Annotated in this window: 435 protein-coding genes, 8 tRNA genes, 11 pseudogenes, 2 riboswitches and 1 other annotated feature (2 of these 457 only partly in view); of the genes and pseudogenes, 171 read left to right on the forward strand and 283 right to left on the reverse strand. The window is 50.9% G+C overall.

The annotated features are described in order from the left end of the window. The 3 genes from HV346_RS12935 to HV346_RS12945 form a co-directional block, all read left to right on the forward strand. Positions 1 to 205, forward strand: the end of a protein-coding gene (locus HV346_RS12935; protein WP_181619743.1) for a GNAT family protein. Its footprint begins 341 nt before the window's first position; 205 of the gene's 546 nt are visible here — the last part of the coding sequence; the start codon falls outside the window, past its left edge; it ends in the stop codon at positions 203 to 205. Between the two features lie 257 nt (positions 206 to 462). Continuing rightward, positions 463 to 867 carry a DUF2251 domain-containing protein gene (locus HV346_RS12940; protein ID WP_181619744.1) on the forward strand — a complete coding sequence of 135 codons (405 nt, stop codon included), beginning with the start codon at positions 463 to 465 and terminating at the stop codon, positions 865 to 867. A 264-nt stretch (positions 868 to 1,131) separates the two neighbouring features. Further along, a complete protein-coding gene (locus tag HV346_RS12945; RefSeq protein ID WP_181619745.1) occupies positions 1,132 to 1,614 on the forward strand; it encodes a glutathione peroxidase in 483 nt (160 codons plus the stop codon). A 322-nt stretch (positions 1,615 to 1,936) separates the two neighbouring features. On the opposite strand, the gene HV346_RS12950 is transcribed toward HV346_RS12945, so the two are convergent. Both HV346_RS12950 and HV346_RS12955 read right to left on the reverse strand, forming a co-directional pair. Further along, positions 1,937 to 2,284 (reverse strand): hypothetical protein, encoded by a 348-nt coding sequence (locus HV346_RS12950; RefSeq protein ID WP_181619746.1) that lies wholly within the window; start codon positions 2,282 to 2,284, stop codon positions 1,937 to 1,939. A gap of 276 nt (positions 2,285 to 2,560) precedes the next feature. Next, positions 2,561 to 3,325, reverse strand: coding sequence for a class I SAM-dependent methyltransferase (locus HV346_RS12955; RefSeq protein WP_181619747.1), 765 nt, complete (start codon positions 3,323 to 3,325; stop codon positions 2,561 to 2,563). A gap of 272 nt (positions 3,326 to 3,597) precedes the next feature. Between HV346_RS12955 and HV346_RS12960 the strand changes: the two genes are divergently transcribed. After that, positions 3,598 to 4,221 carry a TetR/AcrR family transcriptional regulator gene (locus HV346_RS12960; RefSeq protein ID WP_181619748.1) on the forward strand — a complete coding sequence of 208 codons (624 nt, stop codon included), beginning with the start codon at positions 3,598 to 3,600 and terminating at the stop codon, positions 4,219 to 4,221. 61 nt (positions 4,222 to 4,282) lie between these two features. Here HV346_RS12960 and HV346_RS12965 read toward each other — a convergent pair whose 3' ends face one another. The 6 genes from HV346_RS12965 to HV346_RS12990 all read right to left on the reverse strand — a co-directional run bounded on the left by HV346_RS12965 (position 4,283) and on the right by HV346_RS12990 (position 9,729). Then, complete coding sequence (locus HV346_RS12965; RefSeq protein ID WP_181619749.1) at positions 4,283 to 4,888, reverse strand: PqiC family protein; 606 nt, start codon at positions 4,886 to 4,888, stop codon at positions 4,283 to 4,285. After that, a complete protein-coding gene (locus tag HV346_RS12970; protein ID WP_181619750.1) occupies positions 4,885 to 6,519 on the reverse strand; it encodes an MlaD family protein in 1,635 nt (544 codons plus the stop codon). The genes HV346_RS12965 and HV346_RS12970 overlap by 4 nt, the downstream gene beginning before the upstream one ends. Then, on the reverse strand, positions 6,516 to 7,136 hold the full coding sequence (locus HV346_RS12975) for a paraquat-inducible protein A (protein WP_181623774.1): 621 nt from the start codon (positions 7,134 to 7,136) through the stop codon (positions 6,516 to 6,518). The genes HV346_RS12970 and HV346_RS12975 overlap by 4 nt, the downstream gene beginning before the upstream one ends. Continuing rightward, on the reverse strand, positions 7,129 to 7,755 hold the full coding sequence (locus tag HV346_RS12980; protein WP_181619751.1) for a paraquat-inducible protein A: 627 nt from the start codon (positions 7,753 to 7,755) through the stop codon (positions 7,129 to 7,131). Before HV346_RS12980 ends, HV346_RS12975 begins: the two co-directional genes overlap by 8 nt. A gap of 87 nt (positions 7,756 to 7,842) precedes the next feature. Beyond that, a complete protein-coding gene (locus tag HV346_RS12985; protein ID WP_181619752.1) occupies positions 7,843 to 8,505 on the reverse strand; it encodes a DUF3313 domain-containing protein in 663 nt (220 codons plus the stop codon). Positions 8,506 to 8,781: 276 nt separating this feature from the next. After that, positions 8,782 to 9,729, reverse strand: a complete 948-nt coding sequence (locus tag HV346_RS12990) for a LysR family transcriptional regulator (protein WP_181619753.1) — start codon at positions 9,727 to 9,729, stop codon at positions 8,782 to 8,784. 112 nt (positions 9,730 to 9,841) lie between these two features. Between HV346_RS12990 and HV346_RS12995 the strand changes: the two genes are divergently transcribed. Beyond that, entirely contained in the window at positions 9,842 to 10,561 is a 720-nt protein-coding gene (locus tag HV346_RS12995; RefSeq protein ID WP_181619754.1) for an SDR family oxidoreductase, read from the forward strand. A gap of 121 nt (positions 10,562 to 10,682) precedes the next feature. Here the strand turns inward: HV346_RS12995 and HV346_RS13000 are convergent, their stop codons facing one another. Beyond that, a complete protein-coding gene (locus HV346_RS13000; RefSeq protein WP_181619755.1) occupies positions 10,683 to 11,870 on the reverse strand; it encodes an MFS transporter in 1,188 nt (395 codons plus the stop codon). A 119-nt stretch (positions 11,871 to 11,989) separates the two neighbouring features. Here HV346_RS13000 and HV346_RS13005 point away from each other — a divergent pair, with 119 nt between their 5' ends. Both HV346_RS13005 and HV346_RS13010 read left to right on the forward strand, forming a co-directional pair. After that, complete coding sequence (locus HV346_RS13005) at positions 11,990 to 12,943, forward strand: AraC family transcriptional regulator (RefSeq protein ID WP_181623775.1); 954 nt, start codon at positions 11,990 to 11,992, stop codon at positions 12,941 to 12,943. A 126-nt stretch (positions 12,944 to 13,069) separates the two neighbouring features. Then, positions 13,070 to 14,752: an alpha,alpha-trehalase gene (locus tag HV346_RS13010; RefSeq protein ID WP_181619756.1), complete on the forward strand. Its 1,683-nt coding sequence runs from the start codon at positions 13,070 to 13,072 to the stop codon at positions 14,750 to 14,752. A 96-nt stretch (positions 14,753 to 14,848) separates the two neighbouring features. Here HV346_RS13010 and HV346_RS13015 read toward each other — a convergent pair whose 3' ends face one another. Together HV346_RS13015 and HV346_RS13020 are read right to left on the reverse strand one after the other, a co-directional pair. Next, positions 14,849 to 16,951: a TonB-dependent siderophore receptor gene (locus HV346_RS13015; protein ID WP_181619757.1), complete on the reverse strand. Its 2,103-nt coding sequence runs from the start codon at positions 16,949 to 16,951 to the stop codon at positions 14,849 to 14,851. A 112-nt stretch (positions 16,952 to 17,063) separates the two neighbouring features. Then, positions 17,064 to 17,318, reverse strand: a complete 255-nt coding sequence (locus HV346_RS13020; RefSeq protein WP_181619758.1) for a GlsB/YeaQ/YmgE family stress response membrane protein — start codon at positions 17,316 to 17,318, stop codon at positions 17,064 to 17,066. A 207-nt stretch (positions 17,319 to 17,525) separates the two neighbouring features. Here HV346_RS13020 and HV346_RS13025 point away from each other — a divergent pair, with 207 nt between their 5' ends. Further along, complete coding sequence (locus HV346_RS13025; protein WP_181619759.1) at positions 17,526 to 18,257, forward strand: flagellar brake protein; 732 nt, start codon at positions 17,526 to 17,528, stop codon at positions 18,255 to 18,257. Positions 18,258 to 18,295: 38 nt separating this feature from the next. On the opposite strand, the gene emtA is transcribed toward HV346_RS13025, so the two are convergent. Continuing rightward, complete coding sequence (gene emtA, locus HV346_RS13030) at positions 18,296 to 18,907, reverse strand: membrane-bound lytic murein transglycosylase EmtA (protein WP_181619760.1); 612 nt, start codon at positions 18,905 to 18,907, stop codon at positions 18,296 to 18,298. 108 nt (positions 18,908 to 19,015) lie between these two features. Between emtA and ldcA the strand changes: the two genes are divergently transcribed. Both ldcA and HV346_RS13040 read left to right on the forward strand, forming a co-directional pair. Then, positions 19,016 to 19,930: a muramoyltetrapeptide carboxypeptidase gene (gene ldcA, locus HV346_RS13035; RefSeq protein ID WP_181619761.1), complete on the forward strand. Its 915-nt coding sequence runs from the start codon at positions 19,016 to 19,018 to the stop codon at positions 19,928 to 19,930. A gap of 97 nt (positions 19,931 to 20,027) precedes the next feature. Then, a complete protein-coding gene (locus tag HV346_RS13040; protein WP_181619762.1) occupies positions 20,028 to 21,761 on the forward strand; it encodes a potassium/proton antiporter in 1,734 nt (577 codons plus the stop codon). Between the two features lie 45 nt (positions 21,762 to 21,806). Here the strand turns inward: HV346_RS13040 and dadX are convergent, their stop codons facing one another. Together dadX and HV346_RS13050 are read right to left on the reverse strand one after the other, a co-directional pair. Further along, positions 21,807 to 22,877 (reverse strand): catabolic alanine racemase DadX, encoded by a 1,071-nt coding sequence (gene dadX / locus HV346_RS13045; RefSeq protein WP_181619763.1) that lies wholly within the window; start codon positions 22,875 to 22,877, stop codon positions 21,807 to 21,809. A 12-nt stretch (positions 22,878 to 22,889) separates the two neighbouring features. Further along, a complete protein-coding gene (locus tag HV346_RS13050; RefSeq protein WP_181619764.1) occupies positions 22,890 to 24,188 on the reverse strand; it encodes a D-amino acid dehydrogenase in 1,299 nt (432 codons plus the stop codon). A gap of 322 nt (positions 24,189 to 24,510) precedes the next feature. On the opposite strand from HV346_RS13050, the gene HV346_RS13055 reads away from it, so the two are divergent. After that, positions 24,511 to 26,043, forward strand: a complete 1,533-nt coding sequence (locus HV346_RS13055) for a SpoVR family protein (protein WP_181619765.1) — start codon at positions 24,511 to 24,513, stop codon at positions 26,041 to 26,043. A gap of 51 nt (positions 26,044 to 26,094) precedes the next feature. Here the strand turns inward: HV346_RS13055 and fadR are convergent, their stop codons facing one another. Further along, the gene (gene fadR, locus HV346_RS13060; protein WP_181619766.1) at positions 26,095 to 26,814 is read right to left on the reverse strand and encodes a fatty acid metabolism transcriptional regulator FadR; all 720 of its coding nucleotides are present in this window, start codon (positions 26,812 to 26,814) and stop codon (positions 26,095 to 26,097) included. A gap of 198 nt (positions 26,815 to 27,012) precedes the next feature. Between fadR and nhaB the strand changes: the two genes are divergently transcribed. Continuing rightward, positions 27,013 to 28,551, forward strand: coding sequence for a sodium/proton antiporter NhaB (gene nhaB / locus HV346_RS13065; RefSeq protein ID WP_181619767.1), 1,539 nt, complete (start codon positions 27,013 to 27,015; stop codon positions 28,549 to 28,551). A gap of 144 nt (positions 28,552 to 28,695) precedes the next feature. Further along, on the forward strand, positions 28,696 to 29,226 hold the full coding sequence (dsbB, locus tag HV346_RS13070; RefSeq protein WP_181619768.1) for a disulfide bond formation protein DsbB: 531 nt from the start codon (positions 28,696 to 28,698) through the stop codon (positions 29,224 to 29,226). Positions 29,227 to 29,351: 125 nt separating this feature from the next. Here the strand turns inward: dsbB and HV346_RS13075 are convergent, their stop codons facing one another. The 3 genes from HV346_RS13075 to HV346_RS13085 form a co-directional block, all read right to left on the reverse strand. After that, positions 29,352 to 29,792: a YcgN family cysteine cluster protein gene (locus HV346_RS13075; protein ID WP_181619769.1), complete on the reverse strand. Its 441-nt coding sequence runs from the start codon at positions 29,790 to 29,792 to the stop codon at positions 29,352 to 29,354. A 94-nt stretch (positions 29,793 to 29,886) separates the two neighbouring features. Beyond that, positions 29,887 to 30,546, reverse strand: a complete 660-nt coding sequence (locus tag HV346_RS13080) for a fumarylacetoacetate hydrolase family protein (RefSeq protein ID WP_181619770.1) — start codon at positions 30,544 to 30,546, stop codon at positions 29,887 to 29,889. A 47-nt stretch (positions 30,547 to 30,593) separates the two neighbouring features. After that, positions 30,594 to 30,869, reverse strand: a complete 276-nt coding sequence (locus HV346_RS13085) for a YcgL domain-containing protein (RefSeq protein WP_181619771.1) — start codon at positions 30,867 to 30,869, stop codon at positions 30,594 to 30,596. 124 nt (positions 30,870 to 30,993) lie between these two features. On the opposite strand from HV346_RS13085, the gene minC reads away from it, so the two are divergent. From minC to minE, 3 genes are read left to right on the forward strand one after another with little or no spacing between them, the layout of a single operon-like run. Beyond that, positions 30,994 to 31,701: a septum site-determining protein MinC gene (minC, locus tag HV346_RS13090; protein ID WP_181619772.1), complete on the forward strand. Its 708-nt coding sequence runs from the start codon at positions 30,994 to 30,996 to the stop codon at positions 31,699 to 31,701. Positions 31,702 to 31,724: 23 nt separating this feature from the next. Next, positions 31,725 to 32,537: a septum site-determining protein MinD gene (gene minD / locus HV346_RS13095; protein WP_181619773.1), complete on the forward strand. Its 813-nt coding sequence runs from the start codon at positions 31,725 to 31,727 to the stop codon at positions 32,535 to 32,537. A 3-nt stretch (positions 32,538 to 32,540) separates the two neighbouring features. Further along, on the forward strand, positions 32,541 to 32,810 hold the full coding sequence (minE, locus tag HV346_RS13100) for a cell division topological specificity factor MinE (RefSeq protein ID WP_181619774.1): 270 nt from the start codon (positions 32,541 to 32,543) through the stop codon (positions 32,808 to 32,810). A gap of 84 nt (positions 32,811 to 32,894) precedes the next feature. On the opposite strand, the gene rnd is transcribed toward minE, so the two are convergent. The 5 genes from rnd to HV346_RS13125 all read right to left on the reverse strand — a co-directional run bounded on the left by rnd (position 32,895) and on the right by HV346_RS13125 (position 39,274). After that, positions 32,895 to 34,022 carry a ribonuclease D gene (gene rnd, locus HV346_RS13105; protein ID WP_181623776.1) on the reverse strand — a complete coding sequence of 376 codons (1,128 nt, stop codon included), beginning with the start codon at positions 34,020 to 34,022 and terminating at the stop codon, positions 32,895 to 32,897. Between the two features lie 71 nt (positions 34,023 to 34,093). Further along, a complete protein-coding gene (fadD, locus tag HV346_RS13110; RefSeq protein WP_181619775.1) occupies positions 34,094 to 35,779 on the reverse strand; it encodes a long-chain-fatty-acid--CoA ligase FadD in 1,686 nt (561 codons plus the stop codon). Positions 35,780 to 35,982: 203 nt separating this feature from the next. After that, positions 35,983 to 36,564, reverse strand: a complete 582-nt coding sequence (locus tag HV346_RS13115; protein WP_181619776.1) for a Slp family lipoprotein — start codon at positions 36,562 to 36,564, stop codon at positions 35,983 to 35,985. A gap of 37 nt (positions 36,565 to 36,601) precedes the next feature. Beyond that, positions 36,602 to 37,297 (reverse strand): tRNA (adenosine(37)-N6)-threonylcarbamoyltransferase complex dimerization subunit type 1 TsaB, encoded by a 696-nt coding sequence (gene tsaB, locus HV346_RS13120; RefSeq protein WP_181619777.1) that lies wholly within the window; start codon positions 37,295 to 37,297, stop codon positions 36,602 to 36,604. A 66-nt stretch (positions 37,298 to 37,363) separates the two neighbouring features. Then, positions 37,364 to 39,274, reverse strand: a complete 1,911-nt coding sequence (locus tag HV346_RS13125; RefSeq protein ID WP_181619778.1) for an ATP-dependent DNA helicase — start codon at positions 39,272 to 39,274, stop codon at positions 37,364 to 37,366. A gap of 132 nt (positions 39,275 to 39,406) precedes the next feature. Between HV346_RS13125 and HV346_RS13130 the strand changes: the two genes are divergently transcribed. Further along, a complete protein-coding gene (locus HV346_RS13130; RefSeq protein ID WP_181619779.1) occupies positions 39,407 to 39,751 on the forward strand; it encodes a RidA family protein in 345 nt (114 codons plus the stop codon). 6 nt (positions 39,752 to 39,757) lie between these two features. Here the strand turns inward: HV346_RS13130 and HV346_RS13135 are convergent, their stop codons facing one another. After that, positions 39,758 to 39,943 (reverse strand): YoaH family protein, encoded by a 186-nt coding sequence (locus HV346_RS13135; protein WP_181619780.1) that lies wholly within the window; start codon positions 39,941 to 39,943, stop codon positions 39,758 to 39,760. 61 nt (positions 39,944 to 40,004) lie between these two features. Between HV346_RS13135 and pabB the strand changes: the two genes are divergently transcribed. The 4 genes from pabB to HV346_RS13155 all read left to right on the forward strand — a co-directional run bounded on the left by pabB (position 40,005) and on the right by HV346_RS13155 (position 45,220). After that, positions 40,005 to 41,363, forward strand: a complete 1,359-nt coding sequence (pabB, locus tag HV346_RS13140; protein WP_181619781.1) for an aminodeoxychorismate synthase component 1 — start codon at positions 40,005 to 40,007, stop codon at positions 41,361 to 41,363. A 3-nt stretch (positions 41,364 to 41,366) separates the two neighbouring features. Then, positions 41,367 to 41,945 carry a CoA pyrophosphatase gene (locus HV346_RS13145; protein WP_181619782.1) on the forward strand — a complete coding sequence of 193 codons (579 nt, stop codon included), beginning with the start codon at positions 41,367 to 41,369 and terminating at the stop codon, positions 41,943 to 41,945. 184 nt (positions 41,946 to 42,129) lie between these two features. Then, the gene (sdaA, locus tag HV346_RS13150; RefSeq protein ID WP_181619783.1) at positions 42,130 to 43,494 is read left to right on the forward strand and encodes an L-serine ammonia-lyase; all 1,365 of its coding nucleotides are present in this window, start codon (positions 42,130 to 42,132) and stop codon (positions 43,492 to 43,494) included. Positions 43,495 to 43,627: 133 nt separating this feature from the next. Beyond that, positions 43,628 to 45,220: a cyclic diguanylate phosphodiesterase gene (locus HV346_RS13155; RefSeq protein WP_181619784.1), complete on the forward strand. Its 1,593-nt coding sequence runs from the start codon at positions 43,628 to 43,630 to the stop codon at positions 45,218 to 45,220. A 6-nt stretch (positions 45,221 to 45,226) separates the two neighbouring features. Here the strand turns inward: HV346_RS13155 and yoaE are convergent, their stop codons facing one another. Continuing rightward, positions 45,227 to 46,786 carry a CNNM family cation transport protein YoaE gene (gene yoaE / locus HV346_RS13160; RefSeq protein ID WP_181619785.1) on the reverse strand — a complete coding sequence of 520 codons (1,560 nt, stop codon included), beginning with the start codon at positions 46,784 to 46,786 and terminating at the stop codon, positions 45,227 to 45,229. Between the two features lie 463 nt (positions 46,787 to 47,249). On the opposite strand from yoaE, the gene manX reads away from it, so the two are divergent. The 5 genes from manX (at position 47,250) to mntP (ending at position 51,406) form a co-directional block, all read left to right on the forward strand. Then, positions 47,250 to 48,212, forward strand: a complete 963-nt coding sequence (gene manX / locus HV346_RS13165; protein ID WP_181619786.1) for a PTS mannose transporter subunit IIAB — start codon at positions 47,250 to 47,252, stop codon at positions 48,210 to 48,212. Between the two features lie 47 nt (positions 48,213 to 48,259). Further along, complete coding sequence (locus tag HV346_RS13170; RefSeq protein ID WP_181619787.1) at positions 48,260 to 49,060, forward strand: PTS mannose/fructose/sorbose transporter subunit IIC; 801 nt, start codon at positions 48,260 to 48,262, stop codon at positions 49,058 to 49,060. Positions 49,061 to 49,072: 12 nt separating this feature from the next. Further along, positions 49,073 to 49,924: a PTS mannose transporter subunit IID gene (locus HV346_RS13175; protein WP_181619788.1), complete on the forward strand. Its 852-nt coding sequence runs from the start codon at positions 49,073 to 49,075 to the stop codon at positions 49,922 to 49,924. 55 nt (positions 49,925 to 49,979) lie between these two features. Beyond that, positions 49,980 to 50,438 carry a DUF986 family protein gene (locus tag HV346_RS13180; protein ID WP_181619789.1) on the forward strand — a complete coding sequence of 153 codons (459 nt, stop codon included), beginning with the start codon at positions 49,980 to 49,982 and terminating at the stop codon, positions 50,436 to 50,438. A 199-nt stretch (positions 50,439 to 50,637) separates the two neighbouring features. Then, a riboswitch (yybP-ykoY riboswitch) is annotated at positions 50,638 to 50,829 on the forward strand. 10 nt (positions 50,830 to 50,839) lie between these two features. Then, a complete protein-coding gene (mntP, locus tag HV346_RS13185; RefSeq protein ID WP_181619790.1) occupies positions 50,840 to 51,406 on the forward strand; it encodes a manganese efflux pump MntP in 567 nt (188 codons plus the stop codon). On the opposite strand, the gene rlmA is transcribed toward mntP, so the two are convergent. The 5 genes and pseudogenes from rlmA to HV346_RS13210 all read right to left on the reverse strand — a co-directional run. Further along, positions 51,403 to 52,218, reverse strand: a complete 816-nt coding sequence (gene rlmA, locus HV346_RS13190) for a 23S rRNA (guanine(745)-N(1))-methyltransferase (RefSeq protein ID WP_181619791.1) — start codon at positions 52,216 to 52,218, stop codon at positions 51,403 to 51,405. The genes mntP and rlmA overlap by 4 nt on opposite strands. A gap of 67 nt (positions 52,219 to 52,285) precedes the next feature. Continuing rightward, positions 52,286 to 54,004 carry a peptidoglycan glycosyltransferase FtsI gene (gene ftsI, locus HV346_RS13195; RefSeq protein WP_181619792.1) on the reverse strand — a complete coding sequence of 573 codons (1,719 nt, stop codon included), beginning with the start codon at positions 54,002 to 54,004 and terminating at the stop codon, positions 52,286 to 52,288. A gap of 219 nt (positions 54,005 to 54,223) precedes the next feature. Then, positions 54,224 to 54,433 carry a transcription antiterminator/RNA stability regulator CspE gene (gene cspE, locus HV346_RS13200; protein WP_001062678.1) on the reverse strand — a complete coding sequence of 70 codons (210 nt, stop codon included), beginning with the start codon at positions 54,431 to 54,433 and terminating at the stop codon, positions 54,224 to 54,226. 12 nt (positions 54,434 to 54,445) lie between these two features. Further along, positions 54,446 to 54,590, reverse strand: a pseudogene (locus HV346_RS13205) (DUF2627 domain-containing protein). A 527-nt stretch (positions 54,591 to 55,117) separates the two neighbouring features. Next, a pseudogene (locus HV346_RS13210) lies at positions 55,118 to 55,639 on the reverse strand (MBL fold metallo-hydrolase); the annotation flags it as partial. 79 nt (positions 55,640 to 55,718) lie between these two features. On the opposite strand from HV346_RS13210, the gene HV346_RS13215 reads away from it, so the two are divergent. Then, positions 55,719 to 56,830 (forward strand): IS3 family transposase gene (locus HV346_RS13215; protein ID WP_181619794.1). Its coding sequence is split into 2 segments (ribosomal slippage): positions 55,719 to 55,980 and positions 55,980 to 56,830, totalling 1,113 coding nucleotides; the frame shifts between segments, so codons are not numbered across the junction. 17 nt (positions 56,831 to 56,847) lie between these two features. Here HV346_RS13215 and HV346_RS13220 read toward each other — a convergent pair. From HV346_RS13220 to mgrB, 3 genes and pseudogenes are all read right to left on the reverse strand, one after another. Further along, positions 56,848 to 57,318: pseudogene (locus HV346_RS13220) on the reverse strand (MBL fold metallo-hydrolase); the annotation flags it as partial. Positions 57,319 to 57,341: 23 nt separating this feature from the next. Next, entirely contained in the window at positions 57,342 to 57,638 is a 297-nt protein-coding gene (locus HV346_RS13225) for a YebO family protein (protein ID WP_181619796.1), read from the reverse strand. 74 nt (positions 57,639 to 57,712) lie between these two features. Then, positions 57,713 to 57,856, reverse strand: a complete 144-nt coding sequence (mgrB, locus tag HV346_RS13230) for a PhoP/PhoQ regulator MgrB (protein WP_181619797.1) — start codon at positions 57,854 to 57,856, stop codon at positions 57,713 to 57,715. A gap of 160 nt (positions 57,857 to 58,016) precedes the next feature. On the opposite strand from mgrB, the gene HV346_RS13235 reads away from it, so the two are divergent. Beyond that, a complete protein-coding gene (locus HV346_RS13235) occupies positions 58,017 to 58,256 on the forward strand; it encodes a YobH family protein (RefSeq protein ID WP_181623777.1) in 240 nt (79 codons plus the stop codon). Positions 58,257 to 58,320: 64 nt separating this feature from the next. On the opposite strand, the gene kdgR is transcribed toward HV346_RS13235, so the two are convergent. Then, on the reverse strand, positions 58,321 to 59,112 hold the full coding sequence (gene kdgR, locus HV346_RS13240; RefSeq protein WP_181619798.1) for a DNA-binding transcriptional regulator KdgR: 792 nt from the start codon (positions 59,110 to 59,112) through the stop codon (positions 58,321 to 58,323). A gap of 178 nt (positions 59,113 to 59,290) precedes the next feature. Between kdgR and HV346_RS13245 the strand changes: the two genes are divergently transcribed. After that, positions 59,291 to 60,664 (forward strand): MFS transporter, encoded by a 1,374-nt coding sequence (locus HV346_RS13245; RefSeq protein ID WP_181619799.1) that lies wholly within the window; start codon positions 59,291 to 59,293, stop codon positions 60,662 to 60,664. 81 nt (positions 60,665 to 60,745) lie between these two features. On the opposite strand, the gene htpX is transcribed toward HV346_RS13245, so the two are convergent. The 4 genes from htpX to HV346_RS13265 form a co-directional block, all read right to left on the reverse strand. Continuing rightward, positions 60,746 to 61,627, reverse strand: coding sequence for a protease HtpX (htpX, locus tag HV346_RS13250; RefSeq protein WP_181619800.1), 882 nt, complete (start codon positions 61,625 to 61,627; stop codon positions 60,746 to 60,748). Positions 61,628 to 61,818: 191 nt separating this feature from the next. After that, complete coding sequence (gene prc, locus HV346_RS13255; protein ID WP_181619801.1) at positions 61,819 to 63,867, reverse strand: carboxy terminal-processing peptidase; 2,049 nt, start codon at positions 63,865 to 63,867, stop codon at positions 61,819 to 61,821. 19 nt (positions 63,868 to 63,886) lie between these two features. Further along, on the reverse strand, positions 63,887 to 64,573 hold the full coding sequence (gene proQ / locus HV346_RS13260; protein ID WP_181619802.1) for an RNA chaperone ProQ: 687 nt from the start codon (positions 64,571 to 64,573) through the stop codon (positions 63,887 to 63,889). A gap of 96 nt (positions 64,574 to 64,669) precedes the next feature. Continuing rightward, complete coding sequence (locus tag HV346_RS13265) at positions 64,670 to 65,167, reverse strand: GAF domain-containing protein (RefSeq protein WP_181619803.1); 498 nt, start codon at positions 65,165 to 65,167, stop codon at positions 64,670 to 64,672. Between the two features lie 132 nt (positions 65,168 to 65,299). Here HV346_RS13265 and yebS point away from each other — a divergent pair, with 132 nt between their 5' ends. From yebS to HV346_RS13285, 4 genes are all read left to right on the forward strand, one after another. After that, positions 65,300 to 66,583 carry a membrane integrity lipid transport subunit YebS gene (yebS, locus tag HV346_RS13270; protein ID WP_181619804.1) on the forward strand — a complete coding sequence of 428 codons (1,284 nt, stop codon included), beginning with the start codon at positions 65,300 to 65,302 and terminating at the stop codon, positions 66,581 to 66,583. Further along, the gene (locus HV346_RS13275) at positions 66,552 to 69,185 is read left to right on the forward strand and encodes a PqiB family protein (RefSeq protein WP_181619805.1); all 2,634 of its coding nucleotides are present in this window, start codon (positions 66,552 to 66,554) and stop codon (positions 69,183 to 69,185) included. Before yebS ends, HV346_RS13275 begins: the two co-directional genes overlap by 32 nt. A gap of 76 nt (positions 69,186 to 69,261) precedes the next feature. Beyond that, positions 69,262 to 70,704: a 16S rRNA (cytosine(1407)-C(5))-methyltransferase RsmF gene (gene rsmF / locus HV346_RS13280; RefSeq protein ID WP_181619806.1), complete on the forward strand. Its 1,443-nt coding sequence runs from the start codon at positions 69,262 to 69,264 to the stop codon at positions 70,702 to 70,704. Positions 70,705 to 70,807: 103 nt separating this feature from the next. Further along, positions 70,808 to 71,047: a YebV family protein gene (locus HV346_RS13285; RefSeq protein ID WP_181619807.1), complete on the forward strand. Its 240-nt coding sequence runs from the start codon at positions 70,808 to 70,810 to the stop codon at positions 71,045 to 71,047. Between the two features lie 34 nt (positions 71,048 to 71,081). Here the strand turns inward: HV346_RS13285 and pphA are convergent, their stop codons facing one another. Next, positions 71,082 to 71,726 (reverse strand): protein-serine/threonine phosphatase, encoded by a 645-nt coding sequence (gene pphA, locus HV346_RS13290; protein WP_181619808.1) that lies wholly within the window; start codon positions 71,724 to 71,726, stop codon positions 71,082 to 71,084. 179 nt (positions 71,727 to 71,905) lie between these two features. On the opposite strand from pphA, the gene HV346_RS13295 reads away from it, so the two are divergent. Together HV346_RS13295 and dgcJ are read left to right on the forward strand one after the other, a co-directional pair. Further along, positions 71,906 to 72,847 carry a VirK/YbjX family protein gene (locus HV346_RS13295; RefSeq protein ID WP_181619809.1) on the forward strand — a complete coding sequence of 314 codons (942 nt, stop codon included), beginning with the start codon at positions 71,906 to 71,908 and terminating at the stop codon, positions 72,845 to 72,847. Between the two features lie 209 nt (positions 72,848 to 73,056). After that, positions 73,057 to 74,571 (forward strand): diguanylate cyclase DgcJ, encoded by a 1,515-nt coding sequence (gene dgcJ / locus HV346_RS13300; protein ID WP_181619810.1) that lies wholly within the window; start codon positions 73,057 to 73,059, stop codon positions 74,569 to 74,571. A gap of 449 nt (positions 74,572 to 75,020) precedes the next feature. Here dgcJ and HV346_RS13305 read toward each other — a convergent pair whose 3' ends face one another. The 3 genes from HV346_RS13305 to yobA are packed head-to-tail and all read right to left on the reverse strand — an operon-like array spanning position 75,021 to position 76,621. Then, positions 75,021 to 75,359 (reverse strand): YebY family protein, encoded by a 339-nt coding sequence (locus HV346_RS13305; protein ID WP_181619811.1) that lies wholly within the window; start codon positions 75,357 to 75,359, stop codon positions 75,021 to 75,023. Between the two features lie 16 nt (positions 75,360 to 75,375). Beyond that, positions 75,376 to 76,245: a copper homeostasis membrane protein CopD gene (gene copD, locus HV346_RS13310; protein ID WP_181619812.1), complete on the reverse strand. Its 870-nt coding sequence runs from the start codon at positions 76,243 to 76,245 to the stop codon at positions 75,376 to 75,378. Position 76,246: 1 nt separating this feature from the next. Further along, positions 76,247 to 76,621 (reverse strand): CopC domain-containing protein YobA, encoded by a 375-nt coding sequence (gene yobA / locus HV346_RS13315; protein ID WP_181619813.1) that lies wholly within the window; start codon positions 76,619 to 76,621, stop codon positions 76,247 to 76,249. Positions 76,622 to 76,758: 137 nt separating this feature from the next. Between yobA and HV346_RS13320 the strand changes: the two genes are divergently transcribed. From HV346_RS13320 to exoX, 3 genes are all read left to right on the forward strand, one after another. Then, positions 76,759 to 76,989 (forward strand): DNA polymerase III subunit theta, encoded by a 231-nt coding sequence (locus HV346_RS13320; RefSeq protein ID WP_181619814.1) that lies wholly within the window; start codon positions 76,759 to 76,761, stop codon positions 76,987 to 76,989. Between the two features lie 111 nt (positions 76,990 to 77,100). Continuing rightward, the gene (locus HV346_RS13325) at positions 77,101 to 77,751 is read left to right on the forward strand and encodes a carbon-nitrogen hydrolase family protein (RefSeq protein WP_181619815.1); all 651 of its coding nucleotides are present in this window, start codon (positions 77,101 to 77,103) and stop codon (positions 77,749 to 77,751) included. Between the two features lie 24 nt (positions 77,752 to 77,775). Beyond that, positions 77,776 to 78,438: an exodeoxyribonuclease X gene (gene exoX, locus HV346_RS13330; protein ID WP_181619816.1), complete on the forward strand. Its 663-nt coding sequence runs from the start codon at positions 77,776 to 77,778 to the stop codon at positions 78,436 to 78,438. Here the strand turns inward: exoX and ptrB are convergent. Both ptrB and HV346_RS13340 read right to left on the reverse strand, forming a co-directional pair. Beyond that, positions 78,435 to 80,495: an oligopeptidase B gene (gene ptrB / locus HV346_RS13335; RefSeq protein WP_181619817.1), complete on the reverse strand. Its 2,061-nt coding sequence runs from the start codon at positions 80,493 to 80,495 to the stop codon at positions 78,435 to 78,437. The genes exoX and ptrB overlap by 4 nt on opposite strands. An 85-nt stretch (positions 80,496 to 80,580) precedes the next feature. Beyond that, positions 80,581 to 81,231, reverse strand: a complete 651-nt coding sequence (locus tag HV346_RS13340; RefSeq protein WP_181619818.1) for a tellurite resistance TerB family protein — start codon at positions 81,229 to 81,231, stop codon at positions 80,581 to 80,583. 181 nt (positions 81,232 to 81,412) lie between these two features. Between HV346_RS13340 and purT the strand changes: the two genes are divergently transcribed. After that, positions 81,413 to 82,591: a formate-dependent phosphoribosylglycinamide formyltransferase gene (gene purT / locus HV346_RS13345; RefSeq protein WP_181619819.1), complete on the forward strand. Its 1,179-nt coding sequence runs from the start codon at positions 81,413 to 81,415 to the stop codon at positions 82,589 to 82,591. A gap of 52 nt (positions 82,592 to 82,643) precedes the next feature. Here purT and kdgA read toward each other — a convergent pair whose 3' ends face one another. The 3 genes from kdgA to zwf form a co-directional block, all read right to left on the reverse strand. After that, positions 82,644 to 83,285, reverse strand: coding sequence for a bifunctional 4-hydroxy-2-oxoglutarate aldolase/2-dehydro-3-deoxy-phosphogluconate aldolase (kdgA, locus tag HV346_RS13350; protein ID WP_181619820.1), 642 nt, complete (start codon positions 83,283 to 83,285; stop codon positions 82,644 to 82,646). Between the two features lie 38 nt (positions 83,286 to 83,323). After that, positions 83,324 to 85,135 (reverse strand): phosphogluconate dehydratase, encoded by a 1,812-nt coding sequence (gene edd, locus HV346_RS13355; protein WP_181619821.1) that lies wholly within the window; start codon positions 85,133 to 85,135, stop codon positions 83,324 to 83,326. Positions 85,136 to 85,369: 234 nt separating this feature from the next. Next, positions 85,370 to 86,845 carry a glucose-6-phosphate dehydrogenase gene (gene zwf, locus HV346_RS13360; RefSeq protein ID WP_181619822.1) on the reverse strand — a complete coding sequence of 492 codons (1,476 nt, stop codon included), beginning with the start codon at positions 86,843 to 86,845 and terminating at the stop codon, positions 85,370 to 85,372. A gap of 356 nt (positions 86,846 to 87,201) precedes the next feature. Here zwf and HV346_RS13365 point away from each other — a divergent pair, with 356 nt between their 5' ends. Beyond that, entirely contained in the window at positions 87,202 to 88,071 is an 870-nt protein-coding gene (locus tag HV346_RS13365) for a MurR/RpiR family transcriptional regulator (protein ID WP_181623778.1), read from the forward strand. A 123-nt stretch (positions 88,072 to 88,194) separates the two neighbouring features. Beyond that, entirely contained in the window at positions 88,195 to 89,637 is a 1,443-nt protein-coding gene (gene pyk / locus HV346_RS13370; RefSeq protein WP_181619823.1) for a pyruvate kinase, read from the forward strand. Positions 89,638 to 89,686: 49 nt separating this feature from the next. Here the strand turns inward: pyk and lpxM are convergent, their stop codons facing one another. From lpxM to znuA, 3 genes are all read right to left on the reverse strand, one after another. Further along, positions 89,687 to 90,658, reverse strand: a complete 972-nt coding sequence (gene lpxM, locus HV346_RS13375; protein WP_181619824.1) for a lauroyl-Kdo(2)-lipid IV(A) myristoyltransferase — start codon at positions 90,656 to 90,658, stop codon at positions 89,687 to 89,689. A 119-nt stretch (positions 90,659 to 90,777) separates the two neighbouring features. Continuing rightward, positions 90,778 to 92,097 carry a murein DD-endopeptidase MepM gene (mepM, locus tag HV346_RS13380; RefSeq protein WP_181619825.1) on the reverse strand — a complete coding sequence of 440 codons (1,320 nt, stop codon included), beginning with the start codon at positions 92,095 to 92,097 and terminating at the stop codon, positions 90,778 to 90,780. 15 nt (positions 92,098 to 92,112) lie between these two features. Further along, positions 92,113 to 93,057, reverse strand: coding sequence for a zinc ABC transporter substrate-binding protein ZnuA (gene znuA / locus HV346_RS13385; RefSeq protein WP_181623779.1), 945 nt, complete (start codon positions 93,055 to 93,057; stop codon positions 92,113 to 92,115). 77 nt (positions 93,058 to 93,134) lie between these two features. Between znuA and znuC the strand changes: the two genes are divergently transcribed. Together znuC and znuB are read left to right on the forward strand one after the other, a co-directional pair. Further along, complete coding sequence (znuC, locus tag HV346_RS13390) at positions 93,135 to 93,890, forward strand: zinc ABC transporter ATP-binding protein ZnuC (protein WP_181619826.1); 756 nt, start codon at positions 93,135 to 93,137, stop codon at positions 93,888 to 93,890. Then, positions 93,887 to 94,672: a zinc ABC transporter permease subunit ZnuB gene (gene znuB / locus HV346_RS13395; protein WP_181619827.1), complete on the forward strand. Its 786-nt coding sequence runs from the start codon at positions 93,887 to 93,889 to the stop codon at positions 94,670 to 94,672. Before znuC ends, znuB begins: the two co-directional genes overlap by 4 nt. Before the next feature lie 55 nt (positions 94,673 to 94,727). Here the strand turns inward: znuB and ruvB are convergent, their stop codons facing one another. The 6 genes from ruvB to aspS form a co-directional block, all read right to left on the reverse strand. Continuing rightward, a complete protein-coding gene (ruvB, locus tag HV346_RS13400) occupies positions 94,728 to 95,738 on the reverse strand; it encodes a Holliday junction branch migration DNA helicase RuvB (RefSeq protein WP_181619828.1) in 1,011 nt (336 codons plus the stop codon). An 8-nt stretch (positions 95,739 to 95,746) separates the two neighbouring features. Further along, complete coding sequence (gene ruvA, locus HV346_RS13405) at positions 95,747 to 96,358, reverse strand: Holliday junction branch migration protein RuvA (protein ID WP_181619829.1); 612 nt, start codon at positions 96,356 to 96,358, stop codon at positions 95,747 to 95,749. Positions 96,359 to 96,551: 193 nt separating this feature from the next. Continuing rightward, positions 96,552 to 97,073, reverse strand: a complete 522-nt coding sequence (gene ruvC, locus HV346_RS13410) for a crossover junction endodeoxyribonuclease RuvC (protein ID WP_003859749.1) — start codon at positions 97,071 to 97,073, stop codon at positions 96,552 to 96,554. 111 nt (positions 97,074 to 97,184) lie between these two features. Beyond that, on the reverse strand, positions 97,185 to 97,925 hold the full coding sequence (locus tag HV346_RS13415) for a YebC/PmpR family DNA-binding transcriptional regulator (protein WP_181619830.1): 741 nt from the start codon (positions 97,923 to 97,925) through the stop codon (positions 97,185 to 97,187). 140 nt (positions 97,926 to 98,065) lie between these two features. Next, positions 98,066 to 98,509, reverse strand: a complete 444-nt coding sequence (nudB, locus tag HV346_RS13420; protein WP_181619831.1) for a dihydroneopterin triphosphate diphosphatase — start codon at positions 98,507 to 98,509, stop codon at positions 98,066 to 98,068. A gap of 1 nt (position 98,510) precedes the next feature. Beyond that, positions 98,511 to 100,298 carry an aspartate--tRNA ligase gene (gene aspS, locus HV346_RS13425; RefSeq protein ID WP_181619832.1) on the reverse strand — a complete coding sequence of 596 codons (1,788 nt, stop codon included), beginning with the start codon at positions 100,296 to 100,298 and terminating at the stop codon, positions 98,511 to 98,513. 266 nt (positions 100,299 to 100,564) lie between these two features. On the opposite strand from aspS, the gene HV346_RS13430 reads away from it, so the two are divergent. Genes HV346_RS13430 through cmoB form a run of 5 tightly spaced genes read left to right on the forward strand, consistent with a single transcriptional unit; the run spans position 100,565 to position 104,145 of the window. Further along, complete coding sequence (locus HV346_RS13430) at positions 100,565 to 101,131, forward strand: hydrolase (protein WP_181619833.1); 567 nt, start codon at positions 100,565 to 100,567, stop codon at positions 101,129 to 101,131. Then, positions 101,128 to 101,946, forward strand: coding sequence for a DUF72 domain-containing protein (locus HV346_RS13435; RefSeq protein WP_181619834.1), 819 nt, complete (start codon positions 101,128 to 101,130; stop codon positions 101,944 to 101,946). Before HV346_RS13430 ends, HV346_RS13435 begins: the two co-directional genes overlap by 4 nt. A 51-nt stretch (positions 101,947 to 101,997) precedes the next feature. Next, complete coding sequence (locus tag HV346_RS13440; protein WP_181619835.1) at positions 101,998 to 102,393, forward strand: MAPEG family protein; 396 nt, start codon at positions 101,998 to 102,000, stop codon at positions 102,391 to 102,393. Between the two features lie 40 nt (positions 102,394 to 102,433). Beyond that, the gene (gene cmoA / locus HV346_RS13445; RefSeq protein WP_181619836.1) at positions 102,434 to 103,177 is read left to right on the forward strand and encodes a carboxy-S-adenosyl-L-methionine synthase CmoA; all 744 of its coding nucleotides are present in this window, start codon (positions 102,434 to 102,436) and stop codon (positions 103,175 to 103,177) included. After that, on the forward strand, positions 103,174 to 104,145 hold the full coding sequence (gene cmoB / locus HV346_RS13450; RefSeq protein WP_181619837.1) for a tRNA 5-methoxyuridine(34)/uridine 5-oxyacetic acid(34) synthase CmoB: 972 nt from the start codon (positions 103,174 to 103,176) through the stop codon (positions 104,143 to 104,145). The genes cmoA and cmoB overlap by 4 nt, the downstream gene beginning before the upstream one ends. Before the next feature lie 139 nt (positions 104,146 to 104,284). On the opposite strand, the gene cutC is transcribed toward cmoB, so the two are convergent. Continuing rightward, positions 104,285 to 105,028, reverse strand: coding sequence for a copper homeostasis protein CutC (gene cutC / locus HV346_RS13455; protein ID WP_181619838.1), 744 nt, complete (start codon positions 105,026 to 105,028; stop codon positions 104,285 to 104,287). 86 nt (positions 105,029 to 105,114) lie between these two features. Further along, positions 105,115 to 105,675 carry a VOC family protein gene (locus HV346_RS13460; RefSeq protein ID WP_181619839.1) on the reverse strand — a complete coding sequence of 187 codons (561 nt, stop codon included), beginning with the start codon at positions 105,673 to 105,675 and terminating at the stop codon, positions 105,115 to 105,117. 239 nt (positions 105,676 to 105,914) lie between these two features. On the opposite strand from HV346_RS13460, the gene argS reads away from it, so the two are divergent. Next, a complete protein-coding gene (gene argS / locus HV346_RS13465; protein ID WP_181619840.1) occupies positions 105,915 to 107,648 on the forward strand; it encodes an arginine--tRNA ligase in 1,734 nt (577 codons plus the stop codon). Positions 107,649 to 107,694: 46 nt separating this feature from the next. Here argS and HV346_RS13470 read toward each other — a convergent pair whose 3' ends face one another. The 18 genes from HV346_RS13470 to HV346_RS13555 form a co-directional block, all read right to left on the reverse strand. Next, the gene (locus HV346_RS13470; RefSeq protein WP_181619841.1) at positions 107,695 to 108,834 is read right to left on the reverse strand and encodes a glycoside hydrolase family 105 protein; all 1,140 of its coding nucleotides are present in this window, start codon (positions 108,832 to 108,834) and stop codon (positions 107,695 to 107,697) included. 4 nt (positions 108,835 to 108,838) lie between these two features. Further along, on the reverse strand, positions 108,839 to 110,422 hold the full coding sequence (locus tag HV346_RS13475) for an MFS transporter (RefSeq protein ID WP_181619842.1): 1,584 nt from the start codon (positions 110,420 to 110,422) through the stop codon (positions 108,839 to 108,841). A 317-nt stretch (positions 110,423 to 110,739) separates the two neighbouring features. Next, positions 110,740 to 111,249, reverse strand: a complete 510-nt coding sequence (locus HV346_RS13480; RefSeq protein ID WP_181619843.1) for a DUF805 domain-containing protein — start codon at positions 111,247 to 111,249, stop codon at positions 110,740 to 110,742. 31 nt (positions 111,250 to 111,280) lie between these two features. Then, on the reverse strand, positions 111,281 to 111,724 hold the full coding sequence (locus tag HV346_RS13485) for a hypothetical protein (protein ID WP_181619844.1): 444 nt from the start codon (positions 111,722 to 111,724) through the stop codon (positions 111,281 to 111,283). A 372-nt stretch (positions 111,725 to 112,096) separates the two neighbouring features. Next, positions 112,097 to 112,489, reverse strand: a complete 393-nt coding sequence (locus HV346_RS13490) for a flagellar protein FlhE (protein WP_181619845.1) — start codon at positions 112,487 to 112,489, stop codon at positions 112,097 to 112,099. Then, the gene (gene flhA / locus HV346_RS13495; protein WP_181619846.1) at positions 112,489 to 114,567 is read right to left on the reverse strand and encodes a flagellar biosynthesis protein FlhA; all 2,079 of its coding nucleotides are present in this window, start codon (positions 114,565 to 114,567) and stop codon (positions 112,489 to 112,491) included. The genes HV346_RS13490 and flhA overlap by 1 nt, the downstream gene beginning before the upstream one ends. After that, on the reverse strand, positions 114,560 to 115,708 hold the full coding sequence (gene flhB / locus HV346_RS13500; RefSeq protein WP_181619847.1) for a flagellar biosynthesis protein FlhB: 1,149 nt from the start codon (positions 115,706 to 115,708) through the stop codon (positions 114,560 to 114,562). The genes flhA and flhB overlap by 8 nt, the downstream gene beginning before the upstream one ends. Before the next feature lie 179 nt (positions 115,709 to 115,887). Next, a complete protein-coding gene (gene cheZ / locus HV346_RS13505) occupies positions 115,888 to 116,532 on the reverse strand; it encodes a protein phosphatase CheZ (protein ID WP_181623780.1) in 645 nt (214 codons plus the stop codon). Positions 116,533 to 116,542: 10 nt separating this feature from the next. Further along, positions 116,543 to 116,932 carry a chemotaxis response regulator CheY gene (gene cheY, locus HV346_RS13510; RefSeq protein ID WP_095282410.1) on the reverse strand — a complete coding sequence of 130 codons (390 nt, stop codon included), beginning with the start codon at positions 116,930 to 116,932 and terminating at the stop codon, positions 116,543 to 116,545. Between the two features lie 16 nt (positions 116,933 to 116,948). Then, entirely contained in the window at positions 116,949 to 117,998 is a 1,050-nt protein-coding gene (locus HV346_RS13515) for a chemotaxis response regulator protein-glutamate methylesterase (RefSeq protein WP_166711579.1), read from the reverse strand. Next, complete coding sequence (cheR, locus tag HV346_RS13520; protein ID WP_181619848.1) at positions 117,995 to 118,864, reverse strand: protein-glutamate O-methyltransferase CheR; 870 nt, start codon at positions 118,862 to 118,864, stop codon at positions 117,995 to 117,997. The genes HV346_RS13515 and cheR overlap by 4 nt, the downstream gene beginning before the upstream one ends. Before the next feature lie 19 nt (positions 118,865 to 118,883). Continuing rightward, a complete protein-coding gene (tap, locus tag HV346_RS13525) occupies positions 118,884 to 120,485 on the reverse strand; it encodes a methyl-accepting chemotaxis protein IV (RefSeq protein ID WP_181619849.1) in 1,602 nt (533 codons plus the stop codon). A gap of 44 nt (positions 120,486 to 120,529) precedes the next feature. Beyond that, positions 120,530 to 122,197, reverse strand: coding sequence for a methyl-accepting chemotaxis protein II (gene tar / locus HV346_RS13530; RefSeq protein WP_181619850.1), 1,668 nt, complete (start codon positions 122,195 to 122,197; stop codon positions 120,530 to 120,532). 84 nt (positions 122,198 to 122,281) lie between these two features. Then, positions 122,282 to 123,250 (reverse strand): spore coat U domain-containing protein, encoded by a 969-nt coding sequence (locus HV346_RS13535; protein ID WP_249415091.1) that lies wholly within the window; start codon positions 123,248 to 123,250, stop codon positions 122,282 to 122,284. Continuing rightward, positions 123,247 to 125,631 carry a fimbria/pilus outer membrane usher protein gene (locus HV346_RS13540; protein ID WP_181619851.1) on the reverse strand — a complete coding sequence of 795 codons (2,385 nt, stop codon included), beginning with the start codon at positions 125,629 to 125,631 and terminating at the stop codon, positions 123,247 to 123,249. The genes HV346_RS13535 and HV346_RS13540 overlap by 4 nt, the downstream gene beginning before the upstream one ends. Beyond that, the gene (locus HV346_RS13545) at positions 125,607 to 126,368 is read right to left on the reverse strand and encodes a molecular chaperone (protein ID WP_181619852.1); all 762 of its coding nucleotides are present in this window, start codon (positions 126,366 to 126,368) and stop codon (positions 125,607 to 125,609) included. The genes HV346_RS13540 and HV346_RS13545 overlap by 25 nt, the downstream gene beginning before the upstream one ends. A gap of 16 nt (positions 126,369 to 126,384) precedes the next feature. After that, positions 126,385 to 126,933: a spore coat U domain-containing protein gene (locus HV346_RS13550; protein WP_181619853.1), complete on the reverse strand. Its 549-nt coding sequence runs from the start codon at positions 126,931 to 126,933 to the stop codon at positions 126,385 to 126,387. Positions 126,934 to 126,947: 14 nt separating this feature from the next. Continuing rightward, positions 126,948 to 127,520, reverse strand: a complete 573-nt coding sequence (locus HV346_RS13555; protein ID WP_181619854.1) for a spore coat protein U domain-containing protein — start codon at positions 127,518 to 127,520, stop codon at positions 126,948 to 126,950. Between the two features lie 429 nt (positions 127,521 to 127,949). Between HV346_RS13555 and HV346_RS13560 the strand changes: the two genes are divergently transcribed. Then, entirely contained in the window at positions 127,950 to 129,209 is a 1,260-nt protein-coding gene (locus HV346_RS13560; RefSeq protein WP_181619855.1) for a dicarboxylate/amino acid:cation symporter, read from the forward strand. Positions 129,210 to 129,800: 591 nt separating this feature from the next. On the opposite strand, the gene cheW is transcribed toward HV346_RS13560, so the two are convergent. The 6 genes from cheW to flhD form a co-directional block, all read right to left on the reverse strand. After that, complete coding sequence (gene cheW / locus HV346_RS13565; RefSeq protein WP_181619856.1) at positions 129,801 to 130,304, reverse strand: chemotaxis protein CheW; 504 nt, start codon at positions 130,302 to 130,304, stop codon at positions 129,801 to 129,803. A gap of 19 nt (positions 130,305 to 130,323) precedes the next feature. Beyond that, positions 130,324 to 132,366 (reverse strand): chemotaxis protein CheA, encoded by a 2,043-nt coding sequence (cheA, locus tag HV346_RS13570; RefSeq protein WP_181619857.1) that lies wholly within the window; start codon positions 132,364 to 132,366, stop codon positions 130,324 to 130,326. A gap of 4 nt (positions 132,367 to 132,370) precedes the next feature. Then, positions 132,371 to 133,300 carry a flagellar motor protein MotB gene (gene motB, locus HV346_RS13575; protein ID WP_181619858.1) on the reverse strand — a complete coding sequence of 310 codons (930 nt, stop codon included), beginning with the start codon at positions 133,298 to 133,300 and terminating at the stop codon, positions 132,371 to 132,373. After that, positions 133,297 to 134,184 (reverse strand): flagellar motor stator protein MotA, encoded by an 888-nt coding sequence (gene motA / locus HV346_RS13580; RefSeq protein ID WP_181619859.1) that lies wholly within the window; start codon positions 134,182 to 134,184, stop codon positions 133,297 to 133,299. The genes motB and motA overlap by 4 nt, the downstream gene beginning before the upstream one ends. A gap of 124 nt (positions 134,185 to 134,308) precedes the next feature. Beyond that, a complete protein-coding gene (gene flhC, locus HV346_RS13585) occupies positions 134,309 to 134,887 on the reverse strand; it encodes a flagellar transcriptional regulator FlhC (RefSeq protein ID WP_181619860.1) in 579 nt (192 codons plus the stop codon). Between the two features lie 2 nt (positions 134,888 to 134,889). Further along, positions 134,890 to 135,240, reverse strand: a complete 351-nt coding sequence (gene flhD / locus HV346_RS13590; RefSeq protein WP_181619861.1) for a flagellar transcriptional regulator FlhD — start codon at positions 135,238 to 135,240, stop codon at positions 134,890 to 134,892. Between the two features lie 798 nt (positions 135,241 to 136,038). On the opposite strand from flhD, the gene uspC reads away from it, so the two are divergent. Next, entirely contained in the window at positions 136,039 to 136,467 is a 429-nt protein-coding gene (uspC, locus tag HV346_RS13595; RefSeq protein ID WP_181619862.1) for a universal stress protein UspC, read from the forward strand. Positions 136,468 to 136,482: 15 nt separating this feature from the next. On the opposite strand, the gene otsA is transcribed toward uspC, so the two are convergent. The 6 genes from otsA to HV346_RS13625 form a co-directional block, all read right to left on the reverse strand. Further along, positions 136,483 to 137,907, reverse strand: a complete 1,425-nt coding sequence (gene otsA / locus HV346_RS13600; protein WP_181619863.1) for an alpha,alpha-trehalose-phosphate synthase — start codon at positions 137,905 to 137,907, stop codon at positions 136,483 to 136,485. After that, entirely contained in the window at positions 137,882 to 138,685 is an 804-nt protein-coding gene (gene otsB, locus HV346_RS13605; protein WP_181619864.1) for a trehalose-phosphatase, read from the reverse strand. The genes otsA and otsB overlap by 26 nt, the downstream gene beginning before the upstream one ends. Before the next feature lie 175 nt (positions 138,686 to 138,860). Beyond that, positions 138,861 to 139,841 (reverse strand): arabinose ABC transporter permease AraH, encoded by a 981-nt coding sequence (gene araH / locus HV346_RS13610; RefSeq protein ID WP_181623782.1) that lies wholly within the window; start codon positions 139,839 to 139,841, stop codon positions 138,861 to 138,863. A gap of 14 nt (positions 139,842 to 139,855) precedes the next feature. Continuing rightward, positions 139,856 to 141,370, reverse strand: a complete 1,515-nt coding sequence (gene araG, locus HV346_RS13615) for an L-arabinose ABC transporter ATP-binding protein AraG (RefSeq protein ID WP_181619865.1) — start codon at positions 141,368 to 141,370, stop codon at positions 139,856 to 139,858. Positions 141,371 to 141,440: 70 nt separating this feature from the next. Then, positions 141,441 to 142,430 carry an arabinose ABC transporter substrate-binding protein AraF gene (gene araF, locus HV346_RS13620; protein ID WP_181619866.1) on the reverse strand — a complete coding sequence of 330 codons (990 nt, stop codon included), beginning with the start codon at positions 142,428 to 142,430 and terminating at the stop codon, positions 141,441 to 141,443. 316 nt (positions 142,431 to 142,746) lie between these two features. Beyond that, complete coding sequence (locus tag HV346_RS13625) at positions 142,747 to 143,304, reverse strand: DJ-1/PfpI family protein (RefSeq protein WP_181619867.1); 558 nt, start codon at positions 143,302 to 143,304, stop codon at positions 142,747 to 142,749. Between the two features lie 543 nt (positions 143,305 to 143,847). On the opposite strand from HV346_RS13625, the gene HV346_RS13630 reads away from it, so the two are divergent. Together HV346_RS13630 and HV346_RS13635 are read left to right on the forward strand one after the other, a co-directional pair. Further along, positions 143,848 to 144,351, forward strand: a complete 504-nt coding sequence (locus tag HV346_RS13630; RefSeq protein WP_181619868.1) for a non-heme ferritin-like protein — start codon at positions 143,848 to 143,850, stop codon at positions 144,349 to 144,351. A gap of 178 nt (positions 144,352 to 144,529) precedes the next feature. Then, complete coding sequence (locus HV346_RS13635) at positions 144,530 to 145,873, forward strand: anaerobic C4-dicarboxylate transporter (protein ID WP_181619869.1); 1,344 nt, start codon at positions 144,530 to 144,532, stop codon at positions 145,871 to 145,873. An 81-nt stretch (positions 145,874 to 145,954) separates the two neighbouring features. Here HV346_RS13635 and HV346_RS13640 read toward each other — a convergent pair whose 3' ends face one another. Continuing rightward, positions 145,955 to 146,206: a DUF2766 family protein gene (locus HV346_RS13640; RefSeq protein ID WP_181619870.1), complete on the reverse strand. Its 252-nt coding sequence runs from the start codon at positions 146,204 to 146,206 to the stop codon at positions 145,955 to 145,957. Positions 146,207 to 146,313: 107 nt separating this feature from the next. Then, the gene (azuC, locus tag HV346_RS13645; protein WP_014832437.1) at positions 146,314 to 146,397 is read right to left on the reverse strand and encodes a stress response protein AzuC; all 84 of its coding nucleotides are present in this window, start codon (positions 146,395 to 146,397) and stop codon (positions 146,314 to 146,316) included. Positions 146,398 to 146,610: 213 nt separating this feature from the next. Here azuC and HV346_RS13650 point away from each other — a divergent pair, with 213 nt between their 5' ends. Further along, positions 146,611 to 148,026 (forward strand): MFS transporter, encoded by a 1,416-nt coding sequence (locus HV346_RS13650; protein ID WP_181619871.1) that lies wholly within the window; start codon positions 146,611 to 146,613, stop codon positions 148,024 to 148,026. Between the two features lie 41 nt (positions 148,027 to 148,067). Here HV346_RS13650 and HV346_RS13655 read toward each other — a convergent pair whose 3' ends face one another. Continuing rightward, the gene (locus HV346_RS13655) at positions 148,068 to 148,706 is read right to left on the reverse strand and encodes an RpiB/LacA/LacB family sugar-phosphate isomerase (protein ID WP_181619872.1); all 639 of its coding nucleotides are present in this window, start codon (positions 148,704 to 148,706) and stop codon (positions 148,068 to 148,070) included. Between the two features lie 249 nt (positions 148,707 to 148,955). Between HV346_RS13655 and HV346_RS13660 the strand changes: the two genes are divergently transcribed. The 3 genes from HV346_RS13660 (at position 148,956) to ftnA (ending at position 152,268) form a co-directional block, all read left to right on the forward strand. Continuing rightward, positions 148,956 to 151,124: an HD domain-containing phosphohydrolase gene (locus tag HV346_RS13660; protein WP_249415092.1), complete on the forward strand. Its 2,169-nt coding sequence runs from the start codon at positions 148,956 to 148,958 to the stop codon at positions 151,122 to 151,124. 105 nt (positions 151,125 to 151,229) lie between these two features. After that, a complete protein-coding gene (gene yecR, locus HV346_RS13665; RefSeq protein ID WP_181619873.1) occupies positions 151,230 to 151,568 on the forward strand; it encodes a YecR family lipoprotein in 339 nt (112 codons plus the stop codon). A 202-nt stretch (positions 151,569 to 151,770) separates the two neighbouring features. Beyond that, a complete protein-coding gene (ftnA, locus tag HV346_RS13670) occupies positions 151,771 to 152,268 on the forward strand; it encodes a non-heme ferritin (protein ID WP_181619874.1) in 498 nt (165 codons plus the stop codon). 37 nt (positions 152,269 to 152,305) lie between these two features. Here ftnA and HV346_RS13675 read toward each other — a convergent pair whose 3' ends face one another. Both HV346_RS13675 and HV346_RS13680 read right to left on the reverse strand, forming a co-directional pair. Further along, on the reverse strand, positions 152,306 to 152,542 hold the full coding sequence (locus tag HV346_RS13675) for a YecH family metal-binding protein (RefSeq protein ID WP_181619875.1): 237 nt from the start codon (positions 152,540 to 152,542) through the stop codon (positions 152,306 to 152,308). A 68-nt stretch (positions 152,543 to 152,610) separates the two neighbouring features. Continuing rightward, the gene (locus HV346_RS13680; RefSeq protein ID WP_181619876.1) at positions 152,611 to 152,952 is read right to left on the reverse strand and encodes a hypothetical protein; all 342 of its coding nucleotides are present in this window, start codon (positions 152,950 to 152,952) and stop codon (positions 152,611 to 152,613) included. 246 nt (positions 152,953 to 153,198) lie between these two features. On the opposite strand from HV346_RS13680, the gene tyrP reads away from it, so the two are divergent. Further along, entirely contained in the window at positions 153,199 to 154,410 is a 1,212-nt protein-coding gene (gene tyrP / locus HV346_RS13685) for a tyrosine transporter TyrP (RefSeq protein WP_181619877.1), read from the forward strand. A 31-nt stretch (positions 154,411 to 154,441) separates the two neighbouring features. Here tyrP and HV346_RS13690 read toward each other — a convergent pair whose 3' ends face one another. Then, positions 154,442 to 155,110 (reverse strand): YecA family protein, encoded by a 669-nt coding sequence (locus HV346_RS13690; protein WP_181619878.1) that lies wholly within the window; start codon positions 155,108 to 155,110, stop codon positions 154,442 to 154,444. A gap of 427 nt (positions 155,111 to 155,537) precedes the next feature. Between HV346_RS13690 and HV346_RS13695 the strand changes: the two genes are divergently transcribed. From HV346_RS13695 to HV346_RS13715, 5 genes are all read left to right on the forward strand, one after another. Further along, a complete protein-coding gene (locus HV346_RS13695; protein ID WP_181619879.1) occupies positions 155,538 to 156,659 on the forward strand; it encodes a branched-chain amino acid ABC transporter substrate-binding protein in 1,122 nt (373 codons plus the stop codon). A 141-nt stretch (positions 156,660 to 156,800) separates the two neighbouring features. Further along, entirely contained in the window at positions 156,801 to 157,715 is a 915-nt protein-coding gene (locus HV346_RS13700) for a branched-chain amino acid ABC transporter permease LivH (protein ID WP_181623784.1), read from the forward strand. A gap of 11 nt (positions 157,716 to 157,726) precedes the next feature. Next, positions 157,727 to 159,016, forward strand: a complete 1,290-nt coding sequence (gene livM / locus HV346_RS13705) for a high-affinity branched-chain amino acid ABC transporter permease LivM (RefSeq protein WP_181619880.1) — start codon at positions 157,727 to 157,729, stop codon at positions 159,014 to 159,016. Then, positions 159,013 to 159,888 (forward strand): ATP-binding cassette domain-containing protein, encoded by an 876-nt coding sequence (locus tag HV346_RS13710; protein WP_181619881.1) that lies wholly within the window; start codon positions 159,013 to 159,015, stop codon positions 159,886 to 159,888. The genes livM and HV346_RS13710 overlap by 4 nt, the downstream gene beginning before the upstream one ends. Continuing rightward, complete coding sequence (locus tag HV346_RS13715; protein WP_181619882.1) at positions 159,885 to 160,601, forward strand: ABC transporter ATP-binding protein; 717 nt, start codon at positions 159,885 to 159,887, stop codon at positions 160,599 to 160,601. Before HV346_RS13710 ends, HV346_RS13715 begins: the two co-directional genes overlap by 4 nt. 41 nt (positions 160,602 to 160,642) lie before the next feature. On the opposite strand, the gene HV346_RS13720 is transcribed toward HV346_RS13715, so the two are convergent. The 40 genes and pseudogenes from HV346_RS13720 to HV346_RS13915 all read right to left on the reverse strand — a co-directional run bounded on the left by HV346_RS13720 (position 160,643) and on the right by HV346_RS13915 (position 193,097). Then, the gene (locus tag HV346_RS13720) at positions 160,643 to 160,855 is read right to left on the reverse strand and encodes a hypothetical protein (RefSeq protein WP_181619883.1); all 213 of its coding nucleotides are present in this window, start codon (positions 160,853 to 160,855) and stop codon (positions 160,643 to 160,645) included. A 433-nt stretch (positions 160,856 to 161,288) separates the two neighbouring features. Continuing rightward, positions 161,289 to 161,603 carry a tail fiber assembly protein gene (locus tag HV346_RS13725; protein WP_249415094.1) on the reverse strand — a complete coding sequence of 105 codons (315 nt, stop codon included), beginning with the start codon at positions 161,601 to 161,603 and terminating at the stop codon, positions 161,289 to 161,291. A 1,585-nt stretch (positions 161,604 to 163,188) separates the two neighbouring features. Beyond that, positions 163,189 to 163,572, reverse strand: a pseudogene (locus HV346_RS13730) (hypothetical protein); the annotation flags it as partial. 59 nt (positions 163,573 to 163,631) lie between these two features. After that, on the reverse strand, positions 163,632 to 163,871 hold the full coding sequence (locus HV346_RS13735; protein ID WP_181619885.1) for a cor protein: 240 nt from the start codon (positions 163,869 to 163,871) through the stop codon (positions 163,632 to 163,634). A 108-nt stretch (positions 163,872 to 163,979) separates the two neighbouring features. Continuing rightward, on the reverse strand, positions 163,980 to 164,654 hold the full coding sequence (locus HV346_RS13740) for a hypothetical protein (RefSeq protein WP_181619886.1): 675 nt from the start codon (positions 164,652 to 164,654) through the stop codon (positions 163,980 to 163,982). After that, entirely contained in the window at positions 164,655 to 164,957 is a 303-nt protein-coding gene (locus tag HV346_RS13745; RefSeq protein WP_181619887.1) for a hypothetical protein, read from the reverse strand. After that, complete coding sequence (locus HV346_RS13750; RefSeq protein ID WP_181619888.1) at positions 164,957 to 168,142, reverse strand: host specificity protein J; 3,186 nt, start codon at positions 168,140 to 168,142, stop codon at positions 164,957 to 164,959. Before HV346_RS13750 ends, HV346_RS13745 begins: the two co-directional genes overlap by 1 nt. A 63-nt stretch (positions 168,143 to 168,205) precedes the next feature. Further along, positions 168,206 to 168,784, reverse strand: coding sequence for a tail assembly protein (locus HV346_RS13755; protein ID WP_181619889.1), 579 nt, complete (start codon positions 168,782 to 168,784; stop codon positions 168,206 to 168,208). 43 nt (positions 168,785 to 168,827) lie between these two features. Further along, on the reverse strand, positions 168,828 to 169,157 hold the full coding sequence (gene yecR / locus HV346_RS13760) for a YecR family lipoprotein (RefSeq protein ID WP_249415095.1): 330 nt from the start codon (positions 169,155 to 169,157) through the stop codon (positions 168,828 to 168,830). 91 nt (positions 169,158 to 169,248) lie between these two features. Beyond that, positions 169,249 to 169,965, reverse strand: coding sequence for a C40 family peptidase (locus tag HV346_RS13765; protein WP_181619890.1), 717 nt, complete (start codon positions 169,963 to 169,965; stop codon positions 169,249 to 169,251). 1 nt (position 169,966) lies between these two features. Continuing rightward, a complete protein-coding gene (locus HV346_RS13770) occupies positions 169,967 to 170,722 on the reverse strand; it encodes a phage minor tail protein L (RefSeq protein WP_181619891.1) in 756 nt (251 codons plus the stop codon). Continuing rightward, complete coding sequence (locus HV346_RS13775) at positions 170,719 to 171,066, reverse strand: phage tail protein (protein ID WP_181619892.1); 348 nt, start codon at positions 171,064 to 171,066, stop codon at positions 170,719 to 170,721. The genes HV346_RS13770 and HV346_RS13775 overlap by 4 nt, the downstream gene beginning before the upstream one ends. Before the next feature lie 3 nt (positions 171,067 to 171,069). After that, a complete protein-coding gene (locus HV346_RS13780; RefSeq protein WP_181619893.1) occupies positions 171,070 to 173,586 on the reverse strand; it encodes a phage tail tape measure protein in 2,517 nt (838 codons plus the stop codon). Beyond that, a pseudogene (locus HV346_RS13785) lies at positions 173,576 to 173,884 on the reverse strand (phage tail assembly protein T); the annotation flags it as partial. The gene HV346_RS13780 and the pseudogene HV346_RS13785, both read right to left, overlap by 11 nt. A gap of 8 nt (positions 173,885 to 173,892) precedes the next feature. Further along, entirely contained in the window at positions 173,893 to 174,306 is a 414-nt protein-coding gene (locus tag HV346_RS13790) for a phage minor tail protein G (RefSeq protein ID WP_181619895.1), read from the reverse strand. Between the two features lie 36 nt (positions 174,307 to 174,342). Beyond that, positions 174,343 to 175,080 (reverse strand): phage tail protein, encoded by a 738-nt coding sequence (locus HV346_RS13795; protein ID WP_181619896.1) that lies wholly within the window; start codon positions 175,078 to 175,080, stop codon positions 174,343 to 174,345. 7 nt (positions 175,081 to 175,087) lie between these two features. After that, entirely contained in the window at positions 175,088 to 175,486 is a 399-nt protein-coding gene (locus tag HV346_RS13800; RefSeq protein ID WP_181619897.1) for a phage minor tail U family protein, read from the reverse strand. Further along, positions 175,483 to 176,037, reverse strand: a complete 555-nt coding sequence (locus HV346_RS13805; protein WP_181619898.1) for a phage tail protein — start codon at positions 176,035 to 176,037, stop codon at positions 175,483 to 175,485. Before HV346_RS13805 ends, HV346_RS13800 begins: the two co-directional genes overlap by 4 nt. Positions 176,038 to 176,046: 9 nt before the next feature. Continuing rightward, complete coding sequence (locus HV346_RS13810) at positions 176,047 to 176,400, reverse strand: head-tail joining protein (RefSeq protein WP_181619899.1); 354 nt, start codon at positions 176,398 to 176,400, stop codon at positions 176,047 to 176,049. Positions 176,401 to 176,411: 11 nt separating this feature from the next. After that, positions 176,412 to 176,828 carry a DNA-packaging protein FI gene (gpFI, locus tag HV346_RS13815; protein WP_181619900.1) on the reverse strand — a complete coding sequence of 139 codons (417 nt, stop codon included), beginning with the start codon at positions 176,826 to 176,828 and terminating at the stop codon, positions 176,412 to 176,414. Between the two features lie 45 nt (positions 176,829 to 176,873). Then, a complete protein-coding gene (locus tag HV346_RS13820; RefSeq protein WP_181619901.1) occupies positions 176,874 to 177,899 on the reverse strand; it encodes a major capsid protein in 1,026 nt (341 codons plus the stop codon). A gap of 65 nt (positions 177,900 to 177,964) precedes the next feature. Further along, the gene (locus tag HV346_RS13825) at positions 177,965 to 178,297 is read right to left on the reverse strand and encodes a head decoration protein (protein WP_181619902.1); all 333 of its coding nucleotides are present in this window, start codon (positions 178,295 to 178,297) and stop codon (positions 177,965 to 177,967) included. A gap of 9 nt (positions 178,298 to 178,306) precedes the next feature. Beyond that, a complete protein-coding gene (locus HV346_RS13830) occupies positions 178,307 to 179,635 on the reverse strand; it encodes a S49 family peptidase (RefSeq protein ID WP_181619903.1) in 1,329 nt (442 codons plus the stop codon). Next, positions 179,616 to 181,208: a phage portal protein gene (locus HV346_RS13835; protein ID WP_181619904.1), complete on the reverse strand. Its 1,593-nt coding sequence runs from the start codon at positions 181,206 to 181,208 to the stop codon at positions 179,616 to 179,618. The genes HV346_RS13830 and HV346_RS13835 overlap by 20 nt, the downstream gene beginning before the upstream one ends. Then, complete coding sequence (gene gpW, locus HV346_RS13840; protein ID WP_181619905.1) at positions 181,205 to 181,411, reverse strand: gpW family head-tail joining protein; 207 nt, start codon at positions 181,409 to 181,411, stop codon at positions 181,205 to 181,207. The genes HV346_RS13835 and gpW overlap by 4 nt, the downstream gene beginning before the upstream one ends. Positions 181,412 to 181,413: 2 nt before the next feature. Next, a complete protein-coding gene (locus HV346_RS13845) occupies positions 181,414 to 183,333 on the reverse strand; it encodes a phage terminase large subunit family protein (protein WP_181619906.1) in 1,920 nt (639 codons plus the stop codon). Next, positions 183,308 to 183,853 (reverse strand): terminase small subunit, encoded by a 546-nt coding sequence (locus HV346_RS13850; RefSeq protein ID WP_181619907.1) that lies wholly within the window; start codon positions 183,851 to 183,853, stop codon positions 183,308 to 183,310. Before HV346_RS13850 ends, HV346_RS13845 begins: the two co-directional genes overlap by 26 nt. 397 nt (positions 183,854 to 184,250) lie before the next feature. Continuing rightward, the gene (locus HV346_RS13855) at positions 184,251 to 184,451 is read right to left on the reverse strand and encodes a hypothetical protein (RefSeq protein WP_171853725.1); all 201 of its coding nucleotides are present in this window, start codon (positions 184,449 to 184,451) and stop codon (positions 184,251 to 184,253) included. 473 nt (positions 184,452 to 184,924) lie between these two features. Beyond that, positions 184,925 to 185,188 carry a hypothetical protein gene (locus HV346_RS13860; RefSeq protein WP_249415096.1) on the reverse strand — a complete coding sequence of 88 codons (264 nt, stop codon included), beginning with the start codon at positions 185,186 to 185,188 and terminating at the stop codon, positions 184,925 to 184,927. A gap of 622 nt (positions 185,189 to 185,810) precedes the next feature. Then, entirely contained in the window at positions 185,811 to 186,338 is a 528-nt protein-coding gene (locus HV346_RS13865; RefSeq protein ID WP_181619908.1) for a hypothetical protein, read from the reverse strand. After that, complete coding sequence (locus tag HV346_RS13870) at positions 186,338 to 186,904, reverse strand: lysozyme (RefSeq protein WP_181623787.1); 567 nt, start codon at positions 186,902 to 186,904, stop codon at positions 186,338 to 186,340. The genes HV346_RS13865 and HV346_RS13870 overlap by 1 nt, the downstream gene beginning before the upstream one ends. Next, on the reverse strand, positions 186,882 to 187,151 hold the full coding sequence (locus tag HV346_RS13875; RefSeq protein WP_181619909.1) for a phage holin: 270 nt from the start codon (positions 187,149 to 187,151) through the stop codon (positions 186,882 to 186,884). Before HV346_RS13875 ends, HV346_RS13870 begins: the two co-directional genes overlap by 23 nt. A gap of 156 nt (positions 187,152 to 187,307) precedes the next feature. Then, positions 187,308 to 187,730: a hypothetical protein gene (locus HV346_RS13880; protein ID WP_249415097.1), complete on the reverse strand. Its 423-nt coding sequence runs from the start codon at positions 187,728 to 187,730 to the stop codon at positions 187,308 to 187,310. Between the two features lie 1,255 nt (positions 187,731 to 188,985). Continuing rightward, on the reverse strand, positions 188,986 to 189,585 hold the full coding sequence (locus HV346_RS13885) for a hypothetical protein (protein WP_181623789.1): 600 nt from the start codon (positions 189,583 to 189,585) through the stop codon (positions 188,986 to 188,988). Positions 189,586 to 189,598: 13 nt separating this feature from the next. Continuing rightward, positions 189,599 to 190,619 (reverse strand): annotated as a pseudogene (locus HV346_RS13890) (DUF968 domain-containing protein). Beyond that, entirely contained in the window at positions 190,619 to 190,987 is a 369-nt protein-coding gene (locus HV346_RS13895) for a RusA family crossover junction endodeoxyribonuclease (protein ID WP_181619910.1), read from the reverse strand. The pseudogene HV346_RS13890 and the gene HV346_RS13895 overlap by 1 nt, the downstream one beginning before the upstream one ends. Then, a complete protein-coding gene (locus HV346_RS13900) occupies positions 190,978 to 191,178 on the reverse strand; it encodes a hypothetical protein (RefSeq protein WP_181619911.1) in 201 nt (66 codons plus the stop codon). The genes HV346_RS13895 and HV346_RS13900 overlap by 10 nt, the downstream gene beginning before the upstream one ends. Positions 191,179 to 191,320: 142 nt before the next feature. Further along, a complete protein-coding gene (locus HV346_RS13905) occupies positions 191,321 to 191,566 on the reverse strand; it encodes a hypothetical protein (protein ID WP_181619912.1) in 246 nt (81 codons plus the stop codon). A 40-nt stretch (positions 191,567 to 191,606) separates the two neighbouring features. Continuing rightward, positions 191,607 to 191,840, reverse strand: a complete 234-nt coding sequence (locus HV346_RS13910; RefSeq protein ID WP_181619913.1) for a DinI-like family protein — start codon at positions 191,838 to 191,840, stop codon at positions 191,607 to 191,609. A gap of 330 nt (positions 191,841 to 192,170) precedes the next feature. Then, entirely contained in the window at positions 192,171 to 193,097 is a 927-nt protein-coding gene (locus HV346_RS13915; RefSeq protein ID WP_181619914.1) for a hypothetical protein, read from the reverse strand. Between the two features lie 365 nt (positions 193,098 to 193,462). Between HV346_RS13915 and HV346_RS13920 the strand changes: the two genes are divergently transcribed. After that, on the forward strand, positions 193,463 to 194,491 hold the full coding sequence (locus HV346_RS13920) for a P63C domain-containing protein (protein WP_181619915.1): 1,029 nt from the start codon (positions 193,463 to 193,465) through the stop codon (positions 194,489 to 194,491). 283 nt (positions 194,492 to 194,774) lie between these two features. Here the strand turns inward: HV346_RS13920 and HV346_RS13925 are convergent. The 9 genes and pseudogenes from HV346_RS13925 to HV346_RS13960 form a co-directional block, all read right to left on the reverse strand. After that, positions 194,775 to 195,059, reverse strand: a pseudogene (locus HV346_RS13925) (DUF550 domain-containing protein); the annotation flags it as partial. 450 nt (positions 195,060 to 195,509) lie between these two features. After that, complete coding sequence (locus tag HV346_RS13930) at positions 195,510 to 195,743, reverse strand: hypothetical protein (protein WP_181619916.1); 234 nt, start codon at positions 195,741 to 195,743, stop codon at positions 195,510 to 195,512. A 133-nt stretch (positions 195,744 to 195,876) separates the two neighbouring features. Further along, positions 195,877 to 196,341: a hypothetical protein gene (locus HV346_RS13935; protein WP_181619917.1), complete on the reverse strand. Its 465-nt coding sequence runs from the start codon at positions 196,339 to 196,341 to the stop codon at positions 195,877 to 195,879. Next, complete coding sequence (locus HV346_RS13940; RefSeq protein WP_181619918.1) at positions 196,338 to 196,598, reverse strand: DUF977 family protein; 261 nt, start codon at positions 196,596 to 196,598, stop codon at positions 196,338 to 196,340. Before HV346_RS13940 ends, HV346_RS13935 begins: the two co-directional genes overlap by 4 nt. Before the next feature lie 2 nt (positions 196,599 to 196,600). Next, positions 196,601 to 197,020 (reverse strand): PerC family transcriptional regulator, encoded by a 420-nt coding sequence (locus tag HV346_RS13945; RefSeq protein ID WP_181619919.1) that lies wholly within the window; start codon positions 197,018 to 197,020, stop codon positions 196,601 to 196,603. 14 nt (positions 197,021 to 197,034) lie between these two features. After that, complete coding sequence (locus HV346_RS13950; RefSeq protein WP_239006422.1) at positions 197,035 to 197,580, reverse strand: replication protein P; 546 nt, start codon at positions 197,578 to 197,580, stop codon at positions 197,035 to 197,037. Beyond that, positions 197,492 to 198,490, reverse strand: a complete 999-nt coding sequence (locus tag HV346_RS23430) for a DUF1376 domain-containing protein (protein ID WP_249415098.1) — start codon at positions 198,488 to 198,490, stop codon at positions 197,492 to 197,494. The genes HV346_RS13950 and HV346_RS23430 overlap by 89 nt, the downstream gene beginning before the upstream one ends. Before the next feature lie 54 nt (positions 198,491 to 198,544). After that, complete coding sequence (locus tag HV346_RS13955; RefSeq protein ID WP_181619921.1) at positions 198,545 to 199,099, reverse strand: toxin YdaT family protein; 555 nt, start codon at positions 199,097 to 199,099, stop codon at positions 198,545 to 198,547. 2 nt (positions 199,100 to 199,101) lie between these two features. Then, on the reverse strand, positions 199,102 to 199,332 hold the full coding sequence (locus HV346_RS13960) for a YdaS family helix-turn-helix protein (protein WP_181619922.1): 231 nt from the start codon (positions 199,330 to 199,332) through the stop codon (positions 199,102 to 199,104). A gap of 122 nt (positions 199,333 to 199,454) precedes the next feature. On the opposite strand from HV346_RS13960, the gene HV346_RS13965 reads away from it, so the two are divergent. From HV346_RS13965 to HV346_RS13995, 8 genes are all read left to right on the forward strand, one after another. Beyond that, positions 199,455 to 199,847, forward strand: coding sequence for a helix-turn-helix domain-containing protein (locus tag HV346_RS13965; protein WP_047373231.1), 393 nt, complete (start codon positions 199,455 to 199,457; stop codon positions 199,845 to 199,847). A 291-nt stretch (positions 199,848 to 200,138) separates the two neighbouring features. After that, complete coding sequence (locus tag HV346_RS23505) at positions 200,139 to 200,261, forward strand: hypothetical protein (RefSeq protein ID WP_275943321.1); 123 nt, start codon at positions 200,139 to 200,141, stop codon at positions 200,259 to 200,261. After that, the gene (locus HV346_RS13970; RefSeq protein WP_181619923.1) at positions 200,258 to 200,440 is read left to right on the forward strand and encodes a DUF1482 family protein; all 183 of its coding nucleotides are present in this window, start codon (positions 200,258 to 200,260) and stop codon (positions 200,438 to 200,440) included. Before HV346_RS23505 ends, HV346_RS13970 begins: the two co-directional genes overlap by 4 nt. A gap of 166 nt (positions 200,441 to 200,606) precedes the next feature. After that, entirely contained in the window at positions 200,607 to 200,942 is a 336-nt protein-coding gene (locus tag HV346_RS13975; RefSeq protein ID WP_181619924.1) for a hypothetical protein, read from the forward strand. A gap of 3 nt (positions 200,943 to 200,945) precedes the next feature. Further along, positions 200,946 to 201,287: an Rrf2 family transcriptional regulator gene (locus tag HV346_RS13980; protein ID WP_181619925.1), complete on the forward strand. Its 342-nt coding sequence runs from the start codon at positions 200,946 to 200,948 to the stop codon at positions 201,285 to 201,287. A gap of 139 nt (positions 201,288 to 201,426) precedes the next feature. Beyond that, entirely contained in the window at positions 201,427 to 203,868 is a 2,442-nt protein-coding gene (locus tag HV346_RS13985) for an exonuclease (protein ID WP_181619926.1), read from the forward strand. Between the two features lie 59 nt (positions 203,869 to 203,927). Then, the gene (locus HV346_RS13990; RefSeq protein WP_181619927.1) at positions 203,928 to 204,149 is read left to right on the forward strand and encodes a DUF4224 domain-containing protein; all 222 of its coding nucleotides are present in this window, start codon (positions 203,928 to 203,930) and stop codon (positions 204,147 to 204,149) included. After that, positions 204,149 to 205,159 carry a tyrosine-type recombinase/integrase gene (locus HV346_RS13995; RefSeq protein ID WP_181619928.1) on the forward strand — a complete coding sequence of 337 codons (1,011 nt, stop codon included), beginning with the start codon at positions 204,149 to 204,151 and terminating at the stop codon, positions 205,157 to 205,159. The genes HV346_RS13990 and HV346_RS13995 overlap by 1 nt, the downstream gene beginning before the upstream one ends. A gap of 11 nt (positions 205,160 to 205,170) precedes the next feature. On the opposite strand, the gene HV346_RS14000 is transcribed toward HV346_RS13995, so the two are convergent. The 8 genes from HV346_RS14000 to uvrY all read right to left on the reverse strand — a co-directional run bounded on the left by HV346_RS14000 (position 205,171) and on the right by uvrY (position 209,711). After that, on the reverse strand, positions 205,171 to 205,665 hold the full coding sequence (locus HV346_RS14000; protein ID WP_181619929.1) for a hypothetical protein: 495 nt from the start codon (positions 205,663 to 205,665) through the stop codon (positions 205,171 to 205,173). 3 nt (positions 205,666 to 205,668) lie between these two features. After that, a complete protein-coding gene (locus HV346_RS14005; protein ID WP_181619930.1) occupies positions 205,669 to 205,929 on the reverse strand; it encodes a hypothetical protein in 261 nt (86 codons plus the stop codon). Between the two features lie 239 nt (positions 205,930 to 206,168). Beyond that, positions 206,169 to 206,255, reverse strand: a tRNA-Leu gene (locus HV346_RS14010). A gap of 12 nt (positions 206,256 to 206,267) precedes the next feature. Beyond that, positions 206,268 to 206,341 (reverse strand) — tRNA-Cys (locus HV346_RS14015). Positions 206,342 to 206,392: 51 nt separating this feature from the next. Then, a tRNA-Gly gene (locus tag HV346_RS14020) sits at positions 206,393 to 206,468 on the reverse strand. 152 nt (positions 206,469 to 206,620) lie between these two features. Further along, a complete protein-coding gene (gene pgsA, locus HV346_RS14025; protein WP_181619931.1) occupies positions 206,621 to 207,169 on the reverse strand; it encodes a CDP-diacylglycerol--glycerol-3-phosphate 3-phosphatidyltransferase in 549 nt (182 codons plus the stop codon). A gap of 56 nt (positions 207,170 to 207,225) precedes the next feature. Beyond that, positions 207,226 to 209,058, reverse strand: a complete 1,833-nt coding sequence (gene uvrC / locus HV346_RS14030; RefSeq protein WP_181619932.1) for an excinuclease ABC subunit UvrC — start codon at positions 209,056 to 209,058, stop codon at positions 207,226 to 207,228. Continuing rightward, positions 209,055 to 209,711 carry a UvrY/SirA/GacA family response regulator transcription factor gene (gene uvrY / locus HV346_RS14035; RefSeq protein WP_181619933.1) on the reverse strand — a complete coding sequence of 219 codons (657 nt, stop codon included), beginning with the start codon at positions 209,709 to 209,711 and terminating at the stop codon, positions 209,055 to 209,057. The genes uvrC and uvrY overlap by 4 nt, the downstream gene beginning before the upstream one ends. Positions 209,712 to 210,182: 471 nt before the next feature. Between uvrY and HV346_RS14040 the strand changes: the two genes are divergently transcribed. Beyond that, positions 210,183 to 210,407 carry a DUF2594 family protein gene (locus HV346_RS14040; RefSeq protein WP_014070751.1) on the forward strand — a complete coding sequence of 75 codons (225 nt, stop codon included), beginning with the start codon at positions 210,183 to 210,185 and terminating at the stop codon, positions 210,405 to 210,407. 64 nt (positions 210,408 to 210,471) lie between these two features. On the opposite strand, the gene sdiA is transcribed toward HV346_RS14040, so the two are convergent. From sdiA to HV346_RS14090, 10 genes are all read right to left on the reverse strand, one after another. Beyond that, the gene (gene sdiA, locus HV346_RS14045; protein ID WP_181623790.1) at positions 210,472 to 211,194 is read right to left on the reverse strand and encodes a transcriptional regulator SdiA; all 723 of its coding nucleotides are present in this window, start codon (positions 211,192 to 211,194) and stop codon (positions 210,472 to 210,474) included. Positions 211,195 to 211,416: 222 nt separating this feature from the next. Beyond that, the gene (gene tcyN, locus HV346_RS14050) at positions 211,417 to 212,169 is read right to left on the reverse strand and encodes an L-cystine ABC transporter ATP-binding protein TcyN (protein WP_181619934.1); all 753 of its coding nucleotides are present in this window, start codon (positions 212,167 to 212,169) and stop codon (positions 211,417 to 211,419) included. Continuing rightward, a complete protein-coding gene (gene tcyL / locus HV346_RS14055; protein ID WP_181619935.1) occupies positions 212,166 to 212,834 on the reverse strand; it encodes a cystine ABC transporter permease in 669 nt (222 codons plus the stop codon). Before tcyL ends, tcyN begins: the two co-directional genes overlap by 4 nt. 21 nt (positions 212,835 to 212,855) lie before the next feature. Beyond that, positions 212,856 to 213,842 (reverse strand): D-cysteine desulfhydrase, encoded by a 987-nt coding sequence (gene dcyD, locus HV346_RS14060; RefSeq protein WP_181619936.1) that lies wholly within the window; start codon positions 213,840 to 213,842, stop codon positions 212,856 to 212,858. Between the two features lie 106 nt (positions 213,843 to 213,948). After that, complete coding sequence (tcyJ, locus tag HV346_RS14065; RefSeq protein ID WP_181619937.1) at positions 213,949 to 214,749, reverse strand: cystine ABC transporter substrate-binding protein; 801 nt, start codon at positions 214,747 to 214,749, stop codon at positions 213,949 to 213,951. 86 nt (positions 214,750 to 214,835) lie between these two features. Further along, a complete protein-coding gene (gene fliZ, locus HV346_RS14070; RefSeq protein WP_181619938.1) occupies positions 214,836 to 215,387 on the reverse strand; it encodes a flagella biosynthesis regulatory protein FliZ in 552 nt (183 codons plus the stop codon). A 54-nt stretch (positions 215,388 to 215,441) separates the two neighbouring features. Next, the gene (locus tag HV346_RS14075) at positions 215,442 to 216,161 is read right to left on the reverse strand and encodes an RNA polymerase sigma factor FliA (RefSeq protein ID WP_181619939.1); all 720 of its coding nucleotides are present in this window, start codon (positions 216,159 to 216,161) and stop codon (positions 215,442 to 215,444) included. Positions 216,162 to 216,335: 174 nt separating this feature from the next. Continuing rightward, positions 216,336 to 217,139, reverse strand: coding sequence for a glycosyltransferase (locus HV346_RS14080; protein WP_181619940.1), 804 nt, complete (start codon positions 217,137 to 217,139; stop codon positions 216,336 to 216,338). A gap of 77 nt (positions 217,140 to 217,216) precedes the next feature. Next, on the reverse strand, positions 217,217 to 220,897 hold the full coding sequence (locus HV346_RS14085; RefSeq protein ID WP_181619941.1) for a glycosyltransferase: 3,681 nt from the start codon (positions 220,895 to 220,897) through the stop codon (positions 217,217 to 217,219). A 91-nt stretch (positions 220,898 to 220,988) separates the two neighbouring features. After that, positions 220,989 to 221,840: a flagellin domain-containing protein gene (locus tag HV346_RS14090; RefSeq protein ID WP_181619942.1), complete on the reverse strand. Its 852-nt coding sequence runs from the start codon at positions 221,838 to 221,840 to the stop codon at positions 220,989 to 220,991. Positions 221,841 to 222,216: 376 nt separating this feature from the next. On the opposite strand from HV346_RS14090, the gene fliD reads away from it, so the two are divergent. The 4 genes from fliD to amyA are packed head-to-tail and all read left to right on the forward strand — an operon-like array spanning position 222,217 to position 225,987. After that, on the forward strand, positions 222,217 to 223,653 hold the full coding sequence (fliD, locus tag HV346_RS14095) for a flagellar filament capping protein FliD (protein WP_181619943.1): 1,437 nt from the start codon (positions 222,217 to 222,219) through the stop codon (positions 223,651 to 223,653). Positions 223,654 to 223,662: 9 nt separating this feature from the next. After that, entirely contained in the window at positions 223,663 to 224,073 is a 411-nt protein-coding gene (gene fliS, locus HV346_RS14100) for a flagellar export chaperone FliS (protein ID WP_181619944.1), read from the forward strand. Next, the gene (gene fliT, locus HV346_RS14105; protein WP_181619945.1) at positions 224,073 to 224,447 is read left to right on the forward strand and encodes a flagella biosynthesis regulatory protein FliT; all 375 of its coding nucleotides are present in this window, start codon (positions 224,073 to 224,075) and stop codon (positions 224,445 to 224,447) included. The genes fliS and fliT overlap by 1 nt, the downstream gene beginning before the upstream one ends. Positions 224,448 to 224,499: 52 nt before the next feature. Beyond that, entirely contained in the window at positions 224,500 to 225,987 is a 1,488-nt protein-coding gene (gene amyA, locus HV346_RS14110; RefSeq protein ID WP_181619946.1) for an alpha-amylase, read from the forward strand. Between the two features lie 38 nt (positions 225,988 to 226,025). Here amyA and yedD read toward each other — a convergent pair whose 3' ends face one another. The 3 genes from yedD to fliE all read right to left on the reverse strand — a co-directional run bounded on the left by yedD (position 226,026) and on the right by fliE (position 227,727). Continuing rightward, on the reverse strand, positions 226,026 to 226,439 hold the full coding sequence (gene yedD / locus HV346_RS14115; protein WP_181619947.1) for a lipoprotein YedD: 414 nt from the start codon (positions 226,437 to 226,439) through the stop codon (positions 226,026 to 226,028). Between the two features lie 111 nt (positions 226,440 to 226,550). After that, positions 226,551 to 227,300, reverse strand: coding sequence for an FkbM family methyltransferase (locus HV346_RS14120; RefSeq protein WP_249415099.1), 750 nt, complete (start codon positions 227,298 to 227,300; stop codon positions 226,551 to 226,553). Between the two features lie 112 nt (positions 227,301 to 227,412). After that, positions 227,413 to 227,727 (reverse strand): flagellar hook-basal body complex protein FliE, encoded by a 315-nt coding sequence (gene fliE, locus HV346_RS14125; protein ID WP_181619949.1) that lies wholly within the window; start codon positions 227,725 to 227,727, stop codon positions 227,413 to 227,415. A gap of 228 nt (positions 227,728 to 227,955) precedes the next feature. Between fliE and fliF the strand changes: the two genes are divergently transcribed. The 14 genes and pseudogenes from fliF (at position 227,956) to rcsA (ending at position 239,520) form a co-directional block, all read left to right on the forward strand. Further along, a complete protein-coding gene (gene fliF / locus HV346_RS14130) occupies positions 227,956 to 229,653 on the forward strand; it encodes a flagellar basal-body MS-ring/collar protein FliF (RefSeq protein ID WP_181619950.1) in 1,698 nt (565 codons plus the stop codon). Beyond that, a complete protein-coding gene (gene fliG, locus HV346_RS14135) occupies positions 229,646 to 230,647 on the forward strand; it encodes a flagellar motor switch protein FliG (protein WP_181619951.1) in 1,002 nt (333 codons plus the stop codon). Before fliF ends, fliG begins: the two co-directional genes overlap by 8 nt. Beyond that, positions 230,640 to 231,347, forward strand: a complete 708-nt coding sequence (gene fliH, locus HV346_RS14140; RefSeq protein WP_181619952.1) for a flagellar assembly protein FliH — start codon at positions 230,640 to 230,642, stop codon at positions 231,345 to 231,347. Before fliG ends, fliH begins: the two co-directional genes overlap by 8 nt. After that, positions 231,347 to 232,717 (forward strand): flagellar protein export ATPase FliI, encoded by a 1,371-nt coding sequence (fliI, locus tag HV346_RS14145; RefSeq protein WP_181619953.1) that lies wholly within the window; start codon positions 231,347 to 231,349, stop codon positions 232,715 to 232,717. Before fliH ends, fliI begins: the two co-directional genes overlap by 1 nt. Positions 232,718 to 232,738: 21 nt before the next feature. Next, the gene (gene fliJ, locus HV346_RS14150; RefSeq protein ID WP_181619954.1) at positions 232,739 to 233,182 is read left to right on the forward strand and encodes a flagellar export protein FliJ; all 444 of its coding nucleotides are present in this window, start codon (positions 232,739 to 232,741) and stop codon (positions 233,180 to 233,182) included. Continuing rightward, positions 233,179 to 234,423 (forward strand): flagellar hook length control protein FliK, encoded by a 1,245-nt coding sequence (fliK, locus tag HV346_RS14155; RefSeq protein ID WP_181619955.1) that lies wholly within the window; start codon positions 233,179 to 233,181, stop codon positions 234,421 to 234,423. Before fliJ ends, fliK begins: the two co-directional genes overlap by 4 nt. Positions 234,424 to 234,528: 105 nt before the next feature. Further along, a complete protein-coding gene (fliL, locus tag HV346_RS14160) occupies positions 234,529 to 234,996 on the forward strand; it encodes a flagellar basal body-associated protein FliL (RefSeq protein ID WP_181619956.1) in 468 nt (155 codons plus the stop codon). A 4-nt stretch (positions 234,997 to 235,000) separates the two neighbouring features. Next, entirely contained in the window at positions 235,001 to 236,005 is a 1,005-nt protein-coding gene (gene fliM, locus HV346_RS14165; RefSeq protein ID WP_181619957.1) for a flagellar motor switch protein FliM, read from the forward strand. Beyond that, positions 236,002 to 236,415, forward strand: a complete 414-nt coding sequence (gene fliN, locus HV346_RS14170; RefSeq protein WP_181619958.1) for a flagellar motor switch protein FliN — start codon at positions 236,002 to 236,004, stop codon at positions 236,413 to 236,415. Before fliM ends, fliN begins: the two co-directional genes overlap by 4 nt. Positions 236,416 to 236,417: 2 nt before the next feature. Further along, complete coding sequence (fliO, locus tag HV346_RS14175) at positions 236,418 to 236,792, forward strand: flagellar biosynthetic protein FliO (RefSeq protein WP_181619959.1); 375 nt, start codon at positions 236,418 to 236,420, stop codon at positions 236,790 to 236,792. Continuing rightward, entirely contained in the window at positions 236,792 to 237,529 is a 738-nt protein-coding gene (gene fliP, locus HV346_RS14180; protein ID WP_181619960.1) for a flagellar type III secretion system pore protein FliP, read from the forward strand. Before fliO ends, fliP begins: the two co-directional genes overlap by 1 nt. A gap of 10 nt (positions 237,530 to 237,539) precedes the next feature. Further along, positions 237,540 to 237,809: a flagellar biosynthesis protein FliQ gene (gene fliQ, locus HV346_RS14185; RefSeq protein WP_003859587.1), complete on the forward strand. Its 270-nt coding sequence runs from the start codon at positions 237,540 to 237,542 to the stop codon at positions 237,807 to 237,809. A gap of 7 nt (positions 237,810 to 237,816) precedes the next feature. Then, positions 237,817 to 238,609, forward strand: a pseudogene (fliR, locus tag HV346_RS14190) (flagellar biosynthetic protein FliR); the annotation flags it as partial. Positions 238,610 to 238,896: 287 nt separating this feature from the next. Further along, positions 238,897 to 239,520 (forward strand): transcriptional regulator RcsA, encoded by a 624-nt coding sequence (rcsA, locus tag HV346_RS14195; RefSeq protein WP_181619962.1) that lies wholly within the window; start codon positions 238,897 to 238,899, stop codon positions 239,518 to 239,520. Positions 239,521 to 239,613: 93 nt separating this feature from the next. On the opposite strand, the gene dsrB is transcribed toward rcsA, so the two are convergent. After that, entirely contained in the window at positions 239,614 to 239,802 is a 189-nt protein-coding gene (gene dsrB, locus HV346_RS14200) for a protein DsrB (protein WP_181619963.1), read from the reverse strand. 129 nt (positions 239,803 to 239,931) lie between these two features. Between dsrB and yodD the strand changes: the two genes are divergently transcribed. Next, on the forward strand, positions 239,932 to 240,144 hold the full coding sequence (yodD, locus tag HV346_RS14205) for a YodD family peroxide/acid resistance protein (RefSeq protein ID WP_181619964.1): 213 nt from the start codon (positions 239,932 to 239,934) through the stop codon (positions 240,142 to 240,144). 305 nt (positions 240,145 to 240,449) lie between these two features. Continuing rightward, the gene (locus tag HV346_RS14210) at positions 240,450 to 241,259 is read left to right on the forward strand and encodes a mannosyl-3-phosphoglycerate phosphatase-related protein (RefSeq protein ID WP_181619965.1); all 810 of its coding nucleotides are present in this window, start codon (positions 240,450 to 240,452) and stop codon (positions 241,257 to 241,259) included. Here the strand turns inward: HV346_RS14210 and dgcQ are convergent. The 3 genes from dgcQ to HV346_RS14225 all read right to left on the reverse strand — a co-directional run bounded on the left by dgcQ (position 241,244) and on the right by HV346_RS14225 (position 244,223). Then, a complete protein-coding gene (dgcQ, locus tag HV346_RS14215) occupies positions 241,244 to 242,944 on the reverse strand; it encodes a cellulose biosynthesis regulator diguanylate cyclase DgcQ (RefSeq protein WP_181619966.1) in 1,701 nt (566 codons plus the stop codon). The genes HV346_RS14210 and dgcQ overlap by 16 nt on opposite strands. Before the next feature lie 106 nt (positions 242,945 to 243,050). After that, entirely contained in the window at positions 243,051 to 243,233 is a 183-nt protein-coding gene (locus tag HV346_RS14220) for a DUF2158 domain-containing protein (protein WP_181619967.1), read from the reverse strand. A gap of 78 nt (positions 243,234 to 243,311) precedes the next feature. Further along, positions 243,312 to 244,223 carry a DUF808 domain-containing protein gene (locus HV346_RS14225; RefSeq protein ID WP_181619968.1) on the reverse strand — a complete coding sequence of 304 codons (912 nt, stop codon included), beginning with the start codon at positions 244,221 to 244,223 and terminating at the stop codon, positions 243,312 to 243,314. Positions 244,224 to 244,400: 177 nt separating this feature from the next. On the opposite strand from HV346_RS14225, the gene yedA reads away from it, so the two are divergent. Beyond that, positions 244,401 to 245,300, forward strand: a complete 900-nt coding sequence (gene yedA / locus HV346_RS14230) for a drug/metabolite exporter YedA (protein ID WP_181619969.1) — start codon at positions 244,401 to 244,403, stop codon at positions 245,298 to 245,300. Here the strand turns inward: yedA and HV346_RS14235 are convergent. Genes HV346_RS14235 through drpB form a run of 4 tightly spaced genes read right to left on the reverse strand, consistent with a single transcriptional unit; the run spans position 245,275 to position 248,259 of the window. Beyond that, entirely contained in the window at positions 245,275 to 245,778 is a 504-nt protein-coding gene (locus tag HV346_RS14235) for a very short patch repair endonuclease (RefSeq protein ID WP_181619970.1), read from the reverse strand. The genes yedA and HV346_RS14235 overlap by 26 nt on opposite strands. Then, positions 245,759 to 247,192 (reverse strand): DNA cytosine methyltransferase, encoded by a 1,434-nt coding sequence (locus HV346_RS14240; RefSeq protein ID WP_181619971.1) that lies wholly within the window; start codon positions 247,190 to 247,192, stop codon positions 245,759 to 245,761. Before HV346_RS14240 ends, HV346_RS14235 begins: the two co-directional genes overlap by 20 nt. A 43-nt stretch (positions 247,193 to 247,235) precedes the next feature. Continuing rightward, a complete protein-coding gene (locus tag HV346_RS14245; protein ID WP_181619972.1) occupies positions 247,236 to 247,937 on the reverse strand; it encodes a phosphohydrolase in 702 nt (233 codons plus the stop codon). Positions 247,938 to 247,989: 52 nt separating this feature from the next. Continuing rightward, positions 247,990 to 248,259 (reverse strand): cell division protein DrpB, encoded by a 270-nt coding sequence (gene drpB, locus HV346_RS14250; protein ID WP_181619973.1) that lies wholly within the window; start codon positions 248,257 to 248,259, stop codon positions 247,990 to 247,992. A 618-nt stretch (positions 248,260 to 248,877) separates the two neighbouring features. Between drpB and HV346_RS14255 the strand changes: the two genes are divergently transcribed. Continuing rightward, a complete protein-coding gene (locus HV346_RS14255; protein ID WP_181619974.1) occupies positions 248,878 to 249,954 on the forward strand; it encodes a porin in 1,077 nt (358 codons plus the stop codon). A 57-nt stretch (positions 249,955 to 250,011) separates the two neighbouring features. Here the strand turns inward: HV346_RS14255 and HV346_RS14260 are convergent, their stop codons facing one another. Next, positions 250,012 to 250,875, reverse strand: a complete 864-nt coding sequence (locus HV346_RS14260) for an N-acetylmuramic acid 6-phosphate etherase (protein WP_181619975.1) — start codon at positions 250,873 to 250,875, stop codon at positions 250,012 to 250,014. 164 nt (positions 250,876 to 251,039) lie between these two features. Here HV346_RS14260 and HV346_RS14265 point away from each other — a divergent pair, with 164 nt between their 5' ends. Together HV346_RS14265 and dcuR are read left to right on the forward strand one after the other, a co-directional pair. Next, positions 251,040 to 252,668, forward strand: a complete 1,629-nt coding sequence (locus tag HV346_RS14265) for a sensor histidine kinase (RefSeq protein WP_181619976.1) — start codon at positions 251,040 to 251,042, stop codon at positions 252,666 to 252,668. Beyond that, positions 252,665 to 253,384 (forward strand): two-component system response regulator DcuR, encoded by a 720-nt coding sequence (dcuR, locus tag HV346_RS14270; protein WP_181619977.1) that lies wholly within the window; start codon positions 252,665 to 252,667, stop codon positions 253,382 to 253,384. Before HV346_RS14265 ends, dcuR begins: the two co-directional genes overlap by 4 nt. Here dcuR and HV346_RS14275 read toward each other — a convergent pair. Both HV346_RS14275 and HV346_RS14280 read right to left on the reverse strand, forming a co-directional pair. Further along, positions 253,365 to 254,327, reverse strand: a complete 963-nt coding sequence (locus tag HV346_RS14275; RefSeq protein WP_181619978.1) for an FAD:protein FMN transferase — start codon at positions 254,325 to 254,327, stop codon at positions 253,365 to 253,367. The two genes, dcuR and HV346_RS14275, sit on opposite strands and share 20 nt — an antisense overlap. A 96-nt stretch (positions 254,328 to 254,423) precedes the next feature. Continuing rightward, positions 254,424 to 257,204, reverse strand: coding sequence for a flavocytochrome c (locus HV346_RS14280; protein ID WP_181619979.1), 2,781 nt, complete (start codon positions 257,202 to 257,204; stop codon positions 254,424 to 254,426). 608 nt (positions 257,205 to 257,812) lie between these two features. On the opposite strand from HV346_RS14280, the gene HV346_RS14285 reads away from it, so the two are divergent. Then, entirely contained in the window at positions 257,813 to 259,321 is a 1,509-nt protein-coding gene (locus HV346_RS14285; protein WP_203452675.1) for an anion permease, read from the forward strand. Between the two features lie 55 nt (positions 259,322 to 259,376). Further along, entirely contained in the window at positions 259,377 to 261,026 is a 1,650-nt protein-coding gene (fumA, locus tag HV346_RS14290) for a class I fumarate hydratase FumA (protein ID WP_181619980.1), read from the forward strand. A 209-nt stretch (positions 261,027 to 261,235) separates the two neighbouring features. Here fumA and HV346_RS14295 read toward each other — a convergent pair. Beyond that, a tRNA-Ser gene (locus HV346_RS14295) sits at positions 261,236 to 261,325 on the reverse strand. A 92-nt stretch (positions 261,326 to 261,417) separates the two neighbouring features. Between HV346_RS14295 and mtfA the strand changes: the two genes are divergently transcribed. Both mtfA and HV346_RS14305 read left to right on the forward strand, forming a co-directional pair. Continuing rightward, positions 261,418 to 262,215, forward strand: a complete 798-nt coding sequence (gene mtfA / locus HV346_RS14300; RefSeq protein WP_181619981.1) for a DgsA anti-repressor MtfA — start codon at positions 261,418 to 261,420, stop codon at positions 262,213 to 262,215. 100 nt (positions 262,216 to 262,315) lie between these two features. Next, a tRNA-Asn gene (locus tag HV346_RS14305) sits at positions 262,316 to 262,391 on the forward strand. A 63-nt stretch (positions 262,392 to 262,454) separates the two neighbouring features. Here HV346_RS14305 and ldtA read toward each other — a convergent pair. Beyond that, positions 262,455 to 263,366, reverse strand: coding sequence for a L,D-transpeptidase (gene ldtA / locus HV346_RS14310; protein ID WP_181619982.1), 912 nt, complete (start codon positions 263,364 to 263,366; stop codon positions 262,455 to 262,457). A gap of 131 nt (positions 263,367 to 263,497) precedes the next feature. Here ldtA and HV346_RS14315 point away from each other — a divergent pair, with 131 nt between their 5' ends. Then, a complete protein-coding gene (locus HV346_RS14315) occupies positions 263,498 to 264,391 on the forward strand; it encodes a LysR family transcriptional regulator (RefSeq protein WP_181619983.1) in 894 nt (297 codons plus the stop codon). On the opposite strand, the gene HV346_RS14320 is transcribed toward HV346_RS14315, so the two are convergent. The 6 genes from HV346_RS14320 to HV346_RS14345 are packed head-to-tail and all read right to left on the reverse strand — an operon-like array spanning position 264,357 to position 270,952. After that, on the reverse strand, positions 264,357 to 265,250 hold the full coding sequence (locus tag HV346_RS14320; protein ID WP_181619984.1) for a DUF6282 family protein: 894 nt from the start codon (positions 265,248 to 265,250) through the stop codon (positions 264,357 to 264,359). The two genes, HV346_RS14315 and HV346_RS14320, sit on opposite strands and share 35 nt — an antisense overlap. Beyond that, positions 265,247 to 265,915: an RraA family protein gene (locus HV346_RS14325; protein ID WP_181619985.1), complete on the reverse strand. Its 669-nt coding sequence runs from the start codon at positions 265,913 to 265,915 to the stop codon at positions 265,247 to 265,249. Before HV346_RS14325 ends, HV346_RS14320 begins: the two co-directional genes overlap by 4 nt. Before the next feature lie 7 nt (positions 265,916 to 265,922). Further along, positions 265,923 to 268,085: an isocitrate/isopropylmalate dehydrogenase family protein gene (locus HV346_RS14330; RefSeq protein WP_181619986.1), complete on the reverse strand. Its 2,163-nt coding sequence runs from the start codon at positions 268,083 to 268,085 to the stop codon at positions 265,923 to 265,925. Continuing rightward, positions 268,082 to 268,798 carry a hypothetical protein gene (locus HV346_RS14335; protein WP_181619987.1) on the reverse strand — a complete coding sequence of 239 codons (717 nt, stop codon included), beginning with the start codon at positions 268,796 to 268,798 and terminating at the stop codon, positions 268,082 to 268,084. The genes HV346_RS14330 and HV346_RS14335 overlap by 4 nt, the downstream gene beginning before the upstream one ends. Beyond that, a complete protein-coding gene (locus HV346_RS14340; RefSeq protein WP_181619988.1) occupies positions 268,795 to 269,736 on the reverse strand; it encodes a 3-hydroxy-3-methylglutaryl-CoA lyase in 942 nt (313 codons plus the stop codon). Before HV346_RS14340 ends, HV346_RS14335 begins: the two co-directional genes overlap by 4 nt. Beyond that, positions 269,729 to 270,952 (reverse strand): multidrug effflux MFS transporter, encoded by a 1,224-nt coding sequence (locus HV346_RS14345; protein ID WP_346010417.1) that lies wholly within the window; start codon positions 270,950 to 270,952, stop codon positions 269,729 to 269,731. The genes HV346_RS14340 and HV346_RS14345 overlap by 8 nt, the downstream gene beginning before the upstream one ends. 329 nt (positions 270,953 to 271,281) lie before the next feature. On the opposite strand from HV346_RS14345, the gene budA reads away from it, so the two are divergent. The 9 genes from budA (at position 271,282) to HV346_RS14390 (ending at position 280,907) form a co-directional block, all read left to right on the forward strand. Next, complete coding sequence (budA, locus tag HV346_RS14350; protein WP_181619989.1) at positions 271,282 to 272,061, forward strand: acetolactate decarboxylase; 780 nt, start codon at positions 271,282 to 271,284, stop codon at positions 272,059 to 272,061. A gap of 10 nt (positions 272,062 to 272,071) precedes the next feature. Beyond that, positions 272,072 to 273,751: an acetolactate synthase AlsS gene (alsS, locus tag HV346_RS14355; protein ID WP_181619990.1), complete on the forward strand. Its 1,680-nt coding sequence runs from the start codon at positions 272,072 to 272,074 to the stop codon at positions 273,749 to 273,751. 25 nt (positions 273,752 to 273,776) lie between these two features. Beyond that, positions 273,777 to 274,547 carry a (S)-acetoin forming diacetyl reductase gene (locus HV346_RS14360; protein WP_181619991.1) on the forward strand — a complete coding sequence of 257 codons (771 nt, stop codon included), beginning with the start codon at positions 273,777 to 273,779 and terminating at the stop codon, positions 274,545 to 274,547. Positions 274,548 to 274,813: 266 nt separating this feature from the next. Continuing rightward, positions 274,814 to 276,253, forward strand: a complete 1,440-nt coding sequence (locus HV346_RS14365) for a circularly permuted type 2 ATP-grasp protein (protein WP_181619992.1) — start codon at positions 274,814 to 274,816, stop codon at positions 276,251 to 276,253. After that, on the forward strand, positions 276,247 to 277,176 hold the full coding sequence (locus HV346_RS14370; protein WP_181619993.1) for an alpha-E domain-containing protein: 930 nt from the start codon (positions 276,247 to 276,249) through the stop codon (positions 277,174 to 277,176). Before HV346_RS14365 ends, HV346_RS14370 begins: the two co-directional genes overlap by 7 nt. Continuing rightward, a complete protein-coding gene (locus HV346_RS14375) occupies positions 277,173 to 277,985 on the forward strand; it encodes a transglutaminase family protein (protein ID WP_181619994.1) in 813 nt (270 codons plus the stop codon). The genes HV346_RS14370 and HV346_RS14375 overlap by 4 nt, the downstream gene beginning before the upstream one ends. A gap of 18 nt (positions 277,986 to 278,003) precedes the next feature. Beyond that, positions 278,004 to 278,744, forward strand: coding sequence for a proteasome-type protease (locus HV346_RS14380; RefSeq protein ID WP_181619995.1), 741 nt, complete (start codon positions 278,004 to 278,006; stop codon positions 278,742 to 278,744). Between the two features lie 139 nt (positions 278,745 to 278,883). After that, on the forward strand, positions 278,884 to 279,894 hold the full coding sequence (locus HV346_RS14385) for an AraC family transcriptional regulator (protein ID WP_181619996.1): 1,011 nt from the start codon (positions 278,884 to 278,886) through the stop codon (positions 279,892 to 279,894). Positions 279,895 to 280,076: 182 nt separating this feature from the next. Then, positions 280,077 to 280,907: an oxidoreductase gene (locus tag HV346_RS14390; RefSeq protein ID WP_181619997.1), complete on the forward strand. Its 831-nt coding sequence runs from the start codon at positions 280,077 to 280,079 to the stop codon at positions 280,905 to 280,907. A gap of 270 nt (positions 280,908 to 281,177) precedes the next feature. Here HV346_RS14390 and HV346_RS14395 read toward each other — a convergent pair whose 3' ends face one another. The 4 genes from HV346_RS14395 to HV346_RS14410 all read right to left on the reverse strand — a co-directional run bounded on the left by HV346_RS14395 (position 281,178) and on the right by HV346_RS14410 (position 283,142). Continuing rightward, positions 281,178 to 281,426, reverse strand: a complete 249-nt coding sequence (locus HV346_RS14395) for a hypothetical protein (RefSeq protein ID WP_181619998.1) — start codon at positions 281,424 to 281,426, stop codon at positions 281,178 to 281,180. 171 nt (positions 281,427 to 281,597) lie between these two features. Then, on the reverse strand, positions 281,598 to 282,419 hold the full coding sequence (locus HV346_RS14400; RefSeq protein WP_110296330.1) for a hypothetical protein: 822 nt from the start codon (positions 282,417 to 282,419) through the stop codon (positions 281,598 to 281,600). A 187-nt stretch (positions 282,420 to 282,606) separates the two neighbouring features. Then, complete coding sequence (locus HV346_RS14405; RefSeq protein ID WP_181619999.1) at positions 282,607 to 282,852, reverse strand: hypothetical protein; 246 nt, start codon at positions 282,850 to 282,852, stop codon at positions 282,607 to 282,609. Positions 282,853 to 282,923: 71 nt separating this feature from the next. Next, positions 282,924 to 283,142, reverse strand: coding sequence for a hypothetical protein (locus HV346_RS14410; protein WP_181620000.1), 219 nt, complete (start codon positions 283,140 to 283,142; stop codon positions 282,924 to 282,926). Positions 283,143 to 283,320: 178 nt separating this feature from the next. On the opposite strand from HV346_RS14410, the gene HV346_RS14415 reads away from it, so the two are divergent. The 7 genes from HV346_RS14415 (at position 283,321) to HV346_RS14445 (ending at position 290,007) form a co-directional block, all read left to right on the forward strand. Next, positions 283,321 to 283,677 (forward strand): DUF1304 domain-containing protein, encoded by a 357-nt coding sequence (locus HV346_RS14415; protein ID WP_181620001.1) that lies wholly within the window; start codon positions 283,321 to 283,323, stop codon positions 283,675 to 283,677. 189 nt (positions 283,678 to 283,866) lie between these two features. Further along, positions 283,867 to 285,183: a shikimate transporter gene (shiA, locus tag HV346_RS14420; protein WP_181620002.1), complete on the forward strand. Its 1,317-nt coding sequence runs from the start codon at positions 283,867 to 283,869 to the stop codon at positions 285,181 to 285,183. A gap of 85 nt (positions 285,184 to 285,268) precedes the next feature. Then, on the forward strand, positions 285,269 to 285,841 hold the full coding sequence (locus HV346_RS14425) for an RNA polymerase sigma factor (protein ID WP_220131477.1): 573 nt from the start codon (positions 285,269 to 285,271) through the stop codon (positions 285,839 to 285,841). A gap of 146 nt (positions 285,842 to 285,987) precedes the next feature. Further along, on the forward strand, positions 285,988 to 286,242 hold the full coding sequence (locus tag HV346_RS23435; RefSeq protein WP_249415100.1) for a hypothetical protein: 255 nt from the start codon (positions 285,988 to 285,990) through the stop codon (positions 286,240 to 286,242). Between the two features lie 102 nt (positions 286,243 to 286,344). Further along, on the forward strand, positions 286,345 to 286,689 hold the full coding sequence (locus tag HV346_RS14435) for an iron chelate uptake ABC transporter family permease subunit (protein WP_249415148.1): 345 nt from the start codon (positions 286,345 to 286,347) through the stop codon (positions 286,687 to 286,689). A gap of 75 nt (positions 286,690 to 286,764) precedes the next feature. After that, on the forward strand, positions 286,765 to 288,219 hold the full coding sequence (locus HV346_RS14440; protein WP_181620003.1) for an AMP nucleosidase: 1,455 nt from the start codon (positions 286,765 to 286,767) through the stop codon (positions 288,217 to 288,219). Positions 288,220 to 288,237: 18 nt separating this feature from the next. Further along, on the forward strand, positions 288,238 to 290,007 hold the full coding sequence (locus HV346_RS14445) for an aminopeptidase P family protein (RefSeq protein ID WP_181620004.1): 1,770 nt from the start codon (positions 288,238 to 288,240) through the stop codon (positions 290,005 to 290,007). 372 nt (positions 290,008 to 290,379) lie between these two features. Here the strand turns inward: HV346_RS14445 and HV346_RS23440 are convergent. Beyond that, positions 290,380 to 290,503: pseudogene (locus tag HV346_RS23440) on the reverse strand (IS5/IS1182 family transposase); the annotation flags it as partial. A gap of 79 nt (positions 290,504 to 290,582) precedes the next feature. On the opposite strand from HV346_RS23440, the gene HV346_RS14450 reads away from it, so the two are divergent. After that, a protein-coding gene (locus HV346_RS14450; protein WP_181619794.1) for an IS3 family transposase occupies positions 290,583 to 291,694 on the forward strand; the annotation gives its coding sequence in 2 pieces (ribosomal slippage) (positions 290,583 to 290,844 and positions 290,844 to 291,694; 1,113 coding nt in all). A gap of 17 nt (positions 291,695 to 291,711) precedes the next feature. On the opposite strand, the pseudogene HV346_RS14455 reads toward HV346_RS14450, so the two are convergent. Continuing rightward, positions 291,712 to 292,311 (reverse strand): annotated as a pseudogene (locus HV346_RS14455) (phage integrase N-terminal domain-containing protein); the annotation flags it as partial. Between the two features lie 244 nt (positions 292,312 to 292,555). Here HV346_RS14455 and HV346_RS14460 point away from each other — a divergent pair. Beyond that, entirely contained in the window at positions 292,556 to 292,903 is a 348-nt protein-coding gene (locus HV346_RS14460) for a hypothetical protein (RefSeq protein ID WP_181620005.1), read from the forward strand. Between the two features lie 209 nt (positions 292,904 to 293,112). On the opposite strand, the gene HV346_RS14465 is transcribed toward HV346_RS14460, so the two are convergent. Beyond that, positions 293,113 to 293,316, reverse strand: a complete 204-nt coding sequence (locus HV346_RS14465; protein WP_181620006.1) for a hypothetical protein — start codon at positions 293,314 to 293,316, stop codon at positions 293,113 to 293,115. Positions 293,317 to 293,328: 12 nt separating this feature from the next. Further along, entirely contained in the window at positions 293,329 to 294,018 is a 690-nt protein-coding gene (locus HV346_RS14470; protein WP_181620007.1) for a hypothetical protein, read from the reverse strand. A gap of 872 nt (positions 294,019 to 294,890) precedes the next feature. On the opposite strand from HV346_RS14470, the gene HV346_RS14475 reads away from it, so the two are divergent. Both HV346_RS14475 and HV346_RS14480 read left to right on the forward strand, forming a co-directional pair. After that, positions 294,891 to 297,131: a glycosyl hydrolase 108 family protein gene (locus HV346_RS14475; RefSeq protein WP_181620008.1), complete on the forward strand. Its 2,241-nt coding sequence runs from the start codon at positions 294,891 to 294,893 to the stop codon at positions 297,129 to 297,131. 11 nt (positions 297,132 to 297,142) lie between these two features. Beyond that, positions 297,143 to 297,505, forward strand: a complete 363-nt coding sequence (locus tag HV346_RS14480; RefSeq protein ID WP_181620009.1) for a hypothetical protein — start codon at positions 297,143 to 297,145, stop codon at positions 297,503 to 297,505. A gap of 273 nt (positions 297,506 to 297,778) precedes the next feature. On the opposite strand, the gene HV346_RS14485 is transcribed toward HV346_RS14480, so the two are convergent. The 3 genes from HV346_RS14485 to emmdR all read right to left on the reverse strand — a co-directional run bounded on the left by HV346_RS14485 (position 297,779) and on the right by emmdR (position 300,804). Further along, positions 297,779 to 299,041, reverse strand: a complete 1,263-nt coding sequence (locus HV346_RS14485; protein ID WP_181620010.1) for an integrase arm-type DNA-binding domain-containing protein — start codon at positions 299,039 to 299,041, stop codon at positions 297,779 to 297,781. A 164-nt stretch (positions 299,042 to 299,205) separates the two neighbouring features. Beyond that, positions 299,206 to 299,281, reverse strand: a tRNA-Asn gene (locus HV346_RS14490). A gap of 80 nt (positions 299,282 to 299,361) precedes the next feature. Further along, positions 299,362 to 300,804 (reverse strand): multidrug efflux MATE transporter EmmdR, encoded by a 1,443-nt coding sequence (gene emmdR, locus HV346_RS14495; RefSeq protein ID WP_239006372.1) that lies wholly within the window; start codon positions 300,802 to 300,804, stop codon positions 299,362 to 299,364. Between the two features lie 227 nt (positions 300,805 to 301,031). Here emmdR and HV346_RS14500 point away from each other — a divergent pair. Then, a tRNA-Asn gene (locus HV346_RS14500) sits at positions 301,032 to 301,107 on the forward strand. Between the two features lie 157 nt (positions 301,108 to 301,264). On the opposite strand, the gene cbl is transcribed toward HV346_RS14500, so the two are convergent. Then, on the reverse strand, positions 301,265 to 302,215 hold the full coding sequence (gene cbl / locus HV346_RS14505) for an HTH-type transcriptional regulator Cbl (protein WP_181620012.1): 951 nt from the start codon (positions 302,213 to 302,215) through the stop codon (positions 301,265 to 301,267). Positions 302,216 to 302,311: 96 nt separating this feature from the next. Next, complete coding sequence (gene nac / locus HV346_RS14510) at positions 302,312 to 303,229, reverse strand: nitrogen assimilation transcriptional regulator NAC (protein ID WP_181620013.1); 918 nt, start codon at positions 303,227 to 303,229, stop codon at positions 302,312 to 302,314. A gap of 321 nt (positions 303,230 to 303,550) precedes the next feature. On the opposite strand from nac, the gene HV346_RS14515 reads away from it, so the two are divergent. Both HV346_RS14515 and HV346_RS14520 read left to right on the forward strand, forming a co-directional pair. Further along, a tRNA-Asn gene (locus HV346_RS14515) sits at positions 303,551 to 303,626 on the forward strand. Positions 303,627 to 303,787: 161 nt separating this feature from the next. Beyond that, on the forward strand, positions 303,788 to 305,050 hold the full coding sequence (locus HV346_RS14520; protein WP_181620014.1) for an integrase arm-type DNA-binding domain-containing protein: 1,263 nt from the start codon (positions 303,788 to 303,790) through the stop codon (positions 305,048 to 305,050). A 691-nt stretch (positions 305,051 to 305,741) separates the two neighbouring features. Here HV346_RS14520 and HV346_RS14525 read toward each other — a convergent pair. The 5 genes from HV346_RS14525 to HV346_RS14545 form a co-directional block, all read right to left on the reverse strand. Next, the gene (locus tag HV346_RS14525) at positions 305,742 to 306,629 is read right to left on the reverse strand and encodes an integrase domain-containing protein (RefSeq protein WP_181623794.1); all 888 of its coding nucleotides are present in this window, start codon (positions 306,627 to 306,629) and stop codon (positions 305,742 to 305,744) included. A gap of 504 nt (positions 306,630 to 307,133) precedes the next feature. Next, positions 307,134 to 307,436 (reverse strand): helix-turn-helix domain-containing protein, encoded by a 303-nt coding sequence (locus HV346_RS14530; RefSeq protein WP_001553123.1) that lies wholly within the window; start codon positions 307,434 to 307,436, stop codon positions 307,134 to 307,136. Positions 307,437 to 307,440: 4 nt separating this feature from the next. After that, on the reverse strand, positions 307,441 to 307,770 hold the full coding sequence (locus tag HV346_RS14535; protein ID WP_001607612.1) for a type II toxin-antitoxin system RelE/ParE family toxin: 330 nt from the start codon (positions 307,768 to 307,770) through the stop codon (positions 307,441 to 307,443). A gap of 520 nt (positions 307,771 to 308,290) precedes the next feature. Next, positions 308,291 to 308,512 carry a helix-turn-helix transcriptional regulator gene (locus HV346_RS14540; protein WP_046077354.1) on the reverse strand — a complete coding sequence of 74 codons (222 nt, stop codon included), beginning with the start codon at positions 308,510 to 308,512 and terminating at the stop codon, positions 308,291 to 308,293. Further along, complete coding sequence (locus HV346_RS14545) at positions 308,509 to 308,976, reverse strand: hypothetical protein (RefSeq protein WP_181620015.1); 468 nt, start codon at positions 308,974 to 308,976, stop codon at positions 308,509 to 308,511. The genes HV346_RS14540 and HV346_RS14545 overlap by 4 nt, the downstream gene beginning before the upstream one ends. A 373-nt stretch (positions 308,977 to 309,349) precedes the next feature. Here HV346_RS14545 and HV346_RS14550 point away from each other — a divergent pair, with 373 nt between their 5' ends. The 5 genes from HV346_RS14550 to HV346_RS14570 all read left to right on the forward strand — a co-directional run bounded on the left by HV346_RS14550 (position 309,350) and on the right by HV346_RS14570 (position 319,382). Continuing rightward, the gene (locus HV346_RS14550) at positions 309,350 to 311,305 is read left to right on the forward strand and encodes a hypothetical protein (RefSeq protein WP_181620016.1); all 1,956 of its coding nucleotides are present in this window, start codon (positions 309,350 to 309,352) and stop codon (positions 311,303 to 311,305) included. 226 nt (positions 311,306 to 311,531) lie between these two features. Next, entirely contained in the window at positions 311,532 to 316,388 is a 4,857-nt protein-coding gene (locus tag HV346_RS14555) for an ATP-binding protein (protein WP_181620017.1), read from the forward strand. Further along, positions 316,385 to 317,812, forward strand: coding sequence for a hypothetical protein (locus tag HV346_RS14560; protein ID WP_249415101.1), 1,428 nt, complete (start codon positions 316,385 to 316,387; stop codon positions 317,810 to 317,812). The genes HV346_RS14555 and HV346_RS14560 overlap by 4 nt, the downstream gene beginning before the upstream one ends. Positions 317,813 to 317,904: 92 nt before the next feature. Next, on the forward strand, positions 317,905 to 318,699 hold the full coding sequence (locus tag HV346_RS14565; RefSeq protein ID WP_181620018.1) for a hypothetical protein: 795 nt from the start codon (positions 317,905 to 317,907) through the stop codon (positions 318,697 to 318,699). 347 nt (positions 318,700 to 319,046) lie between these two features. After that, on the forward strand, positions 319,047 to 319,382 hold the full coding sequence (locus HV346_RS14570; protein ID WP_181620019.1) for a gamma-glutamylcyclotransferase family protein: 336 nt from the start codon (positions 319,047 to 319,049) through the stop codon (positions 319,380 to 319,382). Between the two features lie 55 nt (positions 319,383 to 319,437). On the opposite strand, the gene HV346_RS14575 is transcribed toward HV346_RS14570, so the two are convergent. Beyond that, complete coding sequence (locus HV346_RS14575) at positions 319,438 to 319,683, reverse strand: YmjA family protein (protein ID WP_181620020.1); 246 nt, start codon at positions 319,681 to 319,683, stop codon at positions 319,438 to 319,440. Between the two features lie 201 nt (positions 319,684 to 319,884). Here HV346_RS14575 and HV346_RS14580 point away from each other — a divergent pair, with 201 nt between their 5' ends. After that, a complete protein-coding gene (locus HV346_RS14580; protein WP_181620021.1) occupies positions 319,885 to 320,583 on the forward strand; it encodes an RluA family pseudouridine synthase in 699 nt (232 codons plus the stop codon). A 100-nt stretch (positions 320,584 to 320,683) separates the two neighbouring features. On the opposite strand, the gene HV346_RS23445 is transcribed toward HV346_RS14580, so the two are convergent. Continuing rightward, entirely contained in the window at positions 320,684 to 320,953 is a 270-nt protein-coding gene (locus tag HV346_RS23445) for a hypothetical protein (RefSeq protein WP_249415149.1), read from the reverse strand. Between the two features lie 273 nt (positions 320,954 to 321,226). On the opposite strand from HV346_RS23445, the gene HV346_RS14590 reads away from it, so the two are divergent. Next, on the forward strand, positions 321,227 to 321,979 hold the full coding sequence (locus HV346_RS14590) for a hypothetical protein (RefSeq protein ID WP_249415102.1): 753 nt from the start codon (positions 321,227 to 321,229) through the stop codon (positions 321,977 to 321,979). A 110-nt stretch (positions 321,980 to 322,089) separates the two neighbouring features. Here HV346_RS14590 and HV346_RS14595 read toward each other — a convergent pair whose 3' ends face one another. The 4 genes from HV346_RS14595 to dacD form a co-directional block, all read right to left on the reverse strand. After that, on the reverse strand, positions 322,090 to 322,425 hold the full coding sequence (locus HV346_RS14595) for a DUF496 family protein (RefSeq protein ID WP_008499467.1): 336 nt from the start codon (positions 322,423 to 322,425) through the stop codon (positions 322,090 to 322,092). Between the two features lie 168 nt (positions 322,426 to 322,593). After that, positions 322,594 to 323,652 carry an FUSC family protein gene (locus HV346_RS14600; protein WP_181620023.1) on the reverse strand — a complete coding sequence of 353 codons (1,059 nt, stop codon included), beginning with the start codon at positions 323,650 to 323,652 and terminating at the stop codon, positions 322,594 to 322,596. A 94-nt stretch (positions 323,653 to 323,746) separates the two neighbouring features. Next, positions 323,747 to 324,220, reverse strand: a complete 474-nt coding sequence (gene sbmC / locus HV346_RS14605) for a DNA gyrase inhibitor SbmC (protein ID WP_181620024.1) — start codon at positions 324,218 to 324,220, stop codon at positions 323,747 to 323,749. A 131-nt stretch (positions 324,221 to 324,351) separates the two neighbouring features. After that, positions 324,352 to 325,524, reverse strand: a complete 1,173-nt coding sequence (dacD, locus tag HV346_RS14610; protein WP_181623797.1) for a serine-type D-Ala-D-Ala carboxypeptidase DacD — start codon at positions 325,522 to 325,524, stop codon at positions 324,352 to 324,354. Positions 325,525 to 325,728: 204 nt separating this feature from the next. Here dacD and sbcB point away from each other — a divergent pair, with 204 nt between their 5' ends. Continuing rightward, positions 325,729 to 327,153: an exodeoxyribonuclease I gene (gene sbcB / locus HV346_RS14615; protein WP_181620025.1), complete on the forward strand. Its 1,425-nt coding sequence runs from the start codon at positions 325,729 to 325,731 to the stop codon at positions 327,151 to 327,153. Positions 327,154 to 327,210: 57 nt separating this feature from the next. On the opposite strand, the gene HV346_RS14620 is transcribed toward sbcB, so the two are convergent. The 3 genes and pseudogenes from HV346_RS14620 to HV346_RS14635 form a co-directional block, all read right to left on the reverse strand. Next, entirely contained in the window at positions 327,211 to 328,572 is a 1,362-nt protein-coding gene (locus HV346_RS14620) for an APC family permease (protein WP_181620026.1), read from the reverse strand. Between the two features lie 217 nt (positions 328,573 to 328,789). Continuing rightward, positions 328,790 to 329,774: pseudogene (locus HV346_RS14630) on the reverse strand (LysR family transcriptional regulator). 41 nt (positions 329,775 to 329,815) lie between these two features. Next, positions 329,816 to 330,640: an SDR family oxidoreductase gene (locus HV346_RS14635; RefSeq protein ID WP_181620028.1), complete on the reverse strand. Its 825-nt coding sequence runs from the start codon at positions 330,638 to 330,640 to the stop codon at positions 329,816 to 329,818. Between the two features lie 175 nt (positions 330,641 to 330,815). Here HV346_RS14635 and hisL point away from each other — a divergent pair, with 175 nt between their 5' ends. The 10 genes from hisL to HV346_RS14685 all read left to right on the forward strand — a co-directional run bounded on the left by hisL (position 330,816) and on the right by HV346_RS14685 (position 339,186). Beyond that, positions 330,816 to 330,866 carry a his operon leader peptide gene (hisL, locus tag HV346_RS14640; RefSeq protein WP_001364200.1) on the forward strand — a complete coding sequence of 17 codons (51 nt, stop codon included), beginning with the start codon at positions 330,816 to 330,818 and terminating at the stop codon, positions 330,864 to 330,866. Then, positions 330,842 to 330,965 (forward strand) — a sequence feature (His leader region). It overlaps the preceding gene by 25 nt. A gap of 45 nt (positions 330,966 to 331,010) precedes the next feature. Further along, positions 331,011 to 331,910, forward strand: a complete 900-nt coding sequence (gene hisG, locus HV346_RS14645; protein WP_181620029.1) for an ATP phosphoribosyltransferase — start codon at positions 331,011 to 331,013, stop codon at positions 331,908 to 331,910. A 5-nt stretch (positions 331,911 to 331,915) separates the two neighbouring features. Further along, positions 331,916 to 333,220 (forward strand): histidinol dehydrogenase, encoded by a 1,305-nt coding sequence (gene hisD, locus HV346_RS14650; protein WP_181620030.1) that lies wholly within the window; start codon positions 331,916 to 331,918, stop codon positions 333,218 to 333,220. Next, positions 333,217 to 334,278 (forward strand): histidinol-phosphate transaminase, encoded by a 1,062-nt coding sequence (gene hisC / locus HV346_RS14655; RefSeq protein ID WP_181620031.1) that lies wholly within the window; start codon positions 333,217 to 333,219, stop codon positions 334,276 to 334,278. Before hisD ends, hisC begins: the two co-directional genes overlap by 4 nt. Further along, the gene (gene hisB, locus HV346_RS14660) at positions 334,275 to 335,342 is read left to right on the forward strand and encodes a bifunctional histidinol-phosphatase/imidazoleglycerol-phosphate dehydratase HisB (RefSeq protein ID WP_181620032.1); all 1,068 of its coding nucleotides are present in this window, start codon (positions 334,275 to 334,277) and stop codon (positions 335,340 to 335,342) included. The genes hisC and hisB overlap by 4 nt, the downstream gene beginning before the upstream one ends. After that, positions 335,342 to 335,932 carry an imidazole glycerol phosphate synthase subunit HisH gene (hisH, locus tag HV346_RS14665; RefSeq protein WP_181620033.1) on the forward strand — a complete coding sequence of 197 codons (591 nt, stop codon included), beginning with the start codon at positions 335,342 to 335,344 and terminating at the stop codon, positions 335,930 to 335,932. Before hisB ends, hisH begins: the two co-directional genes overlap by 1 nt. Further along, positions 335,932 to 336,669, forward strand: a complete 738-nt coding sequence (hisA, locus tag HV346_RS14670; protein WP_181620034.1) for a 1-(5-phosphoribosyl)-5-[(5-phosphoribosylamino)methylideneamino]imidazole-4-carboxamide isomerase — start codon at positions 335,932 to 335,934, stop codon at positions 336,667 to 336,669. The genes hisH and hisA overlap by 1 nt, the downstream gene beginning before the upstream one ends. Further along, complete coding sequence (gene hisF, locus HV346_RS14675) at positions 336,651 to 337,427, forward strand: imidazole glycerol phosphate synthase subunit HisF (protein ID WP_181620035.1); 777 nt, start codon at positions 336,651 to 336,653, stop codon at positions 337,425 to 337,427. Before hisA ends, hisF begins: the two co-directional genes overlap by 19 nt. Beyond that, positions 337,421 to 338,032: a bifunctional phosphoribosyl-AMP cyclohydrolase/phosphoribosyl-ATP diphosphatase HisIE gene (gene hisIE, locus HV346_RS14680; RefSeq protein ID WP_181620036.1), complete on the forward strand. Its 612-nt coding sequence runs from the start codon at positions 337,421 to 337,423 to the stop codon at positions 338,030 to 338,032. The genes hisF and hisIE overlap by 7 nt, the downstream gene beginning before the upstream one ends. 149 nt (positions 338,033 to 338,181) lie before the next feature. After that, complete coding sequence (locus HV346_RS14685; RefSeq protein ID WP_181620037.1) at positions 338,182 to 339,186, forward strand: NAD-dependent epimerase; 1,005 nt, start codon at positions 338,182 to 338,184, stop codon at positions 339,184 to 339,186. Positions 339,187 to 339,237: 51 nt separating this feature from the next. Here HV346_RS14685 and ugd read toward each other — a convergent pair whose 3' ends face one another. Together ugd and gndA are read right to left on the reverse strand one after the other, a co-directional pair. Then, entirely contained in the window at positions 339,238 to 340,404 is a 1,167-nt protein-coding gene (ugd, locus tag HV346_RS14690; RefSeq protein ID WP_181620038.1) for a UDP-glucose 6-dehydrogenase, read from the reverse strand. 231 nt (positions 340,405 to 340,635) lie between these two features. Continuing rightward, entirely contained in the window at positions 340,636 to 342,042 is a 1,407-nt protein-coding gene (gndA, locus tag HV346_RS14695; protein WP_181620039.1) for an NADP-dependent phosphogluconate dehydrogenase, read from the reverse strand. A gap of 490 nt (positions 342,043 to 342,532) precedes the next feature. Between gndA and HV346_RS14700 the strand changes: the two genes are divergently transcribed. Next, positions 342,533 to 343,279: a glycosyltransferase family 2 protein gene (locus HV346_RS14700; RefSeq protein ID WP_181620040.1), complete on the forward strand. Its 747-nt coding sequence runs from the start codon at positions 342,533 to 342,535 to the stop codon at positions 343,277 to 343,279. On the opposite strand, the gene wecB is transcribed toward HV346_RS14700, so the two are convergent. From wecB to HV346_RS14875, 35 genes are all read right to left on the reverse strand, one after another. After that, a complete protein-coding gene (gene wecB / locus HV346_RS14705) occupies positions 343,272 to 344,396 on the reverse strand; it encodes a UDP-N-acetylglucosamine 2-epimerase (non-hydrolyzing) (protein ID WP_249415150.1) in 1,125 nt (374 codons plus the stop codon). The two genes, HV346_RS14700 and wecB, sit on opposite strands and share 8 nt — an antisense overlap. Positions 344,397 to 344,401: 5 nt before the next feature. Continuing rightward, complete coding sequence (locus tag HV346_RS14710; RefSeq protein ID WP_249415103.1) at positions 344,402 to 345,508, reverse strand: acyltransferase; 1,107 nt, start codon at positions 345,506 to 345,508, stop codon at positions 344,402 to 344,404. Then, complete coding sequence (locus HV346_RS14715; protein ID WP_181620042.1) at positions 345,492 to 346,886, reverse strand: glycosyltransferase family 39 protein; 1,395 nt, start codon at positions 346,884 to 346,886, stop codon at positions 345,492 to 345,494. The genes HV346_RS14710 and HV346_RS14715 overlap by 17 nt, the downstream gene beginning before the upstream one ends. After that, entirely contained in the window at positions 346,870 to 347,826 is a 957-nt protein-coding gene (locus tag HV346_RS14720; RefSeq protein WP_181620043.1) for a glycosyltransferase family 2 protein, read from the reverse strand. The genes HV346_RS14715 and HV346_RS14720 overlap by 17 nt, the downstream gene beginning before the upstream one ends. Before the next feature lies 1 nt (position 347,827). Continuing rightward, positions 347,828 to 348,178, reverse strand: a complete 351-nt coding sequence (locus tag HV346_RS14725; protein ID WP_220131478.1) for a GtrA family protein — start codon at positions 348,176 to 348,178, stop codon at positions 347,828 to 347,830. Then, complete coding sequence (locus HV346_RS14730) at positions 348,162 to 349,253, reverse strand: glycosyltransferase (protein WP_181620045.1); 1,092 nt, start codon at positions 349,251 to 349,253, stop codon at positions 348,162 to 348,164. The genes HV346_RS14725 and HV346_RS14730 overlap by 17 nt, the downstream gene beginning before the upstream one ends. Before the next feature lie 2 nt (positions 349,254 to 349,255). Next, complete coding sequence (locus HV346_RS14735) at positions 349,256 to 351,325, reverse strand: glycosyltransferase (protein WP_181620046.1); 2,070 nt, start codon at positions 351,323 to 351,325, stop codon at positions 349,256 to 349,258. Between the two features lie 5 nt (positions 351,326 to 351,330). Continuing rightward, a complete protein-coding gene (locus tag HV346_RS14740; RefSeq protein WP_181620047.1) occupies positions 351,331 to 353,928 on the reverse strand; it encodes a methyltransferase domain-containing protein in 2,598 nt (865 codons plus the stop codon). After that, positions 353,928 to 355,151 carry an ABC transporter ATP-binding protein gene (locus HV346_RS14745; RefSeq protein ID WP_181620048.1) on the reverse strand — a complete coding sequence of 408 codons (1,224 nt, stop codon included), beginning with the start codon at positions 355,149 to 355,151 and terminating at the stop codon, positions 353,928 to 353,930. Before HV346_RS14745 ends, HV346_RS14740 begins: the two co-directional genes overlap by 1 nt. Continuing rightward, positions 355,141 to 355,917 carry an ABC transporter permease gene (locus HV346_RS14750; RefSeq protein WP_181620049.1) on the reverse strand — a complete coding sequence of 259 codons (777 nt, stop codon included), beginning with the start codon at positions 355,915 to 355,917 and terminating at the stop codon, positions 355,141 to 355,143. Before HV346_RS14750 ends, HV346_RS14745 begins: the two co-directional genes overlap by 11 nt. 8 nt (positions 355,918 to 355,925) lie before the next feature. Next, positions 355,926 to 356,477: a dTDP-4-dehydrorhamnose 3,5-epimerase gene (rfbC, locus tag HV346_RS14755; protein ID WP_181620050.1), complete on the reverse strand. Its 552-nt coding sequence runs from the start codon at positions 356,475 to 356,477 to the stop codon at positions 355,926 to 355,928. A gap of 5 nt (positions 356,478 to 356,482) precedes the next feature. Further along, a complete protein-coding gene (gene rfbD / locus HV346_RS14760) occupies positions 356,483 to 357,364 on the reverse strand; it encodes a dTDP-4-dehydrorhamnose reductase (RefSeq protein ID WP_181620051.1) in 882 nt (293 codons plus the stop codon). Then, positions 357,364 to 358,242 (reverse strand): glucose-1-phosphate thymidylyltransferase RfbA, encoded by an 879-nt coding sequence (gene rfbA / locus HV346_RS14765; protein ID WP_181620052.1) that lies wholly within the window; start codon positions 358,240 to 358,242, stop codon positions 357,364 to 357,366. Before rfbA ends, rfbD begins: the two co-directional genes overlap by 1 nt. Before the next feature lies 1 nt (position 358,243). Then, complete coding sequence (rfbB, locus tag HV346_RS14770; RefSeq protein ID WP_220131479.1) at positions 358,244 to 359,335, reverse strand: dTDP-glucose 4,6-dehydratase; 1,092 nt, start codon at positions 359,333 to 359,335, stop codon at positions 358,244 to 358,246. 400 nt (positions 359,336 to 359,735) lie between these two features. Next, positions 359,736 to 360,629: a GalU regulator GalF gene (galF, locus tag HV346_RS14775; RefSeq protein ID WP_181620054.1), complete on the reverse strand. Its 894-nt coding sequence runs from the start codon at positions 360,627 to 360,629 to the stop codon at positions 359,736 to 359,738. 177 nt (positions 360,630 to 360,806) lie between these two features. After that, complete coding sequence (gene wcaM / locus HV346_RS14780) at positions 360,807 to 362,198, reverse strand: colanic acid biosynthesis protein WcaM (RefSeq protein ID WP_181620055.1); 1,392 nt, start codon at positions 362,196 to 362,198, stop codon at positions 360,807 to 360,809. Between the two features lie 12 nt (positions 362,199 to 362,210). Continuing rightward, positions 362,211 to 363,431 (reverse strand): colanic acid biosynthesis glycosyltransferase WcaL, encoded by a 1,221-nt coding sequence (gene wcaL, locus HV346_RS14785; protein ID WP_181620056.1) that lies wholly within the window; start codon positions 363,429 to 363,431, stop codon positions 362,211 to 362,213. Further along, a complete protein-coding gene (gene wcaK, locus HV346_RS14790) occupies positions 363,428 to 364,708 on the reverse strand; it encodes a colanic acid biosynthesis pyruvyl transferase WcaK (protein WP_181620057.1) in 1,281 nt (426 codons plus the stop codon). The genes wcaL and wcaK overlap by 4 nt, the downstream gene beginning before the upstream one ends. 73 nt (positions 364,709 to 364,781) lie before the next feature. Next, a complete protein-coding gene (gene wzxC / locus HV346_RS14795; RefSeq protein ID WP_181620058.1) occupies positions 364,782 to 366,260 on the reverse strand; it encodes a colanic acid undecaprenyl disphosphate flippase WzxC in 1,479 nt (492 codons plus the stop codon). A 9-nt stretch (positions 366,261 to 366,269) separates the two neighbouring features. After that, on the reverse strand, positions 366,270 to 367,664 hold the full coding sequence (gene wcaJ / locus HV346_RS14800) for an undecaprenyl-phosphate glucose phosphotransferase (RefSeq protein ID WP_181620059.1): 1,395 nt from the start codon (positions 367,662 to 367,664) through the stop codon (positions 366,270 to 366,272). Between the two features lie 69 nt (positions 367,665 to 367,733). After that, entirely contained in the window at positions 367,734 to 369,104 is a 1,371-nt protein-coding gene (gene cpsG, locus HV346_RS14805) for a colanic acid biosynthesis phosphomannomutase CpsG (RefSeq protein WP_181620060.1), read from the reverse strand. Positions 369,105 to 369,192: 88 nt separating this feature from the next. Continuing rightward, complete coding sequence (gene cpsB / locus HV346_RS14810) at positions 369,193 to 370,629, reverse strand: mannose-1-phosphate guanyltransferase (protein ID WP_181620061.1); 1,437 nt, start codon at positions 370,627 to 370,629, stop codon at positions 369,193 to 369,195. Positions 370,630 to 370,632: 3 nt separating this feature from the next. Further along, positions 370,633 to 371,856 (reverse strand): colanic acid biosynthesis fucosyltransferase WcaI, encoded by a 1,224-nt coding sequence (gene wcaI / locus HV346_RS14815; protein ID WP_181620062.1) that lies wholly within the window; start codon positions 371,854 to 371,856, stop codon positions 370,633 to 370,635. Further along, positions 371,853 to 372,332, reverse strand: coding sequence for a GDP-mannose mannosyl hydrolase (locus tag HV346_RS14820; RefSeq protein ID WP_181620063.1), 480 nt, complete (start codon positions 372,330 to 372,332; stop codon positions 371,853 to 371,855). The genes wcaI and HV346_RS14820 overlap by 4 nt, the downstream gene beginning before the upstream one ends. A gap of 2 nt (positions 372,333 to 372,334) precedes the next feature. Next, positions 372,335 to 373,300, reverse strand: coding sequence for a GDP-L-fucose synthase (locus tag HV346_RS14825; RefSeq protein WP_181620064.1), 966 nt, complete (start codon positions 373,298 to 373,300; stop codon positions 372,335 to 372,337). 2 nt (positions 373,301 to 373,302) lie between these two features. Beyond that, positions 373,303 to 374,424 (reverse strand): GDP-mannose 4,6-dehydratase, encoded by a 1,122-nt coding sequence (gene gmd / locus HV346_RS14830; RefSeq protein ID WP_181620065.1) that lies wholly within the window; start codon positions 374,422 to 374,424, stop codon positions 373,303 to 373,305. A 40-nt stretch (positions 374,425 to 374,464) separates the two neighbouring features. After that, positions 374,465 to 375,019 (reverse strand): colanic acid biosynthesis acetyltransferase WcaF, encoded by a 555-nt coding sequence (wcaF, locus tag HV346_RS14835; RefSeq protein ID WP_181620066.1) that lies wholly within the window; start codon positions 375,017 to 375,019, stop codon positions 374,465 to 374,467. 15 nt (positions 375,020 to 375,034) lie between these two features. After that, a complete protein-coding gene (gene wcaE, locus HV346_RS14840) occupies positions 375,035 to 375,781 on the reverse strand; it encodes a colanic acid biosynthesis glycosyltransferase WcaE (RefSeq protein WP_181620067.1) in 747 nt (248 codons plus the stop codon). 16 nt (positions 375,782 to 375,797) lie between these two features. Beyond that, on the reverse strand, positions 375,798 to 377,018 hold the full coding sequence (gene wcaD / locus HV346_RS14845; RefSeq protein WP_181620068.1) for a colanic acid polymerase WcaD: 1,221 nt from the start codon (positions 377,016 to 377,018) through the stop codon (positions 375,798 to 375,800). Beyond that, positions 376,993 to 378,210, reverse strand: a complete 1,218-nt coding sequence (wcaC, locus tag HV346_RS14850; RefSeq protein WP_181620069.1) for a colanic acid biosynthesis glycosyltransferase WcaC — start codon at positions 378,208 to 378,210, stop codon at positions 376,993 to 376,995. Before wcaC ends, wcaD begins: the two co-directional genes overlap by 26 nt. Beyond that, positions 378,207 to 378,698 (reverse strand): colanic acid biosynthesis acetyltransferase WcaB, encoded by a 492-nt coding sequence (gene wcaB / locus HV346_RS14855; protein ID WP_181623800.1) that lies wholly within the window; start codon positions 378,696 to 378,698, stop codon positions 378,207 to 378,209. The genes wcaC and wcaB overlap by 4 nt, the downstream gene beginning before the upstream one ends. Next, on the reverse strand, positions 378,698 to 379,540 hold the full coding sequence (gene wcaA / locus HV346_RS14860) for a colanic acid biosynthesis glycosyltransferase WcaA (protein ID WP_181620070.1): 843 nt from the start codon (positions 379,538 to 379,540) through the stop codon (positions 378,698 to 378,700). Before wcaA ends, wcaB begins: the two co-directional genes overlap by 1 nt. Before the next feature lie 22 nt (positions 379,541 to 379,562). After that, complete coding sequence (gene wzc, locus HV346_RS14865; protein ID WP_181620071.1) at positions 379,563 to 381,725, reverse strand: tyrosine-protein kinase Wzc; 2,163 nt, start codon at positions 381,723 to 381,725, stop codon at positions 379,563 to 379,565. 2 nt (positions 381,726 to 381,727) lie between these two features. Further along, the gene (wzb, locus tag HV346_RS14870) at positions 381,728 to 382,171 is read right to left on the reverse strand and encodes a low molecular weight protein-tyrosine-phosphatase Wzb (RefSeq protein ID WP_181620072.1); all 444 of its coding nucleotides are present in this window, start codon (positions 382,169 to 382,171) and stop codon (positions 381,728 to 381,730) included. 6 nt (positions 382,172 to 382,177) lie between these two features. After that, positions 382,178 to 383,317 (reverse strand): polysaccharide export protein, encoded by a 1,140-nt coding sequence (locus HV346_RS14875; RefSeq protein ID WP_181620073.1) that lies wholly within the window; start codon positions 383,315 to 383,317, stop codon positions 382,178 to 382,180. A 688-nt stretch (positions 383,318 to 384,005) separates the two neighbouring features. On the opposite strand from HV346_RS14875, the gene HV346_RS14880 reads away from it, so the two are divergent. Beyond that, the gene (locus tag HV346_RS14880; RefSeq protein WP_181623801.1) at positions 384,006 to 385,589 is read left to right on the forward strand and encodes a TerC family protein; all 1,584 of its coding nucleotides are present in this window, start codon (positions 384,006 to 384,008) and stop codon (positions 385,587 to 385,589) included. A 34-nt stretch (positions 385,590 to 385,623) separates the two neighbouring features. Here the strand turns inward: HV346_RS14880 and asmA are convergent, their stop codons facing one another. From asmA to udk, 3 genes are all read right to left on the reverse strand, one after another. Then, on the reverse strand, positions 385,624 to 387,474 hold the full coding sequence (gene asmA / locus HV346_RS14885; RefSeq protein WP_181620074.1) for an outer membrane assembly protein AsmA: 1,851 nt from the start codon (positions 387,472 to 387,474) through the stop codon (positions 385,624 to 385,626). Positions 387,475 to 387,508: 34 nt separating this feature from the next. Next, on the reverse strand, positions 387,509 to 388,090 hold the full coding sequence (dcd, locus tag HV346_RS14890; RefSeq protein ID WP_181620075.1) for a dCTP deaminase: 582 nt from the start codon (positions 388,088 to 388,090) through the stop codon (positions 387,509 to 387,511). Between the two features lie 91 nt (positions 388,091 to 388,181). Beyond that, positions 388,182 to 388,823 (reverse strand): uridine kinase, encoded by a 642-nt coding sequence (gene udk / locus HV346_RS14895; protein WP_181623802.1) that lies wholly within the window; start codon positions 388,821 to 388,823, stop codon positions 388,182 to 388,184. A 343-nt stretch (positions 388,824 to 389,166) separates the two neighbouring features. On the opposite strand from udk, the gene HV346_RS14900 reads away from it, so the two are divergent. Beyond that, positions 389,167 to 392,496 (forward strand): diguanylate cyclase, encoded by a 3,330-nt coding sequence (locus HV346_RS14900; protein WP_181620076.1) that lies wholly within the window; start codon positions 389,167 to 389,169, stop codon positions 392,494 to 392,496. Here HV346_RS14900 and alkA read toward each other — a convergent pair. Continuing rightward, positions 392,461 to 393,333, reverse strand: coding sequence for a DNA-3-methyladenine glycosylase 2 (alkA, locus tag HV346_RS14905; RefSeq protein WP_181623803.1), 873 nt, complete (start codon positions 393,331 to 393,333; stop codon positions 392,461 to 392,463). The two genes, HV346_RS14900 and alkA, sit on opposite strands and share 36 nt — an antisense overlap. 132 nt (positions 393,334 to 393,465) lie before the next feature. Here alkA and yegD point away from each other — a divergent pair, with 132 nt between their 5' ends. The 7 genes from yegD to baeR all read left to right on the forward strand — a co-directional run bounded on the left by yegD (position 393,466) and on the right by baeR (position 406,019). Beyond that, positions 393,466 to 394,818, forward strand: a complete 1,353-nt coding sequence (gene yegD, locus HV346_RS14910; RefSeq protein WP_181620077.1) for a molecular chaperone — start codon at positions 393,466 to 393,468, stop codon at positions 394,816 to 394,818. 212 nt (positions 394,819 to 395,030) lie between these two features. Next, on the forward strand, positions 395,031 to 396,284 hold the full coding sequence (locus HV346_RS14915) for an MdtA/MuxA family multidrug efflux RND transporter periplasmic adaptor subunit (RefSeq protein WP_181620078.1): 1,254 nt from the start codon (positions 395,031 to 395,033) through the stop codon (positions 396,282 to 396,284). Then, complete coding sequence (locus HV346_RS14920) at positions 396,284 to 399,406, forward strand: MdtB/MuxB family multidrug efflux RND transporter permease subunit (protein WP_181620079.1); 3,123 nt, start codon at positions 396,284 to 396,286, stop codon at positions 399,404 to 399,406. The genes HV346_RS14915 and HV346_RS14920 overlap by 1 nt, the downstream gene beginning before the upstream one ends. Further along, positions 399,407 to 402,484 (forward strand): multidrug efflux RND transporter permease subunit MdtC, encoded by a 3,078-nt coding sequence (gene mdtC / locus HV346_RS14925; protein WP_181620080.1) that lies wholly within the window; start codon positions 399,407 to 399,409, stop codon positions 402,482 to 402,484. Further along, positions 402,485 to 403,900, forward strand: a complete 1,416-nt coding sequence (locus tag HV346_RS14930; RefSeq protein ID WP_181620081.1) for an MFS transporter — start codon at positions 402,485 to 402,487, stop codon at positions 403,898 to 403,900. After that, a complete protein-coding gene (gene baeS, locus HV346_RS14935; protein WP_181620082.1) occupies positions 403,897 to 405,300 on the forward strand; it encodes a two-component system sensor histidine kinase BaeS in 1,404 nt (467 codons plus the stop codon). The genes HV346_RS14930 and baeS overlap by 4 nt, the downstream gene beginning before the upstream one ends. Continuing rightward, the gene (gene baeR / locus HV346_RS14940; RefSeq protein WP_181620083.1) at positions 405,297 to 406,019 is read left to right on the forward strand and encodes a two-component system response regulator BaeR; all 723 of its coding nucleotides are present in this window, start codon (positions 405,297 to 405,299) and stop codon (positions 406,017 to 406,019) included. Before baeS ends, baeR begins: the two co-directional genes overlap by 4 nt. 93 nt (positions 406,020 to 406,112) lie before the next feature. Here baeR and HV346_RS14945 read toward each other — a convergent pair whose 3' ends face one another. Further along, a complete protein-coding gene (locus tag HV346_RS14945) occupies positions 406,113 to 406,649 on the reverse strand; it encodes a hypothetical protein (RefSeq protein ID WP_181620084.1) in 537 nt (178 codons plus the stop codon). Between the two features lie 314 nt (positions 406,650 to 406,963). On the opposite strand from HV346_RS14945, the gene yegQ reads away from it, so the two are divergent. Beyond that, positions 406,964 to 408,325, forward strand: a complete 1,362-nt coding sequence (gene yegQ / locus HV346_RS14950; RefSeq protein ID WP_181620085.1) for a tRNA 5-hydroxyuridine modification protein YegQ — start codon at positions 406,964 to 406,966, stop codon at positions 408,323 to 408,325. 247 nt (positions 408,326 to 408,572) lie between these two features. Continuing rightward, positions 408,573 to 409,472 carry a lipid kinase YegS gene (gene yegS, locus HV346_RS14955; protein WP_181620086.1) on the forward strand — a complete coding sequence of 300 codons (900 nt, stop codon included), beginning with the start codon at positions 408,573 to 408,575 and terminating at the stop codon, positions 409,470 to 409,472. Here the strand turns inward: yegS and HV346_RS14960 are convergent. The 7 genes from HV346_RS14960 to fbaB form a co-directional block, all read right to left on the reverse strand. Further along, positions 409,469 to 410,242, reverse strand: a complete 774-nt coding sequence (locus HV346_RS14960) for an ABC transporter ATP-binding protein (RefSeq protein WP_181620087.1) — start codon at positions 410,240 to 410,242, stop codon at positions 409,469 to 409,471. The genes yegS and HV346_RS14960 overlap by 4 nt on opposite strands. Positions 410,243 to 410,251: 9 nt before the next feature. Further along, on the reverse strand, positions 410,252 to 411,115 hold the full coding sequence (locus HV346_RS14965; protein WP_181620088.1) for an ABC transporter ATP-binding protein: 864 nt from the start codon (positions 411,113 to 411,115) through the stop codon (positions 410,252 to 410,254). Continuing rightward, a complete protein-coding gene (locus HV346_RS14970) occupies positions 411,087 to 411,992 on the reverse strand; it encodes an ABC transporter permease (protein WP_181620089.1) in 906 nt (301 codons plus the stop codon). Before HV346_RS14970 ends, HV346_RS14965 begins: the two co-directional genes overlap by 29 nt. Continuing rightward, positions 411,989 to 413,026: an ABC transporter permease gene (locus tag HV346_RS14975; RefSeq protein WP_181620090.1), complete on the reverse strand. Its 1,038-nt coding sequence runs from the start codon at positions 413,024 to 413,026 to the stop codon at positions 411,989 to 411,991. The genes HV346_RS14970 and HV346_RS14975 overlap by 4 nt, the downstream gene beginning before the upstream one ends. Further along, positions 413,023 to 414,639 carry an ABC transporter substrate-binding protein gene (locus tag HV346_RS14980; protein WP_181620091.1) on the reverse strand — a complete coding sequence of 539 codons (1,617 nt, stop codon included), beginning with the start codon at positions 414,637 to 414,639 and terminating at the stop codon, positions 413,023 to 413,025. Before HV346_RS14980 ends, HV346_RS14975 begins: the two co-directional genes overlap by 4 nt. Before the next feature lie 36 nt (positions 414,640 to 414,675). Beyond that, positions 414,676 to 415,830: a mandelate racemase family protein gene (locus HV346_RS14985; protein ID WP_181620092.1), complete on the reverse strand. Its 1,155-nt coding sequence runs from the start codon at positions 415,828 to 415,830 to the stop codon at positions 414,676 to 414,678. A 284-nt stretch (positions 415,831 to 416,114) separates the two neighbouring features. Further along, positions 416,115 to 417,167 (reverse strand): class I fructose-bisphosphate aldolase, encoded by a 1,053-nt coding sequence (fbaB, locus tag HV346_RS14990; protein ID WP_181620093.1) that lies wholly within the window; start codon positions 417,165 to 417,167, stop codon positions 416,115 to 416,117. A 252-nt stretch (positions 417,168 to 417,419) separates the two neighbouring features. Here fbaB and HV346_RS14995 point away from each other — a divergent pair, with 252 nt between their 5' ends. From HV346_RS14995 to HV346_RS15005, 3 genes are read left to right on the forward strand one after another with little or no spacing between them, the layout of a single operon-like run. After that, on the forward strand, positions 417,420 to 418,697 hold the full coding sequence (locus HV346_RS14995; RefSeq protein WP_181620094.1) for a nucleoside permease: 1,278 nt from the start codon (positions 417,420 to 417,422) through the stop codon (positions 418,695 to 418,697). Then, positions 418,694 to 419,698, forward strand: coding sequence for an ADP-ribosylglycohydrolase family protein (locus tag HV346_RS15000; RefSeq protein ID WP_181620095.1), 1,005 nt, complete (start codon positions 418,694 to 418,696; stop codon positions 419,696 to 419,698). The genes HV346_RS14995 and HV346_RS15000 overlap by 4 nt, the downstream gene beginning before the upstream one ends. Further along, the gene (locus HV346_RS15005) at positions 419,695 to 420,654 is read left to right on the forward strand and encodes a PfkB family carbohydrate kinase (RefSeq protein WP_181620096.1); all 960 of its coding nucleotides are present in this window, start codon (positions 419,695 to 419,697) and stop codon (positions 420,652 to 420,654) included. The genes HV346_RS15000 and HV346_RS15005 overlap by 4 nt, the downstream gene beginning before the upstream one ends. Here the strand turns inward: HV346_RS15005 and HV346_RS15010 are convergent. Genes HV346_RS15010 through thiM form a run of 3 tightly spaced genes read right to left on the reverse strand, consistent with a single transcriptional unit; the run spans position 420,628 to position 422,984 of the window. Beyond that, the gene (locus tag HV346_RS15010) at positions 420,628 to 421,374 is read right to left on the reverse strand and encodes a GntR family transcriptional regulator (RefSeq protein ID WP_181620097.1); all 747 of its coding nucleotides are present in this window, start codon (positions 421,372 to 421,374) and stop codon (positions 420,628 to 420,630) included. The genes HV346_RS15005 and HV346_RS15010 overlap by 27 nt on opposite strands. Positions 421,375 to 421,416: 42 nt before the next feature. Further along, complete coding sequence (gene thiD / locus HV346_RS15015; protein WP_181620098.1) at positions 421,417 to 422,217, reverse strand: bifunctional hydroxymethylpyrimidine kinase/phosphomethylpyrimidine kinase; 801 nt, start codon at positions 422,215 to 422,217, stop codon at positions 421,417 to 421,419. Then, positions 422,214 to 422,984: a hydroxyethylthiazole kinase gene (gene thiM / locus HV346_RS15020; protein ID WP_181620099.1), complete on the reverse strand. Its 771-nt coding sequence runs from the start codon at positions 422,982 to 422,984 to the stop codon at positions 422,214 to 422,216. Before thiM ends, thiD begins: the two co-directional genes overlap by 4 nt. Before the next feature lie 35 nt (positions 422,985 to 423,019). Then, positions 423,020 to 423,117, reverse strand: a riboswitch (TPP riboswitch). Positions 423,118 to 423,711: 594 nt separating this feature from the next. On the opposite strand from thiM, the gene HV346_RS15025 reads away from it, so the two are divergent. The 3 genes from HV346_RS15025 (at position 423,712) to HV346_RS15035 (ending at position 427,347) form a co-directional block, all read left to right on the forward strand. Continuing rightward, a complete protein-coding gene (locus HV346_RS15025) occupies positions 423,712 to 424,173 on the forward strand; it encodes a hypothetical protein (protein WP_181620100.1) in 462 nt (153 codons plus the stop codon). A 312-nt stretch (positions 424,174 to 424,485) separates the two neighbouring features. Further along, positions 424,486 to 425,862: a diaminobutyrate--2-oxoglutarate transaminase gene (locus HV346_RS15030; protein ID WP_181620101.1), complete on the forward strand. Its 1,377-nt coding sequence runs from the start codon at positions 424,486 to 424,488 to the stop codon at positions 425,860 to 425,862. Positions 425,863 to 425,880: 18 nt separating this feature from the next. Next, on the forward strand, positions 425,881 to 427,347 hold the full coding sequence (locus tag HV346_RS15035) for an aspartate aminotransferase family protein (protein ID WP_181620102.1): 1,467 nt from the start codon (positions 425,881 to 425,883) through the stop codon (positions 427,345 to 427,347). 130 nt (positions 427,348 to 427,477) lie between these two features. Here the strand turns inward: HV346_RS15035 and HV346_RS15040 are convergent, their stop codons facing one another. Continuing rightward, a complete protein-coding gene (locus HV346_RS15040; RefSeq protein ID WP_181623804.1) occupies positions 427,478 to 429,655 on the reverse strand; it encodes a polysaccharide biosynthesis tyrosine autokinase in 2,178 nt (725 codons plus the stop codon). A 548-nt stretch (positions 429,656 to 430,203) separates the two neighbouring features. On the opposite strand from HV346_RS15040, the gene HV346_RS15045 reads away from it, so the two are divergent. Then, complete coding sequence (locus HV346_RS15045) at positions 430,204 to 430,536, forward strand: RcnB family protein (RefSeq protein WP_181620103.1); 333 nt, start codon at positions 430,204 to 430,206, stop codon at positions 430,534 to 430,536. Beyond that, entirely contained in the window at positions 430,487 to 430,966 is a 480-nt protein-coding gene (locus HV346_RS15050) for a GNAT family N-acetyltransferase (RefSeq protein ID WP_181620104.1), read from the forward strand. Before HV346_RS15045 ends, HV346_RS15050 begins: the two co-directional genes overlap by 50 nt. 31 nt (positions 430,967 to 430,997) lie before the next feature. Here HV346_RS15050 and apbC read toward each other — a convergent pair whose 3' ends face one another. Next, complete coding sequence (gene apbC, locus HV346_RS15055) at positions 430,998 to 432,107, reverse strand: iron-sulfur cluster carrier protein ApbC (RefSeq protein WP_181620105.1); 1,110 nt, start codon at positions 432,105 to 432,107, stop codon at positions 430,998 to 431,000. Positions 432,108 to 432,244: 137 nt separating this feature from the next. On the opposite strand from apbC, the gene metG reads away from it, so the two are divergent. After that, on the forward strand, positions 432,245 to 434,278 hold the full coding sequence (gene metG / locus HV346_RS15060) for a methionine--tRNA ligase (RefSeq protein WP_181620106.1): 2,034 nt from the start codon (positions 432,245 to 432,247) through the stop codon (positions 434,276 to 434,278). A 32-nt stretch (positions 434,279 to 434,310) separates the two neighbouring features. Here metG and HV346_RS15065 read toward each other — a convergent pair whose 3' ends face one another. From HV346_RS15065 to HV346_RS15075, 3 genes are read right to left on the reverse strand one after another with little or no spacing between them, the layout of a single operon-like run. Continuing rightward, entirely contained in the window at positions 434,311 to 434,781 is a 471-nt protein-coding gene (locus HV346_RS15065; RefSeq protein WP_181620107.1) for a DUF1456 family protein, read from the reverse strand. 47 nt (positions 434,782 to 434,828) lie between these two features. Further along, positions 434,829 to 435,548, reverse strand: coding sequence for a two-component system response regulator BtsR (gene btsR, locus HV346_RS15070; RefSeq protein WP_181620108.1), 720 nt, complete (start codon positions 435,546 to 435,548; stop codon positions 434,829 to 434,831). Further along, the gene (locus HV346_RS15075) at positions 435,542 to 437,227 is read right to left on the reverse strand and encodes a sensor histidine kinase (protein WP_181620109.1); all 1,686 of its coding nucleotides are present in this window, start codon (positions 437,225 to 437,227) and stop codon (positions 435,542 to 435,544) included. The genes btsR and HV346_RS15075 overlap by 7 nt, the downstream gene beginning before the upstream one ends. A gap of 218 nt (positions 437,228 to 437,445) precedes the next feature. Here HV346_RS15075 and mlrA point away from each other — a divergent pair, with 218 nt between their 5' ends. Continuing rightward, positions 437,446 to 438,186, forward strand: a complete 741-nt coding sequence (gene mlrA / locus HV346_RS15080; RefSeq protein WP_181623805.1) for an HTH-type transcriptional regulator MlrA — start codon at positions 437,446 to 437,448, stop codon at positions 438,184 to 438,186. Between the two features lie 70 nt (positions 438,187 to 438,256). Further along, complete coding sequence (locus HV346_RS15085; RefSeq protein WP_010433613.1) at positions 438,257 to 438,370, forward strand: protein YohO; 114 nt, start codon at positions 438,257 to 438,259, stop codon at positions 438,368 to 438,370. Here HV346_RS15085 and HV346_RS15090 read toward each other — a convergent pair. From HV346_RS15090 to bglX, 5 genes are all read right to left on the reverse strand, one after another. Then, positions 438,345 to 439,082: an ABC transporter permease gene (locus HV346_RS15090; RefSeq protein ID WP_181620110.1), complete on the reverse strand. Its 738-nt coding sequence runs from the start codon at positions 439,080 to 439,082 to the stop codon at positions 438,345 to 438,347. The genes HV346_RS15085 and HV346_RS15090 overlap by 26 nt on opposite strands. Beyond that, positions 439,066 to 440,016, reverse strand: coding sequence for an ABC transporter ATP-binding protein (locus HV346_RS15095; protein ID WP_181620111.1), 951 nt, complete (start codon positions 440,014 to 440,016; stop codon positions 439,066 to 439,068). Before HV346_RS15095 ends, HV346_RS15090 begins: the two co-directional genes overlap by 17 nt. Continuing rightward, a complete protein-coding gene (locus tag HV346_RS15100) occupies positions 440,009 to 441,166 on the reverse strand; it encodes an ABC transporter permease (RefSeq protein WP_181620112.1) in 1,158 nt (385 codons plus the stop codon). Before HV346_RS15100 ends, HV346_RS15095 begins: the two co-directional genes overlap by 8 nt. Positions 441,167 to 441,178: 12 nt before the next feature. Next, positions 441,179 to 442,096 (reverse strand): ABC transporter substrate-binding protein, encoded by a 918-nt coding sequence (locus HV346_RS15105; protein WP_181620113.1) that lies wholly within the window; start codon positions 442,094 to 442,096, stop codon positions 441,179 to 441,181. A gap of 144 nt (positions 442,097 to 442,240) precedes the next feature. Next, the gene (bglX, locus tag HV346_RS15110; RefSeq protein WP_181620114.1) at positions 442,241 to 444,538 is read right to left on the reverse strand and encodes a beta-glucosidase BglX; all 2,298 of its coding nucleotides are present in this window, start codon (positions 444,536 to 444,538) and stop codon (positions 442,241 to 442,243) included. A 189-nt stretch (positions 444,539 to 444,727) separates the two neighbouring features. Here bglX and dld point away from each other — a divergent pair, with 189 nt between their 5' ends. Together dld and HV346_RS15120 are read left to right on the forward strand one after the other, a co-directional pair. After that, positions 444,728 to 446,494, forward strand: coding sequence for a D-lactate dehydrogenase (gene dld / locus HV346_RS15115; RefSeq protein WP_181620115.1), 1,767 nt, complete (start codon positions 444,728 to 444,730; stop codon positions 446,492 to 446,494). Positions 446,495 to 446,588: 94 nt separating this feature from the next. Then, a complete protein-coding gene (locus HV346_RS15120; RefSeq protein ID WP_181620116.1) occupies positions 446,589 to 447,143 on the forward strand; it encodes a GNAT family N-acetyltransferase in 555 nt (184 codons plus the stop codon). An 81-nt stretch (positions 447,144 to 447,224) separates the two neighbouring features. Here HV346_RS15120 and pbpG read toward each other — a convergent pair whose 3' ends face one another. Beyond that, the gene (gene pbpG / locus HV346_RS15125; protein ID WP_181620117.1) at positions 447,225 to 448,145 is read right to left on the reverse strand and encodes a D-alanyl-D-alanine endopeptidase; all 921 of its coding nucleotides are present in this window, start codon (positions 448,143 to 448,145) and stop codon (positions 447,225 to 447,227) included. A gap of 167 nt (positions 448,146 to 448,312) precedes the next feature. Continuing rightward, positions 448,313 to 448,900, reverse strand: coding sequence for a Yip1 family protein (locus tag HV346_RS15130; protein WP_181620118.1), 588 nt, complete (start codon positions 448,898 to 448,900; stop codon positions 448,313 to 448,315). Positions 448,901 to 449,072: 172 nt separating this feature from the next. Here HV346_RS15130 and HV346_RS15135 point away from each other — a divergent pair, with 172 nt between their 5' ends. Then, a complete protein-coding gene (locus HV346_RS15135; protein ID WP_181620119.1) occupies positions 449,073 to 449,639 on the forward strand; it encodes a DedA family protein in 567 nt (188 codons plus the stop codon). A gap of 22 nt (positions 449,640 to 449,661) precedes the next feature. Here the strand turns inward: HV346_RS15135 and mdtQ are convergent, their stop codons facing one another. The 7 genes from mdtQ to HV346_RS15170 all read right to left on the reverse strand — a co-directional run bounded on the left by mdtQ (position 449,662) and on the right by HV346_RS15170 (position 459,303). Continuing rightward, the gene (gene mdtQ, locus HV346_RS15140) at positions 449,662 to 451,080 is read right to left on the reverse strand and encodes a multidrug resistance outer membrane protein MdtQ (RefSeq protein ID WP_181620120.1); all 1,419 of its coding nucleotides are present in this window, start codon (positions 451,078 to 451,080) and stop codon (positions 449,662 to 449,664) included. Between the two features lie 338 nt (positions 451,081 to 451,418). Beyond that, positions 451,419 to 452,813: a 6-phospho-beta-glucosidase gene (gene ascB, locus HV346_RS15145; protein WP_181620121.1), complete on the reverse strand. Its 1,395-nt coding sequence runs from the start codon at positions 452,811 to 452,813 to the stop codon at positions 451,419 to 451,421. Positions 452,814 to 452,825: 12 nt separating this feature from the next. Beyond that, positions 452,826 to 454,685: a PTS beta-glucoside transporter subunit IIABC gene (bglF, locus tag HV346_RS15150; protein WP_181620122.1), complete on the reverse strand. Its 1,860-nt coding sequence runs from the start codon at positions 454,683 to 454,685 to the stop codon at positions 452,826 to 452,828. Between the two features lie 136 nt (positions 454,686 to 454,821). After that, positions 454,822 to 455,655 (reverse strand): transcriptional antiterminator BglG, encoded by an 834-nt coding sequence (bglG, locus tag HV346_RS15155; RefSeq protein ID WP_181620123.1) that lies wholly within the window; start codon positions 455,653 to 455,655, stop codon positions 454,822 to 454,824. A gap of 165 nt (positions 455,656 to 455,820) precedes the next feature. After that, complete coding sequence (locus tag HV346_RS15160; protein WP_249415151.1) at positions 455,821 to 457,110, reverse strand: carbohydrate porin; 1,290 nt, start codon at positions 457,108 to 457,110, stop codon at positions 455,821 to 455,823. A 421-nt stretch (positions 457,111 to 457,531) separates the two neighbouring features. Continuing rightward, positions 457,532 to 458,464: a tRNA dihydrouridine(16) synthase DusC gene (dusC, locus tag HV346_RS15165; RefSeq protein ID WP_181620125.1), complete on the reverse strand. Its 933-nt coding sequence runs from the start codon at positions 458,462 to 458,464 to the stop codon at positions 457,532 to 457,534. 41 nt (positions 458,465 to 458,505) lie between these two features. Beyond that, positions 458,506 to 459,303: a helix-turn-helix transcriptional regulator gene (locus HV346_RS15170; protein WP_181620126.1), complete on the reverse strand. Its 798-nt coding sequence runs from the start codon at positions 459,301 to 459,303 to the stop codon at positions 458,506 to 458,508. Between the two features lie 59 nt (positions 459,304 to 459,362). Here HV346_RS15170 and HV346_RS15175 point away from each other — a divergent pair, with 59 nt between their 5' ends. Next, positions 459,363 to 460,082 (forward strand): type 1 glutamine amidotransferase, encoded by a 720-nt coding sequence (locus HV346_RS15175; protein WP_181620127.1) that lies wholly within the window; start codon positions 459,363 to 459,365, stop codon positions 460,080 to 460,082. Positions 460,083 to 460,115: 33 nt separating this feature from the next. Here HV346_RS15175 and map read toward each other — a convergent pair whose 3' ends face one another. Beyond that, the gene (map, locus tag HV346_RS15180) at positions 460,116 to 460,895 is read right to left on the reverse strand and encodes a type I methionyl aminopeptidase (protein WP_181620128.1); all 780 of its coding nucleotides are present in this window, start codon (positions 460,893 to 460,895) and stop codon (positions 460,116 to 460,118) included. Continuing rightward, positions 460,876 to 461,094 (reverse strand): ParD-like family protein, encoded by a 219-nt coding sequence (locus HV346_RS15185; RefSeq protein WP_181620129.1) that lies wholly within the window; start codon positions 461,092 to 461,094, stop codon positions 460,876 to 460,878. The genes map and HV346_RS15185 overlap by 20 nt, the downstream gene beginning before the upstream one ends. 185 nt (positions 461,095 to 461,279) lie before the next feature. Here HV346_RS15185 and HV346_RS15190 point away from each other — a divergent pair, with 185 nt between their 5' ends. Then, positions 461,280 to 461,373, forward strand: partial view of a CidA/LrgA family protein gene (locus HV346_RS15190; protein ID WP_181620130.1) — the beginning only. 305 nt of this gene lie beyond the right edge of the window; 94 of the gene's 399 nt are visible here — the first part of the coding sequence; the start codon lies at positions 461,280 to 461,282; its stop codon lies off the right edge, out of view.

Below are 461,373 nucleotides of genomic sequence, written 5' to 3' on the forward strand. Positions count from 1 at the left end.
TTCTGAAAAAGAAGCCAGACGTCTTTATGCATATGTTGAAGACTACAATTTATCTTCTCAGAAGCTTTGCGTTCGCCTCCATATGCGGCAAGAGGGCTGTTTTAAAGAATTTGTCTCGTTCATACAGGATGATGGTGAAGAAACATATGATGATACCTTTATCTTCGCACTGCTGAAAAAAGAGTGGCAATCGTTTAATGAGTGACCTCTGGCAGCAGACACTGGCTTATCGCTGCCTATCAACTATCTCTCATACTGATGGACAGATTGATGGCCCGTCCAGGGGAGAACTGTCTGATCCGGATATCCCAGTGTGCCAGAAGCAGACCTTTCTAAAGCAATTGTGTGTCAACAAAGTGGCGGCAGGTCAGGGGCTTAGTTCATTTCAGGGATGTTATGGTAGATTGCTTGTCAGTTAGAAAGCCGCCTAATCAAATAACCATGGAAAGGAGAGTAATCGGTATGACGATTTTAGTGACGATACAGGCTCAGCTCATTACTGGAGAAGCGCAGGTGATAAAAAGCCTGGCTCCTGAGGGGATGCTGGCCGCCGTATTTGAAGACGACGGCCGGACCGGGTATTTCTACGCGCTCGATGAGTCCGTTGAAGGAAACCCAATTCAGGATGCAGTACATATCTACAATGCCGAGGATATTTCAGATGGGCACATTCCTTCTGACGTTAAAATCGGCTGGTCAGAAGACAGTCAGAGGTGCGTGCTCCTTATCAACGGGTATCCGCATGGAGCATTCGATTTCGTGGGGAAAAATGGGTACTGCAGGAGCGGATTTCCTCCCCCGATAAACAAGGTATGGTCTGTGTCTGGCCATGAGTGGAGCGATTCGGTGGATGACTTTTTCCGGTGAGTTAACGTGTGCTTAACGCCTGCCGTTATTCTCTATCTATATTGATAATGTCACTCTGAAGAGGGCGGACGATTTCCTGGACTCTCAGGAGATAGACTATGTATTCCGAATGCCCGATTCTACGGTGAGTTCAACCGATGGATGCAACACACTTATTGAACCGCTCTACCAGACTCATGCCATCACTCACGACGCGATCCCCGGCATCAACGCGCTACGTGGCAATGTCGGCATTGAACGGTTTCTACTCTCAGGAGCTCTGATATGACCACCTTCTATCAATTTACTGCCACCAGCCTGCGCGGCCAGACCATCTCAATGACTGACTATGCAGGCAAGCTGGTTCTGGTGGTGAATACTGCCAGCCATTGCGGCTTCACGCCACAATATGCTGGCCTTGAAGCACTCTATAAGAAATATGCTGTCCAGGGGCTTGTGGTGCTGGGTTTCCCCTGCAACCAGTTTGGTAAGCAGGAACCCGGTGGTGCTGAGGAAATCGGGCTGACCTGTCACGTCAACTACGGTGTGAGCTTCCCCATGTTCGAGAAAGTGGAGGTCAACGGCGTCGCCGCGCACCCGATGTTTCGTTACCTGAAAAACGAGTTGCCCGGCGTTCTGGGCGGACGGATCAAGTGGAATTTCACGAAGTTCCTGATCGGTCGCGACGGTACACCACTCATGCGTTTTGCGCCGTTCACGACTCCGGAGAAAATAGAAGCCTCCATCCTTGCTGCACTCAAGATCTGAGTGTCCCTGTTATTCGACACATTTACTTTTCGCACACGTTCACCAAACGGTTAGTATTCGTGCAAGATTCATGTTCGCTCTATGCCAGAAGTCTGGCTATGTTCCTCCCAAACCGTTTTTGATGTTACCTGAGGCGAACGGCCTTCACCGTCATTGTAAAAAAGGAATCTCCTGTGTCTGAGATTAAATATGAACTGAGGCGTGGAAGCGACGTACTACGTGATGGCATGTATCTGGAGTTATCTATAGGTGAAACATCGCCTTTACAACAAGTTGCAGAGGTCTTCTACTCTGACATTACACACGAATTCTTTCTGACTTGTTACGAAGAGAACATTCCTCTGGCGCAAATTGAAAAATTGATTTCGGCGGCAAGAAAGTCTCTCCCACCACTCGAACCAGAACAATAATAAGTATACATATCGCGAAATGCCTTATCCTGCTTGATTACCATTCCCCTGAGCAAAGAGGCTTTTTCGTTATTCCATTCATCAACGATACCCTGGCACGCCTTATAAACATCATTAACGATTTTCTCAGCAGGAACCGTCGAGTCAATATAGGGAATGGTATGTTTGTTTAGGCATACGGCGATTGGCGGACCATAACCATGATCTTCGGCATGTAGGGTGATAGCAATAAGTAGTGTAAACAACGTTAAAAATCTCAATTCTATTTTTCCTGCTAAACGATGTTCCGGAAAACTCTTGTCCTCGGTGTAATTGTCGACTTGTACAATAGATCTTTAGCTGAGGCTGATTTAGTGAGCCTGTGCTGAGTGCTCAGGGCTTCCCTGAAAATGGGCCGAGAAAGCCGGTTTATCGAATTTTTTTGAGTGGACAACGTCTCCAACGTAGCGATTTCCAGCGTTTGAAAAAACGCTGGCTTAAATGAATGCGGGACGTTTTTTTACACGCGCCTCTCGCGACAACCCAGCCCCTGAGCGCTATTTTTGCGAACAGCAAGCGATGTAGTTCAGTTGATGACGGTTACGGCGGAAGAATCTGAACATGCCCAGGAAGCGCGTTCGGTTCTCATGGGTGCGTAACCCGTTAAACAGGATTTTCGCCGTTCGCACCAGCCCTTCGTCGCGAATCAGCCCCTGAGGTGACATAAGCGACATCGCCCCGTGTTGGGTAGTGACTGACCGGAAACCCCTCGCGAGAAACAGTGCTTTCCACGCAGACTCCGCCATAGGGCTGACATTGGATTTCACAATCTCTGCCAGTTGCGTCTGCCTGCCCGTCTCCAGCCGCTCGTTGGTAAACATGATGTCATGCGTCAGCAGACGGCCGCCGGGTTTGAGCACGCGATAGTACTCATCGATCAACCGGGTCTTGGCCTTATCCACGTACATGGTCAGCATCGCTTCGTTAATGACAACGTCGAAGGCATCGTCGGCGAAGGGTAGCGATGTGGCGTTCGCTTCCAGTACCTGAATTTTATCCTGCAGACCAGCTGCAGCAACGTTTTGCCGCGCCTTGTTCAGCGCATTGTTGTCCATATCAACGGCGTATATCGTGCAGCCAAAACGCTGCGCCAGTTCGATAGAAGTGGTTCCCATATTGCAGGCGACCTCCAACACGATGCTGTCCGCCGTGAGATTCGACTGATTGAACAGCCACTCGGTTGCATCAACGCCGCCAGGCCGCAAACGGGTCTTCCCCAGGCTGGCTAAGAAGGTATGTCCGGCTTTCTCACTTGCGTTCATGATTGCGTCCCCAACTATAAGTTGCATTTATAATGAAACTTATCACATGGAGCAATGAATGAGAATGATTTTCATCACCAGACAATTGCATGATGATCCTGACTCCTTTTTTCAGACTGCTCTGGCTGCCAGTAATCCCCTTTTATAAGCGAGCATTCCTCTCTTCCCGATACCCATTACGCGATCCCCATCCAGGCATTCAAGGCGTATACATGGCATAATAATGTGAGTACTGTACGGTGTAGTTATTTTTTGATCAGTAAGGGTTCAACATGAAGGTACTGACGCAAGCGCGCCGCCAGAGGATCGTAGCTGCCGCCGCTGAGGTGTTTCTGGAGATTGGGTACGAGCGTGCCTCAATGGATGAAGTGGCCAGACGTGCGGGTGGATCCAAGGCCACGCTGTATAAATACTTCTCTTCAAAAGAGGCGTTGTTTGAAACGGTTGTGCGCAATTACAGCGCCAGGTTTCTCACCGAAGCCGCGAGCGGGCTCACGCAACCCGACAACCAGCGTCTCTCCCTGGAGCAAAGGCTCGTCCGCTTTGGTGAAGATATGCTCCGGGTGGTGGCAGGGGATAACCAGGCACTTCAGATCTATCGCGTTGTGCTGGGTGAAGCCGGTCATTCCGATATCGGACAACGGTTTCTGGAATCCGGTATCCGGCAAAGTATGGAAGCGCTGGCTCAGGAAATGAAAGCGGCGATGGAACGGGGGGAACTGGCAGCATCGGCCCCAATGCTTCGCGCCATCCAGTTTACGTCCCTGATCAAGGCAGAAACCGAGGTGTTATTTTTCTTGCGAGATATGCCTGATTTCTCTCAGGAAAAAATCAGCGAGATGGTCACAAATGGTGTGCGTCTCTTTCTGGACGGCGCAGTTAAAAAGCCTGAATAACACGTCCCTGCCCTGTTACCGGGCGCGTTCCATCGAACCCGGTTTTTGGCGCTGACCGAAACTAATCGCGACGACATACAGCCGTACCCGTTGCCATCCAGTGAGTCGCCGTCTGTCCAATCTGACGAGCCAGCCGTTCAATCACACTCTGCCAGGCAGCAAACATGTCCGTCGGATCGCCGGAGAGAGGTTGCGACAGGTGGCTTTCGCACACCAGCCGACGATTCCCTGACTCTCGTTGAGTGGATAAGCTCCAGCTAGCATCCAGAGTAACGGCATTACCCGGCCAGCTATCAAAACGCCGAACCTGCAATAGGATGCGCACCACCGGTTTGTTGTTATCCCTCGCCAACCCGGCCACATCCACGGTATTGAGTTGCTGCGTCATTCTGAGGGACAGCGCCGCCTGCACCTCATCCCCCAACGGACTTAACCAGCGTTCGTTGTCCAGAACAACCACACCGTTGTCGCTTTGGCGAACCACAATCTGTGGCATATCCAGTTGAGCAGGAACACCAACGGGCAACAGATCGATCACAAAATCGGACGGCGTGACAACACGGGATACGGGGTCGGTATTGACCAGCGTGTGGTAACGCACCTGGGGAGATGAACAACCGGCCAGCCCGCACGCGACACCGATGACGAGACAGAAAACAGTTTTCACGGCTGCTCTCCTTCCTTGAGTGAATGAGGAACATTGAGCACCACATCGTCAGTGCGGCCCTGCAATAATGATTCCGGATGGCGATCCAACTGATTTGTCAGGCTGCGAACGGCCCGTAGCGTTCGGGTGGCCTCCTGCAAAGAGTGCAGGAGATGAATGACCAGAGGGGAATCTTCCGCCAGCAGCTTTTGCGCGTCTTGTGTCGTTTGCTGCGCCTGTTGCATCAGGTGGTTGGCAGCAGGCAGAGACTGATTGTTCACCATTCTCAGCGTTTTATTCAGTTCAACCAGCGCGGTGTTCATGTTGTTCCCGATCTCATCCAGCGGCATTTTGTTTATTTTCCGGGCGATACCTGTGAGCTGATCCTGAAGGATGGTCAGCCCGCCATTCACGGTGGGTAGCTCAACCGGGCGTTTTGCCGCATCAAAATTCACTTCTGGCGCATCCGGGACAAAATCGAGCGAGATATAAAGTTGCCCCGTCAGCAAACTACTGGCCGCAGCCTTTGCCCGCAGACCATGCGCGATCATTTCACGGGTGAAAATAACCGTATTAAGGTCAGTGTCGCCTGTTGGTTTAGGGAGTTTCTCAAGCACATTACCCATCCGGGAGGGATAAACATCAATATCCACAATGGTCGGAAAGCGATATCCCTCGGGGTTATAGTCGAGTTCAACCGAGGCAACATGTCCGATCCGCACACTGGAAAACTCAACCGGTGCGCCAACGTTCAGGCCATGCAAGGGATGTTCAAAACGTAACTGAAATCGCACCGGTGGGCCATCTGCTGGAGCCATTGCCGTTTCCTGATCCGGCGCCAGCTTGTAACGGGTTCGCTTATAGAGCCCTCCCTGGGTTGGGTTATCCAGTCTGGAGAATGCGATCCCTCCAGCCATGATGGCAGCAACGGTCTGGGTTTTAAGCTGAAAGCCATCGCTTCCGACGGAAAGATCCACCCCACTCACGTTCCAGAATCGTGAATCGGCAGTAACCAGGCGGTCATAAGGAGCATCAATAAAGATGTTGAGATCGATCCCCCTGCCGTCTTTACGCAGCTGATAAGACGTAATCCGCCCGACCGGGATACGGCGATAGTAAACCGGGGAGTTAATATCCAGCGATCCAAGGTCATCCGCTTCAAGCTTAAACTGGCTCCCCGCCATACCGTTGACGATAGCCGGCGGGATTTCCAGACCAGTGAAACGGTATTGGCTTTCATCAGACTGCCCTCTGTCCACGCCGATGTAAGCCCCGGATAACAGCGTATCAATGCCGCTGACTCCGCTCATTCCGACACGCGGCCGGACCACCCAAAATCGGGTATCGGCGCGCGTCAGATTTTGCGCATCTCTGCCGAGTGCGACCCGCACCAGCACCTGAGTGTTATCGGGACTGAGGGTGATCGCCTTCACCAGTCCGACGGTGACATCTTTGTATTTAACCGCCGTTTTTCCGGCTTCGAGACCGGCTGCACTGCGAAACGCAATAACCACTTCCGGACCGACGGATAAGCGCGCCTGAATCACCATCGACACCGCAACAATAAACGCGACAACAGGAAGCAACCAGATAAAGGCGTTACGCCAGCGCCCACGGTAAAAAAGAGGAATACCCGAAACAGGACGCTTCATTGCTTGTCTTCCCATAATGTTTTTGGTTCAAAACTCAACGCACAGAGCATGGTCAAAATAACCACCAGGCCGAAATACAGGATCCCTGACCGGGGTTCGGCCTCACTCAGCGCATGAAAACGGAGCAGGCCACATACCACGGCCACCACCACCACATCCAGCATCGACCAACAGCCAATCCACTCCGTTATCCTGTAAAGCCTGGCGCGCTCACATCTGGCCCAGACGCTCTTACGGGCACGAGAGATCAACAAGAGACTCAGTGACAAAAATTTCAGGCAGGGAACAATCACGCTGGCAATGAAGATGATCGTCGCGATGCCCCACGAACCGCTTCGCCAGAAGGCGACAACGCCGGAAAGGATGGTGCTTTCACTGCCATAGCCGAGAAATGACGTGTGCATCACCGGGAAAATATTGGCGGGGACATACAGGATCATCGAGGTTAAAAGCAGCGCCCAGCTTAAATGCGAATGCTCTGGCTGGCAGTGAGGCAGTACCGTCTGGCAGCGAGGACATTTTCTGCGAACACCAGGCGTCGCTTCATCGGCACACACCAGACCACACAGTGGACAGCGGCACACCTGCACCTGACGGGCAAAGGGGGGATTAATTATCACAGCCCTTCTCCTCGCTCGGGAGCAGATCCCACAGTGAACGCAGATCATGGCTGTTAATCACAACCACTAACACGCAGGAGACCGCCAGCGCCCAACCGCCAGATCCTACGGATACGTCCAGCAGCGACGAGAGTTTTACCCCCGCAACAAGAAAACCCAGCACACCGACTTCCACCATACTCCAGGGATGCAGCCATCTGAGCGCTTTCATGCTGAAGATAAACGCAGGTGCTGGACGCCCAAAACGCGCAAAAATCAGCAGCCAGGCTGTCAGTGCGATCTGTAAGAATGGCGCGACAACCAGAAGAAACACGGTACAGAGTGCCATAAGGGGATTACCGTCTCCGGAAGCCAGCGCCCAGGCCGCATTCCACAGCGTGGTGTCATTCGTCATCCCATGAAATCCGACGGAGATAACCGGAAAAATACAGGCCAGGAACAGGGTAATGGCCGCCGTCAACATCAGAGGCAATACATGACCAGGTACACGCCGCTGACCACGCCATAGAACGGCGTAACATCGCTGGCAACGTGCGGTTTCACCCGACGCACAGGGCAATGTCTGGTAAACACTGTCGCAATGCGGGCAGATCGTCAGATGCGGGAATGTTTTCATAGCTGGGGTTCGCCAGAACGAAACTCATGAGGAAAATCACAGCCGGTCGGGTTGAACGCCTCCCGGCTGCACACGTTTTGGCTGGCGCTATCTGAGCGCTTCCGCCAGTTCTTCTGCCCCTTTTTCAATACCGACTTCAGCGGCACTCAGCGAGCCGATGCTGGCAGAAACATTCATGGCATTTGGATACTGTCGCGCAACGTAGGCTTTCAGCAGTTCGTGGCTGTTTGCATCATAAATTTCAACGGCATAATCCACCGAACCGCTCATCAGTCCCTTGCCACCCCGTATCGATTGCACGATGTTGTAAGGACCGCCCGCCAGATCGAATTTGGTGAAAGTTCCCACCACTTGCGGCGTGGTATCAGCGCCCGTCAGCGTCAGTTTCAGACGCAACGTGTTCGCCGCAGGCTCTTTGACCTTGTTAAAACGTGGCTCCAATGCTTTGCTGAACTGCTCTTGCATATAGGTGGCAAGGGTACGGCGATCATCCTGCGCCATATCATCAAACTGTCCGTCGTTACCCTGATAAATTTTCACCGGGTCAATAATAATGCTGTCGTACTTGCGCCAGTCCACCAGGGGTGAATAACGATAGGGGATGCGGTCAGCGTCATCGTCGGTATTTACTGTCAACGTTGACGCCGAGTCGATGCCGCTGTAACGCACAGGCTCATTCCTGGCACACCCCACCATCAGGAGGGTGATACCCATAACCGCCAGCCCACTGATTTGCCTTAACATCTTCATGTGCAGATCCTTTCGTTGTGGTTAAGGGTTGCACTTACCGGCAATCCCTCTGCAAAAATCATCTCATTCACATCAAATGTGAACTGTACGGTTTAGTTTTGATCGTATCAATGGAAGCTGTCAATGTAATTGTTTGGTGAAACTATTCTGTTCTGGCACTAACCCATGGATGTTGCGTGAGCAGGGTTTTGATGGGAATGGATGACGGACAATAACGTTTCAGCCAGAAATGGCCTGGTGATTTACCGGATTGACACCGATCTATTCACATTGAATTCACTTCACGTTTGCCTTTTCCAGCACTGCACGAGTGTGCCTGCTAAATTCGCTGCGGGACACTTTTACGATCGTCTCCCGGACCCACTGATGCACAGGATCGGCATGCATTCGTGGATGCCAGATGGCAGAAACCTTTATCGGCGGCGTGGGCACTGGCAGTTCGAAATAGTTGATTTCAGCGCAGGGATCGGACCATGCCAGCACGGTAAAAGGCACGAGGCCAATGGCATCTGAATGACGAATAAGATTGATCGCGCAGCCGTAGGAAGGCACTGACATCACGATTTTCCGTCGCAGCCCCAGCACATCCAGTGCCGTATCGACCGGCCCCCACTGTTTATTTTTTCTGGAAACGACAACATGAGGAAAACGGATGTAACGCTCAGGTGTTATGCCTGGTTCTTGTAAAAGAGGATGATCCTTTTGGCAAATGCCGACAAAACGATCGCTGAAAAGTAATCGGGTTTTCAGCTCCGGCGCATTCGTCCCCAGCACACCAATTTCCAGATCAATTTTCCCCTCTCGCAACGCCTGCACGTCTTTATCGGATTTACTGGCAAAGAGGAGCTGCATATTGGGTGCAACTTGCCGTATTTCTTGCAGCAAAGGCGCTGCACACAGGTCGATAAATCCCTCGTTCGCCCGGATAACAACGCTTCGTTCCGTTGTGGCAAGGTTGATAGCCTCCCCCGGCGGCTGAAGGAGCGTCCGTGCACTGAACACCGTCTGGCTTACGTTTTCGGCCAGTTTCGCTGCATAGGGCGTGGGGACCATGTAACGCCCGGCCTGGACTAAAAGCGGATCGCCAGTGACATGACGTAAGCGGGTCAGTGTCCGGCTCATCGCAGATGTGCTAAGTCCCAGACGCTGAGCTGCTCGCGTGACACTGCACTCGGCCAGCAGGGCATCCAACGCGGTCAGTAAATTCAGATCAATTTCCGGCATATGCTTCGAACCATTGCATCAAATGCAATCTATTATTGCACTCCACGCGTCTGGTGCAAGGGTGGCCCTGCGTTTAAATTATCCCTACACGAGATAGGCAGGAGTGACAAAAATGACACTGAATGAACCAAGAGCGGAAAGACCGCATATGCTGCTGATTGGCGCTTCCCGGGGTATCGGCTTCGCCATGGCAGAAGAACTGCTCCACAGGGGATGGAACGTCACAGCAACCGTTCGCAGCACTAATGCCGCTCTTCATGCACTATCTGCACGTTACCCACTGTCTCTGACGGTCGAGCACCTTGATATGACGGATACTGCGCAACTTGCCGACCTAAAGACACGCCTCCGGTATCAGCGTTACGACACGCTTTTTGTCAATGCAGGCATCGCCAACCAGAACCAAAGTGAAACTATTGCAGAAGTCAGCACTGAAGAGTTTGTCCATGTGATGATCACCAATGCCCTCTCCCCCCTGAGAGTGATAGACGCTTTTCAGGCGCAAGTAACTGCGGATGGGTTAATCGGCGTAATGTCATCTGGTCAGGGCAGCATCAGCAACAACGAAAAGGGAGGAAAAGAGGTTTACCGTGGGACGAAAGCTGCGCTCAATCAGTACATGCGCAGTTATGCGGCGCGACAGGTCCTGAAGACTCCCGACCGGGCTTTGCTGCTACTTGCACCAGGCTGGATACGCACAGATCTGGGGGGCGAGGATGGAGCATTCAGCCTTACGGAGACCATCCCGGATATCGTCAGTGTGATTGAGCGCAAACGAAGCAGGCCAGGTCTGGAATTCCTGGATCGCTTCGGTAAGGTCGTGCCGTGGTGACAAGGGCTGCGCGCAACCGTTACCCCATCAGCCCAGACCATCAGGTCGCGAGTCCCGCCTGTTGTCCGGATGCCTGCCGCTTCCCTCTCCCGAAAAGAGAGGGAAGCGGACGTCATCTGGCTTACTGCGCGCGGACCCGCACACCCATAAACACAATCACCATTGCCGTAACCAGCAGTAACCCGCTGCCGGCAAAGACGCCGCTTGCGCCGTTGAGGTCAAACATCGCACCACCGCCTGCCGCCCCGGCTCCAATTGCAAACTGGATAGACGCCACCAGCAATCCCCCTGCACTTTCGGCTTCGTCCGGGACGGTCGTCGCAAGCCAGGTTGACCAGCCCACCGGAACCATCCCAAATGCAAAGCCCCACAGCGCAACCAGGAAACCATCCAGAATCGCCAGGTGACCGAATGCCACCATCGTCAGCGCCAGCACGCCCATCACAAACGGAACCAGTGCCAGCGTCAGGCGTAAATTACGGGCCAGCAGATGTCCGGCGATGGACGTCCCGACAAAGTTAGCCACACCAAAACCTAATAAAATCAGTGAAATGGTTTCAACGCTCGCCTGGCCGACCGTTTCGAGGAACGGGCGCAGATACGTAAAGAAGGCAAAGTGCCCGCTGAAAATCAGCACGGTCGCCAGTAACCCGCCCACCATACCCGGACGGCGCAGTACACGGAACATCGTGCTAAAACTGCCGCTATTTTCCGGCTTCATTGACGGCAATACCCAGAGCTGCCACAGCAGCGCCAGCACGCTGGGCACAATGCACAGCAGGAACACATTACGCCAGCCAATCAGGCTACCGAGAAAACTGCCCAACGGCGCAGCCACAACGGTCGCAATTGAAACACTGGAGAAGATGACCGCCAGCGCCTGCGGAACGTTATCCGCAGGAACCAGACGCATGGCCGTAGCGGTCGACATTGCCCAGAACCCACCAATCGCGACCCCCAGCAACAGTCGTCCCAGCAGTAAGACATGCAGCGTTGGCGCAAACGCCACCAGCAGGCTGGAGACAATTTGCAGAACCGAAAAGAACATCAATACCCAACGTCTGTCGATACTTTTGGTCGCCGGGGTAATCAACAACCCAGTGACCAGCGCCACCAGCGCCGTGGCGGTAACGGCCTGTCCAGCCATCCCTTCACTCACATGCAGGCTCGCGGCCATCGGCGTCAGTAAACTGGCCGGTAAAAACTCTGCCGTGATTAAACCAAAAACCCCCAGCCCCAGTGAATAGACGGCTCGCCAGGCGGGTCTGGCAGGCGCAATAGCCTCTCTCGCCGCGACACATGAATTCATCTGTTGTTCTCCCGTTATAAAAATGTGACTAATGTCGCAAAAGCATAGAGTGTTCCCCGTGGACGATCTATGACATATAATCTCTGATTATTGATAATTCGTCCGGAAGTGACATCATGATCCGCCAGTCGTCCCCCGATCTCATCAGCGAACTGCTCCGCGGAATGCGCCTTTCTGGCGTCAAATACCGCCGGATTGAAGCCAGTACCCCCTTTGGCGTCGCCTTCGACCAGGCCCCTGGTAAAGCGCAATTCCATTTTGTGAGTCACGGTGCTGCCCTGCTGCGCATGGAGAGCGGCGCAACGTTCACCTTAAACAGTGGAGATGCGCTCTTTATTCCCAACGGGAACGCTCATGCTCTGCTCTCAGATGAACAGGCGCAGGTGATGCCCGTGAATGCCTTCCCCAGTGAGCCTATCTGCAACTCGGTTTGTACCATCTCCTGCGAGCCTTGCCCGGAAAATGCCAACACCATTATTTTTAGCGGATGTATGGACTTTGAACTGGGCGGAATGCAGCCGCTGATCAAAGCGATGCCGGAAGTCATGATGGTAAGCCGTCTGATGTCCACCTGGCCGGAGATCCACCCGCTGCTGTCGGCAATGGAGCGGGAGTCTATGACCCGCCAGGTGGGGTTTGCCGGGATTCTGGCGCGTCTGGCTGATGTCGTTGCCGCACTGATTGTGCGTGGATGGGTGGAAGCCGGATGCGGCAGAGCGACTGGCTGGGTGCAGGTGTTGCGTGACCCCCGACTGAGCCGCGCTATTTACGCCATGCATCAACAGCCTGGTGTGAACTGGAGCGTCGCAGACCTGGCAAAAGAGGCAGGAACATCTCGCTCCGTGTTCGCCGAACGTTTTCTTTCGGCTACGGGGACAACCCCGGCAAAATATCTCAGTGAGCTGCGAATGCGTCTGGCGGTTCAGTACATTCGTCATGAAAATCAGCCCATCGAAACCGTGGCCTTACGCTTAGGCTATGGATCGCTGGCGGCGTTTAGTCGCGCATTTAAACGCATTGTTGGCCACGCGCCAGGGACACTAAAAGACATTCCGGTGTCGGAAGAGGTTTAAGCGGTAAATCGTCTGGTTGTGCGCAAAATGGGACATCCGGCACGCGAAGCCGCGCATATTCGTCTAAGGTTTTTCTCGTGGTTGATGACGGCGGTCACGCTGGTCAGCAGATAAAGGAGATAACCCATGATAAGACCTCAAATGCGCCACCCTACCCTTTTGCAGCTAGCTCTCGGCGGCGCGTTGTTTGGCATAACCGCGCTAAGTTATGCCAACGATCCTCTTTCGAGCCAATCCGCGTCCCCGGACGTGCTCCTTGGCCCGCTATTTAATGATGTACAAAGCGCCAAACTCTTTCCCGATCAAAAAACGTTCGCCGATGCGATTCCTAAAAGCGATCCCCTGATGATCCTTGCCGACTATCGCATGCAACGTAATCAGTCAGGTTTCGATTTACGTCACTTCGTCGATGTTAATTTTACCCTGCCCACTGAAGGGGAAAAGTACGAGCCACCTTCAGGACAGACATTGCGGGCGCATATTGAAGGCCTGTGGCCCGTATTGACCCGCACCACCGACAAGGCCGACAAGTGGGACTCCCTTCTGCCGCTTCCCAAACCCTATGTTGTACCCGGAGGTCGCTTTCGGGAGGTCTACTACTGGGACAGCTATTTCACCATGCTGGGGTTAGCCGAAAGCAACCGCTGGGACACGGTTCGCGACATGGTGGATAACTTCGCTTATGAGGTAGACACCTGGGGGCACATTCCTAACGGAAATCGCAGCTACTATCTGAGCCGCTCACAGCCTCCCTTCTTCGCTCTGATGGTGGAGTTGCTCGCCACCCACGACAGCGATGCACTGAAGAAATACCGCCCGCAGATGGAAAAAGAGTATGCCTGGTGGATGGATGGCGCAGACGCACTTCAGCCGGGCCAGGCTAACAAACGGGTGGTGAAACTGGATGAGGGTACGATCCTGAATCGCTACTGGGATGACAAAGATACCCCGAGGCCAGAATCCTGGCTGGACGATGTCACCACGGCCAAAAATAACCCTAACCGCCCGGCCACGCAGATTTACCGCGACCTGCGTGCCGCCGCCGCTTCCGGCTGGGATTTTAGCTCCCGCTGGATGGACGATCCGCAAAAACTCGGCACGATCCGTACCACCAGCATGGTTCCTGTCGATTTGAATGCCCTGATGTTTAAGATGGAAAAACTGCTGGCAAAAGCAGGCCAGGACGCTGGCGATACGGCCAGTGCAACCCACTATGAGGAACGGGCAACCGCCCGTCAGAAGGCCATCGAGCACTATCTGTGGAATGAAAAAGAGGGGTGGTATGCGGATTACGATCTGAAAAGCAAAAAAGTACGTAATCAGCTCACGGCAGCCGCCCTCTTCCCACTGTACGTCAATGCCGCCGCCAGAGATCGCGCCGATAAGGTGGCGGCAGCAACGGCATCTCGCTTGCTGAAACCCGGCGGTATTTCAACAACCACTCTTAACAGTAGTCAGCAGTGGGATGCCCCGAATGGCTGGGCGCCGCTGCAGTGGATCGCCGCTGAAGGCCTGCAAAATTACGGTCACAAGAAAGCGGCTATGGACGTGACCTGGCGCTTCCTGAAAAACGTGCAGCACACCTACGATCGTGAACAGAAACTGGTGGAGAAGTATGATGTTTCCACGACAGGAACGGGAGGGGGTGGCGGCGAGTATCCTTTACAGGACGGTTTTGGCTGGACCAACGGCGTGACGCTGAAAATGCTGAACGGGATCTGCCCGAAAGAGAAGCCGTGCGAGAGTGTTCCCGTGACAGAGCCTGCGGCGAATGATGACGCGGTCCCACAGAAAGATGCAGCGCAGTAACGCCTCTGCATCTGTTCCCCTTACCGCCGCCCTCTCCCACAGGGTGAGGGCGGATAAAACCGACAGGCCCGGTCCACACTGCACTACCGGACTTTTTTAGAAACGATAACTTGCCCCTAACTGATACGTCCGATCGCGCCCAATCCAGCAGTTTGCCGCGTCATAGCAGGTTAACGTCTCTTTGTTGGCGATATTTTGTGCGCTGACCTTTAGCGTCAACCCCGCCAGCGACGGCAATATTTCACCCATACGGTACGATGCCGCGAGATCGAACTGGGTTGTTCCCCCCAGTTTACCGGCATGGTTATCCGGCGCGATCTCCATAGGGCCGGTGTAGCGGGCTCCTGCTCCCAGATTCAGTCCTTTCAACGGTGTGCTGTCAAAGGTATAGTCTCCCCACAAATTCACTGAATTTTCTGGTACTTGCGTTGGACGTTTACCTTTGTATTTATCATCTTCGGTGTTGATAGCATGCGTGTAAGCGTAGTTTGCAATCAGCGTCAGGTTGTCCGTAGGGCGGCTAATGGCAGACAATTCCGCCCCTTTGGATTCCACCTCTCCGGTCTGACGATAATTCAGGAAACCGGGATCGGTCGTCACGACGTTATTCTGGCGAATGTTAAACACCGATGCAGTAAAGGTTGTGGCGTAGTCTTCCAGCAGGTACTTCACCCCGCCCTCAACCTGTTTGCTGGTCGTTGGCTTGACGTCTTTTGCCGTTAACGTCCCTTGCGGCGACACAGGGGAAAAACCTTCGGAGTAGCTAATGAATGGAGAGATCCCGTTCCCGAAGGCGTAGAGTGCGCCCAGACGTTTGGTCACACGATCCTGCGAAACCCACGCTTTATCACCGTGTTGCAGATAGTCGGTGGTCACGGAACGGTAATCGTCATAGCGCAAGCTACCCAACACATTCAACCCGCCATATTCAACCTGATCCTGCACGTAGTAGCCATTTTGCTGATAGCTCAGTCGGTTTTTTTGCGCGGTGTAAAGCCCCAGCGCACTCTCATGGATCTGCGTATAGTCCGGAGAACGCATATCGATTCCCGGCGTCGCCGCGGCATAGCGATAGTGGAAATGTGAATTCATTTTCTGATAATCAAACCCGGCCAACAGGTGATGCTGCCATTCGCCGAGAGACACCGTTTTCGTGATCTGGTTATCAACGTTAACGCTCTGAAGATCTTCATCCGTGGTATAGGCAAAGCGGTTAAGGTCATAGACATCGCTACCCGGTCCCGTCGGGTAGGCACTACGCTGATGTGTATCAACATCGAAATAGCGGGTCTTCTGACTCACCCCCCAGCCATTGTCAAACGCATGCTCAAAACGGTAGCCGAGCATCCACTGGCGCTGCTTAAAGCCGTTCCACTCATCACCCGCATAGTCGCGACGACCGGCATATTTCGAGCGTAAATAGGACAGAGGCAACGGGTTAGACGGAGATAAACTCGGGGTATTTTGTGCCAGCGCGTCAAGGGTGAGACGCGTCTTGCTGTCGGGCTGCCAGGTGACGGACGGTGCAACCAGATAGTTTTCATAGCGCGTGGTGTGCGGTTGGTCGTCGCTCTCTGTCGCCTTGCCCAGCAGACGATAATTCCAGTCACTGTCGGCAATTTGCCCGGTCGAGTCCAGATAACCCTCTTTCAGATTACGGTTTCCGGTGCTGAACCCCAGCTCGGTTTTCGCCTCTTTTTGCGGCTTTTTACCCTGAATATTAACCAGCCCACCGGGGGAGCCCCCACCGTACAACACCGATGACGGTCCTTTCAGGATGTCGATGCTGTCAATCAACAGGGGGTCGATACGCGCTTTGGTATTCCCGGTGACGTTATAGGGTAACTGAAGCCCGTTATAGAACTCCTGATCAACCGTAAACCCGCGAATTTTGTATTCGCTCATGTAAGAGGTATTCCCGCGCACCTCAGTCGATACCCCTGGGGCATAGCGCAGGATCTCATTCACCGAGTTCGCATGACGCTGTTCAATTTCTTGTGCCGACAGGGTATTGATCACCTGGGGCGTTTTACTTTCGGCAACTGCCGATTTGGTTGCGCTATTGGTCCAGACGGGAAGCTCACTTCCCTGCTCTGAGCCCGTCACCACGACGGTTGATTCTTCGGCAAAAGCCTGTGCCTGAAATGCCAGCGTCACGGCTCCTGCCAACGCACATAATGCAAAACGCGAGGTGTTCATATTGTCGTCTTATTATTGGGTAATTCAGAAACGACAATTATTCTCATTCCTATTTGCAAATCAAGATAGGCACAAAAAAACGGCCCTCACAGGAGAGCCGCTTCCGGGTAATTTATGTTCGTCTGAGTAACCTGAACACCCCTAGCACGACAACCGCACCCACCACAGCGACCAGGAAGCTGTGCAGGTTAAAACCACTGATGCTGCCACCAACGCCAAACATTGTCGCTAGCCAGCCACCAACAACCGCACCCACGACGCCAAGGATACAGGTCAAAATAAAGCCACCGCCATCACGCCCAGGCATGATGAGTTTGGCGATAGCACCAGCGATAAGACCGAAGATAATCCAGGCGATGATACCCATAGCGATGCCCTCTTGCAGGTTTAATTCGTGCGCAGAAAACCTTCTGTGCAGTTACACTCAGTATAGGTCATCGCCGGAAAACCAGTTTCATCTCACCGACTTAAATTGCCTGACGCGGTGAAAAAAACTCACCGGTTTGTATTAAGTTTCATTTGAGTCTGCCGATAACGCTATGACAGTCTGTCACACATCGAGGAGCCATTCGGCGTGAGTAATTACAGTGAGCAGTTCCTGAAACAAAATCCGCTGGCTGTATTAGGGGTATTACGCGACCTGCAAAAAGGCGAAGTGCCATTGCGCATCAGTTGGTCAACGAACCAGTTCATCAGCAAGATCCTTGAGGTCACGCCGGAGCGCCTGGTGGTTGATCTGGGTAGCCAGGAGTATGAGAACCGCGCCGTATTGCGTGCGGCGAATATTTCTGTGCTGGCCGAAACCCAGGGGGCGAAAGTCGAATTCGTTCTGCCGCGGCTCGAACAGGATGACTATCAGGGTCTGCCGGCATTTGTTGCGCCATTACCCACTAACCTTTGGTTTGTGCAGCGCCGTGAGTATTTTCGCATCAGCGCCCCGCTTCATCCTTCGTATTTTTGTAAAGCCAAAATGCCGGATAAAAAAGAGATCCGCTTCCGCTTGTTCGATCTGTCGCTCGGTGGCATGGGCGCATTGATGGACACAGCAAAACCCGACGGGCTGGTTGAAGGCATGCGGTTCACGCAAATAGAGCTGGATATGGGCGGATGGGGGCGTTTTTACTTCGATGCACAGTTGATTGCGATCAGCGAGCGTAAAGTGGTGGACAGTAAAAATGAAACCATTACCACCCCGCGCCTGAGCTTCCGTTTTCTGAATGTTGGCCCAGGAGCAGAGCGCGAATTACAACGTATTATTTTTTCACTGGAACGAGAAGCACGGGAAAGGGCAAATAAAGTTCTGTAAGTGACGTCGGGCAGCATGTGCGCCGCCCGACAACGGCCTTACATCGCATCCATCGCTTTCTGGACTTTCCAGATATAACGTGGAGCCTGCGGGGCCGGATGGTTTTTCACCACATGATTAAAGAATTCATCTTTATCCATGCCGTTGATCTCCTGGATAGCGGCTTGACGGTCTGATGAGAAGGTTCTCAGCAACGCCCCTGCACCGTTGACGTAAGAGACCACCAGCGCATACTGCATCACTTCAGGATCCTGAATCCCCTTCAGCACGCCATGTTCCAGAATGCTCAAATAGGCAGTTCCCATTGAGATGTTACGCTCCGGGTTTTTCAGCTCACTGGTTGATGGCTGTCCGCTCCAGCCCATATACCGATAAACCTCTTTCCCCGCCGTCGAGGCTTTGAGTTGCATCAGCCCCACCGCATTCGATTTACTGACCAGCGTTGGATTTCCGCCTGATTCGACCGCAATAATCGCCGTGACCAGACGCGGACTCACGCCCCATGCCTTGCCCGCTTTCTCGCTGATTGGCATCCACTGCATTGCCCGTTTAACAGGTACTTCCGGGTTCCACGGTGGATTTTGATAGTCATGTTTTGTACTACAGCCTGCAAGCAACACAATCAAAAAAGCAAACCATCTCAATTTCACGTCATCTATCCTTATAGCCGGTCATTACCTTACGCAGCCCCCTTGATGGAGAGCGTGCATAGGCGGCATGATATAAGCATTTAGTTTCTCATTCAGCAAGGAATTGCCATGTCTCAGTTTCATCTTATCGCGCCATCCGGGTACTGCATTAACCAGGACGCCGCACAGCGCGGTGTTCAGCGCTTACTGGAATCGGGCCATCGCGTCACAAATCAGACAATTATCCCTCGCCGCCAGCAGCGGTTCGCCGGAACCGAAACGCAACGTCTGGCCGATATAAACGATCTGGTCTCCCTGAACGGAGAAAACACCATCGTAATGGCGGTTCGCGGCGGTTATGGCGCAAGTCGTTTGCTGGAGAGTATCGACTGGGCGGGGCTGGCAAAACGCCAGCAGCAGGACCCACTGCTGATCTGCGGGCACAGCGATTTCACCGTGATCCAACTGGGTCTTCTGGCCTTACACAATATCATTACCTTCAGCGGCCCCATGCTGGCAGGGAACGTTGGCGCGCCCGAACTGGATGCATTCACGCAGGAACACTTTTGGCGCGCGCTCCAGAATCCAGTCTTCGATGTGACGTGGCAAGGCGAAGGCCCCCAATGGGCGTGTGAAGGTCAGTTGTGGGGAGGAAATCTGGCTATGTTGGTGTCACTGGTTGGCACGCCGTGGCTCCCCACCATCGAGGATGGCATTCTGGTGCTTGAGGACATTAATGAACACCCGTTCCGGGTCGAGCGTATGCTATTGCAACTTTATCACGCGGGTATTCTTTCGCGTCAGTCTGCCATTGTTCTGGGCAGTTTTAGTGGCGCACAACCCAATGATTACGACGCGGGTTATTCACTCGACACCATGGTCGATTTTATCCGTTCCCGGTTGGATATTCCTGTGATAACCGGCCTGGCATTTGGTCATGAACAGCAAACGGTCACCCTTCCACTCGGGGCGCAGGCGATATTGACCCACGATACGTCAGGCAGTCGGTTAACAATCAGCGGCCATCCCCATATAAAGGCATAAAAAAGCCGTTAAACCGCCTCAATAAAACGCTGTTTCTGTCGTTAATATGTTAGGGTTTTAGGAGAAACAGCAATATTGAGGTGGGAGTAAGACAACATTGGATGCCGCAGCGATAATCAGTCTTTTCATTCTGGGTTCGGTACTTGTAACCTGCAGTATTTTATTAAGTTCATTTTCGTCGCGTCTCGGCATACCTATTCTGGTCATCTTCCTTGCTATCGGCATGCTGGCGGGCATCGACGGTATCGGTGGTATCCCATTCGATAATTATCCCTTCGCCTATATGGTGAGTAACCTCGCGCTGGCAGTCATTTTGCTGGATGGCGGGATGCGTACCCAGGCAAGTTCATTTCGTGTTGCCCTCGGCCCGGCCCTGTCGCTGGCCACCATTGGCGTCCTGATTACGTCCGGACTTACTGGCATGATGGCCGCATGGTTATTCCACCTGAACCTGATGGAAGGTTTACTGATTGGCGCGATCGTCGGTTCAACCGATGCAGCGGCGGTCTTCTCTCTGCTGGGAGGAAAGGGGCTGAACGAACGCGTCGGCTCCACGCTCGAAATTGAGTCCGGCAGTAACGATCCCATGGCGGTATTTCTCACCATCACCCTGATTGAAATGATCCAGCAACACGAAGCCGGTCTGAGCTGGATGTTTGCCTGGGAAATAGTGCAACAGTTTGGCCTGGGCATTGCTATCGGGCTTTCCGGCGGTTACCTGCTCCAGCAAATGATTAACCGTATCTCGCTCCCCGCCGGGCTTTACCCTCTGCTGGCATTGAGCGGCGGCATTCTGATTTTTGCCCTGACCACGGCGATGGACGGCAGCGGTATCCTTGCCGTGTATTTATGTGGTTTCCTGCTGGGGAATCGCCCGATTCGCAACCGTCACGCCATTTTGCAGAACTTTGACGGGCTGGCATGGCTGGCACAAATCGGTATGTTCCTGGTACTCGGTCTGCTGGTGACACCGTCCGATCTCCTGCCAATCGCTGTTCCTGCGCTGATTTTATCCGCCTGGATGATTTTCTTTGCCCGCCCGCTGTCGGTGTTTGCCGGTCTGCTGCCGTTTCGCGGGTTCAACCTGCGCGAGCGCATCTTCATCAGTTGGGTAGGACTTCGTGGGGCTGTCCCCATCATCCTGGCGGTGTTCCCGATGATGGCCGGGCTGGATAACTCTCGCCTCTTCTTCAACGTCGCCTTCTTTGTCGTGCTGGTTTCCCTGTTGTTGCAGGGAACGTCCCTGGGATGGGCCGCGAAAAAAGCCAAAGTGGTCATTCCTCCTGTCGGCTGGCCGGTCTCCCGCGTGGGACTGGATATCCATCCCGAAAATCCGTGGGAGCAGTTTGTCTATCAGCTCAGCGCCGATAAATGGTGTGTCGGCGCATCGCTGCGTGACCTGCATATGCCAGCGGAAACACGCATTGCAGCCCTGTTCCGCGACAATATTTTGTTGCACCCGACCGGCAGTACCCGTCTGCGTGAAGGGGATATTTTGTGTGTAATAGGCCGCGAGCGCGACCTCCCCGCACTCGGCAAACTGTTCAGCCAGTCGCCGCCCGTTGCACTTGATCAGCGGTTCTTCGGGGATTTTATTCTGGAAGCCAATGCCAAGTTTGCCGATGTCGCTCTGATTTACGGCCTGGATGAAGGTCTGGAATATCGGGATAAACAACAAACGCTGGGCGAAATCATTCAGCAGCTACTGGGCGCAGCGCCGGTGGTAGGCGATCAGGTCGAATTTGCCGGAATGATCTGGACGGTGGCGGAGAAAGAAGATAACGCGGTGCGTAAAGTCGGTGTACGTCCTATGGAAGAAGAGACCGAATAAGCGTATTGGCCGGGCGACGATGATGTCGCCCGGCCAATATTGACGTTACATCGTCACAACTGGAACACGTGGTGCTAAAGCGCACATCAGTTCATACCCTACCGTACCCGCCGCTGAAGCCACATCGTCAATTTTCACTTCGTTGCCCCACAGCTCCACGGGCGAGCCAATCCCTGCCTGCGGACAGGGCGTTAAATCCACCGCCATCATGTCCATGGAGATAGTCCCTACCGTGCCTGTACGTACGCCATCGACCCACACAGGCGTTCCCGTCGGCGCGAGCCGTGGATAGCCGTCTGCATATCCCCCGGCAACAATCCCGATGCGCTGCTCGCCTGTTGCACGATAGCGACTCCCATAGCCCACAGTGTCTCCCGCCTTCAGCGTTTGCACACCGATGATCTCACTGCGCAGGGTCATCACCGGCTTCAGGCCGCTGTTGGCAACGTCCTGCCACTGGCCTGAGGGGGATGCACCGTAAAGAATGATACCCGGACGCACCCAGTGATAGTGCGCTTCAGGATGCCAGAGCGTCGCGGCGGAGTTGGACAGCGAGCGTGGACAGTCCAGCCCTTCTGCCGCCTGTTCAATACGCGTCATTGCATCATTAATCCCGTCCGGTTTTTCCGCGTCTGCGAAGTGCGCCATCAGCGTCATTTCACTGACATTTTGCAGAGCCCGAAGTTGTTTCCAGACCGTATGTACGCGCTCAGGCTGGAAGCCCAGGCGGTTCATCCCACTGTTCACCTTGACGTAGATGTCGAGAGGCGCCTGCAATTTGGCGTTTTGCAGCGCTTTGATTTGCCAGTTGCTGTGCACGCTGGTGGTTAAACGGTACTTATCCAGTAACGGTAAGTCATCCGCATGGAAGAACCCTTCGAGCAGGAGAATCGGCCCTTTCCAGCCGCGTTCGCGCAGCAAGATAGCTTCTTCAAGATTCAGTAACGCAAAACCATCGGTAGCATTCAGCGCACTCCAGATACGATCGATACCATGGCCGTAGGCGTTGGCCTTCACGACCGACCACACACGTGAGCCTGGCGCAGCGCGGCGAACAATCTGCAGGTTATCCCTGAGGGCCTTCAGATCCAACTGAGCCAGAATAGGACGGGACATGACGACTCCTTGTTAATTATGTGCGCCGTGCAGGTGTTGCGGGCGTGATGGGGTATACCCCGAACGATAGCGTGCAGCGCATAAATCATCAAATGGGATGGCAGGCGTACGGCCGGAAATCAGATCGCTCAACAACTGGCCAGATCCACAAGCCATTGTCCAGCCCAGCGTGCCGTGTCCGGTGTTGGTCCATAAATTCTTAAATGGCGTGCGGCCGACAATCGGTGTGCCGTCAGGTGTCATCGGACGCAGTCCGGTCCAGAATGTGGCCTGTTCGATAAAACCACCACGGGGGAAGAGATCGCCGACAACCATTTCCAGCGTTTCACGACGCGGTTGTAGCAGCTCAGTGTTAAAGCCCACGATTTCCGCCATACCGCCCACACGAATGCGGTTATCAAAGCGGGTGATCGCAATTTTGTAGGTTTCATCCAGAATGGTGGAGACCGGTGCGCCGCTCTCTTCTTTCACCGGAAGTGTGAGGGAGTAGCCTTTCAGGGGGTAAACCGGGATATCCAGAAGACCTTTCAACATCGCAGTAGAGTAGGAACCGAATGCCATCACATAGGCGTCAGCTTTGATCACCTCATCGCCACACTTCACACCGTAGATGTTTTCACCTTCCGCGAGCAGCTTATCAACGGAAGTGTTGTAGCGGAATTTTACACCCACCTGCTCACACATCTTCGCCAGACGCTGAGTGAAAAGCTGGCAATCGCCCGTCTCATCATTCGGCAAACGCAACCCTCCCGTCAGCTTATGTGCTACTTCAGCCAGCGCCGGTTCAACCTGCGCCAGCCTGCTGGCCTCAAGCAGCTGATAAGGGACGCCAGCGTCTTCGAGTACAGCGATATCGCGAGTGGCGTTTTCAAACTGCTGTTCAGTACGGAATAGCTGCAATGTACCGCCCTGCCGGCCTTCATACTCGATACCGGTTGTGGCGCGCAACGCTTTCAGACAGTCGCGGCTGTATTCCGCCAGGCGGACCATACGCCCTTTATTTTCCATGTAGTGCCGGGTGTCGCAGTTGCGCAGCATCTGCCACATCCATTTGAGCTGGAACTGCGTGCCGTCGAGACTTATCGCCAGCGGTGCATGGCGCTGGAACATCCATTTAATCGCCTTCAGCGGGACACCCGGTGCAGCCCAGGGTGCAGCATACCCCGGAGAGATCTGCCCGGCATTTGCCGCACTGGTTTCCAGTGCTGCACCTGGCTCACGATCGATAACCGTCACCTCGTGCCCGGCCTGACTTAAGTACCAGGCGCTGGTGACACCCACGACGCCACTTCCCAGTATGACAACACGCATAGTCGCTCCATTATGTGCAAAAGAACAATCTTCTAATTACAGATTGATAACCTAGTTGAAAATATTATTCAACATACGACTTTTTTATGGTGACTTATCTCACATCTCCCCTTTCCTGTGGGCTCAGGGCATATTTGGTATCTCCTGCTGTGCGTTATTTTTAACCAGCACAAAATCCTGTTACACCCCTGCCTTTTACCGTTTCAAAAAAGCGAAATCGCAAAGAAAAAATTTCTGCACCAACACGCTTTTCAATGCGTTGTTCTATGCTTGAAAAGAGGCTCTCCAGACAGAGAGGGCTAACAACAATGAGGGCGCGCTAATGGCTACAATTGATTCCATGAATAAGGACAGCACACGTCTGAGCGATGGACCCGACTGGACGTTTGAGTTACTGGATGTCTATCTGGCTGAAATTGACCGGGTAGCGAAGCTCTATCGACTGGATACTTATCCTCATCAGATTGAAGTGATTACCTCGGAGCAAATGATGGATGCCTATTCCAGCGTTGGGATGCCCATCAATTATCCGCACTGGTCGTTTGGCAAAAAATTCATCGAGACAGAACGGCTGTACAAGCATGGTCAGCAAGGCCTGGCGTATGAAATCGTTATCAATTCCAACCCCTGCATTGCCTATCTGATGGAAGAGAACACCATTACCATGCAGGCGCTGGTCATGGCGCATGCCTGCTATGGACATAACTCCTTTTTCAAAAATAACTACCTTTTCCGTAGCTGGACGGACGCCAGTTCTATTGTCGATTACCTGATTTTTGCCCGTAAATACATCACCGAATGCGAAGAACGTTTTGGTGTGGATGAGGTGGAAAAACTACTCGACTCCTGCCACGCCCTGATGAACTATGGCGTTGACCGCTACAAACGTCCGCAAAAAATCTCCTTGCAGGAGGAGAAAGCGCGACAAAAAAGCCGTGAGGAGTATCTTCAGAGCCAGGTGAATATGCTGTGGCGTACGTTACCAAAACGTGAGGAAGAGAAAACCATTGCGGAGGCACGTCGTTATCCGTCTGAGCCTCAGGAAAACTTGCTCTACTTTATGGAGAAAAACGCCCCGTTGCTGGAACCGTGGCAGCGTGAAATCCTGCGCATCGTGCGCAAAGTGAGCCAGTATTTCTACCCGCAAAAACAGACCCAGGTGATGAACGAAGGCTGGGCGACATTCTGGCATTACACCATCCTTAACCATCTGTACGATGAAGGAAAAGTGACCGAGCGCTTCATGCTCGAGTTTTTGCACAGCCATACCAACGTGGTCTTCCAGCCGCCGTACAACAGCCCCTGGTACAGCGGGATTAACCCGTATGCGCTGGGATTTGCCATGTTCCAGGATATCAAACGGATCTGTCAGTCTCCCACCGAAGAAGACCGCTACTGGTTCCCGGACATTGCCGGTTCTGACTGGCTGGAGACGTTGCACTTCGCCATGCGCGATTTCAAAGATGAAAGCTTCATCAGCCAGTTTATGTCGCCGAAAATTATGCGTGACTTCCGGTTCTTCACCGTGCTGGACGATGACCGCAATAACTATCTGGAAATTTCAGCCATCCACAACGAAGAAGGGTATCGGGAGATCCGCTCTCGCCTCTCTTCTCAGTACAACCTGAGTAACCTTGAACCAAACATTCAGGTCTGGAATGTGGATTTACGCGGTGACCGCTCTCTGACGCTACGTTATATCCCGCATAACCGCGCGCCGCTGGATAAAGGACGTAAAGAGGTGCTGAAGCATGTGCATCGTCTTTGGGGTTTTGACGTTTTGCTGGAGCAGCAGAATGAAGACGGAAGCGTCGAATTACTGGACCGTTGCCCTGCACGGTTAAACGCTCTGTAATTCAACGTTGCAGTCGCAATAAAAAACCTCTCAGTTGAGAGGTTTTTTACGTTATCGGCCCTGAATAACCAAGTCACCCGGCAACGATTTCTGCATCCGATGCCAGATCTCTCCGCTGTCATGGCCGTACCGGCGAACCGTTTCATAAACCTGATCGTGCAGACCTTCAGTACAGAGCTCACTCAGTTTGTGATAGAAACCGAGCGCCAGGCTGCGGGCTTCCGGATTCGCAAAATAGTGACGACCAATTCGGGTATACAACCCTTTCATGCCATTCAGAATCAGGCCATAAATTGGGTTACCAGAAGCAAACGCCAGACCACGGAACACATTGTAATCCAGCGTTGCAAACGCATCTGCATGATCGTCTACCGCTTTGGCACTGGCCAACACTTCAAGAGCATGGTCGGGGTGCTGGCGGAATGCCGTACGAATAAAGATCGTCGCGATATTGGTACGCACGGACAGGAGGTTATCGATCAGCTGCGGCACGCTTTCATGATCGAGGCGTGCCAGTGTTTCGAGGATATTCAGCCCCGAGGTTTCCCAGAAGTTGTTCACTTTCGTCGGCTTGCCGTGCTGGATCGTCAGCCATCCATCACGCGCCAGACGCTGAAGCACTTCTCGTAACGTGGTGCGGGTGACGCCAATCAGTTCAGAAAGTTCGCGTTCAGCTGGTAAAATGGTTCCCGGAGGAAAACGGTTATTCCAGATGCTTTCAATGATGTACTCTTCCGCGAAACCCGCTGGGCTCTGCGCCTTAATGACCATAGTGAGATTTCCATTACACAGCTTTAGCTAATGGACTCATCATACCAGAGGGACGCAGAGGCAGATAGCACAGCAAACCGAGAAAAGAGGGATCGCTGTTTCATTTTTATCAAATACTCAACACGCTGTAACAACCCTTCCCACCTTCTTTTTGCGTATACTGATGTTTTGTCTGGTTAGACGGGAAGGACATCTGTCGTGGAAATTTCTTATAGTCGCGCACTGTGGCGCAATTTTTTAGGCCAGTCGCCTGACTGGTACAAACTCACCCTTCTCATTTTCCTGGTGATCAACCCCATTATTTTTTGGATTGATCCCTTTATCGCAGGCTGGTTGCTGGTCGTGGAGTTTATTTTCACGCTGGCAATGGCGCTTAAATGTTATCCGCTACTTTCTGGTGGCATGCTGGCCATCGAAGCCGTCGTGATTGGCATGACCCACGCAGAACATGTCAAACAAGAGATAGCGGCAAACCTGGAAGTCCTCCTGCTGTTGATGTTCATGGTGGCCGGGATCTACTTTATGAAGCAGTTGCTGCTGTTTATTTTCACCCGGCTACTGTTGAGTATTCCGTCCAAAACGGTGTTATCACTCGCCTTTTGTCTTGCTGCCGCTTTTCTTTCTGCCTTCCTGGACGCCTTAACGGTTGTTGCCGTCGTGATTAGCGTTGCCGTCGGGTTTTACGGCATTTATCACCGTGTGGCCTCTTCCCGTCCCAGTGACGATCTCCAGGATGATAGCCATGTAGATAAGCACAATCGCGAGGTTCTGGAACAGTTCCGCGCATTCTTGCGTAGCCTGATGATGCATGCAGGTGTCGGAACGGCTCTCGGCGGCGTAATGACCATGGTTGGGGAGCCTCAAAATCTGATCATTGCCAAGGCGGCTGGCTGGAACTTCGGCGAGTTTTTCCTGCGTATGGCGCCGGTCAGTTTACCGGTTCTCTTATGCGGATTATTGACCTGCTTCCTTCTTGAGAAATTCAGGGGATTTGGCTACGGCGCACAACTTCCGGAAGCTGTACGTCAAGAGTTGCATAAATTTGATGTACAAAGCCGTAGCCTGCGAACACGCCAGGAAACGTTGCGACTGGTGGCTCAGGGCATCATCGGCATCTGGCTGATCGCCGCACTGGCCTTTCATCTTGCTGAGGTTGGGCTCATCGGGCTTTCGGTGATTATTCTGGCAACCACTTTTACCGGTATTACCGATGAACATGCCATCGGCAAAGCCTTCACAGAAGCCTTACCCTTCACCGCTCTGCTGGTGGTGTTTTTTGCCATTGTCGCAGTAATTATCGATCAGCAGCTGTTTTCTCCTATTATTGCCTTCGTGTTGCGAGCAGACCCGGATGCCCAACTATCGCTCTTTTATCTGTTCAATGGATTATTGTCGTCTATCTCCGATAACGTCTTTGTCGGGACGGTCTATATCAATGAGGCAAAAGCCGCTATGGAGCATGGGATAATCAGTGCAGGTCAATTCGAACTGCTGGCCGTCGCCATTAATACCGGAACCAATCTGCCCTCCGTTGCCACCCCGAATGGGCAAGCGGCATTTCTGTTTTTGTTAACGTCGGCGCTTGCACCACTCATACGACTTTCTTATGGCCGGATGGTGTGGATGGCTCTGCCCTATACCCTGGTGCTCACTCTCGTCGGATTGCTATGCGTCAAATTTACCCTCATTCCCTATACGCATTGGCTGATGCAAATAGGTATACTGGCGACGCAGTAAAGCAATGCAACCGGGCAGTTCACTGCCCGGTTTGACTTTTCGCATTATAAACATCCAATTACGCTTTATTTCGCCAAGACCAGGTGGCGCAAGTAGTGAATTCGTTTACACTGCGCTTTCTAAGCATGTTCCAGGGAAATGATTATGTTGAGATTTTTAAACCAGTGCTCCCGCGGTCGCGGAGCGTGGTTGTTAATGGCACTGACCGCCTTCGCACTGGAGATGGTGGCGCTGTGGTTCCAGCATGTAATGTTGCTGAAGCCTTGTGTGCTGTGTATTTATGAACGTTGCGCGCTTTTCGGCATTATGGGCGCAGGGCTGGTGGGTGCGATCGCACCAAAATCACCCCTTCGCTATGCCGGTATCGCTATCTGGCTTTACAGCGCATGGAAAGGCATCGAGCTGTCCTGGCAGCACACCATGATGCAGTTACACCCGTCGCCATTTATGACCTGTGATTTTGCCGCCCGCTTCCCAAGCTGGCTACCACTGGATAAATGGCTGCCTCAGGTGTTTGTCGCATCCGGTGACTGCTCTGTTCGCCAGTGGGAATTCCTGACACTGGAGATGCCGCAATGGCTGGTAGGCATTTTCGTTGCTTATTTCGTCGTGGCATTACTGGTGCTGATTGCCCAGCCGTTTAAACCGAAAAAACGTGATTTGTTTGGCAGGTAAAAACAAAACGGCAACTTCGGTTGCCGTTTTTAGTCTTTGCGCCCTCTCCCATGGGAGAAGATTGGGGTGAGGGCATCAGGCGACACACCCCGAAATAAAAAAACCGCCGAGGCGGTTTTTTTATTTCATCGATTGGGGTGATTCATAATGTGATCTTCCCAGTCCCGGACCTCAGACTCTTTCACCGCAATATGCCGCACAGAGATACGCTCACCGTGCATCGCCGCTTTTGAGCCCGTCAGCAGAGGATGCCAGTCCGGCAGACCTTTCCCTTCGGCCAGCAGGCGATAAGCACAGGTATGCGGTAACCATTCAAAGGTCGGCAAATTATCACGGGTGAGTTTGATGCAGTCGGGTTCGTACTCAAAACGACGTTCATAGTTGCGACACTGACACGTTTTGATGTTCAGCTGCTTGCACGCAACGTTAGTGAAATAAATTTCGTCAGAATCTTCATCCATCAGCTTATGCAGGCAACACTGCCCACAACCATCACATAACGATTCCCACTCCACGTCGGTCATTTCGTCGAGCGTTTTGCTTTGCCAGAAAGGGATTTCGTTCATCAGGATGTCCACACGTCAAAGAGAAAGCGCACCTTATAACGAGTCTGACTCATTGATGCAAGCTTTGCCGCCTTTCTGAGGCGGCAAGATGCTTTTACAGGACGCGGGTTTTCAGTGAAAGCGCGTTAAAACTCACTTCCAGTTCATCGCCACTTTGCAGCGGCCCCACGCCTTCTGGTGTGCCGGTCAGAATCACATCGCCGGGTTTAAGGGTAAAGAAACGGCTCATGTATGCAATCAACGGTACAATCTTGTGGATCATGTCCGCCGTCGTCCCTTGCTGGCGGAACTCTCCGTTGACCTTCAGGCTGAGCGGCGTGTCCTGCGGGTCACCCGTAAACTCACCAACGGGAACAAAACCGGAGATCGGACATGAATTATCAAACCCTTTCGCTTTTTCCCAGGGCTGACCCGCTTTCTTCATTTTGCCCTGAACATCTCGCAGGGTCAGATCCAGTGCGACACCGTATCCGGCAATGGCTTTAAGGACGTGCTCTTCGGAGGCCTGACGCAGGGTCGCGCCAATCAGTACAGCAAGCTCCACTTCATGGTGAACCGAACCCAGCCCTTGCGGAAGGGCCAGAGGTTGACGAATGTCGCAGAGCGCCGTTTCCGGTTTAATAAACAATACCGGTTCTTCTGGCGTCGCACTGCCCATTTCCTGAATGTGCTTCGCATAATTGCTGCCTACACAGACAACTTTGCTGACGGGATAATCCAGTAATGCACCTTGCCAGTTATGATGTTGATACATTTACGTCCCCTAAACGGTTGATATGTTGTGCCCGAAAATGACCGGGACTATTTCTTTCCGTTCACCTCAAGATGCTGTTTTAATAAATTCTCGGGTGGCGGTGGAAGCTGCAAATAATAACCTTGCTCGGCTAATGCCGTTTTTACTTTTTCCAGATCGGCATTCACCAGTTTTTTACGCCCATCCAGCGGTAACAGCATCGCCAGCTGCGGTCGACCAAAACCTTTCATTAATTCTTCAGGCACACGAGAAAAATCGTCTTTCTTTTCGACATAAAGGTAGGTCTGGTCGCGGCTTGTACTTCTGTAGATCACACAAAACATGTTTTTACTCTGAATTAATGGGTGGTTGCTTGCCTCAATATACTCCTGACTATAACATGCCTGATACTCTTCGGAATATCGTAACGGCTACGTTGCGGTTAATAGCAAATTGAGTAAGGCCAGGATGTCAAACACGCCCATCGAGCTTAAAGGCAGTAGCTTCACCTTATCAGTGGTTCATTTGCATGATGCAAAACCCGAGGTTATTCGTCAGGCGTTAGAAGACAAAATCGCTCAGGCCCCCGCCTTCCTGAAACACGCCCCCGTCGTCGTCAATGTCAGCGGTCTGGATGCGCCGGTTAACTGGCTGCGTCTCCAGCAGGCTGTCGCATCAACGGGACTGCGTATCGTGGGAATTAGCGGCTGCAAAGATGCGGAGCTGAAAGCAGAGATTGATCGTGCCGGGCTGCCGATTCTGACCGAGGGTAAGGAAAAAACCTCACGTCCGGCTCCTGTCGCATCTCAGCCCCCTCCAGCACCTGTGCAAAACGTTACACCAATCACAAAAACACGATTGATTGATGTGCCGGTCCGTTCCGGTCAGCGTATTTATGCACCAAACTGTGATCTGATTGTTACAAACCACGTCAGTGCTGGCGCAGAACTGATTGCAGATGGCAACATTCACGTCTACGGTATGATGCGTGGGCGTGCACTTGCCGGTGCGGGTGGTGACCGGGATGCGCAAATTTTTTGTACTCACCTGACGGCGGAACTGGTTTCCATCGCAGGAGAATATTGGCTGAGCGATAAGATCCCAGCCGAATTTTATGGCAAAGCGGCTCGCCTGCGATTAGCAGACGATGCTTTGACTGTTCAACCGTTGAATTGATCCCTTTTTAACAAGGAATTTCTATGGCACGCATTATTGTTGTGACTTCGGGTAAAGGAGGCGTTGGCAAGACCACCTCCAGCGCGGCCATCGCTACTGGTTTGGCCCAGAAGGGAAAGAAAACGGTCGTTATCGATTTCGATATCGGCCTGCGTAACCTGGACCTGATCATGGGTTGTGAGCGCCGCGTAGTGTATGACTTCGTTAATGTCATTCAGGGCGATGCCACACTGAACCAGGCGCTGATTAAAGATAAGCGCACCGAAAATCTCTTTATTCTACCTGCCTCACAGACGCGCGATAAAGATGCTCTGACCCGCGAAGGCGTGGAGAAGGTACTCGACGAACTGAAGAAGATGGAGTTCGACTTTGTAGTCTGCGACTCCCCTGCCGGTATCGAAACCGGGGCGCTGATGGCGCTCTACTTCGCCGATGAAGCCATTATTACCACCAACCCTGAAGTATCGTCCGTACGTGACTCTGACCGAATTCTGGGTATTCTCGCCTCTAAATCCCGTCGTGCGGAAAATGGCGAAGACCCAATTAAAGAGCACCTTCTGCTGACACGTTACAATCCTGGACGCGTCAACAAAGGTGACATGCTGAGCATGGAAGACGTACTGGAGATCCTGCGCATCAAACTGGTGGGCGTGATCCCGGAAGATCAATCCGTGTTACGTGCGTCCAACCAGGGCGAGCCTGTGATCCTTGATACCCTGGCCGATGCGGGTAAAGCGTATGCCGATACCGTAGATCGCCTGCTGGGAGAAGAACGTCCTTTCCGCTTCATTGAAGAAGAGAAGAAAGGTTTCCTCAAACGCCTGTTCGGAGGATAAGTTATGGCATTACTGGACTTTTTTCTCTCGCGGAAAAAGAACACCGCCAACATCGCAAAAGAAAGACTGCAGATCATTGTTGCAGAGCGCCGTCGTAGTGACGCCGAGCCACAATATTTGCCGCAACTGCGCAAAGATATTCTGGAAGTCATCTGTAAATACGTACAGATTGACCCGGAAATGGTTACGGTTCAGCTTGAGCAGAAAGACGGGGATATCTCGATTCTGGAACTCAACGTGACGTTACCTGAAGCGGAAGAGTCACGTCCGTAAACTGTAGTCGTAGTCTTGTCACTCCGGGAAGCAAAGCCTACCGGGGATATGCCGGGCGGAATAATACTGCCCGGCCTGTTTTTATTATCGCGGATAAGCTTCCAACAGCGTTTTAAGACGATCGGCCATCAATTCCCCGCGCCAACCCGCCATCAACTCCGGTAATCCATTTTGCAACTTCAGCTTCCAGTGCCAGTTTAATAACTGATTGATCTGACGACGTGATGCCAGCAATTCAGCACCCAGTTTGCTCTCCGTAGCCACGTCCTGCACCAGCGCTTTAATGTCTTTAAAGGCTTTACGATAGCCAGGCATATCCATCAGATTTTGTAGCGGCTCCGGCAGTTCATCATCCGGGGTTTGCTGGGCTTTCGCCACCAGAGCAAGCAGCGTTTTGCCGTGGAAACGAATTTCACTGCCTGAAAGACCAATACTATCGAGTTCTCCCATGCTGCCTGGCATATAACGTGCAACGGCCCAGAGATGCTCTTCTCTCACCACAAAGTTCACGGCAAGATCGCGCTCGCGAGCTTTACGAAGACGCCAGTCCGCCAAAAGTTGCAGACACGCAAGCTGACGCGTACGCAGTTGCCATGCATTGCTGATATCGCGCCAGGCCTCTTTCGGATCGACCACTTCCTGCCGACGCTGCTGTGTCATACGGCACTCATCCAGCGCTGCGGGAAGCCAGCCTGAGGCTTCCGCTTCTTTCATCAGTTGGCCGGCAATCGGCAACAGATAAAACACATCTGCAGCGGCATAATCCAGCTGACGTTCCGTCAGCGGACGCGCCAGCCAGTCGGTACGAGATTCACTCTTGTCCAGCGTCAGGCCGGTGTACTCTTCCACCATGGCCGCAAATCCCCATGAGAGTGGACGGTTACTGAACGCGGCAAGGATCTGCGTATCAATCAAGGGAGATGGCATGATGCCAAAAGTATTGAGAAACACTTCCAGATCTTCACTGCCCGCGTGCAGATATTTCGTGACGGTAGTGTCAAGCAGCAACGAGCGCATCGGCTCCCAGTCAGTAATGCTCAGTGGGTCGATCAGCGACACGTGTTTGCCGTCGTACATCTGGATCAGACCTAACTGCGGATAATAGGTCCGGGTGCGGACAAATTCGGTATCCAGGGCGATGGCAGGAAAGTCGCGCGTAACCTCGCACAGCGAAGCCAGCTCATCATTGGTCGTGATCATCTGGTAATTCAAAACGGTTTCTCTTTTGTTTGCGCCCATAAAAAACGCCGGCTTAACCGGCGTCATGGCGATTAGCGTGAAGCTCAGGCCTTATTGTCCACTTTGGCACGGGCTTCGTCACGTAATTCTCGTCGTAATATCTTTCCGACATTTGATTTTGGCAGTTCATCGCGGAATTCAACCAGCTTCGGTACTTTGTAACCCGTAAGCTGTCTGCGACAGAATGTCACCAGTTCTTCTTCCGTCAGCGAAGGATCTTTCTTAACGACGAAAATTTTCACCGCCTCACCGCTACTACCAGAAGGAACACCGACCGCGGCGACTTCCTGCACGCCATTGTGCTGCATCACCACATCTTCAATTTCATTAGGGTAGACGTTGAAGCCGGAGACGAGAATCATGTCTTTTTTACGATCAACAATACGTAAGAAGCCCTCATCATCCATCACGGCGATATCACCGGTATGTAACCAGCCGTCCTTAATGATCTCATCAGTGGCATCAGGACGTTGCCAGTAGCCAAGCATCACCTGAGGACCTTTGACACAGAGCTCACCCGGTTCACCTGGCGCGACTTCATTATCGTCATCATCCACCAGCTTTGCTTCCGTTGAGGGCACTGGCAGACCAATACTGCCACTGTGGTAATCGATATCATGCGGATTCACACTCACCAGCGGAGCACACTCCGTCAGACCATAGCCTTCCAGCAGGTATTGTCCGGTCAGTTTCACCCAACGTTCCGCAACAGCCTGCTGAACAGGCATACCGCCCCCCGCAGAGAGATGCAGCGTGGAAAAATCAAGCTGCTGGAACTCTTTGTTGTTAAGCAGCGCGTTGAACAAGGTATTAACCCCGGTCATCGCGGTAAATGGATACTTCGCCAGCTCTTTGACGAGGCCCGGAATATCACGCGGGTTGGTGATTAACAGGTTTTGGCCGCCCAGTTCGATGAACAACAGACAGTTCATGGTTAACGCAAAGATGTGGTAGAGCGGAAGCGCTGTAACAACCAGTTCTTTGCCTCTGTGCAGTAACGGCCCATAGGTTGCGTTAACTTGTTCAAGATTCGCCAGCATGTTGCGATGGGTAAGCATCGCGCCTTTCGCGACCCCTGTCGTTCCGCCCGTGTATTGCAAAAATGCCAGATCGCCCGGCACAACCTCGGGTTTAACATACTGCAAACGGTAACCGTTATGCAGCGCACGACGGAACGAAATAGCATCAGGCAGGTGATATTTGGGAACCAAACGTTTGACGTATTTGACGACAAAGTTCACCAGCGTGCCTTTGGCTGTGGACAATTGATCGCCCATTCGCGTCAGAATAACGTGCTTAACCTGGGTCTTATCGACGATTTTTTCGAGCGTATGCGCAAAGTTGGAGACAATGACGATTGCCGCTGCGCCACTGTCGTTTAGCTGATGTTCCAGTTCACGCGGGGTGTACAGGGGGTTAACGTTAACCACGATCATTCCGGCACGCAAAATACCAAACAGAGCCACCGGGTATTGCAGCAGGTTTGGCATCATCAACGCGACACGGTCGCCCTTCTGTAGCCCTAACCCCTGCTGGAGATATGCGGCAAACGCACGGCTACGTTCCTCTAGTTTACGGAACGTCATCACCTCGCCCATATTCACGAATGCAGGTTGATCCGCATAACGTGCTACTGAATTTTCAAATAATTCAACCAGGGATTGATAACGGTCAGGATCGATCTCCGCAGGAACATCTGCGGGATAACGGTTAAGCCAAACCTTTTTCAATGCATCACCTCTGAAATGAGTGTTCGTCGTCATCACAACCCCGATAATAAACAGCTTGTTAACATTATATTAACTCAGCGTACCAGTTTATTAATTGTTCAGATTTAAGGTTGCGAAGCGCGTCACTCTTTTTTTTCGTTTTATCCGTAAAAAAACAGAGACAGCGGCTGAGCCGCTGTCTCTTTCCTATGAATAACAGTAAGTTACTCTGTTACGATCGTTTGAACTTGCGCGGGACCGGGGTTATACCAGCCCCATCCACCGTAACCATAGCGATAAGGGTGTGGACCCCACATCCATGGATCCATCGGCTGTGGAGGCATGACAACTTGCTGGGCAATCCGCCAGCGTTTGTAACCGTTCACTTGCATGGTCATAAATTTATACGGCGTGCTGCCGATTTTACCTTGAACCGTTCCGGTAATCGGCCCTACAACCGTAACCAGTTGTCCCCGGAAATCAACCGGGTCAAGGAAACCGCTGACGTCGGCATAGATACGCCCACGCGAGGCTTCGCCCAGTACAGGTCGAGCACCGCTATCCAGTGGGACGGTGGCGATCTCCAGACGGGTTTTCCCCTGCTGGTTTACGACCTCAACCACCTTGCCACCAAAGCGCGCTTCCTGACCCACATACAGTTCCGGCGCGTTCATCACACGTACCAGGTCCTGCTGCGGCGTCGGGCTTGATCCTTTTATCGCGTCAGGAACGGTAACACATCCGCTCAATGCTATGGCAACAACGCCTGCCATAAAAAGGCGTACAACTTTAGTCTGAACCGCCATGATGCGACTCCTTTTTCTCAGTTCCTGTTACTGAGATTCACTCCCGGCCAGGAAGTTTCTTCCACGCCACGTTGTTTCGCAAATAAACCGGCTCAGCGTGTTCAACTGCAACGGTTTTTCCGGCCGTAAACAACTGACAGGCAACAGGTAGCATATCTTCAGCAGCGGGCAGCAGCATGTTGCCATCGACCAGCGTCAACCCAGTGTCGTTTGCCATCTCAGGCCATGCCGGCCAGCCGGTTCCCACCGTCGCCCAGACACCTGAAAGCTGTTTCAGTCTTTCCGTTACTGCTTCAGGTTTAAGTACGGCTTCGGTCTCTTCACCCTGCCACACGCCTTGCTCATTACGGGTGTATTCGGCCCAGTAAACTTCGCCCATGCGTGCATCAATTGCCGCCAGCACATGTGTTGCCCCTGTTTTTCGCCATGCCCCTTGCGCCATCGTCATCAGAGTGGAGACCCCAATCATTGGCAGATCTGCGCCCAGAGCTAAGCCCTGCGCAATACCGATGCCAATGCGGACCCCGGTAAAACTTCCGGGGCCACGGCCATAGGCCAGTGCATCAAGGTGGGTTAAGGCCGTATTGCCCTGGGCGAGGATCTCTTTTACCAGAGGCAAAATACGTTGTGTATGTTCCCGTGGACATTCTTCGAAATGAGCACAGATAGCACCGTCGTTCCACAGGGCAACAGAACAGGCCTCTGTGGCGGTATCAATAGCCAGAATTCGCATGCGTCGTCGCGCTCTCGCAGTGGTCAGTCACAAAATGGCGCGCATTTTAGCACACCTCAGGGCAAATTACTCCGCCGTTGGGTTCGCCAGAAAACGGACAGCGCGATTAATATCCCGCGTTCGTGGGGCTGGCGGCAGGCTTGCCAGAAAGGTCGCACCATAAGGACGCATCACCAGACGGTTGTCGCAGATAACCAACACGCCACGATCGTCCACATCACGAATCAGGCGTCCCACGCCCTGTTTGAGGGTGATCACTGCATCAGGCAACTGCACATCGTCGAAGGGATCGCCCCCACGCAAGCGACAATCTTCCATGCGCGCCTTCAACAACGGATCGTCCGGCGAGGTGAACGGGAGTTTATCGATGATGACCAACGATAGCGTATCGCCCCGAACGTCAACCCCCTCCCAAAAACTGCTTGTCGCTACCAGCAGCGCATTACCAGCCTGAACAAATTGCTGCAACAGCTGACCTTTGCTGGTTTCCCCCTGAAGCAGCACCGGCAATGTCATCGTTGCCCGGAACTGTTCTGCCAGGTCACGCATCATGGCGTGCGAGGTGCAAAGCATAAAGCAGCGTCCATTGTTGGCCTCGATCATCGGCTTAAGCATGGCGGCCAAATGACGTGCAGCGCCCGGCTGGTTAGGAAGCGGCAGATTGCGGGGAACACAGAGTAACGCCTGTTTTTCGTAATCGAACGGACTGGGCAATAACAGAGATTCTGCCTGTTCAATGCCCAGACGCTCAGTAAAGTGATGCAGATCGTCATTGACCGATAAGGTGGCGGAGGTAAATATCCAGCTGCCTGGTTTTTGCGCCATCACCTCTTTGAATTTATCTGCGACCGTCAGCGGGGTGAGTGCCAGCGTGAAATGACGCGAAGTACATTCGTACCAGTAGCTGAAACCCGGCTGGTTGACCTCTTTCAGGCGCTTCAACCGCGTGCGGTAGAGCGTAGCGCGTTCAAAAGCGGCATCCAGAAGTGCAGAGCGCCCAAGCGACAGTTTTGCCACGTCGTAACACAGTTCAAGGGCATCATCCAGTAACAGCAACGCACGCTGAATATTGCTGTCAGCCAGTAATTCACGCAGATTACCGCGATACCCTGGCTCGCCGAGTTGCAGGCGGAAATCCTGCGCACTTTGCGCCAGGCGATCGGCACATTTTTGCAACTGTTGGGTATCTTTCAGCTCTGTACGATAGGCAATGGTGAAATCTTTCGCCAGATCCTGAAGCTGACGACTGGAGAGAGACTGGCCGAAATACTGGCTGGCGATATCCGGTAGCTGATGGGCTTCATCGAAAATCATGACCTCCGCTTCAGGAATAAGCTCACCGAAACCGCTGTCTTTGACCACCATATCGGCCAGGAACAGATGATGGTTAACGACCACCACATCTGCATCCATCGCGGTTTTACGCGCTTTCACGACAAAACAGTCTTTATACAGAGGGCAGTCGCTGCCAAGGCAGTTATCGTTGGTGCTCGTGACCAGTGGCCAGGCCTGAGAATCTTCGGCAACGCTTGCGCAGGTGCTGATATCTCCGTCGAGGGTCTGATTCGCCCACGCCCGCAGAATGATGACATCACTCAGCGTTTGTACAGGCAAGTCACCGCCAGCCAGGGCCTGCGCCTCAAGACGCTCCAGACACAAATAATTTGAGCGTCCTTTCAAAAGCGCCAGACGTCCTTTGTATTTCAGTGCTTTTGCTACCGTAGGTAAATCGCGGCTATAGAGCTGATCCTGCAGAGCTTTTGACCCCGTGGAGATGATCACTTTCTTTTTCGCGCGCAGCGCCGGAGCCAGGTAAGCATAGGTTTTCCCCGTACCGGTTCCCGCCTCTACCACTAACGGTTGTGTATTTTCGATGGCGCGTGCAACGGCGTGCGCCATATGGCGCTGAGGCTCACGCGGCTTAAAGCCGGAAATAGCCTGTGCTAACTGACCATCTGATGAAAAATCGTCTGCCACGGTGCTCTCTCACTGTATTTTTGCACAGGGATTATGTCAGTCTGCCCTCGCCTGTGCCACCCCAAATAGTGACGAGGAAGAAACAATATGGCAGTCTTGCCGCCTGAAACGAAAAATAACGAGGAAACGTTTATGACAATTGTGCGCATTGATGCCGAAGCCCGCTGGTCTGATGTCGTCATCCATAACCAGACGCTCTACTACACCGGCGTGCCAGAAAATCTGGATGCAGAGGCCTTTGAACAGACAGCCAATACGCTGGCACAAATTGATGCCGTGCTGGAGAAGCAAGGCAGTGACAAATCACGCATTCTCGATGCCACCATTTTCCTCGCCAATAAAGAGGATTTTGCAGCAATGAACAGGGCCTGGGATGCCTGGGTTGTGGCGGGTCACGCGCCTGTACGATGTACCGTACAGGCCGCGCTGATGAAGGCAGAATACAAAGTGGAAATTAAGATCATCGCAGCTGTGTAAGCGCGATTACTCTTCTTCTTCATCATCCTCGAAACGCGCCACAATCCGCTCTCCGGTATGCGTGGCGCGAAGTTCTTCAGCTACCTGTGAAATCGCCTGTCCGCTGCTCATTCCCTGGGACATCAGCTCCTGAATTCGCTCGACGGCTTTCTGCTGTTGTTCGTGGCTAAGAGAAGGTAAACCTGCAAACATTGTCAACTCCTGCTAAATTATTTGCGCTAATTATTCCACGCTGCCCGGTTGTTTGCCACACATGAAGACGTTATCCCCTGCAGTCATGACTTTGCCGTGGCGTTCTGACGCCGCTGAATTCTGGTTTACGCACCTGAGCCATCTCCCTTGGGCGATGTTGTTACATTCAGGCCATGCTGACCACCCGTACAGTCGCTTTGATATCCTGGTCGCCGACCCAGTGGGTACGCTGGTCACGCAGGGTAAGACGACCACGGTATCATTCGGTGAATCCCGGACCGCCACTGAGGACCCACTCACATTGTTGCAACAGGCGCTGGATTCACTGGCTTTACCAGTCTTGCCCGACGCGGACCTGCCCTTTCAGGGCGGTGCACTGGGACTATTTGGCTACGATTTAGGCCGGCGTTTTGAAACGCTACCAGCACTCGCAACGGATGATATTTCCCTGCCAGATTTGGCCGTCGGGCTGTACACCTGGGCGCTGATTGTCGATCACCAGAAACAGGTGGTCTCACTGCTCAGCCACGATGATGTCAATGCCAGACTGGCCTGGCTTGAGGCACAACAATCCCCTGAGTCTGAAACATTTCGCCTGACATCCACCTGGCACTCAAACATGACCAGGCAAGAGTACGCCGAAAAATTCGCCAGGGTTCAGGCGTATCTGCAAAGCGGTGACTGTTATCAGGTCAACCTCGCTCAACGTTTTCAGGCGACTTATGAGGGCGATGAGTGGCAAGCCTTTATGCACCTCAATGTCAATAATCGCGCGCCGTTCAGTGCATTTTTGCGCCTTGAACAGGGAGCCATTCTGAGCCTGTCACCAGAGCGGTTTATCCATCTTGCCAACGGTGCAATTCAGACGCGCCCCATTAAAGGGACGCTGCCCCGGCTGACCGATCCTGAAGCTGACCATCAGCAGGCAGAGAGACTGGCTGCCTCGTCAAAGGATCGCGCAGAGAATCTGATGATTGTCGATCTCATGCGTAACGATATTGGACGCGTCGCTGAACCAGGCAGTGTCCGTGTTCCTGAACTGTTCGTTGTTGAACCCTTCCCTGCCGTTCATCATCTGGTCAGTACCATTACCGCACACCTGCCGGACTCACGCACAGCCTGCGATCTGTTGCGGGCCGCATTCCCTGGGGGATCAATCACCGGTGCGCCAAAAGTGCGCGCCATGGCGATTATCGACGAACTCGAACCTCACCGCCGTAATGCCTGGTGCGGCAGTATTGGCTATCTGAGTCTGTGTGGGACGATGGACACCAGCATTACGATCCGCACCCTGACAGCCTGCAAGGGACAACTTTATTGCTCAGCAGGCGGCGGAATTGTGGCGGATAGTGAAGTGGACGCGGAATATCAGGAAACCTTTGATAAGGTGAACCGCATATTGCATCAACTGGAGAATTAACGGGTGGAGAAAGACAATCTGACGCTGGATGATTTTCTGTCGCGCTTTCAGCTTTTGCGTCCGCAGGTCAGCCGCGAAACCCTGAATCACCGTCAGGCTGCAGTACTTATCCCGGTAGTACGGCGTGAACAGCCAGGCTTGCTGCTCACCCAACGTTCACCTTATCTGCGCAAACACGCCGGCCAGGTCGCCTTCCCCGGTGGGGCCGTTGACAGTACCGACGCCTCATTAATTGCTGCCGCGTTGCGTGAAGCGCAGGAAGAGGTGGCAATCCCTCCTGAAGCCGTCGACATTATTGGTGTCCTGCCACCGGTCGACAGCGTGACGGGTTTTCAGGTCACTCCCGTTGTCGGCATTATTCCACCCGACCTTCAGTATCACGCCAGCGTGGATGAAGTGTCTGCGGTGTTTGAGATGCCGCTCGAGGAAGCACTTCGTTTGGGTCGTTATCACCCGCTGGATATCCAGCGCCGGGGTCATGCACATCGGGTATGGTTATCCTGGTATCAACATTATTTTGTCTGGGGCATGACCGCGGGCATCATTCGTGAGCTGGCACTGCAAATCGGCCTCAAGCCTTGACTATACTTTACATTCAGCCTCGTTTTAGCCGGTTTGCGAACGTCGTCGCACTATTAGCAAAATCGGTGTTAGCTATTAGTTTAATTCATGTGAATAGTTAAGCCGAGGCTGGTGTTCCCTCATACACTATGCGCAGTTATAACATCGTTACTGGAAACCCGGTAACCCTGTCAGGAGTGTGAAAGTGATTAGTATATTCGACATGTTCAAAGTGGGAATTGGCCCTTCTTCTTCCCATACTGTAGGGCCCATGAAGGCCGGTAAACAGTTCGTCGATGACCTGGTCGAAAAAGGATTACTGGAAAGCGTTACCCGTGTTGCCGTGGATGTTTACGGCTCTCTCTCATTAACGGGTAAAGGCCACCACACCGATATCGCCATTATTATGGGTCTGGCAGGCAATATGCCGGATACTGTTGATATTGATGCCATTCCGGCATTTATTCGTGACGTTGAAACGCGCGGTCGTCTGCTGCTGGCAAACGGTCAGCACGAGGTAGATTTCCCGCTGGATGACGGTATGCGCTTTCGTAGCGACAACCTGCCGCTGCATGAAAACGGCATGACAATCCACGCTTACAACGGCGAAAAAGAGATCTACAGCAACACCTGGTACTCTATCGGTGGCGGTTTCATCGTCGATGAAGCGCATTTTGGCAAGGATACAGCGGGTGATGTCACTGTCCCGTACCCGTTCAAATCAGCAAAAGAGATGCTGGATTACTGTAAAGAGACCGGTCTGTCGCTCTCTGGCATGGTGATGCAAAACGAACTGGCCCTGCACAGCAAGAAAGAAATTGAAGACTATTTTGCTAACGTCTGGCAGACCATGCGTGCCTGTATCGATCGTGGGATGAATACCGAAGGTGTGTTGCCTGGGCCATTGCGCGTCCCACGTCGTGCTTCTGCGCTTCGCCGTATGCTGGTGACAACGGATAAGTTCTCTAATGATCCAATGAACGTAGTGGACTGGGTGAACATGTTTGCGCTTGCCGTGAACGAAGAAAATGCCGCAGGTGGACGCGTAGTGACAGCACCAACCAATGGTGCATGCGGTATTGTTCCAGCTGTACTTGCCTACTACGATCACTTTATCGAACCTGTCACGCCGGACATCTACATCCGCTATTTCCTGGCATCAGGAGCGATTGGTGCGCTGTACAAAATGAACGCATCTATTTCCGGTGCTGAAGTCGGTTGCCAGGGTGAAGTGGGCGTTGCCTGTTCAATGGCTGCCGCAGGGCTTGCCGAGTTGCTGGGTGCAAGCCCTGAGCAGGTCTGCATTGCTGCAGAGATCGGGATGGAACATAACCTTGGGCTGACCTGTGACCCGGTTGCGGGCCAGGTGCAAGTTCCGTGTATCGAGCGTAATGCGATTGCGTCAGTGAAAGCGATCAACGCTTCACGCATGGCAATGCGCCGGACCAGTGAACCGCGTGTTTCGCTGGATAAGGTCATCGAAACGATGTACGAAACCGGTAAAGATATGAACGCGAAATACCGCGAAACCTCGCGCGGTGGTCTGGCCATTAAGGTTCAGTGCGACTAATACATTGCCTTTCGCCCATCTGCAACGGATGGGCGAATTTTCCCCTTATTTCTCGTCTCCTTACTATTTCCCCACTACACTTTCTCTGTTGTCTCTGGCTTTTGGGGCCGGTAGCGTATCGGGCGACCGTTTCATGCAAACTGCGCAAACGATCATTAAACAATATCGACGAAAGCGCGTTATCGTCTGTGTGATGGTTGCGCTTCTTACGCTCATCCTGACGTTGGGCATTCGCTTTATTTCACAGCGTAATGTTAATCAGGAGCGGATTCTCGACTTTACCCGTCATACCGTCACCTCACTTGATAATATTCTGATTTCATTAGAGAACCGCCGAGAAGTACTGCAATCCCTTGTAGGGGAGCCCTGCTTACAAGCCCATCTGGTATTACGCAAGCAGGCGGCTATTCTGCAAACCGTCCGTTCGATAGCATTGATTAAAGACGGCATCTTGTATTGTTCGAGTATTTTCGGAAACCGAAATATTCCTGTCCGTCAGTTTCAGCCGACATTACCTGCCAGTGAACCGAAACTCATTTTATCCACCGATCAATGGCTACTGAAAGGCAGCCCTATTCTCATCCAGTGGTATCCCGTATCCACTGGCGGTGAAGATGGCGTGATAGAAATCGTTAATATCGATCTTATTACTGAAATGATGCTGGAGCCTCTTCGTCCGCTGATTACCGACGTTATTCTCACTGTCGGTGAGAACTCACTGCGCCATGATCTGCGGGTCACCGCGACACAGCCTTTTGACGATGCTCTATTGCACACAACGTCCACGCGATTTCCCTTCAGCATCACGGTGAGTGGTCCGGGGGCGGAGGCGTTGGCGCTGCGAAACCTTCCTACTCAATTGCCCCTGGCGCTGATGCTAAGTTTGTTACTGGGATATATTGCGTGGCTGGCGACAGCGAGCCGAATGAGCTTTACATGGGAAATTAACATGGGGCTGGCCGCACGTGAATTTGAGCTTTTTTGTCAGCCACTGGTGAACGCCCGGACGCAGAACTGCGTTGGGGTTGAAATTTTACTGCGCTGGAATAATCCACGTCAGGGCTGGATCTCACCCGAGGTTTTTATCCCGCTAGCGGAAGAACATAACCTGATTATCCCGCTGACACGTTACGTGATTGCCGAAACAGTGCGCCAGATAGGCTATTTCCCTACAACCTCCGGTTTTCAAATCGGTATTAATGTTGCCGCCAGCCATTTTCGCCGCGCGACGTTGCTACAGGATCTCAATCGCGCCTGGTTCAGCGCTCACCCGGTGCAACAACTGGTGATCGAACTCACGGAACGTGATGCTCTGATGGATGTGGATTATCGCATTGTACGTGAGCTTCACCGAAAAAATGTGAAGTTAGCAATTGATGATTTTGGAACAGGAAATAGCTCACTTTCCTGGCTCGAAAAACTCCACCCGGATGTGCTGAAAATCGACCAATCCTTTACCACTGCGATAGGGACGGACGCCGTGAACTCAACGGTCACGGATATCATCATTGCACTGGGGCAGCGGCTGAATATTGAATTAGTGGCAGAAGGGGTTGAAACCGAAGAGCAGGCTCGTTATTTACGCCGCCACGGTGTTCACATCTTACAGGGTTTTTTCTATGCGCGGCCCATGCCGCTGAGAGAATTTCCAAAATGGCTGGCGGAGAGTTCACCTCCGCCAGCGCATCACAACGGGCACATTATGCCTTTCATGCCTCTACCCTAGATAAGGCTATTCTTCCTCATCGTGGGCAGATTGTTCTTTAACAATACGTACCATATCAACGCGATAATCATTCGCCTGGACGATGGTGATATGCAGGGATGGCAGTTCAATCACATCACCTGGTCGCGGGATCTGACCGTTCACAGCAATCACCAGGCCAGCAACCGTCGCAATATCATCTTCATCGTTAACCACATTTTCCAGGCCTAATGTATGGGAAAGTGCGTGCAAGTCCGTTGTACCTTTGACCAACCAACCATCACCGTCTCTAACAATTTCAGGTGTTTCATCGGCATCAGGAAACTCACCAGCGATAGCTTCGAGTACATCCAGAGGAGTAACCAGCCCCTGCACGACACCAAATTCGTTGGTGACAATCACAAAGCTACCACGCGCACGACGCAATACGCCGAGCAAGTTGATGGGATCAAGTGTTTCAGGCACGACAATAGCAGGTGAGGCCGCTGCAATAGCCTCAACGTTAACGCCCTCTTCCAACGCAACCAACATTTCTTTGGCACGCACCACACCGATAATTTCATCCAGCTCGCCACGGCATACCGGGAACAGGCTATGCGGCGAGGACAGGAGCTGCTGACGGATTTCAGCCACACTCAGGTTAGCGTCTACCCAACTGATCTCACCGCGTGGCGTCATAATCCCGCGCAGTGAACGAGAAGCCAGGGAAAGTACCCCGTTGATCATATAGCGTTCTTCTTCAACGAACGCCCCTTCCGGCACAGGAACAGGCGTGCGACTCTCTGTATCAGACTGCACATTCACCTGACGACGACCACCCATCAAACGCAGAATAGCGTCAGCCGTACGGGCACGAAGCGGCTGACTGGACTGTTGCTTGATAAAGTTACGACGAGCAATCTGGTTAAACAGTTCAATCAGGATCGAGAAACCAATCGCAGCATACAGATAACCTTTCGGAATATGGAAGCCGAAACCTTCAGCAACCAGGCTCAGGCCAATCATCAGCAGGAAGCTAAGACACAGCACCACAACCGTAGGATGTTGGTTCACAAAACGCGTCAGTGGTTTAGACGCCAGCAGCATCACCGCCATCGCAATCACTACGGCCGCCATCATTACCGGAAGGTGGTTCACCATACCTACCGCGGTGATCACGGCATCCAGAGAAAAGACCGCATCAAGCACCACAATCTGTAGTACGACCACCCAGAAGCTGGCATAGCCTTTGCCGTGACCATCATCGTGCTGACGGTTTTCCAGCCGTTCATGCAGCTCTGTCGTCGCCTTGAAGAGCAAGAATAGCCCCCCTAATAGCATGATCAAATCACGCCCTGAGAAGGTGAAATCCATGACGGAAAAAAGTGGCTTCGTCAGTGTAACCATCCACGAGATAACGGACAGCAGTGCCAGACGCATAATCAGCGCCAGCGACAGGCCAATCAAACGCGCTTTGTCGCGCTGTTTTGGAGGCAATTTGTCCGCAAGGATGGCAATAAACACCAGGTTATCTATGCCGAGAACGATCTCAAGCACAACAAGCGTAAGCAAACCTACCCAGATTGACGGGTCCATTAAGAATTCCATGACAGACTCCTGCTAAAGGAATGACAGAACGGTGCCCTGAAAGTGACGGGCAAATCAAAGGTAGAAAGAACAGGTGCGTGGCGAGAATCGCCAATGAACAAGGCGCGAAATGGCCTGGTAGATGACTGACGTCGGTGACGGTCCATACGGTGGGCTACTGCCCTCTACTCCTGAATCATTAAACGGAGGCTAAACATATCAGAGACAATGACTTTTTGGCAAAGATTTACTTTCCTTTGCAAACATCTGTAACACAACCGCTTTTCATTACAGGACTTTCTGCAATGCGAAGCTAAATTACGGATCTTCATCACATAAATTATTTTTTCACTATCTAAAATAATTCGCGGAAGTCTTCGTTAATTTAACTCTAACCCTTATCTGAATCGATTCGGTTCGCCGACGACGATTCTTAATACACCTGCCTTGCAGGCGTATCAATGATAATAAAAGGAGGTAGCAAGTGACCATTGCTATTGTGATAGGCACACATGGTTGGGCTGCAGAGCAGTTGCTCAAAACAGCAGAAATGCTGCTGGGCGAGCAGGAAAACGTCGGCTGGATCGATTTCGTTCCCGGTGAAAATGCCGAAACGCTGATTGAAAAATACACTGCTCAGCTGGAGAAACTGGACACCAGCAAAGGCGTGCTATTTCTCGTTGATACATGGGGAGGCAGTCCATTCAATGCTGCCAGCCGCATTGTCGTCGATAAAGAGCATTATGAAGTTGTCGCAGGCGTAAATATTCCCATGCTGGTGGAAACACTGATGGCACGCGATGACAATCCGAGTTTTGACGAATTGGTTGCGCTGGCGGTCGAAACGGGTCGTGAAGGCGTGAAAGCGCTCAAAGCACAACCGGTCGCGAAGCCTGCACCTGTTGCTGCTGCAGTTAAAGCGGCTGCACCCTCGAAACCCATGGGGCCGAACGATTACATGGTTATCGGGCTTGCACGTATCGATGACCGTTTGATTCACGGTCAGGTGGCAACTCGCTGGACGAAAGAAACGAACGTCAAACGCATCATTGTGGTTAGCGATGAAGTCGCGGCAGACACCGTACGTAAAACGCTTCTCACCCAGGTCGCACCTCCGGGCGTGACTGCCCACGTTGTGGATGTTGCCAAGATGATCCGCGTCTACAACAACCCGAAATATGCGGGTGAGCGTGTAATGCTCCTCTTCACCAACCCCACTGACGTTGAGCGTGTGGTTGAGGGGGGAGTGAAACTCACCTCAGTTAACATCGGCGGTATGGCTTTCCGTCAGGGTAAAACGCAGGTGAATAACGCGATTTCAGTCGATGAGAAAGATATCGAAGCATTCAACAAGCTAAATGCACGCGGTATTGAGCTGGAAGCCCGTAAGGTTTCCACTGACCAGAAACTGAAAATGATGGATTTGATCGGCAAAGTTGGGAAATAACCCCACGCTGATTTTTCACATAAAGCTTATGTTATAGGAGAAGTACAATGGAGATTACCACTCTTCAGATTGTGCTGGTGTTCATCGTTGCGTGTATTGCGGGTATGGAATCCGTACTTGATGAATTTCAGTTCCACCGCCCTCTGGTGGCCTGTACGTTAATTGGCGCCGTTTTGGGTGACATGAAAACCGGCATCATCATCGGTGGTACGCTGGAAATGATTGCGTTGGGCTGGATGAACATTGGTGCAGCTGTTGCACCTGATGCAGCACTGGCATCCATCATCTCTACCGTTCTGGTCATCGCGGGTCACCAAAATATTGGTGCTGGTATTGCGCTTGCAATCCCGCTGGCAGCTGCGGGTCAGGTTCTGACCATTATCGTTCGTACTATCACCGTTGCCTTCCAGCACGCGGCTGATAAAGCCGCTGACAGCGGAAACCTGACGGCACTTTCATGGCTCCACGTTTCGTCTCTGTTCCTGCAGGCGATGCGTATTGCCATTCCAGCGGTCATCGTTGCTATTTCTGTCGGTACTAGCGAAGTGCAGGGCCTGCTGAATGCGATTCCAGAAGTCGTTACCGGTGGTCTGAATATCGCAGGTGGCATGATCGTTGTAGTCGGTTACGCAATGGTCATCAATATGATGCGCGCGGGCTACCTGATGCCGTTCTTCTATCTCGGCTTCGTGACTGCGGCGTTCACTAACTTCAACCTCGTTGCTTTGGGTGTGATTGGCGCAGTAATGGCTATTCTGTACATCCAGCTTAGCCCGAAATATAACCGCGTAGCGGGTGCACCAGCGCAGGCTGCTGGTAACAACGATCTCGATAACGAACTGGACTAGCAGGTGAGCGAAATGGTTGATATGACTAAAACTACCACTGAGAAGAAACTCACTCCGGGTGATATTCGTGGCGTGTTCATTCGTTCTAACCTGTTCCAGGGTTCATGGAACTTCGAACGTATGCAAGCGCTGGGCTTCTGTTTTTCTATGGTTCCGGCAATTAAACGCCTGTATCCGGAGAACAATGAAGCGCGCCGCCAGGCGATTAAACGCCATCTGGAATTCTTTAACACCCATCCTTATGTTGCCGCGCCAGTTCTGGGTGTAACACTGGCAATGGAAGAACAACGCGCAAACGGTGCAGAGATTGACGATGGTGCAATCAACGGTATCAAAGTTGGCCTGATGGGACCATTGGCGGGTGTTGGTGACCCCATCTTCTGGGGTACGGTTCGTCCTGTGTTTGCAGCTCTCGGTGCAGGCATCGCGATGAGTGGCAGCCTGCTCGGCCCATTGTTGTTCTTTATCCTCTTCAACGCGGTCCGTCTGTTAACCCGCTACTACGGCGTAGCTTACGGTTACAGCAAAGGTGTCGATATCGTTAAAGATATGGGCGGTGGCTTCCTGCAGAAACTGACCGAAGGGGCGTCAATTCTCGGCCTGTTTGTTATGGGCGCATTGGTTAACAAGTGGACGCACGTCAACATACCACTGGTGGTTTCCACCATCACTGGTCAGGATGGTCAGACTCGTGTTACTACCGTGCAAACTATCCTCGACCAACTGATGCCGGGCCTGGTCCCACTGTTGTTGACCTTCGCCTGTATGTGGCTGCTGCGTAAGAAAGTGAATGCGCTGTGGATCATCGTTGGCTTCTTTGTCATCGGCATCGTCGGCTATGCTATCGGCCTGTTAGGTCTGTAAGTTATCGTGTAACGCAACCGGGGGCATGCCCCCGGTTTTTTTATCTGGAGGTAGAATGACTGTCACGGACATCGTGTTGGTTTTGTTTATTGTTGCCCTTCTGGCTTACGCCATCTATGACGAATTCATTATGCCCCGCCGCAATGGCGAGACGCTGCTTACCATCCCTCTCCTGCGCCGCGGACGCGTCGATGCCTTCATCTTCGCGGGTCTGGTGATGATCCTGATTTACAATAATGTAATGAACCACGGTGCAATATTAACCACATGGTTATTATGTGCGCTGGCATTAATGGCCGTTTACCTGTTTTGGATCCGCACACCGAAAATACTCTTTAAAAATCGCGGATTTTTCTTTGCTAATGTGTGGATAGAATATAACCGTATTAAAGAGATGAATTTATCTGAGGATGGCGTTCTGGTCATGCAATTAGAACAGCGACGTCTGCTAATTCGGGTTAAAAATATTGATGATCTGGAGAAAATATACAAATTAATGGTTAATATTCAATGAGTTAATATTATAGCATTGGCTATATATTGCGATAATTTTATGCAATATATATATAGCCAAAGCTATATTATGCCATTTAATTCACGTATATTTATTAACGTTTCTTTCACGATTAAATCTAAATGAAAATCGTTATCAATTAGTTAATGAATTAATACTTTCCTGTTGTTGTTTTATATTCTCAAAATATGTTAAGGTTGCGCCCGTCGTTGGGGAGTAGCCGATTTCCTGTTTTCAGGAAATGTGCGTGTCAACATACTCGTTGAAAAACGTGGCACGTACGGATCGCTTTCTGCACTTTTCTGGGTGCAAAGAGGATCAGGCGAGACCATAGATACATCAACTGCTGTTTACTGGGGGCAGTGATGTGTCATATGGATATCCCCGGTCTGGACGCACACATGAATATCTCAGCTACGATCCTTCTTGCCTTTGGCATGTCAATGGACGCCTTTGCAGCCTCTATTGGTAAAGGTGCTACGCTCCACAAACCAAAATTCTCTGAAGCACTACGTACAGGTCTTATCTTTGGTGCTATCGAAACGCTGACGCCTCTGGTTGGCTGGGCAATGGGAATGCTGGCCAGTCAATTTGTTCTGGAATGGAACCACTGGATTGCATTTGTACTGCTGGTATTTCTGGGCGGGCGAATGGTCATTGAAGGTTTTCGTGGGAACAGCGATGAAGACGAAGAACCTCAGCATCGCCATGGTTTCTGGCTACTGGTAACAACCGCTATCGCGACGAGCCTTGATGCTATGGCGGTCGGCGTCGGCCTGGCATTCCTGCAGGTCAATATTATTGCCACCGCCCTGGCTATTGGCTGTGCCACATTGATCATGTCCACGCTGGGTATGATGGTCGGTCGATTCATCGGTCCACTGCTTGGCAAACGCGCCGAGATCCTCGGCGGTATTGTCCTGATCGGAATCGGGGCTCAAATTCTGTGGGCCCACTTCGCCGGTTAATCTTCTCGCTGCCAGCAGTGGATACTGAAATCTGTCTGGCAGCAAAACTCAGCTTGTTTCGCTAACGTTTCCCACACTTCCGGTTTCGCTCTCCAGGCAAATGGTGTCATTTGTAACAAGGCGACGGCTTCCTCTCCCTTCAGCGACATATCATAGGCCACAGACAGTTCTTGTTTCAGCGCAAAACCGGCCAGTTGTTCAGAATGCGATGCATGCAAGTGCACCTCATTGTAGATCAGCCCTTTCAGTTCCATAAGATGTCGTGGCCCCGGCGTGACTGTAATCACCCAGCCTCCGGGTTTGACGACTCGTGCAAGTTCTTCTGCCTTACAGGGAGCATAGATACGGATGACAGCATCCATACTTTCATCATCAAATGGCAACCTGTGACTGGATGCCACACAGAATACCACCTGCGAATAACGTTTTGCGGCCGCACGGATAGCCACTTTTGCGACATCAAGACCATAGGTTTCAGCCCCCTTCTCACGCGCCACATCGGCAAACATCGCAGTGTAGTAACCTTCACCACACCCGATATCAAGGATTGCTGCCGCGCTTTCAGGAAGTATTTCTTTCAGGATGCCTGCAACGGTTTCCCTGAGGGGATGATAATGTCCGGTATCAAGAAATGCCCGTCGTGCCTGCATCATCTCCGCGCTGTCTCCCGGGTCACGGGACCGCTTATATTGGACAGGAAGAAGATTCACGTATCCCTCTTTTGCCATATCAAATTGATGCCCCTGCGGACAAATGAAACTTTTCTCAGAGCGCATTAACCGGGCATGGCAAAGTGGACAACTGAAAGACATAGTGACTCCAGGCAATATTGAAAGGGCGAAAGTGTACCGCTATTCGCCTTGGTAGAAAACGCCTGGGTTAACGCATCACAATAAGATGGCTGGAATCTGCAGGTAATCCATCAGGCTGAACATTTTCAATACGCAGAACATTACCCATTATCTCGCTAAAAACCGGTGCAGACACAGCTCCACCATAGTAATCGCCATTTTGTGGATCATTGATCACCACCACCAGCGCGAATCTCGGATTGCTGGCAGGTGCAACACCTGCCGTGTAGGCAACATACTTGTCGACATATTTACCGTCATCACCAATTTTTTTGGCTGTACCAGTTTTTACCGCCACACGATAGTCGCGAACAGCAGCCTTAATCCCTCCGCCGCCAGGTAGTGCGACACTTTCCATCATATGCTCAACTTCATGAGCAATGTTTTCAGGCATTACCCGGTGACCGATCACCGGAGGATCGATCCGAGTGATCGATAAGGGACGCTCAAGCCCATAGCTGCCAATTGTCGCGTAAACATGTGCCAGTTGTAATGGCGTCACCATCAGGCCATAACCAAAGGCAAACGTTGCTCGGTCCAGTTGACTCCAGAATTTACGCTGGGGTACTAACCCATCACTTTCACCGGTTAAACCAAGACCCGTTGTCGTACCAAAGCCAAAACTCTTGTACGTATCAAGCAGTCGCTGGATAGGCATAGCCAACGATAAGCGGGAAACGCCGGTATCACTCGATTTTTGCAAAATACCTGTCATGCTCAGCTCGGGATAATAACCAACATCGCGGATCCGATGCCCATCAAGTGTATAGGGATGAGTATCAATGACGCTATCAGGCTGTACCAGACCTTGCTGTAGTGCGGTCATCAGCACCAGAGGTTTAACCGTAGAGCCCGGTTCAAAGGTATCGCTAATGGCACGATTGCGGAAATCATTGAGCGTAGCACCATCACGATTATTTGGGTTATAGTCCGGGAAACTCGCCATGGAGAGGATCTCACCGGTTTGCACATTGATCAAAACGGATGCGCCTGAATCGGCTTTATTCCAGACAACGGCATTATCCAGCGCATCTTCTGTGATCGTTTGCAGGCGTTCATCAATACTCAACTGGATGTTATGTGCAGGTACTGGCGCATTCTCCGTCAGATTCTCGATGACATGCCCGTAGCGATCTTCCCTCACCTGTCTGACACCCGCCTTGCCTGTGAGCTGTGCGTTAAAGCTTTTTTCAATACCTTCGATACCTTGCCCATCAATGTTGGTAAACCCAATGAGATTCGCAGCAACATGCCCTGCTGGATAAAAGCGCCGGGATTCATCGCGTAAATTGATACCAGGCAAATTGAGTTTGTCGATCCACTGCGCTTGTGAAGGGTCAACCTGGCGTGCGAGATAGATAAAACGTCCTTGTGGATTACTGTTAATTCGTGATGCCAGAGTACTAAGAGAAATATGGAGCGCATTTGCAAGCGCCTGCCAACGATCATCAAACCCGACACCGCCTTTTGCCAGCACCGTTTTAGGATCGGCCCACACAGCTCTTACCGGAACACTTACTGCGAGAGGTCGGTTTTCACGATCGACGATCATTCCCCTTGGTGAATCAATTGCCACCTCACGTAATGAGCGCATATCTTCCTGTTTAACCAGATTGTCAGGTTTAACAATCTGTAGCCAGGCGACACGTCCCAACAGAAATGCCAGACTACAGAAAATGGCAAAACACAGCAGTGCAAAACGAGCCGGCGTAAAGCTTCCGGCAGAAGTGATAGTTTTCTTTTTCACCTGAACCCCAGGTTTGTTAAACAACGCCATGATTTAACGAGAAAAGACGTCCAGATGGGGAAAAAACTATGCTAAAAACCTCGTAGCTTTGCAACAAGTTACTAACAAGGAGCGAATTCGTAATATTCTGAAAGATAAGGTAATAAAAAAGCCCCGCGAAACGCGAGGCTTTATGTCTGAGTGCGAAGCGCGAATGCACTTCTGTCAGCAGAGGTTCGATCAGATAGCGGTTACGTTAACTGCAGCCGGACCTTTCTGGCCGTCCTGAATTTCGAACTCAACGTTCTGGCCTTCAGCCAGAGTTTTGAAGCCATTACCCTGGATTGCAGAGAAGTGTACGAACACGTCTTTGCTGCCGTCAGCAGGAGTAATGAAACCAAAACCTTTAGACTCGTTGAACCACTTAACTTGACCTTTAATCTTTGCCATTTGCAAAATTCCTTAGAGTGTTTTCTTAGCCCGCAGGCATTGACTTAGATAAAACTGAGACATTACTGCTTGAGGCACTAATATAAGGTTCGGCAGAGAAGCGGTATTCAACGACAACGTCTTTACTCAGGACTTCTTTACTGAAAATGCCACACATAAACAGAACTGTACCTCGTTTGACCCAAAACGTGTTATCACATACAACGTTAATTATGGCAAGCCATTTTTAAACGTGTCTAGATCCGCTGCACAAATTCCGATGCTGCCCTGCAACATACTGCACAATTATGCGTAATGAGCAGGAACCGCATGGCCAGTCTTACGCGCTTTCCGTTGAGTTAACAACCGCTGTAATCTAAGACTTTTTTACCATAGCTCAATCATTTCACCTCGTCTACACCTCAAAAAAAGTTTCTTGATTGCAATGATTGAGTTAGAACAATTTATGAAAAGTTATGCTGAAATCATCGTAACGCATCGGGATTGTTATGATGAAAATTCAATGTTAATACACTCTCTTGCTTTGTATTAAAATTAGACAATTAATAATTGTCCTATATGCACCAAAATAATGAAATTTTTATGACTCTGCCTCAAAAGAAGGCAAGCAAAACGTTTCGATTAAAATAAAACAATAGTTAAGGGCTTCAAATACAGAATATATGCAATAGAACGACATATTGTTTACAAGGATAAATATTCACCAACTTTAAGTATCCTGAATGAATCATTTACTGCTGCTAAATTAGAGAGTGTCTGTGTTAACTCACAAACAGGGTCATCAAGGGACTCATCCCCCAATTCAAAAACGCCCCAATGGATCGGAAAGGCGAGTGGCTGGCCCAGTTGCAGCCAAAGCGACACGGCACTCTGCGGATCCATATGATGGGCTGACATGAACCACCGTGGTGCATAGGCTCCAATCGGTAACGCTGCGGCATCAATTTTTCCGAGTCGTTCAGGTATGCTGAGCAAATCAGGAGAAAATCCCGTATCACCACTAAACCAGAAACGATGATTGCGGCCCTCAAATACCCAACCACACCAAAGCGACTGGTTGCGATTCCACAATGTACGCATACTCCAGTGCTGAGCCGGAACGGCAGTCACTGTCATCCCTTGCCAAATGACGCTTTGCCACCAGTCAAGTTCAAACACATTTTTCGCCCCACGCCGGCGAAACCAGCTTGCCAACCCCAAAGGTACTGTAAGTATCCCGGCAAAACGGCCCATTCACTTTTAGAGATCTTCCGACATACTGATAATGTCCCCTGAGGAGATCGCTATGCGTAAGATCCGATTCACTGAACACCAGATCATCGCTGTATTGAAGTCCGTCGAAGCCGGACGTACCGTTAAGGATGTGTGCCGTGAGGCCGCTATTTCGGAAGCCAGCTATTACAACTGGAAGGCAAAATATGGCGGGATGGAAGCGGCCGATATTAAAAAAATAAAAGATCTGGAAGACGAGAATCGGAGGCTTAAACAGATGTTTGCTGATCTCAGCCTTGAGTGCCGGGCACTTAAAGACGTCATCGAAAAAAAGCTTTAAAACCAGCGATAAAGCGTGAACTTGTCAGCTATCTGACGGCACAATTTGCCATGAGTTTACGCCAGGCCTGCAGGACGTTATCGCTGAGCAGGACGGTGTATTTTTATCAGCCTGATACCCGGCGTGATGAACCGGTGATCCATGCGCTGACTGAGCTGGCAGAACGCTATCCGCGCTACGGTTTTAAGAAGCTTTTCCAACTGCTACGCAGGCAGGGCAATACCTGGAACCATAAACGTGTTCACCGGATTTATTGCCTGCTGAAACTGAATTTTCGTCGCAAGGGAAAACAGCGGCTGCCAGTGCGTAATCCAGCACCACTGGCGACGCCGCAAGCGCTAAATCAGAGCTGGTCCATCGATTTTATGCACGACGCGCTGGTCTGCGGCAGGCGCTTCCGGACCTTCAATGTGGTGGATGATTTTAACCGTGAGGCACTGGCGATAGAAATCGACCTGAATATCCCGGCTCAGCGAGTCATCCGGGTGCTGGACAGGATCGTGGCAAACCGCGGCTACCCGCTGAAAATGCGGATGGACAACGGGCCAGAACTGGTCTCGCTGGCGCTGGCACAATGGGCCGAAGAAAATGGCGTACAGCTCGAATTTATCAAGCCGGGTAAGCCTACACAAAATGCTTTTATCGAACGGTTCAACCGAACATACCGGACAGAAATCCTGGATTTTTACCTGTTCAGAACACTGAATGAAGCGCGGGAAATTACCGAGCGCTGGCTGATGGAATATAACAACGAGCGGCCTCATGAATCCCTGAATAACCTGACGCCGGAAGAGTACCGGCTGATGGCTGAAAAACCGGAAATCTCAAAAAGTGTGTGGAACTAAAACAGGTGTGCTTACAGTACAAAGAGGCTCACATCGGGAAAACGCCGCAATATGCGATGAACCGTAGCAACATCGAGATGATCATAATGATTATGAGAGATAACCAGCGCATCAAGGTGCGGGAGTTTTTCTACGGTAATGGCTGGCGGGGTTTTACGTTCAGGACCCCAAAAGGGTATTGGTGATGCGCGTCGGGAAAAAACCGGATCGGTAAGAATGTAGTTACCATCCATTCGCAGCAGCAGGCTCGCATGACCCAGCCACCAAACTCCGTCGGCCTGTACATCATTCAGTTCAACAGGTTGCCACCATTCACTGATAAATGCGGCATAGCCCGCTGAGGGAGGTTTGGGTAAGCTCGCCTGTTTACGCTCTTTGCGCCAGCGATCGACATCACCAGGCCGGTGTTCGACAGAATAGGTATTACGAAAACCGGTCGGCGTGTGATGTTTCAGGGAGGGGTCATACCAGGGATTCTTCCAGACCACAGCCACCTCCCACTTACGGCAGATTAACGCTCAGCAACCAGGCGAATAAAATCATCGTCGCCTTCGTCTTCTTTCACTTCCGCTGACGCTTCTTTTGGTGCTTCTTTCTCTTCAGGTTCGTTTGCTTCACATAGTCGACGCAGCAAGGCATTCTGTCGTTTTTGCTGATCGAGCAGCGCTTCCAACAGTTCGATCTGCTCGCTGGTGCGAGAACTGGCGCGATTAACAAAAAACCAAAGAACCAGCCCTACAATCAGTACGACCAAAGAGACCACCAAGGATGCCATGTTCAGCAGCCCCGAATTTTGTAACTCACCCATTTCACCACCTCAATAAAAGCACCCATTTTACCACTGGTGGGAAAGAAGGAAATCATCTTGAGAAAAAATGCGTCTTACCACGGGATAAATTTATTGATTACGCAAACGCCGCTAAAAAACTGTACATCCTGATCGCACATCACATTGATAGTTTGCGTCCAAAGCACAACGCTTGCTATCAGCACAATAACCAGAATTACCCAGCGTATTTTTTTCACTCCACACTCCGTCTTAAGACCTGATGTGTCCAGGTTATCACGCTTATCTTAAACAAGGACTAACTGTAACTGCATCAAGTGTTTTTTCAGAATCATACTCTTGCTTCATGGCATAAACTGGATACGCTTAATAGTATGACAAGTAAGAAAAAGAGGCATGATGCGTCTACTCATTCGAACCATTGTTGTATTGGCAATTCTGTGGATTGGCCTGCTGCTGTCGGGTTACGGCATACTGGTAGGAAGCGCCGAGAACGCTGCTGGCTTAGGTATCCAGTGCAAGTACATCACAGCGCAAGGCATCAGCACAGCGCAGTATCTCCATTCGAACAGCGGCTTTATCGGCCTGACGAACTGCCCTGTTCTGCGTAAGATGGCTGTCGTTATTGATAATGGCTAATTTATAACTATTGGCCCACAAAAAAACGCCGCACATGTGCGGCGTTTTTATTTCCGTTAATACGTTAAAACGGATAGTCGTTGTAACCCATCTGCTCGGAGATTTTCCGGGCTGCGGTATGTAACATCGCAACGTATTCGTGCAAACGCTCTTCCGAGAAGCGCAGTGTTGGGAAAGAGATACTCAGCCCCGCGATAACCACGCCAAAACGGTCAAATACAGGAACACCAATGCAACGCAAGCCTTCTTCCTGTTCTTCGTTATCTTCGCCGTAACCCTGTACACGAACCTGATCCAGTACCGTTAACAGCTCATCGGTACTGGTGATAGTGCGGTCCGTACTACGTTTGTACTCAACCCCTTCGAGGATTTGCACTACCTCTTCGCGATCGCGCCAGGCCAACAGTACTTTACCAATCGCGGTACTATAGAGTGGGTTACGTCGGCCAATACGCGAATACATACGCAGGTTGTACATAGAGTCAATTTTGTGGATATAGACAATACTGTCTTCATCCAGCGCCCCCAGGTGAACCGTCTCTTTCGTCAGACGAGAGAGTTCGCGCATTTGAATATCAGCACTACGGATGAGATCTACGTTTTGCAACGCCCGAGCACCTAATTCAAACAACTTCAGCGTCAGAGAGTATTTTTCAGACTCACCTTCTTGCGCGACATAACCCAGAGATTTCATGGTTTGCAAAAAGCGATAAACGGTGCTTTTCGACATCATCACACGCTGCGACAACTCTGTAATACCAATTTCACGCTCTTCTCCGAGCGCCTGCAAGATGCCAAACACCTTCAGCACGGAAGAAACAGAATCTGGCTGCTTATCCAAATCTGCGATTGCCATTTATCACCTCATAGAGAGTGTTTTATAAAAATCAGAACCGGTTTTTATTATAAATTCACGGTCGGCTCCCTGCAATCAATCCGCGTTTACTTCGTTACAAATCTGCGACATAAAACCGAATTAACAATGCTAAAATAGTTACTCTGAGAATAATTACACACTGAGCTATTCATCAATAATGGAAAAAAACCTTTCCGATGGTCTGCCATTGCCCCAGCGCTATGGCGCAATTGCCACAATCATTATTGGCATTTCAATGGCGGTTCTCGACGGTGCAATTGCTAACGTTGCATTACCCACTATCGCCAGCGATCTGCACGCCTCTCCTGCCAGTTCCATCTGGATAGTTAACGCGTATCAGATAGCCATTGTTGTCTCTTTGCTTTCACTCTCTTTTCTGGGTGATATGTTTGGTTACCGCCGCGTTTATCAATGTGGTCTGGTGGTTTTTACGCTGACCTCTCTGTTTTGCGCTTTGTCTGATTCACTTCACACCCTGACCATAGCCCGTATCGCGCAAGGTTTTGGAGGGGCGGCCTTAATGAGCGTCAACACAGCGTTAATACGCCTCATCTATCCACAACGTCACCTTGGGCGTGGCATGGGCATTAACTCATTCATTGTGGCTGTCTCTTCCGCTGCTGGCCCCACTATTGCTGCAGCCATCTTGTCCGTCGCATCCTGGCAATGGCTGTTTTTGATTAATGTACCGCTTGGGGTCATTGCCTTGGTTTTTGCCCTTCGCTTTTTACCTGCTAATGGCGCAAAAAGCACCGCCCCACGTTTCGATCTGCCCAGTGCTGTGATGAATGCCCTGACCTTCGGTCTGCTCATTACTGCGCTTAGCGGCTTTGCTCAAGGGCAATCACTCGCATTAATCGCAGTCGAAATCGTGGCGATGCTGGTCATTGGTTTCTTCTTTGTGCGTCGCCAGTTGGCGATGCCTGTTCCACTGCTGCCTGTCGACTTGTTGCGTATTCCACTGTTTTCGCTTTCCATCGGTACATCCATTTGCTCCTTCTGCGCCCAAATGTTGGCCCTGGTATCTCTGCCCTTTTTCCTGCAAAGCATCGTCGGCCGTACCGAAGTCGAAACAGGGTTACTTCTCACTCCATGGCCGCTGGCGACAATGGTGATGGCTCCACTGGCAGGTTATCTTATTGAGCGAGTTCATGCAGGTTTACTGGGGGCTCTGGGGCTACTGGTGATGGCAGCAGGTCTTTTTGCCCTCGCGCTGTTGCCGTCATCACCAACAGATGCCGACATCATCTGGCGCATGGTGTTGTGTGGCGCAGGTTTTGGTCTGTTCCAGTCACCTAACAACCATACGATTATCACCGCAGCTCCACGAAACCGGAGTGGCGGAGCCAGCGGAATGCTGGGCACTGCGCGTTTACTTGGACAAAGTACAGGCGCAGCACTGGTCGCTTTGATGTTCAATCTTTCAGGCCAAAGCGGTACACATGTTGCCCTGCTGCTGGCCGGCTCACTTGCCACTTTCGCTGCCATTATAAGCGGTCTGCGTGTGACCCAACCCCGAACTGAGGCGTAAAAAAACCGGGTGGCGATGATGCTATACCCGGCCTTTGGAACGTTAGACGTGTTTGCCGGAATCTCCGGCAAACACCTTTAGTTATTTGATGTATTCGCCACTACGCAGGGCTTCGATACGCTTATCCAGCGGCGGGTGAGACATAAACAGCTCACTCAGCGATTTCGATTTACCGTTTATGCAGAAGGCCATCATGCTGGTCGCTTCCTGCGGCTCATAGCTGGTTTTCAGTCGCTGTAGCGCAGCAATCATCTTCTCACGCCCAACCAGTTTCGCAGAACCCGCATCCGCGTGGAATTCACGGTGACGGGAGAACCACATGGTAATGATGCTTGCCAGGATGCCGAATACCAGCTCCAGTACCATCGAAACTGCGAAATAGATCAGAGGGTTACCATTGCTTTCCTCACCGTCATCACGGTTGCCCCCCATGAACCCAGCCGCAATCTGCGCCAGAATACGGGAAATGAAGATCACGAAGGTGTTCACCACACCCTGAATAAGGGTCATGGTCACCATATCTCCGTTTGCGATATGGCTAATTTCGTGAGCAATCACCGCTTCAGCCTCGTCACGGCTCATGTTTTGCAACAACCCGGTGCTGACAGCGACAAGCGACGCATCACGCCGAGCCCCCGTTGCGAACGCGTTAATATCCGGAGCGTGGTAAATAGCAACCTGCGGCATGGCAATACCCGCCTGACGGGATTGCTGCGCAACGGTGTTCATTAACCATTGTTCCATATCGTTACGTGGTTGTTCGATAACCTCGCCACCGACAGACTTCAACGCCATCCACTTCGACATTAACAGTGAGATGAAGGAGCCACCAAAACCAAACAGCAGCGCCATAATTAACAGGCCCTGAACGCTGCTCGACTGAATTCCTGTCAGGCTTAGCACGAGCCCGAAAACCACCATAACCGCCAGGTTGGTGAGCAGGAAGAGCGCGATTCGCATCATAATTTTCTTTTAACCTCAGTTTAACAAAACGCACTATGCGATTACCCACATCGTATGGGTATTGTGGCTATTTTCAAGGATTCAGCGTGCGTAAGTCACCAGAAAGACACAACTTTACACAATTGAAAATCTGCTTGACGGGAAGATGCAGAACTAAAAAAACAGGCACAATATCTTGTGCCTGTTGGGGGTTATTTTGCCGGAGTTGGTTGCTCAGCGGGCTTTTCTTTTTCCAGATGTGCCAGGTCGAGGGCGATATGCACCGTCTCATTCAGGTACGGATCAGGCTCCTGGTAATCCTTAGGCAGATCCTCCAGTTTTTTAAGCGGAGTCTTACCTTCACGTTTAAAGCGGTCATTAATACGCGCCAGACGTGTTGCATCATCCTCGGTGTTCTCTTTCTCACGCTGGGCATAATTGAGAGAAACAATATTCCGCTTATCCTTCATAGCATTGAATCGAGCAATGTCCTTCATGATGTACTGGAATTCAGGATCCTGGGCAATACGATCATTATGATCTTTCAGCAGTTCAGGGCCAAACTGGGTCATGTCGCCAGATTTAACGTATGTCGCAGCATTAATGCTATCCCACGGCAACGCATTATCTTCAAACTTTTCACCCGTTTCGGTCTCTTCCGTGCCCGTTGGCATCATGATATCCGGGGTGACGCCTTTACGCTGCGTACTGCCGCCATTCACACGGTAGAATTTCTGAATGGTGTACTGGACGGAACCCAGTGCAGGCCACTCTGGACGCAGCATCTGATCATAAATACGATTCAGTGAACGATATTGTTGTACCGTTCCTTTACCGAAGGTCGGTTCACCGACGATCAGTGCACGGCCATAATCCTGCATCGCTGCGGCAAAGATTTCGGACGCCGAAGCACTGAAGCGGTCGACCAGTACCACCAGTGGGCCTTTGTAATAAACCACACCATCAGTGTCTGCATCTTCACGCACTTTACCGTTGTTATCACGCACCTGAACCACAGGACCCGATGGGATAAACAGACCGGAAAGGGAGACAGCTTCCGTCAATGCGCCACCACCGTTGCTACGCAAATCAATGATGATGCTACTGACATTCTGCTTATCCAGTTTCTGCAACTGTACTTTTACATCGTCCGTCAAACCAACGTAGAAGCCGGGAATATCCAGAACACCCACCTTCTCTTTACCCACCGTTTTCACTGACATTTTTACCGCGCGATCTTCCAGGCGGATCCGTTCACGGGTCAGGGTAACGATACGGGTTTTCGTGCCTTTGCCTGCAGGCAGAACCTCAAGGCGTACCTTGCTGCCTTTCGGGCCTTTGATCAAAGCCACAACGTCATCAAGACGCCAGCCGATCACGTCGACAATATTCTGTCCTGTCTGACCCACACCCACAATGCGATCGCCTACGCTAATCGCTTTACTTTTGGATGCAGGACCACCCGCGACCATTGAGTTGATCACGGTATAGTCATCATCCATCTGCAGCACCGCGCCAATACCTTCCAGAGACAAGCTCATTTCAGTGTTGAATTGCTCGGTGTTACGCGGGGAAAGGTAGTTTGTATGCGGGTCGATTTCGTGAGCGAACGCAGTCATTGCCAGTGAGAAAACATCTTCACTGTTGGTCTGCGCGAGGCGACGAATGGCAAATTTATAACGACGCGTCAGAGTTTCACGAATCTCTTTATCATCTTTACCGGTGAGTTTGAGGCTCAGCTCATCATACTTAACTTTCGCGTCCCACAGCGCATTCAACTCGGCTTCATCTTTCGGCCAGGGCGCTTTACTGCGGTCCAGATTGAAGGTGTCAGTGCCGGTAAAGTCCATTGGACGCTCCAGCACTTTCAGCGCATATTGATAACGTTCAAAGCGGCGCTTTTGTGACAAATTATACAGGTCGTAGAACAGATCCAACTTACCAGAACGTAGCTCATCGCCCACGTCGGATTTACGTTTTGCGAACTGTTCGATATCGCTGGCCAGCAATACGTTATGGCTGTAATCCAGCAAGTTCAGATAGCGGTCGAAGATTTTGGCCGAAAAGGCCTGATCGAGATCGAACTGACGATAATGTGAACGAGTGAAACGCGACGTCACGCGTTCACTCACCGTCGCGTGCTGTGTTTCTTCCTTTAATACAGGAATTTGATCAACACGCGTAATATCGTCCACAGCGAAAGCGTGACCTGTTATAGCAAACAGGCCAGCCAGCGCGGTGAGCTTAAAAAAAGTGTTCATGCCAGGCTTGGCCTCCGTTTCAGAACAACAAGTGTTCTGCGCGTACAATCATTGACATACCAGAAGTCAGCTGTACTCGAACGCCATCTTTGGTGATTTCCAGTACGGTGGCGTCCATCGCATTGTTACCCGCTTTTACTTTCAGAGCCTGACCCACGCTTAACGCGGAAATGTCAGAAACTGGCGTGTGGCGCTGCTCTTCGCGAGGCGCACGAGGGGCTTTAGCTGCTGGTTTATCAGCACGCGGCTTGCGATCGCTATTGTCATTACGACGCGGTGCAGGACGTGGTTTACGTTCACGACGAGGGGTTTCTTCCTGGCCATTTGCCGCTGCGGCTTCGCGTTTTTTAGCCTGCTGTTCTGCACGCTGTGCCTGGACGCGCGCTTTCGCTTCTTCCAGTTGTTTACGTGCGTGCTCAACATGCTGCTCATCCAGCTCACCACAAGGGTTGCCGTCGAGGTCGACTCGGGTTGCGCCCGGTTTGATACCGTACAGGTAGCGCCAGCTCGACGTATAAAGACGCAGAGCGGAACGAAGTTGGGTTTTACTGAGATTCATCTCACCCTCAACTCGCGCTACCAGATCCTGAAAAATACCGACTTTCAGGGGACGAGCTTCGCCTTCAGCGCTAAAGCACTGCGGGAAACGCTCAGCCAGAAATGCGATAACTTCTTTACTGCTATTCAACTTAGGTTGATTTTCCATGAAATTTCCTGATTACAACGGACGTTGCCAACTAGCGCAGGCATGAACAGGCGTCATTATAATGACGCCATCAGTAAATGCTACGTTATCCGTTGATTATCCTGCGACGCTCGCAAAGAATTTTTGATAATCGGTCGCTACCAGTACATTTTCCAGATGTCCAACCAGCTCACGCAACCCTTGTTCATCCTCAGATGTAAAGCGGCTGAAGGCCGTGCTGTCGATATCCAGAACACCAATAATCTGATTTTTCACCACCAGCGGAAGAACGATTTCAGCATTGCTGGCAGCATCGCAGGCTATGTGTCCATCGAAAGCATGAACATCTTCTACGCGCTGTACCTGATTCTGTGCAACCGCAGTACCGCACACACCGCGACCAACGGGGATACGCACACAGGCAATCTTGCCCTGGAATGGCCCAAGCACCAGCGTATCGTCTTCAAGAAGATAAAAACCGGCCCAGTTCACGTCAGTCAGACGCTCAAACAATAATGCACTTGTATTTGCCAGAGTGGCTAAGAAGCTGGTCTCACCTGCCATCAATGCCTGAAAATCGCGGTTCAGATCCGCGTAGAATTCTGTTTTGTTCATTATTCAATCACTTGGTTGTCTTACAAAATTACTGCATAGCCTATTTAAATAAGCATTAAATGCGCTCATGCTCAAGATGATTCCATTCATGAGTTAAGATAACACTTAACAATTCTAATTTATGCGCGACTGATGGCCTTAAAAACACCCAAAATTACGCCGGCAAAAAAAATAACAGTCCATGCGGTCAGCGATGCGCTGCCTCGTGCACATTATCAGCGTTGCCCTCAGTGCGATACGCTTTTTATGTTGCCGAAGATGAAATCGCATCAAAGTGCGTTTTGCCCACGCTGTAACGCCAAAATCCGCGATGGACGTGACTGGTCGTTGACCCGACTCGCCGCCATGGCCGTCACCATGCTGATGTTAATGCCTTTTGCCTGGAGTGAGCCACTGCTCAAACTCTATCTTCTTGGGGTTCGTATTGATGCCAACGTACTTCAGGGAATTTGGCAAATGACCCGTCAGGGCGATCCACTGACCGCAACAATGGTCCTGTTTTGTACTATAGGTGCGCCACTGATACTGGTCGCAGCCATTGCCTATTTGTGGTTTGGCAACATCCTTGGAATGAACTTACGCCCAGTCCTGTTGATGCTCGAAAAACTCAAAGAGTGGGTAATGCTCGACATTTATCTGGTCGGTATTGGCGTCGCATCTATTAAGGTACAAGACTATGCTTTTTTACAGCCTGGCATTGGTCTGATTGCCTTCATCTCACTGGTATTACTTAGCATTCTGACGCTTATCCACCTGAATGTAGAGCAGCTTTGGGAACGCTTTTACCCGCAACGCCCCGCCACACGCCCGGATGAGAATCTCCGCGTCTGTCTGGGCTGTCATTACACCGGCCAGCCTGATGCCAGAGGTCGATGCCCACGTTGCCATATTCCGTTAAGGCTTCGACGCAACAATAGCCTACAGAAATGTTGGGCGGCTCTGATTGCTTCAGTCGTGCTGCTGATACCCGCCAACATGCTCCCGATTTCGGTTATTTACGTTAACGGCGGCAGGCAAGAGGATACTATTCTGTCCGGCATCATTTCGCTTGCCCACAGTAACGTCGCAATTGCAGGCGTTGTTTTCATTGCCAGTATCCTCGTTCCGTTTACCAAAGTAGTGGTGATGTTTACTCTGCTCGTCAGCATTCACTTTAAATGTGAACAAGGGTTACGCACGCGAATCTTGCTTCTGCGGCTCGTGACCTGGATTGGCCGCTGGTCAATGTTGGATTTGTTTGTGATTTCGTTGATGATGTCGCTGATTAATCGCGACCAGTTACTTGCTTTTACAATGGGACCCGCAGCGTTTTTCTTCGGCTCTGCGGTGATTTTGACTATTCTTGCAGTGGAATGGCTGGATAGCCGCTTACTTTGGGATGCACATGAGTCAGGAAACGCCCGCTTCGCCGACTGAAGCGAGAATTAAAACAAAACGTCGTATTTCGCCATTCTGGCTGCTGCCGGTTATCGCCCTGATGATCGCCGGCTGGCTAATCTGGACGAGCTATGAAGATCGCGGTAACACCATCACCATTGATTTCCAGTCTGCTGACGGCATTGTTGCCGGACGCACGCCTGTGCGTTTCCAGGGCGTCGAAGTGGGAACTGTTCAGGAGATAACACTCGGAAAAAGTCTGAATAAGATCCAGGTTCGGGCGAGCATTAAGTCAGACATGCAAGATGCGTTACGTAGCGAAACCCAGTTCTGGTTAGTGACGCCTAAAGCCTCTCTGGCTGGCGTCTCCGGACTTGATGCCCTCGTGGGCGGTAACTATATCGGTATGATGCCTGGCAAAGGTGAGCCTCAGGACCATTTTACCGCGCTCGACACGCAGCCCAAATACCGTCTGAACAACGGTGATTTGATGATCCATCTGCAAGCGCCGGATTTAGGATCTCTCAATAGTGGCTCGCTGGTCTATTTCCGGAAAATCCCCGTTGGGCGTGTGTATGACTACACCATTAACCCAAACAAACAAGGTGTCACCATCGATGTGTTAATCGAGCGACGCTTCACGAATCTGGTCAAAAAAGGCAGCCGCTTCTGGAATGTTTCCGGCGTCGACGCGGACCTCAGCTTAAGTGGGGCGAAGGTCAAACTGGAAAGCCTTGCTGCACTGGTCAATGGCGCAATCGCATTCGATTCCCCGGAGCATTCTGCGGACGCAACGGCTGATGATATTTTCGGGCTCTATGCTGATTTGGCGCACAGCCAGCGTGGTGTGATCGTAAAACTGGTGTTACCCGATGCTAAAGGGTTAAAAGCCGGCTCGACTCCACTGATGTATCAGGGATTACAGGTCGGGCAACTGACCAAAATGACGCTTAACCCTGGCGGTTCTGTATCCGGAGAAATGACCGTCGACCCAAGCGTTGTGGATCTCCTGCGCAGCAACACCCGGTTAGAACTACGTAATCCTAAATTGTCACTGAGCGATACCAGCATCAGCAGTCTTCTCACTGGTAGCACTTTTGAGTTGATCCCAGGTGATGGCGAACCTACCAGCACATTCACAATTGCCCCGGCAGACAAGGCGCTTCTGCAAAAACCAGGGGTTGTGACCGTCACACTCAATGCCCCCGAAAGCTATGGCATTGACGCAGGGCAGCCGTTGATTTTACACGGTGTCCAGGTCGGCCAGGTTCTGGAGCGTACGCTGACAGAGAATGGCGTAACCTTTTCTGTCGCCATCGATCCGCAATACCGTGACCTGTTGCATGGCGACAGCAAATTTGTGGTCAATAGCCGCGTTGACGTTAAAGTCGGGCTAGATGGCATTGAATTTCTTGGCGCCAGCGCCAGTGAATGGGTAAACGGCGGTATTCGTATTCTGCCCGGTGAAAAGGGGCCGCTACGCGAGAATTACCCGCTGTACGCCAATCTGGACAAAGCGGTCGAGAACAGCCTGAGCGATCTACCCACGACCACTCTGACGTTAAGTGCGGAAACACTCCCTGATGTCCAGACCGGTTCTGTTGTGTTGTACCGCAAATTTCAGGTAGGAGAAGTAATTACCGTACGTCCACGCGCGGATGCTTTTGATATCGAACTGAACATCAAACCAGAGTACCGTCATTTATTGACGCGCAATAGCGTGTTCTGGGCTGAGGGGGGTGCGAAAGTGCAACTCAACGGTAGCGGACTGACCGTTCAGGCCTCTCCTCTCTCCCGTGCTCTGCGGGGGGCGATCAGTTTCGACAATCTTAGTGGCGCAGGAGCAAACCTGCGCAAAGGAGATAAACGCATTCTGTTCCCTTCAGAAACGGCAGCACGCGCCGTGGGCGGACAAATTACACTGCATGCGTTCGATGCCGGGAAACTGGCTGAAGGCATGCCAATTCGCTACCTGGGGATAGATATTGGGCAGATCCAAAAGCTGACGCTGATCACCGCCCGCAACGAAGTGCAGGCAACCGCCGTACTGTACCCGGAATATGTACAAACCTTCGCCCGCACAGGAACACGTTTCTCTGTGGTCACACCACAAATTTCGGCCGCTGGCGTGGAGCACCTCGACACTATTTTGCAGCCTTACATCAACGTCGAACCCGGCCAGGGCAATGCCCGTCGCGATTTCGAATTGCAGGAAGCCACCATCACCGATTCACGTTATCTTGATGGCCTGAGCATTGTGGTTGAGGTTCCGGAAGCCGGTTCACTTAACATCGGCACGCCGGTGCTGTTCCGCGGTATTGAAGTGGGTACAGTAACGGGCCTGACGCTCGGTACACTGTCCGATCGTGTGATGGTGGCCTTGCGAATTAGCGAACGTTATCAGCATCTCGTACGTAACAACTCGGTATTCTGGCTGGCATCAGGCTATTCGCTGGACTTTGGTCTGACCGGCGGTGTGGTGAAAACCGGCACATTCAATCAGTTCATCCGGGGAGGAATTGCCTTCGCGACGCCGCCTGGCACACCGTTAGCACCCAAGGCGCAGCCAGGTAAACACTTCCTGCTACTGGAAAGTGAACCAAAAGAATGGCGCGAGTGGGGCACGGCTCTGCCGCGATAATCGACGGGCTCCGGTGTCAACGCACCGGAGCCTTTGTGGTACACTGCGTGCCTGATTTATTCCCTTTGGTGTGCCCGTGGCTCAAAATTCCGTCTTTCTTCCCGATCAATTCCTGGCGCAAATGCGCGAGATGCTTCCTTCTCACCTCTCCTTTGATGATTTTGTTGCGGCCTGCCAGCGCCCGCTACGCCGTAGCATTCGCGTCAATACGCTAAAAATCAGCGTGGAGGCATTTCTGGAACGGGTATCGCCCTATCACTGGCAACTGACACCTGTTCCGTGGTGTGAAGAAGGGTTCTGGATTGAACGGGATAGCGAAGACGATCTGCCATTAGGTAGCACCGCAGAACACCTGAGCGGCTTGTTTTATATTCAGGAAGCCAGCTCCATGTTACCCGTCGCGGCCCTCTTCGCGGAGGGTAATACTCCGGAGCGGGTCATGGACGTAGCAGCCGCACCGGGTTCAAAAACCACCCAGATTGCCGCACGAATGGAAAACCGGGGCGCGATCCTCGCGAATGAATTCTCAGCCAGCCGGGTTAAAGTCTTGCACGCTAACATCAGCCGCTGCGGTATTCACAATGTTGCCCTGACGCATTTTGACGGGCGAGTGTTTGGCGCGGCATTACCTGAAACTTTCGACGCTATTTTGCTGGACGCCCCCTGCTCCGGCGAAGGGGTGGTGCGTAAAGATCCTGACGCACTGAAGAACTGGTCTGCTGAGAGTAATCGGGAGATAGCCGCCACACAGCGCGAATTGATCGACAGCGCATTCCACGCGTTGCGCCCAGGCGGCACGCTGGTCTACTCCACCTGCACCTTAAACCGTGACGAGAACGAAGAGGTCTGCCTGTGGCTGAAAAAACAATACCCGGATGCCGTCGAGTTTCTGCCACTGGGCGATTTATTTAGCTCGGCAAACGACGCGGTAACGCCTGAAGGTTTTTTGCACGTTTTTCCGCAGATCTTCGACTGCGAGGGGTTCTTTGTGGCACGCCTGCGTAAAACCCGCGCGATCCCTCCCTTACCCGCGCCGACATTCAAAGTTGGTAATTTCCCCTTCACACCGCTTAAAGGACGTGATGCCACACAGGCTGAAGTGGCGGCAAACAAAGCAGGAATTGTCTGGAACGAAAATCTTCGCCTCTGGCAACGTGACAAAGAGATTTGGCTTTTCCCGGTCAATATTGAACCGCTCATCGGTAAAGTCCGTTTTTCACGCATCGGCATCAGGCTCGCCGAAGTTCATAACAAAGGCTACCGCTGGCAGCACGAGGCGGTAATTGCATTAGCGGATAATGAAAACACATTCGCTCTGACGCATCAGGAAGCCGAAGAATGGTATCGTGGTCGTGATATTTATCCGGAGAAGGGTCCTTCGCGTGATGAAGTGGTGGTGACGTATCAAGGCTATCCATTAGGGTTAGCGAAAAAAGTCGGTTCACGACTGAAAAACAGCTATCCGCGCGAACTGGTTCGTGATGGTCGCTTGTTTACCGGTAACGATCGCAGCGCATAAAAAAACGCATTTTTTTACTGGCGCTTTTGCTCTCCTTGTCTACGCTAAAAATTGTATGCCTGCACTGGTCATACCAGATTTTCAGCAAAAACCGGAGAGCATTATGACGAAAACCAGCGTGCGAATAGGCGCTTTTGAAATCGACGATGCAGAATTGCGCGGCGAAACACAAGGTGACCGAACGTTAAGTATCCCCTGCAAATCTGATCCAGATTTGTGCATGCAACTGGACGCCTGGGATGCCGAGATCAGCATCCCGGCGATTCTTGATGGCGAACATTCCGTTCTTTACCGTGAACATTACGATCGTAAGTCCGATGCCTGGGTCATGCGTCTTGCCTGACCTAAAGAGAACCCGCCCAAAGGCGGGTTATTTATTACTGTAGTTGCACCAGTGTCAGAACCCCGCCGAAGACCGCCCCGGTATCGATATAATGCAAATTGTTAAAATCATAACGTTTATCGACAGGCGTATGCCCAAACCAAAAGTGATCCGCGCCGCTTATCCCCTGGCCTTTCCCAATCATAAACCCCGTTAATCGCTCACGCTCCCACAACACGCGGTGGGTACTGACGGGTTTGCCCCACGCATACTCCGCAGCAGGGTAATCAGCATGTGCAATCACGTTCAGACCATTTGTACAGGTGATTTCAATAATATGTGGCAATGCCCGACAGGCAGCCAGCAATATGAATGCATGCTGCTTCTTCTCTTCTTCAAGCGCCGCAAACCACTGCCCGCCATTCATCGCCCAAAGAGCAAAGTGATTATTGGCGAGGCTATCAAGTGCCATTTGCTCATGGTTTCCCCGGACGGCACGAAACCATTTTTCATGCATGAGCTCCAGACATTTCACGCTGTCTGGTCCGCGGTCAATGATATCTCCCACGGAAATAAGCAAATCCTCATATGGATTAAAATGACAGCGCTTTAATTCCTCCATCAGCCACTGATAACAGCCATGAATATCGCTGACAACCCAGACGTGCCGCCACTCTTGACCATTGATTCTCTGGTACATAGCGCCTCCTCTAAAGCAGTATAGCTACGCACAAAAGACGCGTTCAGAGCGCTGTTTTTTTGTTGCTTTCCACGAAGCTAAACAAACAGTAAACTAAATGGAAATAAAGATCTCGCCAGTATTAATCCACTTTTGCATGCCCCCTAAAATATACAATGCATAAAATCTGAGGTTCTTACGTGTCAAATACGCGCCTGCAAAACGATGCGCCACATTCGCATCGCACAACTATCATTTCCGATCTGGTGAAAGGTAAACGGGTTCCAGGCCCCATCTGGCAAAAACGCGAATACCGGTTGAAATTCCTTTTACGCTCTTTGCTGTTCTGGTCGTCAACACACCGTATGCTCGAAGCCTTGTCTCGTCGGGATGACTTCGACAAGCTGCTGGCATCGCAAATCACGCTGCCGAGTAAAACGCATCGCCAGTATCTTATGCGCGGTATGAATGCTAACGATCGTGCGGAAGCGATTGTGAGCCACTATGAATGGATTGACTCACTGAAAGATGCAGAGCTTGTCAATGCGCTGACCAGTCCACAAGAGCAGTCTATCGTACAGTTTCACGCCAAAGACGGAGCCTGCTATTCCGTCAACGCAACCAATGCCAGCAAGGCAGAGCGCGAAGGTGAAAGTACATTGTGGCTGCGTGACAACGAAGACACACTGCTTGCGAGCCTCACCTTTAGCGTTGCCCGTGAAAATGGCCAATCCGTACTGATTATAGGCGGGTTACAAGGTCCTCGCCGTAGCGTGTCCCGTGACACCATTAAGCTGGCAACCCGCGACTGTCATGGACTGTTTCCAAAGCGTGTGCTGATGGAGGTCCTTTTCCAGCTGGCAACACTCTCAAACATCAGCGCCATCTACGCGGTGAGTGATGAGGGCCATGTATTTCGTGCATTGCGTTATCGCCTGAGCAAAGGTCGCCATTTCCACGCCAGCTATGATGAGTTCTGGGGTTCCCTCGACGGAAAAAAACTGTCCACTTTCCGCTGGCAATTACCATTGCAAATGGAACGTAAATCCCTCGAAGAGATTGCCAGTAAAAAACGTGCTGAATATCGCCGTCGCTTTGAACTCCTGGATGAGATCGAAGCCGCCATGAAATCGCACTTTTAACCCGGCGTTGTTGCATTTGGCCGCGCGTCTCTGTTGTCTGGAGACGCGAAATTTATCTCCATACTCTTTATTTAATAATAAAAGGGGTGGTTTATAAGAAGTATAAGTTTCTTAATCGACTCCAAAAAACTCCTGATTTACAGAACTTGCCATTATAAATGCTATACTTGAAGGTATTTTAGGGGGGTTCTAAAAGGGAGATAACCATTTTGTCACAACGCAAGTACATTAGCGCAACCATACTTATCATTGTTTGCACAACCTCTATTCTCTCCGCCCTTATTTTACGCGAAGTCCGTAACTTACAAAATTACATGGGCTATATTGCTGAAAATGGTAAATCAGCACTTTTTCATGAAGAGTTCATTAATCAGAATATTGCATTCAGGCTTTCGAGAGCATTCTCGTCGAAAGCACCACTGGATAGTGATACACAAAAAAAACTTGCGGAACTTTGCCACCATGTCGAAACAGTGGGGAGTATTTCTGGATTAAACTTAAAGACAAAAAAAGTTGCGACTCTTGATGGCACTCTGCAGACACGGAACTTATCGTGTGAGCAATGGATTAGCGATATCCCTGCACTTCCGATCCTTCACGAAACTGAGACAAAAACCGCACCTAAATACAGTTTTTCAAATTACACCGGATACGCTTTCAACAACATTCGGTATTATATTGATCTTGCACATAATTATATTTATATCAATCATCTTGTAGACAGCCGCAACTATGCATTTAGCAACTGGTTAGTCGGTGATGGAGATAGTATTAATATTGCGCGTAGTGGTCATACCATCACCATTGATGACTCAGCCCTGAATGACCTTATTCATGGTGAAAATATCGTGTCACATATTTACAAAGATGGCTACACCAGGAAAAATATCATCAGCATGCTCACCCCTGTATTTGTTAATAATACAGTCAAAGGAATTCTTATTACTGATGTTAATATTAACGATCTGGCGACATCATTTAAAACATTCGACCGCCCCTTACTCTGGAAATTCCTTTCTTTATACGTCACTGATAACACAACAGGTGCGGATATTTTATTCCATAAACCCGCGATTAAGTCCATTGATCTAATAAATCATAAAGAAGACATTACAAAATATTATACCCTTCACATAAAACTCGACGCTATATATATCATTATCAGTAACATGTGGTTGGTTGCATTATATTTGCTAAGTACCTGGTTATTAATTCGGTATACCCAAAAACAACTCCTGCGTCATGATTCCCTATCAAGGGATAACATCACTGATGCAATGACCGGACTTTATAACCGAAAAGTTCTGACTACTGAGCTGGAACATAAAATTAATACTCTGATTGAAAAGAATATTCCTGTTACGGTGGTTGCCATTGATAGCGACGGTCTCAAAAAAATTAATGACACCCTCGGGCATCATATGGGAGACAAAGCCATTCAATCCCTGGGCACAGCTCTCGCGCAATCCATTCGTAAAAGTGATTACGGGATACGACTGGGGGGAGATGAGTTCAGCCTGATACTTATCGATTCAACATTATCGAAATCGCGGGATGTTATTTCGCGGGCGCAGGATCATTTGCAGGCTATCGATACGGATAAGATTGTCGCCTTCTCATATGGTAGCTATCAGTTGCACCAGGACGACACCCTGGAAGTCGCCTTCCTGAAAGCGGACGAATTGCTTTATCAGCATAAACGAAATAAGTATGAGGCTCGATAACATGTTGATGACACCATACTCACGCGTCTGTCGGCATATCTTTTGATGCTACGATCAGTCAGCCGCAAAAATTTAACAACGACCCAAAATACCTGGACGCACGCGGTGCAGAGTGTGTTATGGTTTAGAAAGGATATGGAAGTTTCGAGTAACTTTCAGGGGATTTTAAGTTAACACTGAAAAACACTCTGAAAACAGACAAATAAAAAGAGACCGAATACGATTCCTGTATTCGGTCCAGGGAAATGGCTCTTGGGAGAGAGCCGTGCGCTAAAAGTTGGCATTAATGCAGGCTAAAATCGCCTTGCCTCTTAAGAATAGATGACGACGCCAGGTTTTCCAGTCCGCGACAAACGTGGCCTAAAAAAAAGCGTACGATCATCATCAAAACGAAAAAACCGCAGGGCTTTATGTAAGCTGTCTGCGGTTTTTTTATTGGAAACCTGGTACTAGCAGAGTTTTTCGGCACGCTCGATAAATGGAGCCAGACTCATCTTCTGCCCTGGGTTTGCAGGGTCATCAATCTGGATAATGCTGACAGGCTTTCCGCTGCTTTTGCCGCTGGCGACTTGTTGCTCGGCGATGTCATTAATCGGATATTGCACCAGCGTGCTGGGATTTATCGCATACAACGCATGGCCAGGGCGGCAGGTTAACATCACCTCTTCGCGATTGAACGCCCATTTATCTTTACCCACTTCGAAACGGCTAACCGTAATCACCTGCGGCGCAGCCAGGGCGCTGCCTGTACAGGCCAGCAATAAAAGTGTAAGTAGTGTCTTTTTCATATGTTATTTAACCTTATCAGAAGGGTTCCCAGGTTGCGAAAACACTGACGGCTGCCAGCACTATTACCCCAAGCACCACCTCTGCTTGCGTCATCCTGATAAAAATCTGCTGTTCTCGTCCGGCATCCGGACGAAAGCGTGGAACCAAAAAATACCGATTCGCCAGCGCAATTGCCACCATCATTACGACCAGCGCACATTTGAACAACAGCAATTGCCCATATTCTGTTTGCCACGGTACATTCCAGCCGAGAATGAAAAGCGCATTGATCACGCCAGTCAAGATTACACCCGCCACAGCATAGTGGCCTGCACGTGAGAAACGCATCATGGTGTAAATAGCCGCTGTCTGCCAGCGCCCTTTCACATGATGCATACAAAACAGCAAAGGCAGTAACCCACCAAGCCAGGACGCCGCACAAAGCAGATGAATGGCATGGTTAGCACGCTGCAACCCACCCATCATACCGGTATTCATCGCCGCGTGCCCAACACCAGCCAGCAGGATAAACTGCCCCATCGCGAGCAATAGCACTCTCGCACCTTTCTGCGGAGCAAGCCATGCCACGCCAGTCATGACCAGAGCCAGGATCATCTGCCACAGCCAGATACTGCCAAATTGCGTCCCGAGGACACTACGCCAGATATCCGGACGTACCACATCCCCCCAGCCATCCCCCATCTGTCCCCCCTGAAGGGCAAACATCATGATTGCGCTCACCAGCGTGACAACCGCAGCCACTTTTTGCTGTCGCTGAAAGCGTCGCGTCATAAGGCGATGCAGTGAAGACGGCGCGAACCAGGTGCTGTACAGCGCGTTGCCAAAAATCAGCATCAGCGCGCCAAAATGTAAAAAGCGCAACGCCACGTAGCTAAGGGCAAGCATCTTATCTCACGCTAAAGTGATAGCTGCCCTTCGTTTTGTGCCCATCAACAGACACCACATGCCAGTCAACCTGATACGTCCCCGCTTTCAGCGCCTGCTCAAGAGGAACCACGAGCAGAGTTTTGTCTTTCTCATCACGTAAAATCGCCCCGGTTTTGATCTCCTGCTGCTGTTCATTGGTTATGGAGACGCCGCTAAACCCCGGCTCAATACCTTCGGAAAAACTCAGCGTGAGTTTTTGTGGCGGGGACGCAAGCTGGGCATTGGCTGCAGGCTCCTGTTGTTTAAGGTGAGCATGGGCCAGAGCCTGGGGTATCATCGCGACAGAAACCATAAAGGACAGTGCACAAATCAAACGGGAAGAGGAGAAAACCATAGCAATCATTCCTTTTTGTTATGTCTACATGACAGAGGATAACCCTGTATAATAAACGAGTCGAGGAACATCCTGCGTCTTCTTGTCAACGCCGGATAATCACGGTAACGTTGCCGCCGCATAAAAAGGAGAAGGTAATGAAGATCAATCTGGCCACCCTTCCTCAGGACGAGATGGACAAAGTGAATGTCGATCTCGCTGCCGCTGGCGTGGCATTTAAAGAGCGTTACAACATGCCCATCGTCGCGGAAGTTGTGGAGCGGGAACAACCCGCGCATCTGCGTGACTGGTTTCGCGAACGTTTAATTGCACACCGACTCACCTCCGTCACGCTTTCGCGCCTGCCGTACGAACCTAAAGTTAAATAACCTTAACGACTTGTTACACTTCCTTACGCGGTTTATGGCAGGATAGGAAAAACCTGATTTTTTTAAGGTGTATTCTCAAATCCCTGCGACTCTGTGTAAAAGGAAGTCACGATGTCACAATGGAATATTGCTGCTGCCCAGTACGCCAGACAACACCACCGTGTTGATGAGCACGTGGAACACCATCTTCGTTTTATCGCTGAAGCTGCCCGGCAACAGTGCAACTTACTGGTGTTCCCTGAACTGTCGTTGACGGGGCCCGGCGAGTCAACCCTACCCGCCCCGCCCGGCGATCAACAAATCTTCCCTCTGCTTCATGCTGCGCAGTTTCACGATATTACCGTGATTGCCGGGTTAACACTGGAAACTCAAGGACACAGAGAGAAAGGACTCGCCCTGTTTACCCCTTTTCACGATGAAATCCTGCGATACCCTCAAGGAAAGGGGGCGTATCTGACACCTGACGAGCAGCATTTAACCATTGTGGATAGCCAATCTGACTCCCCCAACCTTGATCCGCTGGCTACACTGTTCACCAGCAGCCAGGCCGTAGGTGACAACCGATGGCGTCAGTCCATCAGTACGTTGCAACGTTTCGCGCATAAATATGCTATTGCAGTGTTAATGGCCAATGCGCGTGGCGGTAGCGCGTTATGGGATGATAAAGGCCAACTTATTGTGCGTGCCGACAGAGGTGAACTGCTGTTAACCGGTTCTCTGAACAGACAGGGTTGGCAAGGCGATATCATTCCATTAGGCTAGGCGTTTTATGGTCAGGAGTGATCCATGCTGCGTGTCATCGACACAGAAACTTGCGATCTCCAGGGCGGAATCGTGGAGGTGGCCTCTGTCGACGTTGTTGACGGAAAAATAGTCAACCCGATGAGCCACCTGGTGCGCCCCGATCGTCCGATTAGCCCGCAGGCGATGGCGATCCACCGTATTACGGAATCCATGGTGGCAGACAAACCCTGGATTGAAGAGGTCATTCCGCACTATTACGGCAGCACATGGTATGTTGCACATAATGCCAGCTTTGACCGCCGGGTATTGCCTGAAATGCCCGGTGAGTGGATCTGCACCATGAAACTGGCGCGTCGGTTATGGCCGGGCATCAAGTACAGCAATATGGCACTGTACAAATCCCGTAAGCTCAGTGTGAGAACCCCTGAGGGTCTTCATCATCACCGTGCCCTCTATGATTGTTACATCACCGCGGCATTGCTGATCGATATCATGAACATCTCCGGCTGGACACCCGATGATATGGCGACGATCACCGGACGCCCTGCTTTACTGACGACGTTTACCTTCGGTAAATATCGCGGCGAAGCCGTTTCAGACATTGCCGATAAAGATCCGGGCTATCTGCGCTGGCTGTACAACAACCTCGACAGAATGAGCCCGGAACTTCGCCTGACGCTAAAACACTACCTTGGTGAGGTCTAACGCTCGGCGCGGCCTGGCAGCGTATCCTGTGCCAGGCCTATCAAGAAGGCATACTCCAGAGCGACCCCTTCATAGGATTTAAAGCGCCCTGATTTACCGCCATGACCAGAATCCATGTCCGTACACAGCAGCAACAAATTATCGTCCGTTTTCATTTCCCGCAGTTTCGCGACCCACTTAGCCGGTTCCCAGTACTGAACCTGTGAATCATGCAGCCCGGTCGTCACCAGCAAATGCGGATAAGCTTTTGGCTCCACGTTATCGTAAGGGCTATACGCTTTCATGTAGCGATAATAAGTTTCGTCCTGCGGGTTACCCCACTCTTCGAATTCACCAGTGGTCAGAGGGATGGTTTCATCCAGCATCGTGGTCAACACATCGACAAACGGAACCTGTGCCACAATGCCTTTGAAACGTTCGGGACGTTGATTAATCACCGCCCCCATCAGCATACCGCCAGCACTTCCCCCCATCCCGAAGCACAGGTCTGTATCTCCGTATCCCTGCGCAATCAGGGCATCGCAGACATCGAGATAATCGTTAAAGGTATTTTTCTTTTTCAGAAACTTACCGTCTTCGTACCAGTAGTGACCTAATTCACCGCCGCCGCGAATATGGGCGATAGCAAAAACAAATCCCCGATCGAGAAGGCTGAGCCTGCTGCTGCTAAAATCGGCATCCATACTGGAACCGTAAGAGCCGTAGCCATATACCAGCAGTGGATTTTTACCTTTGTGGAAATGTTCTTTGCGGTACACCAGAGATACCGGTACTTCAGCGCCGTCGCGAGCCGTCACCCACAAATGTTCACTCCGATAGTTTTCAGACTCAAAACCGGCCACTTCAGCCTGTTTAAGCACCCGGCGCTGTCCGGTATCCATATCCAGTTCGAACAGGGTGTCCGGTGTCGTCATTGACGAATAGCCGTAGCGCAATCGCGACGTCTCCGGCTCAGGGTTATAGCTTATCCACGTCACGTACGCCGGGTCATCAAATGCAATCCCGACGACTTCGCGGGTTCTACGGTTAATTTGCCGCAGGCTCGTCAAGCCACGCTGCCGCTCTTCCACCACCAGCCAGTCGGTAAAAAGCGTAAAACTCTCCAGCATCACCTCATCGCGGGCAGGGATTAACACTTCCCATTTTCGTTCATCACGTACTTTGGTTTTATACAGACCAAAGTTTTTGCCTTCGCGGTTAGAACGCAGGTAAAAACTGTGCTGAAAATGATCCAGGCTGTACTCATGATCTTTACGACGTGGCAAGAAACAAAACGGTTGGGCGTCAGGAAGTTCGGCATCAAGTAGCAACACTTCTGAGGTGGTCGCACTGGCCAAAGAGATGATCACATAGTGGCGAGACGTGGTTTTATGCAGGCTGACATAAAACGTCTCGTCTTTCTCCTCATACACCAGCTCATCATTAGCTACAGGTGTCCCGACGGTGTGACGCCAGACCTGGTAAGGCAGCAGTGTCGAAATATGCTTTTTAACGTAGTAGACCGTCCCGGAATCATTTGCCCATACGAAATCCGGCGAGACATTCTCCAGCATTTCAGGATACCAGTTGCCGGTTTCCAGGTGACGAAAACGCAGACCATACTGACGGCGAGACAGGTAATCCTCCGCCAGCGCCATGATGGTATTGTCAGGCGAGACCGACAGCCCGCCCAGGGTATAAAACTCGCTGTGAGCAGCCCGTTGGTTGGCATCAAGCAGCGTGTCCCAGCTATCCCATTCGGCACTTAAAACCGATTGCCGCTGATAGACAGGATATTCATTTCCAGGCTCATAGAGATGGCGATAGCGATAACCATTTTTAGTCCAGGGGGCGGAAATGTCCCGCTGAGGAATGCGCTCAACCATTTCGCCCAGTAATGCATTCTGAAGCGCCTGCTGGCTGGACATGACCTTTCGGCCATATGCATTTTCCTGGTGCAGATAATCAAGCACATCTGGCTGGGAGCGCTCATCGTCCCTCAGCCAGTAATAATTGTCGATACGCGTATCACCATGCGTGGTCATCGCGTAAGGAATACGTCGGGCTTTTGGTGGCATGTCATTTTCTTTTGAGTTTTACACCCTATAAGGGTGGCAAAACCTGCGCATGATGCAAGCGAAACATACCCACTCAGGCCGAAAGTCAGCTCTGTAATGCCTGTTTTTGTTGCTGAATATCCTTTTCTATCCCCTCACGAACATCCTGAGGTATTTTGAGTGCGTCACCCAGCGCATTCAGATAGCTGCGCTCCATAAAGTGATCGATATCGATGGCGGCACAACTGAGAAAATAGAGTTCCAGCGCCTCTTCTTCATTTTTCACACTTTGCGCCAGGCGTGCCGGCTCAAGAGGTTGTTCTATAGCCAGAGCCACCAAGGCTCTGCCCTGCTCTTCAACACCGGCTTCACGGAGCTGCTGTTCAATTGCCGTTCGCTCCTTGTCATCGATATGCCCGTCACTCTTCGCCGCGAACACCAGTGCCTGTATCAACCGTTCGGTTCGCAGATCCAGTGGAGAGGTGTGCTGCCCATAATGAGGCTCATCCTGATGTGCGGTACGGACTCTGTCCTTGTATTTATTCCAGAGAACCGTACCCGCGATCGCACCGCCGCCAGCCAGTAACGCTCCCGTACCATACTTCGCCAGTAATTTTCTGGAGGATTTATTGGCCACCAGCAAGCCCGCCAGCCCACCGAGCGCCCCAGGAACAAGAAACTTACCTAACCCCTGCTCACCCGATGGCCCCATTTTCTGCCCTAACAGCGATTGCAATTGATTCAACCAGTTCGACATGTTTTCCTCACTCTACTGTGCGCAATGTCTAAAGACTAAGCACCGCGGTGTCAGGAAATGTCTGCCATGACAAAAGAAGCGCAAATTTATCGGCTGCAGACCAGTATGGTTGGTTCATCGCGACGAGACATACGCAAACGTTTTCGTTTATACTGCGCGCAACTTTTTCAGGGGGATTGTTATGACTCGTTTAGGAACCGCGCTGCGACCAGCGGCAACACGTGTAATGCTGTTGGGATCGGGCGAACTGGGAAAAGAAGTCGCCATCGAGTGCCAGCGTTTAGGTGTTGAAGTGATTGCCGTTGACCGCTATGCCGACGCACCTGCAATGCACGTTGCCCACCGCGCCCACGTCATTAACATGCTCGATGGCGATGCCTTGCGAGCGCTTATTGAGCTGGAAAAACCCGATTTTGTTGTACCGGAAATTGAGGCGATTGCCACCGATACGTTGATTGCACTTGAGCAGGAAGGACAGCGTGTTGTGCCTTGTGCAAAAGCGGCCAAACTCACCATGAACCGCGAAGGTATCCGTCGTCTGGCAGCGGAAGAGCTGTTGCTGCCTACCTCCGCCTACCGTTTTGCCGATGGTAAAGATGAATTTTTTCAGGCGGTCGCGGAAATCGGTTACCCGTGCATCATTAAGCCCGTGATGAGTTCTTCCGGCAAAGGTCAGAGCTTTATCCGTGACGCAGAAACACTTGATGCGGCCTGGGATTATGCCCAACAGGGCGGGCGCGCAGGTGCGGGCCGCGTCATTGTTGAGGGCGTTGTTAAGTTTGATTTCGAAATCACCCTGCTGACGGTGAGCGCTGTGGACGGTGTATATTTCTGCGACCCCGTGGGCCACCGACAGGAAGAGGGGGATTACCGCGAATCCTGGCAGCCACAGCAGATGAGCGAACTCGCGCTGGAACGTGCGCAGGAGATTGCGCGCAATGTTGTGCTGGCTCTGGGTGGCTATGGTCTTTTCGGTGTCGAGTTGTTTGTTTGCGGCGACGACGTGATCTTCAGTGAGGTCTCCCCTCGCCCTCATGATACAGGCATGGTTACGCTGATTTCTCAGGATCTCTCTGAGTTTGCTCTCCACGTTCGGGCATTCCTCGGCCTGCCCGTTGGTGGCATCCGCCAGTACGGTCCGGCGGCATCTGCCGTTATCCTGCCACAGTTAACAAGCCAAAACGTCACGTTTGATAACGTTGAAAGCGCAGTCGGCGCAGGTTTGCAGGTACGTTTGTTCGGTAAACCCGAAATTGACGGCACACGTCGTCTCGGGGTGGTGTTAGCCACCGGAGAGAGCGTCAGTGATGCCATCACGCGTGCGAAAACAGCGGCGGCATCGGTGGACGTTGCGGGATAAAAAAACGGGCCATATGGCCCGTTTTTCGTTTTGCTTGTTCAGCTAACAAACTTTACTGTTTCGCGCCTTCAACCGCTTCGCGAGCCAGTTTGGTAATCCGATCCCAGTCACCCGCTTCCAGCGCATCGGCCGGAACCAGCCAGGAGCCACCGATGCACAGTACGCTTTTCAGCGCCAGATAATCACGGTAGTTAGCCGGAGAGATACCGCCAGTTGGGCAGAAACGCACCTGTGAGAATGGACCCGCAATAGCCTGCAGCGCTTTTGTACCGCCATTGGCTTCTGCCGGGAAGAATTTGAACTCTTTCAGACCGAAATCCAGACCCAGCATCAGTTCAGACACGGTGCTGATACCAGGGATCAACGGGATCGTACCTTCAGTTGCTGCTTTCAGCAGCGGTTCAGTCAGGCCAGGGCTGATCGCAAACTGCGCGCCAGCTTCGGTTACGTCAGCCAGTTGCTGCGGATTCAGCACCGTACCCGCCCCCACGATCGCTTCAGGAACGTCTTTCGCAATTGCGCGGATCGCGTCCATTGCGCATGCGGTGCGCAGGGTCACTTCCAGAACACGAACGCCACCCGCAACCAGGGCTTTCGCCATCGGTACAGCATGTTCCAGTTTATTCACCACGATCACCGGCACTACCGGGCCAGTTTTCAGGATTGCTTCTGCACTTGTTTTCCAGTTTTTCATCAGAGTTTTCTCTCGCCAGATCGATAAATCTTGTCGTCTTAAAACGTAATACAGGTCGCACCCTGTTCTGCACCGGAGAGTTTCTCACGCAGTGCGCCAAACAGCTCACGCCCCGTGCCAACACGCGACGCTCTCAGGTCAGGAATATGCGGCTTACGGACCGCAAGCTCAGCCTCGTCCACCAGCAGGGTCAATTCACCTGTCTGGCCATTAACGCGGATGATATCGCCATCGCGAACTTTCGCCAGTAACCCACCATCGTAGGCTTCAGGAGTAACATGAATAGCTGAAGGCACTTTACCTGATGCGCCGGAGAGTCGTCCATCGGTAACCAACGCAATTTTGAAACAGCGGTCCAATAATACACCAAGTGGCGGCATAAGTTTATGTAATTCTGGCATGCCGTTCGCTTTTGGTCCCTGATGACGAACCACCACCACGCAATCTTTATCCAGCAAGCCCGCTTCAAACGCAGGCAGTACATCGTGCTGGCTTTCAAAAACAACAGCCGGAGCCTCTACAACCTGGTTAGCAACCGGGACAGCAGAGGTTTTCATGACCGCGCGGCCCAGGTTGCCACTGAGCACTTTCGTTCCGCCGTGGTGAGAGAATGGTTTTTCGAACGTGGCGATAACCTGTGGGTCCAGAGAATCTGTCGCCCCTTCACGCCAGTCCAGCTTGCCATCGTTCAGCCAGGGTTCCAGGGTGTAGCGTTTCAGACCAAAGCCCGCCACGGTGTTAACGTCTTCATGCAGCAGACCGCCTTTCAGCAGTTCGCGAACCAGTACCGGTACGCCGCCTGCCGCCTGGAAGTGGTTGATGTCAGCCGGACCATTCGGGTACAGGCGAGCCATCAGGGGAACCACGGATGAGATATCAGAGAAGTCATCCCAGTCGATCAGAATGCCTGCCGCGCGCGCCATCGCCACCAGGTGCATGGTGTGGTTGGTTGAGCCGCCCGTTGCCAGCAGAGCCACAATGCCGTTGACCACGACTTTTTCATCGACCATTTTGCCCAGCGGCATCCACTCATTACCGTTGCCGGTCAGGCGCGTCACCTGACGGGCTGCCGCTTCGGTCAGCGCCTGGCGAAGCGGCGCATCCGGCTGAATGAAGGAGGATCCCGGAAGCTGCATGCCCATAAACTCCACCACCATCTGGTTGGTGTTGGCTGTGCCGTAGAAGGTACAGGTTCCCGGCGCATGATAGGACGCGGCTTCAGCTTCCAGCAGTGCCTGACGGTCCGCCTTGCCTTCGGCATAGAGCTGGCGAATACGCACTTTCTCTTTGTTTGGCAAACCACTCGCCATTGGGCCTGACGGCACAAAAATGGCAGGCAGGTGACCAAATGACAATGCCGCCATGGCAAGACCGGGGACAATTTTGTCACACACGCCCAGATAAAGCGCACCATCAAACATGTTATGCGATAACCCTACCGCCGCAGACATCGCAATCACTTCCCGGCTGAGCAAGGACAGCTCCATGCCGTCCTGCCCTTGCGTCACGCCATCGCACATGGCTGGCACGCCACCCGCAACCTGACCGACCGCATTCGCCTGATGCAACGCTTTACGGATGATATCCGGATAACCCTCATACGGCTGGTGCGCAGAGAGCATGTCGTTGTAAGAGGTAATGATCGCAATATTGTTACGCAACATGCTTTTGAGTGAGTCTTTATCATCAGCCTGGCAAGCAGCAAACCCGTGTGCCAGGTTACCGCAAGCCAGTTGCGAGCGATGTACGGTGTCGGTCTTCGCCTGTTCGATACGAGCGAGGTAGGCAGAACGGGTCTCTTTCGAGCGCTCGATGATGCGCTGTGTTACGCGTAACAATGTCGGATTCATAAAAGCTCCTCTAATTTATCTGGCCAGGCTCGGGAGTTTACAAAGTGTCTTGCGGTCGTTAACAACGCTGAAACGCTTGGTGTCCGGAGCTCAGGGGCAAAATCGCTTCCGGCAGTGTAATAAAAAAAGCTCCGTGGGTGAATCCACACGGAGCTTAAAAGTTTAAAAATTATGCCACTAACTGTGTTAGATCATGTTACCGGTAAAATAACACCTCTGGATTAGAGAGATAGGTTACTCAAACTCGTTCCAGGAGCGGCCATCACGGGTGATCATCGCTACCGATGCGACCGGTCCCCAGGTCCCTGCCTGGTATGGCTTAGGCGCATCTTGATCGGCAGCCCAGGCCTCGGTGATTGAATCGACCCATTTCCACGCCTCTTCCACTTCATCACGGCGCACAAACAGTGCCTGAATGCCGCGCATGGTTTCCAGCAGTAAACGCTCGTAAGCATCGGCCAGATGTGTTTCGTTGAAGGTTTCGGAATAGCTCAGATCCAGCTTGGTGGTTTGCAGATTGTGTTTGTGATCCAGGCCCGGCACTTTGTTCAGGATCTGAATATCCACACCTTCGTCTGGCTGGAGACGGATGGTCAGCTTGTTCTGCGGCAGCTCCTGCCAGGACTCTTTGAACAAGTTCAGCTCTGGGTTTTTGAAGTACACGACCACTTCAGAACATTTAGCTGGCAGACGTTTCCCGGTACGCAGATAGAACGGAACCCCCGCCCAACGCCAGTCATCGATATCGACGCGGATCGCTACAAATGTCTCAGTGTTGCTGGACTTATTTGCCCCCTCTTCTTCCAGATAGCCCGGGACTTTTTTACCCTGAGCAAACCCTGCGGTGTACTGACCGCGAACGGTTTTCTCACGCACATTCGAGCGATCGATGCGACGCAGAGATTTCAGCACTTTAACTTTGGCATCACGAATGCTGTCAGCCGTCAGATCCGACGGCGGAGACATCGCAATCATGCACAGAATTTGCAGCAGGTGGTTCTGGATCATGTCGCGCATCTGACCTGCCTGGTCAAAGTAACCCCAGCGACCTTCGATACCCACTTCTTCGGCCACGGTAATTTCCACGTGATCGATAGTCCGGTTATCCCAGTTGTTCACAAACAGCGAGTTCGCAAAACGCAGGGCCAGCAGGTTAAGCACCGTCTCTTTACCCAGATAATGGTCAATGCGGTAAACCTGGCACTCTTCGAAATATTCGCCTACCTGGTCGTTGATTTCGCGGGAGGTCGCAAGAGACGTGCCCAGCGGTTTTTCCATGACCACGCGCGCAGGTTTAGCGTTCAGTTTCGCTTCGCCCAGGCCTTTGCAGATGGCGCCAAACGTGCTTGGCGGCATCGCGAAATAGTTAATGGTGACACGGTTTTTCTGGTCCAGCATCTCACCCAAACGGCTAAACGCGCTGACGTCGTTAACGTCCAGGTTACAGAAATCAAGACGTCCGCTCAGCGTATCCCATAAACTTTCATCAATTTTCTCTTTCATGAACGTTTCGAGCGCTTCGCGCACGACTTTGGTATATGCGTCCTTGTCCCAGTCGGCGCGCCCTACACCCAGGATACGGGTATCCGGATGAAGTTGGCCCGCTTTCTCCAGTTGATACAGGGAAGGCAGCAATTTTCGGCGTGCAAGATCGCCTTTCGCGCCGAAAATGACCAGGTCACATGCCTGGGCTGTTTGCGTTACCGCCATGTCATTCTCCTCAGTTGGATAACCTGGTACTTCTGCCAGGTATCGTTGTAATTTTATTACAATGCACTGTACTGCTTTTACGTCATTCCCGAAACCATTAGCGCTTAGCCTCGCGTGCGATACCGCGATTTTTGCGTTGCCTGGTACATAACATCCAGTAACGACGCGAAAAGCGTTGAATATTTGTACTATCGACTCACTGTAAAACCCGACAGTGATCAAGTAATGAAAAAAAACAACAACATTTCTTGTCGTACATTACCCTTTAGGGAAGTCACAGGGGTAATATCGACTGAATCGAATCATGATTTCATCCATCAATGAAATCGTTTTCACCCATGAGCGCCTGGTTAACGATGAACATGCTGGAAAAAATCCAGTTTCAACTGGAACACCTTAGCAAATCCGAGCGAAAAGTGGCTGAAGTTATTCTTGCTTCTCCTGCTCAGGCGATTCATTCAAGCATCGCCACCCTGGCACAGGAATCAGGCGTCAGCGAACCGACGGTAAATCGATTCTGCAGAAGCCTCGAAACGCGTGGCTTCCCTGATTTTAAACTGCATCTCGCACAAAGTCTGGCAAACGGTACGCCGTATGTTAATCGCAATGTCGATGAAGACGACAGTGTTGATGCCTACACCGCCAAAATCTTTGAATCCGCTATGGCAACGCTTGACCATGTCCGCCAGTCGCTGGATATGGCATCCGTAAACCGTGCTGTTGATTTACTGACACAGGCAAAGAAAATCGCGTTCTTTGGGCTGGGTTCATCCGCCGCTGTCGCCCATGATGCGATGAACAAATTCTTTCGTTTCAACGTGCCGGTGATCTATTCCGATGACATCGTGCTGCAACGCATGAGCTGTATGAATTGTAGTGAAGATGATGTCGTGGTTCTCATCTCGCATACCGGACGCACAAAAAGCCAGGTTGAACTGGCTCAGTTGGCGCGGGAGAACGATGCTATCGTCATCGCACTCACAACAGCAGGTACGCCGCTGGCAAGAGAAGCAACACTTGCTATCACACTGGATGTGCCCGAAGACACTGACATGTATATGCCGATGGTGTCTCGTTTGGCTCAGCTTACGGTGATTGATGTGCTGGCAACCGGTTTTACCTTGCGTCGTGGCACAAAATTCAGAGATAACTTGAAGCGTGTCAAGGAAGCGCTCAAGGAATCGCGTTTTGATAAAGAACTGCTTATGAAAAGCGATGTTCCCTAATAGTTAATAACTAAGATGTAACGATTCACGGCATTCGGTCCGTTCCTTGTTGCCTTGCAGCGAGCAGAACGCCGATTTAATGTTCACGCAACACCAAAGTTGTTTCAGTCAACGGAGTATTACATGTCCAGAAGGCTTCGCAGAACCAAGATCGTAACCACCTTAGGCCCGGCAACCGATCGCGATAATAATCTTGAAAAGATTATTGCCGCCGGCGCAAACGTGGTGCGTATGAACTTCTCTCACGGTACACCGGAAGATCATAAATTACGTGCAGATAAAGTGCGCGAAATTGCGGCAAAACTGGGCCGCCATATCGCTATTCTCGGCGACCTGCAAGGGCCGAAAATTCGCGTATCAACCTTCAAAGAAGGTAAAGTATTCCTCAATATCGGCGACAAATTCCTGCTGGATGCCAACCTGAGTAAAGGCGAAGGTGATAAAGAGAAAGTCGGTATCGACTATAAAGGCTTGCCTGCTGACGTCGTTCCTGGCGACATTCTGCTGCTTGACGACGGTCGCGTTCAGTTGAAAGTTCTGGAAGTTCAGGGGATGAAAGTGTTCACCGAAGTCACTGTCGGCGGACCACTGTCTAACAACAAAGGCATCAACAAACTTGGTGGTGGCCTGTCAGCCGAAGCGCTGACCGATAAAGACAAAGCTGACATCATTACTGCGGCGCAAATTGGCGTGGACTACCTGGCGGTCTCCTTCCCACGTTGTGGCGAAGATCTGAACTATGCACGCCGTCTGGCTCGCGATGCAGGTTGTGATGCGAAAATTGTTGCTAAAGTCGAACGTGCTGAAGCGGTCTGCAATCAGGATGCCATGGACGATGTGATTCTGGCCTCTGATGTTGTGATGGTTGCCCGTGGCGACCTGGGTGTAGAAATTGGTGACCCGGAACTGGTCGGCATCCAGAAGGCGCTCATCCGCCGTGCACGCCAGTTGAACCGTTCAGTCATCACGGCAACCCAGATGATGGAGTCCATGATCACCAACCCGATGCCAACCCGTGCAGAAGTTATGGATGTGGCAAACGCCGTGCTGGATGGTACGGATGCCGTCATGTTATCTGCTGAAACGGCAGCGGGCCAGTATCCGGCCGAGACCGTAGCGGCTATGGCGCGTGTGTGCCTGGGTGCTGAAAAAATCCCAAGTATCAACGTTTCTAAACACCGTCTGGACGTACAGTTCGATAACGTGGAAGAAGCCATCTCCATGTCTGCAATGTATGCAGCGAACCATCTGAAAGGCGTCACAGCAATCATCACCATGACCGAATCTGGCCGTACCGCACTGATGACATCCCGTATCAGCTCCGGATTGCCTATTTTCGCCATGTCTCGCCATGAGCGAACGCTGAACCTGACGGCACTGTATCGCGGTGTGACACCGGTTTACTTCGATAGCACCAACGATGGCGTTATCGCGGCTACCGATGCCGTAAACCTGCTGCGTGATAAAGGGTATTTGGTCTCTGGCGATATCGTCATTGTGACTCAAGGTGATGTGATGAGCACTATCGGCTCAACCAACACCACGCGCGTAATGACCGTCGAATAATAAAGGCGGGATGTACGAGCCCCTCACCTTTTCAGGGCGAGGGGCTTTTTTATTTCTTTGGGAATAATTCTTTGCGCTTGTAGGGCTCTTTTTCGCCCGGTTTGCGCGTTTTGAGTAGCTTCAGTATCCACGTGTACTGTTCGGTATGCGGCCCCACCAAAATTTCCACTTCTTCATTCATACGACGCGCAATGGTGTGATCGTCAGCGTTCAGCAAATCATCCATAGGTGGACGAACCTCAATGCTTAAGCGGTGCGTTTTACCATCGTAGACAGGAAAAAGCGGGATCACGCGCGCCCGGCACACTTTCATCAAGCGACCAATAGCAGGCAAGGTTGCTTTATAGGTGGCAAAGAAGTCCACAAACTCGCTGTGTTCCGCACCGTGGTCCTGATCCGGTAAATAGTAGCCCCAGTACCCCTGACGCACGGACTGAATAAACGGTTTGATACCGTCGTTACGCGCATGCAGGCGCCCACCAAAGCGTCGACGTACCGTATTCCACACGTAATCGAAGATTTTATTCCCCTGATTATGGAACATGGCCGCCATCTTCTGCCCCTGGGCAGCCATCAGCATCGCAGGGATATCCACGCCCCAACCGTGTGGCACTAAAAAGATCACTTTTTCATCATTGCGCCGCATTTCTTCAATGATTTCCAGCCCTTTCCAGTCAACGCGCGAGAGGATTTTTTCAGGCCCACGTAACGCCAGTTCCCCCATCATCGCCATCGCCTGAGGCGCGGTGGTAAACATGGCATCGATGATCGCCTCACGCTCGGCATCACTTTTGTCAGGGAAGCAATAATACAGGTTGATTTGCGCACGGCGGCGGGCACTTTTACCCATCCGCCCCGCCAAAAGACCTATTTTACCGAGGAGAGGATCACGCACAGAGGCAGGTAACAAAGCAATACCTGCAAACGCATACACACCAAGCCAGGCTCCCCAGTTGCGCGGATGACGAAATGACGGCTCAAACTCAGGAATATATTCACTGTTATTTTTTTTTGTTTCCATGCTGGTTCCAGGGTCTGGTGACGCAGAAATTAAGAATAATGAGATAGTGTAGCGAGGCAGGCTACTTCGTACAAAAGAAAAAGCCGGCGCACGGTGCGCCGGCCTTAACAAACGAGGACTTAATCAAAACGCAGTTGCGGTGCGACCTCTTTTACCTGCGCCAGGTAGTCCGTGCGATCTTTCCCGGTCAGCCCCTCAGTGCGCGGCAGTTTCGCCGTCAGCGGGTTCACTGCCTGCTGGTTGATCCACACTTCATAATGCAGATGTGGACCGGTAGAACGTCCAGTGTTACCCGAAAGGGCAATACGATCGCCGCGTTTCACTTTCTGCCCTGGCTGTACCAGCAATTTACGCAGATGCATGTAGCGAGTGGTGTAGGTGCGTCCGTGGCGAACAGCCACATAATACCCGGCAGCGCCACTGCGTTTAGCCATCACGACTTCACCGTCACCGACAGCCAGCACTGGCGTACCCTGTGGCATCGCAAAGTCGACACCACGGTGTGGAGCAACTCGCCCTGTCACCGGGTTCAGGCGACGCGGGTTAAAGTTAGACGAGACGCGGAATTGCTTGGACGTCGGGAAACGCAGGAAGCCTTTCGCAAGCCCTGTACCGTTGCGGTCGTAGAACTTACCATCTTCAGCACGAATGGCGTAGTAATCCTTACCATCAGAACGCAGACGCACACCGACCAGTTGGCTCTGCTCACGCTTACCGTCAAGCATTTCGCGGGACATCAGCACCGAGAACTCATCACCTTTTTTGAGTTTCCTGAAATCCATCTGCCACTGCATGGCCCTGATCACAGAACTGATCTCCGCACTGGTGAGACCAGCATCACGTGCACTGGCCACAAAGCTTGCACCGACTGTTCCTTTCAGGACGTTATTAACCCAATCGCCTTGCTGAACTTCACTGCTCATTTTGAAACCGTTTTCAGTACGATCGTAGGTACGGGTTTCGCGACGAGAGACTTCCCACGTCAGGCGCTGTAAATCACCATCCGCAGTCAGTGTCCATGAAAGTTGCTGACCAATCTTCAGGTTTCGAATGTCTTTATCTGCTGCCGCAAGCTGGCTGATATCACCCATATCAATGCCATACTGATTAAGAATGCTACTGAGCGTATCGCCTGTGGAGACGACATATTCATGCATACCCGCTTCAGACGAGGTTTTATCGTCTAACTCATCTTGCGGGATGGCTTCGTCTTCCTGTGCAGCCTGATCGATCGGTTCACTGGCTTCTGGTAACAAAGAACGGATCTCGTTCTTCTCAAGTTCGATGGTTTTAACGATAGGGGCAGAATGTGGATGGTACACATAGGGCCGCCAGACGGCGACCGCTAAGGTAAGTACAGTAAGCGACCCCAGCATGACGCGGTGGGGTCGTGGCATGTTATTAAATGCCAGAGCGACAGAGCGGGCTATCTGTTGCACGTATTCACTTCCTCGTTAATCTCCTTTCAGGCAGCTCGCATACTGGTTCGCCAGTTGGCTGAGAAACTGTGAATAGCTCTCTTTGCCCAACTTAACAGGGGTTCCAAGCGGGTCCAGGGTTCCCATGCGCACGGAAGTTCCCCTGGCCACGGCTTCCACGACCGCTGGCCTGAACTGTGGCTCAGCAAAAACGCACGTCGCTTTTTGCTCAACCAACTGTGTTCTGATCTCATGTAAACGCTGCGCACCGGGCTGAATTTCAGGATTGACGGTGAAGTGACCAAGCGGGGTCAAGCCGTAGTGTTTTTCGTAGTAGCCATAGGCGTCATGAAAAACGAAATATCCTTTACCTTTCAATGGTGCGAGCTCGTTACCAACCTGCTTATCGGTTGCGGCTAATTGTGCCTCAAAATCCTTCAGGTTGGCGTCAAGTCTGGCTCGACTTTGCGGCATAAGTTCCACTAATTTGTCGTGGATTGCAACCGCCGAGAGCCGCGCTATCTCTGGCGAAAGCCAAAGATGCATGTTGTACTCGCCATGATGGTGATGGTCGTCACCTTTTTCGCCTGTGGCATGGTCATGGTCATGTTCGTCACCATCGTCATCAGCCCCTTTCATGAGCAACGGTTTCACACCTGGCAGCTCAGCAATAGTTACCTGTTTTTGCGCAGGAACCTGCTTGGCCGACTTTTGCATGAAGGCTTCCATCTCAGGGCCAATCCATACAACTAAGTCCGCGTTCTGTAAGCGTTTTACATCCGAAGGACGCAGAGAGTAATCATGTTCTGAAGCCCCATCAGGCAGTAAGACTTGTGTCTCCGTTACCCCGTCCGCAATGGCTGAGGCAATGAATCCTAATGGCTTAAGCGAAGCGACAACGGCGGCGTTAACATCTTGTGCTGTTGTACCCCAAAGGGCAGCGGATAATGCTGCGAAAAGAAGCGTATTTTTATGTAACATAATGCGACTAATCATCGTAATGAATGCGTGGAATGTGATATTATAACATTCGATGACTTCTGCAAGCTTAAATTGACATGACGACTTTGGTTTCTCTCGAAAATATTTCGGTGTCATTCGGTCAGCGCCGCGTCCTCTCTGACGTCTCGCTGGATCTGAAACCCGGCAAAATTTTAACGCTGCTTGGCCCTAATGGGGCAGGTAAATCGACACTGGTGCGCGTGGTTCTTGGGCTGGTAACACCTGACACGGGTGTTATCAAGCGCGATGGCAAGTTACGCATTGGCTACGTGCCGCAAAAATTACACCTGGATGCGACCCTGCCGCTAACGGTCAGCCGTTTTCTGCGGTTGCGCCCCGGTACGCGTAAAGATGACGTGCTTCCCGCGTTAAAACGTGTTCAGGCAGGACATCTGATGGATGCCCCCCTACAGAAGCTTTCGGGTGGCGAAACACAGCGAGTGTTACTCGCGCGGGCACTGTTGAGCCAGCCCCAGTTGCTGGTACTTGATGAACCGACTCAAGGGGTTGACGTCAACGGCCAGGTTGCGCTGTACGATTTAATCGACCAACTGCGGCGTGAACTTGATTGTGCGGTACTGATGGTCTCTCACGATCTGCATCTGGTGATGGCAAAAACAGATGAAGTTCTGTGCCTTAACCACCATATTTGCTGCTCTGGCACGCCAGAAGTGGTCTCAATGCATCCTGAATTTATCTCTATGTTCGGCTCCCGTGGGGCCGAACAGTTGGGTATTTATCGTCATAACCATAATCACCGCCATGATTTGCAAGGACGAATTGTGCTGCGTCGGGGCAATGGACACTCATGATTGAACTGTTACTTCCCGGCTGGCTGGCCGGAATTATGCTGGCCTGCGCGGCTGGACCGTTAGGCTCTTTTGTCGTCTGGCGCAGAATGTCCTACTTTGGTGATACCTTAGCCCACGCTTCTCTGCTCGGTGTGGCCTTTGGCCTGCTGTTGGATGTAAATCCTTTCTACGCCGTCATTGTTGTAACTCTGCTGCTGGCTGCAGGTCTGGTGTGGCTTGAAAAACGCCCTCACCTCGCAATTGATACGCTGCTTGGCATCATGGCACACAGTGCCCTCTCACTGGGTCTGGTGGTGGTCAGTCTGATGTCTAACATCCGCGTCGATCTGATGGCCTACCTGTTCGGCGACCTGTTGGCTGTCACACCAGAAGACCTGATCTCCATCGCCATTGGTGTTGTTGTGGTACTGGGCATTTTATTCTGGCAGTGGCGCAATTTGCTGGCGATGACCGTTAGCCCGGATCTCGCGTTTGTCGATGGTGTTAAACTGCAGCGCGTGAAACTACTGCTGATGCTGGTCACGGCGTTAACCATTGGTGTGGCAATGAAGTTTGTTGGTGCATTGATTATTACATCTCTGCTGATCATCCCTGCGGCAACAGCGCGTCGCTTTGCCAGAACACCGGAGCAAATGGCGGGAGTCGCGGTCATTATCGGTATGATTGCGGTCACTGGGGGGTTAACCTTCTCGGCGTTCTACGATACGCCAGCGGGCCCGTCAGTGGTGCTGTCCGCGGCGCTGCTGTTTATTCTGAGTATGATGAAGAAAACCGCAAGTTAAGCTGGAGGGCGATGAGATGCCCTCACCCTCTCCCGCCGGGAGAGGGAAGCGTCAGCTAAGGCATCTCTGGTGGGGTGATCCCGAAATGATTCCAGGCCCGGACTGTCGCCATACGCCCACGTGGCGTACGTTGTAAAAAACCCTGCTGGATCAAATAGGGTTCAAGCACATCTTCAATGGTTTCGCGCTCTTCACCGATAGCGGCTGCCAGGTTATCGAGCCCCACCGGACCGCCAAAGAATTTATCCAGCACCGCCAGCAGTAACTTGCGGTCCATATAATCGAAACCTTCGGCATCCACATTCAACATATCCAGTGCCTGAGACGCAATCTCCACCGAGATTGTGCCATCGTGTTTCACCTCTGCAAAATCACGCACGCGGCGCAGCAAACGGTTTGCAATACGCGGTGTTCCACGAGAGCGTTTAGCCACTTCGAATGCCCCTTCATCACTCATTTCCAGCCCCATATAGCGTGCGCTACGGCTGACAATGTGCTGAAGATCAGGAACCTGATAGAACTCCAGGCGTTGCACAATCCCAAAACGATCGCGCAAGGGAGAGGTCAAAGAGCCCGCGCGCGTTGTTGCGCCAATCAGCGTAAACGGCGGGAGATCGATTTTAATCGAGCGCGCAGCAGGACCTTCGCCAATCATGATATCCAGTTGGTAATCTTCCATTGCCGGATAGAGCACCTCTTCAACAACAGGTGACAAACGGTGGATTTCATCGATGAACAACACGTCATGAGGCTCAAGGTTGGTGAGCATCGCCGCCAGGTCACCGGCTTTCTCCAGTACCGGGCCTGATGTAGTACGCAGATTGACGCCCATTTCATTGGCGACAATATTAGCAAGCGTCGTTTTACCCAGACCTGGCGGGCCAAAAATGAGCAGGTGATCGAGCGCATCGCCACGCAGTTTTGCCGCCTGGATGAAGATTTCCATCTGCGAACGAACCTGCGGCTGGCCAATATACTCATCAAGCAGCTTTGGGCGAATCGCACGATCCACGACATCTTCTGGCGTGTTACTGGCGGCAGAGACCAGGCGGTCTGCTTCAATCATCCTTTACCTCACAATGCGGCGCGCAGCGCTTCGCGGATCAGGGTTTCACTGCTGGCATCCGGTTTGGCAACCTTGCTGACCATACGGCTGGCTTCCTGAGGCTTGTAGCCCAGTGCCACCAGTGCAGCAACCGCTTCCTGTTCAGCATCATCAGATGCCGGAGAATCAGGAGAGGTCAGCACCAGATCGGCTGCCGGCGTAAAGAGATCGCCATGCAGACCTTTAAAGCGATCTTTCATTTCGACAATCAGACGTTCCGCCGTCTTTTTCCCGATACCAGGAAGTTTAATCAATGCCACAGGATCTTCACGCTCAACGGCGTTAACAAACTGCTGAGCCGACATGCCGGATAAAATCGCCAGCGCCAGTTTCGGCCCCACGCCATTGGTTTTAATCAGTTCACGGAACAGGGTGCGTTCCTGTTTATTGTTAAACCCATACAACAGTTGTGCATCTTCACGCACGACAAAATGGGTGAAAACAATGGCTTCTTTTCCGGCATCAGGAAGCTCATAGAAACAGGTCATTGGCATGTGTACTTCATAGCCCACGCCTCCCGTTTCAAGCAGTACTAACGGGGGTTGTTTTTCAATGATGATGCCTCTGAGTCTGCCTATCACATGACGCTCCTGCGTTCTGGAAGAAGTTATGCCCTAAATAATTCGAGTTGCAGGAAGGCTGCAAGGGAGTAAATCCCCAGGAGCGAACACCCGTAAGTGACTGGGGTGAGCGAGTGCAGCCAACGCTCATGCAACTTGAAGTATGACGAGTATAATAAAAAAAGGCTGGATAAACATCCAGCCTGATTTGTTATTATCGTAACCTGCCTCGTGCCAGATTGAGCCGCGACTCACTCATCTGCATCGCATTTTGGCTGACATGGCAGTGAGTTATCGCAATTGCCAGCGCATCGGCGGCATCAGCCTGTGGGTTAGCCGGCAGCTTCAGCAAGGTGCGCACCATGTGCTGTACCTGACTTTTCTCTGCACTACCAATCCCCACGACCGTCTGCTTCACCTGACGTGCGGCATATTCGAACACCGGAAGATCCTGGTTCACTGCCGCGACAATCGCCACCCCACGAGCCTGACCCAGTTTCAGCGCCGAATCGGCGTTTTTCGCCATAAAGACCTGCTCAATGGCAAAATAGTCTGGCTGAAACTGAGTAATGATTTCCGACACACCTGCATAAATGAGCTTCAGCCGTGACGGCAAATCATCGACTTTGGTGCGAATACAACCACTACCAAGGTAGGTTAGCTGGCGTCCAACCTGACGGATGACGCCATAGCCAGTGACGCGTGAGCCAGGGTCAATCCCGAGGATTATCGACATCACGCGTCTCCTGTAAACGGTTCATGCACCCTATATAATTCGAGCGCCAGGAAGGTAAGCGAACGCAAACAACGCACCTGTCGCCTGAAGTATGACGGGTATACGCTCTCATCAGAGAGTCGCCGCAACCTCATCCGAGATTTCACCGTTGTGATACACTTCCTGCACGTCGTCGCAGTCTTCAAGCATGTCGATCAGACGCAGCAGTTTTGGCGCAGTCTCTGCATCCATATCCGCTTTGGTTGACGGAATCATCGAGACTTCTGCGTTATCCGCTTTCAGACCAGCAGCTTCCAGCGCATCACGTACAGCGCCCATCTCTTCCCATGCGGTATAAACGTCAATCGCACCGTCGTCGAAGGTTACAACGTCTTCAGCACCGGCTTCCAGCGCCGCTTCCATGATCACATCTTCGTCGCCTTTCTCGAAGGAGATGACGCCTTTTTTGCTGAACAGGTAAGCAACTGAACCATCAGTTCCCAGATTACCGCCGGTTTTGGTGAACGCATGACGCACTTCCGCAACGGTACGGTTACGGTTGTCAGACAAGCATTCAACCATCACTGCAGTACCGCCAGGGCCGTAACCTTCATAAATGATGGTTTCCATGTTCGCGTCGTCATCACCGCCAACACCACGCGCAATAGCACGGTTCAGGGTGTCACGCGTCATGTTGTTAGACAGCGCTTTATCAATCGCTGCACGCAGACGTGGGTTTGAAGCGGCATCGCCGCCACCCAGACGCGCTGCGGTTACCAGCTCACGAATGATTTTAGTAAAAATTTTACCGCGTTTAGCATCCTGTGCCGCTTTGCGGTGTTTGGTGTTGGCCCACTTACTATGACCTGCCATAAAAAGTTCCTCAAAAATTATCCTTCGCCTTTCAGCTACCGGGTGCGTTGGCTGCGCCCGCTCATACCGGTCACTTACCAACGTAAGCGTCTGGTGATTCGCGACCTTGCCGCCTTCCTGGTAACTGAAATGCCTGGAAATTAATTAACATTAATTACAAATTCTTCAATCGCCTGCCGATTGCTCCACGACTTGGTCAGTGCGGCGGCATCCGCCGCATCTACCCAGCGGTAGGTCAAATGTTCAGTGAACACGATCTCCCGTTCGTGGGGAAGCGCAAGACAGAACCAGGATTCCGTATTACGGTCGATGCCCGGCGCATAGCGATGGCGTAAATGGCTAAAAATTTCAAACTCCACCGTGCGCTGACAGTCCTTCAGGGTCAGTTGCTCAAGAGCAACATCGATAGTGACCTCTTCCTTTACTTCACGCACGGCAGCCTGCAATGCGGTTTCCCCCTCTTCCAGACTGCCGGTAACCGACTGCCAAAAATCAGGGTCATCGCATCGCTGCAACATCAGCACCCGTTTCGTGTCCTGGGCATAGATAACGACTAAGACAGAAATGGGGCGCTTATATTGCATATTATTCGTTCTCCGAAATCTCTTTTGACACTTTCGGCAAAACCTGGATGCCCAGTTCAGTCAGAGAGGCCGGGTTAGCAAAGCTCGGCGCTTCAGTCATCAGACACGCCGCTGCTGTGGTTTTCGGGAAGGCAATAACATCACGAATGTTGTCAGTGCCGGTCAGCAGCATGGTCAGGCGATCAAGACCAAACGCCAGACCTGCGTGCGGCGGCGTACCGTATTTCAGCGCATCCAGCAGGAAGCCAAACTTCTCACGCTGTTCTGTCTCGTTGATACCCAAAATACCAAACACCGTCTGCTGCATTTCACCGCTGTGAATACGCACGGAACCGCCACCCACTTCGTAGCCGTTGATGACCATGTCATAGGCGTTAGCTACCGCATCTTCCGGAGCAGCTTTCAGTTCAGCAGCCGTCATGTCTTTCGGTGAGGTGAATGGGTGGTGCATTGCAGTCAAACCACCTTCGCCGTCTTCTTCAAACATTGGGAAGTCGATAACCCAGAGCGGAGCCCATTTGGTTTCGTCGGTCAGGTTGAGGTCTTTACCCAGTTTCAGACGCAGTGCGCCCATCGCATCGGCAACGACTTTCTTGTTGTCTGCGCCGAAGAAGATCATGTCGCCGTCTTGCGCACCAGTGCGCTCAAGGATCGCTTCCACGATTTCCACATTCAGGAATTTCGCGACCGGGCTGGTAATACCGTCCAGACCTTTTGCTCGCTCGGTCACCTTAATGTAGGCCAGGCCTTTCGCGCCGTAGATCTTGATGAAGTTGCCGTAGTCGTCAATCTGTTTACGGCTAAGAGCTGCACCACTCGGTACACGCAGAGCAGCAACACGGCCTTTTGGATCGTTAGCCGGGCCAGAAAATACCGCGAACTCGACGGATTTTACCAGGTCAGCCACGTCCACAAGCTCCATTGGGTTACGCAGGTCTGGTTTGTCTGAGCCGTAACGACGCTCCGCTTCAGCAAAGGTCATGATTGGGAAATCACCCAGCTCTACACCTTTCACGTCGTTCCACAGTCCGCGCACCAGCGCTTCCATCACTTCACGCACCTGTTCGGCAGTCATGAAGGAGGTTTCTACGTCGATCTGGGTAAATTCTGGCTGACGGTCAGCACGCAGGTCTTCGTCACGGAAGCATTTTACGATCTGATAGTAGCGATCAAAACCGGACATCATCAGCAACTGTTTGAACAGCTGTGGAGACTGTGGCAACGCATAGAATTTGCCTTTATGAACGCGGGACGGGACCAGGTAATCGCGCGCGCCTTCTGGCGTGGCTTTGGTCAGCATCGGGGTTTCGATGTCGAGGAAACCGTGATCATCCATAAAGCGGCGCACCAGGCTGGTGATTTTCGCGCGTGTTTTCAGACGCTGAGCCATTTCTGGGCGACGCAGATCCAGATAACGGTATTTCAGGCGAGCTTCTTCCGTATTGACGTGGTTTGAGTCAAGCGGCAGCGCTTCTGCGCGGTTGATGATCGTCAGATCGGAGGCCAGTACTTCGATTGCGCCAGTCGCCATTTCAGCGTTGATGTTCTTCTCATCACGCGCGCGCACCGTACCGGTCACCTGGATGCAGAATTCATTACGCAGTTCAGAAGCCAGCTTCAATGCATCCGCGCGATCCGGATCGAAGAACACCTGAACGATACCTTCACGGTCGCGCATATCGATGAAAATAAGGCTACCAAGATCACGACGACGGTTGACCCAACCACACAAGGTAACTTGCTGTCCGACATGGGACTGACGCAGCTGCCCGCAATATTCTGTACGCATGAGATATCCCTTAATTAGCCGCAGGCTGATTGTCGCCTCTGTTCCAGGCTACTTTTGTCGCAGCTTTAACTGTATGTCACCACTGGGTGAAAAAAGGCGGCTATTATACTGAAAATTCCGCCATACGATAAGAGAGAAGCGCGCCTGACGCACGTTTGCTGCACTCTTATTGCGCATTCTCACAAAAATTAACAAAATTATCCGATCTTCATCCCCCCTTTACGTCGTAAGGTGTGGCCAAAGCGATTCATTTTACTGGAGTAACCATGTTGACATTTGATGCCACTAAAACTGCCCTTGTCGTGATTGATTTACAGGAAGGGATACTGCCCTTTGCCGGTGGCCCTCATACCGCAGGGAATGTGGTCGACCGTGCTGCCCGCCTGGCAGAAAAATGTCGTCGTGTTGGCGCTCCGGTTGTCCTGGTCCGTGTAGGTTGGTCTGAAGACTTCGCTGAAGCATTAAAACAGCCCGTCGATGCGCAAGCGCCTGCTCACGCACTGCCTGCTAACTGGTGGGCTTATCCAGAAAAACTGGGTAAATGCGACAGCGATATTGAGGTAACAAAGCGTCAGTGGGGCGCATTCTACGGAACCGATCTCGAATTACAGCTGCGCCGCCGTGGCATTGACACCATCATTCTGTGTGGGATCTCCACCAACATCGGCGTGGAATCTACCGCCCGCAACGCCTGGGAACTGGGCTTTAACCTGGTGATTGCAGAAGATGCATGCAGCGCGGCATCGGCTGACCAGCATAAGGGCAGCATGACAAACATCTTCCCGCGCATTGGGCGTGTACGCAGCACAGAAGAGATCGTAAGCGCGTTATGATCTATCTGGGCCTTCCCCAATGGTCGCACCCGAAATGGGTGCGGCTGGGTATCACCAGCCTCGAAGAGTACGCCCGACACTTCAACTGTGTCGAAGGCAATACCACGCTGTACGCCTTGCCAAAGGCCGAAATTGTGGCGCGCTGGCACGAACAAACCACCGATAGCTTCCGCTTTTGCTTTAAGTTTCCGGCAACCATTTCCCACAACGCAGCGCTGCGTAACTGCGGTGATTTGACCGAGGAATTTTTGAGCCGAATGTCGCCGCTGGCAAACCGAATCGGACAATACTGGCTCCAGCTTCCCGCCACGTTTGGCCCGCGAGACCTGCCTGCGCTGTGGCAGTTTCTTGATACGTTGCCTCGTGAGTTCACTTACGGTGTCGAAGTGCGACACCCTGATTTTTTCGCAAAAGGTGACGCGGAAAAAGCGCTTAATCGCGGCCTGCATGAGCGCGCGGTGAATCGTGTCATCCTCGACAGCCGACCGGTGCATAGCGCCATTCCACATAATGAGGCGGTTATTGAGGCTCAACGGAAAAAACCAAAGGTTCCCGTGCATGCGGTTGTCACCGCCACGAACCCAATGGTGCGCTTTATCGGGAGTGACAATATGCAGCAGAATCAGGCGATGTTTGCCGTCTGGCTGCGCACGTTGCCTGTATGGGAGCAAACCACTACGCCCTACCTTTTCCTGCATACTCCGGATATTGCCCAGTCACCTGAACTGGTCGATGCTCTCTGGCAAGCCTTACAAACTGCGGTTCCGTCGGTCGGACCAGCGCCTTCTATCCCACAACAATCTTCTCTTTTCTGATATCAGCCCCTATCATATAGACGAGCCATCTGCCAAAAACAGGGAGTTTGTATGGTCAGCGCGCTGTATGCCGTGTTAGGTGCATTACTGCTGATTAAGTTTTCGTTTGATGTTGTGCGCCTGAGAATGCAGTATCGCGTCTCCTACGGTGATGGTGGTTTTTCTGAGCTGCAAAGCGCCATTCGCATTCATGGCAACGCGGTGGAATACATTCCTGTCGCGCTCGTTTTGTTGCTGTTTATGGAGATGAACGGCGCGGAAACCTGGATGGTTCACGTTTGCGGTCTTCTGCTGATTGCAGGCCGGTTAATGCATTACTACGGTTTTCATCATCGCTTATTTCGCTGGCGTCGTTCTGGCATGAGTGCAACCTGGTGTTCGCTGTTGCTGATGGTGCTGGCTAACCTTTGGTATATGCCGTGGGAGTTGGTTTTCTCTTTCCATTAGCGCACAATACGCCACTTTATTTTTCCCGGATGTTTACGTTATGTCTGATCGCGACACGCTTTTTTCCGCGCCTATCGCCAGCCTTGGCGACTGGACCTTTGATGAACGGGTAGCCGAAGTCTTCCCTGACATGATCCAGCGCTCTGTTCCAGGTTATTCCAATATTATCTCCATGATCGGCATGCTGGCTGAACGCTTCGTTCAGCCTGGTACGCAGGTTTATGACCTGGGTTGTTCGCTTGGGGCCGCAACGCTGTCCGTTCGTCGTAACATTCATCATGACGGTTGTAAGATCGTTGCGGTTGATAACTCCCCGGCAATGGTCGAACGCTGCCGCCGTCACCTCGATGCCTACAAAGCACCCACGCCAGTGGATGTCATTGAAGGTGATATCCGCGAGATCAACATTGAAAATGCGTCAATGGTGGTCCTGAATTTTACCCTGCAGTTTCTGGAGCCTGACGACCGCCAGTTGTTGCTGGACAAAATTTATAAAGGCCTGAACCCTGGCGGCGCGCTGGTGTTATCTGAGAAATTCAGTTTTGAAGACGCCAGCGTGGGCGAATTGCTGTTCAACATGCACCACGACTTTAAGCGCGCCAATGGCTACAGCGAACTGGAGATCAGCCAGAAACGCAGCATGCTGGAAAATGTGATGCTGACGGACTCCGTTGAAACGCACAAAGCGCGTCTGCATCGCGCTGGCTTCGAGCACAGCGAACTCTGGTTCCAGTGTTTTAACTTTGGCTCACTGGTGGCATTGAAAGCAGAGGTGGCTGCATGATCGAGTTCGGTAACTTTTATCAGTTGATTGCCAAAAATCATCTTTCTCACTGGCTGGAAACACTGCCTGCGCAAATTGCCACCTGGCAACGCGAGCAACAACATGGCCTGTTAAAACAGTGGTCAAACGCCGTTGAGTTTCTGCCTGAACTGACGCCTCACCGTTTAGATCTCCTGCACAGTGTCACGGCAGAAAGCGAAGAGCCGCTCAGCCCTGGGCAGTTAAATCGCATTGAAACGTTGATGCGTAACCTGATGCCCTGGCGCAAAGGCCCCTACTCCTTATATGGCGTGAATATCGACACTGAATGGCGCTCAGACTGGAAATGGGACCGCGTGTTGCCACATCTGTCTGACCTGAGCGGTCGAACCATTCTGGATGTTGGCTGCGGCAGCGGTTACCACATGTGGCGTATGATTGGCGCAGGCGCACATCTTGTTGTCGGCATCGACCCTATGCAACTGTTCCTGTGCCAGTTTGAAGCGGTACGTAAATTACTGGGTAACGATCAGCGGGCGCACCTTCTCCCGCTTGGGATAGAGCAACTTCCAGCCTTAAATGCCTTTGATACCGTCTTCTCCATGGGCGTGCTCTATCATCGCCGTTCCCCACTGGAACACCTCTGGCAGCTAAAAGATCAGCTGGTGAACGGAGGCGAGTTGGTACTGGAAACGCTGGTTGTCGACGGCGATGAAAATACCGTACTGGTTCCAGGCGATCGCTACGCGCAGATGCGTAATGTCTATTTTATTCCTTCTGCCCTGGCGCTGAAAAACTGGCTGGAGAAGTGTGGCTTTGTTGATGTGCGTATTGCAGATGTGAGCGTAACCTCAATCGAGGAACAACGCCGTACAGACTGGATGGTAACCGAATCACTGGAGCAATTCCTCAACCCGGAAGACCACAGCAAAACCATTGAAGGCTATCCAGCGCCGATGCGTGCAGTGTTGATTGCCACCAAACCGTAATGTTCCCCTCATCCCGTCCCTCCCCCCACAGGAGCGAGGGTTAGGGGAATAAAAAAAGGCCCCTGTTGAAATTGCAGGGGCCTGGTACAAGCAAGCATCATATTGGGCGACATGATGCGCGGTAAAAATCGCTACGTTGCTACACGTGATAACGTTCAATCATCGATTTCATTACCGCAACCGACTCTCCATCTACACCGTAGCGGGAATACTCATCCGCCTCAGCATCCGTCGACATTGACAACCCTGTATTGCGATATCGCATAGGTGAAGGCGTCCACTTGCCTGCTGAGCTATGAAGCTCTTCTACCCCTGCGTTTAAAAACTTATCCAGATTGCTGGCACGGACTCCCGCACCCGCCATGACTATTGGAACACCGGAATGGGCTTTTAGTTCCGTAATTAATTGCAAACCTTTTTCAGCCGACGCTTGCTGGCCCGATGTGAGAATGCGCGCCACACCAAGTTCTGCAAGATTATCAAATGCCTGAAGCGGATCGGCACACATATCAAAAGCACGATGAAAAGTGACCGCCAGCCCCTCTGCCGCCTTCATAACCTGACGCATACGCGGCATATCGACATGGCCCTCTTCATCCAGCAGGCCGATGACCAGGCCCTGGAATCCAAGATCGCGTACCAGCCTGATATCATCAAGCATGGCACTGAACTCATCCGTCGTATAACAAAAATCTCCACCACGCGGACGAATAATCGGGTGAACCGGAATCGTCACCTCACGGCGAACTGACATCAACACACCGTATGACGGTGTTAATCCACCTTCTTTCGGCGCCGCACACAACTCGATACGGTCAGCACCGTAATGTTGCGCGGTGACGGCACACTCCATGCTGTAACAACAAATCTCCAGCAGCGCCATTCCTTCCTCCTTAACGTCCCTAAAACGAGCTATCATCCCACGCCTTCCACTTTGGGACTCAGCGTAAGTTCACAAAGTCTTACGTGTTATTCTTCACTGGCGACAATCTGTTCGATTGTCCACGGATGAAATTTTACAGTCACTTTCCCGTCGGTAACGGCAAGCGTGGGGTTTGGTAACCGCTCGCGCTCACCTTTTGGGGAACTGGTTTTTACAAAAACACCCGGTTTGCTTAACCCATCATCAGAGAGCAGCGACAACGCCCTGGCATTCAGGGTTTCAGGGTCACCAGGCAAGACAATTTCGATATGCTCCCACCCTTCATGCGGATAACGTTTCTCTCCCGGCCAGGGCAACTCGACAACAGTGAATTGCCAGTGCGCCACGCAGACGGGCTCATGTAATTTAAACAAGCAGATGGGACGGCCATTAATGATGTTTTCTGAGAGCAACTCACCACACTGTTCAAATCCACGACGCCAGCGCTCGGCGGTGGCATTCTGATGGCAGCGCAGAGAAATGTGATCTGCTTCAAGCGGCGCGATATCCAGTCCAAGACGGGTGGCAAGTTCTGTGAACGCCTGAGTGAAACGGGGTAAATCTGCGGAAATATCATGCAGTTCGTCAATGGATAGCCAGTTCGCCATAAGTCAGTCTCTTATCGTGTCGCAAAGCCGCTAATTTACTCTGTTGCCAGACGTCAACCAACCGCTGAATTCGGGTTTTTATTCCTGCATGTTTATGCAGACCTTCTCCGCCTGGATTCTGAGCGATCTTCCCCCCGCGCAATGCTGACGCCAGAAGGCATTTGCAGTATACTCCCGCCCTAAATTCTTAAACTGCCGTGGGTGTTGGTTAACCCGCGTCAAAAACGTAAGGTATCCAGGTGAATATTCAGGCTCTTCTCTCAGAAAAAGTCAGTCAGGCACTGATTGCCGCAGGTGCGCCTGCGGATTGCGAACCCCAGGTTCGTCAGTCAGCAAAAGTACAGTTTGGCGACTATCAGGCTAATGGCGTGATGGCAGTGGCTAAAAAACTGGGCATGCCGCCGCGACAACTCGCTGAGCTGGTGCTGACTCATCTGGATCTGGACGGTATCGCCAGTAAAACAGAAATCGCCGGTCCTGGTTTTATTAACATTTTCCTTGAGCCTGCTTTCCTGGCACAACATGTTGACGCGGCGCTGAAATCCGACCGTCTTGGTGTGAGCCAACCACAGGCGCAGACGGTAGTTATTGACTACTCAGCACCTAACGTTGCGAAAGAGATGCACGTTGGTCACTTGCGCTCCACCATCATCGGTGATGCCGCTGTCCGCACGCTGGAGTTTCTGGGTCACAAAGTGATCCGCGCTAACCACGTCGGTGACTGGGGTACGCAGTTCGGCATGCTGATCGCTTACCTGGAAAAACAACAGCAGGAAAATGCTGGTGAAATGGCACTGGCGGACCTGGAAGGTTTCTACCGCGAAGCGAAAAAACATTACGACGAAGATGAAGTGTTTGCTGAACGCGCCCGTAGCTACGTAGTGAAGCTGCAAGGTGGCGACGAATACTTCCGTGAGATGTGGCGCAAGCTGGTCGACATCACCATGTCCCAGAATCAGCTGACTTATAACCGCCTGAACGTAACGCTGACCCGTGACGATGTGATGGGTGAAAGCCTCTACAACCCAATGCTGCCGGGTATCGTGGCCGATCTTAAAGCAAAAGGCCTGGCAGTCGAGAGTGAAGGTGCTACGGTTGTGTTCCTTGATGAATATAAAAACAAGGAAGGCGAACCTATGGGCGTCATCATCCAGAAAAAGGATGGTGGCTACCTGTACACGACGACGGATATTGCCTGCGCGAAATATCGTTATGAAACGCTGCATGCCGATCGTGTGCTCTACTATATCGACTCCCGTCAGCACCAGCACCTGATGCAGGCATGGACCATCGTGCGTAAAGCCGGCTACGTGCCAGATTCTGTTCCACTGGAACACCACATGTTCGGCATGATGCTGGGCAAAGACGGTAAGCCGTTCAAAACCCGTGCGGGCGGTACAGTGAAGCTGTCCGATCTGCTGGACGAAGCGCTGGAACGTGCCCGTCGTCTGGTTGCAGAGAAAAACCCGGATATGGCCGCAGAGGAGCTGGAAAAACTGGCTAACGCAGTCGGTATTGGCGCAGTGAAATACGCCGATCTCTCCAAAAACCGTACCACCGACTACGTGTTTGACTGGGATAACATGCTGGCGTTTGAAGGTAACACCGCGCCATACATGCAGTATGCTTACACCCGCGTACTGTCCGTGTTCCGTAAAGCTAACATTGACGAAAACGTGCTGGCTAATGCTGCCGTTGTGATCGGCGAAGATCGTGAAGCGCAGCTGGCGGCTCGCCTGCTGCAATTTGAAGAGACGCTGGGCGTCGTTGCCCGTGACGGCACACCGCATGTAATGTGTGCTTATCTGTATGACCTGGCGGGTCTGTTCTCTGGTTTCTACGAACACTGCCCTATTCTCTCTGCCGAGAATGACGCGGTACGTCACAGCCGTTTGAAACTGGCGCAGCTGACGGCGAAAACCCTGAAGCTGGGTCTGGATACCCTGGGTATCGAAACCGTAGAACGGATGTAATGATCGTTTCATAAAAAAACCCGGCCAGTGCCGGGTTTTTTTATTATCAGAAGTATTTCCGCAGATATTCCGTCAGGCAGAGGATCGCCATGGCCTGTCCATACGGCATTGAGGTGAGTGGGATCTCTCGATAAAACACCAGGTTACTCCCCATACCAGTTCCAAATGACGTTTGCAGCAACTCTCCTTCCGGCGAAATATTCTGCACAATGCCGCGAATCGCCTTTTCAGCCACGTCCGCGAATTCCGCGCCGACATAGCGCTTACGCACCGCTTTCAGGATACCGTAGGCAAACCCTGCCGTGGCCGATGCCTCAAGATAGGAATCCGGATCGTCCAGCAGCGTATGCCAGAGACCACTTTCATCCTGGCATTTCGCCAGAGCAGAAATTTGCGCGTTGAGTACCTGAACCAGATAGCGGCGAACGGCATTATTTTCCGGTAAATCAACCAGTTCCAGGAAATCCGGGATCACGATAGTCAGCCAGCTATTTCCCCGCGCCCAGCGGGCGTTCGCGAAGTTATGCTGCCCATCGTAACTCCAGCCGTGGAACCACAGCCCTGTTTCGCGATCCATCAGATTTTGAACATGCAAAAGGAACTGATACACCGCCTCTTCCACGTATTCCGGTCGATTAAGCAACTTACCGATTTTCGCCAGTGGCAGGACGGTCATCATCAGCGTGTCATCCCACATCTGCTGATGATTCTCTTCGGCGAGGGTGATGTGTTGCATACCGCCATGGTCGGTACGCGGCATCTCATACATCGCCCATTCAGCCCAGCTATCCAGCCACGGTAGCCAGGCCGGGTTTTTGGTCTCTTCATAGCGAGAGGCAAGCGTTAAGAACGGCGCCATGGTATTGACGTTTTTGGTGGTCGCCCCTTCACGGAATCGATCAGTAAACCAGCTGTCAATAATGTCACGCATGCTCTCATCGCCGGTCTGGCAGTAATACTGCCAGATACCGTAAAGACCAACGCCATGCGTCCACTCCCATCCCGCCCATCCTTTGGTGTCGATCACGCGCCCGTCGTCCAGCCGCAGTAAGAAATCGCCCGTTTTGTCATGGATATTGACCAGATTTAGCGTCACTTTTTTAATCAGTGATTTCAGTTCATCCCTGGCGATAAAACGCTCAGGTTGACGCAGTAACGGACTCTGTTTGACAGGCCAAACCTTCATAATCTTAACCTCTGTTATATGTCGAATTCAGTACCGTACGATCCTTCAGGGAAGGTGCAGCAGGCTTATTGCGATTGAGATAACCGATGTTGTTGTTGCCCCACAACGATTCGTACGGCATACCGGCCAGCATTTCCACGGTGGCGCGGGCCTGCGGAGTGGCTCCTTCAGGCATAGCCCGACCAGACTCGCGCATTTTTGCCGTCTCTTCGCGCAATGTGCTGTGTGTTTGTAAATTCAGTTTGAAGCGTAATGACACCAGGAAGCCGCAAATCAGAACGGCGATCGTGCCAAAGCTCAGGATCATCAGAATGGTGTGACTCACTTCCGCAGGCTGTACTTTTTGTCCACTGACAAAACCAGACATCTGCATCACGATGCCCACCAGCATTATCGCCCCTGCCTGAGACGCCTTACGGGTAAGCGTCATGATCCCCGCGAAGATCCCCTCACGCCGCTGGCCAGTGATCACTTCGTCCACATCGGCAATATAGGTGTAAGTATTCCATGGCACGTAGTTGATACCGCCGCGCCCCAGACCTGCCACCGCAGAAACCAGCAGCAGCAATGAATAGAGATCACTCAGACCGGCGTAGTAGAGCACTGCGTAAGACATTGACGCCAGGCCAAACAACACGACAACCATACGATATGACGGCGCGGGCCCGAACCGGATGCAAAGCGGGATCATGGCAATCACAGCGATGAACTGGAAGATAGCCATTGTACCCAGCAGGTTTGAGGCCATTGAGGCTTCCTGCATCAGGACGAATACCACGTAATACGTAAAGACCGCGTTGAACACGTCCTGAGCAATATACCCGCCGAGATACATCCCCAGATGCTGGCGGAATATCTTGATACGCAGCGTAGAACTTAACTCCACAAACAGCCGATTGAGACTTTGCCCTAATGAGAGTTTCTTTTTCTCTTCTTCAGCACGCAACGCCGCTTCCGTCCACTCTTCACGCGGGCGTTCCCAGGTAAAGAACCACACGAACGTCAGCATCAGCGCACAAAGAACGGAGAACACCAGGCTCGCATAGAAAAAGGAGACAGCATTGTCCTTACCGAATTGCGTCAACAAAATACCCGGCAGGAAGGAAGCCAGAATGGCTGACATCTGCGCCATTGAGATACGGGCGCCCGAAAACTTGGTTTTCTGTTTGAAGTCATCGGTCATTTCCGGCACTAAGGTTTCGTAGGGCACTAAGATCATGGTGTAAACAACATCAAACACCAGATAAGTCAGCAAGTAATACCAGAAGCCCATGTCCCCTACCCACATCAGGGAATAGCTAAATACGCAGGGGATACCAATCAGAATAAAGAACTTACGGCGACCAAAGCGTTTGCCAAGCCAGGTTGTGCCAAAGTTATCGGTTAAAAAGCCCATTAATGGGCTGACTACCGCATCCAGCACCCTTGCCGCAGCAAAGATGAACGTAGCTTCAATAGGTGAGAGTCCACAGAAGGTCGTATAAAAATATAAAAGCCAGGCCGCGGTCAGCGCAGTTGTGCCCGCGCCGAGGAAATCGCCTGACCCATAAGCAAGATAATTTGCGAGTCCAATTTTACGTGTTTTCATTGCCGTCAACCCTAATCAGTTTTAGGAGACTCCCTGTAAGCAAACCTCGTCCGGGAGCTTTTACACGGCTACAGTAAAAGTATCGCTTTGTTGATACCTTTCTGTTTCTGCCATCGCAAAGAATCGCGTGGCAAAAACGCAAAGAGTGTCGTTACGCGTGTCACCGATTTATAAAACAGCGTTTCTTTTGCATCAAAAGAGAGGGTCAATTTTGAGATCCAGTCATCAGAATAACCTGGTGACTGGGTGAAAAATGGGCAAGACGCGGGCAAGATACCCTGATGTTTCCGGCACACGGCCAGCACACAGACATGTTTTTAATGTTGTGCTTTCGTTTTTGTCGGTAAGCAACATAGCCACAGCGTATAAAAGACGGCAATCGAATTTAATACCATACTGATAACACTCGTTATCTGCTGCCCAGAGGTGTCATCTGTTATTGCAACAATGGCATTATGAATTCCAGTAAGAATAAGAGGCAGCACAAACAGGTTTACCAAAAGCGCTCCGCCGAACCACCAACCTGATCTTCCTGTATCGTGCATTCTTCTGATACCAAGAGAAATTATCGGTGCTAACAGTATTAATGGAGCAAATGTCTGAAGAGGAAAGTAGACAAACCAGGCCCATACCAGCATCATTCCGCCTCTGCTGGTATGGTCTGCCATAAAACCGACCAAACATAAGTAGCTTATTCCGGCAATGCATAAAATGATAACGGCATTGACTAATATAAATAGAAATAATTCTCTGCGTGTCGTCTGACCTTTATAGACAAAGGTTTTCTTCCAGCCTTCAAGGTAACACTCCATGATACTTTTATTCATTAATCCATCCTTTTTAAAATAAACACGTTATCTACAGTAAAACTCTCTTCTCCAGTCGAATTGCAATCAAAAATGAACCGATTTTTGTAACCTCAGAAAGTAACAATAAAACTATCGCAACCACTATTTCACCGGGCGCAATAGACTTAACTAACCACGGTAAAAAAGTGACAGAAGGTATCACAAGCAACAGGCGCAGTGGGGTCTGCGCCACGACCACGCAGAAAACCCGATCCCAGCATAAAAAGAGGAGTAGAGCAGAAAAAACAATCGACAGCGTTGTGAGCATTGATAAAACAAATATAGTAACCAGTAAATAACTGCTGCCATGATCAGAATATATATTTGTAAAATTTAAAATATCATCGACAAAAGGAACTTGTTTCTGTGCAATTTTATACCAAAAGTAGTGTGCTATATATAAAGCATCCATCCCTCCCCAGAACATGCAGACCTTTCTGAAATTAATTTTCACCTGCGCTCCTTACGATAAGATAATGCATTCATAAAACCCGGGGCGGATGATGAATTCATCATTGCATTAAAAAATAAAGCTATCCGAGTGCGCAGTATAGGGTCCACACTGTCTTTTATCCAGCCAAAATCGCGCCACCGCTTAGTCATGCGGCATAATCTCTTTGTGACCAAGACTAAAAAGATCAAAGTGGAATGAATAAATAGAATCTTAATGAATAAAACGACAAAAAACATAATCTCTGCAAATATATTATATCCGCAGGTTACGACAAGAACTGAAGCAATAAAACAGAGAAAGGGATAAAGAGAAAAGCACACATGATTTGATGAACTGCAATGCCATTCCGTTTAAGTGAATGGCATTGGCCAGTTAGCGGTAGTTTACGATGACAGAATTGCTCTGTACTTTGAGCGCAGGGATCAGACGTCCTCCGCCAGGTACTTCCCAGACGAAGCGCAGCGGTTCAACAGCAGGTACGCCGTTGAACGCCTGGGTCGTTCCACTTTCACCATCAATCTCTGTGCAGCGGGTCTGAGAACATAAACGTACCAGCAACCCGGCAGGCGTTGGACCATTCAGTTGATAACGCCAGACCACCAGCGTCATCAAACCTGAAACGGGTTCAGATGCTGCGAGAGGACGTGACGAGGCAGACACTCCGCGATTATTCAGCGTGATGCCAATACTGCTGGCCTGCCACATTCCATCACCCGCGGCTTGCGCCGCCAGCGGAAACAGCACTATCCATAACCACTTGCGCATTATTTCCCTCCGATTGTCGCCGTCATACGAATATGACGATTATCCGACAGTTCCATATTTGACAACACCACCAGTTGCGTCAGGCTACGACGCAGGAAGCGGGACAGTAACGGACGTAACGCGTGGTTTACCAGAAGAACCGGTGGTGCGCCCAACATCTCCTGACGCGCCAGCGCTTCCTGAGTTTGCGCCAGCAGACGATCGGCCAGACCCGGCTCCAGGCCGCCCCCCCCTTGCAATGCCTGTAGCAGCAAACGTTCCAGCGGTGTATCCAGGCCAATAACCTGAACTTCGCCATTTCCCGGGAACCACTGCTGGGTGATCGCACGTCCCAGAGCCACACGCACAACCGCCGTCAGTTCATGCGGATCGCTTTGCAGCGGTGCATGTTCCGCCAGTGTTTCCAGGATGGTTCGCATGTCGCGAATCGGCACTTTTTCGTCAAGCAGGTTTTGCAGTACCTTATGCAGGGTAGTTAATGTCACCACTCCCGGAACCAGATCTTCCGTCAGCTTCGGCATCTCCTGGGTCACACGGTCGAGAAGCTGCTGTGCCTCCTGTCGACCAAACAACTCGGCGGAGAATTGACCAATAAGGTGATTCAGATGTGTTGCCACGACGGTACTGGCTTCAACCACGGTATAGCCCTGGATTTGCGCCTGTTCCTTCAGCGCACTCTCGATCCAGATAGCCGCCAGCCCAAAGGCTGGGTCGACGGTCTGCTCGCCGGGAAGAGTCCCTGCGGCCGTACCTGGGTTAATGGCCAGCCAGCGACCTGGATAGGCATCACCACTGCCAATCTCTACACCTTTCATCAGAATACGGTAGCGCGCAGGAGGTAAATCCATGTTGTCACGGATATGGACTACTGGCGGTAAAAAGCCCATGTCCTGAGCGAATTTTTTACGGATACTGCGGATACGGCCCAGCAACTCCCCATCCTGCTGGAAATCCACCATCGGGATCAGGCGATAGCCCACTTCCATCCCCAGTGAATCCTCCAGTTGAACATCGTTCCAGGTCGCTTCTACCGCCTGAGTATTCTCAGGCATTTTTACCGGGACAGACTCAGCCACGGGTTTATTTTCGCGCCCGCGCATCCACCACGCCAGGCCAAGCAACGCAGCAGTAAACAGCAGGAAGACCAAGTTTGGCATTCCTGGAACCAGTCCGAGCAGACCTAAAACACCGGCTGACAACATCATCACGCGTGGGTTGCTGAAAAGCTGCCCCACCATCTGCTGGCCTACGTCCTGGTCGGTACTCACGCGCGTCACGATGACACCCGCGGCCGTCGAGATCACCAGCGCCGGGATCTGGGCGACCAGACCGTCACCGATGGTCAGCAACGTATAGCTTTCTGCCGCGTGCCCCATGTCCATACCGTGCTGCAGCACACCGACCAACAGGCCACCGACAACGTTGATCACCATGATCAGGATGCCCGCGACGGCATCACCACGCACAAACTTACTTGCACCATCCATTGAACCGTAGAAGTCAGCTTCCTGGGTCACATCGGAACGACGTCTCTTCGCTTCATCTTCACCAATCAACCCGGCATTCAGGTCGGCATCGATCGCCATCTGCTTACCCGGCATCCCATCCAGCACAAAACGCGCGCCAACTTCCGCAATACGTCCCGCACCTTTGGTGATAACCATAAAGTTGATGATGACCAGGATAACGAACACCACGATACCGATGGCGAAGTTCCCGCCCACCAGGAAGTGGCCGAAGGCTTCAACCACCTTACCTGCCGCGGCTGCACCCGTATGTCCTTCCATCAGGATGATACGCGTGGACGCAACGTTCAATGCCAGTCGCAACAACGTGGTAAAGAGCAAAATGGTCGGAAACGCTGCAAACTCCAGCGTACGCTGGGTGAACATCGCCACCAGCAGCACCATAATGGATAGCGCAATGTTGAATGTGAACAGCAGATCGAGGATGAACGCCGGTAGCGGCAGAACCATCATCGACAGAATCAGCAGGATAAGAATCGGCCCGGCCAGAACCTGCCATTGTGTCGATTTCATGTTGCCTGGCAGGCGCAACATTGCCAGCAGATTAGCCATCAGTATCCTTCTCATTCATAAAATCCAGCGCTTCAGGCACTGGAAGGTTCTCAGGTTTCACAGGTCGTTGACCGCCCGCTAAACGCCAGCGTTTCAGTTGCCATACCCAGGCCAGAACTTCCGCCACGGCAGCGTAAAGTTGTCCAGGGATCTGTTGTCCGATTTCCGCATGGCGGTATAACGCACGCGCCAGTGGCGGTGCTTCAAGAATCGGAACACGGTTTTCAGTTGCAATTTCACGAATGCGCAGCGCAATCAGTCCAGCCCCTTTGGCCACCACTTTTGGCGCACTCATTTTGTTTTCGTCGTATCGCAGTGCAACAGAATAGTGCGTCGGGTTGGTGACGATAACGTCCGCTTTTGGCACATCTTCCATCATGCGACGGCGTGCAGCAGCACGCTGCATCTGGCGAATACGCCCTTTCACGTGCGGATCACCTTCCATTTGTTTATATTCATCACGGATATCCTGACGGGACATTCGCAACTTCTTGATATGGGTATAAATCTGGAAGATAACGTCAAAACCCACCATCGGGATGATGCTGAGCACTACCAGCAACGCGCACAACCCTACCAGGTTCATGGCATTGCTCATGGCACTAAACGGGGATTCGCTCATCAGACGCATCATTTCAGGCCAGTTATGCAACAGATAAAAACCTGCCGCGCTGCCCATCAGCGTCGATTTGAGGATAGCTTTAACCAGTTCAGCCCCTGTCTGGGCCGAGAACATCCGGGCTATGCCGGGAAATGGGTTAAGCTTGGAAAACTTGAACTGCAGTGATTTGGCACTAAACACCAGGCCGCCCAGCATGATAGGCGACACAATCGCCACCAGAACGACCCCAACGATGAGCGGAAGTAATGCGATCATCGCGTCTTTAATTAACAGGATGATTTGACTAAGAATCAGATTCGGATCATTGACCATGCTGTGATCAAAACGCAGCCCAGCCGTCAGCATTCCCGCCAATCTTCGGGCGAGCGACTCCCCTCCCAACCAGATAATGCACACGCCTACAATCAGAATCAGCAGGGATGTCAGTTCTCGGGATCGGGGGATTTGCCCTTCCTCACGCGCTTTTTCAAGTCGGTGGGGTGTGGGGGCTTCTGTTTTGTCGTCGCTGTCTTCTGCCACAGTGCGCGCTCGCTGCCCATTACGTCACGCTTATCATGCCAGCCACGATAGAAACCAATGGCGGGAAAAGCCTGTCTATTCGGGCTCTTTTCGAGGTTTCTGGGGTGTTGAGTTGTCTTGAGATATTTGCGTTAGGGTATCCTCAGGCTGCTCGCGCAACCTGAGGATAAGACTCGCAATCAGAAACCGAGGCTGTCCAGCAGGTCGTCAACCTGGTCCTGGCTTGCCACAACTCCCGCTTTAGAGGCATCGAGCTGAGGGCCATTGAGCAGGCTTTCGTTCTCACGTTTAGGGCGTGCAGCAGGTTCCGGGATGTTCTCCAGCAGAACCATCAGCAACTGACGTTCAATCTCCTGGATCACGTCCATCATGCGCTTGATCACCTGACCGGTAAGGTCCTGGAAATCCTGCGCCATCATGATGTCCAGCAATTGCGCATTCGTGAAGCTGGTATGACCGGGAACATCACTCAGGAATTTACGCGTATCCGTCACCAGTTCGCGGGCATCAGCCAGCTCAATGGGGTTTTCGAACCACTCATCCCAGCGCTTGGTCAGGGATTTTGCCCCTTTTTCCATTTCATCCTGATGCGGTTGTGACGCTTCAACGCTATTCAGTGCGCGTTCAGCGGCCTGAGCGGTCATCTGTACAACATAATCGAGACGATCGCGTGCATCCGGAATCGCTTCTGCTGCCTCAGCAATAGCCTGATCCAGACCTAGCTCGCGCAGACTGTCGCGCAGCATGCGCGTCAGGCTACCAATGCGGGCAATAATGTCGCTGGGCGAATGTTCTTCAACGGGTTTCATAGCAGGTTGCATCATCATAACTACCTCACATGCCGAGTTTCTCGAAGATCTTGCCGAGCTTTTCTTCCAGAGTCGCTGCAGTAAATGGCTTCACCACATACCCGCTTGCGCCCGCCTGTGCTGCTGCGATGATATTCTCTTTTTTCGCTTCTGCGGTCACCATCAGTACCGGCAGAGAAGACATATTGCCGTCCGCACGAATGGTTTTCAGCAGTTCCAGACCGTCCATGTTAGGCATGTTCCAGTCAGAAATAACAAAACCAAAACCGCCAGCCTGCAGTTTGTTCAGCGCATCAACACCGTCTTCTGCCTCTTCAACGTTGTTGAAACCCAGCTCTTTCAGCAGGTTGCGAACGATGCGACGCATGGTGGAAAAGTCATCCACAACCAAAAATCTGAGCTCTTTGTCCGCCATAAAACTACACTCCTCTTTAAATACGTATTGCCTGTCCGGCACTGATTTTTGCCAACATCTGCTGGCTTACCTGGCTAAGATCGACCACTTCGCTCACGCCACCCATATTGATGGCCTCGCGCGGCATGCCGAACACCACACAACTTGCTTCATTCTGCGCAATGGTCCAGGCGCCCGCCTGGTGCATTGCTAGCATTCCGGCGGCGCCATCGTTGCCCATCCCCGTCAGGATCACCCCAACGGCGTTGCGCCCCGCGTGTTTCGCCACCGAATGAAACAGCACATCCACTGACGGACGATGCCGGTTAACCGGTGGTCCGTCATGAATTTTGATTTGATAGTTTGCGCCACTGCGCGCCAGCTCCATGTGCTTGTCACCTGGGGCGATATACGCATGACCCGGCAGAACGCGCTCGCCGTCTTCAGCCTCTTTCACGCTGATCTGACACAGCTTGTTCAGACGCTCCGCGAACGAGCGGGTAAAGCCTGGTGGCATATGCTGGGTAATAAGAATACCGGGACTTGAAAGCGGCAATGGCTGGAGTACATGACGAATTGCCTCTGTTCCTCCGGTTGACGCGCCAATGACCAGCAGTTTTTCAGAGCTGAGCAACGGCCCAGCTTTGAGCGTAACGGGAGCTGCCATCGGTTTATGCGCCGCCAGTTTTGCACGCGAGGCAGTACGGATTTTTTCCGCAATCATCTCGCTATACGCCAGCATTCCTTCACGGATGCCCAACTGCGGTTTGGTCACAAAGTCGACCGCCCCCAGTTCCAGCGCACGCAGCGTAATTTCTGAACCTTTACCGGTCAGCGATGACACCATCACGACAGGCATTGGCCGCAGCCGCATTAATTTTTCAAGGAAATCGATGCCATCCATGCGCGGCATTTCGACATCCAGCGTTAGCACGTCGGGGTTATATTTTTTAATTAAATCCCGCGCAACTAAAGGATCAGGCGCAGTTGCCACCATCTCCATATCGCTGTGGCTATTGATAATTTCCGTCATGATCTGACGCATCAGCGCTGAATCATCGACAGACAATACCCTGATTTTACTCATGCTTTTTCCTTACTCAGCGCATATACCGTTTGCCCACGCAGGCTAAACTCACGCACGAGGTTGCTGAAATTCTCCGAGTGCCCTGCAAACAGTAATCCGTCAGGCTTGAGCAGCGGAACAAAGCGGCGCAGGATGTCCTGCTGCGTCGTTTTGTCAAAATAGATCATGACGTTACGGCAAAAAATAGCGTCAAATGGCCCAGGCACGTTGTACTGCTTATCCAGCAGGTTAACGGGGGCAAATTCCACACAGTTCGCCAGCTCTTGTCTCACACGTACTAAACCTTCATGCGGACCCGTACCGCGCATGAAGTAACGCTGTAACTGCTGAGGTGACAGCGTTTTAAGTTCATCCTGGCGATACACCCCGTTCCGCGCTTTTTCCAGCACTTCAGTGTCGATGTCGCTGGCGTACACTTTCCAGCGACCAGGGGCCATACCTAACGTGTCGGCTAGCGTAATCGCCAGAGAATACGGCTCTTCACCAGTAGACGCCGCCGCACTCCAGACACGGTATTCACCACCGCTATGGCGGCGAGCATGATCCGCCAGTACCGGGAAGTGGTGACCTTCACGGAAAAAAGCGGTCAGGTTGGTCGTTAATGAGTTGATAAAAGCCTGCCATTCGGCGCTGTTCTGGTTCGCTTCGAGCATGCTCAGATAGCGGCCAAAATCATCCAGTCCAAGTGTGCGCAAGCGCCGAACCAGACGGTTGTAGACCATATCTCGCTTATGATCAGCAAGTACGATCCCCGCACGCTGGTAGATTAACTGACATATCCGACGAAAATGCGCGTCGGACAGCGCGAGGCGCTGTGTCATCTGCAACAGTAATGACGTTTGCCCTGAGGGCATTGGTGATGTCATAGCGCCTTCTTAATCACATTCAGGATACAACTGGCACGGCCTGCGACCGCCCGACTTCTGTTACTGCTTCAACATGCTCTTTCACATTAAATACCGCGACCAGTCCGGTCAGATGGTCTGCCTGATTCGCCAGTTGATCGGTGGCTGCAGCCGCTTCTTCGACTAACGAGGCGTTCTGCTGCGTCACCTGATCCATCTGGCTTACCGCCTGAGCAACCTGCTCAATCCCGCGGCGCTGTTCATCCGATGCAGAGGCAATTTCGCCCATGATGTCGTTCACACGGGTGACGGAGGTCACGATCTCAGTCATGGTTTGCGCGGCAGTATCAACCAGAGTTGATCCTTGCTGCACACGCGACACGGACTCTTCAATCAACACCTTAATTTCTTTCGCCGCATTCGCACTGCGGCTCGCCAGGTTACGTACTTCACCTGCCACAACCGCAAACCCACGCCCTTGTTCACCTGCACGTGCCGCTTCAACCGCCGCATTGAGTGCCAGAATATTGGTCTGGAACGCAATACCGTCGATGACGCTGATGATGTCACCAATTTTCTGCGAACTGGTGGCAATCGCATGCATGGTACTGGCAACGTGAGACGTCTGTTCGCCACCTTTCTTCGCAGTCTGCGCGGCCTGCTTTGACAGATCAGACGCCTGACGGGCATTGTCGGCGTTCTGGCTTACCGTCGCGGTCAACTGCTCCATGCTGGCCGCCGTTTGCGCCAGCGAAGCGGCCTGCTGTTCGGTACGTGAAGAGAGATCGTTATTGCCTGCCGCAATCTCAGAAATCCCCGTGTGCATGGCATAACTGCCCTGGCGCACATCTGTAACCGTTTCACGCAATGAGCCCTGCATTGCTTTCAGGCTGGCAAAAATGGCCGAAATTTCGTTTTTGCCATACACCGCCACCGGGCGCGCCAGATTGCCTTTCGCAATGCTGTCAAAATGGCTGCTGATAATGGCCAGCGGTTGCACAATCATTTTGCGCGACCAGAACAACGCCCCGCCGGTTAACAGTGCGGCCAGAATGACCACGACCGCGAAAATCACACCGGACATGTGGTAACTGCTGCGGCTGCCCTCACCTGCACGTTCAACAAACTGGTTAATATCCTGCTGCCACGCGTTGAAACTGCCATCGAACGCGGCCTGAGAATCCTGCACTGGCGCGGTCAGGAAGTCTGAAAGCTGGTTGTTCTCAAGCCAGGTCGCCTGGTGCTCCAGATCGCTGTGCCACTGGTCGAAATTCTTCTTCATGGTTGCCGTCAGCGCTTTCCCTTTTTCGCTGACAGCCTCTTGTGCGGTGAAGGCTTTAAACTGCGCATCGGCCTGCTTGAGGCTGTCACGCGCAGTCACCATCAGCGCTTTAATATCATCCGGCGGATAACTCAGGGCGGTTAAGGTCCCTGCCTTATTCAGCGCCGTACTTGCCTGCAATAAAACCGCTCGCGTTTGTGCCAGAGCGGAGCGCTGTTGATTACTCGCCTCGACTTCCTGCAAATTCTGATAGCCATCGCGAAACGCCCAAAAAGACAACCCGTTACTGCCAACCTGCAACACACCGCAAAGAATCAAAATCAAAAACAGTGTGGTCGAGATACGAATACGATTTAACATCCACGCTCCCATCAAGCGGCAAGCAGCCGCGGTTTAAATGTCAGTCAAAATGTTTCCCAGTTGTCATCTTGTCCGGTCGTCAGCGCACGGTTTTTTACTGCCACCGTCGCTGACGTCGCCTCGCTGTGTGTCAGACGAGAAGAGACCGTATTTGTAGGTTTTGAGATAAGACGAAATGCCGAGACGGCCATCTTCAGACGGCTCGCCTGGTCTTCCAGCGCAGCCGCCGCCGTAGCGGACTCCTGCACCAGTGCGGCGTTTTGTTGTGTAACACGATCCATTTCAGATACTGCCAGAGCGACCTGATCGATCCCCCGACTCTGCTCATCCGAGGCAGAGGCAATTTCACCCATGATGTCCGTAACGCGGGTGACCGCATTAACGATGTCATTCATGGTTTCTCCCGCACTTTCCACCAGCACAGAGCCAGTATCAACGCGCGAGACAGAGTCTTCAATCAGGGCTTTAATTTCCTTCGCGGCATTCGCGCTGCGGCTTGCCAGGTTACGAACTTCACCGGCCACCACCGCAAAGCCACGGCCCTGCTCTCCGGCACGTGCCGCTTCTACAGCAGCGTTCAGCGCCAGGATATTAGTCTGGAAAGCAATTCCATCAATCACACTGATGATGTCAGCGATTTTCTTCGAACTGTCGGCAATTTCATGCATGGTTTTCACCACGCCATCCACCACACGACCACCACGCTGCGCCGTCTCTGAGGCGCTTTCTGCAAGCTGAGACGCCTGGCGGGCATTATCGGCGTTCTGTTTCACCGTCGCGGTCAACTCTTCCATACTGGCGGCGGTTTCCTCCAGTGCAGAGGCTTGCTGTTCGGTACGCGAAGAGAGGTCGTTGTTACCCATCGCGATTTCGCTCGTACCGGTATAAATAGCATCCGACCCCTGACGCACATTCGCGACGGTATCAATCAGCGAGCCCTGCATATGGTGAACGCTGTTCGCCAGTTCGGTGATTTCGTTACGTCCGGAAACCGTCAGCGTTTTGGTCAGGTCGCCACTGGCAATTTCACGAATATGGGCGATAACGCGTCCCAACGGATTAAGCAGAATGTGGCGAATGCCATACCAGACGACGACCAGCACAATCACCAGCGCTAACGCCAGAACCGCCATCTGCCATTTGGCAAAAAGATAGTCATTTTGGCTGGCCGTAAATGCTGAGTGATATTGCTCGCTGCTGGCTTTCGCATACTCAGTCAGTGCCGCACCGAGGGCGTTTTGCATGCCTTGTGTAGGCTGGGCGAAATAGGCGTCAGTGTTCCCACTCTCCAGGAACTGGATCAGTTCCGTCAGACCGGCGAAGTAGGCGTTATATTTTTCGTCGATGTTTTGGCTCGCCTGCTCCATTGCAGGCTGTGGCGTACTCTTTTTGAAGGCGTCGTAATGTTTTGCGGCGTCTGCAAGGGTTGCGCGGGCATTTTTCAACAGATCCGTTTTTGCACTACTTTGCTGATTATTTGGATCCATCATCATGCGAGCAGAAGAACGGCTCAGGTTGATACGCGTTTGCAGCATCAAATCCCAGGTCGAGGTCAGTTCACTTTGCTGTAAGCGCAGTTCATTTGACGTGGCAAAACTGTCCTGATTGTTTTTTAACGACGAGAAAAACAATCCGCCGGAAATAAGCTGAAGAAGCGCGAAAATGACCAGCACCATCATAAGCATTGTGACAACGCGGATACGGTTCAACATACAACACCTTCTCATAGATTTATTAACGGTGTTATCGGCACAGACAGCGGGAACTTTACATTTGAGAAAGGGAAAAGCGTGGACTTAAAACGTAACGTCGACTATCAGGGTGTCACTGTAAGTTCCTGCAGGCGGCGTAGTCTGGCTGGTGAGAACTTTGGCGGTGTAGTTATAGGTGCGCAGTAATCCGTCTGCGCTGAGCTGTGATGATGCCGAGCTGGCCCAGCGCTCACCGCCACTTCCGCCCCATCGGTTAGAGGTGGCCTCTTTATAAATGTCGTAACTCATATAGTTACTGCCACTGGCCATCCTGCGCACGTTGTTCTGCGAATTCGCGCCATCATTAATACCAATGGTGTAGACGCTCCCTTTGGTGCATGTCACCGCAATCGCCTGCGAGATAACAGGAAAATTTTGGACCAGCGGCGCGCTATTAAAGCTCACATCAGGTGTTGTCATCGCACTGCAGTCGTTGGTCACGTTCATATCTACCGTGATGGTGGTGATGGATGTTCCGGTTTGTAAACCGGACAGGCATACGTTCAGCACGCCCACCGAACAGACACTGTAGGTAATACTCAACGTCAAGGTGACCTGGTACGGCCCTGCAGTGACGTTTTGTCCGGCCACAGTGCGGAAATAGAGAGGGATATTGTACTGCTTGCCTCCGATAAGATTTAACAATGTACTGCTGCCCCAGGTATAGGCTTTACTGATTTGCACTTCACTGCTGCTCGCACAGCCTGACAACCCACACAGCCGCGTTGGGATCACATCGGTGATCGTCGCATTGTCGGTGCGTTTCAGGGTGGCACGGCTATTGGCCGAAATCGTGGCTGATGTGTAGTTCAGTGTCACCGTATCACTGGTGAGCAGGTTGAGTAGCGCATCACATGCCACCACCAGCGTGCCGGTCGTTTCCACTTCCCCGGTTCCGCTGAGGGAAAATGACGGGACATTCCCGAATGACGCATTAACGGTACTGACGGTACACGCAGCCCAACTGCCGCAAGAGATCAGAAGCAGCATGAACATCAACCATGCGCGCTTCACTGCGCCTCCCGGCAGACCAGTGGACCGTAGGTTAAGAGTTTATGTTCAGGGTTAGCGCCAATGGTCAGAGTGGTCTTACAGTGCCTGCCCTCCGGGGTGGAGATATCCAGCGCGTTCACATCGCTGAGATTTTCCAGCCAGGCAATCCCGTCATACCCAACCACCGCGTTGCTACGCGAAACTCGCCTGACCTGGCTGCCAACCGGAATCGCATTTCCTTGCGCATCGTGCAGGATCACACTCGCCACCCGTTCCTGCGCCATCGGAAAGTCCACCAGATAACCACTGTGACGTCGAATCGCAATCCGGCGTTCGGTCTCTTTCAGCCGCGTATCGGCTGGCAGATTGAGGGTATCAATGCTGTAACTTGCCGGATAATAGGCTGATACCCCGCTCACGAGCAGGTAACCATTATTGTTGGTTTTACCTACAGGCTGGTTTTCATAGCTTACGGGAACATCCGGATGTCCATCAGTACTGATCACCACGAAGGCATCATTAATTTTGTTCGCGGCGAACAGTTCGCCGTCCATCAGCACAATGGCCCCCATCGCCTCGCCCCACCAGGTCATCATGTCCCGTTCGCCGTACCCACCTCCCTGGAGCTCAATGTGGTTATTCCGCCAGCCCAGCGTTCCTTGCTGATAGTTGCTCGACTGTGACTGGTTCGCCCAGGCCATATTCCAGCTCAGACCTCCTTCTGATGGCATAGAGTGGTTGTAGTTAATACGCTGTGTGTTGCCAGCGCCTGGCGTGTTTTCAAAGGTGATGGCGGCACTGTCACGCTCACCAAGCGGAACCTGCAAGGAGAGAGCAACAGTCCAGTCGCCGCGCTGCTGGTCACGACTGGCCGCCAGATAAATGCTGCTACTTCCCCATAAATTTCGGCTCCACGAGAGGTTGAGCAACTCCGTTTTTTGGCGGTCAAAGCTCTCAACGCCGATCCAGGCGGCGCCAATATTACCGAACTGGCCCAGGTTAAACGTCAGGGAGTACTGATCGGTATTACGACTCAGGCTGGCGATCGGTTTATTATTTTCATCGTAGACCGTAGGCTGGTCATACAATGCCAGGTGACCAAACCCGCGGTCACGCCGGGTATGTTGGGTACTCAGACTCAACTCGCTCGTGCTGTACTGGTATCCCCAGTTAATTTGCCCTCCATCGTCCCCACGCATTTTGCTGTGGCTATACGCGGTATTCACCACGCCAAAGCGGCCCAACTTAACCACTGCACCGCCCCCACCCAGCGCCAGTGCCTCTGCTCCTTCACCGTGACCTTCAAGCGTTAGCCAGTCGGTCACGCCATAGCGGTACGATCCGCTCCCCGCCGCCGGGCCATAGTCAAAATTTTTGATACCGTAATCACGGCGCAAACGGCCCAGAGTCACGGCGCCATCGCTGAGCCCCTGTTTGAGTAAATCGCTGGTCACATAAAAGGGTAACGTCGTGCTGACCTGACGACCCAACGCATCGGTGGTGATCAACACAGCATCGCCTGCTCCGTTTATATAGGGCAGATTAGTGAGCGTGAACGGGCCAGGCTGTAGCTGGGTCGATCCCGAGCGGTAGCCGTTGATGAAGAGATCCACCGACGTGGGAACAGCCGCTTCTCCTGAGAATTCCGGCAGCGGCCAGGTAACCAGATCGGGGCGCAGGGAGAAATCACGGCCATAACTGATTCCGCCCATACGCACGCTGGAGCTCCAGCTCAGGGCATCACTTATCACATCCCCAGCACTCCAGGTGATTGCATCGTCTTCATTCGTGATCATCAGGGTCGTGTCATAGCGAACATACCCTTCCTGCTGCCTACTGTTTCCGGCGAAGTTCTCCCGGGCATAGCCGGTCGAGGAGAGCGAACCATTTTCATTGAAATAGCGGAATTCGTGCCAGAGGGAAGCCTGACCGCCAGCGTGTTCGGTGTGGTTGGTATAAAGATCGTAGTTAAGCAGCGCACCTTTGCCGTAATGGGGTTTGCTCTGCATCGCTTGCCCGCTGAACGGCGTCACGCGTGACGGAACCCAGTTTCCCGGAACCGTCAACAGCAGGCGTTGCGCCGTGCTGTCATACGCCACTCGGACTTGCGAAAGCGTGGAGAGATTTACCTCACCTGGTGGCACATGCTCTGGTGGAAGTCCCGCGCGCAGCAGATCGGCACTGGAGATGAAGAACGCCCCGCTCCGCTGCGCAACCGGCGCAACCAACCCGGTGTCGTAGTGGTTAAGCACCACGGCCAGCTGGAATACCGCCTCGTCATTTATTGCCCGGGCATCCGGCGGTGGCGGTAAACTGTCATCACCGGATTCGGCCCAGGAGCTTGTACTGACGCAGAGCAGGATAATCATCACAGGTTTCAGTTGCCGGGCGTCGACTGCCATTGCGTGTCCCTGGCATTAATTTGTGCGCTCATCTGCTCCGGCTGATGTACACCTGCGGGTATCGGCCAACTGCGGGTACTGTCCGGCAGGACATATCCCAGCAATCCTTCTGCCAGCGCGCGTTTCCGGCCACCTTGACTCAACGTCACCTGGCTCAGCCTGACATGCACATCCCCCTGATTACGGACCTGTAATGCAGGTTGTCCCGCCTCCTGAATGATTCGCCAGCTCAATTTTTGCGTATCGGCCAGGGCATGGTGCGCCCCTTCTTTTATTGTCGGGATCCCCTGACCATAGACAAACAGTGGAATGGAATATCGCATTTGCAGTTTGAGACCAATTTCAGGTTCTGCTTTCGCGTCAGGCTGCGGAATTTCATCCACAATAATGCGGTAGGCTTGTTCAACGCCGATAGGGATGGTGGTCTGTTTGATCAACCGAATCAGCTGTTTGCTGCCTTTCGCTATCGTCACAATCGGCGGACTGGCAACCACATCCTGCTGTGCGGCGTAGCGTTCAAAGCCATTTTCCTGACGCCAGCGTACAATACGTACCTGCATCGTGGTCGCGCCACTGCCCTGGTTCTGGATCCATAATTCAGTCGCTTTGGTATCTGCCGACAACCAGGGGTCGATCGGCCATAACAGAATTGTCGCCGCGGCATTCGCATGGCCACTGATCACCCCGAAAATACCCCACAGGCCAAGTACAGCGTTTCGCACATAAGAGACCTTCATCGACCTTCTCCCTGAGTCACCATGACAACGTCACGGCAAGTTGATCTGAATAGGTTCCTGCGGGGCTAAACCCCGTCAAGAGCGCGACACCAAACAGTGGCAGCGCAATGTTATTGCTGTTGGTATAGGTCACCGACACGGACTGGTTGACCCCAATCTCACTGTTCGCGGCCAGTGAACTGCTGCTGTACAACCGGTATCCCACAACATCGGTGCTACTGGCTTTTTGCATTCGTCGAACAGACGAGTAGTGCTGCCCACCATCAATGCTCATACTCAGCGTCACACCGGGCGTACAGGCGATGGACAGGGCTCCGTTTGGCACAAAACTGGTGCTCACAGGGCTACTTTCCACACCGGTATGCGTACCAAAATCCAGTGTTCCAAACAGCCCGCCACTGCCGGTTGTCACCGAACACCCCGGCACAATGGTCGCACTAACTTTAAAAGACTTTGAGGTGACGGCCTCTGCCGTAGGAAGCAAAAGCAGCCCTATCACCAGCATAAAAAAAGTTTGCAGAATGCCCTCTGCGCCAGAGCGCAGACATAAAATGGACGCCTTCATGATGAACGCTGAAGCTAGTAGGTCACGCTAACGTTAATGGTATCGGTGTACGTTCCCGGCACGACTGACACGCTGTTACCACCTCCGGTGATCCGCCCATAAAGGGTATAGCTATTGACTCCCCCGGTAGTTGACGCAATCGGCAGAGCGGCGTTATTAGCCACAACGTTGTTAAACCCGCTGTCGCTATAGAGGCTGTAAGCTACACCCTGCGCCGCATTCGTGGTGTTGATCAGATAACGTGCCGGTGTGCCGGTGGTTCCCACAATAGTACCTGGTGCAGTGGAGTTGGTATTCCCGGTAATCGCAACGGTATAGCTTGTCGTCGTACACTGGATCGTGAAGGTGTTGCCGCCGCTGGCCCCGGTCAACTGAGTGGAGAGCGTTGAAAAGGTCGCTGGATGGGTCCCAAAATCCAGCGTCCCGAAGTTAATACCGTTTTGCGAAGGCGAACCGTTGATCAAGCAGCCATTGGTTAGCGTCAGTGTTGCACCGATGGTTCCACTGCTGGTTACCACCGCCTGCGCTTGTCCTGCCACCATAACCAGAATGCTGCCTGTACATATCAGAAGGAGTTTTCGTTTCATTTACAGCCCTCCAGAAAATGTTGCCGTTCGCTTTTCGCATTTTATTGATACGGCTCAATATGTTAGCCCCACTTAACTTTCCTGACGGGGGGTTAATGTGAATTTAGTTTATGGTGACGCGTTCAACCACTCCTGCCGCTTCGCCTAATACCTTTGCCGTATTGACCCATATTTCACATAAAAAACAATAAATTAGATGAAATAAAAATGAAGAAAAAAGCAATAAGATGAGGATATATCCACAAAAGTGTGATTAGCGTCACGATATATCGTCACTGTGTTAGCAACAAATTTAATAAAAAATAAAAACTAGTTGTATCTGCCCCCGCTTTACTTCAATTTATGTGCCGAATCTTTTCTGGCGCTGTAATAAAAAATCAATATGCATCAGCGCCAAAGACAACCTAAGCGCATAGAGGGTATTTTTTCGTGGCAAGTGCAAACAAACTCACACTCTTCATCGTGATATTCATGCTGGCGGGTATTCTTTCAGGGGCAGCGATTCATGAATACGCATCACATGACGTCATCGCCACCTGGGCAGACAACATCACGCTCCTTACCGATATTTTCCTCCGACTCATTAAGATGGTCATTGCCCCTCTGGTGTTCAGTACGCTGACCGTTGGGATCATGAAACTGGGTGAAACCTCCACCATTGGCCGCGTAGGCGGTAAAGCGATGGTGTGGTTTATTAGCTCATCTGTACTGTCTATTCTGGTCGGGTTGTTCATTGTCACCATGGAACATCCTGGCAGCGGTCTGAACTTAGCCATTCCGGTTGAATCCGTTGACACGGGTCTGGCTGTTGGCGGGATGACGCTGAAAGGCTTCCTTTCCCACACCATCCCGACCAGCATTGCGGGCGCAATGGCAAACAACGAGATCCTGCAAATTGTGGTCTTCTCCATGTTCTTCGGAATTGGTGGGGCATCACTGGGTGAGAAGTTTAATGCGCCGCTGGTTGCAGCACTTGATGTGGTTTCCCACATCATGCTGAAGGTGACGGGCTATGTAATGTATGTTGCGCCGCTGGCCATTTTTGCCGCGATCTCCTCCGTTGTGGCAACGCAGGGTCTGGGTATTTTGCTGAACTATGCGTCCTTTATCGGAGGCTACTATGTTGCGATTGTACTCACCTGTATGGTGCTGCTGGCCGTGGGTTACATGGTGCTGAAAAAAGAGGTGTTCCGCTTAGTCAGTATGCTTAAGGACCCGGTCCTGGTGGCCTTTACCACCAGCAGTTCTGAAGCGGCTTATCCAAAAACGCTGGAACAACTGGTGCGCTTTGGCTGCTCACGCAACATCGTGTCGTTCGTACTGCCAATTGGTTACTCGTTCAACCTGGTGGGCTCTATGGTGTACTGCTCTTTCGCCTCCATGTTTATCGCCCAGGCGTACAACATTCACCTGAGTTTCTCAGAAGTGACAGTGTTAATGCTGACGTTGATGCTGGCCTCTAAAGGGATTGCGGGTGTGCCGCGCTCTGCCCTGGTTGTTCTGGCCGCGACCATTCCGAGCTTTAATATCCCGGTTGCCGGCATTTTGCTGCTGATGGGCATTGACCACTTCCTGGATATGGGACGTTCAGCGATTAACGTACTGGGTAACGGGATCGCAACGGCGATGCTGGCGCAGAATGAAGGATTGCTGGAAGAGCAGCCAGAGATGGTTGAGCAGGAAGCATAATGTGATGAATCTTCCAGAACACGTCATATAGAGTTCTGGTGGTCATGTTCCGTTCACTTCTGTTCCCCTGCTTTCTGTCCATTTCTCTGCGGTGAACGTGTTAAGGGGGCTATCGCCGCCCCCTTAACAATCCCGGCTCCCGGCAAGGAAAATCGCCACTTCACGGTTCCCTCGACTTATTGCGTCTGGCTTTCGGGTCGGGTACGACGTCACATCCCTGCAGGCGGCCCCGGCCAGCCGCAAACGTCTCGGCGATGTCCAGCCGGACTCTCGCTCCCTCTCGCTTCTTCATTGCCTGAATGAGGTACGGAGGTTGAGTCCCCGCTAAAATCGGCGAGCCGGAGGCCTGATGACAAGGGCTGGACGCCAGGTATGGTGGCCAGAGGCGAAACGAGACAGGAGGTCAAGTCGAGCGACCGCTGGCAGCCGGTCGGGAGGTGAGCGTCGTGTGAAGCACCGATTTTCTGCGGGCCACGGGGATTGATAAGGGAGCCGCTGCGGCCCCCTTATCCCGTTCACGGGCGGAGAATATGACATGGGAAACCGGACATAAGGTGAACGGAAAAACCCACGAAAATTACATTTATGACATTACGCTACGTGACTCGCCGCAATATCCAGCAAAGCCATCTCATCGCTGTTCAGCAGCTTCTCAATGTTCACCAGAATCAACATGCGATCGCCAAGAGCGCCAAGGCCCGTCAGATACTCGGTAGACAGCGTTACCGCAAACTCTGGCGCAGGACGGATTTGGTCAGAAGTCAGAGACAGCACATCAGATACGCCATCCACGACAATCCCCACCACTCGCTGGCCGAGGTTCAGGACAATCACCACGGTGTTATCGTTGTACTCCACATCGCCCTGACTGAACTTCACACGCAGGTCAACGATAGGCACGATGACACCGCGCAGGTTCGTCACGCCCTTGATAAACGCAGGCGTATTGGCAATGCGAGTCACCTGATCGTAGCCGCGAATTTCCTGCACTTTAAGAATATCGATGCCGTATTCTTCATCGCCTAAAGTGAAGACCAGGAATTCCTGCCCTGATGGCTCGCCGGCCAGTTTCGTTACATTACTCATACCGGTCATGTTATTACCTTTTTCTTAATCAGGCGGCTGTGTATGCCACGCGTTGTTCACGATTTAATCCCTGAAGCGCCGATACATCGACGATCAGCGCGACGCTGCCATCACCGAGGATGGTAGCTGCAGAAATACCCGGCACTTTACGGTAGTTGCTCTCGAGGTTCTTCACGACAACCTGATGCTGACCAATCAGTTGATCGACTAACAGTGCATAGCGACGACCTGCGCTTTGCAAAATAACCACGATCCCCTGGGTGGCTTCGGTTTTTGCCCCATCGACTTCGAAGACTTTCCACAGTTCCACCAGCGGCAGATATTCGCCACGTACTTCCAGTACGCGCTCGCCACCCGCTAACGGATGCAGATCTTCTTCACGAGGCTGCAACGATTCCATTACCGCATTCAATGGCAGAATAAACACTTCCCCCGCCACTTTTACCGACATCCCATCGAGGATCGCCAGTGTTAATGGCAGCAGGATACGAATGGTCGTGCCAGAGCCTTGTTTAGACTTGATCTCAACATGGCCGCCCATCTCCTGGATATTACGTTTCACAACGTCCATACCCACACCACGGCCAGACACATCGGTCACCTGCTCTGCGGTCGAGAAGCCAGGTGCGAAGATCAACATGCCCACTTCTTCGTCGGTCATGTTTTCGTTAACATTCATGCCTTGCGAAATCGCTTTCGCCAGGATGCGTTCACGGTTAAGACCCGCGCCATCATCGGTCACTTCGATACAGATATTACCGCCCTGATGTTCTGCGGACAGAATCAGGTTCCCCACTGGAGATTTCCCGGCGGCAATACGGTTTTCCGGGGATTCAATACCGTGATCCAGACTGTTACGCACCAGGTGCGTTAACGGATCAATAATGCGCTCAATCAGGCTCTTATCCAGCTCAGTAGAACTGCCCAACTGCGTCAGTTCAATCTGCTTATTAAGCTTGCTGGCCAGATCGCGTACCAGACGCGGGAAGCGGCTGAAGACATATTCCATCGGCATCATACGGATGGACATCACCGATTCTTGCAGGTCACGTGCATTGCGCTGCAATTGCCCCATGCTGGTGATCAGATCACCGTGGGTCACAGGATCCAGTTCATTAGAACGTTGAGCCAGCATCGACTGGGTGATCACCAGTTCACCCACCAGGTTAATCAGTTGATCCACTTTCTCAACCGCAACGCGGATGCTGGTGGATTCGCTGGAACGCGCAGCAGGTTTTTCTCGCTCGCCACGCGCCTGCGCGCCTGCCTCTTTCGGCACAGCTTTTAACGCCGGTACAGCGGCCACGGCAGCAGGTGGAGCAACCTCTGCCACAGCAACCGTCTCTTCCACTTCAGCTGGGACGTCGGCGCTTACCATTTCGGTTTCAAAATCAATCTGATCCGCTTCAATAACAAAGCACAGGACCGCCACGATATCATCCTGGCCAATACCGTCATCAAGCGTCGCAGCGAGGCTGTCTTTCCCTTTCACGACATTGCTTAATGTCGCCAGGTTACTCAGTTCCTCTTCCAGCAGATTGACTTCGTTCTCTTTCAGGCGAGAGAGGACCACGCGCAGTTTGCTGGCCGGCGCAGAGGCCGTTGCAACATCCTGTGCAGCTGCTGCGTCAACAACGCTCAATTTTGCTGCGCTAACGGCGGGAACCGCCGCTTCGCCTTTCGCTTCCAGCGCTAACTGGCGCAGAGCATTGCAGATATATTCAAAGCTTGCGGCATCAGGCTCTGCCGAGCTTTTATAGGCGTCGAGCTGTTCCTGCATAATATCTTTGGTTTCCAAAAACAGGTTGATAATGTCGGTATTGAGCTGCATCTCACCGCGTCGCGCTTCATCAAGCAGGTTTTCCATTAAATGGGTTGTTTCCTGCAAAATGGTAAAACCAAATGTTCCGGCTCCGCCTTTGATCGAATGCGCCGCACGGAAGATGGCATTAAGCTGCTCTGAATCAGGTGCTTCAGGCACGAGATCCAGCAGGTGTTGCTCCATATCAGCCAACAATTCGTCAGCTTCATCAAAGAATGTCTGGTAAAAATCGCTAATATCCATGCTCACGCTATCACCTCGGATTGGCTGGTGGCGATGTTGGAACGGCAGCCGAAGGTACGGCTCCAGGCTGTTTTAAATCGTCCAGTGACTCATTCTGACTTTCGGCGTTTTCGTGCAGGATGGCCTGCTCCGCCTGCTGGTTCAGCACTAAAAGACTGATACGACGGTTGATGGCGTCATCAGGCCCGCGGTCGGTCAAACGCATGGTTGCGGCCATGCCGACGACACGCAGAACTTTGCCATCATCAAGCCCACCGGCCACCAACTCGCGTCGCGAGGCGTTGGCACGATCGGCAGAAAGCTCCCAGTTGCTGTATCCCTTCTCACCGCTGGCATACGGGAAATCATCCGTGTGACCTGAAAGACTGACACGGTTTGGAATACCGTTCAGAACAGGTGCAATAGCCCGCAAAATGTCGCGCATATACGGCTCGACTTCGGCACTGCCCGTCTTAAACATGGGACGGTTCTGGCTATCAATAATTTGAATTCGTAAACCTTCCTGGACTAAATCAATTTTCAGATGCGGTCTCAGCGCGCGCAGTTTCGGATCGGCTTCTATAAGTTGATCCAGATCGCCACGCAGTTTTTTCAGACGCGCCTGTTCCATCCGTTTTTTCAGCTCGTCGATATTCGGCTCTTTTTTCACCTCACCCTTCTGCTGGGTATAATCATCGCCACCGCCAGGAATAGGGCTGTCACTGTTAGAAATACGCTGTCCACCCGTAACCGCTGTTGCCAGCGGAGTTCTGAAATACTCCGCAATCTGGATCAGCTCTTTCGGACTGGAGATGGAAATCAGCCACATCACCAGGAAGAACGCCATCATTGCAGTCATAAAGTCAGCGTATGCGATTTTCCACGAGCCATGAGAACCATGCCCATGCCCCTTGTGCTTGCGCTTTTTTACAATGACGATCGGATGGGACTGGTTTTTCATGCGTCCTCAGTTGTCGTCTGTTGGTTTGGGTTTTTCACCGCACGCACGTGTTCTTCAAGTTCAATAAACGAAGGACGCTCGCTGGAGTAAAGCGTTTTACGCCCAAACTCCACTGCGATAGGTGGCGCATAACCGTTGAGGTTAGAAAGCAGCGTGATTTTGACGCACTGCATCATTTTGGTGGTTTCCGCGCTCTTCTGACGCAGAACACTTGCCAGGGGTGAAATGAAACCGTAGGCCAGCAAAATACCGAGGAATGTCCCCACCATGGCGTGTGCAATCAGAGCACCCAGTTCAGCTGCCGGTCGGTCTGCCGACGCCAGGGCATGAACCACCCCCATAACCGCGGCAACGATACCGAACGCCGGAAGGGAATCGCCCACCAGTGCCAGGCTGTTCGCGGGCACTTCTGATTCGCTTTCGTGGGTTTCGATCTCTTCGTCCATCAGCGCTTCAATCTCAAAGGTATTCATGTTGCCGCTGATGATGAGACGGAGATAATCGACGATGAAATCCAGCATCATTGCGTCGGCAAGAATGCGTGGATAGCTGGCGAAGATCTCACTCTCTTTTGGGTTTTCAATGTCCCGCTCCAGCGAGAACATCCCCTGCTGACGTGACTTCGCCATCAGGCGATAGAGCAGCGCCAGCAGGTCCATATACATGCTTTTGGTGTATTTTGAACGACGGAACAGCAGCGGAATGGCCTTCAGCGTCCCCTTGATTGATTTACCGTTGTTACCAACGATAAAAGCCCCTACCCCAGCGCCGCCGATGATAATAAGTTCAGCCGGTTGATAGAGTGCTCCAAGGTGTCCGCCAGTCATCATATAACCGCCGAAAACTGTACCGATAACAACCAGGTAACCTAATAAGATAAGCACGACATCATCCTTCCGCTAGTGACTATGGCAGGACGTTCAGTTCGAAGATGTGACCCAATCACAGGATAAAAAAAAGCAGCGGCAATAAATTACCGCTGCTGGAGTTCTTGCCCACGTGTTCGGGTTAAACAGCTTGTTCGATCTGTTCATCCAGCAGTTGTGGAATAATATCGGCAGCATCCCGGGAAAGTTTACGTCTTTTTACGGCTCTGGATGGCGGCTGGCATAAACTACAGGCAAAGCTGCCTGCGGGTTGATGAGCGTGGGTGATAAAATTGCCGTCACAGCAATTGCAACGCGACAGTTGAAGCATTCCGCTTTCGACAAAACGCACCAGCGTCCATGCGCGGGTTAACGCCAGCAAGGGACCCTCTTCCTGCTGTGGGCATTGCTCAAGGTAGAGTTTATACGCTTTGATAACGGCATCAACGCCAGTACACAATCCTGTCTTCAGGAGGTACTGCCAGGCGTTACAAAACATCGACGCATGGATGTTCTGTTCCCAGGTCATAAACCAGTCCGTCGAAAACGGCAGCATACCTTTAGGCGGCGGGCTACCACGTAATTCTTTATACAGTTTGATGAGACGACCACGGCTTAACTGAGTCTCGCTTTCCAGCATCTGTAAACGAGCACCCAGCGTAATCAGTTCCATTGCCAGCTGTATGTCACGCGCTTCCTGAACAATGCTTTTCTCGCCCATTTTTATGCCCTTTTCTTACGGGCTGCGTCATCAGGCTGGCTGATTTCGCTGAGCAATCGGGTAGAAAGTAAGATACCGGTGTGGATCTGTTGCAGATCATCCACCCGGGATTCCTGAGTCAGACGCGTAATGGTCTGAGGACTATCAAAGCGGAACTGGCATACTAGTTGATTCGTTTCTGCCAGTTTTACCATTTGCGGGAGTGTTAATCCGCCAAGCATGGTTGCCATATCTTCGTTAATGCCCAGGCGAAACATCGCGGACGCCTTGTCCTGACTAATCAAACGCTGCGCGAGCAGTAAATATGACAAATTGATGTCATAGATATGTTTTAGCAACTCGGATGTATGCATTTTTCCCATCCCGAATAACCAACTATTATTTTTATGCGGAAAGACCGCACCCCGTGATGTCGCCGGGAAATCACCCGGTATAAAAAAAAGAAAAGGCTAAATGCATAGTTGAATTAAGGTTTGTACGCAGTAAAACGCGCAACAACGAAAATGATGATGTGTTGCTTACACGTTTTATCATTTCTTACAAATAACTAAGATTTTTCCTAATTCGACGCAAACTCTACTCGTCAGTTTTGACACATACAATGCGACCTCACCTGAAATTTAAAAAAAATGTGATCTACGTCACACAATTTAAGTGAATATAACCCATAAATCCATCAGTAAGACTTGTAAATTGTACATTTATTGCTCAAACAGCATTATTTTATATTCTTAATGGACGAATACTCATGCAGAAGTGTGAACTGATCGGGTATGCCAATTGCTTCCCTGTAGACTCTTCGAAGAGTCAGGCGTGAACAACATTTCTATAGCAGAAACATGATTTCATTATGTATAAAAAACATATGGTTATATGAATGTCTTTTTTAATCTGTTTCATCCCGAAATCATCCCGCATGTGTTGATAACAGGTTAGAATGATTTAGCGCAACATTATAATATTTGTATGATTTACGTTAAGTTGTTAATTTTTATCGCTCTGACCCAATTTTTAATTATTCTTCCTATAAGAATAATTAATGAATAATTATGATAAGCTTCACACTAATGTCGTATTCCCCCCTTGCGGAAGCAGTTAAATCGCGGTAAAGGTTGAGAAACATTGTATTTCAGACACCAAAGGAGTGCGTGATGAGTTACACCCATCTTCTTGTTTCTGTTGCTGTTTCACCTGAAAGCCATCAACTCGTCGCACGCGCTGTTTCCATCGCCAGACCGAGCAACGCGCGTATCAGTCTCATCACTCTCGCCGCTGAACCTGAGATGTATAATCAGCTGGCTGCCCCTATGCTTGAAGACATTCGCGGCATTTTGCAGGAAGAAACACAGCAATTTCTTCGGGAGCTGGAGGAAAAGGCAGAATATCCCATTCAGGAAACAGTTATCGCAACGGGGGAATTAAACGAACATATTCTGAGTATGTGCCGAAAGCAGAATATTGACCTGGTGATTTGCGGTAATCATAACCACAGCTTTTTCTCACGCGCCGCCTGCTCGGCAAAATCTATTGTAAGTTCAAGCCTGGTTGACGTATTGCTGGTCCCTCTTGGGGGCAATTAATGCCCCCGATGGGACTTAGGCCAGTTTAGGGAAAGTGGCGACTTTTTTTTGTAACCGGTTCTCCGCGCTTTGCGGAGGAATCTCTCTTAAATCGCGAATAAAATGCGCTTGCCAGTGATTAATGTCGTTTTTACGAATAATCTGCATCATTTCAGCATGCCGTGAAATACGCTCGGTAAGTGGCATCGTCAATGCACGATTAAGCGCGCTGGCAACATCATCGCGGTCGTAAGGGTTAACGATCAATGCAGAGGTCAATTCATTCGCCGCACCCGCAAACTGTGAGAGAACCAACACACCGGGATCTTCAGGATCTTGTGCTGCAACATACTCTTTTGCCACCAGATTCATTCCGTCTCGCAGTGGTGTTACCAGCCCGACATCCGCGTAGCGGAAAACCTTCATCAGGATCTTACGTTCAAAATGTTGATTCAGATAAAAAAGCGGTGTCCAGCCTAATTGCCCATAGCGACCATTAATACGCCCGGCCTCCATTTCGAGTTGATGACGAATGTCCTGATACGCCTGCACTTCACCACGCGACGTCGGCGCTATTTGTGTATAGCGAATTTTGCCATGATGCTGGGGAAACTTATCCAGCAGCGTCTCGTAAGCCAAAAAGCGCTCCGGCAGCCCCTTAGAGTAGTCCAGTCGTTCTACCGAAAAGATGTTTTGCACATGCTTGAGTTCATTCTTAAGCTGCGCCAGCTTGGGCGGTAGCGGTCCTGATGCCTGCTCTGCGATCTCATCCGGCTCAATGCCTATCGGGTAGACATCGGTATAAAATGTCTTCCCCCAGGCCGTGTGTGATTTTCCATTGCGGGTTACCAGCCGTGTTTTGCCAGAGACGCTGTCCAGAAAGGCCAGCCTGTCACTTTCGGTCTGAAAGCCCAGCAAGTCATAGTCACACAGAGATTCCAGCAGCTCTTCATGAGGCGGGAGCGCATTGAAAATTTCTGGCGTGGGAAAGGGAATATGCAGAAAAAAGCCAATTCGGTTATTTACTCCGCGCATCCGTAGCTCCCTGGCAAAGGGCAGCAGATGATAATCGTGGATCCATAAAATATCGTCATCCCTGAGCAAAGGCAGCATTTTATCTGCCAACAGAGCATTCACCCGCATGTAGCCTTCAAACGCATCTCGCTGATACTTTACCAGGTCCAGACGATAGTGAAACGCGGGCCATAACACCGCATTGGAAAACTGAGAGTAATACTCATCGTAGTCTTTCTCATTGAGTGAAAATGATGCCCACGTAATATCCCCCCGCGTCACTTTTTTCAGCGGTTTATCTTCATTATTGATATCGCCATTCCAGCCAAACCAGAGCCCACCTGCGGCTTTTAATGCACCTAAAATCCCAACCGCCAGGCCACCCGCGCTGGTTTTTTTATCATCGGGTGGCGCGATACGGTTAGAGACGACGACTAAGCGACCCATACTGATTTCCCCCATGGTGTTGCGCGTGTTGTTTTTCTTGCTGTCGAGCGATGTCAGATATCCATTGCCAGACGCGGGTAACACTGTCCAGACGCCACCCTGCCGTCGTATCTCCCGGCCCTACTTTCACGGATATTCCGCCAGCCTGATTGACCACGCCAAATCCTGCCTCATCGGTCAGGTCATCCCCAACAAATACCGGTATCCGGCCACTAAAAGGCGGCTCTGCCATAAACGCCGTGATGGCAGCCCCTTTATTGATCCCCTGGGGTTTTATCTCCACCACGCATTTGCCGGGCTGTAGTGCCAACTGCGGATAAGCATCTGTTAGTGATATGGCGAGCGCCAACACTGCCTGAGCATGCTCAGGCGCCTGCCGGTAATGCAACGCAAAGGCCATTCCCTTCGCTTCCAGCTCCGTACCCGGCAGATCCGCAAGACGTGTCGTGAGCTGCGTCTGTAGCGTCTGAATCAACGCCTCAGGAAGTGAGACAATATGCTCATGGCCATGGATGTCGCGACGCTCCGCTCCGTGGACACCTGCCAACGGAAAGCGATAAGGCCTGGCGAGCTGATCCAGCTCGGCCATTGAGCGCCCTGATATCAATGCCAGTGCTCCCTGATTTCTCAGTGAGATCTCATGCAGTATCCTGAGTTGCGTATCAGGAATAGCCACCTGATCAGGATGCGGCTTTATCTCGGCGAGCGTGCCGTCAAGGTCAAAAAAGAATGCAAAATGTCCAGGTTTTACAGGCGGTGCAATTAACGAGTCAGCCACCTTTGTCCTCCTTACAGTGAACGAGAGGGCGATACCATTACCCTCTCCGCAGACATGTAAGTATAGACAGTGTGACGACGCTCGCCATTTGACAGCCCGCCGGCCAGGGAAACTGGCAAGCGGGCACAGGACGCGACTAAGCTTAAAAGTTTGGTCGCAAATAGAGGGATATCGCTTAAACAGTACGCTTCGCTTTTTGCTTGTAACGGTCGAATATCACGGCGGCAAGCAGGATCAGTCCACGTACCACGTACTGCGAGAACGGGGAGATATTCAGCAGGTTCATGGCGTTTTCCACTGTACCTAAAATCAAAATCCCCGCCACCACATATGAGATTTTTCCGATGCCACCCTTCAGCGAAACACCGCCGAGGACGCAGGCAGAAATGACGATCAGCTCATAACCTATTGAGGTCATCGGCTGGCCGCTGGTCATACGCGATGCCAGAATAATCCCTGCCGCCGCTGAAACCAGTCCGGACAAAACGAAGATAATAATTTTCGTGCGGACAACCGGAACACCCGCCAGTCGCGCGGCTTCTTCATTTCCCCCAATGGCCAGCGTATTGCGCCCAAACGTCGTGCGGTTGAGCAAGAAACCAAAGAGGATAAGACACGCCACCGTGAGCCAGATTGGCGCAGGTAAGCCTAACCAGTTTGCATAACCCAGGGTGAAGAAACGTTCATCTTCAATACCGACCGCTTTACCGTCAGAGATGATGTACGCCAGTCCACGGACAATTTGCATGGTGGCAAGCGTGGTGATCAGGGCGTTGATCTTCAGACGTGCAATCACAAAACCGTTCACCAGACCGCTCAAGACACCGAGAAGCAATCCCGCAAAGACACCAATCCACAGGCTTTCGGTCATATTAATGACGACAGCCGTGGTCACGCCTGCGCAGGCAATAACAGACGCGACGGAAAGGTCAAAATCACCAGATGCCAGACAAAACAACATACCGCATGCCACCATGCCGGACATCGAAATCGCCAGTCCCAGACCTTTCATATTAATGAAGGTGGCAAAGTTAGGGACAAATATCGCGCAAGCGAGGAAGAGTACGGCAAAGACCACCAGCATGCCGTACTGATCCCAGATACGCCCAAAACTAAAAGCCGACTTTGGGGCTCCGGATGTAGTAACAGAGGACATCATTGACTCCTTACTCAGGCGACTGCCTGGCTAACTTTAGGCATGGCGAGACTCAACGCCAGTTGTTCATTCGCCTGTTCATGAAGTAATTCACCGGCAATGTCACCTTCACGCATCACAACAATGCGGTCGGCAACGCCCAGCACCTCTGGCAGATCGCTTGAGGCGAAAAGTACCGCCACCCCGCGTTTTGCCAGTTCATAAATCACGTTATAGATTTCGTGCTTCGCCCCCACATCGATACCGCGGGTTGGCTCATCCAACAAAATGACTTTCATGTCTTCAGAGAGCCAACGGCCTAAAATTGCCTTTTGCTGGTTACCGCCGGAGAGATTCATGATCAATTGCTCTGCACCAGGCGTTTTAATATTCAATGAACGTATATGGTGTTCGGCATTGCTCGACTCCCAACTGTCATTAATCAGACAGCCTGCGCGGACAGACTTGCGCCGGGCGGAAATATTGATGTTGTCGCGAACCGAGTGCACCGGAATAATGCCATCAGCTTTGCGGTCTTCCGGGCAGAGCATCATGCCAGCGTTGATGGCATGGGCTGGCTTCTGGATATCAACCAATTGACCGTCAATTGAGACCTGCCCTCCCGTAATACGCGTGCCGCCGAAAAGCCCTTTCATTAGCTCACTACGTCCCGCCCCTACCAGACCAAATAGTCCGACAATTTCGCCGCTGCGCACCGTCAGGTTAATCGGCACGCGCACGCCGGGTGCTTTCACATTATCCAGACGCAAGCGTTCTGTACCGTACTGCCTTGGTTGCCAGTGATAAATATCCCCCAGCTCACGTCCAACCATCGCCTGAACCAACTGGTCATGGTTGACCTGCTTCATATCCGCGAACGTCCGTACGTAACGGCCATCTTTAAAGACGGTGATGGCATCGCTGAGGGCAAAAATCTCCTCCATACGATGGGACACATACAAAATAATGCGCCCCTCTTTCCGCAGTTCGCGAATCACGCGGAACAAGTTTTCGATCTCGCGGGCAGAGAGCGAACTGGTCGGCTCGTCAAAGGCGATAATTTTGGCGTTACGCGCCAGCGCTTTCGCGATTTCCACCATCTGCCACTGGCCGATGGAAAGATATTTCAGCGGTGTTTGTGGATCGACATCCAGCCCAAGATGCTTCAACTGCAGCCCGGCTTCATAGTTGAGCAGGGCGCGATTTACGACTCCGCCTTTGTGTGGCAGTTGGCCTAAATAGATGTTTTCGGCCACCGTCATTTCAGGGATCAGATGCAATTCCTGATAGATGATAGCGACCCCGGCATTAAGCGCTGCGGTTGTGTCAGCAAACGCAACCTCTTCGCCACGAATGGCAAGCGTACCGGTTGTAGGGGTGTAGTTACCGCTGAGGATTTTCAACAGCGTGGATTTTCCCGCGCCATTCTCCCCCATCAGAGCGTGAACCTGGCCGGCATAGCAGTCGAAGCTGATGTCGGTCAGCGCGTTAACACCCGGAAAGGTTTTACCGATGCCACGAAAAGAGAGATACGGGTCAGACTGTTGCATAGCGTCTCCGTGATTCCTGTAGTGTACGTCTGGCCCCTCATCATTTAATGAGGGGCACAATCACAGCGTATTACTTACCGCCCAGTCCTTTTTTCGCCAGTTCTTCTTTGAAGTTATCGCGAGTGATCAGCACCACATCGGTCACTTCAGTAAATTTCGGTGGTTCAGCGTCTTTGGTCACCCAGTTGTAGAGCATTTCGCTGGATTTGTAGCCGTGGACATCCGGGCTCGGCAGCAGAGAGCCGTAGAAGCCTGTCGCTTGAGCTTTTGACAGCTCACTTATCGCATCGACACCGTTAATGCCAATCCCGATAACATCCGCGGCTTTAAAGCCCTGGCCTTCCGTCGCACGGACGCCACCCAGTACGGTATTGTCGTTCATGCCCACCACCAGCCAGTGTTTCACTTCCGGGTGCTGCACCAGCATGGAGTTTGCTGCATCGAATGCACCGGGGATATCGTTGGATTTGGTTGGCACTTTATAGATCTGTTTTTCAGGGAAACCGGCTGCTTTCAGCGCGTCCATGGAACCAGAAGTACGACGACGGGCGGTATCCAGCTCGTCAGCGGTAATCGCCATGACGCCGGTTTCTTTCACATCCCAGCCCCGCTTTTGCATCTCTTTATAGAGTTCCTGGCCCTGACGCTCGCCAATTTTCGTTGCCGCCATCATCACCAGAGGAACAGTGTCCATTGGTTTGCCTTTGGCATTGACGAATTGATCGTCAACGGCAATCACCTTCATGCCGTAACCACGCGCTTTCGCCACAATGGCAGACCCCAGTTTCGGATCAGGTGTACAAATAACGAATCCTTTTGCACCGCTGGCAGCCAGGCTATCAATGGCGTTCAGGGTTTTTTCACCATCCGGAACGGCAATTTTGATCACATCAAAACCTAAATCTTTCCCGGCTTTATCGGCGAATTTCCATTCAGTCTGGAACCAGGGTTCTTCCGGTTGTTTCACCAAAAAACCGAGTTTTAAATTTTCTGCAATAGCGGATTGTGACATAACGGCAGCCAGACCGATGGCCGCCAGCGCTTTAGTAAATTTGTGCATGGTAAACTCCAGCTTTAGCGTTCTTTTCTGTAGGGAAGAGTTGCGTGCTTCTTATTTAATCGGACTTAAAACAAGACATTAGCGCTCAGTTCGTCATAAGCGTTAGTGTTGGTGATAGTTTTAGCGGGAAATTAATCATCCATAAGAGAGCGCCATCACACGGCAGAATTACAGTAATTGCGTGCATAAATTCAGCGATAAATGACATAAAAACAGCGGGTTTTGTCCGACAAATGACAGGGGATTAAGCAGAATTATCCATAAGGTCAGCCAAGACGTCCCTGTCAGCCGGACGCCATAGCGCCCGGCTGGAAAATTACCAGGAATAGTAAATATGTTCGGCGTGATCGCGAGCGGGGGTTTCATCGCCCAGCAGACGGGCAGAAAGCGTCAGCGCAAAATCAAACGCGTGCCCCAGACCTTTGCCGCTGATCAGATTTTTATCTTCAACCACCGGCGCATCAACGTATTCTCCGTCCTTTACCGTCTGCCATAAGTCGCCGGAGCACACGTAACGGCGACCTTTAAGCAGACCGTTACCGCCCAATACCCTGGCGGCCGCAGAGCATATAGGGCAAATCAGTTTTCCACGTTCATCATGGGCGGAAACAAACCGCACGACATCACAACTGGCCGCCAGATTAACACTCCCCTGAGGTCCGCCGGGCAGGACGACAGCATCATAAAGAACGTCAATGCGCTCCGCTAACGTGCTGTCCGCCACCATGGGAATGTTATGGTAGCTCACTACTGCACGGGACTCCGCGCAGGCAAGAGTATCAACCTCAATATGCAAACGACGCAGAATATCAACGATGATAATCGCCTCAGCTTCTTCAAACCCCGACGCCAGCAAAACCGCAACGGTAGCCATTACACACCTCGAAAATTTATTTAAAACATTATTTCATTTTCACAAGACAACTAAAATCAAACTCACGACTGGATCACACATCAACGCATCTTGAAAAAAATGATCTGAATCAAGTTATTCAACGCATCATATATCCCAATCCTGAATAGCTTTTATTTATGAACTTTCCCACACCATGAACAAATCAAATAACTGTTATTTTTGAATTATCAATAATGATTACCGAAAAAAGCAAAATCATATAAATCAAATAGTTAAATAAAAACTCAATGTATACCTCTCTTGAAGCACTTAAATTATATTAAAATTTGTAATGTAACGTAAAACATACGCCGTTAGGAGTTTTCTTAGATGCAATGTAAGGGTATGCTAATTTGTATCGAACACAGGAAGTGAATATTCGGTCACATTCAGAAAGAGCAGAAAATCTCTATTCTGTTATCAATTATCGTGCAGTGATGACATTGTACGGTAAGCGTCGACAACCTGCTGAGCCAGGTTAAGCAGTGGGCCTCCCGGTCCTCAGGAAATAAGGATATTAGTATGGCTACCCAAGCAATGATTCAAAAACTGAATGCCCAGATGAATCTTGAGTTCTATGCGTCTAATCTGCATTTGCATTTGAGCGACTGGTGCTCGGAGAACAGTCTCAACGGTACAGCCTCCTTCTTTCGCACCCAGGCGCAAAGCAATGTCACTCACATGATGCGAGTTTTCGACTTTATGAAACATGTTGGGGCCAATCCGATCGTGAAGGCCATTGACATGATGGATGATGACTATTCATCTCTTGAAGAACTGTTCCAGAAAACTCTGGAAGAATTCGAACAACGTCGTGTCACGCTCAGTAAACTGGCTGACGAAGCAAAAGCGCAGAAAGACAGCACTACGCTGGATTTCTTACGCGACATTGATAAAGAGCAGCAGCAGGATGGCGTGTTACTCAAGACGCTTGCGGATGAAATCCGTAACGCGAAACTCGCGGGCCTGTGCCCGGAGCAAACTGACCGCCATCTGCTCAATGTCGTCCGCGACCAGCACCACTAATTTCCACCGGCCTGCACCTTTGACGGCAGGCCGTCCCTTCGCTTTATCAATTAGTTAAATTTTCGTTACCAACTAATTGTTTTCCTTTGATTTAAACAAATCAGATCTCGCTCCCAAAGCATATCCACACAACATGTAATGATTTTGAGAATTTCATTATCATTGACGAGGGAGCTTCATGATTACCATCGAATTTATAGTCATCATCCTCTGCCTGCTGATAGGAACGCGGTTCGGCGGTATGGGACTTGGGCTGATAAGCGGTATCGGTCTTTTCATCTTAAGTTTTATCTTTGGCCTGCAGCCCGGCAAACCACCCGTTGATGTCATGCTGACCATTCTTGCCGTCATCGGTTGTGCAGCCACGTTACAGACAGCTGGCGGCCTAAATGTGATGATGCAATTTGCCGAGCGGCTTCTGCGAAAACACCCGCAACACATCACACTTCTCGCACCATTCACGACCTGGATGCTGACTTTTCTCTGCGGAACGGGGCACGTGGTTTACACCATGTTCCCTATTATTGCGGACATTGCGTTAAAAAAAGGAATTCGTCCTGAACGCCCAATGGCAGTGGCTTCTATTGCCTCGCAGATGGCGATCACCGCCTCCCCTGTTTCGGTTGCCGTTGTTTCGCTGGTTTCCATTCTGGGGGCGCAGCATGGTATTGGCCACGCATGGGGGATTCTGGAAATCCTGGCGATCTCTGTCCCGGCTTCACTGTTTGGCGTGGCCATCGCTGCTTTATGGAGCCTGCGTCGTGGCAAAAATTTGGCTGATGACCCGGACTTCCAGGAAAAGCTGAAAGATCCCAAACAACGTGAATTTATCTATGGCGGAACAGAAACGCTGATGAATCAGCGTTTCCCCAAACAGGCCTATTGGTCGACATGGATCTTCTTCGCCGGGATCGCTGTTGTTGTCCTGCTGGGCGCATTGCCGGAACTGAGACCCGCCTTCGACATTAAAGGCAAAATGACTGCGCTGTCGATGAACCTCGTCATTCAGATGATGATGTTGATTGCCGGGGCCGTTATGTTGATCGTCTGCAAGGTAAACGCGTCGGCTATCTCTAACGGGGCAGTCTTTAAGGCGGGGATGGTCGCTATTTTCTCGGTATTCGGCGTGGCGTGGATGAGTGATACCTTTTTCCAGGCGCACCTGGATGAACTCAAAATGGCGCTGGAGGGCGTGGTAAAAAGTCATCCCTGGACATACGCGATTGTCCTGTTTTTGGTCTCCAAGCTGGTCAACAGCCAGGCGGCTGCACTGACGGCCGTCGCCCCAATGGGGCTCATGCTGGGAATCGACCCCAAAATGTTGATTGCCTTCTTCCCGGCGTCTTATGGATATTTTGTTTTGCCAACATACCCAAGCGATCTGGCGTGCATTGGTTTTGATCGGTCCGGCACAACAAAAATCGGCCGGTTTATCATTAACCATAGCTTCATATTGCCAGGCCTGATTGGTGTGAGCTGTGCGTGTGCGGCGAGTTATTTACTGGTCCAGACGTTCTTTTAGTTCCCTCTCCGGGCGACAGGACATGTCGCCCTTCGACGTTTTTTCAGAAAAACGTTTCTAATTTCAAAACATCGGTTTATTTTAGTGGGACTCACCCTGCGGTGTGAACTTCAGTTCGATAAGCGCAATGGCTTTTTGGATCGCACGACGCGTGACAGGATCTGCCGCAGCAGGATGACTGGTGAAATCGATGGTTTTCAGTTGGCTGGACATTTTTTCGCGCACTTCAACTGGCGCGATGACGTCTAACACATCAAGGATTTGTTTGATTACCAACTGGCATGCAACGACGTCAGACACCAGCTCCTGATCGGCGCTCAAATTTTGTGACATGGGATTCTCCTTATTTAAAGGCCGCCATAGTAGCAAAACGTCAGCCCTTTCATCTCCCTCTCGTCGTTACAGGCACAAAAAAACCTGCCGAAGCAGGTTTTTTCACATCAGAACATAGCGCCCGGTGGTACGTCTTTAAAGGTGTTGCAGTAGTTTGCCCACATGCTTTTCAGGATTTTGCGCAGTTTCATGATAGTGCTCCGGTAATTTGTTATGCAGGTGTTATCGTCTATGCGCACATAATATGACCAGTATCACAAAAATCAATGTTTTTGTGATGTTGGTCACGATTAATAAACCACCAGTGCTGCTATTTTGTTAAAAAAATAATGTGAAATCCGTAGGTTACGAACCTATAAATTCCAGTAAATTTTTATAAATTTTTTTGATATGGCAGGAAGAAAATGAGTGAAAACATCACCGGCAAAGAGAGTCGCGGCTTATCGCCAGCGGCACTGTTGGTTGCCGGGGCTTTCTTTATGGAGTTTATTGACGGTACGGTTATCGCCACCGCACTACCCGATATGGCAAAAAGCTTTGGCGTGCAGGCCGTCGATCTGAACATCGGGATAAGTGCATATCTGATCACCCTGGCTGTTCTGATCCCCGCAAGCGGGTGGATAGCAGACCGCTTTGGCGCGCGTAAAGTTTTTGCCCTTGCTCTGGCCATCTTCACACTGGCATCTGTTTTTTGCGGACTCGCCACCACGGTTGATCAGTTTGTTGCAATGCGTGTTCTCCAGGGGATGGGAGGGGCGCTGATGGTCCCCGTCGGACGTCTGGCGGTTTTACGAACAACACCCAAACACCAGCTAATTACCGCCATTGCCACATTGACCTGGCCCGCGTTGGTTGCACCAATAATCGGCCCACCACTGGGTGGCTTCATTACCAGCTATGCCAACTGGCGTTGGATATTTTTCATTAATGTTCCGCTGGGTATAGTGGCGATTATTCTGGCGCTGCGCATCATTCCGGATCTGCATGACGATGAGCGGCGCCCCTTTGACCTTCCGGGTTTTCTCGCTACCACGATTGCTATGGTGAGCCTGGTTTATGCTATGGAGTCGATGGGAGGCCAGCATGTACAGGAGGGTTTGACGTTGCTGCTGCTGGCTATCGGTACAGTGGCGTTAATTTTTGCCCTTCGCCATTTCCGCCGTGTTCCCTGGCCAATGATTCGGCTCGATGCGTTAGATGTTCCGACTTTCCGGGTCACCATGTACGGCGGCTCATTATTTCGCGCGTCGATTAGCGCCGTACCTTTTCTGTTACCTCTGATGTTTCAGGTCGGGTTTGGGATGGATGCCTTCCATTCCGGGCTGCTCGTCCTGGCCGTTTTCGTAGGAAATTTGACCATAAAGCCTGCCACGACACCGCTTATTCGCTCGTTAGGATTTAAGCGATTACTGCTGATTAACGGCGCGCTAAACGTACTGGCACTGCTGGCCTGCGCACTGATCACACCGCACACCCCTGTCTGGCTCATTATGCTTATTCTTTATCTTGGTGGCGTTTTCCGCTCCATCCAGTTTACGGCAGTCAGTACACTGGCTTTTGCCGACGTACCTTCACCACAGATGAGTTATGCCAACACGCTGTTTTCAACGGCGACACAGTTAGCCGTTGGACTGGGTATCACACTCGGGGCAATCGGGATACGCATTGGTGAAAAAATGGGCGATGCATTCGGTCTGGCCGCCATACCCGGCATCAGTTTCCGCCTGGCCTTTGTGGCGATCGCTCTGATTTGTCTGGTGGGAATGTTTGATACATTGCGGCTGACAAAAGACGCGGGCAGCGCGGTATCAAAGAAGTAAAAAAAAGCCAGCGGATGCTGGCTTTTTCATTTTATTGGGCATTAACCCACGATAGCGCGAACAAAGGCTTCAATCTCTTTGTCCTGGCAGTTTTCAAAGAAACACTGCTGGAAACGCTGGCCAGAAACCGCTGTTTTTACCAGTTCTGGATCGATAGCACGCAACGTATCCAGATAGTTCTCTTTCACAACAGCCGCTTTCACCTGGTTCAGGATCCCCGCGTTACGTACTTGTGGCTCTTTACGCTCTGGCGGGTAACCTTCCCCTTTGCGGCCTGTGAACGCTTTCTCAAAGATAAAGCGCACGTTCAGTTCTGCACCCCAGCCAAATCCTTTCGCAAACGGCAGGGACAGTGCGTTACCGTTGTTGATCTGAGCAAACAGGAACGCATCGGCAGGATCGATGCAGTAACCGCAGATCACACCAGGATGAATATTCAGCGACATCAGCGCCCCCTGCCCCGTGCCGCAACCCGTCACGACAAAATCAACCGCTTTAGAATTCAGCAGGATACTTGCCATAATGCCAAGATGAATGTAGGTCAGATGGTGATCGTTCTCATCGCTCATTCCTACGTTATAGACCGGGAAACCTTTCTCATCGGCAACGGCTTTTAACTCATTAAGGATGATAGGATTTTTACCCGCCTGGCTGTTTTCCATCATCAGTGCAATTTTCATCTTTTCTCTCCTGAATACGTTGCGGGTGATCCCGCCGTGGATACCTGATCGCTTCAACCTTACTATCAAATAAACACACTTTCAAATTAAGTGAAAGGTTGTTTTAAAAAACGAAGATGGGCTCACAATTTCACGATTATTAAGCGAAAAAGAGGTCGTCTGCTTAAAGTGAAAAAATCACTATTCCCGACCCTCGCAGTTAGCTAGACTGCGACAAAAGATTATAAAAACACCGCCTGGGGAACCCCTGTGAATCTGCACTGCTGGAAGCCTCGTTTTACATTCTTGCTTCTCTCTTTTGCGCTTTTCTGGATTAGCATACCCGCGTTAAATGCAGCTCAGCCCGACGAACCTATTCCCGTCTGGATATATAACGCCGACAGTTTCGAGTTCTGGCACACGCCACAAGGAGAGCCGAAGGGGTTTTATCCAGACCTGATTACTGCCATCAACCAAAAATATGGCACACACCTGCGGCTAAACCCCTTGTCCGGAAGTGAGATCGGGGAGCGTTTTGCGAATGATCGCTATGGGGTCTATGCCGGTGTAGTACGAACAGAGCAGCGCGCCCGTACCCGAATTCTCTCAGCACGCCTGTTCGATAACGAGGTGGTTGTCGCCAGCCCCACCATGACGGTCACCTCAGTGGAACAGTTGAGCCATGCACGCGTCCTTTTTCGCAAAGATGACGCAACCTTTGAGAGCGTCCAGCAACGCTACCCTGATCTAAAATTCTACTCCCTACGGTTCGCCTCCACTAGCGAAGAGGCATTCCGGTTACTCAGCGAACATCAGGCGGATGTTTATATTAACGATGCCTCTGAAATGGAAAACACGCAGCGCTATTATCTCATCTCCCGACCTTTCCCTGAGTTGCGAATTCCCGTTGTTCTGGCATTCAGTCCGGAACTCCACCCTTTGCATGAAAAGATCAATGCGTTTATTGGTGAATGGTATCGCAGCGGCGAAATGCGCAAAACGCTGGAAGAGAGTAAGCGAAACTACCTCCTGAGTCGCATTGAGATATCCGATCAGGAACGTCATTGGCTTGCGAACAATCACCTGCAAATCAATTTGCCCAAAAATGAAAATTTCGCCCCGATTATCTGGAAAGATAGCAACGGATATCATGGCACGGCGATCGATATGATTAACAATATGCGTGATTTATTAGGCATACGTGTGGATGTCAATTTTATCGATAACTATGCTTCCATCCTGCCCCAACAGCACTGGCCTGTCCGCCTGGTCAACATTGCCGAACGCAATGACACTACCCACGCCGATGGACGTATTGGTCCGGACATTGCCTGGCACAACGTTTATTACAATCGCATCGGGAAGCCATTTTTGTGGGATGAAGAGAATATCCGGAGCCAGCGTGTGGGGGTGCTGGACGGTTCCTTTTCTGCGGCCTATTTGCAGCAACGCTTTGGTAATGACGTAATTATTGTAACTCGCCATAGCATTGAAGGTCTTATTGATGCCATCGAGAATAATAAAATCGATTTTATTCTGGGCGATCTCAGTTCTCTGGAATCAACCCTTCGGGGCAATGAACTGTTCCGGGGCGTTCTCAAAGTGGCTGGTGTCACGCGTTCTGAGTTGATTATTGGCCCCTGGGTACAACCTGACCACCCGCTATTCCATCTCCTGACACAAGTTCATCGGCTGTCGGAGTTTCGTACCCAACTTGAACGCCAGGAAGAACATAAACTCTTCCCGGACTTAACCAAAAATACGCTAAAAATCATCAGTGTTATTTTGCTGATCGCCGCCCTGTTCAGCATCAGTATGCTGTTAATGATGCGCCGCCATCTCAGGCAAAACCGCATAGTTAACCGCAACATTGTGCAAGCGCTTGAGAAGGTCAACCGGGCTCATGATGATGAAACAGGCAGCCATATTCAGCGCGTCGCAAAATACTGTGGGCTCATGGCGCGCGAGCTTGGGTTGTCAGGCAAAATGATCCGCGAAATTGAACATTTTGCCTCCCTGCATGACGTGGGGAAAATCGCCGTACCGGAGCGGATCCTGCGCAAGCAAGGGCCACTCACGGCAGAAGAATTTAGTGAAATGAAACTTCATACCATCAAAGGCTGGCGCATTATTCAGGGGCTCGGACTCGGAGCCGTTGCAGAAAATATTATCCATTACCACCACGAGAAATGGGATGGCAGTGGCTATCCTGAAGGTTTACGAGGTGAACAAATTCCGCTTGAAGCGCGCATCCTGGCGCTGGCGGATGTCTATGATGCCTTGAGGCAAAAGCGTGTGTATAAACCCGGCTTCACGCATGATCTGGCCTGTGAGGTGATCCTCGACGGTACTGGACGCCATTTCGATCCACAGCTTATCGCCCTGTTTCGTCAGCACCATTTGAAATTCCAGACGATTTTCGACAGCCTCGCCGACTAGTCAGGCTCGTTGCGAAGAGAAAGGGTAGATTGTCTGGCTATTCCTCCCATTGCACCTGTTGTCAGCAGCGTAGGATAGGGTATCTCCATTGACTCAGAGCGAAATATGAAAAGAGTATTCGTTGCCGGCGCGATTCTGCTGCTCGCGGGCTGTAGCATCACCCGTAAGGCTGAGGTCAGCAGCATAGATGTACCTGGCGGGATAGTCCGACTCGACTACGGTCAGGCCATGCTGCAAAACGCCCATTATGATGACTATGTCACCAACGGCACGGCAACCCGCGAATGCCAAAATATGGGTTATGCAACCGCTTCTGCGTATGGCCAGCCAATCAAAACCTGTACCCTCACCAGCGGCTCTCTGTGTCTGAATGAGAGCATGACGATCCAGTACAAATGTTTGGGTTATGCCGTTAACCCAAATGCAAACCACACCTACTATTAATAATAGCTGCCAGCTCAGGCTGGCAGTATATTCAAACACGAACCAGAATAATTCTCATTAATAAATAAAAGATCGCCAATGCGTTTTATTCCCATTCGTATTTTTAATAAATAAGATATTTATTTTACTTTTTGCAAATAATTAAATAACAAATTATAGTGTCGTTCATCGTGAACCATAAATAATAACCCGGAGCAGCACCATGCTAAAAACTGAAATGATCGACAAGCTCAATGCGCAGATGAACCTTGAATTGTATTCGTCCCTGCTCTATCAACAGATGAGCGCCTGGTGCAGCTATCACAGCTTTGAAGGGGCCGCAGCGTTTCTTCGTCGTCATGCTCAGGAAGAGATGACGCACATGCAGCGCCTGTTTGATTATCTGACTGACACCGGTAGCCTGCCACGTATCAACACGGTTGAATCACCGTTTGCTGAGTACAATTCTCTTGATGAGCTGTTCCGCGCGACTTACGAGCACGAGCAGTTGATTACAGCGAAAATTAACGAACTGGCACATTCCGCAATGACCAACCAGGATTATCCGACCTTTAATTTCCTGCAATGGTACGTTGCTGAACAGCACGAAGAAGAGAAGCTGTTTAAATCTGTTCTGGATAAATTATCTCTGGCCGGTAAATCAGGTGAAGGTCTTTACTTTATTGATAAAGAACTCTCTACGCTCGATACTCAAAATTAATTATCCTGCGGTGCTGACTCTTCAGCACCGCATTATTTCAATGGCGACAGATTTTACTTTCGTGGGTAGAAAACCCTTCCGCTACCGGAATGAATTTTCCGCGTGCCGCCAGAAATGCGACCAGCTCTGCTGCCGTCATCTCCTGGGCTGAGCATGTATGAAAACGGGCGCTTTCGCCAAAACGTGTATGAATCGCCTGAACCAGGCTTTGTTCCGTGTATTGCTCACCTGACTCAATCATCATATTGAGTACGTCATGTCCGTGGATTGACATCGTTATCCCCTTAAAAAAACAACCAGATTAAAGGCTCCCGCTCAAACATGCTTTGCGCTGGCACAGGTTTACATGCACCCGGCGCAGCTGGTACAACGCCAGTCATGGGGATTGATAGCCTGATAGAAGTAACGATAGTTCTCGGTTTCCAGCGGGATCCCGGCGTCGAAAAATAAATCCGTCACCCACTCAACGTTTTCGATTATCCAGTCATCTTCGGTTAAGCCCTGAGCAAACGTTTCATCCTCCGGGTCAATGATGGAGTAAATTGCCCACGTCCCCATATCTTTTTCCCGTCTGGATTCCGGAAGTACAAGTTCCCTTTCCTGCCAGTTAATCATCCAGTGACCGTGACACAGTAAATTCCCTCCGCGACTCCATGCCGCCCTGAATGGATTTGTCCCCGCCATCACCCCTCACTTTTTTTGATAATTTATCTTTACTGTTTAAGGTACGCCTGATTTTCGCGCGAAAACATTGTCCTTATGAAGTAGTCAAAACCACAAAAACGTTCAGTGAGTTGCCCTAATCACAACGCCCCGAAATCCGTAAATAAATTTTTACATCACTTGTAACGGTGATTTGACGAGATCATGCTTTTCCCTTACTCTGCGCCGCAGATTTTGTCGCGATGTGGAATCGTTGTAGAGGAAAGCGTGAAAAACAGAACCCTGGGAAGTATTTTTATCGTCGCCGGCACGACTATTGGCGCAGGAATGCTCGCGATGCCGCTTGCTGCAGCCGGTGTCGGATTTGGCGTAACACTGTTGTTACTGGTCTGCCTGTGGGCGCTGATGTGCTACACGGCGCTGTTACTGCTTGAGGTTTATCAGCACGTTCCCGCCGATACCGGCCTGGGATCGCTTGCCGCACGCTATCTGGGGCGTTATGGCCAGTGGATCACCGGCTTTAGCATGATGTTCCTGATGTATGCTCTGACGGCAGCCTACATTAGCGGTGCAGGAGAGCTTATCGCCTCCAGCGTAAATGACTGGTTTGGCTCTGCCATTACCCCTGCCACGGGCGCGATCTTCTTTGCCCTCATCGGCGGCGGTGTGGTCTGCGTTGGCACATCGCTGGTCGATCTGTTTAACCGCTTTCTGTTTAGCGCCAAAATTCTCTTTTTAGTGGTCATGCTGGTCTTGCTGGCTCCACATGTCCATCAGGTTAACCTGCTGACACTTCCACTGGAAAAAGGGCTGGCACTTTCGGCTATCCCCGTCATTTTCACCTCATTTGGGTTCCACGGTAGCGTACCCAGCATCGTGAGTTACATGAACGGCGATATTCGCAAACTGCGCCGCGTCTTCGTGGTCGGCAGTGCGATCCCGCTGATTGCGTATATTTTCTGGCAACTGGTCACATTAGGAAGCATCGATTCATCGACCTTTATCGGTCTGATGGCGGCGCATTCTGGTCTGAATGGGTTCTTGCTGGCATTACGCGAAGTCGTGACATCACCGCACGTCGAACTCGCAGTGCATCTGTTTGCTGACCTGGCGCTGGCTACGTCCTTCCTCGGGGTCGCCCTGGGTTTGTTCGATTATCTGGCCGATCTGTTCCAGCGTCGCAACAGCGTCCGTGGACGCCTGCAAACGGGCGCTATTACCTTCTTGCCCCCGCTGGCGTTTGCATTGTTTTATCCGCGCGGTTTTGTCATGGCATTGGGATATGCCGGTGTGGCGCTAGCCGTGCTCGCGTTGCTGCTACCTTCCTTGCTGGCATGGAAAAGCCGTAAACAACATCCGCAACAGGGCTACCGTGTTGCCGGGGGGACGCCTCTGCTTTGCATCGTTTTCGCCTGTGGGATTGCGGTGATTCTCGTGCAGTTCCTGATCGCGACGGGATTACTTCCTGAAGTAGGCTAAAAAAAGGGGCTCATCACGAGCCCCTTTTTTATTAGTGCAGACAGCAGCTTTTAAATTTCTTACCACTCCCGCAGGGGCAAGGATCATTGCGCCCGACTTTAGCGCCGTTCACTACGGGCTTTTGCACCACAGGTTGCTGCGGATTCGCCACCCAGTAGTTATACAAACGCAGTGCCGCAGGTCGTATGCTTTCAATGCTCACGGTATATTCTTCTTCCGTCAGCCCATCCAGCCTTGCACTGCCCTCTTCTGTCCCATGGATCGCAATCACGTCCAAATCAGCTTTCAGCTCATCAGGCAATGTTGACCAGTCTGTCAGTTCAACACCCCGCATATAGCCATAGCACCACTCTTCAACCACGGTATAACTCTTACCATCAACGTCGTTAAAGCCAAACATCGGGTCGAACTGATCCGGGTAATCACTCAGACGTTCTGCAATATCGTTCATATGCTTGAAGCAGAGATCGATAAAACGATTCATTTCACGATCGTTTTTCCAGCGGGGAATGTATTTTTCCCCGCCCCATACCGCCACCAGCCAGGTGTCGGGTTCAACCACGACGGGACCCGATAATACGGCAGTAAGCATGCCGTCGAGCTCGGACACGTCAATCACGGACGCATCTTCATGACCGTAAGACGTTAGCGTCTCTTCCAGCCACTCCATTTCGTTTTCATTTAATGGGCCTTCAGTCATTGCTGACACTCCTGATAAAAAAGGAAAAGATCCTGGCATATATCGCAGTTTATGCATATCTGAAGTTTAGATCTTTATTGGTGCAAATACGCACAAATCGTGACCACTGCATGACTTATGGGCTTTATTGTTAACAAGATGTGATCTCCGCTGTAATTTCACTTCGTGCTGCGAGGCCGCGTAAAACGGCGCTCTATACTCAAATTTGTCGCAACCCAGTCAATGGGCTCACCATTCTGGCAACTATTTTGCTTATTGTTCTGCACGCTAAAAAAGCGTAAGGAAACCTCGCCGTAATCAGCAGGATATTGCCGGGATAGCGTTCGTTTAGTGCATTTTGTTCTTGCTCTTGTTTTTGGATTGACGACGTCTTCAGGCGTTCGGGTTACAACCTGATGCAAAAACCTCTCTGCTAAGGAACATAATAATGTCGCTGAAATTTATCAGAAGTCCTCTTTCTCTTGTATTGGCTGGTTGTCTGGCGACGGCATTTTCCGCCCAGGCGGATATTGTGATTGGTGTCGCGGGGCCATTTACGGGCCCAAATGCCACATATGGCGATCAATACTGGCACGGTGCAACGCAGGCTGCAGAAGACATTAATGCTGCAGGCGGGATCAACGGTGAAAAAATTAAGCTGGTTCAGGGCGATGATGCCTGCGAGCCTAAACAGGCCGTTGCCGTCGCTAACCGATTAGTCGACCAGGACAAAGTGAAAGCCGTCGTTGGCCACTTCTGTTCCTCCTCAACCATGCCGGCTTCAGAGGTGTATAGCGATGCCGGGATCATTGCCATTACTCCCGGTTCAACCAACCCGCTCATCACCGAGCGCGGCATGAGCGATATGTTCCGTATGTGCGGACGTGACGACCAGCAAGGCCAGGTCGCCAGTGATTTCATCATTGACAAGCTGAAAGCCAAACGGGTGGTCATCATTCACGACAAAGACACTTACGGACAAGGCCTTGCCGACGCAACAAAAGCCGCTCTTGCTAAACGTGGTATCAAGGATGTGATGTACGAAGGCTTGTCTCGCGGTGAAAAAGACTTTAACGCGCTAGTCACCAAAATTGGTGCGCAAAAACCGGATGTCGTCTTCTTCGGCGGCTGTCATCCCGAAGCGGGCCCCCTGGTTCGTCAGATGCGCGAACAGGGTGTACAGGCCAAGTTCTTCTCCGGCGACTGTATCGTCAATGAAGAGATGGTTACCGCTGCTGGCGGCCCGCAATATACCAATGGCATTTACATGACATTCGGCAAAGATCCCCGCCTGATCCCGGAGGGTAAAGCCGTTATCGAAAAATTCCGCGCAGGTAAATTCGAACCAGAAGGCTACACCCTATACTCCTATGCCTCCGTCCAGGCCATCGCTGCGGCATTTAAGGCCACCGATGGTACTGATTCAGCAAAAGCCAGCGCCTGGCTGAAAGCTAACCCGGTCGATACGGTGATGGGTAAAAAAGCCTGGGACAGTAAAGGCGATCTTAAAGTCTCTGATTACGTGGTGTATCAATGGGACGACAAAGGTAAGTATAAGGAAGTGCAGTAACGGGACGGAATCACGCTCACCGTCGACCTCTTCTGTCGACGCGAAATACACATCAGGCTGCGCCGTGGCGCAGCCTATATCCCGAATGTTCAGGCTCATGCAACCTGAAATATGACGGGAATACAACACGAGCGCGCGATGATGAGTACATTCTTCCTGCAACAGTTAATAAATGGCTTAACACTGGGTTCCGTCTACGGATTAATTGCCATTGGCTATACCATGGTGTACGGCATTATTGGCATGATTAACTTCGCCCACGGCGAGGTGTATATGATATCCGCTTATCTTTGTGCCATCGGTCTGGCGCTGTTATCGTTCTTCGGTCTGCAGTCCTTTCCTTTATTAATTCTCGGCACGCTGGTTTTCACCATTGTGGTGACGGGAGTCTATGGCTGGACCATAGAGCGCATTGCCTATAAACCGCTACGCAATTCGACACGTTTAGCTCCGCTGATTTCCGCCATTGGGATGTCATTAATCCTGCAAAATTACGCCCAAATTAGCCAGGGTCCCCGTCAGCAAGGGGTTCCGACCATGCTTGATGGGGTGTTGCGTTTTCATCTGGGCGACGGGTTTGTTCAGATAACCTATACCAAAGTGTTTATCTTGATTGCCTCATTTGCAGGCATGCTGCTGCTTACCTGGATAATCAGCCATACCCGCTTAGGACGGATGTGTCGTGCGGTACAGCAGGATCGCAAAATGGCCTCAATTCTGGGGATTAATACCGACAGAATCATCTCTTTGGTCTTTGTCATCGGTGCGGCGATGGCAGGTCTGGCGGGCGTGTTAATCACCATGAACTACGGCACATTTGATTTCTACGTTGGGTTCGTCATCGGCATTAAGGCCTTCACCGCAGCGGTGCTTGGCGGCATTGGTTCCCTCCCCGGCGCAATGCTCGGCGGGCTGATTCTCGGTGTGGCTGAAGCGCAGTTTTCCGGGATGGTGAACTCAGATTACAAAGATGTATTTTCGTTTGGATTGCTGGTCGTGATCCTGATTTTCCGTCCTCAGGGACTGCTTGGCCGGCCCATCGTTGCCAAAGTATGAGGGAGAATGATATGACACCCCATGCGGTTTCACCTGAGCGTTTTTCGCTAAAACGCTGCATCCTGGACACCCTTTTTGCCGGAATGGTCGCGCTCGTTATTTTCGGTCCAATTGCCGGTGTCGTGCTGGATGGATACCGTTTTAACTTCGCCGGGCAACGTCTGGCATGGATTGTTTTCACCGTCATGCTGGGGCGTTTTTTACTCAGTGCGTTTCTGGGAAGCCCGACTGGCGCGCGTTTCATGGCACGTTTTGAGACGGAAAACACCGGCGTTTACGTCCGTCCACCGGATTATAAGAGCCGCATGCGCTGGATCCTTCCCCTGATCATCGCCCTGGCGGTCTGCTTTCCGTTCGTCGCCACCAAATATGTGCTGACCGTGGCAATCCTGGGACTGATCTACGTGCTGCTCGGTCTGGGGCTGAACATTGTGGTCGGGCTGGCAGGCTTACTGGACCTCGGTTATGTCGCCTTTTATGCCATCGGGGCTTATGGGCTGGCGCTGGGATATCAATATCTGGGGCTCGGTTTCTGGACGATGCTACCGTTAGCGGCCCTGATGGCCGCTGCCGCGGGAGCATTACTGGGTTTTCCTGTACTGCGTATGCATGGTGATTATCTGGCGATTGTCACCCTGGGTTTCGGCGAAATTATCCGTCTCATACTGAACAACTGGCTGACATTTACCGGCGGCCCTAACGGTGTATCTGCCCCGCCGCCTACCTTTTTTGGCCTGGAGTTTGGACGACGAGCAAAAGAAGGCGGTGTGCCGTTCCATGAGTTTTTCCATCTGACATATAACCCCAACATGAAGTTCATCTTTATTTATGCTGTTTTGTTGATGGTTGTCTTGCTGGTGCTCTATATCAAACACCGTCTGACGCGGATGCCTATTGGTCGGGCGTGGGAAGCGCTACGCGAAGATGAAATTGCCTGCCGTTCGATGGGGCTCAATCATGTTCTGGTCAAACTGTCGGCCTTCACGTTGGGAGCGTCTACAGCAGGGATTGCTGGGGTGTTTTTTGCCACCTATCAGGGGTTTGTTAATCCCACCTCATTCACCTTTTTTGAATCAGCCCTGATCCTTGCCATCGTCGTATTAGGTGGTATGGGTTCAACCGTCGGTGTGGTGTTGGCCGCCTTTGTGCTCACCGTCACGCCAGAACTTCTGCGCAGTTTTGCGGAATACCGCGTCCTGCTGTTCGGCATGTTAATGGTGGTGATGATGATATGGCGACCCCGAGGGCTGATCCGTATTAACCGCACGGGATTTGCGGTACGTAAGGGAGTCGCACCATGAACGGGACAATATTAAGCGTTGAGCATCTGATGATGCATTTTGGCGGTATCAAGGCGCTAAATGACGTTAACCTTGACGTTCAGCGTGGCTCGATTACCGCCCTCATCGGGCCAAACGGGGCGGGAAAAACCACGGTCTTTAACTGTCTTACGGGGTTCTATAAAGCTTCTGGCGGGAACATTTTGTTCAATACGCGCCATAAAACCACCAACATCATTCAGGTACTCGGGCAAAAACTCCAGCCAGGTGACTGGATAAATCCGGCGCAACTCGGGTCACGTATTTTCTACAAGATGTTTGGAGGTACACATCTGGTTAATCGCGTGGGGCTGGCGAGAACCTTTCAGAATATCCGCCTGTTTCGGGAAATGTCGGTTATCGAGAATCTGTTGGTTGCCCAACATATGCGCGTGAACCGTAACCTGATTTCCGGCGTGCTGAACACACCAGCCTATCGTCGGGCTGAAAGCAGCGCCCTGGATCGGGCCTTTTACTGGCTGGAAGTCGTCGATCTTGTGGATTGCGCTAACCGACTTGCGGGCGAAATGTCTTACGGGCAGCAACGACGCCTTGAGATAGCCCGTGCCATGTGCACCGCGCCAGAGATGATTTGTCTCGATGAACCCGCCGCGGGGCTAAACCCGGTAGAAACCCGCGCCCTGAGCAAAATTATCCGCTTTTTACGGGATCATCACGACATCACGGTACTTCTGATTGAACATGATATGGGTATGGTGATGGACATTTCGGACAACATTATTGTACTCGACCACGGCGATGTCATCGCACAAGGCAAGCCTGAGCAAATTCAACATGACGAAAAGGTCATTGCCGCCTACCTGGGCACGGATGAAAGCGAGATTAGCATATGAGCAACGTGATGCTGGAGTTTCGGGAGGTGGATGTTTTCTATGGCGTAATTCAGGCGCTAAAACAGGTTTCCTTGCAGGTAAATCAGGGGGAAACCGTGGCACTGATTGGGGCTAACGGGGCGGGGAAATCGACCTTGTTGATGTCGATTTTTGGTCAACCTCGCATTCGTGCGGGCCAGATCCTCTTTTGCGGGGATGATATCAGCCATAAATCGACCCATTTTGTAGCTTCCGGTGGTATTGCACAAGCGCCTGAAGGACGACGAATTTTTCCGGATATGACTGTCGAAGAGAATATGTTAATGGGCACAATCCCCATCGGCAACCAGTATGCAGCACAGGATATGCAAAGTATGTTCGACCTTTTCCCGCGCCTCAAGGAAAGGCGCAAGCAGCGGGCAATGACGATGTCGGGAGGCGAACAACAGATGCTGGCGATTGCCCGCGCGTTGATGAGCCGCCCCAAACTGCTGCTGCTGGATGAACCCAGTCTGGGATTAGCCCCCATCGTGGTTAAACAGATTTTTCAGACATTGCGTGAGTTGGCGCGTAACGGGATGACTATTTTTCTGGTTGAACAGAATGCGCACCATGCACTGAAACTTTCCGACCGTGGCTATGTCATGGTGAATGGTCAGATCCGGTTGAGCGGTAGCGGTGAAGAACTGCTGGGAAATCAGGAGGTGCGTAAAGCGTATTTGGGTGGCGTGTAGGCATTGTATCGCTACAGAAAACCGCCCGAAGGCGGTATAAATCAGTGATGAGTGAGTTGTCCATCACTATGATGCGGGCCTATTCTACCCGCTTCTATCAAGATTTCCGCTATAAGCTCTTCGAGGCATTCCTTACCATGATGATCGCATACAAGATGCACCTGACGAGAAATCTCTTCTGTTTCCATGCCATCACATAATGCGGCTTTCAGCATTAAGGAGGCCCAGCGTTTCGCTTCAGAGTGAGTCAGCATAACCCCTCCTGATATAGGATATCTCTATAAGAATAGCTTACAGGGCGATAATCATGGGATTTTAGTCAGCGACAATTTGCTGAGAAATCCCTGTCATTTCCTGAATTTCAGGCACAAAAAAACCACCCGTAGGTGGTTTCACGACACTGCTTATTGCTTTGATTATTCTTGTCTTTCCCATGGTAGCCGGAGTGGGACTTGAACCCACACAGCGCGAACGCCGAGGGATTTTAAACCCCTCTTGCATTCCTTAATAATCATAAAGTTAAATACTTTTTTCCTAAGATTACTAAGTAGTTACACCGAGATTTGGCGCGGTTCGCACAAAGTTATGTTAGGAAAGATCTAGCTTGAAATTAGACCGAAATTTAGCCAGGTGATATGCGGCAAACATAGCTACTCCACTCTATAGCGGAGTAGCTATGTTGTACGACTAATCGGGCAGTGGCGGCCAGTCTGGTTCAGAAACGCTGATATCAACCCGGTTCAGCCGCACACAGTACAGCTTCCATTTTGTCAGCAGCGTCTGTTCTTCCTCTGTGGCTTCCCCTAAATCAACGGCATACTGGAGCGGCACGATAGCGTAATCTGCGACGGCACGCAGCTGCGCGCGTACAGCCTCATTATCTGCAGCATTAATTTTTGGTTGTGCACCAATATGGAGAACCTCCCCTTCAGCCAAATCATTCTCATCTGAAATAGCCCGGTAACTGGTGTCCGTAACCGCCCATAAATCTTTACCTTGCATAGGTATAACCCCCAATATCGACATACAATCCACCGCTTACTGGTGCAGTGATGTAGTAATAATAAATATTCGGATATGCGCGCAACGGAACAGCTTTATAAACATATTTACCGCCCGTTGAGACATTGGATAAGTCGCCGGAGGCGTCAGCTGTGGTTCCCATTAGTGGCACGCCCTGTGCGCTGTTATTCACTGCATATTCAATATGCGTCGCCGTCGGTGGAACGACAGAACCAATCGCAATCGCAGTCCTTGATTGCGATGTCCCTCCCGCTAACATGCGATTCTGATCCCAGCCATTACGAAGTGACGCCACACCATTAGTCGCGTCAACTCCGCGAACTACACCAGATGCATCAACACGGAAACTGCCCAGATACCGGCGCGACGAATCACCTGTCTTCTGCTGTGCGGGATATGCATATGCAACAGGGTCAGTGGTGCTGATCTCAATATCAGGCTGGCCGGCATTTCTGAACAAATAGACGTGATACCAGGTTGAGGCCACCGTGGTTCCGATGGTTTTGACGATGTTGCTCGTAACTAACAGCGGTGATGTTCCACCCGGAAAAAAAGCAGCACCTGGGGTAACAGTGACCGTCGTGGCGCTGATCTGCAATCCGAGACCACGGATAAAAGCTGTATCCGCGACGGATGTGACACGCTGATCAACCTGTTCAATACGGTTTGCAAGTGTGGCAGCATCCAGTGCCCCGGGGTTACTGATTCGACCAAAAAGCGGCCCCCAGATGACGCCGACGGCCCTCGCGGCCAGTACGTCAGTAGCCGTGTCTTTGTAGACGTCACTTGCGCGGGAAAGATCGATAGTGACTGATGATGCCGCAGTCGTTACAGTCGCGGTCCCTGCCTGTGCCGGATTCGGGTATGACGCTCCTGGCGAAAATACGCCATTTGTTGATGTGGTATTTGCGAATATACCCGCGCCTGCGGCTCCAATCTGCCCTTTAGCGTTAGGCACTTCACCGTGGAAAATTCCCCCCTGCACCGTCGTTCCGCCAACCAGTGCAAGCTGCGCGATTGATCCGGCCTGAACACCGTTGTAGTCAGGGCATCGGAAATGCCCCGCATCGACCTCTGTAAATGCCTGACGAAGCTTTGGATCTGCCAGCCACTGCGCATCGGTGACAACAGGCACAGAGCCTGCTGTCATTGCCGCCTTAACGCTGGTGTATGTCGAGTATGGTAATACCTGTCCGTCATAAGCCACGCCACCATTCGGAATGGTCGAACGGGATGGCGCATATTGAGGAATACCAAACGGGATTGTGGCAACCCCCTGAATTGCGGCCAGAGCATTCTCCACATCACCAATAGCCAGACGATCAGCTTCAGCCTCCTGTGCGGATTGCGCCGCATCAGTCTTTGATTGCGCTGCACTGGACTCCGACTGAGAGGCCGCGGCAGCTTTCTGCGTTGCTGTGTCTGCTGCGCTTTCAGACGCGGTTTTATTCTGTGCAACCTCGGATGTGTCCGAAGCCACCTGCTGCGCATCAACATGTATCTGATCAGCCAGGACCTGAATAGCATCCACATCAATGCTGTTAAGAAGTTCTACAATTTTTACCCACGACGGGCCAGAGAATGACGAGCCATCTGGCAGCTTCACCGTGATATTACCGTTTACACTGAATACCGCCTGCCAGTTCTGTTTGTCGTAGTTAAGACCGCGCAAAGCCTCCGTTGTCTGAGCCACAAGCTCTGATGTCACCTGGTTTAGCGTATCGCGGGGAATGGCATTCCATGCAGCACCGGACTGAGCCGGGCCGGGGAAGACGCGAATGAGCGTTAATGATGTCGGGCTTTCAATTGATTTAACCGGGAGTGTGTAAGTGATCCCCCCAACTTTTGTCGCGACAAAATCACCCGCCACCAGCTCAGTGCTGAATGCGGTTCCTGCCCCGGAGACAATATCGGAATTATTTGTCAGGGTAAGTGTTCCTGCTGACATACAGCTCTCCTGAATTCACATAATAAAAAACCCGCCGGAGCGGGTTATGAGGTGGGGTATTATTTCGGACAGTTCGACCAGGTAAAGTTACTTTTATTCACCCATCGCCAGTTAAACGGATAACCCGCTTTATATTCTGTCTGATGTGCGCTCTCCCGCACACCGTAAATCTGCACAGTCTGTGTCTGACCGCCCAGCAATGCTTCGGCCTGACATACAGGCTGCTGTTTCTCCAGCACAGGCCCTGAACAGGCTGACAGGGAAAAGCAAATCAGCGTCGAAATAATAATGTTTTTCATATTTTCCACCAGAGAAAGTTATTTAAATAAAAAATAACCAACTGGCACAAATAAAATAAATAGTTTAAATAGATCGATAATCTGTAATTGATCGTTTAAAACGATCAATTAATCGTAGGCAGAAGTATTAATAGCCGTCAGCGCAAGTCCTGTGTTTGTTCCCCCTGCGGGTGAGCCCGTTCCTGTAGATGCCCCGCCTGCATTTATTCGCGTATTAGCACCATCGAATCTGCATGATGAATACGCATTAATTGTATAAATAGTGGGGGGCTGGGTAGAGTTGTTCACTATCACTGACTGACCCAGTTGTGCAGGTGCAACAGCCCATGACCCCGCAAGAGTCTGGTCGATGTTGATGCCCCCACTTGCTCCGGGTGTGCCAATTGTCTGCAGATCAGACAATACTCTTGATTCGTTCGTCAGAACGAGCTTCCCGGTCGCATCCCATATCGCAAAACCCCACGCAGGTAATGTCTGTGGAAATATAGCAAAAACATAAGCGGTTAACGTAAACCCCTGATTGTATGGATTTGCGCCAGAAACATACACATTATCTCCGATCCTGTATGATATTACGGGCGTGGGTTGTGCTGTGTTCGTTGTTTTTATAAAAACCATAACGGGATAATCGGATGGAATAGCAATATATTGCGAAACCTGCTGAGAATTTCCGTTTGCAGATGAATTAAAAGTATATTTTCCGTAAAGACAAAATGGGGTCGACTGGGGAGTGATGAAAGGATTGCCGTTATCCATCAATATCATTGCGCCAAAATCCGACATTCAGGCATTCTCCATAAACACAATCAACTCACAGGCTGAAGCCGGGTAATTACCGATCCCTACATCGCTTGCCGCCGTCAGTGAAATGGTGTTTCCGTTTGCAATGATCCGCCGGCCAACACTGGCCCCCCCGGCATCGAGCGAAACAACAAAACCGACCTTAAACCCGGAGGGAACAGTAAAACTCCACGAACCAGATGTCTGACCCGCAGCAAGCGGAATACGCCCTACCACCGAAACAGGTTTAAGTCCGTAGTTATTGGGAATACCATTCGCATCCCACGTCTGAATTCCCCATGACATCAGAAGACCCCCGTCAGTTTCCCAATCTGAACGCGAAGAACCCCGTTTGCATCCCTGATACTGTCAGTGACATTTGTGGATTTTCTGGCTCCCTGACCGTCACTGCCGTAGTTCTCCCAGGTTCCCGCTTTATCGAGCTTCCATCCTGCCTGCCCCGCAACGTAATTATTCGACTGGATAAACGCCCCGATTTTTGCGTTTGTGATCGTACCATTCTGAATAAAGGCAGAACTGATAAACACCTGACCATTAACAACGGCAAACGGTGAATACTGTGTGTCGCCACTGCCAGACATCAGCACAAACTGGTTAGCATTAAAACCAATGCGGGTGACAACCGGTTGCCCTGACTGTGCCAGAACTGCAATGCTCATCCCTGCGTTGTACATGATATCGTTAATCCTGACCCCTACTTTCAACGAATGAATCGCTGTAGCGCCGTCTGCATCAACGGTTGCGGTCAGTTTGTCTTCCAGTGTTGCGGTAACATCCTCAATCTGCGCCTGCACAGTCGTCGAAAGTTCGGCCATCGCTTTATCGACGTCAGCAATTGTCGTTCTGACAACGAGGATATCGGCGCGGACCGTACCAAACTGCTCCCACTGGTGGTCAACCGTGGCGTTGTTGGCCAGCGCATTCTGTAGCGCGGCTTCCAGATTAGTGTCGATGTCACTCGTCAGACGATCGCCATCAGCAGAGTTCAGAAAATCATCGGCGATATCGCCCAGATAGTCATCGGCGTTATCGTTAGACATGCCGCGTATCCAGTCTGTATACCCTGACTCATTACCCGTTTTGTCAACCAGTTGTGCGCGATACCAGAACTCCTGACCTGCCCGCAGACCAAGCTGTGTGTATTCCGCTGACGGGTAAGGCACATCACTCAGCAGCATCGGCTCTGAAAAGTCAGAATTTGGTGTGTACTGGATTTCCGTTTTCAGCGTATCAGCCGTGTTTTCCGGGAATCCCCAGTTCAGACGAATACCCCAGTTAATCCCCGTCGCCATGAAACCGACTGGTTTCGGCGGATTACCCACCTTCCCGGTCAGTGTGACCTCTTCAGAATATCCCCAGCCACTGGATATCTCCGCCGCGTTTATTGCCCGGACACGTACCAGGTAGCGTCCCGCGTAAATCGACGGGACCTCAAAACTGGTTGTCGAGTTACGGGGTACATTTACCCAGTTACCGTCATTACGCCGCCACTGTGCTTCATAGGAAATGGCGTTAGCCGCTTTATCCCAGGTCGCACGCATCGTTTCAAGGCTGATCCCCTGACTGACAACGGAATAACTGCTGATGGTGATGTTCCCCGGTGCAGACTGATTACCCGGCGGGATCACGCTGACAGGACGATCATCAATAATTGCGCCGGTATCAATACGGGCATATTTGTTCGGGTCATGCGCGGCAGCAGAAATGGTGAATGTACCGTCGTTATTGTCAGCAATGCTGACAACACGGTACTGCTGCGCATAAAGCGTGTCCGACTCAACAACCCAGACACATTCCGGGGCCGGCGTTTCGCTGTACGTATTCGTGACCGTGACCGTATTGCCGTTTACGGCCTGGATTGTACGGCTCTGCGAAACACCGGAAGGAAGGTTGATGATAAGCCTGTTACCCGCCACCGCATCAGGAACACGGTCCAGTTTGATCACGCGGCTGTTAACTGCGCTGATACGACCGCCTGTCACTTTCCCCGATAACATTTCATCAGCTACTGCGATGATGTAACCAGGCTGCGGAATATTACCGTCCAGCCCGACGGAGAAGGTTACTACCCGGTCCTTGTTGTTTGTGAGGATGCCCCAGCGCCCTTTGCGGTTAGCTTCTGACTGTCGGGTGCAACCAATGGCGGTCATTTCCAGCTGATTAAAACCGTAGCGTGCAACCAGTGGCTGCTCAAATACCGGCTCCATGGCATCAGCATACGCGTTCGCCGGATCAGACCAGCTCACCAGCGCAGTGGTGTAACGCGTTTTTGTCGTGCTGCTGGCGTAAGTAAACAGCCCGTCGATAACGTTGGCGCGGGTATAGCTGTAATCAATATCGCGTGGCATATCCGCCAGCGCAACAATCTGATTACCGCCCCAGTATGTCATCCCGCGAAAGATTGCAGCAAAATCCCGCAGAACCGTGTATGCGTCGTTCCTGTCCTGCACGTAAACATTGCAGATATACCGTGGCTCCGTTCCGCTCCCTCCTTTCCCGTCAGGTACAGGCTGGTCGCAGTATTGCGCCACCTGGTACAGCGCCCATTTATCAATATTCGCAGCAGTCAGACGATTGCCCAAGCCAAAGCGATCAGTCACAACCAGATCGTAAAAAATCCACGCTGGATTATCTGTCCACGCCCACTTAAACGATCCTGTCCACGTTCCGTTATATGAACGGCTCGCCGGGTCATAATTATCGGGTACGCGGATCACGCGACCGCGCGGCTTACAGGAAATCTGCGGGATAGAGCCGTTGAACTGGCTTGAATCGAACTCAACATACAGCAGTGCGGTATTGGGATAGCGCAGCTTTGCATCAATGACCTCGGTGTAACTCTGGATGGTCATTGAGTCACCGATTTTCGCGCTGTTTGCGTCAGCGGTTAGTTTGCGAAGACGAACCGTCCAGGTCGTGGCCCCACGCGGTAAATCGATGCGATGGCTGCGCTCATAGCCTGAGGTGGTCTTCCCTGTAACGGTCGTATTGATGACGGTAGTGAAACCGCCGCCGTTCGTCTGCAGATCAATGGCATAAGCGACGGAGTAACCCACCAGATCGCCATCATTCTCCTGCTTGTACAGTGATGCCCATTTGAGGCGCAAACGCACAGCAGAGAGCTGCGTGTTCGTGAATGTATGTGCCCATGCCGTGGCACTGGAAATCTCAGTGCCTACATTGATTTCATTTTCAGTACCGGGAATGCCCTGAATATAATTCTGTGCCTGAGTGCCAGGCCGGAATTCCCACGCCACACCACCAAAGTTTTGCGAACCATCAGCATTCTGTAGCGGCGTGCCATCAAGATAAATATCCCGCGCGGTTAATGCTCCGGCAAACTCCCCTTCACCCAGCGCGACAAGGATTTTAGCTTTGGCGACCGACTGCAGGTCATCGGGTTGTTCTGTTGGTGTTCTCGAACTTGAACTACCACCTTTGCGGCCCTTTATCGCTTTTTCTGTAGCCATATTTCGCCCATAAAAAAAGCCGCACAATGGCAGCTAGTGTTTGAATAACCGAAAATCGGTCCGTTACTGTTGATCTTCGACGTATATCCCGGCTGAAATAATGGCTCCGCCGATCAAACGTTTACCATAGAGAAGGGGTACAGGATTGCCCTGGGCTGCAGTGTTCGTCACACCACCAAATGCATAGCTGGCTTTATTATCCGCTGACTGTTTGCTGGCAAGACCTGCTGGTTGTGGTGACAGCATCTGAATTACACCACCAGCCATTAAGGCAACCCCTGGCGCAATCAAAACGCCGCCGCCATATGGCGATGTAATAGTTCCTACCACAACCAATACTGCGCCGAGAATTGTTTGCAGTAAGCCCGCCTTTTTACTCCCGATAATCACCGGAACAATGCGAATTACATCCCCAGTAACAGGAAACCCTAAGTCATCCTCACCAATGTTTTTCTTTCCGCGAAAAACAGCATAGGTTAGGCCACGATGCTTGCTGGTATTCATAAACTGCCCAAAGCCGCTAATAGTTGCAGCTAATGCTCTGCATGCCTCATGGGGGGTGCTGATTAAGCGATGGTGTGTTTTGCCAAACGTTTTACCAAGAACTCCGCTGAGTTTAATTTGCGTCATGACTTCTTGCATATTTTCTCCAGGCATAAAAAAAACCGCCTAAGCGGTTTTTTTGTCAATTCAGTGCAGCTTTCCCACCAGTGCATTGATACTCGACAGAGACATTCGACATAATACAACTGCCAAAACCATCCATCTGCGCACACTGGCTTGTTTGTCCGCCAAAAGGTTCTGCGCCTTCATATCCCCATGTTTTACATTTTTGAGCTGCTAAAGATGAAGCTTGATTAAGGTCTACAACTGGCTTTTCAAATTGCCCAACTGTATATCCCATTCGCACCGTTCCGTCGGCCTTACTCCCCCCCATAGGGACCATTTCTTTACGTACTGCACACCCAGATAAAATCATTGCAGCCAGAGCTACCAAGACTAACTTTTTCATCATTCAATACCCTCATTTACAATCAGAAACATCTTACCATCAAGATATCTAACTGCAACCTCAGGTATGGCGTTTGGTGAAGCAGTACAAATAGTTATGATTTAAAGAAATCGCGATAACGTAATAGTTTAACTGTTCGTTCCCGCCAATAACCACCATATGGCACTCGCTGACTCAGATGCCCGTACAGATGGTGCAGAAGCATATTGCCTTCGAGCAAGATCCCGGCGTGGTTCCATTTATTCGCCTGTACCTGCATGATAACCATGTCACCGGGTTGTGGTGGCCCACTGAACTCACGAAAACCGCATTCGTACCAGCAATCCTGGTAGAAGTTTTCCGGGTACTGGTCCTCCCACCATGGGTAATCAACCCGGTAATCAGTCAGTTCAATACCATGCGTTTGCCGGAAATAACTCATCACCAGCCCCCAGCAGTCGAAGTGCCCAAGAACAAACGGGCGTTCCAGCAGCGGCAGTTCCCCGCGCGGCTGAATGGTGCGTAAATCCCCCTCCGGCCAGCTCACGATGTGCCAGGGTAAAAGCGTTGCATCGCATTGCGCTTTATCCAGTTCGCTCGGTTGGGTGGTGGCGTCTGGGTGGCTGTGAACGATGGCGATCACCGTTCCCCAGTCTTCGGCTGCAGCATAATCCTCAGGTGACAGATGAAAGTGTTCCGCTGGCTCCGTAGCGAGATTACGGCAGGGAAAGTAACGCACAACGCGGCTCTTTTGTGCAACAACACCGCAGCACTCACGAGGATATTCAGCTGCAGCATGCGCCATAATGGCATCTATGGTTTTCTGACGCATATCAGCTCCTGATAAGAGAGGTTCCAGGGAAGCCTCCGAATGGTAGCTCATTACCGTCACCGAACCGGAGCTTGCACGACGTCAGCGTACCGCCGCATTCATCACGCGACGGGTCATCGACCGCGTTATTGTGCTTGTCAAAATAGCGGGTTCCGGCGTAATCACAGCCGTCACCGGATCGGTATTTATTGCGGATACACCAGGTGCAAAGAGAATGCAGCTGCCGCGTCGGGATCATCAACCCCTGCAGGTCCATCGGACTGGAAAGCGTAAACGCCACGACTTCATTCGTTTCACTTTGCTTGGCATCGATGTAGAACACCCGGAGCTTCTCCTGAGTCGGGTCAGCTGACGGATTACCGCCTTCGTAATTCTTCACATCGAGATACTGCGCAAGCGTGTCATGAATGGTCACTTTGGCCTGAAGTAAATCATCATAAGCCAGGCACAACGCAGTGATTGAACCATCGAGGTTCGCAACCGACAGCGTCGGCTGGGCGCTGGTTCCGTCCGTTGATGTTTCAATACCTTCGATCTGGCAGGGCCAGGCTTTATATTCCCGGCCCTGCCACCAGATGGATTTTGCCGCCAGTTTCGTCTCATCCCCACCCGACGCCGCAATCTCATCCGGGGTATGGGCAATGTTGTGGGCATGAAAATAAAGCACATCCCCCACACCGAAGGCTGTGCCGTCCACATCAAAAAGCCGGACAACATTACCCGGCTCCAGTTTCTGATAATCAGCGTTTAAACTCATGGTGCGAATGCCTGTTCAAAAGTTGCTGTAATGGTCATCACCTTCTTGTTTTTGACCACCTGCTTAAGCGAATCCGCTTCAACGCGCCACAGTGCCGCTTCACCAAACGGCGGAGTGAAAATAAAGGACCTTGTTTTGTGACGACGAAGAAAGGCATAGATCTGCAGTGCGACAACCGGGTTTCCCTTGAAAGAAAACGAATAGATCAGCTGTTCATCATTCAGACCAGAACCTGTTACCTGAGCGTAACCCTCGCCAAACTGCGCTTTTCGGACTGTATCCTTACTGTCCGTTGTGGGCTGGCCCGAAGACTGGATGGGCCAGGTAAACGTTTCAACTGCCATAAATTACCTGCCTTTTGTCGCATTCCAGATAAGACCGCCGGGCTTCAGCTCCTGAGCAATGCCGTCGTTGATCGATTTATTGATAACCTGCTTATAGGCTTTACCCAGTTGATCACCATTATTCTGCTGCTGCGTTCCGCCGGCAGTATTTTCGACCGTCACCGGCGCATACACGCTGACCCCGAACGGCGCGGCGGCAGGAACAGATCCACTGCCCCCGACAAGACCGCCTGTCGCATAGCCTTTCATCATCCGGTACAGATTTCCGACACCGATCCGGCTGGTTGCCTCCTTGGTGAAGACAAACTCACCACGGTGAACCACGCCTGCAGGATCGTACTTTCCACCTGACCCGGTATAACCGCCCCCCGCAAACCCCATGGCAGACGTGGCTGAACTGACCAGGCCTGCCATTGCCTGCTTCATCAGAATTTGCGTCAGCATGGATAACGTTGACCGGGTAAAGTCAGCCCAGTTTGCTTTTCCTGTTGTCAGCATGTCAGCCATGTTCTGCCCGATACCGTCAAACGTGCTTGTGGCAAATGACTTCATCTGCCCGTAGGCATCTGAGGCAGAGTCGGCATACTCAGCCCAGGCGGATTTCGCGCCAGCCTGCCAGTCGCCACGGAGACTGTCCTGTTCAGCGTAATAATTTTTCAGGGCAGCAAGCTCATTCTGATAACCCTGGTCCGTATCGCTCCCGCCAGCATTCATCCAGCCCTGACGGAGCTGAGCTTCTTCATTCTGACGCTGCGCGCCCCGACTGCTCATTGAACCGCCAGCAACCAGAGCCCGTGTTTTCTCACTCATCTGAGTGACATATTTCTGGGAAGAATCCTGCAGGCGATTAAGGCGTTCCTGCGCCACTATCTGATCGCCCAGCCTGGCATTCAGTTCAGCGCGGGACAGGACCTCCCCCTTGCTCGCCAGCAGTGATTTCTCTTCTGCCGACAGGGTTCGGGTTTTTGCAGCTTCCTCAAGTACAGAGAAACGTGACTGCTGGCGCCACAATTCCTGTCTCTGCTGGCTGATGGTGTCATTGATGCCTTTGTGGTCCTGCAGCATTCTGAGCTGAGCTTCAAGCTCCATCGTCTGGGCACTGGCAGCATCGGTCGCTCGCGTTCCTGCGGGTGTTCTGACAGCAGCCGTTTTTTTCGGCTTACTGAGCGTGGCTTCATACTCCTTTTTCGCGGCAGCCAGGTTGATGTTGTAGTCAGACTGCAGGATCCGCCCATCCTTCAGCGCCTTGTTCAGCTCATTTTGCCGGGACGTGTATTTTTCCAGTGCGCTCTGGGTTTTGGCATAATTGGCCTGCGCCTGTGCAGCGTACTTCTGGCGATCAGATTCCGCTGCCGCTTCCCGCGACGCGTTCTCTTCGTTGGCTCTGGCGTTCCCGGCCTGCTGCTGCGCCATATCCAGTGCAAGCCTGGCGGTTTCGCGGTCATTCCAGAACCTTGCACGCGCCTCATCGTTTACGTAACGATCTCCCTTGCGCAAGTTCCAGATCTCATCCGCCTTTTTAAAGGCCGCTTCAGCATTCGCGACCATTTCCTGCGCGGTATCAGGTCGACCAATATCCAGCGCGGCATCCCACATCGATTTAAAGGCACGTTTCAGCGTGTCAGCCGCTGTCTCAATCGTGCCCATGTTGTCACGGATGGATTTTGTCTGATCGTTAAAGCCTGCTGTAGCCGCATCGTTCGCAGCCTGCAAAGCTGCCGCCTCATCACCGGCCCGTTGCAGCTGTGCAACATATGCAATCTGCTCCGTCGTGACGTTATGAAACTGCTGCGCCATCGCAATCAACCCTGACGTCGGGTCGCTGGTCAGTTTGCCAAATGCGGCAGCAACCTTATCAACCGGAACACCGGATGCTTCGGTAAAGCGTGCAACCGCTTGGCTCATATCATCAAAACGGGAGCCTGCGCGCACTCCCGCGTTAATCAGCTCCGTCAGCGCTTCACTGGTCTGGTTAAACGTAAGCCCGGCGGCCTGCCCGTTTCTGGCAAGCACCAGCATACGATCAGCAGTCAGCCCGGAAATGTTACCGGAGAGAACCAGTGTTTTGTTGAAATCGGACAGCGTGGACGAACCGGCATACCAGGCATAAAACAATGCCCCCGTTGCGGCAGAGAGTGCCCCCACACCGACCATAAGCGGGGATATCGTCCCCAGCAGTGCCCGGAATGTCGGAAGGATCCCCCCAAATGAATCCTTCACCTGCCCACCCTGCTGCAGAAGGATCAACCACGGACTCTGGCCACCAGCAAGCTGAGTCGCGATATCTGTAAACTGTGCCGGAAGCATACGCATGGCCGCGTTGTACTGCCCGACTGAAATTCCGGCCTTACGGGCGGCATTTTCCTGCCGGCTGAATGACTGCTGAATCCGCAATGCAGCATCGTTCGCCGCATCACCTGTTTGTTTAAACTCTTTTTTTACATAGCTGATTTGCTCACTGAATTTCGTCGAGTTAACGTCAAGGTTAACGACAAGATCACCGACCGCTGTCTGGGCCATAGCGCACACCTCCTGAAATACCTGACGCCTTCGCCATCAACGCATCATCATCGGACTCCTCATCGTCAGGAGACTCAGACTCAGGCGACAGGATACTGAAGCTGGCAGGTGTCAGCTCCGGATCGGCAAAAAACAGGGTTGATATGGAATAGAGCAAACTGGAGAAATGAGCATCCAGTTGCGCATCATGAAAGAAGTTGTCCCGGTAGAAGGTTTTCCAGTCGCCGTATTCTGTTGAGGACATGCCAGCAAGCATGGCGCGCCAGTCAGGGCGACCGAACTCGCGCGCCAGTTTCATGGCAAAAGTCAGCTCGCTGGCGAGGGCTTTTCCGCCGTAACGGGCTCAGCAGGCTCCTTACCGTCTTCCGCAAGACCTTCCTCCGGAGGCGCAATCATGCCGGACAACAGTTTCACCTTAAAATCGGCTTCGGCAATCATTTCTGTCGGCCAGGTCTGCATCACTTCAGCCTTAATTTTTGCCACTTCTGCAGCAGCACCTTCCGGCAGCGTCCCTTTCAGGGGGTGTGCGTGCCAGAGCGACATTGCTGTCAGGAATGCGCCGTTCTCCACCGTCAGCGTGATGGCTTTCTGAAAATCCCCCTCTTCGAGGGACTCAATCTTTTTAAGGTATTCGAGATGCTCAATACGCTGCAGGGCAGATAACTGGTACAGCGTCACACTATTACCGTTTCGCTCAAGCGTGTCGGTTTTAAGGAACATAGATAACTCCAGGAAACGGGGCCAGAGCCCCGGTGATCAGGAAACCGTCACTTCGCAGATCGCCACAAAGTTACCGTCGTTGGTCATGACAATAACTTCTGCGGTCCCTGCATCCACCCCGGTGATGGTCAGGGTTGTACCGGCTGCCACAACGGTCGCTTTTGACGGGTCTGACGTGGCAACCCGGAACGAAGTATCCGACGCGCTTGCAGGCAGCACCGAAACCACCAGTTCAGTGGTCGAACCCGTCGCCACGACTGCAGTCGTTTTATCGAGCGTGATCCCCGTTACCCCAATAACCGGGGAAGAACTGTCTTCTGCGAGAGAAGGTTTGCCGTTATTGGTGATTTTTACGGTCCGGGTCATGACCTCCTTTGCCGTCACAGTTTTGCCAAGGCTGCTGAGCCAGCCTCTGAACACATCAACAGTGCCATTCGGATACTTAATTTTGTATCCCCGGACGGTTCCTTCATCGAACCAGACAACCAGCTCCTGCTGGCCGCTTTCACCGGGCTTCCAGGCAAGAGTAAAGCTGGTTTCACCGGCTGATTTCTGCCCCTGTGCCGTTGAGGTCCAGTCGGCATTAATATCATCGATGTATGTGTCATCCTCGGACTCAGCCGTCAGTTCGCCAGGCTGCAAATCTTTAATTTTTGCCAGGCGAAGCCAGTCAACATCAGAAACCGGATTGGTATAGGGATCGCCCGTTCCGTTATACACCCAGAGTGTGGTTCCGGCCCCTTTGGTCGGGGCCAGCGGGTTTGGTGTGGTCATAACGTCCTCACATTTCGTATGTAATGGTATATTTCAGATCGGCAGAGCTCCAAAGACCGAGATCCTCATCGCGCTGGTAGTCAAACCCCTGCTGCACCATGTTGGTAAGGAGCTGCGCAAGTTCCGGAATATTCCCCAGAACCGGATAAATGCGAGACTCCATCCATGCATCCAGTTCAGAATCAGGAACCTGTGCCGGAAGAAAGACTTCAATATGCAGCGAGGCCTGCCAGGTATCCGCATCCAGCTCATCCCCGGTGTATTCCGCATCTGTCAGATAGACGGCAATGACAGGGAAATCGCCGTCCTCCAGCACAGCTGGCCGCCCGTCAAAATAAATAACTTCACTACCAATAACGCCTTCCAGCGCATCAATAATGGTCTGTCGGATATCACTGTGTTTCATCGTGTCAGAATTAACCTGAGTTGGTTATTAAGGGATGCCCGAAGTTCTTTGGGCATGTCTGTTTCCATGAGCTTCGGTAGCTCATCTTTGAAAGCAGTAGTTAAAGGAGCGGCAAGTGGAATACTGACGACTTCGATCGGATAACGTGGTTTGGCTGTTCGGCGCATAACATGCCAGCGCCCATTTTTCAGTTGCTGGATGAATCCACCAGGGAAGCGAAACGGGCCGATCCTCAGTACGCTGTTAGCCCCTTTCTTGTCGCGTTTTCTGCGGGACAAACGTAGACTGGCGGTCCCAAGTTTAATGGCGGGAAGGTTGCCACGGTTTACCCGAATAAGTGCCCGTGGCTTGCTTGCCGTCGCCCGTCTTATCCTGGCCCGCTGCTTGATCAGCTTTCGTGGTACGCGGGTATCTTTTGACACCACGGCCACACTGCGGCTGACCGCCCGGCTTGCCACTCGGTTAACAGCCTGTGCAGATGCCCTCGGAACAGCCGTTTTACTGATGCTACTGAGATTTTCGATCGCCTGCTCAAGACCTTTAATGGGCATAAAGACTCCTTAGCGGCGACGAGTTGTGGGTGGAGGAGAGCCATTACCCAGCCAGATGTAACAGGATCCACAATCATCCGGGCCAATACGGTCAACCCAGAATAACCGACCATTAATCATCAGCGAATCCTGTCGCTTTAGCTGGCTGACAGTGGCTGTTTTGACAAACAGAGACGGACTGGTTCCTTCCACCCGGACCCCTGTCCCGGCGTAGCCTATATTTTCAGGATCATCGAATACACCGTTCAGCACCACCCCCGACAATACGCCAGATGTCACCTTTGCCTCAGCCCCCATTACGCCGCGAATGGCATCATCAGCATTTGCCATCGCTTCATCAAAGAGGTTATCGAAATCAGCCATTCGGCCCCCTGTCAGACTTTGCGGGCCAGGCCTTTATCGTCCAGCTCGTCTGCATCCTGTTCAGATACACGGATAATCGCACCTGGCTCGACAATGGATACCGGTTCATTCCGTGTGGCATGCAACGCGTCAATATGCAGAGTGACCAGCGTTTCTACGGAGACCAGATCAATATTCGTGGCGGTTTTTCGGGTAAGACCTGCCGGTGGATGCTCGATGTCATTGCCGCTATCTTCACCGGAAGGGATGGCAGAAGAAATCAGATTGCCATCGACACCGTTAATCGACCCGGTGCTTTCATCCAGCTCCTCTTCAAGTTCAGCAATACGCATTGCAAGCTCCTGAATAGTGCCGCTGGTGCTGACTTCACGATTTAGCTTCTCACCAAGCTCGTTAAGACGAGCAATAAGCTTTTCTTTCTCTGTCATGGGAATACTCCACAAATGTGGCCCGAATGGGCCACTGGATTGAAATTAAGCCAGCTTGACGGACACGAACGCGTCAGGATCAGCCAGGAGCATCAGAGGGGCTGACTGAATCATGGTGAACTCGCGTGCCGGATCACCCGTTTGCACCCAGTTTTTTGGGTAGCGCGGCGCAGCATTAATACCTTCGCGCTGGGCATCTGCATCAAGGATGCAACCATAGGTACGCAGCCCACGCGCCTGGGTGTTCCCCAGCACCATCGTCAGGTCAGGCAGATAGTTCTTTTTGATGTCGTTTTCGATGTACTGACCGGAATACACCACAATGGCCACATCGCCATACATACCCTTGTAGGAAACGGCCATGCCAAGGTCTTTCAGGGCGGTTTCAAGCTCTGAATTAGAGCCACGACGCGTATCCAGTTTCTCCTTTACCGCCTTGAAGGAACGGAACAACGCCCAGCCTTTCGGATCGAGCACGATAATATTGACCACACCGCTGGCATTCAGCGCATACGCTTCAATGTCATCGGTCGGGTCATACGTTTCTTTGTCGCGGGCGGTCCATGCGGCCGCACCAGCCTGGATGATGTTGTTACCGGCGCTGCGCCCCATATCAACTTCAACCGGCTCAAACGCTTCCCCGGTCATGGTGTATTTCCCGCCAAGTACCGCCGCAACAGCCTGTTTCTCTTCAACCTGTGCAATCGCCAGCTCTTCATCCTTCATATTCTGGAGGATAATTCGACGGCGGCGATAGACCGGATCAGCGAGATTCTGTGGGTCCTCGTCCGGCAGACGACGAAGGGTCATCAGTGGGTTAACTTCATGTTTAGGCTTCACATAACCGGGGGTGAATTCAGATGTGCTGCCGCCACGGGAGCGGATCACTTTGCCAGAGACAATCGGCGAGACATACAGCGCCATGTTGACCATGCCAGGAATTTGCGACAGATAGACCTTCTCTGTAGTGAAGGGATAACTTTCGCGGAAGAAGATACGCAGGAAGAGCGGGTCAAATTTAAATTTCTTCTCATTGACCGCGATCAGCTCGGCAGTAGTGTAAACGGACATAGATTTTTTCCCGTAAAAAAAGCCGCATATGCGGCTTTTATGGATGATGGTTGTAAAAATGTGGGTTAAACGATGCTGATGGCCGTACCGGAAAATGCGTTACGCTTGATATTTTCGCCAGTGACGCCAGATGGCCAGAGCACATCTTCAATACGGAAAGAGCCAGATTTATAAAATGTCAGCTCTGTGCTGTTCTGGTCTGCGGTTACAGCAAGAATGCCCATTGCTTCGCCAGCATGAGCACCATCCCAGACGGTCAGCTTACCTGAGGTGGCATCCAGCATGAGTGGCGTCATTGCTGGCGTAGATGCCGTCAGTTCGCCCGGCCCATACGCGGTATGAGCCGGATCGCTGTTGCCGAGCGGCTGGTTATGTGTGAAAACTTCATTAATTGCCATGATAGCCTCTTAAACGGGGGTGTTTAATAAATCGTTAACAGCATCTGTGGATGCGCCGCCTGCTGAGAGTGCGTCTGGTGCTGATTCCATCAGGCGATCCAGCGCCGTGTCGGTACGAGCCAGGGCATTTTGAGGTGCGGCGGCAAGAATGCGCTGTGCGCACTCAACCGTCATACCCGGCGTTTCCGCCAGTGCACGTGCCTGTGATTCTCGCCCTTTTGCCTCTTCGCAGTTCAGGATCCCCATGATGCGGTTATTCTCTGCGGCTACTGCTGCAGAGACCTGAGCACTGACATCTACAGAGGCCGCAACGGCAATGGTTGTCGTGTCAACAGTTGTGACCTGTTCAGTCGGTGCAGTAGTAGCCGCAGGCTTAGTGGTAACTGCGGATGAAGAAGGTGATGGCATAATTCCTCCAAAGGTTATTTTTTTGCGTCTGTCGAGTGCTTCGCGCATCACGCTGAGCGCATCGGTATTGTTAACAAGTTCATCTGCCAGTCCGTTATCCACTGACTCCTGACCGGAAAATACTGCCGCTTCAGTGTCCAGCACAGTCTGTACGGACAAGCCGGTATAAGCGGAAACCTTTTCGGCAAACATCTGACGCGTGGCATCGATACGCGTCTGGAAATCAGCACGCACATCTTTAGGGAGCTTTTCGTAAGGGTTGCCGTCGACCTTGTGATCGCCGCTGTAAATCAGCGTGACCTCAACGCCGTTAGTTTTGAGAGCTGCACCATAGTTACTGTGTGCCATCATGACCCCGATGGAGCCGGTTCTGGCCGTTTGTGTGACCAGCTGTCGCGATGCAGAGCTGGCAATAAGCTGCCCAGCACTGCAGTTCATGTCATTTGCCAGCGCCCAGATGGGTTTGATATCGCGCATACGGGCAATAATGTCGGCGCAGTCAAACGCCCCGGATACCATTCCCCCCGGCGTATCCATATCCAGCAGAATACCGTCTACGCCGGGGTCACTCATTGCCTGCTGCAGGCGAGCAATAATTCCGTTGTAACCTGTCATGCCGGAGTAAGGCTGCAGGGACCGGGTTTTACTGACCAGCGTGCCGGAAACCGGCAAAACCGCGATACCGTTTGTCACCAGATAGCTGCGTGATGGCCGGGGATCCATGTCCTCATCATCGTCGAACAGTGCCAGCGGTTCATCAATCTGTTCTGCACCAAGCGTGACACCAGAAACAGAATCAGTCAGCCGGGTGATCCCCAGCTGACCTGCCAGCGCGCAAAAGAAAACCCGCGCGTAGGCGGGTTCGAGCATTAGCGGCTCATTAAAAGCCATGCTGGCTATATGCGGGAGATTACGCAGCTCGTGTGCCATTTTCCTCCTCCTCATTTGATTTTTTGAGTCCTGATTCGAATGCCGCCGCCGCCCATGCTGGCGGCGTAAGTCCTGCGGCCCGACGCTCCATCGTTTCGCGCACCTGCTGGGCAAAAATCTCCTGGTAGTCTTCGCCACGTTTGGCACATTCTTTCTCGTAGGTGCTCAGCCCGGCCTCGATCAGCATGACGGCTTCCTGCACTTCCTTCAGCCCGTCAATCGCCATACGCCCCGATCCGATCCAGTCACAATTTCCCCATGCACTTCTCGCCTCCTGAAAACTGAAGCGGGCTTTAGAGGGAAGTGCCACCACCCTGCGGACAATGGCTTCCTCCAGCCAGCAAAGAAACATCTGGCAGGACTGTCGGGCAGCCACAAACTTGCGCCGCCCCATGAAGAACGCCCAGGATTCATTGGCGCTGGCGCGCGCCGTGGAATAACTCATTTGTGAGTAATTCCGCGAAAGCTGCTCATACGAGACACCCAGCCCGGCGGCAATGTACCGCAGCAGTGACTGCTCAAACGTCGAGTAGCCGTTATCAGTATCCTGTGCCGACTGCAGGTTAAGGGAGTCACCCGGCATCAGGTGAGGAACCTTTGAACCGCCAAGGCGAACCGGAGCTGCCGTGTAATACGACGCCATTTCCCCCAGCCACCCATTCATTTTGCTTTCCTGTTCCTTACTGCCGGAGCCGAGAATAAAGTCCATCGCTGTCTGAGTGTCCAGTTCACTTTCGATGGTCGCCGCATACATTGCCTTCACTATTGCGCTCTGCAGTTGCGTATTTTGCAGGGTATCGAGCATTTTCATCTGCTCCATTACACTGTAAAAAACGTTAGCACCACGGGTCTGCCCATCTTCCAGTGGTTCGAACACATGAATAAATGAAGGACGTCCACCGGGTAGCTCCCGTGGGATATAGGTCCATTTCTGCGCCATCCAGCCCGGATAACCATCCTCACTGACGTAGTAACCCAGAGCTGCGCCACTGTCATTTATCCTGACGCCGGCACGACAATTACGGGAATCTCCCGCATTATTCGGGTTACTGACGCGCTTCGGACTGACCATTTTGAATTGCGTGCGGAAAAGTCGCGTGGAGCTGCTGTCCCATGTCGGCTGGACACATAATTCCCCGTTAAACGCGTGCATGGCCACACCTTCACGGATCATCATGGTGAACGTGCGCTTACGCTCGGCATCGATACAGCAACAGTCGTCTTCAGCAAACTCTTTCCAGGCCGCTTCTACTTCCCGTGAGAATGCCCTGGCTTCCTCCTCACCAATCCCCAGAAATCGCCAACTGGGGCGATGGCTCAACCGGAAAAAGGATCCCACAATGTGGTCCTGGTGAAGCTGAACCGCATTCGCTGCATAACCGTTATTTCTGACCAAATCATCAGCGCGGGCATTACCACGCGAAAAATTAGGCAAAAGCGCGGCATCCGCACTTTCACTCGGCGGATTCCAGGCGCGTAACTGGCCGCCAAAACCTCCGCCACCGCCGTGATACCCTGCGTATTCCCGCAGAGAGGTTCTGCCATCCGGCCCCACTAAAGCTGGTGATTTCATACGTAAAATCCTGCCGGTCCACGGCGATGTGAAGTGGAACCAACCTGAGATTCCAGGTCAGCAATGTATTTTTTAAGATCGATGACAGAAGTGGTCGTAAACTCCACCCTTCGACCGTCCTTCTGCACCGTCGTGACCCGCTTTCCCATCATAAGTTCATGTAATGCAGCGCGTGCGGCATCCAGATCAGCCTGTGTCGCCATTATTATTCTCCGGCTAATGCCCTGGCATAATCCGCCAGAGTTTTGTTAGGTTTACGGCTGGTTTCTTCCTCCAGCAGGCTTGCCAGAAGAGAATCGAGGTTAAGCTGCCAGCGCGATACACTGATCCGCAGCGCCGCCAGCGCATAAACAAAGCAGTCCAGCGCCTCATTTCGCCTTTTTTTACTGTCCCAGAGGATTTTCTTCTTACCGTCAACCCACTTCTCCACCTGTTCTTCGGCTGTCAACTGCTGCGCCTCGGCCAAATCGTATATTTCAGGGTTGTTTGGGAAATGCACAGCACCCGCCAGGGGTTCATCCTCTTCTGGAATGAGCGTGAATCGGTTATATATTTGTTCTTTAGCGGTATCCGTACCCACTTCAGTAAGATACACACCGTTTTTGTTACGTTTTCGCGGCATACTCGCAACGGGCTTACCGTAAACCGATGCCCCTTTTACCGGGATAAGGCGAAACAGCCCATGTTTTTTCGAACGGTTGTACACAATGGTCGGATCGATACCACCAATATCCCAGCAGATACGCGAGATCGACATTTCGACCCCGTTCTGTCGGGTGTACATCCTGTTTATGGCCTCATCCACCCTGATGAGTGTGGACTCATCGTCATGACGCCCCATGATGATCTGCCTGTCAATAAGCCAGCTTTCTTCACCCGGTCCCCATCCCCATACGCGCATCTCATAACGATCAAGCTGGGAGTCTATGCCGGCAGTCAGGTAGGCCACCCGATCAGGTACAGCCGCTCCAAAATGCTCCTTTCGCTCGGACATAACGTCCGCATCAGGACGCTCACCAATTTTCGGTTCCCATGTTTCACCCAGCGTGGTGTTTACGAAGGTTTTACGCTTCCCTGTATCGCCTTTCGTTTTGATCCAGTCCTTGACGATTTGCACCCAGGTTGTGAACGGGCTATAGGCGGTCCAGACATGAAAAGTGACACTGTCTGGCGGATCTATCTCGTTACCGGAAGAAGAAAACCAGCTCAGCCCATCCCTGGTCCATATCCCCGTTTCGTCACAGATGTACCTTGCATCTGTGAAATCAAGTTCCTGCTGCCTGATAACGCAGGCGTTGCGTTCGCAGAGATAAAATACGCTGGAAGGTTCACCTGGCGTCCATTTAAAGCCGAATGGCGTCTCTTTATCGCCAAATTTAAGGTGCTGCTCTTCACCACAGTGCGGACAGCAAACATGAAATCGCATAAAGTGCTGTGATTCGCTGGCTGCACGCTCGATCTGGCAGGTTCCCCTGACCTTTGGAGTGGAGCCGCGTATTGATTTAGGCCAGACTGACCCTTCTATGCGCTTGTCGCCAAGAAAAGTAGGTGAACCTTCCTTCTCAATATCTTCATCAAAGGCAGAAAGTTCGTCGTAACCCGCCACATCCACAGATTTTTCACGATAGTTTTTTGCGGCCTTACCGCCCAGACACCAGAACCCTCGCCCGTTTGAAAACCGCTTAAGGCTGAGAGTATTATCCCGGTGCTTTTTCCCATACCAGGGGGCAAGCGCCAGAAGGGAAGGAATATCGCGAATCGTCGGTTCGACGTGGGATTTCATGAAGTTTTCTGCGTCACCGTCGGTGGGCAACCAGATAAGGGAATTTCGCTGCTTATGCTGAATAAAATAGGCATACACACCGAGCAACATTTTCGAATAACCGACACGGGCAGATTTAACGACATTAACTTCACGGATATAGTCATTCCCCATCGCATTCATGATTGCGCGTTGAAACGGCAAAGTTTCCCAGCGCCCTTCCTGATAAGAAGACTCTTTCGGGAGATAATAGTTATCGTCTGCCCATTCAACCGCTGTCTGCGGTTCTGGGCGGAACAGAGAACGAAGTCCCGCACGCGTCGAATGCTGCAGCCCCTTAACCTGACTGTTCGATGTATTCACTCAGCAACCCCGGTATCATGTCATCCAGCGCAGCTGCTTTGTTCATTGCCTTAATGATGTCCTTCTTAAGGAAATCAATATGTCGGTTCTCCAGCTCCGGGAAGCGCCGCTGAACCGACAGAGGTACTCCATCGAGGATACTGGCAATTTCTCCGGCTATCCGCGACAGCACGAACGTGCAGAATGCGGTCTCCACCACTTCAGCAGACTCTTTTGCATTTTTGAGTTCCTGAGCGTCAGCCTGTGCTCGGGTAAGCCGATGCCGCTCATATTCAATCGTACCAGGCTGAAGATCAGACTCTGATGTAATGCGCAGGTCTTCGACCTCCTTCCGTAATTTTTCATTCTCTATCGCTGCGTCCCGCGCTGAATACCATTCAATAGTGGCAGCAGAATCATAGAGAACCTCATTCCCCTTGCCGCCGCCTCGTGCGACAGGCATTCCCTGATCCTGCCAGTTCTGAATCGTGCGGACGCTGACTCCAAAAATCTCAGAAAGACGTTTTTTATTCACCTCCATACTCACTCCAGGTGCAAAACAGAGAAAGGAAACGATCAACGGCAAATTACTGTTTTTCAGGCGGATCCATTTCCTTTCTTTTTATAGAATGTTACCAATAAAAACAAATAGTTAACAAGAAGAAGAACGGAAACGGCAAACACCAGAAAAACTTCATAAATAGCGAGAATCTGCGCGGACGCCGCCCCGTAGCAGGTCGGATCGCCGGAAAGGACCCAACAAGTGATAATGACTATCATTTACAATCACTCAAGCCCTCCCTTTACATTTGGACGTCCAAACGTCCATTTTTGCAAATCCCGTATATCTCATATCCTCACCAGGGTGATATTGATGTCTTCACCCGCTTATGGGGATAACCATTATCAAGCCCACCATCAGGTGAGCTTTGTAATGATTACTGACGAACCACATGCTCATAACGGGAGACCGTCTTTCCGTTCTGGTTCATCACGTAGGCAACCTCTCCCTCTTTCAGGAAGATGTTCTGATCCATACCGGATACAGCAATGCTTTGCTGTTTTGGATTGAACCCTACGCTCAGGCCATCGTGAATCTCTTCACCGCCACCAGGCGACATTACTTTTACTGTTAACATGCTTCTTCTCCTTCTTCTGGGAATAAAAAAGGCCGCCATTGGCGACCTTGGTTGAAATGATGCTATTTGTCAGGACGTATGACACGAGTAACAGCAGTAATAACAGCCGTTCGATTGGGGATATGTTTTCTTGGCCTCTCGAACTGCCGGAGAGCATGTTTCAAAAATGCCCAGATATTGTCTATTCGATTCAAGTGGCAATCTGTCGCACGAACTAACATGTACTTCATGATCACCATTAGCCTGCGCATTTTTGTTGACGTAGTAATACTGTCCCATTGTTATTTTCCCAGAGTTACGCTGCGATGATGCAGCATCCGGAATAGTAACTTTTTATCGCCTCTCTTTACTCGATATATCCTTCAATATTGAGAGGGTTCACTTTGGATATACTGGCTGAGTGATCAGCAGTAAGAGTCAGGACGGGCCACAGCACGACATTCCCACAAAGTGGCTGAAATCAACGGTGATAGTTAAAGCCTTCCCCCTTTACTCTTGAGCACTGCCGTCGCTTCATCACATTTGGACTGGAGATAGATTCGACGAGTTGAAATCTCGCTTGTTGGGCAGTTAGTCACAATACAATACCCTTCTATCCATGCCTGCTCTGTATCCTGTGCGAATAAATTTTGAAAGATACTTACCCAGTCACTGTTCGGCACGCCTTCAAGTTCGAAAAATTTCAACGCACCACTCCCACGCAGTGTTCTGTACTCATCCAACCCTAAAATTTTCAAGATAACGTCTCCTTATTATTTTGGAGAGTTATTACCACTGAACCAGGATTAATCCCACTTACCAAATTTAAGGGGGTTACTTCCGATTTGGTCGGGGCTTCTTACTATTAGTTTCAGACGAAAGGTGTTGCTGAGTTTTTCATGCTCTGCCTGTCGCACCAGTAACAATAACTTAACGATACCCCTACTATTTTTAGCAGTGTTATTGTAATCTCATCCCCATTTTCACGGATTAAGCTGTGCCGTCAGGGAATAACAATTAACTTTTAATTTGCATTAAGATGAAGCAATCATGGATAAATTAAAAATCAGCAGTAAATTATCAATCACCTACCAGTACTCGAAATTATCACCGCTGTACCTGGTCAGTCTGTTCGACGCATCTACCGGCAGTTATCTTTCTTCAATCATGTCGAATAATAAAGAGTCAGTTATTATCCAGATAAAGGAATATGCACATCTCAGTGAATATCAGGTAGCTCAACTCCGCAAGATGATAATTTAGCCATATATACTGTTCACTGCCATCACGCGTTTGCCGACTAAAGTGCTCAGCCAACCATTCTATACTTTCATCCTAAAGTCGGCTCATTGGCTGTCTTACCCCAAGTGGCGATAAGCTTTACTTCCGGCTCTGCTCGATTTTACGTATCCCCACCAACTGGTTGTTCGCCTTTTCGATAGCGGCCAGCAGCGGCTTTATCCAGAGAACAGCCTGGCAATATGTCAGCCTGCCGGCGGAAGCGGCACTATCACCGACTGCGTTAGTGTCCCCGGTATCGGGGTGCATTGCGCTGGCACGTAAACGGTGCGTGTAGTCGAGCAGCCCACCAGCGACATCAGCAGGAACAGGCAGATCACAGGTTTTTTCACGGCGGAGTATCTCCCGGTACTGGATAACGGTTTCTTCGGTGCTGGCATCAATCAGTGAGTTGTGTCTGCTGGTGTACTCAGCAATCTGATTAAAGCGGCTGAAGTTGAAAGCCTGAGTCACTATCACCTCACGCTGGCCGTTCACTTCCTGTTCTGCTGTATCAGCCCGACTCTTTGCGTCCAGGTATTGCCCGTGATAGTAATTCGCTGACCAGATAAGGCCACCAGCCAGACTGACGATAAAAAGCGCTATCAGTACCTGGTATTGCAGCTTCATCAGAATACCCCCGGCGCTGTTGGTGGCGTTCCTGGATTAAGTGGCCCGAATCCGTCGTCCAGCTTTTGCGGCTTCTCGCCCCACAGGCATACTTCGCGTTCAATCTCCCGCCGGGTGACTAATCCTTTCCACTGCTTACCCCCGGCATAAGTCCAGCGCCGCAACTGCTCACATGCGCCTTTCGTATCGCCCAAGTTGATTTTGCGAAGCAGCGTTGATGACTGAAAACGGCCTGGGCCAACGTTGTACGCAAATGAGTACAATGCACCGCGCATAGTTTCAGGGATGGGATTATTGATATACAGGTTAATCTGGCGTGCGACGATGTTCAGGTCTTTGTTGAGCAGTGCACGACACTCTGTCTCGGTGTATGTTTTGCCGAGCATTATGTCTTTACCTGTGTGCCCGTAACATACCGTCCAGACACCAACCACGTCCTGATAGGGATCGTATCGAACACCTTCGAGGCCATCATTACCCGTCGGACCGGTAATCAGCGCCGCAGCAATAGCAATAGCCCCGGCGGGTACAGCAGCAATAACGCTATTCCTCAGCTTTGGTGGCATAGCCATTGAGGCGATCCTCCCTTTCTTTTCGGCGGTAATACCAGTTCACGCCGCAGGTAATAACGGTGCACGCAATACCGACAATAATTGCCCAGTCGCTCAGGGTTAGCCCTGCTATCTTGTCAGCCAAGATCCAAACCTCTGTTTTTGCTGTGTCGGCGTACGCCTTTGCTGAGACACCGCAGCCCGTCAACGCGGTTCCAGTGCCGTATGAAAGCCTGCTGTAAATGGTGCTCATTCTGGTCATAACCTCACCTCCGTTAATGACGGATGGCGCTGTGGTTGGGAAGGGTTCAGGCTCTCGGGCTGATTTAACTACAAGTCTCAGAAGGTGTTACCCGGAGCCTGAAAACAGAAAAGGGCCGCGATTAGGCGACCCTGTTAACAAATGCAGAGAAATGGCTTAGTACTGGTTTCCGGTACAAATAGGTAATTTGGTGTAGCCTGGTTTATTTGCCATATAAAGAGGAGAACAAGTAGGTTTCCGCGATTCAATATTCACAGGAACTTCCACTTCGTCCGCAACAGATCGCTCTTCAACTCTCTTTTGAGAGACCTTCTTTTTCTCTTTTTTTTCAGGCGTGCGGGAGGACACTTTTTCCCCTGGCTCGTTATCAAAAGAATGAGAGGCAGAGCCGTATCCCGAGCAGATTTTTTGTGAACGACTCAGAGTTCCATCGTTACAAAGAAACCGGCCATCGGAAGTGCAGCCAGAAATTCCACCTTTAGAGCCAGAGCATGGCTGCCGTCCACGTCCGGCATCAGCATTCCCAGCCAAAAATAATCCAAATACAGTAATCATTATAACTTTATATATGAAGCTCACTTTTTTAAGTCCTTTTAACAAAAATTAAAAAGTGATATTAGCGCCTGTGCATGCTTTCAGCTATCAGCAAACTGTCGCCGCCCCACAAAAAAAGCCCGCTCTGTCTGCGGGCTAATAAGTTCACTATCAATTAAGGTAGGAGCACGAACGATTAACTGCCCTGACTGATAAACGTATTGAGCGTGCTTACCGGTTCAGGAGAACTATCAGGCAGTCAGGATCGCCTCACATTCTGAGCATAGCAGCAATTTTAAGCATGGCGAAAAAAAAACCTACCGACTCTGGCAGGCTCTCAAGGGGTAGAAACATCATTTTTATTTGTAATCGTGGCGCCGAGTGCCTCTCGGTGACTTTACCCCATGTCAGTAAAGTCGCGTGCATACCTGCGGGCAGCAGTTGACAGGAACGCCCATTCGCTTAGAAAGGATTCGCCACCGGAATACTTTAGGGCAAATTCATTGAGTCGGTCAATTAATGAGGTTAGATACGGCCAAAGCGCAGGCATGAAAAAAGCCTGCTCATGGGAAACAGGCAAGTAATTCCAGATATCAATGTAGTCATCATAGATTGTGACGCCGAGTGCCTCTCGGTGAGTATGCTCAGTCAACATAGCTCGCGTGCAAATGCTTCTTAACCAATAACAGGAAATGAAGATAACTGATCCGCCCCTCCGCGCAGGGGGATTCGCCACACAAATAACTTATGTGTTTTTTGTTAGAAATAAAACATACCAAAATGCAGGATTGACAATTTCTTTACTTTATTAATGAATTATTAACTTATCAAAATTGTCATCACAAACACCCCAGACTACATTGCGCACCAGTTTTCACTTCCACAGACAGAAACTGTGAAAACTGTTGAGCGAGGGATGCGATGTCGTCCCTCGCTTTTTTTTGCATTCAGCAACGCAATTGAGCCGAACATCAGCCCCTCAAGGCTGTGAGCCCTCCCAGAATAAAGAGGCCGTACAAAAGTAGTCTGCGGTGAAGAATTGCTGCGCCGAATTAATCGGGAGAGCTCGGCGATATGACAGGGGTACTGGTGCAATGCACCTTCGCGAATACCCCTGTCGTATCGCCGGAAAGCAAAAGCCCCGACTGGCGGGGCTCTCGATATATTCAGATTGTCGCTTTTCATTGCTGCCATCGTGGCGCAGCTCTGCCAAGCATGAATGAATTATGTAACTTTCTGGCCCATTATCAATGGGGTAATTTAAAAACAGCACTAAAAGCTAAAATCAACCCCGACATTTCTATTCAGACATCAGCTTGCGGGTTGAAAGAAAAACCTTCGCCCTGAAAATTTCCAGACACCAGCGCACGCGCTTTCTGGCCTCTCCGTCAGTTAACCACGGGGCTATTGCCTGCAGCTCTCTGGTGATGTCCGATATTTTTTTTCTGGTGGTGTAATACTGAAGGCCAACCACATAAACCGGATCATTCATGTCAAACGCCTGCAATACGGCTTGTTCGACAAAATCGATATCGTCATTGTTTATAGCCATATCAATGGCGCTGACTGCGGGTTGAGGCCAGAGGATAGCGTGAGCACGATTCATTGCCTGTTCGCCCTTAAATCCCTCACCTCTCGCCTGCTCCAGCGCTGCAGTAAAACGCTCGAGTGCTTTATCCGACCATCGACTTCCTCTGATAATATTCCAGCAGGCATGCCCTCTTGGTTTACGGGGTGCAGATCCACCGCGTACACCTTCGCCCCATGTCGTGAGAAGTGACTTAATCCATGCCGACTGGATCCCCCCAAGAAGTATGCATTTCCCCAGCCAGCTTTTTCGTGGTGCAGCTGCGGCTTTGCCCAGTGCATCCAGATGATTGCGGCGTTGACGTGGTGTCATCATTTGCTACTCCTTACGCCAGAACGCCGAGCGCAAAGGCCCGGTCCAGCACTTTAATAATCATTTCCGGCTGCGAACCATACTTGCGCTCGAATGCCAGCCGGTCGTTATGAAGTTCGGTGTGATGCTTTCGGCATAACGGGATGGCGAAAATGTCATGGGATTTTGTAGCCATGCCCCCCCTGCCCCCAGCCGATTAAGTGATGTGGATCATCTGAAGGCATCTGGCAGCATTCGCAGGGTTGCGTTTTTACCCAGGCCAGATAATCGGGATTCAGCCAGCGCAGGTGTTTAGGGCGTCGCATGAATGACTGGGGCGGCTCCGGATCAACCAGAACGCCCACCAGTGGTTCAGACATTGCTGGTGGCAGGCGAGATTCCGCCACTTTACTGGCGAGAATGCTGGTGGCCGCTACTGAAGGGGTGATATCGCTTTCGCGCCCATACTCCTTTTCCTTCGGCAACATGAGAACATCGCTGACAGCAGACTCAGGCAGTACATCTGTTACACCCTTGCGCAATGCCCACCAGCTCAGCTCTGCAAGCGATATCTCACGATATTTATCGATACCAAGTGCCAGCCGGACCATATCCAGAACCCAGTTGACCACGTTCTGACGGGCCAGACCCGCCAGCGCTTCAGTGTGCTGCTCACGCAACTGGTTATCACAATGACCGCAGAGCAGGATCGAACCTGGCTCATGACGCATAACAGTCATTTCGTGGTAATGGTAATCACTGTGTGCGTTCTGGCATTTCCCGCCACCGTAATTCAGTAAAAAGTAATCCAGACCGCTTAAGCCACCAGCAGCGTCGATCACCTTTTCGCTCAGGAAGAAAGAAAGCAGTGAACTCCGGTGGGCCAGAGGTTGTCTTGCATCAGGAACGAGCCCGGTAGCAAGATGCGACATGCTTTCAGGCTGGCGCTCAATCAATACCCTTCCTGAACTGAACAGGCTCATCAGTTCGCTGCCAGGCTTTAACAGGACAACGCCCAGTTCACGGGCCAGAACAGGTTTCAGCAGAGCGCGCATCATGCAATCTCCCTGATAATGATCTGCCCGGCCTCACCCCATAACTTTGTAATACGTGCATCCCAGATATGCGCATCATCTGCGTAAATGGCATCAGATAACGCTTTTACCAGGTTATCAAAGTCCGGTTTTGACTGATGGGGCTGGCCGTCAAACTGCAGTCGCTTCTTCTTGCTCCAGCTCTGCGGCATTGGAAGAATAAAAGTAATGTGGGAGTTTGATTCAGGTAGTTCGACACCCAGCAGGCGAACATGATCGCAGAACGCGCGATATCGCATAACCTCAGGCCGCTTCTTCCACTTATCAGCCCGCGTCATTCTGGGTTTGCCCACAGGCAAAATGTTATAAACCTTCACAATCACCTCCATGCCCGTGAGCGCAGGCTTTGCTGCGTTTTTGGGGGTGATGACTGCTCAGGCAACAATGCGCTTACTATCCAGAAACGAGGATCTACATCGAGGCTCTTTTCAACAGGGACGCCTTTTCCCTGGTAGCGTGCCACCAGATCGTTAGCTTCTTCCGTTGTTAGCCCGGTGTGAGTAAACCAGCCTTTTTTCATGCCGCCACCTTTCGGATCAACGGCAAAAGAAAATCGCTGGCCTTTTTACAGGTCAGTGAGAGGGAGTTTTGAATTGTGGTTTGTCTTGGTTTTTGCGCCATGGTATCTCTCCAGTGGCGCAGCAGGTATAGGGTGTTCAGGCCTATGACGGGAGTGTAACAGAGTTCTGCGAAACGCGAACACCCGCTTTTTCCAGCATCTGAGTAAATAGTGTTGGTGTTCCTACAATCTCATCATCCTGAAGTGGCATAAACGACACCTCGTCACCACGCCTGTACATCAGCGCTCGCTCACATTCAGGAAATGAGTGCAGTCGTGCAACGATGACCCCATCGTGACATCTGATGACTGCATAGCCCTTTTTTGGTAATTCTTCTTTTTGTTTCACCAATCCCCCTTACTACTCAGGAAAGTTTTTGCATGCTGTATCAGTAAAACCAGTCGTCTGCGCTTTCCCAGGTCTGCTGGAGGATTTCTTCAACCTTCTTTTTGGCCTCTTTCTCACCGCCGAAAACACTTAAGCCATCTGAACCAGTGCGGCGTATAACCAGCGAGCAGTCATCAAACTGTTCCTGGAGTCTTTTCAGTAATTCTTTTTCCAGTGCAGGGACAGCGCCCTTCGGAAGTTCTTTAGTACGATCAATGGTTAATTCGACTTTCATTATTGCCTCCATCGCATAACTGTATATTTATACAGTATACCCATGCAGTGGATTGATCAACGCTTTAAGAGCACATATTGCTAACGGCGTTTCAAAAAAAACACTTGCGCGATGCCCCGTACAAGCGCTGCGGCAATATCACATTGCCACAACGGATTTCTCAGATGACACGATTTGTCAGGTTGGTAATTTTTTGCCGCACTGTGCTTATTAACAAATAGATTTCATAGATCAACATTTTATATAGATAGGTTTTACCAATAACGAGCAATCCAGCAATGCATGTTCAACCGGACGGCGAAAAAAAAGCCTCCGGGGAGGCCTTGATACTCATTTGCTTTCAATGGCAGACTGCCTAAATGCTTCAATTAAACGGGTCGCATCTTCCTTACCGCCAGGCAAGACATTAGATTTTTTCAGAATATAAGGCGGAAACTTAGTAGACAGGTATTGATGCTTGAACCAGCGACGAAATTCCGACAATGCCGCATCAGGATAAGCATTGATAATTTGAGGATTTGATCTTGCTTGAAGGAAATCATCTGGATAGTAATGCTCGCAATCGACCCTTTGTCCGAAGTCCTCAGTGAGACCTGCATCTTTCCAATGTCTCGCCCAGCAACTTCCTACACTACCATCTGGAACTGTATGTTGGTTTATAGCGAGTCCTGCATTAATCAGATCTACCATCATGCCCGCAATTTCATTGAAGATAATGAAGTAACCATCAGGTATAGAACCCTTATCTTTGAGCAATGAAACCCTGTCATGGTAATGCCGCCATGGATCTTCCGGTTGGTACTTAAGCGCTTCATAGATAAAGATCTTAAGACCTTTTTTAGCAAGCTCACGGTAAGACCTAAGAGCCGTATCGCTTTCGGCTTGCTTTGCTTCAAAGGCATAATATTCGAGGATCGCCATGCAAACGACATCTGGATATGCGTGGTACTCGACACCATTCCTAATTATTGGAATGTATAGTTTTTCATCAGTAAATCCTTCGTTTAACAGGTATGTACCAATGAAGGTCATTCTTCCTTTTCGGAAAATCCCATGCTCTACTGATTGCGCCCATTCATCAGTAATTTCCTTGATTCTTAATCGCTGGACACCACAAACGCTTGCTAGCCCACTTTGAGTCAGATAAGGAATTCCATTATCAAGAACCCCCATCTCAATACCGTTAATTATCGCCTCTTGCTTTACCTCAAGGTCTAAAGGAATGGTCCGTAAAGAGGTCGTTCTCTGCTGTGTCATATTTACCCCTATAGTTATGATTTAATTGAAAAAATAGGGTGATCTCTGAAATTAAAAAACACCCTAGATAATGTTATTAAATGGGAAAGAAGTTGGCTGAAATCATTCTGATTACACTTAGCTCCTTCACCACTACTTTCTTTGTGCTCTGGCCTACCCCATCATGAGTTTGCATATATTTCCACGTACGCACATCTGATGCGGGAAATTCTTCGCACATGTCTTCCAGTGACATCGTCATCTTCAACCCATGAAACACGTTGTACAAGCAACCCTAAAAACTAGCAAGCAAAAAAACCAATAATGCTTGCTGATATATTCTTCTCAACCGATAATAACTCCAACAATTATCTAAGGAGTCCAACATGCCCATTGAAGACGAATCACCACAGGCTAAAGGTGGAAAAGCTCGAGCAGAGAAAATGACTGCGGATGAACGAAAAGAGGTCGCCCAGAACGCAGCCAACAAACGCTGGCAAAGGATCAAAACCAACCTTCCCTCGGCCCAACTCGAAGGTGTTCTAAAAATTAATGACACTGAACTTGAAGTGGCTGTACTCAACAATGGAAAGCGAATAATTTCTCAATCATCCGTTTTTAAAGCGCTAGGAAGGCCAAGTCGAGGCGTGAGAGCCACACTTGATGGTGAGATCATCCTGCCTGCTTTTATGGATGCTGCCAACCTTGTCCCATATATTAATCAAGACCTTATGGAGGTGATCAAACGCGAGCGATTTTTAGACAATTCAGGAAATGAACTTGAGGGTTATGATGCTTCAATACTTCCACTGGTATGTGATGTTTATCTAAAAGCCAGGCAGGATGGCACACTAAAAACAAACCAGATGGAGACAGCTCAAAAAGCAGAAATCCTAGTTCGTTCGCTTGCAAAAGTCGGTATCATCGCCCTAGTTGATGAAGCGACAGGCTATCAGGAAATTCGCCCCAAGGATGCTTTACAGGCCTATTTAGACAAAATAATAAGCAAGGAGCTTTCTGCGTGGGCTAAAAAATTTCCTGACGAGTTTTACGAAAATATTTACAAACTTAAAAACTGGCCTTGGGCAGGTATGAGCAAAAACCGATTTAGCGTAGTTGCACATTATACCAGAGATCTTGTTTATGAGCGCCTCGGTGACTCTATTCTACAGGAGCTTGAGAAAAAAACGCCAAAACAATTGAATGGACAGCGGAAAAGCAAAATGCATCAATGGCTTACTGATGATGTCGGCAATCCCATGTTATCCCAACACTTACATTCTTTAATTATGGTTCAGAGGTTAGCCATCGCCAATGGATATGGATGGAATAGGTTTATTAAAATGGTTGATCAAGTCATGCCACGTAAGGGCGGTACTTTTGAACTTGAACTTAACGATACTTCAATTGATTAATTTCCCCAATTTTCGCGCCCATACAGTTATACATTACTTCTGTAATACTCTCAGCGTTTTTTCTCTCAGACCTGATACCGAGAGCGTTTAGTCCAGCAACATTCGATTAGTAGTGCGCCGGGAATTACCCCGGCGTTTTCGAACTGGCCTTAAAACAGGCCAACTTCGGCTGGCCATACTGTTTCCTGAATATCCACCAGCAGCAGATTTTCCAGTTCAACGATACGTTTTGTGGCGTACTGCAGTCGTGAATCCATCACTTATCCTCCAGAAGCGTCACTGCTTTGATGTGCAAGCGCGGCTCACCGTCTTTTGGCTCAGGCCACTGACGGGCTTTATTCACTGCTAACTTATCAATCATTGCCTGCGTGATTTGTTCGTCAGTGATACCAGCGCGGCGCTGGGCATCCCACAGCAGAAATTGCATATCGGCCCATTCGCTCAGGTCGCCTGGTTCTGCTGCTGCTTCCAGTGCTTCCTTAGAAAGGTGTTTTAATGGACCAACAGGGCCTACACTGCCAAACGTAGCCTGAGACCATTCTGCGTGATCGGTGCGTACAACCTCGCGGGGATCGTCTTTACCCTGAAGCATGGCTGCGCGGCGTGACAGCAGTCTTTTAGCCTCAATACTGCCTTCTGCCTCAAGCTCTCCGTCAGCCTCTAATCCACCCTCAAGGTATTCAACCGCATCAGCAATCCACTGTTCCCACCCACCTAGCACTACAGGCGCTGGCGGGGCGGTGTAAAGAACCAGCTTACGGCGAGGGTCCGCAAATTTATTAGCGTCACCGCCAATACTGAATAGGTAGCCGCTACCTCCATTCTTTGCATCACGCAATTCATCCGCATCAGTCCACGCAACAGGCTCAGCTTCAAGCGATGCCAGCGTTATTTCAGCAAGGTGCAAAGATAACGCTATGCGTTGTGATTGGGGAATCAGTTCGAGCCGTCCGCGAAAAAAATCCACTTTTTCTTTTGCTTCTTCTATTAACTGCTCTTTGGTGAATGTGGTCATGGGTTAGTCCTCAACCTTGCGCGGCGCTCCGCGATATTCCGGCGCCGGAGAGTGCTTAGGAACGGCAATGACATGCTTCAGCAGTTCTTTCCAGGTCGCCGAGTTATTACGAAGCCAGCGCCCATCGTTATCGTCAAAGAAACCTTTAGCGACCGAGTGAGACAATGGCTCGGCTACATCGCACGGAACCGCCACTGTCTGTGCGCCGTTGTTGTAGTATCCGAGGTTGGATAGCACATAGCTTTCAGAGTAACGCCCAGCTGTGTGGCATCGGCATCGGTAGCCGCTATCGTCTGCAGCCCACAGCGTGATATATGGGTCGCAGCGCTGTGTGTGTGCGGTGCTCAAAATGAAATATTCGCGTTCCATTTCACTCTCCTTTAGCGCTGCCGGTTGCGACGTCGATACCAGCAGCAGACAAGGCAATGCGGAACGCATCTTTCAAGTCTGCAACCTGCTTCTCTGCGGCACGTAACCTGTCAAACAGGCTGTTACTTTCAAGGCATAGCCTGGCTTTTATCTCAACGTCCTTAGCAATCTGCTCTTTGGCCTCTTCGTATGCCTCAGCAACGACGTCGTACATGAGAGATTGGCGGAAGAATGCCTGCTGGAAAGTTTGTTTGCACTCCAGCTCATCAAGCAGCTCCGCATTCCCCGCAGCCAGAGCATCACGCTGTTTCGCGGTTTCCCGCAGCGCCAAAGTTGTGACATCCAGCCGCTCCGCCAGGCGAGTCAGCATTTTTGCGATGTCGATGATCGGCGTGCTGCTGCTCATCGCTTTTGCAAACTGGTGGCCGATGTTGATCAGTTCTTTGTTGCTCAGTGAGTCGCTCATGCTGCCACCTTGCTGTGTGAGTAGCGTTTCAGGTCAAAGTCGATAACGGCACGCTGGTCCCGGAAGATACCGCACCGGCCATGTCGGATAAGATCACCGCGTTTCATCGCCACACGGATGTATTTTTCCGCCGTAGTGCGATGGATACCGAACATGGCGGCGATTTCTTTCGTCGTCGCGTGCCCATACTGTTTAACCAGCTCGATAATCCAGGTGATTATCAGGGCGCGTTCGTTGTGCGTTTTTGGTCTCGGCATCGTTACGCCCTCTTTGCCATGCGAAGACATTCGCTGCGACGTTTGGCAATGCGGGAAACTTCAACCGCAGTGCACGCTATTCCCAGCATGTCGGAGTAGACTGCAGCTGCACGACGCCAGAGCCCCTTTTCTTCCAGCGCTTTTGCCTTCGCTTCGGCAGCCTGCGTCAGTACCGGATCACTTTTCTCCACCATGCAGGGAAGAATCACGTCGGGAATAGGCGCACCATCCACGGCGGTGTAGATGAACTGGACGCTGTTACGGGAGCGCAGAATAACTCCCTCATCACTCAGTTCGCGTAATAACTTCCCTACAGTTGCACCTGACATATCCAGCGCTTCGGAAACATCGCCAACAGCGCAGTTCGGCTGGTAACGGACAAATACCGCCACCTGGTCTTTTTGGGTTAATGCTTTGGTCATTGGTCAATACTCGATTAGTTGATTAAACCTGCCGCTTTGCGGCGCTTGTACTCTTCCATCAGCAGCTGTGCCGGAGTTGGCCCTGCCGGATGCTGCGGTGCAGCCAGCTGGCGACGGATTGGTGGAACCGATAGCCCGTTGCTGACGTGCTTCGTCCATTTGGTTAACAGCTTCTCAGCCAGTTTTTTTAGTTCCCCCTCAGTCATCTGCCGCTCTACTCCCGTTCTGCGCATCTCGATGCAGATGTGATACAGAACTGGCTGCGGCCACGGATATTTGTCACTTCCGGAGTACCGATATGATTCGTTACGCCACCTGCGGTATTGCTCCATAACGTTCTCAGACTTCAGCCCAAATGGATTGGCCCCGCTTTCAGAAACCAGAGACACGAACTCTGCAAGATCAGGAGGCCAGGTGTTACCAACGGCGCAACGATCCATGCACTGCTGGCAGACCAGCTTGATCTGGGCTTCAGTCATCGAACCTATCTGAGCTATCCAGAGAGCCGTGGGTTCTGCCCCATTCTTCTGTGTCCAGCGGTTCGAGAATATTTCCCCCATGACCTGCCATAGCCTCCACGCTGTTTCCGCCGCCATCAATCCCGTTCCGACGTCGCCACTCTGCGTGTGCTGACTGAATTTGCTGAACAGCTCTGGATGCTGTTGGTTCTGGTCGAACTCCCGCATTGTCGTTACCTCCGGCGTCAGGTTTCTGTTTCGATCTCACCAGCACGATGTGCCTGGCAAACTTCTGCTCCCACTGGATTTGGGTGAAAACTTTCCCTTCTGAGTTCCAGTACGCGGCAAACTCAGCCAGTTCCGGGTCCAGATAATCAGGGTCAGGGAGCAGGACACCCCACTGCGTAGCACGCTGGCGGAAATCACGGGACGGAAGCCAGTTGCTCGTCATCGTGAATTTACCGATCGGTTCTTCCAGCCCATCCAGATAGCGCGGAGGGGTCGGCTCAACTGGTGGAGCAACATCACCTGAGTTTTCATTCGCGTGCGCGCTAAGAGAGGGGTTTCCTTTTAGATCTGTATCTGGATCTTTATTAGTTGAGTTCCCGTGTTCATCTTGTTCCAACGGAATTTCAACACCCGTTGAACGCTCGTTACCGTCTCGTTGATTGTTTGTTCCTCTTTTCGCTCTTCTGGCCTGTGCAGATGCTTTCCCCGCTGCTGATTTTTGGCTGATCGAATTTTTCACAGCCTCCAGATCGCGCTCTATACGCTCCTGCACCCACTCAGTCCCGCTGTCGTTAAAAAACTCTTTTAACGAAGGTTCAACGGCATCCCAACGGTCGTTACTTAGCCGCGCAATTTTCGATAGGCGGTTTTTGGGAATCGGCCTGCCTGTTTGCCAATAATTGAACATCAGCAGCAGGTATGCGCCATGCTCTTCTGTCGACAGATGCATGGTGTCCGCCAGGTAATCAGCAATGTAAAGTTGCATGTAAGGCAGAGCTGCCATGGTTACTCCCTTGTCCAGTTTCCCGGCACGTAATAGTTATTGCTCAAAACTCGATTACAAAAACTGCGGCGCTACTGCGCTAATACTCGCCAGTAGTGGTCCCGCCGCATCTGCGGGTAGCATGTTGAATAATGCGATCGCCGCCTCGAGGATCTCTTTCTCAAGTTTTTGCAGGGGCGCACCGAGTAACTTCGCCTGGTGTGCTTCGCTACACTCCTTGATTGCGCTGGCCACCAGCTCAGATTCTGTTTTCTGATTGCTGAGGCCATGTTTGCGCGCTATCTCTACGGGCATTGCAGAAGTGATTGCGCCAGCAAGCTGAATCACGTAACTGGTATATTTCGCTGATCCCACCTCGTTTTTCAGGTAGCGGAATAAGTTCTGCTTGTTAACGCTTATTCCGCGCCCTCCTTGTTCTGCCCAGCACTCAGCCACCAGCAGGGCAATGCGTTCCTGCGCCTGACCGGGTAACGTTGATTCCCACTCACGAACAGCGCCGTAAATATTCCTGTGACGAATAGAATCGCGGCGACGTGGTTCAATCTGATTCTGATTTTTCAGTTGAACAGAACTCCGCTGGCTATGATGTTGGTATGTTGCTGATTGCATGATCAGACTCCCTTTTGTGGTAAACCATCGGTAGGGTTTGGATACAGATCAGGACGCAGCTCATGCGGGGTTACCTGCCAGTCCAAAACCCTACAAGCGTTCAGAACTTCAGTGCTGGCTACCTGAGTGCGAAACCAGACAGATACTGTCTGAGAGTTTTTGCCCAAACGACGTGCTAGCTCAGACTGACTTCCGCATAAAGAGATAATTTTCTGTTGGGTGGCTTCGTTCATGGTTCCTCCTGATTTTCATACCACATGATTGATAATTAACTTATCAGTGTCAAGAAATTTAACTAACCACAACTGCAAAGAAACTTTGTATTCTTGGTTACTGGTTTGATTTGGATATGAATATGAACTTTGAAGAACGGCTGATAAGAGCCATTGAAGAGGCAGAAATATCTCAATCTGAATTGGGTCGGCGTATTGACGTTAACTCCCAAACGGTAAGCCATTGGTGTAACGCCGGGAGTTTTCCGAGAAAAGAAAAGCTGGCCCTGTTACCTCAGGCGCTTGGGAAGCCTCTGTATTGGTTCTTCATGACTGATGAAGAAGAGGAACATTTAAATTCAGTCACCGCCAGCAAGACAGTCCTTAATTCAAAACAAGCGGCTCTGTTAGAAGTTTTTGATCAGCTCCCCGAATCGGAACAGGACCGCTTCATATCACTGGCAAAGACTCGATTGGAAGAACTTGATGCATTTATGGCTGAGTTCTTACGCAAAAGAAAAATCGACCCGCCGTAATTCCTCCCTAACTACTTGAAAGCCGCGTAATAGCGGCTTTTTTTTATGCCTCTCCCTCAGTCGCACAGCCATTAAAAAATCCACACTGGTATATTTATTATCAATTTCGCGTTGACTGCTGGTATATTTATTTGTAGTCTGATTTTACAAAATCAGTCATCAAGGCAGGACGCCCACGAAGTAGCTGCCGGCGGCATACGAAACACCGGATGAGATGACAAAGCAATCGCGCAGCAGGTTTACCGTTCCGTCGGCCAGACGCAAAAGGCAAACAGCAAACAGGAGATACCCATGATCGACTTCGCACGTAAAAAAGTTGGCCGCCAGGCCATTCGCCTTAACCTGGCAGAAATCCTGATTCGTCAGTTCTGCTACTTCCTGGCCCAGAAAGGCAATCCAGAGTTAAACGCATGAGCACCCTTTTCGCCCTGGTTATTTCCGTCTGCGCCCTCACCGGGGAATGCTCAGACATCATGCTCGGTGTTTATAAGACTGAAGCTATTTGTGATGCAGCTGCCGTCGAGCAGCACGTTAAAGGCCAGTGCCTTCCGTTTAAGTCGGCTGACGACCAACAGCCTGCAGTGAAGTTTTAAATCGAGTTTTGACCAATGGCTGTTGCCAGCCTGATGCCAGGTGCACATGGCATCGTGATGGTAACCCCGCCATCGTAACCTGACAGGAGTCGATGACCTGTTCTGGTTAAATTGGAAAAGTTCTCTTTGCCCGTCACCCGTGACGGGCCTTTTTACCGGAGGATTTATGTCAGCAAACGAACTGGCACTGAAATTTAGCACCGCGCCAGCTGAGCAAATGATCGGAGTGTTGCCAGTTCTGGAGGTTAAGGAGGCACTACGCGAGGAAGTTGAAGACGATGTGATGACGGAAGTCTGGCAGGAGCATCAGTTCGAAATGGACGCCGTAGAGGAACAAACGGAAGAGGCTAATCGCCTTGCGAGAAAATTTGAGCGCGTTGCTGAAGACTTTGCGACGGCAATAAAACTGGCTATCACCCTCCCACATAACGAAGCTGTGCGAGTTCTGCTTGATGCCATCGAAGAGAACCCAGGCTACGGCCGTAAACCTGTGAAAGGCTAGATTATGGAATTTGGAATGAAGCGCGTTATGGCATCCGTCCAGGCCATTGCAGTTCTGGACACCATCTACAGCGGTGCGCCAGTAACCCTCGCGGCAGTGAGCAAAGAATCAAAGCTTTCGGTCTCTTACCTGGAGCAAATCTTCAAACAATTGCGCCGCGGTAAACTTGTGACCTCTCACAAAGGCCCCGGTGGCGGATATGTACCCCGCGAAGGTGATATTTCAGTTTCAGAAGTGATCCGGGCTGTCAGTAAGGTTCCGGCAAATACCGCCTTTGATCCCGTTCTGGTGGCGCTCGACTCAGTCCTGGTCTCTCAGCTAAAGAGAAGTGACAGCCCCCAATAAGCACAAAACCCGCGCAAGGCGGGTTGAGTACCCGGTCAGCCGACCAAAGCTTTCCGGAATCGAGTTTTGACCAATGACCACTACCCAGGGCAGCAATCACTAGCTGCGGGTATCTTACAACCAAAATTAAGGACCCGATATGGAATTCTTTCATTTAATCAAAGCAACCCAGAAGTCAGGCAAGCCTGACGCTATTTTCTGGCAATCCCAAAAAACCGACGCGCGCGCCAGTCTGGCGCTCGATGTCGCTCTCGAAGATGCTGAAATCGAAACCGGGCGTGGACGCGATTACCTCAAGCCGGTTCGTACCGACTTCCCGGTATTCAACGACCTGCCAGAGGAAAGCACCATTGATTTCGAATGGTGCAAACGCTATGAGCTTGGAGAAGACAACCGCACCTGGTATCCGATCATCAAGTCTGAACCTGAGGTTGAAAACAAGCAGGCTGATAATTTACCTGCCGGAGTTAGCGATTCCTCCACGGAAAAAGCCGCCCTGCTCCGCCCGGTATCACGCCTGCGCCTTTCGCAGCGCCTGATTGCTCATCTGATTAATGACACTGAAGTGAAGGAGATCACCGAAGAGCAGCATGTCCAGATCGGCGAAATGGAAAGCGACGACAACGACCGCTACATTCAAAATCTTCTGCTGGCCATACCTAATGTTCCGGGCATTAAAGCGCTTTCGGCTCATGTCGAATGGAACCTTGTCAGTGCACTGAAATTGGTTTTCGAACGAGACCAGGAGGAGCATGCCGTCAGTTCATTCGGGGAATTTATGAATGAATGGATTGAAAACCCGGAATCCCGCACGCTCACTGTTCATAAATGGCTTTATGACGAACTCCCGGAAACAGTGAAGAATGAAATTGAGCCTTCATCTGGCACTCCTGTGCTTACCACTGTCGTAACCCTGCCGCTTCGCCAGCGCATTCTGGTTCAGTTCATTGCCAACGAATATGCCTATCACATTGATGCGGAGCAGAAGAAAACTATTCTTGCGCTCGAACTGGATGTTGATAACAGCTATGTGCAAAACATGCTGCTGGCGGCTGAGAACGTAGAGCCATTCAAGAAAGCATCTGAGATCGACATTTTCAGGGTAATCACTGCGCTGAAATCCGTTTTCCCGATTGACGGTAAACGCGTAGAGCTGTCCCTTGTCATCCAGTTCTTTAATGCCTGGTTCAATACTGAACACATTGACCGTGGGCTGCTGGTTAAAGAGTGGTGTAAAGGCAATCGCGTGTCGCAAATTCAGCGATCTGATACGGGAACCAATGCAGGCGGTGGTAATAAGACCGATCGCAATTCCGATTACGCCCATACACTGGATACGCTCGATATTGAGATTGCACTGGCAACGTTGCCGATGGATTTTAATATTTATGACATTCCTGGAGGTGTTTACCGTCGGGCAAAAGAGATCGTCAGTAAAAAAGAAAGTCCGTTCAAGGAATGGTCAAAGGCTTTGCGGGGAACACCAGGCATCCTGGATTACTCACGCGCATCTGTCTTCGCACTTATCCGGAATGCCCACCCTGACCATTACCAGTACCCAGGGCGTCTTAGCGGATATATCAACGCGAATCTCACTGAAAGTAACCATGAAGATCCAACAGAAGAAATCCTGGTGGCTGCTCGCCATAACCCCGAAGTGAGCTGGGAGAAAGAGTTAAGTCTCAGCGTTGACGTGAATGGCGGAGGTATTAACCAAACTGGGAATGCATCAACCAGCGACAGCACCCCGCCAGTGCTAGAGAAGGTTGGGAAAGGTATTTTTTCCATTGAAGGACTCGCCACCGGCATTCCTCCTTCACAAAATGTAGATGCGGAGACCACCAGCAATGTGCAGATGGAAAAAACTGTCAGTAATGAAACCGAGAACAGTTCTCCGTTATCAAAAGGCCAGACAGAAATTATCCCAGTTGAAGGCGTTGCTGAAACTGGTGACGACACAACTCCCCTGAATATCGATACCGGACATCAAAACAACAGCGCCGGCATCACGCTCTTTTCGCATCTGATGGTTGATCTTGAAACCATGGGAAACAAAGCCAATGCCCCGATCGTTTCGATTGGCGCAGTGTTTTTCGACCCGGATACCGGGACTGCAGGCGCAGAGTTTTACAAGATAATCAGCCTTGAGTCTGCTATGTCCTCCGGCGGAATTCCTGACGCTTCAACCATTATCTGGTGGTTAAAAAAATCTCCGGAGGCGCGTGCTGAAATCGTGGCCGACGATGCTATCCCGCTCGACGATGCCCTTCTTCAGTTCAATGAGTTTATCGCAGAAAACGCTGCTAATGGTTCTGCGTCTGTTCAGGTCTGGGGAAATGGCGCTTCATTCGATAACGTCATTCTCAAAAGCTCATATGACAGAACCGGGATTCACTGTCCGTGGGTTCACTGGAACGACCGGGACGTGAGAACCATCGTAGAGCTCGGTAAAGCGGTTGGCTTCACTCCCCGCTACGAAATCCCATTTGAGGGCGAAGCGCACAAAGCTATTGCAGACGCCCATCATCAGGTGAAATACGTGTCAGCCATCTGGCAACGCCTCACCAAAACTGATTATTAAAAATCAATACTCGCCAGCTGCAGGGCATATTATGCAGCTGGCTATCGAGAGTGATAGCTATGAATGACGATATTCTCACTGACGATGCGATCCGGAAGTTAACTGGATACAAGCAGCCGAAAAAACAATGCGCCTGGTTAGCGGCTGCTGGTATTTGGTACAAGGCAGATCGGAATGGATATCCCAGAACAACCTGGAATCATGTAAACAACCCCATCGCTTTACGGATGGTAAAAAGTATTAATTCTGAGTTAACTACTCCCAACTTTGATGCAATGTGATGGCTGGCAAACGTAAAAATCCCGCAGATGCAGTTCTTCCACCGCGTGTTTACCGGGGGAAATCAAAATACGAATTCCACCCTGCCAGTGGCGGCTCGGTGTCGCTTTGTCCTCTTGGTTCGCCAGTGTCACTGGTCTGGGCTAAATACGAAGCAGCACTCAAAGATATTGAAGAGAAAACTAATCTGTCAGGTTTAATTGATGAATTCTTTGCTAGTGCTGACTATCACAAGCTGGGCAATGAAACTCGTAAAGACTACAAAAAATATTCACGTAAGCTGATACCTGTATTTGGGAAAATGGACCCGGATAGCGTTAAACCTCAACACATAAGGCAGTACATGGATAAGCGAGGTGTCGCCGCTCCAGTGCAGGCAAACAGAGAAAAGGCGTTTCTGAGTCGGGTTTACGGATGGGCCTATGAAAGAGGCATGGTGAAAGGAAACCCCTGTAAAGGAGTCAGGCAATTCAAGGAGGAAGAGCGTGAACGCTACGTTACTGATGAAGAATACAACGCCCTTTATGGCGTATCACCGATAGTGGTTCAGGTAGCGATGGAAATCGCTTATCTGTGCCTGGCGCGTCAGGGAGATGTACTTGCAGTGCAAAAAGCCCAATTACTTCCTGAGGGGATTTTTATACGACAAGGGAAAACAGCCGCTAAACAGATCAAGGCCTGGTCTGATCGTCTGGCTGCAGCTATTGAATTGTCAAAATCGCTTCCGCTCAAAGATGGTTTATCAAGCGTTTACGTCATCCACCAGCAGAACGGCAGGAGATATACCCGCGATGGATTTAACAGTCGCTGGCAACAGGCAAAAGATGAAGCTCAGAAAAAGAACCCTCACCTGCTTTTTGATTTTACCTTTCACGACCTGAAGGCAAAAGGCGTTTCGGATCTGGAAGGTAGTCTTCAGGAGAAACAGCAAATATCTGGTCACAAGACGATCACTCAGACGGCGCGTTATGACCGCAAAGTAAAAATTGTGCCAGTGGTTGGTGGACAATGACCTTTAAAAGGTCATTGTTTAAGAACCAAGGTGTTTAATGCTTCGATGATCTTGCCGAGATAAGAACCAAAAACGAACCACGTGATCCCAGCGCAGGCGGTAATTACTGCGATACCAGTGGCTATAGTAACTTTAGTTCTGGACATGGTTTTTTCTATGTCGTCCAATTTGTCCAGTTTACCATCCATATCTGCAAGACCTGTAAGTTTCACCGCGTGATCCGCCAAGGTGGTATTAATGCTATCGAGCTTTGCTAGTTGCTTTTCAATTCCAGAAAGAGTTCCTTCCATCTTAGAAATGGCGCAGGCAAGAGAGGCATCATTTTTTGCATCAGAAAGATGACTATATACATCATCTACTCGCGAGTTTAGCGTTGAAGATGCAGTTTTCAACTCAGTGACACTTTGAATCAGCCATTGTAAGTGTGTATTGGTTGTCCCACCCTCACCAGACGTAGGACGGTTATCATCCGGAGAGCTGGGTGTGTTAGGACTATAGCCGTTCATTTGCTAAATCCCCCTAGCTGAAAACCAATCCCACATGACCTTGTTATGAAAGCCATAATAACCAGTCACAGGGACAACAATGAACGTACCAATTTCTCTGTTCGGCGCTATAAGATCACTTAACTCCTTCGGCGTTGCCAAGCCAGAAGAAACAAACCAGAATCCAGGGTGTACCTCAAAGTAATCTGGCTCATCAAAATGATTCTTTATCGCAGCCTGAACTTTATGAGGGTCGCTCGTCGCTGCAATTGAGTAGATCGTCATAATCCCTCCTTTAACTTCCTTGAATCCAATCTTTAACTGGGTTTTAAAACTCACTACCTACACTATAATCCTAAGGCAGTTCTTGTCTAATGATAACAACTCGAATCGCTCAAAATTATGCTATAAAACAGAAACATGTTAGGAAATATGTTAGGAAAATAGATTGCAGGTACAAAAAAACCACCCGTAGGTGGTTTCACGACACTGCTTATTGCTTTGATTATTCAGCTTTTTTCCCATGGTAGCCGGAGTGGGACTTGAACCCACACAGCGCGAACGCCGAGGGATTTTAAATCCCTTGTGTCTACCGATTCCACCATCCGGCCTCGGGAAGAAAGTGGAGGCGCGTTCCGGAGTCGAACCGGACTAGACGGATTTGCAATCCGCTACATAACCGCTTTGCTAACGCGCCTTAAATCTTTGTCTTTCGACAAGCACTCGCTAAACGCCAATGCTTTTAATTTGGAGCGGGAAACGAGACTCGAACTCGCGACCCCGACCTTGGCAAGGTCGTGCTCTACCAACTGAGCTATTCCCGCATGTCATCAAGCTGTTATCTAATCACTTGATTTTATTATCGTCCGGCTAACTGTGCCGCCGTTCGATGCGTTGCATTCTACTTATATGACGTTTTGAGTCAACGTTATTTTTTGCATCCCAGGATCGTTTGCTGAAAATTACGGCGAAACGATCACTGATCAAGCAAATCTCCGCGTGCAGCATTCAAATATTGCAGCATTGACCACAACGTCAGTACCGCGGCAACCCACAGCAGACCGATTCCCGCCCACTCAACCCACGCGTTTGGACGCCACAGCATCCAGACCAGAGCCGCCATTTGCGCTGTCGTTTTCACTTTACCAATCCACGACACCGCGACGCTGCTGCGTTTACCCAACTCGGCCATCCATTCCCGTAGCGCGGAAATGATGATCTCGCGCCCAATCATCGTCGCCGCAGGCAGCGTTACCCACCACGTATGATAATGCTCAGCAACCAGAACCATAGCGATAGCGACCATCACCTTATCGGCTACAGGATCAAGAAATGCGCCAAAACGTGTGCTCTGATTCCAGCGACGCGCCAGGTAGCCATCAAACCAGTCGGTCACTGCCGCGACGAGAAAAATGAGTGCACATGCGAAAGGCGCCCAGACAAACGGCAGGTAAAACGCCAATACAAAGAATGGGATGAGCACGACGCGAAAGAGTGTGAGCAACGTAGGGATATTAAATCGCATAATGACGGTAACTGTCTGTTGTCAGTAAAATTTAGCTCTATGTTGCTACAGAGCCCTCAATGTTTCAACGAGTAGTAGATCTTTTCTGCCAGGGCTTGCGAAATACCCGGCACTTTTGCAATTTCCTCTATGCTGGCATTGAGTAATCCTTGCAATCCGCCCATATACTTCAGCAACATTTGTCGACGTTTTGGCCCAACACCATCAATCGTTTCAAGGGTGCTGGTGTTTTTTACTTTGGCCCGTTTTTTACGATGACCGCTAATGGCGTGGTCATGCGATTCATCGCGGATATGCTGAATAACGTGTAGCGCAGGTGAATCCGGTGGCAAACTAAAGCCCTCACCTTCTGGCTCGAAAAACAGTGTTTCAAGCCCGGCTTTACGATCAGCCCCTTTTGCTACGCCTAATAACAGCGGGTGTTGCTTATCCCAGGGAACATCCAGGGATTCAAACACCGCTTTCGCCTGGCCAAGTTGCCCTTTGCCGCCATCGATCAAAATAACATCAGGGATCTTGCTCTCTTCAATGGCTTTACCATAGCGGCGTCGCAGGACCTGGTTCATCGCCGCGTAATCATCACCTGGGGTAATTCCGGTAATATTGTAGCGACGGTATTCCGCACGCAGCGGGCCATTAGCGTCAAACACAACACATGACGCGACCGTCTGCTCACCCATTGTATGGCTGATGTCAAAACACTCCATACGTTTTACTTCGGGTAATTTCAGGAGCGTCGCCAGTGCCGTTAAACGCTGGCTAACTGTCGACTGCTGAGACAGTTTTGTGGTGAGTGCTGTCGCCGCGTTTGTTCTCGCCAGCTTCAGGTAACGAGCGCGATCGCCACGTGGCTTTGTCTGCACATTGACGCGGCGACCTGCCAGCTCCGAAAGAGAGTCTGCCAGCAAGGTTTTATCATCAAGATTAAAGTCGAGCAGAATCTCAGAAGGCAACGTTCGCATCTGGCTGCCCTGCAGATAAAATTGCCCAACAAAGGTTTCAACAACTTCGCCCAGTTCCGTCCCTCCGGGAACTTTCGGGAAATAGCTACGACTGCCGAGCACTTTACCCTGACGAATAAACAGTACGTGGACACACGCCAGACCCGCATCGAAGGAAACGCCAATTACATCAAGATCATCGCCCGTATTCGACACAAATTGCTTTTCAGTTACCCTGCGAACAGCCTGAATTTGATCTCGAATGCGCGCCGCTTCTTCAAAGGCCAGCGCCTGGCTGGCTTTTTCCATACGCGCAATCAATTGAGTCAGCACCTGGTCATCTTTTCCAGCCAAAAACAGGCGCACATAATCAACTTGCTGCGCGTACTCATCTTCGCTCACCAGGCCGGCGACACAAGGCCCCAGACAGCGACCAATCTGATACTGCAAGCACGGGCGCGAACGGTTGCGGTAAACGCTATTCTCGCACTGACGAACGGGGAAAATTTTTTGCAGCAGAGCCAATGTTTCACGCACAGCATAACCGTTCGGAAAAGGCCCAAAATATTCACCCTTAGCGTGCTTGGCTCCACGATGCATCGCCAGACGCGGATGAGTATCACCGCTCAGGAAAATAAACGGATAAGACTTATCATCTCGCAGCAGAACGTTGTAGCGAGGCTGATACAGTTTGATGTAGTTGTGCTCAAGCAGAAGCGCTTCTGTCTCCGTATGGGTGACAGTGACATCTATATTTTGTATGAGTGCAACCAGAGCTTCAGTCTTGCGTGAGGCAAGATTGCTGCGAAAATAGCTGGAAAGGCGTTTTTTAAGATCTTTCGCCTTACCCACATAGATAACCGTACCGCCAGCGTCATACATCCGATAGACACCTGGCTGGCTGGTTACAGTTTTTAGAAAAGCTTTTGAATCGAACACATCACTCACTGACTTGTTAAGGTCTCCGCATTACACAGACCATGACGAATGGCCAGGTGAGTGAGTTCGACATCGCCGTGAATGTTCAATTTACTGAACATCCGATAGCGGTAACTGTTCACCGTCTTAGGGCTGAGATTCAGTTGCTCAGAGATCTCATTCACCTTCTGGCCTTTGGTGATCATCAGCATAATCTGCAATTCGCGCTCAGACAAACTGGCAAAAGGCGACGCCATTTTATCTGGCTCAATTTGGCTCAATGCCATTTGTTGAGCAATATCTGATGCAATGTAACGTTGTCCAGCAAAGACGGAACGGATTGCATTGACGACTTCCTGCGGCGCAGCGCCTTTGCTTAGATAGCCTGCAGCACCGGCCTGCATGACTTTAGCGGGCAGAGGATTTTCGGTATGAACGGTCAGCATGATGACTTTGGTATCAACAAAGGTACGCGCGATTTTGCGCGTTGCTTCAAGGCCACCGATGCCCGGCATATTCATATCCATGAGCACCACGTCTGCGGAGTTTGCGCGACACCACTTCACGGCATCTTCGCCACAGCAGACTTCACCGGCAACTTTAATACCTTTAATGTCTTCCAGTATGCGTCGTATCCCTGCGCGCACGAGTTCGTGGTCATCAACAAGAAGGACGTTGATCAAAGGAAATGTCTCCAGAATAGGGATAAAGCGACTGACTGTTAATTTGGTTTATATTAACGGTTTTCGCCCCAAGATTAAAATGCTAAAAAAGCCGCTATTCGATTTCGCTCTCGTTTTTGGAAATTAGTCTGTACAGCGAGTGGAAAGAGAATCGATGTTGATTTGACTTTTGCTGTTATTTTTAAGTACCTGTATTCATAAGGTTACAAAAACTGCCCCTGAAATACGCTCAGAAAAACAGCTCTCAAACTTTTGTAACAATAATTAACCGTCGTTAAACCGATGCTAAACAATTAATAGTGGAATTACGTGTTCTGACGTTCGTCCACAAATCGTTGTTTACCCAAATAAACGCCGCCCGACAAAGTACAAAAAACAACCATTGCATTTTTTTATCATACCTTGTGGTATACTCCGCCGCCTTAACTTTCATCGTCGCGCTCAAGCGCTGTTTTATAATGAGGAAAATAAATGAGCACACCAGAATTCGCCACCGCGGAGAATAACCAGGAACTGGCACAGGAAGTCTCCTGCCTGAAATCGCTGCTGACACTTATGCTGCAGGCAATGGGTCAGGCCGACGCGGGTCGTGTGATCATTAAGATGGAAAAACAAATCGCGCAGATGGAAGACCAGGCGGAATCAGCGGTATTTGCTAATACTGTTAAGCAAATTAAACAAGCTTACCGCCAGTAAAAAAAACGGCTGGATGCGATGCATTCAGCCGTTGTCTCGTCTGCCACGCAGAACGTTTTTTACATCAGATAAGACCCGTTGCCGCAGCATAGCAGGCAATCTGTGTCTTATTGGGTGCGTTGAATTTCTTCTGCATATTTTTCTGATGGAAATTTACTGTATTCTCCGAAATCGAGAGAATGATCGCTATTTCCGCCGATGTCTTTCCTTCTGCCGTCCACTTCAAAATTTCACGCTCACGTTTGCTGAATTTCATTTCTGGCGGCATGACCATCTCATGTTCAAATCGAAGAAGTGATGTTAAAGCCATCTGCACCAGCATTTGCAGACGCAACTCTAATTCATCATCGTCGATCATATTAACGACCAGGCTAGTACGTGAGACAGAAAGAAATCCTAACGCATGGTTGGGTAACATCAGGCACTGCGTTATTCCCTTGCGTAAACCATAGTCCCGTGCACCATCCCATAATTGCGGGGCATCCGCGAATAATTCATCCGTCCACGGTAAATGCCCCTGCACGAAATTCTCCGGCTTCAACACCGGATCGATGGCGAAATAATTCTCCGACTTATAATGCGCCATCCACTGTTGCGGGTAACTGGAGTGCACAGAAATCTTCGGACGCGTGAATGGTACTGGATGACGAACGCAGAGAGCAAAATAATCGAATTCAAGCGCCTGCGTTTGTCGCTGAAGTTCAAGATAAACCTCATCGGCAGTAGACAACTCCTGAAACCGGAGGAAGCAATCCCGCCGCCATGTGAAAAAGTCTGTATCCCTCATACTTACTGAATAGAGCCTCTGATAAAGATAATCATTATTATGGAAAATATAACGTAACACATAAATCTTATTTATATATACGAAATATCGGCCACAGAACAATTATCTTTAGTTTTGATACGATTTATCCTAACCGAACAGAATAAACGCATGATGAGATGGGTTAATAGGGGGAATATTTTGCTCCAGAGCAACAATCCGGAGCAAAATAGTGCATAAAGGTTACTGCATAAGGAATTTTTCCAGGAACTGCCGTGTGCGTGGCTGCTGCGGATGAGTAAATAAACTTTTTGCGGGTCCTTGCTCCACAATGCGTCCTTGGTCCATAAAAATAGCGCGATCGGCAACGTCACGGGCAAAGCTCATCTCGTGGGTCACAATCACCATCGTACGCTTCTCTTGTGCTAACTGGCGGATGGTGTTCAGCACCTCCCCTACCAGTTCAGGGTCCAGCGCTGACGTGGGTTCATCAAATAAAATGACATCCGGACGCATTGCCAGTGCCCGGGCGATCGCCACGCGTTGCTGCTGCCCACCGGACAAACGTCGTGGGTAGCTGGTCTCTTTACCGGAAAGCCCCACTTTCGCCAGCAGGTCGCGCGCCCTGGCGGTCGCTTCCGCTTTCGACTCCCCCTTCACAATAACCGGTCCTTCAATAATATTTTCGAGTACCGTCCGATGAGGGAAAAGATTAAAGTTCTGAAAAACGAACCCCACATGTTGGCGCAGGCGGCGAATCAGCCCTTTCTGCTGACTCATGGATTTCGCGGTATCAATAGTAATATCCCCGACACGGATCGTACCGCCTTCGGGTTGTTCAAGCAGATTGATACTGCGCAGCAGCGTCGTTTTCCCCGATCCGCTCGGCCCAATAATAGCAACCACTTCCCCCTGCTCGACTTCAAGATCAATTCCCTGAAGCACTGTTTGCCCGTGGAATTTTTTCACCAGGTTTTTGACATCAATCGCACTCATTTCGGATCTCGCTCCTGGCGGTTAAGCTGATTTTCAAAATAGTTTTGCAGTGCAGACAGTACCGTCGCCATCACCCAGTAAATCAGTGATGCCGCCAGATACATCGTAAACACTTCAAGCGTGCGTGATGTGATCAATTGCGCTTGACGGAACAACTCCGGAACCTGGATCGTCGCAGCAAGTGACGTATCCTTCACCAGGCTGATAAAGCTGTTACTCAGAGGGGGCAATGCCACGCGTGCCGCCTGTGGCAGGATAGCGCGTCGCAACGTTTGCCAGGGCGTCATCCCTATACTGGCTGCGGCCTCCCATTGCCCTTTATCAATAGAAGAGATCGCCGCACGCAGCGTTTCAGATGTGTACGCCGCCGTATTAAGTGACAACCCAATCATCGCTGCCGGGATCGGATCCAGTTCAATACCAAACTGAGGTAAGCCGTAATAAATCATAAAGAGTTGGGCGATAAGCGGCGTTCCACGAAACACGGAAATATAGAATCGCGCCAGCCAACGAACCGGCCAGACGGGCGACATCCGCATCAATGCCAGCACAAACCCCAACACCAGGCCAAAGAACATCCCCCCGATACTGAGTTGTAATGTAAACACAGCACCTTTGAGCAGATAAGGCAGTGAATCAATAACTAACTGGACACTTTCTTGCATTATCGTTTTTCGACCCGAAGATTAAACATGAGGGTGATAGGCAAACAGCGCAGGCGCTCCGCCCGTGTGAATAAACAGAATCGGACCTTCATCCTTAAAGCGTTTCTGACTGATACCGTCGACCAATCCAGCCATCGCTTTCCCGGTATACACAGGATCCAGCAAAATGCCCTCAAGGCGAGCCAGCAGTTTTATCGCTTCCAGTCCTTCCTCATTCGGCGTGCCGTAGCCCGGCGCAAAATAGTCATCCCAGAGCACAATATCTGCCTTCGCTTCAAGCTCCAGCTGCTGTGCCACAGCCTGTTGCAACGTGACAACTTTCGGTTTTTGGTCGGCAATGCTGCGCGACACAGTGACACCAATCAACTCAACGTCCGGCATCAGTTGTTCCAGCCCCACAGCAAGCCCGGCATGTGTCCCCGCACTTCCGGATGCCACCACAACAGATGACAGGTTTACCGCCCCTTCACACTGTTGAGCAATTTCCAGTGCGCTTTCAACATAGCCCAGCGCCCCCAGCGCATTTGATCCCCCTACCGGAATCACATAAGGTCGAAAACCTTGCGCCTCTATACGGGTTGCCAGCTCAGAAAGCTGGGCGGTGGGATCGGTCAGAGCATCACACATTTCAACCTGCACGTTGAACAGATCCAGCAACAACCGGTTTCCATTGGTGAGATAGTTTTCCGCCCGCGTACCGATAGGGTTTTCCAGTAATGCCACACAGTGCAGGCCCAACTTTGCCGCCACTGCCGCCGTCTGGCGAACATGGTTAGACTGAATTGCCCCGGCGGTGATCAGTGTGTCCGCCCCTTCACGCAGTGCGTCGGCCGCCAGGAACTCCAGCTTGCGTAACTTATTGCCCCCCATCGCCATGGGCGTCACATCATCACGCTTGATGAAGATATCGCGTCCTACATAATCAGAAAATCGTGGCAAATACTCCAGCGGCGTGGGTGCGCCAATGAACTCAAGACGCGGGAAACGCGTTAAATTCTGCAGTGACATGGAACCTCCGGTAACGCTCTATTTATGTAATATTTTTTATTATGCACGCAGACGCGCAAGAAATAAAAAAGGCGCTTATAAAAGCGCCTTTTTTTTAGTCAACGACTTATTTGGTGATATCTGCCCCGAACCACTTCTCGGAGAGTGCCTTAAGACTACCGTCCTTCTGCATGTCCGCAATTGCACCATCAATGGCTTTCACGAGATCGTCATTCCCTTTACGCACAGCAATACCTGACTCCTGACGAGAGAACGCATCACCCGCAACGGCCAGGGTATCATTGGTTTTCTTCACCAGATCCAGCGCAGCCAGACGGTCAACCAGGATGGCATCGATACGGCCTACACGCAGATCCTGGTATTTTGTCGGGTCATCGTCATAAGTGCGAATATCCACGCCCTGGACGTTCTTGCGCAGCCACTCTTCGTAGTTCGTGCCAAGACCCACGCCAACTTTCTTACCTTTCAGATCCGCCGCTGTTTTGATCGTCCCTTCGTTACCCTTCTTCACCAGCGCCTGAATACCAGACACGGTGTATGGCGTAGAGAAATCATATTTCTTCTTACGCTCGTCAGAAATGGTCACCTGGTTGATCACAACATCTATACGTTTGGAATCAAGCGAGGCCAGCATACCGTCCCATTTGGTCGGTTTCAGCGAGGCTTCAACCCCAAGATGTTTTGCCAGTTCTTGTGCAAACTCCACTTCGAAACCGGTCAATTTACCGTCATCACCCTGGAAGCTGAACGGAGGATAGGTTCCTTCCAGTCCAACCAACAACGTGCCACGCTCTTTCACTTTATTCAGCAGATTTTCTGCTGCGAACGTTTTCACGCTCATACCCGCGACCAGCGCAATAGCCATTACACCCATCAGCGCCTGACGACCCAGAAGTGCTAATTTCATAATTACCCCGATATAGTGGAATTTTTGGGTAGTGTAGTGCCTTCATCTATAACGTCAAAGGCGACTGTGCTACATCTTATTCTTTTTTAATATATATCAGAAGTTGTCTCTAGGTGGACTTTCTGCTTCATCATGCCCGGCATTTGTACCTTATATTGTGCATACTTGCGCAGCGCGATACGGTAATTATTGGTACTTGTCGCAGGCAACCACGGTTCCAGATTCTCATCCAGATAACCGGTTTTCAGCAGATCACGAGAAATATTTTGCACGGTCAGATGCTGGCCCAGGCGGCGCAAGCGAACGACATATTCGCGCACCGTACCATGGCTCATCTCCGTTTGTTCAAACAGGAATTGTTTGAAGCCGATGATATCAAAGAAATCGCTCTGCTCTTTACAGTGCAGATCGCCACAGAAACGGCATAATGCCACCCACTCTTTTTGCTCTTCCTGCCATGCTGATTCATCCATCAACGTGTCGAGACGGGAAATCGCAATCTTATTGACGATTTCACCGCGGCGAACCAGCGTGATACGGTCGAGTAACTTGTTGCAATGGGCGCAATGCGTCTGGCTGTGTTTAAAGTCTTTCAGGTAGCGGCTTAAAGGCCGTCTTTTAGATTGCTGCACCGTCATGATAACTCCTGGTTGTCAATACGTTGTGCGGCACTTTTCAGGCGAATCACTCACCTATAACTTACCCAGCTTGGTGCGTAAGCGTTTAATGGCCTGGCTGTGCAGCTGACTAACCCGTGACTCCCCTACTTCCAGTACAGCGCCAATCTCTTTGAGATTGAGCTCTTCCTGGTAATAAAGGGTCAACACCAGTTGTTCACGCTCAGGTAAAGCTTCAATAGCTTCCATCACGCGGTGGCGTAAATTACCTTCCAGTAAATGGTGTAACGGGTTTTCTTGCTGGTGCTCATCGGTCACCAGCTCGATACTATCGCCATGCTCTTCACGCCACTCATCATAAGAGAAGAGCTGGCTATTATTGGTATCGAGCAACATCTGGCGATACTCTTCAACAGCAATACCAAGACGTTCCGCGACTTCTGTTTCCGTCGCGTTGCGTCCCAATTCCTGTTCCAGCTGTCCCATCGCATGTGCCACTTCGCGTGCGTTGCGGCGAACACTGCGCGGAACCCAGTCGCGGCTGCGCAGTTCGTCCAGCATCGCACCACGAATACGCTGTACTGCGTAAGTAGTAAATGCCGTTCCTTGCAGAGCGTCGTATCGGTCCACTGCATTCAATAACCCGATACCGCCCGCCTGTAGCAGATCGTCCAGTTCCACGCTCGCCGGCAAACGCACCTGGAGGCGCAATGCTTCGTGACGCACCAGCGGGACATAACGCTGCCACAGCGAGTGTTTATCCATTACACCTTCAGCGGTATAGAGTGAATTCACGATAAACAGCCCTGCGTTAGTTGAGTTATCGGCATGATTATCCGATTCTGCAGGGGTTTTAATCGAGTGAATAGTGGGTGAAATAAGGGGTTATTTTGACAGTTGACCGCCAATGGGCAGCAACCAGGAGCAGTAGCTCCTGTGCTGTTCACCGGAAAAGGCAAATATTACTGACTAGCTATTAACAGCATATTTGCTATGAATAGTCTCTAATATTCTTGTGACCTTTTTCGTATTCTCAATTGTAATATCGACAGTCTGATAGCCATGTTTTTGTATAAAATACTGGTTGGCCACCGCCACGATCGCACGGAATGTCAACTCACCAGAAATCGTAGACTGCTTAACACTCCAGCCTTCATCGCCAATATAATCCTGCGAATCAGGAATATCTGCGAAGTACCCAAATGGAGGATGCATGCCCGCGTTAATGATCGCGATAGTGTGGTCAACATGTTCCAGAGCGTTATAAAAACGCTCATCCATCAGCCCAACCGTATCAAGGGAAAGCGCCGTGTAATAGCTAAATGCCCCGACGCAGGAAGGGAACATAAAGAGTTTATCTCTGCCAAAATCGCAGCGCATGCGCATCCTGGGCAGGCCCTGCTGATCCATGTTTTGTTTGCCGTGCTGACTAAAATTGAAATGTTGCACGCCGGTGAGTCTGGACATCTCAATGTAGCGGAAAAAGACATCGCTACGTTTAACAAAAACATCGTCTTCAATCAGAAAGAAATGATCGACATCTCTCCCGCGAAGATAGGAAAGAGCGCGGTTTTTGCTAACACCTACGCCAAGGTTTTCCTCATTCAAAATATAATGGCAATCCAGCCCTGCATACTCGGGAAAATGTTCGCCATCATTGACGATCACGAGTTCATCAATACATTCCCGCGGCAGTGAGTTAAATAGCTTGAGCAGCCCATCTTTACGATTATAGGTGACGATACCCACGCCAATCTTTTTACCCTGATACATACGCCACTCATCCGTTAATTAATTTACAGATCGCCAGAGATACGTATCCCCTGACGTGAAAGATGCTTTCCCGGGTGTTAATCGAGCCAGGCACGTTGCCAGTCCTCAAGACCGCTATCTTTTAACATCCAGTCTCGTTGCACTGCATCTCGCAGCGCTTCACCCGCACGCTCCAGGGCATTCCAGTCGCTGATGTGTTCGCGAATGGCGGCAATCCAGGCATTCGGGGTATTTCTCACGCGCTGAACAGGCAATCCGCAGCGGTAGGGCTCAATATCGGTGCAAATAATCGGCACGCCACAACTGCCTAACTCAAGGAGACGCAGGTTACTCTTACATTCATTGAAGAGATTCTGCTCCAGCGGCACAAGCGCTAAATCCAGATCCAGCTCACTCAGTTTCTGAGGATAGTGCTCAAAAGGCACTGGAAGGTGGAACTCACATGCCACCCCAGCGGGTTTCATTCCCATAAATACCCATTCAACGTCGTTTTCCAGTTCACGCATAATCGGCAGAAGGATTTCGAGGTCACCCGTATGACTCGATCCCCCCGCCCAACCCACACGTGGCTTCTTGCCTCGGCGTTTGTTGGATTTGAGATGTCCCCAAAGCTCCATATCCAGGCGGTTTTTGGCAACCCGGATATCCGAATGGAACCGCGAGTAAGCCTCGGCAAGAGGTTCGGTTGAGACAACAACCCAGTCAGCCATTGCCAGGCCCGCGCTCAGGCGATTCTGGATATCTTTTGGCACGTTGTCCCTGAAAATGTTTTTCTCCGGAACATTGAGATAATAATCATCAAACTCCATTATTATTTTTGCATCGCAGACCTGACGATAACGACGGATAGTCTGGGGAATATCATCCGCTATCGGTACTTCAAGGATCAAACGATCCGGCTGGAATTGCGCAACTTCCATCACCGTTGGCAGGCCGAGAATAAGGCCGCCATCAGCTTTCAGTTCCGTCTGTAAGGCCCTGAATGGCTTGATAACGCGATAATTACCACACCCTGTCCAGTTGACATGAGTGCCCATCACTACAGGCAGCGGTTTGCCGGGTAACGCCTCCGGTAAACGTGACATGCGGGTATTGAGGCTAAATGCTGACCCCAGGAGATTCATCCGTGGGTTATAGTAAGGATCACGGGCAAGCGCACTCCCCCATTTTTCGAGCAGTGCATCGAAGCACGTTTCATCCGCATGCGTAGCAACATGGAATTTCTCAGGGAATAAACGTGAGGCTCCCCCCAGATGCCGAACCCGGCTTGAAGGCGTCCAGACCGTAATATAACCGTTGGATTTCGCTTTTAACGCCAAATCAACATCAGAGAAGTAAACCGGGAATTCTTTTTCTTCAAAGCCCCCCAGTTCTTCGAAAACAGCTTTACGCATCATCATGCACGCGGCGCTAACGGCATGTGCACCACGAGGAACCTTGAGGCGATTCAGGAAGCCGTTGTCGCCAGGCTTACTTCCCCGCTCACTGACTATTACGCCATCATTAACACCCGTGATGTACCCACCATGCTCAAGTGAGCCATCAGGATATTCAAGGCGACTGCCCACAATGCCAACTTCAGGTCGCTGGGCGTGCTCAATCAGTGCGCTCATCCAGTTCCCGTCAATAATCTCAATATCGTTATTCAGGAAGAGCAGGAACTCACCCGTCGCATGCTGGCTCGCGAAATTATTGATTGCAGCAAAATTAAAGTCACTGTCATACCGCAGGACTTTAATTTGAGCAAGTTGCAGTGCATCGAGTTGATCCAGGTACATTCTGGCATCACCCTCGGTAGAGCCATTATCCACAATGATGATTTCATACTGGTGATGCTGCGTATTTTCCATCAGTGAATCGATGCATTTCTGGAGCAGTACAAAGCGGTCCTTGGTCGGAATGATGACTGAAACTTTAGCCATCTTTGGAAGGGCATAAACAACGTTTTGCACGCCGGTCTCATCATGTGCCGTGACGGTGGCATCTATCTGGCAACGCGACAAGTGTCCTGCCGTAATACGGGTCATTTCCTGAAGTAGTGTGCCTTCTTTAGTCCACTCATTCATGGTCTCAGTTCTGCTGATCAGGGGCTCCGCGATATGCCCGATACAGGCAGGGCCACTCTCCTCAACAAGTTTCCAGCACACATCAATATGGCTTAATGCGTTGAACGTCAGGTCAAATCCCTGATGGCGACGAAGGGCTTCAACAGAGATCACCACGCTCGAACCGATGTACGGAAACGCACGCAGCAAATCGATATCACACTCAGGCTTGAGTATTAACCCATCTTCTTTATTGTCTTTAACGATCAGTTCATCGTAGTACCAGAGGGATTTATGCGGTTCACGCATGGCGAATTCCGCAAACGTGAGCAAGGCATGCTCTTCAAGCCTATCCCCGGCATCCATAATGACAACCAGAGTTGATGGAATTTGCGCCAATGCCGTATTCAAATCAGGAGCATAATTAACGGCAGGAGAATCTGATGGTAGTTGTTGACCCACTGCGCCAATAACAAAAGTAACTTCGGCGCCGAGACTCTGCGTCTGAGCAGACGCTAACGTCGTCTGAAGTTTATCGGCGGAACCGTCACGATCGATAATAATGACAGCGATTCGTGAAAATTCAGGGAAAGACTGTAATAAGGTCGCGATAATCGCATTACGCAATTCCGTCGGTTTTCTGTCATTCAGCCAGCTATTTACAGACCGTGTTTTCTCTTCACCAATGCTGTCCATAACCTTACGGTGGAACTCAATTCGGCGACCTTGTTCTTCTGTAATATGTAATTTTTTTGCCGCAGGAGCGCGTTCCAGAATTCTGTCGACGGTGGCATCCAGCGCAAGCTGTGAAATAGCCGTTGACCGATATTCTTGTGCCCAACGGGAAGCTTTCGCATACCCCTCAACAATCTCTTTCACCCACCGGGTTTGATTCGTTATTTTATTTGCACCGGTCAAGGCAAAGTGATAATCACTGCGTTCAAGTAAATTGTCTTGTCCAAGGTAACCATGGGAGAAATCACCATTAGAGATCACCACAGGAAGTCCCATGCTCATGGCCAATGCCACACGCCCTTCATCTCCGATAACAATATGATATTCAGAGAGAAGTTCAGGAGTGACAGGCCCAGGGGCAGAGTCCAGATTGTAGTAGTCGAGCTCAATACCTTTGTTACGAAAAGCATCAATTTGAGCGACTAAATTTTTATTATATCCAGAAGAAATGAGCAGCACTTTTTCTGGCTTATCCGCAAAATGTGGTGCGGTGTAAGAGGCGAACTCCTGATTCACCGTGAACGGGAAGATTTTAATTCGCGATTGTTTGATCCCTTTCTCAACCAGGCGAATATAACTGACGGTTGAACACGCCAGGCACACGCTTGCAAGCGAGTTTTCCACTTCAAAGCCATAAGGCAAATCATAATCTGCATAGCTGTAGAAATGGTGGAAAAAGACCTGAGCGGTATAACGCCCTTGTAAAAATGCGGTATTCAGTTCGGCCGTAATATACCCATTGAATACCCAGATCAGGCGATATTCAGGTTGTAATTTATCTTCGCTTTGTTCCAGCAAGTGAATGTTCTTGCTTTCATTAATAAGACTGATTTTATTCTGCCAGTGTCGCCCAATGGTTCTGGCTGCAACATCAACTTGCCAGTTATGGCGCTGAAAATAGTCTATCAAATCGAAAAAGATACTCTCGTGTTGACCGAAGTGCTCTAATCTGTCAATGGTAAGTAAAATTTTGCGCATGTTATTTTCAGTTCTACCAACAAATGGAATGATAATGTCAGGATAACAAAAACCCGGCAGCGCCGGGTTTTGTTTATCAGGAAAGTACAGATTAACGCAGCAGAGACAGCATAGTCTGTGGAACCTGGTTTGCCTGAGACAGTACAGAAGTACCAGCCTGCTGCAGGATCTGCGCGCGAGACATGTTAGATACTTCAGTTGCGTAGTCAGCATCCTGAATACGAGACTGTGCAGCAGACAGGTTAGTCACGGAGTTGTTCAGGTTGTTAACAGTGGATTCGAAGCGGTTCTGCATCGCACCCAGGTTACTACGCGCACCATCAATGCCTTTCAGTGCGGTATCAACTGCATCGATAACGCTCTGAGCAGTGGTGTTGTCGCTGATGGTTACGCTGCTGCCAGACAGAGCAGTACCGGAAGCCAGTGAGCTCAGTTTAGCGTTGATCAGGGAGTCAGAACCGATGCTGATGGTGTCACCAGTGTTGGTGTTAGCGCCAACCTGGATGGTCACGCCGCCGCTCTGAGAACCGTCCAGCAGGTTTTTGCCGTTGAAGTTCGCTGCGCCAGCAATACGGTCGATTTCGGACAGACGTTGGTTGATTTCAGTGTTGATTGAAGTCAGGTCTGTGCCCTGGTTAGTACCGTTTGCTGCCTGTACAGACAGTTCACGAATACGCTGCAAGTTGGTGTTGATTTCGTTCAGGTTGCCTTCAGCAGTCTGAATCATGGAGATGCCGTCGTTGGCATTACGTGCAGCCTGAGTCATACCCTTGATCTGAGAGGTCATGCGGTTAGCAATCGCCTGACCAGCAGCATCGTCTTTAGCGCTGTTGATACGCAGACCAGAGGACAGACGCTCAATCGCGGTGCCCAGAGCAGACTGAGATTTGTTCAGGTTGTTCTGAGTGGACAGGGACAACAGGTTAGTATTGATTACTGCCATAATTTAATTCCTTCAAATTGGGTTCTAGGGTCGGTGCCTAACACTCACGGCGTCTCTCACCGTCAACTGGATTATCGACGCACCTGAAAAAGACTTTAGAATTTTTGCCATAATTTTTTTATTTATATGATTTTATTGATAAAAATGATGTGCATATATTTTCAATAATACAGTGAGATGAAATTTTTAAGAGTGGAATGTCTGAACATCAGGCGATATCCCCTCCCCCATTTTTGGGTATGCAGATAACAAAGGCCGCATATACCGACAAGGAGTCCTTCTATTCGGTCGATAATTTTTTCTACTGAACCTTAAACTAATTTGGAATGTCGCCGATAACTAGCTGAAACTACCATTGACTAAAGGAAACTAACTAATGGCCAGTGCAACAATCAGTAGTCTTGGCGTGGGCTCAGGTCTTGACCTCCAAACTCTCTATACCAACCTTGAGACGGCTGAGAAAACAAAATTAACAACAATCACGAATCAGCAAACGTCTTATAACGCTCAGCTCAGTGCATTCAGCAAGCTGCAAAGCGCAATGCAAACGCTGAACACCGCGACTGCTGCGCTTGCCAAAAAGGATACCTGGAACGCGACAGCTGTCGGGTCAACCAACACCTCTTTTACGGCAACAACCGCAACAGGCGCGACAGTAGGTGACTACACCGTACAGGTAAAAGCTCTCGCGAAGGCGCAAGTGTTGACGTCCGCCAGCCAGGCAAGCGCGACTACGCAACTTGGTGCAACAACGGGCGGAAGCCGCACCATTACTATCTCGCAGGAAGGCACGACCAAACCGCTGACGGTGACCCTTTCTGACTCTGACACGTCATTGAACGGCATTGCGAGTGCCATTAATAAGGCCAATGGCAACGTCACCGCGACCGTCGTTAAAGCCAAAGAGGGTGATTACACCCTGATGCTGACGTCAAAAACGTCAGGTACAACCAATGACATGACCGTGTCCGTTTCTGGCGACAACACATTACAAGGTATCATTGGTTACGATTCATCCACGCATACCGGTGCGATGAACCAACAAACGGCATCCCAGAACGCGCAGGTTGTCATTAACGACATCACCATTGAACGTTCAACAAATACAATCACCGATGCCCTGCCTGGCATCACGCTGAGCCTTAAAAATCAGAGCAGCAGCACCGAAAACCTGCAAATTACCCGCGCCGCTGACGCGACGCAAAAAGCGGTTACTGACTGGGTTACCGCTTATAACGCCCTGCAATCCACCATCACCTCTGTCACCAAATATGTGAAAGTGGACGCGGGTGAAGATCAATCCGCAAACAACGGTGCCCTGCTGGGTGACAGTACGGTTCGTTCTGTCCAGTCTCAGCTGCGCGGTTTACTCACGGAAGTGCAGTCCGGTTCTTATGCGATCCTGGCACAACTTGGTGTGACTCAGGATACAACGATGGGTGCCGACGGTTCGTTGGGTAACCTTAAAGTTGACTCCACCAAGCTTACCAAAGCGTTAACCGATAACCCGGAAGCGGTTCAGGCTTACTTTACAGGTGACGGCAAAACGACTGGCCTGGCAACGCAAATGGGTAATACGCTTACCACAATGCTAAGCACCACAGCCGGTAAAGAAGGGATCATTAAGAACGCCACTGACGGTATCAACACTACGTTGAAAACCTTAGATCAGCGTTACGATGCAATGGAAGCCAGCATCGAAGCAACAATGGCACGCTATAAAACACAGTTTACCAATTTAGATACGTTGATGAGCAAGATGAACAACACATCAACCTACCTCAAACAGCAATTTAGTACTTCCAGCAGTTAAGGAACTTCTATGTACTCACAGAATGGCGCACGAGCTTATCAACAGGTTGGGCTGGAAAGCGCGGTAATGAGCGCAAGCCCACATCAGCTTGTGTCCATGCTTTTTGACGGGGCACTGAGTGCCCTTGTTCGCGCCCGACTCTTTCTTGAAGAAGGGCGTATTAGCGAAAAAGGTGAGGCTTTATCTAAGGCAATCAACATTATCGATAATGGCCTAAAGGCTGGTCTGAATATGGAAGTGGAAGGAGACCTCTCGGCGAACCTTTCCGCACTGTATGAGTACATGGTTCGTCGTCTATTACAGGCCAATTTACGTAATGACGCAGGAGCAATTGTCGAAGTTGAGGACTTGTTGAGTAACATTGCAGATGCGTGGAAACAAATAGGCCCAAATGCTTCCTCTCTCCAGGATAACTTTTGATGAACACTCCTAGCTCCGCACTTAGCGCCTGGCAGGCGCTATACAATCTTAGCCTCACAATGCTTACGCATGCTAAAGCGGGGCAATGGGATGAGCTGATTACACATGAGATCACCTATGTTCAGCTTATCGAACAGATCTCTCAAAATCCCATAGCCTCAGCCCCGCCTGCGCACATTGAACAAGCCAGATTTTTGCTCGAAAATGTTCTGAAAAATGAAAATGACCTTAAAGAATTGCTGGCGGCCCGAATGGACGAGCTGCGCAATTTGATTGGCCAGACCAGCAGGCAGCAATCAATAACCTCTACCTATGGCAAACTCTCGGGTAATATTCTCTACCCCGAAAGTCTGACACGCGACCCCCAATTATGATTTTGTCATCCATACTCCAGAAGTCAGCACAATGACTTCTGGAGCACGGACGATGAAAAATCCCACTTTATTGCAATGTTTTCACTGGTATTACCCTGCAGGAGGAGAGTTGTGGCGAGAAGTCACTGCGCTCGCCCCCAACCTGAATGAAATTGGCATTAATATGATTTGGTTACCGCCAGCCTATAAAGGGGCATCAGGTGGCTTTTCGGTTGGATACGATTCATATGATCTTTTTGACCTTGGAGAGTTCGACCAAAAAGGATCCGTCGCCACAAAATACGGTGATAAAGCACAATTACTCGACGCCATCGATGCCTTAAAGAGCAACCAGATTGCGGTATTGCTGGATGTGGTGGTCAATCACAAGATGGGTGCGGATGAGAAAGAGTCGATCCGGGTGCAGCGCGTAGACGAGCAAGATCGTAACCAAATCGCCGAGGATATTGTCGAGTGCGAAGCCTGGACCAGGTACACCTTCCCTGTCCGGGCGGGTCAATACTCTCAGTTTATCTGGGACTTCAAATGTTTCAGCGGTGTTGACCATATCGAAAACCCGGACGAGGACGGCATCTTTAAAATCGTCAACGACTACACCGGCGAAGGCTGGAATGACCAAGTGGATGACGAAATGGGTAATTTCGATTACCTGATGGGCGAGAATATCGACTTTCGCAACCGCGCGGTTACTGAAGAACTGAAATATTGGGCTCGCTGGGTGATAGAACAAACCCATTGCGACGGCTTTCGACTCGATGCGGTCAAACATATTCCGGCATGGTTTTACAAGGAGTGGATTGAACACGTCCAGGACACAACGGAAAAGCCGTTATTTATTGTTGCAGAGTACTGGTCACACGAAGTCGATAAACTCGAGCAATATATTGATCAGGTTGACGGTAAAACACTGCTTTTTGATGCGCCGCTCCAGATGAAGTTTCACGAGGCCTCTCGTCAGGGGCGTGATTACGATATGAGCCAGATTTTCACCGACACGCTGGTCTCAGTTGATCCCTTCCATGCCGTCACGCTGGTCGCCAACCATGACACTCAGCCGCTGCAGGCTCTCGAGGCCCCGGTCGAATCCTGGTTTAAACCCCTGGCGTATGCATTAATCCTGCTGCGTGAAAACGGTGTTCCCAGCGTATTTTATCCAGACTTATTCGGTGCGAGCTACGATGACGTCGGGGGAGATGGTGAAACCTATCACATTGACATGCCTGTCATTGAACAGCTCCACGAACTGATCCTGGCCCGTCAGCGTTTCGCCCACGGTATACAGACGCTCTATTTCGATCATCCGAACTGTATCGCTTTTAGCCGAAGCGGTACTGACGAAAACCCAGGCTGTGTGGTGGTACTTTCCAACGGAGATGATGGAGAAAAAATCCTGTGTCTGGGGGAAAACTACGGTAATAAGACCTGGCGGGATTTTTTGGGAAACCGTGAGGAGACGGTAAGCACTGCAGCCGATGGCGAAGGTACATTTACCTGTAAGGGTGGCAGTGTGAGTATCTGGGTAATGGAAGATGTTCTGTAATCAGGCGTCGGGTGAGAATACTCACCCGACAATCCTTCTTATGGGTGATGGCTTTCGAGCGGGTTTTTGCTCAGATAATCAGCACACTCTACCGTCGGGCGCGCGACGTGCTGGAGCTCCATGCCGTCATATTCCAGCGTCATCCCGTCCAGGTGTAACGGATAGATATCCAGTTTGCTGGTAACGTTATAATACTTATCGGAACGCAACATGATTTTACCCGGCACAGCGATAACACGTTGCCATTGTCGGCAATCCAGCGTGTCACCATCTTTTGTCACCACGAGCGTGGCAATGGCCTCCGGGCTGACCAATTTCCCCTGCGGCCCTTTCGACTGCCAGTAACCGGCAAGATGAGAAGGGACAGGATGCTTAATAACATCCTTGTAGCTATCGACCTGAACACATCCAGACAAGGCCAGCAGAGCACCAATAATTGCTATCTTCTTCATAGATAAACCGTATACAAAGAAAAAATACATTGTGGCATTAAAGTCCACTGTACTCCAGCAACAACCCATGCCCTGCAACAATCAGCCCGCGATGAAACCGGCCCCTCGAGATTACCCAGCACGCACCACGCGGGTCAGTTTTTCATTGTCATCACGAATGAAATCGACCTTCGCTTCGTTGCGCGGATGGTGAGCCAGGAAGTCATCAAACTGAATATGTTCAATGACATATCCCAGATCCAGGATGAAACCTATCAGTGCATCACGCTGCTCGTGGAACCACGGTAAATCCCATGCTTCGAATGAGAATGGCGGGAAATTGTTATGTTCAAGGAAGCCAACCGCTCCTTTCAGTACATCCAGTTCGAGACCTTCAACGTCGATCTTCAGGAAGCGCGTTTTCTGCTCAAAAAGAATATCGTCGAGCTTAACCACCTGAACAACATCTTTTTCAGCACTCATCGCCATCTGAACGCCGGTGTTTGAGCGATACTGCTCAACCATGGAGAAACCGCCAACATTATTCATTTTGTGGTAGTCAGGAACAGGAAGCTCAAGCAGTCCGCTCTCCTGTCCAACACCTTTATTAAGGGCGGTTACGTTATTCAGTCGATTGAGGAAAATATTGCCACACAGTTGATAATAAACCGTTTTCTGAGGTTCAAAAGAATAAACCTGCCCATTTTGTTCAGCAATCATCAGGGCTGTTGGGATGGTATATGCCCCGAGGTTAGCACCGAGGTCGAAAACAATAGGCTGGTCAAATCCACGCGTGAATTCTCCCGTGATGGCAAAAAGCCAGTTTTCCCAGTTATCTCGGGTAAAGAGATGATTTGAAATAACATCATTTCCAAAGGTCAAAAAGCTACCTTGTGATGAGTTAACGACATGCACTCTTGGTAACATAGGTAATCCTGTATTTTTCTTTATAAAAGCAACATTGTTGAAAAATCACTGGAAATGACGTCAGACACTACACCTGCATGCCCATCACTTCCTGGTAGGCTGAAACCAGCTTGTTACGCACCTGGATCCCCATCTGAAGGGAAACGGATGCTTTTTGTAAATCGGTCATCACATCGTTAAGTGCCACGCCAGGTTCACCCAGGGTGAATTTTTCTGCCTGCGTCCGCGCTGCCGTCTGCGTATCGCTGATGCGATCGAGCGCAGCATGCAGTTGCCCGGCAAAGCTGATGGTCGGCTGTGCGTCCGCCACATTCTGACTCCGGGCCGTCATTGCCGTTGCCTGCAACTGACTGATTACCCCTTCAATGCCCTGTATAGCCATGACTTTCCCCTGGATGGTTTTTTACGCGGTCAAGACTAACAGCTTGTCAATAAGATAAAGGCGGTAAATAGCATGAAAAAACCAGGTTATTTGACGCATAGAAAATCCTGAATCATCAAATAATGGCAGGGCCATCAGTATGGAACTTTTGTCGTGTTTGCCGACCCGGGAGTCAGTTTTGTTTCTCTACACGAATAACGTAACCCACCAGGATTTAAGAGGTGCGCAATGAGTGCGACAGCATCGACAGCACCGCAAAATAAATCACTCGAGTGGATGAACCGCCTGCGTGCGAATCCTAAAATCCCGTTGATCGTGGCAAGCGCTGCCGCTATTGCGATTCTCGTAGCGATGGTCTTGTGGGCGAAAAGCCCTGATTACCGGACACTTTATAGCAACCTTTCCGACCAGGATGGCGGTGCGATCGTCACCCAACTCACCCAGATGAACATCCCTTATCGCTTTGCTGATAACGGCGGTGCGCTTGAGGTTCCTGCGGATAAAGTGCATGAACTGCGTCTGCGCCTGGCACAACAAGGTCTGCCAAAAGGGGGCGCTGTCGGCTTTGAACTGCTGGATCAGGAAAAATTCGGTATCAGTCAGTTCAGCGAGCAGGTGAACTACCAGCGTGCGCTGGAAGGTGAGCTGGCCCGAACAATTGAAACACTTGGCCCGGTAAAAAGTGCACGCGTGCATCTGGCCATGCCAAAACCGTCTCTGTTTGTCCGCGAACAAAAATCTCCGTCAGCGTCTGTTACCGTCAATCTCGAACCCGGCCGCGCGCTGGATGAGGGACAAATCAGTGCCGTAACGCATTTGGTATCCAGTGCGGTTGCAGGCTTGCCGCCAGGCAACGTTACGCTGGTTGATCAGAGCGGCCATCTGTTAACCCAATCCAATACTGCCGGTCGTGATCTGAACGACGCGCAGCTGAAATACGCGACAGACGTAGAGAACCGTCTCCAGCGTCGCATCGAAGCCATTCTTGGCCCTATCGTCGGTAACAGCAACGTACACGCACAGGTTACTGCGCAGATCGACTTTGCTAATAAAGAGCAAACCGAAGAGCAGTACAGCCCGAACGGTGATGCGGCACAAGCGGTAATGCGTTCCCGTCAGGTCAATGAGAACGAACAAATTGGTGGCGCTTACCCCGGTGGCGTACCCGGTGCGCTCTCTAACCAGCCTGCTCCGGCTAACGCTGCCCCCATCACGACACCTGCTGCCAATCAACAGAATGGTCAGCAGAACGGTCAGCAAAATAATCAACAGCAGGGCTCAACGGCGACCAATAATTCATCTGGACCACGTTCCACCAGCCGCAATGAGACCACCAACTACGAAGTTGATCGTACGATCCGCCACACCAAAATGAATGTCGGTGATGTGCAGCGTCTGTCAGTTGCTGTCGTGGTGAACTACAAAACGCTGCCGGATGGCAAACCGCTGCCGCTGACTGCCGATCAGATGAAGCAGATCGAAGACCTGACCCGCGAAGCCATGGGTTATTCAGAAAAACGTGGCGATACCCTCAACGTGGTGAACTCGCCATTCAGCGCAGTTGATGAAACGGGTGGCGAACTTCCATTCTGGCAACAGCAGTCGTTTATCGATCAGTTGATGTCCGCAGGTCGTTGGTTGCTGGTGCTGATTGTGGCCTGGCTACTGTGGCGCAAAGGCATTCGTCCACAGCTCACGCGTCGTGCTGAAGAAGCGAAAGCAGCCCGGGAACAACTCTCGGCACGTCAGGAAGTGGAAGATGCGGTCGAGGTTCGCCTGAGCAAAGACGAGCAAATGCAGCAGCGCCGTGCTAACCAGCGCCTGGGTGCTGAAGTCATGAGCCAGCGTATTCGCGAAATGTCAGATAACGATCCGCGCGTTGTGGCGCTGGTCATTCGCCAGTGGATGAATAACGATCATGAGTAACACTACCCTTTCAGGCACAGATAAAAGTGTCATCCTGCTGATGACCATTGGCGAAGACCGCGCGGCGGAGGTGTTTAAACACCTCTCCGATCGCGAAGTCCAGACGCTCAGCGCCGCCATGGCGAACGTGCGTCAGATTTCGAACACCCAGTTAACGGAGGTGCTGGCTGAGTTTGAGCGCGAGGCAGAACAGTTTGCCGCCCTCAACGTCAACGCCAACGAATACCTGCGTTCAGTACTGGTCAAAGCGCTGGGTGAAGAACGTGCGGCCAGTCTGCTGGAAGATATTCTGGAAACCCGCGACACTGCCAGCGGCATCGAAACGCTCAACTTTATGGAGCCGCAGAGTGCCGCCGACCTTATTCGCGACGAGCACCCGCAGATCATCGCCACCATTCTGGTCCACCTCAAACGCGGCCAGGCAGCCGATATTCTGGCGCTGTTCGACGAACGTCTGCGCCACGATGTCATGCTACGTATCGCCACATTTGGTGGTGTCCAGCCAGCCGCGCTGGCGGAACTGACCGAAGTGCTGAACAACCTGCTCGACGGCCAGAACCTCAAGCGCAGCAAAATGGGCGGCGTGAGAACGGCAGCCGAAATTATCAACCTGATGAAAACACAGCAGGAAGAAGCGGTTATTACTGCAGTTCGCGAATTCGATGGCGAACTGGCACAAAAAATTATCGACGAGATGTTCCTGTTCGAAAACCTGGTCGAAGTGGACGATCGCAGCATCCAGCGCCTGCTTCAGGAAGTGGACTCCGAGTCGCTGCTTATCGCTCTCAAAGGGGCCGAACAGCCACTGCGCGAGAAGTTCCTGCGCAACATGTCTCAGCGTGCGGCGGATATCCTGCGCGACGACCTTGCCAACCGTGGCCCGGTTCGTCTCTCTCAGGTCGAAAACGAACAGAAAGCGATCCTGCTTATTGTGCGTCGTCTGGCGGAAACCGGCGAAATGGTAATTGGCAGCGGAGACGACACTTATGTCTAATGAGCTGCCGTGGACGCGCTGGACACCCGATGACCTCGCCCCTCCTGTGACCGAGTTCACGCCAGCAATGATGTTGCCCGATGAGGGCGATGTCACTGATGATGCTCCTGAGCTCAGTGAGGAAGAACAACGCACGCAGATGCTGGCTCAACTGCAAATGCAGGCGCACGAGCAGGGCTTTAACGCCGGTATGAACGAAGGGCGTCAAAAAGGCCATGAGCTAGGCTATCAGGAAGGTTTAGCACAAGGATTAGAGCAGGGTCAGGAACAGGCGCGTCAGCAGCAAGCGCCGATCAATGCCCGCATGCAACAACTGGTGAGTGAGTTCCAACATACTCTTGATGCGCTGGACAGCGTCATTGCATCGCGTCTGATGCAGATGGCGCTAGAGGCTGCACGCCAGGTGATCGGCCAGACACCCGTTGTCGATAACGCTGCACTGATCAAACAAATACAGGGTTTGCTGCAACAGGAACCGTTGTTCAGCGGCAAACCTCAGTTGCGTGTACATCCTGATGATTTACAACGTGTTGAAGAGAGCCTTGGCGCGACGCTTAGCCTTCATGGCTGGCGTTTACGCGGTGACCCGTCACTTCATCATGGCGGCTGCAAAGTCTCTGCCGATGAGGGCGATCTCGATGCCAGCGTGGCAACCCGCTGGCAAGAGCTGTGCCGTCTGGCTGCACCGGGAGTCGTCTGATGACTGCACGCCTCACGCGCTGGCTTAACACGCTCGATAATTTTGAAACGAAGATGGCGCAACTGCCATCTGTTCGTCGTTATGGACGTCTGACGCGCGCCACCGGGTTGGTGCTTGAAGCCACAGGTTTACAGTTACCGCTGGGAGCAACCTGTGTTATTGAACGCCAGGACGGAATTGAGACACGCGAAGTGGAAAGTGAAGTGGTTGGCTTTAACGGTCAACGTCTCTTTCTGATGCCGCTTGAAGAGGTAGAGGGCGTGCTTCCCGGCGCACGTGTCTACGCTAAGAACTACGCGGGCGACGGTCTGCAAAGCGGGAAACAGTTACCGCTTGGCCCGGCACTTTTAGGCCGCGTGCTCGATGGCAGCGGCAAGCCGCTCGACGGTCTGCCCTCCCCTGACACCACCGAAACCGGTGCGCTAATCACACAGCCGTTTAACCCGCTACAACGTACGCCTATCGAGCACGTGCTGGATACTGGCGTTCGTCCGATCAACGCCCTGCTCACCGTGGGTCGAGGGCAGCGTATGGGTCTGTTTGCCGGTTCCGGTGTTGGTAAATCGGTTCTGCTCGGCATGATGGCACGCTATACCCAGGCCGACGTGATTGTGGTGGGGCTGATTGGTGAACGTGGTCGTGAAGTTAAAGATTTTATCGAGAATATTCTCGGTGCTGATGGCCGCGCACGCTCGGTGGTGATCGCCGCTCCGGCCGATGTTTCGCCGCTGCTGCGTATGCAAGGGGCTGCTTATGCCACGCGTATCGCTGAAGATTTCCGTGACCGTGGGCAGCACGTCCTGCTGATCATGGACTCGCTTACCCGTTATGCCATGGCGCAGCGTGAAATTGCCCTGGCAATCGGCGAACCACCAGCCACTAAAGGTTATCCACCTTCTGTATTCGCCAAACTTCCCGCTCTGGTTGAACGCGCGGGTAACGGCATCACTGGCGGCGGTTCAATTACGGCATTTTATACCGTACTGACCGAAGGCGATGACCAGCAGGACCCGATTGCCGACTCAGCACGTGCGATCCTCGACGGACACATTGTACTGTCGCGTCGTCTGGCTGAAGCAGGACACTATCCTGCAATCGATATTGAAGCCTCAATCAGCCGTGCAATGACGGCACTGATTACAGAGAAGCATTACGCCCGTGTGCGTAACTTCAAACAACTGCTCTCCAGTTTCCAGCGTAACCGCGATTTGGTCAGCGTGGGGGCGTATGCCAAAGGCAGCGACCCGATGCTCGATAAAGCGATTGCCTTATGGCCGCAACTGGAAGCGTTCTTGCAACAAGGTATTTTTGAACGTGCCGACTGGGAAGATTCAATTCAGGCTCTGGATCTGATTTTCCCGCAGGTGTAACACAGGTGGAGGGCGAAGGTCATGGCGCAAAATAGCGCGTTATCAACGCTAAAAGATCTGGCTGAAAAAGAAGTTGATGATGCCGCATTGCAACTTGGTGCAATGCGGCGTGGATGTCAGCAGGCTGAAGAACAGTTGAAGATGTTAATCGACTATCAGCATGAGTATCGCACCAACCTCAATACCGATATGACACAAGGCATTGGTAGCCAGCGATGGATTAACTATCAGCAGTTTATCCAGACGCTCGAAAAGGCGATCGAACAGCATCGCCTGCAGCTTAACCAGTGGACCCAAAAAGTGGATACAGCGCTGAATTTCTGGCGCGAGAAAAAGCAGCGACTGCAGGCCTGGCAAACATTACAGGATCGGCAAGTTGCTGCAACGACCCTCGCCGAAAACCGCCTGGATCAGAAAAAAATGGATGAGTTTGCCCAGCGCGCATCAATGAGGAAACCTGAATGATCACACTGCAACAACTGTTGGTGTCCGACCTCGACCTGTCTGGCGGTTCACAGACGGGAAAATCAGCCGATGGCGCGCAAGATTTTCTCTCGCTGCTGGCCGGAGCCTTAACGGATACCGCAGGCCAGGGCAAAGACGCTCCGCTGACCCTTGCCGACCTCAAAGCGGCCGGAAGTAAGCTGTCCAAAGCCGCGCTTGAAAAAGATGGCGACACGACGCTACAGGCGAAAATTGCCGATCTGCTCTCCCGTCAGGAGACGCTCAGTGGCGATGACACTGCGCAAACTACTGCGCTGCAAAGTCTTGTCTCCGGCCTGATGCCGGTTAAAGCTGGGGAGGCACTCAAAGCGCTGAACACCACGGCGACAAAAGATGACAGCAAGACCGAGCTTAATGAAGAAGAGTTGGCTGGCTTAAGTGCGCTGATGGCGATGTTGCCACACCAGCAAACAACCGCGCCGGTTACTCCCCAGTCAACACATGCTGAAGGTGTTACTGCACAAGCGGCTCTCAATTCTACCGGATTAGCGCAAATCGCTACTGGCCAACAGCCCGTGCAGAGCAATGTTTCCGCTGGACATGATAAGACGCCACCACAGTCTCAATATCAGGCTCTGACCCAGAGTGCTGACACGACGCTGCCAGCCAATACAACGGCTACACCGGCAGTCGCCGCCATTGCCGAAAAACAGGATCTGGCGAGTAATACCTCGTCGACAACACCGACGGCCACTCTGGCTCCGATTGTCAGCAGCCAGGCGACCTCTCAGCCTGCCGCAACCGTTGCAACGGCTCCGGTGCTGAGCCAACCGTTGGGAAGCAGTGAGTGGCAACAGACGTTGAGCCAGCACATCACCCTGTTTACCCGCCAGGGACAACAAACAGCGGAATTACGTCTGCACCCGGAAGATCTGGGCCAGGTTCAGATTTCGCTTAAACTGGATGATAACCAGGCGCAACTGCAGATGGTCTCTGCACACAGCCATGTACGTGCAGCCCTGGAAGCGGCCTTGCCGGTACTGCGTACTCAACTGGCGGAAAACGGCATTCAGCTGTCTCAGAGCAGCGTCAGCAGTGAGAGCTTCGCCGGACAGCAGCAGTCGTCATCCCAGCAACAACAGCAGGCTTCACGTTCCGGCCAACAAGGCGGTTTTAATGAAGAGAGTGATGAGTTACTGCTAACCCCTGCTGCGTTGCAATCCGCCGCACGTGGAAACGGTGCAGTAGACATCTTCGCCTAAACGCCAGAGGTAGCGTGATTATCTCCGTCTTTTCCACGCTTTGACGTAAGCAGGACACGGGATAATCACCTCATTAGCTGTACCGAAACAGGAAGCTCGTATCAGATGACTGACTCCGCTATCACCAAAAAAAGTAAGCGTTCCATCTGGATCCCGCTGCTGGTGTTGATCACGCTCGCAGCCTGCGCAACCGCAGGCTATAGTTACTGGCGCATGCAGCAGGAACCTACTGCAGCAGCCAAAGCTGAACCCCCGCCACCGCCGGTCCCGGTATTTTTCCCACTGGATACCTTTACCGTTAACCTGGGTGATGCGGATCGTGTGCTGTACATCGGTATTACGCTACGTCTGAAAGACGAGGGAACCCGTTCCCGTCTGAATGATTACCTGCCGGAAGTGCGCAGCCGTTTGCTGTTGCTGTTCTCTCGTCAGGATGCCTCGACGCTTGCTACCGATGACGGAAAGCAAAAGCTGGTCGAAGCCATCAAACAAGCATTGGCCGCTCCGTTGGTCAGTGGTCAACCTAAGCAGGAAGTCACTGACGTTCTGTATACAGCCTTCATTCTGCGGTAACGACATGGGCGACAGTATTCTTTCTCAGGCAGAAATCGACGCGCTGCTCAACGGCGATAGCGATAAAAGTGATGACCCGCAACCGGGGCTCGGTGGCGATAGCGATATTCGTCCCTATGACCCGAATACACAGCGGCGCGTGGTGCGTGAGCGTCTTCAGGCACTGGAGATCATCAACGAACGTTTTGCACGACAGTTCCGTATGGGGCTGTTCAACCTGTTGCGTCGTAGCCCGGACATTACCGTCGGTGCGATCCGCATTCAGCCGTATCATGAGTTCGCCCGCAACTTGCCGGTGCCAACCAACCTTAACCTGATTCATCTGAAGCCTCTGCGCGGAACCGGGCTGTTCGTGTTTTCTCCGAGTCTGGTTTTCATCGCAGTAGATAACCTGTTCGGCGGTGATGGTCGCTTCCCGACGAAAGTCGAAGGACGTGAATTTACCCACACTGAGCAGCGTGTCATCAACCGCATGCTGAAACTGGCGCTGGAATCTTATAGCGACGCATGGAAAGCGATTAACCCGCTGGAAGTGGAATATGTCCGTTCTGAGATGCAGGTGAAATTCACCAATATCACCACCTCTCCGAACGACATCGTCGTGAACACGCCATTCCATGTGGAAATCGGTAACCTGACCGGTGAGTTTAATATTTGTCTGCCATTCAGCATGATTGAACCGTTGCGCGAGCTGCTGGTGAACCCACCGCTGGAAAACTCCCGTAATGAAGATCAGAACTGGCGTGAAAATCTGGTGCGTCAGGTGCAGCATTCACAACTCGAGCTCGTGGCGAGCTTCGCTGATATCTCATTGCGGTTATCACAGATCCTGAAATTACAACCCGGTGATGTTCTGCCGATAGAAAAACCCGACCGCATTATTGCCCATGTGGATGGTGTCCCCGTACTGACAAGTCAGTACGGCACAGTAAACGGCCAGTATGCGTTACGCGTTGAGCACTTGATCAACCCGATATTGAATTCGCTGAATGAGGAACAGCCCAAATGAGTGACATTAACAATCCGTCCGATGAAAACAGCGGAGCACTGGACGATCTGTGGGCTGACGCGTTAAACGAGCAAAAAACGACACCCGCTAAAAGTGCAGCAGATGCTGTCTTCCAGCAGTTGGGCGGTGGTGACGTTAGCGGGACGCTTCAGGATATCGACCTGATCATGGATATCCCGGTCAAACTGACCGTGGAACTGGGCCGTACCCGCATGACCATTAAAGAACTGCTGCGCCTGACGCAGGGTTCTGTGGTAGCGCTTGACGGCCTGGCCGGTGAACCACTGGATATTCTGATCAACGGTTATCTGATTGCTCAGGGTGAAGTTGTGGTCGTGGCCGATAAATATGGCGTGCGCATCACCGACATCATCACGCCGTCTGAACGTATGCGTCGTCTGAGCCGTTAAGAATGAAAACGGAGGCAACAGTATCGCACCCTTCCGCCGTCCCGGATTCACCGCTACTCCAGGTGAGCGGCGCACTGTTCGGTATTATTGCCTTTATTCTCATCGCCGCCTGGCTGGCAAAGCGCTTTGGCCTGGCGGGGAAAACGGCCACTGCTCGCGGCCTGAAAGTCAGTGCCAGCACATCGCTTGGGCCACGTGAACGTGTGGTGATTGTTGATGTTGAAGATGCACGACTGGTGTTGGGCGTGACCGCATCACAGATCAATGTCTTGCATAAACTGCCTCCGGCGCCTGTCTCTGGCGAAACGGATGCAGAGAAACCTGCGGATTTTCAGTCCGTCATGAAGAGTTTGCTTAAGCGTTCCGGGAGATCCTGATGCGCCGTTTGTTGTCCCTTACGCTTGCAGGCGTTGGTCTGTTTGCTCCCGCCGTCTATGCACAACTGCCAGGTTTAGTCTCAACTCCCCTTGCCGGTGGCGGGCAGAGCTGGTCACTTCCGATACAGACTCTGGTGTTTATCACGTCGTTGACGTTTATTCCGGCAATCTTGCTGATGATGACCAGCTTCACGCGCATCATCATCGTATTCGGTTTGCTGCGAAATGCGCTCGGTACACCTTCCGCGCCACCTAACCAGGTTCTGCTGGGACTTGCACTGTTCCTGACCTTTTTCATTATGTCGCCGGTGATTGATAAGATTTATACCGACGCCTATCAGCCATTTAGCGAAGATAAGATTTCCATGCAGGTTGCACTGGAAAAAGGTGCTCAGCCTCTGCGCGAGTTCATGCTGCGTCAAACGCGTGAAGCGGATTTAGCCCTCTTTGCCCGTCTGGCCAATGCGGGCCCGATTCAGGGGCCGGAAGCTGTGCCAATGCGTATTTTGCTGCCAGCCTATGTCACCAGCGAGCTGAAAACGGCATTCCAGATTGGATTTACTATTTTTATTCCATTTCTGATTATCGACCTGGTTATCGCCAGTGTCCTGATGGCCCTCGGGATGATGATGGTTCCACCTGCAACCATTGCGCTGCCATTTAAGATTATGCTCTTCGTTCTGGTTGATGGCTGGCAGTTGCTGGTCAGTTCGCTGGCGCAAAGTTTCTACAGTTAAGGAGCGCGCAATGACACCAGAATCGGTCATGATGATGGGCACGGAGGCGATGAAAGTAGCTATCGCTGTTGCCGCGCCCCTGTTGCTTGTTGCCCTGGTTACCGGTCTGATTATCAGTATTCTTCAGGCCGCCACGCAGATTAACGAAATGACACTGTCCTTTATCCCAAAAATCATCGCCGTATTCGTGGCGATTATTGTTGCCGGACCGTGGATGCTGAATTTGTTGCTGGACTATATGCGCAATCTGTTTACCAACTTGCCGTACATCATCGGCTGATATCAGGATGCTGCACTTTACCAGCGATCAGTGGGTCCAGTGGCTTGGCGTCTATTTCTGGCCGATGCTGCGCGTGCTTGCGCTGATTTCAACCGCCCCAATACTCAGTGAAAAATCGATACCTAAGCGCGTCAAAGTTGGGCTGGGCATCATCATTACGATTATTATTGCCCCTTCGCTACCGCCTGTTGACGTACCTATTTTTTCAGCCAACGCGATTTGGCTCGCCTTGCAACAGATCCTTATCGGTGTTGCGGTCGGTTTTACCATGCAACTTGCCTTCGCCGCCGTGCGTACGGCGGGGGAACTCATCGGTTTGCAGATGGGCTTGTCATTCGCCACCTTTATCGACCCTGGAAGCCATCTGAACATGCCTGTGCTGGCTCGTATCATCGACCTGCTCGCCATGTTGTTGTTCCTCTCTTTCAATGGGCATCTGTGGCTGATCTCTATGCTGGTGGACACCTTCCACACGCTGCCCATTGGTGCGAGTCCTGTAAACAGTAACGCGTTTCTGGCGCTCACTCGAGCCGCAGGACTTATTTTCCTCAATGGTCTGATGCTGGCGCTGCCGATCATCACGCTTCTGCTGACCGTAAACCTGTCATTAGGTTTGCTGAACAGAATGGCGCCACAGCTCTCCGTATTTGTCATCGGCTTTCCGGTGACATTGACGGTCGGACTTTTATTAATGTCATTACTAATGCCACTTATCGCCCCCTTCTGCGAACATTTATTCAGCGAGATATTCAATCTTCTGGCGGATATTGTCAGCGAACTACCACGTAAATAATAACCCGCATTGTTTACATTGTCTTTCTGAGGATATTCCTAAAATAAAACATGAAAAACATCTTCCAGGATATATCTGGTGCGGTTTATTTGTTTCTAACCACCTCACAATACTTAATATTTACTTTACTTTAAGATGATTCCTGGCAAATTATACGTAACTTTACGGGATAGTGAGTTCGCCTGAAAGTCTTTGTCATGCTCACAGGTTATTAATTTTTTCCATCCCGTATGGCTGTTTATGAGCTCTCAGGCAGATGGTGAATTATCGTTACGCATTGAGTGAGGGTATGCCATGTCAACGATCATTATGGATTTATGCAGTTACACCCGGCTAGGGTTAACCGGGTATCTGGCAAGCAGAGGGGTAAAAAAGAGAGACATCAACGATGTACACACCGTTGACGAACTCTCAGCCGCTTGTGAAGAACACAAGCCTGGCGTGGTGTTTATTAATGAGGACTGTTTCATTCACGATCCAGCCAACAGTCAGCACATTAAGCAAATCATTAATCAGCATCCTAAAACTCTGTTTATTGTTTTTATGGCTATTGCAAATATTCATTTCGATGAATATTTGTTAGTTCGTAAAAATTTATTGATCAGCTCCAAATCGATTAAACCAGAGTCGCTGGATGACATTCTGGGCGATTATTTGAATAAAGAAGTAGAGAATGTAGGAGCGGTTAACTTACCCACCCTATCATTAAGCAGAACTGAATCAAGTATGTTGCGAATGTGGATGGATGGGCAAGGGACGATTCAGATCTCGGACCAAATGAATATCAAAGCAAAAACTGTTTCGTCACATAAAGGAAATATTAAAAGGAAAATTAAAACGCATAATAAGCAAGTGATCTACCACGTCGTCCGCCTGACAGATAATGTGACGAATGGTATTTTCGTTAACATGCGTTAGCACGCACAATACCTTTTAGCAATCACCTTGATCTCTGGCCTGGCCAGAGATTTTCGCATTTTGCCGGGAAAGCGCACGCCTCCCGACACAACACTATTCTGCGGTTTCAACAAAGATCCCGTCGGGATGTCCTGCTTCGTTAAAGAACCAAATACCAAGCGGGTAGTCTTCCAGCGATACCAGGTACATTGTGCCTTCATTAAACTGCTCTATCGCCAGCACCACGCCAGGGCGGCGCGGCCCACCGTCCGTTTTGACGGTTACCCGATCGTTGACCTTCATACATTCCTCCTGTGGTTTTGAGCCAGTGTAGAACAAAACACATTATCTGGCATCGCTCGCCCGGTGCGAATGACGTTTTTCTGAGCAGTCTATACTTACCCATGGAGAGGGTGGAATGAGGTACGTGTAATGAAGAGTGGTAAAGAGAGCAGTAACGTCGGCGTAAATGTCGATGCCCTACTTGCAGCAATCAATGAAATCAGTGAAAGCGAGGTTCGCCGTACGGAAGACGACCCCACGAGGGTGATTGTCAATGGAAGGGATTACCATACCTACCGCGAGCTGGCCGAGGCGTTTGAACTCGACATTCACGACTTTAGCGTGACTGAAATAAACCGCTGAAGTGAAAAAAATCCCGGTCATGGGGATGACCGGGATGAAACTTGCTAATGCAAGAAGCACTTGAAAATTCGTTACACCAGGAAATCTGATGTGCCGTAGCACAGTATCTCCAACATTTTTGTATGACAAGTAATTATTTCCACTATGAATGTTTAATTGAATCAATGAGATTTTTTTAATTATACGTCTGAGCGGCCATCCGATGCGGGTTGGCAGGGATCGATTCCAGGTCATCCTCCTTCTTATCGCCCCTTTTCATTTGGGAATAATCTTAGGAAGATCATCAATACGTTGCAGGAGTTACTATGCTTTCACTCCAGGATTCGCTGTTGATTTTCACCGATCTTGATGGAACGCTACTGGATGTGCATACCTACGACTGGCAGCCTGCGGCAGCCTGGCTGGACACGCTGCTGGATCACCAAATCCCGGTGGTTCTTTGCAGCAGTAAGACCGCTGAAGAGATTATTGATATTCAGCAAGATCTCGGTCTGGAAGGGCTACCGTTTATTGCTGAAAATGGGGCAGTCGTTCAGGCGGATATTCGCTGGGACGCATCCTACACCGCACCGCGACTTATACTGGGTGTACCACATAACGAAATTCGCCATGTGGTTGAACACCTCCGTCAACATCAAGGTTATCGATTCACCACTTTCGACGACGTTGATGAGCATACTGTCAGCCAGTGGACGGGCCTTAATCGTTCCCGATCAGGGCTGGCCCGCAAGCACGAAGCTTCCGTAACGCTGATCTGGCGCGATAGCGATGAGAACATGGTGCATTTTGAAGAGGCCCTTGTCAGGCAGGGTTTGAAATTCGTTCAAGGCGCACGCTTCTGGCACATTCTGGATGCCCGATGTGGCAAGGACTGGGCGGTTAAATGGGTCATTGAACAATACCGGCAACTCGACGGTATAGCCCTCACGACCATTGGCCTCGGTGATGGCCCTAACGATGCACCTCTGCTGGACAGCGTTGATTACGCCGTCATTGTGAAAGGGATAAACCGCCACGGTGTTCACCTTCTGGATGATCGCCCCGCGAGGGTTTATCACACTCAGCTACCCGGCCCTGCGGGTTGGCGTGAAGGGCTTGATCATTTCTTCTCGTGATCGTGCCATACCACCTGGTTGCGTCCAGATTGCTTGGCCTGATACAGACGTGCATCAGCGATAGACTGCAGCTGTTCAAAGTCATAATGACCTTTCTCTTGCGAGCCACTCACCCCCAGCGAGGCACTGACGCGTATTGTCGTGCTCTTTTTCACCAGAATCTCTTTGCTGTTAATGCGTGCGCGAATGCGCTCTGCAATCCCGGCGGCGGCCTCAAGCGTGATGCCTGGAAGCACAACACAGAACTCTTCCCCACCCACTCGCCCCGCCACATCATTACTGCGTAATCCGCTGGCAATTAACCCTGCGGCATGTGAAAGCACCTTGTCTCCGGCCTGATGGCCAAAGCGATCGTTAATGCTCTTAAAATGGTCCAGATCTATCTGAATCACCGCCAGCGGCAGTGACTTCTCCTGACACTGCACCGCCAGTATTTTAGCGCGCTCAAACAATGCATCTCGGTTATTCAGACGCGTCAGTGGATCATGCCATGCCTGCCACTGAAGCGAATGCTGAAGGGTATACATATTGCTCACCATTCGGCGGATGACCAGCCAGGAGATCAGCAGCATGGCGGTGAACAGCGCCCAAAGTAATGCCAGCGCGATGCTGATACTCCCAAAATCACCGCGCACGCCCTCATGCAGGGTGTGGATGCGCAGAACGACACCATCAAAATGGTCGAGCCGTTCCCAGGTTACAAAACGCGTTCCCATGCGAATTTCGCCCTGGGTATCGCTCTCAATAGCATGCGCTACCTGTGCCATTTCACGTTCATCAAAGCGATTAATATGACGGACAGAAGGTTCAGAAGAGGCAATCATATTGAGCCTGCTGTCGTAAAGCTGATACTCGCCTTCCGTATGATCATCCATTGCGTCCATCAGGAAGCGCTTCATGGTCGTTAAGGCAAAATCCATTGCGACAACGCCATACCAGTAGTGGTCATAATAGATTGGTACGCTTGCAGTAATTACCGGGGCATTGCCCGTGTACGCTGTCGGCGGAGAGACAAACCACCGTATCGCACGTGAACGATTTTCCCGCTCTGATTGTTGCGTAAACCAGGGCTGAGTGACGAACCGGTAGTAACGCGAGACGATATCAACGGTTTGAGATGTCGTGTCCGTAGAAAGATAAAAACCAGCACGCGAAATATAAAAAACCCGCTCTTCCCTTTGCGGTGACGAAGAGGCCAGACGGAGCAAATAGCCTAACTCAAGTGCCGCAGAAAGCTCGTTGTTCACCCGTTCGTCATCACGAGACAACAACGTTGTTTTTTCGACAAAAGCATCTGAGACGCCGTTTATCGGAAGTGTACGGTCTTTATCGACAGCAAGTTGCCAGAATGGCGTGTTACGTACCGTTTTAAAGCGAAAGACGGCATCATGCAGTACGCCAAAGGCAAGGGGTGTTTGCAGGGCATCACGCATGCTGTGACGGAAAAAAAGCAATTTATCAACATTAAACTGCAGTTGCCTGTCCAGTGCGTTGGCAACATTTTCCAGATGGTTACGTTGGCTGGATATATAAGCATCTTCCAGCACCACAACTTCACGCCAGGTCAATAGCGTGGAGAAGATCAAGACCACAAGAAAACAGAGATTCACAATCCGCCCTGGATTGCTTTGCTTTTGCAGCCACTGCAGAAAGGATCGTTTTACAACATAGGTATCACGCTGCACACACACTCCCTGATTACCCGTCTTCCCCTGCGTATACCCACCACGCGTGGAGACCTATGTAGAGACTCGCCAGTAAAAACGCCCGGACAAGCCGGGCGTTATGTGATTAAGCCTTGTCGCACTTTTGCCGTCCATCCCCCGGCTTGAGTTCGTCTTCACGAAACGCTTCTCGCTTGATGCCATAACCATCGTACCACCGGCATTCCACCATACCACTGGAATATCCGGTGACAATCATGCGAGGACCGCCCTTCTTAGGCTTAACTTCATCACTGACCAAAAAGACCATACCTGCCTCCTGTATCAGGGTGAAACTGTTTCAATTTAGACGAGGAATGGCCTTTTTGCATCCTTCAGGATGAAACAATTAGTGCGACGTTCCGCGGATCTTTCCGACAACCTTAACCGCCATGACGACGACGCCGCCAACGATAAACCCAAGAACCAGATTGAGCAGCGTCGGCAGGATTGCCGCCATCAACGCCCCCTGGGACGTTGCGAAATGTTCAATCGCATGGTGAAGTGGCGCAATACCATGTACCACAATCCCCCCTCCGACGAGAAACATCGCCAGCGTCCCGATAACGGACAAACTCTTCATCAACCAGGGAGCAAGGACCAGCAGTCCTCCACCAATCGCTTTCGCCACCTTACTGGATTTATCCGCCAGCCAGTAGCCGATATCATCCAGTTTGACGATGATCCCCACCAGACCATACACGCCCACGGTAACCAGAATCGCAATGCCGGACAGAATCAGCACCTGATTCAGCAACGGCGACTCAGAGACAATGCCCAGTGTGATCGCGACGATTTCTGCTGACAGAATAAAGTCGGTGCGAATGGCTCCTTTGATCTTATCGCGTTCAAACGTTTTTGGATCTTGTGCTGCAAGTGCCTCCAGTCGCTGCTGACGCGCCTCGGGCGTTTCTTTTTCTTTGCGGGAGGCCAGGGTATGCAGTACTTTTTCCACGCCTTCAAAGCACAGAAACGCACCCCCAACCATCAGCAAAGGCGTAATCGCCCAGGGAATGAACGCACTGATCAGCAATGCCAGCGGGACCAGGATCACTTTATTGAGGAACGATCCCTTTGCCACTCCCCACACAACCGGTAATTCCCGGTTTGCGCGAACACCGCTGACCTGCTGCGCATTAAGCGACAAATCATCACCCAACACACCCGCGGTTTTTTTGGCCGCCAGTTTTCCCATGACCGAAATATCATCCAGCAAGGTGGCAATATCATCCAGCAATGTTAACAAGCTACTTCCTGCCAAAATCTCTATCCTTCTTTTTTTGATAATTAAGTGAATAGTATGGAGCAAAAGTGAAAGCGCTGGAACAAGTGCTTTAAGTCAACAATAAATTCACATCAACGCCACAATTAAGGGCTCGCCAGCGCGATAGTTTTGACGTTTACTATGAGCGACCTTTTTATTCCGTCGTGAGGGATTATGCGTTTCCGGCACTTATTACCACTCATTGGAGCGCTTTTTTCGCTCTATATCATCTGGGGTTCGACCTATTTCGTCATTCGTATCGGTGTGGAAAGCTGGCCACCGCTAATGATGGCTGGCATTCGTTTTCTCTCTGCTGGCATTCTGCTGTTGGCTTTTCTACTGTTACGTGGGCATAAACTTCCCCCGTTACGACCGTTACTCAATGCCGCATTGATTGGTTTGCTGTTATTAGCTGTCGGGAATGGCTTTGTCACCGTAGCGGAACATCAAAATGTGCCATCAGGCATCGCGGCGGTTGTTGTGGCCACCGTTCCGCTGTTTACGCTCTGTTTTAGCCGCCTCTTTGGCATCCGTACCCGTAAACTGGAATGGCTGGGCATCGGAATTGGACTGGCCGGGATTATTCTGCTTAACAGCGGCGGCAATTTGAGCGGCAATCCCTGGGGGGCGTTATTGATTTTGATTGGCTCGATGAGCTGGGCGTTCGGCTCGGTGTATGGCTCACGTATCGAGTTGCCCTCCGGCATGATGGCCGGTGCAATCGAGATGCTGGCTGCGGGTATTGTACTGCTTACGGCCTCCATGCTGACCGGCGAGAAGTTAACGGCGATGCCGGACTTATCCGGTTTCCTGGCGGTGGGATATCTGGCCTTGTTTGGTTCGATCATCGCCATTAACGCCTATATGTTCCTGATCCGCAGTGTGTCACCTGCCGTCGCGACCAGTTATGCCTATGTTAACCCTGTTGTTGCGGTATTACTGGGAACAGGTTTTGGCGGAGAAACGTTATCAACCGTCGAATGGCTGGCTCTTGGGGTGATCATTCTTGCAGTTGTGCTCGTGACACTGGGCAAATATTTACTGCCCGCTAAACCCGTGGTGACACCTTGTTAGGCAGAGAAACCTTAACCATGTGAATGCCCTGAGTATCGATCTGCGCGGCTTGTCCGCCGTCGCAGATCCACTCTTCCAGTCGGTCGATTAACGCAACATCATCCAGCTTCATTTTGCCGCGTAGTGCACACTCCCAGACGACCAGAACCCGCCATCCCTGCGCAACAAGTGCGGCAATGTCCCGCGCATCTCGCGCAACGTTTTTGCCAATTTTATCCAGCCAGAATTCGGTTCGCGTGGCAGGAACCTTAAACAAATAGCAATGATGGTGATGCCAGAAACAACCGTGGGTGAAAATAATGCACTGGTACTCGTCGATGACAAAATCAGGACGGCCGGGAAGCGTCGCATCCTGCACCCGGAATGCAAAACCTGCCTGTGAAAGCCCTCTGGCAAGGCGCTTTTCAATCTCGGTATCACGCGTGCCTATCGCACGCATGTTTTTACTGCGCGTAGCCTTATTGTGCACATCCGTCATTAACGGCCTCACGCTGGCGAAGTTTGACCGCCTGTTTAATCCGCGACTCCAGCAGTTTTGCCACGGCCGCAAAAGCCGGAACCACGACTGAGTTGCCAAATTGTCGGTAAGCCTGCGTATCTGATACAGGGATGCGGAAACTGTAGCCTTGAGGCGTCTCAAACCCCATCAAACGGGCGCACTCACGTGGAGTCAAACGACGGGGACGATGGCGCTGGTTTTGCGGGTCGTCAAAGTCCTTCTCCCCTAGCGCTTTATCCCAGCCTCTGTCGATCAGGATCTCTGCGCCATCTTTATAGTAGCGAGCAGACAATGTTCGGGTAACGCAGTGTGGGTCTGTTGGGTCGACCATCCCAAAACCAAAGCCGTTGCCTTTCGCCTGGTGCTTTTTGGCATAACGGTAGAGATATTTCCACAACACGGGCGTCAGGATAAATTTTGCATCCACAACAGGCTCCAGCAGGCTGGCAAGTGATGGCCGGCGAGTTGGATATAAAGCCGGAATATCACGCAGGGTAAAATCACCGCGCAAATTGAGATCGCGACGGAATCCCACCAGCACAATGCGCTCCCGATGCTGAGGAAGAAAATGCTTACCATCAATAATTTTAGGGTCGTCAGCGCCCATATCCTGCGCATCAGCCACGTCATAACCCAGCTCATCGAGAGTTTGCATGATAATGCGGAAGGTTTTCCCCCCATCATGGCTCTTGAGATTCTTGACGTTTTCCAGCACAAAAATAGCCGGGCGGCGCGCATCAATAATACGGACAACATCAAAAAACAGCGTTCCCTGCGTATCGCAGGCAAAACCATGCGCACGCCCCAGTGCATTTTTTTTCGAGACCCCCGCAAGGGAGAACGGCTGACACGGGAATCCCGCCAGCAAAACATCATGGGCAGGGATCGTTGCGCGAATATGCTCTGCGGCCTCTTCATCCGTGACTCCGCTTTTGTGGCTCAACGTAACATCACGAATATCGGTATTAAAATGGTGAGCGGAAGGATCACAATACCAGTTGGCTTTATAAGTGCGCACTGCATGTTTGTTCCATTCACTGGTAAACACACATTGCCCGCCAATCGCTTCAAACCCGTGACGAATCCCCCCTATCCCGGCAAAGAGATCGATAAATCGGAAAGCATACGCCGGATGAGCTGCACAAGGCCGCGGCAGCAGATTCTGCAAGAGCCGAAACTCGCCGTCACTCATGCGATGCCCGGCGCGCTCACTGGTAAGCAGTCGTTTAAGAATCGCCGGGCTCCAGTGACTCTCACCGTGAGCCTCCAGCTGATTTGCCAGAGTTTTAGCATCATAAATGTCCAGCAGATGCTGCAATAACGCCTGCACAGCGGCCGTGGATTTCTCTGCCAGCTGAAGTTCGGGCTCAGTCACTGATCGATTTTCCTGCATTCTTTTAACCGGACAATAAAGACGGCGGACAGATTACCACAGTTCAGGATGTCAAACTGCGGCGGAAACGGCGTTGAACCTGGCTATCTAAACCCAGGCAATCCCCCTGTAATTCAGCGCTCAATTTGGCCATGAATTGGATCAGAAAATCGGCATTGTGGCGTGCCAGTTCACGGCCTATTTCTGTTTGCATCGTTTCGGGTAAACGGAGCAGCTTGGTCTGGAAATGATCGAGGGCAAATTTCCGGTCATCCAGCGTACGGGCATCCGCAAAGGGGTCCTCGGCATCAAATAATGCAACGCCAAGTGCACCAGACACAGCAAAAACGCGCGCCAGGCCAATAGCGCCTAATGCTTCTAGCCTGTCGGCATCCTGGACAATGCAGGCCTCCACCGTTTTTGGCGCAATCGCGGCGCTAAAGCTGTGCGCTTCAATGGCATGCTCGACGGCAGCATAGCTTTCTGTCGGAAAATCAGGGAAATCACGACTCAGAATTTGGCGAGTTTTACGTGCCGCTAACTGAGATGACTGACTGCGTTGCGGATGGTTTTTGGGCAGGCTAACAATGTCATGAAAATAGCACGCCGTGAGGACGACCAGGTGATCGACTGTTTGGTTAACCATGATGCGCTGCGCCGTCATCCAGACACGGCGGAAATGGGAAATATCATGTGCTGCGTCGTCCGTAGCATGATTTTCTTCAAGCCAACATTCGAAACGGTGTTGCCACTGAGAAAGTGTCATTATCACGTCCTGTCACCGGAAATCGCTACAATAACAACTTTTCTCAGCGCTATCACGAGTTGTCCGCACGAGGGCGCGTATACCAGGCAATCCCGCCCAGGATCAGTCCCACCGTACCCAGGACCAGGAAACCCAGCAATGCACCCAGCCATTTACCGCTGGTCGATCCTAAATCGCCCTCAACCACTGTACCAGACAGGGCTGGAATTTTACTGACAACCCACATATAGCGGACCATAGCCCAGACAAAGTAGCCGCAAAATGCGTAGAACACCCACAGGGCCAGTTTGCCTCCCAGGCTACGTTCGTTTTGTTGTTCCATCTTGAACCCTTACTCAACGGTCAATACGCGTGACCGTTTTCACATAGCACACACCATTTTGTGATATTTATCACATTTTGTCATTTAATGCTGCCATCGGCGACCCTTTCAAGCCATCAGTTTGCGTTAAGTTGATCTCAGGCAAGTTTTCCCGCGTCCCCCCTGATCCAGTAATACGAATGAGCATAATAGATGACACGTCTGATTTTATTGAATGATATGAATAAGTGAGTTCCTGGCATTTCAGAATAAAAATGCTGAGAAATATTTCCTGAAGAGTAAGTAAAAGTAATCATTACTGGACTCAAAAATAACACCATACTCATTATTTATATTTCAACCAGAAAACATAGATATCGCAACTAATATACAAATAAAAAATATCCACAAAACAACAATAAACATAGTAAATACATAATCATGCATTAAACTAATGCATTTCAAACAATCATTCATGTGAAAAATAAAGAGATAAATTGAAATATATAGAAATACTTTTTATCATTTAATTACATATATTTTTGAAACTAAATGCGAACACTTAGAATAGTATCAACCCCGTGATTCCGGAGGGTAATCACGTATATTCATAATATCTATATTTAAAGGGAATATATAATGAAAAGAAAAGTTCTGGCTATTCTTGTACCCGCATTATTAGTGGCTGGCGCAGCAAATGCAGCCGAAATCTACAGCAAAGACGGCAACAAAATAGATTTCTACGGCAAAATGGTCGGTGAACGCGTCTGGTCGAGCACTGATAGCAACAACAGCGAGAATGCTGATACCTCTTACGCACGTTTCGGCGTCAGAGGCGAAACGCAAATCAACACTCAACTGACGGGTTTCGGCCAGTTTGAATACAACATCGATGCCAGCAAACCTGAAGGTAGCCAGGACGAAAGCACCCGTCTGGCTTTTGCTGGCCTGAAATACGCTGACTACGGCTCATTCGATTATGGCCGTAACTACGGCGTAGCCTATGATGCAGCTGCGTATACTGATATGTTAGTTGAATGGGGTGGCGATTCATGGGCCTCTGCAGACAACTTCATGAATGGTCGTGCCAACGGTGTAGCAACTTACCGTAATACCGATTTCTTCGGCATGGTTGATGGCCTTAATTTCGCGCTGCAATACCAGGGCAAGAATGACAACCGCGTCCAAAGCAAAGCAAATGGCGACGGCTACAGTATGTCCGTCAACTACAATGTAGATGGTTTTGGCTTTGTCGGCGTTTATGGTAAATCTGACCGTACCAACCAGCAGAGTGCTGATGGCTACGGCGACAACGCAGAAGTCTGGTCACTGGCTGCAAAATATGACGCAAACAGTGTCTATGCTGCAGTGATGTACGGCGAAACCCGTAACATGACGAAAACGGGCTCAGACCACGGTTTTGCTAACAAAACCCAGAACATTGAAGCTGTCATTCAGTACCAATTCGATTTCGGCCTGCGTCCATCCCTGGGCTACGTCTATTCTCAGGGCAAAGACCTGGGTGCTAAAGACGGCCAGAAAGGCGTTAACGCAGATCGTGTCAATTACATCGAAGTGGGTACCTGGTACTACTTCAACAAAAACATGAACGTGTACACCGCTTATAAATTCAACCTGCTGGATGAAGAAGACGGTGCGATTACCGGTAACGCCACTGACGACCAGTTCGCAATGGGTATTGTTTACCAGTTCTAATCCCCATCAATACCAAAGCCCGCGTTAGCGGGCTTTTTTTGTCTTTAAGGCTTATTCTTAAGGTGCTTCCTGCAATGCCACGCGAATAAATCCATTATTCTGTGCAAGCAAGTCATGGGCTTTCCATGCATCCAGCCCAGTGAGCACCATCAACACCGCTGTTTTGCAATTACCGTTACAACTCTCCAGCGCGGCTTTCGCGACAGACCGGTTACACCCTCCCGCTTCCATCACGATGGCAATTTGCCGCTCAGCCCATTTGGTGCTGCTGGCTTCAAGGTCAACGCGCAAGTTGCTGTATACGCGGCCGGAACGAATAGCCAGGCCAGTCATAATCATATTGAGGATCATTTTTTGGGCGATCCCCGCTTTGGCATTCACGTACCCCGCCACGACATCTGCACCAAGTTCAGGGGCAATCACCATGCTCGCTAATTGTGCGGCTTCACTTTGCGCATCCTCAGTAATGATAGCGACAGGCGAACCCAGCGACCAGCCATGGCGCATCGCTCCCCAGACCCAGGGCGTCTTTCCACTGACGGTGAGCGCCAACATCATATCGTGCTCGCCAAAGTTGATATCCTGAAGGGCGGCAACACCGCGTTCATAGCTTCCCGCCACATCACCCGCCGTCAGGCTGATGACTGGATGTTTTCCAGGCGCAAATTCTGCCGCCGCTTGTTCGGCCATGCGTCCCGAAGGCCCCGCGCCAACGATCACTAAACGGCCACCGTGACTAAGCGTCGCCGCCGCATTATCCACGACACGAGCAATGGTATTTAAAAATGGTGTAATAGCGTCGGAGATCTGTGCATCGTCCTGGTGAATGACATTCAGCATATCCAGCGTAGACAATCTGTCGATATTCATCGTGCTGGCGTGCCGTCTTTCCTTGACTGAACCGGTAAGCATAATGCTCATAAACTGCCTCCTTCTTATGAGTTCCCACACACTATAAAGTGTTTTATATGGATGACCTGCGAAGGGGGTCACGAAAAGAAGAGCATTTGCATGCTTTTACATGGCTTTAAGAAAAGCGCGTCATCGGCGATAATTAGCCCTTTCTTATTCATCGCGGAGTTTTAATGAGCGATTTACAGCCTTTCACTCTGACGCGCAAGCGTCCCATGAAACTGAACACATTAGTGACGTTAATGGTGTGCGGGATTATCGGCTCGGTTTTGCTGGTCGTGTTTGCACTCTATTCAGTGCAGATCACCAGAGCAACTCGTGATGATGTCAAAGATACAGCCCTCGGGATTGCCAGAACCCTTGCTGACAGCCCGGAAGTCAAACGCGGGCTAATGCAACCGCCTCAAGCCGATATCATTCAGCCCATTGCCCAGGCCGTGACGCAGCGCAACGACCTGCTGTTTGCGGTTGTCACTGACATGCGGGGCATCCGTTATTCTCACCCGAACGAAGCCCTGCTTGGGCTGCATTTTATTGGTGATGACCTGCTTCCGGCTTTAGAGGGCAAAGAGAATGTCTCGGTGAACCGGGGCGTCCTCGCTGAAGCCTTGCGCGTTTTTACCCCCATCTATGATGCCCAACACCAGCAGATTGGCGTTGTCGTGGTAGGGATCTCACTCAATAAAGTGGAAGAACAGATTACTCGAGGTCGCCAAAACGCCCTCTGGACAATTCTTTTCAGTATTCTGATGAGTTCATTGGGGATCTGGGGTCTGGTTCGGGTTCTGAAGCGCATCCTGTTTGGTCTCGAACCCTATGAAATTTCGGCGTTATTTGAACAACGCCAGGCGATGTTGCAGTCGCTCAGAGAAGGTGTTGTTGCTGTCGATATTCAGGGGCGGGTTACGATGATAAACCATGCCGCACGGCAGATGTTACTTCTGCCCGCAGGTCACCAGACCGAAACATCAGGTGAAGCGCCCCACTCTCCTCTGCTGGCAAGCCTGCGCGACGTATCGAAAACGGGTGTTGCGCGGCAGGATCAGGAAATTAACTGCAATGGGCGGCTGTTACTGTGCAATATGGTTCCAGTCAAAAGTCAAAACCAGATCATTGGTGCAATCAGCACCTTCCGCGATAAAACCGAGATCAGCCAGTTGATGCAACGTATTGACGGTATGGTCAACTATGTCGATGCGCTTCGCTCCCACACCCATGAATTTATGAATAAGCTGCATGTAATTCTGGGCCTGCTGCACATGAAGCGTTATGACAAACTGGAAGAGTACATTATCCAGACAGCACATAATTATCAGACCGATATTGGGGCGATTCAGCACAAAATTAAATCGCCGGTGATTGCCGGCTTTCTGCTGGGCAAAATTAATCGCGCCAAAGAGGCCGGAGTCAGCCTGTCATTGGCGGATGAATGTCAATTGCCGGATACCGCCAATGAACAACAGGTGGCTGTGCTGATTACCGTTCTGGGCAATTTGATTGAAAATGCCCTGGATGCCATGGTCGGTCAGGCTGAAGGTGAAATCAGCCTGCTGCTGCACTATCAAAATGGCTGGCTCAGTTGTGAGGTCAGCGATGACGGTCCGGGAATCGACCCCATGCGGCTTGACGATATTTTTACGAAGGGCTACTCAACGAAGGGTGAAAACCGTGGTGTTGGGCTGTTCCTTGCACGTCAACAGCTCCAGAATCTGGGCGGAGATATCACCGTCGAATCGGAGCCTGGCGTATTTACCCAATTTTTTGTTCAGATCCCCTGGGATAGCGAGAGGAATATCGCGTGATAAATGTATTAATTGTCGATGATGATGCCATGGTAGCCGACCTCAACCGTCTGTACGTCAACCGTGTAGAAGGTTTCAGCTGCTGTGGCGTCGCCTCCACGCTTAACCAGGCCGAGGCGCTCATCAATAATCCGGGTCACCCCATCGATCTGGTGCTGCTGGATGTCTATATGCAGCAAGACAATGGGCTTGATCTTCTGCCCATTATTCGCGCGTCAGGTCGCCCTATTGATGTGATTATGATCTCATCAGCCTCTGATGCCACGACAATCCAGACCTCGATGCACTACGGCGTGGTGGACTATCTGATTAAACCCTTCCAGTTCCCACGCTTTGAAGAGGCGCTCAACGGCTGGAAAGCCAAAAACAGCCTGATGGGTTCACACCAGTATTATGAGCAGGCGGATGTGGACAGGCTGCTGCACGGCGGAGCGCCTGAGCTGGCCGACAGCAAGCGACTGCCAAAAGGACTCACCCCGCAAACGCTGCGCACCATTTGTCAGTGGATTGACGGACATCCGGAGACAGAATTCTCAACCGATGACCTGGCGAATGCAGTCAACATTTCGCGCGTGTCGTGTCGTAAATATCTGATTTGGCTTGCGCAAATCAACATTCTGTTTACCAGCATTCACTACGGCGCGACCGGACGTCCGGTCTATCGTTATCGCCTCCAGCCAGAGCAGATGGCACTGCTCAGACAATATTGCCAGTAACGCGGTATTGGCTGTCCAATAACGTAAAGCGGAAGTGGTTCATCGACGAGATAACAACCTCTTTCGCTTTCGTCACAAAGATTGCCTCAATATCGGGCCGCGCATGCAGCGCGGCACATCCCTTCTCAACGCCCATGCCATACATCAGCGTGGTCCAGATATCGCCGTCGAGAGAGTGGGATGAAATAATCGTGACACTGTCCAGCTCATTATCCAGCGGATATCCCGTACGGGGATCAAGGATGTGGTGATAGCGTTTGCCATTTAGCTCAAAATAACGCTCATACGTCCCCGACGTCACGACGGAGAGATTCTCCACCTCCATCGACCCAATCAGTTCATCGTGTGCAAAGGGCTTTTTCAATCCCACGCTCCAGCCCCCTTCCGGCGATCCTAGCGTCTGAATATTACCGCCCAGATTTATCAGCCCCCGTTCAACGCCCTGTTTGCGCAGATAATCCCGCACCCGATCAGCAATATACCCTTTGGCGATTGCACCAAGATCAATCTCCATGCCCGCCTGAGTCAGAAAAACGCTGGTATTTGCGTCATCAAGTACCACATCGTCAGGATGAGTGATGGCAAGCAGTGCACGAATCTCCTGTGCCGGCGGCACGGTGTCGCCCTTAAAACCAATTTTCCAGCGTTTCACCAGTGGGCCAATCGCCAGATTAAATGCACTTCCCGGCAGCACGCTGGCGGCTTTAGCACAACGAATCAGCTCATACACCGGGCGGCTAACGACCACCGGATGCTGCCCGGCCGCAAGGTTGATATCCATCACCTGAGAAGGTACACGGTTTACAGTGAGTAAATCTTCATACTGCTTGATTAAGCGGAAAACGCGAGAAGCCAGGGCTTCGTCGTGGGAAAAAAGCTTCAGGAGAATGGGAGACCCCATCAGGACGGCAGAATAGCTGTAAACGCGATGATCGGCAGGCATGCAGTAGCTCCTCGGTTGTAGCCCCGGTCAGCGCCACGCCGCCGGGGAGATTGCCGGACAAGCGTGATGCTTATCCGGCCTACAATGACGGCTGACTTATGCTTTTTTTGAACGCATCGCCGCCTGATGCCCGGCAAGAGTACCAAAAATAATGATATCCGCCACTGCGTTGCCGCCGATACGGTTGCCGCCGTGGATACCGCCAACCACTTCACCAGCGGCAAATGCCCCTGGGATCACGTTGTGATCGTTATCCAGCACGCAGGTGTCGGTGTTGATTGTCACCCCGCCCATTGTATGGTGCACACCTGGCGCAATCTGGATCGCGTGGAACGGGCCTTCATTGATTGGTGCACGCAATGCGGTCGTACGGCCAAAATCATCATCATGCTGTTTTTCAACAAAGCTGTTGTAGCGCTCCAGCGTCGCCAGGAAGGTGTGGTAATCCATACCCAATGCTTCTGCCAGTGCTTTTGGTGAACTGGCGCTGGTGACAAACCCTTTGGCAATGTATTCGTCAGCGGCTTTGTTTTTAGCACGGACATGCTCATCAAAGACGATGTAGGCATATTTTTCAGGCAGGGCGATGATCTGCGCCGATACTTTGTCGCGGGTCTCCATTTCGTTGAAGAAACGGCGCCCTTGCTGGTTCACCAGAATGGCCCCGCCACCACGAATTGATTCGGAAATCAGGTACGAGGTTTTCTGTTCCACGGTTGGATGGATCTGGATCTCACCCATATCCACAGTCCCCGCGCCAATGCGTTCCAGTAATGCGATACCGCCGCCTGTCGCACCTTTATGGTTGGTGGTCACAAAGCCTTCCAGGTCAGGGCGATATTTTACGACCATTTGGCTGTTTGCACTGAATCCACCGGTTGCCATGATGACGCTTTTGGTCGCGACGGTGACAATGTCGTTCTCTTCCGTCGTTAAACGCACGCCCGTCACTTCACCGTTTTCGAAGATAATCTCGCTTACTGACGTATCAAGCATCACGTCGATATTGCGTTTGTTGACGTTACGCACCAGACCGCTGATCAGATAACCGCCTACCGCAGAACCATCTTTTGGACGGTGGGTACGGTCAATGCTCATTCCCCCGGTGGTGGTGATGTCGTTCAGCATAATCCCACGCGTTGCCAGCCATTCAATGGCCTCTGGCGCATTTTCAACAAAGCGGCGCAGCAGCTCTGGATTATTTTTGTTTTTGCCGCCTTTCAGCGTCTCCTGGTAGAACAGCTCTTTGCTGTCCTGGATACCTTTCACACGCTGGAAACGGGTTTCCGCAGCGTTCATCCCGGCAGACGCTTTGATGGTGTTCCCGCCGATAGTCGGCATTTTCTCAACAATCAGTACGCTAGCGCCTTCATCGTGAGCCTGAATAGCCGCGGCCAGCCCTGCGCCGCCACTCCCGACAACCACAACGTCTACGCATTTGGTTTCATTAGGATCTACACCCTCTTCAGCAGCAAGTGCCTTACTGGATTTCACCATCGCTTTTGACACCGCTTTCTTAACCGCTTCGCTTTGGCTGGTTGCCCCCGTGATGGCATCCACATGCGGGGTGTTGGCATCCAGAATACGCGAGCGGATCTCTTCGAAGCTGGTCACAAACTCAACGTCCTGATTTGGACCTTCAGCCAGCTCAATATCGGCAATACGGTCGGTCTCCAGGCTGACATTGATGACCAGCTCATTCACATCATCCTGCACTTTCTCGACAAACATGCCCGGTTTGAATCTGGATTCCGTCATGCTCATATCGCGGATCATCGCCTCTACCAGCGAGAATCGCCACAGCGGCTCCGGGATGCTCAACGCTTCACGTTTGGTGCTGTCCATAAACAGCTCAAGGGTTTCACCCTCACGAATGCGGTCAGTCCAGTCCGGGTATGCAATGGTCGCACGACCCACGGCAATCAGGTCGTAGCCGTGATCCAGCGCGTCATTCACATCCGACGCATTGACGACGCCGCCCACGCCCATCACCGGTATTTGTGCCAGCGTTTCTGAACGCAACGCACAATATTTTTCGATAAGCGGGGTCGGATCTTGTGTATCGACAATGGACGGACGCAGCGTTGCGCCAACGGAAAAGTGCAGATAATCCACACCACGTGCCGCCAGTTTTTCCAGCAAATACATGGTGTCGTCAAAGCGAATTCCGGGGACTTCCATCTCTTCCGGGGAGAAGCGGTAGCCAATGATGAATGCGTCATCTGCGTACTGGCGTACCATTTTGTGGGTGATATCCAGCACAGCCAGCGGGAACTTCGCACGGTTGTCACGGCTGCCACCCCATTCATCGTCACGCTGGTTAGAGTTCGGAGAGTAGAATTGCTGGATCAGATAGGTGTTCGCACCGTGGATCTCGACACCATCGAAACCGGCCTGAATGGCACGGCGAACGGCCTCACCAAACTTGCCGATCATGCCTTCTACTTCGTCTGCCGTTAAGGCAACCGGCGTTGCAGCCCCATCGCGCGGTGCAGCAACAGCACTTGGTCCAACAGGGGTACGGCCACCGATCAGTTTTGGGTCGACCATACGACCACCATGATAAATCTGCAGAAGGGCTTTCGACCCTTTGGATTTAATGGCCTCCGCGATTTTGGCCAGACCGGCGATTTTCTCATCGTTATCGATGCCAATCGCGCCAGGGAAAGCCAGGCCGAGATCGTCGACAAAACAGCATTCCACGATGATTGTACCGATGCTGCCAGAACGCGCCCGGTAGTACTCCACCAGCTCACTGGTGACTGTGCCGTCATAATAACCAGTACAGGTGGTCATTGGGGCCATTAATAAGCGGTTTTTCAGTTCTGTGCCATTCGGTAATGTGAATGGGCTAAGAATACGTTCGTTAGTGCTCATAATAGAAACTCCAAACTTTAAAAATTAAGAATTCGTTATCGGGCCAGGTTTTATTTCGTTTTTATGCCGATGTCATGATATTAATATAGCGGTTTTTTTAGTTTCTAAAGTTATTACGTTAGTTATAAAACTATTTAATCACTGCAATAACATTAATAACACATTGGTGTTAGCAATATAAATTAAGCCGTTTACATATATTTAAAAACCGTTAACTTTTTAGTTACTTTAACTGTCATTATAAAATCAATAAAAACACCATAAAAACAATGAGTTAATAAAAACAATCGTTTGCTATTGAGATTAAATTGTGAAGATAAATGTCGCAAAACAAATAATACCCATATAACTCTATATAGTTATTAAGCAAAGATTAAAAATGCTTCCCTCATTCTATTTTATTGATCGCGATCAACAGAAGTAGCCCCCAAAGGAGCAATATATAAATATCATCATTTTTTAATTTAGCGCATTCAAAACTGCGTTAAATCGTTATTAGTGAAATTGCAAAATACGACTTTAATAACTAAAGAAAGAAAAGAAACTAAAGAAATCAAATTTGTAATTTCAGGCTAAATCGAATTACTGACAACTTAAGACGCGAAACTATGAATACAAAAACTGCTGTAACGCCCACAGTGGCGAGCAAGCCAACAGACGGAAATAAAAAACGTCTGCTGATGATGGCACTGCCGATTATCGTCGCGGTACTGCTGCTGTTTGTTCCTGTACCTGATGGATTGCCTCCCTATGCATGGCATTACTTCGCCATCTTTGTCGGTGTCATCGTCGGGTTAATCTTCGAACCTTTACCGGGCGCAGTCATTGGCCTGACGGGTGTCGTGGCCATTGCACTGTGCAGCCAGTGGGTGCTGTTCAGCCCGGAACAACTGGCTGATCCAAAGTTCAAACTCGCAGGTGCGTCCTTTAAATGGGCCGTGAGCGGCTTTGGTAACTCAACGGTATGGCTGATTTTCGGTGCATTCATGTTCGCCGCAGGCTATGACAAAACGCGCTTCGGTCGCCGTCTGGCGCTGATTCTGGTGAAATATCTGGGCCGCCGCAGCCTCACTCTCGGGTATGCCATCACCTTCGCCGATCTGCTGCTGGCTCCGTTTACTCCCTCCAATACCGCGCGTAGTGGCGGGACCATCTACCCGATTATCGCCAACCTGCCGCCGCTGTATGGTTCTAAACCGAACGACCCAAGCGCACGTAAGATTGGTTCTTACCTGATGTGGGTCGCAATTACCGCAGCCTGTATCACCAGTTCAATGTTCCTCTCCGCCCTGGCCCCTAACCTGCTGGCACTGGCGCTGGTGAAAAGCATCGTAGGGATTAACATCTCCTGGGGGACCTGGTTCATTGCCTTCCTTCCACTGGGTGTCCTGCTGATTTTAGTTATGCCGCTGCTGGCCTACTGGTTCTACCCACCTGAAGTAAAAGTGAATGATGAAGTGCCGCTGTGGGCATGCCGTGAGCTGGAAAAACTGGGCAAACTGTCACGTAATGAAATCCTGCTGCTGGTGTTTGTATGCTGTGCGCTGCTGATGTGGATCTTCGCTGCCGCCTGGATTGAACCTGCGATGGCTGCTCTGCTCATTGTCAGCCTGATGCTGTGGACTGGCGTGCTGGAATGGAACGACATCACCGGTAACAAAGCGGCCTGGAACACTTTCGTCTGGTTCGCCACGCTGGTCGCCCTGGCTGACGGCCTCTCCTCTACGGGCTTCATCAGCTGGTTGGGTAAGGAAGGTGGCTTGTTGATGAGCGGCATCTCTCCGGGTGTTGCCACCATCGTTCTGCTGCTGGCGTTCTACCTGCTGCACTACCTGTTCGCCAGCACCACCGCGCACACCACAGCGTTGCTGCCCGCGATGCTGACCATCGCCGCCACGATCCCAGGCATGAACATGGAAGTGTTTGTTCTGCTGATGGTGACATCCCTCGGTATCATGGGGATCATCACCCCATACGGTACTGGCCCAAGCCCGATTTACTATGGTAGTGGCTACCTGCCGACCAAAGATTACTGGCGTCTGGGTACGATCTTCGGGGCCATCTTCCTGGCCGCCCTACTGCTGATTGGCTATCCGTGGATGTCAATGATGTTCTGATTCATAACCGCCGGAGGCTAACGTCCGGCGGTTTTATTTTATGGAGTGATGAGCTATGTCGAATAAACCGTTTGTTTACCAGGATCCGTTCCCACTGGAAAAAGACAACACCGAATACTATTTGCTGACTAAAGAGCATGTCTCTGTTGCCGAATTTGAAGGACAGGAAATCCTGAAAGTGGAGCCAGAAGCCCTGACACTTCTGGCACAACAAGCCTTCCACGATGCAGCATTTATGCTGCGTCCTTCTCACCAGAAACAAGTTGCGGCCATCCTTAGCGACCCCGACGCCAGTGAAAACGACAAATACGTTGCACTGCAGTTCCTGCGTAACTCTGAAATTGCTGCCAAAGGCATTCTGCCAACCTGCCAGGACACCGGCACAGCGATCATCATGGGTAAAAAAGGCCAGCGCGTCTGGACAGGCGGTGGCGATGAAGCCGCTCTGAGCCAGGGCGTATATAACACCTACATCGAAGACAACCTGCGTTACTCCCAGAATGCAGCGCTGGATATGTATAAAGAGGTGAATACCGGTACGAACCTGCCAGCCCAGATCGATCTCTACAGCGTGGATGGCAACGAGTATAAATTCCTGTGCATGGCAAAAGGCGGCGGTTCAGCTAACAAAACCTATCTTTACCAGGAAACCAAAGCGCTGATTACACCCGCTAAATTGAAAAATTACCTGGTTGAGAAGATGCGAACCCTGGGAACGGCGGCCTGCCCTCCTTACCATATCGCGTTTGTTATCGGCGGAACCTCTGCTGAAAGTACGCTGAAAACCGTGAAACTGGCCTCCACCCGTTACTACGACGGTTTACCCACCGAAGGGAATGCGCATGGCCAGGCATTCCGTGATGTTCAGCTTGAACAGGAACTGTTGCAGGAAGCGCAGAATCTCGGTCTGGGCGCGCAGTTTGGCGGAAAATATTTTGCCCATGACATCCGCGTGATCCGTCTGCCACGCCACGGTGCATCTTGCCCGATTGGTATGGGTGTATCCTGCTCCGCAGACCGTAACATCAAGGCCAAAATCAACCGCGACGGTATCTGGATTGAAAAACTGGAACATAATCCAGGGCAGTACATTCCGGAATCACTGCGTCGGCAGGGCGAAGGTGAAGTGGTCAGCATTAACCTAAACCGCCCAATGAATGAGATCCTGGCACAGCTTTCCGCGCATCCAGTGTCTACTCGTTTATCACTGAACGGGACCATCATCGTGGCGCGTGATATTGCCCACGCCAGGCTGAAAGAGCTTCTCGACAATGGCGAAGAACTGCCGCAGTACGTGAAAGATCACCCGATCTATTACGCAGGACCAGCTAAAACGCCTGAAGGCTATGCATCCGGCTCACTCGGCCCAACCACCGCAGGCCGTATGGACTCCTACGTAGACTTACTGCAATCTCACGGGGCGAGCATGGTCATGCTGGCGAAAGGCAACCGTAGCCAGCAGGTCACAGATGCTTGCCATAAACATGGTGGTTTCTACCTGGGTAGCATCGGTGGCCCGGCGGCTGTGCTGGCGCAAAACAGCATCAAGAGCCTGGAGTGTGTGGCTTACCCAGAACTGGGCATGGAAGCTATCTGGAAAATCGAGGTTGAAAACTTCCCGGCGTTTATCCTGGTGGATGACAAAGGCAACGATTTCTTCCAGCAAATCCAGAACAAACAGTGCGCAGGTTGTTCCCAGCGCTAACTGTTCTCATCAAAAAGCCAGGCACTTGCCTGGCTTTTTTATTTCATCCTTCACTGGTTTCACTCTTTTGTAAAACACTCTGATTTAGCTCACATATATGGCGGCTCAACGGTAAAGGGCTATTCCTTCTCATCAACGGAGTGATAAGGTACTCCACGCACAGTAAGTCTGTGGAGAAAGCATCAGGAAGGGTATTCGGTGGAGGATAGTGGCGGAGAGAGGGGGATTTGAACCCCCGGTAGAGTCGCCCCTACTCTGGTTTTCGAGACCAGTCCGTTCAGCCGCTCCGGCATCTCTCCGTTTTGATGGTTGCCATCATGCCGCGTTGTTTGGCATTTTAACAGACCCTACCTTTCAATTTTGTTCTAGTGACGAGTTTGCGAGCAAAGCGATGATTAAGTGGCCCTGGAAATCGAATGATGCAAGTCGAAATATGGCGCTGCCCTGGGATGAGGCACTGGCAATCCCTGTGCTGGCCAATCTCCCACCGGACGAACAGTCAAAGCTGATTCAACTGGCAGATCGTTTTCTGCAGCAAAAGCGCCTGGTGGCGCTGCAAGGTTTTGAGCTGGATGCCTTAAAAAGTACCCGCATCGCCCTGCTCTTCTGCTTACCTGTCCTGGAGCTCGGCATCGAGTGGCTGGATGGTTTCCACGAAGTCCTCATCTATCCTGCACCGTTTGTGGTGGATGACGAATGGCAGGATGATATCGGCCTTGTGCACAACCAGCGCGTAGTGCAATCAGGACAAAGCTGGCAGCAAGGTCCCATCATCCTCAACTGGCTGGATATTCAGGACTCCTTCGACGCCTCAGGTTTTAACCTCATCATTCACGAAGTGGCGCATAAACTGGATACCCGCAATGGTGATCGGGCCAGTGGTGTACCGCTGATCCCATTACGCGAAGTGGCTGGCTGGGAACATGACTTGCATGCCGCGATGGACAACATCCAGGATGAGATCGACCTGGTGGGTGAGAGTGCTGCCAGCATTGATGCCTATGCCGCCACCGATCCTGCGGAATGTTTTGCTGTGTTGTCAGAATACTTCTTCAGTGCGCCTGAGTTGTTTGCCCCCCGCTTCCCGGCCCTGTGGCAGCGTTTTAGCCATTTTTACCAGCAAGATCCATTGCAGCGTTTACGTAAGAATGAGGAACATGGTGGCAATTCGCCCACTCAAGTTCACTAAAACAGCAGTTTGAAGCTTAATTAATCATTTGAATCAGCATGTTAATTTTAGTATTGACACAAATTAGCGAGGCCATTAACATGCGCCTCGTTCAAACGATTCCTCTGTAGTTCAGTCGGTAGAACGGCGGACTGTTAATCCGTATGTCACTGGTTCGAGTCCAGTCAGAGGAGCCATATTTAAGAAGCCCGCTTAAGGAAACTTAAGCGGGCTTTTTGCTTTCTTCAGAATGCTCGGCGTCAGAAGCTGATCTTCACGGGCATTCCAGAGCGGCGATCCAGGGCCGCATCGGCCTTCACGCCATCAACACCGTCCCCTTTAAGTTGCGTCCGCAATGCGGGCGTGATCGGCAGTGGCACTCTGTTCGTTGACTCGAATTCAGCACGATTGCGTGACAACGGCTCATGAACTTCCACCCAACGGCTACCGTCCGGTTCTGTGGTGGCTTTCACCGGCTGATCGATAAGCTGTACACGCGTCCCCACCGGGACATTATCGAACAGGTATTTGATGTCGTCGTTGCGCAGACGAATACAGCCCTGGCTCACCCGCAGCCCGATCCCAAAGTTGGCATTAGTCCCGTGGATTGCGTACAGCTTGCCAATATAAATCGCGTACAGCCCCATCGGATTATCCTCTCCCGGCGGTACGAAAGCAGGCAGGGTCTTGCCTTCCTTCGCGTACTCCCGTCGGGTATTTGGCGTTGGCGTCCAGGCCGGCGCTTCTTGCTTACGCTCCACCTTTGTCACCCAGTTACGCGGGGTTTCACGTCCAGCCTGACCGATGCCAATCGGTAAGATCTCCACCGTATTACCCTCTGCCGGATAGTAGTAAAGCCGCATTTCGGCAACGTTAACCACAATGCCCTGACGCACGGTATCCGGCAAAATCACTTGCTGCGGAATAGTTAACTGGGTTCCGGCTTTTGGCAGGAAGGGATCTACGCCAGGGTTAGCCTCCTGCATATTGCTGAAACCTTGACCGTACTGCGCGGCATAATACTCCAGCGGTTGGGTATTCCCTTCCGGGACCGTTACGGTTAATGGTGCGCCAACCAAACGGCTCCCTTCCGGTGGAAGCGGATAAGATACGGCCAGAGCGCTCTGGGTAACGGCAGCAAGCACAAAGGCAAGCGAGGACAAACGGATCATAATTTCCCTGTTATTAAACATGATGTAGATAGGCTAAATATAACCTTAGCTTAAGGAAAAACTCAAAAATCAGCACAACAGGCAGAGGAATAATGCAAGAATAGGCAGGTTGAACCTGTCAGGAGGACACGATGCTGGAAAATATGAAAGCATTCAGGATGGTTGTGGAATGTCAGGGATTCCGGGCCGCCGCGATTGCCATGAAACTCTCACCGGCCATGGTAAGCCGCAGAATTGAGAAGCTGGAGTTCGAAGTCAACACGCAGCTTATCAAACGCAATTCGCGTCGCATTTCCCTTACGGCCGCCGGTGAACAGTTTTATCAGCGCTGTCTGCTGATTATTGATGAGTATGAATCCTGCCTCAGGGACGTGAAGAGTCTCAGTAATGCAGTCAGCGGCAACCTCAAGGTTGGGATCCCCCACTCCATCAGTAATCTGCATGTTATTCCACATCTGAAAGACTTTTTTGAGTGTTATCCAAATCTTAAACTGGATATCGTCACCGGAAACCACTGCATGGAACTGTTCAGCCACGGTTTTGATCTGGCATTACAGTGTGGCCCATTGCCCGACAGCAATCTGTACTACTCGCTTATTGGTTACTGGCGAAAACATACCTGCCTCTCGCGCAGCTATGCGCAGCAGCACGGCATGCCATCACATCCTGACGAACTGCACAAACATACCTGTCTGCTGCACTTTGATAATCACCGGCGTTCCTGGAAATTCATGATCGAGAACGAATGCACAGAGATCCGTCCCCATTACATGTCCAGAGTTAGCAACAGCCTTGACCTCTGCAATATGGTTCATCAAGGGCTTGGGATTTGCTACCTCCCGGATTTCACCATCAAAGCCGGTATTGAATCAGGCGAAATTATTACCGTACTGGATGAGTTTATGCCTCCGCCGTTACCGATGTATGTGGTGCATATTAATCCGCGTCCGTCCCCCAAAGAACAGGCATTCATTGATTTTATTCGCACCCTCAATCTGGCGACCGCTCCGGATCCAGCATCCTGAGCGGGTTTAACCGGGTCACTGCATCAATCCGCTCTGCACTGAGTCCGGCGGCCTGGAACCAGCGTCGGCTGTCTTCCAGCCATTCACCGATATCCGGCTGGGCGGGTTGGCCCAGATCAGAGCTGTAAACCACATTGTTCACCTGCGTCAGAACATCATACATGTCCTGCGGGGTCTGGTAGCCGAGGTACAGCGTCAACGCGCACTGCTCGACATAGAGCCAGTCGTGTTCTCCCAGCGCGCGGAGTTCTGCCGCCGAAAACCCCGTGATCGGGTTTGCCGGTTGGTTCAACATCAACCGGACGCCGCCAACACGTTCCACGGCTTCAATAAGGCGCAGCGTTTGATCTTTCGAGGTGTGTCCGGAAGAAAGCACAATGTCATGATGTCGTGCGAAATGGATCAGCGCCTCAACGTCAGAGCGTAATTTACCGTCTTCATCGGTTACAGAGAGCGGTTGTCCGGCAAAATAGCGGGCATATTCATTACTGAATGTTCTTGAAAGTGTGCTCTTGTGTGCAGTGGAAACCACCGTGGGTAAATGCACCAGCAACCGGGGAGCACCCTCAAACTGATACTGGCTCAGCGCCTGGCGTACCGTATTCAGGCTCACTCCTCCCGCAGCCGCATTGAGCACCACGGAGCCAAACACAGGCAGCGACATCTCCTGCATAGCCGCCGCCAGCGCACTCACGCTCCCCAGGTGGTTCTTCAATACTACCCCACCCTGATACCGGGCATACTGCTGCCCGGCTTCAAATGCCGAGTAGCGCCGATGGTAGCTATCCGGACGCGCGTGATAATGCACGTCCAGAAACTGCAGCCGGGATGCCCAGTACGCGAAAAATTGACGGGTCATACGTTATTTTCCCAGGGAACGTCATAACCCAGTTGCTGACGGGCAACGTCCAGCGGTGTGCCGGCATTGATGGTACTCAGGATCTGCCGTTCGGTATTTTCGACATTTTCCGCACGCCGGATCACCTCTTCCAGATGTTCGCCGGGGATCACCAGCACGCCATTGTCGTCGCCAAATACCCAGTCGCCAGGGCAAACGGTCACACCGTGGATATCAAGCGCGCACTGCACCTCTTTTACCCGCGCCCGGTTTTTTCCGGAAACCATATAGATATTGCAGGCGAACAGGGGGTAATCCATCTGGCGAATATCGGCAATATCACGGGCTGAACCATAGATGACAGACCCGGCAATCTGCTTTTGCACCGCTTTAGTGGTCAGAATATTCCCCCAGCTCGTGCAGTCCAGACGTCCACCGTTGTCCACCACAATAACGGCTCCGGCCGGAACCTGATCAATATAGTTACCGGCATTCATGAAGCGATTTTTTTCCGGCGTACAGGCTTCATATTGAACGGTAAAAGCCGGCCCCGCGATTTTCTTTCCGCTGATCTGCGGCTTAATACCCAACAGCCCACCCGCAATGTACAAACTGTCCAGCGCATCAGAGACAGCAGCCGTGTCCAGGGCCAACAAGCGCTCTTTAATCGTTTTTTTGGTTGTCATGATTGTCTCATCCATTTTGCATTGTCAGGGTTTTCAGTACGCACCAGGCCGCGTACTCAGGCAGGGTTTGCGCCAGAAGTGCTTTATTCAGGGGAAAGGTCATCTGGTGTTTCTTGCCATCCTGATGGTGGACCGACATCGTCATTTGCCCCAGCCGTGTATCACTCTCCAGCACGTCGACCAGAGGGGGGTTAACCGCAACGTCGATGCAAAGCACAGGCTCACTTCCCGCCTTTTTTCTGGCCACTGGCAAATAAGACGACAGCTCCGCATCGGCCGTCTGCCAGCGAACGTTGCAGGCGTTCTGCAATATCTCACTCGCCGTTTTGTTACGTTTACTCACCAGATACGGACGTAGTGCCCGATCCAGACTTTGCCGCACCGGAAGTGGTAACGGGCTGTGTTCCGGCGTTTCTATTTGCACAATCACATAGGGACTTTTCCATAAAAAATGCACATCCCACGCCGTCGAAGAGACTAAGCCGCTCACGATTGAGCCAACCTCGCTTTCGCTGATTCCAATCAGCGTCCAGGTGGATGTTGTCTTTGCCGGTTCGCTGTGCTCGCGGCCTGATAACAGGCCATCAAGCATAGGCAACGCCTGAGAAGGAGGACCAGGCAGAACCACCACCTGGCTGCCGGCTATGCTGGTGTAAAACCCAGGGGCCGTACCGGACGGGTTATCCAGAACGCTAACGCCGTCGGGAAATCTGGCCTGTTGGCGGTTAGACGGATCGTTTTTCACCCCAAACGCCTTGAGCTGCGCCTGAATAGTGGCCCAGACATCCTCATCATAAATTAAGGGCCTGCCGAGAGACTGTGCCACCGCCTCGCGGGTTTTATCGTCGGAGGTGGGGCCAAGCCCGCCGCAAATGACAATGAGATCGTCCTGTCCGATACGCGAGGTTATCAGAGTGCTGATCTGGGCAATGTTGTCCGCGCAGGACGCCTGAAATCTCACCTGATGCTGCGCCGCCTCAAGCCGCTGGCTGATGTGCTGCTGATTGCTGTTCGGGTATTGCCCGGACAACAGTTCATCACCGATGGTGATCACGCTGGCCGTTTTCCCGAGCGCCGGGTGAAGCAGTTCCCGGATGATGTCCTGCGCCATTTCCCGTGTGGATGCCGTCCCTCCCAAATCGTAGGTAGCCACTTTCCCGTCCCGAACCACCCGGTCAACCGCATGCTGAAGTTTTTCGGCTTGTGACTCAAAGCCCAGATACTCCAGCATCAGTGCAATGGTGTAAAACATGGCACACGGGTTGGCTTTCCCCTGTCCAGCCATCCCTGGCGCGCTGCCATGTACTGGCTCAAAGTAGGCAACATGGCTGCCAATATTGGCGCTTGGTGCAAGGCCTAAACCGCCCATCACCCCTGCGGCTAAGTCGGACAAAATATCCCCAAACATATTTTCTGCGACAATCACGCCGAACTCATGGGGCTTACGCACCAGCCAGAGGGCAATGGCATCGACATTATGGATATCTGCCGTGATCTCAGGAAAACGCGCAGCCACCTCATGGAAAATGCTTCCCGCAAAGTGACCACTCTCGCGCATCACATTGGGTTTATCGGCAAATGTGACGCGGGTAAAGTGGTGCTTACGGGCATACTCAAAGGCCGTCTGAAACAGGCGCTCCAGTCCATAACGGGTTTGCAGACGAACCGTCCAGGCAGCCTCTTCCGGGCCATACTTGTCCAGATTAGGGTGCTTCAGCCAGCCGGAAACCGCCGGTCTAACCCCTTTAAAATCCATCCCGGCGTACAAACCTTCTGTGTTTTCCCGAATCACGCAGCAGCGAAAAGGACGTCGATCCCCTGCGACATATTTCACCGGGCGGATATTGGCAAACAGCCCCAGTTTCTGGCGGAGCTGGATCACCGGCGAAACATACTCGATACCTTTCTGCTGGAGAGGCAGAGGTAAAGCCTGCTGCGCCTGCGCTTTCCCTTTACTGGTTATTGCGCCAAGCAGCACCGCGTCTGCCCCGGCGATTTTTTCCCAGGTTTGGTTTGGTACGGGGTTTCCCTCCCGCGTCCAGCATGCCCAGCCAATCTCGCCAAAGGTGAGCGTAATGGGAAGATCCATAGCACTGATAACAGGTAGCGCAGCCTCGCAAACCTCCTGACCAATTCCATCGCCCGGTAACACCAGCACATTTTTTTTCATAGTGTGTCGACCCATTCGTTAAGTAAGGCATTCATCGCTGCGGGATTGTCATTCCATGGGCGCATACCCGCTTTCGGGATGCGCCTGTAGAGGTGTGTCGGTTGGGTGCTATGGGTTTGGTTTTCCCAGGACGCCAGCTGAGATTTATCCCCCACGATGGCAAGGTATTTCCCGTTATAGCGAGCAATGGCGGCGCGAGCGTCCATGTTCAGTAGCAAGGCAAATCCGGTCAACATCCGCTGAATGGCAGAGGCTTTCGCCGCGTCAGGCAACGTGAAACGCCCCTCCGGGGCGGCTTGTCCTTCAGGGACAACGAATTGATGCAGAACGTCCACCGCATGCTCAACCTCGCCCTCCTCCAACAGCGAGACAAGCTCGCCCAGACGCGTGTTGAGTTGTTCATCCGCAAAACCCGGCGCACTGACAGATATCACACCACTGAGGCCGTGCAGCTGCGGAGCCAACAGCTGGACTAACGTACCCGCCATGGCGAACCCCACCAGCAGATAGGGAGACTGGAACCGGGCATTCAACGCCTGACAGAGAGCCTCAACCGCCCTCTCTGGTGAGGCATCCTGAATCAGGGTCAACGTATCAATAACGGTGACGTGATACCCCTTTGCCACCAGCAACGTAACCAGTGGCGCGCAAAACTGCCCTTCATCCCAGACGGGCATCACCGGGGCGAGAATAATGGCCTCCCGCTTTTTCATGCTGCCGTCCCGGTAATAACGTGATCAATGGCCGTAAAGGTGTTGCTGAGATCTTCGGAAAGTTTCTCCTCAATCATTTTGCGGTAGTCCACGCTCAGGTTTTTCACCCCGAGGATCATGTCCACCACGCTGCGGTGCGAAGCATTAAAACAGGCCTGAGACTGAAGCTGTTGAACCTGTCTGAAGATCACTTCCGTCTGATAAATGTCAGCGCCGCTGTTGAAATTGCACAGGGCAAGCCAGGTCTCCATGGCGAGATTGCCCGCGCCTTTTCCCATTCCGGTTAATGAACTGTCGATAAACGTTGCCCCGGCTTTGACAGCCTCAATCGCATTTGCCATCGCCAGCCCCAGGTTGTCATGCGCGTGGAAACCCACGTCCACACGCGTGGTGCATTTAAGGACGTTGACCAGCCGCGATGTCTGTTCCGGGCGTAAGCTGCCATTTGAATCGGCGATACAGATAATATCGGCCCCGGCTTTTTCGCATTGTGCAGCCACATCAATAAGCGTATTAACATTAATTTGGCTGGCACGAGTGAAATTCATACTCACACGTAACCCACTCATTTTGGCAAATTCGCATAATGCCAATGCCGGTTGTGGATTATCTGTTTTAATACAGATCCTGAGCAGACTCACACCGTGCATTTTCATACGAACCACATCATCGTGATTAATATTGTGCGGATGGGCAATCACCACTAATTTAGCATCCGGTACGGCATGGTGAATCTGCTGAATATAGTCATCGGGTGACATCCCCGTAATACCAATATTAGGGATCGGCTTAAAAGACCCGTTCCGATAACCTATTTCAACCCACTCAACGCCGCTTTCCACCAGCGCCTGAACATGTTTAATGGCGTAGTCTGTCGGAAAGTGGAAACCATTCTGATAACCACCATCCCGTAATGTGACATCGATATTATTAATCATTGATCTTACTCTCCTTGTTAGAGACAAATTGCATAAATGAAGATTGACCCAACACATAAACGAGAAAACCGAATACACACACACATGCGATGATCAGGGCGGTCATTCCTGGTGCATGGGCGGACAGTTTGCCAATTAAAAAAGTGGCAATGGCAGCACTCCCGAGTTGCAGTGCTCCCATCACACCAGATGCCGTCCCGGAGGCCTGCGGATGGGCGGCAATAGCTGATGCCGTCCCCAACGGCAGCAAAAAGCCGTTGCCAAAGGTCAGAATGGAAATAGCGATAATCGTCGTCGGCAGGGGAAATGGACTCACATACATCTGCAAGGCAAAAATCATCCCCCCCAGCACAAAAATGCGGTATCCCTGACGGATCGTCTCTTCAATACCCTCGCGCCGTGAACGCCTTTTGGCCGTCAAATTCCCGGCGACATAACTGGCGGAGAGCAGAATATAGGTATAACCCACATAAGCTGGGGAAAGACCCAGTTTCGCCAGCATAAACGGCGACTCGACGATATAGGCAAAATAAGCCGCATAGGCAAAACAGGGAATCGCGGCATAAAAGAGAAAGGTTGGGTTTCGCACGACATCAACGGTATTTTTTGTTGCTGTCAGTACACTTAGTTTTTGTCTTTTTTCTACCGGCAATGTCTCACGGAGTGCTGTAAAGCAGAGAACCAGCGTGACCAGGATAAAGAGGGTTAAAAAGATAAAACATGCTCGCCAGCCGAAATGCTGAGTCAAAATCCCGCCGATCATCGGCGCAATCGCAGGTGACATCCCCACAAACGGAAATATGACCAGGTAGAGTTGCGCAGAAGACTTTTTATCCATCATATCGTTAATGATCGCCCGGCTAATGGTGATACCGGCGCATGAGCCTATCCCCTGCAATAACCGTAAGCCCAGTAATTCATTAATGTGCGTCGTGTAAATCACCCCGACGGTGGAAATAAGCCAAATAAGCAGCCCTGCGATTAACGTTTTCTTTCTCCCGAGGCTGTCGCTCAACGGTCCGTAAATCAGTTGTGAAACCGCCACACCAAATAAAAAAAGCGCGATAGCATCCTGTATTTGCGCTTCGGTTACTTTATAAAAAAATCGCATTTCACCCAATGCGGGTAGGAATATATCTGTGGAAATCAGTCCACCAACAGAGAGACACGCAATTAACACCACAAGAGGTGTGGACAGTTTTTCATTCATCATCATTTCAACCAGAAACCAGGAGTCTTTTGAATCTAACGAAATAAGATGGCGATGAGAATGCCAAATAAATAAACAGACTGTTGCATATAAGTAAACGACCCATCTCACGCCATGTTTTTACTGGATTTAATTAGAAAATACGAAATAAGAACCCCATGAAATATTTGCCAACCTGTTTTAGACGAGTAACGTAATAGTCAGCGGCGTGAGAAATAGCGTGCCTTCTCACCTTATTTCTCACCGCTACGAGTACGTTTTGAATAATCGATTCGTTATGACCAGCCGCCCGATTCAGGCGCTGGATCTTCTGTTGATGAATCAAGAGGTGGAATATGCATCACTCTTCTGAATGCACCTGTGAGGAGAGCCTGTGTGAAACCCTGCGCAGTTTCTCCGCCCAACATCCTGAGAGCGTTCTCTATCAAAACTCACTGATGAGCGCGTTATTAAGCGGTGTCTACGAGGGAACAACCACCATCGCGGATCTGCTGACCCACGGTGATTTTGGCCTGGGAACATTTAACGAACTGGACGGGGAATTAATCGCGTTCAATAGCGAGGTTTACCAGCTTCGCGCTGATGGCAGCGCCCGCGCCGCCCGGCCGGATCAGAAATCACCGTTTGCGGTGATGACCTGGTTCACACCACAGTACCGCAAAACCTTCGACCATCCTGTCAGCCGTCAGCAACTGCACGCGATCGTCGACGCTCAAATTCCCTCAGACAACCTGTTTTGCGCCTTACGGATTGACGGTCATTTCCGTCACGCCCATACCCGTACCGTACCGCGTCAGACACCGCCCTATCGCGCCATGACTGATGTCCTGGACTACCAGCCCGTGTTCCGTTTTCACCAGCGCAAGGGGACGCTGGTCGGTTTTCGCTCACCGCAACATATGCAGGGTATTAACGTGGCGGGGTATCACGAACACTTTATTACGGACGATCGCCAGGGCGGCGGACACCTGCTGGATTACCAGCTCGACCACGGGGAACTGGTCTTTGGTGAAATCCACAAAGTGCTTATCGACCTCCCCGTAGACAGCGCCTTTCTTCAGGCGGATTTGCATCCTGCCAACCTCGATGCCGCCATCCGGGCCGTTGAGAATTAGGAGAACCAAAATGGACAATCAACATCCCCCACAACAGTGGGCACATGGCGCAGACCTGGTCGTCAGCCAGCTTGAAGCGCAGGGGGTTCGCCAGGTATTTGGTATTCCGGGAGCAAAAATCGACAAGGTATTTGACTCGCTTCTCGACTCGTCGATCCGGATTATTCCCGTTCGCCATGAAGCAAATGCCGCCTTTATGGCTGCCGCCGTAGGGCGTATCACCGGAAAAGCGGGCGTGGCGTTAGTCACCTCAGGTCCAGGGTGCTCGAATCTGATCACCGGGATGGCAACTGCCAACAGCGAGGGGGATCCGGTCGTCGCCCTGGGCGGCGCAGTGAAACGTGCGGATAAAGCCAAGCTGGTGCATCAGAGTATGGACACGGTTTCGATGTTCAGCCCCGTGACAAAATATGCCGTTGAAGTGACCTCCTCTGAGGCACTGGCTGAAGTGGTATCAAACGCCTTCCGTTCAGCGGAACAGGGACGGCCTGGCAGTGCGTTTGTTAGTCTCCCGCAGGATGTCATCGATATGCCTGTTAGCGCGAATACGCTGCCTGCGGCAGGGACACCGCAGATGGGTGCAGCACCGGACGAGGCCATCAACAAAGTGGCGGGGATGATAGCGCGGGCGAAAAACCCCATCATTCTTCTGGGACTGATGGCCAGCCAGCCGGAAAACTGTGCTGCGCTCTCTCCCTTGCTGGAAAAAAGCCATATTCCGGTTACCAGTACCTATCAGGCCGCCGGGGCGGTTCATCAGGAACACTTTTCGCGCTTTGCCGGCCGGGTGGGATTGTTTAATAACCAGGCGGGCGATCGGTTATTGCATCTGGCGGATCTGGTTATCTGCATCGGCTATAGCCCGGTCGAATACGAACCTGCAATGTGGAATAAGGGCAACGCGACCCTCGTCCATATTGATGTACTTCCCGCTTATGAAGAGCGTTATTACGCACCGGATCTGGAGCTGATTGGTGATATCGCCAGCACGCTGAAAAAACTCACCCGCCGAATCGAAAACAAGCTAACGCTTTCCCCGCAGGCCAATGAAATTCTGATCGATCGCCAGCATCAGCGGGATCTGCTTAACCGCCACGGCGCGCAGCTTAACCAGTTTGCTCTCCATCCGTTACGGATCGTTCGCGCCATGCAAGACATCGTCAACAATGATGTCACGCTGACGGTGGATATGGGCAGTTTTCATATCTGGATCGCCCGCTATCTCTACAGCTTCCGCGCCCGCCAGGTCATGATCTCTAACGGCCAGCAGACGATGGGCGTCGCCCTGCCCTGGGCGATCGGCGCATGGCTGGTCAACCCAGAGCGCAAGGTGGTCTCTGTTTCTGGCGATGGTGGTTTTCTGCAGTCCAGTATGGAGCTGGAAACCGCCGTGCGGCTGCACGCCAACATCCTGCATATCATCTGGGTCGACAACGGTTACAACATGGTGGCGATCCAGGAAGAGAAAAAATACCAGCGGCTCTCCGGCGTCACCTTTGGCCCTATGGATTTCAAACGCTATGCCGAGGCCTTCGGGGCTAAAGGCTTCTCCGTTGAACGTACCGATATGCTCGAACCCACTCTGCGTGCGGCGATGGATGTCGACGGTCCGGCGGTGGTTGCGATCCCCGTTGATTACCGCGACAACCCGCTGCTGATGAGTCAGCTTCATCTCAGCCAGCTACTGTGAATTACCCCAACAAAAGGAAAAGAAAATGAAAAAAATCGCCCTTGTGACAGGTGCAGGTCAGGGGATCGGGAAAGCCATCGCCCTGCGTCTCGCGAAAGACGGTTTTGCCGTCGCCATCGCTGATTATAACGACGATACCGCCCACGACGTTGCCAGTGAAATTAACCGCAACGGCGGGAAAGCACTGGCGGTGAAAGTGGATGTCGCCGATCGCGCGCAGGTCTTTGCTGCCGTTGAGCAGGCCCGCAAAACTCTGGGTGGGTTTGATGTGATCGTCAACAATGCGGGGATTGCTCCCTCCACGCCGATAGCCTCCATCACGCCAGAAATCGTCGATAAGGTTTACAACATCAATGTAAAAGGGGTTATTTGGGGCATTCAGGCGGCAACCGAAGCCTTCAAAAAAGAGGGGCATGGCGGCAAGATAATTAATGCCTGTTCACAGGCAGGACACGTCGGCAACCCTGAACTGGCCGTCTACAGTTCGAGTAAATTCGCCGTGCGTGGGCTGACGCAAACGGCCGCGCGTGATCTTGCGCCACTCGGCATTACCGTGAATGGCTACTGCCCAGGGATCGTCAATACGCCCATGTGGGCAGAAATTGACCGTCAGGTGTCAGAGGCCGCGGGCAAACCGCTGGGATATGGCACAGCAGAGTTTGCCAAACGTATTACGCTCGGCCGGTTGTCCGAGCCTGAAGATGTCGCGGCCTGCGTCTCTTATTTAGCCAGCCCGGATTCAGACTATATGACCGGGCAATCGCTGCTGATTGATGGTGGGATGGTGTTTAATTAATAAAAAGTAAGCTCTGACATGTTTTGCCTCTGCACGCCGCAGGGGCCTTTTTTATTCCGGCAACCAAACGGTGCATGAAAACACCGCCCCGCTTCATTTTCGTGCAGCCCATCTGGCCTGAACGACGCATAAACCGGCATAGCCTGCACCGAACAATCACATTTCTGCTCAGAATTGCACCCTCAGATATCAAGCCGGGACCTGGCATAATTTATGCTTATCTCTCCATGGGATGACCAAAATAAGTTCAACCGGTGGAGACGGCCATGATAAAAATAACGCTTCCTGACGGGCATTATTATGACGAGATGCTGACGGCTGACGGCCAGCAACGTCAGCACTATGATGCCTGGTGGCAATGGTTTCGCAGCACCGACCAATTCTCTATCCGCCAGAAAAAAGAGCAGGCAGAACTGCTTTTTCACCGCATCGGCATCACCTTTAATGTCTATGGTGAGGATGAAGGCACAGAACGGTTAATTCCGTTTGATAGCGTGCCACGCATTATTCCGGCCGGAGAGTGGCAAAAAATCGATCGCGGTATCCGCCAGCGCGTAAAAGCCCTCAACGCGTTCCTTTACGATATTTATCACGAGCAAAATATTCTGCGGGCGGGAATTATTCCGGCAGAGCAGGTACTGGCGAACGAGCAATATCAGCCCTGCATGCAAGGGATTAACCTGCCAAACAATGTTTATGCTCACATCACTGGCGTCGACATGGTGCGTAATAACGACGGGCAGTATTACGTGCTGGAGGATAATCTTCGCACGCCGTCTGGCGTCTCCTACATGCTCGAAAACCGCAAAATGATGATGCGCCTCTATCCTGAGATGTTCGAGCAACATCATATTGCCCCTGTCGAGCGCTACCCCGGCTATTTGCTGCAAACCCTGCGCGAAAGCTCGCCCGTGGACGATCCTTGCGTGGTCGTGATGACGCCAGGCCGCTTCAACAGCGCCTATTTTGAGCACAGTTTTCTGGCCCAGCAGATGGGGGTTGAGCTGGTCGAAAGCGCGGATTTGTTCATTAAAGCAGGCGCAGTGTATATGCGCACGACCGAGGGTCCGCGACGCGTTGACGTGATTTACCGGCGTATTGACGATGCGTACCTCGACCCGCTGGCGTTCCATGCCGACTCAATGCTCGGCGTGCCAGGCCTGCTTTCGGTTTACCGCGCCGGAGGTGTCGTGCTGGCAAACGCCATCGGTACGGGCGTGGCTGACGACAAATCCATCTACCCTTTCGTCCCGGAGATGATCCGTTTTTATCTGGGCGAACAACCCATTCTGAGCAACATCCCCACCTGGCAATGTCGCAAGCCGGAAGATTTACGTTACGTCCTGAGCAACCTGGAACAGATGGTGGTGAAGGAAGTACACGGTGCGGGAGGTTACGGCATGCTGGTTGGTCCTCGTTCGACGAAAGAGGAGCGGGAGATGTTTCGCCAGCGCCTGCTGACAAACCCGGCCAACTATATTGCCCAGGATACGCTGGCACTCTCAACGTGCCCGACCTTCGTGGAGGACGGTCTTTCCCCACGGCACATTGATTTACGGCCCTTCGTGCTTTCCGGCCAGGAGATCCGCCTGGTTCCCGGTGGGCTGACACGTGTCGCACTCACGGAAGGCTCGCTGGTGGTTAACTCGTCGCAGGGCGGCGGCACAAAAGATACGTGGGTGATGGAGGATGGCGAATCATGTTAAGTCGCACAGCCAGTGAACTGTTCTGGATGGCGCGTTACCTCGAACGCGCAGAAAGTTACGCCCGGGTGCTGGATGTCACCTGGAAATTATCCATGATGCCGCGCCACAGCCAGCAGTCGCGAGACCTGGCCCTGCCGCTCAATTTATCCCAGACCCATGAGCTGTTTCAGGCGCGCCATGCCCGTTTCACCATGAGTAATCTGCTTAATTTTTTTGCTCTCGACAGCAACAACCCCAGCAGCATTTATAACTGCATTGAGATGGCCTGGAACAATGCGCATGCCGTACGCGGTAGCCTGTCGGCGGAAGTCTGGGAGTGTATTAACGCCACCCGCATTGAGTTTCGTCGGCTTCGCTCTCAGGGCATTAACGAACTGGGCACGGATGGATTTTTCGAGTGGGTGAAAGAGCGTGTGCATCTGTTTCGTGGCGCGGTGCTGGGCACACTTTTGCGCAATGACGCGCTGAGTTTTATCGGCATAGGAACCTTGATTGAACGGGCGTATGCCACGACTCAGCTCTTGCTGATTAAAGACCAGCAACTCAGCAGTGATCCCAACTCGGTGCGCGAATACTATCGCCTGGATACCCTGCTTAGCGCGGTCAGTGCCAGAGAAGCCTATAACAGCATTTACCGCCAGCCGGTCAGCCGTGAAACGGTAATGGAGTTACTGATCCTGCGTAACGATGTGCCCCGCTCGCTGCGCGCCTCGATTTCTGATCTCGTTCAGCAACTGGAGCAGATCGCCAACGATCGTTCGCACCTGCCGCTGCGTCTGGCGCATCAGCTCAATGTTGACCTGCGTTTTAGTACCCGCAGCGACCTGGCAGGCTCGGATTTGCAAATCTACCTGAACGGGCTTCTGGGGCGGATCAACGCCCTGTCCGACAGCATCAGACAAACCTATCTGGAGGCGTTATGAAACTTGTCATCGATCACCTGACCCGCTACGGCTATGACGAAGAGGTGAAGTTTTCCACCCAGTATCTGCGCCTGACGCCTCACAGTAGCGGACGTCAAAAAATCACCTCCTGGACGTTAAGCCTGCCGGAGGGATCGGCAGTCACCACGACGGATGCCTGGGGTAACGTTCTGCACGTCCTGACGCTGGATAACCCGCATAAAGAGATCACTATTCGTGCCAGCGGCATTGTCGATCTTGCGGAGGAAGAGGACGACACACCTGACGCACCAGAGTTGCTCTCGCCGCTGGTCTTCCTGCGCAGCACACCGCTGACCCGCGCCGACGGGCAGATACGCGAGTTTGCTGAACGGCACTATCGGCATGATGAGGCAGAGGCCAGCCTGAACGATTTAATGGCCGACCTGCGCCTCAGAATGCCATACTCGCCAGGCGCAACCCAGGTCCATGACTCAGCCGCCGATGCTTTTGCGCGGGCGAAAGGGGTATGCCAGGATCATACGCACGTTTTTCTCGCCTGCTGCCGCGCACTGGAGATCCCGGCGCGTTACGTCAGCGGCTATGTTTACAGTGATAACGCGCAGCACGTTGCCATGCATGCCTGGGCGGAAGTCTGGCTCAACGGGCGCTGGAAATCGTTCGATATCACCAATAACACCCGAAACCTGAACCAGCACCTGAAGCTGGCAACGGGTCTGGACTACCTTGACGCCTGCCCGGTACGTGGCACACGCCTGGGCGGCGGCGGGGAAATCATGTTAACCAATGCTGAAGTGCGCGAGATGTCCCAGAAAGCGCAGCAGCAATAAGGGCAGGAAGTAAGAAAGATGACCTACTGTGTGGCTATGTGTTTGTCAGATGGACTGGTATTTGCTTCAGATTCGCGTACAAACGCTGGCGTGGATCATATTGCAACCTTTAAGAAACTCCATGTTTTCCATCAGGATGGTGAGCGGGTACTGGTTTTGCAATCTGCGGGCAACCTGGCCACAACCCAGAGCGTTATCAGCCTGTTGAGTGCGCGGATCCGCACGCAACAGGAACCCAACCTGATGCAGGTGACCTCGATGTACGATGCCGCCATGCTGATTGGCAAAACGCTGCTGGAGGTGATTCAGCGTGACAGCAGTAATCAGCAGCACTGCAGTAATACCAACTTCAACTGCAACCTGCTTCTCGGCGGGCAAATCGCCGGAGAGACGCACCGTCTGTTTCATATCTACCCGGAAGGCAATTTTATCGAGGCCACGCGCGATACGCCCTATTTCCAGATTGGCGAAAGCAAGTACGGTAAGCCGATTATTGACCGCGTGCTGAACATCGATACTCCGCTGGAACAGGCGATGTGTTGCGCATTGATCTCCATTGACTCGACGCTGCGCAGCAATCTTTCCGTCGGGCTGCCGCTGGATACCCTGCTCTATCGTAGCGGCAGCCTGAATGCTGACACTCAGCACCGGATCACGGAGAATGATCCCTATTTCAACGCCATCCGTACGGCCTGGTCTGAAGGGCTGCAAAACATCTTTATGACACTCCCGTCCTTCAGAGCGGACGATATTTCCTGACACGGTGAATATGCGCAGAGATCGTTGTTTGGCGCATATGACCGCACTTATGGCGCATTTGGCCTGTCACCCGGCAACCTGACAGGCTATGCTACTGCCTGCACGTCTCTTCACACCCTCATCGTCCCGAGATCTGACCATGGCCCGTAACCGCACTTTTTCTCTCAATATTGGCTGGCAAGCACTGCTAAAAGACGCCGGTCTCCAGCCAGGGCTAGTCCTTCGCAGGGCCGGACTACCCGACGATGTGTTTTCAAGGCCAGAGCGGGGGCTAACGACAGAAGAATACTGCCGTTTCTGGCTCGCACTGGAGAAGGAAGCAAATGACGCGTCATTTCCCTTACGCCTGGTCGAAAGGGTCTCCGCAGACATATTTGATCCCCCGCTGTTTGCCGCCCTGTGCAGCAGCAACATGATGCAGGCAGTGCAACGTCTCGCCAGATATAAGCAACTGATTGCCCCGATGGAGCTTGACGTCCTCGTTGATGAAGCGGGTGTCTTGTGCGTATCGCCTCGCTGGCTGTCGGCCCCACTTGTCCTGCCTTTGTCTCTACAGATTGCAGAGCTTGCATTTTTACTGCGTCTGCTTCGGCTGGCGACGCGTGAACCGGTGAATGCCCTGAGCGTGGTTCTTCCACAACACCTTAACGAGGCACAAGGCCGCCACTGCGCGCGTTTCTTTGGCACAGAAATACAGCTGGGAGAAAGCCCGACGATCCGTTTTTCAGCCACCGATACCCTGCGCCCTTTTTTGACCCTCAATGAAGGAATGTGGCGCGTGTTTGAGCCCGAGCTCCGTCGCCGCCTCAGTGAACTGAATGAAACAGCCACGATGGCAGAGAGAGTCCGCGCCGTTTTGTTTGAACTGATCCCTGGCAATGCCGCCACCATAGAAACGACTGCTGCGCGTCTGGGCATGAGTAAGCGTACCCTTCAGCGCAGGCTCGAAGATGAGGGGGAAAACTTCCGCGCCCTCGTCAACCGTTGCCGGGAAGATCTGGCCCGCCATTATCTGGGCAACACCCGTCTGTCCGGTTACGAAATTGCGTTCTTGCTGGGTTTTGAAGATCCCACATCGTTTTATCGCGCCTTTCAGACCTGGACCGGTCAGACACCGGAAACGGTCAGAGAGATCTTACGTTTTACGTAAACCTGCACAGCATAATCCTGTCTTAAAACGGTTTACTGAAAACCGTTCGCTTCCACTCGTTTTCAGGATCGAGGCGTCCTCTTTATCTCATGGCGCGTTTCGCAATAAGGCTGGCGCATTATGCAAGCTCATCGCACCCTGCCCTCAGGCACACTGGCCTCAGTTCACGAAATGAGGTGTCTATGTTTACTCAGGAAAAGAAAACCGCGCTGGTCACCGGCGCATCGTCAGGCATGGGCAAGGCTATTGCCCGTCGTTTAATCGAAGACGGTTATCAGGTCTACGTGGCCGCCAGAAACGTAGAGAAAATGGCTGACCTCACCCACCTGGGCGCGCACGCATTGCGGATGGATATCTCCAGAGAAGAAGACATTGTCTCCGGCGTCGCGACCATTCTGGCGCAGACAAAGGGTGTGGATGTACTGGTCAATAACGCTGGATTTGGCCTTTACGGGCCAGTCGAAGAGATCGGGATAGATGAAGCACGCTATCAGTTTGAGGTGAATCTCTTCGGTGCGGCGCGGCTGACGCAACTGCTGCTACCCGCGATGCGGGCCCGACGAGCAGGCCACATCATTAACATCACCTCGATGGGCGGGAAGATGTACAGCCTGCTGGGCGCCTGGTATCACGCCACCAAACACGCGTTTGAAGGATGGTCAGACTGCCTGCGCCTGGAGGTTGCTGAATTCGGCATCAAGGTTGTAATCGTGGAGCCGGGAGTGATAGAGACAGGTTTTGGCGATACGGCCAGTGAAAGCATCGTGAAACGTTCAGCCAGTGGTCCCTATGGTCGTCTTGTCCAGAAGGTGGCTACATCGATTAAAAACACGTACGGACAGGGCACTGGCAGCGATCCAACGGTTATCGCGGATGTGGTCTCCCGCGCAGCGGCCAGCCACAAACCACGAACGCGTTATGCAGCAGGGAAATTCGCCAAACTGCTTATTGGTATGCGCATCTGGCTGGGAGATCGTTTATTCGATCGCATCATTCTTAGCCAGACTCGCTGACAAGGAGATTGCGGGTGAGAGCGTTAGGGGCAAATAAGCGGGCAGTCCAGCTGGACCGCCCCATAATTAACACACGCTGATAAACCGTTATCCGAAGAGTCGCTAACCTGACGTTGCTCTGCCAGAGAGACCAGAGAAGCGTCAGGCTGACGTAGCGCACTCCCCGGATATGCCCGACGATGATTATCCCCTACGTCCCCTCTTCGTTCATCGCAGACTCACCGTCCTTCAGACGGTCCGCTGTGTGCCAGAAGCGGACATCCGGGGCATTTATAATCTTACCTTCGCCAAAATTGCTCTGAGCAGCTCGATGGTTCTCCAGATGTCATCCTGTGTATCTCCATCCCAATCAGGAACAGTGGCCAACTCAGCTTTGAGCTGCTTTATGAGGATATGTGCGTCTGCAATTTCATCCTTTCGACATTTTGATGCAATACGAGGTATCGCTGTCGAAGATAGTTTGGATTGAGGTGGAGGGTTGGTATATTCGGCTGCAATTAATTTTTGTAATTTTCGCATATGATCAATATACCCGGAGAAGTGGTTAGGATAACAAAAGTTATGCTACATGGTAATTATTCCTGAAAAGGAAGCCAAGAAAATAGTTGCCCCATTAATCTTCCGCTTCTCTCTCTTAGCGGCCTGTTGACGTTTAATAGGCCGCCACCTACTTGAAACTGATATTTAAACCTAAGCCGAGCCAAACATCCCGGTTATTTTCCAAACTGTAGATTGGTGTTCTGTAAATTTTCCGCCTAAGTCTAATCCAGTGCCTTTTAATGTTGCCTTGAAATCAGCATTTAACCCGTAGTCATCAGAATAAGTGAGTGATAGGTTAAAATTTCTTAATCCGTTTTCAACTCGAGCGTTAGCAAGTGCTTGCCACAGAGCCTCATGAGGGTACCAAGTTAGATTGTCCGGAATTGATGGAGTGTCATGCCCAGCGAGCTTTGCATCAAAAAGAAGTGCTGATGTTTCAGAGCCATTTTTTCCTACGCCTACTTTGGCGGAGTCTTGGGGTGTTGAAATACCTATTTCTGCAGAAAATTCTTGATTCCAACCACTGACGTGTTCAACCTTGATTTCCCTTGCACCAAGACTCGATAAAAGTGTTATCACCTCTGCAAATTTATGCTCAAACGCTTGTCGATGAAACGAGCTAGCAGTGTAGTACATTAAAGGGTTAGCCGGATGTTGCGCATAAACAACATTTTCTCGTGGGTGGCCCGGTGAAAACGTGAGGTTTAGTTTTTTAGATTCAGAATAACTGAGAGTAGTGAGATCAGCCCCTTTATTAATCGCGTCCATTATTGTTTGTATTAGTGCGAATGCTTGTTTACCCATAGTGACGGCAAAGGGTTCGCCATAAAGTGAGAAAACGGATTTTGCAATTTTTAGTACAAAATTTTCCTCAGGCTCTTCTTGAGCCATCTGAGCTTCGCGCATAGCTTCAGCAGTCTTATCCGGGATTACAACAATGAGTCTGTGACCAATTTCGTTATTGTCGTTCATAAAGGGCTCGTTATTGTAATTAAGTGAAAATTTGTCAATTTTCAAAGACTACCCGTTACGAAAAAAAAATCAAATGTCTTTAGCATGTCATTTGTTTCTAATCTGATTTTTTCTGCCTTGGGGTTCACTGAGTCTTTAGCCAGTACTTCCGTTTCTCGCTCAAAGCCGCCGAATGCTGCCGCGAGAATTACCAGTAACCTAATCCCTTCATCAAAAAACAGGTCGAGATACCCACCGTAAACGTCCCCCCCACGATATAAAAAAAGACATTCACGTAAAAACCAATATTACCCCGGTAATAGTAATCTTTCACCGGGGAGCCTTTCCTGCTTTCAACAATCACGCCTGTCTGAGCCCCCCGGATGCCATGTAACAACATCCACACAGCCATGATATAAGTCGTACACGACAACGCCACCATCTCATAATCCATGCTCACGTCCTTATGTTGGTAGACATAAGTCATCTGAAGTACTCAGCTCATTACGTCTGGAAGCTGGTACGTCATTGGATCCGTTTCACATCGGGATGACGCGCCGTTGCCGCTTCGTGAAATATATCGTCCAGCCAGCCTGGAATTTCATCCTCTGTGAGTTCATCGGGGATCACAACGCCGTAAAGCCGGGAATATTTCTGCTCTGTCAGATCAACGCGGAATACCACCCAGCGCTCGTCTTCGCGCCTGACACCAATATGTCGGCCAAAAACATCATAAACCAGCATCTTCGTTTTCTCCGTTCAGAAACAGGTTCATCATAAGCCTTTTACCCTGCACAGGAATACCACCATAAAGCGTGTTATTTTCTGGGCCAGGAGAAAACAGGCTGAGTGGTAACCCCTTCACCCTTCGCCAAAATTCTCTATACTTCTCATCATCTTCTCCAACTCAATAAGGTCGTTTGTGATAGCCAATATCTTTGTCGTGGTGGTTGCCGCCATACACCTCTATATTCTGGTCCTCGAAATGTTTATGTGGGACACAAAAACAGGCCGTAAAGCCTTTAACCTGAGTGCTGACTTTGCCCGTGAAACCCGCGTACTGGCGGCGAACCAGGGGCTTTATAACGGTTTTCTGGCTGCGGGTTTACTGTGGGGATTATGGCTCGGGGAACAGGGGGTGTCGGTCCTCTTCTTTTTCCTGGCCTGCGTGCTGATTGCCGGCATTTTTGGTGCTGTCACGGCCAGCCGGAAAATACTCTATGTGCAGGCGCTCCCGGCGCTTGTCGCGCTGATTGCCTTGCTCGCCCGCATCGCATAGCGACTTTCGGACGCCTCTGTTCGTCCTTTCGTGAGGCGGAACATCACCGCCTCATGTTAAGCCATAAATAAAATCAGTTTCCTCTCGCCGTCTGTCGCGGTAGTCTCATTGTTTCCGTCAATATGACGGGGCTATGTGAGTAACCTTTCCCAATACCAATAATTAAAAATCAGTACAGACAGGACAACTATGGACTCCACCCTCATCTCCGATCGTTCTCACGAGGAGACACCTTCGCTCAATCGCGCCCGCCGCGCTGCTCTTGGTAGTTTCGCGGGTGCTGTCGTCGACTGGTATGATTTTTTGCTCTATGGCATCACCGCCGCACTGGTATTTAACCGTGAATTTTTCCCGCAAATCAGCCCTGCGATGGGCACACTGGCGGCGTTTGCCACCTTTGGCGTGGGCTTCCTGTTCCGCCCACTCGGTGGGGTGATCTTCGGTCACTTTGGCGATCGCCTTGGTCGTAAACGCATGCTGATGCTCACCGTGTGGATGATGGGGATCGCCACCGCACTTATCGGCATTTTGCCGTCGTTCGACACCATTGGCTGGTGGGCGCCGGTTTTGCTGGTCACACTGCGGGCCATTCAGGGGTTTGCTGTAGGGGGCGAATGGGGAGGCGCGGCACTGCTTTCGGTGGAAAGTGCGCCAAAAAACAAGAAAGCGTTTTACAGCAGCGGCGTACAAGTGGGCTACGGCGTGGGCCTGTTACTTTCCACCGGACTGGTGTCGCTTATCAGCCAGCATACTACCGATGAGCAGTTCCTGAGCTGGGGCTGGCGCATTCCCTTTATCTTCAGCATCGTGCTGGTGATCGCCGCGCTGTGGATCCGCAACGGTATGGAAGAGTCCGCTGAATTCGAAAAACAGCAGCTGGAAAAGCCCGTCGCGAAAAAACGCCTGCCGGTGATGGAAGCACTGCTTCAGCATCCAGGCGCATTTTTAAAGATTATCGCCCTGCGTCTGTGCGAACTACTGACGATGTATATCGTCACCGCCTTTGCCCTGAACTACTCGACGCAGAATCTGGGGCTGCCGCGCGAGCTGTTCCTGAACATTGGATTGCTGGTCGGCGGAATGAGCTGTCTGACCATCCCCTGCTTTGCCTGGCTGGCAGATCGCTTTGGTCGCCGCCGCATTTATATCACCGGCGCGCTCATCGGCACACTTTGCGCATGGCCGTTCTTTATGGCGCTGGAAGCACAATCCATCTTCTGGATTGTCTTCTTTGCCATTATGCTTGCCAACATCGCCCATGACATGGTGGTTTGCGTCCAGCAACCGATGTTTACTGAGCTGTTCGGCGCAAGTTACCGCTACAGTGGCGCAGGCGTTGGCTACCAGGTCGCAAGCGTGGTGGGCGGCGGATTTACACCGTTTATTGCGGCTGCACTGGTCACCTTCTCTGGCGGCGACTGGCACAGCGTGGCGCTGTATCTGCTGGCAGGCTGCCTGCTTTCGGCTGGTACGGCGCTGTTTATGAAAGAAACAACTCACCCTTAATCACCCGGTGGAGGCCGCCTGGCCTCCATTTTCGCCCAAAAGCCCCACACTTTTAATTTTGATAACAAAAACCATTTGCATTTAAATGCACGCTGTCACTTTCTTTCTCGCAGAAATGCGCGGTCGTTGGGAAACCCCCTTGTCAGCGTTTGAGCGTTATTACACGGAATTCTTCAGATTCCTCAGCCGGAAGTTACGGGATAAGCATCTTGCAGAAGAGCTTACCCAGGAAACTTTCAGCCGGGCGTTAGCCTCTCCTGAAGCGGTTTCCTCACACCGTGGACTGCTTTACCATATTGCCAGAAATCTTCTGGTCGACCGCTATCGCCATCAGCAACACCCTGCATCCGGCCAGGAGATGGCAACCGACGAGCTGCTTGCGCCTGGGGCTGAACAACCCGACAGTGTGCTTGAAAAGCAGCAATATATTGACCGCATTGTGGCAACCATTGAGGAACTTCCTCCGCGCTGCCGTGAGGCATTTATTCTGCACCGCATCGACGGCCTGTCACAAAGTGAGTCGCTGCAAGAATGGGTATTTCAACCAACATGGTGGAAAAACATATCATTCGCGCCATGCTGGCGTACCGTGCATGCCGCGACGCCTGGCGCACTGAACAGACGGCAAGGAACGCACAATGACCCACCAGGACGATAACCCTTACGATTGCTGAAGAGGCCATTCGCTGGCATCTCCGCCACCAGAATGGTTTAACGCAGGGCGAGCATGACGCGTTCGAGCACTGGCTGCAAACCCCTGCTCACCGGGCGGAATATGACGATCTCCAGCAACTCTGGCAGGATGTGGCCCAGATTCCTGTCAGCGCTGTCGCTCCGCTACGCCCTGCCCCAACTCGTCGCCCACGCTGGCGTGCGCTGGCCTGGAGCTGCGGCCTGATGCTGTGTGCTGTCGTGTTGTTCTTCCCGCTGCGCAATGAATTCGCCGCCCCACGCTATACCGCAAGCTGGCAGACCAAACGCGGGCAGATGCGCCAGATCGGATTGCCTGATGGCAGCCAGGTTTCACTGGACGCAGGAACACAATTGCGCGTGCGCTAATGCGACTGAACTGGAGCACCGGTTCCACTGCCAACATTACCGGCACACTGGCGATCGGTTCGCTGGTACTGACGGCGATTCTGTTGCCGCTGGCTTACGCTACTGGGCCTTGGCCAGAGTACTGCCCAGTCACTTGGCGTTCCACTACGCGCTGGCAATATTCTGATTTTACTGCTCACCGCGTTACTCACCGCCGCCGGAACCCTGCTGGCAGGTCCCCTGAGTTTTATCGGGCTGCTTGCGCCACAGTGCGCCCGCGTTCTGGGAGCGTATACGCCTCGCCGCCAGTTACTGGTGGCCACCCTGGTCGGCGCGTTGCTCATGGTGTTGGCAGACTGGCTGGGCCGTAACATTGCCTGGCCGTGGCCCATCTCCGCCGGATTACTCACCGCCTTCATCGGTGCGCCGTGGTTCCTTTGGCAGATACGACGTTCATCCAGTTGCTGAATGGCTGTCTTTTGTTTCACATGCGTGTGACATACTATCGGGTATGCCGCACACCTGTGGAACAAGGAGACAAAGATGAATAATAAGGGCTCCAGCCTGACACCAACGCAGGCACTGGAAAAGCTAGAAGCGTTCTACGAGCAATCCGTCAACGCGTTGCGCAGTGCCATTAGCGAATACATCGAAAACGGAAAACTTCCCGATGATAAGGCCAGAAGTCAGGGCCTTTTTGTTTACCCTTCCCTGTGCGTCACCTGGGATGGCAGCGCCACGAATACCCCGAAAACCCGCGCCTATGCGCGTTTTACCCATTCCGGTAGCTACACCACAACCATTACCCGCCCTTCGCTGTTTCGGCCTTACCTGGAAGAGCAATTAACCCTGCTGTATCAGGATTATGGCGCGCATATCTCTGTCGAACCGTCGCAACATGAAATCCCGTACCCGTACGTAATTGACGGTTCCGCCCTGACGCTTGACCGTTCCATGAGCGCCGGGCTGACGCGCCACTTCCCGACAACCGAACTGTCACAGATTGGCGATGAGACGGCCGACGGAATTTATCACCCGGCGGAATATTCGCCGCTGTCGCATTTTGATGCCCGACGTGTGGATTTCTCGCTGGCGCGTTTACGTCACTACACTGGTACGCCAGCCGAACATTTCCAGCCTTTTGTACTGTTCACCAACTACACCCGTTATGTTGATGAGTTTGTACGCTGGGGATGCAGTCAAATCCTCGACCCGGACAGTCCGTACATCGCCCTTTCCTGCGCCGGAAGTATCTGGATCACCGCCGAAACGGAAGCCCCTGAGCAGGCCATTTCCGATCTGGCGTGGAAGAAACACCAGATGCCGGCCTGGCACTTGATCACTGCCGACGGCCAGGGAATTACACTCATCAACATCGGCGTTGGTCCGTCCAATGCCAAAACCATCTGCGACCATCTGGCCGTCCTGCGCCCTGACGTCTGGCTGATGATTGGTCACTGTGGCGGCCTGCGTGAAAGCCAATTGATTGGTGACTATGTGCTGGCCCACGCCTATCTGCGTGACGACCATGTGCTCGACGCCGTACTCCCTCCGGACATTCCGATCCCCAGCATTGCTGAAGTACAGCGTGCGCTGTACGACGCCACCAAAGAGGTGAGCGGTATGCCAGGAGAAGAAGTGAAACAGCGTCTGCGCACCGGGACGGTTGTCACCACTGACGACCGCAACTGGGAGTTGCGCTATTCCGCCTCTGCACTGCGCTTCAACTTAAGCCGCGCGGTCGCCATCGATATGGAGAGTGCCACCATCGCCGCACAGGGTTATCGCTTCCGCGTGCCTTACGGCACATTGCTGTGCGTTTCCGATAAACCGTTACACGGGGAGATCAAACTGCCCGGCCAGGCCAACCGTTTCTATGAGGGCGCTATCTCCGAGCACCTGCAAATTGGTATACGCGCCATTGATTTACTCCGGGCGGAGGGCGATAAACTGCATTCACGCAAACTGCGCACCTTCAACGAACCGCCATTCCGCTAAGAAAAAAAAGGAAAAACAATGCACACATCACCGTTATCCGCCCTGCGCCAGTGGCTTCAGGAGCATCATCTCGACGGGATGATCGTCCCACGAGCCGATGCCTGGCAAAGCGAATACTGCGCGCCGTATGACGAAAAACTGGCCTGGCTGACAGGGTTTGACGGCTCAGCCGGTCTGGCGCTGGTGTTGAAAGACAGGGCGCTCCTGTTCGTGGATGGCCGCTATCAGGTACAGGCACGCGTGCAGGTCAATATGGATGAGGTGGAGATCCACCATTTACATAACGAACCGCTGGCACAATGGCTGGAAAACAATGTCGAGGCCGGGACCCGGATTGCATTTGATGCGTTGTTAATGACCAACGCAGAGTACACCCAGCTTTCAGCCACCCCATGCGAACTCGTCCCGCTGAATGCCTCCCCTTTTGACACCTTATGGACCGATCGCCCCGCCGCGCCTGCGGGACAGATCCGCGAAATGCCGGAGGAGATCAGCGGCGAAAGCAGTGCCGACAAGCGTCAGCGTGTGGCGGCGATTCTGAACGGGAAAACGGCTGACTACCTGGCGATTACCCTGCCGGATAATATCGCCTGGCTGCTGAATGTCAGAGGTTCAGATATCCCCACCAGCCCGGTTCCGCTTTCGTTTGCTCTGCTGAACCGCGACGGCAATGTGGAATGGTTTGTTAACGAAGACAAACTTCACGCGTTACCGGCATCTGTGCGGGAGGCGTTCACCGTCTCGCCGCAGGATGACTTTATCGCGCGCTGCCAGCAACTTGCACACGGCAAACGCGTCCTGGTGGATGCGGACTCTGCGCCGGTTGCATTGCGTTTTGCCATAGAACCTGAGGGTGAAATTATCTGGCAAACGGACCCCATCACGCTGATGAAAGCCAATAAAAATCCGGTTGAGCTGGCGGGATATCGCGAGTGTCACCACCGTGACGGCGCAGCGTGGGTTAATTTCATCGCCTGGCTGACACGCGAAGTCCCTCAGCGACAGGCTGCGGGCAACCCATTGACCGAGCTTGAAGCACAGGCGCAACAACTGGCTTTTCGCGAACAGCAACCCGGTTTTATTGAACAAAGTTTCGCAACGATTTCCGCATCATCCAGTAATGCGGCGATGTGTCACTACCACTCAAGCGAGGCGAGTAACAAAGCTATCGTCCAGGATCACTTCTACCTGAATGACTCTGGCGGCCAGTACCCGAATGGAACCACAGACGCCACGCGAACGCTTGCCTGGGGTAAAGTGCCACCTCAGCAGCGGTTGCACTACACCGCGGTACTGCGAGGCTTTTTATCGCTCATTACGCTGCAATTCCCATCGGGTACGCAGGGCCACCAGCTCGATGCCTTTGCGCGTCGTCCGCTGTGGGAAATGGGGCTCGATTTCGATCATGGGACGGGCCACGGCGTGGGGCATCAGTTACTGATCCATGAAAACCCGCATCGTATCGCGAAAAAGGTTAACCCATGGCCGTTGGTGGCAGGCAATATCATGACCATTGAGCCTGGATATTATCTTGCAGATAGCCACGGTATCCGCATTGAAAACCAGGTGGAAATCGTCGAAAGCCGGCCCGGGTTCTGTTCTTTTGCCTCGCTGACACTCATCCCGATTGATCTCAGTCAGGTTGAACTGAATTTACTGAGTGAGCAGGAGAAACAGTGGCTGGATGAGTATCATCTGAAGGTTCGCGAAACGCTGTCACCGCGGGTCGATAGCGATGCACGTCCGTGGCTGTTTGAAGCCACTGCGCCAATCCGCGTTACCCGGTAAAACGTTGCGCGGGAGTAAACATCAAAACGGCAACCGGGTTGCCGTTTTGCATTTACCGTGTTCAGAAAAGCAAAAAGCCTGCTTTAAAAGCAGGCTTTTTAAATTTGGCTCCTCTGACTGGATGCGATATCTTATTTATCTCATTGAATTTAATTATCTTTATTCTTGAGGCAAAAACTGAGGCCCTTATAGAGGCCCCAAATGCATAATTGATTAAAAATGTGATTTGTATCTTGTTCGATAAGTTGGAGTTGCCTGCTCTGGCAATGCCCAATACAAGGAGTTGTAATGTTCTGCACCGCTACGAGCGATATTTATAATGGAGAGCTCTACCATCTTAGTTTATGTCTCGGTCAATGAAATACGCAGGCAACGATGGCAGAGCAAGTCTTTCAGCCAGATGTTCGTTGCTGCCGCTCAGAGGCTGATTCGCCATTGCATAGTTACGCTCATAGTACTTGTCTGGCCAGTATTACGCACCGCCTCGTGCTGGCATTGTAAGTATCCCGGCAAAACGGCCCATTCACTTTTAGAGATCTTCCGACATACTGATAATGTCCCCTGAGGAGATCGCTATGCGTAAGATCCGATTCACTGAACACCAGATCATCGCTGTATTGAAGTCCGTCGAAGCCGGACGTACCGTTAAGGATGTGTGCCGTGAGGCCGCTATTTCGGAAGCCAGCTATTACAACTGGAAGGCAAAATATGGCGGGATGGAAGCGGCCGATATTAAAAAAATAAAAGATCTGGAAGACGAGAATCGGAGGCTTAAACAGATGTTTGCTGATCTCAGCCTTGAGTGCCGGGCACTTAAAGACGTCATCGAAAAAAAGCTTTAAAACCAGCGATAAAGCGTGAACTTGTCAGCTATCTGACGGCACAATTTGCCATGAGTTTACGCCAGGCCTGCAGGACGTTATCGCTGAGCAGGACGGTGTATTTTTATCAGCCTGATACCCGGCGTGATGAACCGGTGATCCATGCGCTGACTGAGCTGGCAGAACGCTATCCGCGCTACGGTTTTAAGAAGCTTTTCCAACTGCTACGCAGGCAGGGCAATACCTGGAACCATAAACGTGTTCACCGGATTTATTGCCTGCTGAAACTGAATTTTCGTCGCAAGGGAAAACAGCGGCTGCCAGTGCGTAATCCAGCACCACTGGCGACGCCGCAAGCGCTAAATCAGAGCTGGTCCATCGATTTTATGCACGACGCGCTGGTCTGCGGCAGGCGCTTCCGGACCTTCAATGTGGTGGATGATTTTAACCGTGAGGCACTGGCGATAGAAATCGACCTGAATATCCCGGCTCAGCGAGTCATCCGGGTGCTGGACAGGATCGTGGCAAACCGCGGCTACCCGCTGAAAATGCGGATGGACAACGGGCCAGAACTGGTCTCGCTGGCGCTGGCACAATGGGCCGAAGAAAATGGCGTACAGCTCGAATTTATCAAGCCGGGTAAGCCTACACAAAATGCTTTTATCGAACGGTTCAACCGAACATACCGGACAGAAATCCTGGATTTTTACCTGTTCAGAACACTGAATGAAGCGCGGGAAATTACCGAGCGCTGGCTGATGGAATATAACAACGAGCGGCCTCATGAATCCCTGAATAACCTGACGCCGGAAGAGTACCGGCTGATGGCTGAAAAACCGGAAATCTCAAAAAGTGTGTGGAACTAAAACAGGTGTGCTTACACATTATCCAGCGCTTTTTTGACTGCGCCAGCATCCAGAATCACCGTTTCACGGGGCCGTCCGCCTTTGGTGCCGAAAACTACTGTCAGACGCGTATCGCCACGTTCAACGGCCTGTTTCCACATTTTCAGTGATTGTGCGCTCTGCACGGCTTCCTGAGAACGCAATCCCATCAGCCGCGACAGTTCCAGTGCTGCCGCCAGCCCCGGATCTTTCGCGCGGGCCATTTCCAGTACATGGTGGTAATGATCCGGCGTAATAGCCTGCCGTGTACCGTTACGCGATGCGCCAGAAAGCCCCAAAGATTTATTTGTCAACCGCTCATGCTCTGCCACTTGTTTACGCCCGGCCTGTTGCAGTACGGCACGCAGCGAAGCCATTTCATTCTGTAGCGTGCGTTTGCTGATCCCCTGCGCCAGTCTTTCATGAATGTAGTTTTCAATGTAGCGAACTTTGATCTGCGCCACACGCTGGATCTGGATGTTCAGCGCCCGTAAATGCTGGTCAAAACGTTGCACGATATGGATGCGATCGTTCACCGTTTTATGGCTGCCGCCACAGTGTTTTGCCAACGCCTTCATTTCACCGCCTAATTTGCCCATACACTTTCCCCCATGATCTTGCTAACACAAACGGTCTCCGGCGTATGCTTTTTGGCTGCGCCAGAACGATACCTTCACGCCGGAGTGGCAGCTTGTTGAGGTATAGGGAGTTTCAGCCAGTACACGGTACGGACTGCCTGCCAGAGCAGGAATTCTCCGGGGCATCATGCCCCCCTCGGTATCGATCTTTTTCTCCTCTTTTTTGCTGACAGTGGCCCAAAAAGGACGTATCAGATTAGGGAATATGCGCAGAAGCCCTGAAAACAGTGGTATAGGGCGGTGTGGTGGTTGTGCGTCACTTTGTCGCTTTGCGCGACGCAAAGTGACGCACCGGTTGAGTGCCGGTGCGAAAGATCTCGGATTCTGGCGCAGGTTAACGGTCACGCGGCAGCAAAGCCTGACGGCAATGCAGGCCGCAGCCCGTAAGGTAAAGGGGGCTGTTCCTCAGCCGGACAGGGATTTACCCGGAAATTTCAGATGTCGTGGAATGCTGACCAGAGCACTGGCGCAGCGAAAGGACATGTTGTCGGTAAAGTATGACCTCTGTCGCAGTGACCTGCGAGCCGGTGTTTGCGGAGGTATTCACCGGTAGGGGCTGCCATCCTGAGTTCCTCAAGCGCTTCTTTCAGGCCATGAAGCATGGGCGCTGTCAACGACAGCATTGTGCAACCCGGAGCTTACATCCGGCCGATGGACGTGAAAAGGGGAAACTCTTTTTTGATAAAAAAGAGTTTCCCCTTGATTTTTTAATCATAATGTGAATTTAAAATATTCTTACTGGTTCAGGCGACCGCATGCTGATTACAGCGGAAGCTTGTCCTCCCGCATACGACGGACTTCAGCTTCTTCAAAGATATCATGCAGACGGTGGAGCTGTTCGGCCAGAATGACCAGCAGGAGGTAGTTTGGCCCGGCCTCATCCGGGTTCTCCAGCATAACTTCCGTCAGAACACGGGCACGATCCACCAGTTCACGGGCATCGGGTTCAACAGGTTTCAGATTCATGGTTTCCCCCTTTCACTGTGGCCAGTTGCCGCCCCGGATACGGGCGATATCCAGCAGCAGTGACTTCATGGCCAGGCTGAGACTGCAGAGTGTGTGGATCACCGGTTCGTCGCGCGTCAGTTCGTCAGGTCTGCGCAGCCACTCATCAAAACAGACATGTATCCGGACTAACGTTGTGGCGATATGGTCCATTTCCACCCGCTCCACCGGACGTCCCTGCTGGTGCCAGTCGAAAACGGCGTCTGCAAGCTGGCGCAGATCGTCAATGACCGGCCAGAGCCCGCCGGGAATTTGTGGGTGCTCGCCGTCAAAACGCTGTTCCGTCAGACGCAGGGCGAAACTGTAGATCACTGAAGCCAGTAGCTGGCGGAGGTGGCGCAGTTTACCGGGGGTGTAGTTGTTGCAGTCGGCCAGGGCTGTGACTGTACGGGCCTCCGCGAGAGCGCAGGAGCTGTGGATTTCCAGGGCAAGACGAAGGGGATATTGGTCGGTACGGGACAGCGGACGGGCGGGAAAACGTTCCTTCCAGTAATCAGATTCGCCGACCCAGTGAAGAATACTGTCATGGTGCAAAATGCCAGCCGGAGTGGGACCCCGGATATCCAGAAGCTGGATCAGTTCGTCATTATCTGCGCAGGGCTGGGGGATATAGCAGTGGTGATCGAGTTTTTTTCTGAGTTCAGAGAGCGTAATAACCATCATGGTGGTGTTCTCCTGGTAAAAGGGAGTATTGCCACCTGAGTTCTCACGCTCACTGGTGGCAGCCCAGACAGGGGTGAGAAACCGGCTTACCAGACACCGGCCAGCCCGGAGGCTGCCCTGCCTGAGCCGCCATTGATAACCGCCAGCAACTCTCCACCAACAAAGAGTGCTGTATCAACAGATGCTCAGGACAATAACTGCGTATAACGCTGTTATTGTCTGGTAATTGCCCGGGTTCTCACGCCCGGCAGCCCCTTCGGGACTGCTCGGGTATTGTAGTTCATTCTGACCCGGCAGAAAAGCGGCATCCGGCACATGAGCGAGTAACGCAAAGAGAAGCCTGCCTGAGGTGGCGTATGTAATAAAAATACATACGCCACCTCAGGCAGGGGCGGAAACATCCTGGCGGTAACGTGGCAGGACTGGTAAACTATCCAGAATTGATTCCTGATGCAGTCTGAGCACGTAATGCTGCATCAGCCCTGCCTTTTGGTCTTTAGCCCTGTAGTCTTTTCGGGCTAGGCCGTTACCTTTATGACCATTACCCTTAGCCTTTTGGCCCTTTCCCGTTTAACAAACCTCAGGCAACTCTTCCTGGTCGGAAAGAAAACGCTCTTTCCAAAAATGCCCTTTCCCCACAGGGATACACAATATGACTTACACCCGGAATATAAATCAGATATTTTTACCCGTTAAATTTACAGGCTGTCTTACTGTTTCACTATGACAGATAGGTGCTGTCGCGTGTCATCTAGGTATCAGGAACAATCAAACGTTCAGTAACATATTATAACATATGGGAAATTTTGGTTAAGCGGTGACCAGATGTATGATGAAGTACCATTCGCCCATGTAAACTAAAGGGATTAGCTATGTCGAAGACGGAAAACGGCCCGCAGTTCCCGGCCATCCGCTGGCCGGTACCGAAAAATAACCGGGGCGGGGAGTTCAGTAACCTGGAGGAGATGCTGGCGCATCTGGAGGGTGAAGCTACCGGGCACTGGCTGATTGGCCGTAATGGTATGTGGCACGGTGGTATTCACATCACCGACACCACCACCCCGTGGTGTGCGCTCAGCGGGCAGGCGATGAATGAAGCGGTGGATTTTCCGGTGCCGTTTAAGGGAGAGCAGGCCGTGCGGTGCATGGCGGACGGTGAGGTGGTGGCGTACCGGATTAACCGGGATTACCTCAGCGTGCCGTGGTACTGGGGGGATTTACGCTACTCCGGGTCTTTTGTGCTTATTCGCCATCGTGTTCAGCCAGGGAAAACGGCAGAGAGTGGGCTGACCTTTCACACCCTGTATATGCACCTTGCTCCCTGGCTGGCCTACCCGGAGCAGGACTGCACGGCGTTCAAAGTTGCAGACGGCCAGCACCTGAATGCGTATGTGGATGAGTCCCGGCAGTGGGGGGCGGCAGAGCTGCCGTCCGGCACGCGGGTGACATGGGATAAAGCGGTCAGCGCCGACACGATGACCGGGAGCAACGGGCGGCAGTATGCGCACGTCACGCTGGAAGAGCCGCTCACGGGCAGCATGAGCCTGAAAACCGGCGACCGTGTGTGGACTGTGTGTGATAAGGGTAATCTGGTTCCGGCCCGCGACAGCGCCACCCGTCCGGCGTGGTGGTCGCCGTTCCTGCCACCGTCACGGGAAACCGTGCAGTTTGATACGGTCGTATGCCCGACACCTTACCCGATTAAGGCCGGAGACCCGGTGGGGCATCTGGGCTGGTTTCAGGTGCCCAGTGAAGACGGGCATGAAAAACGCTATCAGGCGCATATCGAATGCCTGACGACGGACGATTTGCCGCTCTTCCTGAGCAACCCGGAAGGTGTGGGGAGCGACACACCCGCCTTTGCCCGCTGTCCGAAGGGGATACCGGTGTACCTGCAATTCAGCGGCGGAGAAATACAGAAGGGGCTGGTAACCACGACGAGCGAAGCGGTGATGGCGCTGTCCGGGCAGGCGGTGACGGACAAAGAGGGTAATCGTTACTGGCCGGGCGGGTCGTCGCGCGGGCTGCTGGCGGATTCGGATGTTCAGCTGCTGTCCCGGTATGACCTGGCCGGCCGCGGTTTTGAGACGACAGAAGACAGCCCGGCGAGTTTTGACCATCTCGACGGGAAGACGCAGCCGAAAGGGCTGGTGAAGACGATTTTTGAACGGTTTTTCAGCGTGGCGGACAATGACGGGAAGCCCTGGAGCAAAGGGGATGCGTTCAACTACCGGCAGTTGCTGGACAAGATTGACGACGCGAAATCCCCCCGTTATAACCCGGAACAGTACCGGCGTGCGGTGCAGAACCCGTCAATGCGTGACCATCTGTACCGATTGTGCGTGAAGCACCCCAGTGACTGGTATTACTCGTCGGAAGCGCCGGTGTGGAAAACATTCTTTACGCCGCAGTTGAAAAAAGAAGCGCCGGAATGGTACGCCTACAGCGAGAAATTCCTGACAGACACGCGCTGGATGCACCGTGTGGCGGGGATGGTGGAGAATCCGTGGCATATGCACCCACTCGTCTTTCTGGATGCTATAAGTGTTGAAAAAGATCGATGCAAAGAATTATTTAGGAAAATATCGGGCGTCATCCTTCGTCATGAAGGTGGATATGTTAATGATCCCGATGATAAAGGCGGCGAAACAAACATGGGGATCACTATAGGGACATGGAATCGTTTTTCTATGGAAGATCTTGGAATACCTGCATCATCCGACACTCTGAAAGCCATGACGAAAGAGCAAGCTGAAATTATATATTATAATAATTTCTGGGAACCAAAAGGTTTTTGTAAACTAGAAAACACAAAAGTGGCTCTAATGATATATGACTGGACAGTGACCTCTCGCTGGGCTGTCAGAGAAGTTCGTTCATTATTGCACAATGAGTATGATACAAAACTGTCCATATCCAATATAATGGATGCTGATATGATACATTGTATTAATGCTATTGAGCAGCAGGATGCGTTCCTTAACAAATTAGCTCAATATAGGAAAGAGTATTATAGGTCATTAACCATGACCAATGGTCAACAAAACAACCAGATTAAATACCTTAAAGGTTGGCAGGGTCGGGTTGATGATTGTTTGAGGGTTACAGTATGAAGTATATATGCATGGCGTTATTATTGTTTTGTACTAATTCTTTTTCCCAGGATCTCACTGGGTGTTGGAAAAATGAAGGTAATTCATTTATGTATGATCTTATCCTTCATGAGGATAATGGAAAATTGTCAGGGACTTATTGTTTTATCAATGCGAATGGAAATAGGATTGATTGCGATAAAAACAATTCAATAGTTGATGGTTCCATTGATAATGGATTTGGAATAATATCGTTTGGCGGAAGTGGCGAAGGTAAATTAATTTATAATTATAATTATTTAACATTGAAAATGATAGACTCTACACCTTTCGACGATTTCAATATGCATATCCCTGAGGAAGTAAAATTTTCGAGGGCGAATGAATGTAAATAGCGAAACCAGTAGGAAAACCTTTAGAAAGAAACTCGAGATCTTATTGCTTAAGCCTGTCAGTAATTCTGTGTAACTGCCACCGCATTAAAGGTGATCGCTCAGGCGATCACCTAACTCGATTCCAGGCTACGTATTTCAGGCTGTTACGTACCAAAAGACGAAGATCTCTGATTTAACACTGCATTGATTTTGGGCCAAGGTCAAAAACGATAGTATTCAGCTTTTTGTTGGAAATAAATCTGGGGCAATTCATGAATCAATAGTATTTTTCTGTTACGAGACTTCTTTTAGGTCGCCAGCATACTGATAAGGCGACATATAGCGTTCGGTGTTTGCATCCAGATAATCCGCCCACCACTGCATCATAGCGATCCGTTCCTCCAGATATTCAGCCTTATGAATATAGGCGGCACGCACGCTGTTCCTTTCCTGATGGCTCATTTGCTTTTCAATCGCTTCTTTGCTCCACAGCCCCGACTCACTCAGCGCGCTGCACGCCATCGCCCGAAAGCCGTGACCGCAGATCTCTTTTTGGGTGTTGTAGCCCATCACACGCAATGCTTTGTTGATGGTGTTGTCGCTCATGCATTTATCCTGATCGTATTCGCCGGGGAAAATAAACGCCAGATGCCCGGAGAGCGCTTCAGTCTGCTTCAGGATCGCCATTGCCTGATCGGACAGCGGGACGATGTGCTGCGTTTTCATTTTGGTGCCACGGTGAGAGAAACGCACGTTTTCGATCTGCTCCCGTTCTTCCGGGATTATCCAGAGCTTCTGCTGCCAGTCGATTTCACTCCAGCGGGCAAAGCGCAGTTCGCTGGAGCGCACGAAAAAGAGCAGCGACAGCTTAAGCGCATACTGTGTCAGCAGCCTGCCGGAGTAGTTATCCGTCCGGGATAACAGTTCAGGCAGTTTCTCAAGCGGCAGGGCCGGGTAATGCTGTGTTTCCGGCGGCGTAAATTCACCGTCCAGATCCAGAGCGGGGTTTGATTTGATTAACTGCTTTTTCACCGCATAGCGCATGATTTCCGTAACGTAGTTTTTCAGTCGCGCGGTGACCTCCATAAAGCCTTTGTTCTCCACCTTACGCAGGGTAAACAGCAGATCTTCCGTGACGATTTGATCTATGTATCTGTCCCCGATATCCGGAAAGACATACATTTCCAGCCTGCGCTGGATGGTCGTCGCATAATGTGCAGACCAGCGGCGGTGATCGGCATGCCAGTTCATGGCGATCTGGCGGAATGTCTGTCCGTTTTTCTTTTTCTGCTGTGCGATTTTTTTGTCAACGGCGGGATCGACCCCTGCACGCATTTTAATACGCGCCGAATCGCGGAGCTGGCGTGCCGTAAGCAGGGAAACATCCGGGTAAGGACCAAAGGCCAGCTTCTTCTCTTTCCCGTCAATGCGGTACTTCATATACCAGAGTTTTGAGCCGTTGGGTTTGATCAGCAGGTACAGTCCGGCACTGTCGCCGAGTTTGAAGGGGTTGTCAGTGGGTCTGAGCTTGCGGATAGCGGTATCAGTGAGTGCCATAGCGGGGGCTCCATTCGTTCAACGAACCGTGAGGCCCCCGATTAAGCCCCCAAAAATTACAGATGTCAAGAAACCCGGCAATCCTTACCAGGACAACCGGGTCAATCTAACTGCTTGTTTTTATAACATATTAAGACTCACTGAGACGTCTTAATACTAAAATATGGCTCCTCTGACTGGACTCGAACCAGTGACATACGGATTAACAGTCCGCCGTTCTACCGACTGAACTACAGAGGAATCGTGTGAACGGGGCGCATATTATCGATGCTACCCCGTGATGTCAAAGGCAGAATGCAGAATTCTGATCGTTTGCCGATTTATTCTCCATTTCGGCCATTTGGTACGCATTCTGCGGTTCCTGATTCAGCAATCCCCGATTTCTTGCGGGGATATTTCCACAGCCAGCGGCCACTCACCATACGCCAGTAGAACAGCACACCGCGAACTGCCCAGTCGAGGAACATACCCAGCCAGACGCCGACGACGCCCATCCCAAGCATAATTCCCAGCGTATAGCCTGCCACCACGCGACAACCCCACATGCCCAGCATCGACACCCACATCGCAAACCGGGCGTCACGTGCGCCCTTCAACCCGGCAGGAAGAACCCACGATGCCGCCCAAATCGGCATAAACAGGGCATTCAGCCAGATCAGTATCTTGACCACCTCTTTTACGTCGTCTTCGTGTGTATAGAAGGAGGCCATCAGCCCGGCAAAGGGCGCAGTCCCCCAGGCTATCGCCGTCAACCCTATCGTCGACAGCCAAAATACATGGCGCAACTGGCGTTCTGCCTGGCCTATCTGTCCTTTTCCAAGCCGTTTGCCTGTGATAATCGTCGACGCAGACCCCAGGGCGTTCCCCGGAAGGTTGATGAGCGATGCAATGGAAAAGGCGATAAAGTTACCGGCGATGACATCCGTCCCCATTCCTGCAACGAACATTTGCGTGAGAAGCTTCCCACCGTTAAACAGCACGGACTCGATGCTGGCCGGGATCCCAATCCCCATCACTTCCCAGATAATGGCGAAATTGAGTGGCCGGAAAAAGCTCCTGAAGGTAATGCGCAATGCCGGGTTAAAACCCGCCATCAACACCCCAACAATAGCGAACGCACCGATATAGCGGGAGATTGTCAGCCCAAGACCTGCGCCGACAAACCCCAGCCCATCCCACGAGAAAACGCCGTAAATCAGGATACTGCTGATGATAATGTTCAGAATGTTCATCCCACCGTTAATCAACAGCGGAATTTTGGTGTTCCCTGCCCCACGAAGCGCACCACTACCAATTAAGGCTATCGCCGCCGCCGGATAGCTCAGAACGGTCATCTCCAGATAGGTCAGCGCCAGATCTTTGACTTCATTCGTCGCTTCCCCGGCAACAATATCGATAATTTCTTTACCGAAATAATGGATCACCGCTGCCAGAATGATCGAGAAAATCGTCATGATCATGAGCGATTGTCGGGCTGCTTCGCGCGCCCGTTTGGGGTCGAGTTTGCCCAGGCTGAAAGCAACAACAACCGTGGTCCCGAGATCGATAGCGGCAAAAAACGACATCACTACCATATTAAAGCTGTCGGCCAGCCCGACGCCTGCCATTGCCTCTTTACCGAGCCAGCTTACCAGGAAGGTGCTCAATACCCCCATCAGCAGGACGCAGGTATTCTCCAGAAAAATAGGTACGGCAAGAGGGGTGATTTCACGCCAGAACAAAACACGATAGCTTTTGCGTTTAGCATACCAAGGCGTGCGCATGAGCACCTGGCGTAAGGGGGCGGTGACGTTCAAAAAGAGACCTTAGCGAGAAAGTTGAAACTCCATTTCAAATGATGATGGAGAAAAGCTAATCCTGCAAAGTATTTTCCACAAAAATATGTTTGGAATTACAACAAACTGACGACAGAATCAGCAATCAATCGTATTCATCTAAGATCAGGTTTGACAAAACTTTTTTCGCCGCTAAGATAGGCCTCCAAACCGATTCCTCTGTAGTTCAGTCGGTAGAACGGCGGACTGTTAATCCGTATGTCACTGGTTCGAGTCCAGTCAGAGGAGCCACATTTAAAAAGCCTGCTTTTGAAGCAGGCTTTTTGCTTTTCTGAACACGGTAAATGTGAAACCGCTGCCCTGTTGGCGTTTTGAGTTTTTGCTCTCTCAGCCCTTTGGGAAAAGGCCGAGAAGAGAATATTACGCTACCGGTTAACTCTTCCCATGCCTAAATCTGATAATCGATCGCCACTTCTTCCGGTTCCATCACCTGACGCTTAATTTCATCCACCGATAGTCCCGCATTGCATAACTCGATAAATCGCCACACGTAGTTGCGCTGTAATTGCCCACGCTTCAGGCCCAGCCATACCGTATTCGCATCAAACAGATGCCGTGTATCAAGGCGTACCAGATTGCCTACTTCACGCTCACCACCGGACTGTTCAGCCACAAGACCGATCCCCAGACCGAGCTCCACATAGGTTTTAATGACATCGGAATCCTGCGCACTCAGCACCACATCTGGCGTCAGCCCTTTGCGATTGAAGGCCTCGTCAATGCGAGAACGTCCGGTAATCCCCTGACGGTAGGTAATAAGCGGCCACTTGCTGATCTCTTCAAGCGTAAGAGGAGAAACCTGATGAAGCGGATGGTCAACAGGTAAAAGCAGGCTGTGATACCAACGAAACCAGGGAAATGCCACCAGCAGCGGATCGTTGCTGAGTCGTTCGCTGGCTATTCCGATATCCGCCCCACCGTTTTGCAGCAACACTTCGATTTCCTGCGGTGTTCCCTGAATCAGTTCCAGGCGAACCTCCGGGAATAGCTCACGAAATGCTTTGATGACGGGAGGTAAACTGTACCGTGCCTGAGTATGGGTCGTCGCGATGGTCAACACGCCGGAGGCATCATTGGTGAAGAGATCGGCCAGCCGACGAACATTGCTGGCTTCATTGAGGATCCGCTCGGCAATGGTCAGTAAAGCCTTGCCAGGCTCCGTCATACCAAGCAGGCGCTTGCCGCGACGAATGAATATTTCAATACCAAGCTCTTCTTCCAGCTCACGAATATGGCGGCTCACGCCCGACTGGGAGGTATAAAGCATGTTGGCGACTTCGGTCAGGTTGTAATCCCGCCTTGCCGCCTCACGGATAATTTTAAGTTGCTGGAAATTCACGATTCACTCCGCCGCATCTGATATCGCTCTATTGTTAGAGTCAGCTGAGCCGCAGAACAAATAATAAAAACCAGCATCTTATTCCTTTATGGAATATCAGCTCACCAACTGCAGTTCGCGATTCTCCAGAGAAGGACGGCTAACCAAAGACATCAGGATCTCTTTTACCGCCTGCGCTTGTGGTGACAAAGAGCCGCGAGCGGACATATTCAGCGACAGAGGTAGACTCATGGACGGCGTAGTAATCCGCGCCATCCAGCCATTCGCAGCGCTACTCAGGGAGCGTGCGGCCGATTCAGGCAGAACGGTCACCCCCATTCCGCTGGCAATTGCTGCGGTCAACGTGGAGATGGAATCAATTTCACCGATGATTTTTGCCGTCAGGCGACGCAGCGAGAACGCTTCGTCCACGCGGACACGCACTGCACTGTAATCGCGCGGTAAGAACAAGTTCATTTCAGCCACTGCAGTCAGGTCAATACTCTGGCCCGGACAGTCGCGGGTTCCCACCAGATAAAGATCCTCTTTCAGCAGCGGCTGGCTGCTGATTCCGGCAACCGGGGAACGATCGTAAAGCACCGCCATATCCAGTTGGCCGTTGAGCAATTTTTCATTGAGCACAGAGCCGCTGTTTTCATGTAAATAGACCAGCACTTCAGGGAGCTCTGCACGAACGGCCTGGAGCAATGGCATGGTAATAGAGGATGCTGCAGTTCCCGGGGCCAGCCCGATGGAAACCTGGCCGCTGAGCGTTTGTCCGACGTTATTCACTGCCAGTTGTGCCTGTTCGCACTGGCGCAGGATGGTGCGAGCGTGAGTGTAAAGGATCTTACCGGCTTCGGTTGGCGTGACACCACGTTTAGTACGGATCAACAGTTGCTGATCCAGTTCACCTTCCAGAGTGGCTACCTGCTGGCTCAGCGCAGGCTGCGCGATATGCAACACTTCAGCCGCCTGGGTCAGGCTGCCGATATCGACGATTTTTACGAAGTATTTCAGTCGTCTTAAGTTCATTTTGCCCCCTGTTCGAAATGCAGTGCCGGTACTGGCGCTAATTGTTAAAGAGGTTTTTGCAATATGAGTGCCAGTTTTCATAAGAGGTCTGATATGTCCGCTAACCGCCTGAAAATAAGGAAATCTAATCATCAATACGGGTTTCATTACCGAAACAGCGGTTTATGATCTGCCCCATAAGGGGTACTTGCGCACTAAAACAGTGCAATTCGTTGTGAAAAACACCACTTTGCTGATTTTGTCAGCAAACGATCAAAGCGGGGTGATCCACCCTTTGACAAGCGCAACTGACGTCGCTAATATTCGCCCCGTTCACACGATTCCTCTGTAGTTCAGTCGGTAGAACGGCGGACTGTTAATCCGTATGTCACTGGTTCGAGTCCAGTCAGAGGAGCCAAATTTCGATTCTTACGCTACCTTATTAGTCTTTATTTGATATTGATTCAATAAGTTAGCGTGAAAATCTTTCCAGATGCGTATTCAGTTTTCCCTCCGCATCCGGTTAATTTGGTGGTCAGATTTGGGGTCAGATTGGTTCGATTCTGGAGTGACCCCCAAATGTCTTTAAACGATTCAAAAATCCGCAACTTAAAGCCCTCTTCCAAACCCATAAAACTGTCTGATTCACACGGTCTGTATTTGCTGGTCAATCCCGGCGGTTCACGTATCTGGTATCTCAAGTATCGCTTCGGTGGTAAAGAGTCCCGCGTCAGTCTGGGCGCATATCCGCTGATTTCTCTCGCTGAAGCCCGGCAACAGCGCGATGCTATCCGCAAGCTACTGGCGCAGAATATCAACCCAGCCCAACAACGCATGGATGAAAAAGCCGCAGCTTCACCGGAAAAGTGTTTTAAAACGGTGGCTCTGGGCTGGCACAAAACCAACAAAAAGTGGTCACCTGATTATGCAGAGCGCATTCTCGCCAGCATGAATAACCATATATTTCCGGCTATTGGTCATCTGCCCGTTACCACGCTGAAAACGCAGCATTTCACTGCGTTACTGCGGGTTATTGAGGATAAAGGTTTTCTGGAAGTCGCGTCCCGTACCCGGCAGCAACTCTGCAACATCATGCGTTACGCCGTTCAGCAGGGACTGACCGAAAACAACCCGGCGCAGCATCTGGAAGGCGTCACCGCGCCGCCGGTTAAGAATCACTATCCCGCTCTGCCGCTGGAGCGGTTGCCCGAATTGTTTGAGCGCATTGGCGACTATCGGCAGGGACGACAGCTTACGAGGCTGGCGGTGGTGTTGACTCTCCACCTGTTTATCCGCTCCAGCGAGCTGCGCTTTGCCCGCTGGGGTGAGATAGATTTCAGAAACAAAATCTGGACCATCCCCGCCACAAGGGAAGCGATTGAGAAAGTCCGTTTCTCCGGTCGTGGCGCAAAAATGCGTACTCCACACATTGTGCCGCTTTCCCGACAGGCCATTGCCATTCTGAAGCAGATACAGGAAATTTCCGGCCATCTGGAACTGGTGTTCCCCGGCGACCATAACCCGTATAAGCCGATGAGCGAAAACACCGTCAACCGGGCACTGCGTCTGATGGGCTATGATACCAAAACCGATGTCTGCGGGCATGGCTTCCGGGCAATGGCCTGTAGCGCACTGGTTGAATCTGAACTCTGGTCGCGGGATGCCGTGGAGCGGCAGATGAGCCATCAGGAGCGCAACAGCGTGCGGGCAGCGTATATCCACCGGGCTGAACATCTCGACGCCCGTACAGCCATGATGCAGTGGTGGTCGGATTATCTGGACGTGAGCCGCGAGGGATACGTTGCGCCGTATATTTATGCGCGGCGGCATAAGGCGGCCTGAGCCAGTAGCAATATGATTTGTTAAGAATGAAAAAGCAGATCCCGATTGAATCCGGATCTGCTTTTTACATTGAAAGGATTTATCTTCAACTTTTGGGTTATTAATCGGAAAGCGTACAAAATTATTCGACGTAGAATAATTTTGTACGAAAACCTATCAATATATTATGAATCAATAGGAAAATGACGAAAATTATTCACAGTGAATAATCTCCAGACGATAGCTGCCAGATAATCTGCACCAGAAACCGACTCCCCGATACATCATATCTGCACCAGTTCAATGTCACCGTTTATCTGCACCAGCTTGTCGTCGCCTGTATACGGCAGAACTACGCCAGATATCGCCGGATATATCAATCTGCGCCAGCTTTAGCCTTTTAAGCCCTTTGGCCTTTTCCGGTCTGGCGCTGTTACCCTTAGTCGCCCTTTACCATTATTTGGCCTTTTCCTTTTGCTGGCGCAATCATCAGTAAAATACCGTAATACTGCACCAGAGGCCTGTTAATAGGCCATACCGTTCAGAAGCATTTTTATTGAGAGGAAATCGAACAAAAAATTTCTACGTAGAAATTTCTTCGGTGAATAACGATGAATAACCCGGGATTAATAGGAAATCACCCAAAATTATTTGAGGCAAATAATTTTGTACGGAAAACGATGAATAACATCATATTGCAAGTCTGAAGCTATCAATCAGCATCCCCCTTTCGCCCGTAAACCTGCGCCACATACCGTCCGCGCCCGTCGCCGTGGCCCAAATCCATCGCCGTCATTGCCAGCGCTTCCTTCTCACAAAATCCCTGCGTCAGATAATGACGAATGGCATCCTGCGCCCACGCATAGCGTAACGAGTGCGGGGAATATGTGCCAGTTAACCCGAGACGTGACGCCTGGCTCTGCCAGTATTTCATCGCGCTTTTCAGGTCGGGTTTATCTATCAGCCTGCCGTGGCGATCTTCTGCCACCACCAGCGCATTATCCAGCGCTTTTCTGACAGCGACAGCATCCAGAATAACGGTTTCTCGCGGACGCCCGCCTTTGGTGCCGAACACCACGGTTAAACGGGGCTCACCCCGCTCCAGCGATTGCTTCCACGTTCTTAATGACTGCGCACTTTGCACCGCCTCCTGCGAACGTAATCCCATCAGCCTTGAGAGTTCCAGCGCCGCTGCCATCCCCGGATCTTTTGCGCGGGCGGTTTCCAGCACATGGCGGTAATGCTCCGGCGTGATGGCCCGCTTCGTACCGTTACGGGATGCGCCAGACAGGCCCAGCGAGTGATTGTTCAGTCGCTCACTCTGCGCCAGCCTGTCACGCCCGGCCTGTTTCAGAATGCAGCGCACCGCCGCCATCTCGTTTTGCAGGGAACGCTTCGTGATACCCTGCGCCAGCCGTTCACGGACATAGCCTTCAATATGCCGCGCCTTAAGCTGCTCCACCCGGCGGATCTGCACATTCTGCGTCAGCACCAGACGCTCACAAAAACGCTGCGCCAGCTTAATGCGATCGTGAACGGTTTTATGGCTGCCGCCTGCCTGCTGCGCCAGTTGCTTCATTTCCTGCTCCAGAATCCCCATACATTCCCCTTTCATGATTGCCGCAAACTCATCCCAAAAAAACTCAACACTGATACAGCTTTCCCCGGCGCGTAGGCCAATAGCCCCTGTTTTTTGTCGGGGCTGCAAGCGATACCTGAGCGCCGGGGCGGCAGCCGTTGAGGTGTGGTGGGGCTTCGGTTGTGCTCTCTGAGCAGCCGCCCGCCTTAGCGGGTTATCCCCCGGATCATCCTGATCCCCCTCCGGTATCGGTTCATGTTCTCCTTATGGGTCAAATGGCCTGAAAAGGCAGTGTCAGGATCCAGCTGTGGGCTGGCGCAGTTGAGTTTTCTGGTGCAGATCGAAAGGGCTTGCGTGCGTCACTTTCCCGCTCTGCGCGGTTAAAGTGACGCACGGGTCTGGTGCAGTGAAAATTTATCGTCTGGTGCAGTTTTACGGTCACGCGTCAGCAAATGCCTTGCGGCAAATGCAGGCCGCAGCCCGTTATAAAAGGGGTTGACGCTCCGGTTCAGGGAGCGTCAGTGTTTACAGTACGAATCCGTAGTGAGAACCATCCGGCAGTTCAACATCAAGGCGTAATTTGCCGCCGGTCGCTTCAACGTAGCGTTTAAGCGTGGAAAGTTTCAGGTCGCGGCCCGGTTTTTCCATTCCTGCAACGGTAGGCTGTCTGATACCCAGCGCCTGCGCCATTTCCACCTGCGTTTTCTGTACTTTCTCACGCAACTCAGCAAGATGAATGTTGAGCAGGATGTCCGTCGCCATCGCCTGAGCTTCGTCCACGACTTCAGGTTTTTCATCCGCAATAAGCTGTTCCAGCGTTCTGCCCATCGCGTTACTCCTTCTCTTTTAATGTGTTCAGCCAGTTCGTGAATTCCCGGTCTGCGATCGGGAGCATCTCATCGTAAAAACGTTTTTCATTGCCGACCTTATTTCCGGCACAAAGCACAATGCCAGTACGGGCCGGGTCAAAAGCGAAAAATGCCCGTATCGGATCGCCCCGGCTCTGAATACGCAACTCTTTCATGTTGCTGTAGCGGGAACCTCTGATCGTATCAGCATAAGGTCTGGATAACCCCGGCCCCTTTTCCCGCAGGACCAACAGCGCTGCAAGCACGCTGGCCCTGTCGGTATCGTTGAGCGAGGTAAACCAGTGATCAAACATATCCGTTGTTTTAATCGTCCATACGGGACCTCCCAAGTAATATAGGTTAAATACTATATAGATGTAAAGCTATAAAGGTGATTATGAAACGATGGAATGAGGGATTCATGCGTCGTTACTGCAAAGCTGAAGACGCATTCGGGTATTTCAGTGAATAACATGCATGGCATTCACCGTTTTACGACCTGTACCGAAAAACCAGTTCATGTATTGGTGCAATGTGAAGAGTGACCTTAACTGCAATGCAGTCCGACATTTTCAAAGGTATTGCCGGTAAAGGGACGACCAGCCTGAAATCAGGCCGCTTCTTGCAGGTCGTGAAGCGTAAGGGCACCCCGGAGGGCCATTTGTTGCAGAGAGAAAATAATGCGAATATGACTGGTACAGAAAGAGGAAACTGTTTTTGTCTGAAAAACATTTCCCGTTGATTTGATTAAATGCTGAGTTGCCGCACGTCACTGGCATTCTCCCGATCACCCATCTGCAAGGACAGGTAAAAGATCGGGAGAAACTGTTTGTCTTATCGGTATTCTGGTTTACGGTAGCGTGATGGCCAGATGTTCTCAGGCGCAACATCTAACGCTTCGGCAATCAATCTTTCACCTTTGGGCCAGCGGCGGGAAAGCGCATTAGCCAGCGTGGAGGAGGCAAGCCCAGCCTGACGCGAAAGCGCTGACAGCGAAGTGCCACGTTTTTTCAGCCCGGCGATAATGTCGGCAGGATGCCAGTCAGACTGCATCATGCTTTGACCTCCACACCGTCAATAAACTTCACACCATCGACAGTACGCAGCCAGCGCGGGGCTTTCATTTCGGCGGCAAAATACCAGACCAGTTCACATAATAAGCCAGTTATCGTCTGCTCCATTTTTGGCTGCATCCCCTGCCCGATAAGAAGTTGCGCCAGCGTCAGTGAGTAGTCACAAAGTAATTCAGCATCGGGGACAAATCGGGGCATATCGGCAGGTAGAGCATCAACGGTCAGGCTGTCAGTCAGATGGGACGGGATGGGGTCGTTCAGCGTGGGTTGCAGCAGAGTCAGACAGGCGGCAAGTCGCCCGCAAAGCGCCAACCGCAGCACCGGATCGTCGCTTTCGATCAGAGTTTCGGCGAAGTTTTCACAGTGGTCTGCCAGTACGGTAAAATCTGTGGCAGCATTGAAGGAAACAGCAAGTAACGGGTGCGTCTGAGTGGGGATCGTAGCCATAAAGGCAGCCTCCAGTATGTGGTTTAAAACCACCACCAGAGGTTCCAATCTCATGGGTGGTGGACTGAACGGGGTTGGAACTACCGGCCATACTGGAACCGGCGCACCTTACGGTGCCCCCACCCAGCCCACCATAATTTTGGTGTAGCTAAGCGCGCGACATAAAAAAAGACGCAGACGCGTCACGTGTCGCCAGTATGGTTACATTTCGGGGTTCCAATCCCGGCACCTGATTTTGCAGGTGTGGGTAAAAGATACCGCTTTCGGTCAAAAACAGCAATAGGAAGTGGTGGAATACAGATCGCAGATTGTTATAAATATAAGCATTGGGTCGCTAAAGTATCCTCTTCACCAATTTTTCGGAGGGAGTCCGTTGAATACTACAGAACAACAGATTGTAAAGCTGGGGCCACCAGTAGGAAAAGCAGATGCTTATTTACCACTGGAGCTTATGGAACCGCAAACATTTGTGCTATTTTGTTGTGAGCTCATCAAAAAACGGCTGAAAATCGAAAACGGCGAGATAGTTGATGCCATGACGATTGGCATTTCCGGCCAATCACAATTTGGGGCGGATATTTTTACGCATCGCCAGCACGGCAATCAGGACGTTTATTCGTTATACGAAGTGAAACGTTGTAAAAAATTCACAAGCAGCCACTATATTTCCACTGTTCGTCGCTTTAATGAACATCGGGAAAAATGGCAGGTAAATATCAATGAGTTTTACATTTTTCTCAGTGAAAAAACGTCAGCAAAATTAATAGCGGAATATAAAAAACAAGAGGCTATTTTTAAAGAACTGAATATAGTACATCGTGTGCTTGATACGGAATTGATCCACGACTGGCTGAAAAATCTGTATTGTCCAGATCTGTTGTATCTATTTTGTGACGAAATATGGGTGTCTCGCTTTTATGGCGAGCGAGCACTGTTAAATATCAAAAACTATGGCGTGTGGGACTATAATGAATCTTCTGCCTGGCTAAATTACACGCATCCATATGAACACATTGCTGGTGATACCTATACACTTCAGAACGATCATGTGTTTATTCAGGCGTTTTTACCTAATCTAAAAGGGAACCCCCTCTCCTGTTTTATTGATTTTCGTAATGGCCGCTATAGCCATGTTTTGCTGACGATGAGTCAGAATGACCTGCTAAATTCGGCCTTCGAAGGGGCCGGTAGCCCACCGGAGGCGGGAGTCAGACCATGGGTTTTAAAAGAACCTCATGGCGAAAATTATTATTGCGATATCGGTAACTGCCGCCTTGCACTTACCCTAAATGAAACCCGCTCCCTCTGTGATGCTTTTGATAAGTTCTGGAGGTGCTATAAACAGCGCATGGAAGAAATTGACCGGATTTGTCGCACTGTTGATTTTTCGAACAGTACACCACTCGGTGATAATATTCATCTCATTACCATTCCTTACTGGCTATGGGGTCGTATCAGCATCTTTTGTCAACACCATGACTATCTGGATACCGAAGGCGAGTGGTCGATATTTAATCCTGCCCGTGAGCGCATTATGGTCTTTACCCGCCATAAAGATGAAGTAATGAACGAAGGGCATCACGTCACACTATTAGCCAGCCGCGACCCTAATTTTCATCGCCTAAATAATCATCGCGTGGCGCTAATCTGGCAACCTCCCAGTCGCTACGATATCGATAATATGGAAGAGGACACCATCGGGCCTCGTAATTACTGGGATGCGTTGACGACATATCGCTGGCTGATGGAGAAATTAATCCCTGCGGCAGATAGTTGGTACTGCTCCAATTTCTTTCCAGAACGCAGGGGCTGGCAACGACTGCCATTTCGCGCACCCCGCCATATCTCCTATACTTCCGATGATATTTATTCCAACTACCAACCGGAAAGTAATATCTCGGTTGAACAGGTAGACAGCAAACAGAGTCTGCTGGCGTTGCTGACTGAACTACAAGATTTTTTTAATATCTACACTCGCCGGGTGTACTTTAGGGCAAGTGAATTTGAGCAACTTTGCGATGCCTTTCTCTTTTTATTGAACAAGACTACCGTCAATTACTGGGGCTATATCCGCAGTAGCGTCGGTGCTTCGCAGGATGAGCGAGAGTCTGTGGTAACAGCATTGCAAAAGTATCGGAGGGAAAGTACGGTTTATGAAAGTAACTCGTCACTGTATGACTATCTGTTTCGCGGCATGATGGCGCTATTTGGTGACGGCGACTGCCATATTAACGAAGTGGAAGCGATTAAGGTTGCAATGATGTTGCGTCCATTTGTGGATAAGGTGTCGGAGGGGCGTTTTTTGCGGCGCTGTCAGAAGCGGTCATAGACCAGCCTGTCAATACGCTTTCCTCACGGCCACTCTGTCGTGGTTTTGTGCTACTAAATTAGGCATTCAGCAACGATTGGTTTCCTGAATGGCAGGTAGTACGTAATGCTACCTACCGTTGAAATATTTTTATCTCTTTGTTTTATTAGCAAACTATCCGTAAAATGAGTCTTAGGAACAGGTAGAACAGAGCCTCAGCACTGCATTCATTATATGAAGGTGAAACTTGTCTGATATAAATCTGAACGGTCCCGCAAACGGCGGTGGAGCAGCAACCAGTAGCGGCATTTTATTTCAGCAACAACTGGGAGCTCACTTTGCTGCTCAGATCCTGTCTGGTAGCCGACTGGATGCAAGATTAGGACTGGGCGAAGCATCCCCTGTCTGGTTGCGCTTTGAAACGGAAGCGCCCGTTGATGACATACTGGTGGCTACATCTGCGGATGGTTTTATCGCCATTCAGGCAAAAACAACGCTTTCGCTTTCAGATGATAAAAAAAATCCTTTTTATCGAACTGTAGAACAATTTGTCCGCCAATGGTTAACATGCCGGGACGGCAATGGTTCTCTGGAATGGAACAGGCCTCTTGATCCAGATAAGGACCGTCTGGTTTTAGCCGTAAGTACCAGAGCATCAGCGTCAATTCGGGAGGAACTTCCTGTAGCATTGTCTCTTTTTTCTCAGCACGGTCTTGGTGCAATGAATAAAAGACAGGCAAAGGCGTTTAGCATTTTTGAACGCTGCATTTCCGCTGCCTGGGGCAACATAACTTCTGAGCCCCTGCCTCCTCACCTTGTTTCTGAATTTTGCCGCCTGGTTGTTGTTTTGGCCGTTGATATTGAAAATATGGCTTCACCGGCCTATTTACAACTTGCCCAGAGCCTTGCCAGAGATTCTGACGCAACAACGGCCTTGAGTATTTTTACTGAAATATGCGGCACAATGATGTCCCATCGAGGTGGTGGCGATCTGTCAATATTTCGCAATGAGCTTGCAGGAAAAGGGATTAAGCTCGCAGCACCACCTCGATACAGGGATGATATTGCCCAACTTCAGCAACATTCTCAGGAAATTGCTGATTCCCTTAATCGATATGAAGCTATTGAAAGTCAGACCGGTCAACCTGTTACCCTCCGCAGAGAATGCCAGAACGAAGTTGAACAAGCCGTGCAGTCAGGTTCTCTATTAATTATTGGTGAACCCGGCGCAGGTAAAAGCGGAGTCCTGAATGCGCTGGCACGCAGTTTGCGGGAACGAGGAGATGATGTACTGGAGCTGGCGGTTGATCGCTATTCCGTTGAGTCGCTTGAAGGTCTGAGTCGAGAACTCAAACTGAAGCATAGTTTGACCGACGTGCTTGAGGCATGGGATGGCCCATCTCAGGGCTGGCTGATTATAGACGCGCTGGATGCCACCAGAGGGGGTAAGGGAGAAGCCGTTTTCCGCCCACTCATTGAACAGGTGTTGGCCTGGGGTGGTCGTTGGAAAATCATTGCCTCAATACGTAGTTTTGATCTGCGCATGGGGGTAAAGCTTCGTGACTTGTTTAAAGGCGTCCCTCCTGTTGCTGAACGTGCTGATGCTTTGTTTTCTTCCGTTCGCCATATTGTTATCCCACGTTGGTCAGATGATGAATTTCGCCAACTACTGGAAGCATCCCCCTCTCTGGCTACGGCCCTGGAGGGTGCCTCCGAAAAACTGCGAGATCTGGCGAAAGTTCCGTTTAATACCAGACTGCTGGCAGAACTGGTTTCGCAAGAAACTGGTGTCAGGTTTACGGCTATCTCATCTCAGACAGAACTATTACAACTGTACTGGCAACGTCGGGTTGAGGTACATGGACTTAACGCAACGCGAAATATAAAAACATTAGTGGATGCCATGATTGATGGGCGCTCACTCAGTGTTTCATCCCTGCTTACAGGCACGGATCCTGACATGCTCGATACACTGTGTCACGAAGGCGTATTGAATCGGGAACAAAATGACCGCCGGATACAATTTCGCCATCACCTTTTATTTGACTATGCTGCGGCACAGACATCGTTTGAGCCAGATGCGCTAATTGCGGGGAGATTGCATTTTCAGAAAGAACAAGCTCAGGGATTAATGCTATCCCCCGCACTTGGCTTTGTGCTTCAGGAAATATGGAGTTATGACGATAATCATCGTAGCTTTTGGCAGGCAGTGAGTTATCTGGTCAATGACAAAGATGGGGATCCGATTATTCGTAGTTCGGCTGGTCGAATTGCAGCAGAGTATCCCATAGAACAGGACGATCTGCTATGGCTTGCTGAACGTGTGGCAGTTGACGACGAGAAAATAATAACCACTTTGGGCCATATATGCGGTGCGCTGGCAATACGATTTGAGGATGAAAGAAATGTTGCCCTGCTACCATGGGTGCATTTGGTATCAGCCCTGACGCCTCAGGTGAATAAAGTTACAGAAACTTTGCGATTCTTATTGCATCCACTCATCAGGCAGGTTGCTGAGCCAGTCTTATGTAATATGCTCGGTACAACCAGCCGTGCAATGTTTTCGCATGGCTTAACGTTAAGTGATCCGCAATACTTTGTCGGTAACGCTATTTCGTTCGTTGCAGATACAATCGACACCGATGTTCAGGCTTCCTGTAGTTTACTGGAACAGATCCTTTCTCCTGAGCGGCTTCAACGTTTTGGCTCCGAAGAAATCCCCATACTTTGTCGCAATATTGAGAAGATCGGAGTACATGCACCAGAGTTCGTAGTTCGTATCTTCGAATTTGTCTATAACCATGACATCGTAGACGATCGGGAAACAAATCTGGGGGAGAGCCGAATCCTTCCGTTGAGATCAAATGCACGACAGGATTATGAGCTGGCAAGATATTCACTTAGTGAGTATTTTTCTTATTTTATTGAACAATACCCCAGCCATGCAATTAGCGCTGCGGTGAGTGCTCTCGATGGTTACGTTGCTCGAAGACATCCTGTGGATGTGCCTGCCGAGCACGTAACAATTTCCGGGTACAATATTATTCTTCAGACCGATCGCAGCCACATTTGGGCATATAACCCAGACAACCAGCACGCACATGACGGTGAAGTACTGGTTAATAAACTTTTTCAACGTTTGCAAGTTGCCCCAAGTTCAGATGCACTTATTCTTGCCAAACTTATCTGTGAAAAAGCGTCACTGGCAGTATTCTGGAGCAGGCTCTTTCTGGCTGTGAATAAACGGGACGATGACCTGATTGATTTTCTGTGGCCTATAGCTGCACAAGAAATATTTATCCGAAGTGAAGATACCCGTAAAGATGCCATTGATATTGTGGGCAAGGGGGTTATTCGCCGCTCAGAAGAAGAACGAGAGAAGCTAGAAAGCTCTGCTTTTCAATATGATTTTTCTGATTATCTTTATCCAGAAGAAGCAAAATACAGGCTGCTATGTCGTCTTTTTAACGCTATCGGTGCGGAGAATTTATGTACCCAGCCTGCCCGAGACTTTTTGAGAAACTTTTCGGGTGATGTTGAGACATCAAGCAATGAACGGCTTTTTAACGTTTCTCCAGTCAGAGTAACAACCGCGATACCTTATGATTTTATTGATGATTTAGATCAGAAAGAACCAGACAATACGATCCTTATTGACGCTGTAAAAAGAGCAAGAGAAGCATTGAGGCTTGAGTCGAACAATACTCTTCCCTCAGGACTATCATTAGAAAATATCTTCAATATCCTTGAGCCCGTTCATAGTCTCCTCTACCTGGAAAATACTCATAACTATGTACGCATTACCGCAGAAGACGTAATTATCAGAGCCTGTAATGCAATCATTGAACAGAAGTTATTACCCGCAGCAGATGAAGAGCAGGCAGAAGAACTAACATCACATTTTTTAAAATTCCTCGACATCGCTTCCCATTCTGCTGGCCCTGAACTTCAGGAAAATACAGAAGAAGAGTTTGAAAACAGTACCGGTTGGGGTTCTCCAGCACCAAGAATTGATGCTGCACAGATTATCCTTGATGTTATTCCTTTGCGTCCCGATCTTTATGGACGACTAAAAGCTGATATTGAAAGAATGCTGATTGATCCTCATCCGGCGGTTCGCTTTCAGGCATCAATACACCTTTTGCGGCTATGGGATATTGATCAAGATAGTGTATGGCACTATTTGAACGAAAGGATTGAACAGGAAACCAACACCGGTGTTCTTGAGCATACTGTGGCGTATGGTATAAGACGTTTGCTACATGTTGATCCCTCACATACTTTCAGCCTCATTCAGAAATTGCTGAGTCGGTTTAGTGGCGATCTGGAACGTCAAAAACGCATTCGTAAAATTGTTAGCAGCGATATAACTATTCTCTGGGGAGTGCATGAAACCAGAGAGGCTTATGACATACTACAAAGTTGGGCTAATGCCCCCACCATTTATAGTGATGAACTTAATCAGGTTCTGTTCACATTAAGGGAGGGGTTCGTTCTTGGACTTACCGGGCAAGCGGCACCGGAAGATATAAAAATAAGGCAACGAGCACTGGATATTGCCTATAACATTATCGATGCAGCCGGGATAAAGCTGGAAGAGTATTATCAACAAACGAATCTGACAGATGCTGACAAAGAAAATGTAAAACGGTGTGCGGAAGTCATCGACAAAGCCTGTTCGCAACTTCGCTTCGCTTGCGAAGGTAAGCATAATTCTGACGAACCGCCATTAAAACATGAGGGACTTAAGCAATTCTTGGATGAAACAGAAAGACACCTGAAGCGCATTGGTGATTGTGGTACACCGCACACTATCTACTATCTTCTCGAACTCCTTGAAACACTGACTCCTGTCGCGCCCGAAAAGTGTTTCGACCTACTGGCTAACGCGCTTTATCACGGCAGGAAACTCGGTTTCCAGAACGAAAGACTGGGAATGGATCAACTGGTAAAAATGATGGGGATATTTCTTGCCGATTATAAAACCATCTTTGACGATCAAAATAGACGTACCCGTTTGATAAACAGTCTTGACATCTTTATGGAAGCGGGCTGGCCTGCGGCCCGGCGTCTGCTTTATCGGTTACCGGAGTTGATTCAGTGAACGAAGCACAACTTCGTAATCAGTTTCGTGGTGATTTATCCAAGTTAATGGAGGATATTGTACGCTTTATTGAATGCGGAATTATTAACCCTTATTCAAAAGATAGTGCAAATACCCTCCATGAACATGATACTCGAATCTTGTTTTTCGATCGGTTGCTAACAAGTCTGGGCTGGCGATTAGGTGCCTATGGTAATGTTCAAGAAGAAGCCAGAATAAAAGCAGATACAACACGATTTATGGACTATGTCGGCATAAATCAGGAGACTAAAACACCTTTAATGATTTTTGAAGCGAAAGCTTGGGACGTTCCTTTTGTTTCTGCCCGCAACCCTGAAGACAGAGCCAAGGACGAAGATCTCATCGTTATGGCAATTCGTCATATACTGAATGACAAACCCGAAAATGAATCACCAGTTTCGAAACAATGGCATGGTTTTTTAAAACAGGTTATGGATTATGTTCGAACCATGAAAACAATAAACGAACATGATACTCCCTGTGCTGTGTTATCCAGTGGACAATGGACTATAGTATTTACGAATCCTGTTCTTACTTTTTCTGATGGTAGGGTAAGCCCAGATGATATTAGAATTTTCAACCTGCAATCTTATATGAGTAATGCAGATACATTATTTAATCTTTTACACTGTTCAGTTTTAGCGAAAGACATCCCATTTCCTTTACGACCTGCACAAATAAAAGATTATATTGATGGTAATTCTATAAGCACTACATATTATGGTGTGCATGTTCACTATGAAGAAACAGGAAGTCGTTTTTTTGGACCGAAGCCTCAAGTATTAATTTATCCAGTATTAGTACTCCAGCGCAATGATGGCGTTTTTGCAGCCGTAATTAATAAAGCAGAAAATTTCACTCTGGAATATACAAATAGTGCTCATGCAAAAACAGAAGATCTTACATTACATTTAAATTCTGTTACTACTTGCCTTCAGGAACTTCATCGTATTTGTGAGCAAGAATTAGATTGTAAACTAACTATTTCTCCAGTTAAGGTTTTCCCAGGGTTTGCCTCCGAATCCTATAAAATGGGAAACCAGACATTAATAGCGAAGCGTATAAAAGGTTATCATGATGAGTGGTTATTAGTTACCGGAATAGAAAAACATTATCTACGTAATATGCCCCTGATTGAACACTGTCGCTTCCACTCATGGGCTGATTGTCTTGCTGAAGGTTGTGAAAATGGAACCTCAGCTATTAATATCCGTTCAACAAATCCGCGAATCATCTTTATTGACAAGCAAATGCATCATTGTGCCAACCAAGTTGTGTACGATCGAAAGAGGAAAAGATGCCATATCTTACAGATAGATGAAAGGATCTGTTGTCAAACATGCAATTACTCTAGCTTATGCTGGTCGCAGGAGGAACAAGAAAAGCTACCTTGCGGCAAATAATATAATCGGCATGGCTCTTTGACTCATCTAGCTAATCAATATTAACAATGAAATTATTTTTTATTTTATCAACAATGGGAGAATAATTCATAATGTTACCCCTCGATAAAAAAATCCACTTAAAAGGATCTGTGCCTGTAACAATTGTAGAGGATAACTCTTTACAAGGCCCTATTTTTCACCCGGGAATCCCTCAAAATTCCTCATGGAGAGCTGGCAACAATGCAGCCTCGCAATATCAAGGTATCCAATCCGTATGGAAGAACATGGTAGGTTACTTTAATAAATCACAAAATGAACATGGTTACGATAAGAAATTACAGGTAAAATCAGGAATTTGTGAATTAAAAACTTTATTAGACATACTCCCTCAGATGCACAAAATTATTGTTAGCCATCCAATATATAATAAAAGTGGTTTAAGACCTTACATATCAATCACACAATCAGAATTAGATGAAACGGGACTGTTTTATAAAAAAGTAAACGTTGAAAAAAACAAAGCAATAAACAAAATTCAAAAAATTAGAAATAATATAGGTTCTCATTTCTCTGATGCCCAAATTGTTAAGATCATTCCTCGCGGAAAGATAGACAAACGTTCATCCAGAGAAAAAGTATCGTGGGATGAAGTTATCCTTTTATGGGAGTTATTAGAATTAAATAGTTTTATGGATCTGATAACATCCATACACGCATACTTGAATTTTATTAATACATTACCAATTTATGAATGGTACAGATATGAAGAAAATGGAACCATAAGAACTCATGTTCCTCGTATTGGCACAGTTGATGAATCGGGTAAGGAAAAAATTTGCATAATGAGTGAAAGCATGAGAATAGCGCTCTCATTAGGCTCATCAAAATTTCCCGAGTCAAATTAAAGTCCATGCAAACATTTTTTCTGAGAAAGATTCATTCTTAGTATTATAAGCGCTAACCATAGTTCATATTTAGTAGATGGTGGTCATTCTGGTGGTCTTGACAACCCCAACTTTTAGGTTTAGCTTATCAATCAGCCAGTTAATGGCTACGGCGATCCCAGTCAGAGGAGCCAAATTTGAAAAGCCTGCTTTTAAAGCAGGCTTTTTGCTTTCTACCGCTTAATCCCTGAACTCACACGTACAACCGCAATAACTCAGCGTATTCTGCCCGTTGCCAACCTTACCATCACGCCGTATGTTGAATGCTTTTCCCGTCCACCCGGCTTTAGTGTGTTAAAGGTAAGAATATGAAACCTCTGTTTGTCTACGGTACGCTGCGTCCCGGTCAATCCAATGCCTATATTCTCGACAACATTGGCGGAGAATGGTTACCTGGCTATGTTACGGGAACATTTTACGAGAGTGGCTGGGGGCCAGCCGAAGGTTTCCCCGGAATAGTGCTGGATAAAGGCAACGCTCGTGTCGAGGGGTATCTGTTTCTATCCGACAATCTCAGCGCCCATTGGCCAATGCTGGATGAATTCGAAGAGGGTTATGACCGCGTTGAGGTCGATGTGATGCTCGCGGATGGGACACAGGTTGTTGCATGGATTTATCAGCTACAGGCCCTGGCGGATCGATAACCGCCGAAGACCTGTTGCGCCAACCCGATAGTGCAGTGGTCATTCGGTTTAAGGGCTACTCATTGCCCCATTGATTCAGAAACATCGCGATCTCATCAATGCGCTGCTCATCGATTCCGGCTTCATCAGCCATGTCTTTCTGCGCCTCCTCACTGATCTCTTCGTTGTTCATTAAACGGGTAAGCAGTAGCTGGAAATAGAGCGCCAGAGGATCACGTTCTGACTCGCTAACCGGCTTTGCGCACTCCGTCGCATACTCATCTGCGATGTCATAATATTTCAGTGGTACGTTATTGTTCATTAATTAACCCTCAGGGTGAATGCCAGCATTATTCGCCTGGATAATAGCACTCCTGATGTGTTTTTTCTGTCATCCCGGCAAGGACCGGTAAATATCCTGCTCACGGCGTGACAGTTATGCCTTTACCTGACGTACCGCCGGATTAGCCAGTAGGACGAAAATTCGTTATTATCCGCACCCACTCCCCCTTCAGGCAGCCTGATGTCTACGATTTTAGATACCTTTATTGCCCCACCGTGTCATGACAAGATAGAGGCACTCTATCAGGACGATCATCTGGTGCTTATCAATAAGCCCGCCGGGTTGCTTAGCCTCTCCGGGAAAAATCCACAAAATCTCGACTCGGTACATCATCGGCTGGTTAAAATCTTCCCCGGTTGTACACTGGTTCATCGCCTTGATTTCGGGACGTCCGGGCTGATGGTCATTGCCAGAAATAAAGCCATCAATGCCATTCTCTGCCAGCAATTCAGCCAACGGACCGTCACTAAAGTATACAGCGCCCTGCTCTGCGGGCATCTGGATGACGATGAAGGAGTGATAGATGCGGCCATTGCCAAAGATCCGGCGCTTTTTCCGTTGATGTCGATTTGCGCTATCCACGGCAAGCCAGCCCGCTCTCGCTTCCGAGTCGTTGAACGCTTTTACCGTGAACAGGACGATGGTACGTTACTGCCGTTAACGCGGGTACAACTCACCCCGGAAACCGGACGCACCCATCAGCTCCGTATCCACTGCCAGAAATTAGGTCACCCTATTCTGGGCTGCGACCTGTATGGTGGTCGTCTGCTTCCTGGCACGGAAAACACGCCGCGACTGATGCTACACGCCAGCGAGCTGCATTTTGTCCATCCGGTCAGCCAGGAGTGGATCACCGCCCATCATCCCAGCCCGTTTTGAGGGTAAACCTGTTGTGACCAGGCTTACAGCATTCTCAGCCAGACGACAGCGACTGCCTCTCGTCCATTGAGGCCTGGCAATACAGGCATAAAGATGTTGATCACTTTTTCCTGAACAGAGCCGTAAATGCTGCCGCTAACACCCCGATCAAGGGCATGGATATCGCACCCGATAAGAAATTATGGTGATCAATTTGCTGTTCCTTGCGGATATCAGCAAAGCGGGCAAGCGCGTCTTTTTCATCAGCGGCGTTGACCTCTTCAAATTGTTTTTCATAACCCTGTTCAGTCAGCTGAAAAGCACCATCGGCGGCGGATCTTTCCAGCGCAATAATTTGCTGACCTTTTTTAAAAAAGCAGTACTCTGGTATTTGGTACTCCTTGTAATGGAGAGAGTCACTATAAAATATATCTGGTCTTATTTAATTTCGTACACCTCTATCTAATCTCCCCCCCTGATCCAGTAGGTATATTGCTCAAATCAACGCAGTCATACATCAGAACCTATTAAAGATTGATACCCTGCGACCGATATATTTCATGCTCCAGGCAAGGAGTCATGCCACGCAATCAGGAACAAAAAACGGGACAGACGGCTAGGATCTACGCAACTCGCTAAAATATTGACAAAAGGAAATGCAGATATGATCACCCCATTAAGCAATACACATCATTCCAGTCGTCATACTGTTGATACTTGGCGTACAGCACCTAAGCCTGTCTCGTTAATCAATTCTGATAATACAACTGATACGGTGGATAACCTGCCCCCAAAAGACGCCGCGTTTTCCTCTCTGGCTTATCAATTAAGTGACAGCGCAAACCGGGCGGACACAGCATATGCAGTTCTGACCAGGGAAGAGCTCGGTGAACAAGCATCCACTTTGCTTAAGAAAATCACCGGGACAACTTATGACGCCAGCCGGGCCGCTCGTCACGCCGAAACGCCTGATTCGTCTGATCCCGAACGTGTAGCCAGAGCTGCGGAAGCGACAGCGTTTGTTAGCGGAAATGGGAAAAATCCATTTGCCGGTCTTTCACGAGAAAGTCTTGCCCTCATTACCTATGATGACAGTGGACTCTACACCACGAATGAAAGAAGAGCGGCATGGGAAGAGTCATATGATCAGGAGTATTCATGGCGAAAAGAGGTGGTCGCTCAAGCGATGGCGGAATATGACAGCAGCGGGAAATTGACTGATTTTTTCAGTTCAGTGCTAAAACACTATGAAACACTCCCGGCGATTGAACAAGCACAGTATCCGGACAACTACGCCGCGAAACTGCAGAAATGGATTGATCTCGATTACAACTATTTTAGTAATACCGTAGAAGGTAAAGGAACGCCGGAAGATATTCTTTCACTCCAGGAAAGTCTGAACGTACTGAAACACTGAAAAATACGTCAGGGTATGCAGAAACAAGCTGGCTCAATCATCACCCTGAATCCCGCCGATACAAAAAAGGCTCCCTGTTGCCAGAGAGCCCTTTCAACGTTTAGCGGCGATTATTCGCTTTTTGCTTCACCGTTTTTGATTTCGCCCATCACTTTCAGCTTTTTGGAGATGTCACGACGTTCTTTGGACAGCTCAGCATTTTTGATGATGTAGTCGTCAACGCGATCTTCGTAATCGCTCTTCATGCTGGCGATGATGCCCTGGATGGCTTCAACACTCATACCTGGCTTGATGTAATCGCTCAGGTTATCGAGCAGCAGAACACGTTTCTGGTTGTCACGGATCTTCTTCTCAACGTCCTGGATTTCACGCTGCAGTTTATTTTTGCGGCGGAACAGGCGGACGAATTCCAGAACATCCTGGAACGAAGGCTTGGTAGTTTCCATTTTTACACCCCTGATAATGTGAGATTCGGATTCGTTAAAGCAACCGTTGTAATATTAACCTTACTGACAGCGGTCGCGAATGACAATGGGTATATCGTTTGACGCTATCATAACCCCAATTGGTGCTGAATCGAAGCAGCAGGCGTCACATATGGCGATAGCTGCTTTTTATTTGCGCAACGCCCGGCAAATCAGATGCGATAACAACTCCAGTTGACGAGCCAGTTCCATACTCAGCCAGACATACCCATGAATCGGTGTTTCTGCAACATTGTCGTTCTGCCGCTCGCTAATTAACTGTTTTAACTCAGCAACAATCTCATTCAGACGCTCACTGTTGGCCAGAATCGGCTGGGGATTCCCTTCATACAAGGCATGGGCAATAGTGAGCAAAGTTTGCTGCGTCATTTGCTGTGTCTCTTTCAGCGTATGAGCATTGAGCATCAGCAGATGACTGGCTCGCGAAGCCCAGTGCGCATTGATTTGCAGTTCCAGCATACAGACGAGATTACGGCTGACGGTCTGAATCGCTTCAAAAATTGATTTCTGGATATGCGTCTCTTTGCTGGCAGGGGTAATCAGGCCACGCATCTTGACCACATCATTAAGGATCTTTTGCAGGTGCTTTTCCAGACGTGGCCTCTCAACCAGATTGGGCGAGAAACCTGCCTGGTAAACACGGTTGAACGACGTGACGTAGTTTGCCATCTGGATACGCCAGTGCAGGAAGGCACGCTGCGGCCAAATGCCCGTGAAAAGCATCGCCAGCAAAGAACCGAGAACCACATCACCGCTTCGCCATAATGCTGTCGTCATGTCACCTGCAGGTGCGCCGACGACGACGGACAAGGTGATGCCAATCAGTAGCGCCTGATAGGGTTTTTTACCCAGCGCAAGCCAACCGCACAGGAACATGGCTCCCGCACACCACATCAACATGACGGGAAACGAAATCAGTTCCAGCTTAAGCGCAATCAAACCTAATGCCGAGCCAAATACCGTTCCACCAATACGCTCGAATGCCCGAGGTACAACGTTTCCCCAAAAAGAGATTGGCCCCATGATCACCACCAGCGTAATCAGTGGCCAGGTTCCCTCCGGGACATGCAGCATCCGTACCAGTACAAAGGTCAGAATAAACGCCAGCGCAATGCGACAGCCATGCACAACGCGGTAATGTTGATACAACTTAATTTCAAAAGGCGTTAATGATTTGTCGGGACGCACACCCGCTCTCCAGCTATACGGCAAATCACAATTGTACTGTGTTTTCAGCCGGGCGGATCACACCCGGCTGAAAAACCCTGATTTTACCAGGAAATTAACCCGCTTTATGTTCTACCGCAACATACATCTCAATATCCCAGTAGCCATCAGCGTTACCGTCATTAAGGTAGCGTTCAAAACAGGGTTTTGCGGCGAGTTGATAGTGATGATCTTGCAGCAGAGAATTAAAGAAATTGTACCAGGGTGTGGCGAAATCGAAATTCTCGACGCGAGCGGTAGCAACGGCATAATCGCCAGCGGCGACTTCTGTCATCATCACACCTTCGCTGTTTTCAGGAATAACAAAATCGTCCGGAACCGTCACGGCGGTGTCACATCGTAGCTTTTCCGCTGGCACGACATCAGGGTTGTCGTAGTAAACCGCTACCCATTCCAGCGGCTGAATGTGATGTCCGTCGACCCACATAACCAGTTGTTCGAAACCTTGCTTTACCGTCTGTTCCCACGGCCCAACCAGATGGAAGCCCGCAATTTTACGCTTCTGTTGCTGTCTGACGCTGTAGTCCATACACCCTCCACTTATCACTGTATATATATACAGTTTAAATCAGTTTTTTTACGACCGGCAAATGAGGAGTGTTTATTATGTGAGCAGACTCGCAACCTTGCCAGTCTGCTCGGCAGTAGGAAGGCGGATAGTCAGATTTTGTGGTGCAGATAGTCGCTCAGTCGCGAGAACATACCGCCCTTATCCACCCCTTCCAGCGTGACCAACGGCCAGTGCGCCACAACCTTATCGCGGTCATACAACTGAATTTCCCCGACTCTCTGATGGGCGGCAATTGGGGCTTCAAGCTCTTTTCTATCCAGCACGTATTTGGCCTTTATGTTTGGCACTTCTGCTTTCGGTAATGCGAGCCAGAAATCCTGATCTGTCCCCAGCGTAACCTGCTCTTTATCGCCATACCAGATGCGCTCGGTTCCCACTTGCTTGCCGCTATGCAGGATCTGTACGGTATCGAAATTCTGCTGGCCCCAGTGCAATAATTTACGAGCCTGATCTTCACGTCCTTTCGGGCTATCCGCCCCCATCACCACGGCAATCAGACGACGCTGGCCATCAACCGCTGAAGCAATCAGATTAAAGCCCGCGCCTGAGGTGTGGCCCGTTTTAAGACCATCGACATTCATCGTTTTGTCCCACAACAGACCATTGCGGTTCTGCTGGGTTATCCCATTCCAGGTCAGGCTCTTTTCACTGTACATGTGGTAAAACTCAGGCTCTCCGTGAATGATTGCCCGTGAAAGCACTGCCAGGTCATAGGCAGAACTGTGCTGCCCCGGCGCATCAAGGCCGTGTACCGTTTCAAAGTGCGTATCTCGCAGATTCAGCTTCTGAACATAATCATTCATCATGTTGACGAACTGCGGCTGCCCTCCGGCTACATGATCGGCTAACGCCACACACGCATCGTTACCGGAATCCACAATCAGACCACGGCTCAGATCGCGCACCGACACACGATCGCCGGGTTTCAGGAACATCAGGGAAGAACCGTCAAATACCGGGTTACCTTTTGCCCAGGCGTCACGGCCAACGGTAACAATATCGTCCGGGGTAATACGATGGCTATCAATAGCGCGATCGACAACATATCCCGTCATTAGCTTGGTAAGGCTCGCCGGATTGCGTTGTTGATGCTCGTTGCCCGCAGTCAGGATTTGACCTGTGGTGTAATCCATCAGCACCCACGCCCCCGCCTGAATAGCAGGCGGCTGCGGTGAAAAATCCAGGGGTTCGACAGCCAGTGCAGATGAGATACTCGAAGCGAGTAAAGAAACAGCAATAAACAGACGGCGTTTCAACGGTATATCCTCAGGTCATTTAAAATCGTTGACCTTTTTACGGGACTTCTGATGTCGTTACCTGCCTTAATTGCAAAAAAATGTGACAAAGAGCGTGTTTTTATCTGAAGACGCCTCGCAAATTTCATGCCTGAGGGCGCTTTTTATTCGGTCTGCCCGGTGCGATCGTTTACCATAGAGGCGTCACTTTTTAACAGGATGGTATTACTGGTGTCTGACTCCGCCGCGCGCCCAACATTTTTATTCCACGATTATGAAACCTTTGGCACTCACCCGGCACTGGACCGCCCTGCACAGTTTGCTGCCATCCGTACCGACGCTGATTTCAACATCATTGGCGAGCCTGAAGTCTTTTACTGCAAACCCGCAGATGACTACCTGCCACAACCAGGTGCAGTTATGGTTACCGGCATTACGCCGCAAGAAGCGCGCGAAAAAGGCGTCAGCGAAGCCGAGTTTGCGCGCCGCATTCATGGCCTGTTTACCGTGCCAAATACCTGCATAGTGGGCTACAACAACATCCGCTTTGACGATGAAGTGACGCGCAATATTTTTTATCGCAACTTCTACGATCCTTACGCCTGGAGCTGGCAAAACCGTAATTCTCGCTGGGATCTGCTGGACATCATGCGAGCCTGCTACGCCTTGCGACCTGAAGGAATCAACTGGCCGGAAAACGACGACGGATTGCCCAGCTTCAGGCTTGAGCATCTGACGCGCGCCAATGGGATCGAACACGGTAATGCGCACGATGCCATGGCCGACGTTTATGCCACCATCGCGATGGCGAAACGGGTGAAAACAGCCCAGCCGCGCCTGTTTGAGTATCTGTTAAGCCACCGCAGCAAACAGAAACTCACCACGCTGATTGACGTTCCGCAGATGAAACCGCTGGTACATATTTCAGGTATGTTCGGTGCGTGGCGGGGTAACACCAGTTGGGTGGCCCCACTCGCCTGGCATCCTGACAATCGTAATGCCGTCATCATGGTCGATTTAGCGGGTGATATTTCCCCTCTGCTGGAACTCAACAGCGATCAACTCCGCGAGCGGCTTTACACCCCGAAAAGCGAACTGGGAGATGCAGTCGCAGTGCCACTGAAACTGGTGCACATCAACAAATGCCCGGTTCTGGCACAAGCCAATACCCTGCGCCCGGAAGATGCGGACAGACTGGGGATTAACCGTCAACACTGTCTCGATAACCTGAAAGTGCTGCGTGATAACCCGCAAGTGCGAGAAAAAGCGGTGGCTATTTTTGCTGAGGCAGAACCCTTTGTTCCCTCTGAAAACGTGGATGCACAACTTTATAACGGCTTCTTTAGCGACGCTGACCGCGCAGCCATGGCAATTGTTTTGCAAACAGAGCCACGTAATTTACCGGCGCTGGATATCAGCTTTGCCGATAGTCGTATTGAAAAGTTGATGTTCAATTACCGGGCGCGTAATTATCCCGGTACGCTCGATGAAGCAGAACAAGAACGGTGGTTGCAGCATCGCCGGAACGTCTTTACTCCGGATTTTTTGCACCGTTATGCCGAAGAACTGGAAATGCTCTACACACAGTATGAAGGGAATGCGGAAAAGCAGACGCTGCTGAAAGCCCTGTATCAGTATGCTCAGGAAATTGTGTAAACCATTTAGGCATAAAAAAACCGGAGACGTTGTCTCCGGTTTTTTTTACTGCGCTTGTTACTGCGCGATATCTTCGTACTGAGGAACCGGGTTACGGAAGCTCTTCGTGACACAAGCCAGATACACCAGGCCAATAGCGCCCCAGATAAGACCCAGAATCATGGAGCTTTCTTCCAGGTTAATCCACAACGCACCAACCGTCAGAGCCCCACATACCGGCAACACCAGGTAGTTGAAGTGGTCTTTCAGCGTTTTGTTGCGCTTCTCACGGATCCAGAACTGGGAGATCACAGAGAGGTTAACAAAGGTAAAGGCCACCAGCGCACCAAAGTTAATCAGTGCCGTTGCGGTTACCAGGTCAAACTTAATAGCCAGCAGCGCAATAACACCCACCAGCAACACGTTCCACGCCGGAGTACGCCATTTCGGATGAACGTAACCAAAGAAGCGAGTTGGGAACACGCCATCACGTCCCATCACGTACATCAGACGAGAGACGCCCGCATGTGCCGCCATACCGGATGCCAGAACGGTTACGCTGGAGAAGATCAGCACGCCCCACTGGAAGGTTTTACCCGCAACATACAGCATGATTTCAGGCTGTGATGCATCCGGATCTTTAAAGCGAGAGATATCCGGGAAGTACAGTTGCAGGAAGTAAGATGCGCCGATAAACACCAGACCACCGATAAGCGCCGTCAGGAAGATAGCTTTCGGGATCACGCGTTCAGCATCTTTGGTTTCTTCGGACAGCGAAGAGATACCGTCGAAGCCCAGGAACGAGAAGCACAGAATAGTCGCACCGGTAATCATCGGCACAACGTGTGCGCCTTCAGACCAGAATGGACGCGTACTGGTCAGCGTACCTGCACCTTCACCGTGAGCCACACCATAAATAATCAGGCCAACGATAACCGCTACAATCCCCATCTGCAGAATCACGATCAGGGTATTGAAGTTCGCCACAGTCTTGATGCTGCGCAGGTTAGAGATGGTCATAAAGGCCACCAGTGCGACAACAAAGATCCACGACGGAACAGAAGGCACAAGCGCTTCAAAGTAAATTTTTGCCAGCAGAATGTTGATCATCGGCATGAACAGGTAGTCCAGCAGAGATGACCAGCCCACCATAAAGCCGACAGCCGGGCTAATGGATTTCTGAGCATAAGTGTACGCAGAGCCTGCAGACGGGAAACGGCGAACCAGTTTACCGTAGCTCAACGCCGTAAAGAGAATGGCGACCAGCGCAAAGGCATAAGCCGTCGCAACGTGACCGTCAGTGAGGCCTGAGACGATACCAAACGTATCGAACAGCGTCATCGGCTGCATATAGGCAAGGCCCATCATAACAACCGGAATCAACGTAAGCGTTTTACGTAATTCCACGCGAGAGGTTTTTGGAGTAGCGTTATGCGACATGGTTATTCCCCTTTACGGTGAACACCGCCACGTAAGCAAAAAATTGCCCCATTTTCTGGATTCCTCAGCGACAACAACTGTCGGATTTTAGTAAATATCTATCCGGTACGAAGCCCGGCCTCTTGGTTTTTAGTTTCGTTTCGTACATGCAAAAAAAAATAACCGACGCCTTTTATATCGTCGATTATTCATTTGTTTGCAGCGGCGGCATTTTGCCCTATTCCGGATACAAAAGGCAATAGATTGATAAGGCCATCCACATTTTCTTTTTTCTAACTGACTGATTTATCAACACCTGCCTGAGCATACACAGCAGCAATAGCACTATTTGCTAAAATCTCATCCCGCCACCATGCACTGGCAAGCCCGGCCGTTTGTTCATTCCAGCCAACCCATACTGACTCATTATTACTTTGCGCCATCACCTGTTTTTCAACCAATGCACCAGACTCAATAAACCGCTGAGCTAAATAGCGCGGCAGATAACCGCACCCCAGCCCGCTTATTTGCAGTTCCAGTTTAGTTTTAAAATCGAATACCGTAATGGCTTCCTGGTCGTCCAGCAGTTGTGAAGAAACCGCATATTCCTGACGCGAGCTGTCGCCCACGACAATGGCACGAAAGCCTTTCAGGATCCGACGGTTAATCGGCTCCGGCTCATGGGCCAACGGGTGGTGTGGTGCGACGACAAAGACCTGTTCGAGCACACCCAGACGAGCAAAGCCAAAATCACTCAACTGGGGAGGTTCGTGCAGCGCACCGACGATAATATCCGCTCTCCCCTGGGTTAATGCATCCCACGAGCCACCCAGGACGCCATTAATGAAGATCAAACGCGTCACACTATGACGTTGATAAAAAGCTTCGATAAGTGGGGTCAGGAGGGAAAAGGGAAACGTATCATCAACGCCAATCACCAGTTGATTTTCCCATCCCTGGTGAAGTTTAACCGCCTGCTTTTCCAGCTCACGAACCGTATGAAGCACTTCACGCCCTTTCTCCAGCAGCATCTGGCCAGTACGGGTAAAACGCGCACGGTGACCTGAGCGGTCCAGAATCTGGATATTTAAATCGCTTTCAAGTTTATGGACGGTATAACTCAGCGCCGAAGGCGTTTTAAAGAGCTTTGCTGACGCCGCAGCAAAGCTCCCCTCTTTTTCCAGCGCATCGAGAATAATAAGAACATCCAGCAGCGGTTTCATTTTCGCCCCCTGGCGGCGTGCGATCGTCTCCGCTGTGGACATTATTCCATGGGCATCACCAGCGGGTCGGGATACTGATACTCAAATCCCAGTTCATGGCAAATACGATTACCATCAATGAGTTTGCCTTTTCCCTCACCCAGGGCATCACCAAAATAAGGCGGTGTCAAACCAAGCTGGCGTGCCATCAGTGGATAAAAAGTACTGCGTGATGGATGGGAAGGCGCACATATATTATAGATGTGTCCCCCTTTTGGAGCCTGAAGGAGTAACGTAATTGCGCCAATCACATCTTCAAGATGCACAAGATTGACGCCATGCTGTCCATCAGGCGCTGATTTTCCGGCAAAGAAACGCCCGGGATGTCGTCCCGGCCCCACCAGTCCAGCCAGACGCAAAATATCAACCTGAGTGCCAGGAAGATTATGCAACCAGTCTTCCAGTTCCTTGAGAACCCGGCCACTCGCCGTCACCGGATGGCGAGCGGTGCTCTCTTTCACGCTCCCGTCAATATCACCGTATACCGATGTTGAGCTGGTGAAGATAATGCGGGGAATGTGATGTGCCAGCGCACTGTCAACGATTTCCTGAACGGCCTGCAGGTAAAACGATTCACCCGGCCCGCTCCGTCGCGCCGGCAGCGTAATGACCAGCGCATCCACGTTCATTAACGCATCCAGATCGTCAGCATCACATACCAGTTCAGGTTCAAGACGCAAGGCGATACTCTCGATGCCGCACATTCGCGCCGCTTCAACACCATCCGTCGTGGTTTTACTTCCGGTGACTTGCCAGCCTTTCGCTGCTAATGACATCGCCAGCGGCATACCTAACCATCCCAGACCGACAATCGCGACCTTTTTCATGCGAGTTCTCCTGACTTTCATACGTCTGTCTTAAGGCTACGCCAGCCCTGCTGAACTGACAATTCATAGCATCAATATGAAATGAATTAATGATCAAAAAAAGCCCTTGCTTTATGTCACACAAGTGGTTTACGTTAAAAGACATCACATGAATAAGCATTCATCGAGAACATATATGACACGCGTTCAATTTAAACACCACCATCATCACCATCATCCTGACTAGTCTTTCAGGCGATGTGTGCTGGAAGACATTCAGATCTTCCAGTGGTGCGAGAACGCAAGAGAGAGCCCCCGGAAGATCATCTTCCGGGGGCTTTTTTTTGGACCGCGTTCAGACAGTTTAAAACAGGTTAACGAGGAACACAGAATGTTAGATAACGCACGTTTACGCATAGCTATTCAAAAATCAGGCCGTCTGAGCGACGATTCACGCGAACTGCTGGCCCGCTGCGGGATTAAAATCAACCTGCACACCCAGCGTCTGATCGCCCTGGCTGAAAATATGCCCATCGATATTCTGCGTGTACGTGACGACGATATCCCGGGCCTGGTCATGGATGGCGTCGTCGACCTCGGTATCATTGGCGAAAACGTGCTGGAAGAAGAGTTACTGACCCGCCGCGCTCAGGGAGAAGATCCGCGCTATTTCACGCTGCGTCGTCTGGACTTCGGCGGCTGCCGTTTGTCGCTGGCCACGCCGGTGGATGAAGCATGGGATGGTCCGGCAGCCCTGAAGGGTAAACGCATTGCAACCTCCTACCCTCACCTGCTCAAACGTTACCTGGATCAAAAAGGCGTACAGTTTAAATCCTGCTTGCTGAACGGTTCCGTCGAGGTCGCTCCTCGCGCCGGACTGGCAGATGCCATTTGTGACCTGGTATCGACCGGTGCAACGCTTGAAGCCAACGGCCTGCGCGAAGTGGAAGTAATTTACCGCTCCAAAGCCTGTCTTATCCAGCGCGATGGCGAAATGGCCGACGCCAAACAGCAGCTCATCGATAAGTTGCTGACCCGTATTCAGGGTGTAATTCAGGCACGTGAATCCAAATACATAATGATGCACGCACCAACCGAACGTCTCGACGACGTGGTTGCTCTGTTGCCGGGTGCGGAGCGCCCAACGATCCTGCCGCTGGCGGGTGACCAGCAGCGCGTGGCAATGCACATGGTCAGCAGCGAGACTCTGTTCTGGGAAACCATGGAAAAACTGAAAGCACTGGGAGCCAGCTCTATTCTGGTGCTGCCAATCGAGAAGATGATGGAGTAACCGCCATGAGCTTTAACACCCTTATCGACTGGAACACCTGTAACGAAGCACAGCAGAAAGCGCTGCTGATGCGCCCGGCGATATCCGCCTCAGAGAGCATAACCCGCACCGTGTCTGACATTCTCGATAACGTCAAAAGCCGGGGTGACGACGCGCTGCGTGAATACAGTGCAAAATTCGATAAAATCGACGTTAGCGTATTAAAAGTGACCGACCAGGAAATCATCGATGCCAGCAATCGTCTGGGGGATGAGATCAAACAGGCCATGGCTGTTGCGGTTAAAAACATTGATACCTTCCACACGGCGCAAAAACTGCAGTCCGTGGATGTGGAAACCCTGCCAGGCGTGCGTTGCCAGCAGGTAACCCGCCCTGTAGCCTCCGTAGGCTTGTATATTCCGGGCGGCTCTGCGCCACTGTTTTCTACCGTATTAATGCTGGCGACACCGGCGCGTATTGCCGGTTGCCAGAAAGTGGTGCTGTGCTCCCCACCACCGATTGCCGATGAAATCCTCTATGCCGCCAAACTGTGCGGAGTGCAGGACGTCTTTAAAGTCGGCGGCGCGCAGGCCATTTCCGCCCTCGCCTTCGGCACTGCGTCAGTTCCTAAAGTGGACAAAATTTTTGGTCCTGGGAATGCGTTTGTCACGGAAGCCAAACGTCAGGTCAGCCAGCGTCTTGATGGCGCAGCCATTGATATGCCTGCCGGGCCGTCGGAAGTTCTGGTCATTGCCGACAGCGGTGCAACACCGAATTTTGTCGCCTCGGATCTGTTATCACAAGCCGAACACGGACCTGACTCGCAGGTTATTTTACTCACGCCAGATGCCGACATGGCAAAACGTGTGGGTGAAGCGGTTGAACGTCAACTTGCCGATCTGCCACGTGCGGATACCGCTCGTCAGGCGTTATCCGCGAGCCGCCTGATTGTGGCACGCGATCTTGACCAGTGTATTGCCATTTCTAACCAGTATGGTCCGGAGCATCTGATCATCCAGACCCGTAACGCACGTGAGTTGGTCGACAACATTACCAGCGCAGGGTCTGTTTTCCTGGGCGACTGGTCACCTGAATCCGCAGGCGATTATGCATCCGGGACAAACCACGTCTTGCCGACATATGGTTATACCTCGACCTGCTCAAGCCTCGGACTCGCGGATTTCCAGAAACGCATGACGGTGCAGGAACTCTCCCGCGAAGGGTTTGCATCACTGGCCTCCACAATTGAAACGCTGGCCGCAGCAGAACGACTGACTGCCCACAAAAACGCTGTGACGCTGCGTGTCGCAGCCCTGAAGGAGCAAGCATGAGCATTGAAGAATTAGCACGCGAAAATGTCCGTCAACTGACTCCATATCAGTCAGCGCGTCGTTTGGGCGGTAACGGTGATGTCTGGCTGAATGCCAACGAATTTCCGACAGCTGTGGAATTTCAACTGTCACAACAAACACTGAACCGTTATCCGGAGTGCCAGCCGAAAGCAGTCATTGCCAATTATGCCCAGTACGCTGGCGTTAAACCTGAGCAAGTGTTGGTCAGTCGTGGGGCCGATGAAGGCATTGAATTACTGATCCGTGCCTTCTGCGAGCCGGGTCAGGATGCAGTGATGTACTGCCAGCCGACGTACGGCATGTACAGTGTGAGTGCCGAGACTTTCGGCGTGGCATGTCGCAACGTGCTGGCACTCGATGACTGGCAGCTCGATCTGAAAGGCATTGCCGAAAATCTTGATGGCGTAAAAGTGGTGTTTGTCTGTAGCCCGAATAACCCGACCGGGCAGATCATCAACCCGCAGGACATTCGCACATTACTGGAGATGACCCGTGGTAAGGCCCTGGTCGTCGCCGACGAGGCCTATATTGAATTTTGCCCGCAGGCGTCGCTGGCGGGCTGGCTTGAAGAGTATCCTCACCTGGTAGTCTTGCGTACGCTGTCAAAAGCTTTTGCTCTTGCGGGCCTGCGTTGTGGCTTCACGCTGGCAAATAAAGAGGTCATCGACCTGCTGATGAAGGTGATTGCCCCGTATCCACTCTCCACGCCGGTTGCAGATATTGCGGCACAGGCACTTGCCCCGCAGGGGATCAGTGCCATGCGGGAACGTGTGGCGCAAATCCTGACTGAACGTCAGTACCTGGTTGATGCGTTGCAAGCGATCCCCTGCGTGGAGCAGGTTTTCGACTCCGAAACCAATTACATCCTGGTGCGCTTTATTGCCTCCAGCACAGTATTTAAATCGCTGTGGGATCAGGGCATTATCTTACGAGACCAAAATAAACAACCTTCATTAAGCGGCTGTTTGCGTATTACTGTAGGCACACGGGCAGAGAGCCAGCGCGTTATTGACGCTCTGAAAGCGGAGAAAGTATGAGTCAGAAGACCCTTTTTATCGATCGCGACGGAACGATTATTTCCGAGCCACCAACGGATTATCAGGTTGATCGCTTCGACAAGCTGGCTTTTGAAGCCGACGTTATTCCCGTGCTGCTCAAATTACAGAAAGCCGGATTTAAGCTGGTCATGATTACCAATCAGGACGGTCTGGGTACTGATAGCTTCCCGCAGGCTGATTTTGACGGCCCGCATAATCTGATGATGCAGATCCTCTCCTCCCAGGGTGTGGAATTTGATGAGGTGCTGATTTGTCCGCATCTTCCGGCAGACAATTGCGACTGTCGGAAGCCAAAGGTGAAACTGGTCGAACGTTATCTGGCAGACACCTTCCTGGACAAAGCCAACAGTTATGTCATTGGGGATCGTGCCACCGACATCACACTGGCCGAAAACATGGGTATTGCAGGCCTGCGTTACAACCGTGCGGATCTCAACTGGGCAATGATTGGCGAGCAACTGACGAAGCGTGACCGCTTCTCACATGTTGAACGCAATACCAAAGAGACACAAATTGACGTGAAAGTCTGGCTCGACCGTGAAGGCGGCAGCAAGATCCACACGGGTGTGGGCTTCTTTGACCACATGCTGGATCAGATTGCCACTCATGGTGGTTTTCGCATGGAAATCGCCGTCAAAGGCGACCTCTATATTGACGATCACCACACCGTGGAAGATACCGGTCTGGCATTAGGCGAAGCGCTGAAACTGGCCCTGGGCGACAAACGCGGAATTAACCGTTTCGGTTTTGTCCTGCCCATGGATGAATGCCTGGCACGCTGTGCGCTGGATATCTCTGGCCGCCCTCACCTGGAATACAAAGCAGATTTCACCTACCAGCGTGTGGGTGACCTCAGTACCGAAATGGTTGAGCATTTCTTCCGTTCGCTTTCCTATACCATGGGCCTGACGCTGCACCTGAAAACCAAAGGCAAAAACGATCACCACCGTGTCGAAAGCCTGTTCAAAGCGTTTGGCCGGACCTTACGTCAGGCAATCCGCGTGGAAGGTGATGCGCTGCCCTCGTCCAAAGGAGTCTTGTGATGAATGTGGTCATTCTGGATACCGGCTGCGCCAACCTGAACTCGGTAAAATCGGCAATTACACGTCATGGCTATGAGCCTGCCGTCAGCCGGGACCCTGACGTGGTGCTGCGCGCAGACAAGCTCTTTTTACCAGGTGTGGGTACGGCGCAGGCCGCAATGGATCAAATCCACGAGCGCGACCTGGCCGAACTGATTAAAGCCTGTACTCAGCCCGTACTCGGGATCTGCCTCGGCATGCAATTGCTGGGTCGTCGCAGCGAAGAGAGTCACGGCGTGAACCTGCTTGGCATCATTGAAGAAGATGTCCCCAAAATGGTTGATCACGGTCTGCCCCTGCCGCACATGGGCTGGAACCGTGTTTATCCAAAAGCCGGTGATCGACTGTTCCGGGGTATTGAGGATGGCGCTTACTTTTACTTCGTACACAGTTACGCCATGCCGGTTAATCCGTACACCATTGCCCAGTGCAACTACGGCGAACCATTCACCGCTGCCGTTCAGAAAGATAATTTCTTCGGCGTGCAGTTTCACCCGGAACGCTCCGGCTCAGCGGGTGCACAACTGCTGAAAAACTTCCTGGAGATGTGATGATTATTCCTGCGTTAGATTTGATTGACGGCACGGTCGTGCGACTCCATCAGGGCGATTATGCCCAACAGCGCGACTACGGTAACGATCCGCTGCCACGCTTGCAGGATTACGCCGCCCAGGGGGCTGAGGTGCTGCACCTGGTTGACCTGACGGGCGCAAAAGACCCGGCTAAACGTCAGATCCCGTTACTCAAAAAGCTTGTGGCCGGTGTGAATGTCCCGGTGCAGGTTGGCGGCGGCGTACGTACAGAAGAGGATGTTGCGGCCCTGCTTGACGCTGGTGTTGCGCGCGTGGTGGTCGGCTCGACTGCCGTAAAAAATCCTGAGCAGGTCAAAGGCTGGTTCCGCCGTTTTGGTGCGGATGCGCTGGTTCTGGCGCTCGATGTTCGCATTGACGAACAAGGCAACAAGCAGGTTGCGGTCAGCGGCTGGCAGGAAAACTCCGGCGTGACGCTGGAAGCGCTCGTGGATATTTATCTCCCCGTTGGCCTGAAGCATGTTCTTTGTACCGATATCTCCCGCGATGGCACGCTGGCGGGTTCTAACGTCTCACTGTATGAAGAAGTTTGTGCTCGCTATCCCCAGGTGGCATTCCAGTCATCCGGTGGCATTGGTGATATTGCCGATGTTGCCGCATTACGAGGGACTGGCGTTCGCGGTGTGATTGTTGGACGCGCCTTGCTGGAAGGAAAATTTACTGTGACGGAGGCGATTCAATGCTGGCAAAACGGATAATCCCTTGTCTTGATGTACGCGATGGTCAGGTAGTTAAAGGCGTACAGTTCCGTAATCACGAAATTATTGGTGACATTGTCCCACTGGCAAAACGCTATGCTGACGAAGGTGCTGATGAGCTGGTGTTTTACGATATCACGGCCTCCAGTGATGGCCGTGTCGTGGATAAAAGCTGGGTCGCGCGCGTGGCGGAAGTGATCGACATTCCGTTTTGTGTCGCCGGTGGCATTAAGTCTGCAGAAGACGCGGCCAAAATTCTCTCTTTTGGTGCAGATAAAATTTCGATCAACTCCCCTGCGCTGGCGGACCCGACGTTAATTACCCGCCTGGCTGACCGTTTTGGCGTTCAGTGCATTGTGGTTGGTATCGATACATGGTTCGACGCTGCGACAGGCAAATACCACGTTAATCAGTACACCGGCGACGAGAGCCGGACACGCGTGACGCAGTGGGAAACGCTGGACTGGGTGCAGGAAGTACAGAAACGCGGTGCAGGTGAAATTGTTCTGAATATGATGAATCAGGATGGTGTTCGCAACGGTTACGATCTTGAGCAGTTGAGCAAAGTACGTGCCGTTTGCCATGTTCCGCTGATCGCCTCTGGCGGTGCGGGAACGATGGAGCACTTCCTGGAAGCCTTCCGTGACGCTAACGTAGACGGCGCGCTGGCCGCGTCCGTGTTCCACAAGCAGATTATTAATATTGGTGAGTTAAAAACGTACCTGGCAAACCAGGGCGTGGAGATTAGGGTATGTTAACAGAGCAACAACAGGCACAACTGGACTGGGAAAAAACGGACGGATTATTGCCCGTGGTTGTACAGCACGCTGTTTCGGGTGAAGTGCTGATGCTGGGTTACATGAACCAGAATGCGCTGGCAACAACCCTCAGCAGCGGGAAAGTGACCTTTTTCTCGCGCACAAAACAGCGCCTGTGGACCAAAGGCGAAACGTCTGGTCACTTCCTCAACGTCGTAAGCATTACGCCTGACTGCGATAACGATACGCTGTTGATTCTGGCCAACCCCATTGGGCCTACCTGTCACAAAGGCACAAGCAGCTGCTTTGGCAAAGCAAGCCACCAGTGGTTGTTCCTGTATCAACTGGAACAGTTGCTCGCAGAACGCAAAACGGCTGACCCGGCAAGTTCCTATACCGCGAAGCTGTATGCGAGTGGAACCAAGCGTATCGCGCAGAAAGTGGGGGAAGAAGGTGTTGAGACAGCACTGGCGGCGACCGTACGTGATCGGGATGAGTTAACCAATGAAGCCTCTGATCTTATCTACCATCTTCTGGTGCTGTTGCAGGATCAGGAGCTGGATTTAACCACCGTGATTGAGAATCTTCGCAAGCGCCACAAGTAAGCATCACTTCCGTGGGGAGACCAGTGCTCCCCCCTTCCCCAGAATAAAGCAGTTATCATTCCCTCCCGGAGCAGGTATCATCGGCCAACAGATTTGACGTTCTCGAAGAGTACGTTACGAGCTACGTATACTAAACATTGAGGTTGAAGATGAAATTTCTTGTCACCGGCGCGGCCGGCTTTATCGGTTCTCGCGTCTGCGAACGTCTCTTACAGGCGGGACATCAGGTTGTTGGGATGGATAACCTTAATGACTACTACGATGTTAATCTGAAACAGGCCCGACTTGATCTTCTGACATCTGACCATTTTACCTTCCATAAGCTTGATCTTGCCGATCGTGAAGGTATGGCGACGCTCTTTGCCCGCGAGAAATTTGACCGTGTCATTCATTTGGCTGCACAGGCTGGGGTACGTTACTCGCTGGAAAATCCTCACGCGTATGCAGATTCCAACCTGATTGGTCATCTTAACGTTCTGGAAGGTTGCCGCCATAACAAGGTACAACATCTTCTGTATGCCTCTTCCAGTTCGATTTACGGCCTCAACCGTAAAATGCCATTCTCGACGGATGATTCAGTGGACCATCCAGTGTCGCTCTATGCTGCCACCAAAAAAGCAAATGAGCTGATGTCGCACACCTACTCTCACCTTTACGATCTGCCAACCACTGGCCTGCGCTTCTTTACCGTCTATGGGCCATGGGGCCGTCCGGATATGGCACTGTTTAAGTTCACTAAGGCGATGATCGAAGGCAAAAGCATTGACGTCTATAACTACGGTAAAATGAAGCGAGACTTCACCTACATCGACGATATTGCCGAAGCGATTATGCGCCTGCAGGATGTTATCCCTCAGGCAGATCCTGACTGGACGGTGGAAACGGGCACACCGGCGAGCAGTTCTGCACCGTACCGCGTTTATAATATCGGTAACAGCTCACCCGTTGAATTGATGGATTACATCACTGCACTGGAAGAAGCGCTGGGAACAACGGCGATAAAAAATATGCTGCCTATTCAGCCAGGCGACGTGCTGGAAACCAGTGCCGATACTCAGCCACTGTTCGATGTGACGGGCTTTAAACCACAGACCTCGGTGAAAGAGGGCGTGAAGAATTTTGTGGAGTGGTACAGAGCGTTCTACAAGGTTTAATTTTTAAAATATACTCAAAAAAAAGCCCGGTATTACCGGGCTTTTTCATGCTTAATCGCTGCCAAACAGGTCGCGGGTGTAAACCTTATCCGCAACATCCGCCAGCTCTTCAGCCATACGGTTGGAGATGATGACATCCGCCTCTTTCTTAAACGCATCCAGATCGCGCACTACGCGGGAGTGGAAGAACTCATCTTCCTGCATCACCGGCTCATAAATAATGACCTGGACGCCCTTCGCCTTAATACGCTTCATGATGCCCTGAATGGACGAAGCACGGAAGTTATCGGAACCGCTCTTCATAATAAGACGGTAGACACCCACCACTTTCGGCTGTCGGGACAGAATTGAATCGGCGATGAAATCCTTACGCGTACGGTTCGCATCAACAATAGCGGAGATGATGTTATTCGGTACGGACTGGTAATTCGCCAGCAACTGCTTGGTATCTTTTGGCAGGCAATAACCGCCATAGCCAAACGACGGGTTGTTGTAGTGGTTACCAATGCGTGGGTCAAGACAGACGCCTTCGATGATCTGACGACTGTTCAGCCCCAGACTTTCTGCATAGCTGTCCAGCTCATTGAAATAAGCGACACGCATTGCAAGGTAAGTGTTGGCAAACAGTTTGATAGCTTCCGCTTCGGTTGAGTCGGTGAAGAGGGTTGGAATGTCTTTCTTAATTGCCCCTTCCTGCAACAGAGCAGCAAAACGTTCAGCACGCTCTGAACGCTCTCCGATGACGATGCGTGACGGGTTGAGGTTATCGAACAACGCACGACCTTCACGCAGGAATTCTGGCGAGAAGATAACATTATCGATGCCGTACTTCTCTTTAATGGATTGTGTAAAACCTACCGGAATGGTGGATTTAATGATCATAACCGCTTTTGGGTTGATCTCTGTAACATCGCGGATAACCGATTCCACGCTGGACGTATTGAAATAGTTATTCTTAGGGTCGTAATCCGTTGGGGTCGCAATGATCACATAGTCCGCATCACGATAAGCATCGAGCTTATCGGTCGTGGCACGGAAGTTTAGCGGCTTCGTCGCCAGGTACTCTTCAATCTCTTTATCTACAATCGGGGATTGCTTCTGATTCAGCATATCCACCTTGGCCTGCACGATATCGAGCGCAACAACTTCATGATTTTGCGCGATCAGGATACCGTTCGAGAGACCTACATAACCTGTACCGGAAATTGTTATTTTCATTCGCTAATGACTTCTCTGGGTTAACTGTAGAGATGGCCGTTTGACCATCACGATAATCAATAACTGTGGGCTTTTTACCTCCTGGCTTGTAGGGCTGTCAAGGCGAAGCCGGAGGATTGACGTGTATCAGGCTGACATTCGGACTACTTCGAGTCACCTGCCACGAATTTTGGCGTAAAAAAACCCGGAGAGATTCTCCGGGTTCATGTCACTGCGTGAGGCTAAATCAGATTAATCCAGCCATTCGGTGTGGAACACACCTTCTTTATCAGTGCGTTTGTACGTATGCGCACCAAAGTAATCGCGCTGTGCCTGGATCAGGTTCGCAGGCAGAACAGCAGCACGATAGCTGTCGTAGTAAGCCACAGCGGCAGAGAAAGTTGGAACCGGAATGCCGTTCTGAACCGCATAAGCCACAACATCACGCAAGGCTTGCTGGTATTCATCAGCGATTTTCTTGAAGTAAGGAGCCAGCAGCAGGTTAGCGATGCTCGCGTTTTCAGCGTAGGCATCGGTGATTTTCTGCAGGAACTGGGCGCGAATGATACAACCTGCACGGAAGATCTTCGCAATTTCGCCGTAGTTCAGATCCCAGTTGTTTTCGTCAGAAGCGGCACGCAGCTGCGAGAAGCCCTGAGCGTAAGAGACAATTTTCCCCAGGTACAATGCGCGGCGGACTTTCTCGATGAATTCCGCTTTGTCACTTGCTGGCTTAGCTTGTGGGCCAGACAGAACTTTAGAAGCCGCAACACGCTGCTCTTTGAGGGAGGAGATATAACGCGCAAATACGGATTCGGTGATCAGAGACAGTGGCTCGCCCAGATCCAGGGAACTCTGGCTGGTCCATTTACCCGTGCCTTTGTTCGCCGCTTCATCCAGAATCACATCAACCAGGTATTTACCTTCTTCATCTTTCTTGGTGAAGATATCTTTGGTGATGTCGATCAGATAGCTGCTCAGCTCGCCGTTATTCCAGTCGGTAAAGGTCTGTGCCAGCTCTTCGTTGGAGAGATTCAGGCCGCCTTTCAGCAGAGAATAGGCTTCAGCAATCAGCTGCATATCGCCGTATTCGATGCCGTTATGAACCATCTTCACGTAGTGGCCCGCACCGTCTGGACCGATATAGGTCACGCACGGTACACCATCTTCCGCCACTGCAGCAATTTTGGTCAGGATTGGCGCAACCAGTTCGTATGCGTCTTTCTGTCCACCAGGCATGATAGATGGGCCTTTCAGTGCGCCCTCTTCACCACCGGATACGCCAGTACCGATAAAGTTGAAACCTTCAGCAGACAGTTCACGGTTACGACGGATGGTGTCATGGTAGAAAGTATTACCGCCATCAATAATGATGTCGCCTTTATCAAGATATGGCTTCAGGGAGTCAATAGCAGCATCTGTGCCAGCGCCCGCTTTCACCATCAACAGGATACGACGAGGTGTTTCCAGAGACTCAACAAACTCCTGCACCGTGTAAAAAGGAACCAGTTTCTTGCCAGGGTTCTCAGCAATCACTTCTTCGGTTTTTTCACGGGAGCGGTTGAAAACGGAGACGGTATAACCGCGGCTTTCGATGTTGAGCGCCAGGTTGCGCCCCATCACTGCCATACCGACAACACCGATTTGTTGCTTGGACATTTTTTACTCCTACATACTGGAAAACTTTTGCGATCTCTAATGTAGCGTATATGAATGCATTATTAAAAGGATTCATTCTACACAGCACAACAAGATAAACTGTCTATAGGGGATTCGCAATGCAGAAGAAGTTTATAAATGACGTCAGGATAGATGGCTCATACGCTCAAAAAAGAAAGACAAAAAAGCCGAGAATTAAAGGTAATGCGACTCAAAAAACCCACTCGTAATTAGATGTTACATATTATTATTTTAAATGCTGTCAAAAAAACATTGTAAATGCGGTCAACGAATAAAAACGTAACCAAATCCATTCTCATTCATCGACGTATTTTGAATAAAAAACACACTACCTAAGTGAAATCAAAATTTCGCCATAAATGATATACCTTTATACAAAACACATTAAAAGGCAGTTGCCTCACCTCGGTATCTGAAGGTATTATGAACCATACATTTTCACTGATCAGCTACAACAAGTATACCAGATATGATTTTCTTAAGCATTATCAACCATAATCATGATCATCTGATTGTATCAAATACAAGCTTGGCACAGATTGCAGAAAATAATCCCGTTATAATCAAGTCAAACACGCCAGCATCTGCTGCACTCAAAGACTTTGCTGGAAGTCACAAAATAACATTGCTTGATAGTGATCATGGGTTGGGTTTTGGTGAGAATAACAATTTTGTTTTCAAATATTTAGTTAACAATAAAATAATTAGTGATGATGACTATTTTCTGGTAATTAATCCCGATGTAATTATAGAACCAAATGAGTTAGAAAAACTTAAAGATGCCATCGCAGGATATGAATCAGAGATTTTCACTATCAACTTATTTTATGATGAAAAATTTGAGAAACCCGAACTTTCCATTCGTCGATTCCCTAAATTAACAGGACCACTGAAAGGGTTATTAAAAAAAGATTACCGTTCAGATGCATATGATAAAAAGACCATTTGTGAACCATTACAAATAGACTGGGCCGCTGGTTCATTTTTATTATTTAAGAAAAAATCTTATGAAAGACTTGAAGGTTTTAGTAATAAGTTCTTTATGTATTTTGAAGATGTTGACATCTGCAGAAGAGCCAAGAAAATGAAAATGCCCCTAACATATCTACCAGGTATAAAGGCGATACATAAAGGGGCATTTAATAACCGTAAGATATACTCAAAGCATTTCAGATGGTTTTTAATTAGTTATCTAACCTACCATTTCTTCAGCTAAGAGAAGAAACGATAGCATCTGCTATCCTCGATGATGCTTTACCATCACCGTATGGGTTATGAGCAAAGCACATTCTGTCATACTCAGACTGGTTAGTCAGTAGCAAGGAGACCTCATCAAAAATACGGTTCTCATCAGTACCTACAAGCTTGACAGTACCCGCAGTAACAGCCTCAGGTCTTTCAGTTGTATCTCGCATAACAAGCACTGGCTTACCAAGGGATGGTGCTTCTTCCTGTATTCCACCAGAATCAGTCAGAATTATACTTGATGCATTCATCAAATATACGAATGGTAAATAATCTTGTGGCTGAATAAGATAAATATTATCTTGCCCAAGTAGTATTGAATTGACCACATTGCGAACATTTGGATTCAAATGTACTGGATAAACAAAATCAACATCTGGATATGCTTTTGCCAACGTCAGAATAGCATTACATATACGTTCAAAACCGCCACCAAAGCTTTCACGGCGATGTCCAGTAACTAAAACAATTCTTCGTTCAGAATTAATAAACTGGAAGTTCTGTTTAATTTCACCGGATAATACCGGATCATTTTCCAATTTATCATTCACCATAAGAAGAGCATCGATTACGGTATTTCCTGTGACAACAATACTATCATTAGGAATATTTTCAAGACGTAAATTATCAGCTGAAGTAGAGGTAGGCGCAAAGTGTAAATTCGCAAGCGCTCCAGTTAATTTACGATTACCCTCTTCCGGCCAAGGAGAATATATATTATGAGTTCGTAACCCAGCTTCTACGTGACCAACCTTGATTTGCTGGTAATAACTAGCAAGGGTGGCAGACAATGTTGTCGCTGTATCACCATGTACTAATACATAATCAGGTTTAAATTCTTGAAAAACTGAGCGTAGACCTAAAAGAATAGAAGATGTTACATCGGTCAAATCTTGACCTGGTTTCATAATATTAAGATCAAAGTCTGGCTTAATATCAAATAACTGCAAAACCTGGTCGAGCATTTCTCGATGTTGAGCAGTAACGCAAACCTTACTAATAAATCGACTGTCTCCCTTCAGAAATTCAACAACAGGAGCCATTTTAATTGCTTCAGGACGCGTCCCAAAAATGGATAATACTTTTATCTTGTTCATGATCCATCTCTTACACTAATCATATTAAACCTTCTCACCATTAATGAAATATAGGGGATAATTAAGGTTCTGGCATAATGAATGGCAGGTTTTTCCACGCAATGCCATGAGAAGAAAGCAGTTGCAAAGGTAGCACAAAAAATAAAAATGAAATAAAGAACAAAACCATGACCACTTAGCAACGAAAAACTCATTTGTGATATGGGGTATGCATATAAATACAATCCATATGAGTAATCATGTTTAAAATTTAGAAATTTTAACACTCCCAGTAGATACCCAGAAGAAATAACAAGATAGCCAACCAAGAAAGGAACGATTAACGGGTTAATTGCAAATCTGTAATGGAGCAAAATAATTGCAACAAAAGCCATTAATAATGGTGAAACAAGTATAAAGCATCGATTTATGTATAACACACCACCAATACAGAAGAAGTAAATAAGGCTAACTGAGCCAGGTATTGGGAAAACTGCTTCCAAGACATTTGGGAATAAAGAGTTCATCAAAACAAAAATGATGAAAAATGAGTTATACCGCCCCTGAGTAGATGTCATACCCAGTGCAACAAATAATAAGGCAGCGATATACGCCCGAACTTCAACAGGCAAGGTCCATAATGAACCATTAATAGCATGGTCCGGATTATTTGTAAAAATATCTGGAAGAGAGAATAGAACAGTCTGTAATAATGAATTGACCTCAATATAATCCCAAGAAGAGCTCATAGAAACAAAAGAAAAATAATCTACTTTCTCTGCTAAAGGTATTATAACAAATACCGTAAGAATGTTTGCAATGAATAAGGCAGGAAAAATTCTAGTGATCCTAGCAACTGTATATTCTACAAATGAACGCTTAATAGCACTTTGTAAAATAAAAAAACCGCTTATCGTGAAAAACATATATACGGCAAGGGTTCCCGTATAAAATCCAATCTTTCTCGAAAGTGGGTCAGCTCCTAATCCGAATATGTGGTATGAATGTGCATACAAAACAAGTAAAGCTGCAAACAATCTAATAAAAGAAAATATATCAGACTTATCTTTCATCATATCATCTAGCGTTTTAACTTTCAGAAAACTATTAATCGTTAGCATCATCAATACCTATCAATTTAACTCTACCAACGACATCAAGAGATAGTCTGCATACACTCTTATGGTTTTCTTTATTTAAGTCAATTTTATTAAAAACAATATCTTTAGGTAACACCAAATCGTCAATGCTCCTACGGAATGATATTGCCCTGACAGCTATCCATGACATGCTTCCCGATGAAGGTTCAATTAAATATTGGCAATTTTCATTTTTGTTACTGCTTAATACAGAGTAGAGTGTGCTTACAAAATTATTCTGATAGACACCAGTTACAACATAATTTCTTTGAAGATTAAAACTATGTATACACAGAAGACCAAAAAGAATAATACTAATAAATTTGTAGAGTCCAGATCTATTGTAAATAACAGCAAGGCTTACTGCTATTGTAAATCCTGACGTATATATGTAATGAGGCAAACTCATATCCAATATTAAAATTGGAATAGAGCCAACATAATAAAAAGCAAAATAAAATAAATAATTCAGAACAGAGCGGCGACAAACCAGAACGATAAAGAATAAATGTATGACACCTGCAATAAGTAATTGCGCAGCGGTATATTGTTCAAACAGCCCATGAATTTCTATATTATCAAGTAGAAAAGGAAATATAAAATACTCTAAAGATCTTATTGGAATATTACTTACTGACGTACCATATCCACCTTGTTTAGGGAATAAATATTCAAACCTTAGCGATAGATAGACGACAACAATCAATGAACTGATCAAGAAAAATAATAAAGCCCCGCGAACAGAAGGTCCTGACCTTACTTTATTAAAGAAGTAATCATACGCAATGTACAGGAAAACAACTGCGGGATAAACAACAGCGGTTTCCTTAAACATAAGTGCAAAAGTAAAGAATACACAAGCTAATATAAAGAGTAGGTACTTTCTATTATTAAATGCAAAGCGGGATTGTAAAAAAATGAGGAACGAAATGCTACAACACATAAACCAAAACACATCAGCAATGGTTCCGATCCAACCATTAACAAAAACAATAGAAGGCATAACTGTACTGATTAGTGCGGCTATAAATGCCACATTCTCATTGGAAATTTTTTTTATTATATAATAAATAAGAATTGCATTAATAACCCCACAGATTAATAAAGCAAGATGGAATACCTGCGGAGTATCGTAGAGATAATAACTCGAGATTAACCAAAGATTAAAATTCAAAGGCCGATAATGAAAATCATTATATTCAAATATATTATAAAACTTTATATCAGAGAGATTGTTTGCTGCTATAGCTTTCAATCCCCAGCCAATTTCATCATGACTAAAATAGCCAGGATTCATAAACAAACCGATATTTGCAATAATACCGAATATAATAATCAAAGTAATCTTATTTGCTAATGTCATTATTTGCATCCTGGTTGTGAATTACGTCTCTAACAATAAACTTTGGTCTGTGCTTACTTTCCATATAGCAGCGGCCAATATATTCACCCAGAACACCAATGCCAATTAACTGAACCCCTCCCAGAAAAAGAATCGCAACCATAATTGATGGATATCCAGCTACTGGGTTACCAAATATTAATTTTGAAACAATCAAGTTCATTGCATAAATGAATGAAACAGAGGAGACTACTGCACCTAAGTAAACCCATATTTTCAAGGGTGCAATACTAAACGACGTTATGCCTTCAACAGCCAAATTCCACAATTTCCAGCTGTTAAATTTACTGTCCCCTGCAACTCGTGAGCTCCTTTTATATTCAACTACACTGGTTCTAAAACCAACCCAAGAGAATATACCTTTCATAAATAATTGCGACTCTGACATCTTTGTGATCGATGATACGACTTGTTTACGCATCATTCTGAAATCGCCAACATTCGCTTCGAGTTTTACATCTGACATTTTATTGTGTGTTTTATAGAATAGCTCGGCGGTTTTTCTTTTTAAGAATGTATCACTGCTTCTATCTACACGCTTTGCAAGTACGACATCAATTGATTGATCAGTCAGCGATTCATACATTACTTCAATCAATTCGATAGGGTCTTGTAAATCAACATCTATGGGTACGATAAAATCAGCATCTACGGCGCACAAGCCAGCAAACAAGGCCTTTTCTTTCCCAAAGTTTCTCGATAGGTTGATCAATATAACACGATTGTCTTCAGATATTATATCCTTAACTATGCCTTCAGTTTTATCGCTACTACCATCATTAACAAAGATGATTTCAAAATTCATTTTTGACAAAAAATCATCATTTTTTACTTTTTGATAAAATATAGGAATTGCATCTTCTTCATTAAAAACAGGAACAATCAATGATATTTTATTCATATTATTTGAACACTATATATTTTGAGTAGATAAAACCTAGGATTAAACTTAAACCGGAAAATGCAATCAAGGTGATGAAGCTGTTTATATTAAATCTATCCGCACATCCACCAATCAACAAACTCAGTGCGCCAAGACCAACCACAAATAAAATGTATGTTCTTCCCTTCGCTTTCTTTTTAAAATTGAACTTCGAGTTCATACAATAAGAAAAAGTTGAAGAAATAATGAAGGCGGTTAAATTACTATATGCTTGCGAAAAACCAAAGCCACTTAAAATAAAGAAAATCGTCCAATGTAATGCAGTATTTAAAACACCAATAAAAGTATATATTTTAAAATTTCTTAACACAGAAATACCCTTCATCTAAAATACTAAATCTATTCTCCCAGAAGATTGGTTTTTCAACAGTAGGTTCATCTCCTGCAAGATGCTGTTCGAGAGTCACTGCCAACCCACTATCTACCCTGTTTTTCATCTCACCGAAATTAGTTGATATTACAGGTATTCCAGCAGCTATATACTCATAGTATTTAACAGGATCTACAGACTCAGTTAACTCATCAATACAAAATGGAATAATCCCATAAGTAAATGTTCTTATCACATCAGGGATATTTTTATGTTCTATTGCAGGCTTAATTATTACATTTTCAGGAATGTTATCTGGTTTAACATATAAAGGACCGACAATTAAAATCGTTGCATCAGGCCGACTGACAGATAATTTAGTAATAAACCCCCAATCGAACCATTTGGCAACACTTCCGATGTAACCATAAATAATAGTATTGGAAGAAGACGTACTCTTCTCTTCTTCTCTTTTTTTGATCTCACTATAGAATGATTTAGAACAAGCATTCATAGCCAGAAAGGCATTATTTGTAAATGCACTGTATTTCGTAAGGAGTCCATTTGATGAAAACAATGAAACATCCGCTTTATGGAGTAATTCCTTCAACAAATTAGATACACTTTTCCTTGCCCTTCCCTTGAAAAAGTGCGGATAGTCATCCATCACATCTACAATGATATTCTTAAATTGAATACTGTTAATAATTTCAAGGCTTAGTACGCTGGGTTTTCCAACAACAAGCATAGCATCTTGGAAATTAATTCGCTCTTTCAGATCGATAATGAATTTCTTGATAACCTTTCCATTAATCAACTTATAGATATTATTAAAAGGTTCTACGGGTACAACATTATTAACTTTAGTAACATCAATTTTCTGATGTTTTACGATACTTTTTGACTCGACACCGATTATTTTTGTTCTGATGTCTGAATATTTTGGAAACCGAGATGGTAATGGTTCGACCCAGATTATTTTTTCAATATCATGCTCAGCAATAAAGTCAGCAAAGAAATGTGGTCGCTGAGCAATACTATCCCAGTTAACAGGTGATAAATATACTACTATCATTTTTAGTATACCCCGGGTCTATAACTATGCGCCTTCCACTCCCCCCATTTACTCTCAAAAATAGCTTTATTTTTCTGCATTAATAATTCTTTTTTGTTATTTTTAAGCTGATTAAAGCTTGCCGATAAATGGTGGTGAACAAATGAATCTTCTATTGCAGCCATGGACCAGCCATTCTCTTTGACTCGTTTACAATAATCATCGTCTTCAAAGAAACCTAAACCATAGTCTAGCGAAATACCGCCTAATTCATTATAAACTTCACGTCGAATTGCAGCACAGAAGAAAGCAAGACAATCCATGGTATAAATCTCATTAGAATGGCTAGAGATGTATTGTAATGATTTAACATGCATCTCTGACCAGTTGCTATAACTGATATTTATTTTTGACTCATTACCAATATTATTGGTTACAGGACCGACAAGACCAAGTTCAGGATTACGTTTAAATGCCTTAACTAATCCCCCCAGCCAGAATGGTGACACATAAGTATCATTATTAAGTACAATCAAAATATCGCCCGTGGCTACTTCGAGACCGATATTATTTCCTGCTGCAAAACCTATATTATCATCATTCAGAATGACTGTATAATTCGGCTTGTCCATATAATTTTTCTGTAAATAATCACGTGTATCATCAGTCGATAAATTATCAACAATAATGACTTCATAATTATCATATTCAGTATTGCGTTCAATGCTATGCAAGCATTCTTTTGTCAATGATAAGTTATTATAGGTTAGTACAATTAGACTGACTTTAGGTTTACTATGGTTGAGTTCCTGTAATGCAGCGAGCAGTTGGCGTGCACGGCTTTCCCAGTCATGATTTTTAGCCCACTGCCTACGTTTCTCACTAAGCAATTCATCTTCGGTTTCCGACATGGCTGTTGCAATTTGCGCAATAAATTGATCTTTTGTCTCTGCTATGTGAACAACATCTCCCATGATAATAACTTCGGGCATAGCAGTGCAGACAACTGGTTTCCCAGCCGCCAGATATTCATATACTTTTACCGGATTAGTACACAACGTAAGTTCGATGAGTTTGAAAGGGATCAAACAGACATCGAAATCCTTCAGATAGGGAGTCAACTTAGCGTACGGTACTTCGCCGAGGAATTTGATATTATCAATTTGTTTTGCCGCTGTAATATCGCAGGTGGTGCTACCAATCATAACAAAGTCATACTGCGGATAAGCTTTTGCTGCCGAAACTAACAGATCTAAATCAAACCACTCAGCAATTGCACCATAATACCCGACAACAGGTCGTGTTTTAGTCAATGCCCCATGCTCAGGAACTTTCGCGAAATATTCTGCCTCACATCCATTACGAATAATGATATTTTCACGATATTTCATAACACTTTCAGATAATCTTTGAGCCGTGGTTATGACCAGGTCTGAAGATTTAAATAATCTTTCCTCTTCAGTCAACATTGTTGATTCATTATTATCAAACCCGGCATGGTGGTCCATACAATCGTAGATAATAAAGTTAGAAGACAATCTTTCTACAATTTCTCGCCAAAAAGGTAAGTCGATAATCGAATTGGTGTAACCGAAACCAAAAGCCTGACGTGCCAGATAAATGCTATGAACCAAAAAATTGATCTGCTCATTATCCAACCTGTCTTTGTAAATATTAACTTCATGCTTATTTATATTTAACTTACATAATACAACACCTTCAACTGGCATTTTCTCAATGATAAATCCAGGTGCAGTGCTGACATTAAATGTCGTCGAAAAATAAATAATTCTACTTCCGAGTTTAGCCAACTCTTTGACTAACTGTTGTGGGCGTTGTAGTCGAAAGTCCCAGTCAATAACAGGGAAGAGTAAAATGTCTAGCCCTTTTTCTTTCTTTGGTAACTGATGTAAACATGTCAAATCACCAAAAATATCTACACCATCTCTGCTAATGAAAGAGTGGGTTGCGACATGCTGTTCCAGGTGAATACCCCGAACGAGTTGATAGATTTTTTTTGCTCTACCACGCATCGCAGGAGACAATTGATAATAAAATGGTCTCACAATTTTTTTAATTTTATTCTTTAGCATTTGAATCAATCCCTTTTGCCTTTAAAGAAACCACACAGACGCTGGAATGCACTTGGTTTTGGCTGCATAGCTTGTGCAGCAGCGGCATCATTCGCTATTTTTTCTTCATACTCTTGCACTTTCAGATTAAGTGACTGCGCCCATTCAGATATTTCCATTGCATTCTTCTCGGTCACTTTGAGGGTTTCTATCCATTTTTCATAACCCAAAATAGAATTCTGTAACACTTTATTCTGGAAACGATTTACAAGAATCTCACGTTCCTTGAAATAGGAACCACTATCGAAGAAATAAGCTGTGCTATTTTTTCCAGCTGATTTACTCAGCAAGTATCGGCGAATATGGAATTCAGCATTGAAGAATCGATTTTCAACAATAAAGTATTGCTGGTATGTCAGATATACAAATTTCAGTAATACATCATCATCACTGCTGTAGCCATCCAATGTGTCCATTTTTTCTGCTGGAATACCATTGACTGCATCAACAACCAACTCTGGAACCGCATAAGGAGCGTTACCAAAGGAGAACACCTTTTTCCCCGCAATCAGTGCTTCGAAACCCAGAGAGGAGTTAATGGTAAAAACAGCATCTGTAAATGCAATCAATTCTTGAGTGCTATATTTGTCAATGATGACAGGAATATTCCCCGCATTTACTACACAGTGACTCTGTGCCGGATGTTTTTTGATAATGAACTGTATGTTGTTCCGTGAGCAACCTAAGCATTCATCAACGAATTGCTGCATGGATTCATATTTAGAACCTGCAACTATGTTCGAATCGTCTTCAACCTGAAGTGCGATCAGGATAGTTTTTTTATCTTCAAGGCCGAGTTGCGTACGAATTTCTTCTTTACGGTCCGCAGTAATTCGATAATTATTTCTGACTTTTCCCACCGTCAATCGGGCGATGGTGCGTTCATTTTCTGATAGTTCGAAATTATCGAACTCATTCCAGAATTTTTTCAGAGCACTGGTACTGTTTACACCTTCAGGATCACTGTAATAAACGACAGGATTAGGTGCACGCGACAATCCCAGTTCATTAAAGAAAATAGTGATGTTATTGTCGTGACAATACTTTTTCAGCAAACCATCGTAATTCCAGCAAAAGACCATCTGTGGAGACAGTTTAGTGATTGCTTGATCGATGAAATCGCTATGCACCTGATCGGCTTCACCATTAAGAATATGCTTCCAACGCTCAAACCACTGGCTGTCCTCATAAGAGGTATTGTAGTCAGATGGGGAAACACACTTCCATCCATCAGCCCGAATAACAGTAGCCAGTTCGTTTGTCGCGATAAAACTGACATCCCAATCCTGTTCGACAAAAGACTCGGCCAATTTCTTATAGCGGTCATAGATGCACTGGAATGTTAATGCATCATTTCTTATCATAAATGGCAGCAGATAGAATACAATTTTATTACGAGTAATATTTTGCGTAATAATAGCATCTGCAGGTTTTACAATAGAATGAGGCAACACATCATTTCTAATCACACTATTGGCACCAATAACGCTACCTTCACCAATATTCACACCTTCTAGGATGGAAACATTACTCCCAATCCATACATTTGATCCAATAGTCACTTTTTTAAATGACATACCCTGCTCACCTACCGGGATATCATCTTTGAAATGATGTGAAGATGATGTAATTACCGTATTAGCACCAATAAGTGTATTAGCACCTATTTCAATCCCACCAGTTGCATTTAACCAGCAGTTATATCCAATAACTGATTTTTCACCGAGAGATAATTTCCCTTGGTTATGCGATTCGATAATTGTATTGTCTCTAATCTCGGCCCCATCCATAATATTATATAAACCGTCCTCAAACGATGGTTTAAACAGTACGGATTCTGCGACACTCGCTGACTTTGAAATGAAGGACTGTTCTGTTTCGTTATTCATTGTTTTAGTCTCTTTATCTTTAATCAGTAAGCTCAAGTCTTCTATAGTCCTGTTTTTCGGATATTTACATACTGCCACCACGAAGCCCCAAAAAATCTCATCATCAATGCGATAGAATTTGTCCTGGTCTTGCAAGTAAACGTCTACTTGATAAAAATAGTGGTTCAGGACACGCCGTAGATCGTTGCTTGTATATTCAAGAACATGGTAGCTATTGAGTGGATTTTCTCTGGTAGTTTCTCTTACCGGTGTAGAGACGACAAACTGGCCATCGTCTTTGAGCACTTTCATAAAACCATCAAGCAGGATGCGTGGATCTGGAACATGCTCAAGGGTTTCAAGGCAAACAACTGCATCTACTTTATGTAATGTGTCTGATATTTCGCGAATATCACCACATACATATTTTAACTTTTCAGATTTATATTTTGATGTCGCAAAATCGACAGCACTTTGATCAATGTCGACCCCTGTAACATCATTACAAAAATCCTTCAGAATATCACTACCATAACCACTGCCACATGCACAATCCAGCACAGACATATCTGCGGTTAGTTGCTTAGCAGCAAAGTAATAACGAGATTCATGCCTTTCGATATTTTCAGCATCATATGCATTCTGTTCAATATCTAGACTTTCATCGGAAGAAAAATAGAGTCGTTCAGTTGCCATTAATTAAAATCCTCTTGTTTAAGCAACACTGGCTCCATATGAATGAATCCGATTGTTTTTGTCTTCCCGACAACACTCAGTAATTTCATACCCCAACGATGATCGTGTTCGTTATATTGACCATCTCCAAGCATATCAATAAGGCCAGCATTTACTGTGTACGAACCTGGGCTAAGATTGTTTGGCACATGTACAGTTATTTTTCGTTTCCCTGTACCTGGTTTTATATCTATACCAATCACTTTACTGTTAAAGCCCCACACATCTATACCTGACGTATTACGCAGAGTCATGGTGAAGACTGGATTTTCAAAAGCAGTTTCAAGGTCCAAAATAATCGAGAGATTCATTGGCTGGTTCAGAGAAACATCCGAGATATCTTCTGTTTCGTCAGTGGAGATAATCACATCTGTGATTTTCCCACCTCCAAGGCCAAACCTATACTCCGAGCGAAGTGCCACTTGGCTTTTGAGCCACTGGATTTCTTTTGTTTTCATCAATTCCTGATAAGAATTCACCACAACATCGGGTTGACCATCTAAAACAATACAGCCTCGGTCGATGAGAATAGCGCGATCGCAGGTGTTTCTAACTGCAGTAAGGTCATGTGACACAAACAGAACTGTGCCTCCTTGCTCCTGAAACTGTTCAAATGCTCTGTGGCATTTGGTCTGGAACAAGTAATCTCCAACAGACAGTGCCTCATCGACAATAAGAATATCGGGGTTAACATTGATTGCGACAGAAAAAGCCAAACGCACAAACATCCCGCTAGAATAAGTTTTAACAGGACGATCAATAAAATCACCTATTTCTGCGAAATCGCAGATAGCACCAATACGACTTTGTGTCACGTTCCGGTCAATGCCGAGCAGCGAGGCGTATAAGTAAATATTTTCGATGCCTGTAAATTCAGGATTAAAGCCTGCGCCCAGTTCAAGTAACGCTGCAACCTTGCCCTTAACTTCAATAGTGCCTCGGGTTGGCTGCAATGTTCCTGCGATCATCTGGAGAATAGTTGATTTCCCCGCGCCATTAGCACCTACAATACCAACACGCTCACCTTTTCGAATACCGAATGAAATATTGTTCACTGCGGTAAACTTGCCTGAACCTTCACCGGGTGTTTTTTTCAGCAGACTGTAGACATTATGAAAAGGAGAACGATATTGATGGAATTCTTTCGTTAAATTATCAATACTGACGATATAATCAGACGACATCTGCAAACCCTCTGCTCAATCTTTTAAACATCCAACGTCCAAACACAAACAATATAATTGCAACCACGAAATAAATCACATAGCTGAGCAATGAAAACGACTCTATATTAAATGCAATTGCACGGAAATCTATTACAATTAGAGATATAGGGTTTAAATAGACTATCGCTTTAACTATTTCTGGGAAAACGCTAAGAGGGAAAAGAATGGGGCTGACGAATAAAAACATTGTCGATGCTAAATTCACAACGTGTGAAACATCTCTGATATACGTACCTAATGCACTAAAAATATAGGACAAACCAAGCGTCAGGATAATAAATGGTGGTAGAACCAACATCATTGCCATTATGGCCCGGACTAAACTTTCGCCGGAAAGCAGTACGGCAATAAGTAGGAGAATAGCGCCAATCATTAAGTTGAAGAGTTGTGCAAGGAAGTTAGAAATCACCAAAACTTCAAGTGGAAATACAACCTTTTTTACGTAATTAGCATTACCGCTAATCAACTGACTGCTTGTCATTAGCAATTCAATAATGAAGAAATGAAAAATCAGTCCAGAAAAAAGAATAACGGGGTAACTAGCAAGAGAACCACCACCCCATTTTGTTTTAAATGCAAAGCCGAACACCAGTGTATAAACGGCAAGAAGAAATAGGGGATTAAGTAAGCTCCAGAAAACACCCAGTGTAGAACCTTTATATCTTGAATAGATATTACGCTTGGCAATCTGCAGCACAAGATCATTGTGAGTACTGAATTTCATTACTTTCCTCAAAGCGCCATGAATTTTTTAAATGACATGCCCTTCTCGTCTTTATCAGACAATAACAATTGTGTTCCTTCAACAATCGGCCAGGCGATATTCAAATCGGAGTCATTCCAAATGATCGAATGCTCCGCTTTAGGATTATAGTAATCAGTGCATTTATAAATAAATTCCGCACTTTCAGACAGTACATAAAAACCGTGTGCGAATCCTTCAGGGATCCATAATTGACGCTTATTTTCAGCTGACAATTCAACACCAACCCACTTTCCACAGGTTGGAGAACTTTTACGAACGTCAACAGCAACATCAAAGACAGCACCAACACCGACACGGACGAGTTTCCCCTGAGTATTTTCGCTTTGAAAATGTAGTCCTCGGAGGATCCCTTTTTTAGATTTTGAGTGATTGTCCTGTACAAACGTTGTTTTTATGCCAGTAACACGCTGCTCGAATAGGATTTGGTTCCAAGTTTCCATAAAAAAACCGCGCTCATCGCCAAAGACTGCCGGTTCAATAATTTTAACTTCAGCAATATCTGTATCAATAATTTTCATTTGTGTCAGCTCTTATAAGCTTTAATAGAATTTAATGCTTGCTTCCAATCACTTGCAGTGATGCCATAACATTGTGTAATACGCTGAGTATCAAGCTTTGAATTCGCGGGTCTGTGTGCAGGAGTCGGGTACTCTGAAGTCATGATACGATTAACTATCGGTAATTGTTGGATCACGCCATACTCAATAGCTTTGCTAAATATTGCCTCAGCAAATTCACTCCAGCTCACATGAGGTAAACCGGCATAATGATAAATTCCGTAATCCGTTTTATCTTCTCTGATGACGCTATGAGCAATTTTTATAATAGAATCAGCGATATCACCAGCGTATGTCGGGCCTCCGATCTGATCAGAGACAATGCGCAGCTGTGAGTGTGTTTCTGCAAGACGCAACATTGTTTTGACAAAGTTGTTACCATGTTCACCAAACACCCACGCGGTACGAATAATGATGTGTCGAGGGCACGCCTGCATCACAGCATTTTCGCCATCCAACTTTGTCTGACCATAAACTGATGTCGGCCCTGTGGTATCACTTTCGAGATAAGCGTCCTCTTTATCCCCTGGAAAAACATAATCAGTGGAAATATGAATAAGCAAAGCGCCATATTTCTCTGCCGCTTCAGCCAAATTTTTCGGACCGAGACAATTTATGGCGTAAGCTACATCGTGTTCTGCTTCAGCTTTATCAACTGCAGTATAGGCTGCAGCATTAATTATCACATCGGGTTTAAAACCAGACACGGTTTCAGTGACGGCTTGCGAATCCACAATATCAAGTTTATTTTTGTCTACAGAAAGCAACTCAACTTCAGGCATCTCAGACAATTTTTTAGCAAGTAAATGACCCACTTGCCCGTTGGCCCCTGTTACAAGAACTTTCATTATTTTCTTCCGGAATCTGCGACCAGATTAATCAAATATTTACCATAATCGTTTTTCTGCATCGTCAAACCGTAGGCTTTCACTTGTTCTGAATTCAGCCAACCATTACGCCATGCAATCTCTTCGAGGCATGCAACTTTAAGGCCTTGAACATTTTCAATCGTTTGAACGAAAGAGGATGCCTCATGAAGACTCTCATGCGTGCCAGTATCTAACCATGCGAAACCACGCCCCAACAGTTCAACATGCAGTGAACCATCATGGAGGTACATTTCATTAATTGACGTAATCTCCAACTCGCCGCGAGGCGATGGCTTCACTTTTTTAGCGAAATCAACAACGCGATTGTCATAAAAATATAACCCCGTTACGGCATAATTAGATTTTGGTTTAATAGGTTTCTCTTCGATTGATACAGCACGCATTTCTGCATCAAATTCAACGACACCAAAACGTTCTGGATCCTTGACCTGATAACCAAATACTGTTGCACCGTGACCGCGTTTTGCCGCTTCAGCTAAAGACCTACTGAATGATTGGCCATAGAAAATATTATCACCCAAGACTAAACAGACATTATCATTACCAATAAACTCCTCACCGATAAGAAATGCCTGCGCCAGACCATCAGGGCTAGGTTGAATTGCATACTGTAGATTAACACCGAAATGGCTACCATCTCCGAGCAATCTTTTAAAACTATCAATATCTTCAGCTGTGGTGATCACTAAAATATCTTTTATCCCTGCCAGCATCAGCGTAGATAACGGATAATAGATCATCGGTTTATCATAGATTGGTAATAGCTGTTTTGAAACGCCACGCGTAATAGGATATAAGCGAGTACCAGACCCACCTGCGAGAATGATTCCTTTCATCTTATTTTTCCTCTTTTACACTATTGGTTTTGGTATATGACTTATCCAGTATACGTTGCCACCACTTCTGGTTATTCAAATACCAAAGAACAGTTTTACGAATACCTGACTCGAATGTTTCTTGCGGGACCCAACCCAGATCATGTTTAATTTTACTAGCATCAATCGCATAACGCAGATCGTGCCCAGGGCGATCGGTTACATAGGTAATGAGTTCGGCGTAATGATTAATACCTGCAGGTTTATCTGCGATAACCTCATCGAGAATGCCGCAAATGGTTTTCACAACATCGATGTTTTTACGCTCATTATGGCCACCAATATTGTAAGTCTCGCCAACCTCACCTTCCGTCACCACTTTATATAAAGCACGAGCATGATCTTCTACAAACAACCAGTCACGGATCTGCTCGCCATTGCCGTAAACCGGCAACGGTTTACCCGCTACTGCGTTCAGGATAATAAGTGGAATGAGTTTTTCTGGGAAATGGTACGGACCGTAATTATTGGAGCAGTTTGTCACTAGCGTTGGCAAGCCGTAGGTACGACGCCACGCACGAACTAAATGGTCACTGGACGCTTTCGAGGAAGAGTAAGGGCTGCTAGGGGAGTAGGATGTTTTTTCAGTAAACAGCGGTAATGCGCTTCCGGCAGGCAACTCATCAGGATGTGGCAAATCGCCGTAGACCTCATCGGTCGAGATATGATGGAAACGGAAAGCCGCTTTGCGCGTCTCATCCAGTTGCGCCCAGTATTGACGAGCAGCTTCCAACAGCACATATGTTCCGATAATGTTCGTTTCGATAAATGCAGCAGGACCAGTAATGGAGCGATCAACATGGCTTTCGGCCGCCAGATGCATAACCGCATCGGGTTGATGCTCAGTGAAAATACGCGCCATGGCATTACCATCACAGATATCTGCTCGCTCAAATGCGTAACGCGGATCATTTTCAATGTCTACCAACGATTCAAGGTTACCTGCGTAGGTCAACTTATCTACGTTCACTACAGAATCTTTAGTATTATTAATGATATAACGAACTACTGCAGATCCAATAAAACCTGCACCACCAGTGACGAGTATTTTCACAAGACTATTCCGTATTGCGTCGCAATGTTTAAATTCAACCTTCATTCCGTAGAGACGCACAGCAGCGAGCAGAAATTATAAACACGCTACCGCCCCTGGCTCTACAGCTACCAGTATACTGAAAAAAAGAACAACGTTATCTGCACCTCAGTTGAAACTGGAGTGCAATTTTATAAGGATTGGCACAAAAAGCTAATCCGATATTCTCCCCTTAAACGTCCTTGAAGACAAGGAAAAATCTTACTGCCAATTAAGGAGTTAGAAGAGAGAACTACTAATTTTAACTATTGATTTTAATATAAAAAAAAAGGTAGCGAGAATAAATGACTAAGCTCTGAACAGCCCAGAATCACTCTCAACTACCTTCTTACTGCCACGATTAAACGGCCTTTTCGATGTCTTACTCTGTAAGCATTTTCTCAATGCTTTTACGGAACTTAGCCCCTTCTTTCAGGTTGCGCAGTCCGTAGTTTACAAACGCCTGCATGTACCCCATTTTTTTGCCGCAATCGTAACTGTCGCCAGTCATCAGCATCGCATCAACGGACTGTTTCTTCGCAAGCTCAGCGATTGCGTCAGTTAACTGGACACGATCCCAAGCGCCGGGTTCCGTTTTTTCCAGTTCTGCCCAGATGTCAGCGTTGAGGACATAACGCCCTACAGCCATCAAATCAGAGTCCAGCGTCTGCGGCTGATCTGGTTTTTCGATAAATTCAACGATACGGCTCACCTGGCCTTCTGAGTCCAGAGGTTCTTTTGTCTGAATAACAGAGTACTCGGACAGATCGCCATTCATGCGTTTTGCCAGCACCTGGCTACGGCCAGTTTCATTGAAACGGGCCACCATTGCGGCAAGGTTGTAGCGCAGCGGGTCGGCAGATGCATTGTCCAGGATAATATCCGGCAAGACGACAATGAACGGATTATCACCGACAATCGGACGGGCACACAAAATGGAATGACCCAGACCCAGAGGCTGGGCCTGGCGGACATTCATTATGGTCACCCCTGGTGGGCAGATAGACTGCACTTCGGCCAGGAGCTGACGTTTGACACGTTGCTCAAGCAACGCTTCGAGTTCGTAAGAGGTGTCGAAGTGGTTTTCAACCGCATTCTTTGATGAATGGGTGACCAGAACGATTTCTTTGATCCCTGCAGCAACAATCTCGTCAACGATGTATTGGATCATTGGCTTGTCGACGATCGGCAGCATCTCTTTAGGAATCGCTTTGGTGGCTGGCAGCATATGCATGCCAAGACCTGCTACCGGAATGACTGCTTTCAAATTAATCATTATTTCTTCCACCTTAAAATGGTTGACGAATTATAGCCCTTTAGCCTGTTTTCGCCAGCAAGATTTGCTGTAATTCTCGGGCAGATGTTACCCCTCAGCCCCATAAAATGCAGTAGTTGTAATCCGAATAACACGTGAACAGATACCAGGAATCGTCGCAAAGTGTGTCAACTCGTATCATCTGCGCGGCAACGTAAAATTCAGTTTTTCCGCATTCACAACCTGCTGATCAACCCTGTCAATATCGACGGAGCTCTGCCCCTTCTCATTAACCGCAGTAATGTTGGCCAGTGAAAGCAATGTCTCTTCTCTTGCCATAAACTTGCCGCGAACATCTTTACGCAGATCGAAGTTTACCTTAAGAGCTGGTCCACTCTTCGATTCCTGCATCACACTGATATTACGCATAAAAAGATGTTGCGGTTTATTATGTAGCTCAAGCGTTGCGCGCTGAATATCAACATTCGTGATCGCCACGAATGATGTTGCATTTCCGGAAGAGATTTGAATGCCGCGTAATTTGTAATCAAGTTTTCGATTATCAAGCCGGATGCTATTGAGCCTGAAATTCTGCGGTATCGACAGATAATCCCCCTTGATTACGCCGTAACCAATTAACATACCCGCGCTATTCACCATTTCAACATTATCAATAACGAAATTATCACAGCCATAAATGGCCACAGTGGCATTATCGATCCCCGCTTTCTTACTGAAATCCGGGGTAATATTTTGTGCTTTTATATTGCGAATAACAAAGTGTTTGCCGTTCTCAACATGCACCAGTTGACGGCAATTACTGCCCGTAATATTCGCCACCACGAAGTTCTTCACAGCCTGCTGTTCAGGGTAGTCATTATCATAAGTGCTCCCTGCCAGCCCAATCCCTATCCCCCAGTTGATCTTACCGTTGGTGCAGTTGATGTTGTCGATGACATGGTCCGAGATCAAAATATTGTGGTCATTAATCGCGACATTCCACTCAATGGCATCCCCTTGCAAGTGACTAAAACGGCTATTGGTGATCCGCGCGCCATCAATCTGGTTATGAAATCCCTGGCGGAGAATCGCGTAATTCGCCTGAGCCACCGTGATCTTGTCAATAAGCAGGTTGCGCATCACCCGCGCTGTTTTTCCGCCAATGTAAATCTGGGTGACGGGACCAAACCCACTCATTGCCAGTCCCTGAATCACGCAATCGGACCCACGCACATCCAGAGTGATGTTCTCAGTCCGTCCCTCCCCTTCCCCAAGCACTTTGCAGCCATCCTGCAAGACAAAGCGTCCGCGGCCATTTCCGGTCAACATCCCACGAATCAGCAGCGTTTTACCCTCAGGAATAAAAATGCCTGTATTGATATTTTCACAATGAAGTCCGGCAGGAACGATAACCGTGTTCCCTTCGGCAAACGCCTGTTTAAAAGCGGCAATCCAGTCATTGTGGTTGTAATGGCTGATATCCACCGTTCCCCCGGTGGCAGCCTTCGCCACGCGCGAGTTAAGCAGCGGTGTCGCAGCCAGGACAGAAAAAGCAGAGACAAAAGTGCGTCGGGTAATTGATTTCAACATACAACCTCGGCGTTAAAGCGTGTGTAACAGGCTGGCTAACTGGCGATTAATCAGGTGTTGATTAAACTCCGTTTCGACTTTCTGCCGTGCGTTGTGTAATACGGGCATCAGTTCTTGTTGCTCAATATGGCTAAAGGTGGCCAGGCACTCGGCCAGCGCAAGTGCATCATTCTCAGGCACAAGCCAGCCGGAGTAACCGGGGCTAATCAGTTCCGGGATCCCGCTATGTACCGTCGACACCACCGGGATCCCCACAGCCATCGCTTCCATCAGCGCCACCGGAATGCCTTCCATATCGCCATCCGTCCCTGTTACCGACGGCAGCAAAAAGACGTCAGCGTCATCCAGCATTGCTTTGACTTCATGGCTCGGTTTGAAACCTGGCATTTCGACATAATCGTCCAGTTCATAGTGTTCGATAAGGGTCTTCAGGCGACGCTCCCACGGGCCGATACCCAGGATGCGATACTTAAAATCGACGCCCCGGGATTTCAATTGCCGGCAGGCTTCAATTGCTACGTGCAGCCCCTTTTTCTCCGTCAGACGGGCAACCGAGATAATTTGCAGCGGTTTACCCGGCACTTTTATCGGTCGCAGAGTAAAACGATCCATATCTACGCCCATACGAGAAACAGTAATCTTCTCACCAGGGCAGCCCATTTGCTTCAGACGTCCGGCCCACAGTTCACTGATAGGCAGCATCAGATCGCCACGACGAAAAAGCGCCTGATACTCTGCGGTATAGTGGTTAAGCACGTCATGGCTGGAGATATCGATGCCATGAAAAATCGTGGCGATTTTCCCTTCAATCACGCCCAGTTCACGTAATTTTGCCGCCGTGACACCCGCTGGCCCAAAATGAGCAATAAATACATCTGCACGGTAGGGCCGGGCGGTCTGACCACAGATGGCGGAGAGGATCAAATTGCGTGACTCGTCGCCATAGCGAGAGATGTTTAACGCACGCCATGTCGAGGCGCGATGCATGCCTTGTAGCGTTTTACCGGCGCGATAGCGGAGCTTTCCCATCCGCCCCTGCGGTTCATCCTGCAACCAGCAAGTTTTCGCCTCCAGGCCGTATTGTTTCCACGCAGCATGGGTATTTTGCGTATCCCCTTTTTGCAGGGCGATGATCTCAACCTCATATCCCATATCAATAAACGCAGTAATCTGATTCAGGACAAACGTTTCCGAAGACAGCGGGAATTTCAGCAAAAAGAAACCAACCTTCATTTCACCTCCCCGATGCGTTCAAGAACAGACTTCACCATACCGAGGCCATTTTCTCGCTCTGCTTTCACCGCCTTCGTCAGGCGCGCGTTAATGACCGGTAACTGCCCCAGCGTGTCCGCCACCATGGCACTGAGTGACCCATCCAGAAGATGGCGAACATCAATCGCCATCTCTGGCATTCCCAGTTGCTGCATGATGCCTGCCGATTTGTGCTCGTAGTTGATGGCAATGGCAGGTGTACCGAAATTCATTGAGATAATCGCAGAATGCAGGCGCGTCCCAACGGTTAAATCACAGGCTGAAAGCAGTTTCCCCATCTCAAGGTCATTCAGCTCGTCCATCACCACATGATAACGTGACGGGTCGTTCACATACTGACGCAGGTTCAGCGCCACCATGCGATCGTCCTTGTTGTAGCTGTCAATACCGGTGCAGGTGGAAAGCGCCAGAACCTGATAACCGCAGTCCAGTACGCGGTTAACCACGTCGGCGAAGGCTTTTTCATAGGCTTCCTGCGTGGTTCCCAGACGCTTATCAAAAGGTGCAAGCTCGCGCAAAGTAATGGCAACGGTTTTTTGTTGTTCCGCCACATTCAACCAGTGCTGAACGGCATAACTGGCCTCAAATTGATCAGCCTGATGATCGACCAGCCAGGCCGTATCGACCCCATGCTCCACTTTTGACGTGTCGATTTCACTTCGTTTCATCAATTCAAGGCTGACGGATTCACGCAGGATTAGCGCATCACAGTGACCAAATACATAATTTGCCAGTTGGTTGAACTGTGGGTCCTGGAAAGGCCCCACGCTATGCCCAATCATAAACAGCGGTTTTTTCGCCATAAAAGTACAGAGTGCGTGCTCGAACTGAGGCACGCCATAGAGATCGACAAAAAATGAACCGCCGACCTGAATGATGGCGTCGTAGCCCGACAACAGACGGACAAAATCAGTAAACCCCTGAGCAATAGCAATATTGCGCAACTTCCCGGTATCTGTCACACGGGACAAAAGCACCTGATGCTGATAGCGACGACGCAGCACTTTCTTTACGCGCCCCATCACCCCTGCGGCGTTGTTGTGCTGTTTCATCTGGCTGTACAGCGGGTCGCCCATCACCGGACGGTTAAGAAGCCAGGATGAGCTCACCGGATAACGGCTCATCACATCCACTTCCGTTTCAGGGGCCAGCGCGTTAATCGCATCCAGTAAACCGCGCAGAATGGCACTGTCACCACGGTTGCCGCATGTGTGATTACCAAGAATCAATAATTTCATAATGACCTCTTAAAGAAATTCTCCACCCTGACCTTCTTCTCTGAAGGCCGGAATCAAGAAAAAATGCCCTAAATCAACCTGCCCGGAGCAGCGTTTTCATCTTCTCACTTCGGCAAAACTGGCGTTTCATCTCCACCACCAGGGCATTACGTGAAAGCACAATCATCGCCCCAAATGCCAGTGCGCCAGCGGCTATTTGCGCGGCTAGCAATACGCCAAGCGGCAGATGACCATTGAGCGCTATGCCCAGGCCATAACTGACTGCCAGTGTTGGCAACGACAGGTAAAACGGCAGCCACAGACTCAGGATGTACTGCCGGTAGCTGGAACCGAGTACCGGTTTGATCATCACGAAATAGCTCAATACGGTGTTGATGACCTGCACCAGCAGAAAGCCCAGCGTCACGCCAATCGCACCCGCCAGATGACCGCCAACAATAATGGCCGGGATAAACAGGAAGGTTTTGAATACATTGAATTTAAAGCTGATATCCACGCGGGCTTTTGCCATCAGCAGGGAACCAATCGGATTCCCTACCGAACGCAATAACCCCACCACACATAGCAACTGCAGGATCGGAACGATGCCGTTCCACTTCTCACCAAAAACCAGCGGAACAAAATTGTTGGAGACCACCATCAGCCCCAGCAGAGCCGGGAAATTAATAATCCCCACCACGGAAAGTAGCTTATAGAAGTTGACGCGTAACTTTTCGGTATCGTCCTGTATTTTGGCGAACGCAGGAAAAAGCACGCGGGTGATGATAGGGTTGAGTTTCATCGGCGGGACAACCGCGACGTTGTACGCAAGATTGTAGCCGCCTGCGATGCTCGCCCCCAGAATGCGCGCCAGCACCAGCGTGGACAGATTGGTATTAATGTAGTTAATGATGCTATCTGCGGTTAGCCACGCCCCAAAACGCAGGTTAGATGACACCGACGCCAGCGAAAAGTGGAATCCAGGACGGTAAATCTTACGACCAAAGTAGCCGAACAGTGCGGTACGCACGACGGTATTCACCAGATACCCCAGAATCGCCGTTAACGCCCACGGCCAGAAATGCGCGCTCACGACGGTAAAGGTAAATCCCGCCACCACAGCACTGGTTTCAACCATACCAATCTTGCTGAACTCCAGCTCTTTTTGCATGAGCGCACGAAACTGTTGCCCATGCGGGATCACGACAAAAGCAAAAGAGAGTGTACGTATTAACGGTGCGAGATCGGGGTTATGTAACACGTCAGCAATAGTGCTGGCCGACAGAAAGACCAACACACATACCGTAATGCCCAGCGCCACGTTCAGCCAGTAGAGCGTGGTCAGTTCCAGGTGGCTAATCTCTTTACGCTGGATAATGGAGTTCGCAATACCAAAATCCGATAGCGTATCGGCCAGGGCAATAATGACCAGTGAGATGGTCAACAGACCGAACTGATGATTATCGATAATCCGCGCCAGGACGGTCATCTGCACCAGCCCCAGTCCGATGATCACCAGCGTCGCCATGGCTGACCACTTTGCCCCACTGATGGTTTTTTCACGTAAGCTCATGACCGTTCCTTAATACGCCGCTTTGTTCACAAAGCCTTTAAAGATGGTCAGAAAAACGATTTTGATATCGAACCAGACACTCCACTCACGGATGTACTCCAGATCGAACTCAATGCGTTTCTCCATTTTTTCCAGAGTATCGGTTTCACCACGCCAACCGTTGATTTGCGCCCAGCCCGTAATACCCGGCTTCACTTTGTGGCGCAGCATGTAACCTTCAATCAGTGAACGGTATTGCTCGTTATGCGCCACTGCATGTGGTCGTGGCCCAACAATCGACATACCGCCGGTCAGGACGTTAATAAATTGCGGTAATTCGTCCAGTGAAGTACGGCGCAAAAAGTTACCCACACGCGTCACTCGCGGATCGTTTTGCGTCGCCTGCGTCACGACGCTGTCGTTTTCCATGACTTTCATTGAGCGGAACTTCCACACCATGATCGGTTTTCCGTCCATGCCGTAACGGGTCTGGCGGAAGATCACCGGACCTGGCGAGGTGATCTTCACCGCAAGGGCGATCGCGCACAGAACGGGGGAGATCAGCAACAAAATCAGGGAAGAGAGGACGATATCTTCCAGGCGTTTCAGCACGCGGTTGATGCCGGAGAGCGGTGTATCGTAAAGCGGTACTACCGGTACGCCATTCACCTCTTCGATACGCGAATGCAAGATATTGAAGGTAAAGACATCAGGGATAAGACTTACTGAGCAGGTGGTATCAGCCAGCTCGCGCATCAGGTTACGGATACACTTCTCTTCACTCATCGGCATCGCAATGTAGACATTGTGGATCTTGCCCGCTTTCGCATCCTCAATGAGCTGTTCGGTATTGCCTGCCCAATCCGGTGAGACACCGCCGGGTTGTGCGTCGTGATACACCCCGACAACGTCGAAGCCCAGCCAGGGCTCTTTGCGGAAACTGTTGAGTAATAACGCCCCAACGGGCAGATCGCCGGCCACTGCCACAAAGCGGGTGTTATACCCCTGGTTACGTAACCAACCAGCGCAATAACGGATAGACACGCGACACACCACCATGCCGAGACTGGTTAACCCGTACCAGCACAGATAAGTGACAAGACGATTATCAAAATCATGGCTAAATGCCACCAGTCCGGCACTGAATATCAGACTTAAGGTCCAGTTTTGCAGCAGCAGCATCAGTTCAGTTGTAATCTTTACACCGCGCCATGAACGATAAAAATCGGTCATCCCGCCGATCATTTGAAACACCACCAGGGCAATCAACGCCATCAGCAGATGCATGTATAAAAATGGCAATCCGCTTATCCGGCACACCGCCCACAGCCCGCCGACCATGATGGTAATGTCAGAAAAACGCTGCACCATTGAGATTAACGATGCATTCGTTCTGGCTCGCTCGCGCTTTTTTAGATTTGTCATCGTTGTTCCTTTCGTTCAAAACCAGCCCCTCACCTTCTCCCTTCCGAAGAGAAGTTGAGGGGGAAAGTTTTACTGATTCAACAGCGCCAGAATGTCCTGCGTTCGCGCTTCCATCAGCGGGACATCTCCCCGTGACTCCACATTCAGACGCACCACAGGTTCCGTATTCGAGGAGCGCAGATTGAATCGCCATTGAGGAAACGACATGCTGATCCCATCGGTGTGATCAATATCCAGAGCGTGAATAGCAAAATGCTGCTCGACGCGCGCAATCGCCTCGACGGGCAATGCCAGTGTGCTGTTGATTTCACCACTCGCCGGGAACGCTGCCATACGGTCGCGAACCAGCTCGCCCAACGTCTGCCCTTTCAGGCACAGCAACTCTGTCACCAGCAACCACGGGATCATGCCGCTATCGCAGTAGGCAAAATCGCGAAAATAGTGATGTGCGCTCATCTCTCCGCCATAGATGGCATCTTCCTCACGCATCCGCTCTTTAATAAAAGCGTGACCGGTTTTGGACATAACCGGTTTGCCCCCTGCGGCACTGACCACATCAACCGTATTCCAGGAGAGACGCGGATCATGGATGATCTTCGCGCCTGGGTTTTTCTCCAGGAATGCTTCTGCCAGAAGGCCTACGATGTAGTAACCTTCGATAAACTGACCTTTTTCGTCGAACAGGAAGCAACGGTCAAAGTCACCGTCAAAGGCGATCCCCATATCCGCGCCATGTTCAATCACCGCATTGCGGGTATCCGCCCGACACTCTGGCAGCAGCGGATTAGGGATACCATTGGGGAAATGACCGTCCGGGGTGTTATGGACTTTGACGAACGTCACCGGCACGTTGAGCGCCTTAAAGCGAGCTTCCAGGGCATCTACAACCGGGCCTGCCGCACCGTTGCCGGAGTTAATTACCAGCTTCAATGGCTTGAGGTTTGCCACGTTGATGTAACCCAGGAGATGGTCGAGATAGGCAGCGCGAAGGTCGATTTGCTGGTAGCTGCCACGTTTTGTAGGGTCCACCGGGGGGAAATCGTTGGCTTCCGCAAGACGCTGCACATCACGTAAGCCAGTATCTCCGCTGATAGGTCGAGCTCCCTCACGCACCAGCTTCATCCCGTTGTAATTCATTGGATTATGGCTGGCTGTCACTTCAATACCGCCATCTACCCCCAGATGGAAAGTGGCAAAATAGATCTCTTCTGTACCCGAAAGTCCAATATCCAGCACATCGACACCGGCATCCTGCAACCCTTTCGCCAGTGCCTGTTTTAGCGATTCGCTGGTCAAACGCACGTCACCGCCCAGTACAATCGTTTTCGGCTTTAAATATTCGCCATATGCCCGGCCAATACGCCACGCAATATCTTCATTCAGTTCTTCACCCAGCTTGCCGCGAATATCGTAGGCTTTAAAACAGGTTAACTTTTCCATGATCACCCCTTTTTCAGGCAACAGTCGGCCAGGGCTCTTAATGAGCCTTATTAATTGGTAGTAAATGTTTTGCCCGGTAACGTCGTGCTTACACGCGCCCGTAGCGATCCTCAAAGCGGACGATATCGTCCTCTTCCAGATAGGAGCCGGAACGTACTTCGATCAGATCGAGAGGAATTTTCCCTGGGTTTTCCAGGCAATGTGTTGCCCCCAGCGGAATGTAGATTGATTCATTTTCACCCAGCAGTTTCACGTCATCATTGATGGTCACTTTGGCTGTTCCCGCCACAACCACCCAGTGTTCCGCCCGGTGATGGTGCATCTGCACCGACAGTCCTTCACCTGGTTTCACCGTAATACGTTTCACCTGATAGCGTTCCCCTGCATCGATCGAATCGTATTTACCCCACGGGCGGTAAACTTCGCGGTGAATATGGTGTTCGTGGCGGCCATCGGCCTTAATTTTCTCCACGACTTTTTTGACATCCTGCACAGCATTGCGATCGGCAATCAACACCGCGTCTTTGGTCTGGACAACCACCAGATCCTTGACACCCACCGTGGTCACCAGCCCCGATTCGGCATACACATAGCTGTTTTCCGTTTTATGACTGATCACATCCCCATGATGAACGTTGCCTTCCGGCGTGTGGGCGCTGATCTCCCAGAGCGAGGACCAGGAACCGACATCACTCCAGCCCGCATCCATGGGAACCACCACCGCGTCAGCCGTCCGCTCCATCACCGCATAGTCGATCGACTCTTCCGGGCAGGCGAGGAACGAAGCTTCGTCTACACGGATAAAATCGAGATCCGGGTCGACCACATCCATCGCCTTTTCACAGGCATTGAGGATATCCGGGCGGTACTTTTGCAACTCTTCGAGGTAGCGCCCGGCGCGGAATAAGAACATGCCGCTGTTCCAGTAATACTCCCCACTGGCAACGTAGGCCTGCGCGGTGTCCAGATTCGGTTTTTCAACAAATTGCGCCACGTTAAACGCCACGCTGTCAGCCTGCGCCTCAGCGACATCCCCACGGCGGATATAGCCGTAACCCGTTTCCGGTAGATCCGGCACAATACCGAACGTCACCAGTTTGCCACTTTCGGCGTAGGGAATGGCTGCACGTACAGCGTCACGGAAAGCATCTTCCTGCTGGATCACGTGGTCTGCTGCCAGCACCAGCATGAGAGGGTCACACTCTGGACTGCTACGCAGTGCCGCCAGCGCTGCCAGCGCTATCGCCGGAGCTGTATTGCGGCCCGCAGGTTCCAGAATAATGTTTTCAGTCAACTTGTTGAGCTGACGCAACTGCTCGGCAACGATAAAGCGGTGCTGTTCATTACAAATCACCACCGGGCTTTCGCACGCCACACCATTAAGGCGTGACACCGTTGTTTGCAGCATAGTGAGATCCCCTTTCAGGCAGAGGAACTGCTTTGGATAGAGCACGCGGGACAGCGGCCATAACCGGCTACCAGAGCCTCCAGCCATCACGACCGGAAAAAGTTTGGTTTGACTCATGATTTATCCCCGTATATCTGCAATAAATTGGCTAAGCACGTTCTCTTTTTCGAGCGTGCGTTCGGCATATTCACGTGCCACCGTGTTCTCTTTTGGCATCACGAGTGCCTGTTCGATCCCCGTCACCAGCGCCTGAACGGATTCCGGCTCCACGCAGACGGCGATACCGGGATAGCTTTTGCACAACTGACCCAATTCAGTTTCAGGTTCTGCGGTGATCACCGCATTGCCACCAACAGCCAGGATGTTGGTCAGTTTTGAAGGCAGAACGGCATCCGCCGCCCCGCGTTTTTGCACCACCAGGTGACAATCGCCCATCTTCAGCAACGCGGGCAGTGCGTCATAAGACTGGAGCGGGAAGAATTTCACATTGGGTAAACCACGCTCACTGACCATTTTTTCCAGGCGCGCTTTACCGCCTCCTTGTCCGACAATCACAAACATCCATGGATGTTTTTGAAGCTGATGAGCCGCTTCAATCACGCTTTCCAGCCCCTGCTTTTCGCCGATGTTGCCTGAGTAAAGAATAATTTTTTGGTCGTCAGGCAAACCGAGTTGAGTACGTAACGTCAGGACATCACGCTCTGCCACATCCCGAAAACGCGCCACTTCCGACCAGTTCGGGAAAAAGATCACTTTGTCCGCCGCCACGCCCTTTTCCTGCGCTTTGTTCATCATGGAGCGTGAGATGGTCGAAACATAATCAACGTTAAGCAGGCCACTTCGCTCAAAGGCACTGGCGAGTTTTGCCACTTTTCCACCGTTGCTTTTACCGGCCATTCCCAGGCCCAGCATCGCGTCCACTTCATAATCCTGAATATGCAACAACGTGCGTGCGCCAGAGAGCTTGCCAAGCAACCGCATACCAGGGGTACAAAACAGCGTTGGCACGATGCCGATAATGCGATCCGGCTTCCAGCGACGCTGGGCCATTAGCGGGAAGAAACTGCTCAGCGCAAAACTGCCCAAATGAATCAAACGCTTTAGCGTCGAAGGCTGTTCAGGAACATACAGGGGACAACGCCAGACGGTAGCCACCCCCTGTTCACGGCGATAACGCCAGCTTGAATAACGCTCGCCCACCTTCCATTCCGGGTAATACGGTGGTGCGGTAATGACCCGCACCTCATGACCCTGACTTGCCATCCACTCGACCATTTCGCCGGTGTACTTTCCGATCCCGGTCAACTCTGGCGAATAGTTAATGCCGTACACCAAAATTTTCATATTCCTGGTGCCTCAGCCTGTTGCGCCGCAAGAAAATACGCTCGGCTGTTGTCATGCACATTTTCGCTTGCCAGTAACGCCTCTGGATCAAGCCAGCGGTAATCATCATGTTGAGAATCAGGCAGAGACAACTCAGCCTCGCGAACTTTCAGGCGGAAACCGAGTACCACGTAGTGTGTCGTGAAATCCGTCCCGGAGAAGTTGTCGTCGTAGAAGTGCTGCCAGACCCCATAAAACTGAGCTGCCGCCATTGGCAGACGCAGCCCCAGTTCCGCCAGCGAGAGACGTTCAAAGGCACTGGCAAGCCGCTCATCCTTTTGCACGCGTCCACCGGGTACAAACCAAAAACCCTGGGCAGGGCGATTGGTTCGTTTCCCCAGCAAGAACTCGCCGCGTTCATTTTCCACAATCAGATCGAGTGATATGAGCGGAGTAGAGCGCACTACCGTGGCAAAATCTTCCTGACTTAAAAACATGATTACCCCCGGAAGCGGTGCTGGTTTTCGAGGAACCACTGATAGGTGCTTGCCAGCCCCTGTTCCAGTGAAACCTCGTGATACCAGCCCAACTGATGCAGACGCGTTACGTCCAGCAACTTACGTGGCGTACCGTCCGGTTTTGATGCATCAAACACCACGCGGCCCTTGTAACCCACCACTTTTGCCAGGGTTTGCGCCAGCTCGCGGATCGTGCAATCCACGCCTGTTCCCACGTTAATGTGGGACAGCATCGGTTCGGTGTTTTCCAGCCACACCTCACGATCCAGCTCCATCACGTGGATACTGGCTGCTGCCATGTCGTCCACATGCAGGAACTCACGCATCGGTGTGCCACTGCCCCACACCACCACATCCGGGGCATTTTCTGCCGTCGCTTCATGGAAGCGGCGCAACAACGCCGGGATCACGTGCGAATTGCTCGGGTGAAAGTTATCGTGCGGCCCGTACAGGTTCGTCGGCATCACTGAACGATAGTCACGGCCATACTGCCGGTTATAGGACTCGCACAGCTTGATACCGGCAATCTTGGCGATCGCGTAAGGCTCGTTGGTGGCTTCAAGCGTCCCTTGCAGCAATTCACTTTCCGCCATCGGCTGTTTAGCCAATTTCGGATAGATGCAGGATGAACCGAGGAACAACAGTTTATTCACGTTGTGCAGGTGCGCTGCGTGAATGATGTTGCTCTCAATCATCATGTTTTCGTAGATGAAATCTGCCGGGTAAGTATTGTTGGCCACAATACCGCCCACTTTTGCCGCCGCCAGATACACCTGATCAATACGCGAATGTGCAAAGAACTCCTGTACTGTTTTGCTGTCGAGCAGGTTCAACTCGTCACGCGTACGGACAATCACCTCAACGTCACCGCGTTGTTCCAGTTGGCGAACAATGGCGGACCCCACCATGCCGCGATGACCGGCGACAAAAATACGTTGTTTGGTCATTCTCAGGACTCCAGCGCGATCGCAACCTCGTAACCATGGGATTTCAGCAGAGAGTGTTTCTTCGCGGCTTCGAGATCTTTAGCAACCATCTCAGAGACCATCTCCTGCAGAGTGGTTTCAGGCTTCCAGCCCAGGGTTTCGTGTGCTTTGGTTGGGTCGCCAAGCAGGGTCTCTACTTCAGCAGGACGGAAGTAACGCGGATCAACCTGAACAATCACGTCACCCGGTTTCACACCTGGAGCATCATGGCCTGTCACTGACACCACAATGCCCTTCTCTTCCACACCCTTGCCTTCAAAACGCAGTTTGATACCCAGTTGCGCGGCCGCCATCTCAACGAACTGGCGCACGGAATACTGCACACCGGTTGCAATCACGAAGTCTTCTGGTTTGTCCTGTTGCAGCATCATCCACTGCATTTTCACGTAATCTTTGGCATGGCCCCAGTCACGCAAGGAATCCATGTTGCCGAGATGCAGACAAGACTCCAGCCCCTGCGCGATGTTCGCGATTGCACGAGTGATCTTACGGGTCACGAAGGTTTCACCACGGCGGGGAGATTCATGGTTGAACAAAATACCGTTACACGCATACATGCCGTAGGATTCGCGGTAGTTAACGGTGATCCAGTAGGCGTAAAGCTTTGCGACTGCGTAGGGTGAACGTGGATAAAACGGGGTGGTTTCTTTCTGTGGAATTTCCTGCACTAAACCATACAACTCCGATGTGGAGGCCTGGTAGAAACGGGTTTTCTTCTCAAGGCCCAGGAAGCGGATGGCCTCAAGCAGACGCAATGTGCCCATGGCATCTACATCTGCGGTGTATTCAGGGGATTCGAACGACACGGCGACGTGGCTCATTGCACCCAGGTTGTACACCTCATCCGGCTGCACTTCTTGCAGAATGCGGGTCAGGTTGGAGGAGTCGGTCAGGTCGCCGTAATGAAGATGGAATTTCGGGTTCGCGGAGTGTGGATCCTGATAGATATGATCCACGCGCTCGGTATTGAACGATGATGCACGGCGTTTAATGCCATGAACCTCGTACCCTTTTTCCAGCAGAAGTTCTGCCAGATAAGAACCATCCTGTCCGGTAACACCTGTGATGAGAGCGACTTTAGACATATTTATATTCCTCTACTTATCGAATTTAATGAGAGCCGTTCTATTGGCTCTTCGTTTCAACGCGTTCGCGTATCACCACTGCGGGGTTGCCACGGCAAATCTTATTTGCCGGTAGCGATTTAAATACACTGCTACGCGCACCAACTACGGTGCTATCGCCAACAGAAACACCAGGTGCGACAAACACATCTGTCGCCAGCCAACATTTTTCGCCGATAACGATTGGTGCAGCGGTAATATCAAAATATGGACTCATAAAATCGTGACTGCCCGCGCACAAATAGCACTTCTGCGACACAACGGAATTTGCGCCAATTGTTATATCCCCAAGGGTATATAACACTGCATCATCACCAACCCAGGCGTAATCACCCAGCGTTAATTTCCATGGATAAGTGATTTTCACTGACGGGCGGATGACTACGTTTTTTCCTATTTTTGCGCCAAACAAACGTAATAAAAATGCCCGCCAGCGGTATAATATTTGTGGCGACCAGGCAAATAACGTTGCCTGAACGGCCCACCATAACTGAACTTTAATACCACTCCCGCCCCGAAACCCTTTCGGTACGGAGAAGCCATTAAGATCTTGCATTACCTTCCCTTATATTCAGACTTTGTTATATAAGGCTTTCGTTTTGCCCGTTGTTTTCAGACGTAATAAATAAGACAATTCCGCCCAAAACCCAGGTACGCGCAAGATATTACGCTGTACTGATTTTGCGTCCTGGCACAATTCGAGATTGTTTGATGTCGATACGCCCCCCATCGAAAACTCAGAAACAAAGCCTTTAATTCGACGGAATGGATAACCTGATTTGTACAACATAGCCGCCAGTGCATAATCAGAAGAAACTTTATACTGCAAGTCATAAGGCTGTTTCTTCAGCCCTGCTACCGGAAAGAAAATAGCCTGATGACTGGCCGGTAAACTGTGATAGATATACCAGCCTGGTTTTGCGCTGCGCTGCACTTTATTACCATCACCAAAATCAAGCAACGCATCGCCAATATACATGGCATCATCTTTCTGGCGCACAAGCTGGCGGACAAAAAGTGCCACTTCATCATGGAAGACATCACCGGAATTCAGGAAAATCGCATAACGCCCTTGCGCCATATCGATACCTTTATTCATAGCATCGTAGATACCTTTGTCCTTCTCACTGATGTAACGTAAGTTAAACTCACCGTTGAGTTTTTTCAGGAATTCAGCCGTCCCGTCATCGGAGCCGCCATCAACCACTATCCATTCAAACGTGAGGCTCGGGTCGCGTGCCAGATTGCGCAGCGAGCGCCAGGTTTTTACTACCCCTTCATAATTGCGAAAGGCGACAGTAATGACGCTAAGAAACATAAATCACCTCATTTCGTCATGTGTTCGTAATATTAAGCGCCTTGCGCAGAATAAACGGACAAACAATTAAGAATGCATATTCCGGGCTAAATATTGACCCAGTGAAAAACAGCGACACGGGTGTAAAAAGATAGAGCTGCACACGAAAATTCTGATTATCACCGAATGCGTTGATCATCATTTTGAAAACCTTGAACAGATACCATGACGTCAACAACACAGCGAACCATGAAAAATAAATAATTAACAGATACAGACCATTGTCTATGGTTTTACCGACATCCGCACCGTTAAAGATTCCGAATGATGCTACATATTCATAAAGTGAGCCAAATCTTACTACGCCATCAACGTGGGTTAAAGAATACCCCACCATCACCAGTGGCCCAATGATACGATAATAAGATGATGAGCCTTGCGTTCCTAAATCCCCGAGACGCTCAGAAATATACGGGAATGCAAATACCACACCGACCATGAACACTGTGAGAGAAATGATCGCCAGCGGCAACTTTTTCTTAATCGCATCCTTATTGAGATACTGAAATGCCCACTCCAGCAAATAAAACAATATAAATGTCATTACCCCAGAGAAGGAACCTGACAGAACAATCCCTGCAAGGATCATAGCATCGGTCTTAGGCGTTTTGATACCAAACTGTTTGATGCTGAGCCAAATTGAGATTAATGCCAGAGCAAAGAATGCCGGTTCAAAATAGAGTGCAGTGGTGCGTTTACCGCCAAACTTAATGAAATTCAGAACATAGCTGTTACTGTATATGAGATATTTCGAAATTATCTCCATCAGACTACTGCCGCCGGTCAAAATAATCTGTGCCATTTCCAGAGCTGCAAGCACAACAATGAGTGCCACGACAAGATAAAAGAACCTGAGGATTTTCCGATAATTGTGCGGTGATATTGTTTTGAACCGAATACTCCAGACCATCCCAATAATAATAACGATATAAACAAACAGCATGGTGGAGGTGACATATTTACTGGCATCCAGCGATTGACCAAAGATGTAGTTAAACATCGTCAGCCCCACCCCTGCGCCGAGCGCGATCATTAGCTTGTTAATACTGATTTTATCGACATACAACAAGAGTAAAACCGGCAAAAAAGTCACGATGGTGATGGGGAAGCTTTCTCCCAGTTGAGCAATCTTGACGTTCACCAACAGATAGATCAGTGGTAACAGCAGATAACTACAGATTCTGATAGAACGAGACATATTCCTCCAGCATCTGTTTTCCGCTGTACGCCTCACGGCTACGGGTGCGGAACGCTTCAAGGCTTGTTCCGAATACGGCCTGCGCAATTTCCGCCTTAGACAATTGCACCAATGGCAACACCTCGTTTTCGCCGAAGGTTTTGCCGCCTGATTTTTCCAGCACTTCACGTGCGGCATCGCTGTGAGTTGCAATCACCGGGACACCAATGGACAACGCCTCACATAGAATCAGTGGATAGTTGTCAACACGGGAGCTGAACACCAGCGCATCCATGCCGTTCAGCGCGCTCATCAGTTTGCGTTTGTCGGTTTCAAAGCCGTGATTCACCACATTCTCGCCTTCAAAAGGAGAGAACTTACCGAAAGTGTGCAGTTCCACCTTATCACCCAGCGCCATCATGTCCCGTACCAGCTGCTGGTTGGTTTTTCCGTCATAACGGAGATCGTGGGCGACCACCGCAATTTTCGGTTTGCCCGTTGTTTCAGCAACCGGGGTCAATTCGGCCAGGATCTCTTCTGTCGCTACATCAATTCCGTTATTGATGATCTTGCAATGCCCCGCACCGTACAGGCTGTTAAATGCCTCGGCCACATGTTGGCTGGGAGAGATAAACGTGCAACCAAGTGCAAGCATGTCGCGAAATAACTGGCGTTTACCGGCCACCAACTGGTGTGCGCGGTCAACGTTTACCGGCGGGTAGTTCGCCAACGTGGGACATTTCTGACAGTCGTTTTTCCAGCCTTCGCAGCCGTCGGTAAATGCACAACGCCCGGTCACACTCCAGTGATCGTGTAACGTCCAGACAAAGGTGGTATCTGGCTTATGTGCTTTTACTTTCTCGCAAAATGCCACAACCTCATCCAGATTTAACCAGTAGCTATGCAACACGTGAAAATGCAGTACCACGGGTTCAGAAGAACGCGTCACCATGCGGTACAGGTTATTAAGGTTGCCAAACAGATCACGGTTAAACAGGCGAAACAGCGCAATGTTGGCAATGGACGTCACGCGTGGCGTTTGCTTTACCACCTGCGGATAGCTATTGTGGCTGACGCTTTTTTTCCCGCCTTTCCCGTAGCCATAAACAAAGCGCGACTGTAACCCTTTTTGCAGCGCACGCTGATGGAGATCCAGCGCCACACCTGCCGCTCCGCCTTCCGCCAGGCGAACGTTAAATTGCAGAATATTCATTTGATCACCTTCACGCGGGCTTTCTCTCCCACCACCAGCGCATTATCAGGAATGTTGTCCAGTACTACGCTGCCAGCGCCAATGGTGACGTTATTGCCCACGGTGATATCACCAATGATGACCACATTCGCCCCCAGTTCAACGTTGTTGCCAATGACCGGACAGGCCAGACTTTCTGGCCCTCGGTTGCCAATGGTGACAGCATGGCGGATTGTGAAATCATCTCCCGCTACCACGAACTTATTGATCACGACTGCGTAGCCGTGGTGCACAGTGAAACGACGCCCAATAGTGGCGGCCGCCTGAATTTCATAGCCAAAAATACATTCGGTAACGATGCGGTACAGCACCAGCACCGGTGCTGCCCAGAGGTTATTGAGCACATTTTTTTTACGCCAGACCGAGCAAAAATGCGCCACACGATATGCCAGGACCATGCAGCAAGGACGTAAACTCCAGCTGTTCGCGCGACAATCTTCCAGAAACATCATTTCCCCCGAAGTCCATCGGCCAGGCGCTTGGTATTGCGTACTGAAAAGAGTGTCAACAAGGTGCGCCAGTTCATCCGTTTGTTGCGGATCTGATAAAGAGTAAAAAGCTGATACTTCCGGCTGGCACGGTCAAACTTCGCCTTGTGCTTACGGTAAAAGTGGAAATAACCCGAGAACTTCTTCGGCGATGAGGTAATTTGCATCTCACCATGATTGATATGCAGGATCTGCGTAGCCTCTTCCATTTTCCACGGCTCGCCATACTCAACGACCATCCGCAGAAAAATGTCATAATCCTGCGCTGCGGCAAGCGAGGTATCAAACAGGCACTCTTTAAAGCGCCATGACCATGTAAACACCTGATTACCAATGATATTTCGTTTATAAAACAGACGACGAGAATAGGGTGATTTCGGGTACAGCGGCAAACTGGCGGGTTGAGAATAGACCTCGCCCTGACAGACATAATCATTGGCATACAAGAACGCGTGCGTAACCAGTTGCTGCTTCTGTGACAGGAAAGTGGACAAACGATTTGGCGTCCACTCGTCGTCGTCGTCGATCCCGGTCAAATAGTGCCCTTTCGCCTGCAATATCGCCTGATTACGTACCGCACATGCCCCGGAGTTGATGGCGTTGTGGGTGTACACCACTCGTGGGTCGTTAAGTTCAGCCACGAAAGTTTGCAGTTGTTCATAAGATGACGAACAGTCATCGACGATGATCAACTCCCAGTGGTCGTAGTCCTGACGCAGGACTGATTTAATCGCGCGGATCGCCAGCTGCTGACGGTTCCATGTCGGCATATAAATAGAAATCAAAGGGCGTTGTATGGTCATGTTCTTCCCCGATAGCTCACGATTAATGATTGTCAGACTTGTATCTGTATTCGTAATACCCGTAGTCCTCATAACCGGCCGCACGACGGAAGATAGAGTTCAGGATCACCCCTTTCACCTCGATACCGTTCTGTTCAAAGCGGCTCAGACTGGTTTCCACTTCTTTCACCGTGTTTACGGCGTAACGAGCAACCATCAGCGTCGTCCCTGCATGACGGCCAACAATCGCGGCATCGGTCACGGCCAGGATCGGCGGAGTATCGATCAATACCAGGTCATAGTGTTCACTTGCCCACGTCACCAGTTGGCTAAAGCGCTCGCTCATCAGTAGTTCGGACGGATTAGGCGGGATCTGCCCACGAGGAACGAGATCAAAGTTGGGAATAGAGGTGGGTTTGGCGTACTGGCCTATCTCCCCTTTGCCGAGCAAAAGCTCAGACAAACCATTCGTGTTGTCTGTACCGAGCAACTCATGGGTATAGCCCTTACGCATATCGCAGTCGATCAGCAACACACGTTTATTGGTCTGGCTAACAACCGCCGCCAGGTTGGCACAGACAAAGGTCTTACCAATGGATGGGCTGACACCGGTGAGCATCAACACATTATTTTTGGCCTGCATCATGGCAAAATGCAGACTGGTACGCAGACTACGCACGGCTTCGATCGCCAGGTCAGTCGGATTCCCGATCGCCAGCAGTTGACTCTGTTTGTAGCGTTTAACCCCGTTAACCGTTTTGACGCTATCGCGTGACTTCTGCCATTCGGACAGCGGAATACTGGCATAAACGTTGATACCGTTTTCTTCCAGCACCTGCGGGCTCTCAATCCCCCGGTTAAACAGTGAGCGCAGAAGCACGCCAACAATCGAAAGCATCAGACCAAGAATAATGCTACCCAGAATGATCAGCGCTTTTTTGGGTTTGAGTACCCCAGACTGGGTAATTGCAGAATCAACGATACGCACATCACCTACCGTACTGGCCTCGGTGATTTTCAGCTCTTGCTGCTTGTTCAGCAGTTGCATATAGACCTGCTGACCCGACTCCACATCACGAGTCAATCGCACAATCTCTTGCTGCGTTTCCGGCATCGCCGTCACACGGTTGTTCAGCTTTGACTTTTCATCTTCCAGCGCCTGGCGCTTTTCCAGCAGCGTGCGATATGCCGGGTGGCGTTTAGTGTAAAGCTTGGAGATCTCCGCTTCTTTGAAGGTCAGCTCATTTAACTGGGCATCGATATTGACCATAGAATCGAGGACGGACTTCGCTTCCAGCGGCAGATCAACTGAGTCCTTTGTCTGGCGATAGGCGTTGAGTTTGTTCTCAGCCACATCAAGACGCTCGCGCACTTCTGGCAGTTGTCTGGCGAGGAAGGCCAGACTTTTCGCCGCTTCTTCCGATTTACGGGCGACGTTCTGCTCAAGATAATTGCGGGTGATACTGTTGAGGATGTTACGAATATTATCCTTATCCTCCCCGGTAAAACTGAGGCTCAACACGCCGGTGTCTTTACCGTTTTCCGTGACGGTAAGGTTATTTTGCAGATTGTTAATCATCCCAAGCGTTGAGAATTTGGTGACGGTAAACTCGCTACCTTGTTCAGCCTGGATAGCACTCACCATCATGCTGACGCCATTTTTATTCAATAGCTGCCCCACTTCTCCCCTGGCGCTAAAGCCCGCATCGCTGGTCAGCTGATAATGCTTCGGCCCCAGAACCGTCAGCGTGAAGGTGTCTTCCGCGGTTCCTTTTGGCAGCACAAAGGTGGTGACTTTTACCGTGTCATTATGGCGTCCCGTCAACCGATCCCATCCCGCGCCAAAAATCGGGAAGGTGTCTTTCGTTACGGCAATATCGAGGTCAAGATCGTCAACCGTCTTACCCAACACCATCCGGGACTGAATCAACTGAATTTCTGCATCCGACGCCGGAGGCTTATTCGATAACGCTGAGCCGATATCCTGTACCAGCGAATTCCCCGTATTTTGTTCAATCTGGACCAGCGCATCGGCGCTGTAGATAGGTGTAGCAAACAGGGTGTAGACGATTGCCGCTGCAGCAAAAACCGTCGTTATCCCCAGCACCCACCATTTGGCTTCAATGATCGTGCCGACCAGACGACCAATATCAATTTCATCACTGCCCGAAATCTGGGCGGCAGAAGGTTTTGTTTTTTCTGTCATTGTTATCCCTGCTGAACGTTCAGTGCCTGCGCCCACTGACGGGCAGACTGGTCAAGTAAGGTGTATACCGCCTCAAATGCCTCACGGCTCTTGCGATACGGATCGGGAATTTCGCGTTCATTATCCCAGTGACCAAACAGCATCACTTTGCCGCGCATTTCAGGCGCAATGTCGCACAGCGCGTGAATGTGGCGTTTTTCCATCGCGAGGATCAGGTCATACTCTCGACACATACGCCCGGAGACCTGGCGTGCACAATGTCCATCAAGTGAAACATCATGTGAGGCTGCGACACTTTTCGCGCGCTCATCAGCCCCTTTACCCACAAGTGCCCCAAGCCCAGCTGAGTCGACCGTAATCGCGGGTTGATAGCTTCTCAGCAGCCGCTCGGCCGTAGGGGAACGGCAAATGTTCCCCACGCATACCACCAGAATTTTGTTAAACATTGCGGATTACCAGGTGTGAATGTCGCGCGCCGTATCCGTCATGTAGCGAACGCCACTGATGGTTGGCAGCAACTGGTTGATCAGGCGATTCCAGCGAGCAACAGGCGCGGTCGTCACATACACCACATCGTAAGGCTGAAGGCGGAACTCAGTAGCCATAACCAGCGAGGTCGCATCCGACATATCCAGCTGGTAGATATTGGCAATTTTACCTTTCGCACTGCCCTCACCTTTCAGCGGACGGATAACGAAGATCCCACTGGCATTAGAGGAGGTCAGATCGATACCTTCTGCATTGCCCAGCGCTTCGGTCAGCGTCATACCGCTGAAGTCCATTTTGAGCGTGCTCTGTTTCTTCACTTCGCCCATCACGAACACTTTCAGATCATCATTGCGTGGCACATACAGGATGTCGCCAGGATAAAGCAGTCGGTTCTGGCTCAGATCGCCGTTTTGCATCAACGCCTGAAGCGAAATACGTTGTTCTTTTCCGTTGTGGGTCAGCACAACATTTCGCCAGTCGGCAGCATCCGTTAAACCGCCTGCAGCATTGATAGCATCCAGTACCGTCAGTGGGACGTTGCTGATCGCCTGCTGACCAGATTTGTTGACCTGACCTGAGATGTAGGCTTTTTGCGAACGGAACGCGGCGATATTAACGTCCACCTGCGGGTCAGCGATGTACTGCGCTAAGCGGCCGGTAATATCACTACGAATTTCGGCCAGCGTTTTCCCGACGACGTGCACTTTCCCGATGTAGGGATAGAACATTGTGCCATCCGGTTGTACCCAGTTGCCGGTATCACTGGAGCTACGATATTGCCCCGCTGGTGTAGTCAATTCTGGGTGATCCCAGACTGTGACGTTAATGACATCACCGGGCCCGACGCGGTACTGATAAGACGCAATCTCCTGGTCCAGAGAAGTATTTGGTTGTGCCACGTTTGGTCGTGGGCGTAACTGCTCCACAAGGCGAGGGGTCAGTGGATAAACATTCACCATTCGATCAAGGTCAAAATCAGCGTCCTGCTGCTTGATCACATCCTTGCCCATGGTGGACATATTGCTGCCGGGAAAAACCGTGCAACCACTCATCAAGATCACAGACACCAATAATGGCATCAACTTCAGTTTGGATTTCATCATTGATTATTTATCACTTTGGCAGAGTAATTATCCCGTGCAATTTAAATACGTGCGAATCAAAACAGCATTAAGAATGCAGCTAAACAAATAAAAATATAACTGGCATCACTCCTAAAAAAACATTATTTAATCATTCGCTGTTGACAGAATAATCAAGACCAATTAATACACACTCAGGCACGCTACCGCCCTTGGCTTGCAGCTACCAATGTACTGACTAAACAATTAGTTATGACAGGAAATCATGTGAAGCTGGTTTTTATTGAAATAGAGAAAGCATTCATAACACCCAGCCGAAATTACATGACAACGCGAAAGCGGCACGATGGTTAGTAATGGAAGATTTAACGTTTTATACTATTAATGTTGTAACAGCTAACCCCAAAGCAGGCAAGGCAAGCGGGTTGCGAATATGGTTTTTTAAGAATTTGTTTAGAAACACACACACTACTTTAAGAATTTCTTTATATTGACATCTGTGCCAGGTAATACTTTTAGTGCGATATTTCTTAATTAACGCATATTTAATAAAAAAAGATTCTCCTTATTGAATTAAATCTATTCTCCGCTAGCGATATTATTTCCACCATTATTGAGAGAAATCTCATGCTGTTATTGCAATTTTCGCCAGCTTTATCCATGATCGAAGTGTGACATTGGTCATATGACAGAAGGTATTGCTATTACTATGGAATGGATTGCCGATCCATCAATCTGGGCCGGGCTGGTTACGCTGGTCGTTATCGAATTAGTCCTCGGTATTGATAATCTTGTCTTTATTGCCATCCTCGCCGAAAAATTACCCCCCTCGCAGCGCGACCGCGCACGCGTCACGGGCTTACTGCTGGCGATGGGGATGCGTTTGCTGTTGCTGGCCTCTATTTCCTGGCTGGTTACCCTCACCAAGCCGCTGATCACCTTTCATAGCCTGAGCTTCAGCGCCCGTGATCTGATCATGCTGTTCGGAGGATTGTTCCTGCTGTTTAAAGCAACAGTAGAGCTTAACGAGCGGCTGGAAGGGAAAGACAGCGAAAATCCGACTCAGCGCCGGGGGGCGAAGTTTTGGCCCGTCGTCGCACAAATTGTGGTTCTGGATGCTGTATTTTCTCTCGATTCAGTGATCACTGCTGTCGGTATGGTTGACCATCTGGCGGTAATGATGGCAGCGGTTATTATCGCCATTACGTTGATGGTCATGGCCAGCAAAGCGCTCACTCGCTTTGTGAATAGCCATCCCACTATCGTTATTTTGTGTCTCAGCTTCCTGCTGATGATTGGCTTTAGCCTGGTGGCAGACGGTTTTGGTTTCCATATACCGAAGGGATACCTCTACGCTGCCATTGGTTTCTCCGTCATCATCGAGTCGCTTAACCAGCTTGCCATTTTCAACCGACGCCGTTTCTTGTCCGCAAACCAAAGCTTGCGCCAACGCACCGCAGACACAGTAATGCGACTGCTTAGCGGACAAAAAGAAGACGCGGAGCTGGACGCTGAATCAGCCTCCCTTCTCGCCGATCACGATGACAACCAGATATTCAACCCGCAGGAACGGCTGATGATTGAGCGTGTACTCAACCTCAACCAGCGCTCTGTCAGCAGCATCATGACGTCACGCCATGATATTGAGCATATTGATTTGAATGCACCGGAGTCGCAAATCCGCGCATTGTTGGATAAAAACCAGCATACCCGCGTGGTCGTCACAGGGGGGGAAGAGGATGACGATCTACTTGGCGTAGTCCATGTTATTGACCTGCTGCAACAGCAACTTCGCGGTGAGCCACTCGATCTCCGTGCGCTGGTTCGCCAGCCCCTGGTGTTCCCCGAGACGTTACAATTGCTCTCTGCGCTGGAGCAGTTCCGTAATGCGCGCACCCACTTCGCCTTTGTAGTGGATGAATTTGGTTCAGTCGAGGGGCTGGTCACGCTCAGTGATGTGATGGAAACCATCGCGGGCAATCTTCCTAACGAAGTTGATGAGATCGATGCACGCCATGATATCCAGAAAAATGCGGACGGCTCATGGACGGCTAATGGTCATATGCCGCTTGAAGATTTGGTGCAGTATGTTCCACTACCACTGGATGAAAAACGTGAATACCACACCATCGCGGGTTTACTGATGGAAAATCTGCAACGTATTCCAAAGCCAGGGGAAGAGGTACAGGTGGGGGATTATCTGTTAAAAACGCTACAGGTAGAGAGCCATCGGGTCCAGAAAGTGCAGCTTATACCACTGCATGAAGAGGATGAACTGGATTACGAGGTCTAGTTTTAGCCCTCTCCCTTTGGGAGAGGGCTATCCATTACAACTTGTTGAGAAGCTTCTTCACATCCTTCCCACTCTGCGAATCTTTATTGCGATCCGCCCAGTCGTTCAGCCGACGTTTCGCTTCATCCTGCAAATGTTTACGCAGAATCTGATCCACCTGAAGGCTATAATTCAGCGCCTGCCACTTACCATAAACATTCAGCGGAATCGGCGTCTCTTTCAGGAAATCAACCAACTTACTTTCGCCTTCCCAGCCAGCCAGCACGCGCACGTTAAAGCGGGTATCAGCGGTCTCTTTCACCAGGTCAAGCGACCCAACACCGGTCAATGAAAGCAATGAGGACGATCCTTGCATGCCATCCAGTGAAAGCTGTCCGCTATCCAGCGTTAAATCACTGGTAAAGGTGTCCAGACGGGTTGCATTATCGTAATTCTCTTTCGCGGTGACATTGCTGCTACGCTCAACGGCCTGCTGAACCAGTTGCTGGAAGTTAAGCCCTTCCATACGAGTGTCTGTCAGTTCAACGTGTGCCTGCCCTTGCCAGTCACGGCGGAAGGCTTCAGCATCGATCTTCGTTCCTGAGAAATCCCCTGCTAATGTCAGTTGGCCTGTCATCGAAATAGGGTAATTAAACGCGTTCAGGATTGTGCCAATTTCAACATTGTCGAGGCGAGGCTGGAATTCAGCACTGGCGGCAGACGTGCGTACATCCAGTGTGCCTGGCAGCGATACGTGTCCGGCCCCCATTTTTCCGCTTAGCTCGGAGATCACTAACAGGCCATTGTGGTTGAACATCTGGCTACTGACATCGGTAAAATCAATACCGCGCCAGCGCACGCTATTCGCCTTCAGTAAAATATCGGCGGTAAAACCGCGCAAACCATTATATTCAGGCTTTTCAATATTTGATGAAATAACCGGACGCGTCTGTTTCACTGCAACCTGGCCTGACTGAGAAGGTGCACTGTCAGGAGTACTGACCGTTTCAGCGGCCAGCAGATTTTCCAGGTTCAGTTTATCAAACTGCAGGTTGAAGACCCATTTCGGCTTATCGGCAAGAGAGACACTCGCCTGCCCTTTCAGCGCACTGTCGTTGGCCTGCAGATTAAGATTATCCAGTTCCAGCTGTTTTTGCTCTTCACGCCACACGGCCTGCAACGTACCTTCACCAGTAATGCCCTGAACAGGAAGGTCAGCGCCCGTCAGTTGCCAGTTAAGCTGCTGAATATCGGCCGTCAACTGATGCGGATAATCAGAGGCGTTCACATTCGCGTTCAGTGATAACGTCAGGTCTCGCTGATCGCGGTTTACCCGGCCTGAGAAATCAATCGTGGCACGATGATGAGCATCCTGTTCCATCTTCAGATTGATATTGCGTACCGTAACCTGCTCGTCATCCTCATGCTGGAATACCAGCACGCTGTCGGCGACCTTCAGGCTGCCAATATCAAACGACCAGCCGGTATCTGACGGTTCATCAGGCAAGGTATTTTCGCGCGGCGCAACTGGCGAACCTGCTTTACGAACAGCTTCCGTTTGCGGTGTAAGCTGAATCACCGCCCCTTTCAGCATCACCTGTTGCACCTGTAACTGATGTGAAAATAGCGGGATAAGAGCGACATCCAGTCGCATATTATCTGCTGCCACAAGCGGAGCCGACGCCCCTGGTGCAGTTAATGACATACGGCCAGAAAGAATGCTGAGTTGTGGCCAGACATGCCAGCGCAATGCACCGTCAAGCTTCAGTTGATATCCGCTTCGTGCCTCAACCTGGCGCACCATATAAGCGCGGAAATCATTCGGGTTAACCAGCAGAACCAACGCCGAAAGGCCAGCAACCAGCACCACCAGCAAAATCATCAGCGTTGTCAGAACTCTTCTCATGGCATCCTCAGTGAACCGACCCTAAAGGGTAAACTCAGTCTTTATCAATACGGCTGGCGACTGCACCTTGCTGGTCGCGGTATTTTGCATCCTGACGACGATTATAAGGACGTGCCGCCGGGCCAGAAAGAGGCTCGAAGCTCAGCGCGCCAATCATCATCCCTGGACGCAAGGCCAGCGGTAATTTACCAGCGTTGAAAAATTCCAGCACGATTTTACCTGACCAGCCAGGATCGATACGGTGAGCCGTTACATGGACCATTAAGCCTAGACGGGCAAGCGACGAACGGCCATCAAGCCAGCCGACCAGATCCGCAGGCAACGTTACTGATTCAAACGTTACCGCCAGTGCCAACTCGCCGGGATGAAGATAGAAAGCTTCGCCCTCGGCGATGACAATTTCATCACTCATCACGCGATCGAGCGCGGCACTGACCTCATCCTTCGGGCCACTCAGATCGATAAATGGTGCGGTATGACCGCTGAAAGTACGGAATTTATTCCCCAGACGCACATCAACAGTGACGCCGTTGATACGTTCAACGGGTGGACGAGGCGTAATCGACAGACGGCCCTCATCCAGCCAGGCTTCTATATCTTGATCACAAAGACGCATGGCACTTTCTCCTTTCGTGCAGCAATCCCTGAAGCCGGAAGAGCTTCAGGGCAAACCAGGTTATCTCTGAACGGTACACAATTCGCGCGATTTATTCAAAAAACTGACTGATTTTCGCTTTTAAGATATCAATGGCGATGCGGTTTTTACCTCCGCGAGGCACGATAATATCGGCGTATTGTTTGGACGGTTCAATAAATTGCAGGAACATTGGGCGGACGGTTTTTTGATACTGGGCCATCACGGAATCCATCGAACGACCGCGCTCGTTGACATCACGTTTGATGCGACGCATCAGGCAGATATCCAGCGGCGTATCGACGAAAATGGAGAAGTTCATCGATTCACGCAGTCGCGCGTCGGTAAGAAGCAGAATGCCCTCAAGAATAATGACCTTTTTCGGCTCAATACGGACCGTTTCTGTTGTGCGGGTATGTTCTACATAGCTATAGACAGGCAATTCGACCGCTTTGCCGCTTTTGAGCGCTTCTAAATGCTGGAACAACAGGCTGTGGTCCATTGCATTCGGATGGTCATAATTGGTTTTAACACGCTCTTCCATCGAAAGATGCGATTGATCTTTGTAATAGCTATCTTCGGGAATGACACCGATGTGCTCATCACCAACTTGTTCACGCAGTTCGCGATAAAGCGTACTGGCAATAAGACTTTTACCTGAAGCCGATGCGCCGGCAATGCCGATAATGACGCACTGATGAGACTTATCAGTCATAAATTTAGCGACCTGATTAACCTGGATGTTAAGGAAGGACGACGCCGTAGCGTCAAACGCGGCAATTATAGGGATTTCGGGGGCGTGATACCAGTCGAATGCGCAGGTAATGCGAGAGAGCATCAAAAGCGTTTTTTCCTTCCCTTAGGTAAATTTAAATGCCCACTTTTTCAGCGTTTAACATGAATTTTTTGCAGAGTAACTATTTAATAAGTCTATGATGTCAAATTATCAGCAGTCGGCATATGAATTGTAAATTGTTTGTACTAGCATAAACCAAATTCGTAAATTCACTCGTCCGGACCTGGCTCCCGACGGCCTGGCGACCCTGGATAAAGCGGTAATGAATAAACAATACCAGCGGGTTTTGATTACCACCCCACATCCTTTACTGCGACTTGTCTGTCTGGGCCTGGTCACCTTCATCTTTACCTTATTCTCGCTGGAGCTGACCCGCTTTGGAACGCTCCTGGCGCCTTTATGGTTCCCCACCTCTATTATGATGGTGGCGTTTTATCGCCACGCCGGAAAGATGTGGCCCGGTATCGCACTGGCCTGCACCTTAGGTAATATTTCTGCCTCATGGCTGCTTTTTTCCTGGGACGCGATCAGTTTCGTCTATACCCTGATTAATGTTGTCGAGGCCTGTATTGGCGCAGTGATGCTACGAAAACTGCTTCCCTGGTATAATCCGCTCCAGAATCTTAATGACTGGATCCGGCTGGCTCTCGGTAGTGCTCTGATTCCTCCGTTGATCGGGGGGATACTGGTTCATTTTCTGGTTCCCACAGCCGAACCCCTTCGCAATTTTCTGGTCTGGGTGCTTTCGGAATCCATCGGCGCATTGGCACTGGTCCCCTTAGGCCTTCTGTTTAAACCACACTACCTGCTGCGTCATCGAAACCCGCAGTTACTGCTGGAAACCCTCCTGACAATGGCAGTAACACTTGCCCTTTGTTGGGTTGCAATTACCTGGCTACCCTGGCCGTTTACCTGTGTGATCGTCTTGCTTATGTGGAGCGCGGTACGCCTGCCTCGCATGGAAGCCTTTCTGGTGTTTTTAGTCACCGTGATGATGGTTTCCCTGATGATGGCGCAAAACCCCATCCCAATGGCAACCCAAAACTCCGGTGCAATGCTCAATGCCCCCTGGCTACCTTTCCTGATGATGCTATTGCCCGCCAACGTCATGACCATGGTGATGTATGCGTTTAGGGCCGAACGAAAGCATATCACCGAGAGCGAAGAACGTTTTCGTAATGCCATGGAGTATTCCGCCATTGGCATGGCACTGGTGGGGATCGAGGGACAATGGCTGCAGGCAAACAAGGCGCTGTGTAATTTCCTCGGCTACAGCCAGGCGGAACTGCAATCTCTCACCTTCCAGCAACTCACCTGGCCGGAGGATTTAAACTCCGACCTTGAGCAACTGGAGCAGTTAGTTAACGGTGATATCAACACCTACACCCTGGAGAAGCGTTACTACAACCGCAGCGGAGAAGTGGTTTGGGCGCTTCTCGCCGTATCAGTAGTCCGCCACGCTGACGGGACACCGCTCTATTTTATCGCCCAGATTGAAGACATTAATGACCTGAAACAAACCGAATGGGTCAATAAGCGTCTGATGGAGCGTATTACGCTTGCCAACGAAGCCGGTGGTATTGGGATCTGGGAGTGGGACCTTGAGCCCGATATCATCAGTTGGGACAAACGGATGTTCGAGCTGTACGAAATTCCGCCGCACATCAAACCCACATGGCAGCTCTGGCATGAAGCCATGCTGCCGGAAGATCGCGATCATGCCGAAAAGGTGATCCGTGACTCGCTGATGGCGAGGCTACCGTTTAAGCTTGAGTTCCGTATTCGCGTGAAAGAGGGTGTACGCCATATTCGCTCCCTGGCAAACCGGGTTCTGAACAAACAGGGAGAAGTTGAACGTCTCCTTGGCATTAACATGGACATGACCGAGGTTAAACAGCTTAACGAGGCGCTGTTCCAGGAAAAAGAGCGGCTGCACATTACCCTCGACTCCATCGGCGAGGCGGTGCTGTGTACAGACATCGACATGAACGTCACCTTTATGAACCCGGTCGCGGAGAAAATGAGCGGCTGGGTGCAAACGGAAGCCATGGGGCAGCCCATCCTGAAGGTGTTACATATTACCTTTGGTGACAATGGCCCACTGATGGAAAACATTCACAGTGGCGATATGTCTCGCTCTGACATCGAACAGGATGTTGTTCTTAACTGCCGTAGTGGTGGCAGTTATGATATTCATTACAGCATTACGCCTCTCAGTACGCTTGATGGGCAAAACATCGGTTCCGTGCTGGTAATTCAGGATGTCACCGAATCGCGCAAAATGCTGCGCCAGTTAAGCTACAGCGCGTCTCATGATGCCCTCACCCATCTTGCAAACCGCGTGAGTTTTGAAAACCATCTAAAACGCCTGCTGCAAACGGTGCAAGAGACACGCCAGCGCCATGCTCTGGTGTTTATCGATTTGGATCGTTTCAAAGCCGTCAACGACACCGCAGGACACGCCGCAGGTGATGCCCTGCTCCGCGAACTTTCGTCGTTAATGCTAACAATGCTACGTTCAAGCGATGTACTTGCTCGCCTGGGGGGTGACGAATTTGGGCTGCTTTTACCTGACTGTAATGTCGAAAGCGCACGCTATATTGCGGGTCGCCTGATTCATTCCATCAACAATTATCATTTTATGTGGGAAGGCCGTCTGCACCGTATCGGCGCCAGTGCGGGTATCACGCTGATTGACGAGAATAATTACCAGGCAGCCGAAGTCATGTCGCAGGCAGATATCGCCTGCTATGCCTCTAAAAATAATGGACGCGGCATTGTCACCGTTTACGAACCCCAGCAGGAAAGGATCCACAGTACCCGCAGCATGATGTCACTGGATGAGCAGTGGCACATGATCAAAGACAATCACCTGCTGATGATTGCCCGCAGCGTTGCCTCTCCGCGCATTCCTGAAAGCTGTAATTTCTGGCTTATCTCACTGCGTCTGTGGACCAGTCAGGGTGAGGTGCAGGAGGAGCAGGCTTTTCGTTCCGGGCTGGCAGAATCTGAACTGCTGCATGCACTCGACAGACGTATTTTCAGTGAGTTCTTCCGCGCTTACGCCACTCAGGTTGCCAGCAAGGGAATGGGTGTGGCGCTGCCGCTCTCTGAAGCCGGGTTATCGAGTGTCACTCTGGTCGATGAACTGCTCGACATGCTCGAGAAAGGCGCCCTGCCAGGACGTCTGCTGCATTTAGTCATCTCGATTGAGGTCCTGAATAATCCAGACGAAAACGTACATCAGGGCTTGCAGAAACTGCGCCATGCTGGCTGCCGCGTGGTGCTCAGTCAGGTCGGGCGCGATATGAACATCCTCAACCAGTTAAGCGCCCATATGGCCGATTATCTGATGCTGGATGCGGAGGTCGTCACCAACGTCCACGGTAATCTGATGGATGAAATGACGGTCACGATCATCCAGGGACACGCTCAGCGACTGGGCATGAAGACCATTGCCGGGCCGAGTAATCAGCCGATGATGATGGACACATTATCTGGCATTGGCATCGATTTCATCTATGGCGACACCATTGCCGAACCGCAACCACTCGAATTACTGCTTAACACCAGCTATTTCGCCATCAATTAAAGGCGTCCAGCCGTCGGTATACCAGATGTGTAGCAGAGCGTATGAACGCCAAGGCTGCCAGCGTTGGGCATACCGGCGGATTTGGGCTGGCGTCATGCCCGCGAAACGCTGCTTAATCAAATAATCATCCGGCAAAAACACATCTTTTGCCTGCCAGCCGCGCAAGGCAAGGTAATTAGCCGTCCAGCGTCCAATACCCGGGCGCTGCTGCAATGCTTTCATTCCACCTTCAATATCCGCCGGCGGGAAAAGCGGAAAGGTTCCGTCGACAACGGACTGCGCAAGATGAATCAAAGACTCCGCCCGTTTAATCGGCATGCCCAGCCCCTTCAGGGCCAGTGAGTCCGCAGCCGCTAACGTCTCAGGCGTGGGAAAACAGATATACTCCGGAAAATGCATGACCGGTTCACCGTACAGGGACACGACGCATGACGCGAGTTTTGCCGCCATCGCCACACTCACCAGTTGACCCAGAATCGCCCGCGCACCTTGCTCGTAAGCGTCCATCGCCCCCGGCAAACGTAATCCAGGACGCGCCTCTCCCAGTTTACCCAGAGCCACTGATATTTGCTGAGGGTCGCAGTCAAGATCAAATAAGCGCGCAATTCGGGCAAGGGACGTCGACGCTACCGGGATCAGACCCTCGCTGAGGGTCACCACAAGCGTACAGGTATCAACATCCGGTGTGACGCGGAACACGCCCTGATGACCATCACAGGCGAAACTACGTTCGTAGTACGCGTCAGTGACCGTTTCTACGCCCGTAACCGCACGCGCGCCAAGAAAACCCAACATCCATTGCCAGTCATAAGGGGGTTGCCAGTTCAGGGTGTACATCATTGCTCCTTTTGTGTTCGCCCTCAGCATAAACTGAATACGCTTGTTTCGCCTTGCTTTCATATTCCTGTTGTCGCAGACCGTACATTTCGCTAAAGTCTCGCCCCTTCTCACTGGCATGGGGACTTGTAAGTGTTTATTGGATTTGACTACGGTACGGCTAACTGTTCAGTTGCCATCATGCAAAACGGACAGCCGCAACTCCTGAAAATGGAAAAAGAGAGCACGCTGCTGCCATCGATGCTCTGCGCGCCAACCCGTGAGGCGGTCAGCGAATGGCTGTTCCGCCACCATCAGGTTCCCGCTACTGCGGCGGAAACGCAGGCGTTGTTGCGCCGCGCAGTCAGTTTTAACCGCGATGAAGATATCGACGTTACGCCATCCAGCGTACAATTTGGCCTCTCCTCTCTTGGGCATTACATTGACGACCCAGAAGAAGTCTACTTTGTAAAATCACCCAAATCATTTCTGGGCGCTAGCGGCCTGAAGCCACAACAGGTTGCCATGTTTGAAGATCTGGTGTGCGCCATGATGCTGCACATCCGCAATCAGGCACAAACGCAGGTTTCAGAGACCATCACCCAGGCCGTCATTGGACGCCCAATTAACTTTCAGGGTTTAGGCGGCGATGAGGCAAACCAGCAAGCTCAGGGGATCCTTGAGCGTGCTGCTCATCGTGCTGGTTTCCGCGATGTGGTGTTCCAGTATGAGCCAGTTGCGGCAGGGCTGGATTTTGAAGCCACGCTGACGGAAGAGAAACGCGTTCTGGTGGTCGATATCGGTGGTGGTACGACAGACTGCTCGCTGCTGCTGATGGGCCCGCAATGGCACAATCGTCGTGACCGTGAAAATAGCCTGCTGGGGCACAGCGGTTGCCGCGTAGGCGGTAACGATCTGGATATCGCCCTGGCATTCAAAAGCCTGATGCCACTGCTCGGCATGGGCGGCCAAACCGAAAAAGGCATCGCGTTACCTATTTTACCGTGGTGGAATGCTATCGCCATCAACGACGTACCGGCACAAAGTGATTTTTACAGCACTGCCAATGGTCGCTTCCTGAACGATCTCGTCCGCGACGCCCAGGAGAGCGACAAAGTCGCTTTACTGCATAAAGTCTGGCGTCAGCGTCTGAGCTATCGCGTCGTACGTAGCGCAGAAGAGAGTAAGATTGCCCTCTCAGATCGCCCAGAACACGCAGTATCTTTGCCGTTTATTGGTGATGATCTGGCGACCGAGATTTCCCGGCACGGTTTGGAAATCGCGCTGGCGCAACCGCTACAACGCATTCTGGAGCAGGTCCAGTTGGCGCTGGAAAACGGTAAAGAGAAGCCGGATGTAATTTATCTTACCGGGGGTAGCGCCCGTTCTCCGCTGATCAAAAAAGCGCTGTCAGAACAACTGCCGGGCATTCCCATTGCCGGTGGCGATGACTTTGGATCGGTTACGGCCGGGTTGGCTCGCTGGGCACAGGTCATGTTCAGCTAATACTGCTTTTGTGCCGCTGGCATGCTTGCCCCAGCGCGCTCCCTCGGGGAGACTGAGAACACACTAAAAACGGCAACTGACGTTGCCGTTTTGCTTTTAGCCCCATTCAGACAATTCCAGACAGTGTTCCATATTTCCTCCATTTTTCTGCTCTCTCTCCTGACTAAACTAGTATCATTCCCCGAAGTGTTTCAGGATGAGAACGTATAACGATGAAAGGCCGTAATAAATCCCGCTGGGCAATCGCCGCTGGCATCATTGTGGTGGTCATTGCCGCCGCCTGGTACTGGCACAGTCAATCCTCGGACTCAGCCGCCCCCACAGGAGCCAGCAATCAATCACAACGCCCAACTGGCGGCGGTAGCGGTCGTCACGGTATGCGTAATGGGCCTCTGGCTCCGGTTCAGGCGGCGACAGCAGTTAATAAAGCCGTTCCTCGTTATCTCTCGGGCCTCGGAACTATCACAGCGGCGAATACCGTGACGGTACGTAGCCGTGTGGACGGTCAGTTGATGTCCATTCACTTCCAGGAGGGTCAGCAGGTTAAAGCCGGTGATTTACTGGCAGAAATTGACCCGAGCCAGTTTAAAGTCACGCTTGCCCAGGCACAGGGGCAGCTCGCAAAAGACAAGGCCACGCTTGCCAATGCACAACGTGATTTAGCCCGCTATCAACAACTGGTTAAAACTAATCTCGTCTCACGTCAGGAGCTGGATACCCAACAATCACTGGTCAGCGAGACGCTGGGCACGATCAAAGCCGATGAAGCATCCGTTGCCAGCGCACAGTTACAACTCGACTGGAGCAGAATTACCGCCCCAATTGACGGGCGTGTGGGTCTGAAACAGGTCGATATCGGTAACCAAATCTCCAGCGGTGACACCACAGGTATTGTTGTCATAACCCAGACCCACCCTATCGACTTAGTCTTTACCCTGCCAGAGAGTGATATCGCCACCGTCGTGCAGGCGCAAAAAACCGGACAAGCCCTGGTTGTCGAAGCCTGGGATCGGACCAACAAGCAAAAACTGAGCGAAGGCAAACTGCTCAGTCTTGATAACCAGATTGATGCGACCACCGGCACAATCAAGCTGAAGGCTCGTTTTAACAACCAGGACGATGCGTTATTCCCGAACCAGTTTGTCAACGCCCGGATGCTGGTTGCGACCGAAGAAAATGCCGTGGTGATCCCTACCGCCGCCCTGCAAATGGGCAATGAAGGTAACTTCGTCTGGGCGCTGAACAGCGACAATAAGGTCAGCAAACATCTGGTCAAAACTGGAATTCAGGACAGCCAGACTGTTGTGATAAGCGCAGGACTTTCCGCAGGCGATCGCGTCGTCACCGACGGCATTGACCGCCTGACTGAAGGCGCCAAAGTCGAGGTGGTTGAAGCGCACAGCAGTACGGCGCCGGGTGAGCAACCCGCAAAACGCCAGCATGCTAAACAGGGAGCAAACTCCTGATGCAGGTGTTACCACCGAGCTCTACAGGTGGGCCATCACGCCTGTTTATCATGCGCCCTGTCGCCACGACCTTGTTGATGGTGGCTATCCTGCTCGCCGGGATGATTGGCTACCGCTTTTTACCCGTTTCGGCGCTGCCAGAAGTGGACTATCCGACGATTCAGGTCATCACCCTCTATCCGGGTGCGAGTCCGGATGTCGTCACCTCCGCCATTACCGCCCCACTGGAACGCCAGTTTGGTCAGATGTCGGGCCTGAAGCAGATGTCTTCACAGAGTTCCGGCGGCGCATCCGTCGTCACGCTACAATTCCAGCTTACGCTATCGCTGGATGTGGCCGAACAAGAAGTCCAGGCAGCAATCAATGCGGCCACGAATCTGCTGCCTTCCGATCTGCCAAACCCACCGGTCTACAGCAAAGTCAACCCGGCGGACCCGCCCATCATGACCCTGTCCGTTACCTCATCGGCCATTCCGATGACACAGGTTGAGGACATGGTTGAAACGCGTGTGGCGCAGAAGATTTCTCAGGTGTCTGGCGTCGGCCTGGTTACGCTGGCGGGCGGGCAACGTCCCGCTGTTCGAGTGAAGCTCAATGCTCAGGCGATTGCTTCACTGGGCTTAACCAGTGAAACCATCCGTACAGCCATCAGCAATGCCAACGTGAACTCGGCGAAAGGCTCGCTTGATGGCCCGACGCGTGCCGTCACGCTTTCGGCAAACGATCAGATGCAATCCGCCGATGAATACCGTCAACTGATTGTGGCCTACCAGAATGGCGCGCCCATCCGTCTGGGTGATATTGCCACCGTTGAGCAAGGGGCAGAAAACAGCTGGCTTGGCGCATGGGCCAACAAACAGCAGGCCATCGTGATGAACGTTCAGCGCCAGCCAGGTGCGAACATCATTGAAACTGCGGACAGCATTCGAACCATGCTGCCGCAGCTTATCGAAAGCCTGCCGAAGTCGGTCAGCGTGAAAGTGCTTTCTGACCGCACCACCAACATCCGGGCCTCCGTTTCCGATACACAGTTTGAGCTCGTGCTGGCGATTGCGCTGGTCGTCATGATTATCTACCTGTTCCTGCGTAACGTTCCGGCAACCATTATTCCCGCCGTTGCCGTTCCACTTTCGCTGGTCGGGACCTTCGCCGTCATGGTGTTCCTCGATTTCTCGATCAATAACCTGACACTCATGGCGCTAACCATCGCGACCGGTTTTGTGGTCGATGATGCCATCGTGGTAATCGAGAACATCTCGCGCTACATCGAAAAAGGGGAAAAACCGCTGGCCGCAGCGCTGAAAGGCGCAGGAGAGATCGGTTTTACCATTATCTCCCTGACCTTCTCGTTGATTGCCGTGCTGATCCCTTTGCTGTTTATGGGCGATATTGTGGGCCGCCTGTTCCGCGAGTTCGCAGTGACTTTGGCGGTAGCGATTCTGATATCCGCGATAGTCTCGTTGACGCTGACGCCAATGATGTGCGCCCGCATGCTCAGCCATGAGTCTCTGCGTAAGCAGAACCGCTTCTCCCGCGCGTCTGAGCGACTGTTTGAGCGCATCATTGCCGCCTACGGTCACGTCCTGGCGAAAGTCCTTAATCATCCGTGGGCAACACTCAGCGTCGCACTGGGGACACTGGCTCTGAGTGTGATGCTGTGGATTTTTATTCCAAAAGGATTCTTCCCGATTCAGGACAACGGCATCATCCAGGGGACGCTTCAGGCCCCACAATCGGTGTCATTCGCCAGCATGGCCCAGCGCCAGCAACAGGTGTCGGAAATCATCATGAAAGATCCGGCGGTCGAAAGCCTGACGTCATTCGTGGGTGTCGACGGGACGAATCCGTCGCTGAACAGCGCGCGCCTGCAAATCAATTTAAAACCCCTAAGCGACCGTGATGACCGCGTACAGACGGTGATTGACCGTCTGCAAAATGATGTGGCGCGCGTGCCAGGCGTCGAGTTGTATCTCCAGCCGATTCAGGATCTAACCATTGATACTCAGGTGAGCCGCACGCAGTACCAGTTCACGCTACAGGCTACGTCCCTTGAGGCACTTAGCACCTGGGTTCCGCAACTGGTTGATAAACTGAAAACGCTGCCACAACTCTCTGATGTTAGTAGCGACTGGCAGGACAAGGGGCTGGCAGCATACGTGAACGTTAACCGCGACAGCGCCAGCCGCCTGGGCATTACGATGGCGGATGTCGATAACGCCTTGTACAACGCGTTTGGACAGCGCCTGATCTCAACCATCTACACTCAGGCGAACCAATATCGGGTGGTGCTGGAACACAATACCGATAGTACGCCGGGACTTGCCGCGCTGGACACGGTGCGTCTAACCAGCAGCAGCGGCGGCATTGTGCCATTAAGCGCAATTGCGAATGTCGAAGAGCGCTATACACCGCTATCGATAAACCATCTGGATCAGTTCCCGTCTACGACGATCTCCTTCAATGTGCCAGACGCGTATTCACTGGGTGAAGCCGTCGAATCGATTCTGACGGCGGAAAAAAGCCTGAATTTCCCGTCGGATATTCAGACCCAATTCCAGGGCAGCACGCTGGCGTTCCAGGCCGCACTGGGCAACACCATCTGGCTGATTGTGGCCGCTGTCGTGGCGATGTATATCGTGCTCGGCGTGCTGTATGAAAGCTTCATTCACCCTATTACCATCCTCTCTACCCTGCCAACTGCAGGTGTCGGTGCACTACTTGCGTTGATGCTGGCGGGCAGCGAGCTGGATGTGATAGCGATCATCGGGATCATCCTGCTTATCGGGATCGTGAAGAAAAACGCCATCATGATGATCGACTTTGCCCTTGCTGCTGAACGTGAGCAAGGCATGTCGCCGCGTGATGCCATTTTCCAGGCCTGCCTGCTGCGTTTCCGTCCGATTCTGATGACCACGCTCGCCGCCCTTCTCGGCGCATTACCGCTGATGCTGAGTACCGGGGTCGGCGCGGAGTTACGTCGCCCATTAGGTATCGGCATGGTTGGCGGTCTGCTGGTCAGCCAGGTCTTGACCTTATTCACGACGCCCGTGATTTACCTGCTGTTTGACAGTCTGGCACTGTGGTCAAAGAACCGTTTCCCGAAACGTGAAGAGGAGGCGTAAGTGAAGTTTTTTGCCCTCTTCATTTACCGCCCGGTGGCAACGATCTTAATTTCACTTGCCATCACCCTGTGCGGCATTCTTGGCTTCCGGCTGTTGCCGGTTGCCCCTTTGCCGCAGGTGGATTTCCCGGTAATTATGATCAGCGCCTCGCTGCCTGGCGCATCGCCGGAAACCATGGCGTCGTCAGTGGCGACACCGCTGGAACGTTCGCTTGGGCGTATCGCCGGGGTCAACGAAATGACCTCCAGTAGTTCGCTGGGCAGTACGCGGATCATCCTGGAGTTCAGCTTCGACCGGGACATTAACGGTGCGGCACGCGACGTTCAGGCAGCAATTAACGCCGCGCAAAGCTTGTTGCCCAGCGGGATGCCTGGCCGTCCAACCTATCGCAAAGCGAATCCGTCCGATGCGCCAATCATGATCCTGACGCTCATCTCGGATACCTACTCTCAGGGGCAGCTATACGATTTCGCCTCCACGCAGCTGGCACAAACTATTTCCCAGATTGATGGCGTAGGAGATGTGGATGTGGGCGGTAGCTCCCTGCCCGCTGTGCGTGTTGACCTGAACCCGCAGGCGCTGTTCAACCAGGGTGTATCACTGGATGACGTGCGCACTGCCATCAGTAATGCCAACGTGCGCAAACCGCAGGGAGCCATTGAAGACGCCAGCCATCGCTGGCAGGTTCAAACCAACGATGAGCTGAAAACCGCGACGGAATACCAGCCACTGATTATTCACTACAACAACGGTGCAGCGGTACGGCTCAGCGACGTCGCCAACGTGACCGACTCGGTACAGGACGTCCGTAATGCCGGGATGACCAACGCCAAACCGGCCATTTTGCTGATGATTCGCAAATTGCCGGAAGCCAACATTATCGAGACGGTAAACCGTATTCGTGCCCGTCTGCCTGAATTGCAGGAAACTATCCCGGCGGCCATTGATTTGCAGATCGCCCAGGACCGTTCCCCAACGATCCGCGCCTCGCTCGAAGAGGTGGAGCAGACGCTGATCATCTCCGTCGCGCTGGTGATTCTGGTGGTGTTTCTGTTTCTGCGTTCCGGACGCGCCACGCTTATCCCGGCGGTGGCGGTTCCGGTGTCCCTGATTGGGACATTCGCGGCCATGTATCTGTGCGGGTTTAGCCTGAATAACCTGTCGCTGATGGCACTGACCATCGCGACCGGATTTGTGGTCGATGATGCCATCGTAGTGCTGGAAAATATCTCTCGCCACCTTGAAGCCGGGATGAAACCCTTACAAGCCGCGCTTCAGGGGACACGCGAGGTCGGCTTCACAGTGCTGTCCATGAGCCTGTCGCTGGTGGCGGTATTCCTGCCGTTGTTGCTGATGGGCGGGCTCCCGGGCCGACTGTTACGCGAATTCGCCGTGACACTTTCCGTCGCCATAGGCATTTCACTCATCATCTCCCTGACGCTGACGCCGATGATGTGTGGCTGGATGCTAAAACGGAGCAAACCACACTCACAGCCTCGGCGAAAAGGTTTTGGTCGCTTCCTGATGGCTATGCAGGAGAGCTACGGCAGATCGCTGAAATGGGTGTTGAACCATACCCGGCTTGTCGGTCTGGTGCTGACAGGCACAATCGTGCTCAACGTGTGGATGTATATCACCATCCCGAAAACCTTCTTCCCGGAACAAGACACCGGCGTACTGATGGGTGGCATCCAGGCTGACCAGAGCATTTCATTCCAGGCGATGCGCGGTAAATTGCAGGACTTTATGAAAATTATTCGTGAAGATCCTGCGGTGGATAACGTCACCGGATTTACCGGCGGTTCGCGGGTAAATAGCGGAATGATGTTCATCACCCTGAAAGCACGCGACGTACGCAACGAAACTGCACAGCAGGTCATTGACCGTCTGCGCAGCAAGCTTGCCAAAGAACCGGGCGCGAATCTGTTTTTGATGGCCGTTCAGGATATCCGTGTGGGTGGACGCCAGGCCAACGCCAGCTATCAGTACACACTGCTCTCTGACGACCTGGCCGCGTTGCGCGAATGGGAGCCGAAGATCCGCAAGGCGCTAGCCGCATTGCCTGAGCTGGCAGACGTGAACTCCGATCAGCAGGATAACGGTGCGGAAATGGATCTGACCTACGATCGCGAAACCATGTCGCGGTTAGGCATTAACGTCGAAGCGGCTAACAGCCTGCTCAATAATGCATTTGGTCAGCGGGAAATATCCACCATCTACCAGCCAATGAACCAGTACAAGGTGGTGATGGAAGTTGATCCGCGTTACACCCAGGATATCAGCGCGCTGGATAAGATGTTTGTCATCAACAGCGACGGTAAGGCCATTCCGCTGTCGTATTTTGCCCGTTGGCAGCCTGCAAACGCGCCGCTATCGGTCAACCATCAGGGGTTGTCGGCGGCATCAACTATTTCGTTTAACCTGCCAACCGGCTCATCGCTGTCAGAAGCCAGTGATGCGATCAACCGCAGCATGACCCAGCTCGGCGTGCCGTCCACTGTGCGCGGCAGCTTCGCCGGAACCGCTCAGGTCTTCCAGGAGACGATGAACTCGCAGGTGATACTGATCCTCGCCGCCATCGCGACGGTCTATATTGTGCTGGGGGTGCTGTATGAAAGTTATGTCCATCCGCTGACCATTCTCTCTACACTGCCGTCGGCAGGTGTAGGCGCATTGCTGGCGCTGGAGCTGTTCGGTGCGCCCTTTAGCCTCATCGCCCTGATTGGGATCATGCTTCTCATCGGCATTGTGAAGAAAAATGCCATCATGATGGTCGACTTTGCGCTCGACGCACAGCGAAACGGTAACCTGACGCCGGAAGAGGCCATTTTCCAGGCGTGCCAACTGCGTTTTCGTCCGATCATGATGACCACGCTGGCGGCGTTGTTTGGCGCACTTCCTCTGGTTATTTCAGGTGGCGATGGCTCTGAGCTGCGTCAACCGCTGGGGATAACCATTGTCGGCGGCTTAGTCATGAGTCAGCTATTGACGCTCTACACCACGCCGGTGGTCTATCTCTTTTTCGACCGCCTGCGGGTGCGTTTTTCGCGTAAACACAGAGATACGGTAAATGGGTAAATGACAGACCTCCCGAAAAACGTCCGCTGGCAGTTATGGATTGTCGCCTTCGGCTTCTTTATGCAGTCGCTGGATACGACCATTGTGAATACTGCCCTCCCCTCGATGGCGAAAAGTCTGGGAGAGAGTCCGCTGCATATGCACATGGTGATTGTCTCCTATGTGCTGACCGTCGCCGTGATGCTGCCTGCCAGCGGCTGGATGGCGGATAAAGTGGGCGTGAGGAATATTTTTTTTACTGCCATCGTGCTGTTCACTATAGGGTCGCTGTTTTGCGCTCAGGCCAATACGCTCAATGAACTGGTGATGGCTCGCGTCCTGCAAGGCGTCGGCGGCGCGATGATGGTTCCCGTCGGACGACTGACGGTGATGAAGATCGTCCCGCGCGAGCAATACATGGCAGCGATGACCTTTGTCACGCTGCCAGGCCAGGTTGGCCCCTTGCTTGGCCCTGCGCTGGGCGGGGTGTTGGTCGAGTACGCCTCCTGGCACTGGATCTTTTTAATCAACCTGCCTGTGGGGATTGTTGGGGCTATTGCTACGCTGATGCTCATGCCGAATTACACCATGCAGACGCGGCGTTTTGATTTCATCGGCTTCATTCTGCTGGCCGCCGGAATGGCAACACTCACGCTGGCGCTCGACGGCCAAAAGGGGCTGGGCATTTCGTCCCTGACGCTGGGTATTCTGGTCGTCCTCGGTATCACCGCAATCCTGTGGTATCTATGGCATGCCAGAGATAACGAGCAAGCCCTCTTCAGCCTGTCATTGTTCAGAAATTCAACCTACCGGCTGGGTCTTTTCGGCAGCTTTGCCGGGCGGGTGGGCAGCGGCATGTTACCGTTCATGACCCCGGTCTTTTTACAGATTGGTATGGGTTTCTCACCCTTCCACGCAGGTTTAATGATGATCCCGATGGTACTCGGCAGTATGGGGATGAAGCGTATTGTGGTGCAGGTCGTGAACCGCTTTGGCTACCGTCACGTACTGGTGGCCGCCACGCTTGGCCTGGCAGTAGTCAGCCTGCTGTTTATGACCGTGGCATTAATGGGCTGGTACTACGCGCTTCCGCTGGTGCTTTTTTGCCAGGGCATTATCAATTCCATGCGCTTCTCTTCCATGAACACGCTGACGCTGAAAGATCTGCCGGATGAACTGGCCAGCAGTGGCAACAGCTTGTTATCGATGGTTATGCAACTCTCCATGAGCGTCGGTGTAACGGTGGCAGGCCTGCTGCTGGGTATGTATGGACAACACCATCTCAGCGTCGATACCCCCGTCGCGCATCAGGTCTTTTTGTATACCTATCTCAGCATGGCGGTGATCATCGCCCTGCCCGCGCTCATCTTCGCCAGAGTGCCGGATGATACCAGTAAGAACGTCGTTATCCGACGTGGCAAAAGGAGTGCACCATGAAGTTCTGGCGTCCCGGTATTACCGGCAAGCTCTTTGTCGCGATTTTTACCACCTGCATTGTCCTGTTGATCACCATGCACTGGGCCGTGCGTGTTAGCTTCGAGCGCGGTTTTATTGATTACATCAAACACGGAAACGAGCAGCGTTTACAGGGGCTGAGCGATGCCCTGAGCGAGCAATACGCCCTTCACGGCAACTGGCGTTTCCTGCGCAACAACGATCGTTTCGTGTTCCAGATCCTGCGTTCGCTTGAGCACGATAATGACGATGACCGTCCTGGCCCTGGCATGCCACCTCACGGCTGGCGTACGCAGTTCTGGGTGGTCGATCAGGATAAAAAAGTGCTGGTCGGTCCACGCGCCCCTGTTCCTCCGGATGGTATGCGTCGGGCCATCATGTTCAATAATGTCAGCGTAGGTTGGGTGATTGCGTCGCCGGTTGAGCGGCTGACACGTAACACCGACATCAACTTCGACAGGCAGCAGCGTCAGACCAGTTGGTTGATTGTCGCCCTCTCCACACTGCTCGCCGCACTCGCTACCTTCCCACTGGCACGCGGCCTGCTCGCGCCAGTCAAGCGGCTGGTGGAAGGTACACATAAACTGGCAGCCGGTGATTTCTCTACTCGCGTGGACACCCGCAGCCAGGATGAACTGGGCAGGCTGGCGCAAGACTTTAACCAGCTCGCCAGTACACTGGAAAAAAACCAGCAGATGCGCCGTGATTTTATGGCCGATATTTCGCACGAGCTCCGTACTCCGCTGGCGGTACTCCGTGGCGAACTGGAGGCTATTCAGGATGGCGTACGCCAGTTCACACCGGAGTCGGTGGCGTCACTTCAGGCTGAAGTGGGTACGCTCACCAAGCTGGTGAACGACCTGCATCAGCTTTCCATGTCCGACGAAGGGGCACTGGCCTACCAAAAAGCCCCTGTTGATGTGATCAACATTCTGGAAGTCACCACAGGCGCATTCCGTGAACGCTTTTCCAGCCGTAACCTGAAAATTGAGCTCTCCCTGCCGGACAGCGCTGTGGTGTTTGGCGATCGCGACCGTCTGACGCAGCTCTTCAATAATTTACTGGAGAACAGCCTGCGCTATACCGACAGCGGTGGCGCGTTGTACATTTCTGGCAGGCTGGAAGCCAGCCGTTTTGCGCTGACGTTTGCCGACAGTTCTCCCGGGGTGCAGGACACGCAGCTTGAAAAATTGTTCGAGCGTTTTTATCGTACCGAAGGTTCACGTAACCGCGCCAGCGGCGGTTCCGGGCTGGGGCTGGCCATTTGCGTCAACATTGTCGAAGCGCATAACGGTACAATCCGCGCCGCTCATTCGCCTTTTGGCGGGGTTAGCATTACAGTAGAGTTACCGCTGGAACGCGATTTATCGAGAGAAGCATGACCGAGTTACCCATTGATGAAAACACGCCACGTATTCTGATCGTGGAGGACGAGCCTAAACTTGGGCAGTTATTAATCGACTATTTACGCGCGGCAAGTTACGCCCCTACGCTTATCAGCCACGGCGACAAGGTTCTTCCTTATGTTCGCCAGACGCCACCCGCGCTGATATTGCTGGATTTGATGCTGCCCGGCACTGACGGCCTGACCCTGTGCCGCGAGATCCGCCGTTTTTCCGATGTCCCGATCGTGATGGTGACAGCCAAAATCGAAGAGATCGACCGTCTGCTGGGTCTTGAGATTGGCGCAGACGATTACATCTGTAAACCATATAGCCCACGCGAGGTGGTCGCACGCGTGAAAACGATCCTGCGTCGCTGCAAACCGCAGCGAGAATTGCAGGTACTGGATGCAGAAAGCCCGCTGATCGTTGACGAAAGCCGCTTTCAGGCCAGTTGGCGCAGCAAATTATTGGATCTCACCCCTGCTGAATTTCGCTTGCTCAAAACGCTCTCCCACGAGCCAGGGAAAGTGTTCTCGCGCGAACAACTGCTGAACCATCTTTATGATGATTACCGGGTCGTCACTGACCGCACTATCGATAGCCATATCAAAAATCTGCGTCGTAAACTGGAGGCACTCGATGCCGACCAGTCGTTTATTCGCGCAGTGTATGGCGTAGGTTATCGATGGGAAGCGGATGCATGCAGGATTGCGTGATAATATCGGACTAAAAACGAATGTCACCTGCCAAGGGTGACATTATGTGAATTTACTCTTCAGAAACAATACCGTTCTCCCTAAAAGGGAACATTATTGATAGTTTGGATTAAATGTTTTTGGTACATAAGCAACGATGTTATCGCCGAAGAGTTTACACTCTGATTCTTTCTCACCGGGGTTAATAATGAGATGTTGAATGTCTGAATTATTTAATTTTGCCCTAAATCCTTTACAATCAGCATTTGTCAGTTTGGTCATAACCACCAAATAATCTTTTTCACCGTAGTATGACAAGTAAATGTTATCAGGTAAGTTGATACTTTTTTTGCGAGCCTCTTCATAAAACACTTTCTCCTTCTGTTTCAATATATCTGGGGTGGCATTTCTGTATGGCCCGACGATAGAATCGTAAAGCTTATACACTGTAGCATTTGTATAAATACCAGAAACCATCTCAGCCACCTTCTTATGATGTTCAACTTCTTCGATAGCTTCTTTAAATTCGAGCCCTTTATTTAGCGTTTCAAGAGCCGAAAGACCAAGATTAACAGGCCCCGCCGCCATGACTACATGACAATTAATCAAAAGTGACGCCGCAATTACCACTTTACATGCTGATTTTAGCATAATTTTATGTTCCCTCGTTTTCACACCCACCAAAAATAGTAGCAAAGGTGTTTACTGAATATAATTTGAGAACAGAGTTAAACATATATTAATAAATTTAAAAAGGATGAGATTTTTTATTTTTAACTGTCACCGACCATTGTTCATTGATTAATCGCAAGGCTTTCAGAGCGCATTCAAGAGCCAATTGAACTATCAAAAGGTTTACCTCCCCGCCCCTCAGCGCTACAATGCCCGCCCTTAAAGTATGGGATCTCCCCTGACGCTGCACCTGGTGCTAGCGGATCTGACCTGTCATCAGAACGAGAACAAACATGTTTAAACCGGAACTCCTCTCCCCGGCGGGAACGCTGCAAAATATGCGTTACGCTTTCGCTTATGGTGCTGACGCGGTATACGCGGGCCAACCGCGCTACTCGCTGCGCGTGCGCAACAACGAATTCAACCACGAGAATCTGCAACTTGGCATCAATGAAGCGCATGCCCTGGGCAAAAAATTCTATGTGGTCGTTAACATCGCACCGCACAACGCCAAGCTGAAAACGTTCATTCGTGACCTGAAACCCGTTGTGGATATGGGGCCGGATGCGCTGATCATGTCAGACCCTGGTTTAATCATGCTGGTTCGGGAGAACTTCCCTGACATGGACATTCACCTCTCGGTACAGGCAAACGCCGTGAACTGGGCAACCGTGAAATTCTGGAAACAGATGGGGCTGACCCGTGTGATCCTGTCGCGTGAACTGTCACTCGAAGAGATCGAGGAAATCCGCACTCAGGTTCCGGATATGGAGCTTGAAATCTTCGTTCACGGTGCACTGTGCATGGCCTATTCAGGCCGCTGCCTGCTCTCAGGCTATATCAATAAACGCGACCCGAACCAGGGAACCTGCACCAACGCCTGCCGCTGGGAATATAACGTTCAGGAAGGCAAAGAGGACGATATCGGTAATATCGTCCACAAACACGAGCCGATCCCGGTGAAGAACGTTGAACCGACGCTCGGTATCGGCGAGCCGACTGACAGCGTATTTATGATTGAAGAAGCAAAACGTCCGGGCGAGTACATGACAGCCTTTGAAGACGAGCATGGCACGTACATCATGAACTCGAAAGATCTGCGCGCCATCGCTCACGTTGAGCGCCTGACGCAAATGGGCGTGCATTCCCTGAAAATCGAAGGCCGTACCAAATCCTATTACTACTGCGCTCGTACCGCGCAGGTCTATCGTAAGGCGATCGACGATGCCGCTGCCGGTAAACCGTTCGATACCAGCCTGCTGGAGACGCTGGAAGGTCTGGCCCATCGCGGTTACACCGAAGGTTTTCTGCGCCGCCATACCCACGACGATTACCAGAACTATGAACACGGTTATTCAGTCTCTGAACGTCAGCAGTTTGTCGGTGATTTTACGGGCGCACGCAAAGGTGATCTGGCAGCCGTTGCCGTCAAAAACAAATTCACCAAAGGTGACAGCCTGGAACTGATGACCCCTCAGGGCAACATCAACTTCCGTCTGGAACATCTGGAAAACGGTAAAGGTGAAGCCATTACCGTCGCACCAGGAGACGGTCATACGGTCTGGTTGCCGGTTCCTGAAGAAGTGGATCTGGAATTTGCGCTGCTGATGCGCAATTTCGAAGGCGAAAACACCCGTAATCCACACAGTAAATAGTTCATTGCAGGTATTTTTTCAGTCCAGGATGATTCTTAGAATCGGATCACATACCGTTCCGTTCAATACGGGTATTATCCATCTCGCTGAAAAACATAACCCATAAATGCTAGCTGTACCAGGAACCACCTCCTTAGCCTGCGTAATCTCCCTTACGCAGGCTGATTTTTTCCTTTCATCCTCTTCTTAACCGCTTTTCCTCTCCCTGAGATACACTCTTGATAACGTATAAAAAGGGAGCATCACAATGGCGACATATCCGGATAGTTTACTGATCCTCAACGGCAAGAGTGCCGGCAACGATATTCTGCGCCAGGCGATTGCTGACCTGCGCGATCAAGGGGCACGCATCCATGTCCGCGTCACATGGGAAAAAGGCGATGCAGCTCGCTATCTTGATGAAGCGTGCCATCTGGGGGTTGAAACCGTTATCTCCGGTGGCGGCGATGGAACCATCAATGAAATCGCCACCGCACTTATTCACCTGAATGCCCCGGTTCGTCCTGCATTAGGCATTTTGCCGCTCGGTACGGCGAATGATTTTGCCACCAGCGTGGGTATTCCTGACGATCTCAGCAAAGCACTTCAACTCGCTATCGCCGGGAAAGCAACTGCCGTGGACATTGCTCAGGTGAACGATAAAACCTGCTTTATCAACATGGCCACAGGTGGTTTTGGTACGCGCATCACCAGCGAAACGCCGGAAAAACTCAAAGCCGCTCTGGGTGGCGTCTCCTACTTTATTCATGGCCTGATGCGGATGGACACCCTGAAACCCGATCGCTGCGAAATCCACGGCGACGATTTTCACTGGCAAGGTGACGCGCTGGTGATCGGAATTGGCAATGGTCGCCAGGCCGGAGGGGGCCAACAATTATGCCCGGATGCACTGATCAACGACGGCTTATTGCAACTGCGCATTTTTACCGGAGAAGAGTTGCTTCCCGCCCTGTTCAACACATTGACCAGGCCGGAGCAAAACCCCAATCTGATCGATGGTCAGTCAGCCTGGTTCGAAGTAAGCGCCCCACACAGCATGACCTTTAACCTGGATGGGGAGCCACTCAGCGGGAAACATTTTCGTATTGCGGTGTTACCCGGCGCACTAAGCTGCCGCCTGCCGCCGGATTGCCCGTTGCTGCGCTAATACGCCGCCACCTCCCGCGCCATCTCCCGGCTGTACTGCTGGCTGGCATTCACCAGCATTTGCGTATAGCCGGTTTTGGCGTGCCCGGCAACCAAATCGTCGACGGTTAAGGTTTCCAGAATTTTACCGTATTGCATAACGGCCACCTTTTGGCACAGATGCGCAATCACCCCCAGATCGTGCGTGACCATCAGATAGGTAAGATTCGATTCACGCTGGAGTTCGGCAAGCAGGTTAAGGATCTCCGCCTGCACCGATACATCAAGCGCCGAGGTCGGCTCATCCAGCAACAATACCTGCGGCTCCAGAATCAGCGCCCGGGCAATCGCCACACGCTGACGCTGCCCACCGGAAAGTTGATGTGGATAGCGATCGCGAAACGCCCGGTTCAGCCCGACTCTGTCCAGTAACGAATGGATACGTCGCTCCCGGTCATTCATTCCGTGAATTTGCAGTGGCTCTTCCAGAATGTCACCAATGGTATGGCGCGGATGGAGCGAACCGTAGGGATCCTGAAACACCATCTGCACACCACGACACCGAGCCTGACTGATACGCTTTTCCAGCGGTTTACCGTCAATTGCCAACGTGCCTTCCCAGTGAGTAAAGAGTCCGGCCAGACATTTCAGCACCGTGGTTTTACCCGATCCGGATTCCCCCACCAGGCCATAAATCTCCCCTTCCCGGACCCTAATGTTCACATCGTCCAGCACCTGATTACGCTTCTCACCTTCGCCAAAGGCCAGGTTGAGGTGTTTAATCTCGATCATCTCAGCTCCTCACTCGGTGAGCCAGTTTGCCTGGCGTTGCAACACGGGCAATACGGGACGGCGGTGATTCAGTTCCGGCAACGCGCTGATTAACCCTTGAGTGTAGGGATGCTTCGCGTTATGTAGGTCGCACGCGGCGATAGACTCCACCACTCGTCCGGCATACATCACCAGCACCCGATCGCAAAAACTGCGCACCAGGTTAATGTCGTGGCTGATAAAGATCAGCCCCAGACCACGCGACAGCACCAGATCGTCCAGTAGCCCCAGCACCTGTAAACGCACCGACACGTCCAGCGCCGAGGTAGGTTCATCAGCAATCACCAGTTCAGGGTCGGTGATCAGCATCATGGCGATCATGATGCGCTGCCCCTGCCCACCGGAAATCTCGTGCGGATAAAGGTGATAGACGCGTTCCGGCTGGCGGATACGCACCACGTCAAGCATCTCCAGTACTTTGGCTTTTGCCTCTGCCTTACGCCCTGGATGATGGGTGAGCCAGGCTTCAGCAATCTGATCCCCGACACACACCACCGGGTTGAGCGAGTATTTCGGGTCCTGCATGATCATCGAGATACGTTTGCCGCGAATACCGCGCATTTGCGCCTCGCTGACGGTACGCAAATCAACATCACCAAACTGCATTCGTGTGGCACTGATTCGGGCCCTGGCCGGATGCAGGCGCAGCAGCGCTCGCCCGACGGTCGATTTACCGGAACCCGATTCACCGACAATAGCCAGCTTCTCGCGTCCGAGCTGGAAAGAGACGCCACGTACGGCGTTGGTCACCGCACCGCCGTTGATAAAATCGACGTGGAGGTCGCGCACATCAAGCAAAGGCGCATTATTCGCTGCGAGGATCGAGGATGTCACGTAGGCCATCTCCTAAGAAGTTAAACGCCAGGCTGTTAATCAGGATCGCCAGCCCCGGAATAGTCACGACCCACCAGCACTCCATCATGTAGGTGCGACCGCTTGAGATCATCGCGCCCCACTCCGGCTCTGGCGGCTGAGCACCGAGTCCCAGAAAACCGAGCCCGGCGGCAGTCAGGATGATCCCGGCCATGTTCATAGTGATGCGGATAATCACCGACGGCAGGCACAGCGGCACAATGTGTCGCCACAACACGCGTACTGGTGACGCTCCCTGCAAGCGCACAGCGGAGATAAAATCGGCCTGGCGCAGAGAGAGCGTTTCCGCTCGCGCCAGTCGCGCAATCGGCGGCCAGGCGGTGAGCGTAATGGCAATCACCACATGTTCAAGCCCAGGGCCCAGCGCGGCGACAAACGCCAGTGCCAGCACCAGGCTTGGGAAGGAGATAAAAATGTCTGTTACGCGCATCAGCACCGCATCAACTTTGCCGCCGAAATACCCGGCGGTTACGCCCAGCAACAATCCCAGTGGTCCAACGGTGACGGAGACCAGTAGCACGATATAGAGGGTGATACGCGAGCCGTACACGAGGCGGCTAAAGATATCGCGGCCAAACTCGTCCGTACCGAACCAGTGTCGCGCGTTCGGAGCAACCAGCGCACTATTCAGGTCCTGCACCAGCGGGTTATACGGTGCAATGAGCGGTGCAAAGGCGGCGACAATCAGCAGCAGCAAAATGATACCGCCACCTATCGCCGTGAGTGGGTTGCGCGCCATTTTGCCGACAAACCCGGCAGCACGCGATGCTGCCCGTTTAAAACGCTGGCGGCCTTCAGAGTGACGCGTTCCCAGCGGGCTATCCAGAGAAACGGTCATGATTTCGTCCTCGGGTCAAAGAGTTGATACAGCATGTCGGAGAGCAGGTTGAGCATCACAAAGATCATCCCCACCAGCAGTACACAGCCCATCACGGCATTCATATCCCCCAACAACAAACTACCGGTAAGATAGGAGCCAAAGCCCGGCCAGGAAAAGACGGTTTCAATCAGCACTGCCCCTTCCAGCAGCGAGCCGTAAGCCAGCGCAACGACCGTCAGAAGCTGGACGAGGATGTTGCGAAACGCGTGATTCCAGATCACCTGACGCTCGGTTAAGCCCTTAACACGCGCGGTGATGATGAACTCCTGCGACAACTGCGCCAGCATAAAGCTGCGGGTCATACGGCTGATGTAGGCCAGCGAATGGAAACCGAGCAGCGAGGCCGGCAATACCAGGTGGTTAATCGCATTCCAGAACACAGCGCTGTTCCCGGCCAGCAGTGCATCGACGGTCATCAGCCCGGTACGACGCGGCACAAGCCCGTCCAGACCCAGATCCAGTCTTCCGGCGCCCCCTACCCAGCCAAGCCAGGCGTAAAACAGCAATAGCCCCATCATGCCAACCCAGAAGATCGGTGTGGAATATCCCGCAAGGCTGATAATGCGCACTACGTAATCGGAAAAACTGTTCCGACGCGCAGCGGCCAGAACCCCCAGCGGAATACCAAGACCTGCCCCGACGATAATCGCCATCGTCGCCAGTTCCAGCGTCGCCGGGAAGACCCGCAGAATGTCATCCGTCACCGGCTTACCGGTTAACAATGCACTCCCCAGATCGCCATGCAGCAGGTTATTAAGGTAAATACCAAACTGGGTCAGCAGCGACTGATCGAAACCCAGCTGGTGATAGACCTGCTGATAGGTACTGTGATCGGCATCCGGGCCAACAATCGCCAGCACCGGATCGACCGGCATCACGCGACCGATAAAAAAGGTCAGCAGCAGCAGGCCAAAAAGCGTCACCAGTACCTGAGTGAACCGCTTCGAGAAGCGGCGTGTACGGGAGTTGGGAGAGAAAATCGCCACACTCATTTGTCACCTCCAGTTTTATACACATCGCGCAGGAATGTGGTGGCTGACGGGTGCGACTGGAAGTTTTTCACGTCGTTACGCACGACCACGGAATCGACCATCTGCGATAGTGGGATCATCGCCGGGATCAGTTCGTCATACCGCACCTGAATTTGCTGGTAGTCGGCAATCTGTTTTTTGGGATCGCGCTCCAGCAGGGCTTTATCGATCATCTCGTTGAGCGGTTTATCGTAAAAGCTGGTGCGCCAGCCCTGGAAGTTGGTGAGCCGGGCGTCATCGCTGTTATCCGGGTTATAGACCAGCGCGCGCAGGCTGGAGTGCGGATGCGGCTCGACGCCACTGCCGCCGCGCCCAACCAGCATATCGAACTTGCGCTCGCGCATTGCGCCGTAGATCTGATTCCCTGTCCCGGTGATGATTTTGGCGTTAATCCCGGCCTGCATCAGCGTGGACTGTACGGCAATGGCAATGTTGAGAAAGGGTTGATCCGCCAACACCCGCAATGTGGTATCAAATCCATTCGGGTAACCCGCTTCCGCCAGCAGTTTTTTGGCGCGGGGGAGATCAAGCGTGTAGCCTGGGTCCGGCAGCGTGGAGGGCATTCCCGCCTTAATTGGACGCTGGTGCAACACACCATAACCCGGCATCAACGCTTTGTTGATCCCCTGATAATCGATCAGATAACGCACCGCTTCGCGCACTTTGGGGTTGGCAAAGTGGGCTTCCTTCATGCTCATCGCAACGTAATACACCGTTCCTTTTTGTACAGCCTCGACGGTAAGTTGCGGGTCTTTACGCAGGGCGTTGATGTCCGCCACCGCCATGTTGTTCGCGATGTCGAGATCGCCTTTTTCAATCATCAGGCGCAGAGTTTGCGACTCCTGAAAATGGCGCAATACCACGCGGCTCATCTTCGGCTCTTCTCGCCAGTAGTGCGGATTACGCTGCATACGCAACACATCTTTTGCCTGCCAGGTGTCGAGCATGAACGGGCCGGAACCGGCTTCGTTGGTGGTGAGCCAGCGGTTTCCCCAGTCATTGTTCACTTCATGGGTTTGTACCGTTTTACTGTCCAGCACGCCCAGATTACCCAGAGCGCCGAGGGAGTAGATCACCAGTTGCGGGTCATTGGCTTTGGGCAACACAATCTGCACCGTGTAGGCATCCGGGGCGCTGATCTGCTTATCGATGTTTTTCTTGCTGAAACCGTAGGATTTCCATACCGATGCCTGGGCCAGATTGAGGTGCAGCAAACGCCGCATCGACCAGACCACGTCGTCTGCCGTCAGCGGATGGCCGGAATGAAATGTCACATCATCACGCAGGTGGAAAGTCAGGGTTTTGCCATCGGGGGCAATATCCCAGGACTTCGCCAGTGCGGGCCTGACGTTGGTGAGTTCGTTCGGATCAAGCTCTACCAGTGAATCGTAGAGATTCACCACAATGCCAACCACTTCGTTACCGGTCATTGCTGCCGGATCGAGAGTCAGCAAGTTGTTCATATTCATACCGATGATGAGCTGGTCGGGCGGCGTTTTTGCGTACGCCGCACCGCTCCCCATCATCAGCGAGAGCGCGAGTAAACACGCTCCCGTGAGGGAGTTTTTCTTCATCTGTGTATACCGTGTAGGGTGAGGTATCGTTATAGGTCAGTCGTGGCTGACGGTATTGTTTTCGATATACGCAAAATTGATGTCTTCGCCGAGACCCGGACGGTCCGGCAAACTGACCATGCCGTTTTCATCCATCGGATCAATAAGGCTGTGGAGATACGCCGCCGGTTCATCATAATCCAGGAACGGATGCAGCAGCCCGCGCTCATACCAGCGGCAGTTTTTGATCGCGCCAATCACAGCCAGGCTCGCCGCACCGTTACCATGGACTTCGCAGTCCATACCGAACGACTCCGCCAGGTTTGCCACTTTCAGTGTGGGTGAAATTCCGCCCACGCCGTTAGCACCAGCACGCAGGATGTCGCATGCCCCCGCTTTTACCCAGTCGGCGCGGCTGTGGTGTTTCCCGCCCAGGCTCTCTGGCCCGATGATCGGAATCGACAGATTTTCCGCCAGCCATGCGTAAGAAGCCATGCTCTCTTCTTCCATCGGCTCTTCGAACCACGCGAAGTTAAGCTTTTCGAGTTCCTTGCCGATGTACAGCGCTTCCGTCCGGCTGTACCAGTGATAGCCGTCAATCATCAGATCGATATCAGGCCCTACAGCTTCGCGCACGGCTGCGCAGGCTTTAACGTCCATTTTAGGATTGGGCGCGAATGAAACAGGCGGCATCCAGGTGTGGAGTTTGATCGCTTTATAGCCCCGCGCCACCAGTTTTTCGGCAAAGCGGGCATATTCATCCGGCGTGGAAAGCCCCCCAGGCAAATCGTCGCCACACATGGTACTGCCGTAGGCGGGTACGGTGTCACGAAAACCGCCGAGCAGCTTCCAGACAGGTATATTGAGTTTACGGCCAATCAGATCCCACAACGCCTGTTCAACAAATGACAGCGCACGTTCTGTCAGTTGATGGGCGCTACCCCGTTGCCAGTGCGCCAGATCCTGCCAGATACGCTCGCGATTAAATGCATCCTGCCCCACCAGCACTTTACGAAAGAAGGTGTTCACGACGAAGGGACGCACCACTTCCGGTGGAGCGAACGAATACCCTTTTGTGCCATCGTCTGCAGTAATGCTCAGCATCGCCATTTTAGCCATGCTCTCTGGCCCCGGATGTGAATGCCCGGCGCTGTCGGACACCCGGCGCGTCGGATACTGGAAGACGGTGACATTTACAGATTCTATTTTCATTATCAGTCCTTAACACTACAGAGGTTCAGAGCGACTTTGTATTTTGAAAAGCTGTTTCGAAAGTAACTTTAAGCGCAAAATTCGTCCGCTGCCTTAGACAAATTCCGCTAAGCATCGACCATTTTTTGTGCATATGCACGGCATGAAGTGACAGTTTTCACAAAAGGATAAGGAACTGTGAAGTGGATCGGGATGAGTGTTTGAATGAAATGAAAAGGGGTTTCGGATTTGAACCAGGCGAGATCTGATGCCCTCTCCCCGCGGGAGAGGGAGAAGTGCAGAAGTTACGCAATCGTCACTTTACTATCCAGATAAACATCCTGAACCGCATTGATCAGTTTCACGCCATCGGCCATTGATTTCTTGAACGCCTTACGCCCAAGAATCAGGCCCATCCCACCTGCACGTTTATTAATGACCGCAGTACGCACGGCGTCAGAGAGATCGGTTTCACCACCAGCCGCACCGCCAGAGTTAATCAACCCGGCGCGGCCCATGTAGCAGTTCGCCAGTTGATAACGCACCAGATCAATCGGGTTGTCGCTGGTCAATTTGCTGTAGACGCGATCATCGGTATAGCCAAAGTTGACGGCTTTGTAACCGCCATTATTTTCGGCCATTTTCTGCTTCACAATATCCGCACCGATGGTGGCGGCAAGGTGGTTTGCCTGGCCGGTCAGATCAGCTGACACATGGTAATCCACGCCGTCTTTCTTAAAGGCTTCATTGCGCAGATATGCCCACAGAACCGTCACTAACCCCAGCTCATGCGCACGCTCGAAGGCGGCAGAAATTTCTTCAATCTGGCGGCGAGACTGCTCAGAACCAAAATAGATAGTCGCGCCTACGGCCACCGCTCCCATGTTGAACGCCTGCTCTACGCTGGCATACAGGGTCTGGTCATATTCTGTCGGATAACTCAGCGTTTCGTTGTGGTTCAGCTTGACGAGGAACGGAATGCGGTGGGCATAGCGGCGGGATACCGAAGCCAGCACGCCGTAGGTCGATGCCACGCAGTTACAGCCCGCTTCAATCGCCAGCTCCACAATGTTCTTCGGATCGAAATACAGCGGGTTGGCCGCAAAAGATGCGCCCGCCGAGTGTTCTACACCCTGGTCAACCGGCAAAATGGAGAGGTATCCGGTCCCACCCAGACGTCCGGTGTTATACAGCGCCTGCATGTTTCGCAGGACGGCTGGCGGACGGTTGTTATCTACCATCACACGGTCCACATAATCATGGCCCGGTAGATAGAGGTGGCTGGCTGGAATGGTCATACAACGATGCTGTAGAAGGCTGTCGGCGTCTTTGCCAAGCAATTGCGAAATATCAGTCATAGCGATGCTCCCGTAGGTTCCGACATCATGTCGGAGCATGTGATCCAGGCCCACACTTTTATGGGCAGAGTAAGCCTGGTACTGACTTAACAGATTTTCCAGCACCTGCGATCGTTTTCAGCACAATCTGCTGGCTCGATTCGTGTACAACAAAACTGTTACATCGATCAAACAATCACCACAAAGGTATTTAAAAGGTATTATTGAATGGTATGTTAAAGGAGTACCCTCTCTGACATGCAGGATTAAACAATGAAAACGAAAGTCCAACTGTCATTCATGATGTTTGTTGAATGGTTTATCTGGGGCGCCTGGTTTGTGCCCCTGTGGCTCTGGCTGAGTAAAAGCGGCTTTACCGCCGGGGAAATTGGCTGGTCTTATGCCTGTACCGCCATTGCCGCGATCCTCTCGCCAATCCTCGTCGGCTCGTTGACCGATCGCTTTTTCGCGGCACAAAAAGTACTGGCCGTCCTGATGTTCGCTGGCGCGATCCTGATGTACTTCGCCGCACAGCAAACGCAGTTCAGTACCTTCTTCCCGCTGCTGCTGGCCTACTCTCTGACCTATATGCCGACGATTGCATTAACCAACAGTATCGCCTTCGCCAACGTGGACGACGTGGAAGCAGACTTCCCGCGAATTCGTGTGATGGGCACGATCGGCTGGATTGCCTCGGGCCTGGCGTGCGGATTTCTGCCGCAAATGATGGGACACAGCGATATTTCAGATACCAATATTCCGCTGTTACTCACCGCCGCCAGCTCCGCACTACTGGCCGTGTTTGCGCTGTTCCTGCCCGACACCCCGCCGAAGAGTACGGGAAAACTGGATATCAAGGTGATGCTCGGCCTGGATGCCCTGATCCTGCTGCGCGATAAGAACTTCCTTGTGTTCTTCTTCTGCTCGTTCCTGTTCGCCATGCCGCTGGCGTTCTACTACATCTTCGCTAACGGCTACCTCACTGAAGTGGGCATGAAAAACGCCACAGGCTGGATGACGCTCGGCCAGTTCTCCGAAATCTTCTTCATGCTGGCACTGCCGTTCTTTACCAAACGCTTTGGTATTAAGAAGGTCTTACTGCTGGGTCTTATCACCGCAGCCATCCGCTATGGTTTCTTTGTTTACGGTGGCGCAGAGCAATACTTTACCTACGCCCTGCTGTTCCTCGGCATTTTGCTGCATGGCGTGAGTTACGACTTCTACTATGTGACCGCGTATATCTACGTGGATAAAAAAGCGCCAGTACACATGCGTACTGCAGCGCAGGGGTTGATTACGCTGTGCTGTCAGGGCTTTGGCAGCCTGTTAGGCTACCGCCTGGGCGGTGTAATGATGGAAAAAATGTTCGCATACAAAGAGCCAGTGAACGGGCTGACCTTCAACTGGGCCGGAATGTGGGCATTCGGCGGGATCATGATTGCCGTGATCGCCGTGTTGTTTATGCTGTTTTTCCGCGAATCGGATAAAGAGATCACCGCAATTGAGGTGGTTGATGGCGATACCGCGCTGACACAAGGGGAAGTTAAATGAAACAAGAACGTGTTCTCGGTGCTCTTTACGGGCAGGCCTTAGGGGATGCGATGGGCATGCCGTCGGAGCTGTGGCCAAGAAGCCGTGTAAAAGCGCACTTCGGCTGGATCGATCGCTTTTTGCCTGGACCGGCGGAAAACAATGCCGCCTGTTATTTCAACCGGGCGGAGTTTACCGACGATACGTCAATGGCACTGTGTCTGGCTGATGCCATTATCGAGTGCGACGGGCAGATCGACGCAGATGTTATCGGCAAACACATCTTGCGCTGGGCGCTGGATTTCGATGCCTTTAATAAGAACGTGCTCGGCCCGACGTCAAAGATCGCACTCAATGCGATCCGCGACGGTAAACCGGTCAGCGAACTGGAAAACAACGGTGTGACCAACGGTGCAGCCATGCGCGCTTCCCCGCTCGGTTGCCTGTTGCCTGCCACCCGCCTGGAACATTTTGTTGAGCAGGTGGCACTGGCCTCCAGCCCGACGCATAAATCCGATCTGGCGATCGCCGGTGCGGTGGTAATTGCCTGGGCGATATCACGCGCCATTGACGGTGAAAGCTGGCAAAACATCGTCGATGCCCTGCCGGGTATTGCGCGCTACGCACAGGAATCACGGACCACGACCTTTAGCGCCTCGCTCGCTGCCCGTATTGAACTGGCGCTCAAAACGGTGCGTGAGGCTCACGGTATTGAATCCGCAAGCGAAGGGGTTTATCAGCTTGTTGGGGCCGGAACCAGCACCATCGAATCCGTCCCTGCAGCTATTGCGATGGTCGAACTGGCAGGCACTGACCCTAACCGTTGTGCGATGTTGTGTGCCAACCTGGGCGGCGATACGGACACCATTGGCGCAATGGCAACGGCCATCTGTGGGGCACTACAGGGCGTGCAGGCTATTGACCCGTCGCTCAAGGAGGAACTCGATGCCGTCAATCAACTCGATTTTGGTCAATACTGCGAAAAACTGCTGCACTATCGGGAGCAAAGGGAGGGCGTATGAACCCGACACCATTTGACCAACAGCTGGCGACGCTGACAGCCCAGCGCCCGGTAACCGTTCTGGGCGCGGCAGTGATTGACGTGATTGCCGATGCTTACGCCCTGCCGTGGCGCGGGTGTGATATTGAGTTAAAGCAGCAAGGTGTCAATATTGGCGGCTGCGCGCTCAATATTGCTATCGCACTGAAGCGCCTCGGTATTGCGGCGCAAAATGCCCTACCCGTCGGACACGGTGTTTGGGCTGATATCATTCGTAATGCGATGGCAAAACAGGATCTACACAGTGCCGTGGAAGCCGAATCGGGTGACAATGGCTGGTGTCTGGCGCTGGTGGAGCCAGACGGCGAGCGTACGTTCATGTCATTCAGTGGCGTGGAGAACCAGTGGCAGCCGTCCTGGCTTGCTGCGCTTAGCGTTCCACAAAACAGTCTGGTCTATTTGTCGGGTTATCAACTGGCGTCACCTTGTGGTGAGTTGCTGACAAGCTGGCTGGAAGGACTACAGGAGGTCACCGCATTGATCGACTTTGGCCCACGCATTGCCGATATCCCCGATGCACTGATGGCGCGGCTAATGGCCTGTAAACCCATCGTGTCACTGAATCGCCAGGAGGCACAGATTGCGGCAGAACGGCTTGGCGTGGATGTTGAATCGTTGGGGGAAAAATGGCAGCAGCGTTTCGCCTCTGCGCTGATTGTTCGTCATGATAAAGACGGCGCTGCATGGTATAAGGACCAGGACACGGGTTATGTTCCGGCATTTCCTGCCACGGTGGTAGACACTATTGGCGCGGGTGACAGTCATGCAGGAGGCACGCTTGCCGGACTGGCTGCCGGATGGAGCCTGGCTGATTCCGTCAGACTCGGCAATGCGGTTGCGGCCTGGGTGGTCAGTCACCGTGGCGGTGATTGCGCTCCCCGACGTGAGGAGCTACTCCTCGCACACAAACACGTATAGATCGCTGCGACAGTAGCTGATGCTGTACTCAATGGGCCGGTGTTGTTGGTCAAGCGCCACTTGCTTGATCACCAGCACCGGTATTTTGTCGTCCATCTTAATGTGTGTCTGAAATTCGCTGTCCGGCATGCGGGCACTCACACGCGAGCGAGTTCGCTGCGGGAAAATATTCTGGCTACGGAAGTAATCGTACAGCGAAATGCCAATGGCATCTGGATCATGAATGAGTCCTGCCGGAACCCAGGACTCTTCAATTGAGACCGCATCATCATCCACGTAACGAATGCGTTTTAGCAAAAAGACGTCGCTTTCCGGCGCAACAGATAACTGGTTTGCCACCTCTTCCGGACACTTCACTACGCTTTTGTTGACCCACAGGGTATTGGGCTTTTTCCCGCGAAGTACGACCTGCTGCGAGAAACCACGCGCCTCTTTCAGTGAGTATTCAAAGATATTGTTGATTTGCGTACCGTAGCCACGGGCGCGGGTGACCACGCCCTCTTCTTCCAGCGCCTGCATGGCTTTACGTACGGTGATCCGCGACACGCCCGTCAACTGACTCAGATCACGTTCACCCGGTAAAATATTGCCGTGTTCAAGCCCCCCGCTGCGCACCGCGTTTTTTACCGTTTCGGCAAATTTCAGGTACAGGGGCGTGTTGTCTGGCGCGGCAATACGTTCGTTTAGTTGAGCAATTAACCGGGTATGCGCTTGTTCCATCTCTGTTTTTCTCAGGCCTGGCGATTTCTGCCAGTATACGGCTTACCACCATGCATGAAAATGGTGTACCGGTCCAATACCGTGACCGACTTCCAGAGAATCCGCTTTCGCCAGCGCGCAGGAGAGCCAGGTCTTGGCCTCTTGCACCGTATCCGCCCAGCTATCGTGGCGTGGGCGTAATGCCGCAAGTGCCGCCGATAATGTGCACCCCGTACCGTGGGTATTTTTAGTTTTCACACGTGGAGCCGTAAAACGCAGCGCGCCTTCCCGGGTGAAAAGCCAGTCCGGGCTTTCCGCATCATCAAGATGACCGCCCTTCATCAGCACGGCTTCGCACCCCATGGCGAGCAACGCATTCCCTTGTTCTTTCATTTCTCGTTCATTCTGCGCATGCGGCGTGCCAAGAAGCGCAGCCGCTTCCGGCAGATTCGGCGTGATCAGCGCCACCTGCGGCAACAGTTTTTTTCGTAGCGTATCGACTGCCGAGGCGGAAAGTAGCGGATCGCCACTTTTTGCCAGCATCACGGTATCCAGCACCACGTTCTGGACCTGATAACGCTTAAGTTGTTCCGCCACGGCTTCTACAATGTCGGTTTCCGCCAGCATGCCGATTTTGGTGGTATCAATGCGTACATCGCTAAATACCGAGTCCAGTTGCGCGGCAACAAAGTCTGGTTCAATGCGATAGACGGACTGCACGCCACGGGTGTTTTGCGCCACCAGTGCAGTGATCACCGAGCAACCATATGCGCCCAGAGCCGAAAACGTTTTCAGGTCAGCCTGAATTCCCGCCCCACCGCTGGGATCTGTCCCGGCGATGGTCAGGGCATTAATCCGTTTCATGCCTGATCCTCCAGATGATAAAGCGCATCAAGGAATGCGCTGGCAAAGCTGCCAGGCCCACGACATTGTGAGACAGCAACTGTCCCTGCCCGCTTCATATACCCACAGGCGGCCGCCACATTACCCAGCCTGTCGCCCGGAAGCGAACAGCTGGCAGCCACCACGGCAGACAGCGCGCATCCGGTTCCTACCACGCGGGTCATAAGCGGATCGCCGCCAGTGACAGCATGAGTTCGAAGCCCGTCGGTGATGTAATCCACCTCGCCGGTGACCACGACAATTGCATGAGTTTGCCGGGCCAGTGCCTGGGCCGCAGGCAAAGCACGGGTTGCCGTATCCGTCGTATCCACACCGCGTCCACCGGCACTCATTCCGGCAAGAGCGAGGATCTCAGATGCATTTCCCCGGATTGCCGCGGGCTTGAGCGTGAGAATTTGCTGGCAAAAACGGGTGCGGAAGGAAAGCGCCCCCACGGCAACCGGATCAAGCGTCCAGGGTTTGCCTGCAGCAACTGCGCTCTCTATCGCCCGGTGCATAGACTGTGCGCGAGGCGCGGTGAGTGTCCCAACGTTGATCAGCAGTGCATCGGCAATCGCCGCAAACTGTTCCGCTTCTTCAGCTTCAATCACCATCGCGGGAGATGCGCCGAGTGCCAGTAAAACGTTAGCGGTAAAGGTTTGTACGACATCATTGGTCATACAGTGAGTGAGTGGGGAACGGGTTCGGAATTGATGCAAAAAAGGTAAATCGAGCAGGTCAGGCTGCATGGTTTCGCTCCTGCCTTACGTGAAGAAGCGATGACCGGGAAGGCATCTGACTTCCCTACGCTGGCATTATCCAGATCAGGTATTACGGGTATTTCTCAGCCTTCAAAAAAGAAGAGCACCCCGAGTCAAAATGATGTAACAACGGCAGACTATGGTAAGCCACGGACAATAGCAAGCCCCATACCTCTCATTTTATTTGCATAATCCCGGCGCAAAACAATGACAATTTTCACGCTTTCTCTTAGAGGTGATTATTTTAAATGCAAACATTAAATGTTATTGATTTACGTGAGATTAAAAGCGCCACGCATCGTAAAAACACGCCTGAAGTACGTTCACGAAAATAAAATAACCTATAAATAACAAATAGTTATTTATTTTCAGCCAACAAGAATACGGTATTAGTTAATCATGTTAAATGTGATCTGCATCAAAATGGCAACTGTCACCATACTGGATAGTTGTCTCGCGTTACCATTGTCGCTACTAAAGAAACAGTGCTACACCTGATTTGCAGATACTGCGTAGCGATTATGTTATTTCTCATATCGTATAAATGATATTCGCTTTATGAAATTAATCATATTCAGTGCAATCGTTTCTTTGCTCCTGGTTGCTACAGGTTTTTTTATGGGCGTTATTTATTTCACAATAATAACTCAGTGCCAATAGTTATCGGGCAATGTATTTAATTTGCTCTCTATATTGTAATATTCAAGGTCATATAATGAAAAAGTTAATGATAATAGCGTTGGCTGTTTCAACGCTGGCAGGTTGTACCACGCAAGCCGATCGCCTGGCGAAATGCGAGGCTCAGGGAATCAGTCGCGATACATGCTATCTCGCAGATCAAAACCGCACAGCTGCCATTAATGCGGCGGCTGAAAAACAGGCATTAGAAAATGCGGCTAATGCCGTACAGCATGCCCAGGCCGCAAAGATTCATGATCCGCTTCGTGAGGCTTCTTTCTCAGCAAATGCCCTTAACGCCACCATTTCTAACGGATTTTTCACCGCAACAATCAATGGCAACAAAGCAACCGTAAAGCGCCTTAACGCGAATTTCTATGAAATTCATGGTTACGGCTATGTTATATCTCTAAGTCTTGATGAAAACGGTATTACAAATGCGTCCTGGAATAAGACAAAGGGCCGCGACAACGGCATTTTGCAGGTAACACAAAAATAAAGATATCAGGGAGGCGAACACCTCCCTGAACACCGCCATAAGGCACGATTTGTAACACTCTTTACCCTCGATTTACCCTCATAACGATAATGATATAACTCTTTGTTTTAATTTGACGAATAGGGTTGGTAACGCTTTTAAACTCTGAATAATCCCTTACTTGTGCTTCATGTAACAAAACAGTAAACAAATTAACCATTGAGCCCCATGAAAAAAGGCTCTATATTGGCGGCGTTTTTTCCATACCCCATCTGTTTTTTTAACTTTTTATTCAATCGTGGTACATAACGAAGCCGCGGTTGTAGGAGTGATATGATGACGGATAAAGTCCGTATTGACACCGTAGATGCCCATAAAAGCAACGAAACCTATCTGGCCCGTCAGGCCGAGTTTGAATCAAACGTCAGGAGTTATCCCCGCAAGCTGCCTTTAGCGATCACTAAAGCAGACGGCGTGTGGATCACCGATGCAGATAATAAAGAATACCTTGACTGTTTAGCCGGTGCAGGCACGCTTGCGCTTGGTCACAACCATCCTGATGTGCTGAAAAGCATCCAAAATGTCATTACCAGCGGCTTGCCGTTACATACATTGGATCTGACTACGCCGTTGAAAGACGCGTTTTCCGAATATTTGCTGTCTCTGCTGCCTGGTCAGGGCAAAGAGTATTGCCTGCAGTTCACCGGTCCATCCGGCGCAGATGCTGTTGAAGCAGCACTGAAGCTGGCAAAAAAAGTTACCGGCCGTAGCGGGATCATCAGTTTCTCTGGCGGTTATCACGGTATGACTCATGGCGCATTGTCCGTGACCGGCAACCTGTCTCCAAAAGAAGCGGTTGACGGTATGATGCCAGAAGTTCAGTTCATGCCTTACCCAAATCAGTACCGTTGCCCGCTGGGTATCGGTGGCGAAGCTGGCGTGAAAGCGCTGACCTACTACTTCGACAACCTGATTAACGACGTTGAAAGCGGCGTGCGCAAACCCGCTGCTGTGATCCTGGAAGCTGTTCAGGGCGAAGGTGGCGTGAACCCGGCTCCGGCTGAGTGGCTGCAGCGCATCCGTAAAGTGACACAGGAACACGGTATTCTGTTGATCCTCGACGAAGTGCAGGCTGGCTTTGCCCGTACTGGTAAGTTCTTCGCCTTCGAACACGCGGGTATTGAGCCTGACATCATCGTGATGTCTAAAGCCGTTGGTGGCGGTCTGCCACTGGCCGTTCTCGGCATCAAGAAACAGTTCGATGCATGGGCTCCAGGCCACCATACCGGTACTTTCCGTGGCAACCAGCTCGCTATGGCGACCGGTCTGACCACGCTGAAAATCCTGAAAGACCAGAACATTGCTGGCAAAGTTGCTGCGCAAGGCGAATGGCTGAAAGCACAGCTGGCTGAACTGCAAAAACGTTATCCAGTGATCGGCCACGTACGCGGTCTGGGTATGATGATCGGTATCGAGATCGTTAAACCAAACGAGCCAGCTGACCATATGGGTTGCTTCCCTGGTGATGGTGAGCTCTCCGCACTGATTCAGAAGAAGTGCTTCGAAGCCGGTCTGATTCTGGAACGTGGCGGTCGTAACGGCGTTGTACTGCGTCTGCTGCCGTCCCTGCTTATCAGCAACGATGAGCTGAAAATCTTCCTGGATAAATTCGAGCAGGCACTGCTTGCTGCGGGCGTTCGCCCGGTATAACCGGAGTTGTTGAATACGATGTCTGATTCAAACCCAATTTTGTTCTCGTCCGCCCAAAGCATTGAAGCTTACCAGCAGGCGATTGAACAAAGCACTCAGGCTGTTATGCAGTGGCTAAAACAGCCTGAGATGTACCAGGGCAAAACGGTCGCGCAGTTGCGCGACCGTATTAAGCTGGATTTCAACCCGAAAGGACTGGGCAACGAAGCGGCGATTGAACGCGCTGTTGAGTTCTTCCTGAAAGACAGTCTGTCCGTCCATCACCCGCAATGTGTGGCACACCTGCACTGCCCTAGCCTGGTCGTAAGCCAGGCAGCGGAAGTGCTGATTAATGCCACCAACCAGAGCATGGACTCCTGGGATCAGAGCCCGTCCGCAACCATTATTGAGATCAAACTGATCGAATGGCTGCGTACCCGTGTAGGTTATCAGGCTGGCGACGCAGGTGTATTCACCAGTGGCGGAACTCAGAGCAACCTGATGGGCCTGATGTTGGCTCGTGATGCGTTCTTTGCACGCCAGGGCCACTCCGTCCAGCAGAATGGTCTGGTGGGCGACCTGCGTAAGATCCGTGTACTGTGCTCTGAAAACGCGCACTTCTCCGTACAGAAAAACATGGCGCTGATGGGTCTGGGCTACCAGTCTGTCACGCTGGTGAAAACCGACGAGTTTTCACGCATGGACCTTAACGATCTGGCGGCGAAAATTGATCAGTGCAACGCTAACGGCGAACAGATTCTGGCGATTGTTGCCACTGCAGGCACAACTGATGCGGGGGCTATCGACCCACTGCGTGAGATTGCTGAGCTGGCAGCGAAGCAGAATATCTGGGTTCACGTCGATGCGGCCTGGGGTGGTGCGCTGCTGATGTCTGAGCAGTATCGTCACTATCTGGATGGCATTGAACTTGTCGATTCCATTACCCTGGACTTCCACAAGCAATTCTTCCAGACCATCAGTTGCGGTGCATTCCTGCTGAAAGAAGCGCGTCACTACGAGCTGATGCGCTATCAGGCGGCTTATCTGAACTCCGAGTTTGATGAAGAAGCGGGCGTCCCGAACCTGGTTTCTAAATCACTGCAAACGACGCGCCGTTTCGATGCGCTGAAACTGTGGATGAGCCTGGAAGCGCTGGGTCAGGAGCAATATGCGGCAATCATCGATCACGGCGTCACGCTGGCACAGCAGGTTGCCGCTTACGTCAACGATCAGGCTGCGCTGGAACTGGTGATGAAGCCACAGCTAGCAAGCGTGCTGTTCCGTTTCCGTCCGCAAGTACGGATGGACGATGCGAACATTGCATTACTTAATCAGAAGATTGGTGATGCGCTGCTGGAGTCGGGTCGCGCTAACGTGGGCGTGACGGAGCACAACGGCATAACCTGTCTGAAGCTCACCCTGCTGAACCCAACCGTCACGCTGGATGATGTAAAAACCCTGCTGTCACTGGTTGAACGTACTGCGACGGAAGTAATGGCGAAGTAAGCTGTTCTTTCCAGTCGCACTGCTGAACTGCACCCGAAAAGTTGGGTAATCAACTGAATTAGGGTGCAGTTTTTTTATGACTGTCATACTCGTATTTTGTCAAAAGGAATGGCGGTTACGCCTTTCTTTTTCAGACCGGGACGTCGCGTTTACCATAGTGGCTATAGCCTGCACCATATTTATTCGCAGCAGATTTCACCACATCATTCAAAATAGTCCCGCTAACCTCGACGCCAGCCTGGTGTAAACGTTTCATACTGATTTCTATCTCTTTCACACTGGTCATACCATGACGGGCAATCAGAATCGTTAAGGCCCCCATCCTTCCAACCACTGTTGCATCCGTTACTGCGAGTACCGGTGGCGTATCGACGATAACCATGTCGTAGCGTTCATTCACCCACATCAGCAACGACTGAAATACCTCTCCCATCAACAATTCGGAAGGGTTTTCCGGCGGCTGGCCGCAGGTTATTACATCGATATCCCCATCGGTATACCGCTGAATAGCGTTCTGATAGCTGGAGTTGCCCATCAGTACTTCAGCCAGCCCGCAGCGATTACTCAGAGAAAAGATGTCATGTGCATACCCTTTACGCATATCGGCATCGATGAACAGCACCTTTAACTCCGCCTGCGCCACAATAGCCGCCAGCGAGGTACTGATAAGTGTCTTACCACAGTTCTGGGTTGGCCCCGAAACCATCACAATGCGGTTAACAGAGCCCATCAGGGCGAAATGCAAGCGGGTACGCAGCCCACGGATAGACTCAATCACAACATCATGAGGATGGGCAACAGGTAAAAAAGGGACATGTCTGGTTTTGTGCTGCCAGTTACCCTGGAAGAGGTGCTTGCGACGTAAGTGTGTTTTACGCCATAACCAGTCGGAGTGCGGTACAGTAGCAAGAATACTAATCCCTCTTGCTTCCAGCTGCTCTGGTGAATTGATTCCTCTGCGCAAAGCCATGCGAAGGATCACCACCACTGCGGATAATAGAAATCCTAGCAGTGCTCCACAAGCGACAATCAGCCCCTTTTTGGGCTCCACAGGAGTCGATAGCGTCTGGGCAGCATCAATAATGCGTACATTACCCATCGCGCTGGATCGCGAGAGGCTCAATTCTTGCTGGCGTGTCAGGAGGTGTTGATAAACAGCACTTCCGGAATCAACATCCCGGCTAAGACGAATAATCGCCTGCTGAATTAAGGGTAATTCCGACACTTTTTTGTTTAATCTCGACTTCGTTGCTTCGAGCGCGTTCCGCTTTTCGATCAATGAACGATATACCGGATGAGACTTCCTGTAACGCTGCGCAATGTCCGCTTCGCGGAGTGTGAGCTCATTAATGTGATTATTAATATTCACAATCTGTTCCAGTACAGATTTTGTTTCCAGAGTTAAATCAACCGAATTGCGCTGCTGTCGATAGCGATTTAATTGCTCTTCTGACTTAACGAGTTCTCGCTGAATCTCCGGTATATACTGCTGTAAAAAGTTGAGCCGTCGTGTATCACGTAGGGCCTGGCGATCGACGTTTTGTTGCAGATAGTTCTCCGTAATAGCGTTTAACGTTCTGGTGATGAGCATCGGATCGGCTCCCGTCAACGAAAGCTTAAGCACGCCACTCTGTTTAACGGTTTCTGTTACTGTGAACGCTTTACTGAGTGCACTAATAGCCTCAAGCGTTGGTATTTCTTTCAGAGTAAACTGTACGCCGGGTCTCGCGGTCAACTCACTGACCTCAATAATCACACCGCCTTTTTCTAGCGTTTCCCCTACTCGACCTTGCGCATGAAAATCCTTACCCTCAACCCGATACTCACCTTCCTTACCGGCTGTGATGGTGAACTCGCGGGAATCGTCGTCCCCCCAAGGGAGATAAACACGACCCATAACGATGCGACCCGCATGCTGACCCGTCATCTTCGCCCAGACTCGCCCGACAACAGGAAGCCAGTCCCGGCTAACTTCATATTTAAGGCCCAAATCGTCAACCGTCTTACCAAGTATCATGCGGGACTTAAGTAGCATCATGTCCGGCGCGGCATCTGGCGCAAGTTCTGAATTCATTTGGGTGAGACGTTTAAGCACATTATTATTCTGCTTCCCCACGACCTGTACTAAGGCATCGGCTTTATAAACGGGCGTGGCGCTGACAACATAAAGTGAAGTGCATATCGTGAGTAAGAGAGTCATGCAAAGAATAAAAATACGATTATCGAAAAGCTCACCCAAAAGTCGAACCAGATCCAGAGTCTGATTTCCATTCGTATTTTTATACTGATGTGTAGAATTTGACGACATTAAAAATACATTCCTTTTCATTCGTCGAAGGCGTTTCAGCACAGCGTTAAGCTCGTGCTCCCTGCGTTTTCTAAGGTATCCCTCTGCTGCGATCACAACCGTTCATATTCACCATGTAAATATATAACCCGGATTCCGATGAAATTATGCAGCGCGCGGATTCTTACCTCTTCATCGATAAGAACATCTTTTCTGTTTTTGTTATTCAGAAGGAATTCATTATTTAAATAAAAAATAAAGCAACACTCCCTTTCATTATGTTAATTCTTATCAGATGTTATGAATACCGTTAATAATGCACATCAGAATGATTTCAGAAATTTTCAGAATTCGGCTCAAAACCATTTGGAGAGCAAATATAAATAAGATCTTTCATTCACCCCCAGAAAGATTGCTCTTTCTAGATAGCTACAGAAAACTGTCCAGTTTTGTTACATTTTTTTTCAAACATACCCTACTGTGATACTTAGAATAGGACGTCTGCCACACAGTCATGGTTATGAAACAGCAGACTGAATGCATCAGTAAACGGGTTAACTGGAGAAAAAATGGCTAAGTATAAATTGCTGCTTCTGGGTGTTGTGATGTCACTGACGGGTGTCGCGCATTCAGCCCCGCAAACGGCATCTGCGCCTTCTGGCATCAAAGCTTACGAAGAACAAGAGTTCATTGCCGATTTCACAAAATTCAAGATTGGCGACACGGCTCCCGCGTTGTATCAGACACCTGAATACACCATCAAACAGTATCAGTTACGTAATCTTCCTGCCCCAGATGCAGGTACTCACTGGACCTACATGGGTGAAAACTACGTCCTGATTGGCGACGCGGATGGCAAAATTTACAAAGCCTATAACGGAGATATCTTCTATCACCGCTGATACCATTACCGTCCGTCCGTGGCAGGAAAGCGATCGTCCTTTCCTGCGCACGCTTTACCTGCATGCCCGACGTGAGGCATGGCCCTGGCTGGAAAGTGATGCATGGAAGCTCGAAGATTTCGACGAGGCAACACGCGACGAACAGATCTGGGTTGCGCTTCAGGATGGCCACCGGGTAGGTTTTGCCTCAGTCTGGACGAACGATAACTTTCTGCACAATCTCTTTGTCGACCCACATTATCAGCATCTTGGGGTGGGTCGTTTACTGCTGAAACAGGCGCAGAAAACATTCACCAGCACCGGCGCATTAAAATGTTTAGTCAGGAATGAACGGGCTGTGGCGTTTTATCAGCATCATGGCTGGCACATTGAGGCTCGCGGTGATTCACCGGATGGAGCGTACTATTTGATGCATTATCGGCTGCGTTAACTAGCCGGGTATTGTTACCCGGCTACAAGGGTTACACCGCGCGGAAGGCAATTTCACTCGGAATGACTTCGCCTTGCCAGTAAAGTTGCGCCGCAACACGCCCCGCCAGTTGACGATACATCTCAGCAAACTCGCTATCCGGACGACTCACCACCGTCGGTTTCCCGCTATCCAGATCTTCACGCAACGTAATGTGTAATGGCATCTGTCCAAGCAGTTGTGTGTGATACTGCGCAGCCAGCTTCTCCGCCCCACCGGTCCCAAAAATAGGCTCATGGTGTCCGCAATTGCTACAGATGTGCATACTCATATTCTCGACAATACCGAGCACCGGTACGTCTACTTTCTCGAACATGACAATGCCTTTTTTGGCATCAATCAGCGCAATATCCTGCGGTGTTGTCACCACAACCGCGCCCGTCACCGGAATGTTCTGCGCCAGCGTCAACTGGATATCACCCGTACCCGGCGGCATATCCAGCACCAGATAATCGAGATCCGGCCACAGAGTTTCCTGCAACATTTGCAACAGCGCTTTGCTGGCCATCGGGCCACGCCATACCATGGCATTATCATCGGTCACGAGATAACCAATGGAGTTAGTTGCCAGGCCATGCGCCATGATCGGCGCCATGTGCGTGCCATCTGGTGACGTCGGACGCTGATTTTCCGCGCCCAGCATATTAGGAATCGATGGGCCGTAGATATCGGCATCCAGAATACCGACTTTCGCCCCTTCAGCGGCCAGCGCCAGCGCCAGATTTACCGCCGTAGAAGATTTACCCACCCCTCCCTTGCCTGAACTGATGGCAATGATGTTTTTCACACCATTAACACCCGGCTGATTTTTCACCCGTTTCAGCGTAGCGATGCTGTGGGACAGCTTCCAGTCAATGGCTTTTGCCCCAGTGATACGGAGCAGATCTGCACTGCATTGCTCTTTCAACGTATCAAAGGCGCTGGCAAAAACGAACGGCATCTGCAGCTCGATATGCAACGTATCATCCAGCCACGCAACGTGGTGCAGCGCTTTCAGCGTAGTGAGGTTGTGTTTCAGGGTTGGATGCTGAAAATTAGCCAGTATCCCGGCAACCATTGCTCGTAAGACTTCCGGTGATTTGGCCTGGGATTGAGAACTCATCCCGACTCCTTTGTTCTTGTGAATAAGACCTTAGTTGAACAAGTTTACCTGAAAGGCCGTGGTTTGTGCTTACTTAATAATGACCCTTTTGGTAATATCAAAAGCCCTTTTCACTGTTAAAAGAAGTAATGTCCACTATGACTCAAGTCGCGAAGAAAATTCTGGTAACGTGCGCACTGCCGTACGCCAACGGCTCAATCCACCTCGGCCACATGCTGGAGCATATCCAGGCTGATGTCTGGGTCCGTTACCAACGAATGCGCGGCCATCAGGTTAACTTCATCTGTGCGGACGACGCCCATGGCACGCCGATTATGCTGAAAGCTCAGCAACTGGGTATTTCACCAGAACAGATGATTGCCGAAATGAGTCAGGAACATCAGACTGATTTTGCAGGCTTTGACATCAGCTACGACAATTATCATTCCACGCACAGCGAGGAAAACCGTGAGCTGTCTGAGCTGATTTACACCCGCCTGAAAGAGAACGGTTTTATTAAAAACCGCACTATCTCTCAGTTGTACGATCCGGAAAAAGGCATGTTCCTGCCAGACCGTTTCGTGAAAGGCACGTGCCCGAAATGTAAGTCACCAGACCAGTACGGCGATAACTGCGAAGTGTGTGGTGCAACCTATAGCCCAACCGAGCTTATTGAACCGAAATCAGTCGTGTCGGGTGCTACTCCCGTCATGCGTGACTCTGAGCATTTCTTCTTTGACCTGCCATCTTTCAGCGAAATGCTACAGGCCTGGACCCGTAGCGGTGCATTGCAGGAGCAGGTTGCCAACAAAATGCAGGAGTGGTTCGAATCCGGTCTTCAGCAATGGGATATCTCCCGTGATGCGCCATACTTCGGTTTCGAAATTCCGAACGCGCCGGGCAAATATTTCTACGTCTGGCTGGATGCACCAATCGGTTACATGGGCTCCTTCAAGAATCTGTGCGACAAACGCGGCGATACCACCAGCTTTGACGACTACTGGAAGAAAGATTCCGACGCGGAACTGTACCACTTCATCGGGAAAGATATCGTTTACTTCCACAGCCTGTTCTGGCCTGCAATGCTGGAAGGCAGCGGTTTCCGTAAGCCAACCAACCTCTTCGTTCATGGCTATGTCACGGTAAACGGCGCGAAGATGTCCAAATCTCGCGGAACGTTCATCAAAGCCAGCACCTGGCTGAATCACTTTGATGCTGACAGCCTGCGTTACTACTACACCGCGAAGCTCTCTTCTCGCATCGACGATATCGACCTGAATCTGGAAGATTTCGTACAGCGTGTGAATGCAGACATCGTGAACAAAGTGGTGAACCTGGCGTCCCGTAATGCCGGATTTATCGCGAAGCGTTTTGACGGCGTGATGGCCTCTGAACTGGCTGACCCGGTACTGTACAAAACCTTCACTGATGCAGCCACCACCATTGGCGAAGCGTGGGAAGCACGTGAGTTTGGTAAAGCGGTGCGCGAGATCATGGCGCTGGCAGACCTGGCTAACCGCTATGTGGATGAGCAAGCACCGTGGGTTGTCGCAAAACAGGAAGGCCGTGATGCTGACCTGCAGGCGATCTGCTCTATGGGTATCAATCTGTTCCGTGTCCTGATGACGTACCTGAAGCCGGTTCTGCCAAATCTGGCTGAACGCGCTGAAGCATTCCTGAACACTGAACTGACCTGGGATGCCATCGCACAGCCTCTGCTCGGACACAAAGTGAATACGTTTAAAGCCCTGTACAACCGTATCGAGATGAAACAGGTTGAAGCGCTGGTGGAAGCGTCCAAAGAAGAAGTGAAGGCAGCCGCTGCACCGGTAACGGGGCCACTGGCTGACGATCCGATTCAGGAAACCATCACCTTTGATGATTTTGCCAAAGTTGATCTGCGCGTGGCGCTGATTGAAAACGCGGAATTCGTTGAAGGCTCCGACAAACTGTTACGTTTGACACTGGATCTGGGTGGAGAGAAACGTAACGTCTTCTCCGGTATTCGTTCAGCCTATCCTGACCCGCAGGTACTGGTTGGCCGCCAGACGGTGATGGTCGCTAACCTTGCGCCACGCAAAATGCGCTTTGGTATCTCTGAAGGCATGGTCATGGCCGCAGGCCCTGGTGGGAAAGATATCTTCCTGTTAAGCCCTGATGAAGGCGCGAAGCCAGGCCAGCAGGTGAAATAATAAAAAAAGCCGGAGATAATCTCCGGCTTTTTTTATGGCTTAGGATGATGAACCCGGTGGGTCAATCCGCGCAGGAAATTACGCAAAAATTGGTCGCCACATTCGCGGTAATTTTTGTGGTCCGGCGCGCGCATCATGGCGGTAATTTCCGGCACTGACACGCGATACTTCTGTTCGGTCATGATCGCCACGATATCATCGGTTTTCAGGGAAAACGCGATACGCAGCTTTTTCAGCACTGTATTGTTGTTAACACGACGCTCAAGCGCCAGCTCAGGCGCAGATTCATCTCTGCCACGTTTCTCATAAATAAGCCCATTCAGGAAACCTGACAGGATGATATCAGGACAACGAACAAACCCGTCCTCATCCTCTTTTGTCATCCAGGTATCAAACCCGGCAGACGTTGATTCCATGTCGGCAAGCGCCAGAATGCGCACCAGATCGTTATTGTTTGCTTTCAGGGTGTAGCGCAGGCTACGGAGAATGTCATTACTTAGCATGAGTGCCTTTAACTGTCGGTGATGCAATGACGCGCAGTGTACCAGTTTTACAGCCCAATCGCCTCTTTCAAACTTTTCAGATATCGGCGGCTCACGGGGACAGTTTGCCCGGCGCGAAGCACTAGCTCGGCCTGACCGTTATCTTCAAGGCGAATCTCTTTAAGATGAGCCATGTTCACCAGATACTGTCGATGGCAGCGGATCAACGGCGTACGACTTTCCAGTGTGCGCAACGTCAGTTCCGTAAAGCCTTCGTTACCTTCAGCACTGGTAACATACACGCCACTCATGCGGCTGCTGACAAAAGCAACGTCGTCCATTTGCAGAAGATAAATGCGGCTATGACCCGTACAGGGGATAAATTTGAGCGGCTGCTGGTGCTCAGGCAGAAGCGTCACATCCTGCACGGCACGCTCCTGGCGTAAACGACTCAGCGTCTTTTCAAGCCGTTTTTCTTCAATCGGTTTAAGCAGATAATCAAAAGCATGTTCTTCAAAAGCCTTCACTGCATATTCATCGAAGGCCGTCAGAAACACAATGTACGGTCGATGTTCAGGATCAAGCATTCCAACCATTTCCAGGCCACTGATTCGCGGCATCTGGATGTCGAGAAACAGGACATCCGGGCGCAGTTTGTGAACGGCTCCAATCGCTTCAATGGCATTTGCACATTCGCCCACCACGTCGATATCGCTGTGCTCCTGCAACAGCACACGCAGATTTTCCCGTGCTAACGGCTCGTCATCAACAATCAGCACTCTCAGCATGCATCTTCCTCCAGCGGCAATCGTAACGTAATACGGGTAAATCTGTCCGGTTCACAGGCCACGGAAATCCCACAACCGTCGCCAAAGTGGGCTCGAAGGCGTTTATCCACCAGGCTCATGCCCAATCCTCCAGACGTCGTCGGCTGGTACAACCCGGCATTGTCTTCAATATCGAGGACCAGATAGTGGTTAAAACGACTGGCAGAAAGGCTGATCACCCCAGTGCCCAACAATTGAGACGTACCATGCTTAATGGCGTTTTCCACAATCGGTTGCAAGGTAAATGCCGGAAGATGTTGTGACGCTAACTCATCCGGAATGAATAGCGATACCTGCAAACGCGACTGAAAACGGGCCTTCTCGATTTGGAGATAGGCATTCACATGTTCAATTTCATCGGCCAGGGTAACAATTTCCGATGGACGCTTCAGGTTCTTGCGGAAAAATGTCGACAAAAACTGGACTAACTGCGCGGCCTGATCGCTGTCACGGCGAATCACCGCTTTAAGCGTGTTCAGCGCATTAAACAAGAAATGTGGGTTCACCTGTGCATGCAGCAACTTAATCTCTGATTGGGTTAAAAGCGCTTTTTGCCGCTCATATTGTCCTGCCAGAATTTGCGCCGACAAAAGTTGCGCAATCCCCTCGCCTAACGTGCGATTGATAGAACTGAACAGACGGTTTTTCGCCTCGTAAAGCTTAATGGTCCCCATCACCCGATTGTTTTCTCCTCGCAGCGGGATCACCAGTGTCGAGCCCAGCTTACACTGTGGATGCAACGAACAACGGTATGGCACTTCGTTACCATCGGCATAGACTACCTCGCCAGTTTCGATAGCGCGAAGCGTATAAGAGGACGAAATTGGTCTACCTGGCAGGTGATGGTCATCCCCGGTTCCGGTAAACGCCAGTAGCTTTTCCCGATCGGTTATCGCGACTGCGCCAATATCCAGCTCCTTATAGAGAACCTGAGCTACCTTCATGCTGTTTTCTTCGTTAAACCCCTGTCGCAAAATACCTTCCGTCGATGCTGCCACCTTTAACGCCGTCGCAGAAAACGCCGAGGTGTATTTCTCAAACATCGCACGCTTATCAAGCAGAATACGCATGAAGAGTGCCGCCCCCACGGTGTTCGTCACCATCATCGGCGCGGCAATGCTGTTGACCAGATGCAGCGCATCTTCATAGGGACGCGCAATCAGCAGGATAATCAGCATTTGCACCAACTCGGCAACAAAGGTAATTGCACCAGCTGTAATCGGGCTAAACACCTTATCCGTTCGGCCACGTTTGATCATATAACTGTGTACAAGACCGCCCAGCAGCCCTTCAACAATCGTCGAGATCATGCAGCTCAGCGCTGTCATGCCCCCCATAGAATAACGGTGAAGTCCGCCCGTTAACCCCACGAGCCCACCGACTACGGGACCGCCGAGCAGACCGCCCATCACCGCACCGATCGCACGCGTATTGGCAATCGAATCTTCGATGTGGAGACCAAACCAGGTCCCCATGATGCAGAAAATGGAAAAAACGACGTAACAGAGAAACTTGTGCGGCAGACGTACGGTGACTTGCATCAGCGGGATGAACAGACGCGTTTTACTCATCAGCCATGCGATGACCAGAAATACACACATCTGCTGGAGCAGCAACAACACCAGGTTAAACTCGTACATACCCACAAACCGCGCGTTTCAAAAACGCGTAACATACACTGATGTGGTTTAACTTTCTTTGAAGCACACCAAAAAAGGTGTAAACCGTGTTCGCAATCACACCTTTTTCAGAAAATAACCTGAGCGTCGCATTATTTGTTCAAAATTCGGGCAATTCTTCCTGGTTCGCCAAACTGGGTCTACAGTTAAGCTGGGGACGCGCAAGCCAGGGGGCGAATATGGCGCTTTACACGATAGGTGAAGTGGCACTCCTTTGTGATATCAATCCCGTGACGCTACGAGCATGGCAGCGACGGTATGGATTACTCAAACCGCAGCGAACAGACGGTGGTCATCGTCTTTTCAACGATGCTGATATTGAGCGGATCCGTGAGATCAAAAGTTGGATCGATAACGGTGTCCAGGTCGGTAAAGTGAAATCATTGCTCAGCCAGGACGATCCTGATACGCAACATATCTGGCGCGAACAACAGGAAACACTGCTGCGTCTCCTGCAGGCAGGTAACCTGCAGCGCCTGCGTGCGTGGATAAAAGAGCAAGGCCGCGACTATCCCGCGCAAACGTTAATCTCCCGTCTGTTCATTCCCTTACGCCGCCGTCTTCAGTGCCAGCAGCCGACGCTACAGGCACTGCTCAGTATGCTTGACGGCGTTCTCATTAATTACATTTCTGTATGTCTTGCATCAGCAAGAAATAAGAATAATAAAGATGCGCTGGTCGTCGGGTGGAATGTGCATGACACCACCCGTTTGTGGCTTGAAGCATGGATTGCCACACAGCAGGGCTGGCGCGTCGATGTGCTGGCACATTCATTAGCGCAATTACGCCCGGAGTTGTTCGATGGGCAGACATTGCTGGTCTGGTGCGGTGAAGTCCCAAGCGCAGCGCAGCAGCAACTGCTTACAGAATGGCGTGAACACGGTTATCCGGTTTACGCACTTGGGCCTAACGAGCCGTAACGGCATTTAATGGTTCATTAACAGCTACGCTTCACCGTATAATTGCTTCGTTAACAACAGGAGCACATGTATGAAGGCAACCAAACTGGCCGTAATCACTCTTTTCGTCCTCATGGCCGTTAGCGGTATCGGTGGCGTTATGCTGGCTGGATACTCGTTTATTGTTCGTGGCGGTGTCGGTTGAGATAACTCGCCAGGCGCTCAAACCCCCGATCGACCACAATCGCTGCCAGTGCAACCAGTACCGCCCCCTGCACAATATAGGCCGTATTGAATCCGCTTAACCCGATAATTATGGGTGTGCCAAGCGTATTTGCACCAACCGTTGACGCGATGGTCGCCGTCCCTATGTTGATAATCACAGACGTGCGAATTCCGGCGATAATAACCGGTGCGGCAAGCGGCAGTTCAACATGGCGAAAACGCTGCCAGCCACTCATTCCCATCCCCTCAGCCACGCTCATCACCGAGGCAGGAACCGCCGCTATTCCGGCCAGCGTGCCTTGTAAAATAGGCAGCACGCCATACAAAATAAGTGCAATGATTGCCGGCGTCTGACCAAAACCAATGACCGGAACCGCGATGGCCAGAACCGCCACGGGTGGAAAGGTCTGGCCGATGGCGGCAATGGTTTCGACCAGTGGACGAAACTCTCTGCCTGAGGGGCGCGTCACTGCAACGCCTGCCCCCACCCCTAATACAATGGCTGTAACACTTGAAACCGCCACCAGCCAGAAATGTGCCAGCGTCAGATTGATAAAACTCTCCTGTTGATAAACCGGTCGCGGCAGCCCCGGAAAAAGCGCGCTAAAAAGACCAGCGCTATGCGGCATCAGAAATAATAGCGCCACAAACAGCGCCACCAGCCAAACCAGCGGTTCACGCATCCACTTCATGGCCGACCTCCCCTGTCAGCAGATCACGAAAATGGAGCGCACCACACACACTGCCCAGTGCATCCACAACGGGCAGAACATCACATTGCCGAGCGACAAACGCGGATAATGCATCGCGCAGGCTCATCTGTACCTGCAAGGGTTCGCCATCGATATGCACTCCCGGGGGTCGCAAGTAATCACCTACGGTGCGCAGCGAAAGTAACCTGACCCCCAATTCACTGCGGCCAAAAAAATCACGCACAAAATCGGTTGCAGGTTGGGTTAAAAGCGTCAGCGGCGCTCCCTGCTGTATCACTTCACCGTTATCCATCAGGATCAGTCGATCGCCAAGCCGCAGTGCCTCATCAATATCGTGCGTAACCAGAATGATCGTCCGCCCAAGGATCCGGTGAATGCGCGTCATCTCGGCCTGTAACGCACTCCGTGTCACCGGGTCCAGCGCGCCAAAAGGTTCATCCATCAGCAACACCTGCGGGTTCGCTGCAAGTGCTCGCGCCACGCCCACACGCTGTTGCTGCCCACCAGAAAGCTGATGTGGATAGCGATCGCGCAAAGCCGGTTCTAACCCCAGCAGTGCCATCAGCTCATCAACACGTTCGGCAATTTTCTGCCGTGTCCATTTTTCCAGTTGCGGTACGGTGGCGATGTTTTGCGCGACCGTCCAGTGAGGGAACAAGCCGATAGACTGAATGGCGTAGCCCATGCGACGACGTAACTCCAGCGCGGGCACACTGCGGATCTCTTCCCCTGCAAAGCGGATGAGTCCGCTGTCATGCTCAATGAGCCGGTTGATCATCTTAAGCGTGGTTGATTTTCCCGATCCCGATGTCCCAATCAGGACAGAAAACGCCCCTTCCTCAAAATGCAGGTTCAGATGGCTCACCGCCGGACGGCCAGCAAAGTGTTTGCTGACATCATGAAATTCAATCATTGCCTCTCCCCTTGAGCAACGCGAGCCACAAGGCAAACAGCGCATCCACCACAACAGCCAGTGTAACGGTTGGAATAACGCCCAGCAGCACCAGATCCAGTGCGCTACTCAGCAGCCCCTGAAATACCAGGGCGCCAAACCCACCCGCACCGATTAACGCTGCGATTACCGCCATACCCACCGTCTGGACGGTCACTACCCGCAAGCTACGAAGCAGTAATGGCAACGCAATCGGGAGCTGCACTTGCCAAAAACACTGGCGGGTACTCATCCCCATTGCCTGCGCGCTTTCCAGTACATCCGGTGACACCTGGCTCAACCCAGCGACAACCCCACGCACCAACGGTAATAGCGCATAAAGCACCAGTGCAATAAGGGCTGGCATAAGCCCCGTCCCGCCCATACCCAAAGATGCCAGTACCGGAAACGCCTTCACCAGCCCCGCCAGAGGCGCAATTAACACACCAAACAGGGCAACAGAAGGAATAGTCTGGATAACGTTCAAAATGGCAAACACGGTTCCCTGACGTCCAGGATGACGATAACAGCCGATGCCCAGCGGCAAACCCATCAATAATGCCGGGAACAGCGTGCCCAGCAGCAGTGTCAGATGTTGCACCAGCGCATCATTAAATACCTCCTGGCGGTTGGCATACTCCTTTAACAGCGACAGCTGGTTCAGTTCACCGCTAAACAGCAGCAGCAATGGAAAACACCAGACTTGTGCATTCAGCACCCAACGCCAAACTGACTGTGCTGTTAGCCGCCGAATGACATCACTGCAGACAAGCAGGCATAACGCCATCCACAGCCACAACCCACTGCCGACGGAGGTCCTCGCAAGTGGACTTTCAACGGTGCTCAGATGTGTCGCCGCAAGTCCGGCCCCCCAAACCAGCACAGCAAACACCCCTTCACCGATGAAAAGCGTCAGCCACTGCGCCATACGCCCAGGACATAGGGATAAACCGATGAAAACCCCCAGCACCACAAGCAGGAATCCCGGGGGGAACGACCAGATCTGCCAGATCGCCCGCCCTTCGCCCGACACCAGGCGATTAGGCGCGACATTGACAAACGGCAATGTAACGGCTGCGGCAGCAATACACGCCAGAAGCAGCAGTACGCGGTTATGACATTTTATTGGCACAGACCTGTCCTGTTACTTCACAAACCCTTGTTGCTTCAGGAAGTCGGCAGCCACTTTTTTGGCATCCAGCCCCTCAACTGCAATGCTGGCATTCAGCTGTTGCAGCGTTTTTTCATCCAGCTTTTCAAACACGGGCTTGAGCCATTCCGCAATTTCAGGGTTAGCCTTCAGCGTCGCTTCGCGTACCACGGGTGTTGGAGCATAAATCGGCTGAACACCTTTCGGATCGGTCAGGGTTTGCAGGCCAAGTGCCGCTACCGGGCCATCCGTTCCGTAAGCCATCGCCGCATTCACACCAGAGATTTGCTGCGCCGCGGCTTTGATGGTCACCGCGGTATCCCCACCCGCAAGCGACAGCAACTGAGCCTGATCAAGTTTGAAACCATAGGCTTTTTCAAATGCCGGTAACGCATCAGCGCGTTCGATAAATTCCGCCGACGCGGCAAGTTTAAAATCACCCTTTTCATTCAGATAACGGCTGAGATCTTCAAGCGAGGTAAGTTTGCCCTTTTCGGCAATGTCCTTACGAACGGCAATCGTCCAGGTATTGTTGGCCGGAGCAGGCGTCAGCCAGACCAGTTTGTTCTGTTCAGCATCAAGCTTTTTGACTTTTTCGTAGCCTGCCTGGGCATTTTTCCAGGCCGGATCGTTTTCATCTTTGAAGAAGAATGCACCGTTACCGGTATATTCAGGATAGATATCCAGCTCACCGGATGTGATCGCCCCGCGTACAACAGGCGTCGTGCCAAGCTGAACTTTGTTGACCGTTTTAACTCCGTGGCTTTCAAGCACCTGCAAAATAATATTGCCGAGCAGTGCCCCTTCGGTATCAATCTTTGAACCCACTTTGACCGGTTCTGCCGCCTGTAACGGCAGACTCAACGCCGCCAGAATCAGCGCAGAGCCCATAGCCCCTTTCGCAATTGTCATTCTGCTTTCCTCATTTTTTTGCGCCCTTTTCAGGGGCTTGAGAGAAAAGCGTAGTTTAAAAAGGAGGAATTAACCGCTGAAATGCGATTTTTGCATCAGGTAAGCGGTCTCCCCCATAACAGGGGGAGGCCGGAGGGAAGGATGTTACAGCAGTTCGAACTCGCTTTTATTCACCCGGGCAGAATCCACGCCGATAAAGACGTTAAACTTGCCTGGTTCAGCATCATACTTCATCTGCTGGTTCCAGAACTTCAGTGCATCAATGTCGATCGGGAAGCTGACCGTTTTGGTTTCACCCGGTTTCAGATCCACTTTCTCAAAACCACGCAACTGTTTCACCGGGCGGCTCATGGACGCAGTGACATCCTGCAAATACAGCTGAATAACCGTTGCGCCTTCACGCTTACCGGTATTGGTTACTTCAACACTGGCCGTGACCTTGCCATCACGTTTCATTGAGGCCGCAGACATTTTCACGTCAGAGACCGTGAACGTGGTGTAGCTCAGGCCGTAGCCAAACGGATAAAGCGGGCCATTGGCCTCATCGAAGTAACGTGAAGTGTATTTGTTCGGTTTGTCGGCGTTATACGGACGGCCAGTATTCAGGTGGCTGTAGTAAACCGGGATCTGCCCGACAGAGCGCGGGAAGGACATCGGCAGCTTACCTGACGGGTTGTAATCACCAAACAGCACGTCAGCAATGGCGTTACCGCCTTCCGTACCGGCGAACCAGGTTTCCAGAATCGCATCAGCCTGTTGGTCTTCTTTCACCAGGGCCAGAGGACGGCCGTTCATCAACACCAGCACCAGAGGTTTTCCGGTAGCTTTCAGTGCGGCAATCAGGTCACGCTGGCTTTGCGGAATGGTAATGTCGGTGCGGCTGGAGGCTTCGTGGGCCATGCCCTGCGCTTCCCCGACCACAGCCACCACCACATCAGACTGCTTCGCTGCGTTAACCGCTTCGTCGATCATCTCTTTTGACGAGCGAGGATCAACGTTCACCGCCTCTTCATACTGGTTCAGGAAGGTCACGATGTCTTTGTCATTGGTGACGTTCGCACCTTTGGCGTAGATCACTTTGCCCTTGTCGCCGACAGCATTTTTAATACCGGTCAACACGGTTATAGACTGATCGGCCACTCCTGCTGCAGACCAGCTCCCCATGACGTCACGCTTGCTGTCCGCCAGCGGCCCCACAACAGCCACCGTCGCTGACTTGTTCAACGGCAGGGTTTCAAGACGGTTTTTCAGCAGCACCAGGCTTTCACGCGCCACTTCACGGGCGTCCTTACGGTGCAGACGGCTTTCAGCGTTAGTATCCACCGGATCAGAATCTTTCGGTCCAAGATGGCTATACGGATCGTTAAACAGCCCCATGTCATATTTCACGTTCAGCACATGACGGGTGGCATCGTCCAGCTCCGCCATGGTCACCTTGCCGCTCTTCACAAGACCTGGCAGATATTTGCTGTAATACTCGTCGCTCATGCTCATGTTGATACCCGACTTGAGCGCCACGCGCACCGCGTCTTCCGGGTCAGAAGCCACGCCGTGTTTAATTAACTCTTTGATTGCACCGTGGTCAGAAACAGTAATGCCTTTAAAGCCCCACTGATCGCGCAGAACATCTTTCAGCAACCACGCATCAGAAGTGGCTGGCGTACCGTTCAGCGAGTTCAGCGCCACCATAACTGCACCGCTGCCGGCATCCAGACCGGCTTTGTACGGAGGCATGTAGTCGTTGAACAGGCGCTGCGGGCTCATATCGACGGTGTTGTACTCTTTCCCGCCTTCTACCGCACCATAGGCCGCGAAGTGTTTGACGCTGGTCATGACAGAATAGCGGTCGGCCGGGCTTTTCCCCTGCATCGCTTCAACCATGGTTTTCCCCATGGTTGCCGTTAAATAGGTATCTTCGCCAAAGCCTTCAGAGGCACGGCCCCAGCGCGGATCACGGGAAACATCCACCATCGGAGCCCAGGTCATATTCAGACCATCATCCGCCGCTTCATAGGCGGAAACGCGTCCCACGGTTTTGACCGCATCGAGGTTAAAGGAGGAGGCTAAACCGAGGCTAATCGGGAAAACAGTGCGTTGTCCATGCAGCACGTCATAGGCAAAGAACAGTGGGATCTTCAAACGACTGAGATCCATCACCTGATCCTGCATCTTCCGAATATCCTCGCGGGTGACGGTATTAAAGATCGCACCAACCTGGCTACCTTTAATCATCTCGCGGATGGCCTCTTTCGGGTTATCCGGGCCGACGCTGATAAGACGGAGCTGACCGATTTTCTCATCAACCGTCATCTTCTTGAGCAATTCCGTGACAAAGGCGTCCCGGGCTTCAGGCGTGAGGGGATGATTGCCAAACAGATCATCTGCCAGTGCAGGTTGCAGCGCCAGGCTGACGGCAACACCTACAGAACAAAGCCATTTCATGTTGTTTTACTCTCTCATCAATAACCGCCGGAAGATCTCGGCCAAACCGTGCGAAAAGCGCAGTGTGCCACAAACCCTTTGTACCTTGCAGGGTTATTCTCTGATTTTTCTCGTGAATACTCGACCGCTTAACAGTTAATCGCGCTATGCTTTACAGCGAGAAATTTGCCCCACCACAAGGAGTGGAAGATGTCTTCTGTTCGAACTCACGATAACAATGCATTCATTAACGAACTGTCGCGCCTGGTTGGTCACTCTCACCTGCTAACTGACCCGGCCAAAACGGCACGCTATCGCAAGGGTTTTCGTTCCGGCCAGGGCGATGCGCTGGCCGTTGTTTTCCCCGGCACGCTGCTGGAACTGTGGCGCGTACTGAGCGCTTGCGTCGCTGCCGATAAAATTATTTTAATGCAGGCCGCCAATACCGGTCTGACCGAAGGTTCGACCCCAAGCGGCAACGATTATGACCGTGATATCGTCATCATCAGCACCCTGCGGCTCGATAAACTTCACCTGCTGGATAAAGGCGAGCAGGTGCTTGCCTACCCTGGCACAACGCTCTATTCCCTTGAAAAAGCGCTCAAGCCGTTTGGTCGTGAACCACATTCGGTGATCGGTTCATCCTGCATTGGCGCCTCCGTGGTCGGCGGGATCTGTAATAACTCCGGGGGGTCGCTGGTACAACGTGGCCCGGCTTATACCGAGATGTCACTCTTCGCCCGTATCGACGAAAACGGCAAGCTCCGTCTGGTGAACCACCTGGGGATTGAGTTGGGCGACACGCCTGAACAGATCCTGAGTAAACTGGATGATGACCGCGTGAAGGATGAAGATGTTCTGCATGATGGCCGTCATGCTCACGATCATGATTATGTGACCCGGGTACGTGACATCGACGCTGACACGCCTGCACGCTATAACGCTGACCCGGATCGCCTGTTTGAGTCTTCAGGATGTGCCGGAAAACTGGCGGTGTTTGCCGTTCGTCTGGATACATTCCCGGCAGAAAAAAACCAACAGGTGTTCTATATCGGGACCAACCAGCCTGAGGTTCTGACCGAGATTCGTCGTCATATTTTGGGGAAATTCACCCACTTGCCGGTGGCCGGTGAGTATATGCACCGGGATATTTACGATATTGCCGAACGCTATGGCAAAGATACCTTCCTGATGATCGACAAACTCGGCACAGACAAAATGCCGTTCTTCTTTACGATGAAAGGCCGTACCGACGCGATGCTGGACAAAGTCTCGCTCTTTAAGCCGCACTTTACCGACCGCTTTATGCAGAAACTGGGGACTGTCTTCCCGGCACATTTACCGACGCGGATGAAAAGCTGGCGGGATAAATACGAGCACCATCTGCTGCTGAAAATGGCGGGCGACGGAATTACCGAAGCGCAGGCCTGGCTCAGCGAATTCTTCAAAACGGCAGAAGGCGACTTCTTTGCCTGTACACCTGAAGAGGGCAGCAAAGCCTTTTTACATCGTTTTGCGGCGGCTGGCGCAGCCATCCGTTATCAGGCCGTCCATTCTGATGAGGTTGAAGATATTCTGGCACTGGATATTGCTCTGCGACGCAACGATACCGAATGGTTTGAACATCTGCCGCCGGAAATCGACAGCAAACTGGTACATAAACTCTATTATGGCCACTTTATGTGTTATGTCTTCCACCAGGATTACATCGTCAAAAAAGGGGTCGATGCGCATGCGCTGAAAGAGCAAATGTTGACGCTACTGCAGGAACGTGGTGCGCAATACCCGGCCGAACATAACGTCGGACATCTGTATAAAGCACCCGAAACGCTTAAGCGTTTTTATCGTGAGAATGACCCTACAAACAGTATGAACCCCGGAATTGGTAAGACGACACGGCATAAATACTGGAAAGAGCGTGAAGAAGCAGAGCAGAGTGATACGCAAGCTGCTGATCAAACTGTAAAGCCACACTGAAGCCATTGTTAAGCCCTCGTCAATCGTACTAGAGTAGTGCCATGTTGCCGGAGAAACGTTTCTCCGGCTTTCCATGACGAGGAGCAAGCACATCATGTCGGCTGTTGATATTTTATCCGAAACCGAAGTTGAAGTGCGCGATGCCCTGCCAGACGACGTACATGCCATCGCGGCAATTTACGCCTGGCATGTTCTTAATGGACGCGCGTCGTTCGAAGAAATTCCCCCTACGATCGATGAAATGCGCCTGCGTATGAAAAAGGTCGCCGATAACGGTTTGCCCTGGCTGGTCGCCCTTTATCGGGGCATCGTTGTTGGATATTGCTACGCCACTCTGTACCGACCTCGCCCTGCCTACCGTTATACCCTTGAAGAGTCTATCTACGTGGATGCCAGTACAACCGGGAAAGGGTTCGGCTCCGCGCTTATGGACACATTAATTGAACGTTGCGAACAAGGGCAATGGCGGCAAATCATCGCCATTGTCGGTGACGGGAATAACAATGCGGGTTCCTTGCGGCTGCATAAGAAGCATGGTTTTGAGGTGGTGGGTCAGTTGCGCAGTGTAGGCTATAAAAAAGGTGACTGGCGGGATACGGTCATCATGCAGCGTCCACTCAATGATGGCGACTGGACGCTGCCGGAATAAAATGCAAAACGGTAACATTCGTTACCGTTTTTAATGTTTTCTCCCTCTCCCGTGGGAGAGAGCATTAGCCCGCGCAGACCATCAGTCGTTTTGCGCAGTCGCCATCTGTTCAGCTTTTTGCTTTTTATAACTCAACGCTGCTGCCGGAACAGGCTGGACTTTCCCGGTCTCAATCCAGGTACGCAGACGACTGGCGTCAGCAAAGTGCGTGTATTTGCCAAACGCATCCATCACGACCAGCGCCACTGGCTTACCGTTAAACACGGTACGCATCACCAGACAGTGCCCTGCCGCATTGGTAAACCCGGTTTTGGTTAACTGAATATTCCAGTTATCGCGATACACCAGATGGTTAGTGTTGCGGAACGGCAGTGTATACGCCGGGTTCGCAAAGGTCGCCATCTCTTCTCGCGTCGTACTGAGCTGACCAATAAGCGGATATTGCTTGCTGGCAATCAGCAGTTTGGTCAAATCACGCGCCGTGGAGACGTTATGAATCGACAGGCCAGTGGGTTCCACGTAGTGAGTATTCGTCATGCCCAGGGATTTAGCTTTTGCATTCATGGCACGAATAAACGCGTCATATCCGCCAGGGTAGTGGTGTGCAAGGCTTGCAGCCGCACGGTTTTCTGACGACATCAGCGCCAACAGCAGCATATTTTTACGGCTGATTTCGCTGTTCAGACGTACACGAGAGTATATCCCCTTCATTTCCGGCGTCTGGCTGATATCAACTTTCAGTTTTTCATCCAGCGGCAGTCGCGCATCAAGCACCACCATCGCGGTCATTAATTTGGTAATAGAAGCGATGGGACGCACCAGATCCGGGTGGCTGGCGTAGATCACCTGGTTGGTGTTCAGATCGACAATCATCGCGCTGCCGGAGGCAATTTCCGGTTGGGCAGCGGTGGTCACAGCGGGCGTTTTGGCAATCGCTGGCGCGGCAACAGGCGTACCCAGGATCAGCGCAAGGCTAAGTAAAGAAACTCGGAATTTCAGCATGGTGAGGCTTCTGATAATTATTCACGCACGTAATGACGTACACCGCCTGTGTTGACGAATACACACAGGCTGGCAACGGCATAATAGCGATGACCGTGCCATGCCGCCAGCGAAGAATCGTGAACAGATGCTGCATTGCTGGCATTTACGCCAGCAATGCAGTGAGCTTAGAAGAGACGGTATCCATAACCCCAAAGAATAACCGTCAGTGCCAGTAACGCCTCCAGGACCAGCACACCAATAGCAAGTGTTGAGCTGGAGAAGCTCAGGCCCTCTTCTTTATTGATATTCAGGAAGGTTGGAACCCCCAGATACAGCAGATAACCTGTGTAAAAGAGAGCCACAGTACCGATCAGCGCGCACAACCAGACCAGTGGATAGAGCGCAACAATGCCGCTTAAGAACAGCGGTGTCGCAACATATCCGGCAAAGACCATACAATGCGCCAGCGACGGGCGTTGAGGATAGTTACGTGCCATCCAGTGAATGACGCGTCCCATGACTGCGACTCCCGCCAGCATCAAACCGTAAAACAGGATGGCAAGGTATAACCCGGTAAACCAGGAGAGCTGGACAACAGTACCATCACCGAAATTCCAGCCGATTTGTGTTGTTCCAATAAATGCGCAGATCACCGGTACAGCCGCCATGAGCAATACATGGTGTGTATAGTGATGCGCGACCGTTTCATTCTCGCCTCTGATCACATGCATTTCACGATCGGGATGGGAGAACAGCCCCCAGACATGGTTCATAACGCCCCCTTGTTGTCGGCCCGTCAGCGATACTTCAAGTATAATGCAGCTTTTGATTATTTTATGAACAACACTAAAAATGCCGATCGGGTAAATCACCGTGATTGCGCCATTATTGATTCATGGGGTATATGATTAATGCAGGTACGCACAGGGAGACTACGCTGAGTTTATGGATATCAATGGTCTGATTGAACAATATGGGTACGCCGCATTAGTGATAGGCAGCGTGGCAGAAGGCGAAACCATCACCCTGCTTGGCGGTGTGGCGGCACATCAGGGATTGCTTCGCTTCCCCCTGGTGGTTGCGGCCGTGGCGTTAGGTGGGATGATTGGTGACCAGTTGCTCTACTTTTTAGGTCTGCGCTTTGGGCCGACACTTCTGCGACGCTTCTCGAAGCATCGAAAGAAAGTTCGTCGCGCCCAGCAGTTGATCCAGCGCCATCCTTACCTGTTTGTGATCGGAACGCGCTTTATGTACGGCTTTAGGATTATCGGGCCATTACTCATTGGCGCGAGTCGTTTACCCCCTCATATTTTCCTGCCCTTAAATATTCTGGGTGCAATCGCCTGGGCGTTGATCTTCACAACACTTGGCTATGTTGGTGGCGAAGTGATTGGCCCATGGCTACACAATCTCGATCAGCATGTTAAGCACTGGGCCTGGTTGATTCTGGTGGTTGTCCTGGTGATTGTCGTCCGGTTGTGGCTAAAACACCGAGAACAGAAGCGGGAGTAAGCGCCCTCTCCCGGCAAAAAACTCACCCTGGGTGATACCCCCCTCCCAGGGCTGACGTGAGCTGAAGCGTGGCATCCACGTATTGTCCTTGCAACATCAGGCCGGCAATCTCTTCCTGCAACGCAGGAATTTTCGCTTCACTGACACGGGAGCCTGCAATCAACCCGGCGCTGAACCGCGCCTGCGCAAGGTTGACAACCCTGGCGGCATCCTGTTCTACGTGTCGCTGTTGCTGGTTTTTAGTGACCAGGGTTTCCACTTCACTTGCCGTACGCGTGACCTGGTTCACCGCCTCTACAACGGCTTTGTTGTAATCGGCAATTGTCAGGTTGCTTTGCGCCTGCGCAATATCGAGCGCGGCGTTCAGACGACCGCTATCAAAAATAGGTAGCGAGACCCCTGCCGTGACGCCCATTTGTTGCGCCGAATGGCGGAACAGATCGCTCAGATGTAAAGCATCTTGCTGTAAAAACGCCATCAGGTTGAAATCCGGATAGAATGCCGCTTTCGCGGCGTCAACGTTGCTCATCGAGGCTGCAATATACCAGTGCGCTTCCTGAAGATCGGGACGGCGCGCCAACAGTTCATAACGTAACGTGGACGGTAAAGAGGCTTCAACTCCCGGTAAATCATGGCGAGACAGCCTGACCGGTGAGGTGTTGGTCAACGCCTGTAACCGCGCTTCAATCCCCTTCATTGTGCCAGTCACTTCCGCAATACGTGCCTCGGTTTTACTGGCATTAATATCGGTCTCAATCCCTTCTACCGACGAGGTGATCCCGTGCTGATAAAGCTCGTTATCCGCTGCAATCAGGGTATTTTGCTCCTGCCTGATGGCCGTCAGCACAGTGCCAATCGCAGCCTGAGTCTGCCACTTCCAGTAAAGCCGGGCCACGCTGGTGGCAAGCAACTGGCGGGTTTGTTCCAGCTCCGCTTTTTGCGCATTGACCTTACCGATACGCGCCTCAACGCGTGCGCGATTTTTCCCCCACAGATCCAGATCCCAGCCCGCCGTCACGCCAAAGGTCCCGTTGGTGTACCAGGGGCCCGTCGTTCCCGCTGCGGGATCAGTGAGCGCAAATGGCCCCATCAGCCCCTCTGCCGACATTTTTTGCCGTTCCACATCTGCGGAGAAGTCGATCTGCGGCCCATCGGCAGCCATCGTGGCTTTAGCCTGAGCTTCTGCCAGCGTAATACGCTGACGAGCGATATGCATATCCGGCGCATCATCGAGCGCCTTTACAATCAGCCCCGTCAACTGAGGATCGTGGTAATCCTTCCACCACTCACTTTTCGGCCAGTCTTTATGGCTCAGTGAAGTACTAACCTCTGTGACAACGGACTGTATCTTTTCAGGCGATACGGAAGGATGTTCCGGCGCACAGGCTGCGAGAATTAAAACCAGTGGAGCACTCAGAGATAAAGTCAGAGAACGTTTCATTACGCCATTCACTCAAAAAATAAAGGCGCAAATTACGCTTAATACCTCTCTTTTTTTTAGTCATCGGTGGCAATCCACATATTGTCATATCTCTTTATATTCAGAAAAACATTCACCTTTAAAATTAATAAATTAAATACATTCACTTCAATTATGAATTCTATCCGCAAGGGGCTGCTACACTTAATGACGAGAGACAGACGCAGGAGAGGCGAATGAAAATATTATTGTGGATTATTTTAATTATTTTCCTGATTGGATTACTGGTGGTAACAGGTGTATTCAAGATGATTTTCTGATTAATTTGCCCGGTATTTCACCGGGCAAATTTGATTACGTTACGCTTTCAGAGACGCGCCGTTTGTGGCAATAACCTCTTTGTACCACCAGAAGCTTTTCTTGCGGCTACGGGCAAGCGTACCTTTACCGTTGTCATCCCTGTCGACATAAATAAAACCGTAACGTTTAGACAGCTCCGCTTTTGACGCACTGACCAGGTCGATTGGCCCCCAACTGGTATACCCCATAACCTCAACGCCATCGTCAATGGCTTCGCGCACCTGTACAAGGTGATCGTTAAGATAACTGATACGGTAGTCATCCTGCACCACGCCATTTGCGTCCAGTGTATCTTTTGCGCCCAGACCATTTTCAACGATAAACAGCGGTTTCTGGTAGCGATCCCACAGCACATTTAGCAGCGTGCGCAGGCCAACTGGATCGATTTGCCAGCCCCACTCAGAGCTCGCCAGATGCGGGTTCGGAACCATGCTCAGAATGTTACCGCGAGCCTGCTGGTTCAGCTCTTCATCCGTGGTGACACAGCCCGTCATGTAATAGCTGAACGAGATAAAATCGATGGTCGATTTTAGCGCCTCGCGGTCAGCGTCAGTGATCTCAAGCTGAATGCCGTTATCACGGAAGAAGCGCAGCATGTAGCCCGGATACGCACCGCGGCACTGCACATCACCGAAGAACTGCCATGCGCGGTTTTCCTGTAACGCCTCCAGCACATCATCTGGTTTACAGGTCAACGGATACACCAGACCACCCAGCAGCATATTGCCGATTTTGGCGTCCGGAATAATCTGATGACAGGCGTTAACCGCCAGAGCGCTGGCGACCAGTTGATGGTGAATCGCCTGGTAGACTTCCGCTTTGCTGCTGGTTTCTGGCAGACCAACCCCGGTCATTGGGGCATGCAGTGACATGTTGATCTCGTTGAAGGTCAGCCACAGTTTCACTTTTTCTTTGTAGCGCGCAAACACGGTGCGGGCATAGCGCTCAAAGAAACCAATCACCTGACGGTTGCCCCAGCCACCGTACTGTTTCACCAGCCCCCACGGCATTTCGTAGTGTGAGAGCGTCACCATCGGCATAATGTTATGTGCTGCCAGTTCGTCAAACAGCTTGTCGTAAAATGCCAGTCCCGCTTCGTTTGGCTGCTGTTCGTCGCCGTTAGGGAAAATACGCGTCCAGGCAATAGAAACACGCAGACAGCTAAAGCCCATCTCCGCAAACAACTGAATGTCTTCCGGATAACGATGGTAGAAATCAATCGCCACGTCTTTGATGCCGCTGTCCCCGGCGACACGCTCTACCACTTGTCCAAACACGCCTTGCGGCTGGACGTCAGAGGTGGACAAACCTTTACCATCATCCAGGTAAGCACCTTCTACCTGATTCGCGGCAACTGCACCGCCCCATAAAAATGTCTCCGGGAAAGTTTTCATCACGTTCTCCTGTTATTGATGGCTTACGCTGAGTAACGGCATTCCGGCGTTGACGGATGTGGCCGCCACCGTCGCTACGTCACGATACTCGTCGCTGTTACTGATAATAATGGGGGTCGCCAGATCGTATCCGGCATCGATAATGGCCTGTCTGTCGAACTCCAGCAGCAAATCACCTGGCTGCACTTTGTCACCCACTTTCACGTGTGCGGTAAAAGGCTTACCGTCGAGCTTCACCGTGTCGATCCCGACGTGAATCAGCACTTCAATACCGCTGTCGCTGAGCAGACCAATCGCATGTTTAGTCTGAAACAGTGAAGCGACTTCACCGGCAAACGGGGCAATCACTTTATTGTCGGAAGGAATAATAGCCGCGCCTTTACCCAGCAAACCGCTGGCGAACGTGGTGTCCGGCACATTTTCCAGTGCCAGTACCATTCCGGTCATCGGGGATAACACATCATCTTCACCTGGCGTAACCGGCACGATGGCATCAGACGTATTGCGCCCTGGCATACCCGCGACAAGCGTCATGGCACAGCTTAATACCAGCGCCACCAGCGTACCGATAATACCGCCCCACAGCGTGGCATCTACGCCACCCGGCGGGATCATCTGCGCAACGGTAAAGATATTGGCAAAACCGAAAGAGTAAACGTGGGTATCACTGAAGCCCACAATCGCACCGCCAATCGCCCCTGCCACACAGCCGAAGATAAAGGGACGGCGTAGCGGGAGGTTAACGCCATAGACGGCTGGTTCGGTAATACCGAAAATCCCTGCCGTTACGGAAGAACCCGCCAGCATTTTCTGACGCGCATCACGAGTGCGAAGGAAAATCCCCAGCGCTGCTCCCACCTGGCCAAATACGGCTGGCAGCAACATCGGCAGCATCGAATCATGGCCCAATACTGCCAGGTTGTTGATCATCAGTGGAACCAGGCCCCAGTGCAGACCGAAGATCACACACACCTGCCACAGTGCGCCCATTGCCGCCCCTGCCAGCCATGGAGCAAGAACATAAATCCATTGATAGCCGTTAGCCAGCAACTGGCTAAGCCAGGTGGCCAGCGGGCCAATTACCAGAAACGTTAATGGAACCGTAATGCCTAAACAGATCAGCGGGGCAAAGAAGTTTTTCATCGATGCTGGCAACCGCTTTGTGCTCTGTTTTTCCAGCCAGCAACTGACCCACGCGGCAAGAATGATTGGGATCACCGACGAACTGTAATTGAACCAGGTGACCGGAACTCCGAGAAATGCATCAGCAACGGCCCCCGGTTGCTGGCTGGCGTTAAACGCCCCAATCATCATCGGATGGGTCAGCGCCCCGCCAATGACCATCGTAATAAACGGATTACCACCAAACTTCTTCCCGGCGGTGTAGCCCAGCACCAGCGGGAAGAAGAAGAACAGCGCATCACTGGCCGCAAACCATATTTTGTAAGTCCCACTCTCGGTGGTGAGCCAGCCGCAGACCACCGCCAGCGCCAGCAGTCCTTTCAAAATACCGGAGGCTGCCAGGATGCCGATAAATGGCGTAAAAATGCCTGAAACAATATCGATTAACCGCCCAAGAAGATTACCTTTTTCGCCTTTATCTTCCACTTCTGGTGCATCATCCGTCAGCCCAGCTTCATTGCGCACAGCATTCCAGACATCGTGAACGTGATTGCCAATCACCACCTGAAACTGACCACCGCTTTCAACCACCATGATCACGCCAGGGTTCTTTTTCAGCCCCTCAGCATCCGCTTTTTGATTCTCTTTGAGTTTGAAGCGAAGCCGGGTCGCACAGTGTACAAGGCTGACAATGTTCTCTTTTCCGCCAACGTGGCCGAGAATATCCTTCGCTAAAGCCTGGTATTCCATCTCGATTTCCTTACATCCGATGTCCGCAGACACCTGTTGACTGAGTATAAAAATAAAAAAACCCGAGAACGTCCTCCTTTCAGAGGCCGCACTCAGGTTTTGCCTGCGTTATGCAGTAACAATCCAGTTTTGAGGCTTAACGCCCCTCTTTTCTCACCCGTTCGATATGAATGGCGAGGAACATGATTTCTTCGGTTGTCAGCTCACGCTGATAACTTTTCTGCAAATGCTGGGCTATCTTCTCGGCGCATTTCCACGCTTTCGCGTAGTTGTCTTTCACCGCCGTATGTAACGACACATCGTCATCCTCCACCACGGTGCGGGTTAACATCCGCTGGGCAAAAAACTTCAGATGGGTGACAAAGCGCTGATAGCTAAGCGACTCTTCATCGTATTCCAGCTGCAACTGATACTTCACCAGCTGCAGGATCTCCTGCATGACCCGGGTAACGTGCATCACTTCGGGCATCTCACTGTTCAGTTGCGCCGTGACCAGATGCAGTGCGATAAACCCGGCCTCATCCTCAGCCAGCTCGACGTTCAGGCGTTTGGCAATAATGGCCCGTGCCTCCTGCCCCAAATCGAACTCCTTCGGATACAGTCGTTTGATATCCCACAGCAGCACGTTTTTGATTGCGAGGCCTTTCTTTTGCCGCTCAATCGCAAAATAGCAGTGGTCCGTTAAGGTGATATACAAACTGTCCTGCAATTTCCCCAGCCGTTGTGCCGCCAGACCAATGATACGGTCACAGGTGGTCATCACTTCCAGCGGGATTTGGTTCAGCAACTCCCCCAGTCGACGCACCAGCTCATCACTTTGCAGTGCGAATACCTTTTCAACTTGCGCGGTATCCAGATCTTCACCGACGCGTTTCTGGAAGGCCAATCCTCGCCCCATTACGACCTGTTCGCGCCCGCGTTCATCCTGAACAACCACCACATTATTATTAAGAATTTTGGCGATTTTCATCGGAACCCCAGAAACAAAAAAACCTGACCTCCGGCAGAAGCCAGAAAATCAGGTTTTGCCTGCAGAAGCAGTAACAATCCAGTTCTGGCACTCTATCAGTTTCATTCGCAGCCTCAATCGGTCACGGGTAAAAACGTGACGCAGATCGAACTTGCCGCTGCGATATTAGAACGTCACGACGGTTTTTAGCTCTGTCACCCATGCATCCTGAGTTCTGGAAATACCGCCAGGGTGATGCCAGTACTGAATACCCGGCTGTAACTCAAGCCACGCCACAGGCCGGAAACGATAGTAAAACTCTCCGTTCAGTGAATGACCTGGAACTGGACGATATGCCGGGTCGTTGTAGTCAGAGATCCCACTCAGGCTATTCATATATCGCTGGTTGCGTGCGTACTGGTTGCTCATATCAATCCACGTCAGACCAAAGCCAATCCAGTCTTCCGGGCGGGCATCAAACAGCCCGCGATAACGCAACGAAGCGGCATAAACCTGATGCATGTAGTTTGTGCTCTGATCGGCAAGACTCATGCTCAGGGAGGTACTTAACCCACGGCTGGGATCGTCCTGATGCTGCGTCAACTGCTGGTTAAGCCCTGCATACATGAACCAGGTACGATTATGTTTCTCATAACCGTCTGGATCGCTTGCACCCGCACCGCCCGATTCGCCGCGATAGAGATCGGTTTGCGGCGCATTAGTGAACACCACGCCCAGGTTATAAGCTCCCGGCAAGCCGTTGATCAGAGGACGGGCCTCAATTTCCACCGGCAACAATACCCCTTTGCTGCCTTTCGTGGACCAGCTCCAGGCATGGTTACGGCTGGAGGCATCCGGATTCTGCTCCATCACACCGCCTTTTAAGGTGACGGTTGGTGTGATTTTGTACTCCAGCGTGGTTCCCCAGGTATGGACGTTCCAGTTGTTCCAGGTCAGGGAGTTGGCTGATTTTCCGCCGCATTGAGAGAGCATCTGGAAGTCACACGGAATGATTTGATCGAAGGTCTGAACTTTATTCATCATCCCGATACGCCAGGTCAAACGTCGGTCGTCAAAGCTCCGGGCAAACGTCAGCCAACCCAGACGAGTGATGGACTGCCCGCCCCAGCTTTCCTGCGTCAAATCGTTAAAGTTAACGCGCGGGTCCTGCACCCGTTTGGTGGTAAGATCGTCGTTATGGTTACGGTTGACGATATTCCCTTCAATTCGTGCATCCGCAATGCCCGTCCAGCGCTCCAGATCCTGGTTGAACGTCAGGGCAAACTGATCGATATAGGCCACATGCGAATCGTGGTTGTAACCTCCGCCACCATTCCAGCCAATTTCATTCAGATAACCCAGATTCCAGGTAAAACCGTTATCGTTAAGAATCTTACGAATACCAAGCATATCCCCCAGAATCGGATCGGGCGGAGCCTCAAAACCCAAAACTGTTCCGTTCCACTCTTGCGCCATCGACAGAGGAGAAAACGTCAATAAGGCAAGTGCGCACAGCTTATAGTGAATATTTTTATGTGCCATAATGAAAACCTGTGATTGAGTATTTAGTGCGTAACCGGTCGCAGGCAATTTATATATTGCCTGTCGTCTTTTCATTTATTTTTTGCGTAATAGCAGCCCTGCAGTTATCAATAACCACAACATGCATGCCGATATCGTTCAGAGCCAGGTGTTAAAGCAAATTTTTCTCCTGCGTAAATAACAGGCAAAAAAAAACCTAAGTGCTCCACAACGACAAATGCCGTGGAACGCTTAGGTTTTGCCTGTTAGCCAGTAACAATCCTGCGTTGAAAACAGTGGCACATTAACACCATCGCGCCACGTTGCAAACTGAGAATATTTTATATTTTAAAAAATGTGAGCGAATTAACGCTTATTATTTTGACTGTATCACTCGTGCAATATCTGCGGAGGTCTGTAAGGTACGGATCTCCTGAAATAACCCTAACGCTTCACTGTATTCTTTACGTAAATAACTCAGCCACTGCTTAATACGCGCCACATGATACAACCCTGTGTCACCCTGTTTTTCCAGACGGGTATATTTTTGCAAAAGCGTGACAACATCAGACCAGGCCATACGGGGCTCATTGTATTTCAGCACCCGGCTGAGATTCGGGACATTCAGCGCCCCACGACCGATCATCACGGAATCACAGCCCGTCTCTTTCATACAAGCCTGAGCACTCTCATAATCCCAGATTTCACCATTGGCGATAACCGGGATCGTCAGCCTGTGACGGATCTCGCCAATAGCCTGCCAGTTGATCCGCTCAGCTTTATAGCCGTCTTCTTTCGTCCGCCCGTGCACCACCAGTTCGGTTGCTCCGGCCTGCTGTACTGCATCGGCAATTTCAAACTGCCGGGCATCGCTATCCCAGCCCAGGCGCACTTTCACCGTCACCGGCAGATGGGAAGGAACGGCTTCACGCATCGCTTTCGCACCGCGATAAATCAGCTCCGGATCTTTCAGCAAAGTCGCTCCACCGCCGCTACCGTTTACCATTTTTGATGGGCAACCGCAGTTGAGATCAACACCGTAAGAACCCAGTTCCACAGCGCGCGCGGCGTTCTCCGCCAGCCATTCAGGATACTGACCCAGGAGCTGAATACGCACTAACGTGCCGGAAGTAGTGCGGCTCTGACGATGTAGCTCCGGGCAAAGCCTGTAGAATGATTTTACCGGCAGCAGCATATCAACCACGCGCAAAAACTCCGTGACGCAGAGATCGTAGTCGTTTACCTCGGTCAGCAGCTCGCGCACCAGTGAGTCGAGCACGCCTTCCATTGGGGCCAGTAAAACACGCATATCAGTACCTGTGAAAAAAGACGCGCTATGGTATCTGCTCTCTATACCGCTGGGAAGCCCTTCTGCTCAGGAAGAAATTCTCCCGGCGTGGCATTCAGGATAGAGCGAAACGCTGCGGCGAATGATGACTGGCCTGAAAAGCCCAGCATCCAGGCCACCTGCTTGACAGGTATCCCGTTAGCGAGCAGATCCAGAGAGGCGCAAATCCGCGCTCGTTGCCGCCAGGCGCGGAAACTAAACCCCGTGTCTTTGATAAACAGACGCGAGAATGTGCGCTCAGACATCGCCGCTCGCTCCGCCAGTATTTCCATAGGCATATCCCAGAGATTATTCGCAATGATCTCCCGCGCGGTACGCTGCAATCTCTCATCGACAGGCATAGGGAGTTCGGCCGAAATATGTTGCGTTTCACTCAGGATTTCCAGCAGCAGAACCGCCATCGTACGCTGGCTAGCCTGGCTGTAACCAGCGCTGAACAACCCGCCGATCAGCTCTTTAAACAGCGGCGTGGCCATGATCACATGGACCTCCTCTTTTCGCGTAAAAGGCTCGCAGAGGGCGATCAGAGACGGGCTAAACCAGATTGCGCGTAACGCTGTCTCAGACAGCACGCTGTAGGTATGCTCCTGAAAAGGGGGGATCCAGAGCGCGCGCTGAGGCGGGATCACCCAGCGCTGCCTGTCGGTTTCCACCAGCATGACCCCTTTTGTCGCAAACAGAAGCTGTCCCTGCGCGTGATGATGGGGAGGATCGACTTCACCGCGTGCGTAGTTAATTGCCCCTCTGGACCAGCCGATCGCGTCATCGTGAATTGGCGTTCTGTCTATAATGGTTGGCATTTCACCGTCTCCCCTTACCGTTAAGATGATGCTTGTACACGTTTCCAGAGAGAGCCGCAATGCACATCCATTTTATTATCCATGAACATTTCGAAGCGCCCGGAGCGTATGCCCGCTGGGCCCGCGAGCGCGGTTATACCGTAACTGACTCACGCGTCTATGCAGGCGATCCCCTGCCGGAAAACCTGAGCACTATCGATTTTCTTATCATCATGGGCGGCCCGCAGTCACCCACCACTACGCGTCAGGAATGCGCCTGGTTCGATGCGCAGGCGGAAATAGCGGCCATTAACCGCGCCATTGACGCTCAAAAAGTGGTCATTGGCGTCTGCCTCGGCTCGCAGCTTATCGGTGAAGCCCTCGGCGCGCCGTTTAGTCACAGCCCGGAAAAAGAGATCGGCCTGTTCCCCATTACGCTGACAGCGGCAGGCAGAGCCAACCCGCTATTTTCAGACTTCAGCAACGTTCTTGACGTTGGCCACTGGCATAACGACATGCCTGGGTTAACCCCGCAGGCTGAGGTTCTGGCCTGCAGCGAAGGCTGCCCACGCCAGATAGTGCAGTACAGTGAATGGGTGTACGGATTCCAGTGCCACATGGAACTGACATCAGAAGTCGTTGAGCTGTTGATCGCGCACTCAGAGAGCGACTTACAGCGGGCAGGCGAATTCCGTTTTGTGGAAACGCCGGAGCAATTGCGCGCTCATCGTTACCAGGAGATGAACCAGACGTTATTTACCTTCCTGGATAAACTTGCCGCCCGTTATATTGCCCAGTAAAAGAGGGACAGCGATACCCCCTTTCTGGTTTGCTTAGTCCGGAATAGTCTCTTCCGGGCGCAACGTCAGCACCTCAAAACCATCCGCCGTCACCGCAATGGTATGTTCCCATTGCGCTGACAGTTTTTTGTCACGGGTAACCACGGTCCAGCCATCTTTTTTAGTTTTGATCCTGCTGTCGCCCTGGTTGATCATCGGTTCGATGGTAAACACCATCCCCTCCTGCAAAACAACGCCCTCACCCGGTTTTCCGTAGTGCAATACCTGTGGCTCTTCATGCATCTCTTTGCCGACACCGTGTCCGCAATATTCACGCACCACACTATAGCCGTGACTTTCTACATATGACTGAATGGCATAGCCAATGTCCCCAAGCGTCGCGCCAGGTTTCACAACCTTGATACCTTTCCACAGGGCTTCGTAGGTTTTTTTCACTAACCGACGCGCCAGTGGAGACACTTCACCAATCAGGTACATTTTGCTGGAATCTGCAATCATGCCGCCATTCTCAAGCGTGATATCGACATTCACGATCGAACCAACTTTGAGATGTTCTGACTCTTTTGGAATGCCATGGCACACAACCTCATTTACCGAGGTATTCAGAACATACGGGAAATCATATTGCCCTTTGCTGGCCGGGCGGGAGTGCAGCTCATTGACAATAAAATCTTCTACGCGATTGTTGATCGCCATCGTCGTTACGCCCGGCACAATAAAGTCATCTAACAGGGTAAAAACAGAGGCCAGCAGTTCACCGGCATGACGCTGGCTGGCAAGCTCGTCTGCGGTTTTAATGATTATTGACGGCATTGATCACCTCCAGCAGTCGGTCGGATCCTGATTTCAACATCATCATCTTGATCTGTTGATAGTTCAGGTCAGGATAGAGTTCGCTCATCATTCCCAGACGGATCCAGTATTCGGCCTGCGCATTGACCGAGCGAGACATCGCCTTGCTGGCATCACGAATATCGTCATGGAGCAGGTCTGAAATTTTTACGATTCCCATTTATACACACCGTTACGTTTTATATATGGAATGTATATTCTCATGTCGCGGGAGCGCTGTCCATTTGGGGAAATGCCCGACGTTCCATTCTGGAATGTCTGGTATGCTCAAAATTCATGTTGTGATCCGTGGCACATTTCTGGGTTTAATTGTATGATGAATGCGTTTCATCAAGGACTTTCACCATGAGTAAATCATTGAATACTATCTGGCAATATCTGCGCGCATTCGTCCTGATTTATGCCTGTCTGTACGCCGGGATCTTCATCGCTTCGCTGC

The organism is Enterobacter sp. RHBSTW-00994, from assembly GCF_013782625.1.
In the GTDB taxonomy this organism is placed as follows: domain Bacteria; phylum Pseudomonadota; class Gammaproteobacteria; order Enterobacterales; family Enterobacteriaceae; genus Enterobacter.

Excerpts from the sequence above, each read along its gene's own strand:
- kdgR (WP_181619798.1), bottom strand. The coding sequence starts at position 59,112 with ATGGCAATCGCAGATTTGGATAAGCAGCCAGATTCTGTTTCTTCCGTG.
- HV346_RS14520 (WP_181620014.1), top strand. The coding sequence starts at position 303,788 with ATGTCTTTAAACGATTCAAAAATCCGCAACTTAAAGCCCTCTTCCAAA.
- yodD (WP_181619964.1), top strand. The coding sequence starts at position 239,932 with ATGAAGAGTGGTAAAGAGAGCAGTAACGTCGGCGTAAATGTCGATGCC.
- yebS (WP_181619804.1), top strand. The coding sequence starts at position 65,300 with ATGGCCTTAAAAACACCCAAAATTACGCCGGCAAAAAAAATAACAGTC.
- yecR (WP_181619873.1), top strand. The coding sequence starts at position 151,230 with ATGAAAAGAGTATTCGTTGCCGGCGCGATTCTGCTGCTCGCGGGCTGT.
- HV346_RS13700 (WP_181623784.1), top strand. The coding sequence starts at position 156,801 with ATGAGTACATTCTTCCTGCAACAGTTAATAAATGGCTTAACACTGGGT.
- yedA (WP_181619969.1), top strand. The coding sequence starts at position 244,401 with ATGCGTTTCCGGCACTTATTACCACTCATTGGAGCGCTTTTTTCGCTC.
- fliT (WP_181619945.1), top strand. The coding sequence starts at position 224,073 with ATGAACACTCCTAGCTCCGCACTTAGCGCCTGGCAGGCGCTATACAAT.
- HV346_RS14390 (WP_181619997.1), top strand. The coding sequence starts at position 280,077 with ATGTTTACTCAGGAAAAGAAAACCGCGCTGGTCACCGGCGCATCGTCA.
- HV346_RS14255 (WP_181619974.1), top strand. The coding sequence starts at position 248,878 with ATGAAAAGAAAAGTTCTGGCTATTCTTGTACCCGCATTATTAGTGGCT.
- proQ (WP_181619802.1), bottom strand. The coding sequence starts at position 64,573 with ATGGAAAATCAACCTAAGTTGAATAGCAGTAAAGAAGTTATCGCATTT.
- HV346_RS12940 (WP_181619744.1), top strand. The coding sequence starts at position 463 with ATGACGATTTTAGTGACGATACAGGCTCAGCTCATTACTGGAGAAGCG.
- dcd (WP_181620075.1), bottom strand. The coding sequence starts at position 388,090 with ATGCGTCTTTGTGATCAAGATATAGAAGCCTGGCTGGATGAGGGCCGT.
- znuA (WP_181623779.1), bottom strand. The coding sequence starts at position 93,057 with ATGTTACATAAAAATACGCTTCTTTTCGCAGCATTATCCGCTGCCCTT.
- HV346_RS13015 (WP_181619757.1), bottom strand. The coding sequence starts at position 16,951 with ATGAACACCTCGCGTTTTGCATTATGTGCGTTGGCAGGAGCCGTGACG.
- HV346_RS13175 (WP_181619788.1), top strand. The coding sequence starts at position 49,073 with ATGGTTGATATGACTAAAACTACCACTGAGAAGAAACTCACTCCGGGT.
- HV346_RS13735 (WP_181619885.1), bottom strand. The coding sequence starts at position 163,871 with ATGAAAAACATTATTATTTCGACGCTGATTTGCTTTTCCCTGTCAGCC.
- tcyN (WP_181619934.1), bottom strand. The coding sequence starts at position 212,169 with ATGAGTGCGATTGATGTCAAAAACCTGGTGAAAAAATTCCACGGGCAA.
- HV346_RS13545 (WP_181619852.1), bottom strand. The coding sequence starts at position 126,368 with ATGAAGGTCTCTTATGTGCGAAACGCTGTACTTGGCCTGTGGGGTATT.
- ruvB (WP_181619828.1), bottom strand. The coding sequence starts at position 95,738 with ATGATTGAAGCAGACCGCCTGGTCTCTGCCGCCAGTAACACGCCAGAA.
- HV346_RS13755 (WP_181619889.1), bottom strand. The coding sequence starts at position 168,784 with ATGCAAGAAGTCATGACGCAAATTAAACTCAGCGGAGTTCTTGGTAAA.
- shiA (WP_181620002.1), top strand. The coding sequence starts at position 283,867 with ATGGACTCCACCCTCATCTCCGATCGTTCTCACGAGGAGACACCTTCG.
- HV346_RS13415 (WP_181619830.1), bottom strand. The coding sequence starts at position 97,925 with ATGGCAGGTCATAGTAAGTGGGCCAACACCAAACACCGCAAAGCGGCA.
- HV346_RS14475 (WP_181620008.1), top strand. The coding sequence starts at position 294,891 with ATGTCGAAGACGGAAAACGGCCCGCAGTTCCCGGCCATCCGCTGGCCG.
- minE (WP_181619774.1), top strand. The coding sequence starts at position 32,541 with ATGGCATTACTGGACTTTTTTCTCTCGCGGAAAAAGAACACCGCCAAC.
- minD (WP_181619773.1), top strand. The coding sequence starts at position 31,725 with ATGGCACGCATTATTGTTGTGACTTCGGGTAAAGGAGGCGTTGGCAAG.
- HV346_RS13000 (WP_181619755.1), bottom strand. The coding sequence starts at position 11,870 with ATGAATTCATGTGTCGCGGCGAGAGAGGCTATTGCGCCTGCCAGACCC.
- ascB (WP_181620121.1), bottom strand. The coding sequence starts at position 452,813 with ATGAAAACTTTCCCGGAGACATTTTTATGGGGCGGTGCAGTTGCCGCG.
- HV346_RS14565 (WP_181620018.1), top strand. The coding sequence starts at position 317,905 with ATGTTACCCCTCGATAAAAAAATCCACTTAAAAGGATCTGTGCCTGTA.
- HV346_RS13750 (WP_181619888.1), bottom strand. The coding sequence starts at position 168,142 with ATGGCTACAGAAAAAGCGATAAAGGGCCGCAAAGGTGGTAGTTCAAGT.
- HV346_RS14620 (WP_181620026.1), bottom strand. The coding sequence starts at position 328,572 with ATGTCGCATAACGCTACTCCAAAAACCTCTCGCGTGGAATTACGTAAA.
- HV346_RS14335 (WP_181619987.1), bottom strand. The coding sequence starts at position 268,798 with ATGAAAAAGCGGGAGGCCATTATTCTCGCCCCGGTGATGCCCGTCTGG.
- HV346_RS13155 (WP_181619784.1), top strand. The coding sequence starts at position 43,628 with ATGCAAACTGCGCAAACGATCATTAAACAATATCGACGAAAGCGCGTT.
- HV346_RS13440 (WP_181619835.1), top strand. The coding sequence starts at position 101,998 with ATGGTCAGCGCGCTGTATGCCGTGTTAGGTGCATTACTGCTGATTAAG.
- flhC (WP_181619860.1), bottom strand. The coding sequence starts at position 134,887 with ATGGGCGAGAAAAGCATTGTTCAGGAAGCGCGTGACATACAGCTGGCA.
- HV346_RS15170 (WP_181620126.1), bottom strand. The coding sequence starts at position 459,303 with ATGCCAACCATTATAGACAGAACGCCAATTCACGATGACGCGATCGGC.
- cpsB (WP_181620061.1), bottom strand. The coding sequence starts at position 370,629 with ATGAGTCAAACCAAACTTTTTCCGGTCGTGATGGCTGGAGGCTCTGGT.
- dsbB (WP_181619768.1), top strand. The coding sequence starts at position 28,696 with ATGTTGAGATTTTTAAACCAGTGCTCCCGCGGTCGCGGAGCGTGGTTG.
- HV346_RS12985 (WP_181619752.1), bottom strand. The coding sequence starts at position 8,505 with ATGAAGATGTTAAGGCAAATCAGTGGGCTGGCGGTTATGGGTATCACC.
- htpX (WP_181619800.1), bottom strand. The coding sequence starts at position 61,627 with ATGATGCGAATCGCGCTCTTCCTGCTCACCAACCTGGCGGTTATGGTG.
- HV346_RS13690 (WP_181619878.1), bottom strand. The coding sequence starts at position 155,110 with ATGACTGAAGGCCCATTAAATGAAAACGAAATGGAGTGGCTGGAAGAG.
- wcaL (WP_181620056.1), bottom strand. The coding sequence starts at position 363,431 with ATGAAGGTTGGTTTCTTTTTGCTGAAATTCCCGCTGTCTTCGGAAACG.
- tap (WP_181619849.1), bottom strand. The coding sequence starts at position 120,485 with ATGTTAAATCGTATTCGTATCTCGACCACACTGTTTTTGATTTTGATT.
- fliG (WP_181619951.1), top strand. The coding sequence starts at position 229,646 with ATGAGTAACACTACCCTTTCAGGCACAGATAAAAGTGTCATCCTGCTG.
- wcaD (WP_181620068.1), bottom strand. The coding sequence starts at position 377,018 with ATGTCTCGTTCTATCAGAATCTGTAGTTATCTGCTGTTACCACTGATC.
- HV346_RS13435 (WP_181619834.1), top strand. The coding sequence starts at position 101,128 with ATGATCTATCTGGGCCTTCCCCAATGGTCGCACCCGAAATGGGTGCGG.
- HV346_RS14365 (WP_181619992.1), top strand. The coding sequence starts at position 274,814 with ATGATAAAAATAACGCTTCCTGACGGGCATTATTATGACGAGATGCTG.
- HV346_RS14405 (WP_181619999.1), bottom strand. The coding sequence starts at position 282,852 with ATGGATTATGAGATGGTGGCGTTGTCGTGTACGACTTATATCATGGCT.
- HV346_RS23430 (WP_249415098.1), bottom strand. The coding sequence starts at position 198,490 with ATGGCAGCTCTGCCTTACATGCAACTTTACATTGCTGATTACCTGGCG.
- hisG (WP_181620029.1), top strand. The coding sequence starts at position 331,011 with ATGTTAGATAACGCACGTTTACGCATAGCTATTCAAAAATCAGGCCGT.
- HV346_RS14385 (WP_181619996.1), top strand. The coding sequence starts at position 278,884 with ATGGCCCGTAACCGCACTTTTTCTCTCAATATTGGCTGGCAAGCACTG.
- HV346_RS13475 (WP_181619842.1), bottom strand. The coding sequence starts at position 110,422 with ATGAAAACACGTAAAATTGGACTCGCAAATTATCTTGCTTATGGGTCA.
- wcaC (WP_181620069.1), bottom strand. The coding sequence starts at position 378,210 with ATGAATATTCTGCAATTTAACGTTCGCCTGGCGGAAGGCGGAGCGGCA.
- HV346_RS13985 (WP_181619926.1), top strand. The coding sequence starts at position 201,427 with ATGGAATTCTTTCATTTAATCAAAGCAACCCAGAAGTCAGGCAAGCCT.
- HV346_RS13325 (WP_181619815.1), top strand. The coding sequence starts at position 77,101 with ATGTCACAATGGAATATTGCTGCTGCCCAGTACGCCAGACAACACCAC.
- HV346_RS14715 (WP_181620042.1), bottom strand. The coding sequence starts at position 346,886 with ATGACATTAGCAAATAAGATTACTTTGATTATTATATTCGGTATTATT.
- hisA (WP_181620034.1), top strand. The coding sequence starts at position 335,932 with ATGATTATTCCTGCGTTAGATTTGATTGACGGCACGGTCGTGCGACTC.
- bglX (WP_181620114.1), bottom strand. The coding sequence starts at position 444,538 with ATGAAATGGCTTTGTTCTGTAGGTGTTGCCGTCAGCCTGGCGCTGCAA.
- HV346_RS13695 (WP_181619879.1), top strand. The coding sequence starts at position 155,538 with ATGTCGCTGAAATTTATCAGAAGTCCTCTTTCTCTTGTATTGGCTGGT.
- HV346_RS14325 (WP_181619985.1), bottom strand. The coding sequence starts at position 265,915 with ATGACAACCAAAAAAACGATTAAAGAGCGCTTGTTGGCCCTGGACACG.
- HV346_RS13655 (WP_181619872.1), bottom strand. The coding sequence starts at position 148,706 with ATGAAAATTGCACTGATGATGGAAAACAGCCAGGCGGGTAAAAATCCT.
- HV346_RS14875 (WP_181620073.1), bottom strand. The coding sequence starts at position 383,317 with ATGATGAAATCCAAACTGAAGTTGATGCCATTATTGGTGTCTGTGATC.
- HV346_RS13050 (WP_181619764.1), bottom strand. The coding sequence starts at position 24,188 with ATGCGTGTTGTCATACTGGGAAGTGGCGTCGTGGGTGTCACCAGCGCC.
- HV346_RS13135 (WP_181619780.1), bottom strand. The coding sequence starts at position 39,943 with ATGTTTGCAGGTTTACCTTCTCTTAGCCACGAACAACAGCAGAAAGCC.
- HV346_RS13075 (WP_181619769.1), bottom strand. The coding sequence starts at position 29,792 with ATGAACGAAATCCCTTTCTGGCAAAGCAAAACGCTCGACGAAATGACC.
- HV346_RS14245 (WP_181619972.1), bottom strand. The coding sequence starts at position 247,937 with ATGACACTTTCTCAGTGGCAACACCGTTTCGAATGTTGGCTTGAAGAA.
- wcaB (WP_181623800.1), bottom strand. The coding sequence starts at position 378,698 with ATGTTTCTGGAAGATTGTCGCGCGAACAGCTGGAGTTTACGTCCTTGC.
- HV346_RS13625 (WP_181619867.1), bottom strand. The coding sequence starts at position 143,304 with ATGGCTACCGTTGCGGTTTTGCTGGCGTCGGGGTTTGAAGAAGCTGAG.
- HV346_RS13800 (WP_181619897.1), bottom strand. The coding sequence starts at position 175,486 with ATGAAACACAGTGATATCCGACAGACCATTATTGATGCGCTGGAAGGC.
- HV346_RS13870 (WP_181623787.1), bottom strand. The coding sequence starts at position 186,904 with ATGCCACCAAAGCTGAGGAATAGCGTTATTGCTGCTGTACCCGCCGGG.
- HV346_RS14525 (WP_181623794.1), bottom strand. The coding sequence starts at position 306,629 with ATGGGGATTCTGGAGCAGGAAATGAAGCAACTGGCGCAGCAGGCAGGC.
- HV346_RS13725 (WP_249415094.1), bottom strand. The coding sequence starts at position 161,603 with ATGCAAGGTAAAGATTTATGGGCGGTTACGGACACCAGTTACCGGGCT.
- HV346_RS13865 (WP_181619908.1), bottom strand. The coding sequence starts at position 186,338 with ATGAAGCTGCAATACCAGGTACTGATAGCGCTTTTTATCGTCAGTCTG.
- hisC (WP_181620031.1), top strand. The coding sequence starts at position 333,217 with ATGAGCATTGAAGAATTAGCACGCGAAAATGTCCGTCAACTGACTCCA.
- thiD (WP_181620098.1), bottom strand. The coding sequence starts at position 422,217 with ATGAAACGGATTAATGCCCTGACCATCGCCGGGACAGATCCCAGCGGT.
- prc (WP_181619801.1), bottom strand. The coding sequence starts at position 63,867 with ATGAACACTTTTTTTAAGCTCACCGCGCTGGCTGGCCTGTTTGCTATA.
- HV346_RS14220 (WP_181619967.1), bottom strand. The coding sequence starts at position 243,233 with ATGGTCTTTTTGGTCAGTGATGAAGTTAAGCCTAAGAAGGGCGGTCCT.
- nac (WP_181620013.1), bottom strand. The coding sequence starts at position 303,229 with ATGAACTTAAGACGACTGAAATACTTCGTAAAAATCGTCGATATCGGC.
- cpsG (WP_181620060.1), bottom strand. The coding sequence starts at position 369,104 with ATGGAAAAGTTAACCTGTTTTAAAGCCTACGATATTCGCGGCAAGCTG.
- HV346_RS14460 (WP_181620005.1), top strand. The coding sequence starts at position 292,556 with ATGCGCAGAAGCCCTGAAAACAGTGGTATAGGGCGGTGTGGTGGTTGT.
- HV346_RS14980 (WP_181620091.1), bottom strand. The coding sequence starts at position 414,639 with ATGAAGAAAAACTCCCTCACGGGAGCGTGTTTACTCGCGCTCTCGCTG.
- HV346_RS14880 (WP_181623801.1), top strand. The coding sequence starts at position 384,006 with ATGGAATGGATTGCCGATCCATCAATCTGGGCCGGGCTGGTTACGCTG.
- HV346_RS14485 (WP_181620010.1), bottom strand. The coding sequence starts at position 299,041 with ATGGCACTCACTGATACCGCTATCCGCAAGCTCAGACCCACTGACAAC.
- HV346_RS14425 (WP_220131477.1), top strand. The coding sequence starts at position 285,269 with ATGCACGCTGTCACTTTCTTTCTCGCAGAAATGCGCGGTCGTTGGGAA.
- HV346_RS14340 (WP_181619988.1), bottom strand. The coding sequence starts at position 269,736 with ATGATTAATAATATCGATGTCACATTACGGGATGGTGGTTATCAGAAT.
- wzb (WP_181620072.1), bottom strand. The coding sequence starts at position 382,171 with ATGTTTAACAAAATTCTGGTGGTATGCGTGGGGAACATTTGCCGTTCC.
- map (WP_181620128.1), bottom strand. The coding sequence starts at position 460,895 with ATGCCGTCAATAATCATTAAAACCGCAGACGAGCTTGCCAGCCAGCGT.
- hisIE (WP_181620036.1), top strand. The coding sequence starts at position 337,421 with ATGTTAACAGAGCAACAACAGGCACAACTGGACTGGGAAAAAACGGAC.
- HV346_RS13720 (WP_181619883.1), bottom strand. The coding sequence starts at position 160,855 with ATGCTGACTCACTCTGAAGCGAAACGCTGGGCCTCCTTAATGCTGAAA.
- zwf (WP_181619822.1), bottom strand. The coding sequence starts at position 86,845 with ATGGCGGTAACGCAAACAGCCCAGGCATGTGACCTGGTCATTTTCGGC.
- HV346_RS15045 (WP_181620103.1), top strand. The coding sequence starts at position 430,204 with ATGGCTAAGTATAAATTGCTGCTTCTGGGTGTTGTGATGTCACTGACG.
- HV346_RS14370 (WP_181619993.1), top strand. The coding sequence starts at position 276,247 with ATGTTAAGTCGCACAGCCAGTGAACTGTTCTGGATGGCGCGTTACCTC.
- HV346_RS15160 (WP_249415151.1), bottom strand. The coding sequence starts at position 457,110 with ATGGCGCAAGAGTGGAACGGAACAGTTTTGGGTTTTGAGGCTCCGCCC.
- HV346_RS13770 (WP_181619891.1), bottom strand. The coding sequence starts at position 170,722 with ATGAGTTTAAACGCTGATTATCAGAAACTGGAGCCGGGTAATGTTGTC.
- HV346_RS14090 (WP_181619942.1), bottom strand. The coding sequence starts at position 221,840 with ATGGCAGTAATCAATACTAACCTGTTGTCCCTGTCCACTCAGAACAAC.
- HV346_RS14700 (WP_181620040.1), top strand. The coding sequence starts at position 342,533 with ATGATTTTCTTAAGCATTATCAACCATAATCATGATCATCTGATTGTA.
- HV346_RS13010 (WP_181619756.1), top strand. The coding sequence starts at position 13,070 with ATGATAAGACCTCAAATGCGCCACCCTACCCTTTTGCAGCTAGCTCTC.
- asmA (WP_181620074.1), bottom strand. The coding sequence starts at position 387,474 with ATGAGAAGAGTTCTGACAACGCTGATGATTTTGCTGGTGGTGCTGGTT.
- wcaE (WP_181620067.1), bottom strand. The coding sequence starts at position 375,781 with ATGTTTCTTAGCGTCATTACTGTCGCCTTTCGCAATTATGAAGGGGTA.
- HV346_RS13765 (WP_181619890.1), bottom strand. The coding sequence starts at position 169,965 with ATGCGTCAGAAAACCATAGATGCCATTATGGCGCATGCTGCAGCTGAA.
- HV346_RS14570 (WP_181620019.1), top strand. The coding sequence starts at position 319,047 with ATGAAACCTCTGTTTGTCTACGGTACGCTGCGTCCCGGTCAATCCAAT.
- sdiA (WP_181623790.1), bottom strand. The coding sequence starts at position 211,194 with ATGAGGGATACAGACTTTTTCACATGGCGGCGGGATTGCTTCCTCCGG.
- wcaK (WP_181620057.1), bottom strand. The coding sequence starts at position 364,708 with ATGAAATTATTGATTCTTGGTAATCACACATGCGGCAACCGTGGTGAC.
- fliE (WP_181619949.1), bottom strand. The coding sequence starts at position 227,727 with ATGGCTATACAGGGCATTGAAGGGGTAATCAGTCAGTTGCAGGCAACG.
- cheY (WP_095282410.1), bottom strand. The coding sequence starts at position 116,932 with ATGGCGGACAAAGAGCTCAGATTTTTGGTTGTGGATGACTTTTCCACC.
- copD (WP_181619812.1), bottom strand. The coding sequence starts at position 76,245 with ATGCTTGCCCTTAGCTACGTGGCGTTGCGCTTTTTACATTTTGGCGCG.
- HV346_RS14710 (WP_249415103.1), bottom strand. The coding sequence starts at position 345,508 with ATGATGCTAACGATTAATAGTTTTCTGAAAGTTAAAACGCTAGATGAT.
- cheR (WP_181619848.1), bottom strand. The coding sequence starts at position 118,864 with ATGACATCACCAATGCCCTCAGGGCAAACGTCATTACTGTTGCAGATG.
- ldtA (WP_181619982.1), bottom strand. The coding sequence starts at position 263,366 with ATGATCCGTTTGTCCTCGCTTGCCTTTGTGCTTGCTGCCGTTACCCAG.
- HV346_RS13970 (WP_181619923.1), top strand. The coding sequence starts at position 200,258 with ATGAGCACCCTTTTCGCCCTGGTTATTTCCGTCTGCGCCCTCACCGGG.
- HV346_RS14445 (WP_181620004.1), top strand. The coding sequence starts at position 288,238 with ATGCACACATCACCGTTATCCGCCCTGCGCCAGTGGCTTCAGGAGCAT.
- HV346_RS14960 (WP_181620087.1), bottom strand. The coding sequence starts at position 410,242 with ATGATCGAGATTAAACACCTCAACCTGGCCTTTGGCGAAGGTGAGAAG.
- drpB (WP_181619973.1), bottom strand. The coding sequence starts at position 248,259 with ATGGAACAACAAAACGAACGTAGCCTGGGAGGCAAACTGGCCCTGTGG.
- wcaM (WP_181620055.1), bottom strand. The coding sequence starts at position 362,198 with ATGTTGAAATCAATTACCCGACGCACTTTTGTCTCTGCTTTTTCTGTC.
- btsR (WP_181620108.1), bottom strand. The coding sequence starts at position 435,548 with ATGCTGAGAGTGCTGATTGTTGATGACGAGCCGTTAGCACGGGAAAAT.
- HV346_RS13915 (WP_181619914.1), bottom strand. The coding sequence starts at position 193,097 with ATGACACAGCAGAGAACGACCTCTTTACGGACCATTCCTTTAGACCTT.
- rcsA (WP_181619962.1), top strand. The coding sequence starts at position 238,897 with ATGTCAACGATCATTATGGATTTATGCAGTTACACCCGGCTAGGGTTA.
- fliQ (WP_003859587.1), top strand. The coding sequence starts at position 237,540 with ATGACACCAGAATCGGTCATGATGATGGGCACGGAGGCGATGAAAGTA.
- wcaJ (WP_181620059.1), bottom strand. The coding sequence starts at position 367,664 with ATGACAAATCTAAAAAAGCGCGAGCGAGCCAGAACGAATGCATCGTTA.
- HV346_RS13710 (WP_181619881.1), top strand. The coding sequence starts at position 159,013 with ATGAACGGGACAATATTAAGCGTTGAGCATCTGATGATGCATTTTGGC.
- alsS (WP_181619990.1), top strand. The coding sequence starts at position 272,072 with ATGGACAATCAACATCCCCCACAACAGTGGGCACATGGCGCAGACCTG.
- wzc (WP_181620071.1), bottom strand. The coding sequence starts at position 381,725 with ATGACAGAAAAAACAAAACCTTCTGCCGCCCAGATTTCGGGCAGTGAT.
- HV346_RS13115 (WP_181619776.1), bottom strand. The coding sequence starts at position 36,564 with ATGGCGGTTCAGACTAAAGTTGTACGCCTTTTTATGGCAGGCGTTGTT.
- dsrB (WP_181619963.1), bottom strand. The coding sequence starts at position 239,802 with ATGAAGGTCAACGATCGGGTAACCGTCAAAACGGACGGTGGGCCGCGC.
- HV346_RS13995 (WP_181619928.1), top strand. The coding sequence starts at position 204,149 with ATGGCTGGCAAACGTAAAAATCCCGCAGATGCAGTTCTTCCACCGCGT.
- wcaI (WP_181620062.1), bottom strand. The coding sequence starts at position 371,856 with ATGAAAATTTTGGTGTACGGCATTAACTATTCGCCAGAGTTGACCGGG.
- HV346_RS14740 (WP_181620047.1), bottom strand. The coding sequence starts at position 353,928 with ATGGCAACTGAACGACTCTATTTTTCTTCCGATGAAAGTCTAGATATT.
- HV346_RS13795 (WP_181619896.1), bottom strand. The coding sequence starts at position 175,080 with ATGACCACACCAAACCCGCTGGCCCCGACCAAAGGGGCCGGAACCACA.
- cheZ (WP_181623780.1), bottom strand. The coding sequence starts at position 116,532 with ATGATGCAACCTGCTATGAAACCCGTTGAAGAACATTCGCCCAGCGAC.
- HV346_RS13830 (WP_181619903.1), bottom strand. The coding sequence starts at position 179,635 with ATGGCACACGAGCTGCGTAATCTCCCGCATATAGCCAGCATGGCTTTT.
- HV346_RS13965 (WP_047373231.1), top strand. The coding sequence starts at position 199,455 with ATGAACTTTGAAGAACGGCTGATAAGAGCCATTGAAGAGGCAGAAATA.
- HV346_RS13875 (WP_181619909.1), bottom strand. The coding sequence starts at position 187,151 with ATGACCAGAATGAGCACCATTTACAGCAGGCTTTCATACGGCACTGGA.
- mtfA (WP_181619981.1), top strand. The coding sequence starts at position 261,418 with ATGATTAAGTGGCCCTGGAAATCGAATGATGCAAGTCGAAATATGGCG.
- HV346_RS15090 (WP_181620110.1), bottom strand. The coding sequence starts at position 439,082 with ATGAAGTGGATGCGTGAACCGCTGGTTTGGCTGGTGGCGCTGTTTGTG.
- HV346_RS14260 (WP_181619975.1), bottom strand. The coding sequence starts at position 250,875 with ATGAGCATTATGCTTACCGGTTCAGTCAAGGAAAGACGGCACGCCAGC.
- fliN (WP_181619958.1), top strand. The coding sequence starts at position 236,002 with ATGAGTGACATTAACAATCCGTCCGATGAAAACAGCGGAGCACTGGAC.
- wzxC (WP_181620058.1), bottom strand. The coding sequence starts at position 366,260 with ATGAGCTTACGTGAAAAAACCATCAGTGGGGCAAAGTGGTCAGCCATG.
- HV346_RS14280 (WP_181619979.1), bottom strand. The coding sequence starts at position 257,204 with ATGAGCACTAACGAACGTATTCTTAGCCCATTCACATTACCGAATGGC.
- HV346_RS14825 (WP_181620064.1), bottom strand. The coding sequence starts at position 373,300 with ATGACCAAACAACGTATTTTTGTCGCCGGTCATCGCGGCATGGTGGGG.
- HV346_RS13680 (WP_181619876.1), bottom strand. The coding sequence starts at position 152,952 with ATGGCGGGGACAAATCCATTCAGGGCGGCATGGAGTCGCGGAGGGAAT.
- HV346_RS13555 (WP_181619854.1), bottom strand. The coding sequence starts at position 127,520 with ATGAAACGAAAACTCCTTCTGATATGTACAGGCAGCATTCTGGTTATG.
- HV346_RS13910 (WP_181619913.1), bottom strand. The coding sequence starts at position 191,840 with ATGAAAGTCGAATTAACCATTGATCGTACTAAAGAACTTCCGAAGGGC.
- HV346_RS13810 (WP_181619899.1), bottom strand. The coding sequence starts at position 176,400 with ATGGCTGATTTCGATAACCTCTTTGATGAAGCGATGGCAAATGCTGAT.
- HV346_RS13935 (WP_181619917.1), bottom strand. The coding sequence starts at position 196,341 with ATGAGCGACTCACTGAGCAACAAAGAACTGATCAACATCGGCCACCAG.
- HV346_RS13790 (WP_181619895.1), bottom strand. The coding sequence starts at position 174,306 with ATGTTCCTTAAAACCGACACGCTTGAGCGAAACGGTAATAGTGTGACG.
- HV346_RS13460 (WP_181619839.1), bottom strand. The coding sequence starts at position 105,675 with ATGGCGAACTGGCTATCCATTGACGAACTGCATGATATTTCCGCAGAT.
- HV346_RS13940 (WP_181619918.1), bottom strand. The coding sequence starts at position 196,598 with ATGCCGAGACCAAAAACGCACAACGAACGCGCCCTGATAATCACCTGG.
- HV346_RS13980 (WP_181619925.1), top strand. The coding sequence starts at position 200,946 with ATGGAATTTGGAATGAAGCGCGTTATGGCATCCGTCCAGGCCATTGCA.
- udk (WP_181623802.1), bottom strand. The coding sequence starts at position 388,823 with ATGACTGATAAGTCTCATCAGTGCGTCATTATCGGCATTGCCGGCGCA.
- araF (WP_181619866.1), bottom strand. The coding sequence starts at position 142,430 with ATGCACAAATTTACTAAAGCGCTGGCGGCCATCGGTCTGGCTGCCGTT.
- HV346_RS13675 (WP_181619875.1), bottom strand. The coding sequence starts at position 152,542 with ATGTCAATCCACGGACATGACGTACTCAATATGATGATTGAGTCAGGT.
- fbaB (WP_181620093.1), bottom strand. The coding sequence starts at position 417,167 with ATGACTGATATTTCGCAATTGCTTGGCAAAGACGCCGACAGCCTTCTA.
- HV346_RS15000 (WP_181620095.1), top strand. The coding sequence starts at position 418,694 with ATGAAACAAGAACGTGTTCTCGGTGCTCTTTACGGGCAGGCCTTAGGG.
- dadX (WP_181619763.1), bottom strand. The coding sequence starts at position 22,877 with ATGTCCCGTCCTATTCTGGCTCAGTTGGATCTGAAGGCCCTCAGGGAT.
- araG (WP_181619865.1), bottom strand. The coding sequence starts at position 141,370 with ATGCAACAGTCTGACCCGTATCTCTCTTTTCGTGGCATCGGTAAAACC.
- aspS (WP_181619832.1), bottom strand. The coding sequence starts at position 100,298 with ATGCGTACAGAATATTGCGGGCAGCTGCGTCAGTCCCATGTCGGACAG.
- HV346_RS14345 (WP_346010417.1), bottom strand. The coding sequence starts at position 270,952 with ATGATGATGAATGAAAAACTGTCCACACCTCTTGTGGTGTTAATTGCG.
- hisF (WP_181620035.1), top strand. The coding sequence starts at position 336,651 with ATGCTGGCAAAACGGATAATCCCTTGTCTTGATGTACGCGATGGTCAG.
- HV346_RS14395 (WP_181619998.1), bottom strand. The coding sequence starts at position 281,426 with ATGCGAAAATTACAAAAATTAATTGCAGCCGAATATACCAACCCTCCA.
- HV346_RS13540 (WP_181619851.1), bottom strand. The coding sequence starts at position 125,631 with ATGGCAGTCGACGCCCGGCAACTGAAACCTGTGATGATTATCCTGCTC.
- tcyL (WP_181619935.1), bottom strand. The coding sequence starts at position 212,834 with ATGCAAGAAAGTGTCCAGTTAGTTATTGATTCACTGCCTTATCTGCTC.
- fliZ (WP_181619938.1), bottom strand. The coding sequence starts at position 215,387 with ATGACGGTGCAGCAATCTAAAAGACGGCCTTTAAGCCGCTACCTGAAA.
- HV346_RS14235 (WP_181619970.1), bottom strand. The coding sequence starts at position 245,778 with ATGACGGATGTGCACAATAAGGCTACGCGCAGTAAAAACATGCGTGCG.
- yegQ (WP_181620085.1), top strand. The coding sequence starts at position 406,964 with ATGTTTAAACCGGAACTCCTCTCCCCGGCGGGAACGCTGCAAAATATG.
- HV346_RS12970 (WP_181619750.1), bottom strand. The coding sequence starts at position 6,519 with ATGAAGCGTCCTGTTTCGGGTATTCCTCTTTTTTACCGTGGGCGCTGG.
- fliD (WP_181619943.1), top strand. The coding sequence starts at position 222,217 with ATGGCCAGTGCAACAATCAGTAGTCTTGGCGTGGGCTCAGGTCTTGAC.
- HV346_RS13340 (WP_181619818.1), bottom strand. The coding sequence starts at position 81,231 with ATGTCGAACTGGTTGAATCAATTGCAATCGCTGTTAGGGCAGAAAATG.
- pabB (WP_181619781.1), top strand. The coding sequence starts at position 40,005 with ATGAAGACGTTATCCCCTGCAGTCATGACTTTGCCGTGGCGTTCTGAC.
- baeS (WP_181620082.1), top strand. The coding sequence starts at position 403,897 with ATGAAGTTCTGGCGTCCCGGTATTACCGGCAAGCTCTTTGTCGCGATT.
- HV346_RS13245 (WP_181619799.1), top strand. The coding sequence starts at position 59,291 with ATGGAAAAAAACCTTTCCGATGGTCTGCCATTGCCCCAGCGCTATGGC.
- fliS (WP_181619944.1), top strand. The coding sequence starts at position 223,663 with ATGTACTCACAGAATGGCGCACGAGCTTATCAACAGGTTGGGCTGGAA.
- HV346_RS15075 (WP_181620109.1), bottom strand. The coding sequence starts at position 437,227 with ATGTACGAGTTTAACCTGGTGTTGTTGCTGCTCCAGCAGATGTGTGTA.
- fliK (WP_181619955.1), top strand. The coding sequence starts at position 233,179 with ATGATCACACTGCAACAACTGTTGGTGTCCGACCTCGACCTGTCTGGC.
- tsaB (WP_181619777.1), bottom strand. The coding sequence starts at position 37,297 with ATGCGAATTCTGGCTATTGATACCGCCACAGAGGCCTGTTCTGTTGCC.
- ftnA (WP_181619874.1), top strand. The coding sequence starts at position 151,771 with ATGCTAAAAACTGAAATGATCGACAAGCTCAATGCGCAGATGAACCTT.
- uspC (WP_181619862.1), top strand. The coding sequence starts at position 136,039 with ATGAGTTACACCCATCTTCTTGTTTCTGTTGCTGTTTCACCTGAAAGC.
- HV346_RS14595 (WP_008499467.1), bottom strand. The coding sequence starts at position 322,425 with ATGGAAACTACCAAGCCTTCGTTCCAGGATGTTCTGGAATTCGTCCGC.
- HV346_RS13305 (WP_181619811.1), bottom strand. The coding sequence starts at position 75,359 with ATGAAAAAGACACTACTTACACTTTTATTGCTGGCCTGTACAGGCAGC.
- gmd (WP_181620065.1), bottom strand. The coding sequence starts at position 374,424 with ATGTCTAAAGTCGCTCTCATCACAGGTGTTACCGGACAGGATGGTTCT.
- galF (WP_181620054.1), bottom strand. The coding sequence starts at position 360,629 with ATGATTAATTTGAAAGCAGTCATTCCGGTAGCAGGTCTTGGCATGCAT.
- sbmC (WP_181620024.1), bottom strand. The coding sequence starts at position 324,220 with ATGGACTACAGCGTCAGACAGCAACAGAAGCGTAAAATTGCGGGCTTC.
- HV346_RS14080 (WP_181619940.1), bottom strand. The coding sequence starts at position 217,139 with ATGTATCAGGGTAAAAAGATTGGCGTGGGTATCGTCACCTATAATCGT.
- flhA (WP_181619846.1), bottom strand. The coding sequence starts at position 114,567 with ATGGCTAATCTGCTGGCAATGTTGCGCCTGCCAGGCAACATGAAATCG.
- HV346_RS14735 (WP_181620046.1), bottom strand. The coding sequence starts at position 351,325 with ATGCTAAAGAATAAAATTAAAAAAATTGTGAGACCATTTTATTATCAA.
- bglG (WP_181620123.1), bottom strand. The coding sequence starts at position 455,655 with ATGAAAATCGCCAAAATTCTTAATAATAATGTGGTGGTTGTTCAGGAT.
- fliF (WP_181619950.1), top strand. The coding sequence starts at position 227,956 with ATGAGTGCGACAGCATCGACAGCACCGCAAAATAAATCACTCGAGTGG.
- hisD (WP_181620030.1), top strand. The coding sequence starts at position 331,916 with ATGAGCTTTAACACCCTTATCGACTGGAACACCTGTAACGAAGCACAG.
- HV346_RS14480 (WP_181620009.1), top strand. The coding sequence starts at position 297,143 with ATGGCGTTATTATTGTTTTGTACTAATTCTTTTTCCCAGGATCTCACT.
- HV346_RS12960 (WP_181619748.1), top strand. The coding sequence starts at position 3,598 with ATGAAGGTACTGACGCAAGCGCGCCGCCAGAGGATCGTAGCTGCCGCC.
- HV346_RS14240 (WP_181619971.1), bottom strand. The coding sequence starts at position 247,192 with ATGCAGGAAAATCGATCAGTGACTGAGCCCGAACTTCAGCTGGCAGAG.
- HV346_RS13480 (WP_181619843.1), bottom strand. The coding sequence starts at position 111,249 with ATGAATAAAAGTATCATGGAGTGTTACCTTGAAGGCTGGAAGAAAACC.
- HV346_RS13920 (WP_181619915.1), top strand. The coding sequence starts at position 193,463 with ATGCCCATTGAAGACGAATCACCACAGGCTAAAGGTGGAAAAGCTCGA.
- HV346_RS13835 (WP_181619904.1), bottom strand. The coding sequence starts at position 181,208 with ATGAAATCACCAGCTTTAGTGGGGCCGGATGGCAGAACCTCTCTGCGG.
- HV346_RS14085 (WP_181619941.1), bottom strand. The coding sequence starts at position 220,897 with ATGCGCAAAATTTTACTTACCATTGACAGATTAGAGCACTTCGGTCAA.
- HV346_RS13950 (WP_239006422.1), bottom strand. The coding sequence starts at position 197,580 with ATGGGGGAAATATTCTCGAACCGCTGGACACAGAAGAATGGGGCAGAA.
- HV346_RS14590 (WP_249415102.1), top strand. The coding sequence starts at position 321,227 with ATGATCACCCCATTAAGCAATACACATCATTCCAGTCGTCATACTGTT.
- HV346_RS13825 (WP_181619902.1), bottom strand. The coding sequence starts at position 178,297 with ATGGCAATTAATGAAGTTTTCACACATAACCAGCCGCTCGGCAACAGC.
- HV346_RS12995 (WP_181619754.1), top strand. The coding sequence starts at position 9,842 with ATGACACTGAATGAACCAAGAGCGGAAAGACCGCATATGCTGCTGATT.
- HV346_RS14995 (WP_181620094.1), top strand. The coding sequence starts at position 417,420 with ATGAAAACGAAAGTCCAACTGTCATTCATGATGTTTGTTGAATGGTTT.
- HV346_RS14970 (WP_181620089.1), bottom strand. The coding sequence starts at position 411,992 with ATGACCGTTTCTCTGGATAGCCCGCTGGGAACGCGTCACTCTGAAGGC.
- HV346_RS14440 (WP_181620003.1), top strand. The coding sequence starts at position 286,765 with ATGAATAATAAGGGCTCCAGCCTGACACCAACGCAGGCACTGGAAAAG.
- fliH (WP_181619952.1), top strand. The coding sequence starts at position 230,640 with ATGTCTAATGAGCTGCCGTGGACGCGCTGGACACCCGATGACCTCGCC.
- HV346_RS14380 (WP_181619995.1), top strand. The coding sequence starts at position 278,004 with ATGACCTACTGTGTGGCTATGTGTTTGTCAGATGGACTGGTATTTGCT.
- HV346_RS12980 (WP_181619751.1), bottom strand. The coding sequence starts at position 7,755 with ATGAAAACATTCCCGCATCTGACGATCTGCCCGCATTGCGACAGTGTT.
- cspE (WP_001062678.1), bottom strand. The coding sequence starts at position 54,433 with ATGGCAAAGATTAAAGGTCAAGTTAAGTGGTTCAACGAGTCTAAAGGT.
- HV346_RS15040 (WP_181623804.1), bottom strand. The coding sequence starts at position 429,655 with ATGTCGTCAAATTCTACACATCAGTATAAAAATACGAATGGAAATCAG.
- HV346_RS12955 (WP_181619747.1), bottom strand. The coding sequence starts at position 3,325 with ATGAACGCAAGTGAGAAAGCCGGACATACCTTCTTAGCCAGCCTGGGG.
- dcyD (WP_181619936.1), bottom strand. The coding sequence starts at position 213,842 with ATGTCACTGCAGAATTTAACGCGTTTCCCGCGTCTTGAGTTCATTGGC.
- HV346_RS13285 (WP_181619807.1), top strand. The coding sequence starts at position 70,808 with ATGACGAAAACCAGCGTGCGAATAGGCGCTTTTGAAATCGACGATGCA.
- azuC (WP_014832437.1), bottom strand. The coding sequence starts at position 146,397 with ATGAAACTGCGCAAAATCCTGAAAAGCATGTGGGCAAACTACTGCAAC.
- HV346_RS14545 (WP_181620015.1), bottom strand. The coding sequence starts at position 308,976 with ATGGCTACGATCCCCACTCAGACGCACCCGTTACTTGCTGTTTCCTTC.
- fliM (WP_181619957.1), top strand. The coding sequence starts at position 235,001 with ATGGGCGACAGTATTCTTTCTCAGGCAGAAATCGACGCGCTGCTCAAC.
- emmdR (WP_239006372.1), bottom strand. The coding sequence starts at position 300,804 with ATGCGCACGCCTTGGTATGCTAAACGCAAAAGCTATCGTGTTTTGTTC.
- ptrB (WP_181619817.1), bottom strand. The coding sequence starts at position 80,495 with ATGCCACCAAAAGCCCGACGTATTCCTTACGCGATGACCACGCATGGT.
- cheW (WP_181619856.1), bottom strand. The coding sequence starts at position 130,304 with ATGACCGGTATGAGTAATGTAACGAAACTGGCCGGCGAGCCATCAGGG.
- fliI (WP_181619953.1), top strand. The coding sequence starts at position 231,347 with ATGACTGCACGCCTCACGCGCTGGCTTAACACGCTCGATAATTTTGAA.
- HV346_RS13775 (WP_181619892.1), bottom strand. The coding sequence starts at position 171,066 with ATGGCAGTTGAAACGTTTACCTGGCCCATCCAGTCTTCGGGCCAGCCC.
- HV346_RS14930 (WP_181620081.1), top strand. The coding sequence starts at position 402,485 with ATGACAGACCTCCCGAAAAACGTCCGCTGGCAGTTATGGATTGTCGCC.
- HV346_RS13960 (WP_181619922.1), bottom strand. The coding sequence starts at position 199,332 with ATGAACGAAGCCACCCAACAGAAAATTATCTCTTTATGCGGAAGTCAG.
- HV346_RS14820 (WP_181620063.1), bottom strand. The coding sequence starts at position 372,332 with ATGTTTTTAAGTCAGGAAGATTTTGCCACGGTAGTGCGCTCTACTCCG.
- fliJ (WP_181619954.1), top strand. The coding sequence starts at position 232,739 with ATGGCGCAAAATAGCGCGTTATCAACGCTAAAAGATCTGGCTGAAAAA.
- HV346_RS13365 (WP_181623778.1), top strand. The coding sequence starts at position 87,202 with ATGAACATGCTGGAAAAAATCCAGTTTCAACTGGAACACCTTAGCAAA.
- HV346_RS15175 (WP_181620127.1), top strand. The coding sequence starts at position 459,363 with ATGCACATCCATTTTATTATCCATGAACATTTCGAAGCGCCCGGAGCG.
- HV346_RS14580 (WP_181620021.1), top strand. The coding sequence starts at position 319,885 with ATGTCTACGATTTTAGATACCTTTATTGCCCCACCGTGTCATGACAAG.
- otsA (WP_181619863.1), bottom strand. The coding sequence starts at position 137,907 with ATGGGTCGCTTAGTCGTCGTCTCTAACCGTATCGCGCCACCCGATGAT.
- HV346_RS13990 (WP_181619927.1), top strand. The coding sequence starts at position 203,928 with ATGAATGACGATATTCTCACTGACGATGCGATCCGGAAGTTAACTGGA.
- baeR (WP_181620083.1), top strand. The coding sequence starts at position 405,297 with ATGACCGAGTTACCCATTGATGAAAACACGCCACGTATTCTGATCGTG.
- HV346_RS13180 (WP_181619789.1), top strand. The coding sequence starts at position 49,980 with ATGACTGTCACGGACATCGTGTTGGTTTTGTTTATTGTTGCCCTTCTG.
- HV346_RS14720 (WP_181620043.1), bottom strand. The coding sequence starts at position 347,826 with ATGAATAAAATATCATTGATTGTTCCTGTTTTTAATGAAGAAGATGCA.
- HV346_RS14745 (WP_181620048.1), bottom strand. The coding sequence starts at position 355,151 with ATGTCGTCTGATTATATCGTCAGTATTGATAATTTAACGAAAGAATTC.
- pyk (WP_181619823.1), top strand. The coding sequence starts at position 88,195 with ATGTCCAGAAGGCTTCGCAGAACCAAGATCGTAACCACCTTAGGCCCG.
- nudB (WP_181619831.1), bottom strand. The coding sequence starts at position 98,509 with ATGCAATATAAGCGCCCCATTTCTGTCTTAGTCGTTATCTATGCCCAG.
- HV346_RS13850 (WP_181619907.1), bottom strand. The coding sequence starts at position 183,853 with ATGGAGGTGAATAAAAAACGTCTTTCTGAGATTTTTGGAGTCAGCGTC.
- HV346_RS13550 (WP_181619853.1), bottom strand. The coding sequence starts at position 126,933 with ATGAAGGCGTCCATTTTATGTCTGCGCTCTGGCGCAGAGGGCATTCTG.
- HV346_RS12990 (WP_181619753.1), bottom strand. The coding sequence starts at position 9,729 with ATGCCGGAAATTGATCTGAATTTACTGACCGCGTTGGATGCCCTGCTG.
- fliP (WP_181619960.1), top strand. The coding sequence starts at position 236,792 with ATGCGCCGTTTGTTGTCCCTTACGCTTGCAGGCGTTGGTCTGTTTGCT.
- gndA (WP_181620039.1), bottom strand. The coding sequence starts at position 342,042 with ATGTCCAAGCAACAAATCGGTGTTGTCGGTATGGCAGTGATGGGGCGC.
- HV346_RS14540 (WP_046077354.1), bottom strand. The coding sequence starts at position 308,512 with ATGATGCAGTCTGACTGGCATCCTGCCGACATTATCGCCGGGCTGAAA.
- HV346_RS14360 (WP_181619991.1), top strand. The coding sequence starts at position 273,777 with ATGAAAAAAATCGCCCTTGTGACAGGTGCAGGTCAGGGGATCGGGAAA.
- HV346_RS14900 (WP_181620076.1), top strand. The coding sequence starts at position 389,167 with ATGAATAAACAATACCAGCGGGTTTTGATTACCACCCCACATCCTTTA.
- HV346_RS13955 (WP_181619921.1), bottom strand. The coding sequence starts at position 199,099 with ATGCAATCAGCAACATACCAACATCATAGCCAGCGGAGTTCTGTTCAA.
- hisB (WP_181620032.1), top strand. The coding sequence starts at position 334,275 with ATGAGTCAGAAGACCCTTTTTATCGATCGCGACGGAACGATTATTTCC.
- HV346_RS14000 (WP_181619929.1), bottom strand. The coding sequence starts at position 205,665 with ATGAACGGCTATAGTCCTAACACACCCAGCTCTCCGGATGATAACCGT.
- HV346_RS13080 (WP_181619770.1), bottom strand. The coding sequence starts at position 30,546 with ATGTATCAACATCATAACTGGCAAGGTGCATTACTGGATTATCCCGTC.
- HV346_RS15085 (WP_010433613.1), top strand. The coding sequence starts at position 438,257 with ATGAAGGCAACCAAACTGGCCGTAATCACTCTTTTCGTCCTCATGGCC.
- HV346_RS23505 (WP_275943321.1), top strand. The coding sequence starts at position 200,139 with ATGATCGACTTCGCACGTAAAAAAGTTGGCCGCCAGGCCATTCGCCTT.
- wcaA (WP_181620070.1), bottom strand. The coding sequence starts at position 379,540 with ATGACCATACAACGCCCTTTGATTTCTATTTATATGCCGACATGGAAC.
- dusC (WP_181620125.1), bottom strand. The coding sequence starts at position 458,464 with ATGCGTGTTTTACTGGCCCCAATGGAAGGCGTGCTCGACTCACTGGTG.
- HV346_RS13895 (WP_181619910.1), bottom strand. The coding sequence starts at position 190,987 with ATGGAGGTGATTGTGAAGGTTTATAACATTTTGCCTGTGGGCAAACCC.
- HV346_RS15105 (WP_181620113.1), bottom strand. The coding sequence starts at position 442,096 with ATGACAATTGCGAAAGGGGCTATGGGCTCTGCGCTGATTCTGGCGGCG.
- HV346_RS13630 (WP_181619868.1), top strand. The coding sequence starts at position 143,848 with ATGGCTACCCAAGCAATGATTCAAAAACTGAATGCCCAGATGAATCTT.
- rlmA (WP_181619791.1), bottom strand. The coding sequence starts at position 52,218 with ATGTCTTTCAGTTGTCCACTTTGCCATGCCCGGTTAATGCGCTCTGAG.
- HV346_RS14465 (WP_181620006.1), bottom strand. The coding sequence starts at position 293,316 with ATGAATCTGAAACCTGTTGAACCCGATGCCCGTGAACTGGTGGATCGT.
- cmoB (WP_181619837.1), top strand. The coding sequence starts at position 103,174 with ATGATCGAGTTCGGTAACTTTTATCAGTTGATTGCCAAAAATCATCTT.
- HV346_RS14635 (WP_181620028.1), bottom strand. The coding sequence starts at position 330,640 with ATGAAAAAGGTCGCGATTGTCGGTCTGGGATGGTTAGGTATGCCGCTG.
- thiM (WP_181620099.1), bottom strand. The coding sequence starts at position 422,984 with ATGCAGCCTGACCTGCTCGATTTACCTTTTTTGCATCAATTCCGAACC.
- HV346_RS13020 (WP_181619758.1), bottom strand. The coding sequence starts at position 17,318 with ATGGGTATCATCGCCTGGATTATCTTCGGTCTTATCGCTGGTGCTATC.
- HV346_RS13515 (WP_166711579.1), bottom strand. The coding sequence starts at position 117,998 with ATGAGTAAAATCAGGGTATTGTCTGTCGATGATTCAGCGCTGATGCGT.
- araH (WP_181623782.1), bottom strand. The coding sequence starts at position 139,841 with ATGTCCTCTGTTACTACATCCGGAGCCCCAAAGTCGGCTTTTAGTTTT.
- HV346_RS13650 (WP_181619871.1), top strand. The coding sequence starts at position 146,611 with ATGAGTGAAAACATCACCGGCAAAGAGAGTCGCGGCTTATCGCCAGCG.
- HV346_RS15065 (WP_181620107.1), bottom strand. The coding sequence starts at position 434,781 with ATGCTAAGTAATGACATTCTCCGTAGCCTGCGCTACACCCTGAAAGCA.
- rfbA (WP_181620052.1), bottom strand. The coding sequence starts at position 358,242 with ATGAAAGGAATCATTCTCGCAGGTGGGTCTGGTACTCGCTTATATCCT.
- HV346_RS13085 (WP_181619771.1), bottom strand. The coding sequence starts at position 30,869 with ATGTTTTGTGTGATCTACAGAAGTACAAGCCGCGACCAGACCTACCTT.
- pbpG (WP_181620117.1), bottom strand. The coding sequence starts at position 448,145 with ATGCTGAAATTCCGAGTTTCTTTACTTAGCCTTGCGCTGATCCTGGGT.
- mntP (WP_181619790.1), top strand. The coding sequence starts at position 50,840 with ATGAATATCTCAGCTACGATCCTTCTTGCCTTTGGCATGTCAATGGAC.
- bglF (WP_181620122.1), bottom strand. The coding sequence starts at position 454,685 with ATGGAATACCAGGCTTTAGCGAAGGATATTCTCGGCCACGTTGGCGGA.
- yoaE (WP_181619785.1), bottom strand. The coding sequence starts at position 46,786 with ATGGAATTCTTAATGGACCCGTCAATCTGGGTAGGTTTGCTTACGCTT.
- HV346_RS13900 (WP_181619911.1), bottom strand. The coding sequence starts at position 191,178 with ATGAAAAAAGGCTGGTTTACTCACACCGGGCTAACAACGGAAGAAGCT.
- HV346_RS15005 (WP_181620096.1), top strand. The coding sequence starts at position 419,695 with ATGAACCCGACACCATTTGACCAACAGCTGGCGACGCTGACAGCCCAG.
- amyA (WP_181619946.1), top strand. The coding sequence starts at position 224,500 with ATGAAAAATCCCACTTTATTGCAATGTTTTCACTGGTATTACCCTGCA.
- budA (WP_181619989.1), top strand. The coding sequence starts at position 271,282 with ATGCATCACTCTTCTGAATGCACCTGTGAGGAGAGCCTGTGTGAAACC.
- apbC (WP_181620105.1), bottom strand. The coding sequence starts at position 432,107 with ATGAGTTCTCAATCCCAGGCCAAATCACCGGAAGTCTTACGAGCAATG.
- HV346_RS14375 (WP_181619994.1), top strand. The coding sequence starts at position 277,173 with ATGAAACTTGTCATCGATCACCTGACCCGCTACGGCTATGACGAAGAG.
- HV346_RS15050 (WP_181620104.1), top strand. The coding sequence starts at position 430,487 with ATGGCAAAATTTACAAAGCCTATAACGGAGATATCTTCTATCACCGCT.
- livM (WP_181619880.1), top strand. The coding sequence starts at position 157,727 with ATGACACCCCATGCGGTTTCACCTGAGCGTTTTTCGCTAAAACGCTGC.
- HV346_RS14005 (WP_181619930.1), bottom strand. The coding sequence starts at position 205,929 with ATGACGATCTACTCAATTGCAGCGACGAGCGACCCTCATAAAGTTCAG.
- HV346_RS14275 (WP_181619978.1), bottom strand. The coding sequence starts at position 254,327 with ATGCCTGCCGATCATCGCGTTTACAGCTATTCTGCCGTCCTGATGGGG.
- fliL (WP_181619956.1), top strand. The coding sequence starts at position 234,529 with ATGACTGACTCCGCTATCACCAAAAAAAGTAAGCGTTCCATCTGGATC.
- HV346_RS15120 (WP_181620116.1), top strand. The coding sequence starts at position 446,589 with ATGTCGGCTGTTGATATTTTATCCGAAACCGAAGTTGAAGTGCGCGAT.
- HV346_RS14210 (WP_181619965.1), top strand. The coding sequence starts at position 240,450 with ATGCTTTCACTCCAGGATTCGCTGTTGATTTTCACCGATCTTGATGGA.
- HV346_RS14945 (WP_181620084.1), bottom strand. The coding sequence starts at position 406,649 with ATGCTAAAATCAGCATGTAAAGTGGTAATTGCGGCGTCACTTTTGATT.
- HV346_RS13740 (WP_181619886.1), bottom strand. The coding sequence starts at position 164,654 with ATGTCGGATTTTGGCGCAATGATATTGATGGATAACGGCAATCCTTTC.
- ugd (WP_181620038.1), bottom strand. The coding sequence starts at position 340,404 with ATGAAAATAACAATTTCCGGTACAGGTTATGTAGGTCTCTCGAACGGT.
- hisH (WP_181620033.1), top strand. The coding sequence starts at position 335,342 with ATGAATGTGGTCATTCTGGATACCGGCTGCGCCAACCTGAACTCGGTA.
- HV346_RS13885 (WP_181623789.1), bottom strand. The coding sequence starts at position 189,585 with ATGACACCACGTCAACGCCGCAATCATCTGGATGCACTGGGCAAAGCC.
- HV346_RS13225 (WP_181619796.1), bottom strand. The coding sequence starts at position 57,638 with ATGGGTGAGTTACAAAATTCGGGGCTGCTGAACATGGCATCCTTGGTG.
- ldcA (WP_181619761.1), top strand. The coding sequence starts at position 19,016 with ATGTCTCAGTTTCATCTTATCGCGCCATCCGGGTACTGCATTAACCAG.
- HV346_RS14575 (WP_181620020.1), bottom strand. The coding sequence starts at position 319,683 with ATGAACAATAACGTACCACTGAAATATTATGACATCGCAGATGAGTAT.
- HV346_RS13945 (WP_181619919.1), bottom strand. The coding sequence starts at position 197,020 with ATGACCAAAGCATTAACCCAAAAAGACCAGGTGGCGGTATTTGTCCGT.
- HV346_RS14530 (WP_001553123.1), bottom strand. The coding sequence starts at position 307,436 with ATGGGCAGAACGCTGGAACAGCTTATTGCGGATGAAAAACCTGAAGTC.
- HV346_RS13780 (WP_181619893.1), bottom strand. The coding sequence starts at position 173,586 with ATGGCCCAGACAGCGGTCGGTGATCTTGTCGTTAACCTTGACGTTAAC.
- znuC (WP_181619826.1), top strand. The coding sequence starts at position 93,135 with ATGACGACTTTGGTTTCTCTCGAAAATATTTCGGTGTCATTCGGTCAG.
- HV346_RS12945 (WP_181619745.1), top strand. The coding sequence starts at position 1,132 with ATGACCACCTTCTATCAATTTACTGCCACCAGCCTGCGCGGCCAGACC.
- HV346_RS14285 (WP_203452675.1), top strand. The coding sequence starts at position 257,813 with ATGAATACAAAAACTGCTGTAACGCCCACAGTGGCGAGCAAGCCAACA.
- HV346_RS13490 (WP_181619845.1), bottom strand. The coding sequence starts at position 112,489 with ATGCGCAAGTGGTTATGGATAGTGCTGTTTCCGCTGGCGGCGCAAGCC.
- HV346_RS14320 (WP_181619984.1), bottom strand. The coding sequence starts at position 265,250 with ATGACCCGTCAATTTTTCGCGTACTGGGCATCCCGGCTGCAGTTTCTG.
- tcyJ (WP_181619937.1), bottom strand. The coding sequence starts at position 214,749 with ATGAAATTAGCACTTCTGGGTCGTCAGGCGCTGATGGGTGTAATGGCT.
- purT (WP_181619819.1), top strand. The coding sequence starts at position 81,413 with ATGACTCGTTTAGGAACCGCGCTGCGACCAGCGGCAACACGTGTAATG.
- minC (WP_181619772.1), top strand. The coding sequence starts at position 30,994 with ATGTCAAACACGCCCATCGAGCTTAAAGGCAGTAGCTTCACCTTATCA.
- HV346_RS14265 (WP_181619976.1), top strand. The coding sequence starts at position 251,040 with ATGAGCGATTTACAGCCTTTCACTCTGACGCGCAAGCGTCCCATGAAA.
- ruvC (WP_003859749.1), bottom strand. The coding sequence starts at position 97,073 with ATGTCGATAATCCTCGGGATTGACCCTGGCTCACGCGTCACTGGCTAT.
- HV346_RS14410 (WP_181620000.1), bottom strand. The coding sequence starts at position 283,142 with ATGCTGGTTTATGATGTTTTTGGCCGACATATTGGTGTCAGGCGCGAA.
- HV346_RS15135 (WP_181620119.1), top strand. The coding sequence starts at position 449,073 with ATGGATATCAATGGTCTGATTGAACAATATGGGTACGCCGCATTAGTG.
- fumA (WP_181619980.1), top strand. The coding sequence starts at position 259,377 with ATGTCGAATAAACCGTTTGTTTACCAGGATCCGTTCCCACTGGAAAAA.
- HV346_RS13170 (WP_181619787.1), top strand. The coding sequence starts at position 48,260 with ATGGAGATTACCACTCTTCAGATTGTGCTGGTGTTCATCGTTGCGTGT.
- edd (WP_181619821.1), bottom strand. The coding sequence starts at position 85,135 with ATGAATCCGACATTGTTACGCGTAACACAGCGCATCATCGAGCGCTCG.
- HV346_RS13470 (WP_181619841.1), bottom strand. The coding sequence starts at position 108,834 with ATGAAGGTTTGGCCTGTCAAACAGAGTCCGTTACTGCGTCAACCTGAG.
- HV346_RS13275 (WP_181619805.1), top strand. The coding sequence starts at position 66,552 with ATGAGTCAGGAAACGCCCGCTTCGCCGACTGAAGCGAGAATTAAAACA.
- HV346_RS13975 (WP_181619924.1), top strand. The coding sequence starts at position 200,607 with ATGTCAGCAAACGAACTGGCACTGAAATTTAGCACCGCGCCAGCTGAG.
- pphA (WP_181619808.1), bottom strand. The coding sequence starts at position 71,726 with ATGTACCAGAGAATCAATGGTCAAGAGTGGCGGCACGTCTGGGTTGTC.
- HV346_RS15010 (WP_181620097.1), bottom strand. The coding sequence starts at position 421,374 with ATGGAACAAGCGCATACCCGGTTAATTGCTCAACTAAACGAACGTATT.
- HV346_RS14470 (WP_181620007.1), bottom strand. The coding sequence starts at position 294,018 with ATGATGGTTATTACGCTCTCTGAACTCAGAAAAAAACTCGATCACCAC.
- HV346_RS14535 (WP_001607612.1), bottom strand. The coding sequence starts at position 307,770 with ATGTTTGATCACTGGTTTACCTCGCTCAACGATACCGACAGGGCCAGC.
- exoX (WP_181619816.1), top strand. The coding sequence starts at position 77,776 with ATGCTGCGTGTCATCGACACAGAAACTTGCGATCTCCAGGGCGGAATC.
- HV346_RS13130 (WP_181619779.1), top strand. The coding sequence starts at position 39,407 with ATGACAATTGTGCGCATTGATGCCGAAGCCCGCTGGTCTGATGTCGTC.
- HV346_RS13715 (WP_181619882.1), top strand. The coding sequence starts at position 159,885 with ATGAGCAACGTGATGCTGGAGTTTCGGGAGGTGGATGTTTTCTATGGC.
- HV346_RS13820 (WP_181619901.1), bottom strand. The coding sequence starts at position 177,899 with ATGTCCGTTTACACTACTGCCGAGCTGATCGCGGTCAATGAGAAGAAA.
- HV346_RS15030 (WP_181620101.1), top strand. The coding sequence starts at position 424,486 with ATGATGACGGATAAAGTCCGTATTGACACCGTAGATGCCCATAAAAGC.
- metG (WP_181620106.1), top strand. The coding sequence starts at position 432,245 with ATGACTCAAGTCGCGAAGAAAATTCTGGTAACGTGCGCACTGCCGTAC.
- HV346_RS13855 (WP_171853725.1), bottom strand. The coding sequence starts at position 184,451 with ATGTTAACAGTAAAAGTAATGTCGCCTGGTGGCGGTGAAGAGATTCAC.
- fliO (WP_181619959.1), top strand. The coding sequence starts at position 236,418 with ATGAAAACGGAGGCAACAGTATCGCACCCTTCCGCCGTCCCGGATTCA.
- mdtQ (WP_181620120.1), bottom strand. The coding sequence starts at position 451,080 with ATGAAACGTTCTCTGACTTTATCTCTGAGTGCTCCACTGGTTTTAATT.
- mlrA (WP_181623805.1), top strand. The coding sequence starts at position 437,446 with ATGGCGCTTTACACGATAGGTGAAGTGGCACTCCTTTGTGATATCAAT.
- HV346_RS13320 (WP_181619814.1), top strand. The coding sequence starts at position 76,759 with ATGAAGATCAATCTGGCCACCCTTCCTCAGGACGAGATGGACAAAGTG.
- alkA (WP_181623803.1), bottom strand. The coding sequence starts at position 393,333 with ATGTACACCCTGAACTGGCAACCCCCTTATGACTGGCAATGGATGTTG.
- HV346_RS13235 (WP_181623777.1), top strand. The coding sequence starts at position 58,017 with ATGCGTCTACTCATTCGAACCATTGTTGTATTGGCAATTCTGTGGATT.
- yegS (WP_181620086.1), top strand. The coding sequence starts at position 408,573 with ATGGCGACATATCCGGATAGTTTACTGATCCTCAACGGCAAGAGTGCC.
- HV346_RS14985 (WP_181620092.1), bottom strand. The coding sequence starts at position 415,830 with ATGAAAATAGAATCTGTAAATGTCACCGTCTTCCAGTATCCGACGCGC.
- HV346_RS14975 (WP_181620090.1), bottom strand. The coding sequence starts at position 413,026 with ATGAGTGTGGCGATTTTCTCTCCCAACTCCCGTACACGCCGCTTCTCG.
- tar (WP_181619850.1), bottom strand. The coding sequence starts at position 122,197 with ATGTTGAACCGTATCCGCGTTGTCACAATGCTTATGATGGTGCTGGTC.
- HV346_RS13805 (WP_181619898.1), bottom strand. The coding sequence starts at position 176,037 with ATGCCCATTAAAGGTCTTGAGCAGGCGATCGAAAATCTCAGTAGCATC.
- yobA (WP_181619813.1), bottom strand. The coding sequence starts at position 76,621 with ATGGTTTTCTCCTCTTCCCGTTTGATTTGTGCACTGTCCTTTATGGTT.
- HV346_RS14400 (WP_110296330.1), bottom strand. The coding sequence starts at position 282,419 with ATGAACGACAATAACGAAATTGGTCACAGACTCATTGTTGTAATCCCG.
- flhD (WP_181619861.1), bottom strand. The coding sequence starts at position 135,240 with ATGCATACATCCGAGTTGCTAAAACATATCTATGACATCAATTTGTCA.
- HV346_RS14750 (WP_181620049.1), bottom strand. The coding sequence starts at position 355,917 with ATGAAATTCAGTACTCACAATGATCTTGTGCTGCAGATTGCCAAGCGT.
- HV346_RS15130 (WP_181620118.1), bottom strand. The coding sequence starts at position 448,900 with ATGAACCATGTCTGGGGGCTGTTCTCCCATCCCGATCGTGAAATGCAT.
- HV346_RS13635 (WP_181619869.1), top strand. The coding sequence starts at position 144,530 with ATGATTACCATCGAATTTATAGTCATCATCCTCTGCCTGCTGATAGGA.
- cutC (WP_181619838.1), bottom strand. The coding sequence starts at position 105,028 with ATGGCGCTGCTGGAGATTTGTTGTTACAGCATGGAGTGTGCCGTCACC.
- HV346_RS15025 (WP_181620100.1), top strand. The coding sequence starts at position 423,712 with ATGAAAAAGTTAATGATAATAGCGTTGGCTGTTTCAACGCTGGCAGGT.
- HV346_RS15095 (WP_181620111.1), bottom strand. The coding sequence starts at position 440,016 with ATGATTGAATTTCATGATGTCAGCAAACACTTTGCTGGCCGTCCGGCG.
- znuB (WP_181619827.1), top strand. The coding sequence starts at position 93,887 with ATGATTGAACTGTTACTTCCCGGCTGGCTGGCCGGAATTATGCTGGCC.
- HV346_RS13640 (WP_181619870.1), bottom strand. The coding sequence starts at position 146,206 with ATGTCACAAAATTTGAGCGCCGATCAGGAGCTGGTGTCTGACGTCGTT.
- cmoA (WP_181619836.1), top strand. The coding sequence starts at position 102,434 with ATGTCTGATCGCGACACGCTTTTTTCCGCGCCTATCGCCAGCCTTGGC.
- HV346_RS14685 (WP_181620037.1), top strand. The coding sequence starts at position 338,182 with ATGAAATTTCTTGTCACCGGCGCGGCCGGCTTTATCGGTTCTCGCGTC.
- dld (WP_181620115.1), top strand. The coding sequence starts at position 444,728 with ATGTCTTCTGTTCGAACTCACGATAACAATGCATTCATTAACGAACTG.
- HV346_RS15035 (WP_181620102.1), top strand. The coding sequence starts at position 425,881 with ATGTCTGATTCAAACCCAATTTTGTTCTCGTCCGCCCAAAGCATTGAA.
- HV346_RS15185 (WP_181620129.1), bottom strand. The coding sequence starts at position 461,094 with ATGGGAATCGTAAAAATTTCAGACCTGCTCCATGACGATATTCGTGAT.
- yedD (WP_181619947.1), bottom strand. The coding sequence starts at position 226,439 with ATGAAGAAGATAGCAATTATTGGTGCTCTGCTGGCCTTGTCTGGATGT.
- rfbD (WP_181620051.1), bottom strand. The coding sequence starts at position 357,364 with ATGAAAGTTCTTGTAACAGGGGCCAACGGGCAAGTGGGTCATTTACTT.
- kdgA (WP_181619820.1), bottom strand. The coding sequence starts at position 83,285 with ATGAAAAACTGGAAAACAAGTGCAGAAGCAATCCTGAAAACTGGCCCG.
- fadR (WP_181619766.1), bottom strand. The coding sequence starts at position 26,814 with ATGGTCATTAAGGCGCAGAGCCCAGCGGGTTTCGCGGAAGAGTACATC.
- gpW (WP_181619905.1), bottom strand. The coding sequence starts at position 181,411 with ATGGCGACACAGGCTGATCTGGATGCCGCACGCGCTGCATTACATGAA.
- wcaF (WP_181620066.1), bottom strand. The coding sequence starts at position 375,019 with ATGCAAGATCTTAATGGCTTCTCCGTACCGAAAGGGTTTCGGGGCGGG.
- HV346_RS13055 (WP_181619765.1), top strand. The coding sequence starts at position 24,511 with ATGGCTACAATTGATTCCATGAATAAGGACAGCACACGTCTGAGCGAT.
- yecR (WP_249415095.1), bottom strand. The coding sequence starts at position 169,157 with ATGATGAAAAAGTTAGTCTTGGTAGCTCTGGCTGCAATGATTTTATCT.
- HV346_RS13265 (WP_181619803.1), bottom strand. The coding sequence starts at position 65,167 with ATGAACAAAACAGAATTCTACGCGGATCTGAACCGCGATTTTCAGGCA.
- HV346_RS13745 (WP_181619887.1), bottom strand. The coding sequence starts at position 164,957 with ATGTCATGGGGAATTCAGACGTGGGATGCGAATGGTATTCCCAATAAC.
- HV346_RS14920 (WP_181620079.1), top strand. The coding sequence starts at position 396,284 with ATGCAGGTGTTACCACCGAGCTCTACAGGTGGGCCATCACGCCTGTTT.
- pgsA (WP_181619931.1), bottom strand. The coding sequence starts at position 207,169 with ATGCGATTTAATATCCCTACGTTGCTCACACTCTTTCGCGTCGTGCTC.
- HV346_RS14040 (WP_014070751.1), top strand. The coding sequence starts at position 210,183 with ATGAGCACACCAGAATTCGCCACCGCGGAGAATAACCAGGAACTGGCA.
- lpxM (WP_181619824.1), bottom strand. The coding sequence starts at position 90,658 with ATGGAAACAAAAAAAAATAACAGTGAATATATTCCTGAGTTTGAGCCG.
- HV346_RS13430 (WP_181619833.1), top strand. The coding sequence starts at position 100,565 with ATGTTGACATTTGATGCCACTAAAACTGCCCTTGTCGTGATTGATTTA.
- motB (WP_181619858.1), bottom strand. The coding sequence starts at position 133,300 with ATGAAAAACCAGTCCCATCCGATCGTCATTGTAAAAAAGCGCAAGCAC.
- gpFI (WP_181619900.1), bottom strand. The coding sequence starts at position 176,828 with ATGACAGAGAAAGAAAAGCTTATTGCTCGTCTTAACGAGCTTGGTGAG.
- HV346_RS14315 (WP_181619983.1), top strand. The coding sequence starts at position 263,498 with ATGCTGGAAAATATGAAAGCATTCAGGATGGTTGTGGAATGTCAGGGA.
- rfbC (WP_181620050.1), bottom strand. The coding sequence starts at position 356,477 with ATGAAAATTATTGATACAGATATTGCTGAAGTTAAAATTATTGAACCG.
- HV346_RS14730 (WP_181620045.1), bottom strand. The coding sequence starts at position 349,253 with ATGATAGTAGTATATTTATCACCTGTTAACTGGGATAGTATTGCTCAG.
- HV346_RS14915 (WP_181620078.1), top strand. The coding sequence starts at position 395,031 with ATGAAAGGCCGTAATAAATCCCGCTGGGCAATCGCCGCTGGCATCATT.
- HV346_RS14330 (WP_181619986.1), bottom strand. The coding sequence starts at position 268,085 with ATGAAAAAAAATGTGCTGGTGTTACCGGGCGATGGAATTGGTCAGGAG.